Source organism: Bradyrhizobium xenonodulans (assembly GCF_027594865.1).
Taxonomy (GTDB): Bacteria; Pseudomonadota; Alphaproteobacteria; order Rhizobiales; family Xanthobacteraceae; genus Bradyrhizobium; species Bradyrhizobium xenonodulans.
On the sequence record NZ_CP089391.1, the window covers coordinates 6,993,663 to 7,455,035 of the forward strand.

The 461,373-nt window shown below is 59.2% G+C and carries 370 protein-coding genes, 1 tRNA gene and 37 pseudogenes (2 of these 408 running past the window's edge); 132 read left to right on the forward strand and 276 right to left on the reverse strand.

What is annotated here, in order from left to right; genetic code table 11:
* Window positions 1–24 carry the beginning of a metallopeptidase domain-containing protein gene (locus tag I3J27_RS33195; RefSeq protein ID WP_270163095.1) on the reverse strand. It extends 1,146 nt beyond the left edge of the window, so only the first 24 of its 1,170 coding nucleotides appear in the window; its start codon is at window positions 22–24; its stop codon lies beyond the left edge, outside the window.
* 397 nt (window positions 25–421) lie between these two features.
* Between I3J27_RS33195 and I3J27_RS33200 the strand changes: the two genes are divergently transcribed.
* From I3J27_RS33200 to I3J27_RS33220, 5 genes are all read left to right on the forward strand, one after another.
* Window positions 422–628, forward strand: coding sequence for a hypothetical protein (locus tag I3J27_RS33200; RefSeq protein WP_270163096.1), 207 nt, complete (start codon window positions 422–424; stop codon window positions 626–628).
* 382 nt (window positions 629–1,010) lie between these two features.
* Complete coding sequence (locus I3J27_RS33205) at window positions 1,011–1,949, forward strand: class I SAM-dependent methyltransferase (protein WP_270163097.1); 939 nt, start codon at window positions 1,011–1,013, stop codon at window positions 1,947–1,949.
* Between the two features lie 1,334 nt (window positions 1,950–3,283).
* Window positions 3,284–4,759, forward strand: a complete 1,476-nt coding sequence (locus I3J27_RS33210) for an acetyl-CoA carboxylase biotin carboxylase subunit (RefSeq protein WP_270163098.1) — start codon at window positions 3,284–3,286, stop codon at window positions 4,757–4,759.
* Between the two features lies 1 nt (window position 4,760).
* A complete protein-coding gene (locus I3J27_RS33215) occupies window positions 4,761–5,264 on the forward strand; it encodes an acyl-CoA carboxylase biotin carboxyl carrier protein subunit (RefSeq protein WP_270163099.1) in 504 nt (167 codons plus the stop codon).
* Between the two features lies 1 nt (window position 5,265).
* Window positions 5,266–6,873 (forward strand): acyl-CoA carboxylase subunit beta, encoded by a 1,608-nt coding sequence (locus tag I3J27_RS33220; protein ID WP_270163100.1) that lies wholly within the window; start codon window positions 5,266–5,268, stop codon window positions 6,871–6,873.
* A gap of 239 nt (window positions 6,874–7,112) precedes the next feature.
* Here I3J27_RS33220 and I3J27_RS33225 read toward each other — a convergent pair whose 3' ends face one another.
* From I3J27_RS33225 to I3J27_RS33260, 8 genes are all read right to left on the reverse strand, one after another.
* Complete coding sequence (locus I3J27_RS33225) at window positions 7,113–8,309, reverse strand: acyl-CoA dehydrogenase family protein (RefSeq protein WP_270163101.1); 1,197 nt, start codon at window positions 8,307–8,309, stop codon at window positions 7,113–7,115.
* Between the two features lie 20 nt (window positions 8,310–8,329).
* Entirely contained in the window at window positions 8,330–9,124 is a 795-nt protein-coding gene (locus tag I3J27_RS33230; RefSeq protein ID WP_270163102.1) for an ABC transporter ATP-binding protein, read from the reverse strand.
* A gap of 66 nt (window positions 9,125–9,190) precedes the next feature.
* Window positions 9,191–10,522 (reverse strand): ABC transporter substrate-binding protein, encoded by a 1,332-nt coding sequence (locus tag I3J27_RS33235; RefSeq protein ID WP_270163103.1) that lies wholly within the window; start codon window positions 10,520–10,522, stop codon window positions 9,191–9,193.
* A 27-nt stretch (window positions 10,523–10,549) separates the two neighbouring features.
* Window positions 10,550–11,596 carry a branched-chain amino acid ABC transporter permease gene (locus I3J27_RS33240; RefSeq protein WP_270163104.1) on the reverse strand — a complete coding sequence of 349 codons (1,047 nt, stop codon included), beginning with the start codon at window positions 11,594–11,596 and terminating at the stop codon, window positions 10,550–10,552.
* Window positions 11,597–11,599: 3 nt separating this feature from the next.
* Window positions 11,600–12,490: a branched-chain amino acid ABC transporter permease gene (locus tag I3J27_RS33245; protein WP_270163105.1), complete on the reverse strand. Its 891-nt coding sequence runs from the start codon at window positions 12,488–12,490 to the stop codon at window positions 11,600–11,602.
* Window positions 12,490–13,317: an ABC transporter ATP-binding protein gene (locus I3J27_RS33250; RefSeq protein WP_370691994.1), complete on the reverse strand. Its 828-nt coding sequence runs from the start codon at window positions 13,315–13,317 to the stop codon at window positions 12,490–12,492. The genes I3J27_RS33245 and I3J27_RS33250 overlap by 1 nt, the downstream gene beginning before the upstream one ends.
* Before the next feature lie 116 nt (window positions 13,318–13,433).
* Window positions 13,434–14,540: a dimethylsulfone monooxygenase SfnG gene (gene sfnG, locus I3J27_RS33255; protein ID WP_270163106.1), complete on the reverse strand. Its 1,107-nt coding sequence runs from the start codon at window positions 14,538–14,540 to the stop codon at window positions 13,434–13,436.
* A gap of 660 nt (window positions 14,541–15,200) precedes the next feature.
* Complete coding sequence (locus I3J27_RS33260; protein WP_270172936.1) at window positions 15,201–15,401, reverse strand: hypothetical protein; 201 nt, start codon at window positions 15,399–15,401, stop codon at window positions 15,201–15,203.
* Between the two features lie 1,506 nt (window positions 15,402–16,907).
* Between I3J27_RS33260 and I3J27_RS33265 the strand changes: the two genes are divergently transcribed.
* The 8 genes from I3J27_RS33265 (at window position 16,908) to I3J27_RS33300 (ending at window position 25,435) form a co-directional block, all read left to right on the forward strand.
* The gene (locus I3J27_RS33265; protein WP_270172937.1) at window positions 16,908–18,224 is read left to right on the forward strand and encodes a lysine N(6)-hydroxylase/L-ornithine N(5)-oxygenase family protein; all 1,317 of its coding nucleotides are present in this window, start codon (window positions 16,908–16,910) and stop codon (window positions 18,222–18,224) included.
* Window positions 18,225–18,376: 152 nt separating this feature from the next.
* The gene (locus tag I3J27_RS33270; RefSeq protein WP_270163107.1) at window positions 18,377–19,474 is read left to right on the forward strand and encodes an MFS transporter; all 1,098 of its coding nucleotides are present in this window, start codon (window positions 18,377–18,379) and stop codon (window positions 19,472–19,474) included.
* A 21-nt stretch (window positions 19,475–19,495) separates the two neighbouring features.
* On the forward strand, window positions 19,496–20,275 hold the full coding sequence (locus I3J27_RS33275; protein WP_270163108.1) for a phytanoyl-CoA dioxygenase family protein: 780 nt from the start codon (window positions 19,496–19,498) through the stop codon (window positions 20,273–20,275).
* Window positions 20,276–20,300: 25 nt separating this feature from the next.
* Window positions 20,301–20,630 (forward strand): cupin domain-containing protein, encoded by a 330-nt coding sequence (locus I3J27_RS33280; RefSeq protein WP_270163109.1) that lies wholly within the window; start codon window positions 20,301–20,303, stop codon window positions 20,628–20,630.
* Window position 20,631: 1 nt separating this feature from the next.
* Entirely contained in the window at window positions 20,632–22,212 is a 1,581-nt protein-coding gene (locus I3J27_RS33285) for a class I tRNA ligase family protein (protein WP_270163110.1), read from the forward strand.
* A gap of 11 nt (window positions 22,213–22,223) precedes the next feature.
* Window positions 22,224–23,354 (forward strand): aminotransferase-like domain-containing protein, encoded by a 1,131-nt coding sequence (locus tag I3J27_RS33290; RefSeq protein WP_270163111.1) that lies wholly within the window; start codon window positions 22,224–22,226, stop codon window positions 23,352–23,354.
* Window positions 23,355–23,939: 585 nt separating this feature from the next.
* Window positions 23,940–24,713: a phosphoribosylaminoimidazolesuccinocarboxamide synthase gene (locus tag I3J27_RS33295; RefSeq protein ID WP_270163112.1), complete on the forward strand. Its 774-nt coding sequence runs from the start codon at window positions 23,940–23,942 to the stop codon at window positions 24,711–24,713.
* A complete protein-coding gene (locus I3J27_RS33300; protein ID WP_270163113.1) occupies window positions 24,710–25,435 on the forward strand; it encodes an HAD family hydrolase in 726 nt (241 codons plus the stop codon). Before I3J27_RS33295 ends, I3J27_RS33300 begins: the two co-directional genes overlap by 4 nt.
* A 142-nt stretch (window positions 25,436–25,577) precedes the next feature.
* Here the strand turns inward: I3J27_RS33300 and I3J27_RS33305 are convergent.
* Window positions 25,578–25,793: pseudogene (locus I3J27_RS33305) on the reverse strand (IS110 family transposase); the annotation flags it as partial.
* A 458-nt stretch (window positions 25,794–26,251) separates the two neighbouring features.
* Here I3J27_RS33305 and I3J27_RS33310 point away from each other — a divergent pair.
* A complete protein-coding gene (locus I3J27_RS33310; RefSeq protein ID WP_270163114.1) occupies window positions 26,252–27,493 on the forward strand; it encodes a cytochrome P450 in 1,242 nt (413 codons plus the stop codon).
* 240 nt (window positions 27,494–27,733) lie between these two features.
* On the opposite strand, the gene I3J27_RS33315 is transcribed toward I3J27_RS33310, so the two are convergent.
* From I3J27_RS33315 to I3J27_RS33325, 3 genes are all read right to left on the reverse strand, one after another.
* Window positions 27,734–28,240 (reverse strand): avidin/streptavidin family protein, encoded by a 507-nt coding sequence (locus I3J27_RS33315; RefSeq protein WP_270163115.1) that lies wholly within the window; start codon window positions 28,238–28,240, stop codon window positions 27,734–27,736.
* 381 nt (window positions 28,241–28,621) lie between these two features.
* Complete coding sequence (locus I3J27_RS33320; protein ID WP_270163116.1) at window positions 28,622–29,704, reverse strand: cytochrome-c peroxidase; 1,083 nt, start codon at window positions 29,702–29,704, stop codon at window positions 28,622–28,624.
* 152 nt (window positions 29,705–29,856) lie between these two features.
* Window positions 29,857–30,087 carry a hypothetical protein gene (locus I3J27_RS33325; protein ID WP_270163117.1) on the reverse strand — a complete coding sequence of 77 codons (231 nt, stop codon included), beginning with the start codon at window positions 30,085–30,087 and terminating at the stop codon, window positions 29,857–29,859.
* An 838-nt stretch (window positions 30,088–30,925) separates the two neighbouring features.
* Here I3J27_RS33325 and aepX point away from each other — a divergent pair.
* The 9 genes and pseudogenes from aepX to I3J27_RS33365 all read left to right on the forward strand — a co-directional run.
* Window positions 30,926–31,852 (forward strand): phosphoenolpyruvate mutase, encoded by a 927-nt coding sequence (gene aepX / locus I3J27_RS33330; protein ID WP_270163118.1) that lies wholly within the window; start codon window positions 30,926–30,928, stop codon window positions 31,850–31,852.
* A 267-nt stretch (window positions 31,853–32,119) separates the two neighbouring features.
* The gene (locus tag I3J27_RS33335; RefSeq protein WP_270172938.1) at window positions 32,120–32,893 is read left to right on the forward strand and encodes a phosphocholine cytidylyltransferase family protein; all 774 of its coding nucleotides are present in this window, start codon (window positions 32,120–32,122) and stop codon (window positions 32,891–32,893) included.
* A gap of 774 nt (window positions 32,894–33,667) precedes the next feature.
* Complete coding sequence (locus I3J27_RS33340; protein WP_270163119.1) at window positions 33,668–34,876, forward strand: pyridoxal phosphate-dependent aminotransferase; 1,209 nt, start codon at window positions 33,668–33,670, stop codon at window positions 34,874–34,876.
* Window positions 34,877–34,967: 91 nt separating this feature from the next.
* The gene (locus I3J27_RS33345) at window positions 34,968–35,582 is read left to right on the forward strand and encodes a CDP-alcohol phosphatidyltransferase family protein (RefSeq protein WP_270163120.1); all 615 of its coding nucleotides are present in this window, start codon (window positions 34,968–34,970) and stop codon (window positions 35,580–35,582) included.
* Between the two features lie 50 nt (window positions 35,583–35,632).
* Window positions 35,633–36,787, forward strand: a complete 1,155-nt coding sequence (locus I3J27_RS33350; RefSeq protein ID WP_270163121.1) for an aminotransferase-like domain-containing protein — start codon at window positions 35,633–35,635, stop codon at window positions 36,785–36,787.
* A gap of 211 nt (window positions 36,788–36,998) precedes the next feature.
* Complete coding sequence (locus I3J27_RS39260) at window positions 36,999–37,361, forward strand: GNAT family N-acetyltransferase (RefSeq protein WP_370691995.1); 363 nt, start codon at window positions 36,999–37,001, stop codon at window positions 37,359–37,361.
* A 71-nt stretch (window positions 37,362–37,432) separates the two neighbouring features.
* On the forward strand, window positions 37,433–38,239 hold the full coding sequence (locus I3J27_RS33355) for a class I SAM-dependent methyltransferase (protein WP_270163122.1): 807 nt from the start codon (window positions 37,433–37,435) through the stop codon (window positions 38,237–38,239).
* A gap of 53 nt (window positions 38,240–38,292) precedes the next feature.
* On the forward strand, window positions 38,293–39,309 hold the full coding sequence (locus I3J27_RS33360; RefSeq protein ID WP_270163123.1) for a succinylglutamate desuccinylase/aspartoacylase family protein: 1,017 nt from the start codon (window positions 38,293–38,295) through the stop codon (window positions 39,307–39,309).
* Window positions 39,310–39,491: 182 nt separating this feature from the next.
* Window positions 39,492–39,617, forward strand: a pseudogene (locus tag I3J27_RS33365) (transposase domain-containing protein); the annotation flags it as partial.
* A 252-nt stretch (window positions 39,618–39,869) separates the two neighbouring features.
* Here I3J27_RS33365 and I3J27_RS33370 read toward each other — a convergent pair.
* The 13 genes and pseudogenes from I3J27_RS33370 to I3J27_RS33425 all read right to left on the reverse strand — a co-directional run bounded on the left by I3J27_RS33370 (window position 39,870) and on the right by I3J27_RS33425 (window position 53,903).
* Entirely contained in the window at window positions 39,870–41,354 is a 1,485-nt protein-coding gene (locus I3J27_RS33370; protein ID WP_270163124.1) for an alkaline phosphatase family protein, read from the reverse strand.
* Between the two features lie 104 nt (window positions 41,355–41,458).
* Window positions 41,459–42,646, reverse strand: coding sequence for an amidohydrolase family protein (locus I3J27_RS33375; RefSeq protein ID WP_270163125.1), 1,188 nt, complete (start codon window positions 42,644–42,646; stop codon window positions 41,459–41,461).
* A gap of 166 nt (window positions 42,647–42,812) precedes the next feature.
* Window positions 42,813–44,099 (reverse strand): extracellular solute-binding protein, encoded by a 1,287-nt coding sequence (locus tag I3J27_RS33380; protein WP_270163126.1) that lies wholly within the window; start codon window positions 44,097–44,099, stop codon window positions 42,813–42,815.
* A gap of 55 nt (window positions 44,100–44,154) precedes the next feature.
* Window positions 44,155–45,324, reverse strand: coding sequence for an aminotransferase-like domain-containing protein (locus I3J27_RS33385; protein ID WP_270163127.1), 1,170 nt, complete (start codon window positions 45,322–45,324; stop codon window positions 44,155–44,157).
* 69 nt (window positions 45,325–45,393) lie between these two features.
* Window positions 45,394–46,242: a carbohydrate ABC transporter permease gene (locus tag I3J27_RS33390; RefSeq protein ID WP_270163128.1), complete on the reverse strand. Its 849-nt coding sequence runs from the start codon at window positions 46,240–46,242 to the stop codon at window positions 45,394–45,396.
* Window positions 46,239–47,204, reverse strand: a complete 966-nt coding sequence (locus tag I3J27_RS33395) for a carbohydrate ABC transporter permease (protein WP_270163129.1) — start codon at window positions 47,202–47,204, stop codon at window positions 46,239–46,241. Before I3J27_RS33395 ends, I3J27_RS33390 begins: the two co-directional genes overlap by 4 nt.
* Window positions 47,201–47,884, reverse strand: coding sequence for an ABC transporter ATP-binding protein (locus I3J27_RS39350; protein WP_441467297.1), 684 nt, complete (start codon window positions 47,882–47,884; stop codon window positions 47,201–47,203). Before I3J27_RS39350 ends, I3J27_RS33395 begins: the two co-directional genes overlap by 4 nt.
* Before the next feature lie 18 nt (window positions 47,885–47,902).
* A pseudogene (locus tag I3J27_RS39355) lies at window positions 47,903–48,313 on the reverse strand (ATP-binding cassette domain-containing protein); the annotation flags it as partial.
* Window positions 48,314–48,941: 628 nt separating this feature from the next.
* Window positions 48,942–49,610, reverse strand: a complete 669-nt coding sequence (locus I3J27_RS33405; protein ID WP_270172941.1) for a UPF0149 family protein — start codon at window positions 49,608–49,610, stop codon at window positions 48,942–48,944.
* A pseudogene (tnpC, locus tag I3J27_RS39360) lies at window positions 49,598–51,120 on the reverse strand (IS66 family transposase); the annotation flags it as partial. The gene I3J27_RS33405 and the pseudogene tnpC (I3J27_RS39360), both read right to left, overlap by 13 nt.
* Window positions 51,121–51,170: 50 nt before the next feature.
* Complete coding sequence (gene tnpB / locus I3J27_RS33415; RefSeq protein WP_270163130.1) at window positions 51,171–51,524, reverse strand: IS66 family insertion sequence element accessory protein TnpB; 354 nt, start codon at window positions 51,522–51,524, stop codon at window positions 51,171–51,173.
* The gene (tnpA, locus tag I3J27_RS33420) at window positions 51,521–51,976 is read right to left on the reverse strand and encodes an IS66-like element accessory protein TnpA (protein ID WP_370691902.1); all 456 of its coding nucleotides are present in this window, start codon (window positions 51,974–51,976) and stop codon (window positions 51,521–51,523) included. The genes tnpB (I3J27_RS33415) and tnpA (I3J27_RS33420) overlap by 4 nt, the downstream gene beginning before the upstream one ends.
* 388 nt (window positions 51,977–52,364) lie before the next feature.
* The gene (locus I3J27_RS33425) at window positions 52,365–53,903 is read right to left on the reverse strand and encodes a porin (protein ID WP_270163131.1); all 1,539 of its coding nucleotides are present in this window, start codon (window positions 53,901–53,903) and stop codon (window positions 52,365–52,367) included.
* 720 nt (window positions 53,904–54,623) lie between these two features.
* Between I3J27_RS33425 and I3J27_RS33430 the strand changes: the two genes are divergently transcribed.
* The 3 genes from I3J27_RS33430 (at window position 54,624) to I3J27_RS33440 (ending at window position 57,978) form a co-directional block, all read left to right on the forward strand.
* Complete coding sequence (locus I3J27_RS33430; RefSeq protein WP_370691903.1) at window positions 54,624–55,823, forward strand: pyridoxal phosphate-dependent aminotransferase; 1,200 nt, start codon at window positions 54,624–54,626, stop codon at window positions 55,821–55,823.
* A gap of 12 nt (window positions 55,824–55,835) precedes the next feature.
* Window positions 55,836–56,708, forward strand: coding sequence for an isocitrate lyase/phosphoenolpyruvate mutase family protein (locus I3J27_RS33435; protein WP_270163132.1), 873 nt, complete (start codon window positions 55,836–55,838; stop codon window positions 56,706–56,708).
* Window positions 56,709–57,069: 361 nt separating this feature from the next.
* Window positions 57,070–57,978: a LysR family transcriptional regulator gene (locus tag I3J27_RS33440; protein ID WP_270163133.1), complete on the forward strand. Its 909-nt coding sequence runs from the start codon at window positions 57,070–57,072 to the stop codon at window positions 57,976–57,978.
* A gap of 685 nt (window positions 57,979–58,663) precedes the next feature.
* Here the strand turns inward: I3J27_RS33440 and I3J27_RS33445 are convergent.
* The 21 genes and pseudogenes from I3J27_RS33445 to I3J27_RS33525 form a co-directional block, all read right to left on the reverse strand.
* Window positions 58,664–59,431, reverse strand: coding sequence for an amidohydrolase family protein (locus tag I3J27_RS33445; RefSeq protein WP_270163134.1), 768 nt, complete (start codon window positions 59,429–59,431; stop codon window positions 58,664–58,666).
* The gene (locus I3J27_RS33450) at window positions 59,428–59,682 is read right to left on the reverse strand and encodes a hypothetical protein (RefSeq protein WP_270163135.1); all 255 of its coding nucleotides are present in this window, start codon (window positions 59,680–59,682) and stop codon (window positions 59,428–59,430) included. Before I3J27_RS33450 ends, I3J27_RS33445 begins: the two co-directional genes overlap by 4 nt.
* 1,177 nt (window positions 59,683–60,859) lie before the next feature.
* Entirely contained in the window at window positions 60,860–61,015 is a 156-nt protein-coding gene (locus tag I3J27_RS33455; RefSeq protein WP_270163136.1) for a hypothetical protein, read from the reverse strand.
* Between the two features lie 334 nt (window positions 61,016–61,349).
* Window positions 61,350–62,111, reverse strand: coding sequence for a CmcI family methyltransferase (locus I3J27_RS33460; protein WP_270163137.1), 762 nt, complete (start codon window positions 62,109–62,111; stop codon window positions 61,350–61,352).
* A 377-nt stretch (window positions 62,112–62,488) separates the two neighbouring features.
* On the reverse strand, window positions 62,489–62,779 hold the full coding sequence (locus tag I3J27_RS33465) for a hypothetical protein (protein ID WP_270163138.1): 291 nt from the start codon (window positions 62,777–62,779) through the stop codon (window positions 62,489–62,491).
* Window positions 62,780–62,894: 115 nt separating this feature from the next.
* On the reverse strand, window positions 62,895–63,080 hold the full coding sequence (locus I3J27_RS33470; RefSeq protein ID WP_270163139.1) for a hypothetical protein: 186 nt from the start codon (window positions 63,078–63,080) through the stop codon (window positions 62,895–62,897).
* A 408-nt stretch (window positions 63,081–63,488) separates the two neighbouring features.
* Window positions 63,489–63,731, reverse strand: coding sequence for a hypothetical protein (locus I3J27_RS33475; RefSeq protein WP_270163140.1), 243 nt, complete (start codon window positions 63,729–63,731; stop codon window positions 63,489–63,491).
* 2 nt (window positions 63,732–63,733) lie between these two features.
* Window positions 63,734–65,383: an IS66 family transposase gene (gene tnpC, locus I3J27_RS33480; RefSeq protein WP_370691904.1), complete on the reverse strand. Its 1,650-nt coding sequence runs from the start codon at window positions 65,381–65,383 to the stop codon at window positions 63,734–63,736.
* 45 nt (window positions 65,384–65,428) lie between these two features.
* Window positions 65,429–65,776, reverse strand: coding sequence for an IS66 family insertion sequence element accessory protein TnpB (gene tnpB, locus I3J27_RS33485; RefSeq protein WP_128917280.1), 348 nt, complete (start codon window positions 65,774–65,776; stop codon window positions 65,429–65,431).
* Window positions 65,773–66,180 (reverse strand): IS66-like element accessory protein TnpA, encoded by a 408-nt coding sequence (tnpA, locus tag I3J27_RS33490; protein WP_270163141.1) that lies wholly within the window; start codon window positions 66,178–66,180, stop codon window positions 65,773–65,775. Before tnpA (I3J27_RS33490) ends, tnpB (I3J27_RS33485) begins: the two co-directional genes overlap by 4 nt.
* A gap of 251 nt (window positions 66,181–66,431) precedes the next feature.
* Window positions 66,432–66,776 carry a transposase gene (locus I3J27_RS33495; RefSeq protein ID WP_306417036.1) on the reverse strand — a complete coding sequence of 115 codons (345 nt, stop codon included), beginning with the start codon at window positions 66,774–66,776 and terminating at the stop codon, window positions 66,432–66,434.
* Window positions 66,777–67,316: 540 nt separating this feature from the next.
* Window positions 67,317–67,652: a hypothetical protein gene (locus I3J27_RS33500; protein WP_270163142.1), complete on the reverse strand. Its 336-nt coding sequence runs from the start codon at window positions 67,650–67,652 to the stop codon at window positions 67,317–67,319.
* A gap of 163 nt (window positions 67,653–67,815) precedes the next feature.
* Window positions 67,816–69,207 (reverse strand): Gfo/Idh/MocA family oxidoreductase, encoded by a 1,392-nt coding sequence (locus I3J27_RS33505; RefSeq protein WP_270163143.1) that lies wholly within the window; start codon window positions 69,205–69,207, stop codon window positions 67,816–67,818.
* Window positions 69,208–69,367: 160 nt separating this feature from the next.
* The gene (locus I3J27_RS33510; protein WP_270163144.1) at window positions 69,368–70,396 is read right to left on the reverse strand and encodes a radical SAM protein; all 1,029 of its coding nucleotides are present in this window, start codon (window positions 70,394–70,396) and stop codon (window positions 69,368–69,370) included.
* A gap of 307 nt (window positions 70,397–70,703) precedes the next feature.
* Entirely contained in the window at window positions 70,704–70,958 is a 255-nt protein-coding gene (locus I3J27_RS39365; protein WP_441465705.1) for a transposase domain-containing protein, read from the reverse strand.
* Between the two features lie 21 nt (window positions 70,959–70,979).
* Complete coding sequence (locus tag I3J27_RS39370) at window positions 70,980–71,378, reverse strand: IS66 family transposase (RefSeq protein ID WP_441465706.1); 399 nt, start codon at window positions 71,376–71,378, stop codon at window positions 70,980–70,982.
* Window positions 71,368–72,094 (reverse strand): annotated as a pseudogene (gene tnpC / locus I3J27_RS39375) (IS66 family transposase). Before tnpC (I3J27_RS39375) ends, I3J27_RS39370 begins: the two are co-directional and overlap by 11 nt.
* Window positions 72,095–72,156: 62 nt before the next feature.
* Window positions 72,157–72,261, reverse strand: a pseudogene (locus I3J27_RS39380) (IS66 family transposase); the annotation flags it as partial.
* A 374-nt stretch (window positions 72,262–72,635) separates the two neighbouring features.
* Window positions 72,636–72,812 carry an IS66 family insertion sequence element accessory protein TnpB gene (tnpB, locus tag I3J27_RS33520; protein WP_306417037.1) on the reverse strand — a complete coding sequence of 59 codons (177 nt, stop codon included), beginning with the start codon at window positions 72,810–72,812 and terminating at the stop codon, window positions 72,636–72,638.
* Between the two features lie 42 nt (window positions 72,813–72,854).
* The gene (locus tag I3J27_RS39280) at window positions 72,855–73,190 is read right to left on the reverse strand and encodes a transposase (RefSeq protein WP_370691906.1); all 336 of its coding nucleotides are present in this window, start codon (window positions 73,188–73,190) and stop codon (window positions 72,855–72,857) included.
* A 547-nt stretch (window positions 73,191–73,737) separates the two neighbouring features.
* Window positions 73,738–74,277, reverse strand: a complete 540-nt coding sequence (locus I3J27_RS33525; protein WP_306417038.1) for a GNAT family N-acetyltransferase — start codon at window positions 74,275–74,277, stop codon at window positions 73,738–73,740.
* A gap of 518 nt (window positions 74,278–74,795) precedes the next feature.
* Here I3J27_RS33525 and I3J27_RS33530 point away from each other — a divergent pair.
* The 3 genes and pseudogenes from I3J27_RS33530 (at window position 74,796) to I3J27_RS33540 (ending at window position 77,281) form a co-directional block, all read left to right on the forward strand.
* The gene (locus tag I3J27_RS33530) at window positions 74,796–75,290 is read left to right on the forward strand and encodes a GNAT family N-acetyltransferase (protein ID WP_270163145.1); all 495 of its coding nucleotides are present in this window, start codon (window positions 74,796–74,798) and stop codon (window positions 75,288–75,290) included.
* Window positions 75,291–75,423: 133 nt separating this feature from the next.
* Window positions 75,424–75,730, forward strand: a pseudogene (locus tag I3J27_RS33535) (transposase); the annotation flags it as partial.
* 552 nt (window positions 75,731–76,282) lie between these two features.
* Complete coding sequence (locus I3J27_RS33540; RefSeq protein ID WP_270163146.1) at window positions 76,283–77,281, forward strand: ATP-grasp domain-containing protein; 999 nt, start codon at window positions 76,283–76,285, stop codon at window positions 77,279–77,281.
* Window positions 77,282–78,027: 746 nt separating this feature from the next.
* On the opposite strand, the gene ectB is transcribed toward I3J27_RS33540, so the two are convergent.
* On the reverse strand, window positions 78,028–79,329 hold the full coding sequence (ectB, locus tag I3J27_RS33545; RefSeq protein WP_270163147.1) for a diaminobutyrate--2-oxoglutarate transaminase: 1,302 nt from the start codon (window positions 79,327–79,329) through the stop codon (window positions 78,028–78,030).
* Between the two features lie 536 nt (window positions 79,330–79,865).
* Between ectB and I3J27_RS33550 the strand changes: the two genes are divergently transcribed.
* From I3J27_RS33550 to I3J27_RS33565, 4 genes and pseudogenes are all read left to right on the forward strand, one after another.
* Entirely contained in the window at window positions 79,866–81,023 is a 1,158-nt protein-coding gene (locus I3J27_RS33550) for an aminotransferase class I/II-fold pyridoxal phosphate-dependent enzyme (protein ID WP_270163148.1), read from the forward strand.
* 904 nt (window positions 81,024–81,927) lie between these two features.
* A complete protein-coding gene (locus tag I3J27_RS33555) occupies window positions 81,928–83,562 on the forward strand; it encodes a class I adenylate-forming enzyme family protein (protein WP_270163149.1) in 1,635 nt (544 codons plus the stop codon).
* 220 nt (window positions 83,563–83,782) lie between these two features.
* A pseudogene (locus I3J27_RS33560) lies at window positions 83,783–84,593 on the forward strand (IS3 family transposase); the annotation flags it as partial.
* Window positions 84,594–84,606: 13 nt separating this feature from the next.
* Window positions 84,607–84,768, forward strand: a pseudogene (locus I3J27_RS33565) (IS5/IS1182 family transposase); the annotation flags it as partial.
* 284 nt (window positions 84,769–85,052) lie between these two features.
* On the opposite strand, the gene I3J27_RS33570 reads toward I3J27_RS33565, so the two are convergent.
* Window positions 85,053–85,838, reverse strand: coding sequence for an SDR family NAD(P)-dependent oxidoreductase (locus I3J27_RS33570; RefSeq protein WP_270163150.1), 786 nt, complete (start codon window positions 85,836–85,838; stop codon window positions 85,053–85,055).
* A gap of 1,926 nt (window positions 85,839–87,764) precedes the next feature.
* On the opposite strand from I3J27_RS33570, the gene I3J27_RS33575 reads away from it, so the two are divergent.
* Window positions 87,765–88,763 carry an NAD(P)H-dependent flavin oxidoreductase gene (locus I3J27_RS33575; RefSeq protein WP_270163151.1) on the forward strand — a complete coding sequence of 333 codons (999 nt, stop codon included), beginning with the start codon at window positions 87,765–87,767 and terminating at the stop codon, window positions 88,761–88,763.
* 737 nt (window positions 88,764–89,500) lie between these two features.
* On the opposite strand, the gene I3J27_RS33580 is transcribed toward I3J27_RS33575, so the two are convergent.
* The 3 genes from I3J27_RS33580 to I3J27_RS33595 form a co-directional block, all read right to left on the reverse strand.
* Window positions 89,501–90,553, reverse strand: a complete 1,053-nt coding sequence (locus tag I3J27_RS33580) for a KamA family radical SAM protein (RefSeq protein WP_270163152.1) — start codon at window positions 90,551–90,553, stop codon at window positions 89,501–89,503.
* Between the two features lie 802 nt (window positions 90,554–91,355).
* Entirely contained in the window at window positions 91,356–91,538 is a 183-nt protein-coding gene (locus I3J27_RS33585) for a hypothetical protein (protein WP_270163153.1), read from the reverse strand.
* A gap of 518 nt (window positions 91,539–92,056) precedes the next feature.
* The gene (locus I3J27_RS33595) at window positions 92,057–92,953 is read right to left on the reverse strand and encodes a beta-keto acid cleavage family enzyme (protein ID WP_270172948.1); all 897 of its coding nucleotides are present in this window, start codon (window positions 92,951–92,953) and stop codon (window positions 92,057–92,059) included.
* A 621-nt stretch (window positions 92,954–93,574) separates the two neighbouring features.
* On the opposite strand from I3J27_RS33595, the gene I3J27_RS33600 reads away from it, so the two are divergent.
* Window positions 93,575–95,029, forward strand: coding sequence for a CoA-binding protein (locus tag I3J27_RS33600; protein WP_270163154.1), 1,455 nt, complete (start codon window positions 93,575–93,577; stop codon window positions 95,027–95,029).
* Between the two features lie 49 nt (window positions 95,030–95,078).
* On the opposite strand, the pseudogene I3J27_RS33605 reads toward I3J27_RS33600, so the two are convergent.
* A pseudogene (locus I3J27_RS33605) lies at window positions 95,079–95,461 on the reverse strand (hypothetical protein); the annotation flags it as partial.
* 106 nt (window positions 95,462–95,567) lie between these two features.
* Between I3J27_RS33605 and I3J27_RS33610 the strand changes: the two are divergent.
* A pseudogene (locus I3J27_RS33610) lies at window positions 95,568–96,480 on the forward strand (transposase).
* 445 nt (window positions 96,481–96,925) lie between these two features.
* Here I3J27_RS33610 and I3J27_RS33615 read toward each other — a convergent pair.
* Window positions 96,926–97,958, reverse strand: a pseudogene (locus I3J27_RS33615) (IS110 family RNA-guided transposase).
* A gap of 184 nt (window positions 97,959–98,142) precedes the next feature.
* Between I3J27_RS33615 and I3J27_RS33620 the strand changes: the two are divergent.
* Entirely contained in the window at window positions 98,143–99,075 is a 933-nt protein-coding gene (locus tag I3J27_RS33620) for a hypothetical protein (protein WP_270163155.1), read from the forward strand.
* Between the two features lie 1,271 nt (window positions 99,076–100,346).
* Here I3J27_RS33620 and I3J27_RS33625 read toward each other — a convergent pair.
* From I3J27_RS33625 to ehuB, 5 genes are all read right to left on the reverse strand, one after another.
* Complete coding sequence (locus tag I3J27_RS33625; protein ID WP_270163156.1) at window positions 100,347–101,597, reverse strand: M20/M25/M40 family metallo-hydrolase; 1,251 nt, start codon at window positions 101,595–101,597, stop codon at window positions 100,347–100,349.
* 424 nt (window positions 101,598–102,021) lie between these two features.
* A complete protein-coding gene (gene ehuA, locus I3J27_RS33630) occupies window positions 102,022–102,798 on the reverse strand; it encodes an ectoine/hydroxyectoine ABC transporter ATP-binding protein EhuA (RefSeq protein WP_270172949.1) in 777 nt (258 codons plus the stop codon).
* 58 nt (window positions 102,799–102,856) lie between these two features.
* Window positions 102,857–103,510 (reverse strand): ectoine/hydroxyectoine ABC transporter permease subunit EhuD, encoded by a 654-nt coding sequence (gene ehuD / locus I3J27_RS33635; RefSeq protein WP_270163157.1) that lies wholly within the window; start codon window positions 103,508–103,510, stop codon window positions 102,857–102,859.
* Window positions 103,507–104,202, reverse strand: coding sequence for an ectoine/hydroxyectoine ABC transporter permease subunit EhuC (ehuC, locus tag I3J27_RS33640; RefSeq protein ID WP_270163158.1), 696 nt, complete (start codon window positions 104,200–104,202; stop codon window positions 103,507–103,509). Before ehuC ends, ehuD begins: the two co-directional genes overlap by 4 nt.
* The gene (ehuB, locus tag I3J27_RS33645) at window positions 104,193–105,128 is read right to left on the reverse strand and encodes an ectoine/hydroxyectoine ABC transporter substrate-binding protein EhuB (protein WP_270163159.1); all 936 of its coding nucleotides are present in this window, start codon (window positions 105,126–105,128) and stop codon (window positions 104,193–104,195) included. Before ehuB ends, ehuC begins: the two co-directional genes overlap by 10 nt.
* 978 nt (window positions 105,129–106,106) lie before the next feature.
* On the opposite strand from ehuB, the pseudogene I3J27_RS33650 reads away from it, so the two are divergent.
* A pseudogene (locus I3J27_RS33650) lies at window positions 106,107–107,674 on the forward strand (MFS transporter).
* A gap of 612 nt (window positions 107,675–108,286) precedes the next feature.
* Here I3J27_RS33650 and I3J27_RS33655 read toward each other — a convergent pair.
* Window positions 108,287–109,804 (reverse strand): porin, encoded by a 1,518-nt coding sequence (locus I3J27_RS33655; protein WP_270163160.1) that lies wholly within the window; start codon window positions 109,802–109,804, stop codon window positions 108,287–108,289.
* A gap of 472 nt (window positions 109,805–110,276) precedes the next feature.
* On the opposite strand from I3J27_RS33655, the gene I3J27_RS33660 reads away from it, so the two are divergent.
* Both I3J27_RS33660 and I3J27_RS33665 read left to right on the forward strand, forming a co-directional pair.
* Window positions 110,277–110,759 (forward strand): MarR family winged helix-turn-helix transcriptional regulator, encoded by a 483-nt coding sequence (locus I3J27_RS33660; RefSeq protein WP_270163161.1) that lies wholly within the window; start codon window positions 110,277–110,279, stop codon window positions 110,757–110,759.
* Between the two features lie 1,107 nt (window positions 110,760–111,866).
* Window positions 111,867–112,529, forward strand: coding sequence for an SDR family oxidoreductase (locus I3J27_RS33665; protein WP_270163162.1), 663 nt, complete (start codon window positions 111,867–111,869; stop codon window positions 112,527–112,529).
* A gap of 512 nt (window positions 112,530–113,041) precedes the next feature.
* Here I3J27_RS33665 and I3J27_RS33670 read toward each other — a convergent pair.
* The 15 genes and pseudogenes from I3J27_RS33670 to I3J27_RS33735 form a co-directional block, all read right to left on the reverse strand.
* Window positions 113,042–113,923 (reverse strand): MaoC/PaaZ C-terminal domain-containing protein, encoded by an 882-nt coding sequence (locus tag I3J27_RS33670; protein ID WP_270163163.1) that lies wholly within the window; start codon window positions 113,921–113,923, stop codon window positions 113,042–113,044.
* Between the two features lie 203 nt (window positions 113,924–114,126).
* A complete protein-coding gene (locus tag I3J27_RS33675; RefSeq protein WP_270163164.1) occupies window positions 114,127–114,981 on the reverse strand; it encodes an SDR family NAD(P)-dependent oxidoreductase in 855 nt (284 codons plus the stop codon).
* 318 nt (window positions 114,982–115,299) lie between these two features.
* Window positions 115,300–116,787: an AMP-binding protein gene (locus tag I3J27_RS33680; protein WP_270163165.1), complete on the reverse strand. Its 1,488-nt coding sequence runs from the start codon at window positions 116,785–116,787 to the stop codon at window positions 115,300–115,302.
* Window positions 116,788–116,966: 179 nt separating this feature from the next.
* Window positions 116,967–117,227 carry a hypothetical protein gene (locus I3J27_RS33685; protein ID WP_270163166.1) on the reverse strand — a complete coding sequence of 87 codons (261 nt, stop codon included), beginning with the start codon at window positions 117,225–117,227 and terminating at the stop codon, window positions 116,967–116,969.
* 120 nt (window positions 117,228–117,347) lie between these two features.
* Window positions 117,348–117,587, reverse strand: a pseudogene (locus tag I3J27_RS33690) (acyl-CoA dehydrogenase family protein); the annotation flags it as partial.
* A gap of 123 nt (window positions 117,588–117,710) precedes the next feature.
* Window positions 117,711–118,769: pseudogene (locus I3J27_RS33695) on the reverse strand (ABC transporter substrate-binding protein).
* Window positions 118,770–118,877: 108 nt separating this feature from the next.
* Window positions 118,878–119,173, reverse strand: a pseudogene (locus tag I3J27_RS33700) (ATP-binding cassette domain-containing protein); the annotation flags it as partial.
* Window positions 119,174–120,121: 948 nt separating this feature from the next.
* The gene (locus tag I3J27_RS33705) at window positions 120,122–120,946 is read right to left on the reverse strand and encodes an enoyl-CoA hydratase/isomerase family protein (protein WP_270163167.1); all 825 of its coding nucleotides are present in this window, start codon (window positions 120,944–120,946) and stop codon (window positions 120,122–120,124) included.
* 56 nt (window positions 120,947–121,002) lie between these two features.
* Window positions 121,003–122,487, reverse strand: a complete 1,485-nt coding sequence (locus I3J27_RS33710; protein ID WP_270163168.1) for an AMP-binding protein — start codon at window positions 122,485–122,487, stop codon at window positions 121,003–121,005.
* Between the two features lie 400 nt (window positions 122,488–122,887).
* A pseudogene (locus I3J27_RS39285) lies at window positions 122,888–123,316 on the reverse strand (ABC transporter permease); the annotation flags it as partial.
* Between the two features lie 552 nt (window positions 123,317–123,868).
* Window positions 123,869–124,642, reverse strand: a complete 774-nt coding sequence (locus I3J27_RS33715; RefSeq protein WP_270163169.1) for an SDR family NAD(P)-dependent oxidoreductase — start codon at window positions 124,640–124,642, stop codon at window positions 123,869–123,871.
* Window positions 124,643–124,931: 289 nt separating this feature from the next.
* Window positions 124,932–125,981: an ABC transporter substrate-binding protein gene (locus tag I3J27_RS33720; protein ID WP_270163170.1), complete on the reverse strand. Its 1,050-nt coding sequence runs from the start codon at window positions 125,979–125,981 to the stop codon at window positions 124,932–124,934.
* Between the two features lie 93 nt (window positions 125,982–126,074).
* The gene (locus tag I3J27_RS33725) at window positions 126,075–127,169 is read right to left on the reverse strand and encodes an ABC transporter ATP-binding protein (RefSeq protein ID WP_270172950.1); all 1,095 of its coding nucleotides are present in this window, start codon (window positions 127,167–127,169) and stop codon (window positions 126,075–126,077) included.
* Between the two features lie 220 nt (window positions 127,170–127,389).
* Window positions 127,390–127,740 carry a hypothetical protein gene (locus I3J27_RS33730; RefSeq protein WP_270163171.1) on the reverse strand — a complete coding sequence of 117 codons (351 nt, stop codon included), beginning with the start codon at window positions 127,738–127,740 and terminating at the stop codon, window positions 127,390–127,392.
* Between the two features lie 514 nt (window positions 127,741–128,254).
* The gene (locus I3J27_RS33735; RefSeq protein WP_306417039.1) at window positions 128,255–128,473 is read right to left on the reverse strand and encodes an OB-fold domain-containing protein; all 219 of its coding nucleotides are present in this window, start codon (window positions 128,471–128,473) and stop codon (window positions 128,255–128,257) included.
* A 418-nt stretch (window positions 128,474–128,891) separates the two neighbouring features.
* On the opposite strand from I3J27_RS33735, the gene I3J27_RS33740 reads away from it, so the two are divergent.
* The gene (locus I3J27_RS33740; RefSeq protein WP_270163173.1) at window positions 128,892–130,295 is read left to right on the forward strand and encodes an amidase; all 1,404 of its coding nucleotides are present in this window, start codon (window positions 128,892–128,894) and stop codon (window positions 130,293–130,295) included.
* A 665-nt stretch (window positions 130,296–130,960) separates the two neighbouring features.
* Here the strand turns inward: I3J27_RS33740 and I3J27_RS33745 are convergent.
* From I3J27_RS33745 to I3J27_RS33770, 6 genes are all read right to left on the reverse strand, one after another.
* Window positions 130,961–131,977, reverse strand: a complete 1,017-nt coding sequence (locus I3J27_RS33745; RefSeq protein ID WP_270163174.1) for an ABC transporter ATP-binding protein — start codon at window positions 131,975–131,977, stop codon at window positions 130,961–130,963.
* The gene (locus I3J27_RS33750; protein ID WP_306417040.1) at window positions 131,970–132,947 is read right to left on the reverse strand and encodes an ABC transporter ATP-binding protein; all 978 of its coding nucleotides are present in this window, start codon (window positions 132,945–132,947) and stop codon (window positions 131,970–131,972) included. The genes I3J27_RS33745 and I3J27_RS33750 overlap by 8 nt, the downstream gene beginning before the upstream one ends.
* A 120-nt stretch (window positions 132,948–133,067) precedes the next feature.
* Entirely contained in the window at window positions 133,068–134,771 is a 1,704-nt protein-coding gene (locus I3J27_RS33755; protein WP_270163175.1) for an ABC transporter substrate-binding protein, read from the reverse strand.
* 32 nt (window positions 134,772–134,803) lie between these two features.
* Entirely contained in the window at window positions 134,804–135,709 is a 906-nt protein-coding gene (locus I3J27_RS33760; RefSeq protein ID WP_270163176.1) for an ABC transporter permease, read from the reverse strand.
* Window positions 135,709–136,665: an ABC transporter permease gene (locus tag I3J27_RS33765; protein WP_270163177.1), complete on the reverse strand. Its 957-nt coding sequence runs from the start codon at window positions 136,663–136,665 to the stop codon at window positions 135,709–135,711. Before I3J27_RS33765 ends, I3J27_RS33760 begins: the two co-directional genes overlap by 1 nt.
* 1,998 nt (window positions 136,666–138,663) lie before the next feature.
* Window positions 138,664–138,996, reverse strand: a complete 333-nt coding sequence (locus I3J27_RS33770; RefSeq protein ID WP_270163178.1) for an ABC transporter permease family protein — start codon at window positions 138,994–138,996, stop codon at window positions 138,664–138,666.
* 1,424 nt (window positions 138,997–140,420) lie between these two features.
* On the opposite strand from I3J27_RS33770, the gene I3J27_RS33775 reads away from it, so the two are divergent.
* Window positions 140,421–141,524: an Ldh family oxidoreductase gene (locus tag I3J27_RS33775; protein ID WP_270163179.1), complete on the forward strand. Its 1,104-nt coding sequence runs from the start codon at window positions 140,421–140,423 to the stop codon at window positions 141,522–141,524.
* Between the two features lie 248 nt (window positions 141,525–141,772).
* Window positions 141,773–142,963: a pyridoxal phosphate-dependent aminotransferase gene (locus I3J27_RS33780; RefSeq protein ID WP_270163180.1), complete on the forward strand. Its 1,191-nt coding sequence runs from the start codon at window positions 141,773–141,775 to the stop codon at window positions 142,961–142,963.
* A 152-nt stretch (window positions 142,964–143,115) separates the two neighbouring features.
* Here the strand turns inward: I3J27_RS33780 and I3J27_RS33785 are convergent, their stop codons facing one another.
* Window positions 143,116–143,373, reverse strand: a complete 258-nt coding sequence (locus tag I3J27_RS33785) for a hypothetical protein (RefSeq protein ID WP_270163181.1) — start codon at window positions 143,371–143,373, stop codon at window positions 143,116–143,118.
* A gap of 1,159 nt (window positions 143,374–144,532) precedes the next feature.
* Between I3J27_RS33785 and I3J27_RS33790 the strand changes: the two are divergent.
* Window positions 144,533–144,691: pseudogene (locus I3J27_RS33790) on the forward strand (IS630 family transposase); the annotation flags it as partial.
* Between the two features lie 84 nt (window positions 144,692–144,775).
* Here I3J27_RS33790 and I3J27_RS33795 read toward each other — a convergent pair.
* The 29 genes and pseudogenes from I3J27_RS33795 to I3J27_RS33935 form a co-directional block, all read right to left on the reverse strand.
* Window positions 144,776–145,852, reverse strand: coding sequence for a D-alanine--D-alanine ligase (locus I3J27_RS33795; protein ID WP_270163182.1), 1,077 nt, complete (start codon window positions 145,850–145,852; stop codon window positions 144,776–144,778).
* A 406-nt stretch (window positions 145,853–146,258) separates the two neighbouring features.
* Complete coding sequence (locus I3J27_RS33800; protein ID WP_270163183.1) at window positions 146,259–146,843, reverse strand: MBL fold metallo-hydrolase; 585 nt, start codon at window positions 146,841–146,843, stop codon at window positions 146,259–146,261.
* Between the two features lie 47 nt (window positions 146,844–146,890).
* Window positions 146,891–147,969, reverse strand: a pseudogene (locus I3J27_RS33805) (ISAs1 family transposase).
* A gap of 285 nt (window positions 147,970–148,254) precedes the next feature.
* Window positions 148,255–148,446: a hypothetical protein gene (locus I3J27_RS33810; protein ID WP_270163184.1), complete on the reverse strand. Its 192-nt coding sequence runs from the start codon at window positions 148,444–148,446 to the stop codon at window positions 148,255–148,257.
* 254 nt (window positions 148,447–148,700) lie between these two features.
* Window positions 148,701–149,081, reverse strand: a complete 381-nt coding sequence (locus I3J27_RS33815) for a Zn-ribbon domain-containing OB-fold protein (protein WP_270163185.1) — start codon at window positions 149,079–149,081, stop codon at window positions 148,701–148,703.
* A gap of 4 nt (window positions 149,082–149,085) precedes the next feature.
* Window positions 149,086–150,240, reverse strand: coding sequence for a thiolase family protein (locus I3J27_RS33820; protein ID WP_270163186.1), 1,155 nt, complete (start codon window positions 150,238–150,240; stop codon window positions 149,086–149,088).
* Between the two features lie 69 nt (window positions 150,241–150,309).
* Window positions 150,310–152,388: a 3-hydroxyacyl-CoA dehydrogenase NAD-binding domain-containing protein gene (locus I3J27_RS33825; RefSeq protein ID WP_270163187.1), complete on the reverse strand. Its 2,079-nt coding sequence runs from the start codon at window positions 152,386–152,388 to the stop codon at window positions 150,310–150,312.
* Window positions 152,381–153,568, reverse strand: coding sequence for an acyl-CoA dehydrogenase family protein (locus tag I3J27_RS33830; protein ID WP_270163188.1), 1,188 nt, complete (start codon window positions 153,566–153,568; stop codon window positions 152,381–152,383). Before I3J27_RS33830 ends, I3J27_RS33825 begins: the two co-directional genes overlap by 8 nt.
* A 75-nt stretch (window positions 153,569–153,643) precedes the next feature.
* Window positions 153,644–154,846: a pimeloyl-CoA dehydrogenase large subunit gene (gene pimC, locus I3J27_RS33835; RefSeq protein WP_270163189.1), complete on the reverse strand. Its 1,203-nt coding sequence runs from the start codon at window positions 154,844–154,846 to the stop codon at window positions 153,644–153,646.
* A gap of 556 nt (window positions 154,847–155,402) precedes the next feature.
* Window positions 155,403–156,233 carry an ABC transporter permease gene (locus tag I3J27_RS33840; protein ID WP_270163190.1) on the reverse strand — a complete coding sequence of 277 codons (831 nt, stop codon included), beginning with the start codon at window positions 156,231–156,233 and terminating at the stop codon, window positions 155,403–155,405.
* A gap of 5 nt (window positions 156,234–156,238) precedes the next feature.
* Window positions 156,239–157,489: an ABC transporter permease gene (locus tag I3J27_RS33845; protein WP_270163191.1), complete on the reverse strand. Its 1,251-nt coding sequence runs from the start codon at window positions 157,487–157,489 to the stop codon at window positions 156,239–156,241.
* A gap of 78 nt (window positions 157,490–157,567) precedes the next feature.
* A complete protein-coding gene (locus I3J27_RS33850; protein WP_270163192.1) occupies window positions 157,568–158,626 on the reverse strand; it encodes an ABC transporter substrate-binding protein in 1,059 nt (352 codons plus the stop codon).
* Window positions 158,627–158,719: 93 nt separating this feature from the next.
* Window positions 158,720–159,814: an ABC transporter ATP-binding protein gene (locus I3J27_RS33855; RefSeq protein WP_270163193.1), complete on the reverse strand. Its 1,095-nt coding sequence runs from the start codon at window positions 159,812–159,814 to the stop codon at window positions 158,720–158,722.
* A 988-nt stretch (window positions 159,815–160,802) separates the two neighbouring features.
* Window positions 160,803–161,576: an ABC transporter permease gene (locus I3J27_RS33860; RefSeq protein WP_270163194.1), complete on the reverse strand. Its 774-nt coding sequence runs from the start codon at window positions 161,574–161,576 to the stop codon at window positions 160,803–160,805.
* Window positions 161,576–162,400, reverse strand: coding sequence for an ABC transporter permease (locus I3J27_RS33865; protein WP_270163195.1), 825 nt, complete (start codon window positions 162,398–162,400; stop codon window positions 161,576–161,578). The genes I3J27_RS33860 and I3J27_RS33865 overlap by 1 nt, the downstream gene beginning before the upstream one ends.
* Before the next feature lie 83 nt (window positions 162,401–162,483).
* Window positions 162,484–163,611 (reverse strand): ABC transporter ATP-binding protein, encoded by a 1,128-nt coding sequence (locus I3J27_RS33870; protein WP_270163196.1) that lies wholly within the window; start codon window positions 163,609–163,611, stop codon window positions 162,484–162,486.
* 341 nt (window positions 163,612–163,952) lie between these two features.
* Window positions 163,953–165,062: an ABC transporter substrate-binding protein gene (locus I3J27_RS33875; protein ID WP_270163197.1), complete on the reverse strand. Its 1,110-nt coding sequence runs from the start codon at window positions 165,060–165,062 to the stop codon at window positions 163,953–163,955.
* 950 nt (window positions 165,063–166,012) lie between these two features.
* On the reverse strand, window positions 166,013–166,393 hold the full coding sequence (locus I3J27_RS33880; RefSeq protein WP_270163198.1) for a RidA family protein: 381 nt from the start codon (window positions 166,391–166,393) through the stop codon (window positions 166,013–166,015).
* A 765-nt stretch (window positions 166,394–167,158) separates the two neighbouring features.
* Complete coding sequence (locus tag I3J27_RS33885; protein WP_270163199.1) at window positions 167,159–168,229, reverse strand: dipeptidase; 1,071 nt, start codon at window positions 168,227–168,229, stop codon at window positions 167,159–167,161.
* 220 nt (window positions 168,230–168,449) lie between these two features.
* Window positions 168,450–169,628: an ABC transporter substrate-binding protein gene (locus I3J27_RS33890; RefSeq protein WP_270163200.1), complete on the reverse strand. Its 1,179-nt coding sequence runs from the start codon at window positions 169,626–169,628 to the stop codon at window positions 168,450–168,452.
* A gap of 709 nt (window positions 169,629–170,337) precedes the next feature.
* On the reverse strand, window positions 170,338–171,222 hold the full coding sequence (locus I3J27_RS33895) for a beta-keto acid cleavage family enzyme (protein WP_270163201.1): 885 nt from the start codon (window positions 171,220–171,222) through the stop codon (window positions 170,338–170,340).
* A 154-nt stretch (window positions 171,223–171,376) separates the two neighbouring features.
* Entirely contained in the window at window positions 171,377–172,336 is a 960-nt protein-coding gene (locus I3J27_RS33900; protein WP_270163202.1) for a 3-hydroxyacyl-CoA dehydrogenase NAD-binding domain-containing protein, read from the reverse strand.
* Between the two features lie 189 nt (window positions 172,337–172,525).
* The gene (locus I3J27_RS33905) at window positions 172,526–173,308 is read right to left on the reverse strand and encodes a carnitinyl-CoA dehydratase (RefSeq protein WP_270163203.1); all 783 of its coding nucleotides are present in this window, start codon (window positions 173,306–173,308) and stop codon (window positions 172,526–172,528) included.
* On the reverse strand, window positions 173,301–175,379 hold the full coding sequence (locus tag I3J27_RS33910; protein WP_270163204.1) for an acetate--CoA ligase family protein: 2,079 nt from the start codon (window positions 175,377–175,379) through the stop codon (window positions 173,301–173,303). The genes I3J27_RS33905 and I3J27_RS33910 overlap by 8 nt, the downstream gene beginning before the upstream one ends.
* 172 nt (window positions 175,380–175,551) lie before the next feature.
* On the reverse strand, window positions 175,552–176,709 hold the full coding sequence (locus tag I3J27_RS33915; protein ID WP_270163205.1) for an acyl-CoA dehydrogenase family protein: 1,158 nt from the start codon (window positions 176,707–176,709) through the stop codon (window positions 175,552–175,554).
* A 49-nt stretch (window positions 176,710–176,758) separates the two neighbouring features.
* On the reverse strand, window positions 176,759–177,952 hold the full coding sequence (locus I3J27_RS33920; RefSeq protein WP_270163206.1) for an acyl-CoA dehydrogenase family protein: 1,194 nt from the start codon (window positions 177,950–177,952) through the stop codon (window positions 176,759–176,761).
* 32 nt (window positions 177,953–177,984) lie between these two features.
* Window positions 177,985–179,448, reverse strand: coding sequence for a 3-hydroxyacyl-CoA dehydrogenase NAD-binding domain-containing protein (locus tag I3J27_RS33925; protein ID WP_270163207.1), 1,464 nt, complete (start codon window positions 179,446–179,448; stop codon window positions 177,985–177,987).
* Window positions 179,449–179,462: 14 nt separating this feature from the next.
* Window positions 179,463–179,837: a 3-keto-5-aminohexanoate cleavage protein gene (locus I3J27_RS33930; protein ID WP_270163208.1), complete on the reverse strand. Its 375-nt coding sequence runs from the start codon at window positions 179,835–179,837 to the stop codon at window positions 179,463–179,465.
* 680 nt (window positions 179,838–180,517) lie between these two features.
* Complete coding sequence (locus tag I3J27_RS33935) at window positions 180,518–181,489, reverse strand: D-2-hydroxyacid dehydrogenase (RefSeq protein ID WP_270163209.1); 972 nt, start codon at window positions 181,487–181,489, stop codon at window positions 180,518–180,520.
* An 880-nt stretch (window positions 181,490–182,369) separates the two neighbouring features.
* On the opposite strand from I3J27_RS33935, the gene I3J27_RS33940 reads away from it, so the two are divergent.
* Complete coding sequence (locus I3J27_RS33940) at window positions 182,370–183,164, forward strand: HNH endonuclease (protein WP_270163210.1); 795 nt, start codon at window positions 182,370–182,372, stop codon at window positions 183,162–183,164.
* Window positions 183,161–184,381 carry a DGQHR domain-containing protein gene (locus I3J27_RS33945; RefSeq protein ID WP_270163211.1) on the forward strand — a complete coding sequence of 407 codons (1,221 nt, stop codon included), beginning with the start codon at window positions 183,161–183,163 and terminating at the stop codon, window positions 184,379–184,381. The genes I3J27_RS33940 and I3J27_RS33945 overlap by 4 nt, the downstream gene beginning before the upstream one ends.
* 452 nt (window positions 184,382–184,833) lie before the next feature.
* On the opposite strand, the gene I3J27_RS39290 is transcribed toward I3J27_RS33945, so the two are convergent.
* On the reverse strand, window positions 184,834–184,947 hold the full coding sequence (locus I3J27_RS39290; RefSeq protein WP_370691908.1) for an HAD hydrolase-like protein: 114 nt from the start codon (window positions 184,945–184,947) through the stop codon (window positions 184,834–184,836).
* A gap of 669 nt (window positions 184,948–185,616) precedes the next feature.
* Window positions 185,617–186,726: an acyltransferase family protein gene (locus I3J27_RS33950; RefSeq protein WP_270163212.1), complete on the reverse strand. Its 1,110-nt coding sequence runs from the start codon at window positions 186,724–186,726 to the stop codon at window positions 185,617–185,619.
* Between the two features lie 1,709 nt (window positions 186,727–188,435).
* Between I3J27_RS33950 and I3J27_RS33955 the strand changes: the two genes are divergently transcribed.
* Genes I3J27_RS33955 through I3J27_RS33965 form a run of 3 tightly spaced genes read left to right on the forward strand, consistent with a single transcriptional unit; the run spans window position 188,436 to window position 191,298 of the window.
* Window positions 188,436–189,245, forward strand: coding sequence for a hypothetical protein (locus I3J27_RS33955; RefSeq protein ID WP_270163213.1), 810 nt, complete (start codon window positions 188,436–188,438; stop codon window positions 189,243–189,245).
* A 23-nt stretch (window positions 189,246–189,268) separates the two neighbouring features.
* Window positions 189,269–190,864 carry an NAD(P)/FAD-dependent oxidoreductase gene (locus I3J27_RS33960; RefSeq protein ID WP_270163214.1) on the forward strand — a complete coding sequence of 532 codons (1,596 nt, stop codon included), beginning with the start codon at window positions 189,269–189,271 and terminating at the stop codon, window positions 190,862–190,864.
* A complete protein-coding gene (locus tag I3J27_RS33965) occupies window positions 190,861–191,298 on the forward strand; it encodes a c-type cytochrome (protein ID WP_270163215.1) in 438 nt (145 codons plus the stop codon). Before I3J27_RS33960 ends, I3J27_RS33965 begins: the two co-directional genes overlap by 4 nt.
* 1,035 nt (window positions 191,299–192,333) lie before the next feature.
* On the opposite strand, the gene I3J27_RS33970 is transcribed toward I3J27_RS33965, so the two are convergent.
* Window positions 192,334–195,483 (reverse strand): amidohydrolase family protein, encoded by a 3,150-nt coding sequence (locus I3J27_RS33970; RefSeq protein ID WP_270163216.1) that lies wholly within the window; start codon window positions 195,481–195,483, stop codon window positions 192,334–192,336.
* Window positions 195,484–197,486: 2,003 nt separating this feature from the next.
* On the opposite strand from I3J27_RS33970, the gene I3J27_RS33975 reads away from it, so the two are divergent.
* The 8 genes from I3J27_RS33975 to queD are packed head-to-tail and all read left to right on the forward strand — an operon-like array spanning window position 197,487 to window position 203,944.
* Window positions 197,487–198,233, forward strand: a complete 747-nt coding sequence (locus I3J27_RS33975) for a hypothetical protein (RefSeq protein ID WP_270163217.1) — start codon at window positions 197,487–197,489, stop codon at window positions 198,231–198,233.
* Complete coding sequence (gene dbpB / locus I3J27_RS33980) at window positions 198,233–199,372, forward strand: DGQHR domain-containing protein DpdB (protein ID WP_270163218.1); 1,140 nt, start codon at window positions 198,233–198,235, stop codon at window positions 199,370–199,372. The genes I3J27_RS33975 and dbpB (I3J27_RS33980) overlap by 1 nt, the downstream gene beginning before the upstream one ends.
* Window positions 199,372–200,661, forward strand: a complete 1,290-nt coding sequence (gene dpdA / locus I3J27_RS33985; protein ID WP_270163219.1) for a tRNA-guanine transglycosylase DpdA — start codon at window positions 199,372–199,374, stop codon at window positions 200,659–200,661. The genes dbpB (I3J27_RS33980) and dpdA overlap by 1 nt, the downstream gene beginning before the upstream one ends.
* Complete coding sequence (gene dbpB / locus I3J27_RS33990; protein WP_270163220.1) at window positions 200,658–201,743, forward strand: DGQHR domain-containing protein DpdB; 1,086 nt, start codon at window positions 200,658–200,660, stop codon at window positions 201,741–201,743. Before dpdA ends, dbpB (I3J27_RS33990) begins: the two co-directional genes overlap by 4 nt.
* 4 nt (window positions 201,744–201,747) lie before the next feature.
* Window positions 201,748–202,380, forward strand: coding sequence for a 7-carboxy-7-deazaguanine synthase (gene queE, locus I3J27_RS33995; protein ID WP_270163221.1), 633 nt, complete (start codon window positions 201,748–201,750; stop codon window positions 202,378–202,380).
* Window positions 202,377–202,751 carry a 6-carboxytetrahydropterin synthase gene (locus I3J27_RS34000; RefSeq protein ID WP_270163222.1) on the forward strand — a complete coding sequence of 125 codons (375 nt, stop codon included), beginning with the start codon at window positions 202,377–202,379 and terminating at the stop codon, window positions 202,749–202,751. The genes queE and I3J27_RS34000 overlap by 4 nt, the downstream gene beginning before the upstream one ends.
* Window positions 202,751–203,458, forward strand: coding sequence for a 7-cyano-7-deazaguanine synthase QueC (queC, locus tag I3J27_RS34005; RefSeq protein ID WP_270163223.1), 708 nt, complete (start codon window positions 202,751–202,753; stop codon window positions 203,456–203,458). The genes I3J27_RS34000 and queC overlap by 1 nt, the downstream gene beginning before the upstream one ends.
* Window positions 203,459–203,518: 60 nt before the next feature.
* Complete coding sequence (gene queD / locus I3J27_RS34010) at window positions 203,519–203,944, forward strand: 6-carboxytetrahydropterin synthase QueD (RefSeq protein ID WP_270163224.1); 426 nt, start codon at window positions 203,519–203,521, stop codon at window positions 203,942–203,944.
* Here queD and dpdD read toward each other — a convergent pair whose 3' ends face one another.
* The 9 genes from dpdD to I3J27_RS34055 form a co-directional block, all read right to left on the reverse strand.
* Window positions 203,945–206,197 (reverse strand): protein DpdD, encoded by a 2,253-nt coding sequence (gene dpdD, locus I3J27_RS34015; protein WP_270163225.1) that lies wholly within the window; start codon window positions 206,195–206,197, stop codon window positions 203,945–203,947.
* Window positions 206,194–206,733 carry a phospholipase D-like domain-containing protein DpdK gene (gene dpdK, locus I3J27_RS34020; RefSeq protein WP_270163226.1) on the reverse strand — a complete coding sequence of 180 codons (540 nt, stop codon included), beginning with the start codon at window positions 206,731–206,733 and terminating at the stop codon, window positions 206,194–206,196. The genes dpdD and dpdK overlap by 4 nt, the downstream gene beginning before the upstream one ends.
* Window positions 206,730–211,277, reverse strand: coding sequence for a protein DpdJ (dpdJ, locus tag I3J27_RS34025; RefSeq protein WP_270163227.1), 4,548 nt, complete (start codon window positions 211,275–211,277; stop codon window positions 206,730–206,732). Before dpdJ ends, dpdK begins: the two co-directional genes overlap by 4 nt.
* Window positions 211,277–212,005 carry a hypothetical protein gene (locus tag I3J27_RS34030; protein ID WP_270163228.1) on the reverse strand — a complete coding sequence of 243 codons (729 nt, stop codon included), beginning with the start codon at window positions 212,003–212,005 and terminating at the stop codon, window positions 211,277–211,279. Before I3J27_RS34030 ends, dpdJ begins: the two co-directional genes overlap by 1 nt.
* Window positions 212,002–215,106 (reverse strand): protein DpdH, encoded by a 3,105-nt coding sequence (gene dpdH / locus I3J27_RS34035; protein ID WP_270163229.1) that lies wholly within the window; start codon window positions 215,104–215,106, stop codon window positions 212,002–212,004. The genes I3J27_RS34030 and dpdH overlap by 4 nt, the downstream gene beginning before the upstream one ends.
* Window positions 215,103–215,990, reverse strand: a complete 888-nt coding sequence (dpdG, locus tag I3J27_RS34040) for a protein DpdG (protein ID WP_270163230.1) — start codon at window positions 215,988–215,990, stop codon at window positions 215,103–215,105. Before dpdG ends, dpdH begins: the two co-directional genes overlap by 4 nt.
* 11 nt (window positions 215,991–216,001) lie before the next feature.
* Window positions 216,002–218,569: a protein DpdF gene (dpdF, locus tag I3J27_RS34045; RefSeq protein ID WP_270163231.1), complete on the reverse strand. Its 2,568-nt coding sequence runs from the start codon at window positions 218,567–218,569 to the stop codon at window positions 216,002–216,004.
* The gene (gene dpdE, locus I3J27_RS34050; RefSeq protein WP_270163232.1) at window positions 218,556–221,813 is read right to left on the reverse strand and encodes a protein DpdE; all 3,258 of its coding nucleotides are present in this window, start codon (window positions 221,811–221,813) and stop codon (window positions 218,556–218,558) included. The genes dpdF and dpdE overlap by 14 nt, the downstream gene beginning before the upstream one ends.
* 281 nt (window positions 221,814–222,094) lie before the next feature.
* Window positions 222,095–222,379 (reverse strand): PilZ domain-containing protein, encoded by a 285-nt coding sequence (locus I3J27_RS34055; protein WP_270172952.1) that lies wholly within the window; start codon window positions 222,377–222,379, stop codon window positions 222,095–222,097.
* 491 nt (window positions 222,380–222,870) lie between these two features.
* On the opposite strand from I3J27_RS34055, the gene I3J27_RS34060 reads away from it, so the two are divergent.
* Window positions 222,871–222,954, forward strand: a tRNA-OTHER gene (locus I3J27_RS34060).
* A gap of 1,007 nt (window positions 222,955–223,961) precedes the next feature.
* Here the strand turns inward: I3J27_RS34060 and I3J27_RS34065 are convergent.
* The gene (locus I3J27_RS34065; protein WP_270163233.1) at window positions 223,962–224,843 is read right to left on the reverse strand and encodes a TauD/TfdA dioxygenase family protein; all 882 of its coding nucleotides are present in this window, start codon (window positions 224,841–224,843) and stop codon (window positions 223,962–223,964) included.
* Between the two features lie 1,530 nt (window positions 224,844–226,373).
* Here I3J27_RS34065 and I3J27_RS34070 point away from each other — a divergent pair.
* Window positions 226,374–227,561: a M24 family metallopeptidase gene (locus I3J27_RS34070; RefSeq protein WP_270163234.1), complete on the forward strand. Its 1,188-nt coding sequence runs from the start codon at window positions 226,374–226,376 to the stop codon at window positions 227,559–227,561.
* A 630-nt stretch (window positions 227,562–228,191) separates the two neighbouring features.
* Here I3J27_RS34070 and I3J27_RS34075 read toward each other — a convergent pair.
* The 16 genes from I3J27_RS34075 to I3J27_RS34150 form a co-directional block, all read right to left on the reverse strand.
* Window positions 228,192–228,515 (reverse strand): UTRA domain-containing protein, encoded by a 324-nt coding sequence (locus tag I3J27_RS34075; protein ID WP_270163235.1) that lies wholly within the window; start codon window positions 228,513–228,515, stop codon window positions 228,192–228,194.
* A 123-nt stretch (window positions 228,516–228,638) separates the two neighbouring features.
* Window positions 228,639–229,739 carry an ABC transporter ATP-binding protein gene (locus I3J27_RS34080; RefSeq protein WP_270163236.1) on the reverse strand — a complete coding sequence of 367 codons (1,101 nt, stop codon included), beginning with the start codon at window positions 229,737–229,739 and terminating at the stop codon, window positions 228,639–228,641.
* Between the two features lie 11 nt (window positions 229,740–229,750).
* Window positions 229,751–230,551, reverse strand: a complete 801-nt coding sequence (locus I3J27_RS34085; RefSeq protein ID WP_270163237.1) for an ABC transporter permease — start codon at window positions 230,549–230,551, stop codon at window positions 229,751–229,753.
* A complete protein-coding gene (locus tag I3J27_RS34090) occupies window positions 230,541–231,422 on the reverse strand; it encodes an ABC transporter permease (RefSeq protein WP_270163238.1) in 882 nt (293 codons plus the stop codon). Before I3J27_RS34090 ends, I3J27_RS34085 begins: the two co-directional genes overlap by 11 nt.
* An 84-nt stretch (window positions 231,423–231,506) precedes the next feature.
* A complete protein-coding gene (locus I3J27_RS34095; protein WP_270163239.1) occupies window positions 231,507–232,559 on the reverse strand; it encodes an extracellular solute-binding protein in 1,053 nt (350 codons plus the stop codon).
* Window positions 232,560–233,709: 1,150 nt separating this feature from the next.
* Entirely contained in the window at window positions 233,710–234,891 is a 1,182-nt protein-coding gene (locus tag I3J27_RS34100) for a M20 metallopeptidase family protein (RefSeq protein WP_270163240.1), read from the reverse strand.
* Between the two features lie 229 nt (window positions 234,892–235,120).
* On the reverse strand, window positions 235,121–235,735 hold the full coding sequence (locus I3J27_RS34105) for an aspartate/glutamate racemase family protein (RefSeq protein WP_306417041.1): 615 nt from the start codon (window positions 235,733–235,735) through the stop codon (window positions 235,121–235,123).
* A 693-nt stretch (window positions 235,736–236,428) separates the two neighbouring features.
* Window positions 236,429–237,634, reverse strand: coding sequence for a M20 aminoacylase family protein (locus I3J27_RS34110; protein WP_270163242.1), 1,206 nt, complete (start codon window positions 237,632–237,634; stop codon window positions 236,429–236,431).
* A gap of 659 nt (window positions 237,635–238,293) precedes the next feature.
* The gene (locus tag I3J27_RS34115) at window positions 238,294–239,721 is read right to left on the reverse strand and encodes an FAD-binding oxidoreductase (RefSeq protein ID WP_270163243.1); all 1,428 of its coding nucleotides are present in this window, start codon (window positions 239,719–239,721) and stop codon (window positions 238,294–238,296) included.
* Window positions 239,722–240,125: 404 nt separating this feature from the next.
* The gene (locus tag I3J27_RS34120; protein WP_270163244.1) at window positions 240,126–241,088 is read right to left on the reverse strand and encodes a D-2-hydroxyacid dehydrogenase; all 963 of its coding nucleotides are present in this window, start codon (window positions 241,086–241,088) and stop codon (window positions 240,126–240,128) included.
* Between the two features lie 125 nt (window positions 241,089–241,213).
* Window positions 241,214–242,302: an ABC transporter ATP-binding protein gene (locus tag I3J27_RS34125; RefSeq protein WP_270163245.1), complete on the reverse strand. Its 1,089-nt coding sequence runs from the start codon at window positions 242,300–242,302 to the stop codon at window positions 241,214–241,216.
* Window positions 242,303–242,350: 48 nt separating this feature from the next.
* Entirely contained in the window at window positions 242,351–244,123 is a 1,773-nt protein-coding gene (locus I3J27_RS34130; RefSeq protein ID WP_270163246.1) for an ABC transporter permease subunit, read from the reverse strand.
* Complete coding sequence (locus tag I3J27_RS34135; protein ID WP_270163247.1) at window positions 244,108–245,247, reverse strand: ABC transporter substrate-binding protein; 1,140 nt, start codon at window positions 245,245–245,247, stop codon at window positions 244,108–244,110. Before I3J27_RS34135 ends, I3J27_RS34130 begins: the two co-directional genes overlap by 16 nt.
* A gap of 532 nt (window positions 245,248–245,779) precedes the next feature.
* Window positions 245,780–246,880: an alpha/beta hydrolase family protein gene (locus I3J27_RS34140; protein ID WP_270163248.1), complete on the reverse strand. Its 1,101-nt coding sequence runs from the start codon at window positions 246,878–246,880 to the stop codon at window positions 245,780–245,782.
* Between the two features lie 454 nt (window positions 246,881–247,334).
* The gene (locus I3J27_RS34145; protein WP_270163249.1) at window positions 247,335–248,720 is read right to left on the reverse strand and encodes an aminotransferase; all 1,386 of its coding nucleotides are present in this window, start codon (window positions 248,718–248,720) and stop codon (window positions 247,335–247,337) included.
* A gap of 10 nt (window positions 248,721–248,730) precedes the next feature.
* Window positions 248,731–250,209: an NAD-dependent succinate-semialdehyde dehydrogenase gene (locus I3J27_RS34150; protein WP_270163250.1), complete on the reverse strand. Its 1,479-nt coding sequence runs from the start codon at window positions 250,207–250,209 to the stop codon at window positions 248,731–248,733.
* Between the two features lie 185 nt (window positions 250,210–250,394).
* On the opposite strand from I3J27_RS34150, the gene I3J27_RS34155 reads away from it, so the two are divergent.
* Together I3J27_RS34155 and I3J27_RS34160 are read left to right on the forward strand one after the other, a co-directional pair.
* Window positions 250,395–250,871 carry an Lrp/AsnC family transcriptional regulator gene (locus tag I3J27_RS34155; protein ID WP_085348642.1) on the forward strand — a complete coding sequence of 159 codons (477 nt, stop codon included), beginning with the start codon at window positions 250,395–250,397 and terminating at the stop codon, window positions 250,869–250,871.
* Window positions 250,872–252,397: 1,526 nt separating this feature from the next.
* Complete coding sequence (locus tag I3J27_RS34160; protein ID WP_270163251.1) at window positions 252,398–254,062, forward strand: MFS transporter; 1,665 nt, start codon at window positions 252,398–252,400, stop codon at window positions 254,060–254,062.
* A gap of 352 nt (window positions 254,063–254,414) precedes the next feature.
* Here I3J27_RS34160 and I3J27_RS34165 read toward each other — a convergent pair whose 3' ends face one another.
* Window positions 254,415–254,807, reverse strand: a complete 393-nt coding sequence (locus I3J27_RS34165) for a hypothetical protein (protein ID WP_270163252.1) — start codon at window positions 254,805–254,807, stop codon at window positions 254,415–254,417.
* A 1,014-nt stretch (window positions 254,808–255,821) separates the two neighbouring features.
* Here I3J27_RS34165 and I3J27_RS34170 point away from each other — a divergent pair.
* On the forward strand, window positions 255,822–256,079 hold the full coding sequence (locus I3J27_RS34170; protein ID WP_270163253.1) for a hypothetical protein: 258 nt from the start codon (window positions 255,822–255,824) through the stop codon (window positions 256,077–256,079).
* Between the two features lie 74 nt (window positions 256,080–256,153).
* Window positions 256,154–256,378 (forward strand): annotated as a pseudogene (locus I3J27_RS34175) (ATP-binding cassette domain-containing protein); the annotation flags it as partial.
* A 154-nt stretch (window positions 256,379–256,532) separates the two neighbouring features.
* Here the strand turns inward: I3J27_RS34175 and I3J27_RS34180 are convergent.
* Complete coding sequence (locus I3J27_RS34180) at window positions 256,533–256,739, reverse strand: cold-shock protein (RefSeq protein ID WP_270163254.1); 207 nt, start codon at window positions 256,737–256,739, stop codon at window positions 256,533–256,535.
* A gap of 2,338 nt (window positions 256,740–259,077) precedes the next feature.
* On the opposite strand from I3J27_RS34180, the gene I3J27_RS34185 reads away from it, so the two are divergent.
* Window positions 259,078–259,632: a peroxiredoxin gene (locus I3J27_RS34185; RefSeq protein ID WP_270163255.1), complete on the forward strand. Its 555-nt coding sequence runs from the start codon at window positions 259,078–259,080 to the stop codon at window positions 259,630–259,632.
* Window positions 259,633–259,638: 6 nt separating this feature from the next.
* Window positions 259,639–260,184, forward strand: coding sequence for an alkylhydroperoxidase, AhpD family (ahpD, locus tag I3J27_RS34190; RefSeq protein WP_270163256.1), 546 nt, complete (start codon window positions 259,639–259,641; stop codon window positions 260,182–260,184).
* Window positions 260,185–260,401: 217 nt separating this feature from the next.
* On the opposite strand, the gene I3J27_RS34195 is transcribed toward ahpD, so the two are convergent.
* The 19 genes from I3J27_RS34195 to I3J27_RS34285 all read right to left on the reverse strand — a co-directional run bounded on the left by I3J27_RS34195 (window position 260,402) and on the right by I3J27_RS34285 (window position 275,556).
* Window positions 260,402–260,695: a ferredoxin family protein gene (locus I3J27_RS34195; protein ID WP_270163257.1), complete on the reverse strand. Its 294-nt coding sequence runs from the start codon at window positions 260,693–260,695 to the stop codon at window positions 260,402–260,404.
* Window positions 260,696–260,730: 35 nt separating this feature from the next.
* Entirely contained in the window at window positions 260,731–262,038 is a 1,308-nt protein-coding gene (locus I3J27_RS34200) for an FAD-dependent oxidoreductase (RefSeq protein WP_270163258.1), read from the reverse strand.
* A gap of 11 nt (window positions 262,039–262,049) precedes the next feature.
* Window positions 262,050–263,159 carry an electron transfer flavoprotein subunit alpha/FixB family protein gene (locus I3J27_RS34205; RefSeq protein WP_270172953.1) on the reverse strand — a complete coding sequence of 370 codons (1,110 nt, stop codon included), beginning with the start codon at window positions 263,157–263,159 and terminating at the stop codon, window positions 262,050–262,052.
* 225 nt (window positions 263,160–263,384) lie between these two features.
* Window positions 263,385–263,576: an adenine nucleotide alpha hydrolase family protein gene (locus I3J27_RS34210; RefSeq protein ID WP_270163259.1), complete on the reverse strand. Its 192-nt coding sequence runs from the start codon at window positions 263,574–263,576 to the stop codon at window positions 263,385–263,387.
* Window positions 263,577–264,061: 485 nt separating this feature from the next.
* Complete coding sequence (gene nifW, locus I3J27_RS34215; RefSeq protein WP_270163260.1) at window positions 264,062–264,403, reverse strand: nitrogenase stabilizing/protective protein NifW; 342 nt, start codon at window positions 264,401–264,403, stop codon at window positions 264,062–264,064.
* A gap of 200 nt (window positions 264,404–264,603) precedes the next feature.
* Window positions 264,604–265,794: a homocitrate synthase gene (gene nifV / locus I3J27_RS34220; RefSeq protein WP_370691911.1), complete on the reverse strand. Its 1,191-nt coding sequence runs from the start codon at window positions 265,792–265,794 to the stop codon at window positions 264,604–264,606.
* A gap of 685 nt (window positions 265,795–266,479) precedes the next feature.
* Window positions 266,480–267,160: a nitrogen fixation protein NifQ gene (locus I3J27_RS34225; RefSeq protein WP_270172955.1), complete on the reverse strand. Its 681-nt coding sequence runs from the start codon at window positions 267,158–267,160 to the stop codon at window positions 266,480–266,482.
* A 157-nt stretch (window positions 267,161–267,317) separates the two neighbouring features.
* Window positions 267,318–268,202 (reverse strand): nitrogenase iron protein, encoded by an 885-nt coding sequence (nifH, locus tag I3J27_RS34230; RefSeq protein ID WP_027545437.1) that lies wholly within the window; start codon window positions 268,200–268,202, stop codon window positions 267,318–267,320.
* A 977-nt stretch (window positions 268,203–269,179) separates the two neighbouring features.
* A complete protein-coding gene (locus tag I3J27_RS34235; protein ID WP_270163261.1) occupies window positions 269,180–269,449 on the reverse strand; it encodes a DUF6129 family protein in 270 nt (89 codons plus the stop codon).
* Between the two features lie 36 nt (window positions 269,450–269,485).
* Entirely contained in the window at window positions 269,486–269,845 is a 360-nt protein-coding gene (locus tag I3J27_RS34240) for a DUF3024 domain-containing protein (protein WP_270163262.1), read from the reverse strand.
* Entirely contained in the window at window positions 269,842–270,087 is a 246-nt protein-coding gene (locus I3J27_RS34245; RefSeq protein WP_270163263.1) for a hypothetical protein, read from the reverse strand. Before I3J27_RS34245 ends, I3J27_RS34240 begins: the two co-directional genes overlap by 4 nt.
* The gene (locus tag I3J27_RS34250; protein ID WP_270163264.1) at window positions 270,084–270,404 is read right to left on the reverse strand and encodes a nitrogen fixation protein NifZ; all 321 of its coding nucleotides are present in this window, start codon (window positions 270,402–270,404) and stop codon (window positions 270,084–270,086) included. Before I3J27_RS34250 ends, I3J27_RS34245 begins: the two co-directional genes overlap by 4 nt.
* Window positions 270,405–270,539: 135 nt before the next feature.
* Complete coding sequence (locus tag I3J27_RS34255) at window positions 270,540–270,764, reverse strand: 4Fe-4S binding protein (protein WP_027545442.1); 225 nt, start codon at window positions 270,762–270,764, stop codon at window positions 270,540–270,542.
* A gap of 12 nt (window positions 270,765–270,776) precedes the next feature.
* On the reverse strand, window positions 270,777–272,273 hold the full coding sequence (gene nifB / locus I3J27_RS34260) for a nitrogenase cofactor biosynthesis protein NifB (RefSeq protein ID WP_270172956.1): 1,497 nt from the start codon (window positions 272,271–272,273) through the stop codon (window positions 270,777–270,779).
* A gap of 381 nt (window positions 272,274–272,654) precedes the next feature.
* On the reverse strand, window positions 272,655–273,518 hold the full coding sequence (locus I3J27_RS34265; RefSeq protein WP_270163265.1) for an SIR2 family NAD-dependent protein deacylase: 864 nt from the start codon (window positions 273,516–273,518) through the stop codon (window positions 272,655–272,657).
* Entirely contained in the window at window positions 273,515–273,739 is a 225-nt protein-coding gene (gene nifT / locus I3J27_RS34270; protein WP_027545445.1) for a putative nitrogen fixation protein NifT, read from the reverse strand. Before nifT ends, I3J27_RS34265 begins: the two co-directional genes overlap by 4 nt.
* Before the next feature lie 4 nt (window positions 273,740–273,743).
* Window positions 273,744–274,937 carry a cysteine desulfurase NifS gene (nifS, locus tag I3J27_RS34275; protein WP_370691912.1) on the reverse strand — a complete coding sequence of 398 codons (1,194 nt, stop codon included), beginning with the start codon at window positions 274,935–274,937 and terminating at the stop codon, window positions 273,744–273,746.
* Complete coding sequence (locus tag I3J27_RS34280) at window positions 274,934–275,224, reverse strand: NifU family protein (protein WP_270163266.1); 291 nt, start codon at window positions 275,222–275,224, stop codon at window positions 274,934–274,936. Before I3J27_RS34280 ends, nifS begins: the two co-directional genes overlap by 4 nt.
* 17 nt (window positions 275,225–275,241) lie before the next feature.
* On the reverse strand, window positions 275,242–275,556 hold the full coding sequence (locus tag I3J27_RS34285) for a HesB/IscA family protein (protein ID WP_270163267.1): 315 nt from the start codon (window positions 275,554–275,556) through the stop codon (window positions 275,242–275,244).
* A 279-nt stretch (window positions 275,557–275,835) separates the two neighbouring features.
* Here I3J27_RS34285 and I3J27_RS34290 point away from each other — a divergent pair, with 279 nt between their 5' ends.
* The 3 genes from I3J27_RS34290 (at window position 275,836) to hemN (I3J27_RS34300) (ending at window position 279,332) form a co-directional block, all read left to right on the forward strand.
* Window positions 275,836–276,426, forward strand: coding sequence for a hypothetical protein (locus I3J27_RS34290; protein ID WP_270163268.1), 591 nt, complete (start codon window positions 275,836–275,838; stop codon window positions 276,424–276,426).
* Window positions 276,427–277,021: 595 nt separating this feature from the next.
* Window positions 277,022–277,894: a xanthine dehydrogenase gene (locus I3J27_RS34295; RefSeq protein WP_270163269.1), complete on the forward strand. Its 873-nt coding sequence runs from the start codon at window positions 277,022–277,024 to the stop codon at window positions 277,892–277,894.
* A 103-nt stretch (window positions 277,895–277,997) separates the two neighbouring features.
* Window positions 277,998–279,332: an oxygen-independent coproporphyrinogen III oxidase gene (gene hemN, locus I3J27_RS34300; protein WP_270163270.1), complete on the forward strand. Its 1,335-nt coding sequence runs from the start codon at window positions 277,998–278,000 to the stop codon at window positions 279,330–279,332.
* 547 nt (window positions 279,333–279,879) lie between these two features.
* On the opposite strand, the gene I3J27_RS34310 is transcribed toward hemN (I3J27_RS34300), so the two are convergent.
* Window positions 279,880–281,682, reverse strand: coding sequence for an ABC transporter ATP-binding protein (locus I3J27_RS34310; RefSeq protein WP_270163271.1), 1,803 nt, complete (start codon window positions 281,680–281,682; stop codon window positions 279,880–279,882).
* Window positions 281,683–284,007: 2,325 nt separating this feature from the next.
* Between I3J27_RS34310 and I3J27_RS34315 the strand changes: the two genes are divergently transcribed.
* On the forward strand, window positions 284,008–284,925 hold the full coding sequence (locus tag I3J27_RS34315) for a TauD/TfdA dioxygenase family protein (protein ID WP_270163272.1): 918 nt from the start codon (window positions 284,008–284,010) through the stop codon (window positions 284,923–284,925).
* 176 nt (window positions 284,926–285,101) lie between these two features.
* Window positions 285,102–286,790 (forward strand): carbohydrate porin, encoded by a 1,689-nt coding sequence (locus I3J27_RS34320; protein ID WP_270163273.1) that lies wholly within the window; start codon window positions 285,102–285,104, stop codon window positions 286,788–286,790.
* Window positions 286,791–287,284: 494 nt separating this feature from the next.
* On the opposite strand, the gene fdxB is transcribed toward I3J27_RS34320, so the two are convergent.
* From fdxB to nifD, 8 genes are all read right to left on the reverse strand, one after another.
* Entirely contained in the window at window positions 287,285–287,584 is a 300-nt protein-coding gene (fdxB, locus tag I3J27_RS34325; protein WP_270163274.1) for a ferredoxin III, nif-specific, read from the reverse strand.
* Window positions 287,585–287,596: 12 nt separating this feature from the next.
* Window positions 287,597–287,797, reverse strand: coding sequence for a CCE_0567 family metalloprotein (locus tag I3J27_RS34330; RefSeq protein ID WP_270163275.1), 201 nt, complete (start codon window positions 287,795–287,797; stop codon window positions 287,597–287,599).
* A gap of 9 nt (window positions 287,798–287,806) precedes the next feature.
* Window positions 287,807–288,277, reverse strand: coding sequence for a NifX-associated nitrogen fixation protein (locus tag I3J27_RS34335; protein ID WP_270163276.1), 471 nt, complete (start codon window positions 288,275–288,277; stop codon window positions 287,807–287,809).
* 7 nt (window positions 288,278–288,284) lie between these two features.
* Entirely contained in the window at window positions 288,285–288,680 is a 396-nt protein-coding gene (gene nifX, locus I3J27_RS34340; protein ID WP_270163277.1) for a nitrogen fixation protein NifX, read from the reverse strand.
* Window positions 288,677–290,080 carry a nitrogenase iron-molybdenum cofactor biosynthesis protein NifN gene (gene nifN, locus I3J27_RS34345; protein WP_270163278.1) on the reverse strand — a complete coding sequence of 468 codons (1,404 nt, stop codon included), beginning with the start codon at window positions 290,078–290,080 and terminating at the stop codon, window positions 288,677–288,679. The genes nifX and nifN overlap by 4 nt, the downstream gene beginning before the upstream one ends.
* Window positions 290,081–290,089: 9 nt before the next feature.
* A complete protein-coding gene (gene nifE / locus I3J27_RS34350; protein ID WP_270163279.1) occupies window positions 290,090–291,754 on the reverse strand; it encodes a nitrogenase iron-molybdenum cofactor biosynthesis protein NifE in 1,665 nt (554 codons plus the stop codon).
* Window positions 291,755–291,848: 94 nt separating this feature from the next.
* Window positions 291,849–293,402, reverse strand: a complete 1,554-nt coding sequence (gene nifK, locus I3J27_RS34355) for a nitrogenase molybdenum-iron protein subunit beta (protein WP_270163280.1) — start codon at window positions 293,400–293,402, stop codon at window positions 291,849–291,851.
* A 71-nt stretch (window positions 293,403–293,473) separates the two neighbouring features.
* Window positions 293,474–294,973, reverse strand: a complete 1,500-nt coding sequence (nifD, locus tag I3J27_RS34360) for a nitrogenase molybdenum-iron protein alpha chain (protein ID WP_270163281.1) — start codon at window positions 294,971–294,973, stop codon at window positions 293,474–293,476.
* A gap of 479 nt (window positions 294,974–295,452) precedes the next feature.
* Between nifD and I3J27_RS34365 the strand changes: the two genes are divergently transcribed.
* A complete protein-coding gene (locus I3J27_RS34365; protein ID WP_270163282.1) occupies window positions 295,453–296,256 on the forward strand; it encodes a calcium-binding protein in 804 nt (267 codons plus the stop codon).
* Window positions 296,257–297,134: 878 nt separating this feature from the next.
* Here the strand turns inward: I3J27_RS34365 and I3J27_RS34370 are convergent.
* From I3J27_RS34370 to I3J27_RS34390, 5 genes and pseudogenes are all read right to left on the reverse strand, one after another.
* Window positions 297,135–298,384 (reverse strand): annotated as a pseudogene (locus I3J27_RS34370) (cysteine desulfurase).
* Window positions 298,381–299,685: pseudogene (sufD, locus tag I3J27_RS34375) on the reverse strand (Fe-S cluster assembly protein SufD). Before sufD ends, I3J27_RS34370 begins: the two co-directional pseudogenes overlap by 4 nt.
* A pseudogene (sufC, locus tag I3J27_RS34380) lies at window positions 299,682–300,445 on the reverse strand (Fe-S cluster assembly ATPase SufC). Before sufC ends, sufD begins: the two co-directional pseudogenes overlap by 4 nt.
* Before the next feature lie 262 nt (window positions 300,446–300,707).
* Window positions 300,708–300,936 (reverse strand): annotated as a pseudogene (locus tag I3J27_RS34385) (Fe-S cluster assembly protein SufB); the annotation flags it as partial.
* A 204-nt stretch (window positions 300,937–301,140) separates the two neighbouring features.
* Window positions 301,141–301,335 (reverse strand): 4Fe-4S dicluster domain-containing protein, encoded by a 195-nt coding sequence (locus I3J27_RS34390; protein ID WP_270163283.1) that lies wholly within the window; start codon window positions 301,333–301,335, stop codon window positions 301,141–301,143.
* 1,207 nt (window positions 301,336–302,542) lie between these two features.
* Here I3J27_RS34390 and I3J27_RS34395 point away from each other — a divergent pair.
* Window positions 302,543–303,238 (forward strand): response regulator, encoded by a 696-nt coding sequence (locus I3J27_RS34395; protein WP_270163284.1) that lies wholly within the window; start codon window positions 302,543–302,545, stop codon window positions 303,236–303,238.
* Window positions 303,239–304,078: 840 nt separating this feature from the next.
* Here I3J27_RS34395 and I3J27_RS34400 read toward each other — a convergent pair.
* Window positions 304,079–305,299 (reverse strand): methyl-accepting chemotaxis protein, encoded by a 1,221-nt coding sequence (locus I3J27_RS34400; protein ID WP_270163285.1) that lies wholly within the window; start codon window positions 305,297–305,299, stop codon window positions 304,079–304,081.
* A gap of 2,125 nt (window positions 305,300–307,424) precedes the next feature.
* Between I3J27_RS34400 and cysD the strand changes: the two genes are divergently transcribed.
* On the forward strand, window positions 307,425–308,360 hold the full coding sequence (cysD, locus tag I3J27_RS34405; RefSeq protein ID WP_270172958.1) for a sulfate adenylyltransferase subunit CysD: 936 nt from the start codon (window positions 307,425–307,427) through the stop codon (window positions 308,358–308,360).
* Complete coding sequence (gene cysN, locus I3J27_RS34410; protein ID WP_270163286.1) at window positions 308,361–310,265, forward strand: sulfate adenylyltransferase subunit CysN; 1,905 nt, start codon at window positions 308,361–308,363, stop codon at window positions 310,263–310,265.
* A 1,371-nt stretch (window positions 310,266–311,636) separates the two neighbouring features.
* Here the strand turns inward: cysN and I3J27_RS39130 are convergent.
* From I3J27_RS39130 to I3J27_RS34420, 3 genes are read right to left on the reverse strand one after another with little or no spacing between them, the layout of a single operon-like run.
* On the reverse strand, window positions 311,637–312,005 hold the full coding sequence (locus tag I3J27_RS39130; protein ID WP_306417078.1) for a LysE family translocator: 369 nt from the start codon (window positions 312,003–312,005) through the stop codon (window positions 311,637–311,639).
* Window positions 311,900–312,262 carry a LysE family translocator gene (locus I3J27_RS39135; RefSeq protein ID WP_306417042.1) on the reverse strand — a complete coding sequence of 121 codons (363 nt, stop codon included), beginning with the start codon at window positions 312,260–312,262 and terminating at the stop codon, window positions 311,900–311,902. The genes I3J27_RS39130 and I3J27_RS39135 overlap by 106 nt, the downstream gene beginning before the upstream one ends.
* Window positions 312,263–312,288: 26 nt before the next feature.
* Window positions 312,289–312,915, reverse strand: coding sequence for an FMN-binding negative transcriptional regulator (locus I3J27_RS34420; protein WP_270163287.1), 627 nt, complete (start codon window positions 312,913–312,915; stop codon window positions 312,289–312,291).
* A gap of 102 nt (window positions 312,916–313,017) precedes the next feature.
* Here I3J27_RS34420 and pdxR point away from each other — a divergent pair, with 102 nt between their 5' ends.
* Entirely contained in the window at window positions 313,018–314,484 is a 1,467-nt protein-coding gene (pdxR, locus tag I3J27_RS34425) for a MocR-like pyridoxine biosynthesis transcription factor PdxR (protein WP_270163288.1), read from the forward strand.
* A 541-nt stretch (window positions 314,485–315,025) separates the two neighbouring features.
* Here the strand turns inward: pdxR and I3J27_RS34430 are convergent.
* The 12 genes from I3J27_RS34430 to bioB form a co-directional block, all read right to left on the reverse strand.
* Window positions 315,026–315,838, reverse strand: coding sequence for a polysaccharide deacetylase family protein (locus I3J27_RS34430; protein ID WP_270172959.1), 813 nt, complete (start codon window positions 315,836–315,838; stop codon window positions 315,026–315,028).
* 1,725 nt (window positions 315,839–317,563) lie between these two features.
* Window positions 317,564–318,025, reverse strand: coding sequence for a methyl-accepting chemotaxis protein (locus I3J27_RS34435; RefSeq protein WP_270163289.1), 462 nt, complete (start codon window positions 318,023–318,025; stop codon window positions 317,564–317,566).
* A gap of 26 nt (window positions 318,026–318,051) precedes the next feature.
* Entirely contained in the window at window positions 318,052–319,482 is a 1,431-nt protein-coding gene (locus I3J27_RS34440) for a HAMP domain-containing protein (RefSeq protein WP_270163290.1), read from the reverse strand.
* A gap of 393 nt (window positions 319,483–319,875) precedes the next feature.
* Window positions 319,876–320,151 (reverse strand): hypothetical protein, encoded by a 276-nt coding sequence (locus I3J27_RS34445; protein ID WP_270163291.1) that lies wholly within the window; start codon window positions 320,149–320,151, stop codon window positions 319,876–319,878.
* A 233-nt stretch (window positions 320,152–320,384) separates the two neighbouring features.
* Window positions 320,385–321,224, reverse strand: a complete 840-nt coding sequence (gene panC / locus I3J27_RS34450) for a pantoate--beta-alanine ligase (RefSeq protein WP_270163292.1) — start codon at window positions 321,222–321,224, stop codon at window positions 320,385–320,387.
* 19 nt (window positions 321,225–321,243) lie between these two features.
* The gene (gene panB, locus I3J27_RS34455) at window positions 321,244–322,107 is read right to left on the reverse strand and encodes a 3-methyl-2-oxobutanoate hydroxymethyltransferase (RefSeq protein WP_270163293.1); all 864 of its coding nucleotides are present in this window, start codon (window positions 322,105–322,107) and stop codon (window positions 321,244–321,246) included.
* 398 nt (window positions 322,108–322,505) lie between these two features.
* Window positions 322,506–323,771, reverse strand: coding sequence for an adenosylmethionine--8-amino-7-oxononanoate transaminase (locus I3J27_RS34460; RefSeq protein ID WP_270163294.1), 1,266 nt, complete (start codon window positions 323,769–323,771; stop codon window positions 322,506–322,508).
* Window positions 323,768–323,950 carry a hypothetical protein gene (locus I3J27_RS34465; RefSeq protein WP_270163295.1) on the reverse strand — a complete coding sequence of 61 codons (183 nt, stop codon included), beginning with the start codon at window positions 323,948–323,950 and terminating at the stop codon, window positions 323,768–323,770. Before I3J27_RS34465 ends, I3J27_RS34460 begins: the two co-directional genes overlap by 4 nt.
* 409 nt (window positions 323,951–324,359) lie before the next feature.
* Entirely contained in the window at window positions 324,360–324,992 is a 633-nt protein-coding gene (bioD, locus tag I3J27_RS34470) for a dethiobiotin synthase (protein WP_270163296.1), read from the reverse strand.
* Window positions 324,989–326,143, reverse strand: coding sequence for an 8-amino-7-oxononanoate synthase (locus I3J27_RS34475; RefSeq protein ID WP_270163297.1), 1,155 nt, complete (start codon window positions 326,141–326,143; stop codon window positions 324,989–324,991). Before I3J27_RS34475 ends, bioD begins: the two co-directional genes overlap by 4 nt.
* Window positions 326,144–326,224: 81 nt before the next feature.
* The gene (gene panD / locus I3J27_RS34480) at window positions 326,225–326,578 is read right to left on the reverse strand and encodes an aspartate 1-decarboxylase (RefSeq protein WP_270163298.1); all 354 of its coding nucleotides are present in this window, start codon (window positions 326,576–326,578) and stop codon (window positions 326,225–326,227) included.
* Between the two features lie 53 nt (window positions 326,579–326,631).
* The gene (gene bioB / locus I3J27_RS34485) at window positions 326,632–327,627 is read right to left on the reverse strand and encodes a biotin synthase BioB (protein WP_270163299.1); all 996 of its coding nucleotides are present in this window, start codon (window positions 327,625–327,627) and stop codon (window positions 326,632–326,634) included.
* Between the two features lie 123 nt (window positions 327,628–327,750).
* Between bioB and I3J27_RS34490 the strand changes: the two genes are divergently transcribed.
* On the forward strand, window positions 327,751–328,386 hold the full coding sequence (locus I3J27_RS34490) for a GntR family transcriptional regulator (protein WP_270163300.1): 636 nt from the start codon (window positions 327,751–327,753) through the stop codon (window positions 328,384–328,386).
* A gap of 151 nt (window positions 328,387–328,537) precedes the next feature.
* On the opposite strand, the gene I3J27_RS34495 is transcribed toward I3J27_RS34490, so the two are convergent.
* Together I3J27_RS34495 and I3J27_RS34500 are read right to left on the reverse strand one after the other, a co-directional pair.
* Window positions 328,538–328,972, reverse strand: a complete 435-nt coding sequence (locus I3J27_RS34495) for a nuclear transport factor 2 family protein (protein ID WP_270163301.1) — start codon at window positions 328,970–328,972, stop codon at window positions 328,538–328,540.
* A 79-nt stretch (window positions 328,973–329,051) separates the two neighbouring features.
* Window positions 329,052–329,288 carry a hypothetical protein gene (locus I3J27_RS34500; protein WP_270163302.1) on the reverse strand — a complete coding sequence of 79 codons (237 nt, stop codon included), beginning with the start codon at window positions 329,286–329,288 and terminating at the stop codon, window positions 329,052–329,054.
* Window positions 329,289–330,700: 1,412 nt separating this feature from the next.
* Between I3J27_RS34500 and I3J27_RS34505 the strand changes: the two genes are divergently transcribed.
* From I3J27_RS34505 to I3J27_RS34515, 3 genes are all read left to right on the forward strand, one after another.
* Window positions 330,701–331,060: a Dabb family protein gene (locus I3J27_RS34505; protein ID WP_270163303.1), complete on the forward strand. Its 360-nt coding sequence runs from the start codon at window positions 330,701–330,703 to the stop codon at window positions 331,058–331,060.
* Window positions 331,061–331,158: 98 nt separating this feature from the next.
* Window positions 331,159–332,568 (forward strand): aminodeoxychorismate synthase component I, encoded by a 1,410-nt coding sequence (gene pabB / locus I3J27_RS34510; RefSeq protein WP_270163304.1) that lies wholly within the window; start codon window positions 331,159–331,161, stop codon window positions 332,566–332,568.
* A complete protein-coding gene (locus tag I3J27_RS34515; RefSeq protein ID WP_270163305.1) occupies window positions 332,565–333,176 on the forward strand; it encodes an anthranilate synthase component II in 612 nt (203 codons plus the stop codon). The genes pabB and I3J27_RS34515 overlap by 4 nt, the downstream gene beginning before the upstream one ends.
* 860 nt (window positions 333,177–334,036) lie before the next feature.
* Here the strand turns inward: I3J27_RS34515 and I3J27_RS34520 are convergent.
* The 3 genes from I3J27_RS34520 to ald form a co-directional block, all read right to left on the reverse strand.
* Complete coding sequence (locus I3J27_RS34520) at window positions 334,037–335,641, reverse strand: non-canonical purine NTP pyrophosphatase (RefSeq protein ID WP_270163306.1); 1,605 nt, start codon at window positions 335,639–335,641, stop codon at window positions 334,037–334,039.
* A 424-nt stretch (window positions 335,642–336,065) separates the two neighbouring features.
* A complete protein-coding gene (locus I3J27_RS34525) occupies window positions 336,066–336,434 on the reverse strand; it encodes a hypothetical protein (protein ID WP_270163307.1) in 369 nt (122 codons plus the stop codon).
* A 262-nt stretch (window positions 336,435–336,696) separates the two neighbouring features.
* Window positions 336,697–337,809, reverse strand: a complete 1,113-nt coding sequence (ald, locus tag I3J27_RS34530) for an alanine dehydrogenase (RefSeq protein WP_270163308.1) — start codon at window positions 337,807–337,809, stop codon at window positions 336,697–336,699.
* Window positions 337,810–338,277: 468 nt separating this feature from the next.
* Between ald and I3J27_RS34535 the strand changes: the two genes are divergently transcribed.
* The 4 genes and pseudogenes from I3J27_RS34535 to I3J27_RS34550 all read left to right on the forward strand — a co-directional run bounded on the left by I3J27_RS34535 (window position 338,278) and on the right by I3J27_RS34550 (window position 341,430).
* Window positions 338,278–339,000 carry a LuxR family transcriptional regulator gene (locus tag I3J27_RS34535; RefSeq protein ID WP_270163309.1) on the forward strand — a complete coding sequence of 241 codons (723 nt, stop codon included), beginning with the start codon at window positions 338,278–338,280 and terminating at the stop codon, window positions 338,998–339,000.
* Window positions 339,000–339,181: pseudogene (locus I3J27_RS34540) on the forward strand (transposase domain-containing protein); the annotation flags it as partial. The gene I3J27_RS34535 and the pseudogene I3J27_RS34540, both read left to right, overlap by 1 nt.
* 620 nt (window positions 339,182–339,801) lie before the next feature.
* Window positions 339,802–340,431 (forward strand): acyl-homoserine-lactone synthase, encoded by a 630-nt coding sequence (locus I3J27_RS34545; protein WP_270163310.1) that lies wholly within the window; start codon window positions 339,802–339,804, stop codon window positions 340,429–340,431.
* A gap of 9 nt (window positions 340,432–340,440) precedes the next feature.
* Window positions 340,441–341,430: a LysR family transcriptional regulator gene (locus tag I3J27_RS34550; protein WP_306417043.1), complete on the forward strand. Its 990-nt coding sequence runs from the start codon at window positions 340,441–340,443 to the stop codon at window positions 341,428–341,430.
* On the opposite strand, the gene I3J27_RS34555 is transcribed toward I3J27_RS34550, so the two are convergent.
* The 18 genes from I3J27_RS34555 to I3J27_RS34640 all read right to left on the reverse strand — a co-directional run bounded on the left by I3J27_RS34555 (window position 341,397) and on the right by I3J27_RS34640 (window position 359,996).
* Window positions 341,397–341,642, reverse strand: a complete 246-nt coding sequence (locus tag I3J27_RS34555) for a DUF2274 domain-containing protein (RefSeq protein WP_084302325.1) — start codon at window positions 341,640–341,642, stop codon at window positions 341,397–341,399. The two genes, I3J27_RS34550 and I3J27_RS34555, sit on opposite strands and share 34 nt — an antisense overlap.
* A 6-nt stretch (window positions 341,643–341,648) precedes the next feature.
* The gene (locus tag I3J27_RS34560; protein WP_270163311.1) at window positions 341,649–342,863 is read right to left on the reverse strand and encodes a TraB/TrbI/VirB10 family type IV secretion system protein; all 1,215 of its coding nucleotides are present in this window, start codon (window positions 342,861–342,863) and stop codon (window positions 341,649–341,651) included.
* Window positions 342,860–343,765, reverse strand: a complete 906-nt coding sequence (gene trbG, locus I3J27_RS34565) for a P-type conjugative transfer protein TrbG (RefSeq protein ID WP_270172962.1) — start codon at window positions 343,763–343,765, stop codon at window positions 342,860–342,862. Before trbG ends, I3J27_RS34560 begins: the two co-directional genes overlap by 4 nt.
* An 86-nt stretch (window positions 343,766–343,851) precedes the next feature.
* Window positions 343,852–344,535, reverse strand: a complete 684-nt coding sequence (gene trbF, locus I3J27_RS34570) for a conjugal transfer protein TrbF (protein ID WP_027545494.1) — start codon at window positions 344,533–344,535, stop codon at window positions 343,852–343,854.
* 485 nt (window positions 344,536–345,020) lie between these two features.
* Window positions 345,021–346,250, reverse strand: a complete 1,230-nt coding sequence (gene trbL, locus I3J27_RS34575; RefSeq protein WP_270163312.1) for a P-type conjugative transfer protein TrbL — start codon at window positions 346,248–346,250, stop codon at window positions 345,021–345,023.
* Window positions 346,247–346,630, reverse strand: coding sequence for a putative entry exclusion protein TrbK-alt (trbK-alt, locus tag I3J27_RS34580; protein ID WP_270163313.1), 384 nt, complete (start codon window positions 346,628–346,630; stop codon window positions 346,247–346,249). The genes trbL and trbK-alt overlap by 4 nt, the downstream gene beginning before the upstream one ends.
* The gene (gene trbJ / locus I3J27_RS34585; RefSeq protein WP_270163314.1) at window positions 346,630–347,361 is read right to left on the reverse strand and encodes a P-type conjugative transfer protein TrbJ; all 732 of its coding nucleotides are present in this window, start codon (window positions 347,359–347,361) and stop codon (window positions 346,630–346,632) included. Before trbJ ends, trbK-alt begins: the two co-directional genes overlap by 1 nt.
* Window positions 347,358–349,799, reverse strand: coding sequence for a conjugal transfer protein TrbE (gene trbE, locus I3J27_RS34590; protein ID WP_270163315.1), 2,442 nt, complete (start codon window positions 349,797–349,799; stop codon window positions 347,358–347,360). Before trbE ends, trbJ begins: the two co-directional genes overlap by 4 nt.
* Before the next feature lie 10 nt (window positions 349,800–349,809).
* The gene (locus I3J27_RS34595; RefSeq protein ID WP_027534830.1) at window positions 349,810–350,073 is read right to left on the reverse strand and encodes a VirB3 family type IV secretion system protein; all 264 of its coding nucleotides are present in this window, start codon (window positions 350,071–350,073) and stop codon (window positions 349,810–349,812) included.
* Entirely contained in the window at window positions 350,073–350,399 is a 327-nt protein-coding gene (locus I3J27_RS34600; protein WP_270172963.1) for a TrbC/VirB2 family type IV secretion system protein, read from the reverse strand. The genes I3J27_RS34595 and I3J27_RS34600 overlap by 1 nt, the downstream gene beginning before the upstream one ends.
* 11 nt (window positions 350,400–350,410) lie before the next feature.
* A complete protein-coding gene (trbB, locus tag I3J27_RS34605) occupies window positions 350,411–351,331 on the reverse strand; it encodes a P-type conjugative transfer ATPase TrbB (RefSeq protein ID WP_370691996.1) in 921 nt (306 codons plus the stop codon).
* Window positions 351,332–351,532: 201 nt separating this feature from the next.
* On the reverse strand, window positions 351,533–351,961 hold the full coding sequence (locus I3J27_RS34610; RefSeq protein ID WP_270163317.1) for a ribbon-helix-helix domain-containing protein: 429 nt from the start codon (window positions 351,959–351,961) through the stop codon (window positions 351,533–351,535).
* A 6-nt stretch (window positions 351,962–351,967) separates the two neighbouring features.
* Window positions 351,968–353,950: a conjugal transfer protein TraG gene (locus I3J27_RS34615; protein WP_270163318.1), complete on the reverse strand. Its 1,983-nt coding sequence runs from the start codon at window positions 353,948–353,950 to the stop codon at window positions 351,968–351,970.
* Window positions 353,951–353,982: 32 nt separating this feature from the next.
* Window positions 353,983–355,746 (reverse strand): relaxase/mobilization nuclease domain-containing protein, encoded by a 1,764-nt coding sequence (locus I3J27_RS34620; protein WP_270163319.1) that lies wholly within the window; start codon window positions 355,744–355,746, stop codon window positions 353,983–353,985.
* Between the two features lie 552 nt (window positions 355,747–356,298).
* A complete protein-coding gene (locus I3J27_RS34625) occupies window positions 356,299–357,387 on the reverse strand; it encodes an IS110 family RNA-guided transposase (protein WP_270163320.1) in 1,089 nt (362 codons plus the stop codon).
* A gap of 715 nt (window positions 357,388–358,102) precedes the next feature.
* A complete protein-coding gene (locus tag I3J27_RS34630) occupies window positions 358,103–358,879 on the reverse strand; it encodes a lytic transglycosylase domain-containing protein (protein WP_370691913.1) in 777 nt (258 codons plus the stop codon).
* Between the two features lie 143 nt (window positions 358,880–359,022).
* On the reverse strand, window positions 359,023–359,535 hold the full coding sequence (locus I3J27_RS34635; protein ID WP_270163322.1) for a S26 family signal peptidase: 513 nt from the start codon (window positions 359,533–359,535) through the stop codon (window positions 359,023–359,025).
* On the reverse strand, window positions 359,532–359,996 hold the full coding sequence (locus I3J27_RS34640) for a DUF2840 domain-containing protein (RefSeq protein ID WP_270163323.1): 465 nt from the start codon (window positions 359,994–359,996) through the stop codon (window positions 359,532–359,534). The genes I3J27_RS34635 and I3J27_RS34640 overlap by 4 nt, the downstream gene beginning before the upstream one ends.
* 285 nt (window positions 359,997–360,281) lie before the next feature.
* Here I3J27_RS34640 and I3J27_RS34645 point away from each other — a divergent pair, with 285 nt between their 5' ends.
* On the forward strand, window positions 360,282–361,331 hold the full coding sequence (locus I3J27_RS34645) for an IS110 family RNA-guided transposase (RefSeq protein WP_270163324.1): 1,050 nt from the start codon (window positions 360,282–360,284) through the stop codon (window positions 361,329–361,331).
* A gap of 587 nt (window positions 361,332–361,918) precedes the next feature.
* Here I3J27_RS34645 and I3J27_RS34650 read toward each other — a convergent pair.
* The 5 genes from I3J27_RS34650 to I3J27_RS34670 form a co-directional block, all read right to left on the reverse strand.
* Window positions 361,919–362,800, reverse strand: a complete 882-nt coding sequence (locus I3J27_RS34650) for a replication initiator protein A (RefSeq protein ID WP_270163325.1) — start codon at window positions 362,798–362,800, stop codon at window positions 361,919–361,921.
* Between the two features lie 22 nt (window positions 362,801–362,822).
* Window positions 362,823–363,104, reverse strand: coding sequence for a helix-turn-helix transcriptional regulator (locus I3J27_RS34655; protein ID WP_027534820.1), 282 nt, complete (start codon window positions 363,102–363,104; stop codon window positions 362,823–362,825).
* A gap of 132 nt (window positions 363,105–363,236) precedes the next feature.
* Entirely contained in the window at window positions 363,237–363,647 is a 411-nt protein-coding gene (locus I3J27_RS34660; RefSeq protein ID WP_270163326.1) for a DUF2285 domain-containing protein, read from the reverse strand.
* Between the two features lie 166 nt (window positions 363,648–363,813).
* The gene (locus tag I3J27_RS34665; protein WP_200471987.1) at window positions 363,814–364,008 is read right to left on the reverse strand and encodes a transcriptional regulator domain-containing protein; all 195 of its coding nucleotides are present in this window, start codon (window positions 364,006–364,008) and stop codon (window positions 363,814–363,816) included.
* A 165-nt stretch (window positions 364,009–364,173) separates the two neighbouring features.
* Entirely contained in the window at window positions 364,174–364,446 is a 273-nt protein-coding gene (locus I3J27_RS34670) for a DUF2285 domain-containing protein (protein WP_270163327.1), read from the reverse strand.
* A gap of 100 nt (window positions 364,447–364,546) precedes the next feature.
* Here I3J27_RS34670 and I3J27_RS34675 point away from each other — a divergent pair, with 100 nt between their 5' ends.
* Window positions 364,547–364,777 (forward strand): helix-turn-helix domain-containing protein, encoded by a 231-nt coding sequence (locus tag I3J27_RS34675; RefSeq protein ID WP_270163328.1) that lies wholly within the window; start codon window positions 364,547–364,549, stop codon window positions 364,775–364,777.
* 104 nt (window positions 364,778–364,881) lie between these two features.
* On the opposite strand, the gene I3J27_RS34680 is transcribed toward I3J27_RS34675, so the two are convergent.
* Both I3J27_RS34680 and I3J27_RS34685 read right to left on the reverse strand, forming a co-directional pair.
* Window positions 364,882–365,043: a hypothetical protein gene (locus I3J27_RS34680; protein WP_270173039.1), complete on the reverse strand. Its 162-nt coding sequence runs from the start codon at window positions 365,041–365,043 to the stop codon at window positions 364,882–364,884.
* Window positions 365,039–365,514 (reverse strand): annotated as a pseudogene (locus I3J27_RS34685) (ParB/RepB/Spo0J family partition protein); the annotation flags it as partial. The pseudogene I3J27_RS34685 and the gene I3J27_RS34680, both read right to left, overlap by 5 nt.
* Window positions 365,515–365,577: 63 nt before the next feature.
* On the opposite strand from I3J27_RS34685, the gene I3J27_RS34690 reads away from it, so the two are divergent.
* The 6 genes and pseudogenes from I3J27_RS34690 to ftsZ all read left to right on the forward strand — a co-directional run bounded on the left by I3J27_RS34690 (window position 365,578) and on the right by ftsZ (window position 370,118).
* Window positions 365,578–365,913 carry a helix-turn-helix domain-containing protein gene (locus I3J27_RS34690; RefSeq protein ID WP_027545516.1) on the forward strand — a complete coding sequence of 112 codons (336 nt, stop codon included), beginning with the start codon at window positions 365,578–365,580 and terminating at the stop codon, window positions 365,911–365,913.
* Window positions 365,906–367,149: pseudogene (locus I3J27_RS34695) on the forward strand (type II toxin-antitoxin system HipA family toxin). The gene I3J27_RS34690 and the pseudogene I3J27_RS34695 overlap by 8 nt, the downstream one beginning before the upstream one ends.
* On the forward strand, window positions 367,146–367,922 hold the full coding sequence (locus I3J27_RS34700; protein WP_270163329.1) for a hypothetical protein: 777 nt from the start codon (window positions 367,146–367,148) through the stop codon (window positions 367,920–367,922). Before I3J27_RS34695 ends, I3J27_RS34700 begins: the two are co-directional and overlap by 4 nt.
* A gap of 51 nt (window positions 367,923–367,973) precedes the next feature.
* Window positions 367,974–368,267, forward strand: a complete 294-nt coding sequence (locus I3J27_RS34705) for a hypothetical protein (RefSeq protein WP_270163330.1) — start codon at window positions 367,974–367,976, stop codon at window positions 368,265–368,267.
* A gap of 223 nt (window positions 368,268–368,490) precedes the next feature.
* Window positions 368,491–368,943, forward strand: coding sequence for a hypothetical protein (locus I3J27_RS34710; protein ID WP_270163331.1), 453 nt, complete (start codon window positions 368,491–368,493; stop codon window positions 368,941–368,943).
* A gap of 98 nt (window positions 368,944–369,041) precedes the next feature.
* Window positions 369,042–370,118: a cell division protein FtsZ gene (gene ftsZ, locus I3J27_RS34715; protein WP_270163332.1), complete on the forward strand. Its 1,077-nt coding sequence runs from the start codon at window positions 369,042–369,044 to the stop codon at window positions 370,116–370,118.
* Window positions 370,119–370,310: 192 nt separating this feature from the next.
* Here the strand turns inward: ftsZ and I3J27_RS39295 are convergent, their stop codons facing one another.
* From I3J27_RS39295 to I3J27_RS34725, 3 genes are all read right to left on the reverse strand, one after another.
* Window positions 370,311–370,532 (reverse strand): Zn-ribbon domain-containing OB-fold protein, encoded by a 222-nt coding sequence (locus tag I3J27_RS39295; protein ID WP_370691914.1) that lies wholly within the window; start codon window positions 370,530–370,532, stop codon window positions 370,311–370,313.
* Between the two features lie 216 nt (window positions 370,533–370,748).
* Window positions 370,749–371,069: a DUF736 domain-containing protein gene (locus I3J27_RS34720; protein WP_270163333.1), complete on the reverse strand. Its 321-nt coding sequence runs from the start codon at window positions 371,067–371,069 to the stop codon at window positions 370,749–370,751.
* Window positions 371,070–371,631: 562 nt separating this feature from the next.
* Window positions 371,632–372,057 carry a hypothetical protein gene (locus I3J27_RS34725; RefSeq protein WP_270163334.1) on the reverse strand — a complete coding sequence of 142 codons (426 nt, stop codon included), beginning with the start codon at window positions 372,055–372,057 and terminating at the stop codon, window positions 371,632–371,634.
* 64 nt (window positions 372,058–372,121) lie between these two features.
* On the opposite strand from I3J27_RS34725, the gene I3J27_RS34730 reads away from it, so the two are divergent.
* Both I3J27_RS34730 and I3J27_RS34735 read left to right on the forward strand, forming a co-directional pair.
* Window positions 372,122–372,409, forward strand: a complete 288-nt coding sequence (locus I3J27_RS34730; RefSeq protein WP_270163335.1) for a helix-turn-helix domain-containing protein — start codon at window positions 372,122–372,124, stop codon at window positions 372,407–372,409.
* A complete protein-coding gene (locus tag I3J27_RS34735) occupies window positions 372,406–373,689 on the forward strand; it encodes a type II toxin-antitoxin system HipA family toxin (protein WP_270163336.1) in 1,284 nt (427 codons plus the stop codon). The genes I3J27_RS34730 and I3J27_RS34735 overlap by 4 nt, the downstream gene beginning before the upstream one ends.
* A gap of 94 nt (window positions 373,690–373,783) precedes the next feature.
* Here the strand turns inward: I3J27_RS34735 and I3J27_RS34740 are convergent, their stop codons facing one another.
* The 3 genes from I3J27_RS34740 to I3J27_RS34750 form a co-directional block, all read right to left on the reverse strand.
* On the reverse strand, window positions 373,784–374,116 hold the full coding sequence (locus I3J27_RS34740; RefSeq protein WP_270163337.1) for a DUF2285 domain-containing protein: 333 nt from the start codon (window positions 374,114–374,116) through the stop codon (window positions 373,784–373,786).
* Between the two features lie 247 nt (window positions 374,117–374,363).
* Window positions 374,364–374,558 carry a transcriptional regulator domain-containing protein gene (locus tag I3J27_RS34745; RefSeq protein ID WP_270163338.1) on the reverse strand — a complete coding sequence of 65 codons (195 nt, stop codon included), beginning with the start codon at window positions 374,556–374,558 and terminating at the stop codon, window positions 374,364–374,366.
* Window positions 374,559–374,725: 167 nt separating this feature from the next.
* Entirely contained in the window at window positions 374,726–374,998 is a 273-nt protein-coding gene (locus I3J27_RS34750) for a DUF2285 domain-containing protein (RefSeq protein ID WP_270163339.1), read from the reverse strand.
* Window positions 374,999–375,140: 142 nt separating this feature from the next.
* On the opposite strand from I3J27_RS34750, the gene I3J27_RS34755 reads away from it, so the two are divergent.
* Window positions 375,141–375,392, forward strand: coding sequence for a helix-turn-helix domain-containing protein (locus tag I3J27_RS34755; RefSeq protein ID WP_270163340.1), 252 nt, complete (start codon window positions 375,141–375,143; stop codon window positions 375,390–375,392).
* 109 nt (window positions 375,393–375,501) lie between these two features.
* Here I3J27_RS34755 and I3J27_RS34760 read toward each other — a convergent pair whose 3' ends face one another.
* The 4 genes from I3J27_RS34760 to I3J27_RS34775 all read right to left on the reverse strand — a co-directional run bounded on the left by I3J27_RS34760 (window position 375,502) and on the right by I3J27_RS34775 (window position 379,515).
* Window positions 375,502–375,822 carry a DUF736 domain-containing protein gene (locus tag I3J27_RS34760; protein WP_270163341.1) on the reverse strand — a complete coding sequence of 107 codons (321 nt, stop codon included), beginning with the start codon at window positions 375,820–375,822 and terminating at the stop codon, window positions 375,502–375,504.
* 562 nt (window positions 375,823–376,384) lie between these two features.
* Window positions 376,385–376,831: a hypothetical protein gene (locus tag I3J27_RS34765; RefSeq protein ID WP_270163342.1), complete on the reverse strand. Its 447-nt coding sequence runs from the start codon at window positions 376,829–376,831 to the stop codon at window positions 376,385–376,387.
* 230 nt (window positions 376,832–377,061) lie between these two features.
* Window positions 377,062–377,991 (reverse strand): DUF2493 domain-containing protein, encoded by a 930-nt coding sequence (locus tag I3J27_RS34770; RefSeq protein WP_270172964.1) that lies wholly within the window; start codon window positions 377,989–377,991, stop codon window positions 377,062–377,064.
* 594 nt (window positions 377,992–378,585) lie between these two features.
* Window positions 378,586–379,515 (reverse strand): polyprenyl synthetase family protein, encoded by a 930-nt coding sequence (locus I3J27_RS34775; protein ID WP_270163343.1) that lies wholly within the window; start codon window positions 379,513–379,515, stop codon window positions 378,586–378,588.
* Window positions 379,516–379,628: 113 nt separating this feature from the next.
* Between I3J27_RS34775 and I3J27_RS34780 the strand changes: the two are divergent.
* The 10 genes and pseudogenes from I3J27_RS34780 to I3J27_RS34825 all read left to right on the forward strand — a co-directional run.
* Window positions 379,629–380,121, forward strand: a pseudogene (locus I3J27_RS34780) (IS6 family transposase); the annotation flags it as partial.
* Window positions 380,122–381,613: 1,492 nt separating this feature from the next.
* A complete protein-coding gene (locus I3J27_RS34785) occupies window positions 381,614–382,816 on the forward strand; it encodes a cytochrome P450 (RefSeq protein ID WP_270172965.1) in 1,203 nt (400 codons plus the stop codon).
* A 94-nt stretch (window positions 382,817–382,910) separates the two neighbouring features.
* Window positions 382,911–384,200 carry a cytochrome P450 gene (locus tag I3J27_RS34790; RefSeq protein WP_270163344.1) on the forward strand — a complete coding sequence of 430 codons (1,290 nt, stop codon included), beginning with the start codon at window positions 382,911–382,913 and terminating at the stop codon, window positions 384,198–384,200.
* A gap of 1 nt (window position 384,201) precedes the next feature.
* Window positions 384,202–384,510, forward strand: a complete 309-nt coding sequence (locus I3J27_RS34795; protein WP_270163345.1) for a ferredoxin — start codon at window positions 384,202–384,204, stop codon at window positions 384,508–384,510.
* Window positions 384,497–385,342 (forward strand): SDR family oxidoreductase, encoded by an 846-nt coding sequence (locus I3J27_RS34800; RefSeq protein ID WP_270163346.1) that lies wholly within the window; start codon window positions 384,497–384,499, stop codon window positions 385,340–385,342. The genes I3J27_RS34795 and I3J27_RS34800 overlap by 14 nt, the downstream gene beginning before the upstream one ends.
* Window positions 385,342–386,685, forward strand: a complete 1,344-nt coding sequence (locus tag I3J27_RS34805; protein WP_270163347.1) for a cytochrome P450 — start codon at window positions 385,342–385,344, stop codon at window positions 386,683–386,685. Before I3J27_RS34800 ends, I3J27_RS34805 begins: the two co-directional genes overlap by 1 nt.
* A 154-nt stretch (window positions 386,686–386,839) precedes the next feature.
* Window positions 386,840–387,001, forward strand: a pseudogene (locus I3J27_RS34810) (polyprenyl synthetase family protein); the annotation flags it as partial.
* A gap of 81 nt (window positions 387,002–387,082) precedes the next feature.
* Window positions 387,083–388,645 (forward strand): hypothetical protein, encoded by a 1,563-nt coding sequence (locus I3J27_RS34815; protein WP_270172966.1) that lies wholly within the window; start codon window positions 387,083–387,085, stop codon window positions 388,643–388,645.
* Window positions 388,642–389,544 (forward strand): terpene synthase family protein, encoded by a 903-nt coding sequence (locus I3J27_RS34820; RefSeq protein WP_270163348.1) that lies wholly within the window; start codon window positions 388,642–388,644, stop codon window positions 389,542–389,544. The genes I3J27_RS34815 and I3J27_RS34820 overlap by 4 nt, the downstream gene beginning before the upstream one ends.
* A gap of 120 nt (window positions 389,545–389,664) precedes the next feature.
* A pseudogene (locus I3J27_RS34825) lies at window positions 389,665–389,888 on the forward strand (transposase); the annotation flags it as partial.
* A 231-nt stretch (window positions 389,889–390,119) separates the two neighbouring features.
* Here the strand turns inward: I3J27_RS34825 and I3J27_RS34830 are convergent.
* From I3J27_RS34830 to I3J27_RS34855, 5 genes are all read right to left on the reverse strand, one after another.
* Window positions 390,120–390,437, reverse strand: a complete 318-nt coding sequence (locus tag I3J27_RS34830) for a DMT family transporter (protein WP_270163349.1) — start codon at window positions 390,435–390,437, stop codon at window positions 390,120–390,122.
* Between the two features lie 268 nt (window positions 390,438–390,705).
* Window positions 390,706–391,758: a DUF7146 domain-containing protein gene (locus I3J27_RS34835; RefSeq protein WP_270163350.1), complete on the reverse strand. Its 1,053-nt coding sequence runs from the start codon at window positions 391,756–391,758 to the stop codon at window positions 390,706–390,708.
* Between the two features lie 298 nt (window positions 391,759–392,056).
* Entirely contained in the window at window positions 392,057–396,346 is a 4,290-nt protein-coding gene (locus I3J27_RS34845) for a bifunctional class I SAM-dependent methyltransferase/DEAD/DEAH box helicase (protein WP_270163351.1), read from the reverse strand.
* Window positions 396,347–396,607: 261 nt separating this feature from the next.
* Entirely contained in the window at window positions 396,608–398,719 is a 2,112-nt protein-coding gene (locus I3J27_RS34850; RefSeq protein ID WP_270163352.1) for a ParB/RepB/Spo0J family partition protein, read from the reverse strand.
* 343 nt (window positions 398,720–399,062) lie between these two features.
* A complete protein-coding gene (locus tag I3J27_RS34855; RefSeq protein WP_270163353.1) occupies window positions 399,063–399,806 on the reverse strand; it encodes a hypothetical protein in 744 nt (247 codons plus the stop codon).
* Between the two features lie 348 nt (window positions 399,807–400,154).
* Between I3J27_RS34855 and I3J27_RS34860 the strand changes: the two genes are divergently transcribed.
* The 3 genes from I3J27_RS34860 to I3J27_RS34870 all read left to right on the forward strand — a co-directional run bounded on the left by I3J27_RS34860 (window position 400,155) and on the right by I3J27_RS34870 (window position 401,185).
* Window positions 400,155–400,322: a hypothetical protein gene (locus I3J27_RS34860; RefSeq protein WP_270163354.1), complete on the forward strand. Its 168-nt coding sequence runs from the start codon at window positions 400,155–400,157 to the stop codon at window positions 400,320–400,322.
* A 269-nt stretch (window positions 400,323–400,591) separates the two neighbouring features.
* Entirely contained in the window at window positions 400,592–400,750 is a 159-nt protein-coding gene (locus tag I3J27_RS34865) for a hypothetical protein (protein WP_270163355.1), read from the forward strand.
* A gap of 102 nt (window positions 400,751–400,852) precedes the next feature.
* Window positions 400,853–401,185: a hypothetical protein gene (locus I3J27_RS34870; RefSeq protein WP_270172967.1), complete on the forward strand. Its 333-nt coding sequence runs from the start codon at window positions 400,853–400,855 to the stop codon at window positions 401,183–401,185.
* A gap of 138 nt (window positions 401,186–401,323) precedes the next feature.
* Here the strand turns inward: I3J27_RS34870 and I3J27_RS34875 are convergent.
* From I3J27_RS34875 to I3J27_RS34890, 4 genes and pseudogenes are all read right to left on the reverse strand, one after another.
* Window positions 401,324–401,701: pseudogene (locus I3J27_RS34875) on the reverse strand (ParB/Srx family N-terminal domain-containing protein); the annotation flags it as partial.
* Between the two features lie 102 nt (window positions 401,702–401,803).
* Entirely contained in the window at window positions 401,804–402,763 is a 960-nt protein-coding gene (locus I3J27_RS34880) for an ArdC family protein (RefSeq protein ID WP_270163356.1), read from the reverse strand.
* Window positions 402,764–403,055: 292 nt separating this feature from the next.
* The gene (locus I3J27_RS34885; protein ID WP_027545378.1) at window positions 403,056–403,238 is read right to left on the reverse strand and encodes a hypothetical protein; all 183 of its coding nucleotides are present in this window, start codon (window positions 403,236–403,238) and stop codon (window positions 403,056–403,058) included.
* Between the two features lie 270 nt (window positions 403,239–403,508).
* Window positions 403,509–404,093 (reverse strand): helix-turn-helix domain-containing protein, encoded by a 585-nt coding sequence (locus I3J27_RS34890; protein WP_270163357.1) that lies wholly within the window; start codon window positions 404,091–404,093, stop codon window positions 403,509–403,511.
* Window positions 404,094–404,543: 450 nt separating this feature from the next.
* Here I3J27_RS34890 and I3J27_RS34895 point away from each other — a divergent pair, with 450 nt between their 5' ends.
* Both I3J27_RS34895 and I3J27_RS34900 read left to right on the forward strand, forming a co-directional pair.
* Window positions 404,544–405,083, forward strand: coding sequence for a hypothetical protein (locus I3J27_RS34895; protein ID WP_270163358.1), 540 nt, complete (start codon window positions 404,544–404,546; stop codon window positions 405,081–405,083).
* Entirely contained in the window at window positions 405,080–405,682 is a 603-nt protein-coding gene (locus tag I3J27_RS34900; protein ID WP_270163359.1) for a hypothetical protein, read from the forward strand. Before I3J27_RS34895 ends, I3J27_RS34900 begins: the two co-directional genes overlap by 4 nt.
* A 478-nt stretch (window positions 405,683–406,160) precedes the next feature.
* Here the strand turns inward: I3J27_RS34900 and ccoS are convergent.
* From ccoS to I3J27_RS34960, 12 genes and pseudogenes are all read right to left on the reverse strand, one after another.
* Window positions 406,161–406,313: pseudogene (gene ccoS / locus I3J27_RS34905) on the reverse strand (cbb3-type cytochrome oxidase assembly protein CcoS); the annotation flags it as partial.
* On the reverse strand, window positions 406,313–408,502 hold the full coding sequence (locus I3J27_RS34910; protein ID WP_270163360.1) for a heavy metal translocating P-type ATPase: 2,190 nt from the start codon (window positions 408,500–408,502) through the stop codon (window positions 406,313–406,315). The pseudogene ccoS and the gene I3J27_RS34910, both read right to left, overlap by 1 nt.
* A gap of 103 nt (window positions 408,503–408,605) precedes the next feature.
* A pseudogene (locus I3J27_RS34915) lies at window positions 408,606–409,013 on the reverse strand (FixH family protein); the annotation flags it as partial.
* 18 nt (window positions 409,014–409,031) lie between these two features.
* Window positions 409,032–410,492, reverse strand: a complete 1,461-nt coding sequence (ccoG, locus tag I3J27_RS34920; protein ID WP_270172968.1) for a cytochrome c oxidase accessory protein CcoG — start codon at window positions 410,490–410,492, stop codon at window positions 409,032–409,034.
* 93 nt (window positions 410,493–410,585) lie between these two features.
* The gene (ccoP, locus tag I3J27_RS34925) at window positions 410,586–411,458 is read right to left on the reverse strand and encodes a cytochrome-c oxidase, cbb3-type subunit III (protein ID WP_270163361.1); all 873 of its coding nucleotides are present in this window, start codon (window positions 411,456–411,458) and stop codon (window positions 410,586–410,588) included.
* Between the two features lie 3 nt (window positions 411,459–411,461).
* Window positions 411,462–411,626, reverse strand: a complete 165-nt coding sequence (locus I3J27_RS34930; protein WP_270163362.1) for a cbb3-type cytochrome c oxidase subunit 3 — start codon at window positions 411,624–411,626, stop codon at window positions 411,462–411,464.
* 12 nt (window positions 411,627–411,638) lie between these two features.
* Window positions 411,639–412,373, reverse strand: coding sequence for a cytochrome-c oxidase, cbb3-type subunit II (ccoO, locus tag I3J27_RS34935; protein WP_270163363.1), 735 nt, complete (start codon window positions 412,371–412,373; stop codon window positions 411,639–411,641).
* An 8-nt stretch (window positions 412,374–412,381) separates the two neighbouring features.
* Window positions 412,382–414,007 (reverse strand): cytochrome-c oxidase, cbb3-type subunit I, encoded by a 1,626-nt coding sequence (gene ccoN / locus I3J27_RS34940; RefSeq protein ID WP_370691997.1) that lies wholly within the window; start codon window positions 414,005–414,007, stop codon window positions 412,382–412,384.
* A gap of 90 nt (window positions 414,008–414,097) precedes the next feature.
* On the reverse strand, window positions 414,098–414,547 hold the full coding sequence (locus tag I3J27_RS34945) for a hypothetical protein (RefSeq protein ID WP_270163365.1): 450 nt from the start codon (window positions 414,545–414,547) through the stop codon (window positions 414,098–414,100).
* Between the two features lie 69 nt (window positions 414,548–414,616).
* A complete protein-coding gene (hemN, locus tag I3J27_RS34950) occupies window positions 414,617–415,930 on the reverse strand; it encodes an oxygen-independent coproporphyrinogen III oxidase (protein ID WP_270163366.1) in 1,314 nt (437 codons plus the stop codon).
* A gap of 37 nt (window positions 415,931–415,967) precedes the next feature.
* Complete coding sequence (locus tag I3J27_RS34955) at window positions 415,968–416,195, reverse strand: hypothetical protein (protein ID WP_270163367.1); 228 nt, start codon at window positions 416,193–416,195, stop codon at window positions 415,968–415,970.
* Window positions 416,196–416,257: 62 nt separating this feature from the next.
* Window positions 416,258–416,686, reverse strand: a complete 429-nt coding sequence (locus tag I3J27_RS34960; protein ID WP_270163368.1) for a hypothetical protein — start codon at window positions 416,684–416,686, stop codon at window positions 416,258–416,260.
* Window positions 416,687–417,085: 399 nt separating this feature from the next.
* Between I3J27_RS34960 and I3J27_RS34965 the strand changes: the two genes are divergently transcribed.
* Window positions 417,086–417,538, forward strand: coding sequence for an IS66 family transposase (locus I3J27_RS34965; RefSeq protein ID WP_270163369.1), 453 nt, complete (start codon window positions 417,086–417,088; stop codon window positions 417,536–417,538).
* Entirely contained in the window at window positions 417,508–417,786 is a 279-nt protein-coding gene (locus I3J27_RS34970) for an IS66 family transposase (RefSeq protein WP_270163370.1), read from the forward strand. Before I3J27_RS34965 ends, I3J27_RS34970 begins: the two co-directional genes overlap by 31 nt.
* A gap of 594 nt (window positions 417,787–418,380) precedes the next feature.
* Here I3J27_RS34970 and I3J27_RS34975 read toward each other — a convergent pair.
* Window positions 418,381–419,967: an adenine nucleotide alpha hydrolase family protein gene (locus tag I3J27_RS34975; protein WP_270163371.1), complete on the reverse strand. Its 1,587-nt coding sequence runs from the start codon at window positions 419,965–419,967 to the stop codon at window positions 418,381–418,383.
* Between the two features lie 806 nt (window positions 419,968–420,773).
* Here I3J27_RS34975 and I3J27_RS34980 point away from each other — a divergent pair.
* Window positions 420,774–421,122 (forward strand): annotated as a pseudogene (locus I3J27_RS34980) (DDE-type integrase/transposase/recombinase); the annotation flags it as partial.
* Here I3J27_RS34980 and I3J27_RS34985 read toward each other — a convergent pair.
* Window positions 421,123–421,497: pseudogene (locus tag I3J27_RS34985) on the reverse strand (helix-turn-helix domain-containing protein); the annotation flags it as partial.
* Window positions 421,498–421,541: 44 nt separating this feature from the next.
* Here I3J27_RS34985 and I3J27_RS34990 point away from each other — a divergent pair.
* Complete coding sequence (locus I3J27_RS34990) at window positions 421,542–421,799, forward strand: LexA family protein (RefSeq protein ID WP_270163372.1); 258 nt, start codon at window positions 421,542–421,544, stop codon at window positions 421,797–421,799.
* 431 nt (window positions 421,800–422,230) lie between these two features.
* Here I3J27_RS34990 and fixJ read toward each other — a convergent pair whose 3' ends face one another.
* Both fixJ and I3J27_RS35000 read right to left on the reverse strand, forming a co-directional pair.
* A complete protein-coding gene (gene fixJ / locus I3J27_RS34995) occupies window positions 422,231–422,839 on the reverse strand; it encodes a response regulator FixJ (protein WP_270172969.1) in 609 nt (202 codons plus the stop codon).
* The gene (locus I3J27_RS35000; RefSeq protein ID WP_270163373.1) at window positions 422,829–424,202 is read right to left on the reverse strand and encodes a PAS domain S-box protein; all 1,374 of its coding nucleotides are present in this window, start codon (window positions 424,200–424,202) and stop codon (window positions 422,829–422,831) included. Before I3J27_RS35000 ends, fixJ begins: the two co-directional genes overlap by 11 nt.
* Before the next feature lie 553 nt (window positions 424,203–424,755).
* Here I3J27_RS35000 and I3J27_RS35005 point away from each other — a divergent pair.
* On the forward strand, window positions 424,756–425,148 hold the full coding sequence (locus tag I3J27_RS35005; protein ID WP_270163374.1) for a hypothetical protein: 393 nt from the start codon (window positions 424,756–424,758) through the stop codon (window positions 425,146–425,148).
* Window positions 425,149–425,681: 533 nt separating this feature from the next.
* Window positions 425,682–426,137, forward strand: a complete 456-nt coding sequence (locus tag I3J27_RS35010; RefSeq protein WP_270163375.1) for a pseudoazurin — start codon at window positions 425,682–425,684, stop codon at window positions 426,135–426,137.
* 154 nt (window positions 426,138–426,291) lie between these two features.
* Here I3J27_RS35010 and I3J27_RS35015 read toward each other — a convergent pair whose 3' ends face one another.
* The 3 genes from I3J27_RS35015 to I3J27_RS35025 form a co-directional block, all read right to left on the reverse strand.
* Window positions 426,292–428,070 (reverse strand): outer membrane protein, encoded by a 1,779-nt coding sequence (locus I3J27_RS35015; RefSeq protein WP_270163376.1) that lies wholly within the window; start codon window positions 428,068–428,070, stop codon window positions 426,292–426,294.
* 667 nt (window positions 428,071–428,737) lie between these two features.
* Window positions 428,738–428,920 carry a hypothetical protein gene (locus tag I3J27_RS39140; RefSeq protein ID WP_306417044.1) on the reverse strand — a complete coding sequence of 61 codons (183 nt, stop codon included), beginning with the start codon at window positions 428,918–428,920 and terminating at the stop codon, window positions 428,738–428,740.
* A 297-nt stretch (window positions 428,921–429,217) separates the two neighbouring features.
* On the reverse strand, window positions 429,218–429,670 hold the full coding sequence (locus I3J27_RS35025) for an Hsp20 family protein (RefSeq protein ID WP_270163377.1): 453 nt from the start codon (window positions 429,668–429,670) through the stop codon (window positions 429,218–429,220).
* A gap of 302 nt (window positions 429,671–429,972) precedes the next feature.
* Here I3J27_RS35025 and I3J27_RS35030 point away from each other — a divergent pair, with 302 nt between their 5' ends.
* Window positions 429,973–430,197 carry a plastocyanin/azurin family copper-binding protein gene (locus I3J27_RS35030; protein WP_270163378.1) on the forward strand — a complete coding sequence of 75 codons (225 nt, stop codon included), beginning with the start codon at window positions 429,973–429,975 and terminating at the stop codon, window positions 430,195–430,197.
* A gap of 371 nt (window positions 430,198–430,568) precedes the next feature.
* Window positions 430,569–430,787: an NnrS family protein gene (locus tag I3J27_RS35035; protein WP_270172970.1), complete on the forward strand. Its 219-nt coding sequence runs from the start codon at window positions 430,569–430,571 to the stop codon at window positions 430,785–430,787.
* A 202-nt stretch (window positions 430,788–430,989) separates the two neighbouring features.
* On the opposite strand, the gene I3J27_RS35040 is transcribed toward I3J27_RS35035, so the two are convergent.
* Together I3J27_RS35040 and I3J27_RS35045 are read right to left on the reverse strand one after the other, a co-directional pair.
* Window positions 430,990–432,234 (reverse strand): type II toxin-antitoxin system HipA family toxin, encoded by a 1,245-nt coding sequence (locus I3J27_RS35040; protein ID WP_270163379.1) that lies wholly within the window; start codon window positions 432,232–432,234, stop codon window positions 430,990–430,992.
* A complete protein-coding gene (locus I3J27_RS35045) occupies window positions 432,231–432,545 on the reverse strand; it encodes a helix-turn-helix domain-containing protein (protein WP_270163380.1) in 315 nt (104 codons plus the stop codon). The genes I3J27_RS35040 and I3J27_RS35045 overlap by 4 nt, the downstream gene beginning before the upstream one ends.
* A 750-nt stretch (window positions 432,546–433,295) precedes the next feature.
* Here I3J27_RS35045 and I3J27_RS35050 point away from each other — a divergent pair.
* The 3 genes from I3J27_RS35050 (at window position 433,296) to I3J27_RS35060 (ending at window position 435,039) form a co-directional block, all read left to right on the forward strand.
* A complete protein-coding gene (locus I3J27_RS35050) occupies window positions 433,296–433,430 on the forward strand; it encodes a hypothetical protein (protein ID WP_270163381.1) in 135 nt (44 codons plus the stop codon).
* A gap of 284 nt (window positions 433,431–433,714) precedes the next feature.
* Entirely contained in the window at window positions 433,715–434,275 is a 561-nt protein-coding gene (locus I3J27_RS35055) for an RNA polymerase sigma factor (RefSeq protein ID WP_270163382.1), read from the forward strand.
* A gap of 2 nt (window positions 434,276–434,277) precedes the next feature.
* Window positions 434,278–435,039 carry a hypothetical protein gene (locus I3J27_RS35060; RefSeq protein WP_270163383.1) on the forward strand — a complete coding sequence of 254 codons (762 nt, stop codon included), beginning with the start codon at window positions 434,278–434,280 and terminating at the stop codon, window positions 435,037–435,039.
* A 641-nt stretch (window positions 435,040–435,680) separates the two neighbouring features.
* Here I3J27_RS35060 and I3J27_RS35065 read toward each other — a convergent pair.
* Window positions 435,681–436,034 carry a MarR family winged helix-turn-helix transcriptional regulator gene (locus tag I3J27_RS35065; RefSeq protein WP_270163384.1) on the reverse strand — a complete coding sequence of 118 codons (354 nt, stop codon included), beginning with the start codon at window positions 436,032–436,034 and terminating at the stop codon, window positions 435,681–435,683.
* A 943-nt stretch (window positions 436,035–436,977) separates the two neighbouring features.
* Between I3J27_RS35065 and I3J27_RS35070 the strand changes: the two genes are divergently transcribed.
* The 5 genes from I3J27_RS35070 to groEL all read left to right on the forward strand — a co-directional run bounded on the left by I3J27_RS35070 (window position 436,978) and on the right by groEL (window position 443,045).
* Window positions 436,978–438,642 carry a ferritin family protein gene (locus I3J27_RS35070; RefSeq protein ID WP_270163385.1) on the forward strand — a complete coding sequence of 555 codons (1,665 nt, stop codon included), beginning with the start codon at window positions 436,978–436,980 and terminating at the stop codon, window positions 438,640–438,642.
* 75 nt (window positions 438,643–438,717) lie between these two features.
* Window positions 438,718–439,776, forward strand: coding sequence for an NADH:ubiquinone reductase (Na(+)-transporting) subunit F (locus tag I3J27_RS35075; RefSeq protein ID WP_270163386.1), 1,059 nt, complete (start codon window positions 438,718–438,720; stop codon window positions 439,774–439,776).
* Window positions 439,777–439,809: 33 nt separating this feature from the next.
* The gene (locus I3J27_RS35080) at window positions 439,810–440,919 is read left to right on the forward strand and encodes an aromatic/alkene monooxygenase hydroxylase subunit beta (RefSeq protein ID WP_270163387.1); all 1,110 of its coding nucleotides are present in this window, start codon (window positions 439,810–439,812) and stop codon (window positions 440,917–440,919) included.
* 25 nt (window positions 440,920–440,944) lie between these two features.
* Complete coding sequence (locus I3J27_RS35085; RefSeq protein WP_270163388.1) at window positions 440,945–441,301, forward strand: MmoB/DmpM family protein; 357 nt, start codon at window positions 440,945–440,947, stop codon at window positions 441,299–441,301.
* 106 nt (window positions 441,302–441,407) lie between these two features.
* Complete coding sequence (gene groEL, locus I3J27_RS35090; RefSeq protein WP_270163389.1) at window positions 441,408–443,045, forward strand: chaperonin GroEL; 1,638 nt, start codon at window positions 441,408–441,410, stop codon at window positions 443,043–443,045.
* 568 nt (window positions 443,046–443,613) lie between these two features.
* Here groEL and I3J27_RS39300 read toward each other — a convergent pair.
* The 3 genes from I3J27_RS39300 to I3J27_RS35105 form a co-directional block, all read right to left on the reverse strand.
* Window positions 443,614–443,844, reverse strand: coding sequence for a DUF3223 domain-containing protein (locus tag I3J27_RS39300; protein WP_370691916.1), 231 nt, complete (start codon window positions 443,842–443,844; stop codon window positions 443,614–443,616).
* Complete coding sequence (locus I3J27_RS35100; RefSeq protein WP_270163391.1) at window positions 443,756–444,325, reverse strand: hypothetical protein; 570 nt, start codon at window positions 444,323–444,325, stop codon at window positions 443,756–443,758. Before I3J27_RS35100 ends, I3J27_RS39300 begins: the two co-directional genes overlap by 89 nt.
* Window positions 444,326–444,412: 87 nt before the next feature.
* Window positions 444,413–444,580 carry a hypothetical protein gene (locus I3J27_RS35105; protein ID WP_270163392.1) on the reverse strand — a complete coding sequence of 56 codons (168 nt, stop codon included), beginning with the start codon at window positions 444,578–444,580 and terminating at the stop codon, window positions 444,413–444,415.
* Between the two features lie 1,043 nt (window positions 444,581–445,623).
* On the opposite strand from I3J27_RS35105, the gene I3J27_RS35110 reads away from it, so the two are divergent.
* Window positions 445,624–445,929, forward strand: a complete 306-nt coding sequence (locus I3J27_RS35110; protein ID WP_270163393.1) for a hypothetical protein — start codon at window positions 445,624–445,626, stop codon at window positions 445,927–445,929.
* Window positions 445,930–446,676: 747 nt separating this feature from the next.
* Here I3J27_RS35110 and I3J27_RS35115 read toward each other — a convergent pair.
* Window positions 446,677–447,411 carry a hypothetical protein gene (locus I3J27_RS35115; protein ID WP_270163394.1) on the reverse strand — a complete coding sequence of 245 codons (735 nt, stop codon included), beginning with the start codon at window positions 447,409–447,411 and terminating at the stop codon, window positions 446,677–446,679.
* A gap of 1,501 nt (window positions 447,412–448,912) precedes the next feature.
* Window positions 448,913–449,167, reverse strand: a pseudogene (locus I3J27_RS35120) ((2Fe-2S)-binding protein); the annotation flags it as partial.
* Window positions 449,168–450,271: 1,104 nt separating this feature from the next.
* Between I3J27_RS35120 and I3J27_RS35125 the strand changes: the two are divergent.
* The 3 genes from I3J27_RS35125 to I3J27_RS35135 all read left to right on the forward strand — a co-directional run bounded on the left by I3J27_RS35125 (window position 450,272) and on the right by I3J27_RS35135 (window position 451,744).
* Window positions 450,272–450,664 (forward strand): avidin/streptavidin family protein, encoded by a 393-nt coding sequence (locus tag I3J27_RS35125; RefSeq protein ID WP_270163395.1) that lies wholly within the window; start codon window positions 450,272–450,274, stop codon window positions 450,662–450,664.
* A 340-nt stretch (window positions 450,665–451,004) separates the two neighbouring features.
* Window positions 451,005–451,412 carry a hypothetical protein gene (locus I3J27_RS35130; RefSeq protein ID WP_270163396.1) on the forward strand — a complete coding sequence of 136 codons (408 nt, stop codon included), beginning with the start codon at window positions 451,005–451,007 and terminating at the stop codon, window positions 451,410–451,412.
* Between the two features lie 125 nt (window positions 451,413–451,537).
* Window positions 451,538–451,744 carry a cold-shock protein gene (locus I3J27_RS35135; protein WP_270163397.1) on the forward strand — a complete coding sequence of 69 codons (207 nt, stop codon included), beginning with the start codon at window positions 451,538–451,540 and terminating at the stop codon, window positions 451,742–451,744.
* A 288-nt stretch (window positions 451,745–452,032) separates the two neighbouring features.
* On the opposite strand, the gene I3J27_RS35140 is transcribed toward I3J27_RS35135, so the two are convergent.
* The 4 genes from I3J27_RS35140 to I3J27_RS35155 all read right to left on the reverse strand — a co-directional run bounded on the left by I3J27_RS35140 (window position 452,033) and on the right by I3J27_RS35155 (window position 455,200).
* Complete coding sequence (locus I3J27_RS35140) at window positions 452,033–453,280, reverse strand: phospholipase effector Tle1 domain-containing protein (RefSeq protein WP_270163398.1); 1,248 nt, start codon at window positions 453,278–453,280, stop codon at window positions 452,033–452,035.
* A gap of 14 nt (window positions 453,281–453,294) precedes the next feature.
* Window positions 453,295–453,543 (reverse strand): hypothetical protein, encoded by a 249-nt coding sequence (locus I3J27_RS35145; RefSeq protein ID WP_270163399.1) that lies wholly within the window; start codon window positions 453,541–453,543, stop codon window positions 453,295–453,297.
* A 35-nt stretch (window positions 453,544–453,578) separates the two neighbouring features.
* Window positions 453,579–454,532, reverse strand: a complete 954-nt coding sequence (locus I3J27_RS35150; protein ID WP_270163400.1) for a hypothetical protein — start codon at window positions 454,530–454,532, stop codon at window positions 453,579–453,581.
* 410 nt (window positions 454,533–454,942) lie between these two features.
* On the reverse strand, window positions 454,943–455,200 hold the full coding sequence (locus I3J27_RS35155) for a hypothetical protein (protein ID WP_270163401.1): 258 nt from the start codon (window positions 455,198–455,200) through the stop codon (window positions 454,943–454,945).
* Window positions 455,201–455,768: 568 nt separating this feature from the next.
* Between I3J27_RS35155 and I3J27_RS35160 the strand changes: the two genes are divergently transcribed.
* Both I3J27_RS35160 and I3J27_RS35165 read left to right on the forward strand, forming a co-directional pair.
* Entirely contained in the window at window positions 455,769–456,530 is a 762-nt protein-coding gene (locus I3J27_RS35160; protein WP_270163402.1) for an alpha/beta fold hydrolase, read from the forward strand.
* The gene (locus I3J27_RS35165; protein WP_270163403.1) at window positions 456,527–457,234 is read left to right on the forward strand and encodes a helix-turn-helix transcriptional regulator; all 708 of its coding nucleotides are present in this window, start codon (window positions 456,527–456,529) and stop codon (window positions 457,232–457,234) included. The genes I3J27_RS35160 and I3J27_RS35165 overlap by 4 nt, the downstream gene beginning before the upstream one ends.
* On the opposite strand, the gene I3J27_RS35170 is transcribed toward I3J27_RS35165, so the two are convergent.
* From I3J27_RS35170 to I3J27_RS35180, 3 genes are read right to left on the reverse strand one after another with little or no spacing between them, the layout of a single operon-like run.
* Window positions 457,221–458,093 (reverse strand): aminotransferase class III-fold pyridoxal phosphate-dependent enzyme, encoded by an 873-nt coding sequence (locus I3J27_RS35170; RefSeq protein WP_270163404.1) that lies wholly within the window; start codon window positions 458,091–458,093, stop codon window positions 457,221–457,223. The two genes, I3J27_RS35165 and I3J27_RS35170, sit on opposite strands and share 14 nt — an antisense overlap.
* Complete coding sequence (locus tag I3J27_RS35175; RefSeq protein WP_270163405.1) at window positions 458,090–458,311, reverse strand: hypothetical protein; 222 nt, start codon at window positions 458,309–458,311, stop codon at window positions 458,090–458,092. The genes I3J27_RS35170 and I3J27_RS35175 overlap by 4 nt, the downstream gene beginning before the upstream one ends.
* Window positions 458,308–458,922: an acyl-homoserine-lactone synthase gene (locus I3J27_RS35180; protein WP_270163406.1), complete on the reverse strand. Its 615-nt coding sequence runs from the start codon at window positions 458,920–458,922 to the stop codon at window positions 458,308–458,310. The genes I3J27_RS35175 and I3J27_RS35180 overlap by 4 nt, the downstream gene beginning before the upstream one ends.
* Window positions 458,923–459,266: 344 nt before the next feature.
* On the opposite strand from I3J27_RS35180, the gene I3J27_RS39305 reads away from it, so the two are divergent.
* Window positions 459,267–459,362, forward strand: coding sequence for a hypothetical protein (locus I3J27_RS39305; RefSeq protein WP_370691998.1), 96 nt, complete (start codon window positions 459,267–459,269; stop codon window positions 459,360–459,362).
* A 162-nt stretch (window positions 459,363–459,524) separates the two neighbouring features.
* On the opposite strand, the gene I3J27_RS35185 is transcribed toward I3J27_RS39305, so the two are convergent.
* Together I3J27_RS35185 and I3J27_RS35190 are read right to left on the reverse strand one after the other, a co-directional pair.
* Window positions 459,525–460,985, reverse strand: a complete 1,461-nt coding sequence (locus I3J27_RS35185) for a peptidoglycan recognition protein family protein (protein ID WP_270163407.1) — start codon at window positions 460,983–460,985, stop codon at window positions 459,525–459,527.
* 350 nt (window positions 460,986–461,335) lie between these two features.
* Window positions 461,336–461,373 (reverse strand): annotated as a pseudogene (locus I3J27_RS35190) (Wadjet anti-phage system protein JetD domain-containing protein) (its annotated part continues 364 nt past the right edge of the window); the annotation flags it as partial.

Sequence of the window (461,373 nt, forward strand, 5' to 3'; positions counted from 1 at the left end):
ATGACGACGCGTGATCTCTGACATGCTTGTCTCGAAGTCGCCTCCAGTCCGGGCCTGACATTGCCCAGACTTCATTTTGAACTTGTCGAAGGGCAGAGCGTCATCTTGAGCGCGCTGTTCTGTGCAGCGCGGTCGGAGATTTGTCCGATCTCTCGCGATGAAGCTGCAACAAGCTTGAGTGCTTGTGCGAGGAGGGATTATAGAAGTGAACCGAGCTCACGCTCCTCCCAATTATGGTAGGGAGCTGCGATCCGGCTTCCGATATTCTTCCATTCAAACCGATGAATCGCTCGCAACCGAAACCGCCGCACCGCGTGGAGAATGACGGGTCGGTTCGAACAATGGCGAGACGCCCTCAGAAACACCGTGGCACTTCGCCCAGGCGGGAAGGAAGATGAGAGGTAAAGACCGGAGGGCGATCATGAATACAGTATTGGCAGGTCACGTGCGCGCGGGGGCATCTAATGTCTCGCTGAACGGTCTGGATGCAAGCGAGGTCAAGCCACCACAAGATGGCAGCAATGGCCTTACTTCGAGCAGTTGCGAAGGCAAGATCGCGGCCACTATTGTAGACATCGTCTCTACGGTCCGATTGGTCCATGACATCGTCATGCGCTTGAGCTGTTAGCGCATCCGCCTCCTCGACATACAGAGAGACCTAGGCGGAGGGCGATGCCTAGTGGAACGACTATTGCAGTGGGCGTTATGTCGAGAAGATGCTCGCAGCCCGCCCCCAGCATCTTGGAAAGCGTCCTTCTGCGCAGCTTGTCGCCACGGATTGGCCATCGCTCTACGTCTTCACCCCGCCTCAATGTGCAGCGTCAGCATCAATGCGACGAGCTGCAGGCCTCACGGAGGGAGAACGACTGGCTCATCTTTCAAGGAATTGGGGTTAGGCAGAACGCAAAGCACCGTGAGGTTCATAGATCGGCCAACATCTGCAATAAGAGAGTACCGGTCGAGGCAAGAGCCTCGGGCTTACGTGCAAATTGAAATGTGGAGACGTGGGGTTGCGAACAGATTTTTCGCGTATCAATCAGGATAAAGCTGTCTTCGATGACATCTATGCTTCGGATGATCCAAGAGCGTATTTCTCCGTCCTGGGAGGCCTGGATTACATGATCCCGGATGTGGCTGAGCCGGTCGTGCGCCAGATTCTGGCAGCGAAAGCCTCGACAACCAGCGTCAAGCCGATCGTGCTTGATGTCGGCTGTTCATATGGCATCAACGCGGCGGTGCATCGGTTTCCACTGACTTTCGGCGGCTTGCGTCACCGCTATGCCCGGCGCGAGATGAGGGCGATCAGTTCCGAAACACTGGTGCGTCTCGATCGCAATTTTTATTCGGCTTGGCCTGACGTTGGACTTGCGCGGTTTATCGGTCTCGATGTATCAGCACCGGCCGTCAGCTATGCAACGGGCGTTGGTCTCCTTGAGCAAGGTATTGTCGCCGACCTTGAAAAGGAACCGCTTTCGACGGAAAGCGCGCGTATTCTCCGCCCTACCGATGTCATCATGTCAACGGGCTGCATCGGCTACGTCACCGAGAAGACGTTCAGTAAAATTCTCGATGCGACAGAGAAACGTCCATGGATCATCTCTTTCGTGCTGCGGATGTTTCCTTATGATTCCTTGGCTGCGACGTTCGCGAAGCGTGGTCTTGTGACGGAACGTCTGACTGGCGCGACATTTATTCAGCGTCGATTTCGCGATGCTGAAGAATTTGAAAGGACTTTGGCCACGTTGGCGGCTCTTGGCATCGATGCGACCGGACTGGAATCGGAAGGTCTGTTCCATGCGGATCTGATCTTGTCCCGCCCTGAATCGGATGCACGCGCCGCTCCCCTGGAAGACATTGTCACCGTCGCCAGCGGTCGAGGCCGGCCAATCGGGCCGCGTTACGTTCACGTTGGAGGCGACGAGGGTTTGCAGATCGCACTGGAGCCTTGAGACGTTCGTGTTTTCGCAGATAGCCGCACGTGCGCCTCCGGAATGGCGCACCGAAGTGGATCATGCTCCCTCCTTTCGAGGTTGGAGCATGATGAGGCCTGACTGCGCGGCTGCGACAAGCGTTTCCGCCATGCACGGCGGTACCGGGTCCGGGCGGGAGGCGCGCATCGAGCAGCGCGCGAGGAGATTGGCCTGCACCCTGTCCAGGCCTGGCTGTGATTCCGTGCACATTTTGCCATTGAGGCGTATGGCGCGCCCCAAGACGCGTTCATTCGCCTGGCGCCTGCAAGGGCGCCCTCGCCTGCATATCCCATGAGCTCGCGGTAACGGCGAGTGCGGGCCGCCTCGAGCATTGGGCAGGCACTTTGTTCGGCACGGACCCTTCTGGCAGCGCGACGCGACCTATTCTCACGAGCGGCTCTCAAGGGGCTTGAATCGCACGTAACGTGAGTTTGTATCATCACGCAGGTAAGGCGGCGGACCACGTCCGACCGTTGGTCACTTCCTGACGCATGATGAGAATAGTGAACCTCACAGACTTTCGAACCTGCATCGCGACACTCTGTTCTGATGCCCGTGCACTTCCCACACGGCCAAGCGGTCACCACGCGCGGACCGCCGGTCCGACCGCCGCTCGGGCGACTCGGGCATCTGACATCGGAGCGCGGCATTCTCGCATCGAGGCGGGGCTTGAACGCAAGCTTGCCCATCGCACGATGTCCAATGGAGGACGCGAGATTGGAAAGCACGCCAGCCGCTCGTGCAGCTAAGAACGACTCGGCGTCTCTTACGCGCTGGTGTCGTATCCGACAGCATGAACAATATCGTAGATCACACCGACAGAGGATAGAAGTGAACCACAAGCAGCGAACCAACGGGTCGTCGCGCCCCACAGCGCGTCGCTATACAATTGCTCTTTTTGGCGTTGCGATGACGACAGCTTTGTGCTGCGGAAGTGCAGGTGCACGAGATCGGCCGGTCCCAGCGGAGGCGCGACAGGCGTGCACACCGGATGCGTTTCGCCTCTGCGGCGCCCACATTCCTGATGAGGACGCCGTCGCGGCCTGTCTCAAAGCCAATATCCACCGCTTGAGCGTGCCATGTCGCCAAATCATCTCGGTTCGGGATGCTGCCACAGGAAATGGCGGCCCGAGATGAGGTATGCGCGACAGCTGGTTTCGCTTGATCGTATTCGTGCCGCGACACGTGCGCGTGGCGTCGCCTTAGACCGCTCCGATCAACGGTTGTGACACGTGACGCGGGGCTGACAGGACGATCGTCGCGCTCAAGCGCAACGTCTGTGGTCGGGCAACCAAGCAGCGGAAAGTACGGGAATGCGCGAACTGCCTTTTGATACCGTTCTGATCGCCAATAGGGGGGAGATCGCGGTTCGTATCATCAAGACCCTTCGCAAGCTCGGGCTTCGTTCTGCGATCGTCTACCACGACATTGATGCCGGCACGCTTGCGGTCTCTATGGCCGATGCAGCCATCGCGATCGATGGTCGTACGCCGATTGCTGCCTATCTCGACATCCCGCAGATTATCGCCGCCGCCCGAAAAGCGAACGCTGGTGCACTGCACCCAGGCTATGGATTTCTGTCGGAGAACGCGGAGTTCGCCAGGGCCGTTACGAGCGCCGGCATCACATTCATCGGACCTGCCCCCGAAAGCATCGAGCTGATGGGCGACAAAATCCGGGCTCGGAACTTCGTACAGCGGCACGGGTTTCCGGTCGCTCCTTGCGCCATCGAGGAAGATGATCCAACGACCTTCGTGCGCAGAGCCGGGGCCATGGGAGCCCCTTTGGTCGTAAAGCCTTCCGCGGCCGGTGGCGGCAAGGGCATGCAGATTGTGCGCGACACCGGCGCCCTGGAGGACGCAATTGCCCAGGCGCGCAGCGAGGCGCAACGCTACTTCGCAGATGGGCGGCTTTATGTCGAACGATATATCGAAAGCCCGCGTCATATCGAAGTCCAGGTGCTCGGCGACGCCTTCGGAAACGTTACCCATCTGTTCGAGCGGGAGTGCTCGATCCAGCGTCGGTTCCAGAAGGTCATCGAAGAGGCGCCCGCGCCGGGGCTGTCGTCGGAGTTGCGTCAACGGGTCTGCGATGCCGCCGTCGGCATCGCCCGTGCAGCCAACTATCACAGTGCAGGCACTGTCGAATTCATCCTTGGCGGAGAAGAGTTCCATTTTCTGGAAATGAATACGCGTTTGCAAGTTGAGCATCCCGTGACCGAGATGATCACCGGCGTTGATCTTGTTGCCGAACAGATCCACATCGCTGCGGGCCGCCCACTGAGATTGGCACAATCGGACATTGTGCCGAACGGACACGCCATCGAAGCCAGGTTATGTGCAGAAGCGCCGGAGCGCGGATATGCGCCGACAACAGGTAAGGTGCTTGTGCTCGACTACCCCGACGGCGACGGTATACGCATCGACAGTGGCCTTTCGCGAGGTCAGAAGGTCACGACAGCATTCGACCCCTTGCTCGCCAAGATCATCGTGCATTCCCCCTCCCGTATCGAGACTGCGCAAAAGGCGCATCGCGCGATGCGGGACTTGGTGCTTCTCGGTTGCGCAACCAACGCAAGCTTCCTTGCCCGAATCCTCGCGGACGACGGATTTCTGCATGGACACATCCACACGGGTTATCTTGAGGAACATCCGCATATCGCCGCAGGCGACCCCCGGGCCGACTTGTCGGCCTTCCTGGTAGCAGGCGCCCTGCTGACCGGACCGGTCCGCGAATCGGCAGATGCCGTGTCCGACCTTCACGCGGCGCTGGGCAGTTGGAGAAACTAACGTGAATCACTCTTTTGAGGTCGATGGCGTCGAATACCAGCTATGGCTGTCACGCTGCCGAGAGGACTACCGTCTCTGCTTGCATGACAGGGTGATTGCGCCGGTCGCGTTCTCCCATCGCGGTGACGGCTGCGGTGTTGTCATTATTGCGGGTGAAAGCCGGCCCATCAGGTTCGCCATTGATGGCGAAACCATTCACGTGCACATGAGTGGCGAAACGCGCAGTTTGCATTACCGCGACCCATTGCGAACGCTTGCCACGTCGAAGCAGGAGATAAACCAAGCCGTCGCTCGCGCGCCAATGCCGGGCGTCGTCATTGGCGCCCGGGTTTCGCCTGGTCAGGCCGTTTTTGCCGGGACGGCCCTGATGACGATCGAGAGCATGAAGTTGGAGACCGTCATACGTTCTCCGCAAGATGGCATTGTCGAGCGTATTCACTTCAAGGAGGGCGAGAGCTTTGAGCAGGATGCTGTACTGGTTACGCTCCTAGAGGAGCGGACCTGAAATGCAGCAGCTCTCGTCTCTGGTGGATGTCAATTCGGAAGACTATCGGCTCAACGAAGTTCATAACAGGCGACTTGCAAAAGAATTGGAGGAGCGCCAGCATGCCGCCCGCTTCGCGCGTCCGATGCGGGATCTTGAGCGTCTCAAGCGGCAAAACAAGCTGTTTGTGCGTGATCGGATCGAGGCTTTGCTTGACCCGGAAACCCCGTTCCTCGAGCTTTCGACGCTGGCGGCTACCAAAGCCTATGATGGTGAGGTGCCCGGTGCCGCTCAGGTCGTTGGGATCGGCATTGTCGCGGGCCGAGAGGTCGTCATCCACGCAGATGACGCTAGCGTCAAAGGCGGGGCGTGGTATCCGCTATCGGTCAAGAAGATCGTGCGGGCCTTGGACATCGCGATGGAGAATTGCCTGCCGGTCGTTCATTTGTGCGACTGTGCCGGCGGCTTCTTGCCCTTACAGGCGGAGTTCTTTGCTGATCGCTATCACGCGGGTCGAATCTTGCGCAATCAGTCCATTCTTTCAAAGATGGGAGTACCGCAGGTCGGTATAGCCATGGGCCATTGCAGCGCCGGCGGCGCATACGTCCCGGCGCTTAGCGACTACAACATCATTGTTGAGGGCACGGGAGCGATCTTTCTGGGCGGTCCTCCGGTCGTCAAAGCTGCCACCGGTGCAGAGATTTCCGCCGAAGAACTCGGCGGCGCTCACTTGCATACCGGCGTATCGGGGACGAGCGACTATCTTGCAAGTTCGGAGCTGCATGCGATTGCAATTGCCCGAGACATCGTCGCTCGCTTGAGTGATCCTGTAAAAGCCCCGATCAACCGGGCCGCTCCGGAGCCGCCCGCCTATAGTGCATCCGAACTGTACGGTATTCTTCCGAGGGATCCTCGGACGCAATTCGATATGCGGGAGATCATCGCCCGTCTGGTTGATGGCAGCCGGTTCCACGAATATAAGCCACGTTATGGCGAGACTCTTGTGTGCGGCTTCGCGCGTCTGCATGGCTATCAGGTTGGGATCCTCGCAAACAACGGTGTGCTGTTGAGCGAAAGCGCACTGAAAGGCGCTCACTTCATCCAATTGTGCGACAAGTCTCGAACGCCTCTGCTCTTTTTGCAGAATACGACCGGCTTTATGGTGGGCCGCGACTACGAACGGCGTGGCATAACCAAGGACGGCGCCAAGCTGATCATGGCCGTCTCCGGGGCGTCGGTGCCGAAATTCACAATCGTCTGTAACGCCTCCCACGGAGCTGGAACCTACGCTATGGCGGGACGGGCTTTCGATCCGCGTTTTGTGTTCACGTGGCCGCAGTCTCAGATTTCGGCGATGGGCGCCGAGCAGGCAGCAGGCGTGCTCACACATGTCAAGGCAAGACAGCTGGCCCGCCACGATGGGCACCTCTCCACGGAGGATTTGGCAGCCATTCGTCAGCCGATCCTGGAAGAATATCGGGAGCGGTCAAGCGCGTATTATGCGACATCCGAGTTGTGGGATGACGGCATTCTTGATCCGGTCGATACCAGAAACGCGCTTGCAATCGTTCTGAGTGCCTCGCTCAACAGCCCAATCACCTCGCCGCATTACGGCGTACTCCGAATGTGACGTCCTGCCGATTTGGATAGGTTGCGAGCACGAGAGAAGACTCGCAAAGGCGCCGCGCCCCGATGAAATGCCAAAGCGCCTCTGCCGCGAGTAGGTCAAGAGAGCTGGTCGTCGTCTGTGCATCTGTTGGTGGAGTGACGGTGATCACCAATTCGGTTACCGCCTTCTCCCTGAAAATCCCGCTCATTGCACGAGATGTTCGTTCCGCCGATCGGCAGATCAAGCTCGCGGATTTCGATCTATTCGCCCCCTTCGTAGAACAGCTCGAGGGGCAGGCCGACCAGCGATTTGCCGATCCAATCCCGGGCAATGATGTTCGAGGGTCCCATCGCGATGGCTGCACGCGCGTCGCGGAACGCGCGCTCGATCGGCCCACGGTGATAGCCGTAGCCACCCGTCACTGTCAGTGCCGTCGCAGCGACTTTGTTCGCGACTTCGGCGGCATGGACCTTGAACTCGGTCAGCGGGATCAGGATTTCGCTCTGCGGCTTGCCAGCGCGCCACAGCGCGTCAAGCCTTGCGGCCAGTTCGAGACGCCACGGCCGCAGCGTCTCGACGAGCACCTTGGCCGCACCGAGCTCCTGACGAATTGCTTGGTAGTCCGAGAGACTCTTGTTCCGGTCCTTATGCACGAAGCTCGTGGTGTGCGCGACCGCCGCGCTCAAGGCGCCGCGGGCCACCCCTTCCCAGACCGCGCCGAGCCCGATCAGATAGACTGGTGATACGCCGTTATAGATGATTTCCTTGCCCTGCCCTTCAGTGCCAATCCGATCCCGTCGCGGTACCCGCACGTTCGTGTAGCGGATGGGGCCCGAGTGATTGCCACGCACGCCGAGGGCATCCCAAGGCTTCGCTTCTATACCCGCAGACTTGCCGTCAACAATGAAGAAGACGATATCGGCCTGGTCCTTGGCGCCGGGCGTGCGCGTCTGCACCACATAGAAGTCGGCCTGACCGGAACTCGTTGTGAAGGATTTCTCGGCATTGACCCGATAGTCCTCACCGTCACGCGAGGCTTCAGACAAATTATACCACCAGTGTCCGCCGGTGGCGCGTTCACTGGTCGAATAGGTGCCAAGCAGGCCGCCATTGCGGGTCTTGAGCCAGCGCTCCTTCTGATCATCGCTGCCGAACAGATTGATGGTCTGCGCCGCACCGACATGCATGATGTAGACGAGGCCGGTCGACGCGTCGGCTTGTCCGATGCGGTAAGCGGCTTCCGCAAAATCGACATGACCAAGCCCAAGTCCGCCAAACCGCGGCTCGTTCAGCACGCCGGTCCAACCAGCCTCCGCCAACGCCGTTAGATTTTCCCTGGGAAAGCGGCTTTCCAGATCGTTACGATCGGCGTTGACCTTTACGGTCGTATCGATCGCGGCATCCAGCCGGGAATAGACGTCCTGATCGATCTTGCGCGCCAGATTTTCGTTAGCCATGTCCTTCTCCCCTGTGTTGATCAATGTCCAGCAATGGCGCGGGTGAGCGGTTTCTCGCCGACATCCGTTTGCTGTGAACCGCCGAGGTAAAGTGCCTTGATGTCATCGCGGTTGCGCAACGCGACGGATGCGCCGGACAGCACGCTGCGGCCGTTCTCAAGGACGACCGCATGATCGGAAAAGCGCAGCGCGACCGTCGAATTCTGTTCGGCGACGAGGATCGAGAGACCCTGTTCGCGGTTGAGCTGCTTCAGCGCACGGAAAATGCCTTCGACCACGAGTGGCGCGAGCCCCATCGACGGCTCGTCGAGCACCAGCAGTCGCGGCCGCGACATCAGCGCGCGGCCGATCGCGGTCATCTGCTGCTCGCCACCCGAGGTGAGCCCGGAGATTGTCTTGCGATGGTCCTTCAACCGCGGAAAGAGCTCATAGATATCGTCGAGACCGGCGCGGATCTCGCGAGATTTTGCGTCGCGGCCGATCGCGCCAGTGATCAGATTCTCTTCCACCGTTAGCGATGGGAAGCAACGCCGGCCTTCAAGGACCGGAACAATCCCGCCTCGGATCAGTTTCGCGGGCGATGCGGATGCAATGTCGCGGCCCTGAAAAACAATGCGTCCGGCGGCCACCTGGCCCCGCCGCGCCGGCAGCAGCGCCGAGACTGCCTGCAGCGTCGTCGACTTGCCGGCGCCATTTGCGCCGAGCACGGCAACGATCTCGCCGGGCCGAACCGCGAACGATACGTCATTCACGGCACGAATGGCGCGATTGTAGGTTGCGGCCAATCGCTCGACTGAAAGCAGAACGTCACTCATGCCTGACCCATTGATCTGAACCTGCGGGAGCCTCTGCTCCCGTAGGTATTGAGCGTCGCGTTTACGCTACTGGCCCACCGGATCGTCACCGGAGGTACGGATCTTGATGGCGTGCTCCTTCGCATAGGCCGTCGACGATTTCTCGATGATCGGGCGGAGGAACGCCCAGTCGGGCGCGATCCAGTCCGAGACGACCTTCCACTTGCTACCGTCCCACTGCTGGAAGGTGACCCGGCCGTCGCCTTCATGATTGTCCCAGGTGACGTTGATCGAGTGGAACAGGCCCTTGGCGCCCAACGCCTCCACCCGTGCCGGATCGAGTTGCAGGTGCTCAAAGCCCCAACGGACCTCGTCGCCGTTCAAGGTACGCTTACCGAACTTTGCCTGCGCAATCCGGACCGCTTCGACGTTGAGGATTCCGTTTACGATCCCAAGGTTGTGATAGACACTGCCGATCCGCTTCTTATCGTCGAGATTGCCCTTGTTCGCGCCATAGACGGTCTTGATCACCTCCTGCAGCACCGGATATTCGGCGCCAGAGGCCTGGGTCGTGATTGCAATGTAACCCTTGGCCGCATCGCCGGCGGGGATGACGTCCTCCTCGGAATTGGACCATACATTGCCGATGATGTGGTCAGCGGGGAAGCCGACCTTCTGCGCGGTTTTCAGGGCCACCGGGTTCATCACGCCCCAGCCGCGCAGCACCACATAATCCGGCTTCGCCCGACGGATCGAGAGCCATTGCGATTGCTGCTCATTGCCGGGATGCGGCACCTCGATCTGCTCGAGGCCAAACCCGTATTTGTCCGCCAGCAGCTTGTAGATCGGAATCGTCTCCTTGCCGTAGGGCGAACCATGATAGAGCACGGCAATCTTCTTGCCCTTCAGCTGGTCCGGACCGCCCTCCCTTGAGGCAATGTAGTTCACGATGCCGGAGGTCTCGCTGTAGGGATTGAGCAGCAGCGGAAACACGTAAGGGAATATACGGCCATCGGTCGAATCGGTACGACCGTGATTGATGGTGATCAGCGGCACCTTGTCCTTGGTGATGCGGTCGATCATGGCATAGGCAATGCCGACCGACAGCGGATTCCAGGCTGCGATTCCTGGGCGGCTCTTCAGCCGCTCATAGACTTCGATGCCACGCTCGACCTCGTACTGGGTCTCGCCTTCATCCCAGGTCAGCTTCACGCCGTTGACGCCACCATCCCGGGTGTTGACCAGATTGAGATAGTCGATGAAGCCCCCGAAGAACCCGGTGCCGCCCGCGGCATAGGGGCCAACGCGATAGCTCTGGAGCGGGAAAAACTGTTCGTCGGCGTGCGCCGCCAACGTACCGGTTAGACCGACGACGAGCGCCGCGCCCACCGTCACCTTCAAACGTCTCAACATGTTCATTGCAAGCTCCTTTTGATGAAGTCCATCTCAACTCGGGATCGCTGGGCGATTCGCGGGCCGAACGGCGGACCAGGCACGGTCCCACAGGGCGATCAACCCGCGGGGCTCAGCGATCAGAAACACAATGATGAGCGCACCGATGATGATACGCTGGCTCATCTCCAGCACACCGGAATCGAACACGCTGCCGAACAAGGCGGCGCCGATCCGCGACAGCAGTAGCGGGAACACGACGATGAAGGCCGCGCCGGCGAAAGATCCGCGCAGCGATGCCAAGCCGCCGATGATGATGATGAACAGGATCTGGAACGAGCGATCGAGATTGAAGCCGGCCGGCTCGACGGTGCGCAAATACGCAAACGCCCAGAGCACGCCGGCGACGCCGATGAGGAAGGACGAGGTCGCGAAGGCGAGTAGCTTGGTGCGCAGCAGCGGCACGCCGATCACCTTTGCCGCGATCTCGTGGTCGCGCACCGCGACGAAGTTGCGGCCGGACTGGGAGCGTACAAGTCGCAGGGTCAACAGCGTCAAGACGACCACGATCGTCAGCGAGAAGACGTAGCGTTCGGCGGCGCTGGTAAACGTGATGCTGCCAATCTTGAGAACCGGCGCGTCGATCACCCCGGACGGATTGTCGTTGGAGAACCAGCCGAACTTGGTGAGCGCCCACTGCACGAAGAATTGCGCGGCGAGCGTCGATACCGCGAGATAGAAGCCACGCAGCCGCAGGCTCGGCAGCCCGAAAAGGATGCCGATTGCCGCCGCAATGCCGCCGGCCAGCACCAGATCGACGAGCAGCGGCAAGGCCGGGACGCGAAGATGGAGGTCGTAGGCGGCATACGCGCCGACAGCGAGGAAGGCCGCCGAACCAAGCGAAACCTGCCCCGCATAGCCGGTGAGGACGTTGAGCCCGACCGCGGCAAGCGCCAGCGCCAGGAACGGCGTGAGCACGGCATCCAGCACATAGTCCGATCCCGCAAGCGGAACGACGCCGTAGGCGGCCAAGATCGCGATGCCGATCCACAGCGTCTTGGTCGAAGGCCAGCGCAGTCTGGCGGGTGTAAGAGCGGTCATAGCCTACACCCTTTCCACCAGCTTCTGGCCGAACAGGCCAGATGGCCGGATCAGCAAGAGTGCGAGTGCCACGACATAGGCCGCCCACGCCTCGATGCCGCCGCCAAAGAACGGCCCGACATAGACCTCTGCCAGTTTTTCGATGGCGCCGACCAGGAGACCGCCGACGATTGCACCGGCGATCGAATCGAACCCGCCGAGCACCAGCACTGGCAGCGCTTTCAACACGACGAGCGACAGCGAGAACTGCACGCCGAGCCGTGCGCCCCACATGAGGCCGCCGACGAGAGCAACGATTCCGGCCACCGTCCAGACCGCGGCCCACACCCGCGGCAGCCGCAGGCCCACCGCAAGGGCGGCAAATTGATCATCGGCTACGGCACGAAACGACAGCCCGGTGCGGGTATAGCGAAAGAACAGCGCAAACAGCGCAACCAGGCTGCCCGCGACGGCCGCCGCAAACAGGTCGAACTGACTGATCAGCACGCCCGCCACTTCGAACGGCGTGTCGCTGATGCCGATGTCGAGACCATGCACCTGCGTGCCCCACAGAAGCTGCGCAGCGCCCTCGATCACGTAGGAGAGTCCGAGCGTCGCCATGAACAACGTAATCGGTGGCTGGTTGACCAGTGGCCGCAGCACCGCCCGCTCAATGACGATGCCTAACACGATCATGATCGCCAGCGTTGCCGCCAGCGCTGCGGCAAACGATGTACCACGCTCGACCAGGCTAACGAAGGTCAGCGCCGCAAACAGCAGCATCGCGCCTTGCGCGAAGTTGAGCACGCCGGAGGTCTTGTAGATCAGCACGAACCCGATCGCCACCAGCGAGTACATTACCCCCGAAAGCAGGCCGCCAATCAGAACCTCAATCAGAAACTGAAAATCGATCATCAGATCGCAAGCTCCGTATCGTCCTCATGTGCGACGCCGAGATAGGCGTCGATCACTGCTGGGTCGGCACGGACCTGGTCGGGCGTGCCGTCGGCGATCTTTCGTCCGTAATCGAGCACGGCCACGCGGTCGGACAGCTCCATCACGACGCCGATGTCATGCTCGATCAGGACGATGGTGGCGCCGAAGCTGTCGCGGGCGTTGCGCACATGTTGCGACAACTCCTGTTTCTCCGTGACCGTCACGCCGGCGAACGGCTCGTCCAGAAGCAGGAGTTTTGGCCGCACAACCAGTGCCCGCGCCAGTTCGACCCGCTTCTGGAGCCCGTAAGGCAGCGTTCCGACCATGCGATCTTGAACTTCGGAGAGGTGTAGGAAAGAGATCACCTCTTCCGCAGCCGCGCGATTCTCTGCCTCGATCCGCCGCGCCAATGGTGAGCCGACGATCTGCCGCAGAAGGCCCGCGCGCACGCGATGCGCCAGCCCCATCAGCACATTGTCGAAAACGGAAAGCCCCTTGAACAGGGCAAGGTTCTGAAACGTCCGGGCCACGCCATGCGTGGCAAGCTTCGACGTCGGCACTTCGCGAAATGAGCGATCGCCGAACCACACCTCGCCCTGATCGGGTCGATAAAGCCCGCTGACGATGTTGAGCAGCGAGCTTTTGCCGGCGCCGTTCGGCCCGATCACCGCCCGGATTTCGCCCTCGGCGACGTGCAGATCGACATCGAGAAGCGCCGCGACCCCGCCGAAAGTCAGCGAAATATTCGCAAGTCTGAGGACCGGCCGCGCGAGCGTTTGGCCGGCCTGCTCGGTGCGGCTCACTATCGCCTCACCCCGTTCTCCACGCGACGCACGCACGTCTCCATCCGGAGGCAGCTCCTCCAGCCGAAGTACGCCGGCTCCTGTCGCAATCCCCGCCACCTGGCTGCCTTTCCTTGCGCCTATTCAGCAGCCTGAACGTGCGCGGGCGCTCTCGCCTCGAGCTCGCGGACCAGCGGGATCACATGTTTGCCGAAATATTCGACCTCTTCCTGGAAATGCAGGAACCCGAGCAGAATCAGATCAGCGCCCGCGCGTTTGAGCTCGATGATGCGTTCGGCGACCTGCTGCGGCGTGCCGATCAGATTCGAGCGGAAGCCGTCATTGTACTGGACGAGATCCTGGAAGGTGGATTTGGCCCAATTGCCCTCACGCTCAGGGCTGGCATTGCCGGCATTCTGGACCTCATGGTGGAAGCCGCGCACGGCATCCGGGATCGCTTTGTCGAGAATTTCCTGCAGGACGTCCCTGGCTTCCTTTTCGGTTTGCCGGACGATGCCGAACGCGTTGATGCCGATCTTGGTTCGCCAGTTCTTGCCGAACGCCTTTTCCTTGCTTCTGATGTCGTCGACTTGCGTCTTCAGGCCGTCTGGGGTGTTACCGTTGGTGAAATACCAGTCGGAGACGCGGGCGGCCATGTCGCGGGCAGCGCGCGAGGAACCGCCCTGGAAGATCTCCGGCAGTGGGTCGAGCGGCTTCGGCTTCACCGAGTAGTCGCGAAATCGGTAAAAGTCGCCGTTGAAGGTGAAGCTTTCCTCGTTCCAGATCCCACGCAGCGCGTTGATGAACTCTTCCGAGCGGCGGTAGCGCTCGTCATGATCCAGCCAGGGTTCGCCGATCGCATGGAATTCACCGCGGAACCAGCCTGAGACGATGTTGACCGCGACCCGGGCATTGGTCAGGTGGCTGATCGTCGCAATCTGCTTTGCGGCCAGCGCCGGATTCCATGGGCCGGGAAGGATGGCGGCGATGACGTTGAGCTTTTCAGTGGCTGCGAGAAGCGCGTGCGAGAAGCTGACGGATTCGTGCTGCTTGTCGGCACCATAGCCTGCGGTGAAGCGGATCTGGCTCAACGCGTAGTCGAAGCCAGCCTTCTCGGCGATCTGGGCCAGTTTGCGATTGTAATCGATTTCCCAACTGGTGCGCTGTTCGATCGAGGAAATGACGAGGCCGCCGGACACGTTCGGCACCCAATAGGCGAATTTGATGGCATTGCTGTTCGTGGTCATGCTGTCACCTCACGTGATTGGCTTGTGATGGGCGAACGGTGGGTTAAAGCAGGCAGCACAGTGCATTCACGCCGCTCGGGACAAGCGGGTGCATACCCAATTCAATCCGACGCTAAACTAGAAGTCGTAGAACTCTTGGCGATCTGCGGTGCAGGTGCCATTGACGCAGGATGGTCTCATCAACAGAGCGGCGCGCTCACCATAAGACGCGAAGGACTCCGCGCGGCGGAACGGTCGGCCTCCTCGACGAGATCATTGCAAACCATCAGCGCTTCCCTCTCTCAAGCACCATTGATTGACGATCGATAGTCCCAGAGAACCCATGAGCGCGCGAGTCTAAGACCAACTCTTTTTTGAGGTATCCGGGAAACTCATTTTTTTAGATTCGCAACAAGCGGCTTGTTTGTTGCTGCACGACCAAGACTCGCATCGCACAATCACCGATGCCGACATTCCCAGGTCGCGACCGTCTTAGGCAGACGACTCCCGCGTTGGGAGCGCAACCATTCATCTTCAAGCAGTCAGGCGTTGCCTCCAAGCGTTTTGTGGTGCTTTCACCTGGCCCGACGACCGACGCCGCGCCCCTCAGCCGTGGGAGCGCGAGCGCTCAGCGGGTCCCACCGCCCCCACACAAGCCGGAACCTCTGTCTACCTTGGGCTTTATGGCGCTTGATTGCCGGCGCCGCGGCGTTGCTCGACAAGTGCCCTCGCCGCGCGTTCCGCGGCGCGGGCGGAGCCGAAATGACCGCCGTCGAGGCTGTCAAAGACCCGCTCCGATGAGAAGAAGCGATAGCCGCGTCCGTCGCTGACGACGATACCAGCGGTTCGATCGAATACTTCGATGATATAGGCTTGGGACATCTCTGCGCGATCGCCGGACTCCGGCGCTCCTGCCTGATTGTTGATCAATTCGGATTTGTTGGTACGATCAACTACAGACACCGGTCGCCGCCGAGACGCAGCGATGTGGCATGCGGCTTCGCATGTCGAACATCAACCTTCCGTCGTTCGTTGGCATTGCGGCGACCCTGAGCAGCACGATCTGCTGCTGACGATTATCCGGCAGAACGGCACGATGGTCAATGCAATGGCTATCCAAAGTTGCCGAATTGGCGCGGCGCCGCATTCATCTCAGACTAGAAAGGAGCAAAGTTATAGCGACGCCGGCTGCAGAAGGTCGTTGCGGCGCGATGCCTCCTGATCGACCCTGGCTCGACGCGCGGGCCCAGGCCCCGCATTCGCACTCGGGAACATAGATCATTACGCGTCTCCAAATCTGCAAGCATCGACACTATGTTGCTAAAATGAATTGTCCTGCTCGCGTTTTTCGAGAGAATGCTTTTCTGCCAGTCTAAACGCCCTCACACGCACAAGATTGAATCGGTTCCGGTCGAGACCGCCGGGTGACACCGCAACGGTTTGTCCGTTCGATCGAAATCCGCCCACAGTGTTGGCGAGGTCATCACCGTGACCACGATGCCGCCCGCGACGGTATGTGAATTCGATCGACGCTGGTGCCGGATTGCGGCGCGAGCGCGCGCAAAGCAGTGACGTGTCCGTCATGAGTTCGTGTGCTTCATCCCGATCGTGCCGTTGCACGACGCGGCGCGGATCGGGACCACATCGTCTCCCGGCGTCCGGCAAATATCTGCCGGCGGCAACGCGCCACCTCGCAAACAACCCGCCGTAAGATCATTTGGATGCGTACCTCCCTGCCGACGCAGCGCAGATCGGCAAGCTGTCCATGGTGGCGAGCGTTGATTCGGCGCGAAAGCATCCCGCACAACGGGCAGTCGGTCGCCGCCATCTCCGAACGCGCTGTCAGAATTATCTGAGTCGGTCGACTCGCTTAAGCTGTCAAACGCCAACCCACGAGGCACAAGTGACGAAATTCGAAAACCAGTTCGTATGGCGTTGATGCCCATGGAGAATCGAGGTCGCCGGCGACACTCGTCGGAGTCGCACAAGGCCTCCGCACTCCAATGTCGATTTGCGTATGATGTGATCACCTCGGTTGGCTAAATCCCGTCCGCCCAGCCGCGCTCACACAGCTCGCCCATCACGAAATTGCGCAAAGACTGCTTCCGCGTGCGGGTGCCGGTGAATGCTGACAGATCCATACAAAATCACGGGCTTGCCCGAGCTGGGTCGGCGACACCAGACGACCGTGGCTGCTGCCGCCGGCTTCACGGCGCGTCTTGGTTGCAGCCACTCTACTCACGGCAGAATGGCATGCGGTCGAGCGGGATCAGCTGAAGGCGCTTGTATCGCACGTGACGTCAGGTTGTAGGCTGCCAATTCGAGTAGGTGACGTCCTTCGTCCTTCCGGATAGGTTTTACACGAGCGTGACAGAGGCCTCTGTGGATATGCTTGATGTCATTGGCATCGGGATCGGCCCGTTCAACCTCAGCCTAGCGGCACTGATTGAACCTACCCCGCTACGCGCGCTCTTTTTAGAGAAACGCGAGGGATTTTGTTGGCATCCGGGACTGGCGTTGCCGAACAGCCGGCTACAAGTGTCGCCACTTAAGGATTGCGTGACCCTGGTAGACCCTACCAGCCCCTATTCTTTCCTCAACTACCTGGCACTGCACGGGCGGCTCTACAGCTTCGTCAACAGACGCGACGCCTCAACCTCGCGGCGGGAATTTACCGACTATTACCAGTGGGTCGCACGACGGCTCAAGACGCTCCGCTTTGGCGAAGAGGTGGTCGACGTTGCGCCCTTCAGGGACGGCTACCGCGTCAACACGAGCACAACCACATACCTCGCGCGCGCTGTGGTGATAGGAGTTGGCGTAGAGCCGAAGATTCCAGCGTGTGCTAGGCCCCTGATCGGCAACGCCGTCTATCATGCGGCCGACTATCTCGAGCGGGATCCACCTTACGTCGGCGAGCATGTGCTCGTGGTGGGAGGTGGTCAGAGCGGTGCTGAGATTGTTGAGCACATGCTGAGTCGTCCCGTAGCGGCGCGGATTACGTGGGTGACGTCGCGGACAAACCTGTTTGCAATGGACGACAACAGTTTCGTAAACGAGGCTTACATGCCGGGGTACAGCCGGCGTTTTCACGCTCTCCCGCTCCAGCAACGTCGTGCCATCGTGGAGCACGAGAAGCTGACAAGCGACGGCATTTCCGTTGAGTTGTGCAATCGCCTCTATGACATGTTGTACCAACGCGGCGTGGAGGGCACGCTGGATGACAGTTTTCGTTTGTTGTCCGGCGTTGTCCTAACGGACATCACGTCCCACAACAAACGTTGGCAAGTCGATCTGAGCGGGATCGCGGCGCCGCGAAATCACAGCATCCTGGTTGATCGCATCGTGCTCGCCACAGGCTTCCAGCCGCGCACCCCACCGTTCTTGCAAACGCTCCTGCGCGGCGCGCACATGGAGGATAGCCTGCCTGTCGTCGGCCCGGACTACGCGGTCCGGTTCGATCAGCACATGCCAGGGCCGGTATATTTGCAGAACCAAAGCCGCCTGCAGCATGGGCTGCAGAGCGTCAATTTATCGCTGGTCGCATACCGGAGCAGCCTCATCATCAACAGCCTGCTCGGACAACCATTCTATCTGGATACGTCAGATCGGCAGATCCTGGACGGTTATGACACTTCAGACATGCCCGAACCAGGCGGTCTGGATGCGATGCCGACCACGCAACAAATGGCCGCAATCACATGAGCCAAGCGTCGTTGTCCCCCCTCCACAGCCGTCGTGTTGATGCTCCCGCTATAGCTGCGGACGAACTATCTATTAGGCTACACCACTGCGCCTTTGGACCATTTCTGGTCGCATCGATTGTTATTGCAGCAGCTTACGGCACGAGCTTCCTATTGCCGGACTACATGCAGGCGCTTGGTAAGAGTAGTGAAACCGCAGGTTTTCTGATCTCCAGCGCCATGATTGTGACAATCGTGTGCTGCTGCTCGGCAGGCTGGGTCGCGCAGCGCATCGGCATTATGCCGACGGTGGCCGCCGCCTCGATTACCATGGCGCTAGCCATGATGCTCGTTGCCGGCGCAGTCCTCGATGAGCGAGCAGCTTATGCTGGCGCTATGCTGATGGGCGCGGGATGGTCGGTGTCCTTCATCTTGTCGCCGTTGCAGATCATTCGCCATCTACGGCCGGCCGCACGTATCCAATATTTGACCATTTTGTCCGGCTCACAAATGGCCGGGCTCGGTTTAGCCGCTCCGCTCGGTCACTTCTTGGCAAACGTCACCGGCTCTTTGGCCATGGTCTATGTCCTGTTCGCGATAGCATGCGTCATCGTGACCATCTGCGTAGAGGTCGCACGACGTGCCATGTTGGACCTGCCTGCAGTGCCGATGCCGCATATCGAAATCACGGTAACTGCGACCGTAGCGCTCGTTCGAAAATCCACAGCTGCCCCCATCGCTATGATTGCGATTGCCGCCTGCACTTTCTCGGGACTGTCGACCTATCAGAGCGCCTATGCCGCATCACGTCACCTGAATTCCGATTTGTTCTTCTTGATATTTACTGCGTCCAGCGTGGCCTTGCGCTTCTCTCTCGCCCACGTGATGGGCCGCCTGCCCGTACACCGACTTGCGCTCATGCTCTTCGCAGCGACTGGTGCATCACTGGTACTATTCATTGTCAATACCGGCAGCACCCCGCTCTATATCGTGGCCACGGCCATTTTCGCGACAGGCTATGGGCTCACCTACTCCACCCTCAACGGAATGGCCGTCAATCTTGCTGGCGACCACGGGGTGTCCGTGCCGGTCACCTCACAAATCTTCACGCTGGCATATTTCCTCGGATTGTTCGGCTTTCCATTGGTCGGCGGGCAGTTGATCCGCGGATTTGGTCCCGACGCGATGCTGCTGACGCTATTGGGCGCGACGGCCTTGAATGCGCTGCTGGTAACTGCGCTTCGAGTGAAGGCTACAACCGGTGACCTGTAATTCTGGGAAGGGAGCTCGCCTATGCTGACCGAGGCGCAAAAAGCGAAATGGCAACAGGACGGATATCTCCGGCTCGAAGGCTTCTTCGATCCGGCCGCTCGCGACGGGATTTCCAATTTCGTGGATGATGTCGCGCGCTGGGATGTAAGCGTCGACAAATGGATGATGTGGTTCGAGAAGACAGCCGGCAATCGCAAGATTATCTCAAAGGTGGAGAACTTCTTGGATTACCATGACGCTCTGCGCGAGGCGCTGTTGGCCGACGGCCGCATTCGCACGACTGTCGAGACGCTACTCGATGAGGACACGCGGATGCTAAAGGAGCTGCTGATCTTCAAGTATCCTGATAGCGGCGGCTACCGCCCGCACCAGGACATTTATCATATCCCACACAAGATACCGGAACGCATGGTGCATGCAGTGGCAGCCATTGCCATCGACGATTCGGAGCCTGACAACGGCGGTCTTTTCTTCACGCCAGGTCGCCATAAGGAGGGAGTGTTTCCAATGGATGCCGGCGGCGTGATCAATCCAGAGGTCGCCGAGACCTTCACATGGGAACCGGTGTCATGGAAAGCCGGCGATGTGTTTATTTTCGACGACTACGCCCCCCACTATTCACTGCCAAATAAGAGCAGTCGGTCCCGCCGCGCGCTTTATCTGGTGTTCCAGCGCGCATCTACGGGAGGTCCAACGCGTGCCGAGTATATGCGCATGAAGCGCGCCTACAACCCACCGGAAGGCAAGCTATCGGATCCGGAAAACCTGAACGCGCCTAACGGCATATTCTATCGCGATTGAGTGCCAGTTCGAAGGAAGGACCGTCGTGTACACCAAGCAGATCGATCATTCATTGATGCGAGCGGAATATGGCGTGCTGGTCTGCCGTCTGTTGGAGCATCTTCCGGATGGTCTCAGCCCCGGGTTCGGCGCCTCGGTGGTGGAGGTCGCACCCGGCGGCGCGGTCGATCTGCACGGGCACCACGAGCACGAACTGTGGTTGCTGATTTCCGGGCGTGGAGAGTTCGAAGCTGACGGCCAGATGAGGCCGGTGAGTGAGACGACGTTGTGCTACATGCGACCAAACCAGCAGCACACTATCCGCAACGTCAGTCAGGACGATTCTCTCAAATTTCTATCCATTTGGTGGGATTGACATGCGCACCTATTTTGTCTGTCCCGCTCCCCCTTGCCCCAACGGCAAGCTGCATCTCGGTCACGTCGGCGGCGTATACTTACTCGCCGATATGTTCACCCGCTTTCAGCGTATGGCTGGCCATCGCGCGTACTATATTACGGGTGCGGATGAGCACGGCACGTACACGCTGGTGAAGGCACGAAAACTCGGCCGACCGGTTAGCGACGTCGCACAGAAGCACGTTCACGAGATCTTGCAGTGCTTGCGCGCGGTGCAAATCACGCCTGATGCGTTTGTGCGTACATCTAGCGAGACCCACAAAGAGAATGCGCTGGCGATTTTCCGCGAATTGCAGGAGGCCGGCTATGTCGACGTGCGCGACGGTGTCCAGCTCTATTGCGAACACTGCGACGAATTCGTGGCCGACTCGCTGGCAGTGGGCGTCTGTCCGGCATGCGATGCGACGACCGACAGCAATTTGTGCGAAGACTGCGGGCTAGCTGTTCAGCACGACACCCTACGCGACGCGCGGCACACCACGTGCGGCGGCTCGCTTGGGCTAAGGCCGATCAAGCAGGCCGTGTTTGATGTACCCCGGCTGGCTCAGGTGCTGGACAAAGCCATTGAACAAAGCGCGTGGCCCGGGGTTATCCGCGACAAGGCGCGCACTTGGTTAGCCGGCGCCGTACATGGCTTGCCGATGTCACGCCACTTCAGTCATGGCGTCAAGCTAACACAGCCTGAACATGTGACTGACCAAACCCTCCTCACATGGTTTGAGGGCCTGTGGAGTTTCGAAACTGGAATTCGCGAGCTATGCGACCGTGACAATCTGGACGCCCATTCGGCATTGCACGATCCGAACACCCAGCTTTTGTTTTTCATGGGCCAAGATAACCGTTTTTACTACACGGTAGGTGTGACAGGCGCCCTGCTCGCGCGTGGCTACCCAATTCCCAAGAATCATTCCGTCCAGGACTTCTACAAGCTCGAGCGCGAAAAGTTTTCGACCAGTCGTGACCATGCCCTTTGGGCCGATGAAGTGACGCGAGAGGTGGACGCCAGCGTCCTCCGCTACGCGCTGGCGCGCGTGGCCAAGCCATTCGACAGCAATAAGAACGACTTCGATGTTGACAGCCTGATCATGGCAGCGTCACGCCTTCGGATCTGGGAGGATGCGTTACGCCACTCAGACAACAACGCACACACAGTGGACAACAAGCACCCCTGCCCTACTCTCCGCAGCCTGGTTCAGCGTTATGCCGATGCGATCGAGTCGCTGCGTTTCTGGGATGCGCTTGATATCATCGACACGTATCTGGAGGTGGCCGACTTTGCGCGCGAGGGCAATGGTATGTGGAATGCCGCGACGGTCTCCTTGTTCCTGAGTCTGCTTTATCCCGTGGTACCTGAGCTAGCGATACGCTACGGTCAGCATTTCTTCGGCGCGGCCTGGCAGCCGTCCCTCAAGACGCCTGCAGCAGCAGCCCTGCCGGGCGCGAGGGTGGACTTCCCGTATTTCAGTGCGGCGGTATCTGCGAACTTCATTGCAGCGTACAACACGCGTTTTCGCACAGAACAGGTGAGGCAATCTGTTTGAGAGACAAAACCATGACTTCGCGGGCCTCTAACCGTAGCGCTCTCGCTCAGGGCTTTGCCCCGTTCTCTTACTCAGGTGCGAAGCACGCCATCAATTTCGGTTACGGCCTGCCCGATCCGGTGATGTTTACAGAGCTGGCCTGGCCGGATGCATTTAACCGGGATACCGGGGTCGCCTCCGCCGATCTGCCGCAGTATACGGATGCGCTGGGTTTACCCGAGCTCCGTACAAAGCTCGCAGGGCGCTACGGTGTGCGCGATGACCAAGTTATCCTTACGGGTGGCGCTTCACAGGCTTTGCAATTGATTGCCGACGCTTGGATCGACCCAGGCGATATCGTCCTGACCGAGGACCCGTGTTATTTGGGCGCACTGCGAACGTTTTCGATCGTGGGCGCGAACATCCTCCAGCTCGGTATGTGCGCAGAAGGGGTCGATCTGAATGAACTCGAAGCAATGTTGCGTAGTCATACCCGCGTGAAGCTTTTCTATACGACGCCAGCATTTCATAACCCGACCGGGCGCCAGATGTCGCGCACCCATATGGCCCGGGTCGCAGCGCTGCTGGACCACTATGGCGTGGCGTTGGTACAGGATCTTGTGTATGCGGAGCTGCCCTATAACGGCACGGTTGATTGGTTGGCACCAGGTGGCAACGTGATCAACATCCATAGCGTCTCCAAGGTCGCCGGACCGGGGTTACGGGTAGGCTGGGTGCTTGCGGAGTCGAACATCATCAACCGGCTTGCACGGCTAAAATGCGATGGCGGCGTAAGCCCCATCGTCAGTAATATCGTTTTAGCGTTGTTGCAATCGGGCGCCATTGATGCGCACATTGCGCGCCTGCGCCAGCATTATCGTGCCAAGCGGGATATCCTGCATACACTCTTGCTGTTTAGCCGATTTTGCGAGCCAGAGTATGTCGTACCAAGCGGTGGTTTCTCGTTTTGGGTGCGGTTGGCTGCTGGTCTCGAAGTTGAGACTTTCATTGAGGCTGCACGTCGCGAGCACGCCGTTCATCTCATAAATGGTCGCAATTATGGCCCACGAAGTGGCGATCATGTACGCCTGTGTTTTAGCTATCTCCCCACATCGCTCATTGAGCAGGGCCTGGCGCGATTGGGTACCTTGCACGCGACCTAACTAAGCATCACACAAATAACGTCGTCTGCTCCCGCACGGCTTCCAGCGCGATCTTTGCGCTCAGTGCCGCGTCGATCTTGCGTCTGGTCTTCGTCGTCATCATGGGCTCCGCCTATCAAACGGAGCGCGGCCCCTTCCAACCAAGTACGTGGCCCCACAATCGGGGTACATTACCATCCAACTGACATTGTCGGATATCCTTCAGTGTCGATTGTCGGTTTTGAGACAGTTCGAGCAATGTGACGCGACGCACGCTTCAAGGCTCTTGAAGATGCTTGGATCAAGGGTCTGAAGCGCTAATTCAGTTCGGCACGCCATTTGCGTGTTGGAAGGACATCACCAAGCAATCGGTGATGTGGGGCGGATCCAGCGCCTGACAATACCCGACGTTGCGCCATCCCGTTGTAATCGGAACGAGGTGGTGTGCAACGGTACGCCTGGGCGGTTGCGACGCGGTCGCGGTCGCGGTCGCGGTCGCTCACAGCCTCGTGGGGATGCCCTCGGGGTGTACGAATACGAAGCCCCGTGCGTACGACAGGACAGTGCCCCTGTACGCAGAAACATAGTGAATAGTTGGAAATCCTAATGCAGCCTATTGAACGAGCCGCGTTTCCACATCCGGACCGCTGGCGCTCCAGGTTCGAAGATTTGCCTTTGCTGATAGAGGGCGAATCGAAAGTGATCCGCGTTATCGACGATCAACGCGTCATCGTGCGTTTAAAGCCCACGTTGTTTTCGTACTCCGCAAATCGCGCTGCCACAGTTGAGGGCACCGACTGGTTACGTCTACGCATCAGCGAGCGGCTTTGGCGGATGCTAGAGACTGAGGGTGTGCCTTCCACGGTCGTTCACGTCGGTGAAGACTATTACATCAGTCGGCGAGTTGCGGCTCCGCCTATCGAGGTCATCGTGAAGGCGGCCTATGTCGGGACACCAAAACATATATACCTCGGGTTGGAGACTTTCCCGACGCGTCATGGCGGATACCTCCGACCCGATCAGCGACACGAACCCTATGTGCGCTTCGACTGGCGCAACCCACTACCGCATCGGGACGAATGCATGCCGAATTGGCTCGCGGACCGCTTCATCGATACGGATGCTGCCAGGCATTTGGCTTTGCGAGCCTTCAAGGCGCTGGCGAGAGTCTTGGCATCGTGCGAAATTGAACTCCTCGATATTTGCTTTTTTATCACCGCCGAAGGCGATGCGATATTTGGCGAGGTTTCACCAGACTGCATGCGAGCCAAGCACGCCTCACATGATTTAGACAAGGACCTTTGGCGTAAGGGCAAAGATCCAGAAACTATTCTCCGCCAGTGGCGAGCGTTTCTGGATCGGCTGAAAGCGCTTCCATGAAGATGAGCAATCCTAACGCCATCATCTTTGACTGGGGTAACACCCTTTGCGATTATCCATTGCGGACCGAGGCCGCACAGGTTGAGTTCTTGCATGATTTCCTCACCGATCCGTCCAGCTTTACAGATTTGGCCACTGTGACAGCGCCGAGATCCATCGCTGGCGCGACGTTGCAGGCGCTGAACCGAGAGCGCGAGGATTGTCGTGTGGTTTCTTTCGCCGACCGGTTGAGATGCGTGCTGGCACCCGACATGGATGACGCGGATGCAGAGCTACTCGAGCTGCGCCTCTGCAAAAGGATCTTTGCCAGTGGCCGGCTCATGCCAGAAGCGGAGAAAGTTATTGCTACAGTTCGCCGCATGGGCTACCGGACGGCGATCTTGTCTAATACGCCTTGGGGAACGAGCCACAGGTTGTGGCGAGCCGAGGTAGGTCGGCACACAAATGTCAGCCGCAACTGCGATCTTGTCATGTTCTGCGGCGATTGCGGTTATCGCAAGCCCAGCCAAGCCGCTTTTGATGCCTGTTTAGAACTTTTGCGTGAGGCGCCAGACGGGGTCATCATGGTAGGTGATAGCTTTCGCTCGGATGTTCTGGGCGCACGCGGCGCGGGATGCCAAGCAGTCTGGTTCTGCCGTGACGCCTCGTTGCCAAAAGACGACTCGGCCGCTATCATGACGACACTCGATGATATCTTTTCGCTCCTCGGCAAGGGTGCATAAGCAGTACCGGTAATTTCATTTCTAAGAAGCGTTTGTGACCCGGATGCCTCCGCGCCACACTCAGATTGAGCACTACAGTTGGTGCGCCGGGAAACCGGCAAGGAGTAGGTGGTGGAAGTCCACTGCGAAGAGGCAGTAAGTACTGCTCTTCGCTCTTCACCGGCACGAAGCGCATGCTCGGTCGCGTCACCGCGTCGCAGATTGCTTCTGCATCGGCCGCGTCGTTCTTCCCGCGCTTGAGGTAGGCCTTGACGTCGCTCGGCGGCACCAGCCGGACTTGGTGGCCGAGCGCGATCAATTCGTGCGCCAAATGGTGCGCAGTCGCGCACGCCTTGATATCGATCAGGCACCGAGCCAGCCCGGCTAAGAACGCCCGCAGATCGATCTGTCGCGCAGAAACGATGGCGTCGTCTCGATGGCCACGATCACTTGCCACACCTCGTTCTCGGTCTGACATTCAGCGGCGGGATCGAGGTCAGTCAAGCCCAGTTGCCGCCTCCTGATCCGGCCAAGCCGTCACCAGAATTCAGCGATGGCTCGCGATGATGCTGCGACCAGCTGAGCGGTTGTACGACGAGTGATTATAGCAGTGAACGCAATTTCACGCGCCTCCCAATCATGATAGGGGAGCTGCGCTCCGGCTTGCGATATTGTTCGACCATTCAAACCGATCAATCGCTCGCAACCGAAAGCGCCGCGGCGGGCGGAAAATGATCGGTCGGTCCATTCAAGGATCGTGGGAAGCTCTCAGAGCCGCCGTAGGAATTCGCCCAGGCGAGCGGAGGCAAGATGAGAGGTTAAGGCCGGAGGGCGATCATGAATACAATATCGGCAGGTCACGCGCGCGAGGGGGCATATGATGTTCTTCTGAGCGATCTGGATGTCAGCGACGTCAAGCGCTTTCAGGATGACAGCATTTGGCCCTATTTCGAGCGGTTACGAAAGGAAGATCCCATCCACTACTGTAGCGATAGCCCCTACGGTCCCTATTGGTCCATAACAAAATACCACGACATCGTTGCAGTCAACATGACTCACGGAGTGTTTTCGTCAGAGCAAGGCGTCACGATCGTCGATTTACCGGAGGAGTATTGGACCCCGAGTTTCATCAAGATGAGCCCTCCGAAACATGGCGAGCAGCGCAATACGATCAGCCCGATAGTGGCACCGGAGAATCTGGCCAAGCTCGAGGGCTTGATCCGTCGGCGGGTCAAGGCCATTCTGGATGGCTTGCCGCGCAATGAAACCTTCGACTGGGTCGATAAGGTCTCGATCGAGTTGACGACGCAAATGTTAGCGACGCTGTTTGATTTTCCATTTGAGGATCGGCGGCTGCTGACCTATTGGTCGGACGTCGCCGCCACGACTCCGCGAACTGACCACGGGATCGACACTTGGGAGAAGCGACGCGCAGTCCTGTCCGGGTGCCTGGACTATTTCACACGACTTTGGAACGAGCGAAAAAATGCCGAGCCCCGCGCCGACTTGATTTCGATGATGGCGCACTCACCGGCGACTCGGAATATGGAGCCACGCGAGTTCCTGGGAAATCTCATCCTGCTGATCGTGGGCGGGAATGACACCACGCGCAATTCGATGAGTGGAAGCGTATTGTTCATGAACCAGAATCCGTCCGAGCTCCGGAAGCTATGCGACAATCCTGTGCTCGTGTCGAGCGCCGTCTCCGAGGTCATACGCTACCAGACGCCGATCGCACACATGCGCCGCACTGCCATGGTCGATATCGTGATAGGCAACAAGCAAATCAGGCGAGGCGATAAGGTCGTCATGTGGTACATTTCCGGGAACCGAGACGATGAGGTCATCGACCAGGCCGACAGCTTCATCATCGATCGGAAGGACTCACGGCAACACCTCTCGTTCGGGTTCGGTATCCATCGCTGTGTCGGAAGACACCTTGCGGAACTGCAGCTGAAGATCCTTTGGGAAGAAATGCTGAATAGACGCCTGGACATCAAGGTGGTCGGCGAGCCGGAACGAGTCGCGTCTAACTTCGTGCACGGTTATTCCGCCCTCCCAGTGCAGATGGTCGCTTAGGCAATAGGCTCCTACTTGCAATCGCTCTGAGATGAGCCGGAGCTTGCAACCGTGAGCCGGTCCGAGCAGCTCCCCACGCTGGGAGAGGTGTTCTCGCGATCTTCGAAAGCACCGGCGGATGTCCAGACACATGTCGAATATTCGATGAGTGCACTCCCGCCAACGCCGTCGGCACAAAGGCGAGTTCATTAGGCAATGTCGGCGTGACGACGCTCAACGTCGTCACCCGAGAAGATCGTGCTATTTGCGGTTTTTCGTGTTGGAGAGTTTCTCGCCTGGCCCGTCCTTGGCCTCCCCTTTACCAGCGGATATCAATTTCGACTTGTCGCCGCTGCCGAACGTGAAAGTGTCAGCGCCGGCGCTGATCCCATTCCATACCACGGGCTCGGCGAGCGAGAGGAGCCAAAGCCCTTGAAAACCCGATGCGGCATTGAGCTGTCCCGTCCACACGGTCGTTGAGCTGCAGCCCCCGAAGTTGACTGTAAAGCTGATCGCTGTGCCGCTATTGGTTTGGGCCAGCCAGCCTGTCATCGGCTGAGGGGCGCCTTCGTCGCAGCTATTCGTTGCGTTATTTGTATAGGTGCCGGAAATGGCGCCCGTGCTCTGGTCGTAGCTGTTGACCGCCAGAACCGAGCCGTATTGGTTGTTCCAGGTCCAGATGGGCTGCGCCCGTGCGGGTGCCGCCATCAGCAGCCCAAGGCCAGCCAAAGCCATCCATCTTGTGAGTGTCCGTTTATCTTGATGCATCACCGACTCCATGTCGCTTCAGAAAGATCGCGCTTTGCATATAAACCTCTCTTTCAAGATTTACAATCCAACCGTGCATTCTACTATATCGCCCTTACGAGTTGCTTTATTCTATATGCCGTTTAGGTTTGGGCCAATCGTGCTTTTCATTCAGCACGGCGAGGGACAACTTCCTCCACAATGTCGGTCGGCGCCGGCGCATCGGTCTAACCCACCCATATGTGGGAACGGCCTGGGCCGCGAGATCTTTCCTGGTTGAACAAGAGATGACTGTGCGGTCATGAGTTCGGCTTCGAGTAAGGCACTTGGCCGCTGGCGAACGCGCGGCTTCCTGCGCCATGCTTTCATCAAACAACACGGCCACTATAGGAACGGAACATATTATTTTCCTGTAGACGGCAGTGGCGTCGTCTCGGTCCGGGTGGGCAGTATCGGATACTCAATCTTGGGCAGCTGCCCGGTCAGCGAATTCAGAAACGCGACAATATCGTTCTGTTCCTTATCGCTAAGCTTGGCGTCAAGCTGAACTTCAGCCATCACGCCGACAGCTTGCTTAAGGCTCCAAACCTGACCCGAATGGAAGTATGGCGGTCGCAACGCGACGTTGCGCAACGGTGCTGCACGAAAAACGTATTCGTCGCTGGCCACTTTTGTGACGGCGGATCTGCCTTTGTCGGCTGTCGGAAGCAAGCTTGTGCTTGGTCTTTCGACGGCGCCAAATGGAAAGTAATCCTGTCCGCCAACGTTGATTCCATTGTGACAGGAGGAGCATCCTGTTTCCATGAATAGCTTCAATCCAGCTTTCTGCTGAACGTTGAGAGCATTTGGATCGCCTTCAAGGTACTGATCGAAAGGGGCCGCGGGCGTAATGAGAACCGCTTCAAAGGCCTCGATCGACTTCGCGAAGTTGTCAAAGGTGACTGGCGATGCCTCGATTGGAAAGGCCTTTTTGAACATGACCACATAGTCGCTCATCGAGTTCAGCGTGTTGATCACATGCTCTGGAGTCGCGTTCATTTCAACACTCGCCTGCACGGGGCCCTTTGCTTGCGCCTTGAGATCCGGCGCCCGCCCATCCCAGAACTGCGCCACATTGAAGACTGCGTTATATACGGTGGGGGCCCGGCGTGGCCCTAGTTGCCAGCCGTGACCGATCGATGTCGGACCCGCATCCGCTCCGCCGGTACCTAGATTGTGACAAGTATTGCAGCTAATGATCCCGCTAGCCGAGATTCGCGGATCGAAGAACAGCATCTTACCGAGCTCGACCTTCTCGTGGGTAACCGGGTTGTCCTTCACCGCAGGAACGACCGAGGGGATCGGTTTGAACGTCCGCCTAGCAGCGTTCATCAAATCATCGTCTGCGCCTGCCTGTGACGAGACGAGTATCGCAATGGCCGCGACACACAACTTGCGTACAAGGTGGACTTCCAGGACCGCGGGCTTCTTTCTAATATGGATCATCGGTACCAGTTCTCATTGATGCTCTGGGGAATTGGAAGACATGACGCCGTGCTCGTCGCCCGTGGCGTTAACGCAGCTGCAACTCACCTGACGTTCACGCTCGAGTCGCCGCGGCAAATCATCACAATAGAGCGACGCGCTTCAGGCTTTGCTCACGCAAAGTTCTTTCGAAAAGCCGCCGATCTTTCCGAGTTGTTCGCTGGCACCAGATGCTGCCGATCTGCGCAGCGTTTGCCCGGCTCCTGCAGTTTAACCCCTGTGCTGTACTTGGCTAAACTCCATTCGCGAGCGAACGCATTCCGCCTCCCGCGAAAGCGCGTCACGTGATACCAGCGGTCGGTTATATGGCTTCCAATGGCAATATGCGCGACGTTGAGGATCATTGCAGCATTCGGCATGCTCGTCGGCGTTAGTCGGCGCCTTTTAGACGAACTGCACCACGTAGGAATTCCAGTTGGGATAACACTGGTAATGGTCCACTTCCTTCCGGTCTACGGCGCTAGGTCACGAGCGCACGTAGATCTGCAAGGAGCCGACAACCGGCTTGATGGAGACGATACCGCGCACCCGGTCCTCCACCCTTTCAGAGGACCCGGGACGCGAACAGCAAGTCTCGTACCAAATGCGGCACCCGCCGAACTCCGCGCAGAAACAAGCGCTTGAGAAGCTCGACGAGCAATTGCGGCGCATCACCCGATTGAAGCAATCGCGACCTATGTCGGACATGGGACACACGATTCGCTACAGCTGAGACATTGGTGAATATCGAACGGAGCGGCTGGCGATATCTTTGCGCGCTACAGATGTGCGCGAGCGGGGCACATACTACAGTCAACGATCCCAGCGTTCACCAAGGATATAAACACTTGCACCAGATTGCACAAATCATGCCTTGCCAACACCATGAGCCAAGTCAACAGGCTCCAGGCCGAGCAACGCAGGAAGCTGCGCTGGTTCTCTGATCGTCAAACGCATGCGCTCTGCGAGCCACCGCCGATCAACAACAATGTCCCGCGCTTTGCGGTCAGCCGCAGCGGGTGGGTTATTTGGGAGATGAAATACGCTACGCGCCGGTCAACTACCAACGATGGTGATTGATCAAAATGACAGAAGCATGTCACCTGACTGAGCTGCGGGATTGCCCAAACGACTTAGCCAACGAGAATTCGACTAAGGACGCACTGTGCGCCCGACAGGTCAACGCACCTCCAAGGAATCGGCATGCAATATCAACCAAAATCGGCTGTTATCAATCGACCTGAGCGAAGCTCAGGCTCCTCGCTTTCACAAATTCTGCGCGACGAAATCTGCTCCAACAGCGCCCTCTCATTCTTGATGGAGGCCCATGATGCGCTTTCGGGCGCGATTGCCAAGCGCGCGGGCTTCAAGAGCCTGTGGGCGTCGGGCCTCTCCATTGCCAGCTCTCTCGGCTACCGCGATGCCAACGAGGCTTCTTGGAGCCAACTCGTCGACGTGGTTGAGCGCATAGTGGACTCGACCGAATTGCCTGTGCTCGTTGACGGCGATGGCGGGTTCGGGAATTTCAACAATGCGCGCCTGCTGGCACGCAAACTCCATCAGCGTCGCGCCGCCGGGATTGCGCTGGAGGACAGCTGTTTTCCGAAAATAAACTCGTTTGTTGGCGATCGGCATCCCCTGGCCGACGTCAATGAATTTTCCGGCCGCCTGCGGGCCGTGAAAGATACAGTCGCGGACGACTTGGTCCTGGTCGCCCGGACCGAAGCGCTGATAGCCGGCCAGGGAATGGACGAGGCTATTCTGCGCGCCAGCGCTTACGCCGCGGCTGGTGCCGACGCGATCCTCATTCACTCAAGCAAGACCACCGCAGAGGAGGTCCTCTCCTTTGCCGCTGCCTGGCAACACCGTCTGCCTGTCGTGATCGTTCCGACGAAATACTATCGGACACCAGTCTCTGCATACCGTGACGCCGGTATCTCCACGGTGATCTGGGCCAACCACTCCATGCGTTCCGCAATAGCAGCAATGATGAACGTGTGCGGCCGTATTATCGCTGAGGAAAGCATTGCCGGCATTGAACCAGATATCGCGAGACTCGACGAGGTTTTTGATTTGTTGAGGTACGACGAACTCGCCGATGCGGAAATGAGATATCTCCACCTTCCCTGACTCGTTCTAGCTGCTCACTCACCGTGCTCGTCCTTGACGACCTCCTGCCCGCAACAATCGGCCACATCGACCAATGCTTCACCGCAAAGTCGATCGGAGCATTAGCTGCCCTCAACCGCCGGAGATATCGCACGATGGCCCGACTGCGCTTACTGACCGCCCGGTACGTTGCAGCCGTTTTGGGTTTCTTCCGTTCGACGATCAAGGCTAGCGTCGGCCCAAAACACTCCACTTCTCCCAAAATGACCGCGACATATCCCCTTGGCGATGAAATGGAATGAAATGGCTAACACTCCTCCTAAGAAAGCCGTCATTCTCGCAGCCGGCGTGGGCTCGAGGCTGCGTCCAATGACCGATTTACGCCCTAAGCCTCTGGTCGAGGTGAACGGCACTCCAATCCTTCACAACGCTCTTATTAACCTGCAAGCCGTCGGTGTCGACGAGGTCACGATCGTCGTGGGCTACCGGAAAGATGCCATACAATATGCCTGTGGTAATCGCTTTGGCAATATCGAAGTCAAATATGTGGAGTCCTCGGTCTTCAACCACACCGGGAGCGCCTATTCTCTTTGGCTTGCTCGCGACGCATTGCTCTCCGGCGACTGCTTTCTTCTTGAGGGCGATGTCTTCTTCGAGAAAGACGCGTTGGGCTATCTGCTGCTCGGAGAGGCGACCGATACGGCTGCGGTCGCCCCCTTCAACGAGCTGATGGAAGGATCAGCAGTTCTGCTGTCGGATAGCGGCTTTATCTCAGCTTTTCGCATGAAGCAAACTGCCGCAAATGTTCTCGCGGATGGTCCAACACTATTCAAGACAATGAACTTGCTTCGCTTCTCGGCGTCCACTCTCAGGGACCGAATCGTGCCAGCGCTGGACGATATCATCACTTCGGGAGCTAGGCGGGCGTATACGGAGGAGCTCCTTGCTTATCTTGTGGAAAGGCGCGGCTTACAACTCGCAGCGGCTCGTTGCGACGATCTCAGGTGGTATGAAATCGACAGCACCGAAGATCTGCGCATCGCGGAGCGCATTTTCAGCTAAGCGCACGATTTCATGTCCTGCCGGATGAGCTTTGGGCTCCATGCCAGCGTATCCCTGCAATCCGACGAACGCGGATAAGATCTGATAGCAAAATTCGTTCAGTGGCCGGCGTCACCTGGATCCGAAGACATACACTCTCTTCCCGCTCAGCTGATCGTCGTATCGATCTCATCCAACCGTACCTCTGTCAAATCTTCTACACGGAGCGCCTCACGGCGACTCCGAGCGCACGCAACGGTATTAACGCCTGGTATGAGCCGAGAGAGTAACGCCGTTCATGTCAGCTCTCATAACGAAGCTACGAAGCTCTCGATTAAGCGAATAACCTTAGGGCTTAGAGCCCGTTGCGATGCGTCTACAACACGCAGACGACTGCCAATGAAGCTCGAGGCAATGTAACGAATTCAAAAGACGCATTGCAATGCTGAACGCTAATTTTCGCGTCAATCCGGCCATCGATCCTAGGTCAGCCTAGGCCAGTCAACCAACTTGGGCTGCGGTCAACTACCAACGCTAGTAATTGATCTAGACGACGGAAACAGGCACTGAAGCAGACGTCGAGTTAGCCCAAACTCACCTGGAGGTATTTGCGCATGCAAGATTGCTTCAGGTCACGCCAACGGCCCGATCGACGCGCTGATATGTCGCCTACGGAAGTGTTACGGCACCATTTCCCGGGTTCTCTGGGCCGAATTGCCGTCAGTGAGACCGTACTGGCGCCGAAGCGAATAGAGCTACTTCACGATCTCGGCAATTAGCTCGCGAGGAGCACACATGCTGGCGCAACGGATGTCTTTGCTTTCAGGTTCTGGCACCGCCGCCGCCCGTGAGGCTGCCAAAGATGCAGCCTCAGCCGGCCGTCAGGTTATCGATCTTGCGGCCGGCGAAGTCATCATCGAGCCCCCATCATCGGTACGCGAGGGAGCGATTGCCGCCATCAATGCCGGGACGAACCGCTATACGGATTCCGTCGGCCTGCCGCCGCTTCGCAAGGCTGTCGCGGAAAAGCTATGCGCGGAAACGGGGATCGGCTGGAGTTCGGACGACATCGTGATCACTGCGGGCGCAAAGCAAGGGCTGCTCGACGCTGCGTTGGCCTTGTTCAATCCGGGCGATGAGGTCATCATCATTCGACCCTGCTGGCCGACATTCCATTCCCAAGTTCTTCTCGCCGGCGCGGCACCCGTGTTCGTTGATGCTCGTCCCCCGACGTATATTCCCGACATCGGCACAATCCGCGCCGCTGTCACACCGCGCACGAAAGCCATCATCATCAACTCGCCGAACAATCCTACCGGCGCGGTTTATGATCGAACGACCCTTCAAGCCATCGGCGATCTTGCGATCAACTATCAGCTTTGGATCGTCTCGGACGAATGCTACTCCAGCTTGATATTCACTGGTTCGCGCCATGAATCGATTGTCATGGCACATCCAGGCGTACGTTCACGGACCATCCTGGTCAACGCATTCTCCAAGGAGTTAGCGATAACCGGTTGGCGCTTGGGTTACTTCGCGGCTCCCCCCGAGATCGTATCCGCAGCCAAAAAGCTGCAGAGTCATACGACCTCAAATGCCAACGTGATCGCGCAGCACGCTATCCTGCACCACCTCCACACCGGTGACGGCCGCTTTGAAAGGGTGATGTATCAGCGCCTTTTTGACGCTCGTCATACTTGTCTTCGCATATTGGCTGGCCTGCAGGACGTGCCTCCGCCGGGTGCCGAGGGCACATTTTTCTTTTATCTCGATCTGAGCAGGCTCATCTCCTCTCTGCCACCTGGATCTGCCGTTCGAACCAGCGACGATGTTGCACGATTGCTTCTGGAGGAGTCCGGCGTGGGATCCGTTCCCGGCAGCGTCTTTGGTGACGTGAACGGGCTGCGTTTTTCCTTCGGTGCTCCGCCAGAGCTGCTGGAGCCGGCGCTAAAAAAGATCGTTCACACCCTGAATAGTCTTAACACCCGGCAAGCGGCCTTCTGACCGGCTAGAAGGAGCATTCTGGCGTGGGCCATTGTACATCAAGTTTTAGCGCAGCGGTGAGCTCCATTTGGCCTGCAACAGGAGCAAGGCAATGATCGGGCATCTGCGAGACTATGCAAACGCTATCACGGCTCTCGCCTACCTGTTTGCCGTCATCGGATTATTCCTGGCGTTGAACGGCAAGGTCGAGCTCGGCGTTGCCGCGATGCTTTGGACCTGGTTTCTGGACCATTGGGACGGACATGTTGCGCGCAAGACGCGCCAGCTCCGCCGCCCGGGTGTTGCGGAGTTCGGAAAGAGCTTTGATGGCTTTGCTGACTTTATTCATGGCGTCGTTTTCCCCGCTGCTATCATTATCCTCGTTGGACAAGGTACGCCCCTGTCGCTGGTCGCGAGCTTAGCGCTGGTATTGGCGGGAGCGATCAGGCTCAGTCATTTCGAAAATGCAGGACTCACGGCCGATGCGCGATTTAGCGGCATTCCGGTTTCATACGATACGCCCCTTTTAGCGATCCTGCTACTCATTCGCCCGATGCTATCGAACGATGCTTTTCCGACGATTGTTGCGGCTGCCTTCATTGTCCTCGCCGTGTTGCACGTAACCACAGCGATCCGCGTTCCGGCCATTCGTGGAACTGCGGTGCCGATCGCCACCGGCTTTGCGCTCGCTGGTTGCGTGGCACTTGTTTGGAACGCACGACCTTAAGGCACTTGTTCCGCCACAACAACTTTGCTGCTGCTATGATCAGGATGAAGATGAACACGATGCACAAGCCGACAATTCCAGTACGCGATAGATGTTTGGGCAAAGACGGACTGATCGGCCTCAATCTCAATCATCCTCCGCCTGTTCCCGGGACATTCGACCGCATTTTCGCAGACGCGCTCAAAGATGTCTTCCAGAGGACATCGCCATCAAGTCTTGTAACGACACACCGCTGGACCGGAACGGAGGACGATCGTTCCATGGGTGCCGAATTCACTGGTCGGCGGCTGGGTGCCCCGCCGAATGTCGACCGAATTGTTCTCACCCACAGCACGCAATCTGCGATTCACATGATGCTTCCCGCGCTCGTTCCAAATGGGCGGTCCTTGGTCGTCGAGCAAATGACCTACCCGCCAATCCGGACTTTTGCGCAACGCTACGGGATACCTACTATTGACGTCCTGATGGATGATAACGGCGTCGAGCCAAATTCCTTCGAAGATGTGTGCAGGAGGTCGCGGCCGGCGGCTCTCTATTTGGTTACAACCTTTCAGAACCCAACGACGATCACTATGTCGCTGAATCGCCGAATACAGATTGCCGAAATCGCCAAACGTTACGATGTGCAAGTCATCGAAGATGACGTCTATAGTCTTTTGAGCTCGACTCCGATCAAGCCGATCTCCGCGATCGCTCCGGAGAACTCTTGGTATCTCTTGGGAACAGCAAAGAGCTTCGCCGCGGGACTGAAACTGGCTTTTGTTGTCGCACCTAGTTCCTCCGATGCTTTTCGGGTGTTTTGGCCCGGAGTTCGCGCGACCTATTGGATGGCAGCACCGACAAGTGCGGCGTTGATGTCGAACTTTATAAGAAGAGGCGGCGACTTAGACATCCTGGCGGCAGTGAAAAAGGAACTTCAGTCGCGACACCAACTACTCAACGAGATTGCAGGCGATCGCCGCTACGTCGCGAACCCAGGCTGCCTTCACGTTTGGTTTCCGCTGCCTAAGTCGCATCCAAGTCAGCAGGTCGCGGACGCAATTAAGGCGGACGGCGTTCAGGTTGCAGCCAGCAGTGCGTATGCATCGGCGTCTTTCCACCCCGCGGAGGCGATCAGGGTCGGTATCGGCAACCCTGAAGCACCCGAACTGCTCGAGCTTGCGATAAAAATAGTTCGGAAACACCTTCCGTCAAGAATGAGCTAATGAACCGGCGGTGACGTGCCCATGGTGATCCATTTTGAATGGAGTTTGAAGGATGCCAATCGCAATTGCTGAAAGGCCGCTGGACGTCGTGTTGACACTTCGCCACAAGCTATTGAGGCCCGACAGAAGACCAGAGAAATTAGTGTCGCCAGCCGACGTTTCGACACTGGCCATTCACTTGACCGCGAGTGTGAATGGTCAGACCGTTGGGATGCTCTCTGCCGGTCCCGAGCGCTGCCCGTTCGATTCCTGGGATAGCAGTTGGAGATTGAGAGGCCTCGCTGTGGTTGAGTTCGCGCGACGACGGGGAGTAGCAACAGCGCTTTTGAAATCTGTAATTGTCCGGTCGCATGCTAAGGGAGCTCGTGCGCTTTGGGGCATGACAAGAATCGCCGCGGTGCCCGTACATACTCGGCTCGGTTTTGAAACAATTGGCACGCAATACGAAGTTCCGCCTGCCGGCCCGCATTGTTCAACTTTTGTAAGATTGACGGATGAACTGGTGTCGTCGCTTTCAGATCGGCAAGAAGCTGCAAATGGCGCGCGACGAAGTGACGGCAGGCGCCGTGCCTAAGATCGCTGCCGGCATGACAGGCGCGCCCCCGCGTTATCCAAAGGGTCATACTACGCGCAGAGGAAATTAGCATGAAATCCAGCATTCCAATGACAGCCATATATTCGGGTGTAGCCGACCTGTATCAGCTCTCACGACCAGAATATCCGATTCAGGCGGCAACTCTGGTTGCTGATCGGGTCGATAGCCAACTCGGCGACAAGTACTGGGTTGATGTAGGGTCAGGCACCGGAAAGTTTACGCGTCCACTCGCTCATTTTATTGGCGATAAATGCAGGATATTTGGTGTTGAACCAAACGAAGATATGATAGCAGAGGCAAATAAGGCAGATAACAAAGAGATCACATATCTAAAATCTCCTGCTGAGACGCTGCCTTTTGCTCGTAACTCAGCCGCGGTAGTGAGCGCCGCCGCCTCTGCGCAACTCTTCGATCGACCTCGCTATTATAAGGAGGTCGAGCGAATTCTAGCATCGAGCGGCGTTATCGCCTTCATTTATAATCACGGGCGCTTTTCGGAGAGCGAGTTTCTATCCGCGTATCAGAATTTATATGAAGCTAATGTGCCGGGCTATCGACGCGGAACGTTTGCGAATCGGCACGGCACATTCTCGGAGGTGCATTTTGCCGAAGAACTCGCCGCTCTATCTACCTTTGAGCAAATCGAAGAAGAGTGCATCGAATGGACGCACTTCTATGACCGTCAAAGCATTGAGGCGAGGTTCACATCGACAATCCATTTCCAGCATGCTTTCAAGAATCGAGCACGAGACGAGCTTATTCGCGAGCTGCACACTTTAATCGACAAGTACATAGGTTCGGATGGAAGGTTGGAATTTCCGTTTACGACATTTGTCGTAAGTGCGACCAAAGTATAGATCAGTCTTTGGCCGATTATTGGGGTGCAGTGACAATAGCACAGGATGATGCGATGGAGAAACGCCGAGAAAGCCAACTGTCGTCAGAGGTTGATCTCCATTCCGAGGGAAAGGCTCATGGTTATCTACGCGTTCCGTTTTCCAGCAACAGTGCCGGATTTGGTTGGATACCCGTTCCCATCGCAGTAGTAAAAAATGGGGAAGGCCCCAGCGTTTTGCTGATGGCAGGCAGTCATGGGGATGAATATGAGGGACAAGTCTTACTCATGAATCTGCTACGCAGCATCACGACGGATAACATCCAAGGCCGGCTGATAATCCTTCCAGGCGTGAACGCTCCGGCTGTCGCCGCTGGGACTCGGGTATCTCCGATTGACGACGGCAACCTTAACCGTCTTTTTCCCGGGGACGCAAACGGTACGCCGACCGAGATGGTTGCTCACTACATCGATAGCGTCTTACTACCGCAAGTTCGTTACTGCTTTGATTTTCATTCGGGCGGCTATTCCTGCGAGTATATTCCAGCCGCTCATCTGGTTGCGCCTGATGTGCCGGATCTGCGCGACGAGGCGATTGGCTTCTTGAAAGCATTCGCGATGCCAAACAGCATCCTGATAGAGGGTCTAAAGGGCGGGGAGCAGCGCCTACTTGGTTCATGCCGTCGGCTAGGAGTGGGCCACATGTCGACTGAGCTGGGAGGCGCAGGAGTATTCTCTCTCGATATCTTTCGCGCCGCGGAACGCGGCTTGCCGCGACTACTTCGTCATGTAGGCGTTTTGAAGAGCAATGGTGAAGAGGAGTCCGCTCCCACTTCGACTTTTTATCTTCGCCAGGCAGGAACCGGTATGGTGTATGCTACTGCAACCGGTGTTTTGGAGGCTCGTTGTAAACTCGGAGAAGACGTGACCGCTGGTGAGGTTGCTGGTGTCGTGCATTTTACAGAAACGCCATGGCGTGAGCCCGAGGTTATCAGATTCAAGCAAGACGGCACCATAATTAACAAGAGATCACCTGCCCGAACAAAAATTGGCGATAATCTTTTTGCTCTTGGGACGAGAATTGAGATCTAGAGCGTATGATGACCCGTTGCGTTCTTCGTTCATCGACTTTGTTTGGCGCCTATCAGCCGCGATCAACGGCGAGATGACTCTGGCCCAGGCGGCTGAATACTTCGACAGTCATCCGGACCGAATCACAAAGTGGAAGTCCCAGCTTCAGCTTCAAGAAGCGGCCGCGGGTGTTCGGTGCGGATGAGATGAACGATGTCGATCCGCTCACCCACCTGAGTGATGTCCTCACCAGGATGGTCAATGGCCACCCGCACAGCGAGATCGACGACCTGCTTCCGTGGGCCTACGGCCGTCACAGAAAGCTGTGACCCAAGATCGACACTTTCGGTGGCTGCGCTGGAAGTCCCGACATGGTAGCGCTCGCCGGCTGCAGACCCCCTTTCGTCATCTGCCTCGAGTTTAACAGCTTGAAGCTGCGCCCCGGAGCGATCGAGCTCCGCCGTGGGTTGCTGGAACCGGGAAATCGCTCGCGGCATTGAGGATCCTAGAAAGGGGGCAGTAGTGATTGCCAGCCTAAGAGAGCCCCTGCCTGTGTCTTCAGATGCTCTCCGTCACGCGTGTCAGCTTTGTGCCATTCCGCTTTCAATGTAGCTGATGTCGCCTAGCGCCACCCTTCGAAGAACCTGTTTGTAGCCGCCAAGCCGCGCCTCGAAGACCTCTCTACGAATGGCGACCTCTGGCGTCGATGCTGGCCGTAGAAGGTCGCCAAGCACCCGCCCACTCATCGTCTTTGGTGCGTCGATTTCAAGCAAATAGAGGATCGTCGGTGCCACGTCGCAGATCCCCGACGGCAACAAAGATAGCGATCCGATGTCCGGAAAAGCTGATCCTGCGACAATGCCCACCGCTGCGAGTTCTTTGGGATGCAATCCGCCATGAAGGCCGAGGCCTGGTAGACGATTATTATCATAGAAGGTGCCGCCTACGAGGCCGAAGGGATCGATGATATCGTGAGCCCGAAAGGAAAAGGATACGTCCGGCGCCCGCACATGATCGGCGAAGACGAGGCGGTTTGAGAGGCTCCCGGGCGCGATGCCGTTGACCTCGTCCTTCGCACGTGTGAACACAGGCCCGCACCATGGCTCGGACGTAATGGTCGCAACGAGCCGGGCAACCTTCGCCTCATCGGAATCGGCAAGATAGAGAGCGCCGGCCTGCCCAGGCACGACTACCACGTCAACGTTGGCAGCGGGCGCGACGCCAGGGTTGAAGCCGGCCCCACGCAGGCTATCCGCAACCGAGATACGCGTATGGCCGCTGATGTGGCCATGATCAGAGATCGCGAAAATCTGCACGTCTTCCTGCCTTCCCTCGGCTTCCCACCAATCGAGCACACGGCCGAACTGGCGATCGCAGTAGGTAATGATGGATCGAGTTGCTTCGGCTCCCGTACCGTGAAAGTGCGAGGTTGTGTCCGGCTCGCCGTAGGAAAGAATCGTGACATCGGGCTGGTATTTCGGCCATATAACATCCAAGAAGGCCGAGGTAATCCAATCCTGCCCGGCCCGGTCCGGCTCGGTCTTAGGAGGGGCAGGAGGAAGTGGCCCGATGCGTGCTTCGATTTCCCCCAGAATATCGTCTGGCGTACAGACCTCACGGAAATGCCCGGACAGACGAATATGACCGAAATCCTCGGCGTTGTGGTGAAAAAGCCGCGTTGTTCCAGGTGTATTCGTGGCAAGCACCGCGACGCTGCGACCGCCGGCGGCCAATATCTCGCCTAGTGAGGGTACTGAATAAAGTTTACCGCCGGTCTCGATGTCAAGTTGGCGCAGGAGTCTAGCATCCGAGGTGTCGATCGCGCGAGGCGGCTTGGACGCTCGGTCCACATATTCATTGCTGACCATACCATGGCAGCCGGTTGTGGCGCCAGTAACGAGGCTGGGAAACGCCGATCGTGTCTCGGAAGGGTAAACGGTGCCATGATTTGCTAGTGTTACACCTAGCTTTCGCAAGCTCCAAAGGTTCGGTGTCAGTTTCGACGTCACCAGATCGGGACGCAAACCGTCGAAGCTAACGATCAAGAAGCGTTTTGTTTTATTCATAGCGCTCGTCTTCGAAAGAACGCAGATGCGACTCTGTTTTTCAGATCTGCAATAATTTCAGGATGTGTAGTTGCATAGATCCACTGTAGCGGCTGTCTTGGAAGCTAGATTGGTAAGTCAGTCGGGTTTATCCTTCGCCCATCGCGAAAGACGAAACGAATGTCACTGAACGCCTCCGGAGCGCTTAATGGGTTACTCCCAAGCACGACCAAATCGGCTAGCTTCCCCTCTTCGATAGTCCCAACTCTATCTGCAATGTTCAGTAACTCAGCGCCGTTCCGCGTTGCGAGCACCAAGCACTCGGACAAAGAAAGTCCGAGTTCATACAAGCCTCGCATTTCGTCAACGAGATTGCCGAAATTGTCTGAGCCATACGCCATCTTTACGCCAAGTGAGTGAGCCGCTCGGACTGACTTGTCATGATACGGGCGCATCAACGCGCCGTGGCGCATGGGACCAGGACCTCGACCCCAATCATTGCACTTCTCGCGAAAACTGCTCAGCGTCGGCACGAGCCAAACTCCCGCACGCGCCATCCTCTCTGCGGTAGGTTCGTCGAGCATGACACCGTGTTCTATAGTGTCGACGCCTGCGTTTAGGGCATTTTCGATCGACTCATTGCAGACTGCATGGACCATGCATCGTTTGCCGTGATGGTGGGCAATGGCGAAAGCCTCGCGCATAATTTCCATACTCATATTGACGGCGCTGATCGGCTCGCCTTCAGCTCTGCTCCATTCGATACTGGCCATACATTTGACCCAATCGACGTTGCGCTTAATCATCGCGCCTACCGCTTTGCGGACCTCAACAATAGAGTCGACCTCCAGAAACAGCTGGTGGACATATCCCCCGGTTACTGTCAGGCCCTGGCTGACCGCCTGTATTCTTGGGCCGACAAAAATATCTCCCTTGAAGGCATCTCGGATGTCTACGCCTAAATAACCCATAGAACCAGCATCGCGGATTGTCGTTATGCCTTCAGAGAGACTTGAGATTGCGTTGCGAATGCCAAGGAATTTTTGAATATCGGGGTTTGCTCGAGCGTAATCGGCGGCCGTACCCTTCTGACGTTTGTTGAAAACATGCTCGTGAACATTGATGAACCCCGGTGTGAGATACAGACCAGAGAGGTCCAGAATATCCGCATCGGGCGCAGTTCGGCCGAGTAAGTCCCGGCGCCCTACTCCGCTGATCTTGTGACCGTCCAAGAGAACGGCCTCATCCAGACGCGGCGGACCTCCCCTTCCATCAATGATTGTGGCGCCAATAAGCAGCCTCTGGCCTTTCATCAGACTGATTCCCCCTGAACCAAGATTAGATAGCATCCTGTCTATGTAATGCCGGACTAACTTTGCCGATTGGTGTACGACCGAGGCCTCGATCAGCCACGTGCGGCGCCGACCGGATGAACCGTTTGGCTCCAACTCTGCACAACAACAAGGCCCGCTCGTAAAACTAGGGAAGAAGCTTCTTCACGCTGTTCGACATGGCGGAGAGCGCTTCGTCGACGCCAGCTTTGTTGATGGCAACATCGCGTGTGTGGTCACGGATTGCATCGACAATTCTTGGTGCATTGTCGCCAGGGAACGCATACCATCCTGTTACAAAGGGCAGCGCGCCAACCGCAATTTGCTCGTTGGGATGGTCATTGTAATATTTTCCCAGATACTCCGGCTGCTTGATCGCGATCGTGTTCGCTGGCGTCGAGCTCAGCATCTGCACCAACAGAGTTTGAATCTTGGGCGTTGTCATGAATTTCATGTACTGCCACACAATCTTCTGCTTTTTGGGATCGGTGGTGTACATCATGATGCCGCGACCACCGATAGGAACCCTACCCTCGGGTGCGACTAAGGGCCATTTCATGGTCTGAATTTCAAACCGACCTTTAGAGTCTTCCTCGAACTTGGCTAAGAAGGTGTTGGATTGCGTGATCATGCCCATCTGACCGGCGGAGAAGGCTTGAAATGCCTGATCTTGGCTCATGTCGATCATGCCGGTCTGGCCGATCCGACGAATGATATCGAGCGCTCGGCGCCCTTTCGAATCGTTGAACTCAATCTTGGTGTCATCTTCATTCATCAAATGACCGCCCAGGCCGGTAACCATCGCTTGGTACGTCCAGTTGCCACTTGCGTTATAATCAAAGAATCCACCGATTATGTTGTTGCCGAGGCCGTGGATTTTAACCGCGAGCTCAATGATGCCGTCCCAGTCCGGCGGAAGATGGTCGGGGTCGCCACCGGCGCGACGAACGAGATCCTTATTGAAGAATAGCGTTGGCGTAGAGCTCTCAAGCGGTAAAGCATAAGTAGCTCCCCGAACCTTGGTAGCCTCCATTGAGGCGGGCGTCAGCCCGCTCTCAGCCCAGTCTTTTTCGTCAGCGATGAAGCGATCCAACGGTACTGCCAGACCCCGCCGCGCCATGATAGCCACATGGGAATAACCGTTGAAGGAGACGTCTGGAAGTTCGCCGGTGACCGCCAGCCTGAACGTGCGCGTGAGGTGTTCGCCTTCCGTCGCGACCGGCGGTAAGGTAGTGATGTGGGCCTCTGGGTTCTCCGCCTCGAAAAGGCGGGCAGTCGTTTCAAAGAAGTCCTTGTAGCGGGCGTTGTTGTAGGAAAGCGTCAAAACTCTCGAATCACTCGCCGACGCGGGCGCTGGCGCCACTGCAGAAGCAAACGTGATACTTAAACCCAGCAGGCTAGCTATAGACATTCGAGGCAGCGTCATCGGCTTCATGATGAGTCCCGTGCGTTTCATGGTCCTGAATAGGATTGTGGCCAACCGGAAGGGCTTAGAGCGGGATCTTTGCTTCCGTTTGTATACTCGCGGCGACGGTGCGAACTGCTTCGGCGAGAACGTCATGAGAGCGGACGTAGCCGAGGCATATGCGAATCGCTTCCGGCTGAATCTCATCCGGGGGTGCGTAAGGAGCGCCGCCAGATATCGCTATTCCAAGACTTCGAACGCGGCCGATCATCCGCTCGGCTGACAAGCCTGTCGGCAAGCGGACCCACAAATGAAGCGCGCCATCGGCAACTGATGTATCGAGGTGCGAGACCAAAGGCCGTACCACAGTATATCGCCGCCGCATTTCGTCTCGCACAGCATCAATGATGCGCCAAGTTCCGCCATTTTCTATGAGTTGCGTACTGACGGCGGCATTGATTGGGGCGGCCATCCAGAAGGTCGACCTCACGCCCGGCCAAAAATACGTGTCAGAGAACGTCTCGCTCGGCGTGACGACGTAGGCGACCTTAAGCCCCGAGGCGACACTCTTGGCTGTGCCCAGCATGTACCAGCCACGTTCAGGCGCCAATGCAGATAACGGAGGTAGCTGAGCCTCGGGAAGCAGACTGTAAATGTCATCTTCAATAATCTGCAGATCGTATTTCCGAGCGACGGCGACGATCGCTGCGCGGCGATCTAACGACATCGTTACGGTCGTTGGATTCTGCAGCGTTGACATCGCATACATCGCCTTGGGCCGCTTTCGACGGCATAGACTCTCCAGAGCATCTGGCAGCATCCCCTCGCCGTCCATGGCAACGCCATGCGGAACAAAGCCAAATCGCTTGGATAGTACCAACACCGATGGATAGGTTAGGTCTTCCACGGCCAAGACTTCGCCGCGACCAACGAGCCCTCCCATCAACATGTTGAAAGCGCTTTGCGTGCCGTTGGTCAACACTACACGGCCCACTTCAGGAATTGCACCTAAACGTCTGCCCGCGAAAAAGGCTCCGGCGGCACGATCGGCGTCTGTTCCCTTCCACCGATGGGCCCCTACCATTTCGCTCGGTGTAAAGCGAGCCATCACGGCGTCAAGCGCGGCGCGATACTCAGGATCGAAGACTGCCGGCACCACAGGCGGGTGAGTACGGCTCATCTCTATAACCAAAGGGTCATGTTCGGACTGAAGATTGTTGCTCGTTTGGCAGTGCCGTCGTTGCATGTTTGGCATGAATTGGATCCTTCGAGTCGAGAGGAAAGGAGAACAAGCTGGCCGCTAGTTTTTAGGGATATTCATTCGCTACTTGACGGCACCTCGTGTCATCCCCTCGACGAACCAATTTTGTGCGGCGAGAAAGGCCAGGATCATGGGAAGCACAACGAGAGTTGCCGCGGCCATGAGGGGGCCGTAGTCATTGCCGAACTCAACGGTCCTGAAAACCATGACGCCGAGCGGCGGCGGCATAAGGCTTTCGGAACGCACCGCGATCAGTGGCCAGAACAGGTCGTTCCAGTGGCTGACCACCGAGAAGATAGAAAAGGCGACGATCGCTGGGAGCGCCATTGGCACCATGATCTTCCAGACGATGGTTAGCTCCGAGAGACCGTCGAGGCGCGCCGCGTGGACCACGTCGTCGGGAATGGTCTTGAAGAATTGCCGGAACAGGAAGATGCCGAAGGGTGAGACCACATACGGGAAGACCAGGGCCACATAAGTGTTGAGGACGCCGAGCTGGTAACCGAGGATGAAGAGGGGCAGTGACAGCACCTGTTGCGGCAGGAGCAGGCCGACCAGCACTAGGCGGAAGAGTAGGTCGCGGCCGGGAAAGCGGAGCTTGGCGAACGCATAGGCACAAGGGGCGCAGACAAGAATTTGTAGCGCCAGGATCATCGCGCAGACTATGAGCCCGTTACCCATGTAGCGCGGCAGCGGCGCTTGCGTTAGCGCCGTCGTGTAGTTCTCGACTCCGTAGAACTGGGTGGGCCAAAAGGAGAAGCTTGTGCGGAAGATCTCTCCAGGCGGCTTGATCGACAGGGAGATCATCCACACGAAGGGGACGAGCATTAGGGCGCCGCTGACGAGCAGGACGGCGTGGCGAAGAATAGCAGCCTGAGACAACGGGCCCTTCGGATCTCTGTTGGAGCTCATTGGTAGTGCACCTTCCTGTCAATGAGCTGGACCTGAATGAGAGTGAGTGTTAGGACGATGCCGAGAAAGACGACGGCAACGGCGGCGCCATAACCGGCACGTAAATACTCGAAGCTCTCGCGGTAGAGGGTGAAGAGCAGTGCTTCGGAAGCGTGATCGGGCCCGCCCTGGGTGAGGATTTGGATAGTATCGAAGGTCTCGAACGCTCTCAGCGCCACGATAATAACCACGAACATCAAGACCGGCCCGAGCATGGGCAGGGTGACGGTGCGCAGCCGGTCGAGCCAGAGATCCGCGCCGTCAACGTCGGCCGCATCGTAGAGGTCTTGCGGAATGCTTTTGAGGCCGGCAAGAAAGAGAACCATGGCAAAGCCGAGATTCTGCCAAATACCGATGACGGCGAGCACCGGAAGCGCGGTATTCGCATCGCGTAGCCAGTTGGCAGTCGGCAGTCCGACAGCGGACAGCGTCTGGTTGACAAGGCCAATCGTGGGATGCAAGAGCGCCTCCCAAGCGATTGCCATGGCCGATAGCGTCGCCATAAAAGGTAGGAAGTGAACGGCACGGTAAAAGGAGCGACAGGATTTTCCGCTTTCGATTAGAATCGCGATTAGAAGACCGAGGACGACGGTGCCCGGCACGACGATCAGAACGTAGGCGACGGTGTTGACGAGCGAGACCCGGAACCCCTCGTCGGCGAAGATCTCGCGGAAGTTAGAAAGCCCCACGAAGGACAGCGTCCGCGCACCGAACTGCCAGTCGGTGAGCGCGATGACGAAGACGCTGATCGCCGGCAAGAAGAACAGGACAAGCAGAAAGATAATCGCCGGTCCGGCCAGCGTCCAAGCGGCCACCGCCTCCGTAAAAGCTCGCCTGCTCGCGGGTGAGATGACGGGAGATGGCAACGTTCGAACGCCACCGCCTGCGGTGGGATCGCTGGACAAGGTAAAACGCTGGGTCATCGAATACTCTCACGGATCGGCGTGATCGACGCCCTACCAGATTGCGCTTCCCGGCGCAGACGACGTCCGTCGCGGGTAAAGAGCAGCACGCGTTCTGGTCTGACGCCGATATTGAGGGTCTGGCCGAGGACGATCTGCGGCGCCCGTTCGGCGAGGAGCCTTGCGATCAACGGATGCTCGGCGCCTGGCAGATCGAGATGCACGAAGAGATCAGAGCCCATGTGCTCGATCATGCGCACGGAACCAGTCAGCGCGCTCTGCCCTCCGTGCTCGGCGAGATGAAAAGCCTCAGGGCGAATGCCGAGCGTCAAATGTGTACCGGCAAGCGCATCGGCCTCGATCGCGAGCGTCGATCCGGCCACATCGATGAACCCGCGTTCGCGCACCACGCCATCAAGCATGTTGATTTTAGGCGAACCGATGAATTCGGCCACGCGCCGCTCGTCAGGATCGGCATAGATGGTTTGCGGCGGAGCCACCTGCAACAACTCGCCGTCGAGCATCACCGCGACCCGGTCCGACAGCGTCATGGCCTCGGCCTGGTCATGGGTGACATAGACGAACGTGACTCCGAGCCGCTTGTGCAGCTCCTTGATCTCGGCGCGCATCTGCACGCGCAGCTTGGCATCAAGGTTGGACAGCGGCTCGTCCATCAGGAACACAGCCGGATGACGCACCATAGCCCGGCCGACCGCCACGCGTTGGCGCTGGCCACCGGAGAGCTGCCCGGGCTTGCGGGCCAACAGGTGGCCGATGCCGAGAGATTTGGCCGTGCGCGTGACCTCCAGCTCGATATCGGCAGCGATTTGCGATGTTCCTGGCAGTAGGCGCCCGAAAAAAGGAAACCTCTGGAAGGCTGAGAGCCGGCGCATCCGGAGAGGCAGCGCCATGTTGGAGGCAACCGTCATGTGGGGATATAGCGCATAGGACTGGAAGACCATGGCCACGTCGCGGCGCTTTGGCCTGGCGTCGTCCACCACCCGCTCACCAATCCGGACCGAGCCTGCATCCTGCACCTCGAGCCCTGCGAGGACACGCAATAACGTCGACTTCCCACAACCCGATGGCCCCAACAGCGTCAGGAACTCACCATCCGCTATCGAGAGCGAAACACCACGCAATACCGGTGTCGAGCCGTAACTTCTTCGAATGCTATCGATTGATACGGATACCATAGCGATCATTTCCACTCACTGTGAAGCCTTTGCAGAGCATGGCAGTGAAATCGCGAGCTCGTTTGAGCATGTTCGCTGACATGCGCGGCTTTAAAGCCTCGAATTACTACTGCTGGATGACACCCATCGAATAAGTCGATGCAAACCCTGTGCGAATGTGATGATGCGTGGTGACTCGAGACGCTGGAAGAGCACGAAGAGCTTCCATTGGAGTACCGCGTGCATGTGGCAACCGCAGCTGCAACACGTCCGCACACCTGTCTATTGAGATGCATGAGACCTCGGTCAACGGTCCGATTGCAACGCCCGAAGAGATGACGAACGATTCAAGCTCTGCTGTTGCATCTATGGGCGAACTTCTCCAACTCGCCGCGGTCGAAGAAGGGCAATATGTTCGATGAGCTCAGGAGAAAAAGGAATAAGCAGGTCATATCGCGTTTCAGCTCTAACACGCTGAACGAGCGTCTCGAGCACATGAGCGGAGGGCACGTTCGTTCAATCTTGACGTCGTCGCCCCTAGACGAACATCGGTAACCGGCATGAGCATCCACGTAGGCAGTAATCAGCCAGGGCGGGCGTAGCGGATCGGCATCCAGTACTGGCGCATGGCCTCGACGACCGCCGGGATATCGGTGTGGGCGTTGCGCAGAAATTCCTTGGTCTCGGGGCCCTTCCTTGCAGGTCCAAGCAGCGGGCGGCTCTGATCGTCCACACAGTGCAGCAGGATGGGCAGCAGCAGGCCGTGGTTGATGTTGCGGGTATCGAGCAGCGGCGCCCAAGCCGATAGTCGCGGCTGCATGGCGGCGTGGAATCCCTGGCACCAGGGACGCGCATCGACGTCGCCGTTCGGCTTGCGCGGATGGATCGGCTCGAACTTCTTCGCGTTGGTCGAGAGGGTGTTGCTGATGGCGTTGTGGTGCTGCACGACGGCGGAGATCGCCGCGAACTCCACCGTGCCACCGTGGTTGAAGGCGTCGACGTCGATGGCCAGCAGCGGACAGATCCAATCGAGCGGGCTGATCGACACCGGGCCGGCCACGATTGCGGCAGTGAAGCCGTCCAACATCGGCAGGCTGGTGGCGACGGGGCGCCGCTCGGCGCGATCCTGCAGCCATCGCTCGAGCTGCACGAGCGACATGGCGGCAGCCGCCATCGACGACGATGCTTTATCGCGACGCCGGCCCATGCGGCCACCTGCGTGGGGCGCGCGTGGGCCACCTTCCAGTTCCAAGCCAGCAGATCGCGCAACTGATGGCTCTTGGTTCGCCCGGAGACGATGCGCTCGAGCACGTCGGCCAGATAGGCCTGCGGGTCGAGTTCGTGGAGTTTTGCCGTGTTGACCAGCGATGCCAGGATCGCCCAGCTCTCGGCGCCGCCTTCACTGCCGCTGAACAATGAGTTTCGCCTTCCCATTGCAATCGGGCGCATTGAACGCTCGACTGAATTGCTATCACCCTCAACGCGGCCGTCGCGGAGAAACAGCGTCAGCCCGTCCCAGTGATTGAGCGCATAGTTGATGGCCTCCGCCAGCTTCGACTGCGAGAATAGCTGGCCAACCATTGCTGTCAGCCGCGCCTTGAGCGCCGCCATCAACGGTGCAGTCCTGGTGCGGCGGGCGGCAAGCCGCTGTTCGGCACTGCTGCCGCGGATCTCAGCCTCGATGGCGTAGACAGCCTGCAGGCGCTCGATCACTTCGTGAGCGAATGGCGACTGCATCGTCTTGTACACCTCGACGAATTTGCGTCGGGCATGCGCCAGACAAAAAGCCAGCTGGATGGCGCCGCCATGACCGCGCGCCAGCGCCTTGTAGGCGGCGTAGCCGTCCACTTGCAGAATGCCGGAAAAGCCCGTCAATTGTCCGGCGATCTCCTCGGTGCCGCGGCCGTCAGCGAACACGTAGGCGACCGCCGGCGGCGCGGGGCCGCCCCATGGCCGGTCATCCATGGCATGCGCCCAGAACTGGCAGATGCGGGTGCGATGTCGTCCGGGATCGAGCACCGGCATCGGCGTCTCGTCGCAGAACAGCCGCGGCGAGGCCTGGATCGTCTGCAGTTGCAGCTCATAGAGGCTCTTGAGCCGCCATGCGGCACGCTTGACCCAGCCGGCCAGTGTCGCGCGGTCGAGATGAACACCCTGACCGGCCAGAATCCGCACCTGCCGATACAGCGGCAGATACCATGCAAACTTCGACACCACCACGTGGGTCACGAGTGCCGTCGAGGCCATGCCGCTCTCGATCAGTCACGGCTGCACCTTCGCCTGTACCACACCGTCGGTGCAGCCGCGGCAGCCATATTTGGGACGGATCGTGCGCAGCACCCGCAGGATCGCCGGGATCACGTCCAGCACCTCGCTGACGTCCTCGCCGATCTTGTGCAGGTGGCCGTCGCAACACGGACACGCCGTCGTGTCGGGCTCGAGCACTTGCTCGTAGCGCGGCAGGTGTTTGGGCAGCGCGCCGATGTTGCGCCTCGCCTTCTTGCGCGGCTTGCCGGACGGCTTCGTCGCAGCCGCATCGTCGTTGGCCGCGCAGGTGGTGTGACGCCGGTCTCCAGATCGTCCAGCTCGAGTGCGAGCTGCTCGGCGACGAGCGCCGCAAGCCGCTCCGAACGCTTGCCGAAGATCATCTCCTTCAGCGTCTGCATTGCCACGCGCAACTTCTCGTTCTCCGCGTCAAGCGCGAGCACCATCTCGGTCAGAGCAGCTGCGTCGGTCGGAAGAGCGTCCGGGCGAATCGCCATGATCAAAAGATACATCCGCGCGCCACAGGCTCCAGCGAACTCCTCACCTCTCAGCCGACAACGGCTGGCTGCTTCACAGCCTTGGGTGAAACACGGGTCCAATCGAGTCCGTCGAGCAGCATCGCGAGTTGTGTCGCACTTAGATGCACCACGCCGCCGCGGATCGGCGGCCAGGTGAAGTGTCCCTGGTGCAGCCACTTCGTCACCAGAACCATGCCGCTGCCGTCCCACGCCAGAAACTTCACTCTGTCTGAACGTTTGGAACGGAACACAAAAATGTCGCCGCAGTAGGGGTTGGCGCGTAGCGCTTCGCTCACCAGCGCCGACAGCGTGTGCAACGACTTGCGAAAGTCGACCGGCTGGGCCGCCACCACGACCTTGAGCTCGGGCCGCAGCGCTATCATCGACCGCCTCTGAGCACCGACAGCACCATGCAAAGCGTCGCTGCGTCCACTCCCGGCTCAACCCGGATCAGCGCCCCGATCACCTCGATCTCGATCCCACCAAGCTTGGCCCGTCGCGATACCATTTGCGGCTGCGTCGGCGCCGGTGCGACACTGCCCGGCTCGCCTGCAAGTTCGGCGCCGCGCTCCGCCTCGATCCGAACCGGCACAAAGCTTGGCGCCTGATCGCCCGCTGCCGCCACGAACTTGTGCCGCCACACCGTGAGCAGCCCGCGGACAACGCCATTGCGGCGCGCGACCTCGGAAATGTTGGCGCCTTCCTCGAAGCTCTCGGCTACGATCCGTGCCTTCTCTTCCGCCGTCCGCCGCCGCCGCCGGCGCTCCCCGGTGATCAACTCGATACGACGATACGAACCGCCTTCCTGCCTGGCATCAAGCATGGCATCTGCCATCGATTCACTCCCAACGATCAGCTCATGCCAAGCTGTATCGCAGCCCACGCGCACGACCGCGAGGTGGGGGCCTCATGCCGGTTACGAACATCGGCATGATTACAGCTAGGCGGGATCTGTCACAAATCGAGCGGCGACCAGGTGGAAGGTTATGAGCTTCGTCGAAGTGCTATCAGGGATTCTGCTGGGGCAGAACGCCTCACTCACAACTGACAGGAACCGTCTGCAAGGGATAACCAGACGAAAGCAGATAAAGGCCTCCGATGGGCATATCGGAGGCCTTCCTTGGAGATATTAGCGTAGAGCTGGCCCTAATAAGAGGCAGCTCAAGTCTTTGTCCGGCTCTACCGTGGAATGACTCACTTACTTTCCTTCGCGAGGAGGGACCTCACCAATTTCGTTGAGCGCGCAGAAGCATGCTCACTGCGCTCTGGTCCTTGAGTTCATATAGCGCAGCTGGCTTGGCAATTGTCGCGACCGTCGGCGCAGCAATCGTGCCAGAGTATTTCTGATCAAGGAACGTGGCGGCAATGTCGACTGAGAACGTCAAGTTTTTCACCGGGGTCCATCGGGTGACGGTACCGACGGCGGCAACGTTCAAGTCGGGGTTGCAGACACCTGTTAGCCTGAGAGCAGCCATGCCAGCGCCACCGCAGATCTGAGCCTTAGCTCCATTATTGTAGCGGACGGCAGCCCATGCACCGTAGAATCCGGTGCTCCAGTAGGGATTCCAATTGTGGGTGTAACCGCCGCGGAAGCCATAAGTCGTGGTCAGCTCAAGATTCGTTCCGCTCGCTGCCGACGTGCCGGAGTAGATGGCATCAGAAATGCCCGCGAAGCCGATGCTCTGGTACGCGTTAGCTCGACCGGTGCCGCCGTACATCGCCCAAGCAGTCGGGAGGTTTTCCTGGAAGTTGTAGGTGCTTGCCCCGTTGGTGTATACGCCCTGCAAATTGATCGAGTCACCGGCGCCAGTGGGGATATTCTTGATCGACAAAGCCAACTGAGCAGCCCAACCCCACTTGTCACCAGCATGCCCTGAAGTTTCGGTGGCACCGTAGTAAGCAGCATGGTTCTCGTGCGCTGCGACTGATGCCTGGAAGAGACCCCACGTCTGGTCAACGCGCACCATGCCGATGATGTCTGGAGCCCGACTGCCACCGAAACTCTGCGAACCATAAACACCCGTCACGATACCGGCGGCCGTGGCATTTGACGCGTTCCAGATATTTGTCTGGAAATATGCAGTTGGATCCTGCGCCGAGATCGTCGCCGTGATGCCCTGCCCGAAGTCGGCGGTATAGCTCAACTGGTTGACGCCTGTCGGGTCGCCGCCGCCGCCGGGGAGACCAGAGAAATTGTTAGCCGGATAAATGGTCCAGGGAGTGCTGAACTGGGAGATAGCCTTACCCATCGTGAAGCCTGCAAACTGGATGAAGGCAAAGAAGACACCGAGCGTACCACCCCCGATTCCGTCGCCCGAATAAGATGTGCCGCCCGTTCCGGTGGCAGCGGTGGAGCCGGCGTTCCAAGTGAAAGCCCCCTCGAAGAACGTGCGGAGCATGCCGTACTCCGTTGCTGTGCGCGTATCGATGTCCAGGCCAAAGCGCGAACGAGTGGTGTAGTAGTTGCTCAGACGATTATGCGCAGCACCGACCCCGGATAGCGAGTTTTGAAAAATACCGTTGCTGGCTAGCACTGAGTCAGCGAGCATGAAACCACTCAGCTTTACGCACGTGTCTGTGCCCGGGATGTAATAGAAACCGGCACCATAGAGGGAGCAAACCTTCACGTATTCGACCGCTTTGGCCTTGACGGGAATATCAGCTGCTCGTGCTCCGCCCAAGGCGATTAAGATTGCCGCCGAAGTCAGCGCGGCCGCTTTTGTGATTCGACGCAGGTTAAAGCGTGTATTCGAGAATTTCATGATCACCCCATCCTCTAGACAAGAATTTGTGCGGGCGACGCAGTATCGTTGCGAAGCAACTGTTCAGTGACAGACATCGAATCGCGCGATGGGATGTTCTGATTTGATGATGCCGTGAAATTGGACAACATCAAATTCGACTTCTCGGCTGAAAGAGCAGCGGCTCCGGATCCAGCAATGACAGCCACGCTCTTGCCGACGCCAGGATGGTCGGTTGCGGTCTCAAGCCATTCGAAAGCTTCTCGGAGACGGTAGCACTCGCGGCCTTTAGCCTTCGCTGCAGAATTGGGGCCTGTCCGGCACAGCGCCTGAGACCCGCACTTACGATGGCACAATCGGTGAGCTGACCGGAAGGTATCGGTGGCAGGCGACTGTATGTCTCGTCGGAACGCCTCACCTGACAGTGCCATCGTCAGGCAAGGTTCACCACCTGTGCCCGAAGTACGCGAGCACTGAACCTAGTCATCGCCCTCTTTGTCGCCAAAACTCTGGCTTTGGGGACCCGCGCTCTGAGCGCCTACCACAAGCTCTGCCTTCACGTCCCATTGCTTTCGCTGGCTGACGCAACGTCGAGACGAAGGTTGTATCTGATGAAATGCACCAGATATCGCATTCTTCGATTCTGTTCATTCGCAAATGCGATGACCGGATTGGTTAGGTCATTTGAGAGCGAGTAGAAGCCATTCTAAACTTCTTCTCCTAAGTTCACAGGTTTCTAGCTTGTCCCTCGTTGCACAACGGCTCAAGGTCGTCCGCCCCTCCGAAACCAAGGCGATGACGGCGCGCGCCGCCGAATTGCGTGATCAGGGCGTTGATGTGATCACGCTCAGTGCAGGCGAACCGGATTTCGACACGCCGTCCGCGATCAGCGAAGCCGGCATCCGGGCGATCCTGTACGGCCGGACGAAATACACGCCCGTCCCCGGGATCAGGCCGCTGCGCGAGGCGATCTGCAATGTCTTCAGCCGCGATCACGGTCTCGATTACGGTATCGACCAGATCACGGTGGGTTGTGGTGCCAAGCAAGTTGTCTTCAACGCGCTCTTCGCAAGCCTCGATCCGGGCGAGGAGGTGGTGATCCCGACGCCTTGCTGGGTCTCCTATCCCGATATGGTGGCACTCGCTGGTGGGAAGCCGGTTCTCGTCCCTTGCGATGAATTCCATGGATTCAAGCTGCGTCCCGAGGCGTTGGAGGCGACAATTACACCGCATACCAAATGGCTGATGCTGAACTCACCATGTAATCCGACTGGTGCGGTCTACACCCAAGGCGAGTTGGTTGCACTCGCCGCGGTGCTGCGCGGGCATCCCCATGTCCATGTATTGTCCGACGACATCTACGAGAAGCTCACCTACAATGCGGCCTTCGCGACCATGGCCGCGGTCGCGCCGGACCTCTATGAGCGCACACTGACGGTCAACGGCGTGTCCAAGGCCGACGCCATGACCGGCTGGCGTGTCGGTTACGGCGCGGGACCTTTGTCGCTCATCAAGGCCATGAACCTCGTCCAAGGCCAGACCTCCTCGCACACCAGCTCGATTTCGCAATATGCCGCCATCGAGGCGCTGTCCGGCGGCAGGAATCACATCAAGGAATTCGCGAGCGCATTTCTTGAGCGTCGCGATCTCGTCGTCGCCAAGCTGAACCAGGCCGAGGGGCTTTCTTGCCGGGTTCCAGACGGCGCCTTCTACGTTTTCCCCTCCTGCGCGGGCGTCATCAGCAAGCGCACGCCGGACGGCAAGGTGATCGAAACCGACACCGATTTCGCCATGTATCTGCTCGACGCCTTTGCGGTGGCCGTCGTGCCCGGGAGCGGTTTCATGGCCTCGCCCTATATCCGCATGTCCTATGCTTCGTCGCTTGAGGACCTCACGCGCGCCTGCGACCGCATCATTGCCGCCTGCGCGGCCCTGTCCTGAAAGTTCTCTCCGATGTCTCCTGCCAAACGCCTTCGCGCCAGCATGGCCGAGTCCGGTCTACTCCACATCATGGCCGCCCATAGCCCATTTTCGGCGATCCTCGCAGAACAAGCCGGATTCGATGGCCTGTGGGCTTCCGGGTTCGAGCTGTCGGCACTTTATGGGCTGCCGGATATGAGCCTGATCTCGATGACACAGCATCTCGATATGCTGCGGGCGATCGCCGGGCGCGCAACGCTACCGATCGTGGCCGATATCGATACGGGCTACGGCAATGCGATCAATGTCATCCATGCCATCGGCGAATACGAGCGGGCCGGCGCCAGCGCCGTTGTCATCGAGGACAAGACTTTTCCGAAAGTCACCAGCCTTGTTGCCGGCGGCCGCCAGGAACTGCTGCGCATTGAGGAGTTTCAAGGCAAGATCGAGGCTGCGGTTGCGACAAGGCGGGACCCGAATTTTCTGATCATCGCCCGCACCGAAGCCCTGATCGCAGGCCTTGGCGAAGCGGAAGCCCTCGATCGCGCGAAAGCTTATGTAAAGGCTGGGGCCGACATGATCCTGATCCATTCGAAAAAGAAGGATCCGTCCGAGATCGAAAGTTTCTCGCGGGCGTGGACTGGAGCGGTGCCGCTTGTGATTGTGCCGAACGCCTACCCGGATCTCGACGCCGATCGCGTCAAGGCGCTCCGCAACATACGCATGATGATCTACGGCAATTATGGCATCCGCGCTGCTGCAACTGCCATGCAGGAGACCTTCCGCCGGATCATCGCCGACGGTGGCGTCCAGAACGTCCACAAGGACATTCTGCCTGTGGAGGAGATCTTCAGACTTCAAAAGATGGACGAGGTTAAGGCCGCTGAAGCTCGGTTCCTCCGCTGAACGCAGCATTCCCGCCGCAACCATCGAGATTTTCGATGCGGTAAGTGACGTCCGATCGCCTGTCAGGCGATCATGAGGCCGATACTGGGTGGGGCAACTTCCAGGAGAGGCATCTCCGGCCAATCGTCCCGGCGGCTTTAAGATGCGGCTCCGAGAGGGACCGTCGATTGACGTGTTGAGCCCACCGGTACGGGTCGCACTGGCTCTTAAGCCGCGCATGTTTTGTGCGCGAAAGGCCATTGACGAGCAGCAATCCGGCAACAAACATCAAATAGGCTAGAAGCATCGAATTGGAATATCTTCGGTTGGTAATGCCCACCGTGAAATCAGCGGACATCCCCAGAACCCACCGGAATAGAAGATGGCCAACGACAACGATGAAGTGCCTATCAACGCGATTCGTGTGTTCGTGGCGATCGCGCGAGAAGGAAGCGTCACGCGCGCGGCCAGCGCGTTGGGAGTGACACAGAGCTCGGTCAGCCGCTATCTCGCCGTGCTGCAGGAATATCTGGGGACAGACCTCATCGCAAGACGCGGGAAACGAAGCGAATTGACGGAGTTCGGAAGGCTTTTTGCGAACACGGTCGCCGAACCATTGGACACAGTGTGCTTCACCGCAAAACGGATGCGCCGGCGGACGCGCCCAAGCGCCAATCGGATTGTGGTGCGCACGTCGCTTTCGACGTTCGCCTACTCGCTTCTGATACCGAATCTGCAGGCATTTTCCGCTGAGATGGGCGGCGTCATCGTGGATGTCACGAGTTCGCTATCTCAGCCGACATCGTCGGACGACTACGATGTTTTGATTACTCGCGATCTTTCCATGATCGAACCGGCCGATGATTGGGAGGTCTACAACGAGCAACTCGTCTGCGTAGGCTCGCCAAGTCACGTGAATGGCAAGAACCTCTCGATCGTTCGCTCGATGCCAATTCTGAACATCACGTCGCGGCCCGACATACTGCCCACCTGGCTGCGGGCAATGAGCCTGACCTTTGCAGACGTCAAGACGGGCGCGCGATACGATCACAATTACCTTGCTCTGCCGGCGGTCATGACGGGAAAATGCCTTCTGGTGGCGCCCGAAATTGTTGTCAGCGATTTGGTGCGCGGAGGCGTTCTGCACGTGGTACCGGGGTCACGGACTGGCAGCGGCATGCAATATCGCGCCTACGCCGTCGACCGCAGCGACAATTCTGAAATCTCTCGGGCTTTTTGCCGGTGGCTCGTCCGTCTTTGCAAAAAGGCCGCCCTCCTCGAAGCCGCCTGACATCGCGTGAGCAATCGCGGCTCCTCTCAAGTAACAGACCCGCGCTATTGAGACCGCTCTTCCTCGAAACCACAGCGGCAGCCCTATCGAGCGGTTGAGGGGAACCATCATCACCGCCGTTATCTGGCCGGCCCCACTAAGTCCAGGACCCGACGGAAACGGCTTACCAGCGCGATTTCCGAGCGTCACCGACTCTAAAGCTTGGGCGGAAGAGAGCGCCGCGCGCGAGCCTGTTGATTAGTCTGGATCATTCGCTCCGAGAGCTGCGAATGGTAGGGCGCGCTCAGCAGGATCAAGAAGAGCGCCCGGTCGGCTTCATAGCGAGCAGCGGATCGGCTGCTTCTTGAACCAGTCATGACCAGCGTGCCTCCCGTCGTGCGGACCGACCACACCCACCTTCGTCTGCGCTGTTCCAAGATAACTTCGAAGATTGAAAATCGATCAGACATGTCATCAGCCCCTCAACAGATAACGTCCCCCCGTAGTCTGCACGTCTGCATCATAGCCAAACCTGTGCGGTGCCGGCCCTCTTCCGCTCTACTGGCTTTACGCGCACTCGGTGTGGGTTCTCGGAAAGCTTTGATGGACCGCTTCGATGGGCCAATTCCTTGACCCAAACCTCTTTCGACGGCGAACCCCGCGCTCTGGTGGACGATGCTCATGTCGTCATTTCGGCATGCAGGTCTTAAGATACGGAAAGTCGGTAAAGGGCGGCAGGCGTCTCGCCGAGGATCCGCCCTCGGGCGTCCTCGTCTGGGACGAGTTCCTCAAGCCACTCAAATGCCTGGGCATAGGATGGCACGTAGGCGTGGGCGGCTGCGACGTGCGGCCACTCCGAGCCCCAGAGCAGCTGTTTCGGCCCGAGCTCCTCTAGCATCCTGCCCGCAGCTGCTTGGGCCCAGGCGTCTGGGACGCGTCCGATCCCCGACAGCTTCACCCACACCTCGGCGCCCTTCGCAAGCGCCAGCAGCCGCTCCAGGCGCGGATCCCAGGCAGGATCGCGAGCGTTGTCGGCAAGTCCGAAGCCTCGGAATACCAGGCGATGTCCGTCTGCCAGAAGCAGCTCAGCCAGAGGCTCACGCCCTTCGATGCCGCCGGACACCTCCAGGTGCAAGCCCAGCTGAAGAGCAGTCTCGAAGGACTCTGCCAGTGGATCCGGATCGTCGAAGGTCACTGCCAAACCAGCAGCACCCGATCGACCCCACGCCTCCAGGACTTCTGGCTCGAGAGGTTGCACAAGGGGCGGAATGAGCCTCACCGGCATTCTGACCCGGCTGGCCTGAGCGAAGAGCTCCGTGGGGTCATCGTTCAAAAAGGCGGGTTGGACCAGGACCAGCCCGGTGACCGCGCAGTCGCGCGCAGCGTCTTCCAGCTGTTGCAAGGAGCCGTCGATGACAGGCACGGCCCGCCGGCTCTCTCGGCGGAAGACGTGGACCTCGCAGTCGATCCTCATGACGTGCCCTCGCCGCAAAGCACGGCCGGCAGAGCGGCCGCAAGCCCGCATTCTGCCCAGAAAAGCAGGTGCTCGATAGCTGCGCAGCGGGCGCATCGATTCTCCAGCTTCTGCTCAAGCACAGGGGCGGGTGATGTCCCGATGAAGATCTCGGCGTGGTGCTCGACTGCGAAGAGGTTTCCGACAGAGCCGAGCCCTGAGACGGAAAGCTCGCGCGGCAAGACAAATACCCGGTCGGAGTGGACGCTCATTTGGCTATTTCCTCAGCGAGGCAAATTACCCTGTCGAACTTTCAAATAGGAATAGCAGTTTATTGTCATACGAAGCCGTAAGGCAGGAGGACAAATGACGCACAAATTAAGCGCTTCTGCCGCTGTTACGCAGGATTCCTGACAGATGCCCCCTTTATTAATATCAGTTCGTCAATCTCCGCCGGGCTAAGCCGAGAGCCGATGGTCTGCCGCTGCATTCGCGGCGCGCTTCGTACTAACACTTGATCTGCTTCTTCCGGCGTCGTTATCTCTATGGCGAACTTACACACGTTGGTTTTCCAGAGCGAGAATGCAATCCGAGTGCCAAATTCTCGCGAGGACGGATGCCCCGCCATCTGCAGTTCTCATACCAGACACGATCGCATGGATGCCGTTCCATACTTTGGCATTGCCGATGAGAAGACCGATCGACGGTTTCCACTTGAGACCGCCGAGTTCTCATCGGTTGCTGGGCGGATGCCGTTACCGCGGTCGTAAGATCATCGGGCCGGCCCGGCTTCGGATCATCAAGCTTATTCGTAGCAGCACGACTATGTGTGCGAGGCTTCCCACGTCGCTTTGCAATATCGACGATCGGGGCGATCACATTGGCGATTGGCAAACGCACCCTGACGCGATTTGCGGCAGCCTCAGTGGTACAGATCGACGAGTCATTCGCCGTCTGATCAAATCTCGCAAAGCCTGCATTTCCCGGGGTTGGAACTGTGAGAGGAGCAAGTCTCATACCAATTGAGGCGATCGTGAGAATCCGGCGTTGGTAAGGTTGCGGGGCTTGCTGAGGCTGGGTGCGCGATTCGTAGTAAGACTTCTGACACATGTCAGAGATGCGACGGCGCGGCTCCGATGCATGTCACGCGTGAACTCAAACAAGACCGAGCAAAGCCACTACCGCGGCTACTGCGTGCTGGGGTTGTCTCCCGTCTAAGAGGATTGAGGGCGTTGGAAGCCCGAGCCGCGGTTGCCGATTGGGTCGGCTCCTTGGCAGTGCCGTCTCGCGTGACGTGGGCCTCTTCCCGATTCTGGTCGTGAGAGGCCTGGATACGCCAGAAAGCAGGGCAGCTGATGGCGTTCGATCCTCCAACGGCAGATCGAGAAGTGCTGAGAGCGCCGCAAACGCGTCGATGCCGACAACGGCTGAGCTGTCAAAAGCTCCGCGTCAGCGGTCGAACATCCATGCCGGAAATTTCAGCCAACGATCCGATAGCGACCCATCCAGCGTCCCGCGAAAAAACGACATCAGCAGCCTTGTCGACAGCCCCATGAACGCAAACTCGGCAACCACACCAAGGATGATGCCGATAAAGAACCTCACGAAAAACGATCCTGTGGGCGTTCTCAAACGTCGTTGTACAAGGGCCGCGGTGTCCGTACTCCAGCCTTGACGGCACTACGCCCGATTAGACCAACTTCATCACCCTGCCTCAGGGCGCACGAAAAATCTGTTCAGACAAACGGAGTCAGCACTGTCGATCAAGCGAGACGGCCGCGCATTCCATCCCAAGGCGAAACTTCCGGGAGGATCGCTTCTCGCCAGTTCGTCAACTCCTTGACGCGCGACACGGGCGGCTCAAGACTGGATCCAGCCAGCCACACCGTACCACGCAGCAATGAAGACCCCGATCTTCCAAGCCGGCATCTCTGCCACCTTAGGACTTTCGAAGCCATGCATTTGGAGCACAAGTAAGATTGCTCCCGAACGCGTCGGTGTAGTAAGTATCGATTAAGAATCCAGATTGCTCGACCAACTGCAAGCCATCAATAATCTCTTTATCTGCGTTCATAGGATTGTCTTCAATTACATAGTAATCTCCTGACGCCAAAAAGTGGTTTAGGTAAGAAAATATCGAAAAGATTTGTACGTGCGCGTCATCGATCACAAGCCACGGATGAGGCAGCCTCTTCAGCAGGTTTTCGTCGAAGTTGGCAACGTCCGAAAGGTCAACCTGATGAAAGGTAAGAAGTGGATGTTTTGCATTTTCATGGATACATTTGCTGTTCAAATCAAATGAGTGAACTTCACCTGGTTTTTCGCAAAGTACCGACAGATGATCAGCGAACCACAGTCCGCTGCCACCTTGAAGCGAACCGAGTTCTAAGATTGTCCTCGGCTGAAGTTCCCAGATAAGTCTCGTATACAGAGCCAGATCAAAAGGGGTCTTGACATTCATTAACCCTTTATACGTCAACGCTAAGACTCCAACCTTTGTGGAGCGATTGGGAAAAATCTTCGGGTGAAGGGACGATGTCCATCCTCGTGCCGATGGCCTTGCAAAACGGTCGGAGCGGTCAGCATTGACAACGCTACTTAGTGCGATTGCCCAACCAAGATTTCCCTCCGGCGTTAGTTGATCGGGGTAGTTCTTGTGGGCGGTCTCCGAAAAAGCCTTGTATCCCGAAGCGAGTCTCATGGGTCTTATCTCCGTGCTGCGCCCGTCATGGGCTCTCATGGGCAGTTCGATCGGCCGCTAGAAACTAATTAAACCACTGCTAACTTGCTTGGGCAGCTACCAAATCAAACAGGGCTTAAGCGACTGAGAGGCATCCTTGTCGCACCACCGCTGCCAGCAACTGCAAACTAGATGGCTCTACACTCGTGGTGAGCGTGGCATTCTTTTGTGGCTGTACAGCAGCTTCCCCGCTTCAGCAGGCTCCTCGTGCGGCTCTCAGAGCAGATTAATCTCGATCAGCGTCACCGAACGGGCGGAAAGCATGCTCGCCTGGCGAACGATCGACGTTACCTGCTGTTGGCGCCGCGAAGCTCATAGTCTCGGCGATGATCTCCAGTTCAATGGTAGCCTTCGGCACCTCCTTCGACGAGAGTGGTGCGCGCACGCTTCTTCGCCAGCACCAACCAGCGTACCTTGCCGAAGTTCATGTTTTCTGTAGCCGTCCAGGAGGGATGCGGGGTAATCGCCTGGCATGCGCTCGAACCAGACGCGCTGCGGCTCCGATAGACTTTTGTGTTGCGTCCGCCCAGAACATGTCCTCTTTCGAGATGACGGCTTGCGCATTTCCGGCTGACAACTAACTCTAGCCACGCGCGCATGTTTTTCGATCTTTTTTCAAAATCGGCCATCGGAGTTTCCAGTGTCAATATTTTATAGTGGCAAGGGCTACCTAGCTCAGGAGACTCGCTTGAGGTCCGCCGGAAAGAAGACCGAGGTCGCTTGGGCTGCCACGTCTTGCGCCGTTTAATGCCCTTTAAGGCGGAAGCCCTCGGTTGTCAGCATCTTCACCTCTGCGATCTCTTGGCCGGAGAGGATCTTACCCGAATGATCTGCAGCCAAGTCGGACGCCATGAAGAGTACGCCAGGAGCGACATTCTCGGGCAGCATGACAGGATCAGGTTCGCGATCCCGCAGGCCTGGAATGTCCACCCACATCCTCGTGGCCGCGTTTGGCGCCAAGCCCATGACGCCGGGTACTTGCGGCCCTCGATGGAAAGCACCCGCACCAAGCCATAAATGCCGGCCCTAGCGGCCGTAGTTCGATTGACCGAATTCCCGAACAACGCCGACGTTGACGACGTCATGATTATTACGCCTAGCCGGCCGTTGTCGTTCAGCCATTTCCACACTGGCAGCGTGCAGCAGTAAGCTCCTTTCAGGCGGGCCTTGACGACGGGATCCCAATCCTTCTCGGAGGTGCTGACATGCAGGCATTACGGATCATGATGTCGCCTTTTCCGAAGGCGTCAAGCGCTGTCCTGAAGATGTTCTCGCTGCCAGCAAACGAACTCTCTCCAGATTCCTCGTATCCATCCGAGCTAGGCCGCGGACAGGAGCTCACCGATTCCACCGCTTGAGGAGTTCGGGGTCCTCCTTGTGCATCCTGATGAGCTCCGTCAGGTTTTCGATGCCGAAGTCGGTGAACGCCATGACCTGGTCGTCACCTATGCCGTAAACCCAGATGACGCCATCCTCTGTGTCCATTCCGTTGGCCACGTCCCGGAGCCAGTCTTGGTCTTCGCCGAGGTCTTTTGCGACGCGAGCGATGGTGAAGACGGCGTGAACCTTGTTGACGTGCATGGCTACGCCGCCTGGGCGGAGGACCTTGACGCAGGAGGCGTCCAGTTCCAGGGCAACAACTCGTGCAGGCGGTTCTGCGGCATGTCGGCGATGCGCGCGAAGACGTCGGCAAGCCAGGCTTTCGGGTCGATGTCGTTGAGACGCGCCGTCATGATAAGCGTGGCCATCACGGCAGCCCGCTCGGCGCCGCGATCAGAACCGGCGAACAACCATGCCTTTCTTCCCAGAGCAAAACCGCGCAACGCTCGCTCTGCTGCATTGTTCGTCATGCAGATCCTTCCGTCGTGGACAAGGCGGGCAAAGCCCTCCCAACGGTTGAGCAGATAGTTGATCGGCTTAATCACGTTGGACGAACGCGAGAGCCGGGCAGATTCCGCCCGGAGCCAAGCCTCAAGGTCGGTCAGCAGTGGCGCGCTTCTCTCCCGACGGATCCGCAGCCGCTCCTCAGCATTCAACCCGTAGATCTCGCGCTCGATCTCGAACAGCTGGTCAATTCGACGAACCGCTTCCAGCGCGATCGGCGAGATCGCCGTCGCCGACCGTCCGCGGCGCGCGTTCTGGGCGATATCGGCCAGTTCGAAGAACGCCCTCCGGCCGTGCGCCCAGCAGAAGGCGGGCGTGGCAGGCGACGCCTTGCGCCCGGGATCGAAGAGAGCGTTGAACCCGCTATAGGCATCGACCTGCAGGATCCCAGCGAAGTTCTGAAGATGCCGCGCGGGATGCTCGCCGCGCCGATCACGTGAGGAGTAGAACAGCGCCGCCGGTGGATCTCGCCCGCCGAATGGCCGATCGTCGCGAACATAGGTCCAAATCCGGCCGGTATCTGCTTTCCCTTTCGCCAGGATCGCGATCTTGGTGTCGTCACCGTGGAGCCTGTCGGCGGAGAGCACATAGGCTTCGATCAGTTCAAAGATCGGCCTGGTCGCAAAGGCTCCCGCGCCCACCTGGTCCGCCAGCGTGGAGACCGACAGGTCGATCCCTTCGCATTTGAAGCGCTGGCTCTGTCGATTTAGCGGCTGATGCTGACCAAATTTGTCGAACAGGATCGTTGCCAGAAGCTGGGGTCCGATATAGCCCCGCGGCGTGGCATGGAACGGCGCCGGCGGCTGCGTGATCGCCTCGCAATCCCGGCAACTGAACTTCTCCCGCACTGTGTCGATCACCTTGAACCGGCGTGGGATCTCCTCCAGCGTCGAGGTCACGCTTTCGCCGAGCTTCGACAGTCGCGCCGACCCGCAGCAGCGACACTGCGTCGGGGCCGGCAGCACCACGCGCTCCCGCTCGATATCATCGGGAAAGGGCTGGCGCACCGGCCGCCTGCGCTCAAACGAACGCACCGTCTGCGTCTTCCCGGCCGCCTTCTCGGCAGCGAGTTCATCTTCAGTCGCGGCCGCCTCGAGTTCCTCAAGCTCAAGCTCCAACTGATCGAGCAGCCGCGCCGACCGCTCGGAGCGCGCGCCATATATCGTGCGTCGTAGCTTCTCGATCTCGAGCTTGAGATGGGCAATCAGCGCTTCGGTGCTCGATTGCTTCGCCTGGGCATTGGCCGCTTCAGCAAGTCTGGCTTCCGCCGCAAGCCTGGCCGTGCGCTCGGCTAGGATCATTGCATGCGCGGCGGCAAGATCGGGCGGCAGGTCGGCGCTGGAGTCCATAGCCAGATGGAATCACATTCGCTGCCAAACTCAAATGACAAAGTCTCAGCCCACGCTGGTCGGACGCCAGGCCTCTTGGGGATTGCGCCAGTCGATGCCGGACAAGAGATAACTCATCTGCGCCTGCGAGATCGACACAACGCCATCCGCCAGCGACGGCCATATAAAACGGCCTCTCTCCAATTTTTTTGTAAACAGGCATGCTCCCTGGCCGTCATGCCAGATCACTTTCAATAAATCACCCCTGCGTCCGCGGAAGCAGAACAAATGACCACTCAGCGGATCGCGGCGCAGCACCTCTTGCACCTGCAACGACAATGAGGCGAAGCCTTTGCGCATGTCGGTGTGGCCCGTCGCCAGCCACACCCGAACTCCCGTAGGAACCGGAATCATCGCGAATCCAAAACCTCGATGATCCGGCGAAGCGCCTCAACGTCGACGCCCGCATCGACAATGACCCGCCGCCTGCCGGTTAGCTCGATCTCGATCCGACGCTCCGTCGAATGTGCGGTCGCGCTCTCCGATGGCGCCGCCACCGACGCAGCGGGCACCCCATCGGCCACAACTGCCTTGACAAAGCCAGTCCCGGATTTGGTCCGGGTCGCCGCGAAGGCTCTTCGCCAAGTCACCAACAGAGAACGCGACAAGCCGTATCGCCGCGCTGTCGCCGCAACCAGGCGCGGCTCCGATAGGCTCTCCAAAACAATCCGCGCCTTCTCTTCCTCAGACCAACGCCGCCGCCGGCCTGTATCAACCACTTCCAGTCGATACACCGTACTGATCGTATGGCTGTCCATACGTACAGTTCTCAACCATCAGGCCAACCCGCCGCAAGGCGTCTCCCCTCGGAGGCTTACGATTCCTCGTAAACAGGCACGCCCCCAAGGCCATCCTGCCAGATCACCTTCCGCGCGGAAGCAGAACAAATGACCACTCAGCGGATCGCGGCGCAGCACCTCTTGCACCTACAACGACAATGAGGCGAAGCCTTTGCGCATGTCGGTGTGGCCTGTCGCCGGCGACACCCGAACTCCCGTAGGAACCGGAATCATCGCGGATCTCGAGCCTCGATGATCCGGCGAAGCGCCTCAACGTCGACGCCCGCAGCCAACTCGATCTTAATCCGAGGCTTCGTCGAATAGGTTGTCGCGCTCTCCGATGAGGCCGCCTCCGATGCCACGGGCGCGCTCTCGGCCACGACTGTCCTGACAAAGCCAGCCTCGGATTTGGTCCGGTTCGCCGCGAAGGCTCTTCGCCAAGTCACCAGCAGAGAACGCGAGAAGCCGTATGGCCGCGCTGTCGCCGAAACCAACCGCGGCTCGAACAGGCTCTCCAAAACAATCCGCGCCTTCTCCTGCTCAGACCAACGCCGCTGCCGGCCTGTCTCCACCACTTCTAATCGATTCAGCGCTGATCGTATGGCTGTCCATATGTACAGTTCTCAACCATCAGGCGAGTTTGTCGCAAGGTGTCTTTCCTCGGAGGCTTACGATGCGTCCCAACTTGACGGCCCTCCAGGCGCCGGTCGTGATTTGATTTCGAGCAGACGCCGAGCGAGGAGCCCGATCCGTGGGAAAACCGTTAGATCCGCATCCACGGAGCGGTCCTGGGCGCTCGGAGTGCGATCCAATCAGGATCCGACCACGACCGCTCTATTTCAAAGCTGAACAAAGGGATCAGATAGTCCCGTATGATGATCGTGACGTGAGCTTCGCTGGCCTCATCCTCGGTCAACTGCCCGGCCTCGTTGGCATTCGCATATTGAGCCGTGGTCTGGATCAAATGTTTCCTTCCGAAGCAAAACCTCACATCATCGAAAAGGAACAGAGCGCCAGGCCTCAACAGCCGTTACTGCTGCGATGGCAACTAACTGCCAGATCGACATAGATTGAATGGCTACGTCGAGATAGATGATGTCGACAATCTCTCGATGTCACGCCAACCTGATCAGGTTGAACAGGTATGTTCCTGACGGATTTCCCAGAAATGTGATGTTTCGATCGCCGATGCCGGCCGCGGCCAGGTCGGCCTGGCGTTGGGCGCAGACATGTTCGAAGTCCAAGCCTACATAGCGGATGTCGAACTCATCGATGGTCCTGAACCGCTCCTCCCTGAACGTCGGTCCTACGCCGATCTCCAGAAAGCTGCACCCAGGATTCTGTCGAAGGATCTGGACCAGCCGAGCATGAACCGACTGCCTGTACGCCCGGTAGTCGCTGGGCAGAGGATGGCTACCGTCAAATAGGACGTCGTAACGAGCACTATTCATCAATTGTCTCGCAATTGGTCAGAACATACATCTGGCATGCCGTACGCTGGGCCAAGTGCCTCCCCTTCCCGGTCACGAGCAACGATGGCCAATGTCGGACCGTTTCCAGGCGAACACTGCAAGCCCAGAATGCCAAAGTGCGTTGAAGTCGAAGCAACGCCATTCATGCCTGTACTTTACTGACTGCGCGTAATGGGGCCGCTTGATCTCTGTTCGCTCCATCCGTCGTGACCGCCGCCAAGTAGTGAGCAAAGAGCGATATCGGCCGGGTGTGCGACTCAAGGGAACTCTTGCCGCTCCGCCCTGCCAACCAGTCGTCAAACAGCCTTTTGCGACCTGTGCGAAGGTCGGCGTTTCGGACAAGCGTGTCCCGCGCGGGATAAAGCCGTTCGCGTAAGGCTGCGCCGCCGAGGAAACCGGCATTCCGCCAAAGCGTGATGTGCGCCTCCCTTCTCAGTTGCGGATGAGCTTCCGTGCTCAAATGTGCGCGCTTGAAGATCCTGGCCTCGATCGCTGCGAAGGGACCGATATTCAAGCGGATGGTCTCGGACCCGTACCGTCCGTTCTTGTCGTAAACATCGGCTGGCAGTTGCCGCCAATTGCGAAGCGACACGCTGGTCTGCAGAAGGTCGAGCCGAAACAGGCAGACGGTCTCACGGCTTCCGGCACGCCTTGCGGCTCCGGACGAGACAATATCCGTCTCACCCCAGAACGGTGGCGCGGGAAACAGTCGAGCGACTGGCGCGTCGCCGAGAAGCCTGCTCACCGGATCCGGGCCAATCTGCCCGACCTGGTCGGCGGCGGTCGCCCGATGGACATCCAACTCGACCGTCAGCCTCCCGAAGTGGTCCTCATTGTGAGCCAGAAGACCGGCGAGAATGTCAATGTAGTGATAACCGGAATGACAAAGCATTCCGTAGCCGTAGCGGTAAGGATGGTCCTCCCGGGAGAGGATCTCCTCCTCCGTATTCCACACTCCCGCGTGATGTTCGATACCAATATAGGTGACCGGCGTGCCAAGGTTTCGGGAGGCGCGGCGCGCATAGCGTCCAATCAATTCGTACACTGCGTTGTAGCGGCGCGGCGTCATGACCACGCAACGGCCGCCAGTCCGAACGCAGATCTCCTTGAGCTCGGCTAACGCACCGACCAGCCGGTCCGCGGCAGGGCGTCCATCCGCCCCCATGGGAAGAACGATGGGCTTGTCGACCAGGCAATCAAGTCCAAGTCTAAGCGCCGCGCGCAGGTAGCCCAAATGAGCCTTGGGTTCGGTCGAGACGATCACTTTCGCGCCTGGACGTGCCAGAGCCGTCAGGACGTCCTCCCCATGGCCGGAATACCAGATCGCCCGTCGCCGGAGATCGGGTACCCATGAGACGCTCGCCGGCCTGCAGGTGCGGGGCCGGAAAAAGGCATCCACATCGCCTCGCACGCTGTCGAGCTCGACGACATGGAAGGCCGATGCTCGGCCGCTGGAGACGGCATCCTCGATCAGAGGAATATATTTCGCCCGGGCATAAGCACCGAGACCGACGAGAATGATATCTCCCCGCATGCGCCTTCTGATCACTCTCTCACTTTTGCCTCATCAGCACTTCGGACTTGATGAGGGCAGACACTGGGCCGGTCCGACGGACGCTGACAAGGTGGGATACTGCCTTCCTCGCGCACCGAGTACCGCCGATATGGAGGCTTTTCGTTCATCGATCGCTTGGTCATGCGCAGGCGAGCGCACGGTTCTCGACATTCTTCAAGAGGGCGAGCTGACTCGGGCATTGGCCGCAGCCGCTGTTCGCCCGAAATTTCTCCAAAGCCGGCGAGCTACGCCAAACCTTCTCCAGGTCGAACTCCGGCGATCGGATATTGCCGAGGAGGAACTCGCGGCTATCGGGATCACCGACGACGAAGGAACAGGGATACAAATCGCCGTTTGCAGAGAGGTAGACCGCGGTGGCACCACAGTCGCATTCGGTATATCTGACGTTTGGCCGTGGCTGCGACGTATCGATGAAAATCGGCGGCGGCAGTTCGAGGCGTGCTGAGCTGGGCTCTGCAGCAATCCCCATCAGGGCTTCCTGCAGCTCTCGAATTTCGTCAGCCGAGCCCAAGAGCGCATCCTCATTGCCGAGGGCAACGCCCGAGGCGAACATCGGCTTGACCCTGAAGGAGTAGACGCCGATTGACGACAGGAGCCGGTAGGCGTCGAGCGCCTCACCGATGTTGTGCCGGTTGGCAGTCATCCTGGCCTGCACCAAGGCCCCGCAATTGGCCGCCTCAGCCATCTGCCGGAGCGCAGAATCGTAAACACCCGCTTTGCCCCGGAAGCGGTCCACCGTGTTTCGCTTCGCGCCGTCAAAGCTGAACTGGAACGTCAGGTTCTCGCGATCGTCAAAGAACGAGGCGACGTCATAAATTGGCACCTGTCCGAGCCCCCCTGTGTTCAGTTGCACGTGAAGGCCTCGCTTGTTCGCATGGGCCATCACGGCTGCCGTGCGCGGAAACACGCGCTTGAGAAGCGGCTCGCCACCCGTCAAAGAGACTTTTCTCAGCGAATATTTGTCGACGAGAAGGTCGACGAACTCCGTCATCTCCTCGATAGATAGTTGTGATGGCTCCAAAAGCTGCTTGTATTGATCCCGATACTCTTCAGGAACATAGCAATGCTCGCAATGAAGATTGCAGTAGAAAGATACGCAAATTCTCGTATGGTTGAAGACAATGGGCAGCGGATGGTCGCTTGGCATGGCATCCTCCTAGCTCTCTCCCAGAAAGGTTGCAGCAGGATTTATGCCAGTGCGACGCGCCGAATCTCCGACGACTTTGAGGGGGCAATGTCGCGCTCCAAACAGCTTGGCGGATTCTAGACATCAGGTCTGTTTGGTTTCGGACATACGCACGCCCACTGCCCGCAGACGCCAAGCCGATTCAACTTACTTCCAGATAGGCCACCCAGCCACAGGGGCATCAATCACCGTCGCATCCGTTGCAATGAGCATTTTATTTCCCATCCGTAGAAGTCGCGCATCATTCACTCCCACCAACCGCAACGCATCACCCTGCTGAGTCGAGCGCGGCCTGCAACCGGCGCTTGGGGCGCAGTTCTTGTTGATGTACGGTACGCACCCGGCCAGCACCCCAGGTAGGCGCGATCTTCGGGTGAAGATCACTCAGGCGGCAAGGGCGCCCTTGTGCTGCTGGTTCGCCTTCCAACTCCAGGGCAGAAGGTCGGCGACTTTGTTGGCGGGATAAATCGGGGAGCCGGGCCAGCACGTCCGCAAGCCAGGCTTGGGGATCGACGTCGTTCATCTTGCAGGTCTCGACAAGCGTTTAGACGGCGGCGGCACGATGGCCGCCGGCATCTGAACCGGCAAAGGTCTGCTTTTTTCCTCCGACCGCCACACCGCGCAAGGCCCGTTCGGCCTCGTTGTTGGTGAGACAGACGCGGCGGTCATCGAGGAAGCGGGTGAACGCTGCCCAGCGGTTGAGGAGATAGTTGATCGCCTTCGCAGTGTCGTTGCTTGATGAGAGCAAGGCGCGCTGCTGGCGCATCCAGATTTCGAGATCGACGATCTGCTTCGATTTTTCACGGCGCAGGGCAAGCCGTTGTTCCTGTGTTTGTCCGTTGACGGCGCGCTCGATCTCAAACAGTTCATCGATGCGCCGCACCGCTTCGGTCGCAATCGGGGCCTTTCCCGATTTCGCCACGGAAGAACTTTCAGCGGCCATGGCACCAGCACGCTGCCTCAAGGATCGGCGCTGGTTTCCGATTGGCTCTGTAGAGATCGTTGTAGCCGTTGAAGGCATCGGCCTGCATCAGACCAACGTAGCCAGCAAGATGGCCGGATGCTCTCCAGCCCGGTTGCGCGAGTAATAGAACAATGCCGCCGGCGGATCGGTGCCGGCAAATGGCCGGTCATCGCGAATATACATCCAGATCCGCGCGACCATGGCCTTCACTTTCGCCAGCATCGCGACCGTGGTGTCGTCGGCATGAATGCGTTCCGCGCGCATGACGTGCGTCCGGATGGCCTCAATAAGAGGCTCAAGCGCCACCGCGCAGGCGCCGACCCGATCTTCCAGCGTCGAGACATCGATCGCGATGCCCTCGCATAGGTCTTGCTCTGACGGTTCAGCGGCTGGTGCAGAAGGAACTTGTTCACCAGAACCATCGCCATGAGGCTTGGCCCGGCAAAACCGCGCGGGATCGGATGCGAGGGCACCGGCGCCTCGGTGATGGCCTCGCAATCGCGGCAGGAGCATTTCTCGCGGACGCGCTCGATGATCTTCCAGCGTCGCGGCTCGCATTCCAGGGTTTTCGAGACGACCTCGCCGAGCTTGTGCAGCCGCGCACTGCCGCACTTGCCGCACGCGCAAGGTCTAGGTTCAAATGATCCTTTCGATCGGCGGGTTGTCCGGCAGCGGACGTCGCGGCGGCTGCGGATTGCGTGCGCTTCTCTGGAGCGGCCTGTGGTGCAGCGATCTCGGCCTTGGTTTGCTGTTCGGCCTGCGTCTCTTCGAGATCCTCGATGGCGAGCTCGAGCTGCTCGACCAGCAGCTTGCCGCGCTCGGAGGATTGCCCGAACTGCTCGCGCCGCGCCTTGGCCAGCATCAGCTTCAGTCGTTCGGTCTCCAGCTGGCCGACGGTGACTTCGCTCTTCTCCTAGTGTCGGCTGCTCGCGCTGTGCAAGGATCATCGCATGCGCGGCGGCAAGGTCGGCGGGAAGCGGATCGGAGGGCGTCGTTACGACGACGAACCAACCATATTCGCCGCAAAAAAACGCGCCCGGTTTCCGCTGTGAGCCAAAAAGCACAGCTTAACCGGAAGCCTTTCGTCGCCAGGTTGCCTGCGGCGTCTGGCAATCAATTCCGGACAAAAGATAGGACAATTGCGCAACGCTGATGGTGACAACACCGTCGGCCAGCGAGGGTCACAGAGAGCGACCACGCTCCAGCCTTTTCGTGAACAGGCAGGCATCCCGGCCATCATGCCAAATTACTTTTGATGAGACCGCGGCGGCCCCTAAAAACATAAAGGCCGCCAGCATGCGGATCACGCTTCAAGCTCTCCTGAACCAGCCGCGCCAAGCTTGGGAATCGAAGTCGCATATCGGTATGGCGCGTCGCGAGCCACACCCGCACATTGCCCGGAATGGCAATCATCGGCGCTCCAGCACGTCGAGAACCCGAGCCAGCGGCTCCGCATCAACTTACACATCCCCCCGGATACTTCGCCGGTTGCCAAGATCGATCTCGATCAGTCCGGTCCCGGCTGCCGGCACCACCGCATCCGCCCGTCATTCTCCGACGGCAGCTTCGCGTTTTCCCCGCCCGTTTTCGCCGCCGCGGTAATCTGCACCAGCGCAAAACATGGCTTGATCTTTTCAACCCCGTTCGGGCTTGTCGACGCGAGGTGAACGCCACGCTCGCAGCGGCACCGTTGCCGCGAGCGACTTCCGTCACCTTGGCGCCCAGCGCTTCCTCGACAATCCGCGCCTTTCGTTCCCGCGACCAACGTCGCCGCCCGCTCCAGCCGGGCATACTCGACACGCATCGCCTGATGACCTTAAAGCTAGCCTTAAGGTCACCCGCTTCGCGAAATAATCCGCGTCACACAAGGACGGTGCTCGTCGGAACCGTACGATGTACGCGCGTTATTGCGCTGCAACTCTGATCGTCCTCGTACTCCTGCAAACTAGAGTAGGCGATATGTTTGAAACGAACCGCACATTCCATCGCTCTCAGATTTCGTGAACTCATTGACGTTGTCAGCGCGTTCACAGGGACGTTGTCAAACGCACGAATTTGCTTCGTCAAGCAAGGCGCCAGATTGCGTGAGTGCACGCCGATCGCTGAAACCTGAAACAAAGAGCATAGACAGCACGGTAGATTCCAGATCGCGATGGACGGACGGCCTCAAAAGGCGATCGCTATGCCAGTGATCGCATGCCGCCACTCCGCCTCCTCGCGCCGGCGGTCCGGCAACCGGAACAGCATGTCATCGCGTCTTCAACGGGTGAAGATTCTAGGCGTATAAATCCGCATTATTCACCGATGACTGGTCTCACAAGCTCTGCGAAAGTTGAGTTCATGGTTCTATAAGCCTTTGGAGAACCAGAATGTCGTAGTTTGCCCCGTTACCGGGAAACGCTCCGGGTAGACATCCCGCGACCGAGAGTCCACATTTGCGTTCTGCAAAAGAAATTACGTTCGGGATATCTGCAAATATCATTCCTAAGATGCAGTGTAGATTGGCCGTACTTGCTCGGCTTAGAACAGCGTGCGCAAGAGCGGATCCAACTCCTTTACGACGAAACGCCCCTTGAACATAGAGCGACATCTCCGCTGTCTGCCTCAACCCTTCATTGTCATGGTGCCTAGTGAGTGCGGTCCATCCAATCACGCTGCCATTGCTCAGACAGGAGTAGGCCACAAATGAGGGACGACGCGCAAATAAAAATTCATTCATTTCCGGGACGCTCCACGGGCGTCTTCCTTGCGTCGATTCTCTATTCCGACATGCGGCGTTATAGATGTCTGTTACTTCGGGTAGATCAGTTGTTTGCAACCGGCGCACTTCATACTGCATATCTGGCCTTTCAATCTTCTGTGGCATCGGATCAGGCATGAGGCAGCGATATACCTGACGTACCGTCCAAAAGAGGAAACGCTGCTACCGACCACCGCATCCTCTTTAGTCAGCTATTGATCAATAACGTTCTTTTCACAAGGCGAGCCAAGCAACACCACCCAGGTTCCCTTCGAGAAGCGATCGCAGTTTTCGCCTACAGGCTCGTTGATTAGCGAGTTCCATCGTGGCGACTTGCGTGCGTTATGCCGGTCTCCCATGTGGTGAACTGTGCTGCAGTTGGTGATCAGAGAGCGACACCGGTGCAGGGGCCGACCCACTTTCTCAAGAAAAGATACGAAAGGCTATCGCACAAGGGACAAGAACTACCAGAGCTTGTAGCTTGCATAGACAGTCAAAATACTCGCATTGATAAGCACACTTTCGCTGACGCTGCTCCCTTCCACTGCGGCAGCTGACGTCTGGCTGCCCATGTTTGATCGAAATGTTCGACAGACGCGCGTAGCTGCATCAGTGTACTCCACGATTGCAACGGACTTTCGAACAACTGGTGCCTGATGGTGATTCGACGCGCTAAATACCCAGATGCTGAAGACATCGCAAAAATCTACAATCAAGCGATGGCACCCGGCGTCTTTGCTATGAGTCGAGTGTCGCCCGAAACTCGCACCGAACGGCTGGATTGGCTTAGGGAGCATAAAGACCCCTACCCCGCTTTCGTTTATCAGCACGAGAGCGGGAAAGTGATCGCATGGTGTTCCCTGAATACACTTTCGATGCGTCCTGAGTATATGGAGCTCTCCGAAGTGTCGTTTTACGTTGATGAACAACACCAGAGAAGAGGCATCGGAAGGCTGATGCTTGCGCATTTGATTAACACGGCCAACACTTTTGGACTACGTGCCCTGTTGGGCCGTACCCTTGAAAGAAATGTCGGAGCGACCAAGAATTTCCATTCGTTCGGGTTTGTACGTGTCGTGACGCTACGCGAACTTTCGCTCATTCGAGGTGAATGGCACAATGACGTATGGCTGTGGAAACAGTTGCGATGACTGTCCGACTACGACCGCTTGTGCGTGCAACATCGATACCGAAGACTGCGCGCAGAGCTGAATCCGGAAATCTGGACGGGTAATAAGTGGCGGTTCTACAGCGGACAATTGTCCGGCCAAATGAAGATAGACGATGAGCAGACGAGCCTGCCGGCATCACGCATCGGTATTCAAGGCGAAGATGGCGTTAGCGCGATCAAGGGCGAGATGGCGCTGGCCCAGTTGGCTGAACATTTTGACGTGCACCCGAACCAGATCACGAAAAGGAAGATCCAGCTTCGGAGCGTTTTGGTGCTGATGGTGGCAACAGAACAAGGGAGCCCGCGGTGGATGTGAAAACGCTGCATGCCATGACCGGGAAGCTGGCACTGGGAACGATTTGTTAGAAAGGGCGTGCTCAGGGATGCTGGCCTGCTGAGCGCCGATTCGTGAGCACCCGGTTGAGCGCCCATCCGCCACATTGCGTACCACCAGGTCCAAAGCCGGGCACAAGGCTATCCGTATCTGCTGCGTGGGATGGAGATCGCGCGCCCGAACTAAGTCTGCGCGACGGACCTACCTACACACCCATTGCGTGCTGTCCCGCGAGCCAACTCTGGCAGAGGCTTCACCTCTGGACACAGAGTTACCGCTAGATGCGCGGGCCACCTCGATCTTCAGGCCACAAGCGATTTTGTCAGGTCAACTATATGGTCGTTGTCTCGCTTCGGACAACGGTGCGAGTCTTGTTCGATCTAAGCCATGGCGGACTTCAGTGGGAGGTGGCCTTTTGGAACGAGCTCAATAACCTTCTGAGCCAGGAAAACCTTGGCACGCGCGTTGCAGCCTGCGCTGTGCGGCACTAGCCGATATCTCAGTCCAAACTGGATGGCTGACAACGGCTGTCGTGGTGCTGGCTTAAGTTACTTCGATAGTGGAGCTATCTTCGCGCTCTGGAACACAGATGAGGCTTCTCGATACTTGAGCTCGGAATTGGCCTCCAGGAGAATCTGATGAGATTGCTGATACTCACCAACACACTCGACTGTTTAGGCGAGAACGACGCGCCGATCAGTAACGCGTTTCGCCGGCTGGGTTGCGAAGTCGTTTTCGGAGAATTGAATTCTATTTCGGCGGACGATTATCGCTTTTCCACAAGAGGAGCCTTGGTGCCTCAAAATGCCGAGCCATATCATCCCGGCGCCTCGGCAGAAGGAAAACGAAATGCCTATTTTCTCGACGAATGCCAATTGGTCTGGGTCATGAACCATCCTCAAGATCGTGTATCCCTTGACATTTGGCAGATGCTTTGGTTGGCCTCTCAGCACACCTCCTTCGTTAACAGCGTCGAAGGCTTGATGTTTCTTACTCCAAAACATGCATTGGGGTACGTCGTGCCCAAGGCAAACAGAGCTCTATCATATATATCGAACGATTTTTCGTTGCTATGGGATCGTTACCAACGAACTTCAGATCAATGGTGGGTGGCCAAACCGCCAAATTCCACTTGCGGGCAAAACGTCTTTCTACTGACCCCAAAAGGACCAAATGTCCGAGCAATCCTGCAATGCCTTACCGGAAATACGGCTGCGCACAAAGACAGCTACGGCGAACTAGGCGGCTTCAAAGCTGACTATACCGTTCTTCAGGAGTATATTCCGGAAGTGGTCCGCGGCGAGAAGCGTGTCCTCGTCGCTTGCGGAGAGGCGGTTGCTTGGCACGGTCGGCTCGGGCATCCAGACGATCACAGGTCCAACATCGTGCTTGGAGGAAAACCCGTTCCGGCGGACCTGCATCAAGACGAGATTGGACTGGCCGAGTCGATCGGTCGAAAGCTGATGGCACATGGAATCAACTTCGCGGGGATAGACATGGCCTATCCTTATATTATCGAAATAAACCTTGTAAATCCGGGAGGGCTGTACGACTTGCAGCTTGCTTCTGGAGTAGACCGTTCGGACAAAGTTGCTGAGCTAATCATCGCTCACTTCACGAAGGATTCGTCTTCATGAAAGCCGGCGTGGTTCCAGCGTGCTCGTCTCGTCATCGCATCTCGTAATTCGCGGGTCAATCTTGCCGGCCGTCAGGCAGAAGCTCCATTTAGCGCGCTGTGCAAAATTCCGGAGCCGGCACTTTCAGCGGCGCCGCCGGCCAGAGGACGAGAAGCTCGAGTTCGTTCTGAAGTCACTTCCGGCGGCGCTCCAGTTTGCCCGGAGAATCGCTGCTTCAGTATTCATGCGACGCACTCAACACGCGCAGGACTCTCCAAATGCACAAGAAGGCCGCGGCTAGGGCGCTCGGCCCACGCTACGCGCTTACCAGCCTAGTTACGGACTTCAGTCGAGTCCATTATATCTTTGCCACTCAGATTGGTATCGCTCCAGCCGACGCCGACGTTCAAAATGAACCTTCCAACTGTCAGAGGCGTTTTAGCGCAGACCGACAGCCCGATATCCTGCCACAGGATCCGACCAGATCCGGCCGTGCTCCGATGGCGCGATCAAGATTGAGTTTACGGCTGGGACGGCGCGCATCACTGCTGCAATCATGTAACGAAGCTGAAGGTTGCCGTTACAGACTTTCCGGGATGAACGGCCAATGATCCAGTTCCGTAAAGCGTGCGGTGTGGATTGCGACCGGTCACACCAGCACGCAGGAGGGTTTGCATGCTGCGAGGCAAACCATTGTTCTTTCTTTGGGTCCTATAAATACTTCGCGATCCAACCTCATGCTGTCGTGCTTGTCTACGCGGTCGCAATCAACAGTTGTTGCTTCGTACTCCAGTCAATGTTTCGATCAATGATTTCTCGAATATTTCCAGGCCTTGATTTAACGTCTCCAGGTCGATCGTGAGCGCGGGGAAAAACTTCACGACTTGATCGTCGGGCCCGCATCGTTCGACAATCAATCCCCGCTCAAATGCCCTTCTTGCAGTTGCTGCTGCGAGTTCGGTCTTTCGGCAATCGAACCCCACTGCCATACCACGGCCTCGTACGGAAAAACCGTTTCCGTGCTCGGACGCAATGGCCTCAAGTCGGTCTAGCAATAGCGCTCCCATGCGGCGAACCTCCTCCGAGAAACTTGGGCAGCGCCAGTATGCATTTATGGCGGCGGTTGCAGACACTAGTGCGAGGTTGTTCCCCCGAAACGTGCCGGTGTGTTCTCCTGGTTCCCATACGTCCAGTTCCTCTCTGATCAACAACATTGATAACGGTAGACCGTACCCGCTTAGCGACTTCGACAGCACGATGACATCAGGCGACAACGCCGCAAACTCGAAGCTGAAGAATTCTCCTGTGCGTCCAGAACCCATTTGAATGTCGTCGACTATGAAGACGGCGCCTACATCCTTTGCTATCGCCTGGATCGACTGCAACCACTCCTTGCTCGCTACATTGATACCACCTTCGCCCTGCACTGTTTCGACCAAAATAGCCGCCGGAGCGTCGATTCCACTGCCGCCGTCCATCAACAACTTTCGTACGTACTCAGCCGTATCGACGCCTGGGCCCAAATAACCGTCGTAAGGCATGAAAGTTGTGCCAGACAGTGAAACTCCGCTGACTTTTCGATAAAAGCGGTTGCCTGTTGCGGCTATCGCTCCCAAGCTCAAGCCATGATACCCTCGAGTAAACGAGATGATATTTTGACGCCCTGTGACTTTCCGCGCGAGCTTTAAAGCTCCCTCAATTGCATTAGCCCCCGTTGGCCCCGTGAACTGGTAACGATACCGCATCCCCCGGCTCTCGAGTACGAAAGAATTGAAAGTCTCCATAAATTCGATTTTAGCAGGAGTTGCCATGTCAAGCCCATGAATCATGGCATCTGACGACAGATACTCGGTAACAGCAACTTTGATAGCGTGATTGTTGTGGCCGTAATTGAGCGCACCAGCACCGGAGAAGAAGTCAACCATCTGTCGACCATTCTCGGTCAACATGATGGAGCCGCGCGCACGACTGAAAACAGCAGGAAACGAACGTGAGTACGATCGGACCTTGGATTCGAGTTCTTCAACAGCGTGCAACTTACGTGCTTCGATACCAATCGCCTCGCCCATTGGTAGCCTCCTTAGCCATGGTGATTAACTCCGCACCGTTCTCCGGTTGGCCGGGTGCGAGACGGTTGCACAAGAACCGAGAGCGGTGAAGCTACCAAAACGCCTAGTCTCTGAGGGAGCGCCCACTGCGTACCCGCGACGCCGCCCGAGTGACATCGACCACCGTACTTCCTAAGTCAGCATGGAAGAACGCAATTTCTCCGCGCGCGTGGTCGTTTCGCGGGTGGTACACTGGGATGGCGTCCCTGCTAAAATGCTGTCCTGTGCTGACGCCCTATTTGATGTAGTAGCTGTCCAGGGCAAGCGGCCACTGGTTTAATTAGCTTACGGCCCGTTTGTCTTCCGAAATTCATTCGGCCTGACGCACCTAAGCTTCTGTGGGCACAAACGGCTGCATAGAAAGTGAATCAACACATCGGCTCGTTGCCTTGAAAGGTGCCGCATGAGTAGACTCTTTCGGAACACCGCACGCATGCCCGGGAACGGCCAGCCGTATTATCCGGCACTATTGTAATGTAGCCCATACGGCAGATCCTATGGCCATCGATGGACGTTATGCGCCCACACGCCCGATTACTTGCGATAAGGGGCCGCAGGCTTCTCAGCAGGCAATTGATTTCGTGCAATGCTCTTACCTGGGCCTCGACAGCCATCCGTTGGTCGTCGCTGGAGCGATCGAAGCAATTGAGGTGCAACGGTCATCACATTGGTCCTGCGCCCGAAAGCATCTCATCTCCAATCTTCTTGAACAACTGGAAGAGACCCTCTCCGAGATGTTTTGCGTACGTGCTATACTTTCCTCCAGTCTGCTGCTCGCCAACTTAGGAGCGATCCGCATCCTTGCTTCCGGCCGGCTGACAGGCGGAAGAAAGCCGATTGTTGTGTTTGATTGCTTGTTGCACGGCTCTCTGGTCTGTTACAAGTCGATCGTCGCTGACGAAACCCGCGTGGAAACAATTGGCCACAATGACATCGGCGCTCTCGAACGATTGTGCCGCGAGAATCCCGCGGTGGTCTATGTATGTGACGATATTTACTCGCAAAGAGGACATTCGCTACTAACTGAATTGCGTCAGCTTCAGGAACGCTATGGGCTGTTTCTCCATATCAGCGACGCTCACGGCGTATCGATCTTTGGACGACAAGGCGAAGGGCTTGCTCGCTCTCAGTTTCCGGAAATGCTCGGCGATCGAACATGCATAGCGGCCTCGCTGGCCGAGGGATTCGGTGCATCTGGCGGCCTGTTGATGCTCGGAACAAGCGCACACGAGGCCTTATTTCGACAGTTCTCCACTATCGAAGGGTTTTCAGAGGCTCCCAATCTGGCCGCAGTTGGCGCGGCACTTGGGTCGTGCACAATTCACCGCTCGGAAGAACTGGGCGAGCGGCAACGGCGACTGGCCCAACGTATCCGCCTCTTTGATGATCGCCTTGCAACCGCCGAGCAAGGCAATTCACTTCCGATTAGAACGATCACCGTTGGGGAGGAGGCCGACGCGATTGGCGCCGCCAGACGGCTTCTCGACAGCGGTTTCTGTACTTCAGTGAAGATCGTCCCAACGCTGGAGGGCGGAACGGCCGGAATTAGAGTGGCTATTTCGTCCGAGCACCAGGCTACCGACATTGAGCGGCTGTGCAATGGCATTTTGGACGCAGTCGTCGAAACAACGGGAAAGCCCTACCCTCTGAGATGATCCATGTTTAGGCATCGATGTAATTAGCTGCAGGCGACAGTAGAATGCATTCGCGGAAGAGGCCAAGATTGTGGGTTGACCAGCATTCGAGTCATTGCAAGTGAAACGGAACTACCCACGACCGAAATACGGTTCAATCCTAGTCGAGTGGTGCCGTCCTCAAGATCTCGACGGCCGTCTCTACGCCTGGCGCAAGCCCGGTAAGGGTTCGTGCGACCTCCTATGCCGTAAAAGCGGTTTCTCAAGCATGAGGAAATCTATCTCAAAGCTAGGCCGACTAAGAGGCCAAGGCAGGAACCACAACCTGGATCGCTTTCTACAATGGTCTCGGCTTCACCGGGCACAGCTCCCTTGGGAAGGCACGCCGAGATAACCCCGCCTGCGGTCGCGGATAGGCTATGATTGGCACTGCGGACAATGCTCGTCGGCCACTTCTACATACACATGGCGACGACTCGGCCTTCGTTTGCGAACGCGCCTAATTACTTCAGGCTGCTAGCTCTCCTGCGAATCAGTATCGGCTACGCCAGGCGCCTCTTTAAAATAGGAAACACAATTATCTCACCAGAGTAGGTAGTTCGCCGACTTGTCTAAATGGGGTACGAACAAAAAGTACTCTCGTTTGAAGGACGACTGATCGCCAGGACAGGCGAACCAATGAGCAGCATTGGTCAATTCTTGGGAGCGTCAAACGTGTGAGCCACCTCTCAAAAACTGCAATAACGACGGCAATCTAATCACGAGCCGCGCATCCTAAACTAGGTGCGCGCTGCCCATATCGAGCAGTCCGCAACGGCCGCGCCCAATCGACATGGTGGCCTCAGGAAGTGTTGCCGTCGTTCCAAAGCGGGTCTTTTTCTCTCTAAGCCTCGAGGTTTTTCCCATGATAATGCGCCCAGCAAAAATGAATACAGACTCGAAGGAGCGTGCCGCAAGTGCATTGCGTAAAGTCGAGGCGCTGGAAGCCGCTTATAAGACCATCACCATCGGTCAGTTGGTTTCAATGCGGGCAAAGACGCACGGATCGACCATAGCAATCGATGTCTTCGAGCGCGGTGAACGCGCGACGTATATGGAGATGGACCGATCATCTAACAAATATGCGAATGCGTTGCGTGCACTCGGCGTTCGCAAAGGGGATCGCATCGGTGTGATGCTTCCCAATCGCATCGAGTATCCGATCCTGTGGTTCGCGATCGCGAAGCTTGGTGCAGTCATGGTTCCGATCAACATGCGGTACACGCGAAGGGAGATTGAGTATGTTCTCAGCGATACACAGGCCAGGTTCGCCGTTGTGGACCAAGGGGTATGGTCAGTGTTCTCGTCTATGGAGCCTTGGCCCCAAAACCTTGCCAAGGAAAGGGTAGTTCTCGCGGGACAGCCTTCCTGCAGGATATCCAATACTATCGCTGGATTACTCGAGGGCACCGACGACTCGTTGGTCGAGGAGGATGTCGGCCCTGACGATTTGTTGAACATTCAATATACGTCCGGGACAACCGGTTTTCCCAAAGGATGCATGTTGACCCATGACTACTGGGGCGTGTTTTCGTATCAAGGGATGTGCTGGGACGACGGGCCGTACCAAAGATATCTGTCTGCGCAGCCATTCTTCTATGTCGATCCGCCGGTGCATCTTCTGAGATCGTATCGACAGGGCGGCACGCTCTACCTAGCTCCTCAACTTAGCGCGACACGCTTCTTTTGTTGGGTCAAGCAGCATCGCATAGAGTGGTGTCAGATTCCCGAGTTGATAGCGCGCGAGGCGGAGGCCGCCAACGAAGACGGGGCGACCTGCTTGAAGCAAATCCTGAATTGGGGCTGGAGCCCTGATACAGTGCGCCAATTCCGGAAACGATTTCGAGTGCGGACCGAGGAAGCGTACGGGATGACGGAGATCGGTTTCGCCACACGAATGACTAACCAGCTTGACGAGTTGGCATGTTCAGGTTCGGTGGGGATACGCGCGCCATTTCGGTCGCTGCGGCTAATGAACGAGGATGGCAACTCCACTCGAATCGGCGAAGTCGGTGAACTGTGGGTAACCGGGCGCGGGATCCTCAAGGGCTATTGGAATGCCCCGGAAGCAAATGCCGCTTCGTTTGAAGGCGAATGGTTTAAGACTGGTGATCTGATGCGTCGCGATGAGCTTGGGTGTTATTGGCTCGTGGGGCGCACGAAGGACATGATCCGCCGCTCAAGTGAGAACATCGCTGCAAGAGAGGTCGAGGCGGTCATTCGCGAAATTCCCGAGATCGCGGACGTGGCCGCCGTGCCGGTTCGCGATTCGAAGCGAGGAGAGGAAGTCAAGATTTTCGTCGAACTGAGAGGAGACGTCGCGTCAGAGAGTCTAACCATAGAGCGCATTATCGATCATGCGCGCGCGCACCTTGCGGCGTTTAAGGTGCCTCGGTACATTGCCTTTACGCAGACGCTTCCTAGAGCCATCTCCAGCAATAAAGTGCTCAAACGTGAACTGATGGCCGCCGGTGATCCACTTTCTGGGGCTTATGACACCAAAGAGAAGCGCTGGTTGTGAAACCGATTAACACGCTTGTTCTCGCACGTATGCACTCTCCACTTGCTATCGGAAGCGAGCAGGTTTGACGAGGCGTCAACTTTCCAAGACGCCCGACAACTGCCATCAAAGTAGGTAGCTGTCGATCCATAACAGAGCCGGCTCCGCAAATCTGAACAGGGCGATAAGTGGAGTTTCTGCCTGACGGCGGGCAAGATTGGCCCGCGAATCAGGAGAGACGATGAGCAGACGAGCACGCCGGAACCACACCCCGGCTTTCAAGGCGAAGGTGGCGCCTGCGCCGTCAAGGGCGATCGAACTCTGGCTCAATTGGCGGAGCAGTTCGACGTGCATCCCAATCAGATCACGTCGTGGAAAGCCCAGCTTGAGGGCGGGGCCGCCGATGTGTTCGGGCCAGGGGGCGGCAGCGCCGCGGCGGCGTTACCCGCCATCGATGTGAAGTCGCAGCACGCCAAGATCGGCGAGCTGACGCTGGAGAACGATTTTTTAGAGGGCGCGCTCACCAAGGCCGGATTGCTGAGCGCAAGACGATGATCGACCGTGAGCACGATCTGTCGATCACCAGGCAGGCGGAAGTTTTGAAGATCAGCCGCAGCAGCGTCTATTATCTGCCGCGTCCGGTGTCGCCCGACGACATCGCGACAATGCGACGGCTCGACCGGTTGCATCTGGAGTTCCCGTTCGCCGGTTCGCGGATGTTGAGAGGCCTGCTGGCTGCCGAGGGGTGCAAGATCGGCCGCCGGCATGTCAAAACGCTGATGCGGCGGATGGGGGTAGAGGCGCTGTACCGCCGTCCGCGCACTACCAAGCCTGAGCCTGGGCGCAAGATCTATCCGTATCTGCTACGCGGCATGGAGATCACACGCCCGAACCAGGTCTGGGCGATGGATATCACCTAACTCCCGATGGCGCGCGGCTTCGTGTACCTCGCTGTCGTGCTGGACTGGGCGACCCTCCGGGTTCCGTCGTGGCGGCTGTCGATCACGATGGAGGCGGCGTTCACCGACGTGCTTGTCAACAACGGCATTGCGATCAGCATACCGTCCTGGAGTCGCGGCCTGGCTTGCTCGCGTGGCAAGCGAAGCCCGCAAGACACAGAACAAAGCCCCCACGATCTGCGAATGCATTCATGCCCGATGGCGGAACTGGGACCTCAGGCAATTGACCGTGCGCGGCATCGAGAAGGTCCGTGCCGTCGTGCTCTGATACGCCATCACCAACAACTGCACCGCCTCGCAAAAGCATAGATCACAGAAGCATATCCGATGACCTGACCCGCTGGCTTCGACATCAAAGGGGCATTAACGCCCCTCGGTCTCGAATGCCGAACTAAAAACGATTTGGCTCACAGGCGCCACGATCACACAGAACTCCGAAGATGAGATTGGTTGGGCCATCACTCATTTCCGGCCCTTCAAGGCACAGCTTAATCGTATCGTCTTGCGGTCAAGCTCGGAACGAGCGTATCGGCACCCCGATTCGATAGTCATTTATCGAACCAAGTGCAAGCCGGCGTCCATGCGTACACACTCACCAGTCATATGGCTCGAAGCGGAACTCGCCAAAAAATGGACGAGGTGCGCGATGTCCATGGCACTAGAGACGATCTTCAGCGCGGCCTTCTCAGTTATCGCATCTCGGACTTCCTTGGCCCGCGCTTCGCCACATCCCTTGGCATACCAAGACGTGTCAATATAGCCTGGACAAACTGTGTTGACGCGGATAGCGGGCGCGAGGGCTTTGGCCAGCGACAAGGTCATGACGTTCAGCGCACCCTTGCTCGCGACATACGCTAACGACGACCCATCGCCGTTTATTCCTGCGACTGAGGAGATGTTGACCACCGCGGCTGTAACGCCGCAGGCTTGGACGTTGGCTTCCAACAACGATCGTGCCGCACGAATCATTTGATATGGCCCGATGGTGTTTACCGCGTAAATCTGCTGAAAGTCATCAGCCGATAATCCCTCCAGAGTATGATGCGGCACGTGTTTGGTGATGCCGGCGTTATTGATAAGTACATCGAGCTTTCCCCAACTAGCCGCAGCGGCAACTATCCTGTTGCAATCCTGATCACGCGACACGTCGCCCTGCACAACCAAGACCTCAGCGGCGCCAGCATTGCGGCACGCTTCGGCGGTCGCTTCGGCATCTTTTCGGTTACTGGAATAGTTGATCACAAGGCGGGCACCGTCCGCGGCAAGTAGACGCGCACTTGCGGCCCCAAGTCCCGACGCCGAACCCGTCACAATCGCACACAAGTCATACTCTGCCATCGTTGATGCCCTCATCGCGCAAGCTTTCGGTTAATTCGGCGCCCGAATAGCGGGCTCGCCATCATCATGCGCCGAAGTAACTCTCTTTGTGTATCTGTCGGCTTTTCGCTCGCTCGAAGCAAAGCTAAAGCATTGCCACGCAGCTTTGCAGCTACCGAATTAAATAGGATGTAGCACCTCAGGGTATAGGATGTACCAATGGTGCTGTGTCGCGCCCAAACCGTTCCGATGGACCAAAACCGCCGATGAGTTGAGAGCCCGGATCGGGCTGACCTGGGACGTCGCCATTTTCCAACCCGCCACTCTGGATTACCGTCCTTGTAACGCATGCCATGACTGGGTAATGTGCTGGTACTCCGCCCGATTGCGCAGCATCGCCTGGATCTTCTCGAGGTCTCTCATCGATTAGCCTAGGTACTTTTCCTTCACCACAGTCCTCCAGGTTCGTTCCACGACACGGGGATTCTAGTGGCCACTGTCCCGTTGTTTGGGATACCTTCTGCCAAGTCCTGCCATAGACAAGGCGCCTACATAAGCCGGGTTCTTAAGGACATCATCGCTGCCGATAGTTGCCATGGCGGTCGCTGCGAGGCGAGTGCCAGGCCGTGGTAAGCAAAGGTCCGCATCACGTGCGCGCCCATCCACACCTTCAAGAGGTCTCGAACAGCAGCAACAGTGTGCCGGTACTTCGAGACTGGCGTCCTTGATGAGCACTTCAGAAGGATCGCGAACGAGAGGGCAAGTCGCTCCGTTCCGATTTCGCCAGGAACCGCTCGTCATCTGGTTCTTGATAATGTGCAATTCCAACTCTGAGATCGTGCCCTTCAGGCCGAGCGGCAGGTCGGCCATTGTCGGCTCTACGACGTCCGCTTCTTCGAAGGTGGCCAGGTCATCGTCACTCTTTATGGGTATATTCCGATGCCATGACTCGAGCGCCCTGGCTGGCGGGCTCCGCAACTGAGTTGACGACAGCGAAGCGCGGTTGATCCAACAGATTTGGGGTTGCCGCATCTTAGGACAATCCATATGCGGTTCCCTTACCCGAGAGCGGGTGCTGATCAATGGGCCTACGGCTTGTGATCGCCGCGGCAGCAGTCGCCTGCGCAAGCTCGGCAACACTGTGGCCGCACACTAGAAGTGACGCCGAGCCGGCGGAAGGTGACCGAGAGTATTCAGGAGAGGTTCTCGTACCGCCATTGCGAGAGGCTCAGTCAAGCCCCCGGCGCCCTAGCCAGCATCGACCGCTGAGTCGCAGGCCGAGCACTACGCATTGTCGATCATCACGGATGCCGTGAGATCAGTCTGTGCGGGGGGCGCTCGATCCTGCGCCTGGCAAGGCCCATGTGATGGCCGCCGATCGCTTTCGACGCGATGTTTCGACACCGCCGGTGCTGCCGAGGAAGGACAGACACAGACCGATGCCGGGATTTACGCCCGGCAGCGATACTCTACTACTCACGTGACTGAGCATCGCCGTGTGCATCTGGACCGCTATGCCGGCATCCTGCACGCCAACGCGGATGACGGCCCGAGCTCCTTGCAGCTGGAATCAGCGACTGACTTATCATCTGCGCTCTAGTCAACTCTCAAGGTTAACAATTGAACGGATTGCATGAGCATGCCACCAATTGGTAGGCGTCAGGTTTGCCAAAAAGCTCCTCGCGGAGTTCGCGATGTCAATCGACCAGTTATTGTCGCCAGCGGTCATTAACAATGCTTTTAGCTTGTCTGCCTGGACCAACAGCGATCGGCGCCGATCGCATTTTGCGTCGAACTCGTCAATTGCATACTCGGCCGTCAAGCTAATGCTACTCATGCTTCACCGATGTCGCAAATGCCAACCGTCAAGGCGCTCTCGACCCAGAAGAGCGGCTGCTTCCCCGAACATATCTTCCGAAACGCGCTTCAGCCCAAAGGACGACAGCCATGACTACACTTTACGAGAATGGCAGATTGCCCAGTACCCTATCTTCCCGGCTGACGCTCCCCCTGATCGCCGCGCCCATGGCCGATGTCTCGGGGGTGGACCTTGTGACTACCGTCTGCCGTTCGGGAATCATCGGCGCGTTTCCCACCACCAACGCCCGATCGGTTGAGGAGCTCGATCAATGGCTAGCCCGGATTGAACATGATCTCGCAAAGTTGGACCAGCCTGTCGCGCCGCACTGCCCAACACTCATGATCCGTCACCGACGGTTCAAGGATGATCTTGCCTGTATTGTACGTCACAGGGTGGAAATTGCCATCACCAGCGTGGGATCGCCGGCTGCTGCAGTCGATGCCTTGCACGAAATCGGCTGTCTCGTGCTCGCCGATATTGCCTCGCTGCACCATGCTGAGAAAGCCATCGAAGCCGGAGCGGACGGCTTGATTTTGCTGGCCGCCGGCGCGGGAGGCCATACCGGGTGGGCCAATCCGTTTGCGTTTGTTCGCTCAGTCCGCGCCATATTCGATGGTCCAATTGTACTTGCCGGCGGCATCACAGATGGCATTTCACTAGCGGCAGCGCAGATGCTTGGCTGCGATCTCGCTTGCATGGGTACTCGCTTCATCGCCACCAGGGAAAGCATGGCTAGCGCCACCTATCGGCAGATGTTGCTCGAAAGCACGCTTGATGACATCATCTTAACCAGCGCATTTTGGGGACTCAATGCGAACGTGCTGCGGAGTTCAATTGTCGCGGTAGGTCTCGATCCTTCAAAACTTGACGAGTCAGTGTCCGAAAGGCATGCAATGCAAAGATGTGGCAGTATCAGGTCTGGCGAAGGTCCGCCGCGTTGGGACAATATCTGGTGTGCTGGTCATTCAGTGTCGGGGGTGCGCTCAATCATGGGTGCTGCCGACCTCGTCAAGGAAATCGCAGGAGAGTACGAGGCGGCACTGGCGAACGCCGTTTGCACGCGTATGTGGCCAGCACAACGCTAAAGTGTAAGTCCCCTCTAGGGCCTTGGGCAAACATTTCGAACGTGCATTTGGGCGCGAGATAGCCCGACTGGTGGTCGAGGTCGCATCTAGGTGGTTTAGCAGCCACGAGGTACCCTCGGGAAAACGGCGCGCCAAGTAGACGGACCCTAAAGTGATTTTCTGCGTTGCCGACGTCCGAACCGGCTCATCGCTTCTCGTTTCCTGCATCTCAGAGCGATCGACGGAGTCCGCCAATGAGGCACGTTGTTCGATGAGGGTATAGGAAGCGGATGCCTGTTCTTTTGAAGAGATCTCGGCTCTGTTCGCGTTGCACGATATAGTCGGGCTGCACCCGTCTGTGCTTACACGAATAGGCTCCAAGCCGCTAAACCTTTTTGTGCGTCTGGCGCGGGACCTGCGGAAAAATATCGATGGCGACAATGGGCACCGAACTCCGTGAGGAACGGCAATTTACAAATGGAAGAGGTTCTCAGCATGGCTAGTCCGGCGATCGCTAAACCGAGCGGCAGACAAAGAGCAGCGCGAGGAGTGCGGCCTCCGCTGAGGCAATCTCGTTGCGCATACCTCACTCAGGGGAGCGTTTCCGTCGGGCCATGACATGGATACGGCTGCCCCCGTGGACAGCGTTCGATCGCGCAGGGAAGGCGAACATAATCCTTGCTCGGCCGCAGCGGCCCGCTGACCTCAAGTTCTTTCCAGAGGCCCTCGATCGGTAATCAGCATCGCGTTGCCTCGGCTCATCCTTCGGGCAAATCGTCCAACCAGCAGGCATTCTCGACGTACGGCCGGGAAAATATCTTTCCAATCTTTTCGGGAGCCTTATTTTGATGATATCGCATGTACACCCGGCCATCATCTCCCAGGTCCAGGATCTCGATTTTTCCTGTGCAATGCGACATAATGTATTTGAATGTTTTTTGGATACCGCTGAGACGTTGGTTGATGCTGCGCGTAATCTCTATTCCACGACGCAATGCAACCTGAAAGTGTGACGCGCCCTTCACTGGCCTGCCCTGAAAAAGATAGTAAGGGCGCACTCCAATTTGGTGACATCTTGCGAATGTCGCCGCCAAGATCTCGGGATCATCGTTGACTTTCGCAAGGAGCACGGACTGATTGAGGAACTGCACTTCCTGTGCACGCAAAGAACGAATTCTGCGTTCTGCGTCGACCGAGATCTCACCGATGTGATCGAAATGTGTGACGATTGTCGCTGTCTTGCCTGTTTGATGGATTCTTTGGAACAAAGACGAAAGAGCGGAATCCTCGAACCGCTTGGGCTCATAGGCAACCATTTTTGTGCCGAATCGAATGGAATCCAGATGTGCGATTGGCAGCAAGTGATCAACAATCTCATTGAGCTTGGCGGTGCTGAGCACGAACGGGTCCCCTCCCGATAGCAGCACGTTCGTCATCTCGGGATGCCGGCCGATATATTGCGCAACCTGAGCGAAATCAGGCGCAATTTCATCAGAGTCCTTACCGACCATGCGCTTGCGAAAGCAGTACCGGCAATATGAAGCGCAACGGTTCGTTACTAGCAACAACCCGGTCTGAGCGTACTTATGCTGGAGACCAGGCACGACCGTGTTGGCGTGCTCCCCGCTCGTATCTAAGCTGCCGGGACTCTCGAACTCCTCAAGTGACGGCTCCACAACCCGTCTAAGCTGCTCGTAGTAACCACTTTTGGTAATTTGTTTGCTATAGAAACTTGTGACGTGATGACGCGTGATGTTGTTGGCCTGCAGCTCACCCTCGGTAACGGCGCGCGTCCCTTCGATAAATTTCATGACCTGTCCTCTAGGATGCCGAATTGGCTATAGTTGTCGCTGCGGCTACCTGGCTGCTATCGTGACGAACTGACTCCATAGCCGGCTGGCGAGATAGTCGGCTGGCGAGCTATTCGCCAATGGTACAGCATCACTAATGTGCGGAAACCTACCTACTTTGGTGAGAAATATAGGACTCGATATTGAGGAGGTAGTGTTTGGAAGCGAGCATAGAACGGAGGAAAAGAGTTCCGGAACGGTAGCACGGCCGGTTCGCACGCTTGCGAAACTGTCGGCGGCTAGGTCCGACGGACCGGCCGCACGCTAATCACCAACAAGGCGGCGCGCAATGTAAGGTCATCAATGTGCGCTATCAAGAAGGGACACGCCTGAGATCAGGATGCAGAGATGCCGCTCTATTTCACCCGCGATTCCGGAATGATGTCACCCGTCATTGAGAGATTGTCGCGCCCAACATTCCTGAATAGTGTCGCTTCGGGGTAACTAATAGGCCTCTTCTGGCTCCGCTACGATCCCGCCTTTCGGCCTTGCAAGGGGAACCACGAGGAGGGCTGCGATGCGCCCTGTGCGAACAGCCGAGTTTCCAGCGACGGATCGCTAACGTCATCGGGCAACGGCCAGGTTAGCCCCGATGCGCGAGTAACAACGTGTCGCAGAGCGGTACTGAGCTTCGGTGGATCGCGCGCAAAAGCCCAAGCATGTCGGCGGCGGCAAGCTATCGTCGACCATGCCAGCGATGGCGCGTCGATAGTGATTTGACCGGCGCACCGGCGGAAGGTGCGGTGGTGCACCGCCCGAGCAGTCAACGATCGATCAACAGGACCACTTGGCCGACCCTTCGCCTTGCCCTGCGGCCGTCGTGGCCTGGCGGGCAGAACGCGCTGCTGTAATGCTTCGCCACGCCTGTAGCTGCGATTGATCCCAAGATCGCAAAGCCGACCTTGATCACTTCGACTTTGGTATTGTCACGCACCAGCAGCGCCACGCTGCTGACAGCCTCAAGGCGATCCGATCAGCCAGCCTCGGTGTCCAGGCGACCGCTGTCCATCCTACAGTAGAGTAGATCGCGAGCGAGCTTGGCGGGACCGCTATTCGCGGTCCTGAGAGTTGTCGCCTAATCGGTCGCTCTATTTGAGCCGGATCATCCACTCGGCGATCCCTGGAATACATGCTCAAACGCTGGAGAGCGCTCACCTGCTTCCTTCGACGGCCGTATCTGTCTTTCGAACGACGCCGCCGAACGCGGCGTGAGCGGAATCGCCCTGGGGCGGAAATCCTGGTTGTTTCGCGGTCCGATCGCGGACGGCAATCGTCCAGCATTGATGTAAAGCCTCATCGTCTCGATCAAGATGAACCACGTCGAAAACGGCCAGGCTGACGTCCGGCTCGCATCGCGGCACGTCCAGTCCAAAGCGCTCGACGAACTCCTTCCGCGGATTTGGCCGACCATGGCGCGTCCACCACCACCGCTCGCGCCCCGCGCTTTCATAAACCCGCGCCCGCTCAGTTGTGGACTCTCAACGCGAGTTTCTGGCGCACCTCGTCTGCGCTCATTACCCGCACGCCCATCCTTACGAGAATTTCCACAGCCCGCCGGACGAGCGCGGCGTTAGTCGCGAGCTGCCCGCGCGAGAGATAGAGATTGTCTTCTAGCCCTACCCGTACGTTTGCGCCGACCAACGGAGCCAACGCCGCATATGGAAGCTGCATCCGCCCGATCGAAAAGGCCGAGTAGATTGCTTGAGGCGGAATCCGGTGCACCAGCGTCATGAGCGTGGTCAGATCGTCAGGTGCGCCGTACCGAATTCCCATGCACAGCTGGATCAAGGCGGGATCCTCGATTACCCCCTCCTCGACTAAATCGCGCACTAGCACCAACTGACCGGTATCGAATACCTCGAGTTCCGGACGCACGCCTAGCTCCTTCACACGTGCGGCCATCACGCGTAGCGTCCCCGCGGTGTTGACCATGATGTATTGGCTGCGCGCGCCCCAATTCATCGTCCCGCAATCCAGAGTGCAGATTTCTGGACGCAACTCCTCTACATGCACCAGTCGCTCAAGCGCACCCGCCATATCCGTCCCCGCGGGGTTCGGCGGCAGAGGAGACTGCGGTTCACCTAGCACGAGGTCTCCGCCCATCCCGGCGGTCAGGTTAATCACCGGATTCACGTCCGACTTTCGAATCCGCTGCACCACCGCCCTATATAGGGCCGGATCTCGGGCGCCGCGCCGGGTTTCAAGATCACGCACGTGAATGTGAACCACTGCCGCGCCTTCCCGTGCCGCTTCAATAGCCGAATCGGCGATCTGCTCCGGGGTCACCGGCACATGCGGGCTGTGCTCCACCGAACTTCCAGACCCTGTGACCGCACAGGTGATAAACACCTCAGAAATCATCATGAACTTCTCCTTTGCCCAGCACCACACCAGACCGCACGAACAATCGCTCCGCCTTCTAATTCACCCTCTTCGCCTCCAGACATAAGCAGCACGACATAAACAGAAACAGCCGCGGCTATCGATGGGCGCAACTGCAACCTAGTCGCGGCCGCATTCATCATTCAAGCAATCGACGTGCCGTTTACGGAATCCCTGCCCGGTTTGCCAATGAGAGAAACAGACGTTTAGCAAACAGCCTGGACGCGAAGCTTCGGCTCCGATCGGTGCGGCCAGCGACTGGCCTCGATACGAGAGCCTCTTCACCCCACCTTTGAGCTAGCCCGTCGCCGTATTCGCCCGCAGTGCAGCAGCATCTCCTCGCGCTCCGGTGCTACGCCAGATTCAATGTTGGACGCACGACTCGCTCGCCAGTTGGCGCGCCATCGCCACATCTTTGTCATCACGCATACAAATGACTACTGATTCAATTGTCCAGTTTCTGACACCGTACGATAATCGTCGAGCGAGGTCGCCCACTTCCGGCGCGCCAATGTTCGGGCTCAGACGCTTAGTGTGCGTAGATGCTGCTGGCACGTTCATTGCCAATCAAATGCTATAACTGCCGGAGAGGAGCGCTGAGTGCATTCAGAAACGCAGCATTTGGATAACTTCAAAATGTCCGGCGGAAAACGGACTCTGAGATCTCTCTTCGAACCGCAGGGAGTTGCCGTGATTGGTGCTTCGCCGAAGCCGAGCCTTGCCAAAAGCATCCTTAACAACGTTGTCTCCTTCGGATTCGACGGAAACATTGCTGCTGTGAACCCAAACTATACGAGCATTGATGACATCGATTGTTACAAGTCCATCGCAGACGTTCCGTTTCAGGTCGATCTGGCCGTGTTATGCGTTCGAGCCGAGAAAGTTCTCTCTGTGTTAGAGGAATGCAAGCGAAAGTCGGTGGGAGCCGCGCAGATCATCTCTAGCGGTTTCGCGGAACTCGACTCGGAGGAGGGTCGCGCAAGGCAACAACAAGTTCAGCGCTGGGCCGAAGAGTCGTCCACAACAATTGTTATCGGGCCCAACACATACGGGGTCATTAATCTGCACCGGCCAATAGTTGCCGTTGGCGACAGCAAGATCGCCAAGGTAGTCGCGGGATGCGTTAGTGGCGTCTTTCAGAGCGGTCAGATGGTTACCATGATGCACCCGTTGATGAGCAGAGGCATTGGGATTAGCAAGATCGTGACGACTGGCAACGAAGTCAGCGCAACAACAGCCGAACTAATCAACTTCTTCGCTGACGATCCCCAAACAGCTGTCATCGTCAGTTATTGCGAAGGCATTAACGATCCAGAATGCTTTGCCATTGCCTGTAAACGCGCGCGGAAACAAGGCAAGCCGATTATCATGTTGCGCGTCGGGGCACATCCCGAGGTGCAAGAGGGCATCAGTCGACATACGGCGACACGAGGCGCGGACAGCTACAGACAAGACATCCGTTTCCTGGAAGATCTGGGTGTGATTGCCGTTCATTCAGTCGAGGACTTAATCGAAACCGTCGTAGCTTTCAACGCCTGTCCTAAACCGCAGGGCAATCGCATCGCTTTTGTAAGTTTTTCTGGGGGAATGGGCAATATAGTGGCCGATTCGATCCTATCGACGCCGGGGCTGAAGCTCGCTTCCTTTTCCCATCGGTTGCGCGAAGAGCTGGCGGACGTGCTTCCGAGATTCGCGAACGCCTTTAATCCCCTAGATCTGAGTGCTCAGAGCGCATTTGATGCCAAGATTCTGACGAGTTGCATAGAAGTACTCGGACAGAGCGATGAGTTTGACATCCTTCTCTGGGGCAAGGACTTGCCGATGAGCATCGAGGACAATTCCGCGGTTGGTCTCGCACTGAGGAAGCTAATGGCACAACATCCTAGAATCGTTGTCATTCCCATGTCGCAGATGAATGGAATCTGTCAAGGCGGGGAGATCGATGGAAGCCCGCCCATGTTCGCTGGCCGAGCCCTCTTGCAAGGCACTGCCGGCTCGATTCGAGCTTTAGGCAAAGTAATCGGGTGGCATGGGGCAAGTTCGATAACTGCGTAAATGAAGATTACCTTGGAGGCGCCGCACCAAGCTTGAGTGACCTAACGCCCTATTCAGTCGCTCGAAAAGACCTGACTAGTCGTCGGTGAAGAACTCGGACTCCTGAGGTGAATTGCGATCGAGCGGCAAGCTGGATGAGGATTTGGAGCAGCAAGAGCACCAGCCACTGGATGAGGCGGCGGAAGTTCAGCCTGCGGCGCCGAGAACGGCGTTGTGGCATAGCCGCCAGAGATAGTTTCGGCCCATCCGATGTTCGGATTTGAGATGCCGATGACGGGTTCGACGGCCGGGCGACGGCGAAGATCACGCCCAATCTGTTGGGTTACGCGCCTGAATGAACACACTGAACTTGTATTCGGCTGGTGCATTGTGGCCGCGATAGCCTTTGTCGAGAACGAGACGCTCGATGATGTTGCCGGTGAGCGCCTCTATGGTAAGGCCGTATGTCCGCCTCTTCCGGTGAGGTGGCTCGCCCTACACTGCGCGTCCGAGGGTTGTCGGGCGTACCGAGCCGATCCTCATCACAGGAGGACGAGCCGTGGCAGATTATAGGGAAGCATTTGTCGGAATCGGCGTCGCGAAGCTAAAAAACGCCATCGCGATCGCGGAAACAGGCCGGGAAGGAGAGGTTCGCTTCTTCGAGGTCGACGCGTCGGCGACCGGCATGCGCCGGGTCGTTGAACGGATCGCCAGCCGGTTTGATGGTACGCGCCGGCGAGCTGACGGCGGTAATGAAGGCCACGAAGCGATGCGCGATCTCGTCCACGCCCGAGCGGCGGCGGTTGAGGCGCTGCGGGTCCACCGCCAACAGGTGAGCGCCTTCATGCTCAAGCACGGGCTCATCTATCCCCGCAAGAAGGGATGGACGATGCGCTATCTGCGCTGGCTTCAGGAACAGCAGTTCGATCATCCCGCGCATCAGATCGCGGTCCAGGAAATGGTCGAAGCGGTTCGCATCGCCAGGGAGCGGATCGAACGTCTGGAGCGCACGATCGAAGAGTTCGTCTCGGCCTGCTCTTTGGAGCCGCTCGTGCGGGCGCTTCAAACACTGCAAGGTATCGATCTAATTGTCGCAGTGACATTTGCCACCGAGGTTGGTGACGTGAGCCGTTTTGAGACCTCACGTCAGCTCATGGGCTATCTCGGCCTGGTGCCGGGCGAGCGATCGACCGGGGAGACGGTCAGGCGTGGCGGCATCACTAAGGCCCGTTGCGTTCGCCACATGCGGTCGAGAGCGCCTGGACGTATCGGCATCCGCCGAAGATCGGAAAGACAAAGCTATATCGGCTCGAGCAGGCATCGCCAGCGGCGCGAGAGATCGCATGGAAGGCGCAGACCCGCCTGACTGCTCGCTACCGAAAGCTCGCTTCACGACGGTAGTCTGCACTGCTATCGCCCGTGAACTGGTCGGCTTCATGCGGGCGGTCGCCAGGCAAGTACAATCAGCCTGATCAGGCCCTCTCATCATCGCGCATTTGCGGAGGCGGGACAACGGTAGAGGGAATGCCCGTCAGACGTGTCAATTGGCCCTCTAATTGCGGTTTGTTGTCAAGCTACCATTCTTCCTCTCTCCAGTGACATGCCGGTAGCGATTGCTCCGTCGGAGCTGGTCAGGTTGCGGAGACGGAGCGATCGCGGATGGCGAGACGATTGCCTAGTGGGATTGGCAATCGACGTCGTTGGCGGCTTCAACGGGGTGGGTTGATGTCGTAGCTGGGGTCATGGTCCTTTCCGAGGTCGCGAGCGCCTCATGATGATGTCCGGATCGGGCGCCTCAACGTTTGCAGCGGAGTGCGGTCGAACCGCCACCAGCCGAGTGACCGAGGTCACCACGACCACCGTCCCAGCGGGACATCGCCAGTCCGGCGGACCGGACCAGGAACTTGCGAGCAAATATCAGATTGGCTTCGGCTGGCCCCAGTCGAACGATGTGCCATCGACCCAGATGCAGTGGAGAATCACGGCGATCTTTCGGGCGATGGCGACCTTTGCCTTCTTCATGCCGATCCGCTTGGCGAGCTTGCTTCATGCCCCAGGGCTTTAGGGAAGACCACTTTTTGGTTCGATAAAGAAGGACAGTGGCAGCCTCGAACAAGTAAGTTCGGAGAAGCCGGTCGCCCCATCGAGATATCTTTCCGTTGGTGTCGGTTTCGCCGGATTGGCTGCGCCTCGGCGTAAGGCCTAGGTAGGCGCCGACCGCCGAAGCCGATCGGAAGCGCGAGGGGTCATCGATCGTGTGGCGGAACGTTAGGGCCGTCACGACACCGACCCCCGGGACCGTCATCAGGCGACGCGTCGTCTCGTCCAGCTTTGCCAACCGGCGGACCTCGTTGTCGAACTTACCTTGTTGTTGACAAACGTTCTCATGGATCGAGAGCAGCGGCGATATCACGCTGAGAAGCAAATGATTGACGCCCAAGAGTTCGCTGACCTGGTTGCGGAACTGTTGGCCGATCGCGCGAGGGAATAGCAATCCACATTCCTTGATCAAGCTGCGAACCAGGTTCTCGATGTCTCGGCGCATGGACACTAGCCGAGATCTGGCGACAAGGATCGCTCGGATCTTCTTGCTTTCCTCACTTTTGACTTTGACCTCTCGATACCATCCAACCCGCACCAGTTCGGCAAGGCCTCGCGCATCATTCTGATCGCTCTTATTCATTCGGACCGACAAAGCTGCGTGCGCATGCCGAGCGTCGACGCAGACCACCGGCAGCTCAACCCTGCGGAGTTCATGCCATAGCCAACTCGCCATCGCACCGGTCTCGAAGCCGATACGCTCGGCATGACGCGCATGTTTACTAAGCAGGTCAGTCAAGGCACCAGGATTAGACTTGGCTTTTCCTTCGAAGATTACTTGACCAGTCTCTTTGACAACGCACACAGCGGTTTCTCTCTGTGAGACATCCAGCCCGACGTACTGCTTCATGGTAGCTCCTTCGAATCATTTGATTGCGAGGGCTCAACGATATCGGAGCTTGTCTGCCACGAGCGCCGACCGCAATTACGTCATCGTTTGCAAATTTGACCCCGCATTGCCTCACTAAAAATGTTACCGGACAACTTCCCTGTCGAGTCTGGGGCGGAGCTGCCGAATCAGTTCGGTGGCGGCCATGGCAGGGAAGATCAGCATGCGCGCAAAGCGCGAGATCACATCCGCGCTGGCCGAGCGTTATCGGTCGAGCGGGCGGCTCGAGAAGGGACGGATCCTAGACGAGCTGTGCGCCGTTACGGGCTGGCATCGCAAGCATGCGGTACGTGCACTTCGGCCACGCGAGACAGTTGGGCCGGACAAGGTCGAGGCACCGCAAGAGCGCAGGCGTAGATATGGCGCGACGGTCAAGGACGCGATGACAGCGCTGTGGGAGGCGTCGGATCGGGTGTGCGGTAAGCGGCTCAAGGTGATGATCCCGACCTTGCTGCCTGCTGCTCTCGAGCAACATGGCCGATTGCAGCTTGGCCAGTCGGACCGTGATCGTGTTCTGGCCATCAGCGCCGCCACCATCGATCGCCTGCTCGTCGATGTGAAGATCGCAGCGAGCGGCGGCAGGCGGCGCCGTGCCGGATTCTATTCGGCAATCCGGCGCGAGGTCCCGATCCGCACGTTCAATGACTGGAACAGCCCGGTGCCCGGCTTCTGCGAGGTCGATATGGTCGCCCGTGGCGGCACGTCGGTGGCTGGCTCGTTCATCCAAACCCTGACGATGGTCAATGTCGCCACCGGCTGGACGGAGTGTCTACCGCTGCTGACGCGGGAAGGTTCGCTGGTCGTCGAGGCGATCAGCCGCGCACAGAGCCTGTTCCCGTGGCTGTTGCGCGACGTGGACTTCGACAACGACAGCGCCTTCATGAACGATGTCGTCGTGCCATGGTGTCGCGAACAGAAGCTCGAAGTGACGCGCTCGCGCGCGTACGAGAAGAACGATCAGGCGTTCGTCGAGCAGAAGAATGGTGCCGTCGTCCGCCGCCTCATGGGCTATGGCCGCTTCGATGGTGTCGAGACGGCGCGTATGATGGGGCGGCTCTATGCGGCGGCACGCCTCTAGTCGCCGGAAGACTCTCCTCCGGTCCTCAACCCGTCACGGCCAACGCCGCTCCACTCTTACTCTCTTGCATCGTCGAGCGCCGGCGCCACGAAATTTCGCTCCCACCGCAGCTTCCGTCAGGGATGAAAGCCCGAAGGGTGAAAACCCGGCAGACCGCCGGGGTTTCAGCGAAGCCGACAGCCCGGTCCCGAAGGGAGACGCCCCTACAGGAGATGTCGGGTCCTGCCGCGCCTATAGCAAGCTCTCCTCATCAGCGCGTGAGCAACATCAGGATCATCAGTTCTGGCTCCGTTCGGCGATTAGATGAAGGACCTGTTCGCGATCACGACTGCTGGCGCGAGCGCATCGAAACCCGCGCAAAGGCCGGTCCCTACTTTGACCTGAGAACGAAAGTGAGGCGGCTCAAGACCGCCGAAGAATATGATCGGATGGCCGAACGATCGAAGCATTTGGGAAACGACGGACGCTGAAAGAGTAAGGCCGGAAATGACAGCGACGAAGTAAACGACTGCGAGACGAATAGCAGCGGTTTGCTGATCGATCATGACGTTTAGTGGTCGGACTACTCGTCAGCCCCGGTTGACCTGACGTCCGGAACTCGAGCAAAATCCCCGTTACGGCCCTCATCGACTTGGCAACTTCGTCGGGATGCGCTTCTGCCAAGTGCGTGGCGGACGCGGTCACATCGATCGTTGCTGCAGGACCGGCTCCATGGCACCTCAGTGACAAGATCATACTTCGCGAGGCGAGCGCTATCGGGTCTATGGGCATATCGGGCTGACCTTCCGCCGCCATCCGGCCGCCGTCTCGCGTGCGGAGGTCATCAAGCGCAGGGCGGTTCGGTGTTGTGGCAGTTGGGGCGGCAGAGGGGATTGGTCCATGATTTCGTCCGACTTCTGTTGACGGGCGTTATTCTCTCGGCCTCCAACCCGTCGCGAAAAACTGCCGCCACCCTCTCACTCTCATTTTCGAGGCGACCGGCGAGGGCTTCACGCTGCCTCCTGCTCCGTTCTCTCGGTCGTCATGTCGACGACCACTTCCGGCAAGTGTTCGAGAGCCATACCAACAAGAGCCTGTCGCATGGAATCGAGATGCTTTTTTAACATCGCTGCGCGGCCAATCCGGCGGCATCGACCTCAAGGTTCATCCGAAGCTCGAAGATCTGAGCCGGCCTTTGCTTCGGTCAAAGCCGCGGTGTCGACACAAAGGATGCACCGCTACCTAGAAACAAAAACTCCAAGGCCAGGCGGCCCATTAGAGCGCAGGAAGCGTTAGCCGCGGCTCAGGTAGTCGAAGGCTGAGAGCGCATGCGTGCGCACGACGTGCAGAAATTCTTCGATCTCACAGTACTCGTCGTGTGACCCCATCCCGTGTGGCCGCGGCCCATAGACATAGGCTGGGATTCCCCGATGGCGCCAAAGCCTGGCATCGGTGCCTCCCAAGCCGACAGTTGGGGTGGGACGGGGATGACCGAGCGCTTCGACGTTCGCCTGGATAATGCCCACCATTTCATGCCCCGGATCGCACCAAGATGGTTCCGAGCCGCCGATCTCGCGCCATGTCGCCTCGGGAAACCGTTCCGCAATTTCCGCGATGCGCGGCAGCAAATCGGTCTTGCTCATGCCTATCGGCAGACGGAAATCCGCTTCGAAGGCACAGCTCGACGGAATCATATTCACCTTCACGCCACCCCGGATGGTGCCGATATTCAGAGTCACATTGGCGACCAGATCGCCAGCGCCCAAGCCTAACATGCGGTCCATAGTGGGGCGCCCGAGGTCGACAGCGCGCCGAATGTTATCTGAGAGCTGTCCGCGAAGCTCCGTCAGCGCCTCGAGCTCCGCAGCGATTTGCATGGCAATTTTGGTGGCGCTCTTCGTCATGTGAACATAGGCGGCGTGGGCCCCGAGAGTCCGCACAGTGAACTCGATCCAGAGTGGCCCACGCTCGCCGAAGCGGATGGACTCTGGACCGCTTGGCTCCCCGTTGAGCAGACAGTCTCCACGCACTTCGGGATGATGCTCCAGGAGATGGCGCGCGCCCCATGGCCCGAACGTCTCCTCGTCCGAGACGATGGTGAGGGTCAGACGTCCGGCAATCTTGCCACGCAACTGCGAGAGTAAAGCATACGTCGCGATCAAAGCCGTACTGCCGGCCTTCATGTCGGCAGCACTGCGTCCGTATACGCGGCCATCAATTCGTTGGCCTCCCCAAGGATCTCGACTCCACCCCGCGCCATCATCAGCGACCGGAAACACATCCATATGGCCATTAAGCACCAGATGGCGTCCGGCGCGGGCCCCTTCGAAGCTCGCGACGAGATTCGGCATCTCCGGATGTGGCGAGATCTCCCGATAACTCAACCCCAGTTCATCCAGATAGCGCTTAACATAAGCGCAGGTCGAACGGGTGTCGCCGGGCGGGTTAGGACCTCGTTCTAGAATGAAGCCTTGAAGGAAGGTGACGTAATGGTCGCGGTTTTCGTCGATCCAAGCGAGGATCTGCCTGTGTATGTCGGTCACGTTGGCCTGAGCCTTCGAATGAGTTGCTGGAAACAACGAGGTAGGCGCATGAAAATGGAGGGTAAAGTGTCCGGTGCATTTCTCTTAGTGCGCTAGTTCAACAAACCGGCGTGGACCGTCGTGTTATGTACCCCGCCTTCGCGCGGTCCGTTAGCGATAGGATCGGCGGGAGTGCCCTATCCGCAGGCTTGCCGAGCAATGATAGCGCATATTTGGTCGGCGCTGGGCTTGCCTCGGCGAATGGGCCAATATGAGCGGCTTCAGCCTGTCATTATAGCTCAGTGCGGCAGCATAATCGCCACGTAGACATGCGGTCTGAAATGCCGCGCAAAGTCGAGGTGCCACATTTGATGACACCGAGATGCAGCCACGTTGGGCGGATCGGTGCGGAAGACTTTGGCGATCAAAGCTGAGGAGAGATGCCTCAATGGGACAGGACCGCGCGAAGGAATTGCCGAGTTCTTTCGTTCTGCGGATCCGTGAAGATCTGCTCTGGAGATCCTGTCTCCACAATCCGCCCGTCGGCCATGAACATCACACGGTCCGCGACATCGCGAGCGAAGTTCATTTCATGCGTGACGATCAGCATCGTCATTCCAGTGTCCCGGGCGAGTTGCCGGACGACGTTCAGTACCTCCCCGATGAGCTCCGGGTCCAGCGCAGAAGTGATTTCATCAAAGAGCATGATCCGCGGTCGCAGCGCAAGAGCACGCGCGATCGCGACCCGCTGCTGTTGACCTCCAGATAGCTGGCGCGGGAAGGAACTCGCCTTTTCCGCGAGGCCGACGGCTTGGAGAAGCTGCATCGCCTGCGCCTCTGCTTCCGTTCGCTCCATCCCAAGCACTTGCACAGGCGCCTCGATGATGTTCGCCATGACCGTCATATGAGGAAAGAGATTGAACTGCTGGAACACCATTCCAATCTGCCGCCGCACCTCTCTGATGTGCGCTGGACGATCAGGCACGAGCTTTCCCCCAACCCGCCGCAGCCCAAGCAGTTCGCCGTTGACCTCGATCGTCCCACTGGTCGGCGTCTCGAGCGTCATGAGAAGGCGAAGGATCGTCGTCTTCCCCGAGCCGCTTGGTCCGATGAGCGCCAGCTTCTCCCCCGCGGCGACGTCGAAGCTCACATCCTGCAGCACTTTGATCTCGCCGAAACTCTTCGAGATCGAGGTGAAACGGACCGACGGAGGATCAGCTATCTTGGCGTTCGCGGTCACGAGGAGGGTGTCCTGGAGCTGAGATTCGTTTTCCGACACGTCAGACAGCGGCATAGCGCCTCTCCACAAAGCGGACGAGCTCAGCCGCTATCAGGCTCATCACCAGGTACAGGGCACCTACCAGCGCAATAGGCTCGTAATAGCGGAACGAGAGGCTTGCCTCATTGAGCGCCGTGCCCAGCATGTCCTGGACCGAGATCACGGCGAGATAGGGGACCGACTTGATGGTGCCGATGAGATAGTTCCCGAGCGGAGGGACGACCTTGCGCGCAGCCTGGGGCAGGATGATCCTCATCCACGTCCTGCGCGGATCCAGACCGATAGCGATCGCCGCCTCCCACTGTGTTCGTGGTACCGCTTCGATGCCGGCTCGATAGACTTCAGAGGTGAATGTCGCGAGATGCAGGCCGAGAACGGCTACGCCGGTGACCTCGGCGCTGAGAACGATCCCATACTGCGGCAGGATGAAGAACGGCACATAGAGCTGGATCAACGGAGGCGTCGTTCGAATGAAACTCGTAAATTGGTCGACCGCGTGTGCCAGCGCCGGTGTCAGTGCCAGCCGCACGACCGCCAAGATGAGACCGCCGACAAGAGCGACGGCATAGATGGCGAGCCCCAGCTTGATGGTCACGACAGCGCCACGCAGGATGGCGGGCAGGATCTCCCATGCATAGCCCCAGTCGAAGGTCATATGGGCCGCTCCGTTGCGAGGTCGCTCAGACCTCCCGCGATCAGACGCGTCCTCCGTTCGAGATGCCGCGTCAAACTCCGGAGCGGCAGAGCAAGGATGAAGTACGTGAACAGGAGCGCCGTGTAGACGTCCAGCGCGTGTCCGCGCTGTTCGACGAACAGATTCCCCGCGAAGGTCAGGTCTGTCAGGGCGATCAGTGACACGAGGGAGGTGGCCTTCAACATCTCGATAAGCTCGTTGCCGAAGGGCGGGAGCATCAGCGGAATCGCCTGCGGGAGCACGATCCGTCTCAGCGTCTGCCAACCCGTCAGGCCGAGCGCGACCGCGGCGTCGCGCTGCCCGCGATCGATGGCGACGATGCCCGCTCGAACAACCTGCGATCCGTACGCCCCCAGGTTCAGCCCGAGCCCGACCACGCCGACCATGAGAGGACTCAGGCGGAGGCCGAGCAGCGGCAGCACGTAGAACATCACGAAGAGCTGGACGAGGGCGGAGGTCCCGCGGAACGTCTCGATGTAGACCCGCGCGAGCCATCTCACCGGCCGCCACGGAGCAAGCTGTGCCGTGCCTGCCACGAACGCGACGCACAGCGCCACGAGCGAGGCCAGCACCGTGACCTCGATCGTGATGAAGAGGCTTTTCGACAGCGCGGATGCGATGTCACGCCACAGGCCGAGATCCTCTAGTTGCACAGGGCGGCAGCCGTGGTCTTCGGCACCTCGTTTTCACCCAAGCCGTATCTTCCCAAGAGGACTAGGAGCTGGCCGGACGATTTCAGCTTCGCCAATTCTTTGTTGTACGCATCCCGAAAGTCGGTGTCTTGCGGCCTGAACGCCACCGCGGAGTGGTACTTGATCGTGTTGCCCGACGCGTCGACGGGATCGGCGTCGACAATCTCGAGGTTGGGGTTCGGGTTGTTCTTGAGGTACTCGACCTGCACCAGCTTGCCCGCCGACGTGAAGTCGGCACGACCGGCAGCCACGGCGGCGTTGCTGCCGAACTGCTGGAACTGGAGGATCCGCGAGTCGGGTATGCCGAGGGCCTTTGCCATATTGATGTCGGAAGACCCCGTTCCGGTGGCGAAGATGGCCTCGGTCCGGACCACGTCGGCCCAGCTATGGAGCTTCTTCGGATTGCCCTTTCTCACGATGAAGGCGCCGCCGGTCCACGCGGCGGGGTCGCCGAAGGCAACTTGTGAGCAGCGCTGTTTGGTAATGACTAACCCCGCCGCCACCGCGTCGAACTGACCTGCGTTAAGACCCGGGATCAGAGACCCGAAAGCCGTCTGCACGGGTTCGAGATTCGTAATGCCCAGCGATTGCATACAGGCTCGTAACACATCGACGTCAATACCGGTCGGCTTTCCGTCCGCGCCAAGGTACCCAAATCCAGCCAGACCGGCGATGCCGACCTTGATGCTTTTCGAGGCGATGGCCTTGCCCAGCGTGGTGTTGGGATTAGCCGGGACCGCTCCTTCGGCTGAAGCAATCTTTGATCGCGCGACTGCCGTAATAGCCATAGCTGCAGCGGCACCCCGCAAAATGCCCCGGCGATTAAACTGGCCAACCAAATCTATGCACTGCGGCCTCTCTTGAGGCGCTGGACGCTCGTTGTCCATGACGATCTCCTTCCCCGCTAGCCCGTCGAACGCGAGCGTAAAACTGAGGCATCATAAAAAAAGTCAGAGATGAATAACTGCATTGACCTGCGCTAAATGCTTGAAATCTGCCTCTCGCAGCTCCTTATTGAAGGATTTGAACGAGATTGTGCTCGCCGGACCAATCGGACGCGCAAAGCTGTAGCTTGCGCGCGTTGATCCTCATGAGGACGGTTCTCGTTGCGAAAGGCACTAGGTGATCGTTGCAGTCGTGCTCTAATCTAGTCTAGGCGCTGTTGCCTCTGGCGCGCGCCGCAGTCAGCCCTTTTGGCTCTCCCCAAAGCCGATTGGAGGGTCATGAATTGCCAGCACCTGCTCCTTTGACCGCTTCTAAATTCGCCGCGAGCGTTCAGGATCGATCCGTTTTCTAGGTCTTTTTGGCTTCGTTGCTATCCTCAGACTCATACCAATTCGCGGTTTGCGGCACGGCCATTCGCTGCATGACGGGATCGCGATCCATTCGTTGTGTAAAACGGCCGGCACATTGCTTACCGCAGAGTATCCAGGGTTTCCGAATTGCGCTGCGCCGGACTAATCGATCTCCACGAGACCGACAGCCGTGCCCCGCTTGAATATGCCCATGAACAATTACGGAGGCAAAGAAGGACGCTGCTTTCTGTTGCGCTCGGATCTGGCGGCATTTGTGCGGTTCAGGAACCGCCACGCAAAGTGCGAGACGACGTCGCTCAAAAAACGGTGCGCCGAATGAGTTTGTTCAGCTCGCAGTATCGCTCCGAAGCGCGCAGCAATCCGGCGCCAGGAAGCCCCTCGTCAGTGAAATTCTGCTGCGGGTAACCGGTAGCATCAATGATGACGTTAGAACCGGTCGGGCCTCGAACGGGGGCCTCCAAGGCAGATGGCTTCGTGTGTTCAGATCCTTCGCTTCGGTCATTGAATCGTCCCGCCCCGGCGCCGGTTGATCCGATAGAACGGCGAAAGATGGAGTGCGCAGAGCCGAGCGCGCTAGACCTTGCGAAGCCCCTCGACCCAGGCAGGGCAGATCACATTACCGCGCCCTTGCGCCACCGCACCTTCCGGCGCATCTGGATTACGAGTCTGGTCTCAAATCTAGGCAGTCTGGTGCAAGGGGTCGGCGTGGCGTGGGCGATGACCGAAATGTCATCATCGGCGGACAAGGTAGCCCTCGTCCAAACTGCCCTCGGATTGCCAGTGATGCTGATCGCAATTCCGGCGGGTGCGATAGCGGATCTGCATGATCGACGCATCGTGGCATTCATTTCACTCGGTATTGCCTTGTCTGCAACGACCACGTTGACGGTGCTCGCTTCGCTGGGGCTGCTCACACCGGACCTCTTGCTCGCGCTCTGCTTTGCAGCGGGCTGTGGCACCGCGATGTTGGGGCCCGCGTGGCAAGCGGCGGTCAGCGAACAGGTGCCCGAGCAAGCTCTGCCGGCCGCCGTCGCGCTTAATGGAATCAGCTACAACATCGCGCGAAGCGTAGGCCCGGCAATCGGGGGCATCATTGTGGCGACTGCAGGGACCGTTGCAGCGTTCGCACTCAATGCGGTGTCCTTTCTGCCGCTGATCGCCGCTCTCTATTTATGGAAGCGCGTGGCCGAACGGTCGCGCTTGCCGCCGGAACGGCTCGGCCATGCCATTGTTTTAGGCGTCCGGTACATCGCCAATTCGCCCTCCATCACGATCGTGTTGATCCGCACGGTCATCGTGGGCTTGATCAACATACGGTCTGATGCTAGGAGCCTTTGGGTTGGGTGCTGTTATCGGAGCGTCAAATATCGCGCTGGTGCGCAAGCACTTGAGCAGTGAGGCAGCCATCCGATCCTGCGCGGTCTCGATGGCGACGGGTATTGCGGTTATGGCACTCAGCCACAATCCGGTGATTGCTGCACTGGGATTGGTTGTGGCTGGCGCTGGCTGGACGCTATCCTGGACGCTGTTGAATATTGGCGTACAACTTTCGGCGCCACGATGGGTCGCAGCGCGATCTCTCGCTGCCTATCAGGCGGCCGCATCCGGGCCTCGCGCTCGGCAGCTGGGGTTGGGGCCATTTAACGGACATCACCGGTGTTCAAACAGCCCTCCTGATCGCAGCCGCGCTGATTCTGGCATCGCCACTGGTTGGCCTCCGGCTGCGAATGCCTCCCGTGAGCGCCCGTGCGGAAGAGGGAGGCCTCCTTGAGGATCCTGAGGTACGGGTGCAGATCACAGGGCGCGAGTGGCCTATTGTGATCGAGATCGAATATCGCGTGCTTCAGAGCAACTCGCGTGGGTTTCGGGACATCATGCAGGGACTGCAGCTGGTCCGGCAGCGTAACGGCGCCTACGGTTGGTCGATCGCGCGAGATATGGCGGATCCAGACATGTGGATCGAGCGCTATCACTTCCACACATGGCACGACTACCTGCGTCAGCGCAACCGTCCTACTCAGGTTGAGCGAGCACTGGAAGGCCGCGTCATAAAAGAGTTCCACGAAGGACCAGGCAAGGTGCGCGTGCGCCGTACGGTCGAGAGCTCGTTCCGGTAAACTCAGTGGCTCACTAGACAAAGCCGCGCGACGCGAGCATGGGCTCAGTCAAAGAAGGCAGGCCGGTTTTGTCGCTTGCGAGGATGAACGCAGCCACATCTTTCTCAATCGCGCCGCCGCGCGATAGCTGCCGGCAAATGGCCTCTCGAGAAAAATCCTACCTAGCGTTTCAACCTCGCTGCGGGCAAGCCGGCCGCGAGGGAAGAGCATCTTGAAGAAATCGCGAACGTCAGGAAATGTGATGCGCTCGCCTGATGCCGCAGCCCGTAGAGACGGCTAGCAGATACTACTTTCAAGCCTGCCTCTTCTGCAGCTTCTTTCAACATTTCTGAGCCGCGGAGAGTCCGAGTCTGCACAAGCCGCCTGGATAAGCGCTTGCGGGCGAGCAGGTGGTTTCGCCATCGACGACCGCGTACGTCAACGCGTGGTGTTGCCGAGCCAAGCGGCGCCTGCCGACTGGAAATAGTCGGCAATGATGGACAACATCGAGCAAGTGAAACGAGAAGAAAATAATCAGAAAGGCCCCCGGCGGGCATGCCGGAGGCCTTCTTGGAGATTAAACCTAGATCGAAAGAGCCTTTATCTTTCTCCTTCCGTTACATTTACAGAGCGTCAGAAGTTGCGTTGAGCGCGGAGCAGCAACTGAAGGCTGCCTTGGTCCTTGAGCTCATAGGCAGCAGCGGGTTTGGCGATACTCGCCTGCAACGGAAGGGTCACAGTGCTTCCGCCTGCATACTTCTGATCGAGCATCATGTACGCAAGCTCGCCCGTGAACGTGAAACCCTTGACCGGGGTCCAGGACGTCTTCGTACCAACAACTGCGTAGTTGAAGTCGGGATTGCATCCGGCAACGCCGGTCGAGAGCGCGAGGGTCGTGACGAAGGCCCCGCAGATATAGCCCTTGGCCGTATTGTTATATCGTACAGCTGCCCACGCGCCGAAAACGGAGGAATTCCAGTATGGGTTCCAGTTGTGCGTGTAGCCGCCATTGAAACCATAGGTGGTGGTCAGCTGCTGCCCGGCACCTGTGACGAACACAGAGTCAGAAACACCGGCGAGACCGAGGCTTTGATAGGCACCCGCGGCGCTCGCACCTCCGTAGATCGCGAAGGCGTTGCCCATATAGTCGTGAAAGTTGTAGCGACTTGCGCCGTTGGTATACACGCCGGTTAGGTTGATTGTGTCACCTGCTCCAGTCGGCAGGTTCTTGATCGACAGGGCCAACTGTCCGGCCCAGCCCCACTTGTCTCCGGGATGGCCGGTTGTCTCGTCGGCGCCGTAGTAAGCGGCATGGTTGTCATGGGCAGCAATCGACGCCTGGAAAAGACCCCAAGCCTGATCGACGCGAACCCGCGCGACGAGATCGGGAGCGCGCGAACCGCCGATGTCGTTAGCTCCGTAAGTGCCAGTCGCAAGACCTGCAGCTGTTGCGCCGCTGACATTCCAGACATTGCTTTGATAGTTCGGAACCTGGTCCTGGGCCGAGAACGAAGCCGTGATGCCCTGACCAAAGTCTGCAGTATACGAGATCTGATTTACAGGGTCCCAGCCCGCGCTACCCGGCAACTCGAAGTTGTTCGCCGGATATTCGGCCCATGGCGTTCGGAACTGTGATTCCGCTTTACCGAATGTAAATCCGCCGAACTGAATGAAGGCGTAGTAGATACCGAGTGAGCCCCCAGCGACCTGGGACGTGAGCGACGTAGTGTAGGCAGTCGCGCCGTTTACGCCCGTCGTGCCAGTCCCGCTATAAGTACCGGTTCTCCACGTGAAGGCCAACTCAGCGAACGTGCGAACCATGCCATATTCGGTCGCGGTGCGCGTATCGATTTGCAGATCTTGACGAGTCTGGGTTTGCAAGTGGTTGCTGAGGCGGTTACGCGCGCCACCCACACCGCTGCTTGCTGCATCAAAATCGGCGTTCGTTGCCAGCATGGTGTCTGCACGCAGATAACCACCTAGCCTGATGCAAGTGTCGGTTCCGGGGATATAGTAGAATCCCGCACCATACAGCGAGCAAATCTTCACATACTCGATCGCCTTCGCCTTGATGGGTAGATCTGCTGCCTGCGCCCCGGCGCCTGCGAACATTGCCGCAGAACCGAGGATGAGACCCTTTGTCAGTTTCATTGATGAAGCTCCAAGTTGAAATATCGTTTCCGTCGTCCAGATCCGCCGCTACTAGCCTCACCCCAGTGGGCCGGCCTGGACGGAACGACTTCGAGGCGCCCCCTCTCCGTCCATTATCGTATAGTTTGCAAAAACAATTGCTACAATTAATTAATAGAGAGCGCTGTTGTTTCGCGAAGGCGCGTTGCAATCGAGCAACACAATTGACGCGGGAAGGAGACCAAATGGACCGAGAAGGCAAAAAGAACCCCCAGGGGGCATCCCAGAGGTTCTCCTTGGAGATTTCACATGACCGTCAGCCAAAGGGCCTCATGGTCTGACCCCGCAATAGCGCATATAGATTGTTTTTGTCAATTAATTTTCTGCATGACCGCTATGTCGCGTCATTTCGTATCGAGACGGCAGGACGGATTCTCGCTATTGATCAAGAGCGTTCCTTTCGAGGGCACCACTATGTGGCGGAAAGACAAAAATGGGCGAAAAAGATCAACTGGATAAAGCCGTAACGGACTTCATCTGGAACATCGTCGAGATCCACTCGCAGCTCGAAGAAATACACAAGGGGTGGGCCGAAATGATGGGAATAAGCGAGCCACAATGGTTGATTATGATGGCTATCGACGAAATCGATGAAGGCCGCGGGGTTTCCGGGATTGCGGTGGCAAATAAGCTTCGGATCCACCCCGCCTTCGTCACGAACCAAACGAAGAAGCTCGAAGAAAATGGACTCTTATCCCGCGTAACGTCCCCAGAGGACGCAAGATACCTGCAGATCTCACTAACTGAAAAGGCGCGGGCGGAAATTGCTGGCCTATCAAACAAGAGGCAGGCTCTCAATTTGACGATGTTCGCCGGGCTGGATGAGGCGTCTCTTGACTATCTTAATAAACGACTGGCTTCGATCGCCAAGAACAGCCGATTGGCCTCTCAAAAACTGAGCATCGGCGTATTATAGGGTCTATGCGACGCCGAGCTTGGCCGCCAGTCCAAGCCGGTTGTGGGATTGCGATTGCTGCAGAGACGGAATTGGCCAGCCGAAACATAAGCCACGAAGATGATTTCGTGCCCCGAGCTTCCTAATGGTTTGATTCTGAAGGGGTCGCTTCTATCGAATTGGAGGCGATGACGAAGACCGAACGTCAACGAGATGGCTGAAATGTTCACGTTCGGCGATGTCATATGCTGCGATGGCATCCATCTGCGCGTCGCGCCGATTGCGCCACCAGATCAGAACTGACATTGCTGCTGGCAAGCGGGCGTGAGTTGTCGAAGGCCGCCAATGTGTCGTGTTGTCAACGAGCGGGCCTACGCAAAAGTTCGGGTCCAAAGATCGGGTGCAGCCGAGGGCACACTCTGGTGCGCGAGCGGGGCACAAAGACACCTCGGCTTACCGAGGGCTCGATGTCCCCTGCTTTCCGTGTTCACCAACAGGATCACTAGGTGGACGCAGCCGAAGATTGAAATCCCACCGCAGATTGGATCGCCTAGTTGATGCCTCCAACTCGAGGCTGAAAACGTTAAGCAATGAGCCGGGCCTCCGGTTCAGCTTCACTCTGCTTCGTGCGCATAGACTAGAAGCCGATAACCGGATCATGGTGGCCGGGGCATCGGCGAGCTTCCTTTAAGTGACGCCGACCGCAGAGAAGCTCCGCCTTTGTCGAATTCGACGAGGGACTTCTGCAAACTGAGCCCTTTTTATGAGGAAATTCAACATCAATGGCGGCATATTCTGCGCGAGATGCAAATCCATGCTGCCGCACGCTGCAAATGTCTCCGCAGTTGCCCTCTTGATGTGTGTCGCCGTCATCTCGCAATCACTGTTGCGGGAGTTTCAGTTGGGTATCGGAGACCAGAAAACCGCAACAGAGTGAATGCTCTGGGCTCACCATGAGATTTGTCGAATGATGATCGCATCCGTTTGACGAGCCAATAAGCAGGAGAGAAACGAATGGCAAAGTTCGGTAGTGAGAGCCACCAACAGCAGTTCCGTCCGCATGGATGGTCGCTCGAGGGCCGAGTCGCGCTCGTAACTGGAGCGACTGGAGGACTTGGGAAGGCCATCGTGGCTGAACTGTCCGAACGCGGAGCGAACGTTCATGGGGTTGACGTCGTTGGCGACGGTGTCTTCCACGCGGACCTAACCACTGCGAGCGGAAACAGGGACATGATCGCCCACGTACTCGAGACTGCTGGGCATCTCGACATCCTGGTGTTGAATGCTGGACTGCAATTCATGGCCCCCTTCGATCAATTTCCCGACGCCGAATGGGATCGTCTTAATGGGCTAATGCTGGACGGGCCATTCCACGCGCTGAAGGCCGCATGGCCGGCTCTGACGAGAGCGCCAGGCGGTCGGGTTGTCGTCACGGCATCAGTCGCTAGCTACGGCGGTGCACGGCAGAAGGTTGCGTACTGCGCCGCTAAACACGGTGTTCTTGGCGTGGTCCGTACCGCCGCGCTGGAAGGCGGTGCGCACGGTCTCACTGTTAACGCCGTCGCGCCAGGCTGGATGGATACCCCGCTTATGCGCGGTCAGCTGGAAGCTCAGGCGAAAAATCGCGGCATGAGCACAGACGAGGTAGTGGCGGCCTTCCGCGCGTCGCAACCCGGCAACCGGTTTGTTGACGTGCGTGAGGTTGCGGCGACGATTGGCTTTCTCGCGAGCCCTTCTGCTTCAGGGATCAGCGGTGAGTGCATCACGATTGACCTCGGTGCAAGTGCCTAGCCACGACCTGCCAACTCGATTTTGCTCGCGCTTGGGAAGGTGTCGCGCACCGGCGACTCCTTCCCTGCGTCAATAACGAACAGAGGCCAGAATAATTGCGTGAGACGAGGAGCACGAAACGGTCAGCGGCGGACCTATAGGAGGGCTTCACAAGCAAGTCCCTGCGATACACTTTCGCTTAGAATCTCGTGCCCCGACCTGAGACGACGCAGTCGCCACTGGCATGATCTTGCCAGGCTACCCAGTTGAAAGCCACTATTGGGCTTGGCACGTAAGTCGAACCGAATGCTGGTTGAAGCGGAACTAGTGGCACCCCGGGCTTTGCACGAATCTTTAATGGAAGCTGCTGGGAAGAGCATCGGAAAGTGCGGCAGCATGCGTCTGAGAAAAGATGCATGGGTTGGATACAGACGAACTGCGTTGAGTCGTGAGGACGAATGATCGCGCTCGTGCCAGGCTCAAAGACCATCGCTTGGCATTGACGGTCCGTGACCGGCCCAGGCGGCACGCGCCTAAACGCGCAGCACTGTCTTGCCATTCTTGATTACGGTAGCGCCGCGCTCAGTCACACGGGCCTCGAACGAGATCACATTTCCTTCCTGCCAGAGGTCGACGGTGATGGTTTCCCCGGGGAACACCGGCGCCGAAAAGCGCGCTTGGTGGCTCAGGATCTTGGTGGGATCGTAACCGCAGAACGCCTGTAGCACAGCCCAGCAGGTGATACCGAATGTGCACTGGCCATGCAGGATCGGGCGTGGAAAGCCGGCCAGATTGGCGGCTCCGGGATCGGAGTGCAGAGGATTAAGGTCGCCGTTCAAGCGATAGAGCAGCGCCTGGTCCGGCCGGGTATCCAACGGCATCACCAGGTCTGGCTTGCGGGATGGGACAAGGTGCGGCTTGGGGCCCTGCGACGGCCCACCGAAGCCGCCATCGCCGCGTGCGAAGTTTGAGCCGGTGAGCGTGGCGACCTTCTCGCCTTTCTCGTCGATCCACACCGTCTCGTCGACGACGACGGCGCCCTTGTCCTTGCCCTTGTCGTAGACGCCGATCGTGCGGCTGGCGGCCGTGAACGTGCCGAAGGAAGGCAGCGGCTTGTGCAGTTCGACCTTCTGCTCACCATGCACCAGCATCAGCCAATTCAAGTGGCTGATCCGGAGACCTGCCTTCTGGTGCGGCGCCGGCTCGGGGCTCCCTCCTTTGCCCGACGACAGCACTGTGACAGCGGTCGGCAAGACCTTGATATCCTTCTCATAGACGAACGGTAGCTCGCGCTCGTCCATTGGATCGCGCCCCATGCCGATTCCAAGCGCGTACAACACCACGTCCTTGTGGCCATAGGTAAAGGTGCGAGGCTCGCTCTCTTGCTCTAGGATGTCAGGGTAATAAATTGGCATGAAATATCCTCAGGAAGTTGGGCGCAATATAGATTTAGGTTCTCTTGCACTGCGTGAAGAGTTCATGCCCCTTCTAGCGGCATACGCAGCAATTGATTTCACGGGAGCGAAGAGGACTTCATGGCCGCAGGACCGTTGGACGTGCCACGGGAGGTGACGTCTCTCGGGCCTCCGGCAGCCCCCCCTCAAGCCTTCGCTGGGAGCTACTGCAAGTCTGCTGGAAAGAACACCGAAGTCGCGTGTGCCGCCACATCTTGCGCGGTGTAGTGCCCTTTGGGATGAAACCCCTCGGTCGTCAGCATCTTAACTTCTGTGATCTTTTCCCCCGACACAGCGAGAACCTTGCCCGAATGATCCGCTGCCAACTCCGAGGCCATGAAGAGCACACCTGGAGCGACGTTTCCGGGACTAAGGATGGGATCGGGGTCGCCGTCTCGGAGACCTGGAATGTCTGCCCACATCCGCGTAATTGCGTTTGGCGCCACGCCCATGACGCGAATGCCGTACTTGCGGCCCTCAATGGAGAGAACTCGTATCAAGCCATAGATTCCGGCTTTGGCCGCCCCGTAGTTAGCTTGGCCGAAATTCCCGAACAGTCCTGACGTTGAGGACGTCATGATTATGACGCCCGGCCGACCGTTGTCTCTAAGCCACCTCCAAACTGGTAGCGTGCAGCAGTAGGTTCCCTTCAGATGAACCTTTACGACGAGATCCCAGTCGTCTTCCGTGATCTTGGAAAATGTCCTATCGCGCAAGATGCCTGCATTACAGATCAAGATGTCAACTTGGCCGAAAGCATCGATCGCGGTCCGGAGAATATTCTCCCCGCCGGCCGGCGTAGATACGTCGTCACCATTGGCCACGGCGCGCCCGCCTGCCGCTATGATGTCGGCCACTACTTTTTCAGCAGCGGCGCTCGTGCCGGAGCCATCCAGCGTGCTGCCAAGATCGTTGACGACAACGGCCGCACCCTCTTTGGCGAATAGCTTTGCATAAGCCTCACCGAGCCCACCGCCGGCTCCGGTAACAATCGCCACCTTGCCTTCCAAAAGTCCCATCCCATCCTCCTCAAATCTCTGCATCGTGAGCACTGCGGGGTTGCCAAAGCACGGTTGGTTCGGACCAAACAACGGCGACTGCGAGCTAGTGAGCCTTTGCTGGGCAACGAAACTGTCGCGGTCGATCGATCTGCAAATGCCGATCGGTGCACTTCTCCCTCCTCAGTGCTGAAACACCCGAACCGGTCAGTCAGCAAGGCGGATTTCGATTTCCTCCGGGAGCCTAAGCGGCAACGACATCTTACGTGTCGCGCGGACACAAACCGCGTCAAGGTTTAGCCGGGTTCTGCAGCTATCTTTCGAAAGAAACGGCTCCGATTACGTTTGCTTCTCGAGCGGCTTCATGCGGGCGATACGCTCGTCGCGCAACTGGGTCCGGCGCACCTTACCTGCCTCGTCGCGCAAAGGCTGCTCAACGAACTCGATGCTGCGGGGCCGCTTATACGTCACCAGCCTCTCAGCGAGATGTGCGAGCAGCGCATCGGCGGTTAATGCGGGTCGCGCCTGAACAATGGCGTGAATGGACGAGCCCAGGTCCTCATGTGGCAGGCCAATCACAGCGCTCGACATCACCAGCGGGTGCTCATCGATCGCCGCCTCGACCTCAGCTGGATAGACGTTGGCGCCGCCGACCAGGATCATATCGGTACGCCGGTCAGCGAGGTACAGGTATCCATCCGCGTCGAAATAGCCGATGTCGCCGAGGCTCTCCCAACCGCCAGGTAGGGTGCGGGCCGTCGCGCCACGGTAGTGGTAGGAAGGCTGGGAGCCTTGCCCGCGGCGCATGTAGACCTCGCCAACTTCTCCCGATGGCAGCACATTTCCGTCGGCGTCAAAAACCTTCATTTCACCCACGGCTACGCGGCCAACCGAGCCGCGATGGTCAAGCCACTCGCGTCCGGTAATGATAGTCCAAGCTTGGCTCTCGGTGCCGGCATAGAGCTCCATGATCACATCGGGCCCCAACCAGCCAATAAAAGCCTCTTTGAGCCAAGGCGGACAAGGCGCAGCCAAGTGCCAGAGAGTCTTCAGCGAGGAGACGTCATAGCGGCCTCGCACCTCCGCGGGCAGTCGCCAAATCCGGCTCATCATAGTGGGAACCAGATAGATCCAACTCACCCTGCGTCGCTCGATCTCAGCGAGCACACCTTCTGGGTCGAACCGCGGCATAAGCACCAAATGGCCATCCTGAGTGATCGCATCCAAGGCGCACCCGAAGGGGCCGTTGTGGTAGAGCGGCGCCGGAATCAGAGCGGCTTCGCCTGGACGAAAGCGCCAGCCGCCGGGATCATTAGTCGGCTCGGGCGACGTGAGGCCGGCCAAACCGGAGAGAATGAGCTTCGGCCTGCCTGTCGAGCCGCCAGAAGTCGCCGCCTGTTTCACTGGAGCCACACGCGGCTCCAGCGGTCGATCGTCATCTGACAGCGCGAGCAGATCGCCGACCGTGACGCGTCGCCGGGCAGTCTCCATACCGGGCAAGGTGATCACCACCGGCGGATCGGCCAGGTCAACAATGGCTTGCAGTTCGGGACTCGGCAATCGGAAGGACACAGGCTGAGGCGAAGCGCCCAGCTTCCAGACCGCCCAGCAGGCTTCGATGAAGTCGACGCCGTTGGGCAGACCTATGGTGACCAGGTCGCCGAGCTTGACGCCCAGCTTCTGCAGCGCGCGCGCGATTCGGTTCGCTCTCGCTTCCAACTGCCTGCACGTCAGGCTGACCTCGCCACAACTAACCGCCGGCGCGTCTGGCGTCGCTTGGGCTCGGCGAGTCAATTTCTCACCCAAGGAGATCATATCTTCAGCCATTTCCGCCCGACCTCGCCTTCACTCAACCGAACTCCTGCCATAGCATTCGCCCTGCTGCCAAACCCCCGACGCTCAGATAGCGTTAGCTCGGGCCCACAGAAGAAAAACGCCAACTTCCGGCCGTGTAGCGCTCAGATCAGGCGGGTTTTGCTGTTTGACGCAGAAGCTCACCATCAGCATCAAGTTAGGTCGCGTTTGGCCGCAACCCACGATCGGCAGTTGTATAGCTTCAGAACGATCATATCGGGCTTTAAACGACGTGAGTCGGCTCCAAGCGGACGAGTCCCCTCCTGCATTTCGGTCAATATGAAACGTTCTCCTGGCGCGGGCGCGTCCTGAACATCGTCGACGCGTACGCAGGTGCCGGTCACGAAGTCGGATGACGGCGAGACCAGGAACAGCAAAGTGCTGTCGAGTTGCGCCGGGTTGCCGATGCGCACCCGTGGAAATCCCTTTTGATGTCACCCACGCGTTGCAGCATGCCATCCATCATTTCAGACGAAAAAGCGCCCGGCGCGATCGCGTTGACATTGATGTTGAATTTCGCCATTCGACCGCGAGCAGAAAATCCAATCGGCATATTGCGCGCGCGTCGTCCAACTCTTCTGGCCGTTGGCGATGTAGTGACGGCCATCCTGCACAGCCCATGTCTTGAGTGAGGCGAGGTCGGAGCCCGCACCGGGCTTTGAGAAGCTCTGACACCACCAATTATCGGCATTTAAAATGCGCGGCAGCTAAGACTTCTTTTGCACCTCGTTGCCGAACGTATAAATCACCGCACCTACGAGGGACATACCGAATTTCGCTGTCGATTCCTCTGGCTATTGGTATTCTCGGTTCGCCATCATCCACAGCAAGCCTACTTGCCCCTCAAATGCGGCGAGGAGAACACAAGTCCTCCCGCCGATCTCTATTCGTCGGTGTTACTTAGCTAGCCAGGCCGTAAAGCGTTGGCGCATCTCATCACTTTTCTCACTCCAAAAACCTGCGTCCACCAGCAGAACACCATCATTGTGGTCCGGCGCATTGGGAATGTTGGGTAGGATCGCCGGATCAAGGAGCGCGATCGCGTCCTTGCTGCCTAACCCATAGGTGGTGCGGTTTGCGATCTCGGCTTGCACCTGGGGCGAAGCAGCGAAGGCGATGAACTTGTAGGCCTCTTCTAATCTGGACGTGCCCTTCGGAATCACCCACGCTACACCGTTCAGTAAGGCGGCGTCCCACATGATCTCAAAATGCTTGGCTGAATTTCTATTGGCGCCATAGATTCGGCCGTTCCAGGCGTCGCTCATGACGACCTCACCATCGGCGAGAAGCTACAGAGGCTGGGCACCCGCCGTCCACCAAACGACATCCTTCTTGATCGTGTCGAGTTTCTTGAAGGCACGATCAACGCCGTCTGACGTGCGAAGAATCCTGTAGACGTCCTTGATGGGCACTCCGTCGGCAATCAGAGCCCATTCCAGAGGGGGACTCTTATAGAGGCCCCTCTTACCGGGGAATTTCTTTAGATCGAAGAAATCGGCGATGGTCTTCGGGCCGTTCGGTAGCCTGTCTCTGTCATAAGCAACGACGGTGGCTGAGGCGCTGACTGGCACCCCACAATCTGTGTTGGTGCCCTCGAACTTGGTTCGGTCAAAACCCAGCTTTTTCCAATCGATTCTCTCGATTGTACCTTCTGCGCACAATTGCTCGACCTGCGACTCGCTGGCCCAGACCACGTCCCAGTTCACGGTCTTGGTGTCAACCATGGCGCGGATTTTCGCATTAGTATAATCGTACTCAGCTTCAGTGATCTTTATTCCGGTCGTCTTCGAGAAGGGCTCGAAAACGACTTTGCGTAGGACCTGTTGGAAGCCCCCGCCCCCAGCGGTGACCGTGAGTTGATCACCTGCAAAGGCTGGATTCGCTAGCGGCGCGAGCACGACCGCTGTCAAGCCTATTACGATCAAGGCGCTTGCAGTCGTCGATGACGTCCTCATGGTCTACTCTCTCCCTTCTAGCCACCACCACAATGGAGGCGGCGCAGCCAAAGACCACACCCAAGCTGCTCGACCGGAGTTTCAGCAGGCGGGTCGAGCGCCCCCTTCCATGGTCATGTGCGGAAAGAGAGCGTAGTTCTGGAACAGCATGCCGATGTCGCGCTTGTGCGGCGGCACGTTCCCAATCGAGCGCCCGGCTAGCAGGATCAAGCCATGGGTGGGTGCCTCAAAGCCGGCCATCATCATGAGGGGCGTCATCTTGCCGGAGCGGAAGGCCTCAGCATCGTCAGAAACTCGCCCCGCGAGATCTCAAAGTTGAGATTCTTAACGACGAACGTCTTGCCGTCATAAGTCTTCTGATGAACATTGGAAAACTTGATGAAGGCATCGTTCGTGCCTGGCATGGCCCGTCCCCCCGTCCTGGCGCTCCCACTGCTACCAGCGCGTCGACACGCGTACCACCAGCCATCTGACAGCATTTGTGGAGGACGAGGACGCACTCTGAGACGGCTACGGTTCGCCAAGCGATTCATCGGTCCTCTCGCCCGCGCTGTGACCGATAGACGGCTCTTATCTTTTGCAAAATGCTAGTGCATTAATCGAGCTGATTTCCGTCGAAGTGGCGACTTCAGAAGTCGAACTTCTGCGGCAATCTGACAAACTCGAAGGTTTATCCCAGTTTCATCCGTTGGACGAAGTGCTGGGCGAGGAGATACGAAGGACGAGGCCTTTCTGGAGCAGGGACTTGCACTTGCCGTCGACCCTTTTCGTGCGCGCGAATTTTTCGGTTTGGCGCTTGTTTGTGCAACGCGCGGTATCGACCGTCAACGGTAGAAAGATTCTATGAGAACATGCGCAGTCGCTCCGCGACTCAAGCACTCATTCTGCAGACTGGCTCGATACCAACGCGCCGCGGACCACGCTGGACAACCTCAAGAAGCTGACTCCTGTCTTCAAGTGCGACGGCTAGCTGAAGGACGGAAATACATCGCTGCCGCTCACGCGCACATGAGGATCACCACCACGGGCGCTGGAAACCGGACCCCGCTCAGTTGATCCATTAAGAACAGAGAGGGTCCTGGGGCCGCGCCAAAGCCGTGAGGACACACTATCCGGCTTGCGATGGCAGGAGAGGAAGGTGACTGCATGCCGTGCGGGGGGCAACGCTTTCTCGGCTATCAGATCGCAGTCGCTTGGATGTGTATCCGGTTCTCATAGAAAAAAAGGCGGCACCGCTGGCATCCTCTCGTTCTGCGCTCATCTTAAGGGCCCGGCAGGGCAACCGTCGATACGGGCGCGACTTTCGCGCGCGACGAGTTTGTCGCTCTCCACCAATCTGAAGGAGCCTCCTGTTAGCGCCCTTTGAAACGGGGCTTTCTTTTTTCTCGAAACGCTGCAATCCCCTCCTTGTAGTCCTCAGTCATGCTGGTCAGCACCAACTGATCTACATCCATATGGCTCGTGAGATCATCAAGCGCGCCGGAAAGACGATTGACGGTTTGCTTGGTCATAGCGACCGGAATTGGTGGCTGCGCGGCAATCTTCTCGGCGAGTTGCGTGGCCGCGTGAAAACTCGCACCGGGCTCCGTTACCTGCTCCACGATCCCCCAGTCGTACGCCTCATCCGCGGAGATGCGCCGGTCGGCGAGAATGATCGCCTGCTTTGTGCGGGACGGACCGATTAATTGCAGCATCCGCGGGATGGTCTGCCAACTCATGTTCATGCCTAGCCCGATCTCAGGCACGCGCATGTGGGCGTCTCGCGCCATGATACGGAAGTCGAGAGCGACAGCAAGCGCGAGGGCTCCTCCGATACAAAATCCTTCGATCGCGGCGATCGTCACCTGCTCCATTTCGTACCAAGCGCGGGTGAGTCGAGGTCCGGTCCGGAGCTGACGCCGCAGCGCAGCTACGTCCGGAACTCCACGCGAACCACCGCTTTTCATATCTGCGCCAGCACTGAAGGACTTCCCGCCGGTCAAAATTACGACTGAGGTTTCCGGGTCGTCATCAAACGTTCGAGCAGCTTTCGTCAGCTCTCGAATTGCGTCCTCGGAAAGCGCGTTGATGCGATCACCACGGTCGAACCGTACGACTGCTATACGTCCCTGCGGACCGAGCCCTTTCTCGATCTTTACGAAATCCGCCGAGTCTTCATCCTTGGAGCTTTCCGGCATCTGCTTCTCCCTTAAGGGCCGACTGCGGTCATGTTTCCAAAGAGGACCGGCCTCGATCAGGCTTGGCCTTCGGTCAGCTTCATACGGGCAATTCGCTCGTCGCGGAGTTGTGTCCGGCGAACTTTGCCAGCCTCGTTGCGCAGGGGCTCTGCGACAAACTCTATGGTGCGCGGGCGCTTATAGGTCACCAGTCGCTTGGCCAGATGCGCCAACAAGGCATCGGCCGTTAGGCCTGGGCGAGCCTGGACGATCGCGTGGATGGCCGAGCCCATGTCCTCGTGCGGAAGGCCGACAACGGCGCTGGACATCACCAGGGGGTGCTCGTCGATTGCGGCCTCGACCTCTGCCGGATAGACGTTAGCGCCGCCGACCAGAATCATGTCAGTGCGCCTGTCAGCCAAGTAGAGATAGCCTTCTTCGTCGAAGTGCCCGATGTCGCCGAGGCTTTCCCAGCCGCCGGGAAGCGTGCGGGCTGTAGCGCCGCGGTACTGGTATGTGGGCGGCGCCCCCTCGGGCGGGCGCATGTAGATCTCGCCCACCTCTCTTGGCGGCAACATGTTTCCATCATCGTCGAATGCCTTCATTTCACCTTCGCTTACACGCCCTACAGAGCCGCGGTGAGCGAGCCATTCGCGTCCGGTGATGGCGGTCCAAGCCTGGGCCTCCGAGCCGCCATAGAGCTCCATGATCACGTCAGGCCCAAGCCAACCGATGAAGGCTTCCTTGAGCCACGGCGGGCAGGGCGCAGCGAAGTGCCAGAGCGTTTTGAGTGATGATAGATCGTAGCGGGTCCGCCTCTCTTCCGGCAGTCGCCAGATTCGACTCATCATCGTGGGCACTAGATAGACCCAGGTTGCTCTGCGCCGCTCGATCTCGGCCAACACACCTTCCGCGTCGAAGCGCGGCATCAACACCAATTCGGAGCCGTAAACTAACGCCGTCAGGGCGCACCCAAGCGGCCCACCATGATAAAGGGGCGCAGGTATCAGCACCGTCTCGCTCCGCCCGAAACGCCAGAAGTCAGGAATCTCCGGCTCAACCCGGGCCAGACCAGGCGAGCCGGACAGGACCAGCTTCGGCCGGCCGGTCGAGCCGCCCGAGGTCAACGCAATCTTGACCGGCGCCACCCGTGGCACCAGTGGCCGGTCATCATCAGAAAGCGCGAGAAGGTCCTCCACCGTCACGCGCCGCCGGTCGGTCTCCAGGTCCGCCAATGCGATCACCACCGGCGAGTCAGCCAAGTCGACTATCGCCTTCAATTCAGCGGCGGGCAATCGGAAGGAAACCGGTTGCGGCGTCGCGCCCAGCTTCCAGATACCCCAGCAGGCCTCGATGAAGTTGATCCCGTTCGGAAGGCCAATTGTGACCAGATCACCGTGCTTGACGCCTAGTTGCTCCAAGGCGCGGGCGATGCGGTTCGCCCTCGCTTCCAACTGGCCCCACGTGAGAGTTGCTTCGCCACAACTGACTGCCGAGACGTACGGCGTCGCCTGGGCGCGGCGGGACAGCTTCTCGCCCAACGGGATCATGTCTTCAGTCATTGTCAAAGCGTCTTCCGTATAAACGTCTGTTCAATTCAGCCACCTTCGTGTGAGCAATTCGCCTGCCCCCCGTGGCTTCAAAACAAATTAGCTCGTCTAGCAGACGAAAATCGCCAATTGCGCCAGACCGGTGCAGGTATCAGGCGCCATTTCCTGATTCGGCGCAGGAGGTCATCGTAGAGAGAAATCAGAGGTGCGCGAGCATTGACGGTACAAAGGACATTGGAAGTTCGCATACATCAACTGAGCGCAAACACGCGCTGGTACACTCATCCCGACATGCGCTTTGACGCCATGATGGATCTGTCGATATCAGACCACGGTCGATCGACCAGACTGGCTCTCTTGGCGCGCGCGCGCCGCGCGTTGCGCGGCCCAGTGCAAAGCACGCGAGCACCCGGATGCCGCGCAGGCGCTCCGAGCGTCGTCGCAGCAGTTCGATTGTGCTAAGCAGTGATTGTGGGGCTGATCTCCTCCCGGATGCCGGAAAACATTTTGGCAAAGTGCGCTGCTCGGCGCTAGCCACCGAAAAGAGCCACGACCACCGAGGACGTGGGGAAAGCAAAGAGCAACAGGAGATCATACCGGGAAGTATGAGCGGCAGGGTGAACTTGAAGAAAGCCTTGATTGGCGTGGCCCCAAGGCCGGCGGCCGCAAGCGTCAGCGAGTGGTCGAACCCAGTCAATCTTGCGGTCACGGTAATCACGAGGGTAGCCAGTGTGGTGTGCGCCCGGATCAGCCCTGTATAGGTGTTTACCCCGACCTCAGGGTAGAAGAAATACACTACCGCGGTAATCACGACCGGCACGACCATAGGCGAGATCAACAGTCATCAAGAGATTGGTCGATCTGGTGGCAGGGTCGCAAGAAGATGAGCCACCGGGAAGTCCAGCAGAAGCGTCGCGATAGTCATATCGATGCTAATGCCGAGCGTTCGCCAAAACCATCACGGAATATCGCGTTCTCGTGCGGCGAGGCAACAACCTGACCGTTGGGGCCATACTGGAAGTCCACCGAGCGCAGGAGGTAGTAGGCGCTCTGTTCCGAGGTCCCACGCTTGAGGAGGCTCCATATGTCGTGCTGCATGGTCACCGTTGAAACCATATGTGGTGGTCAGTTCCTGGCCCGGCGCCCGTGACGAATACGGAGTCGACACACCAGCAACGCTTAGGCTTTGGTAGGCTCCGGCCAAGCTTGCCCCTCCGGACATCGCGATTTCAGAATCAAGTTAGGTGGCGTTTGGGTGCAACCCCACGATCGGCAGCTGTATAGCTTCAGAACCATCGTATCGGGCTTTGAACGACGTGGGTCGGCTCCAAGCGGACGAGTCCCCTTCTGCATTTCGGGCAATATGAAACGTTTTCCTTTCGCGGGCGTCTACCTACCTGCCGTCCTGAACATCGTCGACGCGGACGCAGGTGCCGGTCACGAAGTCGGATGACGGCGAGACCAGGAACAGCAAAGTGCTGTCGAGTTGCGCCGGGTTGCCGATGCGCGGCCGTGGAAATCCCTTCGTGATGTCACCCACGCGTTGCAGCATGCCATCCATCATTTCAGATGAAAACGCACCCGGCGCGATCGCGTTGACATTGATGTTGAATTTCGCCCATTCGACCGCGAGCGCCTCGCTCATTCGCACGACGGCGGCCTTGCTGATCGAATAAAGCGCAGCCCCGTTGCCGCCATAAGCATAGGCCGACGACGACGCGATGTTGACAATGCGGCCCGGAAGTTTTGCGGCGATCAATCGCCGTGCGACCTCGCAGGACAATACGTAGGGCGCTCGAACATTCGTGTCTAGCACGCGATCAATCAAGTCTATCGACATCTTGGTCGCGCGCTGCGCGTCTGGAATACCCGCATTGTTAACAAGGATTGTCACTGGACCGAGTTGGCGCTCTGCTTCCGCGACAACCTTGGTCAGCTGATCGGCATCCGTCACATCGAGTTGCAGCGGTATGGCCTTGCCACCAGCCACGCTAATCTCGGCCGCGATGCTCTCGAGTCTCTCGAGCCGCCGTGCCGTCAATGCCACTTGTGCCCCGCATCGTGCGAGCGCCTTGGCAAACCTCACACCAAGCCCCGACGATGCTCCGGTCACCAGCGCGGTCTGCCCCTTCAAATCGATGGAAAAATTCGGCAGCGGGAAATCCATGGTGCTCACTTTCTTTTATGACGTCGGGTAATTGGGATCGTATGCACTCAGACTTGAATCGATGGCCTCACCAAGCGTAACGCAAATGTACAGCACCATCGAGTAGACAACCGTCGGGCGACATTAATCCGCGAACATCTTGATCGGTGACTATTGTGGAGTTTGGGCGGAGAAGCTCTGTGCAAACTCCTGACATCGCCTTCATGCCGCTGGAGACTTCTCACTCATTCTCCGAGGGAGACGGCGAGGATAACGAAAGTCCCCGCCACCACCATCTCTTCGTTGAGCCTTACTTCGAGAGCCAGGCCGTAAAGCGCTGACGGAGTTCATCGCCCTTCTCACTCCAAAAACTTGAGCCGATCCGCAGAGCATTACCCATATGGTTATTCGGAAGGTGAGGCTGAACCGCCGGATCAACGAGCGCGATCGTATCCTTGTTGGTCGGGCCATAAGCGGTATTGTTTACCACGTCGGCTTGCGCCTGAGGCGAACTTGCAAAGGCGATGAACCTGTACGCGTTATCCAATCTCGGCGTGCCTTTGGGAATTATCCAACCGTTCCCATTCAATACCGCGGCGTCCCACATGATCTCAAAGTGCTTGCCGGAGTTCTTGACCGCATCATAGACTCGGCCGTGCCAGGCGTCAGTCATGACGACCTGACCATCGGCGAGAAGCTGCATCGGCTGTGCGCCAGCCGTCCACCAGACGATGTCCTTCTTGATCGTGTCGAGCTTTTTGAAAGCGCGATCAATTCCCTCTGGCGTGTTGAGCACCTTATAGACATCTTTGGGGGGCACGCCGTCGGCGATCAATGCCCATTCGACGGGGGCACTCTTGTATAAACCCCTCTTGCCGGGGAATTTCTTCAGATCGAAAAAATCGGCAATCGTTTTTGGGCCATTCGGAAGCTTATCCCTATCATAGACAACGATCGTGGTAGAGTCGACGATTGGGACCCCACACTCTGTGTAGTCGCCCTCGAACTTGGTCCGATCAAGGCCGAGCCTCTTCCAGTCGATCGTCTCAATGGTCCCCTCAGCACACAATTGCTGGACTTGCGCTTCGCTGGCGTAGACCACGTCCCAGCTCACGGTCTTGGTTTCGACCATGGCGCGAATCTTGGCGTTGCTGTAGTCGTACTCGGCTTCCGTGATCTTGATCCCGCTCGTCTTCGAGAATGGATCGAAGATGACTTTGCGCAGGACCTGCTGGAAGGACCCGCCCCCAGCGGTGACCGTGAGCTGTTCGTCTGCAAGGGCGGGCGTTGTTGCTGCGAACACGCCCGCCGTCAGGCCGATGACGGCCACGCCGCTCGCGATCATCAGTGACGTTCTCATCGTCTACTCTCTCCCTCTATGCCACCCCCTGGATGAAGGCAGCGCTGCCGAAGTCCCAGCCGAGCCCTATTCAGGCAAAGCCCTGGTCGTCCCTCATGACGCATCGAGCGCCCGACAATCCTCAGTTTTCCAGCCGATGGTGATCAGCGCGCCGGGCTCGACCTGCACCGTTCCTTCCGAATTCGGCAGCTTCACCACAAAGTCGTCATGGCCGCAGACCGAAACCCGGCTGCGCACGTGGTCGCCCAGATAGATCACTTCCGCCACCTGTGCGCTGAAGACATTGGGCAGCGAGCCTGGCGCCGGGTTCAACTTCACCCGCTCCGGCCGCAACGACAGCACCGTCGACCGGCCAACCGCGTCGACATTGACAGCCAGCGCATGCACATTGCCGGCGCCCGGAATCTCTACCTGGCAACTCGCGCCATTCATTGCCACGACCTTGCCGTGCAGCCGGTTGTTCTCACCGATGAACTGGGCGACGAAAGCGTTCTGCGGCCGCTCGTAGAGTTCAGCTGGCGCGGCGAGCTGCTGGATGACCCCATCGTTGAACACCGCGATCCGGTCCGACATGGTCAACGCCTCGCCCTGATCATGCGTGACATAGACCACGGTGACGCCAAGATCCTCGTGGATATGCTTGATCTCGAGTTGCATGTGCTCGCGCAATTGCTTGTCCAGCGCGCCGAGCGGCTCGTCCATCAGGACGAGCTTGGGATCGAATACGAGCGCGCGGGCCAGCGCGACGCGCTGCTGCTGGCCGCCGGAAAGCTGGCCAGGCCGGCGCCCGCCATAGGCTCCGAGACGAACCATGTCGAGCGCCCGCTTGATCTTCGCCTCTCTCTCCAGCTTCCCAAGCTTGCGAACCTTAAGTGGGAAGGCGAGGTTCTCCTCGACGGTCATATGCGGAAACAGCGCGTAGTTCTGAAACACCATGCCGATGTCGCGCTTGTGCGGCGGCATATTTTCGATCGAGCGCCCCCCCAGCAGGATCGAGCCATGGGTGGGCGCCTCGAAGCCGGCAAGCATCATGAGGGTTGTGGTTTTGCCGGAGCCCGACGGCCCCAGCATCGTCAGAAACTCACCCCTGGCGATGTCCAGGTTGAGATTCTTAACGACCAGCGTGTCGCCGTCGTAGGTCTTCTGAACGCCAGAAAACTCCACAAAGGCATTGTTCGTGCCCGGCATCGACTCTCGTCCCTCCCCCGCGGGCGTTAGCGCCCCCGCTCGTGCGGCGTCCGTCGAAGACCAGACCGCGATCTTCTTGACCGACTGCATCAGTTGCGTGCCCGGCCAGGATCGCAGCGATACAGGCGCCTGCGGTTGGCTCACTGTTTCCCCACCTTCCTATTTTGACTCCGCCGCCGTATGCCAGCAGAGGCTTTCTCACAAAAACATGTATCCACTCTCAGCGCTGGTTTTCATCGATATGGGCGGCCGGACGGTCGAAATTCTTCAAAATTCCATCGACCCAGAGGTTTATGTCGCTACACTTTAGAACTAAGCGCGCGCAACTGCTCGCGCAGATCATCACGTTGTTGACAAAGCAGTGGTACTTCCAGCTGACACAGTGGGCGATCGGTGTTGGCGGACGAGCTTCAAACCTGAGCACCTCAGGCGCGCAAGTCTCGTTGGCCGCCATAACGGCTCCTTGAGCCTTCTGTCTCATGTCCGTTGTGGCGGAGTAAGGACGCAACGCGGTCATCGTCTGCATGTTTGATCGATATGGTATTGTTTCGATAGACCAGATTTCATCCACGCGCCTTCTCTTGGCCGTGACGTCGTTCCAGTTTGAAGTGACATCGGCGACAATCGAGCCGTGCTAACCAGCTGCATGGTTCGTTGTGCGCGTTTTGAAGGGTGACACGCTGCAGGCACCCCGCCGGACCTGTGACAGAGCATCTTCTATCTGCTCCACGCAACAAAGATGGTGCGTTTTGCAGTCGGTGGCCGGCGAGGACAGGATCGGAACTTCAATCGCGAACCCTTGAAAACTAGGACCAAGAATTCACAGAGGGGCCAGGCGATTCGCTATCGATTGTGGAGCGCTGGATCAAAGTTCATTGCGTTCCGCTCTGAAGCAAGCTCGTGTGGCCCTGCTGCCAGCTGCAAACCAGCGAAGCTTACGGAGGTCTGGCGACTCCTCGGTTACGACGCCGGTTGACTATGAGTAGGATCATTGCTCGAGCTTGCGGGTCCGGCTTGGCGCCAAGGGATACTTCCGCATGGGTCAGCTGTAGTCGACCCATTGTCTCAGGGCTTTTGGACTTAGCTCAGCGACCTGCAGCCGGCCGAGGAAGATGAGGGGATATCCGGCCGAACTGGATCGACCCGTACCAACGTAGGACAAAGAGGGGAATGGGGGCTTGCGGAGCGATGTCCTTGAGTACCACCTTGACCCTCGTGCCTATCGACACTATGGCCGGATCTGCATCGACCACATTGGTCAACATGATCGGCCCTACGGTGAGGGCTACATAGGGCGAGCACATAGGGTGCGTTCCCCATGCGGTTTACAGAAAAGGAATAAATAAGAGATTGACACTGCTGTCTTCAACGCGTCCGGAGCCGTCCGTTTCGCAACTGCGGTTTGGTGCAATGACGTAATAGTTACAAGTTTGCCGAGTGCCGACTCTGGGAGGTACTTCATCGTCCACGACTCGGCTTCACGTCTGCCGCACGTAAAGACATTTGAGACCCCTCTGTGGTCACTCAGCTGTCTTCCGGAGAACTTCAAGGCGCGACCTTCTATGCGATCGATTTCCCTGAGAGACTTCTGCGGAACGCCATAGAACATCGCAGGTTTCCGGCGTGATATGCCGAAATACGGTCGTTTCCTCTGCCCCCGGGGCGGTAAATCTTCGCGGACACCTCATTGACGGACGCGGAATGAACCGCGGGGAGCGCCGCATGACCAATGATTTGACGCAGCAAACAGCGGCGGGACTTTCCGAACTCTATCGCAACGGAAAGGCCTCCCCGGTCGAGGCGTTAGAGGCCGTGCTCACACGGACCACGCGGCTCAATCCTACTATCAACTGTTTTAGCCATGTAGACGAGGACGGCGCACTGAAGGCTGCGCGAGCATCAGAGCTAAGATGGAAAAAGGGCGCTCCGCTTTCGGAGTTGGACGGTGTTCCGGTCTCGGTCAAGGAACTCGTGCGCGTGAAGGGCTGGGCCGCAAGAATGGGCAGCAAGCTCACCGATACGGCGCCGGTCGAGGAAGATGCTCCGGCAGTCGCTCGGTTGCGGGAAGCTGGGGCGGTCGTGTTCGCTCATAACACCAGCCCGGAATACGGACACAAGGGAGTCACAGACTCGCTCCTGAATGGCATCACGCGCAATCCGTGGAGGCTCGATCGAACGCCGGGCGGCTCGTCTGGCGGCGCCGGTGCTGCGGTCGCCGCTGGGCTTGGTCCGATCGCCATCGGTACTGACGGCGGCGGCTCAGTGCGTTGCCCATCGAGCTTCAGTGGGCTTGTCGGGCTCAAGCCGACGTTCGGCCGGGTGCCCGCTTGGCCCCCCTCGATGACCGGCGATCTCGCCAACACTGGACCGATGACCCGCACCGCGCAAGATTGTGCGTTGACGATGAACGTGATCGTCCAGCCCGATCAGCGCGACGCATATGCGCTGCCCGATGACGGAATGGACTACGTTCGTGCGCTCACGGGTGATTTGAAGGCGCTCAAGATCGGTTTTGTGCTACGCTTCGGCGATCATCCGCTCGATCCCGAGGTCGCTGCCTCCGTCGCCCGCGCGGCTAAGGAATTCGCAAGACTCGGCTGTGAGGTCGAGGAAGTGCAGGCTCCCTTTCCGTATGCCGAGGCCGGGCGCGCCTTCACGGTGCACTGGTGCTCTGCCCTGCAGCGCCTCTTACAACTGTTTCCACAAGCGCGACACGGAGAGTTCGATCCCAACCTGCTCACCTGGGCCGAGGAGGGCAAGCGCTTCACTGTTCAGGACGTTGTCGACGCGCAAGTCACGCGGCGCGAGCTTGCGATCGCATGGAACTTGTTTTTTGCAAAGTATGATCTGCTACTGTCGCCGACGGTGGCAGTGGCGCCGTTTGCGGCAGGCCAGAACGATCCGCCTGGCGAGGATGGCAAGCCCAATACGAGGTGGGCACCCTATACGGCGCAGTTCAACATGAGCCGTCACCCCGCCGTGTCGGTGCCATGCGGACTGAACAGCGAGGGCCTTCCCATCGGCCTGCAGATTGCGTCTGGCCACTATCGCGACGCGCTCGTCCTGCGCGCCACAGCGAGCTACGCCGAAATTAATCCGATTGTCTTCCCGTCGCTGTCAGCCTGAACCGCTAAACTATCACGAGCGGTTGCGCGACGCAGTCGGCCGCTTTTCCTGCAGCCGTGGCAACGCACCGCTTGCTTTAGCGAATGCGGCGCGAGGTCGTGGATCACGCTAGCCGGGTGCGCATCATGCACTCAGCGTCGGTACATGCAACTAAATTTACCCCTGCGCGCCGCCTTATCGCGTTCGGTCGCCATTCTGAGATGTGGCCCTAGGTATTGGGGGCCGAGGGTCGGCGACGATGGAGTTACGACGAGCAGGTTCGTCTGGTCAAGGAGACCTTGCAAGCTGGTGAGACAGTCGGTGTCCTTGCACGCTGGTGGACCGCCCCCGCCCGAGCCGTTGAGGGGCAGCGGGCACGCGACGGCGACTAGACTAGTGGATCCGCGAAAAATTGTGAAAGCGTCTGTTCTCGTAAGTGATCCGCTTGTCGTCTGACGGCGGTGCCCCTCCATCCTAATTTTCGCGGGTTTGACGTGGAGCCGTCGAAATACAGTTCGAGTGTGCTTATCCATCGTCCCCATGGCCATTCTGGTTCGTATCGGCAGCGGACCGAGAGTTCGCCGCGCGGCGAAGTCGGACGTCTGCGTGATGTACTTGCGCATCGTTGGCTCTCGCGGCAGCCCTGTGCTGACTTTAAGTGGTTGCGAGAACCACTTTAGCTGCCATCACTTGAAAAGATGGCATGCGACCATACCGCGCCCCTCGGAACGCAGTTCCGGGACCATTTCGCTGCAGATCGGCATTGCGTGCGGACAGCGCGGATGGAAGCGACAGCCCGGCGGTGGACGCTGGGCGCTCGGCACCTCGCCCTGGATCGTCTGGTGGCTACGCCTCGCCTCAATGACAGGGTTTGGCACCGGAATAGCCGCCATCAGCGCCTTGGTATAGGGATGCTTCGGGTTCGCATAGAGCTCGTCACGTGTTGATATCTCGACGATTGTCCCGAGATACATCACGGCAATGCGCTGACTAACATGCCGCACTACCGCGAGATCGTGCGCGATGAAGATCGTGGAGATGCCGAGCTTCTCCTGCAATTCCTGAAACAGGTTGACTACCTGGGCCTGGATCGACACGTCGAGCGCCGACACCGGCTCGTCGCAAATTAACAGACGCGGCTCAACTGCGAGCGCGCGGGCGATGCTGATGCGCTGCCGCTGACCACCGGAGAACTGATGCGGATAGCGGTCGATCATGTCACGCCGTAGCCCTACCATCTCGAGCAGTTCGGTCACGCGCGCGCGGCGCTCGACCCGGTTGCCATGTAGCTTATGGATCTCTAACGGCTCACCAATGATGTCGCCGATTGTCATGCGTGGATTGAGCGATCCGAACGGGTCCTGGTAGACCATTTGGATACGCCGGCGAATCGGTAGCATTTGGCGGCGGTTGTAGTTGGTGATATCGATGCTTTCGAATACGATCTTCCCAGAGGTGATTTGTAGCATCCGTAGGATAGCAAGGCCCGTGGTCGACTTCCCGCACCCGCTCTCGCCGACGAGCCCGAGCGTCTCGCTTCCATGCAACTGGAACGACACACCATCGACCGCCTTGACTGAACCGATCTCGCGCTGGAGCAGCCCGCCATAGACTGGGAAGTGAACCTTGAGATCGCGCACGTCGAGAATGAGGTCGGATTTAACCGCACTACTCGGTTGCTCACATGTCGACACATCAGACATGGGGCGCCACCCAACATGCATGCATATGCTTATCGTCAGCCGTCATCAACTTCGGCACGTCGCGCCGGCAACGATCGACCACCTCTCCGCAGCGCGGATTGAATGCGCAACCGGGCGGCAGTTCAGCGAGGTTTGGCGGCTGCCCTTTTATTGGGACTAGGCGCCGTCCGGCCTCCTGGTCCAGACGTGGGATCGACGCCATCAGGCCGCGCGTATAGGGATGCATCGGCCTGTCGTAGAGATCGAGCGCGCTCGCGGTCTCAATAATCTTGCCACCATACATCACGCAGACGCGGTCGGCGTAGCGCGCGACTGCGCCGAGGTCATGGGTTATCAACATCAGTGCCGATCCCGTTTCACGAGTTAGTTCCTTCAATAGCTCAAGGATCTGTGCCTGCACGGTCACGTCGAGTGCAGTAGTCGGCTCGTCCGCAATGATCAGCTTCGGCTGACACGAAAGCGCCATCGCGATCATGATACGCTGACGCATGCCACCGGAGAACTGATGCGGATGGTTATGGAGCCGACTGTGCGAATCGGGCATCCGCACCCGATCGAGCAGTTCCTTCGCCTTATGGTAGGCCTTTTGCCACGGAACGTGCCTGTGAAGATTAATCGGCTCGGCGAGCTGCAGACCGATAGTTAGCGAGGGGTTGAGCGACGTCATCGGTTCCTGAAAAATCATTGCGATCCGATTACCGCGGATTTCCCGCATCTCGTTCTCGCTCAGCTTTGTCAGGTCGATGCCGTCGAATAGAATTTCGCCGCCGGTGATCCGGCCGGGCGGCTCGGGCACAAGCCTCAGGATCGATAGTGCGGTCAAGCTTTTGCCCGAGCCGCTCTCACCGACCATGGCGAGCGTCTCGCCGGGGTTGATGTCAAAGGAGACATCGTTGACGGCGGTGATCGCGCCGGGTCCGTCGCCAAACTTAGTGGTCAGGCGGCGAACTTGCAGAAGTGGCTTACTCACCGAAAGGCCTACTCCGAAAGTCTGTTGTGAGAGCTTCGCCGCGGAACGGCGGAATGTCACCAAGTCACAGCGGCGCCATCGCGCCGCCGCTACTTTGCTTAAATGTGACCGGGCCTTAGCTCAGTATCCCATCTTCTTCTTCAGATCCTGATCGATCCAGATGCGCGCATAGATAGGGCCCGGTCGCACGGCCCCGGCGCGTAGCTCGCCTGCATACCCCTTCACCCACGGCCACCAAGCCGTGTAGACGTAAGGCGTCGGCAACCAGATGTACGGCGCCTTGTCTAGTATCTCGGTGGTGATCGCCCGTAGCGCAGCCTGACGCTTGGATTCGTCCCGTTCCTGGTAGGCAGCTTCCATGCGTTCATCGAGCTTTGGGTCGCTCCATTGCGACGGATTCCAAGTCTGCCCGGTCATGAAGCTCTTTCGGATCGTCGTGGTCGGGCTGACGTGGCCGCTACTCATGAAATAGCCAGCTGTAACCGTCCTTGTCGTCATCGCCGACAAGAAGGCCGCATATTCCATTGGTTGGATCTCCAACTTCACCCCGACCTGCTCAAGGTAGGCAGCAACGAGTGACAGAAGATCCAATTGATCCTGAGAGGCTGAGGTGACCTGGGTCTTGAAAGCGAAGCCGTTCGGATATCCGGCTTCGGCTAGCAGCTTCTTGGCCGTAACTGGATCGTATTCGAACAGTTCCCGTACACTGGCCGGCTGCTCCTCCAGGGACTGGAAGTAGCCGGTGTAGTCGGGATGCTGCGGATAGGCGAACAGCTCCGCATTGCCGTTGTAGAACGACTTGATGATCTCTTGCTTGTTGACCGCCATATTCAGGGCGCGTCGCACGCGGACATCGTCGAACGGCTTACGGTCGACGCGCATCGAAAGAAATATGCCCTCTGAGAGCCAGCGGTTCCATTTCAGGGACGGCGTGCTCTTCTTGAGCTGCTCGGCGTCCTGCCAGTTCATCCACTCCACAATGTCCAACTTGCCGGTGCGGAGTGCGGTCGCGCGAGTCGCCGCGTCCTTGATGATGCGATATTCAACCTTGTCGACGTACGGAAGCTTGAACTCATTTCCGCTGATCGTTTCTTTATCCCAATAATCGGCGTTCTTCTCGTACGTTTGGGAGTTGCCCTGCACGTAATCCGTCAGCTTGAATGGGCCGGTGCCGTTGAGGTTCTTCCAGTCCCCAGCGCCCGCAGCCACGACCTCCTTCGGTGTGATGCCGGAGTAAAACCCGTAGCCGAAGCGGTAATCCCACTCGGCGTTGAACTTCGACATCTCGAACACAACCGTGTATTTGCCTTCCGCGCGCACATCCTTGATATGGTCGAAGTAACCGCTCTGCGCCTTCGGGCTACTCGCGAGACGCTTAAAGCTGAACACCACGTCGTCGGCGACCAGCTCACGCTTCGCCATCACGCCTGTTTTTTCGGGAAACATCACGCGCTGGCGCAGCGTGATCTTCACGCGCAGCGGATTCTCCAGCCACTCCCATTTCTCCGCGAGCTCGCCGCGAATGAGATTCGAGGGGATGTAGGTATCGGATGTGAAGCCGTTCGGACCACCGCGCGACTTGGCCTTGGACAGATCCGCGGTGAACAACTGCTCGTAGACTTGCCCGGTGTCGTGATTGTGCTTCCAATTCCAGTCGTAGCTGTCGAAGGACAGAGCGGAGAGGCTGCCATAGACGGTAGAGATCTCTAGAGTTCCGCCGTATTTCGGCGTCTCCATGTTGGTCTGAGCCGACGCGGAGCCTGCCGCGAGCAGGAGACCGAGCGCGCCGGTACAGGCGAGACTGCGTAGTGACTTAGTGTGCATAAGTGTCCTCCTCTAGAAACTTAATTCCTTGCTCAACGATGGCCGCGCATTCGCGGATCAAGCAGATCGCGCAGCGCATCGCCGAAGACGTTGATGCTGAACACCACTAAAGTCAGGCAGATGCCCGGAGCGAGCGCCATCCAGGGAGCGAGATACATGTAGTCGCGCGCGGAGCCGGTGAGCATGCCGCCCCAAGACGGGGCGGGCGGTGGGATACCAAGCCCCAGGAAGGACAACGATGCTTCGGCCAGAATGGCCGCGCCAACGCGTGTGGTGAACAGTACGATCAGGGGTGGCATGACATTCGGCAGGATGTGCCGCCACAGTATGCGGTTGGTGCCCGCGCCAATCGACTGAGCGGCGTGGATGTAAGTTTGCTCGGATACCGACAGCACCGCGCTACGGACGATACGGGATCCGGCAATTCCGAAGAAGCACCCGAGCGTAACAATGACCGAGGGCATGCCGGGGCCGGCTACCGCAACGACCACGATCAGGACCACGAGATCGGGAAAGCTCATCCAAGCATCGACGAAACGCTGCACCAGCATGTCGAATCGCCCGCCGAGGTAGCCCGTGGTAATGCCGAGAGCGACCGAAATGATCGTTGCAAGAGTGGCTGCCGAAAAACCGATGATGATAGAGAGGCGCGCACCATAAAGGATGCGAGAAAAAATATCCCGGCCGAGATTGTCGGTACCGAACCAGAATTGCCAACTCGGCGGCTTCAAGCGGTGGATCGGCACGATCTGGTTGTAGCCGTAGGGCGCCACCAAATCCGCAAAGACGCCAGCAAACAGGAAAATCAGACAGATCACCGCACCGGCGGCGCCAAGCGGCTTTTCGCGGAGCAGTCGGTAGAAGAACTTGGCGACAATGTTCAGACCCTTGACCGACGGCCGACGGATCGCGAGCGAGGTCTCTGTGATCTCGACCATCAGCGATTCCTCACTTTCGGGTCAAGGAAGCCGTAGCTCAAGTCGACCAGCAGATTGACCAACACAATCGCAATACCGAAGACAAGGAAGACCCCGGCGATGGTTGGGTAGTCTCGCGAAGTCACCGCCTCCAACAGCAGCAGCCCCATACCGGGGATGACGAATATCTGTTCGAGGATGACCGCCCCACCGAACAGAGCACCAGCTTGCAGACCGACCAAGGTGATGACCGGGATTAACGCATTGCGCAGTGCGTGGCGCATGACGATTGCGGTGGTGGAAAGCCCTTTTGCCCTTGCTGTGCGGATGTAGTCCTGTCGCAGCACCTCCAGCATTAGTGTTCGGGTCAATCGCATGGTAGTGGCCGAGAATGCAGTACCGAGGATCAGCGCCGGAATGAGCAACTGCTGGAAATTGGCCCAAGGGTTGTCCGAGAATGGAACAAACCTTACTGATGGCGACCAACCCCACCAGATCGACGGAAATACCATCACCAAAGTGCCCACCCAGAAGCCCGGAATTGCGAGCGCGAGAAGCGAGAACGTGCGAAGAATGTAGTCGCCGATGGTATCCTGTTTCAGGGCAGCATAGACGCCAATCGGTATACCGAAGACGAGCGATACAGAGAGGGCAAGCACACCCAACTCGACGGTAATCGGCAGGCGGTACAGGATTTCGCCCATCACCGGCGCGTTGGTCCATAGAGAATTGCCGAGACTTCCCTTGAACAGCAGCGCGCCGATCCACTTGAAATACTGGACGTAGATCGGCGCATCGAGCCCTAGCGCGACTTCAAGTTGCTCTCGGGTTTGCTTGGCCGCACCCACGTCGTTCTGCGAGAGCATCAGGTCAATGATGTTGCCGGGTATCAGGCGAATCGCGATGAAGACAATAAGAGAGGTAAAGATCAGCGTCGGGATCAACGCAAGCAAACGACGTGTGGCGTACCCTATCATGACCCTCCCCCGCGCGTATCGGCAACGCGCTCTGCGATCGACGGACACTTTGTCTCTTACGAAGATCTTATCCCTTGGTAGAATCGAATTTCTGCAAAGCGACCCATCAATGAGCCGCATTTCTGCGCCAAAGATGGAAAATTCGAAGGTTATTCTCGGCGGCGTTTTCGGCCACAAGACTCCTGATAACTGGCCCGGAACGTCTGGACACTTCTTCCAAGCGAGAACCGAGCAAAAGAGAGCCGACCTAGAAGCTGCATCCCCTTTAGTGAACTCTGACGGATTTAGGTGCGAGGTTGAGGCGACGAGATAGTCGAGCCATGCACCACTACAAGTCTCTAGTATTCAGTACATAAACTGCGCTGCGGAATGCAGTCAAAGAGCGCCTCTTCGAAGTAGCGAGCGCGGCCATCATGTCAACGACTGCAAGTGCGTCTCGGCGTATCGCGCTGGCGCGCAATGAAACGTACGGGCCACCATCGGGGTTCGCAAGCTTGTCGCGTCCTCTGCTGCTGGTGACTTAGCGAAGAGCTTTCGCGGCGAACCGGAGCAAGCAGGAACGCTCCTGCGCATCGGCGCGTCGGGACCTTACGAGCAAGGAGGTGGGGCGAAGAAGCGAAAGGCGAGCTTCAAAGAGATGGACTCGCCGCCCGGCCAGACGATCCCCGGCTGATGACGAACGGAGCGTCAACCGTCTGGCCGGCGTCCTTGACGATATCGTAAGCCAAATGGATCTCGATCGGTTTGACCCGACGACTAAACGGATCGCGCCCCCCGCGAGAAGCGCAAGCCGTTTTAACGAACGCTGGCAGCGAATACCGAAACACAAAGAGCTCTACAAAGGGCCGGCTCATATAGCTGGTTGCAGAACGTTGCGCTACAGCGGTCCTACCACACTGGCTCAGCAGCATACCACGATCAGCGCGCTCGAGCGGTCTCGGCGACGAAGGCCCAAATCGGCCAGCAGCGAGAGCAATCGGCGACCATCGACCCGGTTCGTCAGCATGACGATGGAATACACCGTTGGCCATTATTCCAAGCGCGTCACAATGATCGACACCTTGCTGAGGCCCATCCGGCGTTCAGGTCAAGATTGCGCGCTGGGACTTGCGCATGGAATAATCTGGTTGACGGGCATTCGCCGCAGCAGCGCCACCCTCATCATGCTGGGATGCGGCTGCTCCCGGTTCGTACTACTGCTATGCCGGCAATGACATAGAACAAATTGGTATCCAAGAGGTATCTGCCCGTATTGCCTGTCGATGGCTCTCGATTGGAGGAGTCTCCAGGCGAAGGCGAAATTCAATCATCTTCTGTATATCGCATGGGGGACCCAACCTACGTCCTAACCTATGTAGCGCGCACCAGGACCGATCATGCTGACCAATGTGATAGATGCTGATCCGGCCACACTGCCGATCGGCATGAATCTTCTTTTACGTTGATGCGGTTGGAGTGGAGCCGCTTGGCCGCAAGCCTCATCACGTCGCCTCCGCAGAGCTGCGGAGCCAAAGACAGGGGGGCCGATCGGTGCAGCGACGGCAGCCGCCTGAGGCTTGCGTCCCGCTACAGCTTCGCAGCGCACAGCAATTGCCGCGACCCAAGGAGAGGATCCTGGTCTGTCGTCAACGAGGCAGGAGCGCAGCGTCAGGTCTCGGACAGCCGATCTGATCAAATCGGCTAAAAGCATTTGCGAAGCATTGATCGCCCGCGACATCATGCAGCTTACACTTGCTCCAAGTTCTATATTGTTTTGTGTGTAAGTGGCCACGCGCGATGCTGATCGACTATGGCTCGCCCTCCGGGGGCATCTTGACCGGACGGTCGACCGCGATGGCATGCAGCCGCTGCGGTTCTTGACCCTTCTGGGCCCGAATGCTCCCATTTCGTTCAGAAGTCCTTGGCAACAGCGAGGTCACCTACACGGTCAATATTCGCAACAACTTCGGGCGTGCCTTTGTCTGCGGTGCTCGCCTCCTGCCGGCATTTGGTTAGGCATCAGATGGGAACGGATTGGCAAGAGCTCGGAATTGCGAGCTCGAGAAGCGAGAACTTGCGAAGAATGTACTCGCCGATGGTATCGTGTTTCACGGCAGCATAAACGCCAACCGGTATACCGACGACGAGCGATACAGAGAGGGCAAGCAGGCCCAACTCGACCGTAATCGTCAAGCGGTACGGGATTTCGCCTATCACCGGCGTGTTGGTCCATAGCGAATTGCTGAAACTTCCCTTGGAATCGGAGCACGCAGATCCATTTGAAATACTGGACGTCGGCGCATCGAATCCAAGTGCCGCTTCCAGTTGCTCTCGGGTCTGCTTGGCCCGCACTCTCGTCGTTCTGCGAGAGCATCAGGTCAATGATGTCGCCGGGTATCAGACGAATCGCGATGAAAACAATAAGAGAGGTAAAGATCAGCATCGGGATAAAACGCGAGGGATCGGCGTATGACTCCCCGCCTATCACGACTCCGCCGTCTTCCCATTCCACGCGGATCGGCGCAACACGATTCTGCGATCCATGGATACACTTGTCTCTCCCGAAGATCTTTACTCGAAATTTCATCAAAGTGATGCCTCGATGAGCAGCATTTCTGCGCCAAACTGGAGAAACTCGGAGGCTTATGTCGACAGCGTTCTCAGCCAAGAACATAGTGATACCTGGCACGCGATTTGTCTCAAGCGAGAACCATGCGAGAGAGCGGTGCCTAGAAGCAGAGACACGAGATCGTCGGAGGTACCCGTCAGACATTTCCGTCTGCGCAGGTGAGCATCAACGCCGCTCGCGCCACTGAGTTATTGCTTGGCGATGGAGGCCACGAGCGTGCGCCAAGCAGCCAGACTCCGGGCGGAGCGAAAGGTGAGTCCATATTGCGGTCCTTTGGTAGCGCCGGGTGGGCTCGCGATGCAGATATTTGGAGACGTCTCAGGAGCGGCGAGCCCCGCGTGACACGATGCAGGCGCATCTTGTCGAGGGGGCTAGGATACCTCCATTGGCAATTCTCAAGCACGACACGAGAGGCGACCGACAGTGTCCCATGACGCCATCCATGTTCGATTGAATACCTTGATGTTGAAAAGCCGACAAAAGCGGCGATGCCGTTAGGTGGAACGTGTGCGCTAATTTTTGTCGCTAAGCAAGACGGCCACTCGGTACCGCTAGTGCGGCACAGGATTGCTGGCGTGAGTGACTCATCGCGAAACTGCGCGGATCGTTCGAATACTTTCCGATGACCCTCGCCCGGCTGATTCTCGCAGCAATACATTGAAGTGGATCTTCAAAAGACACACCTAAGGCGTCGCGGCGACACGCCCTACCACGTGGACGCCGTCTCGTTTCCCTAAAGATGAGGAAAAGAGGATAAACCGACCTCCAAGAGTCATGCCCTTGAACGGGCCCAGCATAATCGTACTGGTCGCCGCGGAGAGGTAACGCTAGATCAGGCCACAAACGTCGGTAAGCGAGGCATTGAAGCAGATTACCCGGTGCAGGAGCGAAAGTTGCCGGCGCTACGCGGCCCTCAACATCTACAGATTTCGCAGAGAGTGGTCTGGTTTTCGTAGTCGGATCGCGCGTCTTGACGCTGCAGCGCAGGTCGGCATCAAGCCGGCCTTGTCAGAATTTCGCGCTCGCGTGTTTGGTGAGCAGTTAACTCCAGTTGAGGAGCGTGATGCACGTCCGCGGCAAGCAACTTGCATTGAGTATCGCACCAGCCACGTTTCTCGGAGGTTGGCCTAAACTGAGGAGGTCGTCTATGAATGCAATCGAGAACCCAGCGCGCGACAGGCTGGATAAGGAACGTCGCTTTTCAGTCGTAATGGCCGATCGTCTCACCCGCATCTGTGCGGCGCTACTGCAAGCTGCGGGCGCCTCGCAGGAGGAGGCGCAATCGGTCGCCGCCGGCTGCGTCAGCGCCAACCTAACCGGCCACGACTCCCATGGAGTCATCGCCATTCCGACCTATATCGACTGGATCAAGAGGGGGAATATCGTGCCGGGCGCGGAGTGGACCATCGTAAAGGAATCCTCCACCACTGCCGTCATCGACGGGCATTGGGGCTTCGGCTTTCACGTTAACGCCAAAGCGATGGCGCTTACGATAGAAAAGGCAAAGACCGCGAATGTCGCGGCATGCGCCGTGTTCCAGCAAAGCCATGTCGGGCGGCTAGCCGCATATCCCTTGATGGCAGCAAGCGCGGGTATGATCGGCCTCGCGGCCGCTAATTCTGGCCCTTCGCCCAAGTTTGTCGCGCCCTTCGGCGGACGCGAAGCGCGGCTCGGTACCAACCCAATTTCGATCGCGGTGCCCTCCGATCTCGAGGCCCCATTCCTACTCGACATGGCGACCTCCGCAGCCGCCCTCGGCAAGATCGAACTGGCGATCGCGCGCGGGGAGGAAATTCCCAAGGGATGGATCATCGATGCCGAGGGACGGCCCACCACAGATCCCCGCGATTACCGCAAAGGTGGAACGCTTCTGCCGCTCGGCGGCAGCGAGGGGTACAAAGGGAGTGGGCTCGCCGCGATGGTGGAAGTGATGTGCAGGCTGCTGACCGGCCCTGGCTTCGGAGCCGAGCCCGACAGCCCGCACAACAACAGTTGCTTCATGGCCGCATTCAATGTGGCTGCGTTCCGCCCACTTGAGAAATTCAAAAAAGATGTCGCCGAGTTTGCGTTTTACCTGAAATCGACACCGTCGTCCGAAGGTTCATCCGGCGTATTCTACCCTGGTGAAATCGGGCATTTGCGCGAGCAGGAACGTACGGCAAACGGTATCGAAATTGAGGAAGCTACCTGGGAGAAACTGCGCGCGCTTGCGCGTGATTATGGGCTTGCCGGCGCACTTGATCTCGCTTGAACAGCATGACACTGCAAACGTCGATGGTCGCACTCTGCAGACGCAGAATTCCAGTTACTTAGCCGGATCGTGGCGACGTCCGCACGCGGCATATTCGACTGCTGAAGGATCAGCGGTTTCGTAGCCGCGAAGCGCCAAAGTTGACATTCCTTCTGCGGTACTAGGTGCCAATGCCCGACCTGTGCGGAAGTGATGACCGTCGATCGTCGAATACGAATCAGCGAGCGTGAAGCCGCAGGAATTTCGCCATGCGTTACGCCTCCCGAATCCGCCAGATGACCAGTAAGGCGTCGAAAGCCTGGGACATACATTTCATCGCTCTCGAAAAACGCGCCCGTGGCGAGCGAGCGATTCTGCTGACGGTTGGCAATACGGATTTTGCCAGTCCCGAGCCGGCTGTCGCTGCTGTGCATAAAAGCCTCGCAGCGGGACGGACCCATTACAGCACCAGTGCGGACAGCCGCCCCCTCCGTGAAGTGATCGCGCGGTGTCATGCCCACAAGACTGGCCAGATGCTAGATGCTGACCAGGTAGTTATTACGGTCGGCGCACAAAACGCGCTGCTCAGTGCGGCCCTCTGCCTTGTGGAGCCGGGGGACGAGGTGTTGGTGCCAGAACCCATGTATGTCACCTACCCCGACACCATCGCCGTGGCTGGCGGTGAGATCATCGCTATCCACTCGCCAGCAGGAAACCGCTTCCACCCACTGGTCGACGATTTGGAAGCGGCTGTCGGCCCGCGCACCCGCGCGATCTTTTTGGCGACACCCAATAACCCGACTGGCGCGGTGTATACGCGAGAGGAACTGTCCGCCATAGCGGCCTTGTGCCACAATCGCGATCTCTGGCTCGTTTCGGACGAGGTTTACGGCGAGTTTGTCTACGAGGGCCGACATTTCTCGCCCTCTATCCTGCCTGGCATGGCGGAGCGTACAATCACCATCGGCAGTCTTTCCAAATCTCATGCGATGCCCGGCTGGCGGCTCGGTTGGATGATCGGTCCGCAGGAATTTGCAAATCATGCCAATCAAATAGCCTTCTGCTCGACCTACGGCGTTCCGACCTTTCTGCAGGACGCAGCAATCGCAGCGCTGGAACGGTTTCCGCACGGCGTCCCCGAATTACAAGCGGCCTATCGTCGCCGCCGCGATCGGCTATGCGATCGGATGAAATCCGCTCCCCTTCTGTGCTGCCACCGGCCGGAAGGCGGCATGTTTGTGATGCTGGATGTGCGCGCCACCGGTCTATCAGCCTATGACTTCGCCAGCGGCCTAGTACTCGAAGAGGGAGTGGCGATCTTACCCGCGGATGACTTTGGCCACAGCGCGACTGGCTGCTTGCGCATCAATCTCGGCGTCGCCGACGCAGAGATCGACGAGGCGGCCCTGCGCCTATCGCGCTACGCCGAGCGAATATGCCAGCATAAGGCGGTCACCTGAAGGAAAGCACTCCTCAGCCTCCTCGTAAGCGTGTGTGATTGCCGTTCCGCGCGGCTCCCAATACAGGTTTGCACCAGGAAATGCTTTTCGCACCAGAAATGCGTTGCAACCTTCTTGCCAGGCCAAACGGCTCATTGATGTTGCTCTTGCGATCAACGATATGAATGCATCATCTTGGGGCAACGAGATGCCGTAAATTCTCCGGTCAGCGGATACTCTCCTTCTGCTCTATGAGAAGCCCATGTCAGGTTGATCTTTCGCTTCAGCGCCGTCATCCCCTTGAACCTTTTTGCGCTCCAGAACTTGATTGCCGCCAATCCGAGCGGAAACGCCTCGGTCGTCACGGCGAGGCTCGAATACATCAGGATGCCGCACTGCGTGCGTACTGCCGTCTTGCCCGCAAAAGCCAATCAAATGCGGCTTTTCGCGCTTCCGTCGTGTCATTGAGGACAACGATCGGGTCCCTCCGTCGCTGTTACACGCCCGCGCGTCGTCTCGACCCGGCGCGTCGTTCAAATCCGACGTCAAATGTGGGTAATTTGAAAGATAGATGCCCCTGCGTAGCGGATGATGTTCGATTGTCAGAGAAACTCCTGATGATTTCTTTGGCAGGAACTCATGTGAGCGAACATGCTTCAGACACCAAGATTTCGAAGTTAAGACGGTCACATCCGAGCAACTTGCGGTCAGTCTAGGGCGAAGCTATCGGTCTTGGTAGCGGCAAGCGAATGAACGGATCGTCCGCGGACCTTTTTGCCGGGGGCGAACCTCTCGGTGATCGCGCTGTCTCACGGGCTTGATCCATCGCAGTCGTTTGCGTGGCGACGCAAGGTGCTGGCGTCAGGGCTAGTCGCATCGGTTTCTGGACGCGAACCCAAGCGGTCAAGTTCGCACGGTCTGATGCGGTGACGAGCGACATGATGGAAATCGTGTTCGGCGACGTTCTGGCGCGTGTCGGCGGCGACGTGGAGCCTGAACGGCTTGCTGCCGTAATCCGGCGTTCGATACATGATCCCGGCAGGCATTCATGTTTACGCGGCCAACACTCCGGTCGACTTCCGCAAGGGAGCGACCGGCTTGATAGCGCTGGCGCGAGATGGTGCGGCCGACCCATTCCACGGCACGCCTTGTACGTATTCTATTCGAAAAGAGCGGATCGGATTAAGGCGGGACGGCAGTTGAATATGCCTGTTTGTAGAGACGACTGAGGAAAGAAGGTTCCGCTGACCGAAAATTGCGCCGATCCGGGTACGGCTGATCCATCTGCGCGATCGAGCTTCGATCTCTAGGACAAGGATCTGTCGCGCCTATTTGGAAAATCCAAACTCGCCGAGGTGATCCGCTATGCCAGACGCATCGGCCTCAATCGCTTTCTCAGCGACGACCTATCGAGATCAACTCCATCATCATCGATTGGGCAATCCAGCCGCAAACCATTAGAAGAAATGCTCGTTTGCGGGCACCATGGCGGCAGCCAGCCCCGGCGACCATCGCCTCGCTTCTGCCGCGAAGATCACGATGTCGATCCGCACGCCCGACTCACGCAAACTCTCAAACGACCCGGGCTATCCCATCGAAAACGCCTTCGCAAAACTAAAAGCGCTCCTGCGCAAAGCAGCCGCGCGGCTCTATCGACAGCCATGAACAGCGATCGGACGCCTCACCGATCTCTTTACCCCGAGCGAACGAGTCAACTACTTTAAGGTCGCAGGTTACGAGCCAAACTGATCGGTACATGCTCTAGTTCGCGCATTGCCTATTTGCCAGCGCGGTTGCAGCAGAGATCGCCGAATAGCCTGAGCCCATGGCCATCTACCTCAGGTCACAGGATTGTCCTCGCTCGCTTAAACGCTCAGAGCGCTTAAGCGCGTCTTCCACTAGCCTATGTACCAAGTCATTGTATGGCATACCGGATGCCTCCATCATCCTCGAGAACAAGCTGGAAGGACCAAGATCAGGAGCATTACCCACCTCATTAATCAGTAGTTCTCCATTGGGCCGCATAAAAAAATCCACCCGTGCTAACGCCTCACAGCCGATCGCTCTAAAGGCTTCGCAAGATAACGCTCGCACTCGATCAGCCTCAGCTTCCTCAAGCTCTGCCTTTGTTTTGAGCACTACTCCCCTCTCATCAAGTTTAGCCTGAGCCGTAAAGAAGAGGTGCTCAACAGCAATGATCTCGCTTGGCCATGAACAAAATAATTTGCTTGGTCGCTGGACGTCCGCTAGCACCGCACACTCGAGTTCGCGCGCCTGCACGTACTCCTCAATTAAGACTTTTCCGTCATAACTAAACGCGAGATCGACAGCAGCCTGAAAATCTGATTCGCAAGCTACCTTGCTGACGCCGATGGAATTGTAAAGGCTTGCCGGCTTTACAAACAGTGAGCGGCTGCAGAGCGCCTCTTGGGCAATCTGAAACTTCACCTCTTCCCGACCTGTCACAGTTAAAGACCGTGCGACGGGAAGGCCTGCGTCGCGCAATATTCGTTTGGTGATCTGCTTATCATTGCATATCGCGGGCGCAGGTCCCCGCGATCCTACAAAGGGGACCTGTAGTGTTTCCAGCAGGCTCGAGCAGGCATAGGGTGGGATTGGAAACGCTACATCAACGTGACATATTCTATCATTCGAGTTCGACAGGTGGACAATCGCTTTACCGCCTCCTCCCGGGAGAAATGCAAATTGAGCACCTGAAGATTCTACGTGTAAGGGACATTCCTTCGTATTTTCCTGTAGCCACCACTTGCCATCCCGTGCGACACCGACCAGTATTGGGTTGTAACGTTTCTTGTCTAAAGTTTCGTAGACAGATCGAGCGACACGCACTGAAAAATCGTGCCCCAGAGATCCGCCCCCAAACAATAGTGCCACGTTTATCATGTTCATGGCCAGGTTCCTATGTGGTCGAACGGGCCTATCAACGCGCCGAGGGTGAATAGGCCATAGCGCTAATAGACCCTCGGCAACGATGATCGGCAACTACTAAGAAACAGGGGTTACACCGCGCGATTTTAGCGACAATAAGCAGGATCAATGCGCTGGTGTCTCGGGCGGACATTTGGCTTGGTTACGCAGACTTCTCCATTCAGCACCAACGAATACGTTTAGAACGGTTCAACTGACTGTATGCACCAAAGCACGGCGTACTAGTCCATGCTGCGGGGTTCGCAATCACCTCAGCGACACAATCAAGAGCCCAGCACCGCGTACCGAATCGTTTTTGGAGAAACGGTATTCCGCAGACGTGGTCGTCGTGGATGTGCGTTGGAACCGCGAGTTCGATTTGCCGCACTCAATGGTCGTCGCGCAACTGGTCGAGATGATGCTCAATGAACCGCAGCGGCTGCAGGCCATCGCGGTCGACCGTCCAGTGAAGACGTCCCGCGGAGGCCAAGCCGTAACCGATCAGCATCGCCTGGCTACTTCCGCTCAGAACAATATAGAAATTGGAGCACGTGTAGGGTCCCGCCCATAGCAGATGTTCTGAAATCTGCTCCAGACGACTCTCGCGAATGGTCTGGATGTCCTTGAAAGGCATACCTCGGCTAGACGTGAAGAGCCCGCCTATACTGGCGAGTTTCTCAAGCCTCGATTCAAGTTTTTCAATATCCGCCTTCACTTCAGTGATTGGCACCCCATGCGACGGATAGGCCGCCTCGACGGACTCCTTCTTTAAGGAAAGGATCGACTGCATTGTGAATTCAACGCCGAGAAGATCACCGTAAGCATATTCCATGGCATGAAGCTGATAGAGCTTCCCGCCGCGGGTCATCACATCGCCTGTAAAGGCCACTTTCTTGCCATCCACTTCTGTGATCAAGCTGACCATGCCATGGGTGTGACCTTTGGCGGGAAGGACGCGAAACTTGTACTGCATCCAGACAAACGTGCCGTAGTCTTCGAGGACTGCATCGACGGGTAGGGCTATCGCATATGGGCGAGGGTGGAGAGAAGGAAGTCATTATTCCATCTGGCTTGGAGCATTTTATGGCTGATGCGCGCAGGACCGGGCGTTGCCTGCAGCGTATTGATGGCGAGCTTGCGGATGAGGGCGAGATTTTCCGCAGCGTGATCCTTGCGGCTGCGGCAGGCATCCTCATCGAACAGAACGTCGAGGACCCAGTGCAGGTTGTTCTCGATGCTCCAGTGGGCACGCACGACCTCGAGCAGCTTTTTGGGCGACAGCAGGCGCGAGTCCAGGAAGTATCGGACCGTATGCTTGGCGGCCTTGCCAGAGTTGGCGCGCCAACTGTCGATGCGACCGACGGCGGCGATCGCGGGGAAGTCGTATTGCTTCGCCAGCTGTGGCGCCGGCGCGACGATGGCCTGCCGGCGCTCGGCGCGACCGTGGGCGGCGGCCTTTCGTTGACTCGCTCGTGCGGGCTTTCGGGCTGTGTCGACCAGCGTCCTGGCGGCCTTGAGCCGGCCACGGTTGCTCTTGATGGCCAACACGTAGTGCCCCTTCCGATCGCGGATGGCCTGCGCGGTGACGGGCCGGCAATGCAAGGCGTCGGCGGTGACAAGAGCCCCGTCCAGATCGAGCAGCGCGAGGACTTCGAGAGCCCCGGCAACCTCCTTGCGGTTGGGGGCCTCCGCTGAGCCAACGCCATGCGAGTGCCGGCCGCCCAAACATTGACCATATGCCGCGGCGTGGCCTGCCGGCCGCGCGTGAAGGCTCCGCGCAGAGCCTTGCCGTCGATGCTGATCACCCCCTTGATGCCGAAGCTCTTGCTGAACTTGCGCAAAACCGCTTCCAGACCCTTCGGGTCCAGCGCACGGAAGACGTTGCTGAACGTATCGTGGCTCGGAATGCCGTGCCTGAGCTCCAGAAATCGCCGCAACAGCTCTTCGCGACCTTGGCCAAAGAACTCGAACTCGGTGCAGGTTTTAGCGCCAGCCAACGTGGCCGCCAATGCAATGACAAGGACGTCCACCAGATTGTGTCGGGTGTTGCTGGCGCGCGGATCCTTGAGCGGTCGAAACAGGCGCTTGAGCTTGCGCATTCAGGGCTCCCTCGAGAAGCGAGAGACACCCTAAGAATCCAGTTCCAACCCCTTTGCAACACCCTCCAGCGCCATATGCGATTCCCCTACATCGACGGGGAGGTCGTCACCTAACGAGAAGAACGTGCTGGTGCCATTGTAGTTGTCATAGATGCGGCGCGCTTGCCAGCATGCTTCTGCGTTGTCGAATAGATAGCGCTCGTATTCCGGCTCAGCAATTTTCGCGCCCGCCTTCTGAATGATAGGCGGATCGCGATGGTGATGAATATGTTGAATCCAGTCTACTCATTCGATCCCGAGAGCAGCGAGATGCTGCATTATCGCGCCGGATCCTGAATCGATCAGCAAGCATTCGGTGCCGCTTTTCAAAACATAAACATTACAAGCGTCCTGAAATTCCCAGAGGTTTGCGGAGCGCTGGATTGAGGTAATCTTGATTTCTTTCTGAATGCCAAGCTCGTGTGGCGTCGTTGGCACTCAATACTTCGCAAAACATATCCGCCGATTTGTTGAGAGGCTGTCGCCAGCTTAGGGCGGTACATCCGCGGCGCCGTTGATGTCAGGATTCACCGCGGCAATTGCGTGAACTGCAAAGCCATAGGGTACGCAACGCCTGAGCCGGCTGCCGTCGCCCCAGGTGTCGGTGACCGCTGTCCTTGCCTCCGCGAGCCTGCGATCGGCGGGGGCAAGGTAATGAGTCGTATGGCCAAACGACTGCGAACTCATCTGAGTTAGCGCAAAACGAAGAGCGGCACCGGGGCTTGCTCAGGGGAGGGCTTGAATACTACCTTGACTTTCGCGCCGATCGACAATGTGTCCGGATCAGCATCTACTATATTAGTCAGCATGATCGGCCCCTTGGTGAGCGCTACATAGGCTAGCACATAGGGCTGGTCCCCCATGCGGTTTACAGAGAACGAGTGAATTTCGCCTTCGCCTGGAGACTCCTGCCAATCGAGTGCCTTCGACAGACAGTGCGGGCAGATTCCTCGTGGATACCAATGGGTTCTGTCGCATTGCCGGCATCGCGGCAGTACGAAACGTCCACGAGCAGCTGCATCCCAGAACGGTTTTGTCTCTGGACTGTGTGCGATGAAGTCTGTGCCGTTCATTGGACTACTCCCGTTCCATGATGAGGGTGGCACTGCTGTGGCGAGTGCCCATCAACCAGCCCGTTCCATGCGCAAGCGCCAGCGCACAATCCTTGACCTGAACGGCCGGATGGGCCTCCCCTCGCAACTGGCGGACGGCCTCGATCACCTTCGTGATTCCGCCCCGCATCGCGGGATGGTTGCTGCACAGACCGCCACCATCTGTGTTGAAGGGCAACCGACCGACGCCCGATATCAGGTTTCCATCAGCAACAAACCGCCCGCCCTGTCCCTTTTCGCAGAAGCCCAGATCCTCCAAGGCGATCAGGACGGTGATGGTGAAGCTGTCGTAAATCGAAGCGTAGCGGATGTCGTCCGGGTTCACACCGGCCTCAGCAAATGCAATGGCACCTGACTGCCTGGCCGCCGAAGCAGTAAGTTCGACCCCACCGGCCGACTGTCCCTGAATGCCCTCGCCCGCCCCGATCACCTTGACCCGCGGTCGATTGAGGCTCTTGGCGATCTCTGGGCGTGTCACCACAACGGCTCCGCCGCCATCCGAAATGACACAACAGTCAAGTCGGTGCAGAGGGTCAGACACCATTGGAGACGCTAGCACATCTTGAGTGGTGACCACTTTGCGGAGCATAGCATGCGGATTGTGCTGCGCATGGTGAGAAGCGGCGACTTTGATCCACGCCAACTGCTCGCTGGTGGTTCCGTACTCATGCATGTGACGGCGCGCACAGAGGGCGTAGATATCCAGCAGGCTTTGCCGAAGTGGGCGTTCCCACAACAAATCCGGCTGAGTGACGTCCGGGTGGAAATTGATCGGTGCGCTTCGAGGCCGTCCGGCCAACGTGACCAGGGCCACTTTGCATTTGCCAGCCGCAATAGCTTGGGCCGCGTGAGAAATGTGCTGCAAAGGTGCGGAACCACCAATATCGGTGAAGTCACAATGGCGCACCTTGAGATTTAAATAGTCGACCATTGAGACGGGGCGGAATCCGGGTTCATCGCCGGCCGAAAAGTAGCCGTCGACGTCGTCTTTGGTCAACCCAGCGTCGGCCAGTGCGCCAGCGGCACATTCGGCGTGAAGCTGCACGACTGACTTGTCGGGCGCTTTACGCGTAGGATGTTCATACGCACCGACGATATAGGCTTGTTCATCGCGAATCATCGCGTTGCTATTCCTTGGTTTAGTGACTGGCCACGTTGTCGATATCGCATCCTCGTCGCTCGCGCGTCGCTACGCGAGCGAGGCGAAGAGTTTGCCTTCCACGACCAACCGCTTGAGGAGCGATGCCGGTTCAAGTGAGGGATCGTTGGTCTGCTTTGCATGGAACACGAGGCGGTCGGCGATATGCTTCAGACCGACTTGGTCGGCCCAATACATTGGGCCGCCCCGATAAACCGGCCAGCCAAAGCCGTAGAGCCACACCACGTCGATGTCGCTCGGCCTGGCTGCAATCCCTTCTTCAAGGATGCGCGCGCCCTCATTGACGATCGAGTACAGCATGCGCTCGAGGATTTCTTCGTCGCTGATGGCTCGGCGCTTGCGACTGAGGCGGGCGAGCGTCTCGTCGATCAGTCTCTCGACGTCCGGGTCCGGAATTGGCGCGCGAGAGCCGGCCTCATACTTGTACCAGCCCTTGCCGGCCTTCAGCCCAAAGCGGCCTGCCTCGCAGAGGGCATCGGAGATCTCGGATTTGACGCCCCGATCTTTGCGCGAAAGCCAGCCAATATCCAAGCCGGCCATATCGCCCATCACGAACGGCCCCATCGGCATGCCGAATTTGGTCAGAACCGCATCGATCTGATCCGGCAACGCACCCTCGAACAATAGTCCATCTGCCTGCTTGAAAGCGGGATCGTACATGCGATTGGCGACGAACCCATGGCAAAGGCCGACGACGACCGGCGCCTTGCCGATCTGGCGGGCAATCGAAACCGCGGTCATCATCGCGTCCGGTGCGGTTCGTGGTCCGCGCACGATCTCGCACAACTTCATCACATTGGCAGGCGAGAAGAAGTGCATGCCAAGTACGTCCTGCGGCCGGTTGGTGACCGATGCGATCTCGTCGATGTCCAGGTAGCTGGTGTTAGAGGCGAGGACCGCGCCCTTTTTGGCGCATTTGTCGAGTTGGGCGAACACCTCTTTCTTGACGGCCATCGTCTCGAAGACCGCTTCGATGACAAGGTCTGCATCCTTCACATTGCTGAGGCCTACCGCCGCGTTGATCAGGGCCATGCGTTTGGCGGGAGCGTCCGCGGGGATGCTGCCACGCGCGGCCGACGTTTCCCACGTCCTCCGAATCGTGCTCAAGCCACGCTTGAGTTGTTCTTCCGTGCTCTCAATCAGGGTCACAGGAACGCCGGCATTTGCGAAGGACATCGCGATGCCGCCTCCCATGGTGCCAGCCCCGACGACCGCCACACGTTCAATCTGTCGTGGCCCCGTCCCTTCGGGAAGCCCTTCAAGTTTGTTGGCAGCGCGCTCGGCGAAGAACGCGTAGCGTTGCGCCCTGGACTGATCGCTTCCGAGCAGCTTGTTGAAGCCTTCGAGTTCTTTTTTGAGCCCGTCTTCGAACGGTAGGTCGATCGCGGCGCCAACGGCCTCGGCCGCCGCGAACGGCGCTTCCAGCCCGCGCGCCCGCCTCGTCATTGAGGCAACTGCATTGGTGAAAATCGAGCGGTCGGCCTTTACCGCGGCGAGCTTTGAATCGTCGTCGCGGAGTTTGCCTACTGGCAGCCGCTCGGTCAGAACCTTGCGGGCGAAGACTTGCCCGCCAGCCGGCGCACTTTCCACGATGTCCGCGATCAAGCCACTTTTCAGTGCATCTCGCGCAGTGATCGGATCACCCCCCACGATCATCTTTACCGCAAGCTCTGGCCCAACGGCGCGAGGGAGACGTTGCGTTCCGCCACCGCCAGGCAGAAGGCCCAGCTTGACCTCGGGTAAACCGAGTTTGGCGTTCTTGGTCGCGACGCGGAAGTGGCAAGCCAACGCGACTTCCAACCCTCCCCCGAGGGCATTGCCGTGGATGGCAGCGACAACGGGCTTCGGTGAGTCCTCAATGACCGCCATGAACTCGTCCCATGTCGGTGGCTGTGGCGGCTTGCCAAATTCGGTGATATCCGCTCCCGCGATGAATGTGCGGCCGGCGCAGGTCAGAACGATCGCCTTCACCTCCGGATCGGCGATCGCTACGTTCATGCATCTCAAGATACCGCCGCGGACCGCAGCACTCAGCGCATTCACGGGAGGATAGTCGACCGTGATGGTGGCGACGACATCATGACGTTCGAGTTTCACAACCTCAGCCATGCGACACCACCTCGCTTTGTGTTCCATTATCTTGGCCACTAATCACTCCTCCGAGCGATGCGAGCCGTCGGAGGTGATGGTCGACATTTCCAAACAACGTGCCGATCATCGTGACACGCTTGAAATAGTGGCCAACGCTGTATTCCATTGTCATGCCGACGCCGCCATGCAACTGAATCGACTGCTGGCCGATCGCTTTCGCTGACTGGCCGATTTGGACTTTCGCCGCCGAGACCGATCGAGCGCGCTCCGTCGCATCATCTTCGGCTACCATCATCGTGGCGTACATCGCCATGGAGCGCGACTGTTCCAGTTCGACGAACATATCGACGGCCCGGTGCTGAAGCACTTGGAACGAGCCAATGGTCTTGCCAAATTGCTGGCGCGTCTTCAGATAGTCGAGCGTGATCGATTGCATCTTTGCAAAGCAGCCGACGGCTTCGGCGCAAAGAGCCGCGACCGCCTCGTCCGCAACCCGCAGAATGACGGGAAATGCGCCCGCGGGATCTCCAATCACATCGGCGGCCTCAACGCGCACATTCTCAAGAGTGACTTCGGCCGCGTGCAGACCGTCCTGGGTTCGATAACCGCGGCGTATGAGGCCCGGCGCCTCGCCGTCGACGAGGAAAAGGCCGATTCCGTCCTTTTCCCGCGGCTCTCCAGCGGTTCTCGCCGACACAATGATCTTGTCGGCCTTATCACCATGGAGGACGAGGCCTTTGGCTCCGCTCAGCAACCACCCGTCGCCGTCTTCCTTCGCATGCGTCTCTACGTGAAATAGATCGTAGCGCGAATGTGGCTCAGCGTATGCAAAGGCAAGCTTCGTCCGCCCGTCCGCAACTGCCGGAATGAGTTTAGCTTTCTGCGCTGCGCTTGCGCCGTGGCGCAGGATGCCTCCAGCAAGCACTATCGTTGCAAAGTAGGGCTCGAGGATCAGCGCCTGGCCCAAGCCCTCCATTACGATCATCATCTCGACCGCGCCGCCGCCGAAGCCGCCATCCGCCTCAGAAAATGGCAGCGCGAGAAGTCCAAGTTCGGCATAGCGCGTCCACATGGTCTCGCTAAAGCCTGCCTTCTCGGTCTGGTACTTACGCCGATGTTCGAAAGTGTAACCTTCGAGCATCAGGCGCTCAACGCTGTTCTTGAGAAGCCGCTGCTCCTCGGAAAGATCAAAGTCCACTGGTAAAGTCTCCTGAATCGGGGCGGTGACAGTCCCCTTAAGCCCCTGCGAACAGGGTTGCGCGCCCTCGTCACATCAGAGGTTGAGAATCGCCTTGGCGATGATGTTCTTTTGGATTTCGTCAGAGCCGCCGTAAATTGAGACCTTTCGGACATTGAAATAGGCGGGCGCGATAAGTGCGGCCCAATCCGGACCAATCGACGGGCCGTTATGGGTTTGGATATCCTCATCCGACAAGTAGGGCTGTGCATAGGGGCCGACGACGTCCATCAGAAGCTCCGCTGTCGTCTGCTGGACCTCCGAGGCCTTAATTTTCAGGATAGCGCTCGCAGGGTCTTGGGTGACACTCTGACGTTTGGATGCGTTAGCGACCGCCCGAAGCTGCGTCATCTCCAATGCCTTTAGGCGAACCTCAAGGGCCGCGACCTTTTCCCGGAAGGCGATCTGGTCAATCAACCGCTCGTCTCCGACACGGCACAGCGCGGCAAGCGTCTTGATGCGCCGGACACGCTCTTTGGAAGAACCGATGGTGGCGATGTTGAAACGTTCATTGCCGAGAAGGAACTTGGCGTAGTCCCAGCCCTTGTTTTCCTCGCCAACGAGGTTCTCGGCGGGGACGCGCACGTTGTCGAAAAAGACTTCGTTCACTTCGTAGCTGCCATCGATCAACTGGATTGGGCGCACGGTAATTCCGGGCGACTTCATGTCGATCAGCAGGAAGGAGATACCCAACTGTTTCTTGACATCCGGATTGGTCCTGACCAGGCAGAAAATCCAGTCGGCATGCTGGGCGAGAGACGTCCATATCTTCTGGCCGTTAACGATGTAGTGATCGCCATCCCGCACAGCCCGCGTCTTGAGCGAGGCTAGGTCAGACCCCGCACCAGGCTCTGAGAAGCCCTGGCACCACCAATCGTCTCCTCTTGCAATACGCGGTAGGTAATACTTCTTTTGCGACTCTGTGCCGAAGCTATGGATCACGGGACCCACCAAGGACGTACCGAACTCGGGCAACCCCTTCACTGGATACATTTGCAACTCTTCACCGAAGATATACAGCTGGGCCGGCGTCCAGCCGGTTCCGCCATATTCTCTAGGCCAGTCAGGCACGGCCCAACCCTTCTTGTGCAGAATACGGGTCCAAGTGACCATCTCGTCTCTGGACAGACCACGGCCCTCGATAACTTTGCGGCGCGTCTCGGGGGGGACGCTGTCGCGCAGAAATTGACGCACTTCGTCGCGGAACGCCCGCTCTTCCTTCGTGAACGCGATATCCATTCGATGTGTCCTGAGTGAGTATTCTGCTTAAGCCGTAGTTCCGGGGTATTTACTTGAGCGCTAAAGGATGAGCGGCCATAGACATAGCGATCGATGAGAGCGGCGTGCAGCTCCCTACTCGTTTCGGGGTCCGGTATCCACCCAACGAAGTTTCTGCTGCCAACTCGACAGTTCGTGATGCGAAAGGAGAGGTAAACCGGACCGATGCACAAAGGCTGCAAAAGGCCGCCTGCCATCGGAGAAATTCTGCAAAAGGAGCGTTTGAGTGACCTCGAGCCGACACCCAACCGCAGACTGAGCCCGAACCAACCAAGGGGTCGTCTTCGGCTCATCATCACCACGCAAACAACAACAGCGGTGAACCTGCTGCCAACGGGAGAAAACGCGAGGCGTGCTGAGAAGGACAACCGGTCATCCAGCCCATGGCCTTCTTCAATCCAAAAGCGGTTGGTCTCACGCGCCATATGATCGGGCGAATTCGGAATGTTGCGGAAGCATTGCCGGATCTATGCGCCATCGCATCCGGCTTTAGTGATACTGATCTGATCCTTTGTGCTCAGAGGTCGCGAATCCCGCGCAGACGCTCAGAGCGCCGCCGCAACAACTCGACAGTAATCAGCACGGCGATAGAGAACAGGATCAGTACCGTGGCGGCAGCAATGATGGTCGGACTGATCTCCTCGCGGATGCCGGAAAACATGACCCTCGGCAAGGTGCGCTGTTCAGGACTGGCGACGAAAAGAGCGACCACCACCTCGTCGAAGGAGGTGAGAAAGGCGAAGAGCGCTCCAGAGATCATGCCTGGAAGTATGAGAGGCAGTGTAACTTTGAAGAACGCGGTCACCGGCGGCGCACCGAGCCCTGCGGCTGCGCGGGTCAGAGAGTGGTCGAAGCCCGCTAGCGTTGCTGTCACGGTGATGATGACGAAGGGCGTAGCCAGCGTGGTGTGGGCAAGGATCAGCGCGGCAAAAGTGTTGAGCAATCCGACATCGGCATAGAAAAAATACACGCCGACCGCGGTAATCACAACCGGGACTATAATGGGCGAGATCAGCACACTCATCACCGCCGTGCGCCAGGGGAAGCTCGGCCGGCTGAGCCCGAGCGCGGCTAGCGTACCCAGCACCGTCGATAGAACGGTGACGCAGACGGCGACAAAAATCGAGTTGTGAAGTGCGCCCTGCCACCGGTCGGTCAGGAAGAACTCCTCATACCATCGCAGGGACAACCCTGCCATTGGATAGGTGAAGAAGGGAACGGAATTGAATGAGAGTGGGACGACCACGAGGATCGGCGCGATTAGAAACAGCAGCACTGCCCCGCAGAGCAGTCGGTGCAGGTAGTACCAGCCCTTTTCTAATGGTGAGGTATAGACGGAGGCGGCCATTGTTCTCATCCCATCTTGACCCGGTCTACGCCGACCAGCTTGCTGAAAGAATAGTAGAGTAGCAAGGTCACAGTGAGCAGGATGGCGCCAAGCGCCGAGGCCATGCCCCAATTAAGTTCCTCATTCGTGTAGTGGGCTACAAAGGAGCTGATCATTTGGTCAGCCGGGCCCCCGACTAGCGCCGGGGTTATGTAGTAACCGAGGCACAGAATGAAGGTCATGAGGCAGCCGGCGGCGATGCCCGGCAGGGTTAGCGGCCAGTAGACCTTCCAAAAAGCGTAGAACGGTCCAGCGCCGAGCGAGCGAGCGGCGCGTACATAGCTTGGTGAGATCGTTCGCATAACGCTGTAGATCGGCAAGAGAGTTATGGGCAGCTGAATATGAGTCATTGCCACGATAGTCCCTATCCTATTGTAGATGAGTTCGGCCGGTTGCGAGATGACATGCAGCGCCATCAACGTGTCATTGACGACGCCGTGCTGTTGCAGCAGCACGACCCAGGCGGTGGTCCGTATCAGCACTGATGTCCAGAACGGCAGCACGACCAAGATCATCAGAAGATTGCTGGACTTTCGTGGCAATGTCGCCAGAAGATAAGCCACAGGAAAACCGAGCAGCAGCGTTATGGCGGTTACGCCGATGCTGATGCCAAGCGTGCGCAAGAAAACGTCCCGAAAGATTCTGTTTTCCGGCGGTGAGGCGACAATCTGGCTGTCCGGGCCATACTCGTAATCGACAGAACGCAGGAGGTAATAGCCCGTATAGGCCGACGTTCCACGCTTTAGGAGGCTCCAAACGTCGTGCCGGCCCCAGAGCGGACTGATTTTGATCAGTGCCTCTTTGTAGGGCCCGGCGGGAAGCACGCTCGCTTTGCGCGCGCTCGATATCACCTCGCTAAGAGATCCGGGCAATTCATAGTTTATGCGCTTGCCGATAGAGGCCGCCGTCTTCTGGGCCCAAGATTTTTTGAGGTCCCCCGCCAGGGCGGCATACACGGCCTCGCCCGGCAGGTCCTTGCCATCCCAACCTCTTAGCGCCGTCATTGTGTGGGGCGCCAGAGTCAAGAGTGTATCGTCGTGGATGGCGTTGAAGAGCATCCGCCCAATCGGAAGAACGAAGGCGACCAGTATGAACAGCAGCAGCGGAAGGACGAGAATGAGAGCCTTGAACTTCTGCCGTCGCTCGATCCGTTTGAGCTTGAGACGCAGAGGCATGCCTTCGAAGGTACTGCCAATTTGGATGGCCGTTGTCGACATTGGCTATTCCTTGACTTGTGCGCGTGATGCCGCGAGGAGAGGGAAACGCTTCTCGCGGCAGTGTTTATTTTCTTGAATTTACTTCGCGAGCCAGGCGTTAAACCGCTGGCGCAACTCATCACCCTTCTCACTCCAAAAGCTTAAGTCGCTCGGCAGAGCACTACCCGAATGATTATTCGGAATGTTGGGACGAACGGCCGGATCGATGAGTGCGAGGGCTTCCCTGTTGCCCGGTCCTTGGCTGGTATAGGTAGCTAGGTCAGCTTGCGTCTGCGACGAACCAGCTAAAGCCACAAATTTATAAGCGTTGTCCAATCGCGGCGTGCCTTTGGGAATCACCCAAGCGTTCCCATTCGTTACCGCGCCGTCCCACACCATTTCAAAATGCTTGCCGGAGTTCTTGACCGCATCATAGATTCGGGTGTTCCAAGCATCGGTCATGACCACCTGGCCATCGGCGAGAAGCTGTATAGGCTGAGCGCCGGACGTCCACCAGACGATGTCCTTCTTGATCGTGTCGAGCTTTTTGAAAGCGCGATCAATTCCCTCTGGCGTATTGAGCACCTTGTAGACGTCCCTGATAGGCACGCCGTCGGCGATCAATGCCCATTCGACAGTAACCTGAGGTGTCTTAGGTAGTCCCCTCTTGCCGGGGAATTTCTTCAGATCGAAAAAATCGGCGATCGTTTTTGGGCCATTCGGAAGCTTCTCTTTGTCATAGGTAACGACGGAGGCGGCGATGCCGGCCGGCACCCCGCAGTCGCTGTATTCGGCCCCCTCGAACTTGGTCCGGTCAAGGCCGAGCTTCTTCCAGTCGATGGTCTCGATTAGACCCTCCGCGCACATTTGCCGGGTGCCTGAGTCGCCAGCGTAGACCACGTCCCAGCTCACGGTCTTGGTTTCGACCATGGCGCGAATCTTGGCGTTGCTGTAGTCGTACTCGGCTTCCGTGATCTTGATCCCGCTCGTTTTCGAGAATGGGTCGAAGATAAGTTTGCGCAGGACCTGCTGGAAGGACCCGCCCCCAGCGGTGACCGTGAGCTGGTCGTCTGCAAGGGCCGGCGTTGTTGCTGCGAACACGCCCGCCGTCAGGCCGATGACGGCCACGCTGCTCGCGATCATCAGTGACGTTCTCATCGTCTACTCTCTCCCTCTATGCCACCCCCTGGATGAAGGCAGCGCTGCCGAAGTCCCAGCCGAGCCCTATTCAGGCAAAGCCCTGGTCGTCCCTCATGACGCATCGAGCGCCCGACAATCCTCAGTTTTCCAGCCGATGGTGATCAGCGCGCCGGGCTCGACCTGCACCGTTCCTTCCGAATTCGGCAGCTTCACCACAAAGTCGTCATGGCCGCAGACCGAAACCCGGCTGCGCACGTGGTCGCCCAGATAGATCACTTCCGCCACCTGTGCGCTGAAGACATTGGGCAGCGAGCCTGGCGCCGGGTTCAACTTCACCCGCTCCGGCCGCAACGACAGCACCGTCGACCGGCCAACCGCGTCGACATTGACAGCCAGCGCATGCACATTGCCGGCGCCCGGAATCTCTACCTGGCAACTCGCGCCATTCATTGCCACGACCTTGCCGTGCAGCCGGTTATTCTCACCGATGAACTGGGCGACGAAAGCGTTCTGCGGCCGCTCGTAGAGTTCGGCCGGCGCGGCGAGTTGCTGGATGACCCCATCGTTGAACACCGCGATCCGGTCCGACATGGTCAACGCCTCGCCCTGATCATGCGTGACATAGACCACGGTGACGCCAAGATCCTCGTGGATATGCTTGATCTCGAGTTGCATGTGCTCGCGCAATTGCTTGTCCAGCGCGCCGAGCGGCTCGTCCATCAGGACGAGCTTGGGATCGAAGACGAGCGCGCGGGCCAGCGCGACGCGCTGCTGCTGGCCGCCGGAAAGCTGGCCAGGCCGGCGCCCGCCATAGGCTCCGAGACGAACCATGTCGAGCGCCCGCTTGATCTTCGCCTCTCTCTCCAGCTTCCCAAGCTTGCGAACCTTAAGTGGGAAGGCGAGGTTCTCCTCGACGGCCATATGCGGAAACAGCGCGTAGTTCTGAAACACCATGCCGATGTCGCGCTTGTGCGGCGGCATATTTTCGATCGAGCGCCCCCCCAGCAGGATCGAGCCATGGGTGGGCGCCTCGAAGCCGGCAAGCATCATGAGGGTTGTGGTTTTGCCGGAGCCCGACGGCCCCAGCATCGTCAGAAACTCACCCCTGGCGATGTCCAGGTTGAGATTCTTAACGACCAGCGTGTCCCCGTCGTAGGTCTTCTGAACGCCAGAAAACTCCACAAAGGCATTGTTCGTGCCCGGCATCGACTCTCGTCCCTCCCCCGCGGGCGCTAGCGCCCCCGCTCGTGCGGCGTCCGTCGAAGACCAGACCGCGATCTTCTTGACCGACTGCATCAGTTGCGTGCCCGGCCAGGATCGCAGCGATACAGGCGCCTGCGGTTGGCCCACTGTTTCCCCACCTTCCTATTTTGACTCCGCCGCCGTATGCCAGCAGAGGCTTTCTCACAAAAATATGTATCCACTGACAGCGCTGGTTTTCATCGATATCTCCCGTCGGACAACCGATATTGTGCGCCGAATCGAAGGAATCTGACTCTTTAGAGCGCGACTCTTGAAGGGCAAGTTTTGAACCGCCGGAATCGCCGTGATACCAAGCGCGAACGCTCATCATCGCAGGCCGTCCAACTCATAAGCGACGTCTTGCGCCGAAAAGGTAATCTTAGCTCGCATAGAGTTTCTTCGTCCGATCTACCGAGCGCTTTCATGTCAGTCTGCGCGTGAGGAGCGCTCCGCTTCGGATTTCGCTCTAAAGCAATCACCCGCTGGCCCAAGTTGAGCGGCCAAAACCCTGGTCGCCTAAGTCGAGACCAGGCGCTAGCATTCGTTCGCCAAACAACGTGCTGCCATAGCGGGCGATCATACCCTTCGACGACCAATCGAAAGACGGGTTATTGACAAAAGTTTCTCTAGAGGTGCTATCGCGCACCGTCCATAGGGACCTGTCGGACACCTCAAGCCCCCGATCTCTTGCAAGTGACCGCGATTTTGCGCGCACTCGGATGGGTGTTTAATCGTGCAGCACCCGCTGGCACCGTAGTTAATTGGGCCGCGATCCAGATGCTAACCTTCAGCCGCAACTTCTTTTCGCGCAAATTTTAGCCTCGTTGGCGCGATGCAGTGGTGCAGCTGATCACAGACTGAATCAGACATTCGAAGTTGCTGCATCATTCCGATGTAGTTGGGCGTTGCACGACTAAAGCGCGCTCCGATCAAAGCTAGCTTTGTTCGTCCGTCATTTGCGCTTACGCATAAGGTGGGCTGTGGCGAGCAGCAACGTTGTCAGAATTATCATGAGCGTCGATACGGCCGCGATCGTGGGATTGAGCTGGAAACGCAAATCATCCCACATGCGTCGCGGCAGCGTGACGGCACCAGATCCAGACAGGAAAAGTGCTACGATTACCTCGTCGAATGAGGTGATGAACGCGAACAGAGCGCCGACCAGGACGCCCGGCCGGATCAGCGGTAACGTTACTTGCCATAGGGTGGCCCCAGGTGTCGCGCCTAAGCTCAAGGCCGCATGCTCAAGCCTGGGATCAATTCCAGCGAGGCTGGCGCTGACGCTAGTAACGACGAACGGCACGGCCAAACAGGTATGCGCAAGCACGATTCCGACGGGCGCGCCGACCAGCCCGTAGCGTGAGAAGGCGTAGTATACGCCGATCGCCACGACTATTCCCGGCACGACCAGCGGCGAAAGAACGAGCGCGGTCGTGACAATGCGTATAGCTCGAGGAAGGCGAACAATGCCGATCGCTGCAAGCGTTCCGAGCGCGGTCGAAAGCGCCACGACAGCTGCCGCCACCCATAGACTAAGCCAGGTTGCGTCCAGCCAATTAGAATCGCCAAAATAGGCCTTATACCATCTGAAGCCAAAGGCCGGTGGTGGGAACGTAAGATACGCCGCCGAAGAGAAGGAGAGCACGAACACCACAACAATCGGAAGAGCAAGGAATAGCAGGATGAGCCCAACGATCAACGACGGCACGAGGCGAACAACACTCATCACTTGCTTGTCCTAAAGGCGTTGCCCACGCCAGGCAGGATCTGCGCAATGGCCACCAGGCCCAACGCGATCGCCAGCAACAATGTGGAAAGAGTGGCGGCATAACCCCAGTGGAGTTGATCGACTTCCTGAGCAATTAACATCGAGAGCGTAATATCGCGCGAGCCGCCCACCATGGCTGGTGTAATGTAGAACCCAAGCGCCAACACGAAAACCAGCAGCATGCCGGCCGTCACACTTGGCATCGACAAGGGAAACGTCACTTGCCGGAAGGTGCCCCAGGGCGTGGCGCCTAGACCGGAGGAAGCCAGCGCCAGGGAGGGATCAATCTGCCGCAGCGCATTGGCGATCGGCAGGATCATATAGGGTAACAGGATGTGGATCATTGCGATCTCCGTCGCAAGCGTCGTGTTGAGCAGCTGGAGCGGCTGTTCAATCACACCGAGCGCCATCAGTCCCTCGTTGATCATGCCGTGACGACCGAGCAACACCATCCAGGCGTAGGTGCGCACCAGCACCGACGTCCAAAAGGGCAGCAGGACCACAATCAGGATAAAGGGCGCGGTTGATCGGGCGCGAGAGAGAGCTAGCGCCACCGGATACCCCAGTATCAGGGTGCTGAGCGTCACTACGAATGACGTGCTGAGCGTGATCCAGAGAACCTTGAGAAAAACGACGTCGCCTGGCAAAGCAGCGTAGTGGTCCAGTGACCAACTCGGATCGTTGAGGCTGCGCAGCAGCATCGACCCGACCGGAATGGCGTAGAACACGACCATGTAGAGAATTAGTGGCGCAGCGAGCAGCAGCGGAGTGAACGATGGCATCTCGTGCTTCCATCGGCACCACTCCGATCGACCCCGGAGGAAGCGCAGGTATGAGGTCATGGTCGTCTCAGACATTGCGCTCCCTACACGATAATCGTGTCCGCGACCGACCAGGCGATCTCCGTGCGATCACCAACGTCGCGGCGGCGGACAGTGGCACTCGAAGGTTCCTTGAGCACCATAGGGGTTCCGTTATCGGCCTTCAGCAGATAGCGGCAACGCTCACCGGCAAAGACCGTCTCAGTCACCGTAACGGCGATGCGGTTGACCGCAAGTTCGGACTCGGCAAGCCCTTCGGCGAAGCGCAACCGTTCCGGGCGAATTGCCAACGTGACCTCCGCGCCGATTGCGGGACGTAGTGAGGTCGCGGCTCGCAGCAGCACGCCCCCGCAGTCTGCAACGACCATTTCATTTTCCAGGCCCCGCACGACCGAAGGCAAAAAATTGGACTCACCGATGAAGCTAGCCACGAAACGATTGCAGGGCCGGTCGTAGAGGTCCACCGGCCGGCCGACCTGCGCGACCTTTCCGTCGTTCATGACGACGATGCGGTCTGACATGGTGAGCGCCTCTTCCTGATCGTGAGTCACATAGATGAAAGTGATGCCGAGTTCTGCGTGCAGCCGACGCATCTCAAGCTGAAGATTTTCCCGCAACTGCTTGTCGAGCGCGCCCAGTGGCTCGTCCATCAACAGTAGACGCGGCTTGAAGACCAGCGCACGCGCCACTGCCACGCGTTGCTGCTGTCCGCCGGAAAGCTGGCGCGGGTAGCGCCAGCCGTATCCCGGAAGATGCATCAGTTCGAGCGCCTCGCCCACCAGCCTCGCCCGCTCGACCTTCGGGACGCGACGCTGTCTCAGCGGGAAGGCGATGTTTTCGGCCACCGTCAGGTGTGGAAAGAGGGCGTAGCTCTGGAACACCATGCCGATATTGCGTCGATAAGGCGGGGTGGCAACCACCGACACACCATCAATGGCAATGTCGCCCTTGCTGGGAGCCTGGAAACCCGCGATCATCATCAGCGTCGTCGTCTTGCCTGAGCCGCTCGGCCCCAACAAGGTGAGGAATTCACCCGATTGAATATCAAGCGATACTCCGGCCACAGCCGCGAAGCCGCCGTAACTCCTCTCCAAATTGCTGAGCGACACCGACGCCCCGCGAATGCAACCATTGCCCTCAGGCAGGGCCGAGTGGCCCGACGCTTGGTCCATAAGCTCTCTCTGCGGTGGCCCTAGAGCACTGGTTGACGAGGACAACGACCTTGCCCAAGAGCTACTCATTGAACGTCACGGGCGGCTGCCTTACGATTGTCCCGGCACTATTCATAATCATTGGGCACCATCTGCTTTTCGATCTCAGGCGCGGTCGGCAATATCGCTACGCGTTCCGGCGGGAGGTCACTCGCAGGGCCTTAGCGGCAAATGCTGCGGTATGGCTGTCGGCATTGCAGCGTTTATGATAGCAATGGGTCGTGTGGGCTACTGACCTGGTCAGTCCAACAACTCGCGTTGAAGGTCGATGCGGCGCATGCATCGCAAGGACAATAGACGGATTAGCCCAATAGCCATTTGTTGAACTTGGCGACAGCCATATCTTGATTGGCAATCCACCAGTCGTAATCGTAGGGCACGAGTTTTTTCTTGATCTCGGGCGCGCTTGGCAGCATCGCCGTTCGCTCTGGCGGGATATACTTGAAGGCGCCTTCATTAACCGGGCCATATGGTATAGAGAGCGCGAAACGCGCTTGCGGAATTGCCATAGTCGAATAGGCGATGAACTTCATGGCATTGACCTTGTTCTTGGCTCCCTTAGGGACGCCCCAGCCGTCGCGCCTAGCCACCCCCTGATTCCAGCAAATCGCCGCCGGCACACCTTGCTCCTGCAATGCCGCCATCCGGCCGTTCCAGACCGTGGTCATGACGACCTCGCGATCGGTCAACATCTGTGGCGGCTGAGCACCGGTGGTCCACCACTTCGTCACGCTCTTCCTGATCTTTTCGTAGCTCGCCAGTGCCTTGTCGACGTCGAGCGGATATAGCTTGTCGGCGGGTACGCCGGCCGCCATTAGGGCGAACTCCAATTCCGGATGCTCAGAGCCGATGCCATACAAGGCGCGGCCACCGGGAAACTTGCTGATGTCCCAGAAATCGGCCCAGCTTGCAGGCGCGGCGCCGTTGAATGCATCGGTGCGGTAGGCCATCACGCTGGCCCAAACCAACATTTCCAGCCCATACTCGGACCGGTATTCCTTGCCGACCCCATCGTCGACGAGTGAGTAGTCGATCCTCTCAAAATAATCACCGGACTTCATCAGGTTCATGATGGAGCCGTTGCTGAGTTGTACGATGTCCCACTCGACGTTACCGGTTTCGACCATAGCCTTGACCTTCGCCTGGTCGGCGCCCGGGAGGGCGCGCACCTTTATGCCGGTCAGCTTCTCGAACGGCTCGAAATATGCCTTCTGCTCGGCGTCCTGCAATGCACCACCCCAAGTGGCGATGCGGACCTCGCCCGAACCTTTCAGGAGGTCGGGGACGGCGGTCTGCTCTGGCCAAGCCGATTGTGCGCTTGCCCAACGGCTGACGAAAGGGGCAGCGAGCCCGACCGTGATTAGACCGACAGCACGGCGGCGACTAATAATCCGCGTCGGACATTGACCCATATCGGGCCTCCTTCTCTTACAGCGCACCTTCCGTAGAAACGCCTAGAGAGCCATTGGCACAGATCTCCCTCCGCAGGGAGTGGGCTCAAGCACTGTGATCAGTGCGGTCGCGGAGGACGCTTCTTCACGTTAGGCAGAACCAGATAATTCCGGATCGTAGAGGCGCCCGATGCATAAATGCTGTAAAAATCGGCCACGAAAGCGGAAAATCCTGCGAATGAGACGCCTTCCTGCGTTTTCGACGCCGAGAGGCCCATCGTTCTCTTCGATTATCGGAGAACGACGCATCGCCACTCGGGCACGTCGTCGCTCTCCCGCGGAAGTCAGGATTTTCGATCGACGGACGTCCCGGCGAACAGAACGAATAATTGGCTGCATTGGTTTGGGAATCAGTCTGGCGGCGGATCGGCTTCAACTCCCAGCGCCTCTCGGGGTCTAAGCCACTCTTCGTGGTCGGAGTTCGCCGCCATCTCCGTCGGGAGCAAGGGGTGGGATGACCAGGACCGTCACCCTTGGCCACTCTTGAGGCAATCACTAGGGCAGAATCCAGCCATAGGCGGATGGCCTGACTGACCCGGTCGAAGAGATCCGGTCTGCCGCCCATCCTTCTCGAAATCAAATTGATAAGCCACGCCTGTCAGTCATTGGTGTGTGCTGCCGGTCTCAGGACGTGGGTCGAAAATGTGAGGAGCCTCGCGTCGAGAGTGCGGCACCAAACATCAAGCTGCAGCGGCACGCGAAAGCGATCGCTCCAGGAACTGCAATATCGGCAACTCAGCCGATGACTGACGGCTGGGCCTGCCGCGTGCAACAATCCATCCTTAATGCTGGACCTTGCTGGATGGATGTGTTCGCCACGGTAGTCCAGCGTGATCGGCCGCGACGAGAACGCGCGGCCGATCCGTCCAGCTATCCCACCCCGATAACTCCAATCGAAGCGGGAGTTCTCATCACGCCTTCTTCCGGTAAGCCCAGCAATCGATCTCGACGAGAGCACCATTCCACAACTCATGCACGGCCATTGTCATCCGAGCCGGCGGATTATCGTCGGATGAGGAGGGGAACACTCTTGTGTATTCCGCGTGCATTGCCTCGTAGTCGCTCCACTTCACCAGATAGACGGTCGCCTTGACAATGTCTGCGGCGGTGAGCCCGTTGGCCTCAACGATTTCCAGGAGATTCTTGAGCACCTGCCGGGTCTGTGCGGCAACTTGCGCCGCCCGGTCACCGTCGACTTTGACGAGCCCTCCCGGTGCGGTACCTAATTGGCCCGCCACATTCAACAAATCGCCAGCCCAACGGGCTGGGCTGCAAGGAATCTGCTTACTCATTTTGTGTTCGTACCTTTCCTGAGTGGTCAACATTGCGAAAAACTGTGAGAGCTGATCAACTTCCAGGAATGCTATTCTGAACATCGCGCAGATTTTCACCGAGGTTTAATCGCTATCGTGTCATTTCGAACTCACATACGTTTTCTGAGCAGCTTTACGACGCAGTGTTGCGGAAAATCGCTCTGACACGACGTCACCCTGCTTCGCGGCGGCAACGGTCAGCGGTGCGGCCCCAACTCTACAGATGCACTGTTTTCTTGGCCGAATTGCTCGTCAACCGCGACGCGCAACGAAGGGCAGAACTCGCGATCATGCAGGAGGCAGGAGATTTCAAACGCAATGACTACTGAGACGATCGAGGCGGCCGCGCCCGGCTTGGGCCGATTGCGCTTGTCGGCAGTGATTTACCATCGGAGAAAAGCAGGACCGCCGGAATGCGCGGCGTGTACGCATGGATTCCGCTTCATCTGCTCACAGGTCCAAACAAGCGAACCGCATGGGCCGAGGTCGGATCGTCTAACTATCAGGACATCTGCCAAATTTTCGAAAAGTCCCGCTGGCACCGCTACCATGCCTCCATAAGGCGCACGATAGTTTTTAAGTTCGCCCCAGGAATGATGTCCGGCTGCCTAAGCCGGTCATCGAGGGCATCAAGGCAGCGCGGCGTTGAGTTCGAGCGTGCCGTATCACGCGCAATAAAGATAGCGCCTGTCATGCACCGCGGCCCGAGTCTGGCCGCGGCCCGAACTATAGGAGATTGCCAGGTTAGTGTGCCCCCGCCACCTGCTCCCAGACGCGGAAGAAGTTGCCGCCCATCACCTTTCCGACTTCCTCAACCGAGTAGCCCTCAGCCAACAAACCATCAGCGATGGCGCGGAAGTTCGCGTCTACACCGAATTCGGCCATGTATTCGTAATATGACGCACTCCCCACGCCGCGGACAAGGTCGCTGCCGATGCCGAGGTGATCGATGCCGACGAGGCGCCTGATGTGGTTGCAGTGGCGCATGAGGTCGCTCAAGTGAGGCATCCATTCGCGGACGAGGATCATGCCGATGACGCCGCCCTTCGCCGCGATGGCCCGGATCTCTTCGTCCGTGAGGAAGCGATCGAAGCCAGTCTGTTCTTGCCCATTGTAGAGGCTTTGAACGCCAGTGTGGCTGCAGATCACGGGGTGCGAAGAGAGCGCGAGGGTGTCCATGATGGTCTCGGTGTTGGCATGCGCCAGGTCGATGACGATCCCAAGCTCATTGCACTCGCGCACGACCTCACGCCCAAAAGGAGTCAGGCCCCCAGGGGAGTAAGGAAATGTCTGGACGTGCCCAACTTCGTTCGCACGCATGTGGACCAACTGGAGGAGCCGCAAGCCGCGCCGGTGGAGTTCGTGAAGGTTGTCGATGAGCCCTTCCAGACTGTCCGCCCCCTCGAGAGCCGGCATCAGCGCGAGCTTTCCTTCGCGCTTGGCCGCTCGCACAGCCGCCGGGCTGTCCGCCAGCGCAGCGTCGCCGTCCTCGATGGTCTTCAGGATCGCCGACAAGCGATCGAGGTCGAACGCGAAAGCCTCCCCCGGCTTGGGGCGGTACCGGCCGCGAAAGTTCGCCCCGGATCCTGGGGTATATCGGCCGGATTCGTCGCGCTTGACGCAGCTATACGTCGCGTCGCCGATGAGGCTACAGACGACAAGGTCCATGAGGCTGCGGCGATATCGATCGAGCTCGTCAGACCCGATGCGCGGCACGCCGGGCCAGCAAAAGCCGCTCGGGTGGGCGTGCACGTCGACGAATACTGTCTGCTGATGGATCTGCTCGAGTCGATCCGGGCGACTTGCGTCATCCATGTTTGTCTCCGTCATGCGCGCCAGCGCGCTGTTGTAGAATTGTATCGAAGCTCGCGCACGCCCACTTTGTCATCCCAGGCGGAAACACCAGGAGGCATGCGAACGAAAAGAGAAAGTGTACCGCTAGGAAGATGCTGCCCGGCAGCAGAGCCTAAGCCGAGGGCCCCGCCGAGCGCCAGGCGGCCGAGACTCCCGTCGTCAGCTTTGCCTTTCGGCGACATCACTGTACCCGCCATGCGAGCCAGCGATCTCCGATGTGCTCGAGATTCGACTTGCCATCAGGGCGCTTGGCGGCAAGCCACGCCGAATCTTCGTGCACCACCTTCGAGGCATTCTCCGGATTGATGCTGAGCAGCGGAACGAGATCAGAAGGCAAATGCTTTAGCTGATTTGTGTTTGGTCCAGGGTACCCGGTTCCCTGCGTAAAACCCGCCGCAATCGCCGCTCTGTTCAGGAAAGCAATCAGCTTCTGCGCGTTTTCTGTGTTCGGGCCACCCTTCAACACAACCCCGTACGTGTAACTCACGTATGCGCCATCCCAAGCCATCTGAACGGGCGCCCCTTGACGAATTGAGCTGATCGTTCGACCGTCGAAGCAACTTGTCATCACGACTTCCCGGTTGATCAGCAACTGATTTGGCTCGCTGCCCGCTGTCCACCACTTCGCGACGTGCGGTTTGATTTCGTCGAGCTTCTTTAGCGCCCTATCGATCTTGTCATCGGTCAGCGGCCAGACGTCTGATCTCGCCACCCCATCGGCCAGCAAGGCAATCACCATGTCGACTCTTGCGGTTGCTGCCAGGCCCGTGAGACCACGCGGACCAGGGAAGGCTTTGACATTCCAGAAGTCGGCCCAGTTTTTCGGCCCGTGATCCCCAAACGCCCGCTTGTCGGAAACGAGCAATTGCGCCGAGGCGAACACCGGAACCGCAGTCTTGAGACGGACCGATTTGGGTGTCCCCTCCATGGATTCAGAGTCCCATAAGCTGTAGTCAATGGGTACGAACATGTCAGCGTCGTCCATGGGCGGAAACACGGCCGCTTGCAAGAAAGCCGCATCCCAATCGACCCGCCCCGCCTGGTTCATCGCCTTGACCTGCGGGTCGGAGACATCGCCAATCACGTCGATCACTTTGATTCCGGTAGCTTCCGTAAACGGGTCGTAGACGTATTTACGAATTCCCTGAGTAAACAGACCGCCATATGAGAATGCGACGACTTGGCCGGAACCGGCGAGCTTATCTTTGGCAAAGGCGGTCGTGGACCGTGCGATCACTGGAACGGCCATAGACGCGGCTGCGGCCCGCAAAATGTCCCGGCGATTCAATTTAGATTTCTCATTGAGAGCCGAATTTATGCTCTTCGACTGCCCTTGCGACAGTGAGCGTTTGTTGCCCATGACGATGTACTCCCCTAACAGCCGAAACCCTGAGCATAAAACTGAGGCACATTAAGCGAAATACTAGATGAATAACTGCATCCATTCGGCTTTTCCGCTGGAATTCTGCGCGCTCGCGGTTTCCCTTGCCGGAATTAAGAGGAGGCCGCTCCGGGCCGATTGAATGCGACATTCAGTTGCGGGGACACGACTTTAGGGGCTTACCAAGTACGCCCGTCGGTGGAGATTGCCGCGAAAGTCAAGTCGATCGTGTGAATCCGCCGATCCGACGCGCGTGCGGTAGCGCATGGCAGTATCGACGCCAATCTTCGAGCCGAAGGTCCCTGGTGGTAGCCGGGCAGCCTGACCGGTATCCGAGCGGATGGATTGTGTTCTTGCTCGATCTGACGCGATCCAATCGTCACGTGATGCGCTTGGCACCAGTGTACAACAGAGATCACCCGGAGATTTCCGGAGTCCGCGCGCGACTGCTCATTAGCCAACGCGCATTGCCCTGGTTTGACACCCTCCACAATCTCTCGGTTATTTATAGCGATCGCCATGTGCCACCAATCCAGACGCCGAGCACCTAGGCTAATGCGATGGCTACGGCTGAATCGCTGGGACTGGAGCATGTGGCCGGTCCCGCGAAGATTCCGACGGATGACACGCGGTGTGTCCAGCGGCCGAGGATCCGGCATGACGTTAGCCATGCCGGATCCTCGTGCGTTTACCCGCGCTTCTTGAGACCAAGAATTGCCCGCGCCTCGGCGGGTGTGGCGACGCTGGCGCCCATGCGCTCGATGATCCCAACCGCATTTTCGACGAGTTCGGCGTTGGAGGCGAGCACGCCACGTCGAAGATAAATGTTATCCTCTAGTCCTACTCTAACGTGGCCACCCATGTTGACCAGCTGTCCGACCATTCGCATTTCGTCTGGACCGCAGCCGAATCCACCCCAGACGGCGCCCGGGGGTAGAATCTCTCGCATCGCCTGGAGAGCGATTGGAACGCCGGGAGCGCCATAGCCGGTGCTGAGACAGAATTGGAAAAGAGGCGGCGCCTCGATCAGCTGTTCAGATATGAGCCTCTTGGCAGTTTCAATATGGCCTAGATCGAAGCATTCAAGCTCGGGCTTGACGCCCGCTTCTCGCATGAGCTTAGCGAGTTCTCGTAGATCCGACATGCGTGCGACGAATATGCGTTCCCCGAACGCCATCGTGCCGCAATCCAAGCTGCTGATCTCTGGCTGAAGTTTGACGGCGTGAAGACAGCGCCCCAAAGGCTTTTTAAGTGTACTTGTTTCGCCAATCTTCGCCGGTTCGATGGAATCGAGCACGAGTTCGCCGTCCATTCCACTCGTCAAATTGATGATGACGTCAGTGGATGCGTCCCGAAGCTTCTTGACGACCTGTTCATAGAGGTCGAACCGGTTCGATGGTGCTCCGGTCTCTGGGTCGCGGACATGAATGTGGACGACCGCGGCTCCCGCCTTCGCGGCGTCCAGAGCCGCATCCGCGATTTGCGAAGGCGTGATGGGAATCTTTGGATGTTTCGCAACAACGGCAGAATTCCCACCGGTCAGTGCACATGTGATGATGACTTTCTCTGACATTAAGAGCTCCTATGTTGATACTTTTTCATGCGATCAGCAGCGACGAAGGCACACTATGTGGAGTGCTTTCGCCGCCCTACCGGTAGTGCCACCGTGGCAGCGCCTGCCACACTTTTGCTTCGGCAAGAAGCGTCCATCGTTGCCTGTGATCGGTTCAGACCCCGTGGTTCGATAGTCCCGCCCGGCGCTGCGCCAGGAGTACCTCGATCACCATCCTGTCGCGGGCCGCCGCAAGTTCGCCCCTGCTGCGCTCGGCAGACATCGCGCGGCACCCCTCTTCCATGGCCCGAATGAATTCAGGCGTGAACTCTGGCGGTTTCACGTGAGAGAGAGACGGTTCGCTACCCTGATAAAAGCGCTCGAAATAAGCGCCAATACCAGAGGGGTTGCCCATGTTGCGCACCATACAGGGGCCAATTGCGCTCCAGCGTGGAGCGAGACCATTCACTACTGCGGCATCGATCTGCTGGGGCGTTGCGTGGCCCTCAGCAACCAGATGCATTGCCTCCCGCTCCAGCGCCGCCTGGAGATGGTTGGCGATGAAGCCAGGGATCTCATGATCCATGCGAATGACGACTTTCCCAATCGACTGATAAAACGCCTCTGCAGCGGTGAGTGCTTCCTTGCTGGTGTGGGCTGCACCGGCGACCTCGACCAGGGGAATCAGATAAGGCGGGTTGAACGGGTGTCCGATGACGACGCGCGGCGATCGCGAGCCCTCTGCCTGTAGATCGGCGATAGTGAACCCGGAGGTGGATGTGGCGATGACCGCATCGGCAGGCACCAGCGGTTCGATCTCGGCATAGAGTTTTCGCTTTAGCTCCAACCGTTCGGGAGCACTCTCTTGCACGAAATCTGCGGCAGTCACTGCCTCCGCCGCTGTCTTCACCCAGGTCAGGCTGCCGCGATCCTCGGCACGGGCGCCAAGGCGCTCCTGCGTCGGCCACGCCGTCTTGAGGAGTTCATCGAGGCGATCTTTAGCGTCCGCCGCCGGATCCCACACGACCGCATCGAGCCCACGCGCCAGGAAGTGCGCGACGAACCCGCCGCCAATGATTCCCGTGCCGATGCACGCTACACGGCGGATCCGATCTGGCCCACGAAAAGCGCTCATAGCTTGGCCTCGTCTAGGTTGCGTTTGCCAAGTTGATAAATTGCCATTTGATTGACCCTTCTCTCGCATCGGGAGTTTACGTAGACCCTGTCGGCTTATGCTTCGGCTGGGCCGCGCCGACGGATGAAATCCATTCGACTTTCACGTCACTAAATCTGCTTTCAAACCATCGCGGTGGTCGACCCCGCGCTATCTACCCTTCCAAACAGGGGAGCGCTTTTCCGCAAAGGCCCTAGCTCCTTCAAGGCTGTCCTCCGATCCGTAGAGTACGTCGACGGTCGCGAGCTGACGGCGTGTCAACCGGTTCATGGCGTCCTGAAATGACAGCGCTTCAGATACGCGCGCCGTTTCCTTGATAGCCGCAAAAACCAAGGGCGGGCCGTTAGCGAGCAGGCGTGCGACCTCCCAGACCCGCGCCTCGAGTTTTTCCTTTAGCAGCACTTCGTTCACCAGGCCCCAGCGATGCGCCTCAGCAACATCCATCCAGCGCCCCGTGAAGAGAAGCTCCATTGCAATGTGATAGGGCATGCGTTTCGGCAGCCTGACCGATGCCGCATCCGCCAGCGTTCCTGCGCGAATCTCTGGCAGCGCAAAGGAGGAATGATCGGAGGCATAGATCAGGTCGCAGGCAAGCGCCAACTCGAAGCCACCGCCCACCGCCATGCCGTTGACGCAGGCGATCACAGGTTTGTTGAGGCCGCGCAATTCCTGCACTCCGCCGAAGCCGCCGATGCCCCAGCCACCATCCGCCGTCTCGCCCTCCGCCCTCGCTTTGAGGTCCATCCCGGCACAAAAGAATTTGTCACCGGCTGTCTTGAGAACAGCGACGCGCAAATCCGGATCGTCACGAAACGCCTTGAAGGTTTCGCCCATCAACCACGACGTCTTGGGATTGATGGCGTTAGCCTTGGGCCGGTCCAGGGTGACTTCGAGAATTGCCCCTTCGCGATGGGTCCTGATTGCATCAGACATTTTTGTTTTCTCCGTATACGAGCAATGCATCCGCAATCCAGGCACCTTTGCCTTCGGCACAAACGATCAGCGGGTTGATGTCGAGTTCCTCGATCTTGGCATTCTGCTGCACGAAGGCAGCGATGCCCGCTATGGCCTCGATTGCTGCCGTCACGTCGGCCTTCGGCCGGCCACGGTACCCTTCGAGCAAAGGGTAAAGCTTAAGGCCGCGCAACGCTGCCTCGATGTCACTGTGTGTTGCGGGCAACATCAGCGTGGCAGTATCGCGCAAAAGCTCGACTAACACACCGCCTGAGCCTAACGTCATGACCGCGCCAAAGATGGGATCACGAGTGAATCCGACGATAAGCTCGGCGATACCATCGCGCACCATGCGCTCAACATATAGCTCACTGGCGAGAGGCAGCAGATCGCGTGCCGCGCTGTTGATGCTTTCAACGTCCCTGAGGTTGAGCCGCACCGCCCCGACCTCAGATTTGTGGCTGACGCCGAGCGCCTTCAGTGCGACTGGGAGTCCAAGCGCCTGGGATGAGTTCACCGCCTGGGCCGCACTACCAACGCGCAAGCCTCTGGGAACTGGCAGCCCGGCCTCGATCAGCCGCGCCTTCGCTTCTGCTTCATCAAGCGTAGTACGGCCGACTGCGCGTGTGCCCGAACTCGCCGTGTTAACCGGTTGGGCCTCTGGCTCACGCCAAGCAGAACCAATGAAAGCGGCCGCTTGGGCGGCATCCAACGCTTCCGGAACGCCGAACAATGGTGTGATGCCCCGCGTCATCAGTTCGGCAGCATAGTCCTCAGGCATGTTCTCGTGCAGCGACGTGACGATTGCTCCATTCGCCTTGTTGGTCTTCAGCGCGGCTTCGAATGCGCGCACGATCGTCCAATAGGGACCAGCGTTCGAACAGCGGTCGGGACGCTGGAAGTCGAGAACCGCCATGTTGAGATCAAAACCGCCCGACACCATTGCGGTGAAGGTCGTGGTCAACGCCGGCTCGTTGTTCCAGGTGAATGTGTTGTAGTCGAGAGGGTTGGCCACCGCCACCAGGGGCCCGAGCGTTGATCGAACACGTGCGCGGTGCTCGTCAGTGAGGCCAGGGAAACGCACCAGGCGATCTTCCGCGGTGTCGGCCATTATTGAAGCTTCGCCACCGGAGTAGCTCATCGACGACAGGCGGTATCCCGACAACGGTCCGGTGACGTGCAACAGTTTCAGCGTCTCAATAAAAGTTGGAAGGGAATCGACCCGGGCGACTCCGAGCCGCTTCAGAAACGCACCGGATGCGGCGTCCGAGCCAGCAAGCGAAGCCGTATGCGAGATTGTCGCCAATCGCGCCTGCTCCGAACGGCCCGCCTTCATGGCGATAATTGGCTTTCTCAACTCTCGCGCCCGTGCCGCCAGTCTTTCGAAACCGGCCACTGAGTCGAAGCCTTCGATGTGCAGGCCGAGCGCGGTTACGCGCGTGTCTTCGATGAGGCCGAGCACAATTTCAGAAAGGCCGGTCTGCGCCTGATTTCCAGCAGTCATTAGAAACGCAATAGGTAAACCGCGCTTTTGCATCGTCATGCTGATGGCGATGCTGGAGGACTGCGTAATGATGCCGACGCCACGTCCCCCCTCGGCAAGTCTGATACCGCCGTGCTGATCGGGCCATAAAAGCGCGCCGTCGGCGTAATTGATCAAGCCGTAGCAGTTTGGACCGATGATCGGCATTTTGCCGGCCGCGGCGACGAGTTCGGCCTGCAGTCTCTCGCCGTCCGCATCATCGGCTTTGGCCTCAAGGAAGCCGGCGGCAAAGCACACAACACCTCCGGCATTACGCTCAGCCAGCGCCCTGACCACCTCGATGGTGAGGTGTCGGTTGACGCCGACCCAAGCAGCGTCTGGCGAGCCGGGCAACTCGGCAACGGAACGATAGGCTTTGCGGCCGGCAACCTCGTCTTTGGTGGGGTGGACGGGCCAGATCTCGCCAGCAAAACCTATCTTGATTGATTGCGCGACGACAGTGGCCGCCTGCTTGCCGCCGAATACGGCGACCGATTTGGGCCGCAGAAGACGCTCAAGCTTGTTCATTGATCAGCCCCCTTTGCGCGGCATCGCGAGCCTGCGAAACGAGATAGAGGCAGTTTCGATGCTGCTCCCGATTGTTCTCGATGCGGCGCATGCGCCCGGCCGGAAGGTGTGATAGCGCAGACGGAAGGGCTAAACACGACATTCGCATTCAACAGGTTACCGGAGTTGTTCTTCAATTGACTTGCTCGGCGCTGAGGCCTCCCAGGCTGGCAAGTCGCGTCAGATGATGATCGGCATCGCCAAAAAGCATGTCGAGCATGGTCACATGCTTGAAATAGTGGCCGATGCTGTACTCCATGGTCATTCCAATGCCGCCATGGAGCTGGATCGATTGATGGCCGATGGCCTTCGCAGATCGGCCGACCTGCACCTTTGCGGCCGAAGTTGCACGCTCGCGTTCCGTCGCCTCGTCCTCGCCCACCATCATCGCGGCATACATGGCCATCGAGCGCGACTGCTCCAATTCGACAAACATGTCGACCGCACGATGCTGCAGCACCTGGAAAGTACCAATCTTCTTGCCGAACTGCTCGCGCGCTTTCAGATAGTCGAGCGTGATCTGCTGCATTCTTTCAAAACAGCCGACAGCTTCCGCGCAGAGCGCTGCAACCGCCTCGTCGACTACCCGGGAGATGATTGGAAAAGCCTTTTCCGGATCGCCTATGACGTCAACATTCTTAACGCGTACATTCTCAAGTGTGATCTCGGCCGCACGCAGAGCATCCTGGGTCGGATAGCCACGGCGGCTAAGGCCAGGCGCATCGGCGTCGACAAGGAAGAGACCGATCCCATTCTTCTGTCGTGTATCTCCGGACGACCGCGCAGAGACGACAATCTTATCGGCAGTATCGCCGTGAAGGACGAGGCACTTGGTGCCGTTCAGTATCCATTCGTCGCCGTCTTTCTTCGCCTGCGTTTCGACGTCGAAAAGATCGTAGCGCGACTGCGGCTCGGCATAGCCGAAGGCGAGCTTCAATCGACCTTCCGCGATACCGGGGATCAGGTCCGCCTTCTGCGCTTCGCTCGCTCCAAGCCGAAGTAGCCCCCCGGCAAGGACAACCGTCGCCAAGTAGGGCTCGAGGATCAGCGACTTCCCGAACGCCTCCATCGCAATCATGGTCTCGACGGCGCCGCCGCCGAAGCCGCCATGCTTTTCCGAAAATGGCAATGCAAGCAGCCCGATTTCGGCGTACCGCGCCCACATTGCGTCGCTATAGCCTTTCGGATCCGTCTGATAGATGCGGCGCTTCTCAAAGCCGTAGCTGTCCGCCAACAGGCGCTCGATGCTGTTTTTGAGGAGTTGTTGTTCCTCCGATAGATCAAAATTCACGGTCGAAATTCTCCTGAATGAGAGGCGCCTGGCCGGTCTCCGTCGAGCATCAGAGGCCGAGGATTGCTTTGGCGATGATATTCTTCTGAATTTCTCTCGACCCCGAATAGATTGACGCCGCGCGGCTGTAGAAATAACCGGGCGCGATCGTCGCGGCCCAATCGGGGCCGATCGGCGGCTCGTTACCTTCGATTTGGTCTTCCGAACGATACGGAAGGGCGTAAGGACCGACCACATCCATCAGAAGCTCCGCAATCGTCTGCTCGATTTCGGCGCCCTTGAGCTTTAGGATGGAGCTTGCGGGATCCTGTGCACCCTTCTGCTCCTTCGAGGCGTTCGCTAATACGCGAAGCTGCGTCATTTCGAGGGCCTTCAGCTGGACTTCAACAGCGGCGATCTTCTCCCGAAACGAGGCTTGGTCTATTAATGGCGCCCCGCCGGCGCAAGATCGCGCGGCAAGGTCCTTGATGCGACGGATGCTTTCCTTGGAAGAAGTTACCCCGGCATCGGAAAACCGCTCGTTGGCGAGAAGAAACTTTGCGTAGCCCCAGCCCTTGTTCTCCTCGCCGACCAAATTATCGACCGGAACACGAACGTTGTCGAAGAAGATCTCGTTGACTTCGTGACCACCGCTGATCAACTCGATCGGGCGCACTGTAACGCCAGGTGTCTTCACGTCGACCAGGAGGAAAGAAATTCCCTGCTGCTTCTTCGCTTCGGCATTTGTCCTCACCAAGCAGAAGATCCAATCAGCGTATTGCGCCCAGGTCGTCCAGGTCTTCTGACCATTGACGATATAGTGGTCGCCCTCACGCACGGCTCGCGTTCTGAGCGAGGCGAGGTCGGAGCCGGCACCCGGCTCTGAGAAGCCTTGGCACCACCAATCCTCAGCATTGGCGATACGTGGTAGATAGTACTTTTTCTGCGCCTCGTTGCCGAAGGTGTAGATTACGGGGCCGACCAGAGACTCGCCGTAGCCAAACTGCGTCCAGGCGGGAAACGCTCGCACCTCCTCTGTAAAAATGTAGTATTGCACAGGGGTCCAGCCTGCTCCTCCGTATTCTTTTGGCCAGGTGGGGACGCCCTTCCTGTAGAGGATGCGCACTCCGGCGGCCTTTTCGTGTTTCGAAAGCTTACGCCCTTCAGCCAGCTTGCGCCGTAGCTCCGGCGGCATGTTAACCCGCAAAAGCTGGCGCACTTCTTCGCGGAACGCCCGCTCTTCTGCTGTGAACGCGATATCCATTGATCTTTCCGGTGAGCAGATTAGCTTTGATTTCAGCGCTGCCGGATGCTGGCGCCCACGCGCTCCGGACGAGGCAACTTGGCGTGCCGCTCGGCAAGCTCCAACAATCGCTCGCGCACAACAGCCCGCACCGGCGCGCTACGTCGCCTGGTGGCATCGACATGAATGAGCATTTGCTCGGCCATGGCGACCGGCTTGTCGTCATGCTCGCGAATGACAACATGAAAGACATGAAGGCGCTTGTCTTGGGCGCCGAGCACCTGCGTGAGCACCTGAGCGCAGTCACCAGCACGCAGTTCCCCGAGATGGAAGAGGTGCGTCTCGACTGTATAAAAGGCTCCGCACTTGGACCGATACTCGCTATCCACCCCGACGTAACGTTCTAGGATACCGGTGGCCTCGCTGCAGAGCTGGAGGTAGCGACTTTCATTGACATGTCCGTTGCTGTCGAGCCAATCAGAGGGCATCTGAACGGGCGGCATCCGCAGTGGTCCTGAGCCGCTGTCGATCTGGACATTGTGATCGCGTAGTCCATGCTCCCAAAGCGCAAGTGTCTTTCCAGCACCCTGTCCCTGTGTACGCAAGCCCTGCAGTATGGCCACATAGCAATCGTCGCGTTTCTGTTCGAACTCGAGACTAGCAAGCTTCTCGCCTCTCGCGTCCGCTTGCTCAGCGAGCTTATCAAGGAGGGCGTTTGTGAGCTCTGGTACGTCAGTGAGCTTCGACCACGGGCACTTCAGCGTACCCCCCCATTGCTCCATAAAGCGGCGCATGCCGCCCCCCCCGCCGGCAATGCTGAAGGGACCCGTAATCGCTCGGCGTAGCCCGAAGGAGTAGCGGACGGCGTCATCGACCTCCTGCAGAGTGGCCAGATCATCGTTCACCAGCCACATCGCCTCGCGCCACATTGCTTCCTGGAGCCTGTTTGCGATAAACCCGTCCACCTCCTTGCGCACGACGAGCGGGTGCATTCCGAGCCCGCGGTAAATCTCCGCGGCCCGCGTCAGCGCGTCAGGTGGCGTGCGCTGTCCGGCGCACAACTCGACCAGCGGCAGCAAGTACACTGGGTTGAAAGGGTGCGCGACGAGGAAGCGCTCCGGCCGATCCATCTCGACCTGCAGCAAGGACGGACGCAGACCTGACGTCGACGAGCAGATCAGGGTCTCCGGTGCAGCGGCTCGGCTGGCAGCCGCGAGTAGCTGCCGCTTCAGCTCCAGCCGTTCCGGCGCAGACTCCTGTACGAGTTCGACGTCACGCACCGCGTCCGCAACCGAATCCACAACCGACAGAACACCTTCCGGCGGCAGCGGGAGGCGCGTCAATCGCCGATATGCACGCCGCGCATTGGATATCTGCTGCTGCACTTTTTCAACAGCGCCAGGCGCAGGGTCATGCAGGCGCACGCTCACTCCATTAAGGATAAAGCGTGCGGCCCACCCGCCCCCGATCACTCCGCCGCCCAACAACCCCACAGTTCGCGGCCGCTTTTCAAACATGGTTCCTGGCCTCATCAAAGATGGACTTTGAGCACGAGCTTCGCGCGCACAAGCGCGCCCGCCATGTCCGTCCGCCTGGCGTCCGCGAACTGGGGGAATTCAGGCCCACCCAGCACGACGTCTCCGCCTAATCGTCTCGTTAGGTTGATCTCGGGATCTAAATCCGACCCTCCGATGCGCCGCACCACCTCGCGATGGAGCGCCGGATTGCGGGTGCCTGGGCGGGTTTTGTGATCACCGACATGAATGTGCACTACAGCTGCCTGTTCGAGCGGCGCCTCGATCGCCGAGTCCGCTATCTGCTTAGGGACCGCCGTCACATGCGGGCGATGCTCCACCGCCTCCCCAGCCCCCACAACAGCGCAGGTGATGAACACCTCGGAAGTCATTCCCGCCCTCTCCCGTCGCTGCAGACCTGGGCTGCCCAAAGCCCGGCGGCGATAGGGTTTTATCGAAAGAAAACGTACTCCGGCCCTCGATCTGGATTTGACTAATAAAGCCGCGCGCCAAGCAGAAATTCTGCGCTCTATCGACAAAGGATGAAGTTTTGTCGCGCAGGTCCCGAGGCCGATGCAAGGAAGCAACCGCCTATCGATCGGACTTGGCCGATGTAAGATCAAAGGACAGTGGAGATCTCTGCGATGGGTCTCTCGAGCCGAAGCGGGTGCTCGCCCATCTTAAGCACCAAACAGCACTGGCAGGGAGCACGCAATGATCTGTCGACGCGAGAGGCAGTTTGCGTATGTCCAGATTTGAGGCCTCCCGTGCCTCATCGAAGCAGTAGCGCGTCAACGCCAGCGCCAAACACCGAGCCAGCGTGAATAAGTCCAGCGTCATCTTCGCATGACGATGCACTGCATCCATTTGTGCGAACTGCCCTGTCCGATGAAACTCATCGGCTAGCGACTTGGCGACGGAAGAATCGACCGGGTCGAAGAAAAGGGGCCACTCCCGAAGGAGTGGCCCGCAAGTTTGGGAGGAACGCCCCCACGCGAGAACCGCTGAAATCAGGCCGCAGCCTGGTCAAACGGCGAGATGCAGAGCGAGCACTCGCCTTGAATCTCTATAGTCAGTACCCTCGCGTCAGATCGATCACATTCTGCAATGGCTTCTTCTCGATGAACCGTTGCAGATTAGCGGCGAATATCTCGAACAGGCGCGCGGAGTAGTCGCTCGGATACCCTGAAACGTGGGGAGCGACGAGAACATTAGGCATTGTCCAGAGCGGACTGTCGGCCGGGAGCGGTTCTTGCTCAAATACATCGAGAAGGGCCCCTGCTATGGTCCCTGCTTGCAGTTCCTTCACAAGCTCGCTCTCCGCAACGACAGACCCGCGAGCAATGTTAACCAGAAATGAACTGCGCCGCATAAGACGAAGCTGTTCACGGCCGATTAGCTTGGTCGTTTCGGGAACGAGGGGAACGGCAAGCACAACGAAGTCGGAGAGTTGCAAAAGCTCTGCAAGGCCATCGGGCGGGAGGAGCCGGTCGACGCCCTCCACTGGCGTGCTGACGTCGCGCTTCGTGCCGAGCACTGTCATCCCCGCGCCTTTGCCGCGGCGGGCGATGGCGGCCCCGATCGAGCCCAGCCCGACCACGCCGAGCGTCTTCTGCGAAATCGGCGGCACCGGTCGCGTGTGCCATTCCTTGCGAGACTGCTCCTGCATGAACCGCGGGAAGTCCCAGTGCATCATGCCAATGCCCGTCATTACAAAATCGGCGATGGAATCACCATGGACGCCCCGAGCATTGGTGACCATGAGATCGCGGATACGGTTGCAAGTCGGCAAGATCGCGTCGATGCCTGCAGAGGTCGACTGGAACCAGCGCAGCCGACGGGCCTTGTCCAAGACCTGGGGAGGAAAATCGATGCCGGAGCCCACAATGACATCCGCATCCGCCACTTGGGATTCTAACGACGCAGTATCCTTGGCGCTCAAGACGCGCAACGCGGGAAAGCGTTCACGGGCGAGGCGAGCAACCTCGGAACCATGGACCAAGACAGTGACGGCATCGCTGGCCGAAGATGTGGAGGATGTCATCACCAATTCGTCCTTGTTACTCGAGTAAACCGAAACGATTCTTGAGCACTATCGTGCCCTGCTCTTCCCTCAGCTGCACAGGTGATGAACACCTCGGAAATCAATGCACCTTCTCCTGTCGTTGGAAGCCCGACCTGTTCCCGATCCGGGCTCGGCGATAAAATTTGTCCGGAAAGTTTTAGTCTGCTGAGGGATCGGAAATTGACCAATGTGGTCGGTTACAAGCCGAAATTCTGCGCATTATCTGCAGAAAATGAAGCTTTTATCGCCTCGGGCGATAAGCTAGCGCAAACAAGCGTTATGAAGGCTTAGCCGCATCCATTTCCAGATAGCCACCGCATCCATCACCAAGCGCGCCAGGGCCATGCCGGCCGGCCAGATGAGCAGCGCACGTCATCCGGCGCACCAGGTGCGCGCCTTGAGGATAAAGCAGGTACCGCATTTGCGCAGCCGGGAAGACGTCGCTTGTCCAGACATCGACATCAGTTGAACCCGAGCCGTGGAAGGGGGCGAGGTCGGGAGATCATCTCAGCCGCTTTGCTCTTCTCGATGCACGCCAACCACTCTCGTTTCTGCTGCTCTCCATCGCGCCAGAAGGCATGAGCGAGCAAGGCCCCGCAGCGCGGCCTAGATCCGCGTGGCCAGCAAAAGCAGCAGCCGCGGTCCATGCCGGCACCAACCAATAGCGTCAGACAGGACGAAGGCTGGTGAGGGCATTAAGGATCATCGCATTTCACCGCTGATCGCTCTCTTTACTACTCCTGCTTGTATAACGTACAAGTCTGCCGGTTCGGGGAGAACGGAGACCTCGAGCCATTGGGTTTGGGGGCCTGAGATCAATGCAAAGCTCAACCGGCCGCTTCGAAGAGGTGCAAAGTCAATGCTCTGGCGGCCTACGACTTACGGCGAGCGCGCATTTCTACATATCTACGAGGCGCTAGGTCGCCATGTGAGCGTCGATGCATCATTCGGCGCAACGCTGGACTTTCTGGTGAACGAGCGATCGTTCCAGGAATTCGCGAAGCTTCATGCGACGATTGAAACATTCATCAGATGCATGCGGGCGGCGGTCTATCTCCAGCCGGAAATCGGCCACCTTGCGCCAACCGACTACGGCAAACAACTGGGCAAGCGCGACTACGTACCTCGCAGGCTTTCGTCCGACCGCCGATTTTGTGAATTGCTCAAGCAGACCGCAATAGTCAGCTTCGAGGCAAAAGACGCTCCGCCTGCCGTCGCCAGGGATATCAAACATGAGACCTCACGATGCTATCTATGCGGAATCAAGCTGGCGAAGACCGGGCCACAGCATTCCAAACCAACCGTGGAGCACTTGTGGCCTTTGAGCCTGGGCGGCGAGTCGATTGAGGAAAACCTCATAGCCGCCTGCCACGATTGCAACACCAAGCGCGCGAATTCCATAACCTGGGCTTGGGGGCCGGTACAGTCCACCGACTATCGACATGATCCGAAAATCAATCCGGACGTTCAACTACGCATCTCATTGGCCATGGCCAAACTGATGCTGGAAGCCTCCGGAGAGCGTCGGGGGGGTCGTTGTTCGCTGAAGGAAGCGGCGCTGCGGCTCGCTCCGCTATTTCCCAATCTCGACATCAAAGATGGCCGGCATCGGGTCTATTTCGAATTATTAGATGAAGTGAGGAAAGCCGGATGAAAAGTCCGTCAAAGACCAAGACATTTGATTATTTCGCTCTCAGCTACTCGCAACGAGGAACAAAGAACTCTCCAAAGTTCATCATGTTTCACGCGCCAGCGGCTGAGATTATCGAATGGGCTGATGTTGATCGGCTAAAGCCAGACAACCTCACCGGAGCGCAGCGCCCTCTTCGAGATCTGAAAGTTAAGAAGGTCGCAAAATTTCTCGACGCAGACCCACGTAACACCATTCCGACCGCTGTTGTGGTCGCTCTCGATGCTGATGCGGTCAGCTTTACTGGAAATGCAGACAAGAAGGATCGCGGGCAATGCGGTAAACTCGTCATTTCACTCAAGGGTACGGAGAAGCCGGGCCTCATCATTGATGGTCAGCACCGCGCCTTTGGCGTGGCAAAGCACAGCGCGATGCTTCAACTGAACGTGATTGCATTCATCGGCGGAGATGATGCCGAACGCGCATTCCAGTTTGTCGTGATCAACAATAGCGCAACGCGCGTTTCCAGAGATCACATCAGGGCACTCAATCTCGCGTTCGATAAGGACACGCTGAACGATCGACTGGTGCAGAGTGCTGGCGTAACGTTGGGAATGAAGGATGCTAAATTCGAAGATTACACGTTCGTAGATAGCATCCCGCCGTTCAAGGGGCTTTTGGACTGGCCGACCAACAAGCATGGCTATATCGCGCCGAACGCGATCGAGAGTGCCTTGGCCGAGACACGGGACCGAGCGACGTTGCTAGGTATCGAAGACCTGGAGCGCGACTTCTTTCTCGCGATCTGGATGCGAATAAAAGAGCGGTTCGGCCCCGCCTGGCGGGCGAACACGCCGGACAAGCCCAGTCACCTTTTGCAAAAAGTCTCCATTATTGTCCTGACCATATATGTCTTAGACAGCCTTGAGGCAGCACAGCGGATGTCCGATCAACCGCTGGACTTCGCCAACGAGGAGATTTTTGCGAGTTCGGTCGATCGCGTTCTGAAGCGCATTCCACTCGAGTTCTGGACAGTCGAATGGCAGCAGAAAGAACTCGACACCGGCGCCGGGCGCGATGTCTTGCTGGAAGCATTGAAGACCATCGATTCAAACGCTCGTTATGGCCGTCCGTGGTACGACCGTGTCGCACTCGTTGATCCCGGAGACCTAACAGACCAATATGATCGGCCACACGCCCCGAAGAAGAAGGTCAAGAAGGCGACCAAGAAGCGGGCGTAGGACGAGATGTAAAGAGAGGCCGGGCCCACCGGCTTCTCATTTTTTGGTACAAGGCAGGCGCCTACGTCTGGACCATCGCACAGCAGGCCCGACGGCGCCGACCTGGTGTCCTCGCCCTCCGGATCAAGCGGAGGCCGAAGCTTCCAATGCTGTAGTATTTGCCTGCATTTCTCGACATGGAATGCATTGTCCTTCGTACTTTATCGAGGGGACGCGAATTCAGCCAACGTTGGACGACCGGCGATCTGCTGCGAAGACTGCGGATTAAATTCAGTTGCTCAGCCGGCAAGTGCGAGTTCACCTGTGATCCGCTGCTGGCGAGCGAGCCGCAGTTGGTATTAGCCCCCTTGAGGTCCGGTCCACCGACCTCCTCCAGGCTCAGTTCGCGACGACCTCTGCAACGATTTCGTCGAAGCGAGCAATCTGCCGTGTGCTGCTTGCATCAATTCCCGTCACCCAATAAGGCTCAAAGTCCCGGGAAAATAGAATGCCAAAAAACCGGCCGCCATTGCCGACTGCACGTCGCGGTCAAACTGGTCCCCGACCATGAAGCATCGCTCACGCATCCAGCTTTTCGCTTCAAGTCGAGGTAGACCTCCACGCTCTTGCGTACCGAAATCACCTCAGTGATCAGGCTATCGAGCCCATGCTCTGCGAGGAGCGATGACATCGCTCGGGTCGCTCCTGCGTCACGATGGTTATAGGAACAAGAACTGCCGAAATGGCCTGTAGCCCCGCGCGCCTCCCCTCGCGAAGAGACGGTATTCGCTTCACCGAGTCTAGAAATTGTGCTTGCACCCGCGCGAATTCCCCAGCGATCTTGGCATCTGGACGGGTGACAAGTTCCACCACCTCCGCGATATCCTTCCCCGCAAGCACCAGGGCCAAGCCTTGCGCCAACAGACCCGGAGGATATCGCAAATGGTCCGGATGAACCGCAGCGATTCGTTGATCGACGATACGCAGGAATGCAAGCCCTCGATCTTCGTCGTCTGGCGCGTCGTAGCCCGTGACTCCGTTCCATTTCTCGCAACATCTCCAATTGAGCAGTCGCAAACACGGCGTCGGTATCCCAAAGCGTGTTATCGGCATCGGTAAAGAGATGAGCGCGGTTTGCCACAGGGCTCACTTTTTTAGAGTTGGTGGGGCTGCCGGCTCGGCCGGAGACTCCGGCGGCAAACCAAAGTGACGTAGGCTTGGCTTAGCCCGCCTACCAGATAAGCTTTCAAGGACATTCACAGACGCCTAAAAAGTAAACGAAGCCATTCTATGAACTTTGCGACGCCCGATAGTGCGGCCGAGCGCTGTTCCACAACTCGTTTCTCGACAAAAGTCCAGGAGAGATACGCGGCTGCACCTGAAGAGACGACGCCATAGGCGATGTTCGAAAGCCAGAAAGTCCCGCCTGGAAGCAATTGAAAGGCTGCCTGTTGGAACGGGAAGGCATAGATGTAGATACCGTATGAGTAATCGGCGCCGCGCACCAGAAGTATTCGCCTTGGATTCAGTAAACCCAGGTACGTTGTTGAGTAGGCGACGAAGGGCGCCTCGAGGTAAGATATCGCTCTGGAGTAGAAGAGCACTAAGGAAAGTGTGAAGCTCAGAACGAATAGCGGAAACGAGAACGGCAGCATGTTCCGGAGTAGATAGATTGCAACTCCGAACATGAACGGGAGAACCATCTCTCCGTGGCTAACGCCGTAACTGGGGGAAGTGATTCCCTTCGCTGAAAAAGAGAGCATCGCCAGGATGGCTACGCTCGTGAAAAGGATCGGCCTCTTGGGGAGCCCAGCTATTCCCAAAACTGCAATTGCTACATAGCATTCTAGTTCAAAGGGAATAGTCCAAATTGATCCGTTCACATAGTTCGGAGGAGATCGGTTCTCGAACACGCCGGGAAGGTAGATGTGCACCCAGCCTACTATACTGCCCATGTAGCGCCAGAATTCTGCATGGGAAAAATAGTCGGTTAGAGAGAGCGACGTTAAGAACGCGCCCAACAAGAGTGCGGAAATTAGCGTCGAAACGGAAAGGGGTGGAACAATTCGCAAAAACCTGAGGGTCAGAAATGCAGGGATTGTGTTGCGTTCCAGACTTCCCGCGACCAGGAATCCGCTCATGGCAAAGAAGCTTGGAACGACAAATTTCAACACCGGGTGCAACGGACCATCCCACATCCGCAAATGAATCTGCATCCCGTAGCATATTGATATGCTGTGGACCGCGATGACGATGATCGACAGAAAAAGCCGAAGATAATCGAAACCGGATGGCCGATTCTCTGCTCGGGTCAATTGATCCGAGATCGTCTTGTCGCGCAAGGAAAACGGTGACCATCTATTCATAACTTTCCGATCCCCGTCGTACTTCTAACCTTGTTCGTCTTTGTGAAGTGGCGCATATGCCATGGCGAATGGACATCGGAAAGCCGGCGCGACGCGCGAATTCCGCGTCGCGACGAAACGGATTTCGCCCCGGTAGACAATAGATCAGTGCCTGGTGGGTCAGATCGACATATCGACTAACCTGTCCGGCGCGCGTGGTGGGTACTTCGTTCGGCTCGGGCAATCCCTCTGATGGTCCGCCAAGCACACCCTCGGCTCACGCAAAGGTCGAGGAACCGGTGCTGACATTCTTATCAACTCGCCATTCTCTTTCTCTTTGCCCTTGTCGTACACACCGCGCTCGCGCATCCTGGTCACGCTGATCGCGACAGGCACCAGCTTATGAAATGTGATGTCGCGTTTGCCATCAAGAAGGATAACGCCGTTGAGTTCGATGACTGCGGGTCTACATTTAACAACACTCGACCTCAGTCAGTGTTGATACTCTCAGAAGCAACGGTCATGCCAACGCCGTTTAAGCGAATTTGATACGTATTTCGAGGGCCGCAAACGGCGGCGGGTGTCTTGAAGCCGACAGCCGTCGCAGCGCTGTCAGGAACCCGACAATGATCATGGGCCTCCTCCGAATTGATGAACACCTCCTCGCTCAACTGTCCATCAATTCATTGGAGTTGGTTCAGTGGTCACACCACACCAAGCGACGGCGTAATGCGGCATGAGGGAATATCCCACCCAAAAGTTGCGCACGGAGTTCAAACTGGTCGGCTTCGTCTCGGTGATACCATCGTCGCAGATTGCGAAAGCTGTTTCAGGAAAGCCGGAAACGGGAAGGCTGTACGTTCAGTTTGTGTGGCGGGCGGAGGAAGCCTCTTCAAACGGCGCCTCCTCTGGGCCTGACAGTGATCAAACCGGGTATTTCAGCAGGAAGAAACGGTCCCTAGCTTCAAGTACGCTTTTGAACATGGCGAGGGAATGGATCGATTGATCATGAGCCCAAAACACTCGATAACATCAAGAGCCTTCAGAGGAAGCTTCATAAGACGAAGGCGGAGCCGCCTTCCGCCTTTATGTGCTGCACGACAAACTCTGCCGTGAGGATATCTTGGGCCTGCCCAAGAACTAGCTCGCGCCAACGCAGGTACCCGAGCGTGGATGGAGCAACTTTCGAGCAGATCGAAGCGTCAGGACTCGAACCATAGTTGAACGCGCCTCCCCTCGACTCTACCCAAGCGGACAAGACGGATGCCGTAGGTGCAGAAGCAATTTGTGAGGCTGTTAGCCCACGACAGCGCAGTTCAGCTGCCATTATTGTGCGAACGCGAGAGGTGCTGGAGAGGCGGCGCAGCCAGCGTTCATATGGCCGAATAGGAACCTGTGGCTAGCGCCGGCATGGCAATCATCGCCAAGCTCCCAGCAGTTCATCGGGACGAGAGAGACAATATAATTTCCATGTGCCGCCCGCTTTGCTTCGTCCAATTCGCCAAACAGATTGAGCTGCGCACAAGCGGCTTAGAACCAGCCGATGTGCAAAAGGGGCGGATCGCATTCGCACGCACCGCAAGTCGTTGATGGGTAGATGCCGCTGACGTCTGGAACACGCCAAACTGTTTGAACCGCGCGACGTGACTCATAAAGAGCCTTCCGGCTGCCGCGCGCGACGCTGGCCCAAATCCTGCTTTGTCTTCGGTGAGACAAACCAGGAGGACGCTATGCCACGCGACAACCTTCTTCTCATTGTCTTCGACAACGTGAGAATGCGCGTGTCCTTTTACCGCGACCTCCACTGCGCACGCTGCCATATTCCCGAAGTATATCGAGATCAATTCAAGAGGCTCATGGGGCTATCGCAATTTTCTCTAGAGGAGATGACGGCTCTTACCTGCAGGTCTTGCCTGAGAAACGTCCCAGTGACCGGTGATGACCAGCCCTTCAACATCGTATTTCTACGTGTAGTCGCAATAGCACATGCCAACAAGCAAGGCCTTCAGGTCCAAAACCCAGGCGGGCTCGGTCCGCTGCCGATTGCGGATGTCACCTCGATCTTCGACGATCGCGAGAGGCTCACATTCCTACTCAGCTTTGATCGTGCAGAGGGGGAGACTCTGGACCGCTTCCGCGGCGGGCCGAGCGTTTGGGCCTTGGTACTCCGCCGGAAGGCGGGGGCAGTCAACGGCCTGGCGTCGGTGCAGGCCAGGATGACGGTCAATCGGCGCAACCTCAGTGAGGCTCCGGATGCCTATCTGGGGCTCTCATCAATTGGCATCGACCCCTTCGGCATCAAGCCGATGTTTGCCACCAGGCGTCACACTCAACAAGCCGGATACGCTTTTGTCGCACTACCTTCATTGCAGTCAGCTCTGCCGCGCCCCCGATCTTCCTGCAGCAGCCGCCTGCCAGACCGACGTGCGTTTGCTGGGCAAGGTACAAGCTGCGAATCAGCGGGTCTTTGGCAAGTCCTTCCCAACAGCATCACATGTAATGCACAGCAGCCTCACGTTTCTTTGGCAGATGCAGCCTGAGCGGTTTCGGGGATCAAATGCCAATGCAGTACGAACCCCTCACAGTGCGGCGCCGCGATCTGCTCTCACTGATCGGTACCGTGGCCGGCAGCGCCGCGATGTACCACACGATGACGGCGCTCGGCTTTGCCTCTGAATCTCGTTACACGGGGCCGATCCGGCTGGATGGTGATGCCAAAGGCGCTTTCGTGCTCATTCTTGGTGCGGGCCTCGCCGGCATGACGGCGGCGCTGGAGTTACGCAAGGCCGGCTACAAGGTGCTGGTGCTGGAGTTCAATGACCGCCCCGGAGGGCGAAACTGGACACTGCGCGGTGGCGATATTTTTGTTGAACTCGGCGGCTTCAAGCAGACCTGCGCCTTCGAGGACGGACTTCATCTCGATCCGGGGCCGTGGCGGATTCCCTATCATCATCGCGCGCTGTTGGATTATTGCAAACGGCTTGGCGTTGCGCTCGAGCCCTTCATTCAGGTCAATCACAACGCGTATCTACACGCTTCGCGCGCTTTCGGAGGCACGCCGCAGCGGATCCGTGCGGTAAAGGCCGACTTCCAAGGCCAGATTTCGGAACTGCTTGCGAAAGTCGCAAACCAGGGCGAATTGGATCAGGGCCTCTCCAGGGAGGACAAGGAAATACTGCTGCTTGCACTGAAATCCTGGGGCGCGCTTGATCACAACTACAAATACAAAGAGGGCCTGATTGCCTCCGGATATCGCGGCTATGCCAAGCCGCCCGGCGGTGGGCTATCCGCGGCTCCTCTGCCGAGCGAGCCGCTAGCGCTCTCGGATATCCTGAAGTCGCAATTGTGGCGCTACTTTTGGAATTTCGCCAGGTACGAATTGCAGACCACGATGTTCCAGCCGGTCGGCGGCATGGATATGATCGGCAAGGCCTTCGGGCGCGAACTCGGCGGGCTCATCCGCTATAACTCAAAGGTCACCGAAATTTGGCAGAATGATAGCGGCGTTACCGTGACCTATGTGGACGCCAAAGATCCCGGGCAGTCGCAAAAGGTCACTGCCGATTGGTGCCTGTGCACCATCCCTTTATCGATCCTGAGCCAGTTGCCGATCAATGTCGGCGCCGCAATGAAGGCGGCGATAGATGGCGTGCCTTATACGGCGTCGGTGAAAGTCGGGCTGCAGTTCAAACGCCGCTTCTGGGAGGAGGACGACGCAATCTATGGCGGCATCAGCTTCACGGATCTGCCGATCAGCGAGATCGGCTATCCCAATACCGACTACAACAAGAGCGGACGCGGCATCCTGCTGGGCGCTTATCTGTTCGAGGGCCCCAATTCCTTCGAGTTCACCGCAATGCCGCCGGATGAGCGCGTGGCGCGCGCGGTAGAGTTTGGCGCAGCCATCCATCCTCAGTACAGGACGGAGTTTGAGAACGGCATCGCGGTCGCTTGGCACCGGGTACCGTTCGCGCTTGGCTGTAGCGGCCACTGGGCTGACGAGGCTCGTAAGCTGCACTATCGCAATCTATGTGGGATCGACGGGCGCATTTTGCTCGCCGGCGAGCATGCGTCGGCACTGCCGGCCTGGCAGGAGGGCGCAATCCTCTCTTCACTGGATGCCATCGCGCGGCTGCATGAGCGGGTGATCAAGACATGAGGCGAAGATGGATCGGCGGTATCAAGTACGTCACCTTCGCAGCTATAGCGACGCTGTTGTTGCGGTCGTCGTATCCCGTGCTCGGGCAGAACAATCCGAAGGCGCTAAAGAGCCGCCATTTTTCCTCCAACTTTCGCTTTGTCGAGACGAGTGGCGACCTCCTGTATATCAATGTATGCCGCGGTTGCCACATGGACGATGCGATGGGGACACGCGCCGTACCCAGCTATCCATCGTTAGTCGCCAATCGCAATCTCGAAGCGAGTTCTTATGTGATCGATGTCGTCCTCAACGGCCGCCGCGGCATGCCCTCCTTCGGCGACATGATGAGCGACGACCAGATCGCTGCAGTCGTGAACTACCTGCGCACGCATTTCGGAAACAGCTACCCAGATGCAGTCATGGCGAGTGACGTGCAAGCGGCGCGAAGGTGAAGGTGCAAGATAACGATAACCAAAACGAGGTTCTCCCTGCCCCACTTTGGGCGGGTTGTCGGAAGGCTGCCAACTGGCGTTCTTCGGGAAGTGGTTGACCAGTTATCCGAGCGGATTGTGGATGGCATCGTTTGTTGCATACTGTTCATGCCGCTCATAGAGGCCTCCTTCGGAAACTTCGACAAGATCCAACGTGCCACTTTCGCGTACAACCGTACAACCCAACTCGGGGAAAGCCGTTCAGGATCGTCCGGCGACCTCGGCAGTTACGATTTGAGCTTGGACTTCGAGCATCTTTACCGCGGGGTGGCGGCCCAACTTTGCGGCGGCTAGTGACCTGGCCTGCTTCCGGAATCTTAAGCCAGTCTGAGTGAAAAGCTTTCCGACTATGATCGCCGTGGAAAGTGATGTTAGACGATGAAAAAGCCGAAACTCACAAATCTGCAGGTCGCCTTCGCCTTGCCGACGGAGATGTTATGCCGGCTCGAGCAGAAGAACAGCAAGCTGAGAAAGCTGGGAGGAATTCGCTCGACAAGGAGTGCCGCAGGACGTGATCGGCCAAAATGTACGGGCCTCCATTCCCACCAGTGCTCGAAACGCTCTTTCCAAGACGGCAGCAGCGTCTTTGTCAAAAAATTTCCGCACGCTGAACGATTTCCGGCAGAGCCATATGCGGAAAAGGTACTTTCTCATATCTAATTCCGAAGACTGCGCTCGCGGTTTGTTCCGGCATGAACAGGCCCTCTCCCAGCCTCAGGAGAGATAGGGCGGACTATCCCAGTAGTTATCAGCCCTGGCCGAAGCGCAAGCTGGTCGACGACGACCGCCGCGAGCTGCACGGTCGAGAGAGACCAACCTCTTCGGATGCGTTCGCTACCGGAACGGTGATCACGACACATGCTGCGAAGACCCCATCAATCGTTGCAGTCGTGGGAAACTCGTTGCAAGGAACGCAACGCCGTCAGCCTACCGCAGCACGGTGATTTCAGGTGGCTCCAAACCGACTTACCGCATCGAATGATCAATTCCGCAACCCTAGCCCGTGCAGCGCAGCCGCGGTGTCACCGTACAGCAGCAGCAGGCCCTGCTGCTTTCAACGAATTCCTTTCCGTGCCACCAGAATCGAGCGTGGTTCACGGTGCTCCGAACTGGTGGCAACATCTTGTTCCTTCCGTGCTGATGAACTTGCGTTGCGACGAAGGGAGCCAGCAGATCCTTGACGCTCCAAACCTGGCCGTTCTTGACCACAAGGTCGACATTTGCGGCATCCTCGATACGCAGCAGCGGGTTTCCCTCGACGAGAACGACGTCGGCAAGCGCCCCCTCGGTAATCGTCCCTAACGGGGCGCCGAGAAATTCGCCGGGATACCGCGTTGCCGTCAACAGCGCTTCATATGGAGTCACACCATAGCGAACCATCGCCCGCAGATTGAGATGTAAGCTGATGGCTGGGAAATCTATCGGTGCGTCTGTGCCAGTGATGATGCGGCCCCCAACGCGCAACAACTCTTTGACTTGCGCGACATTACGTTCGAGTTCGGCCAGCGTGACCAACCGATTCGGCCCAGCCATCAGTCTGGCGCGTTCTTCGAGTCGTGCATACTCCCACGCGGGATAGAATGTTTTTATCCGGATGTCGTCCATCCACGAACGATCCTCGCCCAGCAATGCATTAGCGGTGAAGATGGTGGGCGTACACGTGATGCCGCTTTGGACGAACACCTCGAGGACATCCTGATAGGCGGCGCCGAGTCGACTCATGGTTCGCGAGTAACCGAGCCGATTGGTGCCGCCGAGATGCTCCATCGCGTCCACCCCGAACGCCACGGCCGGATATTGATAATGTGACGTGACGTGGAGACCGCGGGCATGCGCCCAAGCAATGACATCGCGTTGCGTCTCGGGCGCCAGTCGGACATAGGTCTTGACGAGGTCGTACGACAGGGCTTCCGCGCGTTGCAACTCGAGCGCCAACTGTCCTTGCTCGGTGACGGGACGCATGAAATTATAGAATATCCTAGCCCCGTCGATGGCTTCCCCTGTCGCGAAATGACGGGGGCCCACCCGTGCCCCGGACTCGATGGATTCCCTGTCCTCCACCATGTGATATGCGGGTGAGCCGACCGAGCGGGTCGTCGTGATCCCCAGCGAGAGCCACAATCGGCCTTGCCGGTCGCCATATGAATATCCCTGCATTTGGCGATGGGTGTGCATGTCCATCAATCCCGGCATGGCTGTCGACTGAGGAGCATCGACGATTTTGGCGTCGCCATAAGCATTGCCGTCTTGGGACACGATACCGGCGATCTTATTGGAGTCGATGAGAATATCGACATTCTCGCGAAGGTCCGGACTGCGGCCATCCCATAAGCGCCCAACGCGGAGCACAGTTCGGCCCGTGGGTTTGGCCATTGCCCAATGCAACGAAAGCGGCACGTTTTGCGACTCTCCCCCGTCGGCCGCAAGCAACCGCAAACTTCCATTACAAAGATAAAGCAACGTTTTGGAGTCACCGCTCCAACTCGGCGCGTCCGTAACCTCCGCATTGATCACACGTGCCGGGCCGGTCAGCCTGCATCGGTCATCGACCGGAGCGACCCATAGCAGACTGGCCAGCACGAAAGCGATCTTCGTCCCGTCAGGTGACCACACAGGGCCGTCGTCGCCGCGTGTGCTGAGCGATCGATCGGGAAGAGGAGATTGATATTCGACGTTGCCGGTCGTCCGATCGACGGTAAGGATTTCACTCAGCCCCTCGCGATAGCTAGCCGAGTAAGGTTTGAATGCTGCCAGGGCTATCGTCCGTCCATCAGGCCCCCAACTCGGCCTGCCTGGTTCCCATAAAGGACCATAGACTTTCTGAACAGTACCACTCTCGATCTCAATCGTGTAAAGACTGCCGGACTGATCCAAAAAAGCGATCATTCTGCCGTCCTGCGACCATGAACCGGAGAGCGCAGCATCGGACAAGTGCGTGAGTTGGCGATCCTCGCCCGTGCGCAGGTCGCGCAACCAGATATCTAGCTTACCGCCGCGGTCACTTGAGTAAGATAGCCAGTGCCCGTCAGGCGACCATGCCGGGTCCGATTTATAAAACCCGTCGCGGCAGACCCGGCGCGGCAGCTCTCCGATGGTCATCGTCCAGATATCGTTGAGAGCGCGGAAAGCGATATTGCAGCCATCGGGCGACAAGGCCGGGCTGCCGATACCGAGGACCGGACGTGGCACGACCGAATTGAAATCTCGGCGCACTTTCTTGTACTTCGGCTTGATGATTGGAAGTCGCGCAGAGAATTCAACAATGGAGGACTGCGTCGTTTCCAGGCCGCGCCGCTGGATCTTACCGCCCGATGTGTATACGAACTCGCCGGTCGGCAACCAAGATGCCCGAAACGGAAAGATGTCTTCGCCTTGCACGATAATGCCGCGGGGCCCATGCAACTGTGCCGCCCCGTTGTTCAGGATGACGTAAGTGAGATCCCCGTCGGGAGACCAAGACGGCCCGTGAATCTCCTTCTCATTAGCGATGTTTCTTGAGTTGTGAACAGAAGCGACGGTGGTCCGGTTACCCAACTCGTCCACCACATCGAGCGACGACCTGTTGGTCACGAACGCAATCTTTCGTCCGTCTGGCGACCAGGCCGGCTGGGTCTCGTCGGCCGTGGTATCTACCAACGATTCCACGGCGCCCGTGTTCCGGTCAAAAGCGTAGATGCCGTAACCCATGCCGCGGTCCGACGAGAATGCGATGCGTCGACCATCTGGAGAGTAGCTTGGTTCGCGATGATCGTGAGGACCGCGCGTCAGTTGCATCAACCCGGTGCCATCAGCAGAGATTGTCCAAAGATGAAAATTTCCGTCCCGATAGCATTGGAAAACGATCTCCTTCCCGTCTGGACACCAGTGCGGTTGCGCGACGTCGCCGAATTCGTCAGTCAGCCGTCGCGCAACTCCGCCGCCGATGCCCACAAGCCACAGGCTCCCGGCCAGGTCGAATGCCACCGTTCGCCCGTCCGGCGAAACGGCAACAGAGATGCTGGTTCCCTCGGCAACGGTCGCGTAGCCTTGTTCGTCCATGGAAGGGGACGCGGGGGACAGGGAAGCGCCGTAGGGTGCCAATATGGCGCCGCCGCCCATCGAAAGCAGTTTGCGGCGACTGATACCGCGTCGTGAAGTTGCCGTCATTTTACAACAGCTTTTTCGATTGTTTTACCGTGGCCCTGATGGACTGTCGGCCCCAAGAACTACGCAGTCCAACCTAGACATCCGGAATCGATTTCGAGCGAAGCCACATCTCTCGGGGCTTTCGACGCCGATAACATTGGGTGGCTTCTCGAAAGATAATTGCGACGGCTCCAAGTATGCTCCTGTAGCTCTTGCTCGGTTGAACGTGGTGGGACGCCGGCACCCGAGTGGCGTAGACCTACTGCTTGGTTTGTTGCGCCGAAGCCCAAACAGATATCCGGCCAATCCGTTTCCCAATGACGCTACCTTACTTTCGAGAGGCTCACTCCTGCGGAGAGACACTTCGGCTAGGTCTCGATATGTGATGAATTTCCGGACGCACGTAGCTGTCCCCGCACTAATGATCGATTCATGAGGCCCGACACCTCCCCGAGAAACATGACGATAGTCATTTCGGGTAGAAGAGCGTGCGCAAGCGCTGACCCAACTTCTTCGACGAGACGATCCTTGAACATGGAGCGACATTTCCGCTGTCTGCCGCACCCCCTCATTGACATGGTGCCGAGTAAGTGCGGTCCACCCGATCACGTCACCTTTTCTGATACACGTGTGCGACACAAATGAGGGACGAAGTGCGAAGAGAAACTCATTTATTTCCGCGCTCCTCCAAGCACGTATTCCTTGCGTCGCTTCCCTATGCCGACATGCGGCGTTATAGATGTCTGTTACTTCGGGTAGGTCACCTGTTTGCAGCCGGCGCAGTTCGTACCGCATTTGATGTCCTTCAATCTCGCGCAATATCGGGATCCGGCATGACGCGGCGATACACCAGATTTGCCATCTAAAGAGAACGCGATTCGCACTATGACCGCCGAATTCTCCTTGACCGACGAGCTACCTGATCAATAGCGTTTTCACGCGGTTAGGTGACCCGACCAACGCCACCTGAGTTCTCTTCGGGTCGCAATCGTCGTTTTTCGCCCACAAATCGTGAGAGACGAGTCCCCCGGGGTCGGCGCTTTATGCGCGTTCGTAGCAGATCTGTTGTGCGGTGAACTGAGGCAACGTACTGCTGTTGAAGTTCAGAATGCGACGGCAATGTTGAAACGCCCCGAGTCCCTCAAGAATAGATGCGAACGCTAACGCACGAGCGACCTTCCGAAAACTACCCGAACTTATAGCTTGTACAGACAGTGTTGAACTTACGTGTGCATTACTGTTATGAGGTCTGTCCGCCCGGGCAACCTCGGACGCGCAATGTAGGGCGAGCCACCCCACCGGAAGAGGCGGACATACGGCCTTACTCTGCACCTGCTTCGTCTGCTCGACATTGTGCAGGGCGTGACGAGTTCAAAACCGCGTTCGCTGCGTTTGCCACATCGAGGCTGCGGCCGCGGCGCGCGCATCGCCATCATTTCGAGAAGCAGCCCCACTTGGACCTTTCGGCCGCTTCCGGGCGACGTCTTGCAAAAGGTCTGCCACCCTACAGTTCCGGTTGGGGTCACCGATGGCACAAGTCGGTCTGCCGCAGAAAAGCAACTGATCGGACGGATCGTCGCGCACATTCCTGCAAATAACTGCGCCCCTTCTTTTTGCAGTTGATCACTTCCTCTTTCCACAAATCGCAGTTTGCAATTTCTAGGGTGGCGGGCTAGCTAAGTTGCGACGAAGCTAATATGTTGCGAATCATGCGGCCGTTCGACGCTTTTATCCTGTGCCGCAAGAGTCCGCCGGTTTCGTCAGCCACTCGAAACCGGGCCATTCACGGGGTTAGTGGGGCGCAGTTAATCATGCCAATGAGAGCAAAACGCCGCTCGGAAGGCGACGGTTCCATAATACCTACCGATGTCGTGGTTACGACTTGCTCCCATCGGAAGTCAGCGAAGCCCACCCGCGCTGCGACGCCATCTTCACTGTCACGCGGAAATCAGTCGACCGTCGCTGCACATTGGATCGCCAAGGTCGACGGCCTCCCAAGGTGCAAGTCAGCAGACACTTTTTACGTGGGCCGCGCCTTCGGGGTGGCTAAAGAAGCCGCTAATTTCTCTGCCGCGCGCTTCTACATTCTTTCGGCTGGCCTTGGCATCGTGCCGGCCTCCCGGTCGATTCCGGCGTACGGATTGACGGTTTCGCCGCGGCACGAACAGTCGGTCCTTCCAAAAATCCTCGGAGACTTCGATGCCGCGGAGTGGTTTTCGAGTCTTTTGACCACGGCTCATTCCGACGAATGGAGCGATGTCGCTGGCGGGAAGTCGGGGCGCATTCTCATGGCGCTTTCACGGCCCTACGCGGAGATGGTCGGGGCCAGTCTCGCCGATGCGCCACGGAGAATGCTCGAAAGGCTTAGGATTTTTGGCACTTCGCTTGAGACCGCATTGCCGGCAAATTTGCACGCGGCCATCGCTCCCTATGATGACCGCCTCAACGCAATCTTTCCCGGCACGCGTACGGACTTCGCGCAACGAGCGATGCTCCATTTCGCCAGGTCGGTAGCGACAAGGCCGAGCAAGGGGCGCGAAGACGACTTCGCAGCCGTGAGATCCTCGCTTAAGAGTCTGAAGTTGCCGCGCAAGGTCCAGCGTCCGCGATTGACGGACGAGGAGATTGTCGCAGTGATCAAGAGACGGTTGCGGACGCAATCGGGCGCTGCGCGGATGCTGGTGGCTCTCCGGCACGAAGAGGGGGTTGCCTGCGAGCAGTCCCGGTTCGGGCGACTGTACCGCATCGCCGCCGCAAAGAAGGGGATGTGATGACGCGCCCGAAGAAGAGTGACGATCCAGTGCTTGCGGTACGCGCGGTTAGGACCCGGCAAGCCGACAAGCCGGTGTATGCCTTCTTCATGGCGGGTGCGGACCTCTTGAAGATCGCGGAGATCAGCCGCGTGCATCGCGACAGCGAGGGTTCGTTACACGGCTTTCAACGCAGGGGAATCAGGAGCCACGTGCAGGCCATCACAGATTTTCTGGATCAGGGCCCGGTCCTCTTTCCGAACGCGATCATCCTGGCCATAGCGCCGTCCGCACGTTTCATCCAGTCCCGTGGAGAGCGTCCAGACGGCGACACCCGGATTTGCGAGTCAGGTACGCTGAGAATTCCGATGCCGCGCGATGGCACCAAGTGCGCTTGGATTGTCGATGGTCAGCAGCGCTCGATTGCCCTGTCCCAGGCCCAGAACAAAGCCTTCCCGGTGCCGGTCGTCGCGTTCGTCTCGGAAGAACTGTCTGTGCATCGCGAACAGTTCATTCTGGTGAACAAGGCGAGACCGCTCGATCCTCGGCTGATTAACGAACTGCTGCCAGAACTGGACGTCGTGTTTCCGCGCGACCTGTCGGCGCGAAAGATCCCGAGCGAACTGGTACATCTGCTGCAGACCTCGCAGAACTCGCCGTTCAAAGGTCTCATCAAGCGGATATCCGAAGACTCGTCCGAAGCCGTGGTAACAGACACCGCTCTGGTGAAAGCGATCCGCAATAGCATCAACGGGGCGCTTGGCACCTTGGCGCCCTATAAGGCCTCCGGCGGCACTCCGGCGGATGTCGATGCTATGTTCCGTCTCCTCGTCGGATTTTGGTGCGCCGTGCGAGATGTATTCCCTAACGCCTGGGGACGGCCGGCAACCGAGAGCCGGTTGATGCATTCTGCAGGCATCGCCGCCATGAGCGTACTGATGGATCGTGTGATGTCCCGCGCGGCCCCCGGCGCGGATCTGCGTCGGCATGCTGCCGAGGCGCTTGCGCGGCTTGCTCCGCAGTGCCGCTGGACCTCGGGTCGCTGGAATGAGCTTCAACGCGACTGGAATGAGATCCAGAACATCAGCAAGGATATCCGCATGCTGGCGGGGTATTTGGTCCGTCTCGATCACGCTCACGCATTCTCTAAGGTGGCGTGATGCGCTTCGTATTTGCCGATAGTATCGATACCATCGATCCCCTGTACGACTTCGTTGCCGATCGCAATGGCCTCGGCCGCCTGGTACATCGCGACGACCAATACCCGCACGAATTCCTGGAGAAGGCTCCGTACGACGGAATTCTGATCTCGCGCGCGATTGTGGGCGACGCGGCGTTTCCCGGAAAATATTCGGAAGCCCAGATGATGCGCTTCCGGCGGGAGGGGGCGAGAAAATTCCTGCGGTATCCGCTCGCCAAGTTTCCCGACAGCATGCTGGTGGGCGATTGCGGAGCGTTCAATTACAGAAATCTCCCGGAACCGCCCTACCACGCGGACGATACCGTCGAGTTCTACGCCGACGCCGGCTTTACTCACGGCTGCTCTCCGGACCACGTCATCTTCGATTTCGACGAGGTCGGCCTCGTTCGCCGGTTCCGCGACGTGCCGGTCGACGTACGGCGACGGTTCGAGATCACGCAGCAGAACGCCGTCGAATTTCTGAAGGTAGCCAAGAAGATCGGCAAGGGCTTTACACCGATGGGGGTTATCCAGGGCTGGTCGGCGGAGAGCATGGCCGACGCAGCGCTGAACCTCGTCAAGATGGGGTATCGCTATCTGGCGATCGGGGGCACCGTGCCCCTCAAGATCGACCAGATCCAACGGGTTCTTTCCACCTTGAGGAGTGCGATCCCCTCACGCATACATCTCCATCTGCTTGGTTTCGGCAAGATCGAGGATCTCGCGGTCCTCGAACAGAACAGAGTGAGCAGCTTCGACACAACGTCACCGCTGTTGCGCGCGTTCAAGGATGCGAAGAAGAATTACTGGGTCCGCAACTCTTCCGGTGAGCTTTCCTACTACACCGCAATACGCATCCCGCAGGCGACCGAGAATAACAAGCTCAAGCGGAAGGCCTGCGAAGGCAGCCTCAATCAGGAACTGGCCAGGCGTCTGGAAAGCGCGGCGCTCGAAGGCGTCCGTGACTACGCCGCACGCAAGGCAGGTCTCGAGGAATGTCTCGACGCGGTGATGGAGTATTGGGTAACCCTCAACTGGGATGCGGATCCGTCAATGACGAGACGGTCTCAGGCCGCCCTGCGGCAGCGCGAGGTCTATTCGCGCACTCTTTCCGAGCGACCATGGGAGAGTTGCGGCTGCCGCGTCTGCCGCGAAGCAGGTGTCGAGGCCGTGATCTTCCGAACTTCGAACCGCAACAAGCGCCGCGGTATCCACAACCTCCACGTATTCCACACCCATCTGAACCAATTCCGCGAGGAACTCGCATGAGCAAGCAGAGATATCTCCACTTCGACGCCCTCGCGCCGATCCAGAGCCCGAACTTCAAAGTCTTCACCTTCGTAGCGCGAGCCGATGAAATATCCAGAATCGCGCGTATCGAGCGTGCCGGTCGAGACGAAGGCGGAGCTCTTCAAGGCTTCCAGCGACCACAGATCGCCGGGCATATTCGTGAGATCCGCGACTATCTGGAGAAGCCGAGCGCCATTCTTCCTAACCCCATCGTTGTCGCCTTCATGGGAAACGCCAAGCTCAAAGGCGGATCAGCCGGCGACCGTCGTCGCGAACTCGTCGTCGATACCGCCAACGGACCGCCGGGCTGGATCGTCGACGGTCAGCAGCGCTTCACTGCGCTCTCAGAACTCCGCGGCCGTGATTTCGAAGTCTTGGTGTCCGGCTTTCTTTGCGAAACGGAAGAGGAGCTTCAGAAGCAATTCATTCTGGTCAACAACACCCGTCCTCTGCCGAAGGCGTTGGTCTACGAGCTTCTTCCGAAGGTGGGCGATCTGCCGCCCCGCATGTCCGGTCGTTCGCAAGCTGCGCTCGTCACAGAGGCGCTGAACTATCGCTCTGGCTCGTCGCTCAAAGGCCTGATCAAGCAGCAGACCAATCCCAAGGGCTCTATCCGCGACACCATTCTTCAGCGCGTGATCATGAATTCCCTGAGCGACGGCGCGCTGCGGCTTTACGCCAGCGACGATCAAATGCTGCTCAAGCACGGCGTCACCATGATGAGCGAATTCTACCATGCCGTGCAGCACGTTTTCGCAGACGACTGGATCGGCAAGACGCCCAAGACTTCGCGCCTGGTTCACGGTACGGGCATCATCGCGCTGGGCTACGTGATGGACTACCTGAGCGGCGCGACGGGGGCCGAATCGCGCGACGAATTCGCCCGCGGTCTGAAGTTGCTCAGGGGAAAGACCGCTTGGAGTTCGGGCGAATGGGATTTCGGCAGCGAGCGCCGCAGATGGAACGGGCTGCAAAACGTACCGGCAGACGTGCGTCAACTTACCCTGTATCTCACGCAGGTGTTGAAGCGGCGCCTTGCGGGGTCGGTCAGGGCGGCGTGACGACATGAGTTACGCCGTCAAGGAGATATTCTATTCACTCCAAGGCGAGGGACGCCATGCGGGGCGGCCCGCGGTGTTCTGCCGGTTTGCAGGCTGCAACCTGTGGAACGGACGCGAACATGACCGCGGGAGTGCCGCATGCAACTTCTGCGACACGGACTTCGTCGGAACGGACGGTTTGGGCGGCGGCCGCTTCGATGGGGCCGCCGCTCTGGCTGACGCAATCGAGCGCATGTGGGCGGGGGTCGGCGGCAAGCGCTTCGTCGTTTTGACGGGTGGAGAACCACTCCTCCAGGTCGACGACGCTCTCGTGTCCGCTTTGCACGAGGCCGATTTCGAGATCGCGATCGAGACCAACGGGACGCTTCCAGTGCAGTCGCCCATCGATTGGATCACTGTAAGCCCGAAGGGCACGACGAAACTCGCTCAGAAGTCCGGGAACGAGCTCAAACTTGTGTTTCCGCAACAGAACGTCGATCCCGCCTCTTTCGAAAGCCTCGCATTTGAGCACTTCCTGTTGCAACCGATGGACGGTCCTCACCGTGACTCCAACATGGCGAGAGCCATCGCCTACTGCCTCGAACGTCCGAAGTGGAAACTGTCGCTCCAAACGCATAAATATATGAGCATCAGATGATCTACGAACTCAGCAAGGAATTCCGGTTCGACTCAGCGCACACGTTGCATCGCACCGTCGATGTGGAGCCTAGCCTTAGGATCCACGGACACTCCTATCGGGCCGAGGTCGTTTTGCGCGGACTACCCGACGCGAGCACAGGAATGCTGATGGATCTTTCTCTGTTCGAGCGAAGTCTTGAGGAAGCACGCAATGGCTTGGATCACCGGTTCCTGGACGAGATCAACGATCTTGGGCCTGCCACCATGGAGAATCTGGCCGCCTGGATCTGGCGTAAGGTGAAGCCCATTTGTCCCAACCTTTGGCGTGTCACCGTCCGACGGGACAGCGATGCCGGCGCCTGTAGCGTGTTCGAGCGGGAGGCCGCCTGATGCCCGACAAAACTGCCTTGGTCCTCTTTTCGGGGGGACAGGACTCTGCGACTTGCCTGGCTTGGGCTCTCGACCGTTTCGATCATGTAGAGACGATCGGCTTCGACTACCGCCAGCGCCATCGCGCCGAACTAGACGCGAGAGACGATTTCCGCCACGAGTTGGAAGCGAAGTTTCCCTCCTGGGCTACGAAACTTGGCACCGACCGCGTTTTGGATCTTTCCGTGCTCGGGGAGATTAGCGAGACCGCACTGACGCGAGACGTCGAGATCGTCGCGGAAGCATCCGGACTTCCGAACACTTTTGTTCCCGGCCGAAACATCTTATTCCTCACATTGGCTGCGGCCGTCGCCTACCGAAGAGGGCTAAAGCACATTGTGACCGGTGTGTGCGAAACCGACTTCTCCGGCTATCCAGACTGTCGCGACGACACGGTCAAAGCCCTGCAAGTTGCGCTCAACCTTGGAATGGAGACCCGTTTTGTTCTCGAGACGCCGCTAATGTGGATAAACAAGGCGCAGACTTGGATGCTTGCCCATGAATTGGGAGGCTCCCCCCTTGTCGATCTCATTCGCAAGAGCACCGTGACCTGCTATCACGGAGACATCGCGACGGTGCATGAATGGGGACGCGGATGTGGCGAATGCCCGGCCTGCAAGCTACGAGAACGTGGATATAAAGAGTTTGCCGATTCGCCGGTTCATTAGCACTCCGGTGCGCGAGCCAAAACCGAACTTTCGGTCCATCCTAATCTAGGAGCACTGCGGATGACAACACATGTCAAGCCTGCTCATCTCGAGTCGAGCACGCCGGCCAGCACTGAACCAACATCGCAGGCTTCCAAATCGGTCACCCGCATTGGCCGTACCTATCGTTTCGAGTCAGCCCATCACCTCCCGCTCCTGCCGGAGGGGCACAAATGCAAGAACGTTCACGGCCACAACTATCGCGTTGAAGTGATCGTATCTGGCGCTTTGGACGCACGCGGTTTCGTGATGGATTTCGCTGAAATCGACGCCGAGATTTTGCCACTCATAAGAAAGGTCGATCACCGGTTGTTGAACGACGTCGAAGGCCTTGAAAATCCGACCGCTGAGATCATTGCAACTTGGTTTTTGCAGCGCATCACAGGCTGCCAAAGCGTCAGAGTTTATGAGAACGACGACTGTTGGGCTGAGGTCAAGATCGCCTAACTACTCTAGATTATCCAACACTGCTCTTAAGATGCTGGCAGTTCCTTTGCCCACAGCCCAGATCGGCTCACCCTCAGGTAAGGCGTCCTTCACGCAATAGAACGCTTGGTGACTGCTGCTTTTCCAAGCGAACACGAACATGTCCGAGGCTTTCGCTAGATTCGCAAGCCTTGGGGTGCAAACCAAGTCTGAGTTGACTTCAACTCTGCAGCCAGGGAACATTCGTTCGAGCGCATCCTTTGCGCGGCTGCCTGCACTCTCAGAAAGGGTGTAGATGCCAAGCGTCTTGCCCGCGAGATCGGGCGGTCGAGAGGCGACTTCTTGAGTTTCGCTGGAGCGCCGAAGGGCATCAAGCGTTGCTGTCTCGATACCATAATCTTTGGCGAGGAACTCCATCGGCAGTAAATCCTGCGGACGAAGTCTATGGGAGAAACCGCGCGCCTGTGCAAGAATCTGGACAAAGAAGCGGAGCCTCGCCTCGCGTGCGGATGCCGATGGGCTCGGCGCTATCGCCAATGCCTCGCAAATATCAAGGCTCCAAGGGAGATGTGCATACGAGCCGACACGTCGTTGCACATCCTCCAAGTCGCTGATGAGTGACTGATAGTCGGCGTCAGATAGGCCCATTTCGAGAAGCCGGCCGAACAATTGAGCGAGCAAGTCCAGATCTGTGCGACTGAGGACCTCCTCCATGGCGATAAAAAGAAACAAAATGTTGGCGATCGAACGCAAAGCAGGCGTTGGCGTACTTTCCTCAGAAAAGAATGCAGCCATGAGATCCGGCACAGACCGGCGGACCAGCGCGGCCGCATCCCCACTAGCACCGCCTATCAATTCCGCAAACGAGTTCGAGAGCTTTTCGTTTTCGCGAAATGGCGCTATGTCCCAACCGCTCACGGCATCACGGGCCTGGAGTTCAGCCGCCTCCAGATCACGGCCGGCGGCGACGTGTTTCGCCCAGCGCATCCAAGCAATCGGATGTTCATCGGCCGCTGCGGTCTGCGATTTTCTCGAGCGAAGGGCCTCTAGCTTGGCCTGAACGGCAGGAGCGAGATTGCTGACAATGGCTGGAGCAGCGTCGATGACGCCCAGTAATCGGCTCTTTGCCTCTTCAGTATCTATGAAAGAGACACAGAAGAGAAGCCGGCTCACCGATTTTCGACTGAGAGGCAGGGCGAGAAAGAACTCGAAAGCTCGGTCATACTGCGCGTCATCGAATGCCTCCTCAGCATCGGCCTCGCTGATCCCAGTATCCGCAGGTGCCTCTGATGCTGACGACAACGCCTGCGCCCAGACACCTTCTCGCTCGATGTCAGGGAGAAGAGATGAGAGATTGTGGAGGATGTTGATGTCGGATCGGGTTTGCAGGCGCTCGTACAGTAGAAAGGCCTTGATAACCCGCGGCGTCCGGATGCCGCGGCGGGACGCGAACAGTCGCGGATAGCGACAAGCGATGTGCAGTTCGAACGCCTGGAGTACCTGCACCAGCGAGCCACCCGCCTCCACTTCCTCAATATAGGTGCGGTAAAGCGCCTCAATAATATCAGCGAGAACCTGAGGCGGCAAAGCGAGGTCCGACATCGTCGAAACCAGCCAGTGATCACGCGCGATCTGTGGCCAATACCCAAGACCTGCCTTGAGCCGGACATCGAGATAGCGCATATTTTCTTCGTTGAGCCGCCCGGTTCCCCGAAGTTCGGCGATCATCAACTCCGCCCGCGATTCATCCTGTGCAAGCAGAGCACGGTCGAACTCTGCGCGGATGCTGCCGATTGGGCGAACGGTCTGGCTTACCGTCTGCGGGCGCAACTTTAGCGTTTCGTTATAATCGGCGATCCGTGCTGCAATTCTCTCGTTGCTCTCAGGATCGGCCCCGGCAAACCTATAGACCATGCCGCCGGATCGACTTCGCATCGCTTTCGCCATTGCGTCGTTCGATTTGACCGGTACGACATCGAAGGTGCTTAAAAACGTCGGCCCGAGCCAAGCTTTTAGTTCCGCCCCCAATTCGAGGCCACCTTCTGCTGTTTGGGTTGTCGCGTACCAACCAGCAATTCTACCATCACGAATGAAGGGCAGGAGAATCGGCGCGCGCTGATCATGACTTGCGAGTTTTTGAAGCCATGGTCGAATGTGATTGGCAATGGCTACCGCAACAACGCCGGTCCGAAGAGCCTCCCAATCAAGCCCATTCGGTGAGGTGAAAAACGTGCGGAGCCATCCGAGATCGCTTGTAGACAACCCATCGATCATGCGCCGCCCTCGGCATACGATTCAAAGTTCAGCCGCGCTTCAGCTAGTGTCTTCAAACTGGTGTCGTAGATGACCATCTCGTCATTTAGTTCAAGTCCGTTGTAGGTCAAATTCATCGAGCCCGACAACAGACCGCGCTTGAGAAGCACACCCTTCGTATGCAGATGCTGACGGCGCACAATCGTGAGCTTGTCCCTCAGGCCTGCTTCAGCCGCGGCATCGGAGATCGCGGCGATTAGTGCGTCATTATGCTGGTCGAAACTCGTTGCAATGCCTAAACGTGACCCGCGCGCCATCAAGTCCACAGCAATTTCGACAAGTCGGATTTCACGGCTACCCCAATCGGGATTGACTGCGTCAAAGCCCCCGGCGCGATTATCAAACAGCACAACGTTGCTGATCCAGGGACTGACCAGCCATGCCCTATCGCGATGCGGTGCGAGCAATTCGCCGAGAAACATCAGTTGTAACAGCTCGCGGATAAGGTTCTGACTGGTCACCGCACTCTTGAAGATGCGGCGGGTCTCGAAACTCATTGAAGCGCCTCCGCGACATCGAGGTCGACCTGAAGGCTATCCGCCACGCGTCGAACCGCCTGGACGCGCGCGAAGACTGATAGATAGTTGGCCTGAACCGGATTGGTTGCAATGAAGCTCAAGGCGTCAGCGAGAAGGACTGAAGACGCCATGGGGCAAGATAAGGTCACGGCACCGACATCGGCGAGTCGTTCGAGGCATTTTTCTTTCCAATCGACCTCGCTAACATCGATCGAATACAGACCTTCTTCAAAGTAGGATCTTAGCAACAACGGTTCGGGTAATGGGAGGTCTACGTAGGGGGAGTAGAGCCTAAGGCCTGATTGCCGAATCTGCGCTCCGCGAGGCCAAAGCAATCCGTATATGACGCCGAAGCGCCATTGGTCAGGGTTTATGGTCGGTGCATCTATACCTGCAAAGGCGAGCGCGGCATCGATATCACCCCGTCGAGCAAGTCGGTACGCGATGACACGCGCGTCCAGTTCGACGCCCAGGCGTTGCTCCTGCGCATTCCACTGCCGTATGGCTTCAAGAAAGAACGCGTCACTCTCAGAACTCGACCCCGGCCGGAGCACTCTGTTGGCAAGCGCCACGATGAACGCATGAAAAGTCGCAAAGCCTTCCTCAGCGAGAGACTGACGTAGCACGGAGAAGGCGCTGTAGCTTTCGTACGCGCCGTAGGCACTGCGAAAGGCCTGCGCGGCCAACGACACCCCGCCGTCAGTATCATTTTCGACAACAGTCTCCAGGTACCGCTGAAGTTGAAAGTCGCTTAGCGAGAAGTCGTTATCGCGCAGAGCCGCGGTCATCAAGTTGAAGAACCGGCGCGGATCCTCAGCATATTGACGAAGAGCCTCCTCGATGTGCCCGTTGCCTCCCGGCGCCAACTCGGTGATCCACACTTCCGCGCTTGGCTCGCCCGCGAAGACGTCATCCTCCTCCCGAGGCCCCGCGTCGATGTCGACGACCAGAGCATCACCGTCAATCTCTGGGCACAAGCTTAGGACCGCGCTAAAGGCGGCCGCTCCCGCCGTGGCAGTGAAACGCTCGCGGAGCCACGGCTCCCAATCGGCGGTGATCGGAGTCCATAGAATCGCGGCTAGATCAAATAGGCCTGCATGGACCCTTGGGTCGGCAAGAAGGGCTGCAAGATCCTGCCGCAATCGGTCCTGAACATTGGCTTGCGCATTGATGTCGTCGACCACGGCCGACTGAAAGAGTACATCGAGCGTTTGCTGTAAGCTCAGGTCAGCAGTGCCTCCCGCCAGATTAGCCGCAGCCCCTTGCAGGCTGATCGACCTGGCGATTGCCTCGTTGCTCAGTGAGGCCAGCAGCAGGTGCGCCAGCCATTCTCGGGCGAACGGACTGTCCACCATTACGAGGTATTCGCCGCGCAAGGCTTGGTCGTGAAAACGAGCCGTGCGCATTGCTCGGTAGCGAATATCCGATTCGTCACCGAGATCAGACCACATGGCTTGTGGAAAGCGCAGTCTGATGGTCATGGCATCAACCGCCAAGCTAAAGCCCAGTGCAGCCGGAGACTCCCCCATTTCGAAGCTGAATTCTTTTACAAGGGCGGTCCCGTCTTGAAAGTTGATTGTGGCGTCGCTAACGAGCGCCATGCGCCTTAGTTCGACCGGACTGAGGCCCTGGTGCGTATGGAATCGCACGTCCGCAACATGGCGAGCCCAATGGCTGCTCTGCGGCGGCTCAAGCACAAGTCCTGATTGACGTGCGACGATCTGGGTACGCCACCGCAGTCTGGCGTTGGAAGTATCGACAATATTGGGAGGAGGCAACTGCACCGTGATGACCCGCGGCCGGTACACCGGAACACGTCGTGGGCCCGCAAATGATTGAATTAACCAATCGCCGAGTGGATCCGCCTGCACGCAAGAATCGAGCGCAAATTTTTGGGCACGATTCTGATCTGGTTGCGGGCACAGCCAGTGACGTTCGCGTCCATGGCTAAGCCCGAACCGGCGAGACACGCGGCCTGCCGCAAACTCACGCATCGCCTGTGCGATGGGCATTGTAACAGGATCCGGGGGCACACCTCCTGCTCGGGGCAAGACGATCTCGACCTCGGGAAGATTCAATTCGCTAAAGAGATTGGCCGGCACAAACTCGGGAAGCGGTGAATTTCGGATCTGGTAGTCGCCGCCGGCCTGGCCGTTGGCGCGCCACCCGGTCTCGAGCCGACGAAGCGCCGTTGGTAGCACTTGCGTTAGCAGCGGCCGTGGATGTTCCCATAGCAATGATTGCACCTCGTCCGTGCCGAGACGCAACGCGTTAGATATGAAGGTCGCATATCGGTCCTGCTCGGAAGCGTCGATCAGCAAACGCCGCATTATGCTCGCCAGGCGCGCCTGCCGCTCGCGTTGGTTCGGTGCTGACGCCGGCCCGACCAGATTTGTCCAAACACTCCCCCTTGTGCCTGGACCGATCATCTGACTGAGATAGTCAAGCGTTACGTAGACACCTTGGATTCGCTCGACATAGCGATTACCAATCGGAAGCGACCGAACAGGCACTTGGGGATCAAATAGAAGGTCATAGCCTTGGTATGCAATACGGTCGCGACCGTAATCGGAAAGAACCGCGACAGTCCACGGCCGCATGCGCCGCGATCGGCCAGCGCGACCTTTTCGTTGCAGAAACTGAGCGACGTCGACAGGCGCCTTGTGCTGGATGACGCCGCCGACGCGAGGATCGTTGAAGCCGACTTCCAGGGACGCGGTGGCGACGATAATGTCGAGATTGTTGCCCACCCCTGGATCCATCGCCATGACCCGTCCAACGGACTTGCGATCGTTCGACTGAAGGCTATGGCCGATTTCGACTGGCACTTCCCAGTCCTGCCCATGAAGCTTGCGCTGTTGGCTCGACATTGGTCTTCTCAGAACAGCAAGTCCGCCATTGGGGTGGCGCCTCATGTCAACCGCACCAGTGCTCCGCCGGCCTTCTGCGTCGAGCATCGCGAAATACATTCGATTGATGACGTCGATGTTGTCGGCAAACAGGAACAGGCGTTCGCCGAAAATACCCTCGCTCTTAAGCACGTCGGGTGCATCGAGTATACGCGAAAGCAGCATCGCGGCTTGGATCGTGGTCGACAGGAGCGCTGTGCGCGAAACCGGATCGCCGCGCAGCGCGATCAGGTATTCGGCACCTTCGGCGATCATATCGCCAACGCTCGGCGCGACCTCAATGGAGGCATGTTCGTTTAAACCTGTCAGCCGTCCAAAGAAGCGCGCGCCATCGGTAAGCGTCGCTGAAAGGCCAACAAAGCTCACCGGTTTGCCGAGCAGGTGACGCCAACGGCGAAGTAAGAAGGCAACCTGCGCGCCAGAGCCTCCGGAATATGTATGAACTTCGTCGAGGAGCATCATCTCGACCGGTCGTCGGCAAAGGTCGCCCAGCCCAAATAGATGACGAACCCGGTCGTCTCCCATGCGCTGGTTAAGCATCTCCGTCGTCGTGAACAGAATGTCGGGGCTTTCCCGCTCAAGCCTGCTACGCGTCAGGATGATTTCGTCGCTCTCAATTCGCTTTCCGCATTCGAGACAAGATAGCCGCTCGGTTCCCATGCGACGGTCGGCTTCGCCCCAAACCATTTCGCCGTCGCAACCGTCGCGGGGACAACGCAGATACTCACAGACAATACCATCTGCGTGCGACCGCCATCCCTTTGCCTCATGGGCGGTGGCGGCGCTGTAGGGCGTTGGTCCGAAGAATGTACCGATCAGAATTTTGCGAAGTCCGCGCCCGGAGAGAGAGACATCAAGCCGCCTGGCCTGCGCATAAACCTCCGCAAACTGATCCTTCAGCAATTCGTTGCGCGGATAGAGCGCAAGGATTTTGACCCAACGACTAGTCGCCGCGTCTCGCAGGATATGCGAAGCGATGCGAGCGAGCCCAGGCAGATAGAACGCGAGTGTCTTTCCGCTGCCCGTTCCCGCACTCACCAGCGTCGCGATCGAGCGAGAACTTTCGAAACCTCCAAGGATGCGTGCAGCAGCCGCGACCTGAAACCGAGCAAGCGTAAATTTGACCCCGTAGCTCTCAATAAGTGAAGCGATCGCCTGGCGGGCGTAGCCATCGGACGTGACCGCACTGATCGCAGCTAAAGCCTCGAGGGCATTGATCGAGCGTTTTGGATACCGACGGCGGCGCCAGATAAAGCGAAAATCTGCTACCAGCGTGGGTGCGTTTTGCCATCCGATCAACCCACTGTGCTTTGGGAAGAGCTGTCGCAAGCGAAAAAACAGTCGTACAGCCTCTGCCATACGCGAGCGGTATCGCGTGCCGGGCGCCTCACCAATATCGAATAGCAATGCTCGGGCTTTGAGCACGTCGATCACTTGAGAGGCGCGAACCAAGCTCGACCCGTCAGCGTATCGAGGATCGTCGAGCAGGGAATCTATGAGGTCGGCGATTTCCTCAGACGTTAAGAATCCGTCGACCAGCCCCCAGGTGAGGAGGCGCGCCTCTCGCTGTTCTATCTGATCGAGCGCCGCGAGGATGATGGTCTCATCGCTCATCAGCCGCGCCCCTTCGCACTTACGCGATAATTGTCGAAACTATCGTTTTCCTTGAGCCAGTTCACAACTTCAGGGGTGAGCAGCGCAAGCGGTGCTCCGCTGACCGAAAGTACAGCCTCGAGAAACTGCTTTACCGCGGCGGGCACCGCAAAATCAAAGTTTTGCGCAACTGCTTCAAGATCCGCGGCCAATTCTTTGACGCGGTCGATAGCTGCTCGATCAGCAGGCAGTGTTTCGAAAGCTGCCTTAAGCCGATCAAAAAGTCTCTGATACTCGTTGAAAGCGGCGTCGTTCGCCTTTGTCCGGGCAAGACGCGACCTGATGACTGCCGGGGCGTCGCCGGCGAAAACATGCTGACGGTATGCCCGCCAAGCGGCCATGACTGCCGAAGCGAGATCGCGCGATGCGGTATCAATTTCGTCCAGCATCGACCTCCACGCCTGCGCTCTCTTCAGCGTTGAAGCCTTGGGCTGCGCGCGAAATCTCTCAAGGATGCCTCCGGCGCGTTTACGGGCGGCGAGCAACGAAGCCGGCGGCGGCACTGCAATAGCCGCATCGACTAGCCTGACCTGGTTCGTTAAGTGAGTACCCAGCTTCTCAGCTCGTCCAGCGAGATCGCCGCGCAGACCCTCAAGATCACCGGCTTCGGCTACGCTTGAACCCAACTTATCAAGGCGAGCAAGTCGCTCGCGGAGCGCTGTTGCCCGCGCCGGTAGCGTAGTTGTCATTGGGCGGCCTCCGCAGTCTGAACAGAACCGCCGACAATTTCGAGCAGGGTTGTAATTTCACCGCAAAGCGTCTCGGGGTCAGCCTGACTACGATCGGCCTCCTCGCGAGCGACGCTTTTTTCGGCGGCGGCAATGAGCGTGTTGGTGGAAGCGAGAAATTCCATGGTGCGGCCGATAAGCCCGAGATCGAGCGAGCCAAGCGCGTTCAGCAATTTAGGAATTTGCTCGCGATCGGCCTCGTCAACAATTGTGGCGGCCTTGGTAACGAGATCAACGATCGGGCTCGCCTGAAACTCGACGAGGCGCCGTTCGAAATCACGCAAGTTAGTCCGCCAGTCGGACGGGAAGCTTCCTGTCGCGCTGAGCAATCGGATAATTTCCTGAAGGTCCGAAACGAAACCTGTTTTGTCAAACTTTTCGTCGAGGAACTCGTTAATGTGAGTTCGAAAGTCGCGCAACTTTGCAACGATTTGGGTCAATTGTCCCCAAAGCCGAGCCTCACCAAGTGGTCGGATGAAGGCCTTGACTTCATCAGGTAGACGATCGACAGCCTCCGGAACTGCGTCTTCGGCAATGACGTCGAGAAGACGCGCGATATCAACCGCAAAGGCCTTGCCGCCGGAACCCTGGAAGGTTGCGACGCGCTCCAGCAACTCGGATTGAAGGACATCGCGGGCAGACTTTGTACCGATATAGCCGAGTGCCGTGTCACGCATCTTGTCCCAATTGTCTTCGAAGGCTTGCCTTTCCTTTGGCTCCGGCTTTGCAAACAGAGCCGCGAGCGTGGCATCGGCGCCTGAAGGACGAATAGGTGGTGCGAGCCCAGCGATGCGCGATTGAGTAACAAGTGATCGCGCAAGGGCAGCGGCTTCCGCTTTGGCGTCCTCAACGATTAGCGGCGTCATTTGTGCGAGGAGATGATCCACGAGAGCCGCACTTGCGACATAGTCGTCATCAGCTCCTTGATAAGTCCAACGCTTCTCCTTGGCGAACCGGACAGCTCCAAGAATTCCCGCACGAACCGTGCCATTCTCGTCGAGATGATCGTCGCACAGCTTGAGTTGGCGACCGGATTGCGGGTTACCCCGGGCATTGGGAATTGTGATCCAGCTTACCCGCAGATGCGGCTCGCGCATGCGCAGACTGGGCCAGTTCAGCGCGTCCTTCATCATCGCGAAGAGAGCGCTACGAACATCATTAGCCTCCTTCTGCGGGAGTTGTGTACCCACGGCCCAAGCCTCGAGCCTAGTCCGCCATTTCTCCATTTCGGGATCGACGGTTGGGACAACCGGACTTGTCCAATCGTCACGTTCCGTTTCCAAGGGTTTAATCGGATTGGACCCCGGCACCTTGACTCGAGGTGGCTCGGGTACAAACGGAATATTGGCAATTTCGGCCGGTGTTGGCAGTCTGAAAGTCGTAAAGACTGCCGGCGGAATATGACCGATCGCCGCGACGTCTACAGGATTTCCACCCCAGACCGCCAGCAAGGTAGCAAGGCGCCGGCTGGTCTGCTCGGCTTGGTGGCTCTGGCGAATCCAGTTAGCAATGGTGGCATTAGGACGGCAATCTTGGAAGTCCGAGGGCGGAAACTGACCTGCCTCATAGGACTGACGCATCAACAGCGTGTGCCGTAGAATCTCGTTGATGACACGCCGCGGATTGAAGATCAGCCTGGCGCCTTCAGACAAATGTCGCTCTGCGAGTTGTTCTATGGCATTCCTATTGAAAGGAAACAGGGAAACGCCTTTGGCGTCGAAGCCGAATGCGGGGACAGCCTCGCTGCCCTCCTCGCCTAGGTCTTCATCACGCCATACGGGAATCCAATCGGCCATCGATTGTTCGGAGTCGCGTTGCTTGAATAGCCGCCGCAACTCCTGTTCGCCCCAGCGCGCGGCATTCAAGTAAGCGCCGATCATTTCGATCACGCCAGCTTTGATTTGCTCATCGCTCTGCGCGTGACTGCCGATGACCCATTCTCTCTGAGCGCGGGTTAAAATCGTGTCCCGGAAAGCAAGGTAGCCATCCGTGAGAGCGATTGCAGTTCGCATCGTCGCACGCACCTTCTTTCCTTCATATTCACCTTCCTGAATGCAGACTTTAAGAAGAACATCCTGAATGCCTGCGAGCGCTTGAAAATCCTCAATCAGCAACACGAGATCTTTGCCGTCCTCGAACAGGATCTTTCGAACCGCCAGGATGATGTCCTGAAGCGTCATCCCCCCGGTGCTCTGCTCGAGTTGGAACACATTGGCAATCGCTGGGTCCACCGCATCGTTCAGGAGGTCAACGATTGGCTTCAGGCGCTCGGCCGGCGCAATCGCGATTTGCACCTGATAGTATTCTCGAACCTGCCTCGCTGCTTGGTTGAGATCGATCTCCCGTGGCAGCATCAGATCTTCGGCGGCGAATTGAGACAACGTCTCATCGTCGCTCTCGGAGCGACCGCCAATCGCCCGAGCTACAACGCGAGTTAGAACGTTGGTTATGAAATGTTGATCGAGGGCCGCATCGGAGAAGAGACGGGGCAGTTTTTCCGCATGACCGATCAGCGCCTTGAGATGCGTACGGTTCGGGTGTTCCCGAAGTTCGGCGATCATTCGTTCGCGCCGCGCGCTGAGCGCGTTCTCGAGATGCGCGCGGAAAGTGATGACCGCGTCCTTAACGTTGACCTCAGCTACCGCGCGGTTCAGGTCCGCACTCGGTTTGGCATAACGAGGATCGTTGGCAAGCGGTGCTAGGATCAGCTCAACTACGGTACGCAGACTAGCGCTCTTCGGAATCCGGATGATATGCAACTGCCTGCTTTTGGGGGAGCGATGCAACTGGGCGTCAAGCCAGCGGATGATATGCGACTTACCGACACCGGAGGGTCCGGTTATCGGCACTATCAGGGCGCCCCCAGGCACATCATTCGTCAGAAAGGCGTCGAGCAGGTCTTTCTCGGTTGCCGGAGTCGTGAGATTGGTGCCAGCATTGCGTTGGACTAGCGGTGAGGGTTGATGGACCGCTAGCAATACCGAGATGTCTGCGGTCTCAGCCTCATTCTTGATGCAAGCATTGACTGCGGCAGCTTGAGGCCAATAGTTCTTGAGCATCATTTGCCCTTTTTTGCTTGAATCCGGCGGATATGCGTCATGCCGCGCCAGGGCCGCTGATCTACACCTGTCAGCATGATGCCCTCCTCGCTGTCGCTCTTCTTCTCAGCTGCAATGAGACCTTCCCGGTCCAAGCGCTGGATGGCGCGTGAGAATGCAGTCGACAGATGACCCTCGCTCGGGCGCGTCCAGTTCGAGTCCTTTAGTACCTCTTCGATCTTTAACCGGTATGCACCGCCGTCCAATACAGGCAGCGCAGTTGCGGCGCGCTCAACAAAAATAGGCGCTGGCAACGATTCGTCTCGTCCGAATATGCTAGGAAGCATGTCACGGACAGCATCCGTCGGATCGATCGTAACCTGTGCTCCGCCGCGGGCGAAACCCAGATAAAGCATCCAGGTGCGAAGCCCGTTCCAGCGCGTGTCGTTCTGCAGCATGCGCTTGGCGTCATCAGCAACTTGCGTGCTCTCGAGCGTAGCAACCCTTTGGTGAGAACTCGTGTCCAGCGCGTAGACGTCTTGTGCCAAAATCCAGGAAAGGCCACGACTGAAATCCGCGCTCCTATTTTCTTCGGCCTCCCAGAAGCGAGCGTTGTTGTCGGGCGCAAGAGCTATTTCGCGCGCGACTTTTGGAAGCCGCGCCTCTGCGATATCGGCGTTCCTGCCGAGCAACGATCGATACGGTTCACGTAGCGCAATGACGCCGTCGTCGACAGCAAACAGCCCAAGTTCGGTCCACCTCGTTAGCGACTGGCTTAGGTGCTTGGGATCCACCCCATCCAGTTCGGCCCCGCACGCATTGAGGAGCTCGCTTCGAGATTTGGGGCCGAGTCGCACCAGCGCGCGCGTCAGAACAATCAAGACGTTGAACAGTCCGTCGCTCGGCATATTAAGTATGCTCACGTTCGCGCCCCTAGCTTGAATTGGTCCAAAGAAATGACATTGGTGCCGGTCTCAGCAAGTTTGCGACTGGCGTGTAAGGGATCTGGCGTAGACGCGGGCGCCAATATGACATGCAATGGCCGATCAAGGAGAAGGATGTGCGGCGGAACTGAGCCGCCGCACAAGAGGGTTGCGCGTGGAACCCCATACGAGGATGGGCGAGAGGCTTCCTCCTCGATCGACTGCATGAACAGCATTCCATCGCTGGCTCTTGTGTGGAGCGATCCAAGTTCAGGGGTGCCTGTTCTGAAAGCGTCGGGTGCGGCGATCTCGCGGACTCCGAAAGTCGCAACGAGATCGCCGAGGATTTTGACCATCGACGATGAATCCATAGGTTCTGGGACCGTCAGAATAACAGGCGCAGCAATATTGAGGTGTGGGAATTGCTCGCGGAAAAAACCGATGTCGCAAGGCCCGACTCTTTCGATGCCATAAGCCAACGGCTCCGTGTAATTTAGATCCTTTCTTCCCACTTCGCGGTGCACTGGGCATCCACCACAAGCCGTAGAAACGATCAGAGTTCGCCCCGGCGTATGGTTGCGATAAAGCTGGTCGAGCAGATGCGATATTTCGATCTTGCCGCCAAGCAGATCGTCGAGAAGTTTGCGGTTCAGAGCGGCTGCATCGAATGAGCGAGAGCGTTCATCACGAATTTGCTGATCAAAGACCGACTTGTTGCGGTGACCCGACTTTAGCACGCTCACGACTGTTTGCCTGAAGTATCGCGCCCAATGTTCCTCATTGCGGAGGTCAAAGGCGGCCTCGGTCTCATCTTCAGCGCGGGATATCATCTCGGGCGGGCGCGATTCCAACTCGATCATCTTAGCCCTCGCCATCATGATCAAGGTTCGCATATTCCAGGAGGCATTGTAGTCCGATTGCTGGCGCAGTTTTGGAGGCACGACATCGAGATCAAGCTCCAGGAGACTGCCCATGGCGTCGAGGCGTTTGGCGTGAGCGAACATCGTCGACCATCGTTCGAATGCCAACTCCTCACTGATCAGAGCGGGAGCGCTCAAATGGTCTGCTATCTCCCGGTCAGCTTCTGAACAAAGCAGGATGGATGCCGATGGCCGGCCGTCGCGCCCACCGCGGCCCACTTCTTGGTAAAAACGGTCGACGGTTTCGGGCACGGCGGCATGGATGATCGTGCGCACGTCGCGCTTGTCGATGCCCACGCCAAATGCAGAAGTAGCGACGATCCCGTCGATTGCGTTGCGTGACCACTGATCGATGATTTGCCGGCGGTCGGTGTCGCCGGTCTCGCCATGAAAGCATTCGGTCCGCGAAAAACCTTCACGTCGCAGAATCGTCAGCCACCGACGCGCATCGTCGCGCTTGGTCACGTAGAGAATGAAAGGACGTGGTGCGTGACGGATTGCCTCAAGGACCTTGCGGTCCTTGATCGCATCGACATTCTCGCGGTGGACCCAATATTGCGGCTCGGGACGCAAATGAATGGAGGCCACCATCTGGATCGTGTGAGACGGGCCGAACAGCGCGTCAATGGTCTCAACGGTGTCGGGGGTCAGCGTAGCCGACATGAGGATAGTTCGGAAGCCGGGACCCTCGCAGGCACTCAGCAAGCCGCGCCGGACGCCTGCAAGCATCTGGAAGGCGGGCCGGAAGCCGTCGCCCCACTGGCTCACGAGATGAGCTTCGTCCAAGACGAGGTAGGAAAGCAGTCCGTCTCTCGCGGCATCGTAGAGCGCAGGAAGCAGCGCGCCTGTCATAGCCTCTGGTGAGCAATAAAGAATGCCCTGCCGACCCTCGCGGATTGCCGATTTGATGCTCAAACGCGCGTCGGGAGTGAGATTGGCATGCCAAGCAAGCGCGGGAATCTCACCTCGGGGATGGCGCGCCCTAAGCAGTTCGGCCATCTGACGCGCTTGATCGAGAACAAGCGCTGTGGTCGGCACGACGCAAATGGTCAGGCCGCCTTCAAGGCCGCGAACGAGCACTGGGGCCTGTGCAACTAAGCTTTTTCCCGATCCTGTCGGCAGTGAGACGATGAGCGTCTCGCCAGAAGGCAGCAGGAAGGCGCTACGCACCGCTTCGCGCTGACCTGGTGAGACGTATGTTCCAAATCCACTCGCTTCGGCGAGAAACGGGTCGATCGGCCTTCGCCAATCGAGCCGCACGTCGCCCTCGCCGAAAGCGTCCTCGAACAATGGGGTGTCAGTCTCAGCCATCCAAGCGGGTGACCAAGGCAGCGCTTCGATTAAGAACTGGCCGGTTGCGACGGCTTGCGCACGAATTCCGAATTCTGCCCAGCGATCGCGGCTCGGCCATTCGCCAGTCGAAGGGACGCGTAGCCTAGCCATGGTCATCGTCTGGATCGAGTGGCGGCGCAGCACATGCCGGAGCAGCGGCATGAGGTCCCCCATCTGAATTCGCTCGCCGTCAGAGATCGCACGCACGAGTATCTGGCGAATGCGATCGAACACCCCGTCCGAACCTACGGCGGGCATGGCTCGGGATGGCCAAGCGGCGAGGATATCGTAGAGCGTATCAAAGGTGAGCATTGGACTCACGTGCGGCATCAAGGACGGCGCTGGCTGCCCTGTCACCTGAAAGGAAACAGGCAAGAATTGCATCGACGCGAATACTTGGTTCGCGGATGCCGCCGATCAGGCTTTGCGAAAGCGATCGTTCGAGCGTCCATTCGAAGCTGTCCGCGGTGCTGTCGCCTCGTTCGGCACGGACGCGCAGTTGACCGAGGCGGCCCCGGTCGACCTCCATGGCATTGCCAACGGCGATGTCGAGACTCTCGGTAAGAGACGGAAGGCCCCGCAAATAGGCCTCCGCGCATACGCGAGCCTTGGCGCATAGGTCGGCCCAGTGCTCCAGTTGCGGTACGTCGAGCTTGCCCATCTGTCGCCAACGCGTGGAATTAAGGTTGAAGTCGCGTTCGCCCTTTTTATCGACCTCGGGGCGATAGGCTAAACCAAGTCGCTCAAGCGTCGCCACATCCTGAACGGGGTTAAGCTCTTGATCAAGCCAGACGGTTTGAAAGAAGGGTGGGAGAAGCATGTCTCCGCGACGAACGATGGAAGCAGTGGAGGCATCCGTCAGCCGATCTGCATCAGCGAGAACATTGCATGATCCTTCAACATCGGCCTCCACAATGAAGTCGAACCGAAAGAAGAGGTCGGCGATTCCGGAGCTCCGGTAGTCCGACATCTGCCGCCAAAGGCCAGTCGAGCGGCCACGATCGTCCGCTTGCGCCACCTCCCACATCCCAGTGAAGAAAGGGTCCCCATAGCGCAGCAGGCGCGTGGCGACCGCACGACCCTGCCGACTAAGCGCCGTTCTCCTGCGATAGGTAAATGGTACCGTCCGCACCATGCGGGCGAGATGCGCAGCTGGCGAGACATCTATGGAAGACTGACAGCTTTCATAGAACGTCTCGAGCGGAACGAGTGTGTGGCGATTCGACGTAAGGTACCGATAGCGGAAGAGCTCGACACCTTTGCCCTCTGTAGGTTCTGGTATTCGAGCAAACTGCAGCGTCCCCTCAATCCAAGACGAGGCATCACCCTCGATCGCCTGCCAATTATCGTCGACGTCGGTCAGCGTTTCCAACATGCCACTTGGTGGAGTACCAAGCGCATCCAGAGCGTCTTGTTCATCGATATTGCGAATCTCGCGCTCGATGACACCGTCTTTGCCAGCACTTTGCGCCGTGAGATCCACGAGTGTTTCTGTACCTTCGGCGAAAAGCGATCCCGCGAGGCAACGAGTCGTGTCTTCGATAAGATATTGCAGGCTCGCGACAGAGCGGTCGAAGACGTGCAGGCCGGCATTGAGATAGTCAATCCAGGCCCCCTCGATTGGATTGTCACAGCAGTTCAGAACGATCGACATGACCGCATCACCTGAACCGTAGCGATCGGCGCGGCCAAGCCGTTGCTCGATCCGGTTAGGATTCAGAGGCAAATCGTAATGAACGACGATCTTGCGACCACCTTGGAGGTTGAGCCCCTCTTCAGCGCGATGATCGGCGACTAGAATTGGACGGCTCGGATCAAGATTGAAGGCCAGCCAGTTATCGTCTCCCGGATCGTGGCGATCGACCACGACTTTCAACCGATTTGCCAATGCCAGAGCGAGTGCATCAGCGGTGCTTGCGTCCGAACAGAAAATGACAAATTGCTGTCTCGGCGCGAGAAGCGCTTGCAACTTCTCCACCAGTGCCGAGGTGCGCGCCTCAAAATAGTCGTCGCTTCCTAAGCGCAACAGGACTCGTCCAAAGAGATCGGGTCGGGAGGTGATGTGCGCGTCTCCCCTAAGCGATTCGACTGCGCCCCTGCTGTTCTGGGCATACTCAAGTATTTGATTGAGGATTCCACTGAAGACGCGCACCCGATTCCCGCTGACCAAATCGTTCTCGGCGCCGTCTGCGCTCCTCACTTCTCCGATGCGCCAGTCTTCGAATGCTTCGAACAACCGATTCACTTCGGAAGACGCATAGTTCACGATCGTCAAACCCGAGCGATCAGGCGTTAACCCGGCAACGCTGCGGCGCCTATGCCGCAGAATTCGTCGATGAAGGCGATACGCCTCGCTGAGATGAGCCCTGACCCGGCCTATGGCCTCGATCAAGGCGGGATCATCCTCGGCAGGCATCTTATCGCTGATCGCGCGGAGAACTCGCGATTGCTCCTGCAGCAACGTGTCCTCGGGAAACATCTCCGCCAAACAATCGAGCGGGTGATCAAGATAAAGCACGTTCTCGGGTGTGAGACCCGCGACGATGCCGGCGAGCGCCTGCCGATTTTCGACCCGAAGCCGAAATCCCCCCTGATCGGTTAGCTTGTAAGTGTCGGGATCCAGGAGATGAAGCATCTCAAGAAAGCCGCGCTCATTATGGAGCGCTGGTGTGGCCGAGAGCAGGAGAACACGTTCGATCTTCGGGGCCGCGGCAGCAATGTCGTCATACAGGCCACCCAGATCAATCGTTGGACGATGGCCGGTCAGGTGATGAGCCTCATCGATGACTAGCATGGCGGCCTTGCCAAGAAGAGGCTGTATTCTGTCCCTCTCGTTGAACCCCAAGACATGTATTGTTCTGCCGAGAAAGCCCCCTAGGAAGAACTTCGACTGGAGTTCTGATCGCCATTGCGGAACGAGCGCTTCGGGCACGATCACCAGAACCAGCGTGAGGTCGCCTGAATCTAGGATGCACTGACGGATCAAAATCCCCGCTTCGACCGTCTTGCCGAGGCCGACCTCGTCAGCAAGTAGGTATCGCTGTACCGGATCTTGCAAAATGCGCCGGACCACTTCGATCTGATGTGCTTCAAGCTCCACGGAGGACGAGGCCAGCGCCGACATCCCCATAGCAGTTGCGCGCTGAGCGATCGCGGTCCGGACAAACCTTCTCCGGCCTTCGACAAACCTCGGCGTTTCGCTGATCTTGGCGCCGAGAAATGCCGTCGGGTCCTCGATCGCACGGCGACACCGCACGAAGACGTCCGAGACCTTGAGATATCTGGAAACGCCATTGGGGAATCGGATAAATTGCTTGTCGCCATGATCGTCGAGAAGGCGGCCGATCTCCCAAGCACCCAACACGTCATTGAAATGGTAAATGCGAGTCTGCTCGGGTAGGGTCACGGCTTCAATAGCGCCGACCTCCAAGTCGAGGACGATCGGCTTAGAGACTGGAGCATCAAAATACTCGACGGAGCAACGTTGCCCGTTGGTACTAAGCTTTTTTCCGATGCCGAGAGATGCCCCCTCGCCCTCCCTAACACGTACGAACACAATTCCTCCGTGCGCTGCGTATCCTTTTGTTTCTTATACGCGAGTCGAAGGCCTAAGCCAGTCCAGCAAAAGTCGTAAGTCTGCCAATATAGGTCCGGATTTGGCAGCCAGTTGCAAGCAACTGGGCAAAGTCCCGGCGTCCCGGTGGCGACGCACCGATCTGGGAGCACGCGGATCCGCCGACATGTCTCAACGGGGCACGTGGACGAGTTGAGTGACCTTCACCCGATAGACGCCCCGATGCTTTGCGGCTGGACAGACCTGTTCCGGCCGAGTGCTGCTTATGCGCGAACGGTCCTGCTCGTCTTAAAGCGCACGCCCACTTCCGTGCCTGCTAACCGGACCAACTCACACCGGCGGAAGACCGGTCCCGTCATTGAAAACAACAAGAAAAACTCTCGCGTCTTGAGGACGTCTGGCGATTCCTCCATGCTGAGGCGTGCCCCTGTTTCAGAAATGTCGAGGATAATGCAGTCCCGCCGCCACGCGCCATCAGAGCCCACCAGTGTCGCCCTGTATTCACGTTCAAAGCGAACGCGCTTAGCTTTTCTCTTGTCCCAACTCATCGGCCGAACGCCGATCAGCGGCGCCTTCAAAATGCAATCTAAGAAATTGGGCAATTTATCAGAGCAAAATGGCTCTCAAGTACAAGCACACGAACCAACGGTGTCGAAACCTCGCCGGAAATAAACGGCACGGTCAAAACGTTACTGCGATCATACCGGCCGTAGCTAACGCTTTTCCGTCGAATTATCGCACTTCGCCGAAGATTTTCTGCATCCCGTCGCATGGAAACGCGATGATCTTGACATGCCGTCATTCATCTCTGAGGACAACAGCGTCACTGCCATGTCCATTGATGATCACAAATGAGATGGCTTCCAAGCCAGAGTCCCGACGCCGAAACTGCGTCGTCCGATCCCAGGTCAGACTGAAGATCGGACTGTTCGGCGAGCGGGACTTCAAAAATTTTGCCTTCTGGGTTGCCGAGATACCGGCCGGCCTGTAAACGCTCCACGCACACCGTCAGCCGCCTTCTAGCGGTGGCCCGCGGCGGGGGCCTGTAGCTCAATGGTTAGAGCAGGCCGCTCATAAGCTCATAACGGTCTGGTTGCAGGTTCGAGTCCTGCCGGGCCCACCAATGAAATGGGTTATTATTTATTACTTTCACAATATCTGCGTTGTCGCGTCGGACTACCGCCACCGCTACCGCCTCAGGTACGCGTCGTATTTGTTCGCATCTCGTTCGTGCAACCTGGAGCCGTAAGGTCGTAACCGGAATGCCCTGTATGACTGCGCGAGAACAAAGGGGCCGTCAACTTCTTTGCGGATATCCCTGCGCGAGTCCGGCTCCCGCCGCGACCAGGGCGCCATTCCAACCGGCGCGATCCTGCTTAAACGAGATAGACGGCGGATACTGGCCGCGCGGCAATCAGGATGGAAGCGGCTTCCCACCCAGATTGTCGCGCTATAGGATACGCCGATTAGGATCAAACTAACGACCGACGCGGCATTCGATCGCCGTAGCAGGGGTTGTCGTCGACCCGTCCTCAAGCTCCGTCGCGGCGCATCTTCGGTACCGGGTGATCAAACCCATTCTCATGGTGCTGAAGAGCCGACTTGGCGTCGGGATAGACCTTGTTCATGAATGACTCACCTGATGGCCGACCGGAATTGATTATCAATGATAGCTGCAGACCCGATCGAGGTAGTACAGCGCTCAGGCGACCACACTGCCATCGAAGTCCTGGCTGTCCCTGGTGCAAAACACATCAAGCGTGTTGTGGCGCTCCAAGGTCGATCCGCATCCGTAGATACGCCATGGGTCAGCGCGTCGGCGTCAAATGAAGGCCAAGGCGAGCAGGCTCGAGCAGAGCACCGCGAGACCGGCCGCCATCAACGCCAGAAGGCTACCGCTCACAAGATCACAATGGGGCATGAGGCATCCTCCATTGGACCGGCATCCTGAAGAAAGCAACTACTCACCGCCTCGGGCCGCCGATCAACGGATGAATGATTTAGTCAAATTGGACGCATTATTCCTGCTGTTTCCGCCCAACACCGCACATTTCAAGCAGATTTAGCGTCGGAGCCGACGTATTGCTGCGACATGGCCTGCTGGTAGGCGTTTTGGCGAGCGACTCTGGCTTAAGCTGCTCGAGCCTTGTCTGCCTGCGGCTTTTGCGTCTTGGCGTCGGGGCGGGCGAGGCCGAGCAAATCGCGGTCGCCCACCATGCGATGATCATTGGCCGACTGCGTGAGGCGTTTATCCCAGATCGCAACGTCGCCTTCCCTCCACCTCCAGCGCACCGTATTGTGTGGCGCCGTGATGTAAGATTGGAACAAATCGAGCAACTTTTGACCGGTATGTTTCTGTAGGCCAATAAAGCGCTGCACGTTGCCAAGCATGAGCGTGCGCTCGCCCGTTTCGGGATGAGTCCGAACCACCGGAAGCTTGGTTTCGTAGATCGTTCCGGTGATCCCCTCCTCAAACTGCATCTCGTTCGCCTCGGTCGATTGCTCGTTCACGGTGTAAGGATTGGAATTGGTATGAACCGCCCAGAGCTCGTCAGCGAGCATGCGCAGCGATAACGGAAGATCAAGATACGCAGCCGCCGTATTCGACCAAACGGTGTCACCGCCATAAGGCGTAATCATCACGGCGCGCAGCACGGAGATATTTCGGAAGTCGTCAAATATGACATCCGCACGCCCCTGGTCGGTGCCACCGCTGCGGCCCGAAGATGGCTCCAGGATGGAGAACGTCCGATCGGTCACACCGACTTGAGGAGACGGGATCAACCCACCTAGCCGAACAGCAAAGCGCTGCTGTTCGGCATCATCCAAATGTTGTTGGTCACGGAAGAAGATTACCTTGTGCTCGAGTAGCAGTCGGCTGATCGCTCGCAGGGCATCGTCGGACAAGTCTCCCGACAGCCTAATGTTGCGGACCTCGGCACCAAGTCGGACCGCGCGCTTAATGACGTCTGCGCTTGATATGACATTGTCCATGTTCGTCGTACTGCTCATGATTTCTTTCGGAAGCGCGATCCCTTGAACGAAATTCCGTCGTGCGCTGGTCGCGAGAGCGACGGCGGAAACTATGCAAGATCATTCCGGTCAGCAGCGGATGCTCGACCGCAACTTGATGATGAATGGCCTCGCGTTGACGTCCCAAAATGTAAGCGCGAACGATGCACAGTCAATGAAACGAAATTCGCTTTTATTTTCGGCTGTGAGCAATGATTGCATCGCGTCCGAGGGATGTTCTGGAATATGTGCACGAACGTTCAGCCGATCGTTTCACACGCCCGCAACGCGTAGCGGACAAGCAATCAACACACGACACCGTTTGACGCTTGTGTTTGCCAATCGATGCGAGTGCATATCCTTCATCGACGATTAGCCTATAAGATTTTTGCTGACTTCCCGCGCGACGCCGCTTGCTTCTCTCCTCACTACCGTATGGCGCCTGACGCAAGCTAGCTGATCGCATAGTGGTGGCTGCCTCAGAGAACGGCTTTCTCAAACTTCACTATCGATGAAGTTCTACGACTTCATGACGAGCGCGCAAAAGCTTGGGTGGATCACTAGAAGTTTATGGCGGAAGGAAAGAACCAGCCGGCAGAATTTCGGCACTTGCTTGGACGTTCAACAGAGGTCGCGCACGTCGTCTAATCCGCGTCGGCAAGATTGCGAGCCGCAACAGATATTCAGTTGCTAGCCCTAAAGCTCTGGTTCACGTGGACGGACGACTTGAGCAGTCGATCGGTCCAGCAAGCAGCCGGCAACAAGAGACAGCGAGCAAATGAGTGTTGTCTTTTCGCGCTGGAGTGCCGTTGCGCCGAATTGCGCTGGTCAGTTGATGCCTTGGCCAGAGGGCAAATCGGCCGCTCCTGAAATAACCCCAACTGCATATTGGCGATGTATCGAAGTTGATTGATGCAATCTGTTGCGCTTCAGAGCTTTTTTCCGCGTTCGATTGCTTCTATTTGATGGATTTCATTGCGTCGATCTAGGCTGACGGAAGGCGGCAGAATTGCTGCTACGGCGGGCCCGCCAAGCCGATTTAAGCGTTGCCTTCTTCAGTTGCGAAATCGAACGATCGCACAAGTTCCCCGCAGGCAGCCCACCTGTCCACTTTCTAGCTAGCGGTCAAGGCGTTGGCCTTCGCCCTTATAACCAGCCCAGCCGTTGAAATCCGTCGACGACGGCCTCCGAGTGCGGGATTTAAGCGTGAGCGGGGAAGTGATTGCACTATATGGTATCGAGACATCGTTACTGTCCAAAATGACAACGAGAATTTCGTTTTGACGCGCTTCATCAAAGGGCGCAAATGGCAGCAGGATAGGCGACAAGCGGCCAGAGCCACATGCACCACGATTGGTCCGCGTACAGTCCTTTGAAGCGATCCGGGCCTCCCCTCGATCCGTTCCAGATGGGCCTCGCGCTGAAGCTCTCGAGGATGCAAAACTGCCGCTTTCCGCCCAAGGGCGTTTTAATCAATGGCCGTTCAGACATGATCGGCGGCAATGTCTTAGTAGAAAAAGGAACTATGTTATGAGCCCGACTGGAGACGGAATACCATTCGAAAAACCGGAATTTTCTCGCCGCTTGGCCTTGGTCAAGAAGGAAATGGAACGGCGGGAGATGGATACGCTGCTCATCAGCGAGCCATCAAACATCTACTATCTCACAGGATACGAGGCCTACTCCTATTACGTCTTTCAAATGCTGGTTGTCCACCGCGACCTTGATGAACCCGTCTGGATAGGCCGGTTCATGGATGCAGCGTCGGTGCGGCGAATGACACATCTTTCAGAGAAGGCCATCCGCCCCTATACGGACGAATATGTGCAATCCTCAGAACGGGATCCAGTTGATTTCCTCGTTGCACAACTCAGAGAGATTTGTCCAAGCCTTAAAGCTATCGGCACTGAGACGGGCTCGTTCTATTACACGGCAAGGGCCCATACCAAGCTCCTTGGCTCTCTCCCGAACGTGCGCTTCGTTGACGCCGAACTCCTCATCAATTGGATCCGCATTCGCAAGAGTCCAGCCGAACTCGCAATCATGCGGGAGGCGGGCAAGATTTCAAACGCGATGATTAGCGACGCTATCGAGGCAGCAAAGCCTGGCATGCGCGAGTGCGACCTTGCGTCAGTGATTTACCAGCGCATGATCGCCGGCACGCCGGAATACGGCGGTGTTCTACCCTCGAGCCCGACCTACTTGCTCACGGGCTCGCGATCAGGCGAACCGCATGCGCCTTGGTCGGACCGCCTAATCGGCAAAAACGTTCCGGTGAACGTGGAAACGTCTGGATGTCGTCGACGCTATCACGCCCCCATCAGTCGCACGATATTCCTCGGTTCGCCACCGGACTCGTATCTTCGTCTTTCCAACGCGGTAGTCGAAGGAATCGAGGCGGCATTGACGGAGGTGAAACCAGGCGTCACTTGCGCCGATATCGAACGCACCTGGCAAGGTACGATTGCTCGGCACGGCTTTCACAAGGAAGCTAGGCTCGGTTACTCGATAGGAATCGGCTTCTCGCCGACTTGGGGGGAACGCACCGCGAGTCTCCGAAGCAGTGACCTCACTGTGCTAGAGCCCGGAATGGCATTTCACATGATGCCGGGGCTATGGCTCGGCGAGAACGGCGTCACGATTACTCAGTCTTTCATTGTGACTGAAACAGGCCGGGAAGATCTGACAACATTCCCGCGACAATTGGTCATAAAATAGAAGGACACAGTTTCGAGAGTGCTGATCAAGGGCTCGCGCAAGGTCGGTCGCTACGCTCACTTGGCACGACTGTCCAAGCGCGGTCCCCGGCAATTTGCAGAACTGGTAAATCCGCGGATGCTGGTCGTCTCCAGTTCAGCTTTCTCGTCGCGCCGCGGATGCGCCGCATGCGAGGCCGAAAGCCCGCGTCCAGCGCGAACTGGCGCCTCGCAGCACAGCGGACGGCATTCTAATCGCTCTGGTCGTGTCACGAGGCGAGGTCCAGAACGTCAGGGGCGAGTTCGCCATTTTTGGATATCGCGCGTCAGGCCCAAGAAATTCCCTACCCTATTGCGAACGATGTAGCGAGCTCGCCCGGGGGAGGGGCGCTCTATGTGCAAACGCCGCAAATCATGCATTCGCCTGCCTGCGGCATCGGCGGCGGGCTGAGACGGCCGAGCAGAGTTCTGGGGCAGCGTGGCGGGCTTAACGGCCCCCTGCATGTCCCGTTTGCTTGGTTAATCTCCCGATAGTTGCGGCGCGGTCAACAACTGCGTCAATCCGAACTCACGCTCGCAGAGTTTGCGGATGGCTCGTTCTTCTTCTAGCTCGCTCTCGCGTGCGAAACGGAGGGGAGTTCTGCAATTGTGTCTATTCGGCACGGCTCGTAAAATTACAGGTCAAACGGTCCGCACGGGTTACATTTTGCCCGGCCAAAATCGGTCGGCCGTCCGCCGCGGTCGGAAAGTAGCGCATGACCAAGAGTGGATACCCTGACACCACATCCAGCATCTGCGCCTGAACTTCCGTCGCGGTCGTCGCCTCTATTTGGTATTTGCTATGGTCGACAATGATGCCGTATTGCGGCAGCAACGGAATAATGAATTCGCCGTGCAAATGGTCCTTCAGCTTATCCGCCAGCGCCCTCGGAAGCCAAAGCGTGTCGAGTCCCACCACCTTGCCGTCTGCGAGCAATAAACGCTCCAGCCGATAAAGGGACGCATGAGTCGAACCGTCGCCGCGGGTCCTACTGCCGCCGACCACCGAATTCCACGGCCTTGTATATGGACGCTCCTCTTAGAATGCGACAGGCCCCTTCTAAGCATGCTGTTCCTGCATCGGAATCAAGCGGAGGTTGTCCGTGCTGATAGTAATGCCAAGGACGTCGCCGGGCTTTGGATGACGTCCAAATGAAAAACGCTCCTGCATTGTGAGTTGCTCTCCATTGACATCAAGCACAACCCGTGTTGCACCCCCACAATAGCGCGAATGGAGGACGCGCGCCTGCTGGCTTTGGCCAGCAGCGCCATCGGTCGACAACTTAACTTGTTCCGGCCGGATTACCACTGTAGCAGGTCCAGCACTCCAGTTTCCCTTGATCCGAAGGCCAGCAGTGGACGTGAAAGCGCCAGTATTGTCCACGGCCCCCTTTAACAACGAACACCAGCCGATAAACTTTGCGACGAAAGGTGTTGCGGGAGCTTCGTAGATTTCGCCAGGAGTTCCAATCTGCTCAACCTTGCCGGCGTTCATGACCATGATCCGATCTGACATTGTCAACGCCTCCTCTTGGTCGTGTGTTACGAACAACGTGGTAACGTTGACGGATCTGACCACCTCCTGGAGTTCTTCCCGCATACGGACTCGCAACTGTGCGTCTAAATTCGAAAATGGCTCATCGAGAAGCAGTACTGCAGGTTTGATTGCGAGCGCGCGAGCGAGCGCAATGCGTTGCTGTTGACCGCCGGAGAGCTGGCTCGGCAGGCGCTGAGCTAAATGAGGCAACTCGACAAGCTTGAGCATTTCCTCAACGCGCTTCTCACGCTTCTGGCGCGGCCACCTCAAATTTTCCAGACCGAACGCGATGTTTTCAGCAACGGTCATATGCGGAAAGAGCGCGTAACTCTGGAACACCATGCCGGTATCGCGCCGATAAGGCGGCTGATGCGTCATATCAATGTTATTTATGCATATGCTGCCAGAAGAGGGCTCCACAAATCCCGCTACCATGCGCAGGGTCGTTGTCTTGCCGCATCCCGATGGACCAAGCAGGCAAAGAAGTTCCCCACGCCGCGCCTTGAGCGAAATGTCGGCGACTGCGGCCGTATCGCCATAGAGCTTGGAAATAGAGCGCAACTCCACGACAAGGTCGTTGCTTTCCCGAACGACGTTTTCATCCTTCTCAGACAAGACGAGCATCTCTCCTCCTATTACGCGAACCGTTCCGCGCCGATCAAACGCTCGACCATTAGGATGACGACCAACGTTACCAGGATCATTAAGCTCGATACGGCGGCAACCAGCGGGTCATAGCTAGTGTCGACATAAGTGAATATCTGTACTGGTAACGTGACCTTGCCCCCGTAAGTCAAAAACGCGGAAACCGTAACGTTTCCGAAAGATGTAACAAAGGCGAAGATCGCAGCGGACAAAAGACCAGGCAGCATGAGAGGCAGGGTGATGCGCCGAATGACTTTCAAAGGCGGGGCACGCAGATTCATCGCCGCTTCCTCGATCACTCGATTGTGCAAGCTAAGGCTCGCTAGAATGGTGCGCATCACGTATGGGATGGCAAGTACCAGATGACCCAAGAGCAAGGGATAGATCGTTTGGGTAAGGTTCAGCGCGGCGAAGAGTTGCAACAGCCCGATCCCGAGAACAACCGCTGGAATTATCAGTGGCGAGAAGGCGAGTGCTTGCAGGAACCCCTTGCCCGGGAATGAGAAACGATCTACTGCAAATGCGGCAGTGAAGCCTATCGCTAGCGCCATCGCGGCAACGAGCACGGCAACGTAAGTACTCGTCCAGAGCGCAGTCATGAACAGTTCGTTCTGCCACGCCTCTCGATACCAGCGCACGGAAAAGCCTGCGGGCGGAAAATTCAACGTGTCCCCGCTGGTGAACGACGAAACAATCACCAGAAGCGCTGGTAGCGCAAGCATCACGTACACGATTGCGCGGATGACCGCGCCCGACGCGGCCATTGCACGGTCAATAAGATCAACGTGCATAGCGCCGCCCTTTCGAAATGAGACGCGACGCAGCGAGGGCATTCAGCGCCGCTGTAACACCGAGACCGCTCACGAACAGGATGAATGCCATTGCCGCGCCGGAGGGCCAATTCAGTTCGGCCATGATGCGCTCATAGATCAGGCTACCGAGCATGGCGACGCGACTTCCGCCGATGAGACGGGGAGTGATAAACGCCGAGATCGAGAGCACGAATACGAGGTTGAAGCCGGCAAGTATCCCCGGAATCGCGAGCGGAATGACAACTTTGCGAAAGGTGGCGAACCGATTTGCACGAAGATTTGCAGCCGCGTGTTCAAGTACTGGATCAATTTGAGCGACCACACCCATGACCGATAGAATCATGAATGGAAGGAACTGCTGCACCAGGACAGTTAACACCGCTGGCCGACTAAAGAGAAGTTGTTTCGGCGACGAAGAAACGCCTAAACTTACAAGGAGTGAATTGACTACTCCATTGCGTCCAAGAATGATCAACCAGCCAAATACAATGACCACAAGACTGAGTGTCAGCGGCATAATCACGATGATGGTGCGCCACCGTCTTGCGAGAGGCGGGAGCCGCGCTAGCGAGTAACCGGTTGGGAATCCAATTCCCAAGCAAATCAAGCTGACAATGATCCCGTCGACAAAGGTCTCGAACAGCACTGAAGAATAATAGGAATCCGAAAAGAACCGGATGTATTGGTTCAGGCTAAAGCCGCCTCCATCAAGAAGGTGACTGCCAGGTAGAAAGCTCGCCCTCAGCAATCCAAGGGTGGGCATGATCAAGAATATCACGAGAAGCAAGATCATTGGCGCCAACAGAAGCGCAATGGTTACGACCCTGCGGTTGGCAAGAGGCTCTTCCATACCAGATCCTTCGCGATTGGTAGCGACTCAGTCATGACGCTGCGCGTTGCCGGATCCGCCGCTCATCACAGCGATAGCAACCAGCTACGTTCGAATTATCTTGTTCAACTCTTCGATCCACGCACTGCGGTTCGCTATAAGTTTTTCCCAATCGACCTTCTTTTTCAGGGCAATACGCTCCGGCGAGTTGAACAAGAGGTCATTGCGAAGCTCCTCTGGCAAAATGACGTCAGTTGTTACTCCGTACCGGAGCGCCTGAGGTACACCGAGGACGCCCTGATCGGAGAGCAACTGCTCAGCATACGCGTATGCGGCTTCTGGATATTTAATGCCCTTGACGACGTTGATGTAGCTAATGACCGAGTAGACGCCCTTAGGCGGGACAACGGTCACAATAGGAAGGCCCTTGGTCCTTAGTTCGTGAGCGCGACCATCCCAGAATATGCCAGCAAACACCTCTTCGTTTTGAAACATCTGTATCTCGGCGACATTTGTCTGCGCGAGTGCAACAATATTCGGCTTCGCGGCGCTCATCACTTTGAACGCGGGCTCCACGTTTGAGATCGAGCCTCCGTTTTCGTCGGCCAAGCCGAGAAGGGTGAGAAGGCTGCCGTATGTGGCGGAAGCCATAATAACCGCCCGCCCTGCCAGATCAGTTCGCGCAATATCCGAATACGAGGTAATCGGCTGCTTGATGTACTTTGAATTGTAGACTGGGATAACGGAGGCGACGCTGAATGGCACTCCATAATCGCCAAATTCGCGAAATCCTGGGAGGATCCGTTTGACGTTCGGAACCTGCGACGCCTTGATCTCCTCGATCATGCCTGCCTTGGTGAGCTCGACCATGTTTGGGCTATCACCCATGAACAGGTCGTAAGGTGGATTGTCTTTATTGGCGATCAGTTTGACAAAGTCCGCTGATGTCGTACCGGGGATGAACTGAATCTTGAGCCCGTACTTCTCCTCAAGCGGCGCGGCCACGCCCTTTTTGAGGGCCTCGTCGTAAAGGCCGCCATAGCCGTTTACGCGCAATGTGATGCCGGAAAATTTCTTTGACTGCGCATGGACGTAGGGCGCAGCTAGCGCGCCGGCTGCAGCCGTTGCTGCGGCTTTCAGGAATGTTCGTCTTTTCATTTTATCTACCTCTCCCGCTTCATGTGAAGACGACGACTATTCTGGTTGCCAGCCCATAAAGTGAAGCTTAAGGTAGATCTACAGCATGCATTGCAAGCCTGCAATCTAGACAGCCATCCAGTTGTCGAGCGGCGGCTCAGCGAGGCGTCGCTCTCATAGGCGCCACCCGGAGGCGTCGCCAATCAGTTACGACGACATACGGACACCGGGCTCGTGAAAACGCACTTGAGAACGCAACCAAGCGCAATGCTCTCTCGCCGTCCTCAGCCAGGCGCTTGGATCGGCAATCCGATTCCTCGCCGCACGGCGAGGCGACGACATAAGTGCATAGGTTGGGGAGGCAATTCTCATGTGGCGACAGCTGGACCGATCCTGCTGATGGATCTTCCCCCATCAGCACTTTTCCTCGCCACAGATGGCTGGCAAGTATCAGACTTGAGGAACGGCTCTAGGTGAAAGCAGTCAAGAACTCGCGTCGCTGAACGGCGGGCGAGATCGCTGCACTGCAAATTTCGGCGCCCTTGCAACGTATCATCCCCTAGCATTCGACACGCGCTTCCGATTCCTTGCCTGAAGATTATGAAGTTCTCGATCGGTATTTCACCAATGATGGGCTTCTCGCAGCAGAAAATCTGCGCGTGAAGGCAGAACGTGGCGCTTTCGCGCGATCGTTGGAGCAACCCAGCAGTGATAGAAAATCGACACTTCCGACGGAAGCCCTGCACGGCAGCTCAAAAGAGGAAAGGTGATACAGACTGGGCAAATCGCGCAATGATCACGCGATCGATGCAGCGACGCCACGCTATGGTCGATTAGGCATGCCGCGACCACGTTCAGGTCAACTCACCGACCGCAACCAGAATGCCGGAATAGCATCAAGGTCCGACTCTGTAACGCAGTATGGCGGCATCACGTAGATTGTGTTGCCGAGCGGTCGAACCAACAGGTCTCGATTGTTGAAGAATGTCTGAAGTTTGACACCGATATTCGACAGTTGCTCGACAGAATCCCCCATGCACGTCGGCTCGAGGTTGCTCGCAATCTCAAAACCGACCAACTGGATCCACCCGAGACTATATAGGTGCTGAACGGATCACAGCTCACATATGAGTAGCGAGGCGTTTTGCCTCGGCGTTCGGTGCGACCGATCTCAGGTGTTCAGCAAATCGAGGATGTATTTGACGGCAAGTTCCGTCGCCGGAATGATGAGCTCATCCGAAGCTCCGAAAGTCGGCGTATGCACGGGCGATTCGTTGGCGGCCGCGCGACTACCGAACCAGAAATAGATCGAGGGCACACATGCCGCGTAGAAGCCGAAATCGTCGCTACCCGTTACCTCCTTGCTGGCATTGAAGCCGTCGGGGCCGACCGTGTCCTCAACGAGTTGGCGGAAGCGCCTCACCAACTCGGCATCGTTGACGACAGGGGGCTCACCCGAGCGGATGATGCAATCGGCTTGCCCACGGTGCATCACGGCGGCGCCTTCGGCCACCTCCCGCACACGCTGGCACAGCTGCCCCCTACGTTCTGGGCTGCGAGTTCTGATCGTCCCCTCCATAACCACGGAAGGGCAAATGATGTTGGTCGCCTCCCCTCCGTGAATGGTACCGATTGTGACGACTGCCCCGTCATCGGCTGGCATTTCGCGCGAGACCACCTTCTGCACCTCGTTGACGAAGGCGGCGGCGATCGCGATCGCGTCGACGCCCTTATGGGGCGCCGCGCCATGGGCCATCTTACCCGTGATGGTAAGTCTGAACTGGTCGGCGGACTTAGTTACTGCGCCCTCGCGCGCACCAAACTTGCCAGTGGGAATCTCCGGAGCGACGTGGAATCCGACGGCATGGTCGAAGCCGTCCAGGAGTTTCTCGTCCTGCACACTGCGCCCCCCGAGCGGCTCGGCCTCCTCGGCTGGCTGGAAGAAGACGCGCACCTTACCCGCGAAGTTGTTGCGCATTCGATGGAAGGCGAGTGCAGCGCCGAGCGCGATCGAGCCGTGCATGTCATGGCCGCAGGCATGCATAACACCCTTGACCTGTGACTGATAGGAGAGGTCGTCGCGTGTCTCCTGGATCGGCAGTGCGTCGATATCGCCGCGTACTGCGATGGAGCGTTTTGGGCCGGAGGCCGTACCTTCAATATCGATATACAGGCCGGTCTTGTGGAAGGTATTGGTCTGGTTGAGACCAAATTGCTGGAGCACGTTGCGAATCCGCTCCTGCGTTTTCCATTCGGCATTCGAGAGTTCGGGCTCACGATGCATCGCATGCCGTAGTTCGATCACTGCATCGCGCTCGGAATCCGATAAAAAGCTGTTGGTGCGCGCTATCATTTCGCTCTGCTCTCTTATTCGCGCCTTCGGGCCCGTAAATTCACGGAGGAAAAACCTAGCCTGTCGTGACGAAGGAAATCGACCAGTTTTGGCTCAATCACGCATGTTTCGACCAATTTCGTGGGCTTAGCGTATAATTTCACACTGCAAAGCCGGCGAACCAGCCGTTAGGCATGATGCACCTCGTTCCGGGATGTCGACCATAGAAACTCTTTTAGCCAGCTACGCCTCAAGGAACAGACGCCATCATCTGCCGGCAGAGCCCCACGATGTCGTAGACCGGCAGCCTCGCGATACGACGAATTGCTGGAGCAACGATCGGGAATGCAGCACATTCGAATAGAATGACTGCGATCTGCGGGTGTGCATCTCGAAGTCGCGCAAGGCAACTGGCTACATCTGCCTCGACGGCAGCCACATCGGTTGGGGGCGCCGGACGCTTTAGCTCGTCATGCCAAAACTTGCCGCCTTCAATGCCACCAATCACAACTCTCGCCCGCTCGTTCGGGTCGTCGAGTCCGAGCAGGTCTTCGCCGCAGAAGTTGGAGTCGTAGGTTAGAACAGCAAGCTTGGCCAGCGGCGGCAACTGCCGGAGCAAAGCCGGCAGCAACAGCAGGCTAGACATTCCCACAGGCACATTCACGGAGGCCGCCACTGCTGCCTGATGACGGATAGAGAAGCCGCAAGTCGAGCTTATCGCGACCGCTCCCCGCTCAACCAAACGCCGTGCGGCAGCTATGAAAGCCGACTCGAGCGCTGGATCACCGCGCACGACGTTCTCGACCCAAGCACCCTCGACTGTTTCATAAACCACGGGAAAGTCGAAGCTAGCTGGATTCAGCATCGAGCCACGCGGCGGAGTCGGCGGCGTCGCGCCGAGTGGGACCCCTCGCTCGAGTTTAAGAATTCCCAAGGCGTGTGGAGTTTCTAAAGTCATGGATTAAACCTACCTCGGTTCTGAACCCAAATTCAAATCTGAGCCCCTCCCGCAGCCGAAATTCTGCGAAAATGCGGCAAACGCGATCCTTCCCTGCGATTTGGGGCAACGCGTCTCACTCGAACCTTGAGCGAATTTAATTTCGTTCGTGCCGAGGTGGCCAGTTCGATTTGGACGATTAGGCCGCATTCAGACCATGTCACATTTTTAGGTGGGCGCTCGCTCCTCACCACGGTTCTCTCATCACCCAGTCCATTTCGAATAGCTCGGAGATGCACACGCCCGGTGGATGGATTGGTAGTAGCCACCAGCAGAAAGCATCGCCACCAAGCCTTGCTTCTCGGCCGAGTTCAGTTTGGCCGCGAACTGCACTTGCAAGGCGGCGAAATCGATCCAAATTGACATAAAACAATGGCCTCCCGTTCCGAGTACCCTTGTCCTATAAACAGGACCGCGGCAGGCTATCTTGCATCTGTGGTCAGCTTTCATGTGATCGATCGCGAACACAATTCGAGCCCGCCTCAGCTATTTTATCTTTCTTGCGAATTCGCCGGCTCGCGCTCCGCGTTCACCTTGTTCGCAGCGCGACAAGGTCCGCATCTACAACCGGGCTGGTCGTCCTCTCAACCAGCGCCGCGACAATTCCACCCAGTATGTGGATCCCAGCGCGAGTATTTCGTCATTGAAATCGTAACTGGTATTGTGAAGAGCGCAGGGGCCCGGCCCGTGGCCCTGCTCGCGGTGCTCCCCATCTCCAGCTCCCAAAAATGCGAAGGCGCCGGGGCGCGCCTGTAGCATATACGCGAAATCCTCGGAACCCATTGTCGGTACAACGTCTGCGTCTACCTTCGCTTCGTCGTCAACGATCGATTTCATCACTTCCGCCGCAAAGCGTGTTTCGGCCGACGTGTTCACCGTGGGTGGATAGCGCTTGATCACTAGCTCGGCCCTGCATTCCTGCGCCGCGGCAATATTTTGGACGATCGTATGCATCCTGGACTCAATTAGGTCCAAGGTCTTCTCGTTGAATGCTCTTATGGTGCCGGCAAGCGTAGCTGTATCTGGAACTATGTTTCTGGCCTCGCCCCCATTGAACTGAGTGACAGACAGTACCGCCGTATCCATCGGATTCTTGTTGCGGGTGATGATGCCCTGGAGCGCCGCGACGATCTGTGAACCCGTCAAGATGGGGTCCTTTCCGTCATGCGGAAAGGCGGCGTGTGCGCCGACACCAATGATCCGAATGTCAAAGTTGGTGCATCCCGCTAAAATCGGACCTGGCCTAAGGCCGAAGCTGTTCACGGGTAGGCCTGGCCAATTATGCAAACCGAATACTGCGTCGACCGGAAATTGCCTGAAGACGCCCTCATCCACCATCACCTTCGCGCCCGACCCATTTTCCTCTGCCGGAGAGAAGATGAACACGATTGTGCCATCGATATCTCGCGTACGTGCCAAATGGCGGGCGGCGCCCAGCAACATCGCCATGTGCCCGTCATGACCGCAAGCATGCATTTTTCCCGGATACTGCGATCGGTGCGCGAATGTGTTGAGTTCTTGCATAGGCAGGGCATCCATATCCGCACGCAGTCCGATCGAGCGTTTTCCGTCACCGGCCCGTAACACTCCAACCACACCCGTGCGACCGAGTCCGCGGTGCACCTCGATGCCATATCCTCTCAATGTCTTGGCAATGAGATCCGAGGTTTCTGTCTCCTCGAAAGCGAGCTCCGGATGAGCATGGAACCAGCGTCGCAATGCCCTCGTTTCCCCTTCCGCAGCCTTTATCTCTGGTATGGTTTGCATTGTAGGCTCCGGTGGAAGAGGTCTTCGCTTATCGTCCGGGCAGGCGTTGTTTCCGCTATGATGGTCAATTTCGAGCAGCGGACGCGACACGCGCCGAATTCGGCTGAGAAACAGCTGTGTTTACGTGTACGGTAGAGAAGTCGTGGCTAAATGTAGTGGCGCTAGAAGACTGATTCATGCGATAAAACGCATGCTGACGCTCTAATCCAGCCTCAAGGCGCACTTCTTCAGCGGATTCACGCCCATCTGTGTCTGATCAGCCGATCGGATGATCGCTCCACACCAAGTATCGGCAAATATGAAGCCGCATTACCAAGCAAGACTGGGTCCGCTCATGCGAATGGATGCAATCGCCAACGCGGCGAAGGAAATCCGCCATACGGTGCGTACCACCTAATTCAGCAGCTCAATTCCTCATGCCTCTTAGGGTTTTGTTGTAGTGAGGCGATCACTATACCCGAGGTAAATTGAGCTCAGAACAGCAAACGCGCCGCTGTTACGTCATCGTCCGCGGTGACTCGGGATTTCTATCACCTGCTGATTCTTCTCGCCTTGGATCGGGAGTTGTCGTTGTCGCTTTACGATCCGCGACCATGGCGTCACCACACCAGTTCGACGTCGCTGTCCGCAGTCGAACGATAGAGACGAGACGGGATCGTTCACAGCACTTTTCCGGGGTTCATGATGCCGAGCGGGTCAAGCATCGCCTTGACCTGCCGCATCAGTTCGATCGCAGTCTTGTCTTTCACGTCAGGCAATTCAGCGCGTTTGAGCGCGCCGATGCCGTGCTCGGCCGAGATCGAGCCGCCCATCCGCAGCACGATCTCGAACACGACCGCATTGATGTCGTGCCAGCGGGCGAGGAAGTCGGCGGCGTCAGCGCCGACTGGCTGGCTGACATTATAATGCAGGTTGCCGTCGCCGAGATGGCCGAATGGCACCGGCCGTGCGCCCGGGATTAGCTTGATCACTTCAGCGTCAGCCTCCGCGATGAAGGCCGGCACCGCGGCAACTGGCACGGAGATGTCGTGCTTGATCGAGCCGCCCTCCGGCTTCTGCGCCGACGATATCTCGTCGCGCAGCTTCCAGAAGCCCGCGCGCTGGGTGAGGTTCGCGGCGATCACGGCGTCGTCGATGATCTCCTCCTCCATCGCGCGGGTGAGGATCGCTTCCAGCGTGGCGCGCGCATCGTCGCGCGGCGAGGACAGTTCCAGCAGCACGTACCAGGGATGCTTCTCTTGAAGGGGATCGCGAACGTCGATGCCGTGGCTTATCGAGAAATCGACCGCGATCTCGCTCAGTATCTCGAAGCTCGTCAGCGTGCCCCCGGCCTCGCCTTGCGCGATCGTCAGCAGCTTTAGCGCTTCCGCCGGCGACTTCAGCCCGACGAACGCGGTCTCCATCGCCCGCGGCTTTGGAAACAGTTTCAAGGTCGCTGCCGTGATGATACCAAGGGTGCCCTCGGCGCCGATGAAGAGATTATGCAAATTGTAGCCGGTGTTGTCCTTCTTCAGCTTCGACAGCACGTTGAACACGCGCCCGTCGGCCAGAACCACCTCGAGCCCCAGCGCCATCTCTCGCGCGACGCCATAGGCGAGTGCGGCGGTGCCGCCGGCATTGGTCGAGAGATTGCCACCGATGGTGCAACTTCCTTCAGCCCCCAAAGAGAGCGGAAACAACCGGTCAACCTCGGCTGCCTTCTGCTGCGCGACTTGCAGCACAACGCCGGCCTCGCAGGTCATGGTGTTCGAGGCGGTGTCGACCTCGCGGATCTTGTCCAGCCGGCGCAGCGACACGACCACCTCGCCAATGTGCGGCGTCTGGCCGCCGACGAGGCCGGTGTTGCCGCCCTGCGGCACCAGCGCGATGCGATGCTCAGAGGCGAGCTCGCAGATCGCGGCGACCTCCGCGGTCGAGCCCGGCCGCAGCACCAGGGGCGAGCGGCCGTGGAACAGATTGCGCTCCTCGGTAAGGTAAGGCTCGATGTCGGCCGGATCGGTCAGCGCGTACTTGGCGCCGACGATGGCGCGGAATTTCTTGATCAACTCTGGCAAAAGCGGCGCTGCGGGAGACCTGCTGATAGTCACGACTGTTTCCTTCGAAGCGGCACCGACACGTACAGGTGTCGGCAACAGCGCAAATTGCCGAAATGCGGCGTTTGACGAATGAGTGGGAATGGATTCGGCCGGCAAGTTGTCCGCCTGTGCCACTGCACCGATGAAGTAGAGCACAAGGAAATTCTAACCTGGGAGGGGCGACGGAGGTTAGAAGCCTTTGGTTCTAGCCTCTTTCCGCTTAAGCGCTTTTCCGCCCACGCCGGCCGCGCGGCACTCCCCGTCGCCTCAATGTTGGGGACGAGCCGGCTTAGCGCCATCAGCGGACGCTTGTCGAAAAACCCGCACACAGCCGGTGAAATCGCGCACAAATTCAGCGACCGCCCGAACGGCACAGTAATAGTCGCATTAGGCCGCTTCTCGGCATCCAGCGTCCCTCAATAGCCGCGCCCCATGTCCACGGCGTTCCTCATCGGCTCGTTCTTCAGGAAGTGGCCGATGTTGTCGCCAAAGATGGAGAACACCCGCTCCGTATAGTTCGTTGGACTTCCCGCCACGTGAGGTGTCGCAATCACGTTAGGCATGTCCCATAGCGGGCTGTCCTGGGACAGCGGTTCCTGCTCGAAGACGTCGAGCATCGCTCCGGCGATTGCTCGCGTCTGCAGGGCTTGGATCAGTTCTGCCTCCACCACGACGTTACCCCGCGCGATATTAATCAAAAAGGCATCACGCCGCATGCGCGCGAGCTCCGCTGCGCCGATGAGACCAATCGTGTCTGCGGTCGCCGGCACAGCCAGAACCACAAAGTCGCATAGCGGAAGTAACTCTGCGAGCGCGTCGGAAGCGAACAGATGGTCGACACCCTCAACTGGTACGGAAATATCTCGTTTCGAGCCTACGACCGTCATCCCAGCACTCTTGGCGCGGCGTGCAATGGTCGCTCCAATGGAGCCCAGTCCGACCACTCCGAGCGTCTTATCGGCCAGCGGCGCCACATACCGCGGGTTCCACTTTCGCTCGGCCTGCTCTTGCAAGAACCTCCGGAAATCCCAATGCAGCATCGTTACGCCGGCCATGACGAAGTCCGTGATGATCTCACCGTGAATTCCGCGCGCATTGGTGACCGTGATATGACCTGCCCTATCGCGGATCGGCAACATAGAATCGACACCGGCATTAGTGCATTGAAACCAGCGCAATTTCTTCGCCTTGTCGAACAACTCGACAGGGAAGCGAGACGCAAGCAGTGCATCTGCTTCACCGATATGCCGCTCCAGCCGTTCGGGATCGGGAGCGTTGATTGCGCGAACCTGCGGGAAACGCTCTCCTATCAGTCGTGCGTAGGTTTCCGCGGCAGGATGGTTGAGCAGGATGGTAAGTGCTGGACCTGTGTCGGCCATATTGATCTCCGAAACTCGACGATTGGGGGCTGATGCGCAGTTATTGCCAAGCGACACGCAGTAGTCGGCGTGTTTAGGCCGGCGCCACGCACTTTTCGTCAACGTCGCAAAGCGATATCGACAAGCTACTCCTTCAGAACGCTTGCGTCGCTCGCGGTCCAGGAGGCGGCACACGCATCGCCGATGCGGGGCAGTGCTTCAGCCGAAACGTTGAGAACTTTCGACGTCAGTTGCAACCCATAGTCAGTGCGGAACTCGACGATGGTCGCATCACCAACGAACGTCATGTCGACGATGCGCCCCTGCACTCCGCTTGCACTCCCAACGGCTTTGTCGAGGCGCAAATGTTCAGGTCGTACACAAAGCGTCGCATCCGTATCCGCATCAGGCCGCTGCGCGGCAGCCAAGTTCTCACCGCCAGGACCGCGAAGGACGCCGGACTTGAGCTTGACGGGGATGAGATTCACCTCACCCACAAAACTGGCCACAAATAAATCAGCTGGTCTGCGATAGATATCCTGCGGTGCGGAAACTTGCCTTATCCGCCCCTCATGCATTACCGCGATCCGATCGGACATGGCGAGCGCCTCATCCTGATCATGAGTGACGTAAATCATCGTCTTGCCGACTTCCTTATGCAAGGTCTTGATCTCATTCCTGAGATGCTGGCGCAGCTTTCTATCCAGCGCACCGAGGGGTTCGTCGAGAAGCAGGACGGGTGGCTCGAAAACCATTGCTCTGGCAATCGCCACTCTCTGCTGTTGACCGCCGGACATTTGGTGTGGGTATCGCGAGGCCAAGGCACTTAGGTGCACCTGGTCAAGCACGCGGTGCACGCGGGTCTCGATCTCCGCCTTGGGCATACGTCGCATACGAAGCGGATATGCGATATTCTCGGCGACCGTCATATGGGGGAAGAGAGCGTAGTTCTGGAAGATCACGCCGAGTTCGCGACGGTGGGGCGGCAGTCGCGTGATATCCTTGTCATCCAACAAAATCTGACCGCTGTCCGGCGTCTCGAAACCGGCGATCATCATCAGAGTTGTCGTCTTTCCCGATCCGCTCGGGCCCAGCAACGAGATGAACTCTCCAGGCGATATCGAAAGGCTGACACTATCAACAGCTGTTGCGCGACCGTACCGTTTGTGCAGGCTACGCAGCACAATGCCTCCGGTCTTCACATCAGTGCTGGTCGACCCGGCTCTCATCAGCATTTGGGCTCCAATTTGTGCTCTGTTCGCTGTTGACGTGCTCTCTTAGCCTCAGACGCTCTTTTTGCGTCGTAGCAGGGCGCTGACGATGATGACAGTCGCGGCCAATAATACCTGCAGCGTGGCCACCGCCGAAATGGTGGGATCGACGCCCTGCGAGATGCTTTGCCACATAAGCATAGGCAAAGTGGTAATCACTCCGATGCCCAGGAACAGCACGTACACGACATCGTCGAAAGAGTGTAGAAAAGCAAAGAATGCAGCCACGATGAAGGCTGGCGTTGTCAGTGGAATGATGATCGTGCGGAATGTGGCCGCGGGTCCTGCGCCAAGGCTACGAGCCGCCCGCTCGTAGGCAGGGTTGAGGTCACGAAGATTAGCGACAATAAGGACCACCACGTAGGGAATCGAGTAGACTGCTTCGCCAAGAGCCAGTCCGAACTCGGTGCCCTGAAGTCCTACCCGAGCGAGCAGGAAATAGGTGGCAATCGCCACCACGATGGTCGGCAAAATGATAGGGGAAAGCACGAGAGTGACCATTACTCCGCGACCCGGTATGCGGCCGCGCGCAAGACCGAAAGCAAGTGTCGCCCCGAGGACAATTGCCATGGAGGTCGCCATCAGCGCGACGCGTATGCTTGTAAATGTTGCATTTATCCATCCAGCATCGGAGATAAACGCTTGATAATTGTGGAGCGAATAACCTGGCGCGGGGAACTCAAAAAAGGCGGACGAGCTGAACGAGAGATATACCACGACCAGTATCGGTAACAGAAGAAGCGCTCCTAGTAGGGTCGAAACGATGGATACACCACAGCCTCCCAGAGAGGGCAGCCAGCGGTCGAGAACATTAGCCGCGGAGCCAATATGCATCAGCCACTGCTTTCGCATGCGGGGATTGGCAACGGTAACCTGACCGTCTTTGTCGTCGGACAATCCTAAAAGCTGATTGACTGGAAAGAAGCGGGATCCGACCCACAGTGTCGCCAGCACCGAGACGAGAAGTACGATTGATAGCGCGGATCCGGAGCCCCAATTAAGATGATCAACCACCTCGCTATAGATTTGCATCGTGATCGTGAAATCAGACAAGCTACCGAGCAGTGCCGGCGTGATGTAAAAGCCAAGGCAGTTGACAAACACGAGCAGTACTGCGGCCATCACGCCCGGTAAGCTGAGCGGCAGGAAAACCGTGAGGAAAGCAGCGATCGGGCTCGCACCGTTCGATCTGGCGGCGCGCAGCAGCTTTTGGTCAATGCTCGACATGACAGTGTACATAGGAAGGATCATCAGCGGCATGACTATTTGGGTCATACCAATGATCACGCTTGCGCGGTTGTAGAGCATTGAAATTGGTTGGGAGATTAGACCGAACTTGAGCAGGAGATCGTTGACAATCCCGCCGCGCCCCAAGAGAACGATCCACGCGAAAGTCCGAACCAAAACGCTGGTGAAGTACGGCAACACAACCGCGATGAGAAGGAATGTGCGTAGGCTCGATGATCTGCTCGTGGTCAACGAGTATGCGATCGGGTAGCCAAGCACCAAGGCCAGCGCGGTGACGGATAGGCTTATCTGTAACGTGGTGCGCAATACGGCCAGGTAAACCGGATCCCCACCGATTCGTACAAAGCGCGCGAGGGTCCAGTTGGGCATTCCGAGCGAAAGCATCAGGAGCCCGGCGAGCGGCACGAGAAAGAGCAGCGCAAGGAAGATGCCGCCCGGCAGCAGGAGCCAAGCCCATGGCGTGGGCCCGGCCGAGTGCGCAGTCGCCGAGGACTCTGGCGTGACCTTGCCTGTCGGGAGGATCACTGTACGCGCCATGCCAGCCACCGATCTCCGATGTGCTCAAGATTGGTTTTGCCGTCGGGACGCTTGGCCGCAAGCCAAGCAGAATCCTCATGCAACACTTTGGAGGAATTTTCAGGATTGATGCTGAGCAACGGAACCTGATCAGAGGGCAAATGGTCGAGCTGATTTATGTTCGGGCCAGGATACCCTGTTCCTATCGTGAAGTCGGCAGCGACTGCAGCTCGATTTACGAATGCAATCAGCTTCTGCGCGTTCTCACTGTTCGGGCCACCTTTCAGAACTGTCCAAAACGTGTAGTTCACGTACGCCCCATCCCAAATCATCTGAATGGGGGCGCCTTGACGAATTGCGCTGATCGCACGGCCGTCGAAGCAACTGGACATTGCGATCTCGCGGTTGAGAAGCAATTGAGGCGCTTCGCTGCCCGCACTCCACCATTTGCTGATGTGCGGCCTGATTTCGTCGAACTTCTTAAGGGCTCTATCGATCTTGTCGTCGGTCAGCGGCCAAATATCAGATCGCGGCATCCCATCGGCGAGCAACGCGAACACGATGTTGTTTTTTGCATTTGCTGGCAACTGAGTGAGGCCGCGGGGGCCAGGAAAGGCCTTGACGTTCCAGAAGTCGCTCCAGTTTTTTGGGCCATTGTTTCCAAACGCCCGCTTATCGTAGGCCAGCGTCATGGCAGATGCGATCACCGGGACTGAGCTTTTGAGACGAACTGATTGCTGTGTCCCCTTTATGGCTTCAGCGTCCCAAAGGCTATAATTGATCGGGAGAAACATGCCAGCTTCGTCCATCGATGGAAGGGTCGATGCCTGTATGAAGGCCGTATCCCAATCGACACGTCCGGCCTGGTTCATCGCCTTGACCTGAGGCTCGGCAACATCGGCAACGACGTCGACCACTTTGATCCCGGTTGCTTCGGTAAAGGGCTCATAGACATATCTTCGAATGCCTTTGGTAAACAGACCGCCCCACGAGAACGCGATGACTTGGCCACTACCGGCGAGCTTGTCCTGCGCAAAGGCAACCGTCGATCGCGCGAGTGCGGGAATAGCCATTGCGGCGGCGGCAGCACGAAGCATGCTCCGTCGGCTAAAGCCGGACGGTTGATGTTTGAATAAGTGGCTCATAGCTTCCCCTTCCTAGTTACGTTCTGGGAATGCGCTACGAGGGAACAGATCCGCCTTCGGGAGCGAACCTCTGCCTTCGGTCAAAGTAGGCTACGAGAGCGCTTGCTTGCCCACCCCCCGAAGCGAATGGGATGCCGGCGCGCACTTCGCAAATGAGCGCGGTATCGGGTTCTGGAAGGCGCGCAAAGCGCTGCATTTGCCGCGTCCTTGATGCCCACCTCATATCCGCCGCTCCATGCAAGCATATGCCAAAGTTCTATTGAGCATACGGAAGTTTTGGTATGAAAATCTGCGAATCGACGCGCGGACGCGCACAGATTCTGCAATAATCCCGCTCCACGCGATGTTTTCATGCGCAATTATGCCCCCTGTGACGCAATCCGCTGCGTGTGCGGACTGAATTAAGTATTTCCTGGGCGGCCAAGCTCGGTCGAAAAGAATGCCCAGCGGGGCACATAGCGAACTAAATGATTTCGGACGCACAATGCATACCGAGGGGCCCCAACACAACGGATCGCTCGGACGCTGCCGATCAGGGACCAAGAACCTGCGCATTTATATCCGGCAGATCTGTTTGTTGTGATGACGGAGCTGCATTGAACGCGAGCTTCTGCTTCAACCAACCGAGGATGCAATCGTCGGAAGTCACGAAATTTTCGATGGATCCGCCAGAGCTTTTGATCATCCGTGGCATGGCCAGATCCAGATCTATGCGCTCCTCAATACACTCGGTCTGCAGCTTCATCGCCTCCGACACACTAACAACGCCCCGCCCGCCCGTGACCACGAGAACTGGGCATCTCAAGCGTCGCATCAATTGTGAGCGATGTGCCGAGACCATTCCATCCTCCGGTTCGTCTGCAATTCTAGACATCCAGACGACAGACGCTCGCATGCGGGTCCAATGCCAAAGGCCACCATCGCAAACCGCCGCAGCAAGACGGCGGTCAGAGGCGGCGAAGTCGGTAGCCAGAGCAGCGGACATTCCTTCTCCATAGACGCCGATCCGAGCGGCGTCGACGTCGGGCCGAGCAGAGAGGTAGTCTAAGCAGGACGACAACAAAGCCTGCGAAAGACCTCGCGCGGGATTTGAGACATCCCGGTGAGATACGACGAGGAGCGACATGTCACGATTAGTTGCCGCGGGCAGAAGCCTTGCAAGCAGAGTGGCTTCTGATTCGTCTTCCATGCTGATGCAAATGACTGCGGGGGTCGGCAGATCATGATTACCCGCAGGAACATAATAGGCTAGAAGTTCGGTGCAATCGCAGCTTGCAATCTTTACTCGCTCTATGTTTGCCGGGGCCACTTCAAGGCATTGGATTCCAGCTTCAATCCTGGCTGCCACTTCCTCGCATTGAGGATCGTTCTCATCAAGCAGTCGCCTAGCCACTTCAAAAGCAGTTAGCGCACATAGTCGCGCCTCGGCCGCCTCGTTGCTGTCGCCTTTCCTTGCCTTAAAATCACCGACGAGACATTGTTCATCGCCGATGTTTGTCCACTTGGTGATCGAGTTCTGGCGAGCTATAGTTCCCGGGTTTTCTTCTCCCGTTAAATTGTCTAGAAACGCTGCGGCGCGTCGCCTTACTGACGAGAGGCCGCCCCCTTTATGACTGCAAGCAGCGTACTCCATGCAATTGGTCCCCCTCGGCGCTGCCCCCCACATTCGCGCGAGGTTCGTCAGCTAATTCATTCCCAGATGGAGAGACTGGAGCCACAACGACTGTATCGGCACAGAGGCGGCTTTGCTCATCCCAATTTTTCGAAAATATTACGGGACGACTAAAGTCGAAGTTCCTCAATGTCGCCCGTTGCAAATTTGAAATACTGCGCCCGATGGCGAGAACTTGCATTTTTTCGTAGGGCTCTTTTGCGCGAGACACCGTTTGAGCTAAGAGCTAACAGAAGTGCGGTGGCGAGCGGGACACACTTCGTGTCGCAAACGAGAACCGCGTGAGTTCCCACGCCAAGGCAATATGACCGTCTATCGCGCATCGCTATGTGGGCGCGGGACCGACCGGCCTGTCTAAGAGCAAACAGACCTTCGGGGCGCCACATAGGAGCACGTTTTCTAGTTGCGCGCCGGCTTACTTTGCGAGCTCATCCATCACTTGCTTGGTAGCCTTGTAAGCCAGATCAACAATCTCATCGATTTCAGCTTCGGATACGACAAGTGGAGGAGCAAATCCAAGGATGTCTCCGTGCGGCATAGCTCGTGCAATGAGCCCCCGATCGCGAGCGGCCTTAGAAATCCGCGCTCCCACCTTGAGTTCTGGATCAAATCGGCGCTTCGTCTGACGATCGGCGACAAACTCGATCGCGCCGAGCAAGCCCACACCTCGGACTTCGCCGACAATCTCCAGCTGTGCAAATTTTTCCTTGAGCCGCTTTTGGAAATGCGCGCCGACAGTCTTGGCGCGGTCGCTGAGACGCTCCCGCTCGACAATATCGAGGACCGCATTGGCAGCAGCTGCCGCGATCGGATGGCCGGAATAAGTGTAGCCATGAGAAAATGCTCCCACCCGATCCGCCGCCTCCTCCATCACGGCATATACCTTCTCGCCAACAATGGCAGCCGAGAGCGGAACGTAGCCGGATGTTAGGCCTTTCGCGACCGTGACCAGATCCGGCTCCATCTCGTAAAGCGTGCTGCCGAAATCAGCGCCGGTTCGACCGAATCCGCAAATGACCTCATCTGCGATCAGAAGAACGTCATAGCGCCTCAGCACGGCCTGAATTTCGCGCCAGTAGCCGACAGGCGGGGGCGTGATCCCGCCTGTACCAAGCACTGGCTCGGCAATAAACGCCCCGATCGTTTCTGGCCCCTCCTTAACGATTAGCTCTTCAAGCTCCGCCGCCCGCCGACGAGAAAACGACTCTTCCGTCTCGCCCGGCTCGGCTCCCCAGTAGTGGTGGGGCGCGCCTGTGTGCAGAATACCAGGAAAGGGAAGATCCATATGATCGTGGTAAAACGACATGCCAGTCATTGAGCCGGAAATGACCGAGCAACCGTGATAGCCCCGCTCGCGTGAGATGATCTTTTTCTTCTTTGGTTGGCCACGAAGATTGTTGTAGTACCAGACAAGCTTCGCCTGCGTTTCGTTCGCATCCGATCCGGACAGTCCGTAGAATACCTTGCTTGGCTTACCGGGGGCCATCCGCACAAGACGGTGCGACAAAGTGGCGAGCTCCTCGGTCGTATGCGCCGCATATGTGTGGTAGTAGGCCAATTGGTAAGCCTGCCGTGCAATGGCTTCAGCCACTTCGGTCCGGCCGTATCCGATGTTTACGCAGTAGAGTCCCGCAAAGCCATCGATATAGCTGTGCCCCTGCGCATCTTCGATGCGGATGCCTTTTCCTCCAGTGACGATTGTAGGATCGCCAATCTTACCGGTTGCGAAGTCCTTGAGTTGGGTGAAAGGATGGAGAACGGTCAAGCGATCTTGTTCAGCGATAGTCTTTATATCAGTCATTCATTTTCTCCTAAGCCGCCAAGTCGCCGAAGCACACGTACTTCAGTTCCATGTATTCCGATAAACCGTGCCGAGAGCCTTCGCGTCCCAGTCCTGATTGCTTCCATCCACCGAACGGAATAGGCGGCCCCGTAAAGGAGGCGGTATTGATACCGAGCATGCCACACTCGATTCTCTCAGAAAGCCGGAGCGCTCGACGTAGGTTGTCCGTGTACACGTACCCGGCCAACCCCATTTCGCTCGAGTTGGCTCGAGTGACGACCTCTTCTTCAGAGTCGAATGGAAGTACCGCAGCTACAGGCCCAAATGTTTCTTCATGCGCGATGAGCATGTCGTCGGTGACTTGACTGAGCAGAGTCGGAATAACGAAGTTCGCGCCCAGGCTTTCATCTTTCTTCGCGGTGATGACTCGCGCACCCCTTTCGACCGCGTCGACGATTTGCGCTCTGCACTTGTCGGCCACGGATAGTTTCGTCATTGGCCCGATATCCGTAGCAGGATTCAAGCCGTGGCCGACCTTGAGCTTAGCCATTGCTGCGCTAAACGCTTCAACGAAAGTATCGTGGATACCCCTTTGTACGTAAATGCGATTCGCTGCGAGACAATCCTGACCCGAGGTAGCAAACTTTGCGGCCATCACGCCTTTGACAGCCTTATCAAGGTCGACGTCATCAAAGATCAGGAAGGGAGCATGTCCTCCCAGTTCGAGCGAGACCTTCTTTACGGTCTGGGCCGAGCCCCCCAGAAGCAGGCGGCCAACCTGGGTCGATCCCGTGAACGAGAGAGCTCGTATTCTGGTGTCGCGCAACAGGGGCGCTGATAGGTCGATGGGGTCACCCACGAGTGTCTGAAACACGCCGGCGGGAACGCCGGCCTCCTCAGCCAACCTGGCCAGAGCAAGAGCAGAGAGCGGCGTCTCCGGCGCCGGCTTCACAATGATCGGGCAGCCTGCCGCAAGAGCCGCTCCTGCCTTTCGTGTGATCATTGCGATGGGGAAATTCCATGGAGTTACGGCTGCCGCGACGCCGATTGGCTGCATCCGCACCTGAAGTAAACTATCAACCTTATGGCTGGGAATCGTCTCTCCGTATGCTCGCTCCCCTTCCGCGGCGAACCACTCGACAAAAGCGGCACCGTATTCAATCTCGTACCGCGCTTCTGCCAGCGGCTTGCCCTGTTCGCTCGTCACCAAGATGGCAAGGTCTTCGGAATGGTCGCGCATCAATGATGCCCACCCCCTGAGAATAGCTCCGCGCCTTGTCGGCAATAAGCCTCGCCAAGCGGGAAAGGCTCGCTCAGCCGCCTCTATTGCGAGCGTCACGTCCGCGGCACTGCAGCGAGCCACGTCCGCAATTTCTTCCCCCGTAGCCGGATCCACCACTACGTCTCTTTGGCTACTCGCAATCCAGCGACCATCGATGAACGCGGCCCCGGCAATAAAATCACGACGGCGCAGCGCCCGAAGGTGTGTTGCAGCGATCCCGACCATATCCGGACTTTTGGTTCGGGCAGTTTGAAAGGGCATTTGAAAGTCCCGCGCGGTCGCTTGTTGAAATCCACCAAGCATTCAGGATACTAATGTTGCCAACCGATTTGCGTCGCATTTTGCCGCGGCTCGTTGTGTTTCCTGCACCACCGCGGCATTCTATGACGAAATTCATCCGGAGCCGCGATATGCAATACGACCGAACGGACGCCCGCATCCTTGAGATCGTCCAAAAGAACAATCGCCTGACTTCCGAGGTGATCGGCGAAATGGCCGGCCTTTCTGCAACAGCGTGTCAACGACGACTGAAGAGACTTCGTTCGGAAGGCATCATCGAGGCCGATGTATCGATCGTTTCGGCGAAAGCGGTGGGAAGGCCCATACAGATGCTGGTCATGGTGACTCTGGAACGCGAGCGTTCGGACATCATCGACAAGTTCAAAAAGGCCATCAAAGGTTCAGCTGAAGTCGTCAATGGTTTCTACATTACAGGCGACGCGGACTTTGTCCTATACGTCACTGCGCGCACGATGGAAGACTACGAGCAGTTCACCCGCCGCTTCTTCTATGAGAACTCGGATATCAAGGGGTTCAAGACAATGGTGGTGATAGACCGCGTCAAGTCGGGTTTTGCGATTCCAGTCGAAATTCCCGACGAGGAGTGACAGGACAGGCTCTGCCACCTCTCGACGCGATCATCCGCATTTGCGCTCATTTTCTTAGTTCACTCGCATCGACAGATCCGCATTCTCACTCCAGTTCTCTTTCATGACGTTGTTTGGAGCTCCAAGAAACAGTTAAATCACCGAGCCGCTTTGCGGACTGCTCGACGATACGACAGAGTCACGCCGTACTCCCGGCTGGGCAGCAGTATCGCACCGAGTCTCTGGCTGAGTGGGACATATCGCACCTGACGGCAATGAAGTCCGCTTAGATGGTCGATCTATTGCACGTCATCCGAGCGTAAAGTGTGCCTGCGTTAGTCCTTCGGCTTTAGACCGCAGACAAGGCCGCTAACCTTGTGCGGCTAACATGTTCCGCTGGCGAAGCGCAACTCGCCTCCTCGAGGGTTAGGGCCTCGCATCTAAAATGCACTAGACGGAACGGGCTGGCTGCACCTTCCAAATCGCCAGAGATCAAGCTTCGATAACCGTCGGGCTGAACGACGATTCGATCGTCGCAGGCAATGCGGGATCGATATGACCAAGCCGTCCAGGTCGGAGAACTCAGCATCGACAATCGCCGCTGCGCTATTCCACGTTCTAGCGCATGTGGCTGGTAGGCATATTGTCCAACCCTGGAATATTGGTCCCAAGTGTTGGTACGGCCTGGGCTATGACACTCGATCCCTTATTCGTGGGCCGCTCCGCTCGGTTCCACCACGGCACGGCCGAACACAGGGACACGTTTCCGGATACGATATCGGGCGCTCCACTCCAATCCAGATGCCGACCTCCTGAGGTCAAGAGGATGACCGATGGAACGGTTGGAGATCGCCTTTGTGGTCCCAAGGAGAGGCGCCGGCCGAACAGTGATCCCGTGCTCACTCTCCAAATCTGCGTTCGCGCGGTTTTTCATCGCTCACTCGCAGATAACGCGCAAAATCGGCGCTTCATCTCGTTACTCTGCGGTGCTGTCCATACTTGAGGCGTTAAACGACGTCTATCCGAGCATTCGTCGAAAGAGCGTTGCGACAACGAACATTCTATTGCTCGATCGTGCGAATGTTCCTTTCTGACGAGACGAGCCGATGTGCGGTAACGCCGGTCTCAAGAGGTTCACCTGAGGGTTGGCTGATGAATTCCACCTCGTCTGATTATCATTCAATGTTGACGCAGTACGTGACCGGTTTTAGTCGCTGAATTATCGCCACTGAGCGAGTTATGTCAGATTTCACAGCGGCGAATTCTATTCATTTAATTCGAGCCCTCGCGTCCGATCGACTGGGCAACGCATTTACCTTTATCAAGTTAGTGAGGCGCGGCGCATCGCCGCTCGTTGGTCGCTGGTCCGAGAAGCGGCGGTTCGCGCACGAGCTAGGAATAGCCAATTTCCGGGCACATTACGAAATACCAGCATCGACGATCTGGACTGTGCGCGGGGCAGACGCGTTCGAACTCCACAGGCTGCCAACGCCAGAAGATGGCGATTCATCTTGGCCTGGACACTTGGGAGGTAAGGCAAAAACGATATGACGGACATGCCCAAGCCGCAGACGTTCAACGCTGACGGTATCACCGCGCCATTCCGACATGCCACCTTCCGTCGTATCTGGCTGGCAAGCTTGCTGTCCAATCTTGGCGCCTTGATCCGCGGAGTCGGTGCAGCTTGGGCGATGACGCAGATGACATCGTCGGCGGACATGGTGGCACTTGTGCAGACCGCGCTGATGCTGCCGGTTATGCTGATCTCGATGCCGGCCGGAGCGATTGCCGACATGTACGACCGGCGCAGGATTATCCTGTTTTCGCTTGGTATCTCGTTGACAGGCGCGACCGCGTTGACAACGCTCGCCTGGCTCGATCTGGTTACACCAAATCTCTTGCTGGTACTGTGCTTTCTGGTGGGTAGCGGTGTGGCGCTATTGGACCCCGCCTGGCAGTCCTCCGTGAGCGAGCAAGTGCCCTCTGAAGCTCTGCCCGCGGCGGTAGCGTTAAACGGCATCAGCTACAACCTCGCGCGAAGCGTAGGGCCGGCGCTCGGTGGGATCGTCGTCGCAGCCGCTGGCGTAGTGGCTGCGTTCGCAATTAACGCTCTGTTGTATCTGCCATTGATGCTCGCTCTGTTTTCGTGGAAGCGCGCCGCTGAGCCATCGCGTTTGCCGCCCGAAAGCCTCCATCGCGCTATTGTTTCGGGCGTTCGCTACATCATGAATGCGCCATCGATTAGGATTGTGTTGGCTCGCGCCATGGCCATGGGCGTGTTCGGGGGCGCAATCATTGCGCTGATGCCGCTAGTCGCCCGCGATCTCCTGCACGGAGGCGCCGAAACCTACGGCATCATTCTCAGCGCCTTTGGTCTGGGCGCGGTGATAGGCGCGCTCAACATCACAGAGGTACGCAAGCGCATGACGGGGGAGGCTGCGATTCGGGCCTGCGCCCTTTCGATGGGCGGTGCTCTTGTGGCGGTAGCGATGAGTCGCGAGCCACTTCTGACCGCCGTCGCGCTGGTCCTGGCTGGGGCGGTATGGATGATGGCGTGGGTACTTTTCAGCATTGGTGTGCAACTGTCGGCGCCACGCTGGGTGACGGGGCGAGCGCTTGCGGCCTACCAGGCGGCCAGTTCCGGCGGGATCGCTGTCGGAAGCTGGGCCTGGGGCCATGTGACTGACGTCGCCGGAGTAAATGTTGCGCTCCTATTGGCCGCCGTCTTGCTGATTGCCTCCCCGCTGCTCGGGTTTTGGCTGCCCATGCCACGCATCAGCGGGCGGGGCGAAGAACCTGAGATGCTTGAGGATCCCGAAGTGCAACTGGCACTCACCGGACGCAGCGGTCCGCTTGTCGTAGAGATCGAATATCGAGTCGCCCAGGAGAACGCACGCGCATTCCATAATTTGATGCAGGACGTGCAACTCTTCCGCCAGCGGAACGGAGCCTATGGTTGGTCGATTGCCCGGGACATTGCGGACCCGAAACTGTGGACAGAGCGTTATCACTGTCCAACGTGGCTCGACTATTTGCGCCAGCGCAACCGCGCGACGCAATTGGAGCGCGCGCTGGATCGGCAAGCATCGGCCTTCCACATTGGACCGGAGCCTGTGCGTGTCCGGCGCATGCTCGAGCGCCCGTTTGGATCCGTACGCTGGAAGGAAGACGCGCCCGATCGTGCTGCGGACCACGAGTTGCGCAGCAAGTAAGCACGGGCAGCGCGAAGGCGCCGCCGCCGAGAGGGAGATTTCCGAGAGAAAGGATCGGCGGCGCTCTAGCCAGTCAGTTGGTGCACTCCAGCTTTTTTCAGCCATAGTACTGCCGGTGGAGGGAGGCGATAAGGCTATTGAAAAACATGCGAAGTCGTTCCGATACTACGAATGCGTCGCGGATGGCGACCGATTTCCTCAGAGAGAATGCCTCGATTCCCTTTGCCATGATCTCACAATGCCCCGATCTAACGGAGGACCAAAAATGCACCACTCCCGAAGAAGTGGCCCACCAAATCAGGTCGCATTCAGCATTTGAAATTTGGCCGCCACTGCAAACATATCCACGAAATCAGCGGTGACAGGTCGGGGCGTGCTGATCTCGGCTGCGGAGCCCGATCAGCACTCTCTGCCGTTCTCTAATCTCCTCAGATGAACCCAAGAACACGTCCCCATTGCCGAGGAGTACACCTGAGGCGAACATCGGCTTGACTCCGAAGGAGTCGACGCCAATCAGCGACAGTAGCCGATAGGCATCAAACGCCTCATCGATGTTGCGCCGGTTGGCGGTCATCTTGGCCTGCACCAGGACCCCGCAACCGACCGCCTCCGTTTCTAGTGGGGATTCATAAACACCCGCTTTGCCCGGATGCGGTCCACGGTGTCCTTGCACCGTCAAAAAGCTGAATTGGAGCGCCAGTTTCTCGAGACTGTCAAAGATTGAGACCACATCGGGAATTGGCAACTGACCGAGTCCCCTGTGTTCAATTGGACGTGAAAGCCCGCTTGTTCGCGCGGGTCATCACGACTGGGGAGCGCAGAGGCGGCTCGCCTCCTGTCAATTACACCTTTCTCAGGGAGAATACATGTCGACGAAAGGTCGACGATATTTGTCATCTCCGCGACAGATCGTTGTGATGGCTTCAAGAGCCGCGTTGGATTGATCTCGATATTCCTCGGGAACGTAGCAGTGCTCGCAACAAAGTTTGCAGGAAAACGATACGTTGATTCGCTTGGCTGAAGACAATGGGAAGCGGACTTTTGACTGGCATGGGGTCCTTCTGGCTTTCTCCAGCGAGGTTGGAGCAGGATCTCTCTTAGCACGTCGGGGCGAGACCTCCGCGTTTTTCGAGAGCGCAATGTCGTGCTCCAAACAGCCTCGTAGATTCTGGACAAAAGTCCGTTTGGCTTCAGACAGACGAGCGCACGCCCTTCGGTGCCAAGCCGGTCTGCGCGCTCCCGACCGGCCATCCAGCTCACATCGGGCGTTATCAGCCACGGCATGGCCAGCGATGAGCATTCATTTCCCTTACGAGAGTGTGCGTTGTCGAGCAGCAACCCTGGGTGTCCTCGTACTCCAGTAGTCCTATATGCTTGACGCGAGACGCACATTCCATTGCTCTCGGACTTCGTGCAATCGTTGACCTTGTCGGTGCGTTTACCGAGACGGTGTCAAACGCGCGAATTTTCTTCGTCAGGCGAGACGCGACAGATTCCGCGAGTGGCACGCCGATTGCTGAAGGGTGAAAGGAGGAGCCGCTGCCAATACGGCGCCTTCATTTCGGAGCCGCTAATGGAATTCGCTCTAACTATCCTGGTCGTGATCGCTTGCAAACGGTAAAGGCCAAGCGGACTGCGAGAGGCAGATGTTCGAGCGCCTGTGTGACCCAACGATCCTGCGCCAACGACCTTTGAGCGGTATGGATTGGCAGAGGTCGACTGAGGCGCCCCCATTCGAGCTTAGCGAAGGATCGTGGTCATGAAGCTCGTCGAACCTTCTTCGTGCAGCCCCACAGCACCAACTGTATTGATTGGCAGGAATCGTCGCGGTCACTGGGTTGCCTGCGAACAGAACGGCATTTTTGGCGGCCTGTTCGTGAACCGCGCCCAAGCATTCAAGTACGCGCTGTGCGAGAATGGCCATCATCCAGAATTCATCGTCGAGATGTCGCATGAAATCGAGCTCAATATTTGTGCCAATCCGGGGGGCGCAGGTACGAAGCGCATGGCCGGATAGATCAGCGCAGAATTGACCGGCGCGATTGTTGCGCGTCGGCGAGGAGAATTGGCCGATATCACGATTGCGCTCCGCCAGCGCACCTCTCCGCCGGCGAGCGGCAGCGCGTCGCCATCGGCCGCGCCCCATTGTCTCAGCCAAGAGTTCTTCTGATGGACGAACCACTTGCAACCTTGGATCGCGCCAAGCGTGAGATTTTGCCATGTCTTAAACGCTTGAATGATAAGCTCGCCGTGCCGATGATCTACATCAGTCATGACATTGCTGAGATTGAACATCTCGCCGATCACCTCGTAATGGACGGGCTGAGGCTCCGGGAATTTCATGAAGGAGGATGGGTCATCGAGCAGCGTCAGATGGTCGTAGGGGGCAGACGTACACGTCAGTTGAACTGAACGGGTGGCACACAGGCCTCCTCCCGATCCGCCGGCCTAACCACGACAGAGGTCGGCTTCAGCCAACACTAAGGTTTTCAGCCGACATCTTGCCGGAGCGGCCGGGGACGAGTTCGTAGTTCACGCGCGAGCCCTCAGCCAAAGTTTTATACCCCGCTTTTTCGACCGCCGATATATGAACGAAGACGTCAGCGCTGCCGTCCTCAGGCCTGATAAATCCGTACCCCTTTTCAGGATTGAACCACTTCACAAAGCCGATCGCCACTTTCACAATCTCCAACAGTACTCAGACTCGAACTTGCATGAACGGCAGACGGCCGACGCCGTGACCGGCGGGACTGAGCGCCAAGCGCCCCTACCATGTCTCCTGCTTCGTCTCACCTATTGCAAGCTTTGAGCCAGACTAGTGATTTCCACTGGCGCGCCCCGACAACCAGATCGGAGGAAAGGCGGGCCAAGCCGTCTTCTGTGTGGACGAGGCCATTCTTCAATAAAAGCCGCCCCCGATTGAGGACAGCATGTAGTTGCTCCGAGCTACTGAACACCGCCACGGCGATTATCGACGCACTGGGGTGCCGTCGCCCGCCTAATGCGCATTGCGGGTACGGCACTGGCCGATCTGATCGACTCGCTGCTGCGCCTGCAGATCATGAGCCGCGAAGATATCAGACTGGTCACGCACGCACCTCAATCCGTGGACTTCATCGTCGAACCGGGAATGCGAGGGGCTCACAACTCATATATATATTTACGTTTCGCCTAGATTGCTTCAGGTCACCCTGGGGTTCTGGAAGACACAATGACGAGTTCGGCAATTCACGGATCCGCAAGATCTGGACCGTTCTCAAGAAAAACGGTCAGCTGGCGGACCCCTCGGGATTCTGGCGGCTAATCAGCAAGTCATTCCGCTTAAAGGTACGGCGGTGAGCACGGCGACGAGAAGAGTAACCCCATAGTCGTTGGCGCCACAGGGCTTCCGGTAACCTCCCTTTCCCTACAGTGCTTCACAACAGCCGGCGCCAGCGCCAGTGTCCATCGAGCGTTGTCAGCCGCCCGCAGCGGCAGGTTATACTCCCTTGCGGCCAAGTCTTTGTTACGACTCCGAACATGGTGAGTTGCGGGTCGGCCACATCGTTGATAGCCGAACGATAGCCAATGTGATCTCGGCTTCGATCGGCCTAGTACCGCACGTGCGCTGCCGTTCGTTCGCGGTGGAACTCGCGGACTATCGCGCGGCTATAAAGAGTGATTTACCCACATCAAACGGGCTTTCTTCGATCGCTTTCTCCTGAAGAACTTGTCGCGCCTCAAAAGGAACCGCCGTCAACAGGTGGGTCAATACGTCTTTCTCTGCTGTTCTCTGGCAGTGTGCACTGTACGGGCAAACAACCTGGCGGCAGATCGAGCGCCTGTCGCCCATAGCGTCAACCAGCCGCGCTGGGCGCCGGAGCGCGCCATTCTAGCCAAGGCTGCTCACCAGTGTTTCATGAGAAGCGTATCGGCGTGAGCCTGACAGCGCGGCAATGATTGGGCGGCTTGGTGCTGCCTTAGGTTCCGACATGGCCGTCATCACCGACAGCGACCCTCATGTGATCGATGGCACTCTGGATGTCGCCGCTAGCTTCGCGCCGGGAATGCGCTGCATTGTTCTTACCAACCCCGGTCTCGGTCAAGGAGGACGACCTGCCTTCGAGCTTACTCTGTTCTTTGTCGAGAGACTGACTTCGCACTTGGACCGATTCAAGTGACCGAATTAGTTCGCGGACTCTTTCCATCCTGGCCTTGATCATCTGGTCTCCTGATTCCTATGCTGCTCACTGCGCGGCATTGGGTTTGGGCTGGGATATGGGCAGGCTCATCGGATCCAGGCTAAGTGCATTGCCCAGCGAGAATGATGAATGAGATACAATGCGCCCTCATCCCAGTGGACTCGACGCGTATCGCTCATCGTCAATAGCAAACGGTATGCCTATTGGCCTGAGCTTAGTCGGTAGCACTTCCATGTTCCCACAGGAACGGAATCATCCTCCGGTATGCTCAGGTTTCCGCCCAGACAGTCCGGAGGAAAGGCTCATTGAAAAATCGCTTGGTGGTGATTTGCAGGCCAAGCAGACGAAGATGGCACCGCTTCATTCAACCGCGCAACTTGAGGATGTCGTTGCAGCCAAAAACCGCAGGTGCCCAGCGTCGAGAGACCTCGACCGCGCCGCGGATTATTTGCGGTCACAACTCCCTGCCCTGGGCTGCAACTCGAGCCGTAGTGCTTGCTGCCGACAAGCTCAGGGCCTTGCCTCTAGCCTCATTCTGTTTCTCGCCGTGGACATCTTCGCGGGCCTGCTCACGGATCGGGGCCGGGCGCCTGTCCTGTTGGTCGCGTTCTGTCGACGGAGCTCGCGATAGATCTTCGTTCTTCGGATCTCCCGGTCCAGGACAGTTTGAATTCGGGAGGCACAGTCTTTGATGTCACAGCATGGCTTGAACCCGTCATAAGCACGAAGGGAATGTTGTAGTCGCGACAGTTAAGCCGAACGATCTCATGGCACATCGCTTGCTTCGCTGATGCAGTTCACTGGGTTCGCCCTAAGCACACGAGTGGGGACAAAATGCTTGGAATTGGAAGTAAGTTGCCGTCGTTCCAAATCATCGGGGTAAAGCCCGGCTTTCACTTGCACGAAGAGAAGGGACAGAGCGCCTTCGAGGCGCTGACCGAAAAGAGCTTTCCTGGGAAATGGAAAATCATCTTCTTCTACCCTAAGGATTTCACCTTTGTCTGCCCGACCGAGATCGCCGAATTCGCCCGCCTGGCCAAGGATTTCGCAGACCGCGATGCGGTCGTGCTAGGCGGCTCGACTGACAACGAGTTCTGCAAGCTTGCCTGGCGGCGCGAGCACAAGGACCTGCACCATCTGCCGATTTGGCAGTTTGCCGACACGGACGGCGCGCTCGTCGACGGTCTTGGTGGCCGCTCGGCCGATGGCGTTGCCCATCGCACGACCTTCATTGTCGATCCTGAGAATACAATCCAGCATGTCTATGCCACGAATCCCAATGTCGGCCGCAGCCCGAAGGACACGCTGCGCGTCTTGGACGCCCTGCAAACTGACGAGCTCTGCCCCTGCAACCGCGAGGTCGGCGGGGAGACACTGAAAGTCGCTTGAGGGGATATGTCGATCGATCAGTTGAAAGACCGGATTCCGGATTTCGCCAAGGACGTCAGGCTCAACCTTGCGTCGATGATGGCGGACGAAACACTGTCATCACAAAGCAAATACGGGCTGTTGCTGGCGAGCGCGATCGCGTCCCGCAATCCGATCGTGACGGCCGCAATGGAAACCGCCGCAAGCGTGGTGATGACGCCAGCGGCGGTCGAGGCGGCGAAATCCGCAGCATCCGTCATGGCGATGAACAACGTCTACTACCGCTTCGTTCATCTCGCCTCAAACCCGGAATACAAGACAATGCCCGCTCGGCTGCGGATGAATTGGCTTGGAAATCCGCGCGTGGACAGAGCCGATTTTGAGTTGTGGGCACTCGCAGTCAGCGCGATCAACGGGTGCGGTGCCTGCATGGACGCCCATGAGAAGGCGCTGCGGCAGGCCGGCGTCAGCTCGGATGCAATTCAAACGGCCGTGCGCTTTGCCGCGATCGTGCAGTCAGTTGCGGTTGCGATCGAGGCGGCAGGGCGTTGCACGCCACAAGCGGCGGAGTAATCCGCCCTCCCCGCACCCTTCGCCTCGCCCCTCCCGGGGCAGGCTCGGGGTGGACGCCTATTATTCACGAGTTGAGTTCGCCGAGTGTGCCCTTGCATCCGAATATTTGAGCCTCGGTCGATTTTCGGCCTGTTGCACGCACCTAAGGTACGGCGAAATGACTCCGCCGTGAGATCTTCTCCGCCTCACCGATAGCGCGGAGGCAATCGTAGTCCGCTCACCCGAATTTGAATAACACCCCATATCCGCCCCGCGGATAGCTCCATTCGATGTCGCCCGTGGGCTCGCCGATGACGCGGCAGGTGCCGCACTCCATGCAGCCGTCGACGGTGACCTCGACCTGGCCCTTGTCATTGAGGTCATAGCAACGCGCTGGACAGGCTTTCAAAAGCGCAAGGAGCTGCGGCGAGGGCTTGGTGTGTGCGCGCACCTTGATGTGGGGCCGTCCGGCGTCCACAAGGTAGCGGTTGCAAAACAACTTGTCTTCGACACGCACTGATCTCTCGACCATAGTCAGCCTCATTGGTTTCGGGTGCGCGTTTCGAATTAGCGCCAAGCGCGGGCGAAGCGGAATGCATCGCCGAACAGCCCTATCCAGGACCGCGCATTAACGAAGGATTTCAGCGTCGACTTCTGCTTCTCAGACTTCGGCGTACCGTCAACCCGAAGGTAGGTCTGCATCGCCTTGGAGATGAGCTGGGGGTAGGTGAGGAAGAAGTTTTGCGAGTTGGTATGCATCAGCCTCGGCATGTCCTTGTACTTCTTCATGTCCTTCAAGACGAAGGAGCGATCCAGCATCCTCTTGTAGAGCGCGAGATTTTCCGCGGTCATGCCAAGCCGGCGCGATTTCATCTGGAAGATTGCTTCGGCCGCGATCCGTCCGGACGTCATCGCAAGATTGGACCCCTCGCGATGAATGGCGTTGTTGAGCTGCGCCGCGTCACCGACCACGACCCAACCGTCTCCGTAGAGCTGCGGGATGGCTTTGTAGCCGCCCTCGGGGATGAGGTGCGCGGAATATTCCTTGACCTCAGACCCCTCTATCAGAGGCGCGACCGACGGGTGGCGCTTGAAGTGGTCGAGCAGCTCGTAGGGCGTCCGACCAGTGCGCTGGAAGTCTGCGACAAGACACCCGATGCCGAGCGAAATGCACTCCTTATTGGCGTAGATGAAGCCCATTCCCGTCATGCCGCCGGAAATCGTGCCCGCAGCTTCGATGACAACGCCTTCGTCGCCGCTCAGATTGAAACGCGCTTCGATGGTCTCGCGCGGCAAAAAGTGCATTTCCTTCACCGCGAGGGCCACCTTGTTCGGCTTGGGGCGCTCGCGCAGGCGCGCCCGCGTGCCAAGCAGTCCGTTCACGCCCTCGGCCAGCACCACGACATCTGCATGGATTTCGCCGTCCTGCCGATCTGTACGAACACCGATGACTCTGCCATAGGCATCCTGCGCAAGATCGGTGACGGTGGTCTCGCACAGCACGGTCGCGCCTGCCTCGCGCACTTTTGAGGAGAACCATCGATCGAACTGGGCCCGGATAATCGTGTACCGGTTAGCCCGCTCCTCATTGAAGTCCTCTGAGCGGTAATGCAGCCCGACATGGGAGCGATCATCCATGATCCAGAACCGTTGTTCGACCAAATGTCGCTCAAGCGGTGCGTCCTCCCGGAACTCTGGGATCAGCTTTTCCAGCATGTCGGCATAGAGTATTGCGCCCTGAACGTTTTTTGATCCGGCATACTCGCCGCGCTCGAGCTGTAGCACCTTCATGCCTTTCCTGGCCATGGTCAACGCCGCCGCGTTGCCCGCCATACCGGCGCCGACAACGATTGCATCGAATCTTTCCTCGATCATGATAACCTCCTTTAGCTCGCTATCCGGTCGCGCGAGTGCGGCGAGAGCCGCGCCCGAAATGCGTCCGTCAGCGCCGGTAAAAGATGCATGGCGTCGCTGACAATCGCGATGTGGGCAAAGTCGAAGATCGGCGCGTTCTTGTCGGTATTGATGGCGACGATCAGATCGGCGCCCTCGACGCCAACCCGATGCTGGATCGCGCCGGAAACGCCCGCGGCGATATAGAGCTTTGGCCGGATCGTCTTACCCGTCTGGCCGATCTGTCGGTCGTAGGTGACCCATCCCTTTTGCACGAGCGGACGGGAACAGCCATATTCGGCGCCGAGCACGCCAGCGAGCTGGCGCACAAGCTGAAAGTTTTCTTGAGAACCGAGCCCAAGCCCGCCGGCGACCACGACGTCGGCATAGGCGAGATTGGATTTGGCAGAATCACGGTCGGGGATGAACGACAGCACCTTGGTCACGATATCGTCTTCCACCAGGCCGAGCGGATGGACGATGATGCGGCCGGGATCGCGCGCGACACGCTCCGGCATCGCCATCACGCGCGGGCGGACGGTTGCCATCTGTGGCCGGTAATTCAGCGTGTAGATCGTGCAGAGCAGCGAGCCGCCAAAGGTCGGACGGGTGGCTGCAAGCGATCCATCCGCGTCAACGTCGAGGTCGGTGCAGTCGGCGGTGAGCCCTGTGAGGACAGTCGTGGCGACGGAGCCGGCAAGATCGCGGCCGAGCGTTGTTGCCCCTAACAGCAGGATCTCGGGCTTGTAGATCTCAACGAGATCGGACAACGCCTTGGTGTAGGACTCGTTACGATAATCCGAGAGCACATTGTCGGCCACGAGATAAGTCAAATCGGCGCCGTAACAGAAAGCTTCGAGCGCGGCGTTGCGTGTGGCCTCGCCCTCAGGGCCGACGACAACAGCCGCAAGCTTAACCTTCAGCCTGTCGGCAAGCTTGCGGCCCGCCCCCATAAGCTCCCATGAGACGGGATGGACCTGCCCGCGCTCCTGCTCGACGAACACCCAGACATGTTTGTAGGCTTTGAATCGGTCCGGCAACTGCTTCTTGGTTGCTGCGCGGCCCGCTGCGGCTGATGTGGGAGCCTTGATGACGTTGCTCATGGTTTTGCATTCTCCTTCCGATCCACGCGCCTGCGCGACACGGGCTCTGGCTTCGACTGTCGGTTGAACATGGTCCTGATGAGCGCGTTCGCCGGTTGCTCGCGGTTCACAGCAAGGGCCTTCTTCGCGGAGGACGGTACCCTCGGTGCTCCGCATCAGAAGCGTCGGACGCGGAGATCGAGACCGACGGTTCTGGCGAGGTGGTTGAGCTTGCAATAAACAGGACTACGTTGCGATCCAGGGGTCGACCTGGGCCGGATCGCTGTCAATGGCCGACTTGCCAATGAATACGACAGCGGTCCCACCAGATAGCTCCCTGGTCTTCGAGATCGCGGTCGTGCGCGCGTACGTCGTGGGTAGCGTCGCGTCATCAACAAAGGAGCATTCGGTAAACAGCACCGCAGCTTCGGCACCCAAGGTGCGCACCTTCCGCAGTCAGGGCTCAGGTGAATACGGTTCCATAGCGTGCACGTCGGTCTCGCCGGCCGTCTGGTCACGGAACTAACGGCTATCTCCGCGGTTGCGGGTGCGTGACAGTTGGTCGGCACACCCCGCTGCACGATCGTGTTTGACAGGAACCGCGCACGGATTTTCGCTGGCGCGGCGGGGACCTGTTTGATGCGGACGACGCTATGCATGCGCTTCTCCAGGACAAGCTCGATTCGTTGTTGCGCGGACCTAGGTGCAGAGCAGCAAGTGTCATACCAACTGAGAACACCGCGAGGTCATGCACCAAAGAAATGTATTGGGCGCAGTTGCTAACTTGGTTCTTGGCAACGGGGACAACAGGGCCGCGACATACGTCGGAAACGCGACAGGGCGTCTCCCGCGTCGCTCCACAGACTCGACCGAACGAAGAGGCGCGCCGCAGCTATCTGCGGCAGACGGCATTCAAGAGAACGCTATTTCAACGTATTGAGCGGCACGAAGGCGGCTGGCTTTTTGGGTTCCGCGACCGCATCCTTCAAGACTTTGAAGACCCGCTGGTCGATTGGCGAAGACGCCACGAAATCGGCATAGGCCTGCTCCAGCATCGCCTTGCAGCGCGCAACGACCTCCCCTTCCGCGACACCGGCGAATTGCTCCTTGGCGAGATGTTGTCCCATGCGCTTTAGGATATGCAGGCGCGCGACATTGACGATCTTGGGATCGTAGTCGACGCCAAGCAGCGCAAAAATCTCCTCAGCCGAGGAGGCCTTGTTGAGCCGGTCGAGGACGCCGGTCTGCTGAAATTTATTGCTCATCGAAATTTTCCCTGGATTGGCTCACCCGTCTCGGTCGAGATCCGGCAGCTCCTGGTTAGTTCGCAGAAGCGGCCGTTTCACGTGTGTACTGTTGGAGATGGCCACACAGCCCATGTCCTCGGACTTCGACGCGATCTGCGAGCGCTTCGGTCGAGTTCCGATCGATTTCGTGGCCGGCCAAGTAGAACTCGAAAGCTCACTCACGTGCGGTCGGACGAGCATTCGCAAACATCGCGCCAGATCGCCGCCACCGTCTCGCGCGCGACCAGCCGCTTGTGCTCGATGGCGTATTTTCGCACCCGGAACAGGATATGTCTGCTCTGCTCGGTGGTGGCGGCGAGTTGCAATTCCCCGAGCAGCTTGGTGATGGCCGAAAGCCCGGAATGCTTACCGATCACGATCCGATTGGAGCGACCCAGCAAGTGCGGGTCGAGCGCTTGATAGGTGCGTTCGTCCTTCAACAGTCCATCGACGTGAATGCCGGATTCGTGCGTGAACACATGCTCCCCGACGATCGCCTTGTTGAGAGGAATCGCACGTGTGGCCGCGGCCGCGACGAGTGCGGCGACCTCTATGAGCTCCGGCAGCACGATGCCGGTGTCACGCCCGTAGAGCTGTTTGAGTGCGACCGCAACTTCCTCGAGCGGCGCATTGCCGGCCCGTTCGCCGAGCCCGATGACAGTGACGGAAGCGTGGCTCGCGCCGCCCCTGATGGCAGCGAGCGTGTTGGCGGTCGCGAGCCCAAGATCGTCATGGCCGTGAAATTCGAGCTCGAGATCGCTACTGGCGCGCAGGCGCGCGATCAGCGCATAGGCGGAGTCGGGATCGAGGACGCTGAGCGTGTCGGCGACACGAAACCGGCGCGCGCCCGCGGCTTCCGCAGCCGCGATGAGACTGATGAGAAAGTCGACATCGGCGCGGGAGGAGTCCTCGCCTCCGACGGCGACATCGAGCCCTCGCTCGCGGGCGTAGCCCACTACCCGCTTCACCTGCTGCAAGGCCTGGTCGCGATTCCCGCCCAGCTTGGCCGCGATCTGTACGTCTGAAGCCGGGATCGAAACATTGACCATCGACACCTTGGCCTCGATCGCCGCGTCGACATCGGGCTCACGCATGCGGCACCACGCAATAGGGGTGAGCGGCAGCCCCTCCTCGACAATGGCACGGATGGCCGCGATCTCATCATCGCCCATGGCGGGGGTCCCCGCCTCGATCTCCGTGATGCCGGCCCGCGCCAGCGCATGCGCGATGGCCACCTTTTCAGCTGTGGTGAACGCAACACCAGGCGCCTGCTCGCCATCGCGCAGCGTGGTGTCATTGAGCACGGTCCGCTGGTTCCACAGCGAATCGGACCATGCCGGCTTGGCAGCGATGGCTTTGGCGTCAATCAACGAAGCCTCCTGATTGTGCTTGGCAAGGACTGCTTTGGCAAACCGCATGCCACGCCCGCAGGATCCCACACTATTGAAGATCCATCATTTTTCGCCCGCAGTCGGATGTCACCAGAACGACGGTGTCGCAAAACAGACGCGCCAGTTGAGCTCTCACCATTCTGCCTGATCAGTTCGGGTTACGGCGCGGATCGACTGTCAGACCGACGCGTCAGGGTTCATCGGTTCGCTAACCCGAGCACATCGCATCAGGAGATTTGCTTCGGTTATAGTGACCAGGACGACGCCGCCGTAAACAACGTGACGGATGCGGGCTGGTATCGGTGTCGAAAACGGTCGTGAGAGATCAGGCATCAACCAAACGCAACAGGACCGCTTGCGCGACTGATCCACGGTCTTATGGACGCCGGCCGACCGGCCCCGCAACGAGGGAGTTTAGCAGCCTCTCCTGAACACATCGCCGCAGCCGCATTCTGTGTCAGCGCCGGCAAAGCACAGTTCCCTTCGGACCACAGGGCTTGCGGCGTAGGCGCAAGCTGGCCTGAGCAGAAGAGCGTCCCGCTGGTTGGCGCCGTAATCCGCTGCACCAGATTTGGCCGCGTCACCTGCACCTCGTCGGCCAGCTGCGCGACCGTCGGGCGGCAGTTGCGCCAAAGAACTACCTATCGGGAGGCGGGAATACGGGTCAGTTGCCGCCCGCGACCGGAGCGGCCGGCGCCAACAGAACGTCACGCCGGCGCTCGGCCATGCGGCTCTCACCGCTTTCATCGCCAAAGCAGTAGTTGAAGTCCTTGCACTCTGTGCACACCGGCGTCGTACACAAGATGAGCCCCTCGTCCTCGCATAGCCTGCGATAAAAGAAGCGCTTCCAGCGCATGTTGTTGACGTTGCGCCTGGCGAGCGGCCCGAAATGGCGGTTGAGGAGACGCAACAGTTCACCACGATTGCGCAATCCGAGATCTGCCCACAGATGATTCGGCTCCATGACGCGGCGCGCGATCATCGCGGCCAGCCAACGGCTGGTGTCCCCTTCCGTCGATCGTTGCGCCAGCAAGAGATCACGTACCATTGTGACCTCGTCGTTGTCGACGTGCTCGAAATCCCGCGGCAACTCCTCCTCTTTGATCCGAACCGATGGAAAGCGTTGCTTGAGCAACGCCGCCAACTGATCGCTGGACAGGCCGACCTTCTCGGACAAAAGACCACCATCCATCGCACCGGCAGCCAGAATGGACGCCAGCACGTGGCGGTCGAAACTGATGTCATTGCTTGTGTCGGCATCTGCGGGGAGCATCCCGGTCAGAAGGCGATAGCTGGCAATTGCGCCACGTCCCTGGACGCTCCCATCATTCGTCTCGACAACCATAACGGGATAGAACTGCTCTTCGAACATGGGCGTCCGCTACCCTTTCCACATTGGTCAAGTTGGCATCACCGCGTCGGCCCTTGGGAGCCACCCTTTCGCCCGACTGCCGGCCCTCCGTTTTGGATTGGGAGGGCCGGTGCTGTCGCGCTGCGTCCTTTTACGATGCTGCAAGTTCGGCAGCGCTTTTCCCGACGATGGACTCATCAACGGCCTTCATGATGCCGTGCTCCATCAGCATGTCCTCGAGCTCGTCCATGGTGATCGGAGTCGGGATGATGCCCTTGCCGCCATTGTTGTGGATCCTGCCCGCGAGGTTGCGATAGTGATCCGCCTGCTTGGAGTCCGGCGCGTATTCCAACACGGTCATGCGCCGCAGCTCCGCATGCTGCACGATGTTGTCGCGCGGCACGAAATAAATCAGCTCAGTGCCGAGCTTTTTGGCGAGCGCTTCCGCGAGCTCCAGCTCCTTGTCGGTCTGCCGCTCGTTGCAGATGAGGCCACCGAGCCGCACGCCGCCGGAGCTCGCATATTTCAGAATGCCCTTGGAGATGTTGTTGGCGGCATACATGGCCATCATCTCGCCGGACATCACGATGTAGATTTCCTGCGCCTTGTTCTCGCGGATCGGCATCGCAAAGCCGCCGCAGACGACGTCGCCGAGCACGTCATAGGAAACGTAGTCGCGCTCCTCATAGGCGCCGTTCTCCTCCAGGAAGTTGATCGAGGTGATGACGCCGCGGCCTGCGCAGCCGACCCCGGGCTCCGGGCCACCCGACTCGACGCAGCGGATGTCCTTATAGCCGATCTTCATCACGTCCTCGAGTTCGAGGTCCTCGACGCTGCCGGCATTGGCGGCCAGGCTCAGGATCGTGTCCTGCGCCTTGGCGTGCAGAATAAGGCGAGTGGAGTCCGCTTTGGGATCGCAGCCCACGATCAGGATCTTGTGACCCATCTCCGCCAGCGCCGCCAGGGTGTTCTGGGACGTGGTCGACTTTCCGATACCACCCTTGCCGTAGAACGCGATTTGTCTCAGTGAAGCCATGTTGCTCTCTCCATCAACCGATTTGCCAAAGATTGCGTGCTGTTTTGCACGCGAGCTTGTTTCTCTTTCGAGAAACGGGGCACACGGGTCCAAGGGTAGGAGAGCATCGCTCGTCTTGCGCGTCGGCGTGCACTCAGCCCTTACTCAGTGTTGCTGCATCGCAGTAGCAACTGCCGTGCCAACGCCGGCGGCCTGTTTAAGCTTCTGATGATGCACTACAACTTCGCGAGATTTCTCATCGCGCTGGATGTTTCGAACCTGACAGCAGCTGTGCGGCTGTGTGTAATCTGACAGCGCTCACAATTTTTGACGAAACATAAGATTGATTGCGGCGCATTCGTGCGCCAGACGGAACTGCGGATGGTTTGAAATGCAACTGCGGTCGAGCCTCTCGGTACGCTTTTCAGAAATGATGCTCCGACCAGCGTCGAAACTTGAGCGCTGCAGACCAAAGACAGGTGCTCGCGCTTGATGAAGATGTGATGACCGGTTGGTCTTCCCGTTCGCGCAGCATCACGACATCGAAACCGAGACGCTTCCGAGTGCCAGCGCGCAGGGATGATGTCGATTGGCTCGAATTCTACTGTGCTGGCGGGGGTCCTCACGAGCGCGACGACGCATGAGCGGGCGCTGATCGATCATCGAGAGCCTGACTCAGGCCGCTCGCATGCGGCTTCTTCACGACAATCGACGGGGAGATCGCGATCGAGACATCAACGGCTGACCCAAATGGCCGCCCCCGGATCGGCTGCCTTCGATCAAGTTCCAGAGGTTCCTCGCAGAGAACTGCGCGCGCCCATGTTGATGGACGCGCCAGTCATCGTTTCCGCGAATTCGATCCTCATCGGTGCGAAAGCGGCAGCGCACCCCAACATCGGCGATCTTTTCCACGTCCCGGAACTCGTCACGGCGGCAACGGTGATGCGCTATGACCGCACCCGCGAAAGGGCCGTGAACGTCTGCGAATGCAACCCCAGTCACCCCGAAGGGTCCCTTGCCGCCAAAACAATGCCAATCGCCAGCAGCGGATCGGCTGTGATCTGGACGCAGTGTTCGGACCGGTCGATCAAGTGCAGGTCATAATGAGGAAAGCTGCGAAAGGGCGGCTCGGTGACATCAGACGCATCGCATCGCACCAGGGCGAGATGGGGAAAACGCCGCCGCAGCTCGGTCAAGGGGCTCGCGCGCCCTTCTGCCGCCGTGATCAGTTGTTCAAGTTCGATCAGTTCGTTTTCGTCCAGTGCCATGACCAACTTTATCGTTTGTGTGTGTAAACAGTAGCGTTACCGCCAGAACACTCGGTCGAGATCGGCATTTAGCTCATCTGTCGCTGCGCTCAGCCGCTGATGGACGCTGTGGAATTGCCAAATTCCTCGCGCATGGTCTTTCCAAAACATCTTCCACAGTCCGCACACGGCGTCATGATGGATCAACGCGACCTCGATCACGCCGCCATCCTTGTCGATGTCGCGTGAGCAGCAAGGGCTCTCGATGAGATATCCCCCCTTAACCGGCTTCACACTGGGTGAGACATAACGATAGCGTCTGCGGGAGCCCAATGCGCATTCGATCCGCTTGCGATCGACCTCGTTCGGGTGAGCGTTCAGGCCGATGACTGCCCTTTTCATGACCGCTGCATTCATTGCGAAAGCCCCTTAAAGCCGCGTTCTTTGCGCTTCAGGACAGCCGACCGGCCGCCCGGCAAAACTAAGGTCCCTATGTTCGCTTGCGTGCTCGCTCTCAAGCGCACGATCTCACCGATGCGGCCAGTGCCTACAAGAGCCGTCAAGGGCGCGCAGGCGTGAAACAAGCCGCCGTTGATGAGATCGCCGACGGATTTGAGCCGCGGGCGCCATTCGGATGTCGAATGAAGGGGCGCGATCATGATGGGGGCCCTTCCCGCAATGGCCGACTGTCGAGCTCAGAGTCCGCGTCCACCGAATCAAGTTCCTTGCATTTCATTCCGACGCGGTTGCCGGTTTCAAGAAACTCGACACCGTAGACGTAGAATTGCTGCAGGAACGTCCCGATGGAAACGACGTAACCGACCTCGCCTTTCTTGGCCAGCATGTCCCCGATCTCTTTGCCGGCGTAGGTCCCGTCATTGCGAACGGTGCGATTGGCCTTCACCTTTTCACCAAGGTTGAAGACCGGCGGTCCATCCAGCTCTATGACGTCACTGTCGCGGACGATGTTGCTCATGCATCACTGCGTCGTGAACTTGATCGGGCCGCATTCTGCGAGCTCGCTGGCCGCCGTGGCCGCGATTGCCGGGATGAAGCGGGCGATGTTCTCTGCAGCGACCGTCAACGTGAACTCCATGACGCTTACGCTCGTTCAGGCCGGCGGCTGGTATCGCGGCAATGAGGTGTCGATGACGCAGGTCTTGTCGACCGGGCAGACCGCAACACATTGCGGCTCCTCGAAGTGACCGATGCATTCGGTACATTTTTTCGGGTCAATCACGAACGTTCCGCCCTTCTCGAAGATCGCCACGTTGGGACATTCGGTCTCACAAGCGGAGCAGCCTGTGCATTGCGAAGAAATGATCTTGAACGGCATCCGATGTCCTCTTCACGCCACCGACATCATCGGGTCCTGCCGGATCGCTCCGTCACCCCGGTCGACATGCTGGATCTCGCCGCTCTTCACCTTCTCAAGATAAGAGCTGAACCATGCGATCGCGGACGTCTCGATGAACTCGTGCGCGTATTTATCGACCGGCTCGATGCCATCCTTGTGGAGTTCGCTTGTCGGCCGACCACCGATCCTGGCGACGAACACGGCATGGCAGTCATTGATGGAGCGGATGATGGCCGCAAGGTCATCCGGCGCGCCATGACCGCCCTGGCAGTAGTGATCGACGCGGCGGTGACCGACGAATTTGGCGCCGGATTGCGATACTTCATACACCTGGAACTCGTTGGCATGCCCAAAATGCTCATTGATCAGGCCAGCACCCTTGGTTGCGACCGCGATCAGCACTTTGATATCGCTTGTCCCGCCTGCATGCTCCTGCACTTCCTCCTGCCTTGGCATTATCCTGGCGCGGCGTTCCGCCTCGATTCCAGCCTGGGTGGCCTTGCGCGCCTCAGGGTCATAGTTGACGGTCATGGTCACAATCTTCTCCTTCGTAAACTCCGCGCTTCGATCCTCGCCGAGCAGTCCGACCGCGTCGGCGCGGCATTGGCAGCAATGGCGCATCATGTTCATCTCGCCTTCGCATGCGTCCTGCAGTGCCTTCAATTCGCTTGTCCTCGGCGCGCGCTGGCCCTTGAGACCGAACATGGTGCCGTGCTCGGGGGCTGCGATCAGCGGCATGATGTTGTGCAGGAAAGCGCCACGCGACTTCACGGCTTTGTTGACCTCAACCAGGTGCCGCTCGTTGATGCCCGGGATCATGACTGAATTGACCTTGCAGAGAATGCCTCGCGCGGAGAGCATTTCGAGACCACTGAGCTGACGCCTGGTCAGGATTTTCGCTGCCTCGAGCCCGCTGTAGCGTTTGTGATTATAGAAGATCCACGGATAGATCCGGGCGCCGATCTCGGGATCGATCATATTGATTGTGATGGTGACATGCTCGATGTTCAATCGGGCGATGGTATCGACGTGATCGGGCAAGGCGAGCCCGTTGGTCGATAGACACAGTTTGATGTCGGGCGCAGCTTTGGCTACGAGCTCGAAAGTTCTGAAGGTCTTGTCTGGATTGGCCAGGGGATCGCCGGGACCGGCAATGCCAAGCACAGTCATCTGCGGAATGCGGGAGGCGACCGCGAGCACCTTTTTGGCCGCCTGCTCGGGCGTGAGCTTCTCGCTGGTCACGCCCGGGCGCGATTCATTGGCGCAGTCATATTTACGATTGCAGTAGTTGCATTGCATGTTGCAAGCTGGCGCAACCGCAACATGCATGCGCGCGTAGTGGTGATGCGCCTCGACACTGTAGCAGGGGTGCTTCTTCACCTTGTCCCAGATCGCCGGCGGCAGATCGCCTTGGCCGCTGTGTGCCCCGCAGCGCGCTTTGCTGCCGCCGACCGAGATGCCGCAGCTCTTGGGCTCGGCGGCCAGCATGGTCCCGCCGCCTTCTCGTGCATTTCTAGCGCTGCTGCCGCGCTCCACTGCGTCCATGTCCAGTTCTTTCTCCAAGCCAAACAGGCTTCCCGGAGCCACTCCTGAGCGAGCCTTTGAACGTGGGTTAGCAACTCACATGCCATCGCGGCAGGCGACGGATTTTCTCATCTCCGCCAATTAGTTAGACAGAGCGATCCGCGCTGTTGTGCAGCCGACAGCGAGCCTGCGGCGTGTTGGAAATGCGACAGACGGTGGGATCCGGGGAGCGATCACGGCACCTGTCCGTCGACGCTCCCGCTCAGCGGCACCGGCACATTTCACTGTGATCGGATGGCTGCCGCGGCTGGACCGAGGTGGGCGGACTTCGCTTTGCCAGCGCCTCTAATTGGCCAGCAAGATCTCCACGGCGCGCGGGATCGCAATCGCCAGCGGGGTCAAGCCCTGGTCGAGCAGGAACCGCAGCTCATTGCGCGAGAGCGCATCCGGCTCGACAATGGCATAATGAACGTCTGCCGAGCGCTTCGTGATCTGCCGCGCATAAATGCGTAGCAGTTGATCGTCGAACCGACAGCCGATGAAAAGAAAGCTCCGCCCAAGCCGCCGCTGCTTGACGATCTCCGGAATCGGCGTCTGGATATCGATCTCGGTCAGGACCTCGACATAGTCGGCGTCGGAGATCAGGAAGTTTCTTGCCGGCAGCACGCCGCCATGCGGCTTGTAGAGGACCGTGGTCCAGGCGCCGGCAGCCGGGGACTCGACCTCTACGCCATCGGCATCATAGAAACGGTACCAGCGAACCTCGCCGATGCCAGCGCGGGTAATCCCTTGCACTTCGCCCCATCCCTCACGCTTGCCAAGTGCTGCGCGCATCGCGCCATCATACCAGCTATCGACGATCATCGGTAAGCGTAACGCAGCAAGATGACGATGCAAGGCTGTCGGCTCGACCGGTGCGGCGAACGCCTGAGCCATCAACCCTGTCACGGTAGACCGATGCTTGTTGCTCTCGATATGCTGTGCTGCAGCCCAGGCATTGCCGCGGGCCCGGCGCGGCAGCGCGACCTTGGTGCCGAAGAAGATCGCCAGCGCATCAGGTGTCACTGGCACGTCAGGCTTGGACAACTCGGCGAACCCGGGCCCGAGATAGGGAACAATGCTGCCGGCATGCAGTCTGGTCGCAACGTTGGCGAGCAGCGCCTCTGCATCCGTCCCTTTGAGACAGTTGATTTGCGGCATTGCGCTCATCGTTCATCGCCGTCCCCGCCAATCCTTTTGGCATTGACCGTGATCGGCAGCGGCGTATCGCTCGCCATCTCGGGCAGGTCGAGCACCCATCCATTCGTTAATCTGATCCAACCGCCCCACAGTGTCTCGTGCTCGGATTCGACGATCCGCTCTTCAAGATCCTTCTTGGGCACATAAATCGACAGGCCCGCCTCGGGAGAGCGGCGGATCATGACTTTCATGCGATCAACTCCAGGAATTACGGATTGCTAGCGGGGCGAGCTCTCGGGACATGCCACGCAGACGAACCAGGATGTCGGACAGTGCACGCACGACCTGATCGATTTCTTCAGCGGTGGTTTCATGGGACAGCGAAAAGCGAACCGCGCCGGGCAGGCTGCTCGCCGGCACATGCATGGCGCGTAGTACATGCGATGGCTCCATCGCGCCTGAGCTACAGGCCGACCCGAGCGACGCGGCAATGCCGGCGCGATTGAGGTGATGGACGATCGCTTCGCCTTCGAGATCCTCGAAGGCGATATTGGTTGTATTCGGCAGCCGGTTACAGTGGTCGCCAAGAACCGTGCAGCGGCCGTTCTGTAAGATCGACTGCTCCAGACGATCGCGCAGCACAGCAACACGAACGCGCGCTCGGTCGAGCCGCTCTGCAGCAAGCTCTGCCGCTTTTCCGAGACCGACGATGCCGGGGATGTTCTCGGTTCCCCCGCGGCGCCGGCGTTCTTGTCCTCCGCCCCGGATCAGCGGCCTGAATGTCGAGCCTTTGCGTAAGTAAAGCGCGCCGATCCCCTTGGGTCCATGCAGCTTGTGCCCGGACAGCGACAGCATGTCGATAACGCTGGCCTTCAGGTCAATGGGTACCCTGCCGACCGCCTGCACGGCATCGGTATGAAACAGCGCGCCGGAGGCGCGCGCCCATCCAGCCAGACGTTCCACCGGGAAGATGGTGCCGGTCTCGTTGTTGGCCCACATCACCGATGCAATCGCCGTACGTGGTCCAAGCGCCGATCGAAACGCCTCAAGGTCGAGCCGGCCGCGCGAATCCACCGCGATCAGATGAACCTTGGCCCCGCTTTGGGCCACCTGTTCGACCAGCGCCAGGATCGCCTGATGCTCGACCGAGGTGGTGACGATCTCGTCCCGGCCCTCCTGCGTCGCCAGCGCTGAGAGAATGGCGGCATTGTTGGATTCCGTCCCGCCGGAAGTAAAGACGATCTCGTCATCATGGGCAGCCCCTACGAGCGCCTGCACGCTGCGGCGTGCCTGCCGCATGGCGCCCGCGACCTGCCTGCCAAAGGCATGGGCTGAGGAGGCATTGCCGAACCGCTCGGCGAAAAACGGCAACATGGCCTGCACGACCGACGGATCCGTTCGGGTCGTCGCATTGTTGTCGAGATAAATAGCCACTGAAACCCTGCTCAATATGGCGCCGTCGGCGCGCCGGCAACCGGGATCAGGCGAACGAATTCGCCGAGCTTTTCGATCAGCCGCGCCTGAATGCCCTCCAGCGTCGCAGCTGACAGCTTGCAGAGCACGCAGGCCCCCGTCAGCTTGACCATGATCTTGGTCCCGTCGATCGCAACCAGCTGACAGTCACCACCGTCGCGCTTCAGATTGGGGCGGACCTCCTCGAGCACGGCGCAAATCACTTGCTCCCGGTCCATCTCGGCGGCCGTCGTTTGCTTCAGTTGCTTGGATTCGGCCAGCATGCTTGCGACCTCGTTCATCAGCTGAAGGATTTACCGCACGAGCAGCCCGCGTTGGCGTTCGGGTTGTCGAAAGTGAATCCGGAGCCCTCCTGCGCCAACACGAAATCGATGGTGGTGCCGGCGAGATATTTGTGGCTGTCGTTGTCGACGAACAACTTGACCCCGTCGCGCTCGATCACCTTATCGTCCGACGTCGTCTCATTGGCCAAGCCCATGATGTATTTGAACCCGGCACAGCCGCCGGACTCAACCGTAATGCGCAAGCCGCTTGCTCCCGATGTTGAAATCACCCCCCTGACCGCATTCAGTGCGTTATCTGTCAATTTGATCATGCTCACTCTTTCACCTCGCGTGGCTCGGCTGACTGCAAGTTGGCAATTCGCATGCCAGCGCACGCGCGCCTGATAAGGCTTCCGTTTTTCAACTCTCGCCTGTTGGCTTTGCGACTCGTGTCGGCTTCCCGACGCGGCGATTTCGGGATTTAAGCGCGCTTGCGAGTTTCTTCAGGCGTTTACACAGATGAAATGCGGTGCATGGGTCGGCAAGCAATTTGCATTTCCGTGCTGCGCCGGTCGTGGGCCGGCGATGAGCTTAGATCGAGGACGATTTTCATGACTGCAATCGAGAACACCGCGCTCGGCGGGCTGGACAAGGAGGGGCGACTTCTCAATGCCGTTCTCAAGGGCGAGACGACCAGGCCGGGCCGATTCGGTTTTCGTGGCGATATCGCGTTGAAGTTCCAGGCCCAGCTCGCGGACGAGAAGCGGCCGCCGGATTATTCAATCGAGCAGGTCCTGACGGTCGCGCAGGAGGGCGAAAGCACAATCCCGGTGCTGGCCGGTTATCTGCATTCATTGGCCTATCTGACCGACGTCAGCAGCGTTCTGGACGGCGCGCTGAGGCCCGACGGGCGCTACTTCATGTTCTGCAACAATATAGATCTGTTGGCGAAATACCGGACCAAGGTCGGCGACATCACCTTTCACATCCTCCCGTGCGATGAATCGACGGTCTGGAAAGAGATGATGGACCTGGCCGGGCTCGATAAGAACGACTTCAAGAAATTCGATGCAGGCGGCAAGCTGGACTACCTGCTCGACGCAGCCACAGCTCTCGATGCCTCCTATGAGGAAATCCCTTACGAAGACGGGCTGAAGCGGATGGGGCCCGTGAAAAACCGCAACCAGAATCGCCCGGTCTGAGCGCTGACTTTGGATCTCGTCGAAGCGGCCTCCAGGTCGCGCCGTCAGCAGATGTCGCGGTCCATTTCCATCGGAGTGATGAGCGCGAGCCGCTCGCGTTGCGACGCGATCAACGCGGCGGCCGCTCGACGCGCGGAGCCGATCCGCGGCGACTCGATCGGACAGATGCCGGTGCGGCCAGGAACTTCTTGCGCTGGAATTCAAATTGACGGCGATCCCACCCTTGCGGTGCAACGAACAGAGTCCCCGGCACCCTACAAGGCAACCAATGGCCCGCGGCTGTCGTCCTCGTCAACGATCGCGAGATGAAACCCACGGGGCTAGCGCACTGAACGCTTTCGGACCCAGAACCGACGTGGATGCTCTGGCTTTCTGCGCGATGTGGGTTTCCAAACAGGTTCGCGATTCTTCAACAAGCCGTTCGTTGCTTTGGGACAGAACTCATGCTGAACGGTCCTGCAATCGTTCGCGGCAAGAGAACCAAGGCATCTGTCAATTGGCGCGGCTCTTGCTCAGGTGTTCGACGCAATCATCCAGCGCAGCTGCTTTGTCGGCAGCGTTTGCAGAAGCGAGGACACTTCGATTTGAGGTCTGAATGTCTTTAGAAACTGATCGTCAGGATCGACTGTTCGTGATTATCCTCGGCACCAATGAGATTGCGTCTGCGATCGCCGTCCATCTTGCGCGCGGCGGAACTTGCGTGGTGCTGTCGCACGATCCCGATCCGCCTGTGATGCGGCGCAGGATGGCGTTCCATGACGCGCTGTTCGCCGGGACGGCACAGGTCGAAGATATTGTGGGTGAACGCCTCGACGACGCCATGCAGGTGCTCAGGGCGATCCGCGGGGACGCCAGCCGACGAAGACGGGTCATCGTCTCCAGTCTCGGTCTTGTCGACCTCCTTCCGATCCGCCGCATTGATGTGCTGATCGACGCGCGTCTGCAGAAGCGCCAGATCAGGCCCGACCTGCGGCGGCTCGCGGGACTGACCATAGGTCTGGGCCCAGGCTTCTCCAAGAGCTCGAATTGCGATGTCGCGATCGAAACCCGGCCCGGCAGAATCGGCCTGGTCCAGCGAGACGGCTGGACGGATGCGGCTGACGGAGTTGCGAGCCGACTCGGTGATCTCGGCGCCGAACGTTTCGTTTATTCCGGCCTTGATGGCACCTGGCGAGCGTCAGTCGCAATTGGAACGCATGTCGAGAAGGATCTCGTGCTCGGCCATCTTTCCGGCGCGCCCGTCATGGCGCCGCGCGATGGCGTCTTGCGCGGCATCATCCGTGACGGGACCGAGGTTCCTTCCGGCGTCAAACTGCTCGAGATCGACCCGCGCGGCGTACTGGCGCAATGGACCGGTATCGACGACCGCGGCCGGGCAATCGCCAACGCGGCGCTAAGTGCGGTCCTTCGAGGTGCGGCGCAGCGGTTCGGCCTGGTCGTTCAACCTGAGATGTCGGGACACGCGTGACGCGCCGCCGCACCAGGCGCCTGGAGCGCGTCACTTTGCCTTTTGGACAGATCGACAAACCCGCCCCGCAGCGGGCGGGCCGAGCCAGCATGGGACAGTAACGTTGCAGACCTCAATCCTCAAAAGGCATTACGATGCCCGCCTGCCTTGGTACACCATCTATCCAACAGTGCCGGAGTTCTCGGCAGCGGTCGGCCCCAAGGATTGTGAGGAATGGCTGAGGCGCCTGCCGACCGACGACGCCGTGTCGCTCTATATCCACGTTCCATTTTGCCGGTCGATCTGCTGGTATTGCGGCTTTCCGAGGACCAGCACTGGCCGGGATGCGCCGATCCTCGACTATCTGGCGGTCCTGCATGAGGAAACCCGTCTGGTCGCGGCGCAAGCGCCGCCTGCGCTGCCCGTGAGCGATGTGCATTTCGGCGGCGGAACCCCGACCCTCATCCCGCCATCCGAGTTCCCGGCCCTGATGGACGTCCTGCGCCGCCGCTTCACCTTCAGGGAAGGGGCTGCGGTCGCCGTCGAGATCGACCCGCGCACCTTCACGGTCGAAATGGCCGAAACTCTCGGAGCGGCCGGCGTCAACCGCGCAAGCCTGGGTGTGCAGAGCTTCGATCCCGTCGTTCAAAAGGCCGTCAACCGGATCCAGAGTGAAGCGGAGACGGCGGGTGCCGTCGAAAATCTTCGCAGGAATGGAATAACCCGCATCAACTTCGACCTCATCTATGGTCTGCCAAATCAGACAGTGCAGTCCTGCGTCCGGACCGCGGAGACGGTGGTGGCGATGCGCCCCGACCGCCTTGCTGTGTCCGGTTACGCGCATGTTCCCTCCTACAAGAAAAATCAGCGTCTGATCGATGAGGCCCTGCTGCCGGACACGGTTGCCCGTGCCGAACAGGCTGCGGCGGTGGGCGACACGCTGGTTGCTGCCGGGTACTGCCAAATCGGGCTGGACCATTTCGCCTTGCCGGACGACGAACTCGCGCTGGCGCAGAAGACCGGTCGCTTGCGACGTAACTCGTTGGGGTACTCGGCTGATACGTGTCAAACCGTTATCGGCCTCGGTGCCTCGGCCATCGGCCGTGTCGGCCACGGCTATGTCCTGAACGAGGTTGCAACGGGTTCCTACACGCAACACATCCGCGCTGGCCGTCTGGCGACGTCAAAGGGCTATCCTCTCTGCGACGTAGACCGCGTCCGGGCCGCGATCATCGAGCGGCTGATGTGCGACCTGGAGGCTGATGTTCCGGCAATCTGTGCGGCCTTTGATTTTGATCCGGTTCCCCTGCTCGATTCAGCTGAACGCTTGGCGATGCTCGCCGAGGACGGGGTCGTGGATATCGAAAGCGGCTTCATCCGCGTGAGGCGGGAGTACCGCTTCTTGCTCCGCACTGTCGCTGGCGCATTCGACGCCTATCTCGACCGCTCGCCCTACTAGTCCGATGCGGATGACGTTTGTGGAAGGCAACCGCCGGGAAGGGTCGGCGTGATGGGTTGCCTGATGCAAGTGGGCTGCCTTGAAATTCGGCTGTGTCATCAATCCGGCGAGACCAGCGATCACCGCCCCGAGCTCTGGCGGCTGGACTTCGCCTTGCTCCCGCTCGCGCGTTTGCCAGTGACTTACACGCGCCGCGCTGACGCCAAAACGCTCCGTCACCTCCCGACCTGAAACACCACTCCAGATATAGACAAGCACCCGTTCGCGAAGATCCATCGACAGCAGTTTCGCCATGCCCGCATGCTTCCCATTCCGGCGACGAGCTTTCATCATCAAACCGCGATCTGGACATCCCCAGCAACTCAGCCAGATGGACTAACGCTCACAACCAGCGCAAAAGCTGTCTCTCTGGCGAAATGCGCGAGCTGCGCAAAGCTCAATTTGAACAGACAATCCCAACAGCATCGCGGCGTTTGAGGTTCCGCTGAGCGAACCAGCGATCTCGTCTCAAACGACCGAGAGATCTCAAATGCAATGATGCCGACGGCTAGCCTGCCGCCGAAATATGGCCGAAGTCGGTGACCTGCCTCTCGAACAGCCCGCGATAGATGCCGCCGGGCCGCTTGGTCAGGGCAACATGTGTGCCCTGCTCGACGATACCGCCGTGATCAAACACCAGGATGCGATCGAGGCTGCGCACCGTCGACAGGCGGTGTGCGATCACGATCGAGGTGCGCCCCTTCATCAGCCGCTCCATCGCCTGCTGGATCAGCGCCTCCGATTCCGAATCCAGGCTCGAGGTCGCCTCGTCCAGGATCAGCACCGGTGCGTCCGCCAGGAAGGCACGCGCCAGCGCCACGCGCTGCCGTTCGCCGCCCGAGAGCTTGACGCCGCGCTCGCCAACCAGCGTGTCGTAGCCCCTCGGCAGCCGCAGGATGAAGTCGTGCGCGTTTGCGAACCGCGCCGCCTGCTCGATCGCCTCCCGGCTGGCCCCTGGCCGGCCATAGGCGATGTTCTCGGTAAGCGAGCGGTGGAACAGGATCGGATCCTGCTGCACGATCGCGATCTGGCTGCGCAGCGATTGCTGCGTGGCCAGCGCGATGTCCTGGCCGTCGATCAGAACGCGACCATCGGAGACGTCGTAGAGCCGCTGCACCAGCTTGACGAAGGTCGTCTTGCCAGCGCCGGAGCGGCCGACGAGACCGACCCGCTCGCCGGCGCGGATCGTCACCGACAGCCCGTCGTAGAGCGGCGCGATATGGCCGCCATAGTGGAACGTGACATCGTCGAACACGATCTCGCCGCCCTCGATCGCGATGGGTCGCGCGCCAGCAGCATCGGCGATGCCGATCGGCTCGTCGTGGATGGCGACCAACTCGTCCATGTCGTTGACCGAGCGCTGGAGGTTGTTGATGTGGAAGCCAACGTCACGCAAATAGGCGTGGATGACGTAGTAGCTGGTCAGCACATAGGTGACGTCGCCGGGCGTGGCGTTCCCCGCCATCCACAGCAGCACCGAGCCGCCGATCACCGAGCCGCGCAGGCACAACAGCAGCAACAGCTGCGACAGGGCGGCGCAATTGTGGCGCAGCCAGGTCCGTTGTACCCGCACACGCCAGCGCTTGATGACGCGCGCGAGCCGCGCTTCCTCACGTATTTCGGCGCCGAACGATTTTACCAACGCGTTGCAGGTTACCGCATCCGCCAGCGCGCCTCCGACCTTGGTATCCCAAGCATTGGAGATGCGCGCGGCCGGCGCGATGTAGCGCGTCGAGAACAGCACCGTCATCGTGACATAGGCAGCCGCACCGAGCGCGACCACGAGGCTGAGCGAGGCCCAATACACACCGAGCAGGATTGTCGATCCGATCAGCACCAGCACTGAAGGCGCCAGCGCCGTCAGGATGGTATGGTTCAACAGGTCGAGCGCCCACATGCCGCGGGTGATCTTGCGCACCGTCGAGCCCGCAAAGGAGTTGGCGTGCCAATCGGTCGAGAAGCGCTGCACGCGCATGAAGGCGTCCTGCGCGACATCGGACATCGTCCTGAGCGTGAACGGCACGATCGCCTGCAGGCCTGCGAGCCGCAGCACCATCGACGCTGCGCCCAGCGCAACGATGGCGCCGAATGCGACCAATGTCGCATGGCGCGCGTCGGGATCTGACGGGCCGCGCGTCAGCCCATCGATCAGGTGCCCCGAGAACACCGGCATGAAAAGATCGGCGATGGTCGCACCGAGCAGTCCGCCGGCCACGACAAGGGTATGCCCCGGCTGCTTCAGCCAGTGCCGGAACACGAAGGGCAACACGACCCGCATCGCGGTAGAAGGTTTATCAGCTGGAGGGATCATGGCGCAATCAGCCACGCTCATCGGGCAAGCCGGCTCTAACTGACTCAAACCGCAGCGTCGCAAAGGCGCGAGAGATCTCCGGTCCTCGATCGGCCCCCTCCGCCGAGCGAGACGCTCGACGCCAACGGCCCAAGTTGGTCGGACCTGGAAGCCTGGCATTCTGAGACGACCGGGAACGCCCCGCCTCTTCCACCATACGTCTTCGGCCTTTTCTCTTCCATAGCATCCCGCTCGCGAGAAGACTTCTCCTTTGAGGGATTGCAGTCATCGGAAAGCAGGGCGTCGCGCACCTGCCCGGCGGCCGCGACCAAACGTCCATCATGGCTTTCCGTGAGAAAGAAGAGATAGCGCTTGGAGTACCCCTTGTCGTTGCAGACGACCAGTCGACATGTCCATCAGGCTCGTTCGCGCGCACAGACATCAATTGCATTCCGATTTCCTCGACGCATGACATGCGCAGCGCCATGCCCCCACGATTGCCATGTGTGCGCCGAAACCATCAATTGCCAAGGTTAGTAGTTGACTGGTGCGCAAGGCGTTCCTGCGGGTGCACGTAACGCGGTTGTTACAAGCTCTGGGTGAGCACGTCTTAGCGTCCGAACCCTGGGCATCCTGATTGGCACGGAGTCGGCGGTGGCGAATTGCGGACGGTCGTCTCCTCGATCAAGCGTCGGAGGACGCTGAGAGCCATCGGAACGCCTCTTGTCTGAGGGTTAAGTCTAAAAGTCATAACCCCTCTCAGACAAGAGGCGGCCGTGCAAACTCTCCTCGCATGTCGCAATGCGTACGCTTCTCAGTCTCGCCTCGGTTACCCCAGGGTACGCTGCAGAGTTGCTGACGGAGGGCTTGTGGGGCGTTGCGACACCCTGCCACCCTTTTTGGATTCGCCGCTCAAGCACCGCATAGCCTTCGGCAAGCGATTTGCATTGCGTATCGCGCCACCGAAGTGACAGGCGCGTGTCTAGCTTGAGGGAGTATTCACATGACGACGGTCAAGAACATCGCGGCGACACCGTTAGAGCACGGAGCGCTCGGCCAAACGCCCCATCCGAACGCGGAACCACAAGGCCAAGCGCTTCGAGGCACACGGCAGGTGACGATCGACTGTAGGTCGCGAACGAGACGCCGCCGCCGAAGTGCTCGGTCAAGCAAACACCGACCATCGAGACGGAGGCCCCGTTTGCGATGCTGGGGCGCTCTCTTCTCACTTATCCGTTCGATCTGCGCCTGTCATGGGAGCCCATTCATCTCCTTCATCCCATACGACTCATAACCTAGACATGCATTGTCAGGCGGCCGGCTAAATCGCCGCCCGTCCTCAGCTACTCTCTCGGTTTCAAGCACAGAAAACCGTTGAACTCCCAAGCCGCTTGCAAACTTCCAGCTTTGCGAGCCTTACATGGTAGCGAGCTTGGATCGGTCTAGACTGGCGGAGGTAACCAGATTGACCGATTCCAGGAAGGCCCGCACGGGGGCTCCGCCGTGCGGGCCTTTTATCCTCAGGTGTGGCCGGCGTCATTCGCGAGCGGCGGTATGGGCCACGTCGCCCAATAGAAATCACATCGCAATTCGATTTCGCTCACACAAGCGGCCGGTTACGGCGGTCCACGACCGGTTTGTCGCAAGTCGCGCCCGTGACGTTCCAAACCGCCCTAACTTTGGCTGGTGTTGAACATCATCCAACGCAGGGGCCAGAAGGACATAACGCAGGCAGAAGAACATTCGGACCGCCAAGAGCTGGATCTGCCGTTCTTTGTAGCGTCTCCATGATCCGGCTCACCGCCGCATAGATTTGACCTTCTCGCCCACGAATAGCACGCGATCGGGAAACAGCCCGGCGTCGGCAATGCTTGCGCGGGGCACCCGCGCCACACGCGCGCAATGAAGCCATAGTCGCTAACGAATGGCGCGCTGTATCGCCGCTTGCGCCAATGGCACATCGTCAAACACCTGCGGCCACGCAATACAACGAGATCATCAGCTCTTCTACTGCCCCGCCTGCTGAGTCGTGGCCATAGAGATACAAAGAACCTGACGGCAGCACTCCCTCGTCGATCCCGCATGAACGTGGATAGGCTTGGGTCTCGGTCAACTACCAATCTTCGCAATTGTTCGAGGTGACCCGGCATGTCAAACGACCGGAAAATGAGTGTCGTGCAGGTCAACCGTGATCTCGTTGATATCGCGAAAAACGCGCAGCAATCGGTCCATCGCAGCGGAATTTGATGCCGCCTGCATGGGCCGTCCGATTCTGCGACTTACTCATTCGCGTCCAGCCCAAAAGGTTCGTTTTGCGAACAGACGCGTTTTCAGGAGAATGACAGCATGACCAAGAGATCCTCGATCGACAGTATCATTCCGCAAGCCGATATCGCAAAGCGCGCGGCGCGGATCGGCGCTGAAATCAGGAATATCAAGCTGTCGGGGGATTTGCCGGCGGAGACGATTACCGCGATCAACAGCCTGCTGCTCGAGCACAAGGTTCTCTTCTTTCGCGATCAGGGCCATCTCGACAACGCAGAGCAGGAGCGCGTTGCCCTTCGCTTCGGAACGCTTATGGCGTATCCGATACTCGCTGTCATCGAGGGAACGGTATCGATGATCGAGCTTGATTCCGCGCGCCCCCCTCGCCGAGCCGACCTCTGGCACAGCGACGGGACCTTCTTCGAGGCTTATCCTAAAATCGCGGTCCTGCGAGGCGTTGTGATCCCACAATTTGGCGGCGATACGATCTGGTCAAACACCGCGACCGCCTATCTGGACCTCTCCGCGCCGCTGCAACGGCTTGCCGACGAACTCTGGGCGGTTCACAGCAATGCGTTCGACTACTCCGTCATGGCCAACAGCGAGGCTGACAAAAAGCATCTCGACGAGGTGTTCGCCAGGACGGTCTATGAGACCGAGCATCCCGTCGTGCGTGTCCATCCCGAAACCGGAGAACGCGCGCTGGTGCTCGGCGACGTGGTGCAAGGCTTGGTTGGCATCCCGAAATACGACGGCCAGAGGCTATTCACCCTTTTCCAGTCCCATATCACCGCGCCCGAAAACACCGTGCGGTGGAGTTGGAAGGTGGGTGATGTGGCGATCTGGGACAACCGCGCCACGCAACATTATGCGGTCAGGGATTACGGCGACCAGCGTCGTGTCGTTCGCCGTGCCACCGTCGCTGGCGAGGTGCCCGTCAGCACCGATGGTCGATTGAGCTCGATGCGCATAAAGGCCGCCAAGGAGCCGCCCGCGTAGGTCGCTTAAGGCTCCCCAGAGACGTCAAAGATCCCGCCGACGCAGTCTCTTCCGCTCGTTTCCTCTTACAGCATCCACGAGCGTGGTCCGCTGTCGGCATCGAACAATGTCCAGTCCCGGCGCCTTGAGCGATGATATCTCCTCCGACCGCGATCTCCCCTTGCTCATGGACGTCCATGACGCGCTTACTGACGCAGCAGCTTCCGGACGTTGCGAGTAAGCTCCGGGCCGATCTGGTCGGCGCACAATCTATCAAGGCTAGCAACAAGGAGGGGAAACTCACGCCGCATGCGAGCGTTGCTATGTCGGTTCGCACTCGCTCGACTGCGGCTCCGGTCTTCAGCGCTCGATCTACTCTGACGCAAACCGGGTTTGCCATCGCCGTATCCTTTGCGGCGAGCCTCGTCTGCAGTCCAGCGTTGGCGGGAGCTGAGAAAGCATCAGACACCACGAACGAGACGCCGGATGAGGCTCCTGGACCAACAATTCAAAAGCAGAGCGGCGCGGCCGTCAGTGTCCGACGCCGTCAGCTCAAGCGAACAGCGCCTCTCGCCGCCCGCTCGGCGCCGGCACAAGCGACCAATGCCCCCGACTCGAGGCACGATCGTCCAGACAAAGTTGCTGAGACCAAGCCCCCAGAGAAAATCGACCCGTTCGCGAAGTTCGATAACCTGCGTGAAAAAGGCACTTGGCTCAATATACCTGGGCCTGCGGATACGATCGATCAGGACAAGGGCGGAGTTAGATCTGCGCTGGCGGATTTAGGGATCGGCTATGTGGGGTGGACGCAAAACACCTTGATCGACAACCGGCTGCCGCATGCATCCAAAAGCACCATCTTCAATCAGCGGTATGTTGGCGAGAGTCCGACATTCGGTACCGTCAATTTCATGATCGTGACCTACGATCTCAGCCGATTTGGAATTCCGGATGGTCAGATAAGCGTGGGAGCCGAGCAACAATATTGGACCTGGAAGCCCGCCGGGCCCGATCGGGTGGGAATCAATACATTTGCCTATTACCAGACGTTCTTCGACAGGACGCTCGAACTCAAAATGGGTTACCTCAGAAATCATGACGAGTTCTTGGGAATGAATCCATTTGGGCCGACGCCGGTCATCTTGTCCCAAGCTGGAATGAGCAACAATTCCGCGCCGACGCCGGCTCTCAACGTGAAGTACAATTTTGATGATCGCCTCTACACCAAGTTTTCGATCCAGCGCTCAGTCAGTCCGGATGGACAATTGGTGCACATAACCGAAAATCCCAGCGGCTTGGACTGGCGCACGGCCGACGCCAGCATTCTATTGCTTGATGAAACTGGATTTAAGAACAAGGCGGCTCCAGGATTGCCCGAGACCTGGCTGCGGGCCGGAATCGGTTTCAATGACAGCCGCTATCCGCACTTGGCGTATCCGCTCCAACCGAGAGCCAACGCGAACAGCGCCTACTACGTGGCCGCGGACCGGCAGTTTTGGCAAGCCGACCCACAAGGTTCGCCAGCTCGGGGTATCTATGGTGGGTTCTCCGCAATGTACGCTCCGTCTGACGTCAACAAGGTCAGCCGCTATCTCGAGCTTCGTCTTTATGCGAAAGGACTATTTAGCAGCCGGCCGGGTGATCGGATTGCCATTGCTGCCACCAATATCGCTTGGAGCCACTTTGCAGTCGACGCGGCCTTGGCCAAAGGCGATCTCGTCCATCGCGATAGTACGGCGATCTGGGGAAGATACACTGCGCGGCTCGCGCCAGGGGTTTATGCAACCCTGGGCCTGCTATACATCAATCACCCGTCAACCATTACATACACACGCCAAACCGGACATGCCCTGAACGTCTTGGTCTCGACGTCAGTATTCTTCTAAGTCCGTGGGTGGATTCTGCCGCGAGTACCACGCGAGAGGCAGCTGCCGTGTCCTGAGCGCGAGCTGCGCAAGAACTCTGCCGTTGCACGGCCACCGCGAGGTTCAGCCCGAACATCGGGGGAATCCGCTACTCTACGAGGCGAGATGGCGACCACGGCGGCAATGCCGTTCACGCCGCGCGCGGAGACAATCTCCATTGTCCCATTCGCTTAGTAAGCCCTTCGTTGAGGTCAGTCCTCGCCGGTCTTTTTCGCCCGCCCATTGATCGCTCCAACCTGAAGTGAGCGTACCTTTGCGGACCGGGCATCAGGTCTCCGTTAGAGGAGACGGGCATGTTCGCGAATTCGGATGCTCGTCGTCGCGGCCCAGCTATCGTCCGCGGCTGGCGCTAAGTTGCGCCACCGAACAGGCAGCGTGAAGTTGCGACCGCTGGAATTCTCTCAACCGCGCCCTCGCACCAAGTCTCCTTCCTGCACAGACGACGGAGGCGGGCCTCAAGCCCCTTCTGCCACGGCGGGCGCGTGGGTCTGGCAGTTGGCCGGACAGACCCGGGCGCAGGCGCCGCAACCGATACAGGCGCCCTCATCATTTATCACCATGATCTTTTTCTCGATCTCATCGTCCTCGTCGCTGCCAAGGTCGACAAGATCGCCCTCCTCGTTGATGCCTTTTAATGTCATAACCTTTCGACCACAGACCTTGAAGCAGCGCCCGCAGCCGATGCATTTGCCGGGATCGATCGATGCGAGATAATCGGGCACCCAGTCGCGGCCGTCGCGCGTTGCAAATGACATGCTTGTATACCTTTACGCCCTTTCCTGCGCCTTGAGATCCTCGCGCTTTTTCTCGAGTTCGGCAAACGCCTCATGCGCTCTTTGCGCCACCGCCATGATCGAACGCCAGTTGAGCGGCAGCTCCTCTGACAGGTCGTGCAGGTCCATCTTGGCCTGCGTCGCCTTGGCCGACAGCTTTTTGATGTCTGCCTTCAGCGTTTCAAGTTCGCTCATGTCCCGCCCTCAATAGTTCGCCGCGTCTGGGAATTTCCGGATCATGCCGATCCCGTCCGCGACATACTTTTCGCCCTCGGTGGCGAGCTTCGCAAGACCGTCGAACCCGAAGCGATGCACATCGCGCAGCTGCTTATTGACGACGATCAGGCGGCCTGCGATCAGCACCATGCGGCCAAAGCCTTCATGATGCATCTTCAGCATCGGCTGAACCATCACGCCGGTCGCCTTCTCGATCGAGAGCGCGACCGCATTGAAGAACAACTCCAGGCGCCACACCGTGTCCGGATCAGGATCACCCACGATCGGCAGCGCGTGCCGCTTCTCCTTGTCCAAGATATAGGGTTCGAGCAAGTCGAGATCGCTCTTGCCCTCCCACGTCCCATGGCTGTCCTCAGCACGCCAGATCGTGACCAGCTGCTTGAGGAACGGCGCATCAAGCGCAGTATCGGTTTGCCCCACTTCTGCGGCCTCAGACATGTGATCCTCATTCCTCCAAATCAAGCGTCCGCTCCTTGGCTTTGGCCAGGGCTTTGCGGATCCAGGGGGGCGGCGTTCCCCTCAGCATCCTTTGGAGCTTTTGCAGCAGCTCCAGGATGTTCTCGGGTTTGTCCACTTTGATGGGGTGGATTTTATTCGCCACCACCCGCGCCGCACCGGAGCCGCCGATCGCAACGACATAGAGGATGGCGCAATCCCTGATCGCCTCGATCTTGGGCGCGAGCTTATCCTCGTTGCCGTCTTCCCTGAGATCGCCGTCAAACTGCACCGCCTTCAGAAAGACGTGCCCGTCCGGCCCGACGTCATAGATGACAATGTTCTTGGCCCAGCCGAAATGAGCATCGACGCGGCTTAAATCCTGGGTAGCGAATGCGACCTTCATGGAATCGAACTCTCTGTTGCGTCGATGAAGCTGCGGCCGGAGTTTAGAGGCGGCATCGAGGTCCACCAGCTATCGGGCTGAGGCTGATGATTTTCCTCGCGGTCGGCGATGAGGAGGTTGGCGATATGGAAGATCAGATCCCGCGTGCCGCGATAGCCAACGGACACCTGGTGTCCTGCGCCAACCCGGTCGAACATCGGAAATCCCGCGCGATGAAACGGGATCTTTAACCGTTCCGCCGCTTGGCGGCCGTGCGAATGCGTGATCAATAGATCGCAATTCTGTCTCCGAGCTCGCTCTTCGAGATCCTCGAGATCACCGATCAGCACCTCGTCGGTGCTTATCCGCTCCAGCACCGGCGAGGGCGTGGTCGTCACGGCCGCCGCGACCTGCGCGCCCATGTCATGCAGCATGCTAGACAGGTCGAACAGGAGGTCAGGCTCTGCACCGATCGCGAGCTTACGGCCGCCGATCTGGAAATGGGCATCCAGCATCGCATCGGCGAGCTGCCCGCGCTGGCGCCGGTATTTGGTTGGCACGGGGCGGCCGGAGATCTCGCTCAAGAACGCGATGAATTCATCGTTGGGGATGAGGCCACACAATCGCTCAAACAGGCGAAATGGCACCCCGGTCCTGGTCTGCATGGCTTCTGCCGCCCGCCGCATCTGCGCACCGATAGCAATGGTCCAGGCGGACTGGCCCATGCTGGCAATTTCCTCAATGCCGATGCCGCCGATGGTCGTCGACGTAAACTCCTCAGGGATATGCCCGTCCAGCGATCCCGCAAGGTCAGGCAGGAAGCTTGGCTTTAGCCCGAAATCCTCCAGAATCGTCCTGATCTCATCGAGGTCAGCTGGCGTCATGTGACATCCGGAAAGGACGTTCACCCGCGTGGGATCGCGCTCTGCCTCGATCGTCGGCCCCTTTACGAGCACCTCGACCATGCGCACCACTGCCTTTTCCCAGCCGTCCTGAAACGCATCCTTGAAATCGGGCGTCGAGACATGGACCAGAGGAAAATTGGCGAGTTGCGGATGCTTCTTGCGGATCAGCTTGATGTAGCCGTCGATGTCGTCGCCATTGGTTTCGGTCACCCCGGTCGAGCAGATCCCGATGATCTCCGGCTTGGTTCGACTGTGAATGTTGAGGATGGCTTGCTCGATATTTTCATAGCCGCCGAGCACGGTTGTCACCTCGCTCATCGCGGTAGTCTGCAGCGGGACCGCCTCCTTGAAATGCCGCACGAACAGCGTGAGCCCAAAGGATGTGCAGCCTTGCGAGCCGTGGAGAACCGGCATCGCTCCGCGCAGGCCCATGAACGCGAATGCCGCGCCGATGGGCTGGCTCATCTTCAGCGGGTTGACCGTGCAGGCCTTGCTCGGTGTGCTGACGATAGCCATGGCGCCGTCCTATTCTGCGGCCTGCCGCATGGCAGGCGGCAGGCAGACCGACATCGCTGTCAGGATGTCCTGGATGCGGCGCCTGCAGCATCCCCCGTATGCGTCGGTGTGCTCTCTGACAGCCTCGACGCTGGTCAGACCGTGCAAGCGGATCGCATCCTCGATCGTCCCGCGATCCACTCTCTTACAGACGCAAACCTCTGTCGCGCGGCGGCTCGCCTCCAAAAGCGCAGGGGTCTTGGCGGCCTGCCCGTCCGTCCGCGCAAGGGCCATGGGGTGGCCATCCCTGGCGGTATCGTCCCATGGGGCCGGCCGGCGCAGCTGCTCCCACATCGGGTTGTACAGCGCCTTGTCGATCTCCTCGACCAGCTTCACGATCCCCAAATAGCCCATATAGGCATGAGAGCGCTCCTGGTTGATGTCGAGCCAGGGCATCGCCGCCTTCAGCGCGACGAATTGCGACTTGCCGCCGGAGAGCATGACGTCCGCTTTTGCGCCCTTCAGCATCTTGTACATGTCGCGTGGCGCCATGTCGTCGATCATGTGGACGTCCTGCCCCATCCGCTGCTTGATGCGCTCCTTGTCTTCGTCCGTGGATTTTTTGACGCTGGTGCCGACCAGCTCAAGGCCGGCCTCCTGCAACGCGGCCGGCACGGACCAGGATTTCACGCCACCTGTGATGAGAAGGACCCTCTTTCCGGCCAGGCGGGACCTGTAGGATCCGATTTTCGCCCACGCACGCGCCTCCTCCCGCGCTATCACCGCCTCGGTCCGGCCGATCAGGTCTTCCGGGGCCCCGCGCCCGACCAAAACGCGCGCAACGTTGCGCAGCGCGTCGCTGGAATCCTGGATGCCGTAGAACGAGCCTTCGAAGAACGGGATGCCGTAGCGCTCTTTCATTTTGCGCGCGACATGGATCATCGACTTCGAGCACACCAGCATGGCGGCGCGCGCGCGATGCGATGAGGCCACTTCACGATATTTCCCATCCCCGGAAATGCAGGACAGGATGCGGATGCCGAGTTCGTCAAACAGCGGCTTGACCTGCCACAATTCGCCCGACAGGTTGTATTCGCCGATCAGGTTGATGTCGCACGGCGTGGTGTGGTCCGGCTCTTCGGTGCCGATGACATGATCAAGCAACGCTTGCCCGGCCAGCTTGTTGCCGAGGTTTTTCGAACCCACGAAGCCGGGCGAATTGACCGGAATCACCGGCTTACCGAATTTCTGAGAAGCCGCCTTGCAGACGGCATTGATGTCGTCGCCGATCATGGCCGGAATGCAGGTCTGATAGACAAAGATCGCCGCCGGATTGTATTTCTCCAAGATCTCCCTGATCGCCTTGTAAAGACGCTTCTCGCCGCCGAACACGATGTCGGTTTCGTTCATGTCAGTCGTGAAACCGGTGCGCCAGATGCTGGCACCGGACGAAGCTGAACCGCGGTTGTCCCAGGAATTGCCCTCACAAGCGATCGGGCCGTGCACCAGGTGGGCCACATCGGTGAAGGGCTGCAGCGCGATCTTGGCGCCGTCGAAGGCGCACCCGCCCGCCGCACTGCCCGGCTTAGGTTGCTTGGTGCAGCCCTTTTTGCGGTCAGCCTCCGATTTGTTGGCGTTTTTGGCGCAGCCCGGCTCGTTGAAGACATCCAGGATTCTGGCCGAAAGCGAACTCATCGGTTTCTCCTCTCAATCGCGATTAATGAGATCAGCCATCGCGCGTTTAGCCATCGCCGATGTTTTCCTGCGATGACTTAAGCGTCTTTCGTCATCAACGAATGATGTCAAAGCTATAGTCGGTACCTGCGACGCTGGTCTTCCTGTCGATCTCGTCAAAGATCTTGTCGAGGATCTTCACCAAAACGTTCATGCCGCCTTGATAGCCCCACACCGGAGAGCGGTGATGGTGATGCCGATCAAAAATGGGGAAACCGATGCGGATCAGCGGGGTGCCGGTATCGCGCTCCAGATATTTGCCATGCGTATTGCCGATCAGGAAGTCGACCGGCTCCGTGAAGAGCAGCGAGCGCATGTGCCAGAGGTCTCGCCCTGGATAGGCATGGCAGTTCTGGCCGAACGGCGAGCTCGCAAACAAGGCCTGCATTTTATCGTGCCAGGCCTTGTTGCCATTCGTGGACAGCACATGGACCGGTTCGGCGCCCAATTCGAGCAGGAAGTCAGTCAGACCATAACATAGGTCTGGGTCGCCGTAGATCGCAAATTTCTTGCCATGGATATGCGCGCTGGAGTCAGCCATCGCGTCGACCAGGCGGCCGCGCTCTCGCGCCAGCGCCTCGGGGATGTCCTTGCCGCTGATGCGCGATAACGCCATGAGCAGCTCGTCGGTCGCGGAGACGCCGACCGGATGGTTGAAAGCCAGGACCTCCTGGCCATGGCCGGCGATGAACGCAAGCGTTTTTTCCGTGCACCATTGCTGCGCAGATATCGTCGCCTTCGCGTGAACCGCGTTCGCGGCGTCTTCCAGCGTGGTGCCGCCGTCATACATCCTGAACTCGCCGTCGGTCGGCGTATCGAACACATCGGAATTGTCGGCGAGGATGGTGTACTGAACGTCCATCAAGTCGAAGATGCGCTTGATTTCGCGGGTATTGCCAACAGTGTAGCCGTCAAAGCCGCCGATAAAGTTGATCTTCTCGTTGGGGATGCGCTCGAGCTTCGGTGCTGTCCCGGCTTTTCCGTCCCAGAAATGCTCGAGGATACCCTTCAGCGCATTGTCATAGCCGGTGATGTGGCTGCCGACGAAGGCTGGCGTGTGCGCGAACGGCACGTCGAAATGCTCTGGGACAGACCCTCTCTCCTTGGAGGTCTTGATAAAGGCGTTGAGGTCATCCCCGATCACCTCCGCCATACAGGTCGTGGAGACCGCGATCATCTTGGGCTTATACATGTTATAGCTATTGGCGAGCCCATCGGCCATGTTGTTCAGGCCGCCGAAGACTGCAGCATCTTCCGTCATCGACGAGGAGACACAGGAACTCGGCTCCTTGAAGTGCCGCGACAGATGGCTGCGGTAATAAGCGACGCATCCCTGGGAACCGTGCACGAAGGGTAGCGTGCCCTCGAATCCAACGGAGGCGAAGACCGCACCGAGCGGCTGGCAAGCCTTGGCAGGGTTTATCGTCAGCGCTTCCCGGGCAAAGTTCTTTTCGCGATATTCGGACGTCTTCGACCATTCCCTGATGCGTTCGACCTCCGCGGGATCTCGAGCATTCTCGAACATCTTCTTGTTGGCCAGCATCTGCTGGTATTCCGGACCGCGGAACAGCTCGACATGATCGAGCACGTGTTCTGCATTCTGCGCCATTTCGTGGGAATCCTCTTGAAAATCGTGGTCAATGTCGGCTCGACGCCTCGGACGAGAGGCGAAAAGGCCGCTTATTCCGCAGCCAGAAGCCTCGGTTCTGCAACAGCCTTCCAGGGCGCTTTGGTCTTTCCCCAGATTGGCGAGTTGATAGCCATGTCCATGTCGCGCGCGAAGATCGGAAAGCCGTCATAGCCGTGGTACGGACCCGAATAATCCCAGGAGTGCATCTGCCGGAATGGCACACCCATCTTCTGAAACACATATTTTTCCTTGATGCCCGAGCCGACCAAGTCTGGCTGCATCTTCTCAACGAAGCGCTCGAACTCATAGCCATTGACATCATCGTAGATAAGCGTGCCGTCTTTGACGTAATGCTGGGCGGTTCGCTGATAGTCATCGTTGTGGCCGAACTCATAGCCAGTGCCGATGACTTCCATGCCGAGGTCCTCGTAGGCTCCAATCACATGGCGTGGACGCAATCCGCCGACGAACAGCATCACGGTCTTGCCTTCCAGGCGGGGGCGGTATTTTGCGACCACCGCATCAACAAGCGGCTGATATTTCGCGATCACCCGTTCGGCTCCCTCCTTGATCCCGTCGTCGAAATAGCCCGCGATCTTGCGCAGTGACTCCGCGATTTTTGAGGGACCGAAGAAATTGTATTCGCACCACGGAATCCCGAACTTCTCCTCCATGTGACGGGAGATGTAGTTCATCGAGCGGTAGCAATGCAGGATGTTGAGCTTCGCCTTCGGCGTGGCCTCCAGCTCGGCCAGCGACCCGTCTCCGGACCACTGGGCGATCACGCGCAGCCCCATTTCTTCCAGCAGGATTCGAGACGACCAGGCATCACCGCCGATATTGTAGTCTCCGATGATCGCAACGTCGTAGGGCGTTGACTCGAAGCGGGACTTCTCGGGCGTGAGCCTGTCGAAGACCCAGTCGCGCACGGCATCGTTAGCAATATGGTGCCCGAGCGACTGCGAGACGCCGCGGAAGCCCTCGCAGCGAACCGGCACGATCGTCTTGCCGTCATATTCCTTCGACTTGGCTTTCGATACCGCCTCGATGTCGTCGCCGATCAGGCCGATCGGGCATTCCGACTGGATGGTGATGCCGTTGTTGAGTGGAAACAGCTCCTGCAGCTCATCAATGAGTTTGACGAGTTTCTTGTCGCCGCCAAACACGATATCCTTTTCCTGGAAGTCGGACGTGAACTGCAAGGTCACGAACGTATCGATACCGGTCGTACCGGCGTAGTAGTTGCGCCGCGACCCCCAGGAGTACTGGCCACACCCGACCGGACCATGGCTGATATGGATCATGTCCTTGATCGGTCCCCAGACCACGCCCTTGGAGCCCGCATAGGCGCAGCCGCGGATCGTCATCACGCCGGGAATGGATTTGAGATTGGACTTAACTCCGCAATCCGCCTTCCCGGCCTCATGAACGTTCAGGTGCTTGGCGCGCCGTTTCGCGGTCTTGTCGGGATAGACCGTCAACACTTCCTGGATGAGTTCCTTATTGCGGGCCTTGATCTCCTCAATGCTTTCGGTCGTAGCGAAGCTCATGCTGATATCCTTTGAGAGTTAGCGAGACGGCGCTCAGCGAAGAGTTTAGCAACGACCGTGCCAGCCACGTGCAAATGCAAAAACGAGCGGAGTTGGAAGAACATAGCGTTGTCGGCGAGCCCGGCCGGACTGTGTTGCAAAGCCGACATCGGGACTTCTCCATGGACAGACTCGCTTGCGCCTGTTCGATAGAAAACAACGAGCAGCGGGCGTGGCATTGCACCGCTGATATTCGGCTGCAAAACGGTAGCCTTGGGGTGGGCTTGGCGCGCCCGCTGGCGACTGCGTCATAGCCCGGCGGCCAACCGCTCAAACCGGGTCGCACCAGCCGATGCGCTGAGGTGCGCCAGAGAAGCGCACGTGGATGTATCCGCCATGCCGATGCGTTCTATCAAAACAATGAATTATTCCAATTGGCCGATGAGCAATATGAACGGGCCAGGTGGCGTGGCGGGGCTGTCTAACAAGGAGTATTCGCGATGGACAAACCAATTCTTGGCGGTCCGGGCAGCAATAGTCTCTTTGGCGGCGACGGTGACGATATAATCACCGACCCCAAGGGCGATGACTGGATCGACGGTCGTGCCGGAAACGACGTCATCTCGGCCGGCGAGGGCAATGACCGAGTCTTCGGTGGCGCGGGCAATGACAACGTCTTCGGCGAGGAGGGTAACGACTTCCTCTATGGCGACAACGGCCCCGACAAACCGCGAATCGTCAATGAGGGCAATGATAAACTCTACGGCGGTCCCGGCGACGACGTCCTCTTCGCCGGTGACGGCAGGGATTCCCTGACGGGAGGCACCGGCAACGACACCTTTGCGTTCCAGTTCCACAACCCGATCCCCGGATCCGACCCACGGTACGGGTCGGACCCCGACCACACCACTATCGTGGATTTCGACCCGGCACAGGACACCTTCGCATTCGACGCGGTCGGCTTTGGCAGCGACGGTCTTAACGCGAACTTCATCAATCACGTCAGCATGCGGTCTGGCAATCAGGTGGACACCTTCTACAGTGGCCCAGCCTCAGGTGCTCATGGGGAACATGTCGTGGTGATCACCGATCGGGGTTTCTCCAACGGCTCTGACGCAGCCAGTGCCATTTCCGCGGCCCCCGGCGACATGATCGTCTACTTTGGATACAAGAGCATGACTGCGAATCTGGCCTACGTCACCTCCGCGAACCACGTTGACGAGCTCGCCCACCTGAGCAATGTGCACAGCGTGGACGGCTTGGCCAGCTTGGGCCTGACCGCAGGAAACTTCACATTTCACTGACTCCAAAACCCGTGCTGAACCCTGCGCCCGCCCCCACCGGCGGGCGCTTTCCCTTTCCGCTGCTTGCCAGGGCAGTGGCAGGCACAGCGTGTTCAGCTTGATGAAGCTGTGCCTCGCGCGCTGGCCGCAGACCCGATCCTCCTGAAGCGCGTCGGGAAAACACCCCAATTCCAATCAACGAGTTTGCTGTCGTCAGTTGACCTTTTCGCCTCTGTCCGAGATCAGGATGATTTCACCGAAGCCGAAGTACACTTCACGTCGAAGGGCACGAAAGCGCAGTCCGGGATTCCGGTTCGGTCGGTTGTGGTGGCAAAATAGCGGCCACCTCTTCACCCCGACAGCAGCAAGGGCGAAAGCCGGTCTTGATCCCGCGCATCGTATAGTCCTTCAAGGTGTGGCAATCCGGATCGGTGAAGAGGAATAGTTCTCTGCCTCGTGGTTCACGACCGCCCTCTGCAGCGCCGCGATGACCTTCTTGCCCTTCCCGGATCTCAATCATCCATTCCACCCTCTTGAAAACAGTTTTATGCGGTGAAATCAAATCGTTATGGCATCAACTAAGGGGGCCCAAAATCTCCCTTGCCGGGCCAAGACCCACCATGTCGATAGCCAGCGCGCATGACCGCGAGCACGGCCTGCGGATTGAAACGTGACTTGGCAGGGATGATTGTGAAGCTGAACCTCTACCGCCGGATTTCGATTTCGCTCGCATCGGCCAATGCCGCGCCATTGTCCACCAGCACGCTTGCCCTCGTTTCTTGTCGCGCCAAAGAACCGCCTCACCCGCGCCGGCAGAGGCCACACGCTATGAGGATTTCACGTATCGGAGCGGCGATGCGACGGAGCCATCCCTTATCGCTTGGGGCGGCGTCGCCTGTTCATGCGAGCAATTCATCGGCCGCAATAACGGCCTGCGCGAGTGCATCAACGTCTGCATGCGTGTTGTAGAGCGCCAATGACGCACGGCACGTTGCTGGCACACCGAACCGCTTGATCAACGGCATCGCGCAATGCGTGCCGGCGCGCACTGCAATCCCCTGCCGATCGATGATCGTCGCGACATCGTGGGGATGGACGCCCTTCAGCTCGAAGGAGATCAGCGGCCCTTTGTCCTTCGCCATGCCGATCAGCCGCAGCGACTTGATTTCACCCAAGCGCTCGTGCGCGTACTCGGCAAGATCCTGCTCATGGGCGGCGATGCGCGCCTTACCGATCGAGTTGACATAGTCGATGGCGGCCCCCAGTCCGATCGCCTGGACCATCGGCGGCGTGCCGGCCTCGAACTTGTGCGGAGGATCACCATACGTGACCCGGTCCTGCGCCACATCACGTATCATCTCGCCCCCGCCATTGAAGGGCCGCATCGCAGCAAGCAGCTCATGCCTGCCGTAGAGCACACCGATCCCGGTCGGCCCGTAGAGCTTGTGACCGGTAAGGACGTAGAAATCGCAACCGATGTCCTGCACGTCCGCCGGCAGGTGCACGGCGCCCTGCGCACCGTCGACCAGCACTTTGATGCCGCGGGCGTGCGCCAGCTTGACCACATCCTTGACCGGCACGATGGTCCCAAGCGCGTTCGACATGTGCGTGATCGCGACCAGCTTGGTGCGGGGGGTGAGGAGCTTTTCGAAGTCCTCGATCAGAAAATCGCCATCGTCGTCAACCGGGGTCCATTTGATCACGGCGCCGTGACGTTCCCGCAGAAAATGCCAAGGCACGATGTTGGAGTGGTGCTCCATGATCGAGAGCACGATATCTCGTCGCCAGTGCCGATATTCAGCTGCCCATAGGAAGAGGCCACGAGGTTGATCGCCTCGGTGGCATTGCGGGTGAAGATAATCTCTTCCGAACGGCGGGCGTTGACGAACTGCGCCACCTTGGTCCGCGCCCCCTCATAGGCTTCGGTCGCGACATTGGCGAGGTAATGCAGGCCGCGATGCACATTGGCATATTCACTTGTATAGGCCCACATGAGGCGGTCGAGCACCGCCCTGGGTTTCTGGGCCGAGGCAGCATTGTCGAGATAGACGAGCGGCTTGCCGTACACCCGAATGGCAAGCGCCGGAAACTCCTCACGAACGCGCATCACGTCATAAGTGGAACCGCGAACGGCCGGATGCGTGCTCATCGCCGCGTCTCCAGCCAGCGCGCGACCCGCGCGCTCACGAACTCCCGCAGAGCACAGTCTGCGATCTCCTCGATCGCCTCGCCGAGAAACGCCTGGATCAAAAGCGCCTGCGCCTCCTTCTCGGGCAGGCCGCGCGCACGCAGATAGAACAAGAGGCTGTCGTCGAGCGCGCCTGATGTCGCGGCATGGCCGCAGGTGACATCATCCGCGAAGATTTGCAGGTCCGGCTTGTTATCGGCCTTGGCTTCGTCAGACAGGAGCAGCGCCCGCGTCATCATCGTGCCCTGCGATTTCTGCGCGTTGAGGATGATGCGTCCCTGGAACACGGAATGGCCGCGATCGTCCACCACGCAGCGGAAATTCTCTTCGCTCGTGCAACGAGGTGCGGCATGATCAATCACCAGCGTGGTGTCCCCGTGCTGGGTATCCTTGAGCAGGTTGACGCAGTTGAGGGAGAGATCGGACCGCGCACCCGCCAATGTAATGAAGCCTTGGTAGCGAGTGACAGTTCCGCCATAGGTCATGTTGAAGGAATTGACCGTCGCTTTCTCATGGACTGTGATCATGCTTGACGAGATGTTCGTGGCGCCAGCTGCATCAGCCACCACGCGCAAATGCGAAAGATTCGCTCCTTCCCCACTCTGGGCGATCACCGCGTCGTGAACCTGATAGGCGCTCGCGCCATCGGCAGCAACAAAGCTTTCGACCAGGGGCGCCTGTGCGCTCTTGCCAAGTTTCAGATGCGAGCGTGTGAACGCAGACGATAAAGCCTGAGTCGCGACGTGAATGATCTGGATCGGACGGCTCAGCGCGACACCATCGCCAAGCGTGACCACGACACCGTCAGTCACCATCGCGGCATTCAGTGAGATCATCGGATCCGTCGTGAAGGTTATCAGCAGATCGGCCCCGGCGGATACTCCAGAAACTCAGGCACCGTCTTGACATCGACGCCCTCGCCGAACGCCGCCAGGTCCGACAGGTCAGGCGCGAACACTCCGTCGACCAGCACCAGCTTAGCCGCGCCTTCGAGTGCCGTCTGTGCAACTGCCGCTTTTGCGCGCACCAGCGCGGCAACGTCCGGTAACGGCGCTAGCGGCAGGACCGCGCGCATCAGCACGCGAAGGTCAGTGTATGTCCACTCCTCAAGGCGCTGGTGCGGCAGGCCAGCGCGCTCGAATGCGTCGAAAGCGCGGGCGCGAGCATCGGCAACAGCTCCCGCCAGGTAACCGTCCGCGCGCGGCGTTAAAAACGTCTCTCGCCGGGCATTCGGGATTGGTATTCGCCAGAGCCAGGGTCATCGGAATATCCGCAACACGGCCAAGCCGCGTCTTCGGAAATTCGCATAGCCGGACGCTTCCAGCTCCAGCGCCAGTTCCTTGCCGCCGCTCTTCACGACACGGCCCTTCGACATCACGTGCACGACGTCAGGCACGATGTAATTGAGGAGCCGCTGATAATGGGTGATGACGACCATGGCGCGCCCCGGCGAACGCAGCGCGTTGACGCAGTCGGCCGCAATGCGCAGCGCGTCGATATCGAGGCCGGAATCCATCTCGTCGAGGATGCACAGGCTCGGCTCGAACAGCGCCATCTGCAGCACCTCGTTGCGCTTCTTCTCGCCGCCGGAGAAGCCGACATTGACGCCGCGCTTGAGCATGTCCTGCGGGATGTTCAGCGACTTGGAGACCTCGCGAACCTTCTTGAGAAAGTCCGGAGTCGTAAATTCGCTCTCGCCGCGCGCTTTACGCTGCGCGTTCAGCGCGGTGCGCAGGAAGGTCATGATGGCAACGCCGGGGATTTCGACCGGATACTGGAAAGCCAGGAACACCCCCTTCGCGACGCGCTCTTCCGGAGGTCCTCGCCCTTGAACACGATCTGGCCGTCGGTGACCTCATAACCGGGCTTGCCGGCGATCACATGGGAGAGCGTCGATTTGCCGGAGCCGTTCGGCCCCATGATCGCGTGAATCTCGCCCTCGTTCACGGTCAGGGTCAGCCCGTGGAGGATCTCACGCTCCTTGACACGAACCTTCAGGCCTTTCACTTCAAGCAATGCCATTGTGTTGTTCCGTCTCCTCCTGAGGGGTACCGAAGGCGCGTCTCGAAGGATGAGGCCAACAATCAATCCGGTATCCATCCTTCGAGACGGCGGCTTGCGCGGCCTCCTCAGGATGGGGCCAGAGCTAGCCGACCGCCCCTTCCAGCAGGATCGAGATCAGCTTCTGCGCCGCCACTGCGAATTCCATCGGCAGCTGCTGGAGCCGTCCTTGACCAAGCCGTTGACGACGGGGCCGACTGCCTCCTCCTGGGTGAGGCCGCGCTGGAGCGCGCCCAGGTCGGCGCGATCATGGTCAGCCGGCGGCGACAGGCTTCGAGCCGCCACAGGAGCATCCAGGCCGGTTCGTTCTGTCTTCTGCGAGATGAATTTGACGGTATCTTCCGACAACCTCTTTGGAGCCTTTCGGAGTCGATCAAGGTCTCAAACCCATAACGATACTGGTCGACGTCGATGCGCTTCACGCACGCGATCGTCTCTTGTACGGCTACCATTGGCGCCTCCGCACGCGCAGAGACCATTCCGGCCACGTCCGGCAACGGTTATGGCGTCCCCCCTCGACCGTATAGGCCAGCGACTCAATCTGGCCTAACGCGGAACGGACCGTCACTCTAACCAGGTCACCAACAAGGAAGGCCGCAGGGCTCAACTGTGTCTCGACCGTGCTGCTGGTGCCGACCATGCGCATCGCCGCTCCGCTAAGCCGGGACACACGTGTTGGGAACCGGGCAGACAGCAGCGCATTGCGGCGTGCCGAAATGCCCCTCGCATTCGGTGCACGTCTTCGGATCGATCACATATACGTCGCGCTTGAGGTTGACTGCCCCGTTGGGGCAATCAAACTCACATGCGCCACAGGCGGTGCACTGGGACGCGACTATCTTGTACGCCATAATGGTGATTTCCTGAAAATGCGATGCCGGACGCCTTCTCCCCTTCAAGGCTCGTGCCAATGCCAACGCGCCATGGTTGGCGTATCTTTGGGTCTAGCGGGGTGTATGCGGCCGAGCAGTGTGTCCCAACCCCGACACTCGAGGCACGGGCTTGATCTCGAATGGCAGCACGCTCCGACGCTTTCGGAAGGCCCGCCCCTAACGAGGCATCTTGACTGTCTTTTTGATTTGCTCCTGCTGAAGCGCAACCTCGAAGCCCGTTATCCTGATAACCGACGGAGAGGCGATATCTGGGCGCTCCAAGCCAATTCTGCCGACGCTCGACGCCTTGCGCCGGTCAATATCCTGCTCTCGCTGCTTAAGCGGGCCTTCGAATGTCAGGAAATTTCTGACCCGGGCCCGCGGATGGACTTGAATCGTACGTAGCGTCAGATTGTAGGTTTTCCGACACGGGCTGCGAGACTCTCTCGGCCGCGCCAAACCATCCTGACAGCGAGCAAGAATTGCGAATGTCTGAAGCTCTTAAGGTTGCGCTGCAAACTCATCACGCGTCTTGCGGCGGCACGTTGTTGAAATGGCCGATGCGCCAGGCGGGAGAACCATCGCCGCCCGCCTTCGCCGGGAGCAAGTCGGTCACTCGGAGAGCAGGGATGGCCGTCTTCGCCTCGCCCCTGCCGGATGGGAGAACCATCAGAATTCAGGTTCCACATCCGAGGCTACGCCGGTATTCGTTAGGCGAGGTGAATGCAGACCACGCTGGCTCGCACCACATGCGTGACTGGTGCCAATGCCGGGATGCACCGGCCAATGTTCACGGTCTCTCGATAGGCTGCAGCGTCGGGAGCGCACGTGACTCGGTTTTGGGGATCGCCAGGGTTCGGCATGTGTTTTCGAAAGACGTATATTGTCGCGTTGGGAGCGTTGGCGGGCAAATGCGCGAGGGTATCGTCACGGCCCTCGATCCCTTCAATGATTCGGACCCTACCTGCTGACGCCAAGATCACCACGAGCGTCCGCAGCGGACGGCCGAAGGTACCAATAGGCCGATGGACGGATCGGATAGATTGGTCGTTGACGACTGTTGTTCTGCGTCAGTTCCGGCTTCCGGCGTTTACTCCAAAGGGAGAGCTTTACAAGAACCGCGTGGCCTCACGGTCGACGATGAGCCGCTCAATCATCCCGTCGTAGATTGGCGAAAGACGATGAAATGCGAACGCTACTTGTTGATCATCAAACCGCCTTTGCGCGCGCTGTCCAAGGAGCACTCGTGGAGTGTGGGTTCGCCGTCGATGTGACACGCACTCTGGACGAAGCGGCGGCAGCTCTTGATTGCGCATGCTATGACATTCTTCTTCTCGAACTGGCTCTACCGGATGGAGACGGCTTGGACTGGCTGAAGCAATTGAGGCGGAACGGAAAATCGATGCCCGCGATGGTGATAAGCGGGCTCAACGATCTCGATCTCCGAATTGCAAGCTTCAACGGTGGGGCGGACGATTTCCTGCCAAAGCCGCTGTCTACTGTTGAGCTCATCGCCCGGATGCGAGCCATTCTGCGGCGATCGAAGCAAATGACGGCCCCGCTCATCATATTTGGGAATGTCGAATTCGACCCGATTGCCCGGCAAGCCTGGGTGGACGGACGGCCGCTCCGCATCGCGCATCGTGAACTGTGCGTTCTTGAGTATCTGCTCAGCCATGCTGGGCGCACGGTGCCGCGCGCCTCACTGGAGGATAGCATCTATTCATTCGACCGTGAGGTCTCGACCAATGCGCTTGAGGCGGCAATCTATCGCTTGCGCGGACATTTGAGGCGATCCGCCGCGACGCTACGGATCAGGTCCGCGCGCAGCATCGGCTACTCTCTTGAATTAAATAGCGCGCATCCACCGCGCCATGGGTAGAACTTGAAAGCAAGACTTCCATCGTTTGTGACCATGATTCCCACGAAGATCGATGGTCAATCACCTTTGGCGCTCCTGGTGTTCCCCCTGCTCAATCCTTCTTCCCCTTTACGGCCCTTCTGCAAGGTTCACTTACTGCCGCAGCCCGGATCAAGCGGGACGCTCGACTGGCGTAGCCGACCGGCAGCGTGTTCCATCAAGACCTAGATGGACTGCTCTTCCGGAACTCTCCCCTCGTCGTCTGTCTCCTCTGGCGAACTGGGCCCAAACTTAAACCTGACTCCGTTTCAGCAGTAGCAGGTCACCTTATTTGTCCGAACGGCGGCGGCCATGCGGGAGGCGATTCATGTCGAGGCGATGCTTTTTCTACATCCGCCTTCGCGGAACCGTCTCGGTGGATGACGAACGCACTGAACTCGCGAGGGCGTTGGAAGCGGATGACTAGGGACCTCGGATCGCGAGTGAGATCAGCATGAATGATTGGCACTACCGCGAAGCCGACGTACTGGCGTGGATGCGGACGGCCGCATGATGGCGCGCCATCCGTTCATCGCAACCTGCAAAGCAAGGTCGCCAACCGGTCGCCCCTCAGAGCTAGACAATCAAACTCTGTACCACTCGCTGAGTGCCAGCTTACGGTCGAAACAGAGGTTTACAACAGCACCGCTCGATCGCAACTCTATCGAATCAGCATCCGAACTGGCCTACGAACCGTGCCCGGATGAACCGACAACGGTTATCGATCCGATTATAGAGTTCCGCCTGGCCGACCAACGTTCCACTCAGCAGACGTCGCGGCGACTTGGTTGCTTGACCTGCACCTGAACTGAGCGCTCCACGTTACGCCGAGATCTTGATCAAGAAGTCGCTGACCTGCCCCTGCAATGAAACGATATTGCTGCTCAAATTCTCCATCTTCCCAACGGCCTGCCCCGCCGATGAGCCAGAGGCACGCGAGGCATCGTTGAGTTGGTCAATATCTCGGGACGCTTCGCGCATATCTGCACTGATGTTGGTAATGCTTCGCGAGATGTCGTTCGTTACGATCGACTGCTCCTCGATCGCCGCCGATATGCTGTTGGATATCTCCTGCAACTTGTCGATGATGCCGGCGATGTCACTCATCGACGCAGTCGCCAGTTCCGTCCTTTGTTGAATGGCAAGAATTTGAGCATCAACCTCGCTCGTCGCTTTTGCAGCCTGCGCGGCAAGGTTCTTCACTTCCCCAGCCACCACTGCAAAGCCTCGCCCCGCTTCGCCGGCTCGCGCTGCCTCGATGGTTGCGTTGAGCGCCAGCAAATTGGTTTGCGAGGCTATGCCCTCGATCATTTGGACGACGCTGCTGATCTTCGCCACCGAAGCAACGAGCTCACCTAACGTTGCTTCAGCGTGTCCGGTCTTGTCGCGCGCGGTTTGCGAAATGTTCGCGGCCGTCGAAACTTGTCGGCTGATTTCCGCAATCGAAGCCGAGAACTCCTGAGCGGCCGAAGCAACGGCGGTCGAGTTTCCTTCGGTCTTTTTCACCATCTCTGTCATGGCTTCAGTGCGAAGACAGACATCGCCCGTTGAAGCTGTAATTTCCGATGCGACCGCGTGCATGTCCTGCATTGAGCTCGCCACAACGTTGACGACCCGCGACACATCGCTATCAAATCTCTTCGCAAGACTCAGCCTCTCTTCCCGCATCCGAACCAGGTCGGTTATATCCTGCCATACACACACGACTACCGGACGGCCGGTGAATTCCGAAACAACAAGACTTATCCTGACCGGAATGGAGGATTGATCTTTGCGCTGAAGCCACCATTCGATCGCCACGTGTCCCGACCGCGTCACAACCTCATTGGTCTGCTCGAACATCTGCGCAACAGTCTTGCCGTTCGGTTGAGGATCCAGCGAAAGCGAGGCGATACTCAACCCTTTCAACTCTTCTCCACTGGAACACCCGAGCATGTTGGCTGCAGCGTCGTTGGCGAGCACACACTTGTCCGCATCATAGACCGTGATACCATCCTTGATCGTTTCGAAAGCCTTGATCGCCATCGCTTCGTCCAAGGTCACTGCGGGCGCCTCTCCTCTCCTCGACGTCACGACGGAAAGGACCAACATAAATCCGCCAAGAACGAGCGCGCCCCAGAAGTGCGGTGATAGCAAGTCTGCATTAGCCGCAACCGTCGCTGCCGGGACAGACAATGCCAGAGCGAGACTTGATATCCGACTGTGCCACATATTTCTAATTCCCCAATTGAATCCGGCGCAAGTGGTCGTATCGAACCTCAATTAAGACTTCTCTTACGTGACTGTCCTGTCGGCAACGCTGCGTGCATTTTTACATATATCACCTTCTAAACAACGAGACCGACCTCGATCCAACCCACATGGGACGCAGCAAGATTTGATCAAACGACAGAAGCAACGGCGACTACAAACCTGATGAGTAAGCCCAGCTCGAACTCAGCTATGGCTGCACGTCCCAGAATGAGCGCGGCGATCTGCCTTCGGTTAGCAGCGGTTCGCATTTCTTCCGGTAGTGCGGCAACTGCATCATCAAAGATTCGTGCCAAAACCGATAGCTGTTCTGGTTCGCATACGCTGCGGTAGTCCTGTATGACTCGCCCAGCTCCACTACTTATGACCGCGCCGCCGGCTCGCTCGTCGCGGTTTACCCATAGACCGAGCGCTGCGGTTATGAGCTCGATTGTGAGCTCATTCAGCAGTTGGGTCGCCTCTTGCCCGTTTTTGCCGTCATTTATTAGCCCTGCCAGCTCTTCGATTTGGAGCTCGATGCTCCGCTTAAGGTCCTGGACACGCGAGTTGCAACGAGGACTATGCACGATGCGTTCTACAGCGCGCGGCTCTACTGGACTTGTCCTCACCGGGACGACGAAAAACCTTTGACGCGTCTGCGCAGGTGAAACGAGAGAAGTCGAAGGGGTAGCGCACAAAGCACCGTCGCTCGATACGCTCGTTTCAGGCGCCCGACTGGCCGCTTCGGTAGACCCGTCCCCACTCATACTCATGACTGCCTCATGCACCCTTCTGGCACGCGAATTAAAAGATAGAGACTAGCCGACCAGCCGATTGCGTAGGGCTGCCCGACTGCCTCATCAATCGACAATCGACCTAGACGACCTGCGGCGTCTCAGCTCGAAATTCACCGGCGCGATGAGTATCCAGCGTTTAAGTCGATCGGTAAAATCGATTGTTATGATCGAATGTATCCACGGCATCGATATAAAGGCGGATCGCTATACGAAGCCATAGATAGTCTGGTCTTGGCTTGAATGGCCAGATGCGTCCCAAGGGCACGCCGAAAGGCGTTGAGCTCGCTTGCGAGCCCTGCCCCACTGAGGGCTAGATGGATCCGGCCGCACTAAAAAGGGCCCGACCCTTTTGGGGCCGGGCGAAGTTTAGTCTGGGAGGAGCGATGTACAAGACATCGCACCAGCTTCCGTCGGCAGAGGGAGGACACCGGCGGTTCATTTACGGCGAGGGCATTCGCCGTTAACCTTGGCCACGAGCAGGCTGATATCCATGACGAACACAACGTGCTGTCGCGGCTGACTGCTCTATGGAAAATGCGCTTCAAGCAATTCGGCCCAACACTTGCGCGTAGGCAAGTCGACAGCGGCGTCTATATTTCTTCACGAAGCCTTCTGCAAAACGTCAAATGAATGCCGTTCGCCGGATGACGTTCGTCGAAAAGCGGCGCGATGACAGGCGCGTCAAGAACCGACGACCGCTATCTGAGACGGCGCTCACATGGATACGAGGCAAACCGGCCTGATGGTCTATTTCTCCGACTGAGCGTTTGTTATCCGCCATTTCGTACGACTGGTAAAATCGATTGTGTCGATGGAGGACATCCAGAATTTGAATAGAGACAACCGCTTCAGGTGTTGATCTTGATCTCCTCATCTCATAACCAATGGCTTCGAGCACTCAGGTCAGATGCTTCGTTCCTGGTGCCACCTATTCTACTTTTCCGTTCTCGATCGTTCGGCGTGGCACGGAAACGAAAGCTACACGTAAGCAAGACACTTGATCCGGATGAGTTTCGAAAGCTCGCGGATAATCGGCGTGATTGCTGTTCAACGTTACGGACCCTGAGAGCGGCCCCATGAGCTATGGCAAGTTAGATTATCGAAACGGCGACTTGCCGCGCGGGGAACCGCAGATGCTCAGAATGAACGCACAAAATATCACTGAACCACAGACGCGCACGCTGCCGCGGCATCTGCGGCGGCTGGAGGCCGAGTCCATCGAGATCATGCGCGAAGTCGTTGCCGAATTTAGTAAGCCCGTAATGCTCTATTCGATCGGCAAGGATTCGAGCGTCATGCTGCACCTGGCGCAGAAGGCGTTCTATCCGGCGAAGGTCCCGTTTCCGCTGTTGCATGTCGACACGACCTGGAAGTTTCGCGAGATGATCAGCTTTCGCGACGGGACGGCCCAGCGTCTCGGCATCAACCTGATCGTTCATGTGAACCAGGACGGGATCGAGCGCGGCATTAACCCAATAGAGTCCGGATCGACGCTGCACACGCAGGTGATGAAGACAGATGCGCTCAAGCAGGCGCTCGACCTTTACGGCTTTGACGCGGCGTTCGGGGGCGCCCGGCGCGATGAGGAAAAAAGCCGGGCGAAGGAGCGCATCTTCTCCTTCCGTTCGCAGGGACATGTCTGGGACCCGCGCAACCAGAGGCCGGAGCTGTGGAATCTCTTCAACACTCGCAGCCGGAACGGCGAGACAATGCGCGTGTTTGCCATTTCGAATTGGACGGAACTCGACGTATGGGAATACATCATGCTGGAGAACATTCCGGTTGTTCCGCTTTATTTCGCAAAACAGCGGTGGGTGGTCCATCGCAATGGCACGCTGATCATGGTGGATGATGAGCGCCTGCCCTTGGCTCCTGACGAGACGCCCGAGCTCAAGATGATGCGTTTCCGCACGCTTGGTTGCTATCCGCTGAGCGGCGCCATCGAGTCTGACGCCGCCACCATCAAGGACATCGTCGCGGAAATGCAGGTTGCGACGCTCTCCGAGCGTCAGGGACGGCTGATCGATACCGATGAGGTGGCATCGATGGAGAAAAAGAAGCGGGAAGGCTACTTCTGAATGGATACTGATGCGCTGCGAGAGCTCACCTTCACCGACAGCAAGGATCAGCTTCGCTTCATCACCTGCGGCTCGGTGGACGATGGAAAGTCGACGCTAATCGGCCGGTTTCTGCACGACAGCAAGGCGATCTATGAGGATCAGCTGCAGGCGCTTGCGCGCGACAGCGTCAAGCACGGCACAACCGGAGATGATATCGACTTTGCCCTGCTGGTCGATGGACTCGAGGCCGAACGCGAACAGGGCATCACCATCGATGTCGCCTATCGCTTCTTCACCACGCCGCGCCGATCGTTCATGGTGGCCGATACGCCCGGTCACGAACAGTATACGCGTAACATGGCGACCGGCGCCTCCAATGCCCAGCTCGCGGTCATCCTGATCGATGCGCGCAAAAGCGTCCTAGTGCAGACCAAGCGCCACTCCTACATTTGCTCGCTCCTGGGCATCCGGCACGTGGTCGTGGCCCTGAACAAGATGGATCTGGTCGATTACCGCAAGGAAGTGTTTGATCGCATCGTGGACGACTATGTCGATTTCGCTTCGAACCTCGGCTTCACGTCGATCGCGGCTATCCCGATCTCCGCACGATACGGCGACAACATCATCCGCCTGTCCCGCAATACCGACTGGTTTCACGGCCCTTGCCTATTGGACTATCTCGAGAATATCGACATCCAGTCCGAGACGGCCGGCTTGCCCTTCCGTTTCCCGGTACAATGGGTGAACCGGCCGAATTTGGATTTCCGCGGCTACGCTGGAACGGTGGTCTCCGGCAGCATTGCGGTCGGCGACGAAATCGTTATTCCGGCATCGGGACGCAATTCGCGCGTCAAGCAGATCGTGACGTACGATGGCGACCTTGTGCGCGCCGAAGCCGGTGATGCGGTGACCATTACGCTGACCGACGAGATCGACATCGGCCGCGGAGATATCATCGCTAAGCCGACGGAACGACCGGAGGTCGCTGATCAGTTTGCCGCCCACCTGATCTGGATGGACCAGGAGCCCATGGTCCCGGGCCGGTCCTATGCCCTCCGGATCGGCACGCAATCGATTGCGTCCGGCAGCATCACGGCGATGAAATACCGGATCGACGTCAACACCGGCGCGCACGTGGCAGCCCGCACTTTGAGCCTCAATGAAATCGGCTTCTGCAATATTGCAACCGTACAGCCGGCAGCCTTCGATGCCTATGAAGCGAATCGGCGCACCGGTTCCTTCATCGTGATCGACCGCGACACCAACCGGACCGTCGGCGCTGGCATGATTGCCTTCCCCTTGCGGCGTGCCGCCAACATAGCCTGGCAGCCGCTCTCACTCGGCAAGAAGGAGCGCGCCGCTCTCAAGCACCAAAGACCCTGCATCATCTGGTTTACCGGGTTTTCCGGCGCGGGCAAATCGACCATCGCCAACCTCGTCGACCAGAAGCTATTTGCGATGTCGTATCACACCATGCTCTTGGACGGCGACAATCTCAGGCACGGTCTCAATCGAGATCTCGGCTTCACCGAATCCGATCGGGTTGAAAACATCCGCCGCGTCGGCGAGGTGGCCAAACTGATGGCCGATAGCGGCTTGCTCGTGATCTGCTCGTTCATCTCACCCTACAAGGCCGAGCGAGACATGGTTCGCGATCTCGTGGACGACGGCGAATTCATCGAGGTCTTTGTGGACACGCCGATCGGCGAATGCGTGCGGCGCGATCCGAAGGGGCTCTACGCCAAGGCGAAATCAGGCACGATCAGGAATTTTACCGGCATCGATGCGCCGTACGAGGCGCCGAGCGCGCCGGAGATCCATTTGACAACACTGAACCAGCAGCCGGAGCGCTTGGCCGATACGGTGCTAAACTGCCTGGCCACACGAGGGATCATCGTGCCGGCCAACCGGACGGAGAACTAGCCGGCTGGGCTGTCGGAGCTGTTTGCCGAGGGACTGGCATTTCTCACCTCCAACCTGATCTGGCGGATCGGACCAAATGCCACGCCGTCACATGATGCCGAACTCCTGCACCATCCGGCGACGTCCAGTTTTGCGGGCCCTAAGTCGCAGCGAGCTCGGATCGGTCTAGACTGGCCCGACGTTCTCAATCGTGAAAGGCTCGGTCGAACGCGGCGCGCGCTTGGTTTGGCTTCTGTGGGTAATGTCATCCGTTCCTGCGTCAGTCGGGGCATCGACGAGCAGCTGACTACGGTCACTCTTGTGAAGGACCCCTTTGTGGTGTGGTCGAGTTCGTCTCCGGCATTACCTTTACCCACACAGGCTCGTATCTGGTTCAGACGGCGTTGTCGAAAAACGGGCGGCCTGCCGGCCCGGCGCGCCGCATCGCGCCACGTGGGATAGGTACGCCCTGGCCTTTGCTGCTCCAGTCGACAAGGTTCTGAGCAGTTCTTGGGAAACGACTCTGCTGCCGAATAAGCGCCCGCATGATGTCGCCCTTACCCAAACGAGCTGCTTGCATTCGACGTTACTCGGCCGGTTCGGATAATTTACGCAGAAAAATGTCGCCGCAGGGAGATTCATTGATCACCTCTACCACGTGCTCTTGAACGGAGCTGCAGGCCGCACGATCTGCTGGGATTCGGTCGGTCGTTACACAACTCCCTCGCGACTTCGTTCTGGACAAAGCAAACCCAACAAAGAATTTGCATTCCAAGCTTCAGTGTCACCTCCGCTAAACATGTTTCTTGTATGTGTCGGGTGTGACGGCAACCAAGCCGACGGCACCAATCACTAGACGACACGGGACTATCGAACGGTGGGCTTCGACGAATCTTCGGAACACTGGCTGAGAGCCGAAGCCAACCCGCACAGATTTTATCCGTTGGATTAGCCCAATGACAGCTGCAAATTCAGATGCTCACCTGCGTGCCGTGTTGAGACGCGTCCTGGACGATGCTGTCCAAATGGTGCCGGAACCGGCGCGGACGTCTTCCTTAAAAGCATGCCTCGCCGAAAAGATTCTGAATCTAGCCGCGGGCGGCGAAACAAATCCAAAAACTCTAAAACGGCTTGCCGTTCGGCTGATTCATGACTCATGTCCGAGCTGTTCGGGATGTGAAGGTTGGCGGCCGGCCGTTACAGCGACGGAGCGAACCGATCACCCACATGCAGCACATCCAGTCTCGTCAGACTAGCGCGACCCGAGGCGAACGACGGTATGCACGCTGTGGTCTTCATAGATGGCGCCATCTTTCCTGAGCAGTAAGCTGAAAGATTGCGCAGCAACGTCAGACACAGGCGGTAGCTGGCAGAATGGATGCCCAGCGGTGATCAACCAGCCCGCCGCGCAACAAGGAGTGAAGCTCCCAGCGTGCACATAGCTGCACCAGATAGCTGTCGCATTTTGGCGAGGGCCGATGGTCGCTTGGCGAGTCCCGCTTTTGCTTTGGCGGCCCAATGGGTCACGACCACATCGGCAGCAGTGTTGAGCGCAACTGAAATTGTCCCAAGGACGACGAACTGCCGGGCGACATCGGCGGTTGGGTCGATAAATTGCGGGATGAAGGCGAGAAAAAATGCAGCCGTCTTCGGATTCAGCGCCTCAACAATGATGCCTTGCCGAAATGCCCGTCCGACACCGACTGTCTCCAGCCCGACCGGGTCGACGATCTCGGCTTCCGTGTCTTGAAGCCAAGCCAGATCAGATAGAAGGCTCCGGCGAGCTTGAGCATAGTGAAGGCTTCCGCACTCGCCATCACGAGCGCAGAAATGCCGACCGCCCCGGCATTAAAATGCACAAGACCGCCAACACCGGTACCAAAGCTCGATGCCAGACCACGCGGACGGCCACCTGCGAACGTTCGTGCCGCAACGTAGAATATCCCGGGTCCTGATGTGATCGCCACCAGGAGCGCAGCTCCCAAGAACAGCAAGAACGGTTGAAAATCGACTATCATTCACCTCGTCCCGGCAGGGCCCAGCGTCATCCTCTAGGTATCAGCGCGGCCACAATATGGTCTTCAGGGCGATCGCTCCTCGACAATCCATCGATGACGCCGGCGCGATCCGCTGCGTTGCGGTTCTGACTCATCTTCCGCTTGGCGTCGCACCTTGTGATCGGCATGCGCAGGCCGATGATCGCCTTGAGCTGCGCTTGGATGAAATCAGCCGGAGCATCCGCGACTGCCCAGGGGTCCTTTTGCGATTGCTCGTGCAGGTCCGTCAGTCGTCTCACGAGGTCGAGTAACCGATCCGCATCATCGAAAAACTCGATCGTACCGTAGGCATGTACCGCAACGTAGTTCCACGTTGGCACGACCTTGTGCGTCTCCTGCTTCGTCACGTACCAGGACGGAGTGACATAGGCTTCAGGCCCCCCAAAGATGGCCATCGCCTCACAGGAAGGCTGCGGCTTCCACTGTGGATTAGACCTTGCCACGTGCGCGTAAAGCGTGCCATTCGGACCCTCCGTCTCGTCGAGAAGCATCGGAGCTAGCGTTCCGATCAGCCCCTCTTCGGTTGCAGTGACAAGGGTTGCCGAGCGGGCCTCACGCATGGTCCGATGAATCTCGGCGATGTCCTCGACGCGAAAGGCTGGCGGCATATACATTGCTAGAACTCCTCCGCATCCGAACACCTCGATCGGATCTTGAGGCCCGATGATCTAGGCCGCACACAGGCCGCTTTGAAGGGCCAGTTTGGAGCGATATTGGTGGGCCAGTCCGAGACAGGAAAGCGGTGCCATAAGCCAAATGGGGCGCGGCAAATTTATGAAGCATTGAAGGCGCAGATCGAGGATGGCGTCTACAGACCGCGCGACCAGCTTCCTTCGACCCGCGCCCTCGCGGCCGAATTTGGAGTCTCTCGAACCACGATTACGGCCGCCTACGAGCAGCTTCTCGCGGAAGGCTTCATCGAGACGCGGCAGGGTCGCCGGGCCTGCGTTGCGCCTGCGCTTCGATCGGGGAGCCTGTCGCAGGCAGGCGGCAAGCGGGCGCCAAGAACCGCTCGTCTATCGGCGTTCGGGCGACGGCTCTTCGAATTGTCCGGCCCGCCGATCGCGACCGAGCCCCTGCGGATCGACTTTCGCTATGGCGATGTTGCGACTGCCGATTTCCCGAGTCTGGCCTGGCGCCGCGCTCTGACGAAAGTCCTGACGACGCCTGGTCCGCGCAGTCTGCGCTATCAGGACCCGCAGGGATCAATGGAGCTGCGAACAGCGCTGCAAGCTTATCCGTGGCGTGCGCGCAGCCTGCGCTGCGGCGTCGACCAGATCATTGTCGTCAACGGATCACAGCAGGGTCTCGATCTGTGCTCGCGGATATTGCTCGATCCCGGCGATCGCTTCGTGATTGAGACGCCGTGCTATTGGGCCGCCCGGCATGTTTTTGAGAGTGCGGGGGCTACGCCTCAATTCGTCCCGGTCGATGAAGAAGGCTTGCAGACACAAGCCCTTAAGGATGTCAAAAAGGCTCGGCTTTGCTACGTGACGCCTTCACATCAATTTCCGTTAGGTCACGTTCTCTCAGCACAGCGTCGTGCTCAATTGCTGCAGTGGGCCGACAAGGTGGGAGCCTATGTCATCGAGGACGACTATGACGGCGAGTACCGATACGATATTGGTCCCATTCAGCCCTTGCATGTCCTCGATGAGGCGGCTCACGTCATCTATCTCGGAACGCTCTCAAAGACGCTCTCGCCCTTGCTGCGTCTAGGGTATGTCGTGGTTCCGCCAGAGCTCATCCACGCTTTCCGCACGGCCAAGCGCCTTACCGATCGGCACTCGCCGGCGCTTGAGCAAGCGGCGCTGGCCAACTTCCTACACTCGGGCGCCTACGAGCGGCACGTGAGAAAGCTGCGGCGAAAGAACGCGCAGCGCCGCTCAGCCTTGCTTGAGGCATTCGTTGAACATTTTGGAGACGCTATCGAAGTGCAGGGTTCCGAGGCCGGGCTCCATGTGGTGGCCTGGTTCAAGAAACTCGATGCGGCGCAGGAGGACGCAACCGCACGAAACGCCCGGCACAGAGGCGTCGGCATTTATCCTGTTTCCGGACTATACGAAAATGGGCCGGGAAGCGCGAAACGGCGAGCTGGGTTTGTTTTCGGCTACGCCGCACTTGAAGCACGAGAGATCCGACACGGTGTTGACCGCCTCGCCAGTGCACTGAGGGCACGATAGCACTTCCGCATCTGGCCCCATGCCGCTCCAAACGTTCCCTGACACGCGAGGAAACCTCGGCGCAGAGCGCCGACTATGGTCGCGGATTATTATGTTACGTTCTCATCTGCCGCCGCGTGTGTCCCGTCTCGGAACATGTATTTTGGCACAGGTTATGCTAGTTTAGTGGCGACCGGGATTTTGCATCATCCTCCCGGGGCTGGAGCGACGCCGCTCGCACTCATTTCAAGCGAGCGGCGTTGTTGTTTCCTGAGGGGCTCAACTGTCCGAAATAGTCCGGAGGAAAGCTCGGCCCCCTCCTTCTGGCCGTTGCATCAGAGCGTCGAAACATGCTCAGCTAGGCAAATGGCTGTGTTCCAATTTGAATTGCGCGTGTCCTAATTGAGGACGGCGCCTGGCAGGTGCGACTGGCGATTATCGGGGTGCGATGGGTGATTTCGAGGGCGGCTAGTGCGAAGAGATCGCCTCTTTGCAGGCGGACGCAGCCGCACTCTACGTAGTCCGCGGTTCCGGAGCGGAACTCAGAGCCGCTCGCGTACCATCAATGAGCTCCGTCGGCGCGCGTCTGGGCCGAGGCAGCAGCCGGCACTAAGTGTACGATCCGATAGCCATTGTCGTGCAGGTAGCGCAGAAACGCGGGCATCATAGCTGCCGTCCACGCCTGCGGATCGTGCAACAGAATGATCCCCTTTTTGGTGATCTCGAGTTGCTCGATCAGCTTCTTCAATTCCTGCTCCGGGGTCATGTTTTCCCAGTCGGCCGCCCAAAGATCGGCGCTAAAGACGAGGATGCCACGTGACTGCAGAAGATCGAGCGTCGCAGGCGTCGAGTCGAAATAGGGAAAGCGAAAAAACGGCGTCGAGGGCACTTGGGTCGACACGCCGTTGAGCGCCATCTCATCGGCCGCGATTCCTCGCTCGATGTCTTCCTTCGCCTGCTCGAAGCTGATCTGAGACATCATCGGATGCGACCAACTATGGTGCGCGACGGTGTGACCCTCAGCGGCGATCCGCCGGACAAGTTCGGGAAGTTCGGCGGAGGACTTGCCGACGAGAAAGAAGGTGGCTCGTACGCACTCTTGCGCGAGCGCGGCCAGCACCTTCTGCGTGTTTGGGGGCCTCGGCCCGTCATCGAACGTGAGCACGACCTCATGATCGGCTAACGGCAAGGTCTGCGGAAAGCTCTTCAAGCCGACGCGGGGATAGGTTTTTGCATCGACAGCGAGCACACGCGAAGTGCCAAGCGCATCCTTGCGTGAGCAATCGGCCGCGTTTGCCACGGCAATCCCAGTGAGCAGCGCCGTCGTAGCGCCGACGAGCCGTGAAGCCGCCTTGTGCAGGCGCAACTTTGCCATTGCGCTCGGCCCAAGTGCTTCAAGGCTGAATGCGCTCACTGGAGCATACCGGCGAAGTCCATCATTTCTTGCGATTGTAGGGGTTTTGGTTTGTGGGACTGAGGGAGATGCCCTCGGATGACGCCTTCCCGTAGATTGCGGTCTCGGTCGGGCCGAGCTTGAGCCCGATAACGCGCGTGGGTGCGTTGCCTTTTGCCAGCTCTTTGAGCTGCCGGATGGTCCTGGCGCCGCCAAGGCTTGCCGGTGTTACGCGATGACTTGGCCATCGCGGCGACTTTCGTCAGTAGCGCGCCGAGCGATGGCCAAATGTGCCAGTGTTCGGATTATAGTTGCCCCTGGTGCCGTAGTTGTCGCGCTGAGTGCTTTCGGATTTGTCGCCGTGTATGGCTGCACATAAGTCCCATTGCTGCGAGTGTAACCTGAGACGCCGTGGCTGTTTGGGTTAGAACCCGTACCGAGGTATTGCGCTTGCGCCGCACCAACGGACCACGTCAACAAACACGCAGCGAATACTGATCTGATCATTTTTCCTCCGCCGTATACATTCAACGAACTTGTTGTCTCGTTATAACCTTAGTCATTCGCAGCTGACCGGCCGAGTTCACCAACAGATTCGCATCGAAAGACGTCCGATCACGACGCCGCATGCGCAAAGGCACGAAACCAAAGCCGGCGCACTGGCTTTAGATCAAGACCAAGGCAAGCAGGCTCGAGCAGAGCAGCGCAACGCCGGCCGCGGTCAGTGCTAGGAGGCTACCCGAGACGAAGTCGTGATTGGGCATACATCGCTTTCAGTTGCGGCGAAGACCATGAGCCCCATTGCTGCCTTCGCGGTTTGACCGGCGAACGCATAAATGATTATGCGAATCGCGTGCACTATTCCTGCTGTTGTCAGGAAGACATGCTTTTTTCCAGCGCGCTGAGGTGATCGCGCGCCGTTTTGCAACAAGAAGGCGTTGAGAATCCGGAAGGTCGAGCCTAAGCCGGTCTGTCACTGCGGCCCGACATGCTCGTCTGATTTAGAGGTCACGGGGTTTGCACGCCGATCCTCAAGCATCCCGGAGTGCGAGGTGTTTCATAAATCCGATACTGCTACCAGAGTAAGCTTTTTGCCATGCGTGGGCTCATCATTCTCCTTGTGACCTTTGCAATTGCGCTCGCGGTCCATGGCCGACACCAGGATGGTTTCGTGCCGGGGCCGACCACGCCCATGCCAGCCGTCAACGTCCCCTAGCCTGCGAAATGGCACGGGCGCAGATTGGACTGCCGGCATACTTGAGATCTGAGGCTCGTCCGAGTCCGGGCATAAGTGCCGTTGGGCCAACCCAGCAGCGTGCGGCATGATTGAGTGTAGATCGGTCAAGTGACGATGACAGAGCGGGAATTATCGCGATTGGAGAAGCAAGCTGCGGATGCTCTTCGTCGGGCACGACGACTGCCCGTTGGTGCGAGCCGAAACGATCTCCGTCAGCTCGCAAGAGCGCTTCTTTGGCTGCATCGAAACGGTATGGAAGCTCTGCAGCAGGAGCGATCAAACATGGAACATGGACCACGATGAGAGGAGCTACGGGTCATCTCCTGCGCAGGCGGTTATCGAAGGACACGACGTGCGACGGCTTTGGCCGCGCACGTGACGACGCTTTCGCTCGCGCCATTGCCTTAAGCAACTGAAGCAATCTTCGAAACCGCATCGATGTTCCGGCTCCGGCGGCTCGTGATGCCAGCTTAAGCCGCCTGGACCCTCCCGAGGAAACTGCCGAGCTCGCGCCTCAGCCGCGCGCTTTCCCCAGACAACAGTTCGGCAGACATCAGCACCTGCATCGAAGCCCCTCCTGTCTCCTTTGCGCCGTTGGTCACTTCAATGGCGCTCGCCGCCACCTGGCTGGTTCTGGCTGCCGCTTCCTGCAAATTGGACGCGATATTCCTGCTCGTCGCCCCTTGCTCTGCGATGGAGTTGACCACGGTCACGGCGATGTTCGAAATGCGACCGATAATGACGCCGATGTCGGCAATTGCGCCGACCGAGTCAGTTGTTGCCGCCTGAATGCCGTGAATGTGCTCGCTGATCTCGACAGTCGCGTGCGCCGTTTGCGTTGCGAGAGACTTCACTTCATCAGCGACAACCGCGAAACCTCTGCCGAGATCGCCGGCGCGCGCCGCTTCAATTGTCGCGTTCAGCGCGAGCAATTTGGTCTGCCGCGCAATCGTGGCGATCAGTGGACCACGCTGCCGATCCGCTCCGCCGCAGCCGCCAGACCGACCATGCGCTGGTCGCTGAGTTCGGCCCTGCGAACCGCTTCGCGCGCGATATCGGCGGCCTCTTCGACCTGCCGGCCGATGTTGGCGATCGTTGCCGCCATTTCGTCCGTCGCTGTCGCGACAAGCTGAACATTGCCAGATGCTTGTTCCGATGAGCTGGCGACTTCGACCGAGAGCTGCCGGCTGTGATCAGCCGTGCAGGTAAGGCTACGGGCGGAGGCTTCAAGGTCTGAGGAGGCAGAGGAGACCGTATCGATAACCTTGCCCACTGCGGTTTCGAATTCGCCGGCGATCCGAGCGACATCGGCCTTCCGCTGCTCGGCGGCGGCACGATCCTGTTCGGTCTTTGCATCGATTTCGGCTTGCGCCTTCTCGCGCGCCTTCAGCTTGAACAGTTCGACCGCTTCGGCCATCTCGCCAAGTTCATCCTTACGGCCAAGGCCTGGGAGAACGACGTCGAACCGGCCGTCGCCGAGCTGGCGCATGGCCGCCGTCATCGAAGTGACTGTCTTTGCGACCCGCCGGCCGAACAGCAACGCGAGCAGGCCAACGAGCAACGTTGCAAACCCGATCAGCCAAATCAGCCTCCGCTGAATTTGTTCAGCTTGCATTTCCGCAGCCCGCGAGCGCATGTCAGCGGCGGCCATAATCTTCGCGAGCGCCGGGCTGATGCGGTCGTAAATTTGTCCGAGATCGTCGGCCTGATCGCTCAGCGCCTGCTGCGTCACCATGAAGGACACAAAGCTCGACTTATATGCGCGGATCAGTTCGAGGATCTGGGATTTTATCTCCGCGGGTAGGCTCGCCTGCGCAAGCGCGGTCTCGAATCCCGCCTCCCGTTCGGCCAGTTGATCGCCATATTTGTCTTCGCCACGGAGAATGAAGTCTTTCTCGTGCCGGCGCATCGTCAGCATCAAGATCGTGAGGCGTGGCTGGTTCAGGTCGGCTAGAAGTTCCTCGACGGCGTGCACGGCCTTGCGCAGCTTGCCCTGGAATCCATCATCTTCGTTGAAGCCGAGGTTGCGTTGCGCCGCGACCACGTTTCGAAAGCGCGTCGCATAGAGATTGATCACAGATCGCAACGCGGTCGCTTCCTTCCGTGGGTCGTCGTCGGGCAGAGCCGACACAAAAGCTTCGACCCAGCTCAGGTCTGCTAGCTGCTCCTCATGACTCTTCGCATACTTCGCGATCGCCATTTCGCCGGGCTTGCGCAGAAAGTCGCTCGTAAATTGTCGTGACTCCAGGAAGCTTTGTGACAACGATGCGACATGAGCTTTGAACGTATTGCTGTCATTCGCATCGCTCTGGACCAGGCTCGCGTACTTCAGGGCGGCAGCGCAGAGTGCACCCGTGACAAGAACTCCCGAAATCCCGAGCAGTGCCATTTGGCCGCGCAACCCAATGCGGAAGCCCCGGCAACTCCTCAACTGCCCGATAAGTCTGCTCGCTGCTCCGGTCATTGTACCCCGTGATGAGTTTTATGCGCCCGGTAGGGTGCTTGGTTGCCGCTGATCCGATGAGCGATTATTCAGTATCGAGCAGAATTAGAGCTGGCGTGCTCTGCTCGTCGATGAGTGGCTTGCTAATTTAGATTGATTTCGGAATTCTGAATTCGCGTTTATAGACACACACTTTTCTTCCAGCAGCACGGGCACGACGCAGCCGGTCGCGTTACAACTCTCTGCATGATCGGTTTGTGTCGGAGAACATGAAGACGTTGGAGTTTGGCCCAGTGGACCGCTCATCAGGATGTTCAGAGAACGACAACTTGCTATCGTTCACGCCTGCCGCCATATGGTCGGCGCTTCGGGAAGCGCTTCGCGGCCGATTTGTTTGAGGTCGTCGAGGGTCGTCTCACCTCTACGGGCGATTTTGGCCGCGCCCTGTTCATGCCGAACTGGCTGCTCCGCCGCGATGGACCAGTGCTCGGATCGCACGACTTCACTCCCGAGCCGCATCAAGCTGTACATCATTTGTTGCTTCTCGCGCTTGCTGCGCTGAAACAATGTCTCGGCATACGCGCCCATGCGGAACCGGTAGAAATGGCTTGCCATGTCCTGCTCCTATGCCGCGTCACCGGAATTGAGAGGGATTTGACCACGTCATTGTTGCCGGCCCGCCAAACGTCGGCTCGTAAAACGGGGTTGCGCCTAACCCTGCATGGTAAGGACATCTGGATGCTGATTAATGCAACTTATCTCGACTCGGCGCTTAAATTCCGCGTTCGCGCGAATTTACCGACGGATTTCAGCGCACCTAATCCGCTCTGCTGGTGCTAGGAGGTCGGTCACGCCAGTATCACATTGTCGATCAGCCGCGTCGAGCCTACATAGGCTGCGGCGCATAGTGCCGCCGGGCGGAGTAGCGGACTTTCGGCGGCCTTGAGCGTGTCATAGTCGACAAGCTCAAGGTATTGTAGCCGATCGATCTCATTCAAATGCCCTTTTGCGATTGCAAGCAGCTTTTCGACGTCGCGTTCTCCTGAGCGACACTTGTCCGCTGCGGCGAACAGTCCACGGCTGATGGCACGAGCCCGCCGACGTTCTTCCTCGCTGAGATAGCGGTTGCGACTGCTCATCGCGAGCCCGTCCGCTTCCCGGACCGTCGGCACGGTAACGATCGCGATCGGAAGATCGAGATCGCGTGCCATGTGACGCACGACCGCGCATTGCTGAAAATCCTTCTGCCCGAAAAACGCGACATCCGGCTGCACCATGTTGAACAGTTTGCAGACGACCGTCGCGACACCGCGAAAGTGCCCAGGCCTGAACGCTCCGCAGAGTGGCTTTGCCAGGTCGCCCGGCTCGACGAAGGTCTCAAATTGGGGCGGATAGACTTCGCCGGCATCCGGCGCAAAGACGATGGCAACATCGGCATCGCGGCACAGCCTCTCATCGCGCGTGAAGTCCCGCGGATAGGTGCTGAGATCCTCGTTCGGTCCGAATTGAGTGGGATTCACGAAGATGCTGAGAACGGTGACGTCAGATTGCGCCCGGCTTGCCTCGACCAGCGCTAGATGGCCGTCGTGCAGATAGCCCATGGTCGGCACGAATCCGATGCGTTTACTGGCCCTGCGGGCGTTTGAAAGAGCGCGACGAAGTTCGGCGACTGTCGTGATTGTCTGCATTGCTTTGCTGCACATCAGGTTAGGTGGGAGCCCAGTTTGCGATGGTTTCGCCAAGACCTTGGGGAAGCCCGTAGGATTCCTGCGGTCCCGGGAACGCACCGCTGCGGACATCTGCGGCCCAGCGCGACAGCGCCTCCTGCAACAGCTGAAAGCCCTCTGTATAGGCGCGAACGAATTTAGGCCGATGACTTTCAGTCAATCCGAGCACATCATGGAACACGAGCACCTGGCCCGAGCAACTGGGACCCGCGCCAATTCCAATGGTCGGTATCGTCAGGAATTCCGTCGCGCGCGCGGCGAGCTCCGCCGGGACGCCCTCCAGAACCAGAGCGAAGCATCCGGCCTCTTGCAGTCGGTGGGCGTCGTCGAGCAGGCGTAGAGCGTCGTCGGCCTTCCGGCCCTGCACCTTGAAACCACCCATGACATTGACGCTCTGCGGAGTGAGGCCCAGATGACCCATCACGGGAATTTCGCAATCGACCAGGGCACGGACCATTTCGATGCGCTTCGCTCCGCCTTCGAGCTTAACCGCTGCCGCGCCTCGCTGCAGAAAGCCCCCGGCGTTGCGTATCGTCTCCTCAATGCTGAGGTGAAAACTGAGAAAGGGCATATCGGCAACGAGCAAGGCACGAGCTCTCGTGCGCGCAACAGCATCCAGGTGATGGTTCATCATGGCCATACTGACCGGCAGCGTGTTGTCAAATCCGAGGCAGACGTTGCCAACACTGTCCCCGATGAGGATGACATCGACGATGGGATCGGCGATGCGCGCCGTAACCGCGTCGTAAGCGGTGGTCATGACGATACGGCGCCCCTCCTCCTTGCATCGCTGCAGAACTGGAATCGTGACACGTTCAACAGGCTGCTCTGAAATGTGGCTCATCTTTAGATCCCGATCGCTCCACCGCCCGCATCCCCGGACTCGGGGCTACCTACGGAAGCTGAGAGAACACTGTCAATGGTGGAGGCGAAACGGAAAAGCACATTTCCAAAGCTAGCGGCGGACAGATAGAAACGTCTAATGATTGCGCAATCATCAGAAGCGGAGGCTTTTCAACCACCACATTTATGCGGAGCGACTTTGCATCGCGCCGGCCCCCACCGCGACAGCGCGCTACCGACTCTTCTCACATCTGGCGAGTTGCTGCCGGGCCCAGCATTGGCATATCTGCGACAGCGGCTCGGATGCTTTGCCAAAGCTACCGGCAGGTTCAGGTTCGGCCAGCATATTCATCTTACGGCAGCAGCTGGGTTCCATTAGCTCGCGCTCGAGCCGCACTTTCAAGCCAGCGCATCGGCAGCATCCCTGACACCAGCGTAGATCTGATCAAGATCTACCGCCGTGACGCAATAAGGTGGCATCACGTAGATCGTGTTGCCGAGTGGTCGCAGCAGGAGATTTCGGCGCTCGAAGAAGGCCTGAAGCTTCGGACCGATGTTTGCCAGATACCCCGGATCGCTCGTTTTCAGATCAAGCGCTGTGATGGTGCCGGTCCGACGGACGTTCGCAAAGCGCGGGTCGGCGCGGAATGGCTCGATTGCATGCGCTTGCATCGTGGCGACAGCGGCGACGCGCCGGCGAGATTCCTGATCTTGCCACAGATCCAGATTCGCTTTCGCGGCGGCGCAGGCTACCGGATTCGCTGTATATGAACTCGAATGAAAGAACGTACGCGTACGATCTTTTGAGTAATGCGCATCGAATATATCCGCGCGGCAGAGCGTCACTGCCAGTGGGAGCGCCCCTCCGGTGAGGCCCTTCGAATAGCAGGCGATATCTGGAGTGATATTGGCTTGCTCGCAGGCGAATAGTGTTCCGGTACGGCCCCAGCCCGTCATGACCTCGTCGGCAATGAACAGGACCCGAGAGGCCTCGCAGATCCGCTTCATTTGTCTTAGCACCCAAGCGGGGTACATCAGCATCCCACCCGCCCCCAAGATCAAAGGCTCCACAATAAAGGCTGCGGGACTTTCGTTTCGGCATGCGGAGGCGAGCGCATCGAGGGTTGCCTGCTCACGGCTTTCCGCAGGGAACGGAATTGCGGTAACGTCGAACAGCAAGGGCCCGTATGCCTCATTAAACACGCCCCGGGCTCCCACCGACATCGCGCCAATTGTATCGCCGTGATAGGAATGTTGCATCACGACAACGCGTGTCCGCGGCTCGCCGATATTATTCCAATAGCCGATCGCCATTTTCAAGGCGACTTCCACGCTGGTAGAGCCGCTGTCGGAGAAGAAGACATGGTCGAGCCCAGGGGGTCCGAGCTTCAAGAGTAGCGCCGCAACCTCCTCAGCCGGATCGTGGGTATAGCCGGCGAAGATGATCTGGTTGAGCTTGCCCGCCTGTTCCTGAATCGCACTGACAATGTGCGGTTGGCAATGACCGTGGGTGACGACCCACCAGGACGAGATTGCATCGATGATACGGCGGCCATCCGCGGTGTAGAGATAAGCACCATCGCCACGCAGAATCTTTGTCATCTCGCCCTGAAGCGCATGTTGCGTGAACGGATGCCAGATCGCCGACCTCTTCTTTAGCGTCATGGCTTGAAATCATCAGCACGGAATGAGGCCTTGGACGCGGGCCTTGGTGTGTTTGCAATGAGAGGGGACAGCCCGGGCACTCGCCCTCGCCAACGCACACCCGATCGCTCTCGCAAATCGTGCTCATTCATCGCTTCCACCATGAAGGCATTGATCTGGTCGTCGTAGATGCGGCGCATTGTTGCTCCTCTACTTGCTTCCTACATATGCCTTGCGAAGCTAGCGCTGATAATCGACGTTCATCTTGCTGCCCCGAACCCATGCTCTCTTGCATCGTCGGAAAACCGGCCTAGCCGCTGAAGTGAAGATCAAAAAGAACTCATCCAGCGTTGGTGGAATATTCTCAAGGAGAGCGCCATCCTCGCCCGTGTTCAGAACGAGGCAGTTGCCTGCGAAGCAGTCGTCAACCGACATGTACCTTGCTTCGAGCGGCGGATTGAAGGGGACGCGACGAGCTTCACCATTTGCAGGGTCTATGACCATGAGCCGAGACTCAGACCAGCTTCTTTGAAACCAAGCTGTCATCCAGTACTGCGTGAACCGATGCCAGATCGACGACTTCTTGGGTTGAGGTCATGTTGATTGGCATCATGGCCTGAAATCGTCGGCCCGGAATGAGCTCTTGAACGCGTCCTGCAGCGTGTCTGGTGTGAGCGGCGAAAGCCAGGGCAGTCGCCCCAACCAACGCATCCGACCCATCTCGCGAATTGCACTCTGAGTTTCTGCATTTCTTTCGCCAATGAATGCTATCCCAAGAATATGGATCTGGCGTTTTCGCAGAGCCTCGATCGAGAGCAGCGAGTGATTGATCGTCCCTAGTCGCGTGCTGGCGCAAAGCAGGACAGGGAGCCGCCAATGCTCGAAGATGTCAATATAAAGTGTACTGCCGTTCAGTGGCACCATTAGCCCGCCGGCACCCTCGATCACAAGCGGTCGCTCGCCAGTCTGCGGCACATGGAGCGAATCTGTGTCGATGCGAACTCCGTCGATTTCGGCGGAATAGTGCGGAGAAGCCGGCGTCCGAAGGCGGTAAACCTCCGGCACGATGCGATCGGCTGAGATACTGCCCAGCCGGGTTACGACCTCCGTATCGGTCTCTCCCTCGAGGCCGGCCTGGATCGGCTTCCAGTAATTCGCGCCGAGGAGATTGGCGAGGCCCGCGGAAAAGACCGTCTTTCCGATGCCGGTATCTGTGCCTGTCACGACGATCTGCTGGCTCATCGGACTTCACCTCTCGTCTCCTCGAACAGCGCATCGAGCATTGCACGCACGTCATCCTCCCCGACGTTGAGTGTCAGTGAAATTCGCAAACGGGCCGTGCCCGCGGGAACGGTTGGCGGCCGGATTCCGCGGATATCGAAACCGCGCGCCTGCAGTCTCGATGCGAGCCGCATCGCCCGCGCGTTGTCGCCAACGATATAGGGCACGATCTGCGAGGCCGAAGGAATTTGCCCGCCGCGCACGCCGATCTCCCGATGCGTGAACGCGACAAGCTTGGCCAGACGCTGCTGCCGCTCGGGTTCCTGCTGCAGGATGAACAGGGCCTCCCGCACGGCAACGGCCATCAATGGTGAGGGCGCTGTGGCGAAGATAAACGGGCGGCAGCGATTGACCATGAAGTCGCGCATGGCCATTGAGGCAGTGACGAGCGCGCCTGCAGCGCCCAGCGCCTTGCCGCAGGTATGAACGACCAACAGATTTCCTCGCCCCTCATAGGAGGCGGCGAGTCCTCGTCCCAGCTCCCCGTAGACGCCTGTGGCATGGGCCTCATCGACCATCAGGAACCCGTCGTGCCGGTCCGCGATCGCGACGAGGTCTTCGAGCGGCGCAAAGTCGCCATCCATGCTGTAGAGACTTTCAACCACGATCCAGACACGGCCCATTCCGCCCTGGGTACGCCAGTCGCGGATTGTGCTTTCGACCGACTGAGGGTCGTTATGGGCACTTATGCGAAAGTCGGCCCGGCCAGCTCGCGCACCTTCATGGATGCTTGCGTGTACGAGAGCATCGAGAACGAGCAGATCGCCGCGCTGCGGCAACGTTGTCAAAACCGCAAAATTTGCGACATAACCGCCGCCAAAGAAGAGCGCCGTCTCCGCCCGAAAGAACCGAGCCGCTTCTGCTTCCAGACGTTCATGCTCCTCGCAATTGCCGCGCAGAAGCCGCGACCCACCCGCTCCGATCGGAGTGCCGGCCTCGATCGCCGCAAGAACTGCCTTTTTCATGCGCGGTGCGCTCGCAAGCGCAAGATAGTCGTTCGATACAAAATCGATGCCTTCGCGGGGCCTAAGGCGGCGCAGCCGGTCATCCTCTTTCAGGGCATGCAACGCCGCGACATAGTGGGCGACTTTGGCCGTATGGATTGAGCTCATTCACCCCTCCCAGGGTCGCCATAAATCATGCAAATTTCATCGGCCGCCAGGACAATGGCTCCGGCATCGGCCCGTCTCCTTTCAACCCGGTAAGATGCGGTTCTCCCGGTCAACCAGCACAACGCGTGGCCTGAACGTCTTTGCTTCCACCTCATCAAGGGAGGTATAGGCAACGATGATGACCTTATCTCCAGGCAACGCAAGTCGCGCGGCCGCACCATTGAGGCCTATCATGCCGGACCCCTTGGGTGCCTCGATCACATAGGTGGCAAAGCGTGCGCCGGTGTCGATGTTAAAGATCTCGACGCGCTCGTTGATCAGGAGTCCCGCAGCGTCCAACAGCGCGCGATCGATCGAAATCGATCCTTCATAGTGCAGATCGGCTTCAGTGACCGAGGCGCGATGGATTTTTCCTTTCATCAACGTAATCTGCATGCGTCTCACCTACATTTTAATTTTGCTCAGCCGCGCTCGCCGAACCGTTTCACTCAAGACAGCCCGGATGCAATGCCGAGCCGGCGCAGCAAATTGGCGTCGCGGTCGACTTTCGGATTCTTCGTGGTCAACAGCACGTCGCCGAGGAAGATTGAATTCGCGCCAGCCAAAAAGCACAGCGCCTGCAGTTCGTCCGTCATATACTGCCGTCCGGCCGACAGACGTATCACGCTCTTCGGCATCATGATGCGGGCCGTTGCGACCAGACGCACCAGCGCGATCGGATCGGGACGCTCTGCCATTTCATCGACCGGCACGCCCTTGACCTGGTTCCACAGGTTGATTGGCACGCTTTCCGGATGACGGGAGAGATTGGCGAGCAGGACGAGCATGGAAAGGCGGTCCTCGACGCCCTCGCCCATGCCGATAATGCCGCCGCAGCAGACCTTGATGCCAGCCTCGCGCACATGTGCAAGCGTGTCGATGCGGTCCTGCAAGGTGCGCGTGGTGATGATCTTGCCGTAGAAGTCCGGCGAGGTATCGACGTTGTGGTTGTAGAAGTCGAGCCCGGCCTCTGAGAGGCGCGTAGCCTGCTTCGGCGTCAGCATACCGAGCGTGACGCAGGTCTCCATGCCGAGCCCCTTGACCGCACTCACCATGTCGCAGACCTGATCAAGATCGCGGTCTTTTGGACTGCGCCAGGCCGCGGCCATGCAGAAGCGGGTCGCTCCGGCGTCCTTGGCACGCTGCGCGGTCGCGATCACATCCGCGCGGCTCATCAGGCGGGTGGCTTTCAGACCGGTGTCGTAGTGCGCGCTCTGCGAGCAGTAGCCGCAGTCCTCCGGACAGCCGCCGGTCTTGATGCTGAGCAGGCTTGCGGTTTCGACGTGGTTTGGATCGAAATTGGCGCGATGAACGCTCTGCGCCTCAAACATCAACTCGGCAAACGGCAGGCCATAGAGTGCTTCAGCCTCGGCCGGCTTCCAGTCTCGACGGACCTGTGCGCTATTGCCTCCGTCGCTTCGCTTCACGTCCACAGCAGCAACCATAAGAGCCGCGCCCCCATTTGCGATCAGTCATAGATAATGTGAGCGATTATCTATGATAACGAGCCTCGACGAATGCTAGAGGATGTTCTAAGTGAACGCATTCGTTTTTCTGGTAGATAATCTATGGTGATGGACGAGAACACGACGGTTGCCGGCCGCATCGCTGACTCGATCGGCGAACGCATTATCTCCGGCGTGCTGCAGCCAGACGCTCCACTCCGGCAGGATCATGTCGCGCGGCAGTTCAATTCCAGTCACGTTCCGGTCCGCGAGGCCTTTCGGCAACTGGAAGCCCAACACCTTGTCGTAGCTCGGCCCCGTCGCGGCGTACGGGTTGCTCCTCTCGACACCAAGGCGGTGAAGGAGATCGCCGAGATGCGCGCCGCGCTCGAAGTGGTCGCATTGCGCAATGCGGCTCCAAAGCTGACATCGGCTCATTTGGCACGGATCGAGCTCGCCCTTATTGAAGGAGACAATGCCGAGACAATTGAGGAGTTTGAAATGGCCAACCGCGCCTTTCACCACGCGCTGGTTTCGCCCTGCGCAATGCCGCGCCTGCTCGCTAGTCTCGATGGACTGCAGCTTGCAAATTCGCGGTTGGTGTTCGCAATGGCGCGAAGTGCCGGCTGGCGACCGCGGTCCAACCAGGATCACCGGCTGATTCTGCAGGCCCTGCGGGCCCGCAACGTCGATCAAGCCTGCAACCTGCTCGTGCGTCACATTCAAACCATTGAGCGCCTTGCCCTTCCCGCCTCTTGACTGGAAGAGGCTTCCGGTCCGTCGACGAAGTTGTCTACGTTGACGCCGATCGCCATCATCACCGTGAAGACGCGATCGCGTCCGGCGTAAGCATCGCGCACGCGCCATCGTCGACCCCAAGGGAGGGAGAGACCCACAGGCGCCCCTCACCTCAGTTTGCCATTTTCGGAAGATGAATTTTCCGGCCAAGTGCCTGCTCGACGAGATCAAAGGTGTCGACGAGCACACGCATGCTGATGAGGCCGCCGGCCTTGAACTGAGCGAACTGCGCCGCGCGCAGCGAGATGGACTTGTCGGATTTGCGCGCCGCCAGGGAACAGCGCAGCATGGAGGCTGCGGAATCGACGCCGAGCATAGTCCTCTCGCGGTCGAAACGGCGAATCTGGACATTGTCAGAGATCTCCCGGATGACGTCGAGCACGGCGTGCTTGCCATGCCGAGCGCCGAGAAATGGAAACATGTCGATCGGACCATAGAGCGCCCAGTCGACCTCCTCGTCGAGGAGGGCCTCGATGTCCTCAAAATGCCGGTCATTGATCGCGCGATGCAACGTTCGCGAGAAGCGCCAGAAGCTATGCTCCGCCATTTTTGGTATTCCTGAAACCAGCTTGCAATAACGGAGCTGCTTCTTGGTATCTGTGTCGACGCATCAAGCTCGGCGGACCTCATTGCGGTGGGCTGGGGCCACCTCCGTAGCCGCGCCACGGGGATGAACCAAACGTCCATGTTCCCTCGCGCACAGTGTTGGACACCTCTGCGGCCATCAGCTCCCCCACCCGCAAGGCTGCAAGTGACATCGAATACCAGTAGGATGCTGCGACAAACGACGTCATGAGTTCGAGCGGCGAAGCGTGGCGCTTCGAGGCATCCGCTTCGGCACATGACGTTTTCAGCCAGGGCATCAGCAGGCTCCTGGCTTCGTAGCGAAGGTAGCAATCGTAACCACAGTACGGCCTCTGCGTCGACACGTCCCGCAGGTATCCGGTGCGGAGAACGTCCGCGCATGCGGTGCAGACCGCCCTCTTGAGCGGGGCCCTGTGATTGACCAATACAAACTTCATGATGGAGATCCACGCCTTCCCTGCGGTCGGTGCGCAGTTTGCGAGATTGTCGCGCGCTGTTCGACGTCAACGATTTCGGCGCAGCAGTAAACTTGCGGCACTCCGGACCGCAGTAGGAGGCGTACTCCGAGTCGGGCGCCGTCTCAGCCGCCGATGACCGCTCAGGCGGCTGGTAATCGCCGTAACCAATTGCTGTCCGCTTCGCAACGCGACTTGAAGTGTTCAACGCACCTCTTTGAGCAGAGGGCGGTTCGCGAAGAGTAGTAACGAATAAGGCCAAACTTTCCGGCGCAAATGGCGCACCGTTTGACGGTGTTGCGCTGAAGTTTTTGATGGTCTTTGGACATGTCCGTCTCCAATTCCTGCATCTCCCATTGCGCGTTGGAGGGCTCAGGCTTGCGACGAGCGGCGGGGCGCGACGTAGCTCAATCCGCGTCGCGCTGCGGTATCCATTTCCGCCTGCACTCGTTGCTTTGACCTTGACCTGCCCACCGTTCGATCGGGCACCGTCGATAAGCGCGAAGTTTATCTCTTTGTTCTAGAAGAAATTCGCCAATCTCCTTCCTGCCAGCGCATACGTCATGCGACGTTTCTCTATTTAGCGCAGAAATTCATCGCAGAAATCGACTATTGGTCCGGCATAGCGGCCTTACCGCAGAGGGACGATCGGCTGACATCCGACCAGCTCAGCCCGATCGTAAATCGGTCGCCCAAAGGTGCTTCTGCACCCCCTAGAGAGGCTGCGCGTGACGGGCCTATTGAGGACGACGTCTTGAGCGTGTCGCCTAGGTCGTGGCCGGCCCGATCGCGACGCCGTCTCGACAAAGCTGGAGCGCTCACATGCCGCGACCATCAACCGCCTCAAAACGCCGATGTGAGTTGCACCACATGCCTCCCGGGAGAGCCGATTGTGCTGTTGACTACCGCTACGGGCATGGACGAACGACGAATTCACGGGGCACCTTCGTCTACGGAGATCCCGACAAAAAAACCTGCAACACCGATGACGTGTGGCTGGGTTTGAGGGCGGTTTCACCCTGACACCGAGGCAACGATGACCGCCCGAGTGCCGGCGCCTCACGTCGCGGGATCTGGCTTGCGCTGGGCCTGCCGCAAATGGCGCCCCGCTTGACCGCGGGCAGAAGCTCTAGCAGCAAGGCCGTTGCGGCGATTGCGCCCCGCTGCGGTAATGTTGCAGCGCGCTCAAGGCCAAGATAGTTATGCGCCTACTTCCCTATCACCCCAGGTCCATCATGATTCGTCACATCGTTTTATTTACCGCCAAGGATAAGGCCCAGATCGACGAAATGATCGAAGGCCTGTCAGTTCTCACCACAATCCCACATGCACGCCTGCTCGAGGTTGGTCGCAATCGCAAGACCGACCAGTTCGGCAACGATATCGACGTAGTGGTCTACGGTGAGTTCGACAATGAGAGGGAACTCGCAGCCTACAGGGCTCACGACCTATACCAGGAATCGATTAGCCGGGTGCGACCGCTCCGCGAGCTGCGGTTTGCGGCCGATTACACCGTATCGACGGATGCGCGCTTGGCCTCAACGGCTGCAACAGGTCAAGTTGCTCGGCGCCTCGAGCCGACTGGCGGGGGCTAACCTGACAGTCGGCCTCAAGGGTCCCCGGGTCCCAGACCAGCGCTCTCGGTCGACTCGGGATCACAATCTGAACACATCTCACAGCAGGCAAGTCATCGGTGACTGACAGCCCAGTGCACGTCCGCGAGCTGCCGTGGATCGAGCCCGTCATGGCGATGCGATGTCTGGCGCATCGCCCGCAGCTTACGTTTCTCGATAGCGCGGCCAAGCATGAATTGCTCGGCCGCTATTCATATCTGAGCTGCGATCCGTTCAGTACCTTTATGGTCGCGGACGGACAGGCAAGTTGGAACGGAGAGCCTCTTGAAGGCGACCCGTGGGAAGCTCTTCGCGCCCTTCTCGCCAACTATTCGCAAGAGCATCGCTCCGATCTCCCCCCGTTCCAGGGAGGCGCAGCCGGCTTCCTTGCTTACGATCTAAACAGGACGTTAGAGCACTTGCCGACGCCCGCAATTCCCGGTCAGGGATTGCCCCAATCGCTCCTGCATTTCTATGACGTAGTCGTGAGCTATGATCACCGGCACAACAAATGCTGGATTATTTCCACAGGATGGCCGGAGCAGGATCCTGTACGTCGCGTAGAGCGTGCACGCCGTCGAGCCGACGAATTTGCAGCACTGCTTGCCAACCCAGAGACGCCGCGGGATACATCCTCCGGCAACGTGGGCGCCTGGCATTCGAACTTCAGCCGCGAGGACTATGTTGCGGCGGTCAAGCGCGTCGTCGGCTTAATTCTGGCCGGAGACGTCTTCCAAGCCAACATTGCGCAGCGCTTCAGCGCCAGGGTGCCGACTTCCTTCGACCCCCTCACCTTCTACAGCCAGCTACGATCATCGAACCCCGCACCCTTTGGGGCGCTCCTGCGCTATGGCAAGCTGACCGTCGCATCGAGCTCGCCGGAGCGTTTCCTGAAGCTTGGTGGAGGTCGGATCGAAACACGCCCCATCAAGGGCACGATCGCGCGCTCCGCTGATTGGAAGGAAGACCAACGCCGGGCTGAAATCCTCGTTGCGTCTGAAAAGGACCGCGCAGAGAACGTAATGATCGTCGACCTCCTACGCAACGATCTGTCACGTGTCTGCACTGCGCGTTCGATCGAAGTTCCAGCACTGTGCAACCTCGAATCCTATGCCTCGGTGCACCACCTCGTGTCGGTCGTTACGGGTGAACTTGCAGGAGACCAGGACGCCGTTACCTTACTTCGCGCTTGCTTTCCCGGCGGGTCCATTACCGGAGCGCCAAAGGTGCGCTCGATGGAAATCATAGCGGAAATCGAGCGCGTGGCACGCGAGGTCTATTGCGGAGCGATCGGCTTCATCGGCTTTAACGGGCACATGGACACAAACATTGCGATTCGCACCGTAACGATCGCCAGCGATGTGGCTGTCTTTCATGCAGGCAGCGGGATAACGGCGATGTCGGACCCGGAGGCCGAATGCGAGGAGACGCTGGCCAAGGCGAAGCGCATCTTCGATGCGTTTCGTGCTGAACGATCCGGTGCTGTTTGATTGTCATCATCGACAACTACGATTCCTTCGTCTTCAACATTGCCCGCTATTTCCGCAACCTTGGTGAGGCAACGGAGGTAGTCCGGAACGACGAGATCAGCGTCAGGGACCTTGTTGGCTTGAAGCCGCGCGCAGTGGTCATCTCACCGGGTCCCTGCACTCCACTTGAGGCCGGAATATCCACGGCCGTCGTTCGCGAGCTTTCCGGTCGCGTACCACTTCTCGGCATTTGCCTCGGACATCAATGTATCGGAAGCGCTTTCGGCGGAGGCGTGGCGCGTGCACGTCGCCCTATGCATGGTCGGTCCTCGTATGTCACGCATGATGGTCGAGGGCTGTTCAAGGAGCTCCCATCCCCACTTCGCGTTGGGCGCTACCATTCTCTTGTTGTTGAGCTCGATGAGGCTCGCGCCCCGCATCTTGCGGTGACAGCGCGTTCGGACGAAGGCGAGGTCATGGCGCTTGCACATCGCTTCCAACCAACATTTGGCTTGCAGTTTCATCCGGAATCGATACTCACGGAACAAGGGCACGTGCTGCTCATGAACTTCTTGCGCCTGACGGAGGCTTCCTGGGCCAAGATCGAGCCACCTGCCGGACCGGTGTGACTGGCTCGGCAGCGGTTCGATCTCGTCGCAAGCAATGACGCTCGGGCGCGAACGGGTCCACCGCTTCTGGCCTGACGCCAACGCCCGGCGGCCCCATCAGCGATGATGGGTGTGTGAAATAGCAGCCTGGGGCAACCGCTCTATCCAGACGCCCGGCTTCGCTCGCTCGATCGGTCGCGACCATCAACTGCTTACGCAGCTTACGACCTTTTCTGAGCTACGCAATTCCTTCTATTGCTTAGTCTAGCTGTGACCAGGGTGTGACCCCCTGAGCCATGCTCGCCGCAACGCTACGGAGAGCGAATCCAAGGTTGGACCGAGCGTGCGATGGAAGGTAGGAAGGTAGGAAGGTAGCCGCTCCGTGCCCCTGAAATATTACTATCCATGAGCCGTTGCCGCTCACTGAGATGCCGTTCGCGCCTTGCGCGGTAAAATTCAATTCGAGACTCAGAATGTTGGTTCTTTGAATGCCTTCTTCTTGAGGGCGGAAAGATAGTTTCCTCTCGCTTTCGGCCGAGATTCACCCGCCAACCTCACTTCGAGTTTCACGACAAGATCCTCGAAGTTCGTGCGCATCATTCCAGCCAACGGTCGTTGCTGGTAGTAGCTATACATCCGTTGAGTGATAACGGCTGTTACCCATCTTGGCGTACCTGCCGACCATAGAACTCGGTAATCCTCGATATAGCCAGCGGCGCTTCAACTTCGAGCAGAATGAAGCAACATAGCAGTTTCCGTACTGCGGATGTCTTTTCGCTGCGTATCTGCTCATCGATAAAATCGACAAGCTTTTCGCCTCTAAGGCTCTGGTAGCCCAGTGGGAGCGTCTTATTCGTCTACAAGATGTTCCTGGCGAGGCTTCAAGTGCGGTCCTCGTCACTTTGGAAATGATCAACCTTCTCCAATAGCTGAAGAAGCGCTTCCCCTCGTGCGGTCAACTTGTAGCTCAGCAGTTGCTCTGATCGCTTTACTCTTTCCGCAAACTCCGGGACGGCCTTGAGCGCGCGGTTAGTATTGTACTTGCGAACCGGAGTTCCCAGTTCTGCTGCCTTCTCCGAGATTGCAGCGCACGTCGCGGCCGAGCCGATCGCTCTAAGCGCATTTAATGTGCGATGAAGTTCGCTCTTATGACCGCGCGACTGAGGGGGCGCCTCATCCTTATCAGTCATAGTCGCGATAAGCGAATCGATCCTCTCTTTATAGAGCTCAAGCGTGCCGTCGTTGCGAACGACATCGGTTGCTATTTCTGTAGGGACCCTCAGCACGCCAAAGCGCGCCTGTTGTTCGTCCTGCTTCTCAAAATCAACGAACGCTTTCACGTCCTTATCTCTCGCACGGCGGACGTGGCGCTCAAATCGAGTCCGAACGTCGGCATCAACAAATACAATGCGCGCGCGGGGAAAGCGCTCAACTAGCAGCGAGACTTCTTCGACTGTTCGCAGGCCGGTTACCACATTTAGAATTGCTGGACTGCGCTCAATGTATTTTGCGATCGTATGCGCGACACAATCCAAGCCGTGCGCACACAAGAACCTGTATGCGTCGTCAGCTGTTTCGACCTGTTCGTCCGCCTCACTCGCAAGGCTCCGCAACACAGAGCTCGCCTCAAAGACCATGACATCGTCTCTTGCGATAAGGTAATCACTCAGCGTGGTCTTTCCAGCGCACTTATTACCGATGACGACCAATACCTGGGAGGGCTTATCTTCTAACATCAGTAGCTCTTTGAACAACAATTGCTGCTCGGCAACGGGCGGCGATGCGGGCCGCCGAACGACGTAAAAGTTGGGCGCAATGTTCAGCGCCGAGTTAAGCTCCTCAAGACGAGAGACGAGAGCAGACAAGGATTTTGCTCTGAAATCGAAGGACAAAGATTCTTCAAATTCCATCTCTCCTAACCGCTTTGTGGCGCCTTGAGGAATGAACCATCCATTAAACGTATCGGGCGTCAACCAGGGATACTGAGCCGAGGGTGAAAATTCGGGCGGAGAGGTGGCGATTGCCCCTTCCGTTTCTCCATGAAAGAAAATCTTGCGAGAAAGAGCTGGCAAGTAGAGAGCGATATCGGATTTGACTACGACCCTTCTGTTATTGCCCTTTCCCCTAAGTTCACGATCCAGCGCTTCAAATGAAGCTGAGGAAAACCACTCTTTCACTGCCAACCCCGGATAATCAGCCGCGCCCTCGCTTAGAGCTTCAATCCTTAGAGAGGTGTCTTCAACGAAGAATATGGAGCGTACGCCGAACTCCGCATTTACTTGCTCTATGGCGCGGTCTAGCAGCTGTCTTGTTTCAAGCGAGTAGTCCTCATCATATGGCTCTCTACGACCGGTATAATGCCGGAGTGCATATCCATGCCGCATGAACATCAGCTTCGCCTGAAGCAGCTTGTCGGCGTTCGACGTGTAGAAATAGACGGTAAGCACGCGATCAAATCGCAAGGCGTTTCCGTATTGCGGCCTCATGACCATGTCCCTGCCCGTACCTCGTAACCAGTATTCCAGCCGGAAGCCACGCCTAGTATCGGAATGCCACAATCTGATCCAACTGATCGAACCTGATCCAGGCGCTCGCGGTCCGACGAGGGCAGGATGATGTACAGCAAAGGTCCAACGCTGCTCATCCCAGCCGCAAGGCCGCGATCAAAAAGTGCCATCAAGCAAGACCGAGTTCGCGCGCTACACCTCTGCAATTCCCGCATCTTGAAACCCACGTGATGGAGACTTCGCAATGCCGAGCCGAGCGCGTCGTAATCGATAAGCGTGAACGATGGGAGCACGCCGTGATAAAGTATAGCGCTGGGCAATTAAGAGCAATTAGGCGGTGTGGCTTAGCCCCATTCCCGGCGCGCCATCTCGAAGATGGAGCGTAACAGCCCCAACTCCCTGATCACGGTACCAGGCTGCAGTGTTTCAAACGCGTGTCGCGGTACCTGCTGAAGAGCGCTGCATCGATTTTTGCGAGCGGTAAGGCGCTCCATCGTTGACGAAGGAACACTTCGATCCGTTTGCGCTCAGGAATAAGCCCACGCTTCTTATGGGTGACGTTGTCGCGATTGCGCGTGAGAAGCTGTGCAACGGTGATTGTATTGAGAGATCGTACGTCGTTGGGGATCAACGTCCGGTCTAGCTCGGCTTCGATCTGCCGCGCCCAACATTGTGCATCGGATTTGGATTGGAAGGACTTGGCTTGTGGTGAGTGTCCGTGGCGTCTGACTTGGACCTGCCACTTGCCGTTTCTGAACCGTAGGCTCGCCATTCAAAAAGCTCCTCGTGTGTGACCAGCTTGTGACCGGCCGGTCTGAAGAGCGTTTGAGGAGCTACCACCAACGCTCTAAGACGTTGGTACATCGAGAGAAACGCTGGCGCACCCGACACGATTCGAACGTGTGACCTTTGCCTTCGGAGGACATGTCACACTGCTTTGCGTAGACTTGTGCCATTCCTCCCTCAAAAAAGGGCCACTCCGAAGGAGTGGCCCAAGTGAGGGAGGAAAACGCCCCCTAAGGAGCCTCTGGGGATCAGGCCGCGGCCTGTTCGATCGGTGAGAAGGGTAGGCCAAGACTCTCGGCCACGGCCTTATAAGTTAGCCGGCCCCGATAGACATTGAGGCCTGCGCGCAGATGCGGATTCTCGAGCACGGCTGCAAATCCCTTGTTGGCGAGAGCCAAACCAAAGGGCAGCGTGGCATTGTTTAATGCCTGGCTTGAGGTGAGCGGGACAGCTCCGGGCATATTGGCGACGCAGTAATGAATGACGCCGTCCACCTCGAAGGTTGGATCCGCATGCGTCGTCGGGCGCGAGGTCTCGAAGCATCCGCCCTGATCGATAGCGACGTCCACGATGACGGAGCCCTTGCGCATCGAGCTCAACATGCCGCGACTGACCAGCTTCGGCGCGCTGGCGCCGGGAACCAGCACCGCCCCAATGACAACGTCCGCTGCAAAGACTTCCTCCTCGACGGCTTCTATGGTCGAGAACCTGGTGCGAACGCGCCCCTCGAATAGTTCGTCCAGTTCGCGAAGCCGGGGAATCGAACGATCGAGGATCGTGACCTCGGCACCCAGTCCCGCCGCCATCCGTGCGGCATGTGCACCAACAACCCCGCCTCCGATCACAACGATACGGGCCGGCTGCACACCGGGCACGCCGCCGATCAACAGCCCCCGCCCGCCTGCGTACCGCCTCAGCGCCGCACCCGCGGCCTCGATCGCAAGCCTGCCCGCAACTTCGCTCATCGGCGCAAGCAGCGGAAGCCCGCCAGCCGGACCAGTCACGGTCTCGTAGGCAATGGCGGTACATCCGGACTTTATGAGGCCCTTAGCCTGCTCCGGGTCCGGCGCCAGATGCAGATATGTGAAGAGGATCTGGTTCTCTCGCAGCTGGGTCCATTCCGAAGGCTGGGGCTCCTTGACCTTGATGATCATCTCGCTCGATGCGAATACATCGTGAGCGGACCCGAGAATCGTCGCGCCAGCCTTGCGGTACTGGTCGTCTGTTGCGCCGATGCCAGCGCCAGCCGTGGTCTCGATCAGCACGCTGTGGCCTGCGGCCACATATTCGCGGACAGCCCCAGGAGTCAGGCCCACGCGGTATTCGTGCGTCTTGATCTCCTTGGGAACACCGACCTTCATTTGGAATCTCCTCTTGGACGGCCTCCCTTCTAGTGGGAATCGCGGTCCAAACTTGCGAAAGTGGAGCCAAGTCACGCTGAAATTCCGCGATTCTTTGTGCAATCACGCAGGATTTCAAAGAAGCGAACGAGACCGACATGGCAATCGTCGATGAGCCGGCGTAAGTGGCGAATGACCAGACCGAATTCTCGTGTCGAGCGGAAACTGTTTGCCACTGCGATCGCGCGGCTATGGGACGCCGCATCAAAACAATCACAAGATATCAAGCACGACTTGACCTTGTACGACTTGATCTCATCATTGGAGGCAAGCGCTCAGATTTCACCGCAATCGCGCATTATCCGGGTTGCATCCAGGCGTTGTCCGTGCGGCATGAAGCGATAAGGCGTAAGAGCCCTATGTCTGAGTTTACCGATTGAGGCGAAAGTCAAACGTGTGATTTTTCGAGTGCCTGCAGCGAGAAGGACAATGCGTTACGTTTTCCAAGCTTTCATCGATCAACTCATCGAAAGTACTGACGTCGACGACCTTAGGCTGGGGATGGCCGAAACTGCTGCCGCGCTCGATCTGTGTTGTTTCGCCTACCTCGCTTTACCTTCCAGACCAGACGCGCAGCCGCTTCTGATTTCGACCTATCCATCAAGTTGGACTTCGCATTACGTCCAGCAGCAGTATCATCGGTTCGACCCCGTGATTATCCAATCCCTTCGCCGGGACAAGGCCTTTGAGTGGGGCCTTGGTCTTGGACCAGAAGTACATTCGGAGCATGCCCGCCAGGTTTTCGAGGAGGCCGCCCGATTTGGCATTCGCTGCGGCTTCACCGTTCCGATTCACGAGAGCGGCGTCGCTGTTGCCACGGTCACATTTGCCGCCAGCGAACGAGCTGCGTCCTTCGGACGTTCCCTACGGCGGCATGCTCGTATACTTCCTTTTATGGCAACGGTTTTCCATGCACATGCACAACGTAAGCTGCGTGCTTGCGATCAGATTGATGGTGTCTCGCTTTCTCGGCGGGAGATCCAATGCCTGAATTGGGCCGCTCAGGGCAAGTCTTCCTGGGAAATTGGCCGCATCATGGGCATCTCTCACTATACGGTCGCATTTCACCTGGACAACGCCAGGACCAAGCTGGGCGTTCGATCGACGATCCAGGCCGTCGCGCGTTTTGTTGCCGCTGGCCGAAAGACCTAGATGCGGGCGGCCGGCGCGCCGCGGCCATCTACACCGTCATCGCTTCCGCCAAGCTCAACGACATCGATCCCCAGGCCTGGCTCGCACGCATGCTGGCCCGTCTGCCGGGTCATCCCCCCAAGCGCATCCAGCACTTCGACCTTGGAATTCGCGCCCTCAGAGCGTCGCCCATGCGGCTTGAGTCCATCAGCTCTTGAGCTCATCAGCTTGCCGACCAAGATGAGCTAACGAGGGTAAACGATGTTCCGGCATCACCCCCGAGCTGCAAACCGCGACTAATTCCCGGCGATTTGATCTTGGGCGGCAGCCAGACGTTCGGCTTCTTTTAATGCTGCAGCTTTTGTCCTGAATGGTCCGATGTCGTTCTCTTCAGTGTCAGGCAACCAGGCAGGAAGGAACCACCAGCCTCATGGTCGTCCGTAGCTGGCCGTGCTTCGGACTGATCCGATGCCCTCAGCGATGAACCAGCCAGGATCGACCCCATCCTGTCGCCATGAGATTTCTGACATGGTGTGTGTCATCCTCGATAGAGTGTCCCCTCAAAACTCTAGGTCTCGTTCCCGGTTCTAGCCACTCCATATAGGCCGGCAGGAAAAACTCGTCGATAGTGCTCTGAGGATGTTCGGCGGCGACACCACGGGCGAAGACCGAATAAATATGCTCGCGCGGCACCATCCTGCTATTCCGGGGTCGCCGGATGCGTGCGTCGGATTTCGGTATCGCACCCTCCTTAACTGAGGAGGCTGCACATCCCCAGCAATTCCCCTTCAATACCCGCCCTGCGGCTTGGAGGCACAATCAATGATGCAGATCATCACACAGGAGTTCTATGGAGCCTTTGCTGAAGACCTTTGTGAGATGCACCGACTTAGATACAGGGTTTTCAAGGAACGACTCGCATGGGACGTTCAGACCAGCGGGGACATGGAAATCGATGAATTTGATGCACTCGGTCCCGTCTACCTGATTCAGCGATCGAGCAACTATAGTGTTCAGGGCTGCGTACGACTGCTTCCATCTACCGGACCGACGATGTTGCGCGATACCTTCCCTGTGCTGCTCGATGGACAACCCTTTAAAGCGGCTCCTTCGGTCTGGGAAAGCAGCCGTTTTGCGCTGGATGTTGACGCTGGAGCGCGCGGAACGATGCGCGGGCTGACCAGCGCGACCTACGAGCTCTTCGCTGGCATGATCGAATTCGGCCTTTCGAGGCGGCTAACAGAAATTATTACGGTGACCGACGCCCGGATGGAGCGCATCTTGCGACGCGCTGGGTGGCCCTTGCGACGGGCGGGCCAGGCAAGGATATTGGGAAACACCCAAGCAGTCGCTGGTTATCTCGAGATTTCCGCGGCGGCACTGTCCCGGGTCCGCGACACCGGAACACTTCGCTCACCTGTGCTCTGGGAACCGGCGCTGAAAGCTGCGTAGAGATCTCGCATGTTCAACCCCTCAACCTCCCCAAAATTGGCGGCCTCGATCTCAAGAGACATGTCTCGCCCTGTTCAATCAACCAATATCAGTCTTCATCATTTGCGATCGGCGGTCGCTGCGGCGGACTGCGGAAGCTTTCGACAGGCGGCCGAATCGCTGGCTGTGCAGCATTCGGTGCTCAGTCGCTCGATCAGTCAGTTTGAGCACCTGGTCGGAGTGGCTCTCTTTGACCGTTCGACCGGCGGAGTCGCGCCAACGCCCGCCGGACGAACGATCCTGCAAATGTCGCGAATGATCCTTGAGCAGGTCGACACACTGGTCGCAACGGGCCGCTCCAGCGGCCGCGGCGAGGCAGGCCACCTTTCCGTGGGTTTCTGCACCTCAATATCTGCAGGCAATCTACGTGCCACCCTCGCGGAGTTCAGGAAGCGAACTCCCATGGTCGCACTCACCACAGCCGAACAGTCGCGCACACGTCTGATGGATTCTGTTCGCAGTGGCACGACCGATGTCGCCGTCGTGCCTGGAGGACGTACGCTATCTGGTCAGAAGAGTCTGCCGGTTTGGAGCGAACGCATTCTCATTGTGCTTCCAAAGGATCATCCTCTGCTCAGCCGCAACGCTATCCACTGGACCGACCTTCACAACGAGACAGTTCTGCTAAGCCAACGTGATCCTGGAAGCGATTTAAAGGAGCTGCTGGTTTCAAAGCTGGTTGCCAATGAGAGGCGGCCAAAGATCGAGCGGCATGATGTCAGCCGAGGCATCATCAAGAGCCTCGTCAGTTTGGGGCTTGGAATAAGTCTGGTCCTTGAAGCTGACGTGGGAGCCAACTTCACCGGCGTGGTCTATCGGGAAATCCAGGACGGTTCTGGACCAAGCCGTATGGGCTTTAACGCGTACTGGCGTAAGGACAATGAGAACCCGGCGCTGACGCGCTTCCTTGATCTCTTGGCCGAACGCTATCCTTCACCGCCTTCAACAGCAGAGGGATGACTTGAACGCCTAAGCTTTCTGAAACCGCGATCGGTGGCCATAAACCGTGCCAGCATCGGCGCAATCAGCTTGGCGGGATCTACAGATTGGCTCGATTCACGCGAAAGGGTCTCGGCATAGGCGACAAGATCGCGATGCACGGACGCCGGCAGATCAAGACTGATCTTGACGGGTTTTTCATCTGGTATCGCTCCGATTTTGAGTTTTGACATGTGTAATCACCCTTTATATGGCTCCAGAACGAGGTCACGATTGATGTTGACGCGGATCGGAAACCCTGGCCGGACAGTGAGTGTGGGCTGGATGTTGAGACTGCGCCGAACCACTTGCTGTCCAGTTTGGTTGAGCGAATCCGATGCGCCATGTCGCAACGCCTGAATGATCGCACTATCGTTGCTGTTTGTGTCGGAGCCAGCTCCCAGTTCTGTGCCGACGGCCAGCAAGGTTGAGAGTGCGGCTGCCTTGAAGAGTTCGCCCCAGTGGTTGTCGACATCGTCTTCAAGCCCTGCATACCCCGATGGATCCGCACCGGGTTGCCGCTCGAGGACAATGGAGCGCCCGTTGGGCATGATCAGCCGCGTCCAGACAAGCAACACGCGTGACTGGCCGAAGCTGATCTGGCTGTCATAGACCCCTATGAGACGCGCACCCTGCGGAATTAGCAGGAAGCGCCCCGTCGGCGAGTCATACACGTGCTCGGTGACTTGAGCCGTGATCTGTCCCGGCAGGTCGGAGCGGATGCCCGTGATCAGAGCTCCGGGAATGACCGTTCCTGCCTGCACCACATAAGGTGAAGCAGCTTTCGTGATCCGATCCGGACTCGTGGTGCGCCTGTCCACGGCAGCATTCACGAACGCAAGCTTCCGGTCCTGCGCATTCTGCGCAGTTCCCTCATCGTTGTTGACCCCCGGCGCAGCCATGTTCGCGCGATCAACTGCTTGCCCGGCGCCTATCCGATTTGAGGCCTCTCGCGTATTCGTGGAGGCAAACAGACGGCTGATACGCGCCGCCTCAGCCTCCTGGCTCTCGCGTTGCCGCTCCTGATCGGCCGAACCTGTCGCGGGACCGGCCGGCTGCCCCTGAGCAGCGAGGATCGGGCGACCAAGATCGCCTGGAAGCGGCGGCCCCAACTGCGGCACCTGGCGTGGCACCATCGTGTAATCCTGCGGAAGCGCAGTGATACTCTCCGCAACATTGTGGTGATCCGTGCTGTAGAGCTCTTCTGGCCGTGGACCGCGTGCCTGATTTTTCTGCAGCGCCCAGAAGGTCGCACCAGCAACAAGGAATACTGCCAGCGAGCTTCCGGTCAACAGGACCTTGCGCGAAAGGCGAGTCACGCGCGGGTATTCTGGGCGGAGCCGAAACGGCTCTGTCTGCTCCTGAGGCGGTCGCTGCGTGCCGGCCGGTTGTTCTTCATCCTGACGATCGGTCATGTCGAGCTCCCGTCGGTCCGGACAATTCTGACCTTCTGCTGGTGCTCTCCGCCCAGGCGGAGTTCGGCGGCTGCGAACAGCCGATCGACAATCAGCAGATTGCCATAGGCCCGATAGTTGACGATCTCGGTCTTGCCGTCAGCACCGAGGGCAAACAGGGGCGGCATTTCCCCCTGTACGATGCCTTGCGGGAATTCGATGTAGACCTTGCGACCATCATCATAGACCGCAATGGGACGCCAGGGAGCGTTGTCACCTTCGATTCGGTAACGGAACCTGCGCTGCGTGATGTCCGGCAAAGCAGGTGTCAAAGGTGCCGATTGTCTTTTCCCCTGCCGATCTTGCGGGTAGTACCACGCAACCAACGGCATGTAGGGCTTTTCGCGCGCGCGAAGCTCAATCAGATAGGTGCGCCGATCCGTGTTGATGACGAGGTTCGTCTCGATCGACGCGCGCGTCGGCTTCACCAGGACATGGACGCGGCGGGTGTCGCCGCTTCCGTTCTCGGTATCCCCTACGACCCAACGCACCGTGTCGCCAGCCGCGATCGGGCCGGACCCGACCAGCTGTTCGCCCTCCTCCAGCGCGATGTCCGTGATTTGACCCGGCGCTGCATAGACCTGGTACAGGGCACCGGGACTGAAGCTGTAGATCTGCGCGGCGTTGAAATACCCGCGTTTGCGTGGCTGGACGCGAGCTGCGCTATTGGCCGCTTCGACCCTGTCGACCGGCTCGGCCTCCTCCTTTGCCCCCGATTTGCCGCCGAGCGCCGCCTTCCAGGCGGGCGGGACGTGGAGTGGACGGCTCCGATCATCGACATCGGCGGGTAGCGGCGGCAGTGGGGGCACGTCGGAGTCGTAGATGATTTGGGGCGGAATATAGGTCGAGCAGGCGCCAAGCATGCACGCGAGGACCGCGAGCACTGAAACGGCCGCCCTGCCCGATAACCCTGGAGAGATGCCGGTCACGCGTTGAGAGGATTGCGGCTTCATTGCCCGAGCTCCTTCGACCAGCTGATTGCATTGACGTAGACGCCGAGAGGATTCTTGCGCAACCGATCGGCATCGCGAGGGGCCTGGATGACGATCGTCAGAATGGCGGTCCAGCGCTCCGTTGAACCAAGCGATCCGTTCTCGTAGCCGCGCTCAACCCAGGCGACGCGGAAGCTTTCGGTTGAGGCGCGGATCACGCTCGAGACCTCGACTGAGACTTGCGTCTTTCCGAGCCTTGCGAAGGGATCATTGCTCCTGGCGTATTCGTTCAGAGCGGCGGCCCCGCGGTCAGTGGTGAAATCGTACGCCCTGAGCCAGTTCTGGCGCAGGACAATGCCATCTGCCGGCAGACCGCGGACGTCCTCGATAAAGCGAGCCAAGTGATAGGCAATCTGAGCATCGCTGGGTTCGAAATCGGAGGTCGCGGGAGCTATTCTTTGGGCCTGGCCGAGACGATCGACTTCGACGACCCACGGCGTGATTGTTCCTTGCGTTGATTGCCAGACCAGCCCTCCTGCGAGGCCGCACGAGAGCGTCAGGCAGCTGAATGCCATCAGCCGCCAATTTCTGGCCTGCACACGTGCTGAGCCGATGCGCTCGTCCCACGCTTGCGCCGCCTTCTGATAGGGCGTCACGGGCGCGGGCGTTCGCCCGTAGTGAACCGAAGACCTCTTGAACATCAGTCATTTCCCCAAGAAACCAAAATTGAGACTTGCATTTTGCTCGATGGCCAGGCGGCGAGTGCGGAGGGTTGCAATCACGTTGCTTGCTCGACGCGGACGAGGTGTCTGAACACGCAAAGGCAGCGCGAGACACGGCAGGCCCTGCATTGCCGTCTGCGAACGCTTGAGCTCAAACCCCGGAGGTCAGGCAGCAAATGCACGAGAGGCAGCGTAACGAAGGCGTCCGGCCGATCTTGCATGGCCGACATCTCGAACACTTGTTGGCTCTCGTGCAGTGGCGCTCTCAGCGACGCGGACGGGTCATGCGTGGCCTGCCAGAGAAGCGCGGGCGTAAGGCTCAACGAGAGGGCTTGAGAAACCAGCACCAGAGCTTGCCAAGCCGGACCATGCCAGGTGCGCCGACCAGGGCGCGCGCTTGAACTTGGCTGGTCAGTCCTGTGGGCGTATTCGCGCGGCTTCTCAGCGAACGGGCACTTTGACATCTAGCGCCCTCCGTCAGACAGATCGATCGAACTGCCACTTCCACCATGATCTCCCGACCGGACGGCATGAGTTGCCGCCGAAACTCCATGGCTGATTGTCTGCGCGCGCTTCATGCGCTGCGCCCAATCCGGCGGACCTTCGCCCGAGCTGGCAGAGGTCGTGCTGGTGGACCGGCTGCCGCTGTGGATCGCCGCGGAGGCTCTGCGGAGCGGACTGACAGAAGCTGAAGCAGCTGCCTCGGCAACACCACCTATGCCGCCGCTCCGGTACGCGGCCGCCGCGCCGCTTGCGATCGCGCTGCCGCCCCGCGCCGCACCTGCGATCGCTCCGCCGGCGAGGCCGACACCGCCGGCAGCCAGACCGGCTCCTGCTGCCGCCATCCCGCCGGCCGCAAGTCCCGTACCGACCGCGCTGCCCGCTCCGAGTTGCGGACCACCGGATACCAGACCGTTCGCGATTCCGGGTCCAAAGATTCCAAGACCCAGAAGCGACAATGCGGCCAAGACCAGAGTCATGGCATCTTCGATCGTCGGCTGACCGCCATTGAAGCCGGCGGTGAACTGGGAAAACAAGGTCGAGCCGATACCGACGATCACGGCCAGCACCAGCACCTTGATGCCGGACGACACGACATTGCCAAGGACGCGTTCGGCCGCAAACGCCGTCTTGCCGAACAGCCCGAACGGAAGCAGCACGAACCCTGCCAGCGTCGTCAGCTTGAACTCTATCAGTGTGACGAAGAGCTGGATCGCCAGAATGAAAAAGGCGAGCAGGACGACGGCCCAGGCGAACAGCAGGACCACGATCTGGACAAAGTTCTCAAAAAAGCTGATGTAGCCCATCAGGTTTGAGATCGAATCCAGGATCGGCCGGCCGGCATCGAGCCCGACTTGTGCAATTTTTCCAGGGTGAACGAAATCGCCTGCCGAAAGGCTCGTACCTGAGGCCTTCAATCCGAGACCGGCGAAGCTTTCGAAGACGATACGGGCGAGATTATTCCAATTGCCGATCAGGTAGGCGAAGACACCGACGAACAGGGTTTTCTTGACGAGCCGCGCGACGATGTCCTCATCCGTGCCCCAGCTCCAGAACAGGGCGGCCAGGGTGATATCGATCGCAGCCAGCGTTGTCGCAAGATAGCCCACCTCGCTGCCAAGAAGCCCAAAGCCATTGTCGATGTAGCGGGTGAAGGTCTCGAGGAACTGATCGATAATTCCCGTGCCGCTCATTGGTCACCTCCCTCGGGTGACGCGACGGAGGGATAGCCTTGAGGTATTCGGCTCTGATCTTTCGGCGCTGACATGAATGGTGAACTGCCTGGATCATTGACAGCGGGACTGGTCGAGCTCACCCCTTGGCCGAAGAACCGGCGCCGGTTCTCGGCCCAGATCCTTTGGCAATCCTGATACGCCGGAGAATGCTCTGACGTCACAGTACGGCAGCGGGTGAGATCGGATTCCATTGGGCTGCTGGCTGTTGCGCTCGATGGCTTCGGACCCGTGACTCTGTCCGGACCGCGTAGCTGGATCGTGCATGCGACGATGAGCGCCGTTCCGCCAATCGCCGTGATGGCGAGCGACAATGCTTGGAAAGCCTTTTGATTGCTCATCAATGAAACATCTGCACGTTGGAGGATTGATAGCCCTGACCACCCGTCAGAAAGCGGCGAAGCTGCTCGCGACCTTGGTCCTGAGCAGCGGCGCGTCGCGCAGATTCGAGCGATTGAGCCCTGCCTTGCGCCGCCACGGAAGCGGTCAAGTCGGCGAGCTGCTGCGCCTGGAGTGCGAGGATCTGGTTCCCGGCTTGCGTGGCCTGCAGGGCCCCGCTTGCACCCTGGCTTGAGCTCACCAGTGCTGAGGTCTGAATGCGGTTTGTGTCGAGATTTCCGACAACGCCGGCTTGCACACGAAGCGCGTCCTGAAATCCCGCGACTGAGTCCTGCCAGCGCGATTGCGCACCTGCGATCAACGCTGAATCGGATTGGCTGGCGGTTGCCGGTCCGTAGCTGGTGGCGAAGGCCCGATCGATCTGCTGCACGTCATAGCCGATGCGCTGGGCCTGGCTGAGAAGCTGCTGGGTGCGTTGAATCGAGCTCTGAAGCTGCTGCAGCGAGGAATATGGCAAGCTTGCCAGGTTCTTCGCCTGGTTGATCAACATTTGCGCCTCGTTCTGCAACGAGGTGATCTGATTGTTGATCTGCTGCAGCTCTCGTGCCGCCGTCAGGACATTCTGGACGTAGTTGTTGGGATCAAAGACGATCCATTGCGCCCGGCTGGGCGCGGTTGCCAGAAGCGAGACAGCAACGATGCTGATCGCCAGACCGAGACGACGACGGCTCATTGCGACTTCTCCAGATTGCCAAGATTGGGAATGAGGTCCACGGCCCAACCGGCTCCGCGGTGCTGGAGCCAAGCAGGCACAAAGGCCTCGCGGCCGTGCTCTGTGACCAATCGGTCGATTGCGGCCTGGTCTGTCTTGGATGATGCAGCCGCAAAGGCGAGCGCGACTTCACCGAGCCCGAGCTCGAACATGCGGTTGCCGCGGCGGGATTGGCAGTAGTAGTCCCTTTTCGGCGTCGCGCGGCTCAAGAGCTCGATCTGGCGATCGTTGAGCCCAAAACGGCGATAGATCGCGGTGATCTGAGGCTCGATCGCCCGCTCGTTCGGAAGAAGCAATCGCGTCGGGCAACTCTCGATGATGGCAGGAGCGATGTCAGATCCATCGATGTCCGACAAAGACTGTGTGGCGAAAACCACAGACGCATTCTTCTTGCGCAGCGTCTTCAACCATTCGCGGAGCTGGCCGGCAAAATCCGCGTCATCAAGCGCAAGCCAGCCTTCGTCGACGATCATGAGCGTCGGCCTGCCATCGAGGCGGTCGCCAATGCGGTGGAACAGATAGGCCAGCACCGCGGGCGCCGCATCCGTTCCAATCAGTCCTTCGGTCTCGAACGCCTGGACCGCCCCCTCGCCAATTCGTTCGAATTCTGCATCGAGCAGCCGCCCATAGGGCCCACCGAGGCAATAGGGTTGCAACGCGCGTTTCAGGGTCGTCGACTGGAGCAGAACGGACAGCCCTGTCAGGGTCCGCTCCGGGAGGCGCGCTGAGGCAAGGGAGGTCAGCGCGGACCATAAATGATCCTTCACCTCCGGCGTGATCTCGATCTTCTCGCGGGCAAGGATCGAGGCAACCCAGTCGGTAGCCCAGGCCCGTTCCGCCGTGTCGTCGATCCAGGCCAATGGCTGCAACGCGACCGGTTCGGACGCGTCTTGCGAAAGCGCGCCGCCAAGATCGTGCCAATCGCCGCCCATCGCGAGGGCTGCCGCCCGGATTGAGCCTCCAAAATCAAAGGCGAAAACCTGAGACCGGGGATAGCGGCGGAACTGGAGCGCCATCAGCGCCAGCAACACCGACTTGCCCGCACCGGTCGGGCCAACCACAAGCGTGTGTCCGACGTCGCCGACGTGAAGCGCGAAACGGAAGGGGGTTGACCCTTCCGTCTTGCCAAAGAACAGGGGCGGAGCGTTGAAATGATGATCACGCGCCTCTCCGGACCATACCGCCGACAGCGGAATCATGTGAGCAAGGTTGAGGGTCGAGAGGGGCGGCTGCCGGATGTTGGCGTACACATGTCCAGGCAGGCTGCCGAGCCAAGCTTCGACGGCATTCACCGTCTCGATCATGCAGGTGAAGTCGCGCCCCTGAATGACCTTCTCGACGTGTCGCAATCTCTCGTCGGCCGAGCGCGCATCCCGGCCCCAAACGGTTACGCTCGCCGTCACGAAGGCCTCTCCGATCTGGTCCGAACCAAGCTCCTGAAGCGCCGCGTCCGCATCCATCGCCTTGTTGTGAGCGTCGGTATCGAGAAGCGTGGAGGCCTCGTTGGTCATCACTTCCTTCAGGATCGCGGCGATTGACTTCCGCTTGGCGAACCACTGCCGCCGGATTCTCGTCAGGAGCTTTGTCGCATCCGTTTTGTCGAGCATGATCGCCCGGGTCGACCAGCGGTACGGGAAAGCGAGACGATTGAGGTCATCGAGAATTCCGGGCGTGGTCGCTGTCGGAAATCCGACGACGGTCAGAACGCGCAGGTACGCTGTGCCCAACATCGGCTCGAGACCGCCGGTCAACGGCTGGTCAGCGAGCAGCGCGTCGAGATACATGGGGATCTCGGGCACACGAACCCGATGCCGTTTGGTCGAGATCGTCGAATGCAGGTAAGTCAGCGTCTCCTCGTCGTCGAGCCAGGCGCATTCAGGCATAAAGCCCTCGACAAGCTGCAGCACGCGGTCGGTTCGGTCGACAAAGCCGCTGAGCACCTCGCGCGCGTCGGCACTTGGCGTGCGACTGCTGCCTTCATAAAGAAGCCGCTCCGCCCTGGCCGCATCCTCGGCCGGCGGCAGGTAAGCGAAAGTCAGATAATAGCTCGAGTCGTAATGGGCGCCCTCTTCCTCGAACTGCGCCCGGCGCTCGGCATCAACCAGCGCGGATGCGACGTCCGGAAAAGCGTTGGGCGGATACGCTCCTGCGGAATGGCGCTGCGCCTCCACGAAGACGGCCCAGCCGGATCCCAGGCGGCGCAGAGCGTTGTTGAGACGACCGGCCACGGCCACGAGCTCGGCCGGAACGGCACTGTCGAGGTCTGGTCCGCGGAATCTGGCCGTTCGCTGGAATGAGCCGTCCTTGTTCAGGACGATGCCCGCGTCGACCAGGGCCACCCAAGGCAGGAAATCGGCAAGCCGCGTGCTCGATCGGCGGTATTCCGCGAGATTCATCATGGAAAGAGCTCTAGATGTTGAGATGGGCTGGGACGCGCAGGTGACGGCGCACCACTTCGACGAATGCGGGGTCTCGCTTGGCAGCCCATACAGCCGCCGCGTGCCCAATGGCCCAGAGCAGGAGACCGGCGATCCACAAGCGCAATCCCAGCCCAAGGGCTGCGGCGAGCGTCCCGTTAACGATGGCGACCGACCGGGGTGCTCCGCCCATCAGGATCGGCTCAGTCAGAGCCCGATGCACCGGCGCGATAAATCCTGCGACGGGCTCGTCCATCACACCACCACGCCGCCGCCGAACGAAAAGAACGACAGGAAGAAGCTCGAAGCTGCGAACGCGATCGAAAGCCCGAACACGATCTGGATCAGCCTGCGAAAGCCGCCCGAGGAATCGCCAAAGGCAAGCGTCAGGCCCGTGACGACGATGATGATGACGGCGATGATTTTGGCGACCGGTCCTTCAACCGACTGCAGGATCTGATTGAGCGGCTGCTCCCATGGCATGTTGGAGCCGGCGGCCCAGGCGGGCGGACTTATGAGCAGGACCGCACCCAGCGCGGCGAGGGAAACGCTCCAATGCGGAACTCGGTTTCGATTGCTCATGTTTCGATTGCTCATGTGAGGTCTCCTGCTGGTGAAAGGCTGTAATCCCCGGCCGCTCCGAGGCCGTTGACGCGCGCGAGTTCGGCAAGCCGGCGCTCGGCACCGCGCCCGGACAGGACCGCAACGACGTTGATGGTGTCGGCAATCAGGGCGCGCGGCACGGTCATCACGGCTTCCTGGATGAGCTGCTCCAGCCGGCGTAAAGCGCCGAGCGCAGTGCCCGCATGGATGGTGCCGATACCGCCGGGGTGACCGGTTCCCCAGGCCTTGAGCAGATCAAGCGCCTCAGTGCCCCGCACCTCGCCAATGGGAATGCGGTCTGGACGCAGTCGAAGTGAGGAGCGCACGAGATCCGAGAGCGAGACCACGCCATCCTTGGTGCGCAGCGCGACCAGATTCGGTGCTTTGCATTGCAACTCGCGGGTGTCCTCGATCAGCACGACCCGGTCACTGGTCTTCGCGACCTCGGCAAGCAATGCGTTTGTGAGCGTGGTCTTGCCCGTTGATGTGCCGCCAGCGACCAGGATGTTTTTGCGCGAGGCGACGGCCTGGCGCAGTGCCATGGCGTGATCGGCCGTCATGATGCCCGCCTTGGCATAGTCGTCGAGCGTGAAGACGGCGACGGCGGGCTTGCGAATGGCGAACGCTGGTGCCGCGACGACAGGAGGCAATAGGCCTTCGAAGCGCTCTCCGGTCTCGGGTAATTCAGCAGAAATACGGGGCGCGGCGGCGTGGACCTCGGCCCCCACATGATGTGCCACCAGGCGAATGATGCGCTCGCCATCGGCGGCGGAGAGTTGTTCACCTGTATCAGTCAGTCCGCTGGAGAGCCGGTCGATCCACAACCGGCCGTCAGGGTTCAGCATGACCTCGACGATCGCATCGTCTTCGAGGTAGCGCGCGATGGCGAGCCCCAGCGCGCTGCGGAGCATCCGCGCGCCACGCGAGATCGCCTCCGACTGAAGAGAATGGATTGCCACTGCCTGCCCCCCACCGATCGAGGGCTAAAGCAGCGCCCTCGGATGGGGATGATTAGAAAAACCACCAACGACCTTCCTGCAACCAGGCGATCATCTCCGTCGTAGTCTGGCGTAGAAAGAGAAAGGCCGGAGCAACCAGCAAGGCCGGCGCAATCATTTGGTGGAATCCTCGGGCGCTCCATGAACGACATCGTCCGGAATCTCCCGCAAGAAGCTTTGGCCCTTTTGCAGGCGGCGGCCCAATGTCTCGACGAAGCCTTCAAAGCGCTCACGTCCCTTGATCTGAGCGGCGGCCTGGGCTTCGTTCGGCAAGGGAGGCGTGATCGTCAGCCAAAACCGAACAAACAGGGCCAGGGTCTCGGCTGTCAGCCCGACATCCCGCTCAAGTCTCTGCACTTGCCGGGACAACCGGTCCAGCCGGCGGGCGAACGCCGCCTCTCTGCGATCGACTCCATCCGGTGACAGAAACGAGATGACGGCCGCCTCGACGATGGCCGATCGCGAGAGCTTTTTGCGATCGGCAAGGTCGGAAATCTGCTTCAGAAGCTCCGGGGGGAAATACACGTTCATGCGGTTGCGCATGGGACCTCAGAGATCAATGCCATCGTTCGGGTCAAGCGCCGCCTGGCGGGCCACGCCCCGCATCTGCTGGCGAAGAAGCCGGGCTTGACGCACGGCCTCATCGTCGTCGTCCAGGACGGCAAACTCTTCTGTCGGCGTCACATCGGTTGTCTCTTTGACGATGGCGACGTGGTCAGGAAGTTCGGGTTCCCGGCGCAGACCGCTGTTGGCGGCATCGGTTTCGGAGTCTTCGGTCTGGACGGTTGCGCCATTCCGCGCGGGGAGCTTGAGGCTGGACCAACTATCTTCCCGGGAAGACCGCCCCAGCCTGGCCGGCTCTGGCGGTGAGAGAATGCGCTCGGTAAGCCGTCTGTCTTCGTAGTAGCGCACCTTCCTGGCTCGGATCGGCGCCGTCCCGGCCACCATCACGATTTCGTCGGTGGGAGGAAGCTGCATCACCTCGCCGGGCGTGAGCAAGGCGCGTGCGGTCTCCTGCCGCGAGACCATCAGATGGCCAAGCCACGGGTTCAGCCGATGGCCGGCATAGTTCTTCATGGCTCGCATCTCGGTCGCAGTCCCAAGCGCGTCCGAAACGCGTCTTGCGGTCCGCTCGTCGTTTGTTGCGAAGCTCACGCGGACATGGCAATTGTCCAAAATCGCATTGTTGGGGCCGTAGGCCTTCTCGATCTGGTTCAACGACTGTGCAATCAGGAAGGCCTTGATCCCGTATCCGGCCATGAACGCGAGCGCCGACTCGAAAAAATCGAGACGTCCCAGTGCCGGGAACTCGTCCAGCATCATCAGGACGCGGTGGCGGCGGTTGTTGGCTTGCAGATCTTCGGTGATGCGACGGCCAATTTGATTGAGCACGAGACGTATGAGCGGCTTCGTCCGGGAGATGTCGGACGGAGGCACGACAAGATAGAGCGTCGTCGGACGAGCTTCGGCAATCAGGTCCGCGATCCGCCAGTCACATCGGCTTGTCACCTGCGCCACCACCGGATCCCGATAGAGTCCAAGGAACGACATCGCGGTCGAGAGCACGCCAGAGCGTTCGTTCTCAGACTTATTCAGCAGTTCTCGCGCGGTTGAGGCGACAACGGGATGTGGACCCTGCTCACCAAGGTGCGAGCTTGTCATCATTGCCTTCAGCGTGACTTCGATTGGGCGCTTCGGGTCCGACAAAAAGGCCGCGACCCCGGCGAGCGTCTTGTCAAGTTCTGCATAGAGGACGTGCAGGATGGCACCGACAAGCAGCGAATGGCTGGTCTTCTCCCAGTGGTTCCGCTTGTCGAGCGACCCTTCCGGATCGACCAGCACGTCCGCAACATTCTGGACGTCCCGAACCTCCCATTCGCCGCGGCGTACTTCGAGAAGTGGGTTGTAGGCAGACGATTTTGGATTGGTCGGATCGAACAGCAACACCCGGCCATGTCGGGACCGAAACCCGGCCGTGAGCTGCCAGTTCTCGCCCTTGATGTCGTGCACGATTGCCGAGTCTGGCCACGTGAGGAGGGAAGGAACAACAAGGCCAACGCCCTTGCCGGACCGGGTCGGCGCAAAGCAGAGCACATGCTCCGGTCCGTTGTGGCGGAGGTAATCCTCCGCCAGCCTGCCAAGCACGACCCCGTCCCCACCCAAAAGTCCGGCCGCCTGCACCTCCCGCGGATCGGCCCACCGCGCCGAGCCGTAGGTCTGGACATTCTTGGCCTCGCGCGCCCGCCAGACCGACATGCCGATCGCGACCGCGATCGAAACAAAGGTCCCCGAGGCCACGATGAATGCACCTTCGACAAAGACCTGAGGGGCATAGGCGTCGTAGACGAACCACCACCAGAAGAAGACGGGCGGGTAGTAGATCTTGAAGCCCGACAACTCGAACCACGGCTGCCCAAGCTCCGGCTGATAGGCGAGGCGCCAGGCTGTCCACTCGGTCGCACCCCATATGGCGAGCAAGACGATCAGGCCGACGACAATCACCTGTCCCCATAGGATTTTGGTTCCGGTCATCCCGAACACCTTTCGAGCAATTGACAAGATAGCTACAGGCTGAGGTCGCGCTTCCGGCCGAAGCTCCATTCGATCCCGCCGCCCTCCTTCGTGGTGCCGGCAACGTGCTGGCCCAACCTTTTCTCAAGCTCGCGCGACCAGGGCACCAGCTGAAATCCGAGCCCGTCGTCGATCATGGCGAAACGCCCCGAGGCGAGCGTCAACCGCTGACGATACGTGCCCGCTACGTGCTCGCCCGAGGCGCCCTTCACGTGAGGCAGGCCGGTCTGCGCCGAGATTCTTGCCGCCACCTCGTCCAGCTCGCGTCGGCGCAACGTGTTCAGGAGATCACGCTGGAATGTGATGCGCTGGCCCTGCCGTCGCGCCAGACCTTCCCGAACCAGATGCTCTGTGCGAGCTTCGAGAGCGTCGCGCGTCTGGCGACCGAAGCCGCCCATGGCGAGCGGCATGGGGTTGGATTCAACCAGCCGGTGGTCGAGCCAGGTGGCGCCTTTCGCGGCGACCTGCTCGCCAAGATCGAGATCAGAACGGGCCGCAAGGACCAATGTCGGGCGCGGATCATCGGCCGGACCGAAGCGCCGGACCTCGACCATACCGCCGACGGATGGCGCATGTTCGAAAGCTTCGATTCCTCGGAACCGGACGTGGTGCGCGCGCCCGTCTGTTCCGTCGATCAGGGCGTAGGCCTCGCCGGTGAGCTCGTCATGCAATCCATGATCGACCAGTCGTCCGATAATCTGGGAGCTTGGCTGTCCACCTTCGATGACGTAGTCGGACACGCCACGCGCTTCCCCACGCTCGCTGAAGGCGCGATGCATGGTCTTGATGATGTCGCCGCGCATGCCGAGGTCGCGGAGATTACGTTCAGCCTCGAGCCCGACCATCCACTCCCCTGGCGCAGCTGACGCAGCAAGGCCCATCTTCTCCAGGTGCTGAAGGCGGCCGACCATCAGGCGCCGGATTTCGGGATCGGAGCTGCCGGGATTGTCGGGGCGAAGATCGATATAGCCGGTTTCGTCGGCGACCTGCCAGATCTCCCGGTCGAGCCGCGTCCATCGCTCTGCCGTGACTTCTCTCTCCAGCGCATTGCGGATTTCATGCTCAGGTCTTGGACCCAGTTCGATGCCGACCAACTCCTCGGCGCGTGAGCGCAGGCCGCGGCTGACGTAGTCGCGGGAGATCACGAGGTCTGCGCCTGTCTCATCGACTCCCCGAACGAGAAGATGGATGTGAGGGTTGTCCGTATTCCAGTGATCGACGGCCACCCATTCGAGCTGCGTTCCGAGATCGATCTCCATCTGCTTGGCCAGATCACGGGTGAAGGCCTTGAGGTCAGTCATGTCGGCGGCATCCTCGGGCGAGACAATGAATCGAAAATGATGGCGGTCGCCCTCGCAGCGTTCTGCGAAGGCCGCACCGTCAGCTCGATCGCTGCCAGCATCAAACATCTCGGCCCGCTCGCCGTTCCGGGTTACTCCGTCGCGCTTGAGGTATGAAAGATGAGCCGTCAGCGGCGCCGAGCGGAACGAACGTCCCTTGTGACGCACGATGCGCGCCTTCACCACAACGCGCCGCGTCGGACTGAACAACCGGCTGCGACCAAAGGACAGCCGGCCGCGGCCAAACGTCGAGCGCCCATAGGCCGCAGAACGCCTGCCAAACCTGCCCTGACCCGACGTGTGTCCGGCTTTCTTCGCGGCACGTAGCACCTGGTTGATGAAGCTCTTCGGCTTGGGCGCGCGGGTGCTGCGGATGCGCCCGGGCCGAATGCGCAGATCGCTGTCACGCAGGGTCATTGCCGGACCTCGAAAGGCGCCAAGGCAGCTACAGTGCCGAAAATCTGCTTGATTGCGCTGTTCAAAATGTACGGCGCGGCACGCGCCCCGACCGACCGGCACGCCAGAACCCAAGCCATGTCAATGGCTTGCGGTTCGACCGGCGAGCCCCTTTTATCTCGCCGTCTTAATCGGTCGTGTCGTCTCTCTCGTCTCAGCCATTCTCGCTTCCTTTCTCGTTTGCGACAAGCCGCTCTGATCCACGCCATGACACGATGCGCCGCAATGGTCATGAGTCCTGATGCGCCGTGCAGTCTTCCGCGCTCATCGACGGCACAAGGTCGCTGCAGCAAGGCAGCGCGGACGCCGTCGCGGCGCATCTTTCCATCGGGATGACGGAGCCACATCACAGGCAATCCGGCGCGATCGGCCATCCGAAGATGCACCGTCGCAGGCAAGATAACGTGCGTTCCGTCGTCGTTGTGCTGCACCAGTCCTCATCCGCTCGCGCGGAGCTCCGTGTTCAATACGTGGCGATCATCGTGCCGCCGACGTGCAAATCCCTTGCGCTGGTCATGCCCAGGCTCCCAGCAGCCGGTGATCCTTGGCCGCGGCCCGCGCGCTGACGTCGGCCGCCGCGACGTCCGGATCGCCGCAGTAGAACGTGCCGCTGGTCCACATCGCGTGCATGATCACGGCGAGCTTGCGCGCCACCGCGACCGTCGCCTTGCGGTGCGAGGAGCGCCTGGCCAGCGCCAGCCCCCAGCTCTTGACCTTGTCTTTCTTCTTGTAGCGGGTCAGCAGCGCGCTCGCCGCCTCGTACAGCGCCCGCCGCACGTCGCCGTCGCCCGCCTTGCTGATCCGCCCCTTGACGTCGACCGAGGAGCCGGACTGCCAGCGCCGCGAGGTCAGGCCAAAATACGCCGCGACGTCGCGCGAGCGCTTGAAGCGCGACGGATCATCGACCGCGGTCATGAAGCTCAAGGCTGCGATCGGACCGACGCCTGGAATCTGCATGAAGCGCCGGCACAGCTCGTGCCCGGCAACCAGGCGCACCACCAGATCGTGCAGCCGGCCATACTCCTTCCACAGCGCCGCGCGCGCGTTCAGCATGGCGTCGATCAGCTCGCTGACCAGCGCATCGCTGGCCACCGCCTCGCGCACGGCTTGCGCAAAACCGCCGCGGCCGACCCGGTTCAGCCGGATGCCGAACACCTTCAGCGAATGCCGGATCGCGTTCTCGAGATCCAGGAACTTGCGCTTCAGATTGCGCCGGTGCGTCAACAACAGCCGCAGCCGGTAGCACGCCGCGCTCTTGATGTGGGCCTTTCGGAACCAGCCGGTGCGCATGATGTGGGCAATGCCGAGCGCGTCCGCCTTGTCGGTCTTGTTGCGCTGCGCCTTCAGCGCCGCGCGCACGTGCAGGGTCTCCAGGCAGACCGCCGGCAGACCGCGTTGCAACAGTTCCGGGTGCAGCCAGGGCGACAGCGAGCCCGCCTCGTGGCCGAGCCGCCGCAAGCGGCCAAGATACGGCGCAAGCGCCGCCTTGATCGCCTCCGGATCGGTCACCACCACCGTCTCCAGCATCACCTTGCCGGCGGCGTCCACCACACAGATCGCTGTCTCGTCCATGCCGACATCCAGACCACAGAAGAATTCCATCACACGCCTCCCGCGTTGCTGAGGCGGCGCAGTGTGCGGGTTATTCGGCCGGCCGGCCACGTCAGCAGCCGGAATTCCCGGCGCAGACCGATTACGGGCGGCCGTCCTGCCGTCATGCTCATGTTCTCCCGGTCCCTGATTCCCAGGGCCCAACTTCCAAGCCAACAGGCTGTCGGTGCTCGCGGCGGTTTGCGACAAAATGCAGTTCGGGTCGTTGCGGTGGATCCTCTAATAGCGCCTGCCCGAACACCTCGGCTGGTGGCCGATTCATTGCGAAAGAGCCGCCGCGACTTCGCAGTTGACTTGCGAAGCCCCCACTGTTTGCGAGCGTTTGCGATAGCGATCGTTACCCGAAGGGCCGAGACACCCGTAGGGTGGCTCGGTGAGGAGCGAAGCGACGAGTAGAGCGCGGGCCGAAGGCATCGCCCGTATGCCATCAGCACGTTATTATCGCACTCCTCAGCGAACTCTTGCCGCGTGAGCGAGGGTCCTTCAGTAGCAAACCCGAACGTCTTAGCGTCATGATCGTGTTGCGGCGTTTCGAATGTAAACCGAATGTCCGTCACGGGGCGCCCGCGACGTGGAAACTGACGACTGATATCACGAGCTGCCCGATGTGCAGCCGCCGAACGCTTACTCGTGTCTTCCGACCGTCCCCTCCTTTCCGCCCATTTCTCTCTACGGAACGCTAATGCATGCGCGCTTATGCATTCGCTCATCGCCGACCTCCCGCAACAAAGCTCGCGGAAAAAAGCCCGGTTGCTTGGGGTACGATGGCTGAAATGTCGTGTGCAACGCCCGCGATCGGAGTGTGATCCAGCATGAGGCCGCGCTGCGCCGACGTGGTGCTCTTGAGGCTTTCGGACCGCACAGCGAATAGCGTCGTTCCCGACGGCTGCAACCTGGCGACCGCCCCAGGAACGGAAATATCGCTGCCGATCGTTGGTGCAAGCTTCTGCAAATAAGCTCGGGTTTCAGCTGGCAATGCTCGACCAGCGAGATGTTCTTCGTAGCGACCAGGTCCCGCATTGTAGGCTGCGAGGAAGCCCGGCGAACCGTATCGGTCCTGCAGTTCCCGGAGATAGGCCGCACCAGCAAGGATGTTGTCGTGGGGATCGTAGGGATCGTTGCCAAGCTGGTATCGCAGGCGAAGCTCGGCCCAAGTCTGCGGCATGATCTGCATCAGCCCCATGGCACCTTTCGGGGATTTGGCGCACACGTCTCCAGCGCTCTCGACTTCCAAGACGGCGCGTATCCAGTACACTGGTAAGCCGAAGCGGCGCGAGGCCTCGTCAATGATCGGTGCAAACGCTTCGCTGGTTTGAGAGTTCGCTGTATGCTCTGCCGATCGTGTCTCGGCGAAAGCCGCAGCATCACTGATCGTCAGCGCAAGGAACAACGGCACGACGGAGCGAAGGCTTGTTTCGACTGAACGCCAGCATGCCCTTGTGTTCGTGCTCCTCCGGGCTAAGGTCGCCTGGCGCCGGCCCATCGGCCGCCCACGGACGAAGTCCGGGGCGGGCGCTGGACCGGCCCTGCGCGCGAGGGCTCCGCGATCGTTGGCCGGGACGGAGGAATGGGGCGACATTCGGTCGAACAGCGAAATAGCAGATCGGAATCCCAACACCCGCACGCTCAGTCCTCCCAGGTCCACACGGGGAGCGCACGCCCAAGGACGGCGGATGCCGGCAGAAAGCCGAAGTATCTTCCGTCCAGCGAGTCGGCGGATTGCCAGTTCATGACAAAGAGTTCGCCCTCGCCGACGACGCGGCAACCCTGCCATTTCGGGAGGGGACGGCCGCGGCCATCGCGATCCCTTGCCTCGCCCATTTCGATCGCGTCGACGGTAACTGCGAGCCCGGTTCTACAGACGGTCTGCCCCGGAAGCGCCAGCACGCGCTTGAGCATTGGTATCCCGGCCGGCAGATAGCCGCTCGCGTCAAGGAAGGTTGCAAGCGGCTCCGGCGGCTGAACGGCGAGCAACTCGGTCACGAACAGCTTTTCCGCAGGTTGCAAGCGATACAGGCCGATTGGCACGCTGTCAGATGCATTCCAGACGTAGAGTGGTGTCAGGTCGAGAACTATCGGTACGAGAAGAGCAGCAGCGCCGCCGAACATCGTGACCAAGGTCTTCCACCGACCTGTCATCGCATGGTCCTCTGCCGTTGAAGCCACGCCTGGTGTCTCGCTTTCGTGTAGGGGCGGGGGTTTTCATTGACCGACATGCGGTTATGAACATGATGCCAGTAATCGGGCGCAGCGTCCGCGGGATCGATGTCGAGTGCCTCGACAGCGTCGATCAACTGAAGCACCCGTTCGACCTTGGGCCAGCCGGATAGGCGCAGGAGAATGTCCCCGCCGGGCTTCACATAGGGCACCGTGGAGCATCGTTGTCCCGGTACCACCGCGCGCAGAATATCGATCCGTGAGATTGCCGTTCCGAAGTCGTTTGATGTCCAGCGTACGAACGCGAAGATGCTGCCGGGCGCAAAGGACAGCACGCGTCGGCGGCGATCGAGGATTCTCTCCTCGACGGAGTGGCCGAACCGGATGCGGTTCTCAATGCGCTTCTCGAGCCAAAGGAGTTCGACTTCAGTGAAATTGTTCATGGTGCGCTCCGAGTACAGAAAGGTTCTGGTTGCCTGGCGGGAGCGGAATTGCGACAGCGCGTCCTCGCTCTCGCCTTCACTGTGGCGAGGCAGAACAGGCGGACCGTGGTGGTTATCCTCATCAGGCCCGAAGGCGTGGTCCGTTAGAAGAAATCCGAAGGATTTCTGGTTAGCCGGGGTACTGACCGGTGCCCCCTCGCCTGCCGTGCTGCTGCGAAAATGCTTCACAGCGATTCGCGAACGGAGCGCGCGGTGCGCTCCGGCGATCGGCGGTGGAGGCGAACGATGGACTTCTATGCAGGGCTCGACGTGTCGCTGGAGGCGACGAACATTTGCGTGGTGGACAGCGAGGGCAAGGTGGTCCGGGAAGCGAAACTCGAGACCGATCCGGACGCGATCGAGCTGTTCCTGGCGGATTGGGGAATCCACCTCAAGCGCGTCGGGCTGGAAGCCTTCTCGTACAGCGCCTGGCTGTTCACGGCGCTCAGTGAAAAGGGCCTCCCCGTGACCTGCATCGAGACCCGGCACGCCAAGGCGGCGCTGAACGCGATGCTGAACAAGACCGATCGCAACGACGCCAAGGGCATCGCCCACATGATGCGGACCGGCTGGTTCCGTGCGGTCCATGTCAAATCGGAAGGCGCGCAAGCGCTGCGGGCGCTGCTGGTCGGACGCAAGGCCCTGCTCGGCAAGGTGCTCGACATGGAGAACATGATCCGCGGCCTGTTGCGCCCGTTTGGCCTTAAGGTCGGCGAAATCTCGGTCGGCCGCTTTGACGTGCGGGTGCGCGAGATCATGGCCGGAAAGAAGGAGCTGGAGGCGATCGTCACGCCGTTGCTGGACGCGAGAAGCGCGATGCGGTTGCAGCTGGCAAAACTGCAGCGCCTCGTTCTGGCGGCGGCGCGCAGCGACGACGCTGTGCGGCGGATGATGACAGTGCCCGGTGTTGGCGCACTCGTGGCGCTGACCTTCCGCGCCACCGTCGACGATCCGGCGCGATTCAGGAAGTCGAGCAATGTCGGCGCGCATTTCGGCCTGACGCCGCGGCGCTATCAATCCGGACAGACCGACCGCATCGGCAGCATCTCCAAATGCGGCGACGAGTTGACACGGGCGATGCTGTACGAGGCGGCGATCGCGATTCTCACCCGCATTCCGAAGAACTTCAAGCTGCGGCTGTGGGGCCTGCGGCTGGCCAGGAAGAAGGGCCTGAAGCGCGCGGCAACCGCAGTGGCGCGCGCGCTCGCCGTGCTGCTGCACAAGATCTGGGTCGATGGAACCACCTTCCGGTTTGGCGCCGGCGGCAAGCGCGGCCGGGTCGCTGCGGTGATGTAAGGGCCTCCGCGACCCGGCCGCTTCCACGCGCGCCTTTTCCTTCCGCCACGGCGGAGCAGCGTCTCCCGAGGAGACGGGGATTTGGGTGAGATCGCAACTTTTCTTGCCGGCGGCTTCATGACGGCGTTTGAAGCCATCAAGCACGGCGCTGGTTAGCCTGACCGCCCTTTCCTCAGATTCCGGCTTGTGGTGGCCGTCGTGCCAACCACGGATGTTAGCGAGTTCTCCTCGCCGAGCGAGTGGCTGCAAAAGGATGTGACGCGCATCAGGCGATGATGTTGACGTCAGTGATCGCGCAGATTTGCGCGCGATCGCGCCCGCGCGCGTGCAGTGGCGACAACAATCGTATTGCAGCGAAGCTTTGCGCGTGAGAGAGTGGATGCATGAGGCATCCTCGTTGCACGCGCGGCCGACTTGTTCACAACGTACTGATTCACAACAAGAAGTTAGTGTCAGTATGTTAGAAGAGTTACGGCGGCTGAAAAGCGCTAAAGAACAAGGACTTCGATCCGATTCCGGTCCCCGATAGCACGAGGGTCGGGTCCCTGATGGCACGAGGGTTGCGGTCCCCGATAGCACGAGCTGATTCACAGGTTGCCTCCCGATTTCGGAAGGAGACCGCGCTTGCGAAGTCTCTCGGTGAATGGATTGATGAGCGCGGGCGCGAACTTCAACCGCTCGGCGCCATCGCGATCGCGCGTGAGCACGAGTTGGTAGCCAGGCAATGCCTGGCGCTGGACAATCTGACGCACGTCGTATGCAAAATGCTTGAGAGGCGAGAGACTGCCGGACTTGGCATGGAGATGCACAAGATCGAAACTCCAGCCGCCCTGCTGCCGGCCGCCATGCTTGCGCACGAGCCGGTAAAGCCAGCGCTCAAGTCCGCCCGTCAGATCGAAATACGCGCGATCAATCGTGAGCACGAGCGCGTCATCGATCACGCCGGAATAGAACCAATCGGGCAGGATCAGTTCGAGCCCGAACGGGCGCCCGTTTGCGTCAGCCGTCTCCTTCCATTCGTTGATCCAGGAGAAGCGATGCCGCCGTCGTTCTGCAATCTGGCGAATTGACGTCAACACGGTCGTCGATTGCAACCTGTCGAGCCCCGCCTTCAGGCGGTCATAGTCGCGCGAGCTGGTGCCGCGGCCGACGAACGTCAGAATCTCGTAAGGCGTTGCAGCCATCAAGCGGGACGTCTTCAAGCCAGCGTCACGGGCCTCGACGATCTGGGAAGCGGCCCAGATCAAGACGTCCGCATCCCAAATGGTCGCCATGCCGTGTTCCGGCACCGCTTCGACGCGAATTGTGATCGCACCGGTACGAAAATCGATCGGCACAATGCGCTTTGTTTTCGCGAGCGAGAAGAATGGATAAGCCATCAGATCCTGCGCGTCGCGGGGCGCCAGATCACCGGGCAGTGCGCGGAAGAGCTCAAGCTGGTTGCGCTCGGAATGGTGTTTGCGTCGCATGACCATCGCTCTCAAACAGGGATCAGCGACGTTCCTGGCCCGCATAGGGGCGCAGCGTCGGGTGCTTCTTTGCGGGCAGCACAGTCCCTTTGCCGGGATCGGAGGTCGAGGTTTTGGCGCCGAGATCAGCCCATGCTTTCAGGTCATCTACGGCGTAGACGACACGCCCGCCAATCTTCCGATACGTCGGCCCGGTGCCGTACGTGCGGTGCTTCTCCAGCGTGCGACCGGAAAGGCCAAGATAACGCGCGGCCTCCGATGTACGCAGGAAGCGCGGGGGCAGACCGGCCATCGGATCGGGCATTTGAGAACTCCAAGAGGACAGCGAACTGCGGATGGCGGCACCGGCGTGTGTGCGGTCATCATGGAGAAGCAAGTTCTCGGAGGAGGATGCCGAATATCGGGGGGCGGATTTTCGGCACCCCCGGTGGCAGCGCTACTTGTCCCTGCGCCCGGGCCGCAGAAGTTTGCGATAGCCTCCGCGCACGAGCGCAAGGCCGCTTTGTACGAGGCGGATTGTTCGGCTGCGCAAATCGTGCGTTTTCCAGACGCGATCCGGCATGCGCTTTTCGCCGAACAGAGCCTCTGCGATGCTGCGATAGGTCGCGCCGGCGAAATACGCGGCGACTGCGCGAAGGGCTGCGCATATTCGTTCGCGCCGCTGTTTTGACAAGCGACGGAAGGCAGGTCCTGGCGCGCGTCCATTCATCGTGCGCCATAGCCGCGTGGCAGCGTGCGCGCGCGCTTCGAAATCGCGGTCAAGCGGCAACTCGGCCGCATAGTAAGTGCCTGCGGTCAGCGGCTGTTTTGACCAGATGCGATGCTCCACCGAGCCGATGTGCAGCACCGCGTGCCAACCGTCGGGGGCGCGGCACACCTGTCCGGCAGTGAAGTCGAGCAGTGCCGAAGACGCTGACCTGTGAGAAACCGCCGGCGCACTTGTCACGGGGACAACGGACGCCAGAACCTCAGGTGTCCAAAAGATTGCCTGCTGTTTGGAGGACTTTTGCGGGTCATGGGCGAAAGCAGATACCCCACCTCCTCCTGAATTCCTCGGTCACTTCGCCATCTGGGCTATTCGCAATCATCGCTTCGTAGTCGCGTTGATAGTCCACGTTCATACGAAGGCCTTCCCAGGCGATGTGAGTGATCTCAGCGTTCTCCAGGCTCTTAAACGAATCTGGCGATCGCCAGTCGAATTCAGGCATTGCTTCCATCCCATTGCACGCAGCCAACAATGATTGCGGCGCAATAGTTATGAATGAAGCGGTTGTAGGAAGCCTCTAGTTTGGCACAACGTGGTGCATGAGAATGACCACCGGTTCGCGGGAGAAAATCGTTTTAGCTGCAGGTCTCTAGTCGGCGATTTTCGTCTATTTTGAGCTGGCGCCGCGTAAGAGGCGCCCCTGCTCGGTCACCCATTTTGCGCGCGCAAGATGACTCTGGTATGCAGTCCGCGCACGGTCCGGCTCTCGATCCGGATCGATGTGCAAGACGATTCGAGCGACCTCCTGCCAGTCCGCTCCCTGACCCTCCGCCTGCAAAAGGCGAATGTACGTGACAACGTGCTCCTCGTCGTAGGACGTCAACACTGGCCCGCTGGGAGCAAGGTCAACCACGTTAGGATCGAGCGGCGGCATTTGCATGATCTCACGGTCGCGGAGTTTACTGTCTAACGGTTCATGGGCCGCACTTTGTTAAGTATATCGAGGTGCAATATACTGAACAAGCGGCATCTTTGCCCGCATGGATTTGCGGGAGACATTCGCCACTAACTTGCGTCGTCTACGCAATGCGAGGGGATGGTCTCAAGATGAACTTGCCTTGGAGGCTGAGATAAGCCGGAGCTATCTGAGCCAGCTCGAGAAGGGCGTGTACTACGTCAGCATAAAGGTCATTGGCCGCCTTGCCGACAAGCTCGAAGTCGAGCCTGATGAGTTCCTAAAACGGACGGCAAAGAAAGGTCGCGCCAAATAGCGCGGCACAATCCGCGAGCCGGGCCAATGGCCCGGCGAGCGCCGGACGCGGACCGCGCGTCGCTGCCGGCAAGCCGGATCGGCGGCGGCGCATGCGGCCCGGATTCAAGGCCGCGCAACCGGCGCCCCAGCTACGCGGCCCAAGTTCAGACAGTCCATCAAGCGCTTTGCTTTGCCTTCCAGGTCAAGGCGCGTGCCTTGCACGAAATCAAAACTGCTTTCCGGCTTGCGATGTGCTTCGCCCAAAACGGTTTCGACGATGTTCAAGGGTCAGATCGCCATCGCGATAGACCTGCATCAGTTTCGGGGAGACCGCGCCGAGCCGCATGACAACATGCGACGTCATGCCGAAGCGGGCGGCAATTCTTCCGCACCAAAACCGCGCTTTTCCGCTAGCTTCTTGAAGGCCTCGAACTGATCGGCGGGATCCACATTTTCCCGCGTGACATTCTCGTCTAGGCTGATTTCGTGCGGATCGTTCGCAGTATCGATGATGCTGCGGTTCGGCTCGGTCTTGTTGATCTCCTTCATTCTCAGAAGCCGGGCAGGCCGTCTGAAAACCCCGTGGCCGCCCTTCTCTGTCCAACTCCGGTTCGACCACCAGATTCTGTAAGATAACTTGGCGTCGACGCTCGCATAAGCTTCGATCGCCGCCTCACTGTGCGGGGTCTTGCGCGCATTCTTCGGGGACTCGGGTGAAGGCTTAGCCGTCCCCCATACTGAGGTACCGACCCTAATGTGCTAGAAAATTTGTAATCTTCGTGCTACATATTCGTCAAATATGTAGTATGAAGGCCACAAATGCCTACCCCCCACAATCCCCCTGCCGCTGTTCGGCGGGCCCTGCGCAAGCTCGGCGCGGACATCCACGATGCCCGTCGGCGTCGGCGGCTGCCGATGGCAGTCGTCGCCGAGCGCGCCTTCACGTCCCGCTCGACGCTGCAGAGAGTCGAAGCCGGCGACACCAACGTCAGCATCGGCATCTATGCCGGCGTCCTCCAGGCGCTCGGCCTGCTCGACGGCCTGATCAAGCTCGCCGACATCAGCAACGACAGCGTCGGCCAAGCGCTCGCCAGCGCCGAGCTGCCCAAACATATCCACCTCAAACGCAAGACCGGGGCCTCACGTGATGGCTGACTTCGAGGTGCATATCGATCTCGGCGGCCGCACGCGCCGCATCGGACTGGCGAGGAGCAACCGTGCTCGAGGCTCGGAGACCATCCTCTTCGAGTACGATGGCGCATGGCTTAATGACTCGGACCGGTTCTGGAACCCGCCCTCGCCCTGACGCGCGGCGCCTTTGCTCCTCCTGCCGGACTGGCGACTTTCGGTTCCATTGGCGACTCCGCGCCTGACACCTGGGGCCGCCGCCTCATGCAGCGCGCCGAACGCCGCCTCGCCGACCGCGAAGGCCGCGCTGTTCGCACGCTTGCAGAAAGCGACTATTTGCTGGGTGTTGCCGACGAAACGCGACTTGGCGCACTTCGCTTCCGCTGGGTCGGCGACGAAACTTTCCAGACGCCGACCCGCGCTGATGTACCGGCCCTCATCGAACTCGGGCGGCTGCTCCAGATCACCGAGCGCATTCTCCGCGACGAGGAAACGGACGAAGATCTTCAGCTCATCTTCGCGCCCGGCTCCTCCCTCGGTGGCGGGCGGCCGAAGGCCTCGGTCATCGATCAACACGGCAATCTCTCGATCGCCAAGTTTCCAAAGGAGACCGACGACTACAGCATGGAGACCTGGGAGGAGATTGCGCTGCGGCTCGCCAGCAAGGCCGGCATCGCCACCCCGCAACACGAACTGATCGAGGTGGCCGGCAAGGCCGTCATGCTGTCGCGCCGCTTCGATCGCAATGACGCCGTCCGCATCCCGTTCCTGTCCGCCATGGCGATGATGGGCGCCAAAGACGGCGAGCGCGGCAGCTACCCGGAGATTGTCGACGCTCTCTCGCAACATGGTGCGCAAGGAAAGACGGACGCCCATGCCCTCTACAGGCGCGTCGTCTTCAATGTGCTGATCTCCAATGTCGATGATCATCTGCGCAACCACGGTTTCCTGTGGTTGGGAAAGGCGGGATGGTCGCTCTCTCCGGCTTACGATCTCAATCCCGTGCCTACCGATGTGAAGGCGCGGGTGCTGACGACGAACATCGACCTCGACGAAGGCACCTGCTCGCTCGACCTGCTTGAGGCCGCGTCGGAATATTTTGGGCTTACGCTGCCGCAGGCCCGCGCGATCATTAAGGAAGTCGCGACAGCGACCGCGACCTGGCGCGACACGGCCAAAGCAGTCGGCACCCACGCGGCCGAGATCAATCGCATGGCCAGCGCTTTCGAGCACGATGATCTCAAACGAGCGCTGGCGCTTTGACACGGACATTCCTTCATAGCTTCGATCCTGCGGCGGAGAGCCCCATCGCCGGCCCGACCGTCGACCTTGAAGTCTCCGATATCGAGGATGCCGGCATTCGGGAGGTGCTGCAGACACCCGGCGCCGCCCATGGCGCGTGGTCTATTCTCGACGCGCTGCTGGCGCCGACCGGCGCGGGAACGCCTTTCATCTTCAGGGAGCCGCTTGGGCAGGCGCGCGAAGTCAAAGTCGCGCTCTCAGGCCTGTTTGGACGCTTCGTCGCCCGCGCCTATCTCGAGCGACACTTCAATCTTTCGATCTTTGCGCATCTCGGTAGCCGAACCATCGACCTGGACCGCCGCAGGCAGCTCAAGGTCAAGCGCCTTTTTCGCGGCGACCTGCCCGATTGGATCGCCTGCGCCTCTGACCTATCCTCCCTGACGGTCGCCGAGGCGAAAGGCTGCCATGATGTGGGAGGACCCGCGAAGGCCCTGGATCGCGCATGGACGCAAGCTGCACGGATCGATGTCACGGCCCAAGGCCGCAAAGTCACGTTGAAGCGCATCGCGATCGCAACGCGCTGGGGAATGGCTGTAGCTGGTCCAGCCGATGTCCATCTCTCGGTCCGCGATCCCGTCGATGAAGGCGAGCCCATCGCTTCCGAAGAGAAAAACGCGCTCTTCATCGGCCTTCTTCGGCTGCATGTCGCCAACTTGATCAAGCCGCTCGGACATGCCGAATTGGCGGGCGTTCTCCATCGTCTCACGCATCAACCTTTTGCCCGAAGGCTCTAGGACGATCTCGCACGCCCGCGAGCGCTGCTCGACGCCGCCGCGGTAAGGGAAGTGGAAAAGACAGGCGCCATCGGAGGGCTTGTCGGCGGCATCGTTACCCGCGCGGGACCAGTCACCGACGCCGATGTCACCCCCATCGACCAGGAAGCGCTCGCTCGCCTCAACCTCCGGCCGGTCTTTGTCGGGATCGAGCGCGATCTCATTCGCGCAGCCATCGACGAAGACCCAAACGCCGTGCGCAATCGCCTGGCTGCGGTACATCCTGATGAATTTGCCCGGTACGACCGCGCAGGCGGCTGGATCGTGCCGCTCGGCTTGGAACGACGCATCACTGGCGAAACATGAAACCCAGCCGCGGAAAGAAGGTACGCGAAAATGGTCCGCAATAGCCTTTTGATCAGATCACGACTCGTTGCGGAACACCTGCTTTGAAAAGTCAGTCCGCATGGATACGCGACCTGTTTCTTCGCCGGAGCTGTTAACGACTTGTTAACCAACGCAGCCTACCTTGCGGTTACTTTTCGGTTAACAGCCGATTGCCTCCCGGTTCGTTCTAGGAGAACAGTCGATGCCCATTGAGGCCCAGACATATGTCGCACTTGGTGCCCGGCCGAAAATCTCACCTGAGGCCGCCCGATCGGTTGCCAAGCGACTCAGATTGCCGCGCTCGCTTTCGGATAATAGCAAAGCGCTAGTGAGCGTTGATCTCGCTGAAGTCAGGCATACTCCCTGCCCACGAGGTGGTCGTCGCGCGGGCGACATTGTCCCATTAGTGGAAAACATTGAGGCGTCGCAGACGGAAATTGTGCAGCTCGACGCAAGGGCGGCCGGTTACGGCGCGGATTTCGAGCGCAAACGCGAGCGCGCCGAACGCCTGATGGTTGAAGTGCTGCAGGCGACCGCAAAGACCATGCCGCTAGAGAGGCGACAGCGCGGCTTGAGGACGAGGCAGCGGCTCTACGGACCGGTGACCGAGTTGGCGCCTCGATCGACAGCCACGGACAGGCCGCACGTCGACTAGGCTATCTAGCTGCGCTCCTGGTAGAGACAGACCACAAGGTTCGTCGGTAGCAATCCGGGTCCGCTATCCCAACGTGCCGAAGAAATCGTGAGGTAAAAGTGACCGACATCAGCGACATTCGCGAGATGAAAGCGCGTATTATTGTGTTTGGAGTCGGTGGCGCCGGAGGCAATGCCGTCAACAACATGATCGCGGCCGGGCTGGAAGGCGTCGACTTCGTCGTCGCCAATACCGACGCACAAGCACTCAGCATGTCCAAGGCCAAGCGCCTCATCCAGTTAGGCACAAAGGTGACCGAAGGCCTTGGCGCCGGCTCGAACTCCAAAGTAGGGTGCGCCGCGGCCGAAGAGGCAGTTCATGCGATCCAGGATCATTTGACCGGCGCAAACATGGTGTTCGTTACCGCTGGCATGGGCGGCGGTACGGGAACTGGGGCGGCGCCTGTTATAGCCAGGATCGCGCGTGAACTTGGCATTCTCACCATCGGCGTCGTCAGCAAGCCCTTCGACTTCGAGGGCCAGCGCCGTATGCGCGTTGCTGAAGCGGGCATTGCGGAACTGCTGAACGCGGTTGACACCCTGCTGATCATCCCAAACCAGAATCTGCTCCGAGTGGCCAATGAGAAGACCACATTTAGCGATGCCTTCGCCATCGCCGATCAAGTTCTCTATTCGGGTGTGGCCTGCATCAGCGACCTTATAGTCAAAGAAGGTTTGATCAATCTCGATTTTGCCGACGTTCTCTCCGTCATGCGCGAGAAGGGCAAAGCCATGATGGGCGGGGGTGAGGCTTCTGGCGAGAAGCGCGTGCTCACCGCCGCTATGGCCGCGATCTCCAATCCATTGATCGAGGCCCCCTCGATCAAGCGCGCCAGTGGCCTCATAATCTCGATCACCGGCGGCAAGGACCTGACGCTATTCGAGGTCGACGAAGCTGCTAGCCGCATTCGCGAAGGAGCCGACCCGGACGCTAACGTCATCGTCGGCGCCACTTTCGATGAACGGCTGCAGGGTCTCGTCCGTGTCTCGGTAGTGGCGACTGGCATCGATAATCTGGACTCGGCGAATAAGCCCATTGCTGGGACAAGCATCTCCCAACTACCAAATGATTCGAAGTCGCACTTCGATGCAGCAATGTTGAATCCAACGAGGATGCGGCAAGCGGTTCAGGCTTGAATGATTCTGACCGCGTTGTACTGCGTGAGTTTCTGCTCACCTCTACAACCGACTGCAGGAGAATTTCGGAATCAAGTTTCGATCCCATGCGGAATGGAATCGCAGGGATCCCCAGATGGACGTTGTATCGACAGCCGGCGTTGACGCTAAGCCAGAACGAAAATCGGAAACGTCCAGCTTTCCTCATGCACCTCAAATCGACAGACAACGAGTGCCGATCGCAGGGTCTTGTCCATCGCAACGTAGGCGCGCGTTCATGCGGGGTCCTTCTTCAAGATCGACCGTGACCAGAACATAGGGGGAGGTCTGGATTGAAAACTGGCAGGAAGGCAGGATGCGTTCGCGTCCAGCTATGGACGTTTCCCCGGATGCTTCGATCCAGTCGAATTGCGTTGAAAGGCAGACATCGCACACTGGGCGTGGCTACCCCTCCGGGCGCTGAATAGATTCCCGCTGGAGCCAACCGCGACGATAGCTAAAATCCCGACGACGTATGCCGGACGACGTTCACGGAAATGACCGCGAAAGGCGACCAGTGAGAGGCGCCGAAGCGCAGTGGCCTCAACAATGCTTTGATGCGCACCTGAGAGAAGCCCCGCCCGGCAGACCGGACGGGGCTTTTTGGCGACCTCAGTCGCCGTTCTTACGGGGCCGGGACCAGATCAGGCTGAAGCCGTCGCCGTCCTCGTCGTTGAACAGGTTCGCGTAGATCGGTGCGTTGAACGAGGGGTCGTCGAGCTTGAGCGAGAGATAGTCGCGGCCCTCCTCGGAGCGCTTCGACCAGGCGGCCCCGATCTCGGCCCGGCCGACGAAGACGCGGTGGCTCGGGGCGTTCTCGTTGGTGCGGTTGGCCTCGGGCACGATGCGGACGCCCTTGGTCTGGAGGCTGAGGGTGACGATCTCGCCCTGGAAGTCGCTGCCGATCTTCTTGAAAGAACCGATGGTAGCCATGTTACTTCTCCTTGCTGTTTCGAGCCGCGACCACCGCGGCCTCGATGGCGATCTACAGGCCGAAGACGATCGACGACGCACCCGCCCGCGGGCCGTAGCGCAGCGGAGGACGCCAGCGGGGCGACTTTCTTGCCGCGCGAGGAATGGGCGTAGCCCAGGGGAAGAAAGTCGAGCCGCTGGCGTTGCGTTCAGGCGATCGAGGCGCAGCCGCTCTTCGGCCAGATCGAGCCATCAAGAGGCCAGGTGGTCCGTGCGCTGAACAGCAACCCCAGAGAAGTTGTGGCGCCGCTCGGTTGGGCTGCACAAGAGGTCGCTGCGCTCAGGCGTAGAGTTGGAAGCAAAAGCGAAGAAAAGGGCCAACGCGACTGCCGTGAACCAGCCGCGATGAGACGCCCCCTGGCTGGCCTGCCTTCCGCCGGGAGGTCAGGTGCCGGGTGCCAAGCCTTCGAGAACGCCGCGACTATCTCTCGCTCAAGCTCATCGACCCAACCAACGCTTGGACCTGAGCGGCCTCAGCGTCGAGACCCAAGGATCATTCCTTTCGCGTCTCGGCCGAGAGGGGCTACTGATGTTCCTCCAGCAAAGCCTCGCCCAATGCCGGAGACTCGGCAAAGCTGGTTATCCGTCTCCACGCCATGCCGGCGATGGCAAAGGCGCCGGTCCAGCTGAAGATATCCTGCCAAAGTGAGGATGGCATCGCGATTTGCGACAGGCCATGGGCGAGGTGATAGCCCGCGACAGCCGCCGGGACGGTGAACGCTGCGGCAATCACCGCGCGCACGAAGCTGGATCGAGCCCAGATCAAGGCGGTTTGACCGATGAGAACGACCACGGCGCCGGCAAGAATTGCGACCAGAGCTGCCGAGGCAATGCTTGCCCCAGCGTGAACAGCCACCAATCCTGCGGAAAACGCAACGAAATATGGCCGCTTCAACCCATTCAATGTCGTCGAACGGCAACATCTTTCCGTGTCGTCGTTCGCCGACATTTCATATTGTCGCCGAACGCTGACATATGGTAATGTAGGCGAACGTCGACATTCTAGGCGCACTATGCTTGTACGCACATCCACCGATCTCGGGGCCATCATTCGAGACAGGCGCAAACGACTCAAGCTCGACCAGTCGAGCTTCGCCAAGCGTATTGGTGTCAGCCGTCAGTGGGTCATCGAAGTCGAACATGGCCACGCACGCGCCGAACTCGGCCTGGTGCTCCGCGCTCTTGACGCTCTCGGTATCAGCCTGGACGCAAACAGTGAACAATCCAACAGCCGCAGTTCAGAAAAGTCCGGCGTCGATATCAACGCAATCGTGGCCAAAGCCAAGAAGAGGAGGGCATGACAAACGAACTCGTGGCCCTCTTGGACGGGAAGGAAGTCGGCCGCGTGCATAACGACACGCGCAGCCGCCTTACCTTTGTCTATGACACCAATTGGCGCGAAGCGAGGGGCGCGTATCCGATTTCGCTCTCCATGCCACTCGCGGCCGAGGAGCACGGTCCCGCCGCTGTGCAAGCCTTTCTATGGGGACTTCTGCCGGACAACGAGCGCGTCCTCGATCGTTGGGCCAAGAAATTTCAGGTCTCGGCCCGCAACGTGTTTGCTCTGATTTCCCATGTCGGCGAGGATTGCGCCGGCGCCATTCAGTTCGTCACCCCCGATCGTTTGAAGGTATTACAAAGCGGTGCGGACGACAAAGTTGAATGGCTTGACGAAGCCGCGATTGCCAAACGTTTGCAAGCGTTGAGAGAGGATCACGCCGCATGGCGGTTGCCGCGCGATACGGGGCAATTCAGCCTCGCCGGGACTCAACCGAAAACTGCGCTGCTCCTGCAAAAAGACCGATGGGGAATTCCCTCTGGACGAATCCCGACAACTCATATCTTGAAACCCCCGACCGGCCATTTCGACGGCCATGCCGAGAACGAACATATCTGCCTCAATCTTGCACGCAATCTCGGCTTACCCGTCGCCGAAACTAAGGTCATGCGATTTGAGAAAGAAATCGCCATTGTCGTCGAACGCTATGACCGGCAATTCAGCGGCAATGACGTCGTTCGTGTCCATCAAGAGGACATCTGCCAAGCACGCGGCATCATGCCAACTAAGAAGTACCAAAGCGAGGGCGGACCAGCCCCCGCCGACATTATCGAACTCCTACGCACCTACTCCACCAATAGCGTGGATGACCTAGATACTTTCATCGATGCCCTCGGCTTCAACTGGCTCATCGGCGGTACCGATGCACACGCCAAGAATTACTCGCTGCTCCTCGCCAGCGGCCCTACAGTGCGACTTGCGCCGCTCTACGATATCGCCAGCATCCTTCCCTATAACGATGTCGAGTTTCAGAAAATGAAGCTCGCGATGAAGATCGGCGGCGAATACAAGCTTAGCCAGATTGGTGCGCGCGAATGGCAGAAGTTCGCCCGCGAAACCCGCCTCGACGCCGACAAAATGATTGCCGGATTGAATTCTCTGGCTGAGTTGCTTCCCGACAATGTAACCGATGTCTGCGCTACCGCGGAAGCGGAGGGGCTCGACAATACCATAATCAAGCGCTTGGCCACGAAGTTGATCGATCGAGCCAAGGAATGCCAACGCGTTCTGAGTGGCTCCTAGTAGAAGGCGTTCCTCATCCCTAATGCCAGCCACAAACCGTTCGGCGTTCTGCGCCCACGCGTCGCCGCCGGAAGCCGCCTCTAGCTGAAGGCGGCTATTTGTTCTTGTGCTTGGGGCGCAGCAATTCGCGATAGCCGCCTCGCATCAATGCGAGGCCGCTCTGCACGAGGCGAATTGTACGATTGCGCAGATCGTGCGTTTTCCAGGCACGATCGGGGATGCGCTTCTTGCCGAATAGAGCTTCGGCAATGATCCGATACGTGCCACCGGCGTCATGGGCATCGAGCGCCTGAATGGCGGCGCGCAGCCGTTCGCATCTCTGTTTTGACAATCCGTGAGAGGCGGGACCGACAGCGCGTTCATTCATCGCGCGCCACAGCCGCTGCGCTGCAAGGGCGCGCGCGTCGAAATCGCGGTCGAATTCCAATTGAACTGCGTAATTGGCGCTGGCGGCTGGCAGATCCTTCAGCCAGACTCGATGCTCTACGACGCCTATCCGTAGCACAGCGTGCCAGCCATCGGAGGCACGCCGCGCCCGGCCAGCAGCAAGATCGAGCAGTAGCTGAAGAGAGCTGTCCCCACTGACCGTCGACGCGATCGCCGCGATTGGAACGACCGTCGGCAGAACCTCAGGCGCCCAAATGACGACCTGTTCCTCGAAGGATATCTGCGGGTCATGGGCGAAAGCAGATGCCCCACCTCCTCCTGAACTCCGGAGATACTTCGCCGTCCGGGCTGTTCCTCACAGTCTCTTCGTAGTCGCGTTCGTAGTCTTTGTTTCGGCGAAGAAATTCCCAGGCGATGTCGGTTCTTTCAGCGTCCTGTAGGCTCTTGTACGAATCCGGCGACCGCCAGTCGAATGTCGGCATTGCTTACGCCCCTTTGTCCAGTCGGATAACAAGGATTGCGCCGCAATAATTCTGATCGATTGGGTTGTAGGAAGTCCTTACTTTGGCACCACGCGATGCTCTAAAGTGACCACCAACGAGGAGAAGAAGATCGTGTTCTTGAGAAACACTTCACCGGTGAGATTTTCCTAATTTGACCCGGCACCGCGCAAGAAACGTCCCTGTTCGGTAGCCCACTTAGCGCGCTTAAGATGAGACAGGTATGCATTTCGCGCGCGATCAGGTTCGCGCTCCGGATCGATATGCAACACTATTCGCGCGACCTCCCGCCAGTCGGCCCCTTCGCTTTCGGCTTGCAAAAGGCGCGTGTACGTCACGACGTGCTCCTCGTCATAAACCGTCAGAGCTTGATCGGTGGGGGCAGCGTCGGCGACGTCGGGATCGAGCGGCGGCTTCCTCATGAAACTCCACGCCTCAGATTTGACAAATTCTAACACGCCGGAAGGAGCAGAAGCGTAAAAATTTGGTCGTAGGCTTCCGCGCGAACGTTTTGTCGAGAATACTCCGTGGTGAAATACTCTTCAAGGACGTGCCGTCTCGCGTATGGATATACGCGGGATACTTGCAATCAATTTGCGCAAGCTACGACAAGCTCGCGGCTTGTCGCAGGAGGAATTGGCACATCGAGCAGAAATTGACCGCACCTATATCAGCGCACTCGAACGGAGCGTCTATGCGGCCGGCATCGACGTTGTCGACCGGCTGGCGCGCAGTTTGGGAGTCGAAGCAGCAGACCTGTTGACACGGCCGCCAGGCGCAGGCGCCAAGAAAAAGACGCGCGGACAGACTGAATAGCCCAATACCGGCCGAGCGGCTGGAATCAGTATTGACAGGTCCGCACGGCCGGAGGGGCGCTTAATTGAAAAGCCCCGCCCGGCGAACCGGGCGAGGCTTTTTGGCGACCTCAGTCGCCGTTCTTACGGGACCGGGACCAGATCAGGCTGAAGCCGTCGCCGTCCTCGTCGTTGAACAGGTTCGCGTAGATCGGTGCGTTGAACGAGGGGTCGTCGAGCTTGAGCGAGAGATAGTCGCGGCCCTCCTCGGAGCGCTTCGACCAGGCGGCCCCGATCTCGGCCCGGCCGACGAAGACGCGGTGGCTCGGGGCGTTCTCGTTGGTGCGGTTGGCCTCGGGCACGATGCGGACGCCCTTGGTCTGGAGGCTGAGGGTGACGATCTCGCCCTGGAAGTCGCTGCCGATCTTCTTGAAAGAACCGATGGTAGCCATGTTACTTCTCCTTGCTGTTTCGAGCCGCGACCACCGCGGCCTCGATGGCGATCTACAGGCCGAAGACGATCGACGACGCACCCGCCCGCGGGCCGTAGCGCAGCGGAGGACGCCAGCGGGGCGACTTTCTTGCCGCGCGAGGAATGGGCGTAGCCCAGGGGAAGAAAGTCGAGCCGCTGGCGTTGCGTTCAGGCGATCGAGGCGCAGCCGCTCTTCGGCCAGATCGAGCCATCAAGAGGCCAGGTGGTCCGTGCGCTGAACAGCAACCCCAGAGAAGTTGTGGCGCCGCTCGGTTGGGCTGCACAAGAGGTCGCTGCGCTCAGGCGTAGAGTTGGAAGCAAAAGCGAAGGAAAGGGCCAACGCGACTGCCGTGAACCAGCCGCGATGAGACGCCCCCTGGCTGGCCTGCCTTCCGCCGGGAGGTCAGGTGCCGGGTGCCAAGCCTTCGAGAACGCCGCGACTATCTCTCGCTCAAGCTCATCGACCCAACCAACGCTTGGACCTGAGCGGCCTCAGCGTCGAGACCCAAGGATCATTCCTTTCGCGTCTCGGCCGAGAGGGGCTACTGATGTTCCTCCAGCAAAGCCTCGCCCAATGCCGGAGGCTCGGCAAAGCTGGTTATCCGTCTCCACGCCATGCCGGCGATGGCAAAGGCGCCGGTCCAGCTGAAGATATCCTGCCAAAGTGAGGATGGCATCGCGATTTGCGACAGGCCATGGGCGAGGTGATAGCCCGCGACAGCCGCCGGGACGGTGAACGCTGCGGCAATCACCGCGCGCACGAAGCTGGATCGAGCCCAGATCAAGGCGGTTTGACCGATGAGAACGACCACGGCGCCGGCAAGAATTGCGACCAGAGCTGCCGAGGCAATGCTTGCCCCAGCGTGAACAGCCGCAAATCCTGCGGAAAACGCAACGAAATATGGCAGCGCGTAGACAGCAAGGATGAGACCCAGCCAGCAGAACAGGCCGATGCCAAGCATATTGAGGGCGAGTGCGATGATAAGCATGGTGGTGGCTCCGCGACAAAAGACATGACGCATCGCGCCTTCCACCACCACGGCGCGACAAGAATAATAGCGCAGAATGCAGCGCTGTGCGAGTGCGTGACCTCGTTCGTCGAATCGGACAAGAACCGAAGCTTTCTGCTCGAGCGCTATACGGTCGCATCAGAGAATTTGCACTGATCTGCGCTGGCGAACTTGGTCCTCGACGAAGATGCGCCGATGGGCGACGGCGCTTACGCGCCGCCGAACTTCCAGACGGGAATGCCGAGCTTCCTGGCCTTGTCGGCAAGGTTGTCCTGTATCCCGGTGCCCGGAAAGTGCATGAGACCGATCGGCAGCACTGCAAGCATGGCGTCGTTGCGCTTGAACGGAGCTGCCTTACCGTGCTTGGTCCAGTCCGGCTTGAAGGCGACCTGGGGAACCTTGCGGTTGGTGGCCCATTTTGCGGCGATCCGCTCGGCGCCCTTCGGCGAGCCACCGTGGAGCAGCACCATGTCCCGGTGCTTGGCATGGGCCTTGTCGAGGCGGTCCCAGATCAGGGCGACGTCGTTAAAATCGAGTCCACCGGTGAGCCCGATCTTGGGTCCCGACGGCAGCAACGCCTCGGTGTCCGCGCGACGTTTGGCAGCCAGGAAATCGCGGCTATCAATCATCGCAGAGGTGAGCGTGCGATGATTGACGAGTGACCCGGAACGGGGGCGCCAGGGCGAGCCGGTATGAAGCTCGAATTGCTCAGTCGCCAGATCGCGGAACAGCTCCATGGCGTTGCGGCGTTCGATCAATGTGACGCCTTCGGCCGTGAGCCTTTCCAGTTCGACCGATCGCACCTCCGATCCATTCTGCTCGCGCTGGCTCTTTTGCTGGGCTTTTTCGTTGTCATCGAGTTCGCGCTCGATGCGGCCCGTGGCGCGATGGAAGAGATTGACGGTCGACCAGAGGAGATCTTCGAGGTCGGGTTCAAGCCGTGTATCGCTCAGGGTCGCCACGAGCGCATCAAAGATGTCGGCGATCGCGCCTGTGATGGCCTTGGCTTCCGGGAGCGGCCTTGGGTCAGGCTCGTCGTGAAAGGGACGATGGCCATAGAGCTGAAGCTCGTTGAGGATATGATCGGTCGGTGATGAGCCGTGCGGCGGTTCGAACTGGCTATCGTCGTGTTCGGTCATCATGGCTTAGGGTCCTTTGCCGTTCGGCCGCGCCCATCGCGGCCTTCGTGGCGATCACCAGACGGCGGGCGGAACGGACCAGAACCCGGAGGCGTCAGCCGACGGGCCGGAGCGAAGCGGAGGATGGCAGAGGTGCGGCTATTTTGTTTCGCGATGCAAAGGCGCGTGAGCGCCGGCGGAAAATAGCCGCACCTCTGCCATTGCCGGGCCGGGCCGCTTGCCGTCCGATCGCCCGCTAGAAGGCCCTGGGCGCGGCGGTACCCCGCAAAGGCAGCCCACGCAATGACCGGTCAGACGATAGCAAATTCAAATTGCTTGGGCGCAAATCCCGTAGCGACCCTCGGAGGCGGCAGACAGCGGGCGATATCCTCGGGCACGAGTTGTGCGCGCAAGGCTGAGTTGGATTTCAACCACCAGGAGATTGACTTTGACGCAGCCGAGTGTCGCAAGCCGCTCAGGAGCAATGAGCGCCTGTCCTCCAGCTTTTCCGGTGAGACGTCAGCACGGCGATCCGAAAGATCCAGCCGCGATCTCCATCGTATCCAGCCATGACGGAACCAACGACCAGATTTCGTTGCTGTAATTCACGTCTCATCAAGGTTGGACGCATTCCAGCGCCGCTTGTTGGATCAGTCCGGCTTTTCCCGGGCCCGCTACGCCCTTGCAAAGCGCCTGGTTCAGCCAGTCAACGAAGGACCCTTTGTGAGGGCTGGCAGGAATGGTGTCACTTATCTGTTCGAGATAGGCGTAAAATTTGGCGGCTGCGCTATCCAACCCTTGGCTGCGAACGATATTGGGTCGATCCAGTTGCGTGTCCACGGCACGCAATTTGCCAAGCACCTCGGCGCGGCCGACCGTGTCTGCGATGTCGTCGGCGATCTGGTACGCATGCCCGAGCAGTTCCCCCACCTTCGCCCATGGGGCCGGGTCAGCACCACCTGTCAGGGCGCCGCACGTGGCCGCCGCCACAAAGAGGGAGCCGGTCTTGTAATGATGATAGCGGTCGATTGGGACGTGCGTCACAGCCTCCATCGACTGTCCGGCGATCAGCCCATGACTGGGGCCGACCGCCTCCGCGACCACCTCGATCATGCGCGCGACCAACTCAGGTGCCCGCGCAGCCTGCCGGCTTATGTATTTGAAAGCCGTCACGATCAAGGCATCGCCGGCCAGAACGGCGGTCGGCTCTCCGAACAGCCGGTGCACCGTCGGTTTGCCGCGGCGCAGCGCGGCGTTATCGAAGCAAGGCAGGTCGTCATGGACCAACGAGGCACAGTGCAGCAATTCGATTGCTGCCGCAGCTCGTGCAGCCAGCTCCGGATGGCTTGCGCCGGATGCATTGAAGACTTTCAAGCAGAGCTTGGGGCGCATCCGCGCGCCACCTGGAAACACTGCCGCTTCTAGCGCTTCCCGCAGGTGAGTCGGCGACTCCGGACTCAGAGCACTATCCATCGCGGCTCGCAGCGCCTGCTCGATGAGTTCGTCGCTACCGCCAACCACATCGACTGGGTGCCTCGAAATCATATCGTATCTCCACTCTTGAGACAAAAACCGGAATTGGGCGTGGTTCAACCGGTGCCGAATTAAAAGCCAATTTTGCGTCTCTTCAGGTTCTGGGCCACCGTCAAGTTAACGAATTGGAACGGCCAAGGGGTAGACGACCGGCATGCCGACCGCACGGGGCCTTATCGGCGCATCGCTTCGCATCGGAAGTGATCAGCTATGCCGTTTGGATGTATTTCCGGCTTTGCTTAAGCTTTCGCATGGTCGAGGAAACGCTGGCGGCGCATGGCATTGGCGTGACCTATGAAACCGTGCGCCAGTGGGGACGTAAATCCGGCAAGGCGTTCTCCCATCGGGATTCCCCGGCGCACTCCCACTCGCGGCGACATGGCATCTGGACGACTTCGTTATCTCGATCGCGCGAACAACATTGGCTCCGGCGCGTTGTCGACCAGAATGGCGTCGTTCTTCGACGTCTTTATCCAAAGCCGAAGAGACTCGCGCGCTGCGCAGCGGCTCATGACGAAGCTCTTTAAATCCGCCGGCACGCCGCCGCGCGTGATGATCGCTGACAAGCTCGGTTCGTACGGCGCGACGCGGCGACGCCAGCGGATCATGACGCTTTTCAATCGAGAAACCGTTGAGCCTGATGGGACGGCCGAATCTCGAACCTTTGATAATCGACTCCTTCTCAGCGGTCGATGAAGTTGACGATGCCTGTGCGCCTTACCCTTTGCGCGAAAGAGCTTGCGCAGATGGGCTGACATCTCAAGCTGTTGGTCATGGTTGATAGTCGCGACTGGAGCTTGGACCGCAACGACTGACCGGGCCGGGATCTGGGACCTAATTAGCAATTGGTGTGCCACCAGAGCATTCGCAGTGAATGCTTCAATGGCGACGAAGGGTGCGCCTCGCCGAGGCGAGCCCCGAGGTTCAAAGGTTGAGTTGCGGACAATGTGTCACCGGCCAGATACGGATGAACACCGTCAACTCTCTGAGCGAGCAGTCTGAAGGACAACCCAGCAATATGCGAGCTAATCAGGTCGAGCACCTTTCAAATGCAGCACGCGGCGCTCGCGTGATGCCGTTTCCATGACCTGCAAGCAGCCCGCGGTGTGCTGCCTCCGAGCCATCCCAACTGATCGAACTCGCCTGAGAATGTGCGCAATCGCACACGATTGTCAGCTTTGCGTCCATTGCCGTCGATTCGATGCTCATCCCTGATGCTCATCCTTGGAGTATCAGCATTTTCGCCCCGGCATGACAGTTGCTCTGTTCTCGGCAATCTCGACAGGCCATCGATCTGACGCGTGACCGCCGCCTTGAAAGTATTCGACGACATGCTCGCGCATGTTCCGCAAGAGCAGGCCTTTGCCGGGCACTTGCTGCGGCGGTTGTCGGCATTGAGACTCAATGCCGAAAACCTGACACTACGCGCCGCTACGAAGTGCCTGCTGGGCCTGCGAATTCACTTCGGCACGCGATTTGCTGTGTTCACGGCATCGTCACCAATCGCAGTGCGATGGTCTTCGGGACGGACACGGCGCGCGTCGCTGTTCGCGTCTGGTCCGTTCCGAGCGTTTGCTGTGGCTATGACTTGGCGCTCGCTTGTGGACCGAGAAGATGCAGGGAAGTGTTGGATGTGATCTGGAGTTCTTCTTTTGGGAGCCACAACAATTGTGCCCGTCGCGCGCGATGCAACCAAAGCGGCAGACCTTGAGCCAAGATTGAAATTGCCACCGGCGGCGTGGGACTGGTCAGGAGGCTATATTGGCGGACACGTCGGTGGCGGGTGCGGTCGAACCTCCTTCACCAATCCCTGCGGTCAGTCGATCTATTGCGATGCCGACAGGTTCGATGTCACCCGGCGGCACAACCCGCACCTGTCGTTCGGCTAGGGGGCGCATTTCTGCCTGGGCGCCGCGGCTAGCGCGCCTGGAATTGCGATGCGCCTTCCGCGCGCTGTTCGTGCGGCGGGAGCATCTGACGCTGACCACCGCCGCGGAGGACATCGTCGACATGCCGTCTTGCGTCATTCGCTGCCCGCAGCGCCTGCCGGTCACCTTCCGCCCTTCCATCGCTGAGAGAGTGAAGTGCCACCATGTCCGAACAACCCTTGATGTCCGAACAACCCTTGCCGACGCTGCCGATGTGGCGCGTCGATCACATCGAGCCCTCGCCCGAGATGTTGGCGCTACTCGCCAACGGTCCGATCCACCGCGTGCGCTTCCCGTCCGGGCACGAAGGCTGGTGGGTGACAGGCTACGACGAGGCCAAGGCGGTGCTGTCCGACGCGGCGTTCCGGCCCGCGGGAATGCCGCCGGCGGCATTCACCCCGGATTCGGTGATTCTCGGTTCGCCGGGATGGCTGGTCTCGCACGAGGGGGGCGAGCATGCCCGGTTACGCACGATCGTGGCGCCGGCCTTCGGCAACCGCAGGATGAAGCTGCTAACGCAGCAGGCCGAAGCGATCGCCGCGCACTTGTTCGAGACGCTGGCGGCCCAGCCCCAGCCCGCCGACCTGCGGCGCCACCTCTCCTTTCCGCTTCCGGCCATGGTCATCAGCGCGCTGATGGGCGTGCCCTACGAGGATCACGTCTTTTTCGCCGGGCTGTCCGACGAGGTGATGACGCACCAGCATGAAAGCGGCCCGCGCAGCGCGTCGCGCCTGGCCTGGGACGAACTGCGCGCCTACATTCGCGGCAAGATGCGGGACAAGCGCCAGGATCCGGGCGACAACCTGCTGACGGATCTGCTCGCGGCGGTCGACCAGGGCAAGGCGACCGAGGAAGAGGCGATCGGCCTGGCGGCGGGCATGCTGGTGGCGGGGCACGAGAGCACCGTCGCGCAGATCGAATTCGGCCTGCTGGCCATGCTCCGCCATCCGCAACAGCGTGAACGCCTGGTCGGCGATCCATCCCTGCTGGATAAGGCGGTGGAGGAAATCCTGCGCATGTACCCGCCGGGCGCGGGCTGGGACGGCATCATGCGCTATCCGAGGACCGACGTGACCATCGCGGGCGTGCATATTCCCGCGGAGAGCAAGGTGCTGGTCGGCCTGCCGGCGACGTCGTTCGATCCGCGCCATTTCGACGACCCGGAAATCTTCGACATCGGACGCGGCGGGAAGCCGCACCTGGCGTTCTCCCACGGGCCGCACCAGTGCATCGGCGTGGCGCTGGCGAGGCTCGAACTCAAATTGGTGTTCGGTTCGATCTTCCAGCGCTTTCCCGCGCTGCGCCTGGCTGTGGCGCCCGAAGAACTGAAGTTGCGCAAGGAGATCATCACTGGCGGGTTCGAGGAGTTCCCGGTGCTCTGGTGATGCGCGGACGCCGCCGCGGATCGCGATCTTCTCCGCAATTTTCCAGCGCGCCTGGCGCGCGCCGGTCAGATCAGCCAGCCAACAGGTAACCGAGATGGACGTGCCAGACACCACGGCAGCATGCCGGGACGCCTTCGCCGAACTGGCGTCGCCGGCGTGCATCCACGACCCGTATCCGTTCATGCGGTGGTTGCGCGAGCACGATCCGGTGCATCGCGCGGCGTCGGGCCTCTTTCTGTTGAGCCGCCACGCCGACATCTACTGGGCGCTCGAGGCCACGGGCGATGCGTTTCGGGGACCGGCGCCGGGCGAACTGGCGCGCTATTTCCCGCGTGCGGCGACCAGCCTGTCGCTCAATCTGCTGGCGTCCACGCTAGGGATGGAGAACCAACCGACGCATACGCGTCTGCGCCGGTTGATCTCGCGCGATTTCACCATACGCCAGATCGACAACCTGCGGCCGAGCATCGCGCGCATCGCCGCAGCGCGACTGGACGGCATGGCGCCCGCGCTGGAGCGCGGGGATGCGGTGGACCTGCATCGGGAATTCGCGCTGGCCTTGCCCATGCTGGTCTTCGCCGAACTGTTCGGCATGCCCCAGGAGGACATGTTCGGGCTCGCCGCCGGCATCGGCGCCATTCTGGAAGGCCTGAGCCCGCACGCCAGCGATCCCCAGCTCGCCGCGGCGGACGCGGCGAGCGCCAGGGTAAAGGCCTACTTCGGCGACCTCATACAGCGCAAGCGCACCGATCCCCGCCACGACATCGTGTCGATGCTGGTCGGCGCACACGACGACGATGCCGACACGCTGTCGGATGCGGAGTTGATCAGCATGCTGTGGGGCATGCTGCTGGGCGGCTTCGCCACCACGGCTGCGACCATCGACCATGCGGTCCTGGCGATGCTGGCGTATCCCGAACAGCGGCACTGGCTGCAGGGAGACGCCGTGGGGGTGAAGGCATTCGTCGAAGAAGTCCTGCGCTGCGACGCGCCCGCCATGTTCAGCTCCATTCCGCGTATCGCCCAGCGCGACATCGAACTGGGCGGCGTGGTGATCCCGAAGAACGCGGACGTGCGCGTGCTGATCGCGGCCGGCAATCGCGACCCGGACGCCTTCGCCGATCCCGACCGCTTCGATCCCGCGCGGTTCTACGGCACCAGTCCTGGCATGTCGACCGACGGGAAGATCATGCTGAGCTTCGGCCACGGCATCCACTTCTGCCTCGGTGCGCAACTGGCCCGGGTGCAGTTGGCCGAGAGCCTGCCGCGGATCGAGGCGCGCTTCCCCACACTGGCATTGGCCGAGCAGCCGACCCGGGAGCCCTCCGCGTTCCTTAGGACGTTCCGCGCGCTGCCGGTGCGGCTGCATGCGCGGGGAGGCTGAGATGCACGTCGTGGTCGACCAGGATCTGTGCGGAACCACCGGGCAGTGCGTGCTGACGCTGCCGGGCACCTTTCGCCAGCGCGAGCCGGACGGCGTGGCCGAAGTGTGCGTGGCGACGGTCCCGCGGGCGCTGCTCGCCGCCGTGCGACTCGCGGCCAGCCAGTGCCCGGTCGCCGCCATTCGGGTCATCGAAAACGACGCTGGCGATGACGAGCGCGCCATCGCCGACCCTGCGCCTTCTCCGGCGGAGGCCGAGCGGCATGCCGCGAAAGACCAACGCAATCCAGGAGGACACGATGGGACGGTTTGAAGGCAAGGTGGCCGTGGTGACCGGCGCCGGCGCCGGCATCGGCAAGGCATGTGCCCTCGCCATCGCGCGCGAGGACGGCAGAGTGGTGGTGGCCGACATTGATGGCTCGGCGGCCATCGCCTGCACCGCGCAGATCGCGGCCGAAGCGGGCCACGCGCTGGCCCTGGCCATGGACATCGCCGATGCGCAGGCGGTGGCAACGCTGTTCGAGACGGCGGAGCGCCACTTCGGCGGGGTCGACCTGCTGGTGAACAACGCGAGCGCCATGCATCTGACCCCGCGCGACCGCGCGATCCTCGACCTGGACCTGACGGTCTGGGATCAGACCATGGCGACCAATCTGCGCGGCACGCTGCTCTGCTGCCGGCAGGCCATCCCACGGATGATCGCCCGCGGCGGTGGCGCGATCGTCAATATGTCGTCGTGCCAGGGGCTCAGCGGTGACACCGCGCTGACGTCCTACGCCGCGTCGAAGGCGGCGATGAACATGCTGTCGGCCTCGCTCGCCACCCAGTACGGTCATGCGCAGATCCGCTGCAACGCGGTTGCGCCGGGTCTCATCATGACCGAGCGTCTCCTCGCCAAGCTGGACGAGCGCATGCAACGGCATCTGCGCCGGCACCAGCTCCTGCCGCGCGTCGGCCGCCCCGAGGACGTGGCCGCGCTGGTGACGTTCCTGCTCTCCGACGATGCTGCGTTCATCACCGGCCAGGTGGTGTGCATCGACGGCGGCATGCTGGCGCATGTGCCGACGTACGCCGACGGTGGCAACAGCCCCGCCGCGTGGCCTGCCGGCGACACCGCCGAAGCGGCCGCGGCGGCGCGCTGCTGATGGACATGCTGCTCAACCCGCTGGACCGTCGGCACCGGCTGCGGTGCGACATCCCGGTCGTGCCCGGCGCTTTCCCCCTGGTCGGGCATCTTCCCGCCATCGTCTGCGACCTGCCGCGCCTGCTGCGGCGCGCGGAGCGGACGCTGGGCAGCCACTTCTGGCTGAATTTCGGCCCTGCCGGACACCTGATGACCTGCGTGGATCCGGATGCGTTCGCACTGCTCCGGCACAAGGACGTGTCCTCGGCGCTGATCGAAGACATCGCGCCCGAATTGTTTAGCGGAACGTTGGTCACCCAGGACGGCGGCGCGCACCGGCAGGCCCGCGATGCGATCAAGGCGGCGTTCCTGCCCAAGGGGCTGACCCAGGCCGGCATCGGCGATCTGTTCGCGCCCGTCATCCGGGCGCGGGTGCAGGCGTGGCGCGACCGCGGCTACGTCACCATCCTGCGCGAAACCGGCGACCTGATGCTCAAGCTCATCTTCAGCCTCATGGGAATCCCCGCGCAGGACCTGCCGGGATGGCATCGCAAGTACCGGCAACTGCTGCAGTTGATCGTCGCGCCCCCGGTCGACCTGCCCGGACTGCCCTTGCGGCGCGGCCGCGCCGCCCGCGACTGGATCGACAGGCAGTTGCGCCAGTACGTCCGCGACGCGCGCGCGCATGCCGCGCGCACCGGGTTGATCAACGACATGGTGAGCGCCTTCGATCGCAGCGACGATGCGCTCTCCGATGACGTCCTGATCGCCAATATCCGCTTGCTGCTGCTTGGCGGTCACGACACCACCGCCTCGACGATGGCCTGGATGGTGATCGAGCTGGCGCGGCAGCCTATGCTGTGGGACGCCCTGGTCGAGGAGGCGCAACGTGTGGGCGCGGTGCCGACCCGGCACGCGGACCTGGCGCAGTGTCCGGTCGCCGAGGCGCTGTTCCGCGAGACGCTGCGCGTGCATCCGGCGACCACGGTCCTGCCGCGTCGCGCGCTGCAGGACTTGCAACTCGGCCAACGGCGCATTCCCGCGGGCACCGATCTGTGCATCCCGCTGCTGCATTTCTCGACCTCGGCGCAGCTGCACGAGGCGCCTGATCAGTTCCGCCTGGCGCGGTGGCTGCAACGCACGGAGCCGATCCGGCCGGTGGACATGCTGCAGTTCGGTACCGGCCCACACGTCTGCATCGGCTACCACCTGGTGTGGCTGGAACTGGTGCAGTTCTCTATCGCCTTGGCGCTGACCATGCACAAGGCAGGGGTGCGGCCGCGGTTGCTGAGCGGCGTCGAAAACGGCCAGCGCTATTACCCGACCGCACATCCGTCCATGACAATCCGCATCGGATTCTCATGAGCCGACATCGCACGCCCCGTGTGACGAGGCAGCGGTACCGGCGACGCGCGGCATTGCTGCACTCGGCGCGCGCGCTCGGTGCGACGCCGGCAACACCGCGGCGGCTCGCCGCTCGCCGTGGCCGTCTCCTGTCAGGTACGAGGACATGAACAACATGCAGACCGGTTCGACGCAACACGACGACCGAACTGGCGTTTCCGCGCTCGGCGGATTGCGCGCAGGCGCGCGGCGCATCCAGCAGGCTGCTGCCGGAGATCTGGATGAGGACGGCGCAAAGCGGGTTCGAGCAGCGCTGGCGCGTCTTCTCCGCGCCGAACATGCGCGGGGGCTTCGGCGACGTGCGCGGCGTCTGCCCGATCCTGGTTCTCGTCAACTGTCTGCAGAAGGAACATCTCGCGTGAACGCGCTGTCCGAACAGATCCTTTCCGAATTGCGCCACCTGCTGAGTGAGATGAGCGATGGCGGCAGCGTGGGTCCGTCCGTCTACGACACGGCGCGAGCTCTGCAGTTTCACGGCAACGTCACCGATCGGCAGGACGCATACGCGTGGCTCATCGCGCAGCAACGGGCTGATGGCGGATGGGGAAGCGCGGACTTCCCGCTGTTCCGCCATGCGCCCACGTGGGCGGCGTTGCTGGCATTGCAGCGTGCCGATCCTCTTCCCGGCGCTGCCGACGCAGTCCAGGCTGCAACCCGGTTTCTCCAGCGCCAGCCCGATCCCTACGCGCATGCGGTGCCGGAAGATGCGCCGATCGGCGCGGAGCTGATCCTGCCGCAGTTTTGCGGCGAGGCCGCATCCCTGCCGGGCGGCATGGCGTTTCCGCGCCACCCGGCGCTGTTGCCGTTGCGGCACGCGCGCCTGGTCAAGCTGGGGGCCGAGCTGGGGGCCATGGCGACGTTGCCGAGCGGCCATCCGTTGCTGCACTCCTGGGAAGCCTGGGGGACGTCGCCGGCCGCCGCGTGCCCGGATGACGACGGCAGCATCGGCATCAGTCCGGCGGCCACCGCCGCGTGGCGTGCGCACGCCGTGACACAAGGGAGCACGCCGCAGGTCGGGCGCGCCGACGCATATCTGCAGGCGGCATCGCGGGCGACGCGCAGCGGCATCGAAGGTGTCGTTCCCAATGTCTGGCCGATCAATGTGTTCGAGCCATGCTGGTCGCTGTACACCCTGCATCTGGCCGGGCTGTTCGCGCATCCCGCGCTCGCCGAGGCGGTGCGCGTGATCGTCGCGCAGCTCGACGCCCGCCTGGGCGTGCGCGGTCTGGGCCCGGCCTTGCACTTCGCGGCCGATGCGGACGACACCGCAATTGCGTTGTGCGTCCTGTGCCTTGCAGGCCGCGACCCGGCGGTCGATGCGTTGCGCCATTTCGAAATCGGCGAGCTGTTCGTCACCTTCCCCGGCGAGCGCAATGCCTCGGTGTCGACCAACATCCATGCCCTGCATGCGTTGCGACTGTTGGGAAAGCCCGCCGCCGGCACCAGCGCCTACGTCGAGGCCAATCGCAACCCGCACGGTCTATGGGACAACGAAAAATGGCACGCTTCGTGGCTGTATCCCACCGCGCATGCGGTCGCTGCGCTGGCGCAAGGCAAGCCCCAGTGGCGCGACGAGCGCGCGCTGGCGGCGCTGCTGCAGGCGCAGCGCGACGACGGCGGCTGGGGCGCCGGTCGCGCATCCACATTCGAGGAAACCGCTTATGCGCTGTTCGCGTTGCACGTGATGGACGGGAGCGAAGAGCCGACAGGGCGCCGGCGCATCGCGCAGGCGGTGGCGCGTGCGCTGGAGTGGATGCTCGCCCGCCATGCGGCGCATGCATTGCCGCAGACGCCGCTGTGGATCGGTAAAGAACTGTTTTGCCCCATCCGGGTCGTGCGTGTGGCCGAACTCGCCGGGTTGTGGCTGGCGCTTCGTTGGGGGCGGCGCGTCCTGGCCGCGGGAGCAGGAGCGGCGCCATGATCCAGACCGAACGCGCGCTGCAGCAGGTGCTGGACTGGGGGCGTTCCCTGACCGGGTTCGCCGACGAACATGCCGTGGAAGCGGTCAGGGGCGGCCAGTACATCCTGCAGCGCATCCACCCGAGCCTGCGCGACACCAGCGCCCGCACCGGCCGCGATCCGCAGGACGAAACGCTGATCGTGGCGTTCTATCGCGAACTGGCGCTGCTGTTCTGGCTCGACGATTGCAACGACCTTGGCCTGATCGCGCCGGAGCAGCTCGCCGCGGTGGAGCAGGCGCTGACGCAGGGCGTGCCGTGCGCGCTCCCCGGATTCGAGGGCTGCGCTGTGCTACGCGCCTCACTGGCCGCGCTCGCCTACGATCGTCGCGACTATGCTCAGCTTCTCGACGAGACCCTGCGCTACTGCGCGGCGCTGCGCGCCGGACACGCGCAGGCGGCAAGGGCGGAACGCTGGTCCTACGCCGAGTACCTGCACAACGGCATCGATTCGATCGCCTACGCGAACGTGTTCTGTTGCCTGTCGTTGCTGTGGGGGCTAGACATGGCGACCTTGCGCGCGCGTCCGGCGTTTCGCCAGGTCCTGCGGCTCATCTCCGCGATAGGGCGCCTGCAAAACGATCTGCATGGACGCGACAAGGACAGGTCGGCCGGCGAGGCCGACAACGCGGCGATCCTGCTGCTGCAGCGCTATCCGGCTATGCCTGTGGTGGAGTTCCTCAACGACGAGCTGGCCGGCCATACGCGCATGCTGCACCGGGTGATGGCGGAAGAACGCTTTCCCGCGCCGTGGGGACCGTTGATCGAGGCCATGGCGGCCATGCGCGCCCAGTACTACCAGACCTCGACCGGCCGCTACCGCAGCGACGCTGCGGGGGGAGGCCAGCGTGCGCCGGCCTGAACGCGCGGGAGGCGGCGGCGTGTGCGCGCTGCTGTCGGTCCGATCCGACGCAACGCCGTCGCCCGCTGCGACGGACGGAGCGAGCATGAGCGACACCGCCCTGAGCCGGCGCAAGGACGGCGGCTCATTGCCACAGCGCTGCAGGCCGATCTCTACTTTGCCGATCCAGACTCTGCTTGGCAACGCGGCAGCAACGAAAACGCAAATGGACTGAACGCCAGGACTTGCCACGGCACACCGACTTCAGCACCATCACCGAAGAGCGCCTGCGATGGATCGAGCAACGCCTCTACGACCGACCACGCAAGAGACTCGGATTCAGAACGTCCCTCGAAGATTTCTGAGAGGAACTCAGCAACAGCGTTGCAAATCAGAGTTGAATCCACCCTTCGAAGGCCAGCAGATCCGGCTGGAAGCCGGCCTTTTCCGGGATGTCTGCGGGCTGCGACATTTCAACTCTCGTCATCCGGAATGCGTTTCTCCATAGCGCATCAACTCCCGCAATGTGCGCGCTTCGATAACACATGACAGCCGCATTCGGTTCGCCATGGCTGATGATCCGATGCAAATACAGACTATTCCGAAAACAACTTGACGCCGACCAGACCGACAACAACCAACATGACCGAACAGAGGCGAGCAGGATTTGCGCTCTCGCCGAAAAACGCAACGCCCACAATTGCTGTCCCCACGGTCGCAATTCCGGCGAAGCCCGCGTAAACCGTCGAAGCGGGCAAGCACTTTACAGATTCACCCAACAGAAGAAAAATCGGAAGAGCGAAGACCACCGCCGAAAAAACTGTTGTCCATTTTGGAAGCCCGATCGAGCGCTTCAACATGAAAGGCCATGCGATCTCGAATATGTCCGCCAGAAGTATGTACACCCACGCCATCAGATACCCCTTTCCTCAGGCGTCGCGTAGCACAAACCGCATGTCGATTACGACCATCAACTGTTCTGCTTTGGCCAAAGGTGACCTACCAAATTCGGTAGCGCCACTGTCGCTGTAGCTCAGATCGCTGCCGAGCGATTGCGCCGCGCATCTCGGCAGAGGTTTGCAAGGCCGGTGTAGCGTTATTCCAAGCTCGACTGCGGTCCGCAACATGACCGACAACACGACATGATCTGCCCAATTGCCGGCGGGGCCGCAAGTTGATCAGTCACACCGTTCCGGCATCAGCGAACAGCATAAACCGAACGACATCCTGCGGCGCGAGTTGGATGCGCAGCGCCGCCCGCAGGGCGCCGACGCCGAATGCATGCAGGTCTTCGTTGAAGTCGCCCGTCCGCGGAGACAGGACAAGCGCCTCAATGCCCGCGGCTTCGGCGCATTGGGTCAATGCCGCGACCGCCGTGTCACCCGCGGCATCGGCGTCGCGGGCGACGTAGAGCCGACGCAACGTCGGCGGCAGCAGAAGGGCGGCAAGATGGTTGGCTGAGAGCGCGGCGGCCATCGGCATGGCGGGCAGCGCACAGCGCAGCGACAGCATCGTCTCGATACCTTCACCGGCAGCGAGGACGTCGTCGGTCGCGCCAAAGCGGACGGCATGGCCGAGGAGACCGCCCATGGCCCGTCGCGGCGTGTCGACCGGCGCCTTGTGAGAGCCGTCCGGCGCGAGCCAGGTGCGATGTGCGCCGGTGATGCGATCCGCAAGATCGGTCACGGCGGCGATCATCGCCGGCCAAGTCTCAGTCGGCGAACCGTCGTCCGGGCGATAGTAGCTGCGCGGATGAAACCGCAGCGCGCCCGCAGCGTGCACAGGCTTGATGCCGCGATGGCCGAGGTAAGTCTCGACGAGCGTGCGACGGATCGGCTGCGACATGGCGAAGAGCCGCCGTGCCGCCTCCGCCGATCCGGCGGGGACGGGTGTGCGAACCGGCTTTGGGCTGCGGCGCGGTTCAGCGGGCGGCAGACTCAGAAAGCGTCGTGCCTCCCCGGCGACATCGCGAAAATCGACGAAACCGCAGCTCTCGCGGATCACGTCGAGGAGATCGCCATGTTCGCCCGAGGCAGCATCTCGCCAATGCCCGGCGGCGCCGGGACCGGAGTCCGGTCCGCTGAGCCGGACGAACATCGAGCGGCCGGGCGTATTGCGGACGTCGCCGACGATCCAATAGCGGCCCTGGCGCCGTCCATTGGACAGGTAATGGCGGCAGACCGCCTCGGCATCACGGGCGAGCCGGCGCGCCAGCTCAGAAGCGTCGCGGGACATCACGCAACCTCCCGCACTGCGCTGGCAGTTGGTTGCGCAAGAGCTGTCAATCGTCTGTGAGACAGCACCCAGGCGCAAACGCGCAAGCAAATCCGCCGCGCACCCTGTTCGGTCCACTTGCCGGACGGTCCTTTGTGCGAGCAGTGGCGCCGTACAAACAAGGAGCGGCCAGGCCGGTTGTGAACATAGCCCCGCAGCCAGCAGCCTCCCTCGCCCTTGCGGGTGGAGAGAAAGTGGCGGCACACAGCCTCGGCCTCACGCGCGAGGCGGCATGCCCGGTCGGAAGCATCGCGCCGCATCATGCGGCCTCGCGTTCGCAGATGCGCTCGACCGGGTAGCTTTCGAGCACCTTGCCAAGCACGACGGCCCCGCTTGCATCGGTGGGCACGAACATGCGCAGCTTCCAGGAGATGATCTCACTGAACAGTCCATAGGTCCGCAAGCGGTCGCGCATGGTGTCGTTGAAGTCCGCGAGCTCAATGCGATGCGCACCCATGACGCGGACGCGCCGCAGTGTCAGGCCCTCGGCGAGCTCGACGAACGCGCGGCCGTCGCGCAAGGCGGCGAAGACGTCCTCGGGCTCGAGTATCGGTCGCTCACCCGAAAGCGCGTTGGCGACCCAGGCGGACGAGACCTTCCGCCCAATGATCCGCTCGCCGGCGTCGGTCTGGAGGCGGTAGACGCGGGTCGATTCCTTCGGCAGCCGTTTCCAGATCGGCAGGAGCAGCCCGGCGACGACGTGGATCGTGCTCTCGGTGAACTCTGGCACGTCTTTGAGCTCAGCTGTCCAGGCTGCACTGAAGTGCTCACGGTCTGTCTCGATCCAATGACTTTCGGCCATGGCCTTGGATGGGACATTGTGGCTTTCCATGGGCCGGACCAATTTGACGCGCTGCTCGATTTCGCCGTCGTCCAGCATCAGGCTTGGAGCCGGGACTTGCACCGCCGCGCGGCCGGAACGTTCGTTCACCAGCAGGACTGCGCGGCGATCCGGCAGAAGGCCGAGGGCATCATCCAGAGTGAGCGGCCGGTTGCGTTCGCGCTGGATGATCGTCAGAAGCCGTGTCTCGGCGCTGGTCGCAGGATGGGTGTAGATGGTGCGCCGATGCGTGACGACGAAGCTTTCGGCGCGAAGGGTCTCGAGGCCCGCATCATAGATTCCGGAGGCGATTGCGCCTTCGATCCGCGCCGTCAGCAACTGCTCGAAGGCGGTGAACAGCACGTTTTGCAGCTCGATGGTCAGCGCCAGCAGACGGTTGAGAAAGGTCGTGATCGGCGGCAGGTCATCCGTGATGCCATTGGAGTCGACGAGCTTCAGCCCGGTCGCATTCTCGAACATCTCAAGAGAGCAACCATCCACCTTGCCGCGAACCAGGAGCAGGTAGAGTTGGCGCAGAGCATCACGGCCGTAGATGCTTTCGAGATTATCCTTGGGCCGAAACAGCCCCTGCCCCCCGGTCTGACGCTGACCGCGGGTGATGGCGCCGAGCGTGTCGAGGCGGCGCGCAATCGTGCTGAGAAAGCGCTTCTCGGCCTTCACGTCGGTCGCAATCGGACGAAACAGCGGCGGCTGCGCCTGATTGGTCCGGTTGGTCCGGCCGAGCCCCTGGATTGCTGCATCGGCCTTCCAACCGGGTTCGAGCAGGTAGTGCACCCGCAGACGGCGATTCCGCGCCGACAGTTCGGCGTGGTAACTGCGACCCGTGCCGCCGGCATCCGAGAAAACGAGGATGCGCTTGAGGTCGTCCATGAAGGCTGCGGTTTCGGCGAGGTTCGCCGAACCGGCGCGGTTCTCGACCATCAGGCGGTCATGTTTCCGGATGATCCGGCGTGAGCGCCCGGTGACTTCGGCGACCCTATCGGTGCCGAAGCGCTGGACGATCTGGTCGAGGGCGCCGGGCACGGGCGCGAGCGAGGCAAGCTTCTCGATCAGCCGGTCGCGACGCGCAACCGCATCCCGGCTCTCGACGGGCTGACCATCACGGTACACAGGCCGGGAGGAGAGGTCGGAGTCGGTGAAAGGCTCGTAAAGCTGGACCGGGAAAGAATGAGCGAGATAGTCGAGCACATATTCGCGCGGTGTGATGTCGACCTGCACATCACCCCATTCCTCGGTCGGGATTTCCGCGAGCCGGCGCTCCATCAGCGCTTCGCCGGTCGAGACGATCTGGATGACCGCGGCATGCCCCTGCCCGAGATCGCGCTCGATGGCGCAGATCAAGGAAGGCGTCTTCATCGACGTCAGCAAATGGCCGAAGAAGCGCTGCTTTGCGGATTCGAAGGCCGACCGGGCCGCCGACTTCGCCTGGGCGTTCAAGGTCCCGGTCTCGCCGGTGATGTTGGCCGCTCGCATCGCGGCATCGAGATTGTTGTGAATGATGCTGAACGCGGCCGCATAGGCGTCATAGATGCGGATCTGTTCGGGGGTGAGCTCATGCTCGATCAGTTCATATTCGACGCCTTCATAGGAAAGGGAACGGGCCGCATACAGACCGAGCGCCTTGAGATCGCGTGCCAGCACCTCCATCGCCGCAACACCGCCCGCCTCGATCGCCTCGACGAACTCGGCGCGCGTGGCGAACGGAAAGTCCTCGCCGCCCCACAAGCCGAGCCGCTGGGCATAAGCGAGGTTGTGAACGGTCGTGGCGCCGGTCGCGGAAACGTAGACCACTCGTGCATTGGGCAGGGCGTGCTGCAGCCGCAGACCTGCGCGTCCCTGCTGCGAGGCGGCCTGCTCGCCGCGCTCCCCCTTGCCGCCCACGGCGTTCTGCATGGCGTGGCTCTCGTCGAAAACAACCACTCCGTCGAAATGGGAGCCCAACCATTCGACGATCTGCCGGACACGCGAAAGCTTTTCGCCGCGCTCATCGCTGCGCAGCGTAGCGTAGGTGGTAAATAGGATGCCTTCCGACAGCCGGATCGGGGTGCCCTGGCGGAAGCGTGAGAGCGGCGTGACCAGGAGCCGCTCCATGCCGAGCGCCGACCAGTCACGCTGTGCGTCCTCGATCAGCTTGTCGCTCTTGGAGATCCAAACCGCCCGGCGCCGGCCCTTCAGCCAGTTATCGAGCAGGATGCCGGCGACCTGCCGGCCCTTGCCCGCGCCGGTGCCGTCGCCCAGAAACCAGCCGCGGCGGAAGCGGACGGCATGTGGAGCGTCGTCGCGCGCAGCAGCCACACCGTCAAAGGTCGCATCGACCGTCCAGGCGCCGGCAAGGAAGGCCGAATGTGCTTCGCCGGCGTAGACCACGCTTTCAAGCTGGGCGTCCGACAACAGGCCGTCGATAGCGAGGTTGACCGGAAGATGGGGCCGGTATGACGGCTTCGGCGGGGCAACCGAGGCCATCGCGGCCGACTGCACCAGTTTGGTCGGATGCGGCTGCGATCGGTGAATGCGGATCGATTGCAAGGTGTAGTCCTCATAGAGCGCATCGGTCAGATGAGCTCCGTCCGGAGGGGTCCAGTCGACCGTCTGGTAGGTCAGCTCTACGCTGTCCGGTTCGCCGAGCCGCTGACCGGGCGAGGAACGCATCGTGAAGGCGGGAGCGGATCGCCGAACCGGCACGGTCGAGCTGACCGGAGCCAGAACAGATGAAGTGATCGGAAGCCGCGGCGGCACATGTTCGAGGACCCATGCCAGCAGCGTGGCTACGTCCGGCGCCACGCCTGGAGATGCTGGAAAGACGCTTCTGTCCGGCGCAGGCTGCTTGTCGATGACGGTGAGCCGCGTATCGATCGCCGTCCCGTGCCTGGCAAAAACCGCCCCTGCAATCGCAGCCGAGAATACCACGCGGCCGCGCTCCTGGAGACGGATGAAGGCGTCGGTCCAGCTTGGATTGTCGGGGGCGAGACTTGCGCCGGTCACCGCCACGAGGCGACCGCCGTCGCGAAGCCTGGCCAATGCCGAGGAGAGATGGCGCAGTGCTGCGTCCGCCATCCGCCGATCCACATTGGGCAGAGCCGAAAATGGCGGATTCATCAGCACGACGCTCGGGGCAACAGCCGCCTCGAGATGATCGTCGATCTGCGCCGCGTCGTAGCGCGTGACGGTCACGTTGGGAAACAACAGATCGAGCAGCCCGGCGCGCGTTTCGGCGAGCTCGTTCAGCGCAAGTGTGCCGCCGGAGATCTGAGCGAGGATGGCGAGAAGTCCGGTGCCCGCCGAGGGCTCCAGCACGAGATCTGTGGTGGTGATGCCGGCGGCGGTGCAGGCGACAAAGCCAAGCGGAATCGGCGTCGAGAATTGCTGAAACGCCTCGCTTTCTTCCGACCTGCGCGTATGGGTTGGAAGCAGGCCTGCGACCTTGGCCAGCATCGAGAGTTGCGCTGCCGGCGATCCCGCCTTGGTCCGCATGGCGGCGCCATGCTTGCGCAGGAAAAGAACGGTTGCCGCCTCACAGGCTTCATAGGCGGCCTTCCAATGCCAGGCGCCGGCGGCATCCGAGCCACCGAAGGCGCTTTCCATGGCGGAACGCAGAACACTTGCTGCATCGATTCGCCGGCCATGTTCGAGGTCACAGAGGATAAGCCGCGCGGCTTGGGCGATAGAGGACGCAGCCGCGGCGGTCGCGGAGCAGGACAGATTGATCATGGGGGTTGAGCTTTCGAGGAGAGCGGGAACGGTTCAAGCCGACGGGCGCTCTCTCGACCCGACCGGCTCAAACCTGTCCCGGCCGATCTCTCACTCTGCTCACCCCTTGCCGCCACCGCACGGGGGAGGACGCGGCTACGCCGCGCGCAAGGCTTGGGGCGCAGCAGCCGCATTCCAAACCGAGCAGCCCGGCACGATGCCGGGCTTCGGAAGCAACTTCGAAGGAAGCGCACGGCGGGATTGCCGTGCCACTCCGGCCACTCATTCGGCGGCAATGCCGTGTGGCTGAACGTCGTCTGCGGTCTCGCGACCCTCCTCATCGCCGACGAGGAACTCGGGAAGCGGGCCCGCGTCTGCGTCTTGGTCTGCCGATTGGATAGCGTCAGTGAGGCGCAGTGACTCCGGCAGCCATCCCGTGCCGTCAAGAAGGCGTTCGGCTTCGCTGGCCATATCGGCCTTCTTGAGATGGTCGATCAGCTCTGCGGATGCTTCGCCCTTGGCTTGCCTCACCGCCTCCAGAATACGTGGCTTGGGGACGCGGCCGAGATAATTATCGACGGTCGGCCTCCAGCCGGCCTGCACCATGTCGAGCCCGACCGCCCGCGCCAGAACGTCGGCCTGGCCGAGCCTGCGCGCGAGCCCATCAACCGATACCCGCCCCTGGGCGTAGCGATTCACGGGTTCATAGAGGGCATTGACCGAGAACGACGCACAATGGGCGAACAGGGCTGCTTGCGCATGGCCGTCCAATGCCGTGAGCGTATCCCAAAGCTCCTTCGCATCGTTCGGGAGCCGCGCTTTCCAGGCTTCGTGCCTGGTATCGATCGCCTTGGCCGGCGCGCTGTCCTTCAATCCCGGAGCCTGCGCCGGAAATGTCGGCGTGTGCACCGCGATCTCGAGGCAACTGGCGGACGCTGCGAACCTGTAGAAGGTTGCCAGCACGAAACTGTGCAGCACCGCTAGGAACGTGATCGAGGGATGCTCGGCAAGCGCGTCGCGCAACGCCAGCGTTCGATAGGCCGTCAGCTCGGTGATCAGACGGTCCGGCAGCGGTCTTGCAGCATCGTCCTCATCCTCTTCGGCCGGCTCGGTTGGTGCGCCACCGACGGTGATGGCGGTACGCTGCACCGGACCGACGGCATTCTCGCCCTCAATCGTTGTGCTGCCCTGTCGGGGCTCAGTATCGACGACCGCCTGTTCATCCTCCGGCCGGACGTAGCCGCGATCCACCGAGAGCTGTCCCTCGGAATCGATGCTGATGAAGACTCCGCCGCGGGCGATGTCGGCCGGATCGTAGATCATTGGCCGCTCCTCGAACGCGAGCAATGCCGCCTCGATCTCCCCAAGGCGGAGGTCAATCTCCTCGGGGAGTTCGTCAGCATCCTGGTACTCGGCTTCGAGCCTGTCACGCTCGGCATTGAGTGCATCGATCGTGCCCTGCTCCTCGATGCTGAGCGAGGCCGGCGTTCCCTCCAATTCCCGCAAGCCGCTGCTGTGGCCAAATGGAAAATCGACTGCCACCGAGATCCACTTCCACCCTTCGGCCGCGATCACCTCGGCGTCCTGCTTGAGCTTCTCCATGACAAGACGGTCGAGCAGTGCCACGTCCTGGAGCCAGCCACCGTCGTCATGCTCGAACAGATCATGCAGAACCGGACCTCCGGCGCGCTCGTAGGCGTCGATGCCGACATACTGCGCACGGCGATCGGACCCACGTACGGTGTTCTCGGTCAACATGCGGCGGATCTGGTACGGCTCGTCATAGCCGGACCGGCTGACATTGTCCCAGACCTGCTCCTGGCGCGCATGATCGCCGCTCACCGAGAACGCCACGAGCTGCTCCAGCGTCATGCCGTCGTCGGCATAGACCTCATGCAGCTTCGGCGAGACCGACGCCAGGCGCAGGCGCTGCTTGACGATTGCCACCGCCACGAAATGCCGCGCGGCAATGTCCTCTTCGCTCATGCCGAGGTCGCGGAGCGTCCGGAATGCGCGAAACTGATCGAGCGGATGCAGGCCGACGCGCTCATCGTTCTCTGCGATCGAATCGTCTTCCGCAATGCCTCCCTCGCGAACAACGCAGGGCACGGCTTGCGTCTTGGACATACGCTTCTGCTTGACCAGGAGCTCGAGAGCACGGTAGCGCCTGCCGCCGGCCGGCACCTCGAACATGCCTGTCTCGTTGCCCTCGGAATCGACGATGGCGCGGACATTGAGACTTTGTAGAAGCGTCCGCTGGGCGATGCTCTCCGCAAGCTGCTCAATCGAGACACCCGCCTTGACGCGCCGAACGTTGGACTGGCTCAGCACCAGCTTGTTGAAGGGAATGTCACGCGAAGGCGACAGCGTGATCTTTTGGACTGGCTTTGTCATTTCGGTTCTCCACAACGAGCAGCCGAAAGCCTCTCTCTCGACTTCCAACCCGTCGTGGCACTCCATGCTGCCCTCTTCCTCTCTCTCTTGCGGTTTGAATCCCGCTGCTGCGGCACCGGGCGTGCATTGGCCGAAACGGCCGCAGCGCCTGGCAGGAACCAAGGTGTGAGCTGCTGTCAGTTTCTGTCCCACTCGGCGGCCTTCAGCGTGGCGACCTCACGGCGGTCGACCTGATCCGCACTGCTATGCTAGGCGGAGCGTCTAGAGCCTTTTCCATTCCGATGGAATCGGAGCGGGTTCTAAATTGCCGGAATTACTCCGCAACAGGGTCACGGCGTCGACCTCAATTTGGGCGATGGCTCCATCTGTCTCGCTCTATGGCCGGGAGAGGCTTTTCGACATTTCTCAGGATCGCGACGCGGCATTTGTCGAGCAATTCCTTCGTGTATACGACGCCGAAATAGTCCAGCAGGAAGGTGCCAGCATAGCTCAGATCGTCAATGCCGCTGACTATCCTATTGAGCATTGCACCAATTTCTCCAACGCGGTCGCGATAGCGTGCGCGGATCACGTTAACGGCGTTCATCGAGTGAACCGCCTCGTCGGCAATCACCTCTCGCAGCCAATGATGGAAGATGTCGTTGCGAAGTTCGGTATAGAACGGCTTCTCGGCGGCATAGGCGTGGCAAGTGCACATCTCATCAAATGCGATCATAACCATCACAGAAAATTCGTCGGCGAGGTGGTCATTGATCGCACCGAAATCATGCGGTCGAGCCTCCAACCTCTCTCGGAGGTTCCTCTCGGATCCATTGGCGACAAGTTCAATGATGCGGATAAAGCCATCGGTGTGACGCTCTTCGTCTGCGGCCCAGACAGTAAAAAAAGCCCGAGCTTCATCGGTAGTGATCAGATTGCGGACGGATAGCTCGGTTTTCAAATGCCTGGCGTCATATTCCGTGTACAGGTCAGGCCACAATTTATTCCAACGTGCGCGCACAACCGACGGTTCGGCGCTGAACATCGCCGGCGTAAGAGCATTGAACATTTCTTTTGGACTCCAGTTCCGTCGAACCGGCGTAATCATCCGACTGCTCCTGAGCGTGAGCGCTGCGAGCGGCTCTGGTGGACGGATTGTCCCTTTCAAACATTGGCAAAGAAGTTTGCCACACACAAAACATGCCGTCGCCTCTCTGTTTTGGTGGGGTACAATTCCGGACGCTGCACCTTTCGGCTTGGCCTGACCTGTTGTCTTGAACGGTCCAGTGCGGAATCTTCGGGGGCGCCGCCGAGCCAACAATGCTCGCGATTCCGGGAAGTTTTGGGGATGACTTCATAAGCTCAGGCTGTCAGGCCTCAGGTCGTGGACCATTTCTATGAGGCGGGTTGATCACACTCGGAATCGCACGCACTGCTGACGGGACATGGCGAGGTCATGATCGCGCCGCGTACCATGGGTGCTCCACCAATGGCGTGGATCTGCGCTCCAACCGGGCTCTACGTCACCCAGTCCGACAGCGGCCAGGTGTGGGGCTTCGCGATCAAAGGCGTCGAGCCCAGCGATGCCAAGCCGGTCAGGACCTTCGAGCGGCCTACTCACTAAGGTCACCAGCAGGCTATTCGTCGCGCATCTCAAGACGTCCGATCGCCATCATGACGATTCCAGCCGCAGCTGCCTTTTTTGGTTCTGGTGTGGTTCATATAGAGATCATGAATCGCGCGCTGAACCCATGCGGCCGGCTCCCTTAGCAAACCCCACCTACGAGGTTGTGACGTCGGAATAGCCTTCACAACCACTTGCGCTCGCTTGCGATAGGCTGTTGTTGTCGCCAGCGCGACCGCGAACCCGCGGCAAGCGTCGGGAGCCGCGGCATGGCCATGAAGTCTCTTGAGTACGGATGCCCGGATCATGCGCTGCCTATGCCCAAAATTGCGCTCTTAAGCGTCGACCATTGGATGGAGATTGCAACTTCGAGCACCTTGCAATTCTGGTTGGAGTACATCGCGAGCAATGCGATGGCTTCGCAATGATAATGACTCTAGTTGTAAAAGGCAGCGCCAGATAAATTCCAATATTAGAAGGTACCTTTCACCTTGCTTTTGCATCAGGCGATGAGCTCAATATTGAAAATTGTGGCGGTGGGGGCGATTTTCTTTGGAGAAGCCCTTTCGATAGTCGCCGAGTTGATTGCCTCAAAGCAGTTTGGGAAAGCTGGCGGGCATTTCACAACGCTCCTGCCGATGTTCCTGTTGATATCGGCGGGCGGTATCCTGCTCGTCTGCGGATACGCACTCGGCTACATGTATCTCAAGAATATCTGGATCATCGTCGCAGTATCGGTGGGAGCAATTCTAGTTGTGGAACCGATTCTGGCGCTTCTGCTCTTTCGAGACGTGCCGACAGCCGGTTCGCTGATCGGGCTGGTGTTCGGCGCGCTTGGCACGCTAGCTGCGATAATTTTCTGAGACGCGTTCAGCTCTTTGCTCAGACCCCAGGTATGCATACGACGAAGACTGCCTGATTGACGCGGGCGCGCGGGCGCGGCGGGCTATGGTGCGGGTTGTCACGCCTCACCGATATCGCGCTGGGTGGATAATTGAAAGATTCTCGGTCAGCGTGCGGCGGATCTGGTACGGCTCATCAGAGCCGGACCGGCCGATATTGTCGCAGACCTGCTCCAGGCGCGCGTGATCGCCGCTCACCGAGAACGACATGCGGTTCTGCCGGACCAGGAGCTCGAGAGCACGGTAACGCCTGCCGCCGGCCGGCACCTCGAACATGCCTGTCTCGTTGCCCGCGGCATCCACGATGGCGCGGACATTGAGACTTTGCAAAAGCGTTCGGTGGGCGATGCTCTCGGCAAGCTGCTCGATTGAGACGCCCGCCTTGACGCGCCGAACGTTGGACTGGCTCAGCACCAGCTTGTTAAAGGGAATGTCACGCGAGGGCGACAGCGTGATCTTTTGGACTGCCTTGGTCATTTTTTGTCTCCACGACGGGCGGCCGAAAGCCTCTCTCTCGACTTCCAACCCGTCGTGGCGCTCGGCGGCACCCTCTTCCTCTGTTTGGCAGCTCAACTCCGCTCACGCCGCCTCCTGATCTGCCGCGGCACAATCGGCCGAAGCGGTTGGACTATCTGCTGGCAGGAAGCCAAGCAGATAATCCGCGGCTTTGCTCGCCTGTGAGGCCGCCCGCACGATCGCACGGTTGTCTTCACGCAGGACTTCCAGCCAGGAACCGATATAGTCGGCGTGCCGCACGGTCGGCACGATGCCGAGTGAAGCGCAGGAAAATGCTGCGCACAATTCGGCGATCAATTCCTCGAACGCGTATTTTTTTGTGCCGTAGGAACCGCCGAGATCGCGGTTGAGGCGCGAAGGATGACCGCTGGCGTGGCCGAGCTCATGCAGCGCGGTCCGGTGCCAATTGATCGGTTCGAAATAAGCCGCCGGCGGCGGCACCTGCACGTAATCTTCTGCCGGCATATAGAAGGCGCGATTGCCGCCGATGCGGAAGTCGATGCCGGTTGCCTTAATCAGGGACTCGACCTGCGGCTCGATCATGCCCGGCGGCGGCATTGGCGCGGTGGCCGCGATGTCGGCGGACAGTCCGTCGCATTGATCGGTGTTGAAGACGGTGAACCGCTTCAGGAATGGAACGGCCTGCGCCTCTTCGCCTGTCTCACGCGCACGGCGCCGTTCGTCGGCCGGCACGAAGCGGTCGGCATAGACCACGGCAATGCCGCGCTCGCCCTTGCGGACATGACCGCCGAGCGCAAGCGCCTGGCGGAAGGTCAGCCAGCTTTGGCCGGCAAAACCGCGCTCGATCACCGCCCCCCAGAGGATGAGAACGTTGATGCCGCTGTAGGGCCGGGTCGTCGCTGCGTTCCTTGGCATCGACAGCGGCGCCTTTGCAGCCTCCGTCCCCCAGGGTTGAACCCACGGCACGCGGCCGGCCTCGAGCTCGGCGATGATCTTGTCGGTGATTTCGTCATAAAGGGTGGCCCGGTCCTGGCCGGTGCGCGTGCGAGGATGTCTGGACATCGCGGATCTTTCGCGACGGGCGCTGCAAGCCTCTCTCGCAGCTCCAACCCGTCGCGGCCGAACCCGGCCAGCCCTCTCACTCTCAATGCTTGTTGCAGACGCGTTATGTCTGTTGCAGGAGCAACGTGCCGGTGCCAGATCCTCAGCTGAGCGCCGGCCTTCGCGTCAGGGATGGACGCCCGAATGGGTGAAAACCCGGCCAAAGCCGGGGTTTCAGCGCAGCCGACAGCCCGGTCCCCGCAGGGAGACGCACGGCAAATCCAATGCGGATGGAACGACCAGGCGCCTGGACCTAGACCTCTTCTCGAATCTTTGTCTGCGCGTCATAGATTCTGATTCGAAGCATGGGAAAGCGCTTCTTCAGCTCTTCGGCACCCGTTTTGGCTCCGTCCCTGGTCGCAAATTCGGCCTTGAGTCGGCCATCTACTTCGAGCGCATATCCTGAAGCTGGCAATTCACGGGCAGCTGCAACCATCTTATACCTTTTGCGCAGTGAGGAGATTGACGACAACGGCATACCGCGAGTCGCGCAAATCGCGCCAGCTCACTTAGATCTTGATTTGCTCCTAAACTGCAGAACTTCGATTCGCTGTCAGTTTGAAAATATCCTTTGAAATCAATCCAACTTTTATAAACCTGCAAAATTACAAACCAACCCACCTGGTTCGGGGGATGAGATCGGATTGGATACAGGCCCTTCAAAGGCGAAAGGGCTGGTCACAAAGCGCGAAAGGAGATTCGATTGTCAGGCATTGATCCGGCTCAGCGCCACGCGGTTGCGGAGGACGATGCGGCGCGAGGTTTCCAGGGCGATGGTTCCGGACTGCGCCAGCTGACTGAGCGTCCGCGACACCGTTTCGATCGTCAAGCCGAGATAGTCGGCGATGTCCTGACGCGTCATCGGCAGTTCGATCGACTGAGCGGCGGCATTGCGGCCCGCCATTTCCAGCAGAAACCCGGCCACCCGTTCTTCCGCGCTCTTCATCAGCACCATTGAATGCTCGTGCATACGCTGCAGCTCGCGAACCGCAAGCGTCCAGAGCTGTCTGGCAAAATTCTTTTCGTACTCGGCCCGGGCCATCACGGCGCTGCGTTTGGCGACCACGACATGCGCCTCCCTGATCGCTTCCGCCGAGGCAAGATGCACCTCGGTGGCTTCGACGTCAAAGATGTCGCCGGGCAGATAGAAGCTTCCGATCTGGCGACGGCCGTCATCCAGCGTGCGACAGGTTCGCACCGCGCCGGAGATGACCTGGTAGAGGTATTCAGCCGGATCGTCTTCGCCGTAAATTTCAGCATTGCGCGCAAACCGCGTCGAAGCGCCGATCAAGCCCAGCGGGCCTTCGGGCAGGGAGTTTGACCGAACCGCAGCGGCCGAACGCGCGTGGATTGAAGACCCCGGCAGTTGCGGCGGTGAGCATGGCAGAAACTCCGGTTTCGATCGTTGATGGGGGCAGTCTGCCCGCTTCTCCAGGTTTCGAAACTCGTGTCATTCCCCTAAGTATAAATCCGGAGGCAATCGCAATCTTTGGGTTGCGTGGCGGATCGAACGACCCTTGGGCAAAATCGACGGTTGCATCCCCCATCTTTAGCGAATGCCGGTGCAGTGGTCGCGGTGCAACTAAGAATCCGCCGCGCGCGGCACGAGAAATGCCCGACCAAAGTCTAGCCTTCGGTCTTTTTTGCTTGTGCACCCCCCTAAGTTGCGAAATGATCCGCCGCCTTGGGGGCGAGAGTGCAAAAATTCTTAGTAGCCATTTTGACAATCCTAAGCGTCGCCTTGAGCGTGACCCTTGGGGCCGTACTTCAAGAGCCCCAGGTCTCAACAATTGAAATCGATCGAGACAGGGCCGCTCTCACCTCACAGATATCGACCACGCAAGAGGAGAGCGAAAAGTATGGACCGGGACTTCTCAAATCTCTAATCGAGGTTCGGCTCGCAATCGCGCGAAATACGCTGGCCATGCTCGACCAAAAACGAGCTTCTTTTGTCAGACGTATCACGCTGGACTATCGGCTTGACGGTCGGCCGGTTCACGACGCATCCGACCAAGAACTAAATGTGATCCTTGAAGAGCTCTCGCAGGCAGAGAAGAAGGCTGCCGCCTCTAAGCTTGAGGCCGCGAGGTACTCCGGCGGGCTGGCTCAGGCGATGTCTCTTCTAAAGGCAGAAACTGACGAGTTGAGTGTATCTCAACTCCGATTGAAATTTTACTCCGCAAAGCATGGAATTCCACTGCCGTTTCCGACTCTCACCGAGAATTCGAGCAAGCCTACTCAACCACCTGGCAAAGTCGTAAAGGATCGTGACGCGTTATGAAGTATGCTCTTGGCCTGATTGCATTCGCAGCATCGTGCCTCGCCTTGCCTACGCACGCACAGTCGCCTGCAACAGATGGTCCGATCGGCCTTGTTTGGGGAAGTTCCTCCGCTGAGGTTCAAGCCAAAGGGGTCGAACTCAAAGAAATTGAAGGAACGGACTTCGGAAAGAGCTATCTCGCATCGAAGATGGAAAAGGCGCTGGCCGACCAAAGCGCGGCCTTACTGTCATTTGGGTTCAACGACAAGCTTTGGCGTGTCCTTATAACCAGCCGTCCGTTCAGCGAAGACCCTGCAGGTAGTGCGGCGGTGGCTCGCTACGACGAGCTAGCTAGTCTACTGTCAGACAAATACGGAAAAGGCACTCAAGTTCACAGGCTTGGTGAGTCGATATACGCTCAATCAGGCTACTTCGTTGCAGGTATACGCGGCGGTCAATCGAGGTGGTTTACGAATTTCGATACCTCCAACCTTTTCATTCAACTCGGTCTCACGGCCAGTGATAGCTCCACCGCGACGTGGCGCTTGATCTACGAGAACAAAATCTTTCGGCGAGACTTTGAGGCATCGAAGCGTTCACGCGAGAAGGGGACGTTATAGCCTCGTGAGACCCTATTTGACTGGGGTTTAAAATCGTTATCCAAGCTCGTCGAATGCTCGCGTCTTACGACGAGCACAACTAATCGAGAAACTTCGGAAACGATTGTGGAGAGGCTAGGCCATGCTCTTGAGGCCATGAGAATATCTTTCTCTGCAAAGAGGGGGGTGAGGTTGTAGTTTAAGTCGGGTTTGCGGGTCGTTTTGATTACGGTGTTACGCATCATCGATCTGACAAATTCACGATCTACCGCATGTTCACAGCTGAAGCCGACATCTTCTTGCGCCTTCCATAAGCTGACCAATTTCCCCAGCTGCTGTTGATAGGTGGGCGGCAATCGCTGAGCGGTGGCGACCGTCCGGTTTGCCGAACCCCGCTCGGTTCGCCGCGAAGGCGTCCTGATGGGCCCTGCTGATGATCTTCGCCAGGATTGCGATCGCGTTGCTGATGTTGGGCCATCGCTGGGCCCACCAAGGTGGAGGAATTTTCAGACGGCTCATCGTCGGCGATCGCCCGCCAGGCGGCGCCAGCGAGATCCTCATATTGACCGTTCTTGAGGGACCAGAGAAAGGCCGCAAGGCCGAGGGCACCGAGCATGATCGCAAGCGGAACCAGATAGACCAGGACTTCCATCAGATGGCTTCCCTCTGCCGGCGCGCGCGCAAGGCGTTGAGCATCACGAGCAGCGATGAGCCGGACATCGCTGCCGCCGCGATCAGCGGCGTCACCAGACCGGCCATGGCTACCGGCACGGCGAGCGCGTTGTAGATCACCGCGAGCCAGAGGTTCTGCCGCATCAGCCGCAGCGCCTGGCGTGAAATGGCGATTGCGGCTTGCGCGGGTGCAAGCCGCTCGCCGAGAAACACCGCATGCGCCACCGACTGACTGAGTTGCGTTGCGGTGACCGGCGACATCGAGGCGTGAGCGCCGGCCAGCGCCGGCGCATCGTTCAGACCGTCTCCGACCATCAGCACCTTGTGGCCATGGCGCGCGAGCTCGTCGATGCGGGCGATCTTGTCGACCGGGGTCACCTCGGCACGCCAATGATAAATGCCGAGCGTCTCGGCAGCGGCCCTGACGGCCGGCTCCCGGTCGCCGGACAGCATCTCGACAGTCAAGCCGACCCGCTGCAGCGCAGAGACGGTGTTCGCCGCATCAGGACGGATCCGCTGCCGGACTGCAAAGACATGGCGCATCAAACCATGTCGAAACGCGACGACAGATGCCTCGGGATCGTTCTGGAGAATCTGGTTAGCCGCCTCATCGGCGCCGCACCAGGACGGCCGCCCCAGCCTGATGTCGACACCATCGACCACGCCGGAAACGCCCTGCCCCGGTACCTCCGCGATGCCCGGCAGCGGCGCTTTTGCGCCTGCCGCGCGCGCAACCGCGGCGGCGACCGGGTGCCGGCTCGAGAGCGCCAGGCGGCCGGCCAAATCGAACACATCGGCAGGGATTGACCCGGCATTTGCGACGTCGAGTTCAGGCAGAGTCAGCGTGCCGGTCTTATCGAAGATCACCCGATCGACCTCAGCGATCCGCTCGATCGCGTCACCTGCATTGAGCAACACGCCCGAGCCGAACAGGGCGCCGGAGGCCACCGTCTGAACGGCCGGAATGGCGAGGCCGAGCGCGCAGGGACAGGTGATGATGAGGACAGCGATTGCAATCACGATTGAATCGTGGAGCGTGGCACCTGCGATAAGCCAGCCGATCATCGTCAGCAGTGCCGTGGCGTGAACGAGCGGGGCATAGAGCCGCGAGGCACGTTCGGCCAGACGCAGGTAGCGCGAGCGCGACTGCACGGCATTCTCGAGCAGGCGCGATATTTCAGACAGAAGCGTTGCTTCGGAGGCCGCCGATACGCGGACACGCAACGCGCCCGACCGCACCAGCGCCCCGGCGTAGACCGCGCTTCCCGCTACCGCCGTCGTTGGCAGTGTCTCGCCGGTGATCAGGCTCTGGTCGATCTCGGAGCGGCCGCTGATGACGTTGCCGTCGACGGCCGAACGCTCGCCAGGACGGAGCAGCACGATGTCGCCGGGGCGAATCGCGGCGACGGGGACCGTCCGGATCTCCTCTTCGCTGACGAACTTGGTCGCGGTCTCCGCCTTCAGCGCGGCAAGGTTGCCGGCAAAGGCGCGGGTGCGCCGTCGCATGTTCTGGTCGAGATAGCGGCCTGCCAGCAGGAACGCGATCAGCATGATCGCCGCGTCGAAATAGGCGTGCTCGGCATGCATGGCCGTTTCGAACAGCGACATCGCCAGCGCCAGGACGATGCCGACCGAGATCGGCACGTCCATGTTGACATTGCGGGCGCGGAGCGCCGCCCGGGCCGAGGAAAAGAACGGCTGGGCCGCATAGGCGGCGGCCGGCAGCACGATCAGCGCCGAGAGCCAATGAAAGAAGTCGCGCTGCTCGCGCAGCATGTCACTGAGATTGCCGGACCAGACCGGCACCGACAGCATCATCACGTTCATCGCCGCGAAGGCGGCGACGCCCAGGCGCCGCAGCAGCGCACTTGCGCGCTCGGCCTCCCTCGTCTCGGCGTCGGCGCGCTCGAACGGATAGGCCCTGTAGCCGAGCTCGGCGAGACGATCGACGAACAGCGCGGGATCGACCGCGCCCGCCTTCCACTCCAGCGCGAGCCGGCGGTCCGTTAGATTGACCCTGGCCGAGGTCACGTCCGGAATCTTCGACAGATTGCGCTCGATCTTGGCCATGCAACCCGCGCAATTGATGCCCTCGACTGCGAGATCGAGATGCAGGAGGCCCGGGCCCGTCTTCTTCAGATAATGTGAGAAATCGATCGTCGACTGCATTGCAGTGCTCCGTCAGTTCAGGACCACGATTGCGCGACAGGAACAGGCGCTTTCCGTCGCGGTCGGCCTCGATCACCAGCTCCCACTGTCCCGCTGCAACGCCGTGCGCGATGCCGCGGTAGCTGCCGCCGCCGCCCTCGATCATCTCGAGCACCTGGTCGGCTCTGCGATCAGTGGGACGCTCGAGCCGACCGAAGACAGACAATCCGGCAAGCGGCGCGCCGTCCTGCGCCTTTGCATCCAGGTTCAGCCGGGCCGTCCCGTCGGCCTGGCGCTCGATATGCGCAGCGACCTTCCAATCGCGCCTGTTCTGCTGATGCGCGGCCTGGATTTCCTTTTGATAGGCAAGGCTCGCACTATAGGCGCTGTCGACTTCGGTCCCCGGCAGCGTGGCGATGGCAAGCCGCATCATCACCGCGTTGACGCCGATCACGACGGCAAAGAAAGAAACCACGGCGATCAGGACGAAGCGCCCGGTGATCGGCCGTATGGCGGATGAAGACGTTGTCATGTCCGGTATCCTCAGCAATCAGGGCGTGACGAAATGATCGGTGGCGGAGGCAACCTCGCCAAGCCCGATGTCGGTGATGCGGAATTTCACCGGCTGGGTCTTCTCCACTTTTTCGTCGAAGGGTGCGGTCACCAGCACGCGCAGCTCGGTGGTGGCATCGCGTGCGAGGACGATCATCGGTCTGTCGGGCGTGACGGAATCGACGCCAACGATGTGGATTTGCCCATTTGCGGGGCCGTCGACATCGACGGCAATCACGCGATCAAAACCGCGCTTGTTGAGAAAGCGCAGCGTATAACCGTTGCGGATCGCGCCGTTGCTGAGCTTGACCGCCACGGGGTTGCGGTCGTGCAGCACGTTGACATCCAGCAGCGACCGCGTCAGCAGCGCATCCAGCATCACCGCGCAGACCACGGTGATCAGCGACGCATAGACCACCGTCCGGGCACGGATCGGCTTGTAGATCTCCGTCTTGCCGGCGGTCCGGCGCTGCATATTGATGTCGTTGTCGTAGCCGATCAGCCGCGCCGGCCGGCCGATCTTCCTCATCACGTTATCGCAGGCGTCGATGCAGAGACCGCACTGGATGCAGCCGAGCTGCGCGCCGTCGCGGATGTCAATGCTGGTCGGACAGACCGCCACGCACTGGTTGCAGTCGATGCAGTCACCGGCCCTCTCGCCCAGCGAGCGCAGGTGCAATCCCTTCTTCACCGAACAACGCGGCTCGCCGCGGTCGTACTTGTAGGTGACGTTGAGCGCCCACTCGTCGGTCAGTGCGGCCTGGATGCGCGGCCACGGGCACATGTAGAGACAGACCTGCTCCCGCGCGTGGCCGGCCAGGAGATAGGTCGAGGCCGTGAGGATGCCGATCCAGATGTAGGCGATTGCCGGCGCCTGGAAGGTGGCGAGGTCCTTCACCAGGCTCGGCGCGTCGGAAAAATAGAGCACCCAGGCGCCGCCGGTCCACCACGCGATCGTGATCCAGATCGCGTGCTTCAGCACGCGCCGCGCCAGGCGGTTGACCGTGATCGGACCGGCATCGGCCTTGATTCGCGCGCGGCGGTCGCCCTCGGTCCAGCGCTCCACCGCGTAGAGCAGGTCGGTCCACACCGTTTGGGGACAGAGGTAGCCACACCAGATGCGGCCGCCGAGCGCATTCATCAGGAACAACGTGAAGGCAGCGAGGATCAACAGCCCGGTGAGGTAGTAGATCTCCTGCGGCCACAGCTCGATGAAGAAGAAATAGAAGCGCTGGTTGGGAAAATCGATCAGCACGGCCTGATCGGGCGCGCCAAGGCCGCGATTCCAGCGCAGCAACGGCAGCAGGTAATAGAGGCCGAGGCAGAACGCCATCAACCCCCATTTGGCTCGCCGGAAGGTGCCGGAAACCCGCTGGGGATAGATTTTCTTCTGGGGCGCATAGAGCGGCAGATCATCATCGCCGCTCATCAGCTGCTTCGGTGTGACGTTCTTGGTCATCGGAAGGCCCATCAAAATCCCCCGATCAGGCTACATTCCCGCAAGGCGGTACGGCTCGAGGTGGGGCAACCGGCCAAACCTTGTCTGGGATTGCTATTTGCCGCCGCCCAGCGAATGGACGTAGACCGCCATCGCCTTGATGGTGGCGGGATCGAGCCGTCCTTCCCAGGCCGGCATCACGCCGGAGCGGCCCTGGCTGATGGTCTCGATCAGCGTCGCTTCGTCCGAGCCGTAGAGCCAGATCTTGTCGGTCAGGTTCGGTGCGCCCATCACCTGGTTGCCCTTGCCGCCGTCGCCGTGGCAGGCGACGCAATTCTCCGCAAAGATCTTCTCGCCCTTGGCGGCATCAAAACCGTTGCGGGTCGACAGGCCGGACAGCGACCGCACGTAATTGGCGACCGTGACGATCTCGTCCGGCTTCAGCACGCCGTCCTTGCCGAAGGCGAGCATCTGGCCCTCATGCGTCTTGGCGTGACCGGAACGCGCGCCGAACTGGATGGTCTGCATGATCTGGTCGAGCGAGCCGCCCCAGAGCCAGTCGTCGTCGTTCAGATTTGGATAGCCCTTCGCGCCGGCGGCGCCGCTACCGTGACAGGGCGCACAATTGTCGCCGAACACCGCCTTGCCCCGCGCCCGCGCCAAGGTCAGGAGGGCTGGGTCCTTCTCGATGTCGGCAAGAGACGCGGTGCCAAGCGCCTTCATCTTTTCGCCGCGCAAAGCTTCGAGTTGGGCGAGATTCGCGGTAACGGCGGCGCGATTGGTGGTGTGCAGGACGCCGGTCGTATAACCGCTCACCAGCGGCCACGCCGGATAGACCACCCAATAGCCGAAGGCCCAGATAATGGTGGCATAGAAAGTCAGCACCCACCAGCGGGGAAGCGGCGTGTTCAGCTCCTTGATGCCGTCCCATTCGTGGCCCGTGGTCAACCGGCCGGACACGCGGTCGATGTCGTTGTGCGCGCTCATCTGTCAATCCTCCCGCAGCGGCATTTTCGCCGCGGCATCGAACGGCGCCTTGTTGCGGGGACGCAGCGCGTGAAAGACGATGGCAAGGAAGATGCCGACGAAGATCGGCGTCCAGAAATTGAGCACAAACTGCGACACCAGGTTTTCAACGGAGACAATCGCCTTCATCACAAAACACCTTCAACGCAGATTGGCTTTTTCGTCATAGAGCTTGAAGTCGACCAGCGTCCCCAGCATCTGCAGGTAAGCGACCAGCGCATCGAGTTCGGTGGGTTCGCCCGCCTTGCCGTCGAAGTTGCGGACAACCGCATTTGGATAGCGCTTCTGGAACGCTTCGGCGTCCGCACCATCGGGATCGAGCTGAGCCTTGAGGTCGGCTTTGGCATTGGCGATCTGGTCGTCGGTATAGGGTACGCCGATCGCGCGGCTGGTCCGCAGATGCGCGGCGACGTCCTCGAGCTCGAGTTCGGTCGCAGCCAGCGATGGATACCCCGGCATCACCGACTGCGGCACGATCGCCCGCGGATTGATCAGGTGCCGGACATGCCAATCATCGGAATATTTGGCGCCGACGCGGGCGAGATCGGGACCCGTCCGCTTCGATCCCCACTGGAAGGGGTGATCGTACATGCTCTCGGCGGCCAGCGAGTAGTGGCCGTAGCGCTCCACTTCGTCGCGCAATGGGCGGATCATCTGCGAATGGCAGAGATAGCAACCCTCGCGGACATAGATGTTGCGCCCGGCAAGCTCGAGCGGCGTATAGGGACGGACACCGTCGACCACCTCGATCGTGCTCTTGAGATAGAACAGCGGCGTGATTTCGACGAGACCACCGATCGCGATGACCACGAGGATTCCACCGATCAGGATGGTCGCGTTCTTCTCGAAGATCTTGTGTCGATTCCAGAAGGACATGGGATGACCTACTCGGCAGGCTGGAGCCGTCCGGCGGCTCGTGCCACCTCGGCTTCGCCGGCCCTGACGGTCATCCAGAGATTGAAGGCCATGATCAGCGCGCCGATCAGGAACAACGCGCCGCCGGCTGCACGGATGATGTAGAAGGGATGCATGGCCTCGACGGTCTCGATAAAGGAATATTCAAGGAAGCCGAGCGAGGTGTAAGCGCGCCACATCAGGCCCTGCAGGATTCCCGACACCCACATGGCGGAAATGTAGAGCACGATGCCGAGGGTAGCGATCCAGAAGTGCCAGTTGACCAGCTTGAGGCTGTAGAGCCTGTTGCGATTCCACGCCCACGGCACCAGACAGTACAGCGCGCCGAAGGAGACGAAGCCAACCCAGCCGAGCGCGCCGGAATGCACGTGGCCGATGGTCCAGTCGGTGTAGTGGCTGAGCGAGTTGACGACCTTGATCGCCATCATCGGGCCTTCGAACGTCGACATGCCGTAAAAGGCGACGGAGACGACGAGCATGCGCAGCACCGGATCGGTGCGCAGCTTGTCCCAGGCGCCGGACAAGGTCATGAGCCCGTTAATCATGCCGCCCCAGGAGGGCATCCACAGCATGATCGAAAAGGTCATGCCCAGCGTCTGCGCCCAGTCAGGCAGCGCGGTATAGTGCAGATGGTGCGGGCCAGCCCAGATGTAGAGGAAGATCAGCGCCCAGAAATGGATGATGGAAAGCCGATAGGAATAGATCGGCCGCTCGGCGCGCTTCGGGATGAAGTAATACATGATGGCAAGGAAGCCGGCGGTCAGGAAGAAGCCGACCGCATTGTGGCCGTACCACCATTGGAACATGGCATCCTGAACACCACCCCAGGCAATGTAGGACTTCGAGCCGAACACAGAGACCGGCAGCGCGGGGTTGTTGCCGAGGTGCAGCACGGCGATCGTGACGATAAACGCGAGATAGAACCAGTTGGCGACGAAGATGTGCGGTTCCTTGCGCTTGACCAGCGTCATCAGGAACACCAGCAGATAAGTCACCCAAACGATTGTCAGCCACAGATCGGCGTACCACTCGGGCTCCGCATATTCCTTGGACTGGGTGACGCCGAGCAGATAGCCGGTGCCGGCGATCAGAATAAAGAAGTTGTAACCGAGCACGACGAACCAGGGCGCGAGATCGCCGGCAAGGCGCGTGCGGCAGGTCTTTTGCACGACGTAGAACGAGGTCGCGATCAGGACGTTGCCGCCGAACGCGAAGATCACGGCCGACGTGTGCAGCGGTCGCAGACGGCCGAAGGTGGTCCAGGGGAGATCGAGATTAAGCGCGGGCCATGCCAGTTGCGAGGCGATGATCAGCCCGACGGCAAAGCCGGCAATGCCCCAGAACATCGCCGCCACAGATGCGAACTTGATCGGTCCTAGGTTGTAGTTGGGACGCCCGTTGATCTCCTGCGGCGGCAGTTTGGCCGGACGATCATAGTAGCGGTTGAGGATCGAAAACGCAGCCGCGATGCTGGCGGCGCATCCAAGCGACGCGTGAAAGGCGAACGGGGCGTCATGCGCGAATCCCGCACCGATCAGGCACAGGAATGCGAGCACCGCAAACAGCGGCCACAACACCGTTTCTCCGATCGTCATCGATTTTGCGCCAGCGGAGACGTTCGTCATGGTGCGACATCCTCGAGGAGTGGATCAGGGAGGCACGCGCCGCGCCCGGGTTGATCGAGATCAATTGCGGGTGGCGGGGACCGGCAGAACCGGTGGGGCGCACCGCCGCACATCGTCCGCTAACGCGCGCAGCGTCTGCTCATTTGGGCAGTATTTTGCTGGGCTCGCTTGCCGCTCGTGATTCAAGTCCCGGGCGCAGCGCGCCTTGGACGAGCATTGGCAGCACACGCGTCGCAGATCGCGGAGCACGTCACCGCGAGATGCTTCCAGGTCGTCCTCGGCAAGGCCCGCATGGGAGAGGCGCCTGCTCAGGGACTGAAGCGAACCCGAAGGCTTCAAGATCAGCGCAGCGAGCTCCGTCCTGGAAAGATTCAGCTCGCGCGCGATAACCTCGATCTCCCGCGGGTCCAGGCGCTGCAACTCGTTCCTGCGATCCATGACGCCCTTCAAGCAGTCACGGAGATTGCCGAACAGTGTGCTGCCCGTCTTGCCGGCCGCTTCAATCAACATTTGACGATGTGTGCCCTTTTTTTCCGGTGACGTCTTAAATCCACCAAGGGGCTTTGTCGTTGATGCAGATCAAATTGCCTTGCTGAACTGTGCGGCGCGCGAGCAGCTGTAGGTATCGAAAGTTGCGGCGATGACGCGAACGACGGCCCGGCCAGCTTGCGTTATTGTCAATTTCGCGCCCTCGATCTCGACCAGCCCCTCCGATTGCATCGGTGTCATCCTCGCCATTTCATTGCGAAAATCGGCATTTGGCGCGACTTCATCGAGATCGACGGTGAAATCGCACATCAGCCGCTCGATGATTCGCGCGCGCTGCCGGTCGTTTTCATCGCGCCGGCATCCCCTGGCAGAGGCGAGTGAGCCCGCCTCGATGGCGCCGATGTATCTTGGAACATCCGCGACGTTCTGCACGAAGCCGTCCGCGAAAGTCGATATTGAGGAGGCGCCGAGCCCAAGAAGGACGCCGCTGGCATCCTCGGTATAACCCTGGAAATTGCGATGCAGCTTCCCGCCTGCCGCAGCCCTTGCGAGCGCATCGCCAGGCCTGGCAAAATGATCCATGCCGATTCTCACATAGCCGGCGGAAATCAGCTCCTCGGACATGACCTCGGCCTGCTCGATGCGCTGATCCTGCGACGGCAGCCCGGCTTCGTCGATCCGCCGCTGGTTGGCCTTGAACCGCGGCAGATGCGCATAGCCGAAACAGGCGATGCGGTCCGGCCCCATCGCCGCAACCGAGGCGCAGGTCTTTCGAACCGAGTCGGCGGTCTGCAGCGGCAGCCCATACATCAGATCGACGTTCAAATTTCCGATTCCGGTTGACCGCAATCGCTCGACGGCCGCCTCGATGACAACGCGTGGCTGAAGGCGGCCGATCGCGGCCTGGACTAAAGGATTGACGTCCTGCACGCCCAGACTTGCACGGCTGACGCCGAGTTCCGCCAGAGCGTCCACGGAGGCGACAGCCACGTGACGTGGATCCAGTTCGATCGCGTGCTCGAGGCCGTTGGCGAACGGGAATTGACGGCGGAGTGCGGCGACGACCGATCGCAAGCCGCTAGGTCCGAGAATGCCGGGCGTGCCGCCGCCCCAGTGCAGCCTGGCAATTTCAGGCCTCGCCCCGACCAGGCTCGCAACAAGATCGATCTCGGCTTCAAGCGCGCGGCGATAGCCATCGATCACATCGTCACGTACCGCCATCTTGGTGTTGCAGCCGCAGTAGAGGCATATCTTTCGGCAATAAGGCACGTGAAGATAGACCGAGACGGCCTGACGCGCGTTGAGGCCGGCGAGCCAAGTCTCGTGGTCTTTCGCGCCAACCTCAGGCGAGAAATCGGCGGCGGTCGGATAAGACGTATAGCGCGGCACATTGTGTGCCCGCATAGCGGCGCACGACGGGGTTCAAGACGCATCGACCTTGCTAGGGGGCCCGGGCCCGCTCCAGCGCGGTCGGCGCCCGGAATTCGACGGCATCCGCGAAGATCGTCCAGTCGTGGACGTGCCTCTGCCTGCAGAAGTCCGCTTCCGATCGTCGCACCGCTTCCGTCAGGGACGGAGCTTCGATGGTGAACGCCGCCTGGCAAGCACGATGCTCGTGCCCAGTGTCGTCGCAGACGGTCTTGATGAAGCGCACCTCAAATAAGGGCATTATGTTCTCCTATTTGCCGACATGTCGCTCAGAACCGGAGCGAAGTCCTTGAGCAAGATCAATCAGACATCGCGCCCGATCGCCCATCCCACTGCAACAACGGCAAAGCCGATGATCAGGATGACAGCAACGAAACTCACAACGGGACCAAGACCCCAGCCGTCATTTGCAACTGATAACCCAACATCAAGCGTCGGGAACTGCCCGGAAAGCTCGCGGGTTAAACCATGGCTCCACCTCGCCTGTCGACTGCAGCCGGCTCCGGGTCCAACTCGTTCACTGTGTTGCATGACGGACGCGATCGGCCGAGACGCTGAAGGCGCGACGCGGCTTGTCTTCACTTCTCGGATGGCTCCGACCGAACCATCCAGCCGTCCATAAGTGGACAGCCCGAAGACGCCATAAGGCGAGCAAAAGAGAAAGGGCGCGGTCGCCAGCCGATTGGCGGCGATAAAGGCCGTAAGACATAGGCCTTCGAACGCAAGGTCCATTCTTAGGCGATCGCGGCAAAGCCGACGACGGCGTGGACCACTTCCAATATTTGGGGCATGTCCCGCCTCCCGGTTTCGCTAAGAGATCCTTAGCCCGGGGGAACGGTGCGCGCGTTGATCTCAATCAACTGTCGCTATCACTTGATCCAGTTCAAGGAGCGGTCGCGCCATCGCTGGATGATCGCGCAATCAAACCCGCGACCGCGAAGAGGTCTTGTACGAATGTCTCAAGGAGACGGTTCAGCATGGACGCGTGTTTCACCCAAGCCCTGTGCCGCGGCCGGCCGTTGTCGGCTGAGAGGCGAGGATTTCGCTGCAGCCGATGGCGAACGCATGTATCGTTTTGTCATGGCGATTCGTCCCGAAGCTCTCCCGACTGACGCAGCGGCTCTGACCGAGATGGTGCTCGCGCTCGACGCCGAGAATGAGATGCGGCGCGTGGCGATGCAGACGCTCAAGGAGATGATCTTCGGCAAGCGTTCGGAGCGGCTTGCGGCGATCGTCGCCGAGCAACTCGCGCTCGAGCTGGACGATCTCGCGACCGGCGCCACGCCGCCTCTGTCTGCGAACGACGATGCCCCTGCGACGAAGCCGCTCGGCAAGCCGCGCAAGAAGGCGAGGCGCAACATCGGCGCGCTGCCCAAGCACTTGCCGCGCTACGAGCAGGTGCTCGAGCCGGACGCGACGGCGTGCCCGTGCTGCGACGGCGGTCTGCACAAGATCGGCGAAGACGTGAGCGACGTGCTGGACGTGATCCCGGCGCTCTGCGGGTGCTGCGCACGATCCGTCCCAAATATGCCTGCCGCGGCTGCACCGACGGCGTGGTACAGGCGAAGGTGCTGCCGCGGCTGATCGAGGGCGGCATGGCCTCGACGGCGCTGGTGACCCACGTGGTGGTGTCGAAGTTCGCCTGGTATCTGCCGCTGTATCGGCAGGTGCAGATGCTGGCCGGCCAGGGCATTCATCTCGACCGCGCGACGCTCGCCGGCTGGGTGAAGCGTGCCGCATGGTGGCTCGAGAGCCTCTATCAGTTGCAACTCAAGACGATCCAGGCCTCGCCGCGGCTGTTCTGCGACGAGACGCCGATGCCCGGTGCTTGATCCTGGGCGACATCGCACCCGCATCTGCCAGTTCTGGGCGCATGCGATCGATGATCGCCCACGGGGCGGCCCCCGGCGGTCGCCTATGTGTTCGCCGACGGCCGCGGCACCGACAAGATTGCCGTGCAATTGACGGCTTTTCCGGCATTCTGCAGGTCGACGGCTATGCCGCCTACAAGGCGCTGGCGCGCAATCATGGCGGCGCGATCCAGCTGGCTTTTGTCTGGCGCACCGACGCAAGTTCGTCGAGGTGTACAAGACGATGCAGTCGCCATTCGCTCATGAAGTGATCGAACGCCTGCAGGCGGTCTAGCCGAACAGCGGCTTGCGGCCCGCCGCACGCAACTTGTCAAATGGTGCGCGGACCGAACGTTCCGACGTGACGAGCGGGACGAAGAAGTACTGTTTGCTGGGTCCATTTCACCAACTTACGAATCGCCCTCGGTCATCGATCCCGTGCACAATTTAGCATTGGCCAAACCATGCTTGGCACCTACGAGGAGTATGACTCCACGCTCCATGTCATTGATATTCTTTGATATTCTTTTGGACGATTAAGCCTCAGAATTCAGCCGCTGCGTCGGACGGACACCATCAACCAAGTTGCCGGGCGAAACGCTCCGCCCACAGAAAACGCACCAAGGCACTCGTCGCAGAAAATTCGCGCGTTGCTATTACCTTGTTCAGAAGCGTCATAACCGAATCTGGCGAAACCAAGCCTAAGTCCGCCAATGCGCAAGACTTTAGCTGGCATGCAAGTGAGTCCGCCCGCGCGGAAATCGCCCTTGGCAATACAAGCTCGAAACTCTCCTTCTTATAGTCTCGCGGAAACATCTCAAGGCCGTTACGGACACGCATGCAAAGACGGAGCATCTGCTTGTTTGCTCGAAGTTCGAGCGGTAGGGTCGCTGAAAAGTTGATCAATCGCGGATCGCCTAGCGGGGTCACTGGCCAAAGTCCTCGCATCGCGAGAGGTCGAGCATGACACAGTTTCCCTATAAGAGTCGTTGACGCGATGACGCCAGGAGGCGCGCTAAATAGGAAAGACGAACGCGCGGCATCAAGGCCGCGTCTCGTTAGCAAGGCTTCCGCATGTCCAACGGCGATATCGAAGCAACGTGACGACGGAGACCTTGCTTCACCATCCTCGCCAGAGTAGCGAAAGAAGAGCTCATCTCCTCCTATACCGGACCAGATTATCTCGCAACCCGCGTCACGAAACCTACCCCAAAGTGCGTCGAACGCCTCAAGGTAATATTCCGAAACAAGTGGCAGGTGGTGGATTAAGTCGAGATTCAGATCAATCGCCGGCATGTGGGCGTTCATTTCGATCGCGTAGTCGCGGCAATTCAGTGCGGCCACAATACTATTTCGTCTATCAGTCTGGTTGGGGCTACTCTCATCACCCAGTAGTATGCCCCCACATGTTAACGATCCGACGCCCTCGCCGACAGCGATCGCGACGGAAGCGGAATCCATTCCTCCGCTCAATTCCACCGCACTTGCACCACAGTTGGTTGGTCGAGAAACGACAACCTCATGCAGCAATTGATGAAACTCACGAATCGCATCGGTGGTCGTTAACCCAGCGTGCGCATCAGGTAGTGATCGTCTTGGGCCGCAATCAAACAGTGTGTCCGACGTGTCGACGTATAAGCTCGCGCCAACTGTTAGTAGGTTAACGCCGAGGCAGGCTTGCCGTGCAGAGTAGAACGTTCTCATCGCCAGATGATGCGCGATCACTTCGGTGTCAAGCGCGCGCGATTCACGCAAGAAATCAGCAAAGTCCCAGGAAAGCGTCACCGAGCGAATGCGTTCCTCAACGGTGAAATAGATCGGCAGGCTCCCCAATTGGCCAGCTCGCACACGGAGCCGGCCGCCGCTGCGGGCCGCCTCGACGATAATGAAGTCGAGAGGCCAATTCAGGCTCTCCTGATAGCACTGGCGAAAGTGATCGGCAGAGACGTTAGCGGCGACAGCAATCGGGGCGCTCAAGTGAGCTTCCGATCGCAGGCGCTCTCGCGTGACGACGAACCATTGTTCAGACGTCTTGAGGAGAAAGCTCTCGAGACTCTGATGATGGAAAGGGTGAATATAGCTGTCGCCAATTGATATTGAAGAGCCATTGGCCACAGGATCAAAGAGTTCAAGGTCGCGTATCCTCAGGCAGGCCTTGAGCATTGTTTTATAACTCGACCGCCCTCGTCTGAGGGGCGGCGCCAAGTAGGCATAATCCGATAGACTCAGGTGAGATAGCCGGCATAAGCGCTGTCATTCGGGAGAGAGCCCTTGGGCCACTTAATAGTCGGAGGTGCCACTGCTGGAAGTGGAAGGTCCGCTGGCATGGGCCGGGACCGCTCCTGAACGAGCGCTTTGGCGTTAGTCATGTGATACTCCCTTTAACAAGGATTTGAGACGCTAGTGCGCATGTCGTCTGGACACGTTCTGCGGAAGCAATGGCTTGATGTTGTGGCCGACCCTCGTCGGTGTGAACTCTCACATGTGACGCTCCGCGACACAACCTACCAAAATCGCCAGGTCCCCATTCGGACGTGCCGGCCGCCGTCCATCCGAGCTGATGCGCCTCCACGTGCGGCGCGACGATCAAAGTGACAGTGCGTATTGCCGCACATATCGATGCTCCCGGTGATGGGTTGCCTCATCTATTTTGCTCCCGCCTTGGGTTGAGGAGGAGGCTGGGTGCGGAGATGGCCGGGGTTTCGGAGCTGCCGGCCTCCTCCGCTGGCACCTGGCACATCGTCGGGTTGTCGTGAGCTCATGCCCCGGCGGCGTTTTCTCCGTAGGAATCGGACGACTTCTCCTCAGTTAATGCGCCTTTATAGAGGAGGCTAAGCAGGTACCGCGCCAAAGGAGAAATCGTTCTCTGTCAATATGCTAGCTCTAATACTGCTATTTCACTCGTCCGATATTGTCGGGCATCTAACGTACTTGCGTTATCCACTCCGATTGGATTCGCTAGCTCCGTTCGCAGCCACAAAAGACATCTCGACGAAGTCCTTATCTCGATTCCGGCGAACAACATTGGTTCTGGCGCGCTGTCGACCAGAATGGCCTCGTTCTCGACGTCGTGATCAAGCGCCGACGAGATTCGCGCGCGGCGCAGCGGCTCATGAAGAAGCTCTGCAGGGGCGAAAATCACCTTTTACGTCCGCAGCACAACTCTCTCAACAATCGGGGTCCGAGAATTCTCATCAGCCGGCCTGGCGACGCGATCGGATCATGACGCGTTCAAATCGCAGCGTCAGTCTCAACGGTTCCGTCAGTTCACGATCGGGTCGTGAACTTTCCCACATCCCCTGTCCTGGATCCGTCACTGTCGGTGAGTTTGACCTTCGCGCCTGCCAGCAGCTTGAGCGTCCAGCGCGCACGGCCCTTTGGGGGACTGGCACAGGCGGTCGCCACCAGCAAGGCTTCTTCCTTGCCGGTGAGTTTGCGCTTCGCTCCGGGGCACGGCTCTTCGCTCAGCGCCCGCTCCAGATTGCCTTCCACGAAGCGTCGCTTGGTCCGATATCCGGTCGAGCCGCTTACGCCAACGCTCCTTGCGACCTCCTCGTCGCTGGTCCCGGCATCGGCGGCCAGCAAAATCTGCGCTCGCTTGAGGTTGCGGGACGCCTGCTTGCCGCCGCTGAGCAGCACCCTCAGTTCGGTGCGCTCGATTTGGCTGAGTTCGACCCGATAGCGTACATTCATGGCGTGCCGATCTCGTTCGAGGCACGCACGAACAACTGAATCGGATGGCCGGCTTGAGTCCTTCGTCAAAACCCTTCACGCCCACGCAGGGGCAGTATCTGGCTTTTATCCACCTCTATACCCGGCTGCATCGCAGGCCCCCGGCCGAGACCGACATGCAGGAATATTTCCGCGTCAGCCCGCCTTCGGTTCACCAGATGGTGCTGACGCTGGAACGCGTCGGCCTCATCAGACGGCAGCCAAGGACGCCTCGCAGCATCGAGGTCCTCATTGATCCGAAACTCCTGCCGGAGCTAATCTGACCGCCGGACCCAACCTGTCAAAATCACTGTGCAGAGCCACTAGGCGGGATCGTCTCGAAAGCCGATGCATTGAAGGCTTTGTTCCCAGTCAAGCGGCATCCTGCCGCACGACGTGACATGATGGGTACGGCCATCGACGAGATCATGTTGCACCACATCATGAGGGTCCGAGGAGATTGCAGCGCGTGCTGCAGCTGATGGAAAAGCGGAATGATGTCGCTGTGTCACTGGCGGAGGCCGCCAACTGAGACGGCCCTACTTTTCCGTTCCGTTGTTCCGTTCGAGCATCGCCATCTCAACGTGTTCCGCAAGACCCGTCAGATGGCTCGCTAGCCGATCAAACAGATCGCTTGGCCTTGTCGGTCGCAAGGTCCCGGATCAGGGCGCACTCAGCGGCATCTCTGTGAAGCTATTGCGTGGTTGCCCAGCCCTCACAGACCCGCAGCGAGCGCGAGACGCATCAGTTCGGACATGCTGCGCGCCCCCGTCTTCGCCATGAGGTTGGCACGATAGACCTCAACGGTGCGCGGACTGATGCTGAGGTCATGCGCAATGACCTTATTGATTTTGCCTGCCACAAGCCCCTGCAGGACATCCCGCTCGCGCGGTGACAGATCGGCAAGCCGCGCTTCAGCCTCCTTCTTCGCCGAGCTCTCGCTTCCTGCCGCGGGCCGCGCCTCCAGCGCAGAGCGGATTGCCCCCAGCAGCGCGGCATCGTCGAACGGCTTTTCGATGAAATCCGCGGCACCCGCCTTCATCGCCTCCACGGCGAGCGCGACGTCGCCGTGACCCGTGATCAGGATGACCGCGCTGGATGTTCCTTGGCGTTTCAGCTTCCTCACCAGCTCGATGCCGCTTATGCCCGGCATGCGAATATCGGAGACGACGCAGCTCAACGTCCCGGCGCAGGCGCCAGCCAGAAAAGCGTCGGCCGTCTCGTAGACCTGCGACTTGTATCCATTGACGTCGAGCAGGAACGCCAGCGAATCCCGCATCGCAGCGTCATCGTCGATGACGTGAATGACCGTCTTATCGTTCATCGCCCGCCTCCGTTTCGGCGAAGGGCAGCGTAAACTCAAACATTGTGCCGCCGCCGTCATTGGGGCGCGCCGCGACGCGGCCGCCATGTGCTTCGATGATGGTTCGGCAGATTGAAAGACCGACACCCATGCCGTTTGCCTTGCTGGTGACGAAGGGTTGAAACAGCTTCTCGTCGATCTCCGGCGCGATGCCCATGCCGGTATCAGTGACGGAGAAGAATGCGAACCTGTTCTGGCGGATGACACCGATGGTCAGCTCGCGCCGGCTACTCGTCTCCATCGCCTCGATGCCGTTCCTGATGAGGTTGAGCGCGACTTGCTGAATCTGCACCTTGTCGACGACGATATCGGGAAGATTGTGGTCACAGCGCAGCGAAACGCGCACCCCCTGTTCCCTGGCGCCGACCAGGGCCAGCGCCGCCGCCTCCTCGAGCAGCGTCGCCGGGTTCTCGATGGTGTGCTCGGTCTCGCCTTTGGCGACGAACTCCCGCAGGCGCTTGATGATGTCGCCGGCGCGCAACGCCTGGTCGGCGCTGCGGTCCATGGCCTCGCGCACGCGCTCCTTGTCGACCTCACCTGCCTTCAGCAAGGTCGCGGCACCGCGCAGATAACTTGTGATCGCGGACAATGGCTGATTGAGTTCGTGCGCGAGCGAGGACGCCATCTCGCCCATGGCGGTCAGCCGCGACACGTGCACCAGCTCGGACTGCAATTCCTGCATCCGGCGCTCCTGGGTTCTCCGTTCGGTCAGGTCGCGGACAAAGCCGGTAAAGTATCGCTCGGCGCCGGCCTTGGCCTCGCCCACTGCGAGCTCCATCGGAAACGTCGAGCCATCCTTGCGCTCGCCGACCACGATCCGCCCGATCCCGATGATGCGACGCTCGCCCGTAGAGCGGTAGCGATCGAGATAGCTATCGTGCTCCTGCCGGTACGGCGCGGGCATGAGGATCGAGACATTCTTTCCGATCGCCTCCGCGGCCGACCAGCCGAAGAGGTGCTCGGCTGTGACGCTGAAGGATCGCATGATGCCCCGCTCATCGATCAGAACCATGGCTTCCGGGACGGTATCCAGGATCGACTGGAGCTGCGCCTGCCGATATCGGGCGTCTTCCGTCTCCCGCAACAGCCGGTCGCCCATCACGCCGAGGATGAGCCCCATGACTGCGAAGAACGAGACATCGATCAGGTTCGCCGGGTTGCTGTAAAGGCTCGGTCCCAGGAAGTAGCTGGCGCTCGCAAGACACAACAGAGTGGCGAAGATTGCAGGCCCGCGGCCGCCAGCAAATGCCGCAAAGACCACGACCGGAACATAGATCACGGTGAAGGTCCGATCCTCGAAATAATGATGCAAGGCAAGGCGCATGCAAAATATGGCAGCGACGGCAGCGGCCGCCGCCCCGTAGCGAAGCCAAAATCGGCCTTGTGCTGTCATTCAGTAGCCCGATGCAGAAACGAACGCGCCTTTGCGAGACTGGGACGGTGATCGCCTCATAGCACGACTGGCCGTCTCTTCGGCAAGAGGGGAGCTGGAGCAAACTAGTCTTTCGAAGGCCATGGACGCCAGTGCGTCGGATGGACGACAACCCGCTCACGGGTCGTATCATTGACCCAGCCGCTCGGAGTGCGACGGCAGGCGAAGATCAGCGGATGCACGCGATTGCCTTCGATCACAGCGAGCTCGAGCGCTCGCTCGTACGGGGCCGTCGAAATCCCTTCCCACATTGCTCGCTCGTCCATTGCTTCCATCTCGCAGGGTACCCTCGCCCGCCTGAGGAGCATGCAACGGTCGCGCATCCAGCGCCTTGGCGAGACTTCTACAAAGAGTGCACACTAGCAACGCTTGCCGCCGGGGCATTGACGCAGGTCAAGAACGACGCCCAGCCGTTGTCCGTCAATCCGGCGAAGCGGTCATCGCCGTGCTGCTTGCATTAACACAACAGGCGGCAACGCCAGACGCGCAGACCGGCACCATGATAGAGATCGCGTTCCCGACCATCGAGCTGATTGTCGACACAATCATACAGCGTTCGCCTTCGAGCATCCGAATCTCCCTCGATTTCAACATGCATTTCGCCGGCGGCCTGATCGCGACCTTCCACGCGGTCGACGAGGCCTACCGCGAACACGGGATCGATCTCGAGAAATTTCTGGAACGGCTGCGCGAGCCCGCGCAAATTACGTTGAGGTTGGCCGAAACCGCCTCGGCTGGCCTCGGCAAGCCCGAACGACTCATGAGGTTGCGCAGAACGATCCACTGGCGACCGCCTTCAACCAACTCCCGTTGCGCCATACACCGAGGATTTGGCTGACCGGATGCAGGATATCGATCCCCGGGTCGGTCTTGCCGCCGACCTGCTCGGAAAGGCGTAACAGCATGCGAAACCCGCTGCTCGACCGGCTCGCGCGACATTTCCAGCACCCGCGTCTGAGTGTCCTGCAGCCGGCGGCCGACGGTCTGTAGCGCATTCACCGCAAGCACCGCAAATTTCGCCGCCAGCCGTTGCCGCGCTACCGACGGACAGCACGGCGCCGTGTTGTCAACGCGCAAATGGCCGTGCAACAGCACGAGAAACAACTTCGCATCGGGCCCCGCTCGACGACAGCGGTGTCCTTCTCATAGCGGACGGAGCGCGCCGGACGCGAAGTTTCGAGTTCTCCAGGTGAAAGTCAGGAAAACAACGGGATCTCGACCGAACGGTCGATTGCCGGCATTTTCTCTCCGCGGCAGCTCCAGAGTGATCACAAAAGGGAGATTCTTCGGAAAGATTGCGTCAGCTCAAATCTCGACCGGCCTTCCAGCTCTAGTTAGTGGCCCGTCAACTCGCCACGACAGGAAATTGCAATGCACAAGGCGCTACTTCTGGCCGCCGCAGTGATGCTGACGATGACGAGCTTCGCTGCCGCGGCCGAAATCGAGATCAAGATGCTGAACAAGGGTTCTGACGGCAGCGTAATGGTGTTCGAGCCGGCGCTGGTGAAAATCGCGCCCGGCGACACCGTAAAATTCGTTGCCTCCGACAAGGGACACAATGCCGCGAGCATCAAGGGCATGCTGCCGGACGGCGCGGCTCCCTTCGTCGGCAAGAATGGCGAAGACATGAGCGTGAAATTCGATCAGGCCGGCGTCTATGGCGTGAAGTGCGTGCCGCATTACGCCTTGGGCATGGTGGCGATGATCGTGGTCGGCACGCCGACCAACATCGAGCAGGCCAAGGCGGTGCCGCAGGTCGGCAAAGCCAAGCAGATGTTTGCGACGCTGTTCGAGAAACTGGAAGCCGCCAAGACTCCCTCCAAGTAGGAGAGCTCCCGTATGTCGGTCGCGCGCCTTCGCGCAACTATCAGGGTCCCGTAGAACGACATCGCGTTCTGGAAGGGCGATCACTTGTCGCGCACGACATCTGACCGCCGCCGCACGCAACCGGTCAAAACACCGTGCAGAGCCACCTGGCTTGTCAGTCAAATTTGTAGGAGGCCTGGATGAACGTACCCCATCGTTCCATGCGGTATTTCGCAAGAGCAGGCCCTTGGACGCGGGTATTCTCTAAATTGGCGTTGTAGGTCACATCGCTGTCCTTCCTGGTCCACATTGACCAATACCGGCCACCAACTCCGATGCTGACATTCTTGGTGAGAAAGTAGGAAAGCACCCCTTCCACCTGAAGGCCTCCACCACCGTCTCCGCGCTGATCGTAGAAAGTTGTCGCTGGGCGGAGGAGATGGTTGTCGCGACCAGTGAAATCGGTCCATGGCAGGTAAGCTACGTCGGCGCTCACGCGCCAGCGTTCAAGCACCAAAGCCTCGGCGCTGAGGCCGATGCGCGGCGCATTCCAATTGGTGTCTTGACTGCCGATGATCTGCCGCTGCCCCGCGCATGCCCGGGCCGGCGAGGACGAGGCGATCCGCACGCAACCTATCGAATCAGACTTCTGGCCGTAGGAGGTCCATCCGATAAATGCGCCCAGCTTGTAGGTGCTGCCGCGCAGAAAATCGTAGCCGGCGTCCGCCGTGTAGTACACGAACCGTCCGTTCGCCTGACCTGATAACGTGTTGGAATAGGCACGGTTCAAGATGCTCGAATCCTCGTCGTTCATCTTTCCTTTGTTGAAGCGTCCGAGGCCGATATTGCCCTTCAGGAATATCCCAAAGGGGCTGTCAAGGCGTCCGAACAACTCGCCGGACACTCCGTCGAGCCCCTGATAGGTGAGCCTGGAACTGGGAACGCTCTCATCTCCTGGAAACCGGGGCGGAATTGTGTAGTCCCACTGGAAAGCTCCCCGGCTGAGCCAGACCCGTGAGCCGCCTTCGAGCGACCAGTCGCCTGTCGATAGAACAGGCTTGGCTTCGGCGGTCGCTGTTGCGGGGTGCAGCGGCGCATCGGCCCATTCCGCCCTCGGATCGACGCCAAAGTGATAATTCAAGCCGACTTTACCGACGTGATAATCGCTGGATAGACTGCTGGTGCTGGCAGGAATGATCGCAAGGGGCGGACGCTGCACGGTTGGAGGGGTCGCCACGCGAGGGCCGGCAAACCCCATATAGTCGTACTCAAATTTGACGGACCAGGCGGGTGTGAGCTGCTGCTCGATGCCGACGCCGACAGTCCCGCCGAAGCGACCGTCATCGAACTGCGTCGTATGCCGCGGGAAGCCGGCAAAGTTCCTGTCCCGGAATTCATTGTGATTGGCGATCGCACCGCGATTGTTTTGCCAAGCGGCGCCGCCTTTGACGTAGGCCAGCGTGTGGCCGTGCGGGCCGAAAGCGTAACCCACACGACCGGTTGCCGTGGCAACGACGCTTGGACCCGCGTTGCAGGTTGCGATCACAGCAACGCTGGAGAAGGCAAGACAGGTGTTTGTGCCGTCCGAGACAGCACGGCTCGCCTCCAGTTCGACGCCGAACACCCAGCGGTCCCTCTGCCAGTTGTAGCCGATCTGGCCGCCGGCCAGGAATGCAGGCGTATCAACGACGTCCCCGTAGATTGACCGGCCATAGGGATCACTGAACGACGTCCGGCCGTAGCCCCCGGCGACGTGTCCGCCGATATATCCTCCGCTCCAGCTCCACGGTCTCGGCGGGACTTTTGCTGACGGCCTAAGATCTGTTGAATTGACCACTCCGCTTGCAACGAGCGCAGCTGTTGCGGCACCCCAGGTAAGAACTTCAAATCGCATCATCACCCCATAATGTGCGTCATCATCGAACGAAGGCTGATCACGCACAGAAATTTGCACCCGTCCTTCGGTGGACCGGGTACGACATCTGTTTCACGCATGTCGCCGCAGCGCATGCATCAGCGACACACCGAGATGGAAATGCGTCGAAGCTCACCCTGCGACGGGCAGAGGGTCTGACCGCAGTCCAAAATCGTTGCGTTGCTGATGCTGTGACGCCGCTTTACACACGCAGCCTTCGCGATTGCAGGATTGAGGCCAGCGCCAAACCGGCCTTCATGGCCTCTGGCTTGTCGCGCCCAATGTCGCGTTCGCGGTAGCTTGGCGAGCTTCGGACAAGCCGTCCGTTTGCTTTCGGACATAAGCGGCTTGGAGGCGCCGCTACCCGCCTCCGACCGCACGCGTGCCTCTGCATAGCGATCATGACTCTTTGGAAGGGTCTGGGATCGGCTTCGACCGATTTTGGCGCGGGCCTTGTCAGTAGCGAACATCCATTTGATGCGGGAGCATCCCGGCATCCCTCGGCCGTTCTCAAGCGGTGATCGCGCGGCGCAATCGGTTAGATCATCGATCCAGCGATAGACGCATTTTCCCCGCAAGATGTTCGATCTCGATCTCAATCATGTTGAGCCAGCTCGCACCCTTGGAGGTGTCGTGGAAGTCCGAGCCGCCTGGCTTCGGCGGCGGGAATGTCTGATCAGGGGGCGCCGGCGATGTGGGTCGATCATTATCCTGCGCGATGCCAATAGATGTCGCCGGCGGCGTCTTGCTGGCGAGGATCGGACGGCAGCTTCGAGCGGTCATGGAAGAAGGCGCCCAAACGCGGGACAGTGATAGCGACGCCGGCATGCAATTGCCGCGGGCCGCCATCCAGCACGCAGAGCGCTTCCAGGATCTCGTCGATGGTCACCGGCGCCTTGAGCCCTTCGGGAGCCCTGAGCGGCGGGCACGACGCGATCGCGGTCGCATCCGGTGCTTCATAAGGCAGGATGGCGCGCTTCTCGGAAAAGCTGAGGCCTGGGCGTGAGACTACACCCCGCGGGTGCTCGAACGGGCGCCGGGATGAAGGAAAGAGTTGAAATCGACAATGTTGTCGTCAGGCGCGGTCGTCGGCCGCATGGTCGCCTCCTGATCCAGGACGAGTTGCAGCATCCGCCGCGCAGGTCCTCGCGGCGGCAATTTCGGATTTTTCAGATTTCGAGACCGATCAGGCGAACCGGGATCCGATCTGTGTGACGTTGCTCGCAGCGATGCCGTCGATCGCGATGCGGCGTGGCTTCATCGCCTCGGGGATCTCCCGCTGCAGGTCGACGATGAGCAGACCGTTCTCGAAGCGCGCGCCCTTGACCTCGACATGCTCGGCGAGCGTGAACTGGCGCTTGACATTGCGCGCCGAGATGCCGCGATGCAGGTAGGTCTTCTCTTCCTTCTCGCTCTTGCGGCCCTCGAGGGTCAGGACGTTCTGCTCGGCCGTCAACGCGACTTCGTCCGGAGTGAATCCGGCCAGCGCCACCGAGATCTGGAAACGGTTCTCGTCGAGACGTACGATGTTGTAAGGGGGATAGCTCTCTTCGGCGGTCCGCTGGACCTCGTCGAGAACGTCGAAAAGGCGGTCGAAGCCGATGGCGGACCTCCCGAGGGGAGTCCAATCATACCTCATCGCCAAATCCTCCCTGGAGCAAGATGGGTACGAGCAGGCTCCGGACATCGTCCGGCGCCCGACTCATTCGCGGGACCCCGAGAGCATCCCGATCGCCCCGGTGGCGACGCCGAAAAGACTAAGAAGGCCGGAAAAGGTTTCAAGGGGGCGCAGCGAATTAATGCCGGCAAGGACTGGCCTTGGTTAGCCCCCTCCATCCATGCTCCTCGGTCACTTTGACATCCTGGATATCGTCGAACTCCGTCAACGCGAGACGACAGGAGATCACAATGCACAATGCGCTGCTTCTGGATGCCGCAGCGATGCTGACCGTGACGAGCTTCGCTGCTGCGGCCGAAATCGAGGTCAAGATGCTGAACAAAGATTCAGATGGCGGCCTCATGGTGTTCGAGCCGGCGCCGGTGAAAATCGAACCCGGCGACACCGTCAAATTCGTTGCCGCCGACAGGGGACACAATGCCGCAAGCATCAGGGCATGCTGCCGGACGGCGCGGCTTCCTTCGTCGGCAAGAATGGCGAAGACATGAGTGTGAAATCCGATCAGGCCGGCGCCTATGGCGTGAAGTGGCTGCCGCATTACGCCATAGTCACGTGGCGATGATCGTGGTCGGCACGCCGACAAACATCAAGCAGGCCAATGCGGTGCCGCAGGCCGGCAAGGCCAAAGCAGATGTTTGCGACGCTGTTTGAGAAAATGGAAGCCGTCAAGCCCCCACTCCAAGTAGGGGAAGCCCCGTATGTCGGTCCCGCGCCTTTACAACGACCGGGGTCCCGCGACGTCCTACAGCTTCCGCGTTCTTCCTGCTGGGGTTAATCTATGCCGGCGCGGTGATCCCACTGTGGCTGGCGTATTTGCTGGAGACCCTTCGAAGAAATGCGGTTCGGCTGCCTCGCGGCGATGCTCGGCGGGTTTCTGCATACGGCCGTTCCGCACTGGACCGGCCGACTTCCGCTGCCGGGCACGCCGCGAGTGCCGGTCTCCACCCGGCTCGCTGGTCGGATCGCGGTGTTCTTATCGCCGTCAATCGGATGCGCGGCTCCCTGTCGATCGACGCGGCATTTTCTCGCTTCGTTGCGACGAGGATTGTCGCAGCCGCATCGGGGCCGACCTCGGTGACGAGATCGGGAAAGAGCTGATGCGCGGGCGAATGTCGGCGCCTTCAGCCGCAGAAAGAAGATCGCCTTCGAGAACGAGCCGTCGCCTCTTGATTGGCATGATGCCCGGAAGCCTGGCTGGAAAATCTGTGAGCGAGCGCATTCGGCAACATCCCTTATGCGATGGCAGGATCGGGGGATGTGCGCTTCAAGACCTGCCGACCTTAAAGGTCGAGGATGGCTGCCATTTCATCGACATGCGCATCGATCCGCTCGAGGACCTGCGCAGGCACAACATCGCGTTCCGGAAGAGCCGACCACTTGTCGCGCGCAACCGCCGCAGTCTCAGCGACTGCTGTCACCACGGCCCCTTCCGGAAGACGGCTGCGGTTTGCAAAATTGCGCCAGCGCTCCTGGGTCAGCGCCTTGAACGACTTTTCGCCGGCAAGGCTGAGCGCCATGCCGTCCTTTGGGATGTAAGGAATCGTTGAAAGCACGTCATAGACAGGCGACAGTGTTGGTGTCCGGCCATCTCCGGGATACAGCAGCGACCAGTTCTTCAGATGCATGTCACCGTTGCCGGTGAGCGCTGTGAGGGCGAGGCGTCGCACAAATTCGATAGCTGCATCGAAGGAGACGCCGCTGTTCAGCGCTGCCGCAATGTTGTGATAGGCTGCGCCGGTGTATTTCTCGGACGGATATCGGCCAAACACTTGCGCGAAATCCTCCATCTGCACGCGCGCGCCGCTAGCCTCGCGGTCGAAACGGCGGACAAGCAGAACCTTGCCCGTGGACATGGTGTTGAATTCTTCCGGGATGCCGGCAAACTCTGATCTGTCGACGAGTTCACGGGCGGGCACGTCCATCCCCAGCGCTTCCGCAAGGGCGAGGATTGCGAATTCGTTCTCCGATAGGCCGATGTGCGTGAGGGAGGGAAATTTCGCGATGTATTGCCCTTGTTCATCGTCCACCGCGAGCGTGATCCCGCCTTCCTTTCCCGTGTTTTTCATGACCGACAGTTTCATCTGCACGCCGGCGAGCGAAAAGCGCGCCTTCTTGTTGCCCTCCGCTTCCGGACCAATGGGAACGGGGATGCCGTCACTTGGCAGCGCGCGCACCGCGCCGGGCAGATTGGTTCCCAGAGCTGTGAGCAGATCGAAATCGTTGCCCGGCCTGACTGACGCCGCGTGGTGCTTTTCCATCGCCTCGCGCAGCTTCTCTTCGGGCAAAAGGTTTGCAAAGAACGGTGGAAGTGCGCCGCGGATCGGTTTCGGGTCCCTGCGAAGGCCGCCATCGATCGATCGAAGCGACAGGCTGAAGATCGGCGGGTTGTTCAAGCTCCGATAAGAAGGCAAGAGGTTGAACGCGTTGTAGTCGCCCGGCGTCCGGACGAGGGTGCCGACCGGAAGATTGTTCAACGAGATATCGAGCGACTGGATACGCTCCGCGGCGTGGGGTGTCGCGCTCATGATCCTTCCTCGTCTTCGACATCCGACGTGAACGCAGGACGATCATCATCACTATCCGCAGGCTGGAGCATCGACTGAACAGCGGGCACCATCGCCTGGGGGACCAGCATCATCTCCATGCCAAGTGCGCGTGCGACGTTGACAAGCGTGGTTGCACGGGCGGCGGCAGCCCCCGTTTCGATGTCCCGATAGCGAGGCCTGCTGATATTGGCCCGCTGGGCGATTTGTTGCTGCGACAAGCGAGCGGCCAAGCGCGCCTTGCGAAAGCGCAAGCCAAGGTCCTTGAGGAGCGGATCCGATGTAGAAGACATGATACGTTTTCAGATCATTAATGAGCTAAATGATACGTGCACAGATCATGACAGACTTGTCAATCTGATATGTTTCCGTATCTTTCGGATCGCCAATGAATCGTAAACGAGTCTTTTGCTGGCCGGGAGAGCCAATGCCCTCTGTTCCCTGGTGGCCCCCCGGGAAGGCTGATGGAAACGAGCTGGGCCTTGGTCCCCTTTCACGGCGCTACCTGCGGGGCTGGTGGGAAGACCCGAAGCGCCATTCACCCTTTGGCAATCGGCCAGGTTACCAGGCCCTGGCGCTCGGCCGATCTTCCGGCTGCGCCCGTAGCGGCCTGCATTTTCCAAGACCGTAACTCATGGAACTGAAGCGCCCTTCGTTGCCTCCGATCCCATGCATCAAGTTTGGTCTTCCGCAGTGAACCTGGTCTGCTGGATGATCTGATCCAGACAGTTCCTGCCCCCGCTCAGTAGGAGAGCGGGGACGGCTTTCCGTCTCGCTCGCTTTCGACAGCACGCTCGCCATCCAACAGGATGACGTGGCCGGCGAATTTTGCGAAACGAAGCCGATCAGGTGATGCAGGATATGCACGATGCTCTTGCCACCGGAGGAAACCGTGTGATCGCCTTCATCACCGCCAATTCTCGCTTGCCGGTGCTGTCGGCGCGAAAAGCGGCGCCCGGCGTCAGTCCCGAGTGCAATTGTTGGCGGAAAGCACCCGTTTCATCCCGGAAAGCTCGAGACTATCGCCGTCCAGGAGTGCCTTCATGACTCCCGCTTCCTTCTCGTCACGTGCGGCTGCGATTTTCACGACCGCGGCCCTGGTCGCCGTCGGCACGACCATCACGCCGTCATCATCCGCGCTGACGATGTCGCCCGGCTGGACGGCAACACGCCGATGACGATCGGCTGATTGATCGTCCCGAGCGTCTCCTTGACGGTGCGCTTCGTGAAGAGCCCATAGCTGAACACCTTGAAGCCGAGCTTGCAGATCGCCGGCCCGTTGCGCCGGAAGTCTCATGCCAAAAGAACAGGCCGCTGTTTTTGCAAAGATTTTATGTTGTTGAATTTATTTGATCGAGTGGGATGAAAACCTGCCGCAGGCTCGCCTACCCCAATGAGATTCAGCTGTTCGCCAACCCGATCGGCGGCGAGCATTAGAATGCCTCGATCAAGGCGGTGAAGGATGCAAAAACGACCGGACTGGGTGGACGACATCGATTGGGACGACCTCTATCCAAGAGTCCTCGCTGTCGCCTATCGGATGAGTGTCGGCCGAGCGAACAGGCGGCACGAAGCCGAACAACTTGCGCAAGAAGCCATTACGCGGAGCTTCACAACCAGGACGGTTGATTTAAAAAAATACGAACTCTTCGTCTATCTCGTCGGCATCATGCGAAGCATTCGCAGCGATCAGATGAGATCACCAGGCGCAAGGTTGTTCGATTTCGATGATGAAGCGGTGATCCGCTTCCCCGCGCGTCCCACTCAAGACGACGCGCTGTCGATCACGAGTCTTTCGCAACTCATCGAACGACAGGACCCAGGGGCCAACCAAGTGGCGATGCATATGCTCACAGGACTGAGAACCTCGCGTGAAATAGCCGAGGCCATGAGTGTTTCTCCTCAAAAAGTGGACGCGCTCAAGAAGAGTTTGCGCCGCATCATTCTGGAGCTTGGAGGGAACGACTTGCGCCTCAAGCGCAAGTCGCCGTCTGGCACCAAGATCGCTAATCTGGAGGAGTAAACATGGATAAATCGCTTATCGAAACGATCTTGGCTCGCCTCGACGCGAACCCGCCGGAAGATCATACCGATGTTCTCGATTATCCGGACGCCGTCATTCGAGAGGAACTGCGAGCCGCGGGACTGCGCCCCGAAATGCCGCAGGCCTTGCGCGAGCTGACGGGAAAGTCTCAGGGCGATCCGAAGCCTCGGGGAGAACTCCACTCGCATGGGCGGTTCGGCGCTGCTGCAGACTCGATTGCGCGCTTATTCACGACGCGATGGTGCTTGCGCCTAGGGTTTGGAATAGCTGGCTTCGCTCTCATTGTGAGTACGATTACGATGACCGTATTCTCGCTCCAGTTGCGAGCTGAAGTTGCCGAGATGCACTGGATCAACCAGTCCCTTAAGCCTGCGCGCTCAGAATCGCTAGCAGATGTCGTCGGCTCGGTTGTGAGGCAGCAAAGGGACGTCACAGCAGAGCTAAAGAACAGGCAAAATGAGATTTCCGAGATCGCCTTACAGATCAAGACTGCGCGGGCTTCCTTTGCCGATCGGGAAGGACAGATCATGTTCTCCCCTCTGGCAATCCAAGAGACTCAAGCCTCTGGAATGAAGGATCGGACATTGTCTTTGGCTCATGCCATGCCATCCACATCGAAGGCAATCGAGATGCCAAGATTGAATCGCGACGTTAGCTTGTCCATCGACCTCGAGAAACTCGGCTATATGGGCAGCGTTCGGTGCTCGCCATTGCCAACCAATACTGACAAAATCCGGCCCTGAGAGCCAGCAATCAAGCCGGCGAGTGCACTCTCACTCGCCCGCTTCTTCTAAATGCCCAGCGCATGAGCAATCGCCATCGCGAAGTAGATCAGTGAGATGGCGGCGTAACTCGCGCAGATGATCAGGGTCTCCTTGTTCATTTTCTGGCTCCCTGCTCATTCGATTCGTTCGCTGTTGATTGGCCGGTCGGGACGTGAGCTTTGTTTGAAGACCGCCAATGAACCCAGGCGACGACCAAATAGATGACCGAAATTGCGATATATCCTTGCGCCTCAAGCATCCAAAACGCCTCCATCCAGCCTGTCGTTACTCAGTAAGGCGGCCCAGGTTCTGGATTTCGGATCGCGCGACGCGCGATTGCTCAAGGAAAGCAAATCGCAGTTCAAATGAGATGTTCGCGCCGCGAGGGCAAGGCGCAGACGCTCCTTGACAATTGCGGGCGCGACGAAATCCGTGCGGTGATGTCCTCTTCGCTCGTGCCGACGTCACCGAGTGACTGGAATGCGCGAAAGTGGTCGAGTGGATACAGGCCGACGCGCTCCGCGATCGAACCCTCCTCCGCAATGCTTCCCTCTCCAACGACGCTGGAGACGGGAATCGCTTCAGGAAGCGAGATCGCCATCCTGATGACTCAGTTCATCTCAAGATTTTAGTTCAGCGTGCAGGCGAGCTTTTTCTAACCTATGCCTAACTCCCCTAAGGCAGCCAGCCAATCTCGCGAATTCCTGAATACCAAGATAGTCAAAAACAAACTGATCGAGCTCTTCCTGCTGGGCCGCGATGCTCGCAAGACGTTTGCGAGCGTTCTCTGTTAGAGACAAATGTACGAAACGGGCATCCTTCGCGCCTGGAGTGCGCCGCAGGAATCGTTTGTTCTCAAGCTCCTTCGAATGTTTCGTGATGAAGGACGAGCCGATCTTCATCAATTTTGCAACGACATTGACCGGAACGCCTTCATCGCGTTCCAAGTCGGTCAGAGCCATCAAAATCATCATTTGCGGTCCAGTGATACCGAGCGCATTCGCCTGGAAGCAGCGAAGGTCGTCCAGACACACATTGATAGATCTGATCTCCCACGCGAATTGCCTGAGTACACCCTGACCTCCGTCCCTTTTTGCGAGCCGCTTTGTTCGCTCGGGCAACTTCGGCGCCATCGGATCCAGGAGCTCCCATCCTTAAATTGTTCCGCGTTGGCGGAATTCAAGGAACTATTTCGGTTAGTCGGTTCCGCCGGCCAATCGCAGGATGTCAACTCGATAAGCTGCAATCCCCAACTCGCTCAGATGCTGACTTTCCATGTAGGAGGTCCGCCGTTGAAACTGCTAAGCGTACGGCGCAACTTGACACAATCGTTGTGGTGAAATCCGCTGAAAGGTTCCGTCTAACGCCGAATTTGAGCGTCGTGCTGGGGTCTCAGGCACATTTATCGCAGCGAGACTCAACGCCACGAACCGCTTTGATATACCTTTGTATCGATCGGGGTCATGCGCCCCCGCGAGACCAGGTGAACGACGCGATATGGCAATGGGTATTGCCGTCGAGCCCGGAGGTTTCAGATCCGTCGATCAGCAACAAATGGCGAGATGGCTGCGCGTTACCGCAGCGGCTATTCCGGTCCCGGCGGCGTGGAGCGCTCTCTGGCGCAGAAGCATTGGCGAGCGGTGAACGCCTTCATCTGGAACCATCCACCCCCCACTACTCATTTCTGCGCCTGACCGTAGACCGCGCTCAGCTTCCGGACCGACGGGACAATAGTGTTGCGCGCCGTGTCGCATTGATGACGCGCCCCGCTCCGCCTATTCCAAGAAATCCAGCACTTCTCCCCTTGGCACGTATGTTGCTGAGCGGACTCAAGCGGTGGCCGTGCCTGATGATCGGGCCATGTCGTCACAGCCAAACCGCAAAAAGCCCCGCCGCGCCAGGGAAAGGAGATGAGCGATGACTGAGGCACTCACACTCAACAAGATCACAAGCCAGAAGGGCATCAGTATCGGGGAGGCGACGCGCCTCATCGCCGACCTGGGCTGGACGCCGTCCTATGTGCAGGACGCGATGGCGTTCCCGACCGACTACAAGATCAGCAAGTCGCCGCGCGACCCGATGAAGCAGGTGCTGCGTTCCTATTTCCCCATGCAGGAAGAGAAGGACAATCGCGTCTATGGCGCGCTCGACGCAGCCTTGCGCGGCGACATGTTCCGCAACGTCGAGCCGCGCTGGATTGAATGGATGAAGCTGTTCCTGGCGATCATCCCCTTCCCCGAGATCTCGGCCGCCCGAGCAATGGCGCCGCTCGGGCAGCTCGCCCCCGGCGATCATCTGCGCACCGGCTTCACGATGCAGATGGTGGACGAGTTCCGGCACTCGACCATCCAGATGAACCTCAAGAAGTGGTACATGGAGAATTATATCGATCCGGCCGGGTTCGACATCACTGAGAAGGCGTTCGGCAAATGCGCTGCGACGACGATCGGGCGGCAGTTTGGCGAGGCCTTCCTGACCGGTGATGCGATCACCGCATCGAATATCTATCTCCAAGTCGCCGCCGAGACGGCGTTCACCAACACGCTGTTTGTGGCGATGCCGTCGGAGGCCGCACGCAACGGCGACTACGCGTTGCCGACCGTGTTCCTCTCGGTCCAAAGCGACGAAAGCCGCCATATCGGCAACGGCCATTCGATGCTGATGTCGGTCCTGAAGGAGCCAGATAATCATCTGCTGTTGGAACGCGATATTCGTTATTCCTTCTGGCAGAACCACATGTTCGTTGACGCGATGATCGGTACGATCATCGAATATGGCACCAAGAATCGCGACAAGAATAAGGAGAGCTACGCGGAGCTGTGGCACCGCTGGATCTTCGAGGACTATTATCGCACTTATATGCTGCCGCTCGAACAATACGGCATCAAGATCCACCACGACGACGTCCATGAGGCGTTCGATTCGATCGTCAAGAAGGGCTATGTCCACAAGGTCGCGCAGGCCATCTCGGCCGGCTGGTGGGCGAATTTCTGGCGAATCGAGGCGCAGACCGAGCGCGACTTCGAATGGTTCGAGGCCAAGTATCCGGGCTGGTACGACGAGTTCGGCGCCTGGTGGGAGAATTACGAGAAACTCTCCAAACCCGGCAGCGAGATCATCACCTTCGCCGACACCGGCTACGTTTATCCGCATCGCTGCTGGTCGAGCCTGGTGCCATGCGTCGTCCGCGAGGACTTCTGCGTCGACGAGGTGGACGGCGAGCTGTTCACCTATGCCAGCGAGGTCGACCGTTGGACCCACAAGGAAGCGTTCGCCGCCGAATATCAGGGCCGTCCGACCCCGGCGATGGGCCGCTTCTCGGGCCGCCGCCAGTGGGAAGAGGTCTATGACGGCTGGGATGTCGCCGACGCCATCGTTGACATGGGCTTCGTGCGTCCTGACGGCAAGACGCTAATCGCTCAGCCGCACATGTCGTTCGAGGAGAAGGACATGTGGACGCTTGACCATGTCCGAGGCCACACCATCCGCAGCCCGCTGCTCGCGCTGCGCGAACTGAAGCCCGAGGCGCGGGCCAAACATGTCGAGGACTATCGCAAGGGTTTCAAGATCCGCCGGATCTGACCCCCACCGGCGGCCGGGGAGGTGGTGTCGCCGCCTCCCCCGGCATCCGCTGCGACTGCCTCACGGAGAATGATCATGGGACAGGAAATGCCTCAGCGCAGGCCGGCGGTGCACAAGGTGCGCCTCGAGCCGGTAGGGGTCGAGATGGAAGTGGAGGAAGGTGAGACCGTCCTCGACGCAGCCTTCCGCCAGGGCGTCGCTCTGCCGCACGGCTGCAAGGAAGGGCAGTGCTCCGCCTGCAAATGCATCCTCAACGAAGGGGATGTGGAGATGCTCAAATATTCGACCTTCGCGCTCTCCGACCCGGAGAAGGAAACCGGTCAGGTCCTGCTGTGCCGGACGCTCGTCTATAGCGACGTCGAGGTCGAGCTGCTCAACTATGACGAGGACCTGCTGTCGCGCTCGATCGCAGTCAAGGCGTTCAACGGAAAGCTGGCGAGCGTCGAGCCGCTGACGCACGACATCGTTCGCATCGCGATCGACCTAGACGAACCGATGAAGTTCTGGGCCGGACAGTTTGCGGACCTGACGCTCCATGGCGCGGAGATCACGCGCTCCTATTCGATGGGCAATCCACCGAGTGAGCCCGATCGCCTGGCGTTCATCATCAAGCGGTATCCCGGCGGTGCCTTCTCGACCGCGATCGGCGAGACGAAGATCGGTGATCCGATCACGGTGAAGGGGCCTTATGGCTCTTGCTTCCGTCGCGAGCAGCGCGACGGGCCGATGATCCTGGTCGGCAGCGGATCTGGCATGGCACCGTTGCTGTCGATCCTGCTCGACCAGGCGGCAAGCGGCGAGACGCGCCCGGTTCGCTTCTTCTACGGCGCCCGGACAACGCAGGATCTGTTCGCGCTCGACGTCTTCGCCGACCTTGAAGCGCGGATGCCCGACTTCAAGTTCATTCCCGCCTTGTCACATGTCGAAGCGGATTCGGAGTGGAACGGCGAAACCGGATTCATCCACGACGTGCTGCGCCGCCACCTGCTCGACATGGAGAATATCGAGGAGGCGGACGCCTATAGCTGCGGTCCACCGCCGATGATCGATGCCGCACTGCCGATCCTGCAAATGGCCGATATCGACCCGGCCAGGATGTATTTCGACAAGTTCACGCAAGCCACCCAAGCATGAGGCCGAATGCCCAAGAGAGAGAGGGAGAAGACGATGTCTGGACGAGCGATGGAGCAGGAGCAGAGGTCCGCAGCGGCGGGCGCCAAGACCTTTCCGGGATCGGATAGCCGAGCCTATAATTATTTCGAGCCGAAGGGGCGTCGGGCGACGCATTACGAGGACGTCACCGTTGACGTCCAGCCGGACCCCGAACGCTACCTCCTCCAGAATTGGATCATTTCCTTCGGGGACGGCACGCCGACATACTCGAAGGAGTGGACCGCGCTGAAGAGCAGCGACTGGCACCTCTATCGCGCGCCCGACCAGGAATGGGAACGGACGCACTATCAACGCCAGTCGACCATCTGCGGCATGATCAAGAACGTAATCGACAACGCGCGGCGCGCCGGCGCACCGAGGCGCTTCGACAAGGCGTGGGTGAAAATACTGCAAGATCATCTGGGTGCCTTCAAGCATGCCGAATATGGCCTGGGCACCGCGCTGATGCGCGCGCAGCGCTACGGCTATACCCAAATGGTCAACAACGCGATCCTGACCAACTCGTCCTACAAGCTGCGGCTGGCGCAGGATCTAACGCTCTATCTCGCCGAGATCGCGCTCGACATCGAAGGCTTCGACGTCGACGCCGGCAAGCGAAATTGGCTGGAGAACTCGATCTGGCAGAAGGCTCGCGAACTCGTGGAATCTGCACGCGGCGCCGAGGATTTCCTGGAGCAGTATTTCATCGTCAACGTGCTATTCGAGCCACTGGTAGGCGAGTTGTTCCGCTCCGGTTTCGTCATGCAGGTCGCGGCGGCACAGAGCGACTATTCGTCGCCCGTCGTCATCTCAGCGGCGGAAGCGGATTACGAGCGCAACCTTGCCAATACGGTTGAGCTGTTTGCGACCCTCGTGCGCGATCCCGCGCATGGTGAGGACAATCGGCGCCTGATGCAGGACTGGTTCGACAAATATTCGCCGATCGCGACCCAGGCGGCGCTCGATCTGCAACCCATCTGGTCACAGCCGCGGGTGAAATCCGCGCAGTTCGCCGAATCTTATGCGTCGGCGATCAACCGCCTACAGGCGATCGTGTCGGAGATCGGCGTCTTCTCGACGCAAATTCCGATGCCGGAGCTGCAGGTCGCCGAGCCCGTCGAATAATCGCGCCACGAAAGGAACCGACACCATGGCCGTTACCACCGAGCAGCAGCTCTTCACGCCGCTCAAGGACATCACCCAGGAACGCACCATTTCGCATCAATGCGGGGTGACGATGAACGACAGCGTCGAGGCACGCTGCATCGCAGAGATCATGGAACAGCGTCCAGGAGTCAAGGTCACCTACCTGCCGGCGATGATCCGTGTGGACGGCGAGGGTAAGATCGTCTTCGACATGGCCGAGATCAGCGAGGCGCTCGGCCGCGAGATGACACCGCACATCTTCGAGATTTCCACCGCCACCCATTACGGCCGGATGGTGATGATCGACGAGAACACCGTGATCCTCTTCGGGGACATGGACGAGGCGCTCCAATACGAATGACACGATCACGCGCCGGCGGCCGCTCCGCCGGCGCGTGGCGATCCCCCAAGCCAGACCGGAATGACAAGGCTCCGCCCAACGGATGGCGGCGCACAGGAGACGATAGATGGCCAAGATCATGCTTTACGATGCTGAAGCTAGGGCGGCGCTTGCACGCGGCGTGGACCAGCTTGCCCGCGCTGTCGTCGGTACGCTCGGCCCCAAGGGAACCAACGTCATCATGGATCGCCCGATCGGGACGCCGTTGGTGTCGCGCGATGGTGTCAGCATCGCGGCCGAGATCGAGTTACCCTGCCGGTTCGAGAATCTGGGCGCGCAGGTTGTTCGCGAGGTGTCCGCCCAGACCAATGAGATCGCCGGTGACGGCACCACGACCGCGACAGCGCTCGCCAATGCGCTGGTGCAGGATGGCGTGAAACTGGTCGAGCACGAGCACAAGGCGGTCGACGTTATCGCCGGCATGGACCACGCCCGCGATCTGGTCACCAAAGCACTGCGAGAGGGCTCTCGGCCGCTGCGTCAGGGCGAATTGCGCATGGTTGCAAGCGTCGCGGCCACCGAGACGTCACTGGGAGAGCTTATAGCGGAAGCGCTCGAGCGGGTCGGCATCGAAGGCGTCGTCCATGTCGAATATGCGTTGCCGGGCTCACCGACGCGGCTGGAGGTAGACGAAGGGCTCGTGCTCGATCGCGGATTCGTATCGCACCATATGGCGACCGACAGTTCAAGCCTGGCCGCCGAACTCGACAATCCGGCGATCCTGCTGACCGACCACAAAGTGCCATCGGCCGAGCCGATCTTGCATATCCTCGACCAGCTCAAGGAAAGCGGGCGTCAGCTGCTGCTGGTAGCGGACGAGATCGCGCCTGAGGTCATCGCGGCGGTGATGCAGGCTCGGCTTCAGGGACGTGGCACCGTCGTCGCGATCAATCCGCCGGAATTCGGCCATTGGCGCAAGGCGATGATGGAGGATCTCGCGATCATGACGGGTGGCCGGGTGATCGCGCGCGACCTGGGTGCCCGGATCGAGGAGGTGACGATCGCCGATCTGGGCAATGCGACGCGCGCGAGGGTATCCGCATCCGCGACCGTGATCCTGGGCGGCAATGGCGACAAGGCGGCCATCGACGGGCGGCGGCAACTGGTCCAGAAGCTGTGGGACGAGGCACCGCAGAATATCCAGCGCGACAAGCTGGCCGATCGCCTTGCAAAGCTCACCCGCGGGACGGCACTCCTGCTCGCAGGCGGCGCCACGCCGGTCGAGCAAAAACGCACGGCGCAACTCCTCGAAGATGGCCTTAACGCAGCCCGGGCTGCCCGTGACGAAGGTGTGGTGGCCGGTGGCGGTACTGCCCTCGCGCAGGTCGCAGCGCGGCTCGATCCATTAGTGGATCAGGAGGTTGATGGCGCACAAGCTGGTGCGATGCTGGTCCGCGACGCGATCAAGCGCCCATTGGCGATCATCGCCGGCAATGCCGGACAGGATGGCGCTCTGATCGTGACACGGGTCGTCGCCGAGCAACCCGGCACGGGCTTCGATGCCAGGAGCGGCAGATTTACCGACATGTTCGAAGCCGGCGTCATTGATCCAGTCAAGGTGACCTGCGCCGCTCTCGAGAATGCGGTGTCGGTGGCCAAGCTGATCCTGACGACCCATTCGCTCGTCGTCGATCTTCCTGAAGGCGTCGATCCTACCGCCGGCCCTGCGCGCGGCGGCGGTGCCGAAGTTTACGGCCGGAGCTGATCGGCGCGGACCGACGATCGCCATCGCGTTCGTTCCGCTCCGAGCGGTGCTTTCCGAGAGCGGCACGGAAAGCACCCCATTGTGTTGGCTGCTATGGGGCCGGACAGGATATGACGTCTGCCCGGACCCTTTGCCAGAATCTCTTGAAGCATGTGGAGGCCCTGTCGGAGCAAATAGCAGAACTGGAGAAAGGACTACGCATGCGCGCCAGACGGGACGAGGTCGCTTCACGTTTAATGACCATTCCGGGGGTCGGAGCAATCTGCGCCACAGCGATAGAGGCCTTGGTGCCCTCAGCGGAGACCTTTTAAGGGTCGCGATCTGGAGGACGGTGATCCATCTGCGCTTCGTTCCGTGCGATACGTTCGCCCGTAACGGCACAGGAAACCAAGCCGTCAGAACCGCTGTGGGTAGCGAAGAAATTATCGCGGGCCTTGTAAAGATCGAAGCGCACCGTACGTCGAAGCGCTTGGGCGACCGCCTGCTTACGGCTGGGCGGTCTCTGGGAGATGCAGTGTGGATAGGAGAAATCCGTGGCGCTGCCATCCGTGCGGATGATCCGGAAGCATTACGTCCCATGCTCGGTCATCATGACTTGGAAATGGCTTACGCCACAGCCCACCTTGGCGACATATTCAGTGTCGCGCTCGAGAAGGGCCGCAACGTCGAGGCCATCCGCGTCACTCACCCGCTCACCGCGCCGGTAGCGGTTAAGCATGGCCTTGAAGAAAGCCGTGGCGTCGCTTTGCTTTTCGAAGCTGCGCGTCGCCAGCTCGACGGGTTTTGAACGCCCTGCCATTCAGCCCCCCTACCGCAAACTCGAACTGCGCCTCGCAACTATCATCCGCGCATACCGGCTTTTTGAGAGTAAAGGGCCGCTGGAACTTCGTCCGGCTGCACTTCTTGCAGGCGAACTGGCTGCGGAAAGTCTTGAACTCTTCCCAGCGCGCCTTCTCGTCGCCTATCGAGCCGTCGCCATAAGGTCCGTCCTGGAAGCGGCTGCCAAAATTCTCGATCACGCCCTTCACCAAGCTGTCGAGGAAGCGATTGTTGACGCCGGGCACCAGCGCAGGCGCGAGCTTGGCATCCTTGAGCAGGCCGGCAAGCGTCGAGGCCAACTCGCTGCGTTCGAAAGAATAGGGCCTCTCCAGCGACCGGATCCGCACGCTGACCACGAAATCCCGACAGATGCCGGGAAGCCATTCCTCCTCGGCTTGGCGCATCTCGTTGGCCGCCGACTGGCCCGCAGCCCAACGCGCCTCGATCATCTCGTCGCTCACTTTGTCGTCAGCGAAAACGCGGCCCGTAGGCTGGATCGAGGCCAATGATCCGAGTGAAGTGCCACGCCTTCGCCTCGAGCTGGTCCTTCAAATAGTTGAAAAACCGCTCGTCGTGGTAATCAGGATTTGGCTGCCACCGAACATTGTCCCGATGAGCCCGGCGATAGTGCGCCGATGATCGGCATCGTAGGAGGTGACGATGTCATCCAGCGCGATGATGGGCGCGCCGACATTAAACTGCTGGATCGTCGCCATTCTCAACGCCAGCGCCACCGAATGGATCTGTGAGTCGCTCAAATAGTCGCCCAGCAAAAGAGCAGACGTGCGGCTTCCGATTTGACGCGCGTTCGTCGTCGTACTGAAATCGAGCTTTCAGTGATGTTGCGGGGTGGCGTCGTGGAAGAGTTTTACAGGGCTTCGCGCAGCGTGCGCGCGATCTGCCGGAGCGGGCGGACCCTTCACGAGGAAACGGCTGCTCGAGCCCGCCGGGCGGTACGATGCCAGGAGCAAACCGCCGGTATCCGGAGGCGCGCGCCCTAGCGCCCACCCGAACGGCGTTAGCAGCCTCGATCTTCTCCGCAATCCGCCGAGGCATGGTCAAGGGCAGCCGCGCCGAAATCAAATGCGACGCCTGCGACGGCTCGGGATCGTTGCCCGTCCGAGAGCCGGAGCCCGGCCGCAAGATCTATCCGGGTCGCTGCACGAAATGCGCCGGCAAGGGCCGGATCCCCAAGCCCGAGTGAGTACGAGTGGGGCGAGCGTCCGTTCGCATTCGAGTCGGAAACGCCGGTCAAGATCGCAGCGGGTAGCCAACTGAAACTCGTGCTGGGCGGAAAAAAGGCGCCTAGGCACAGGTCAGCGGCCAACCCCGCAAGCGCCCGACGCCTATGCCGCGCCACCCCCTGCGCTATACTCATCGCTAACTCCGCCCATGCCGCGCGAAGGGGCGCTGCCACAGCGGGAAGCGGACGCGGGATTTTCGGAGGCCGAGGTCGTCTATCGAAAGGACACGTACCGAGCCATACCAGCACCGGATTGCACCAGCGATCTCGCTTCAGAGCTCACTCACTCCTAGAGGCACGCTATCAGCGGGGATGACGGAGTTTCTCAAGCGCCGTCCCAGAAAGGGAAGTGCCCCGCTAACTCCGACTTTCCATCTACGCGAATGGGCGAGCTACCACCTTGCGGCAACTTTGCTGACTCACTTTCATATTTTTCCCGAGCCGGCCTTGTGTTATTTTAGGTTACTTTCTTAGATTGCTAGAATGTAGCGACACTTCAATGATTTGGGGGAAGTAATGGCCAGGATCGCTGTTTCCCGCGAAGCATTCCGCGGTCTGTTCGCCTTTTATGCTGCCAAAGCGCACCACGATCAGAGGCACGACGGCGAGCATTGCCTCACGAAGCTGTTCAGATCCAGCGACGACATACCTGACGGTCTACTTGAGCTGTGGTCTGAGCGCGTCAACACACTCGATCCCGAGACTGTTGGCAATGTCCTATGTCCGCGCGCTCGCGCGGTTGCCGATGGCCGCGTCGAATACGATCATGCCAGCGACTTCCTACATGCCTTACTGAGAGAATTGAACGGGACGCAGCACTGAGCGCGACGAACAAGCCGGGCCTCTGCGCCGGGCTGATCGCCAATATGGTTCGGTTCTCAGCAACCACCAATTAGAGAAGAGTGCTCGCGCTCGGTCGGTTCGGATTCCGACATTGGGACGCTTGCTTCCGAGCTGCGCATGAATGCGTTGCCTTCCGCACGCTCCTGGACACGGGCGCCATGGTGGGAAGATGCGCTTAAACGCGCAACAAGACCCTAGTAAGCAGCATTGGAAACTGCCCGCAGAGGCAGAGTACCGGGAGCATCTGGCGGCTGCGGCTTTAGCTCATTGAGCTTCGACGCGACTTGTCGGCATTAGACCGGCATGGCTAATGTTCGAACTACCCGGCGGTGAGACCGGCCGTTTATGTAGGACGGAGCGGTCGCCTCGATTGTTCGTTCGACGTTTCACCTCGAAATACAGCAATGAGGCGATCACCTTCCCAAAGCTCAAGGTCGTGCTCGCCAGACATTTGTTCGGCTCGACGTCTCGCCGCCTGCTCGTCAATGCAGTCGAGTTGCGGCGCAAATCACGTGCCGGCTGCTGTCCCCCACGAACACTTTGTAGTGCATGATGCAGTCCCATCCCAAAGGGGGACCATCATCGTGATCAAACGTCCGTCTAAAGGCGGCGTCAAACTCAATGAATGCCCGCGGAACCTTTGTACGTGTGGCAATTCGGCTATACCAGCGCGCTAGACCTCATCGACCGCGCGACGACGGATCAGGTAAACCTGGGGAGTACGCTTCAGTGGCGCAATCTCATCGGGTGCCGAAGCGAGCGGCTCGAGCTTAAGATGAAGATCATCCCTAGCATCATCAGTAATACGCCAAGCCAAGCTGCCGTCCGGCTCCGCGCCTCGTTACGAGCCTCTGCAGTGAGCACAAGCACGCCGATCGGGATAGTCGGAGGTTCGGACGAAGTCACCACATCGTTGGCCGGCGCGGCCGCGAGAGGTTGCTCAACATCGACTTGGCTCGGCACGGAGTGCGTGGGCCAGCGGTCGTGCCCAGCGATGGGGGCCGCCGACATCGGAGTGGTGCCCGTATCGAGATCGGAGGTAGCATCAGCTACCTTGACTTCGGGGTAAGGCGGCTGAGACGGCTCGGCCGGTGCAGAGCGCAGCAACTCCGCGCGCGCATCAACGACCCCGCTCTGCCTGGGCCGCGTGGTTCCGTTCTCGTCCAGACTGGCGGTGTTATCTTTCGCCGCGCGCGGACGAACGGTCTTCTTCACCTTCGCCATACCCTCGGTCAGGAACCAGCATTTGTGGTGCCCGTCCATTCGGTAGACCCAATGCTGACTATCGGGGGTCGAGTTGCCGGGGCGTCCCAAGCATTCCGCTTGTGGCGGAGAGGTCACCGTAGGCTGGGGTGCTGCAGTATTGAAGATATTCGCAAGAGGATTGGAAGACGCAGGGCCCGTCGAAAGAGTTTCAACAAGAACCAAACTGACGAAGCACATTCGCAAATAACCGGACATCGAAAACTCCCGGTGTTGCGCCCCGCCCGGCATGACCCTTCGTACCGACATAGGCGGCCATGCGGCTCAAATCTGGCGGGGCCATGGATTCATTGTGCTCCTGGCGTGAGCCACGGGTCCGAATGCAAATCCGGTCCAGCCGCTCACGGTTGCAAAACACAGCCCGACCGTCATGTGGTCGAGTCGCGGCGGCCGCCGGACATCACTCCTTGGGCTTTCTGCGCGATCAACTGCTGTCCTATTCGTGCTGAGGTGCATCGGTCGTTAAGGGTTGGTTTAGTTCCCGGCATGATCATTGGGGACCACAAGGGACCCGAGCATGCAATTGCACCATGCCAATACCTTGGAAGTAATCGAGACGGTCGCGGATCAGGGTAGTGGCGAGGTCGCGACGTGGCCCGTCACGCTCGGTCGATCGGATTTCTCGCCCTCCAATCGAGATGAGGTCCTGGCGCTATTGGCGCCAAGCGGTCATTCAAAATCCACTATTTGGCTCGTCGCGGTCGCATTGGCTGGAGGTTTTGGATTGGGATGGGCTGGTGCCTGGTATGCTCCTGCAACCATCCCGGCTCTCAATCCAAATGCTCGGATAGAACCGGCTTCGCGCCGCATGCCGGACACAAAGTCAGGCGGTAAGGCCGAAAGCGCCCGAAAGATAGCATCAGCAGCAAGCTCGCGAACACCGCCCGGTTTAGGTCAGCCCTCCACAGTCAGCGCGAGCCTTGCTCCGAAGCCTCTGGCCAAAGCGTCGGGTGGGGCGCAATCGGCGGAAGCTTCGAATCCAGCTTCTTCGGTTTTGGAGGCGGACATGTCTGTGACCGGCTCGCTCGAGCCTGCGGGGCCGCTCCTGTCGGTCCCGGAGACAAGACCAACAACTATTGGGGGGTGGGCAGTCCTTGACGTTCGCGGCGGAACGGCGGTGCTCGAAGGGCCCGATGGGATTCGAATGGCAGCACGGGGGGACGTGATCCCCGGCATCGGGCGAATCGATTCTATCGTGCGTTGGGGCAACCGCTGGATAGTTGCAACAGCTCGTGGATTGATCTCGACGCCGTAGGCGTAAACGCTTGCGACGATGAGGTGCCATCCATTCGTGTTTCTCATGCGCCGCAGTTCGCGGACCCACGTTTCTGCAACTCAATTTCTCCGTGCAATCTAGCCAAGCTTCGCGAGGCGAGCGGCTTCGGCGCGAAGCCCGCGCACCTTACCTCCACTTACTTCACCACCGAGCCAACGGGGCGAGTGCATGGATATATTTGTTAATCGCTGCAGCGGCGCTATCATTCTACGAGCAATGATGAAATTCGTCCGAAAAAGCCATCGAAACGCGGAATATAAGCGTCAGTCCGGCGCGAGTCGCGTTCACTAATATTGCAGTGCGTCTACTATGGGAAGACGAACGCATTTCACGAGCCGGACTGTTTCAGAGAGCGGAAGGCAAGGGAGCCGCTGGATGCGTCTAAGGTTGAGCGAGCAGAAAATGATCTGACTTCAGGACGACCTGAACGGGATGATTGCCGTCCGCATCCAAGCCTTCGATTGTGGTGACTGGTTTGGCAACGTCACCTACGGCCGTAATGCACGACCGAACCGCGTCACTGCCGATATGCACCGTGCAGGCACCGCACTGGGCAATTCCGCACCCGTATTTCGTACCCGTCAGACCAATCACATCGCGAAGGACCCACAGCAGTGGCGTCTCGGGCGGCACGTCGACAGTGCAGGATCTCTTATTTATCGTAAGCTCAATACGCATTTCCGACGTCCTCCAGCTCTTCAGCCTTGCCGTTTGCGAGCCAAGCGATAGACGATTGGGGCAGCAGCACGCCCGGGCAGACGCGCACAGCACTCCCGAGCTCCAAGACGGGCAGTCTCGCAGCTGTCGGCAGCAATCAATCGGGTTCAATAAGGAGCGGGACTGGACGCTTGGATATTTATCGGCCCCGCACGTAATTCCGTGCCTGTCGTTCGCCCTCCCCTTCTCGTCTTCAGTTCTTCCGAAGATCGAAATCGCAAGCTTCAGTGATAGCGAAGCCGCTGGTTGCAATCCCGTTCCGCGTTGATCGAAATCCATCAAACAGCTGGCGATCCAAGCGCGATAGAAGTTCGTCGCAGCGTCCGCATTGGGCCGCGAGGCGAACCGCGTGCGATCTCCGCGTACCCGATCACGCGGAGCGCAAACGCCACCTTGAGTGCCAGCAGATCCCCTCCAAAGAGAAATGCGCGATGGCACGGGCACGGCGATCGTCACCCGAAGGGCCGAGACGCCGGAGGCGGCTCGGGGCGCGAAGCGCCTAGAGCCCGTTTCCGCCGGAGCGCAGCGCAGGCGGATGCCCCCGGATGCCTGTCATGAGCCGCAGGAATCGCTTGCTGCTGATAGAGTGAGATGCATCACGGGAAGTAAACGCCGAACTGACTGTCCCGCGCGAGTTCATGGGCTTCGTGAACCGGGTAGGTAGGCGTGTATAGCGATTGCCTGTCCGGGTTTCACGGAAACAAGCGCTGTAGCCGCTCGATAATAGGCAGGACGCGCTTCGGCGATGGCTTCGCCCGCCGGGCGGCAACGGTGTCTTGAAGTTGGGCCATAGGCGCGAACTCCCCTGGATCCGCGCAGTCGGCCTCACATCAAAATAGCCGAGCATCGGCTCGGCGCTCGGCCGCCCGGGCGAGCCGATGCGGGGATTGCAGGCGGCGCGGGCTTGACGCTCTCAGACTTCGCCGCGATTCAGCGCGATTTCGCCCATAAGTGCTGCATTTCATTGCCGAACGCGAAATAAGAGCAGCGAACGGAGCCTGGAGATGTACCAAACTGCCTGATCTAGGTTGCGAACTTTGACCGGACTGTTTTGGGGGCATCAATATGAAGAGATTACTGGGGCTTTTGCTGTTCGCTCAGTTCTTCTTTCTTTCCGCCGAGGCCATGGCCCAGGGGCTTCCTGCTCCCTCATACTGGAAGAATGAACGGGGTTCAGAACTGTTTATTTGGTCCGCCAATAGCGGGACAATACAAGGGACTTTCACAAACCATGCTCAAGGATTTGCGTGCCAGGGCATCCCTTATCCTGCATCGGGAGCTGTTAGTCCAACCGGCTTGTATTTTGTTGTTACTTTTGCCCAGTGCAATTCCTTCACCCGATGGGTTGGAAAAACTAACGGGTCTCAAATGCCATCGTCATGGACGCTGTTCTACGTTGATAAGAACGGCAAGCCTGCCAAGTTGAAGGGCGCGGATATCTTCACGCGCGTATGGTAATTTTGGGTCTTCTTGCAACGTCACGACCTTGGAAGCTCGCTCTCGCGAATTTTGGCCTGCGTCTCTTTGAGACGTGCAGCCTCCGTTCTGCAAAACACTGGCCGTCCAGGAACAGTCACCTTGGATGTTTGAGAGCCCGCATGTCCTGCCGCAACGGCCCGGGAATAGCGTTGAAAGGCATCTCCCCAGATTCGAAAGGACAGTCTTAACTTGCGTCCAAACTGCCGGACGATCCGTGGATTAGAATGACTTTTCGGGTTTTGTTTTGAAGCCAGGCGCAGGTCGGCAGGTGCCATGACTATATATGCGGCGTTCGTGTTGCGGCGTTTGGTTGACGAATGTGAGTTTTCAGCTCTCGGTCCTTAAGATTCTCGCCGGCCAACCGGAGGGCCGAGCCAGTCTTGCTGTCCTGAAGGATTACCTAGCGGTGTTCTACACCAGTGGTCCGGAATGGACGGCTCGTATGAAGCGATTGGCAGAGCGGGTGCCAGACCTCGATATTTTCAGACAGAAGCTGGTTGCGCGGGAATCCGGCCATTGGATCATTATGGAAGAGGGCCGGGCCTTTCTTGATTCGCTGGAACAGGCGGCCATACTGGCCACTCAGGAGCGAGCGCGCGAAGAAGAGAGTGAGAAGCTTGTTGCAAGTAAGCTTCCAGTGCTTTCCCCGGCGCCGCAACGTCGCAATGGTCGTCGCAGGCATTGCCGCCGCAGGCAGCCGATGGAGCGCGAAGGTCGGTCGGCCTAACCCTTCTGCCAAGCGATTGGCACTTTATTTGTGCGGCGGCAGATGGCGCGCGGGCAATCGAGTATGGTCTTGATCCTTCTGGAAAGAATAGGTAGATCGCGGTCGTTTGATTTGGAGATATTGTAGTGGCGACTGGTATTGTAAAGTGGTTCAACGCGACGAAGGGCTACGGTTTTATCAAGCCCGATGATGGCGGATCGGACGTATTCGTGCACGTCAGGGCGGTCGAGAAGGCCGGCTACACCGGGCTCGCTGAAGGGGCCCGGATCAGCTTCGAACTCAAGACAGGCAGCTCGGGCAAGATGTCCGCAGAAAACCTGCGTATTGGGTGAACTCGGCGCTTCATGCACACCTGCTACATCCGCTGACTTCTTAAGTTGCTCAATCAGCCGATTGACCGGGACGAGTCCGGCCGGGGGCGGTCGCGTTGCTGCAAGCCCCCGGAACGCAGTCGGTCGGGATGCGCGCGTCCTGGCGAGCCTTGCCTGCCGCTCCGTGACAGCGACCTCCTTCAGAAACTCCGCAATGCCTTTGTGGCTCTTCGGAGTGAAGAAGGCCTCCAAGCCGACCATCGTACGTAACCGATTGCCATCGGAATGGGGGGCAGCGGTGCGGTCCAATCAAGTCGAAATAGCACCACTCTCCGGAGAACCTGGCGCATCCCCGGGCCTGGATGCGGCCGTGTCGTCGCCTCTGCTGCCTGTGGCTTCGTAATACGTTTTCGCTTTGAGATGGTTCTGCAACGCGACAGGTCTGTAGGGTGCGAAGCTCGTGAAGTTGCGCACCGACTTCATCGCCAGCCGCTCGTAGACGGTGGAATGAAGTTGCGCCGTGTCGGGCACCTCTCGAACCGCCTTTGCCCACTTGAACGCCGTGCCGCCCATACCCACCATGCACTCGTCATGCATCATACCGTCGGCTGACGGATATAGTCTTAGCAGGTCCATGTCGACCATGACGCGGCCTGCATCCGGAATCTTCTCTGTGATGAATTCCACCATCCAGGCCAGCGTGATATCCGAGAGACGGGATTCGTTCTCGGGATAGCTTCCGCCGACGTCCGAATGATTGCCGGCGAACCAGATCTGGTCGAATTGCTCCGGTTCGCCCTTCCTATCCGGCCATTTGACCGTCCCGCTCCCTCCCCAGGGTACCCGCTTGAAATCCTTTCGGCCTTCATCGATTGATTGCAGATGACGCGCATATTGGATGTCTGACGGGAAATGGCGATCGTAAGCCCAGTCAGGGAAGAAACGTTGCCAGCCGATTGCAGCGACGGCATCCCAAATCCCGATGAAGTAGGCGGAAGCCCCTGCGGCTCGCCCGACCTGCGAATGGTACCCATCGCAAAACTGCTCCGCTCTTTTTTCCGCCTGTGCGGCGTCCCTGGGCATGCCAAGCCAATAGATGCAAGAGACGGCCTCTTTGGCGACCTTTCTCAACGACGTCGGATCGAGGCTGATCGGCTCGCCATTGCGCTCCTTTGTCGGAATGCCGCACAGCTCGAGCACGTGCGCAAGACACCTGGCCGTGTAGGCACCACGGCTGAAACCGAACAGGTAGATGCGGTCTTCCGGTTCCCAGACGCCGATGATCGCAACGTAGCAATCGATTATTTTCTTCGTGATGCCGAACCCAAACATCTGTTGGACCGCCTCTTTTATCCGGTCCCAACCATTGTCGTGTCTGGGCATTGGCGTGCCAATGCCGGGGACGTAGAGAGCCAGCTGCTTCTTCGGGTCAATAATTGATTCTGGCCCAGTCCGCGTTGCCCGATAGAGCTTGTAGACATTCGTCCGGCTCTCGTCCGGCAGGAGACCGCCCTCGTTACCTGTGCCGTCTGCGAACACCAGGATATTTTTAGCCATGTCCGTCTCCCTTATTACATCACGACAGGCTCGAGCGATGCGTCGGCAACGACAATGCCGGTCGCGTCCGTGAAGATTGCCGCGACGTCCCTGGCCTTCTGACGGTACGCGTCGTAGGTACTTTGTCCGATGAGAGGGATCGCTTCCGCCAGGCTCGCCACCTGGCCCTGCTTGGCCGCCGCGGCGGCCGCCTTCAGTTTTTGTTCATCGGAACGCAGCCCCGCGATTGCGGCATTAAGATCGGAGATGTTGGTTGGTGTCACCAGCTTGCCGCCGATGTAGACGACTTGGCTAAGTCCTACGATTCCCAGGATCGTGTCTGGACAACGAATGTGGAAAGCTGATTCACGCCTGCCGCGATCAAGCCTCCGATCACGACCAGCCCGAAAATGAAGCTCTGGTAGCGATATACGTCGAAGACGCCGTCCGTGGAGAAAAAGTCACGCCAGCTCGCGTTTGACGGTTCGACGATCGTCTTGGCCATCGGAAGCCAGTTACGTCGAAGCAGCCATGCCCGGTTGTCCGCCGACAGCGTGTTGCGTTGGCTATCCGTTCCCTTGGCGATCGTGGCGCCGATGCCGCTGATACCCAGGAGCGTCAGGATCGATCCGGAGAGATCGACCAACGTTCCCGTCTGAAGCAGCAGCAGCGAGATCAGAGCGGCAACAGCCAGGGAGAAGGCCAGTGTTTGGAACGTCGACAAGCTTCCCTTTCCGTCCGACCCCGCCGAGACCTGGGCGGGGTTCAACGCGCGCAGGAAGGATCCAAAGGTGTGATCCTTCTTGCGGAGCGCGAACGCTATCCAGAGGTAGAGAACCAGTACGCCGACAAGGGCGGCACCAATGCTGAACCAATAGGGACTAAGGCGGACACTTACGGACGAGACGCGCCAAGGAGACTGACCGACCGGGCTGTTGCAGGTGTAAAGATAGAGATCGACCCTGCTCCAGAACCAAGCCAGATCGTCACCCATGTTCAACGTGACGATGGTCTGGTCGGGATCCAGCAAATGCTTCTTCACCAGTGAATCCGAGTCCGTCGCACGGTGCGTGACCACATCCTGCCGTTTGAAAAGATAGGTTTCGTCCCCGTAGTCGATGCCAGCGAAATAACGGACGCCATCGACGAACGGTGCACGCACGCCGACGTCGACGCGCTGGTTCGTTGGCAACAAATTCGTGGCCAACACGATAGGCGCGCCCACCGGATTTCGACCCGATCGCAGCTCTATGATGAACTCACCCGGTTTCACACATTGCTTCTGAGGATCGCTCGGCCTGGTCTGAACGCTCGCAGGAGAGCTAGCGTCCGTCGAAGGCGCCGTGAACTTTTGAGTCGAAGGGTCCGGTCGCGGCTCAGGGGATGTCGATTGCGGTACGGCCGGGTTCTGGCCGTCAACTTGCGCCGGCCGAATTTGCTGCTGCGCTCTCGGCCCCGAAGATGGAAGCAATGTTATGAGGGCTATGGCACCAAGAGCAATGATGCAGGATCGAGCCATATGTTTTCACCGCCGTGTAAGCAAGCCGGCGGTCATTTACCAACGGTTGTTTCAACCTCGCAAGCCAACCTGTACCGTTTGCCTGCTTTCTCCCCCAGTAAAGCGAAGGATCGAACGGGCAACCCAACGCCCTTAGGTTCGAACTCGGTGCAATCGTAGATTAATCAAATCGCACATCCGCCGGCGCGCGTCGCAGCAGCCGATGTGGCGCAAACCCAGCTCATGCCAGCCGAAACGGTTAGGGGCGGCATGGAATTCAAGGCTGCAACGACCTCGTCATTGCTGCCAATAAGCGTGCCGACCGCACGAGAGAGTGCCGGCTCGGCATCTGGCATTACCCCATGGTCCGGATCAATGTTTTGCATCGCAATTTTGATACGAATGCCAGCGGAGACCGGCACGAAGACGCCGAAAAACTGCATCCTGCGCGTGCTATTGATTCAAACGAGAGCAGGCGGAGCGCGGAGCATCGACGTCATTGACAGTGGCTTGCGTCGCACGACCGCCAAGGCGGCAGCGATGTTGAATCATTGTTCTACCATCTGCTTGCATTCGAGTTGATCGTCTCTCGCTGGACAGGCCCAAACCGCTGAGATCGTCGGCATGACGTCAGGTTCAGGCGACTTTCGATGATGAAAGGATACCGAAGACTGCTACGCGGGCTTGATAGTCCTTGCTGCGATTCAACGTCCGCGAAGGCGACCAGATAGAGCCACGCTCCAGACCTTCGTGGCAGCACGCGACCCGGTTTGCGCGGTCACCCACCTATTCTATACGCATTCAGTGCGAAAGCCGAGCGGCGCCACCCCGATCAACTGGGGACTTCCCCAGCGGACGAACGTCGATTGCTGCCGAAAATGCTTCCTCAGGTTCAATCGATTCGAGCATGCGATGGCAAGTTGCGATGCGCCAACCTCTTGGCCCGAGCGTACGCTGCGAACGGCCTCCGGCGACCTAGCCTTCATCCGAACCGGTGGGCATCGGGATGCCGTGCTTCTCATTCACGGCAACTCGTCCTGCAAGGAGATTTTCGGACATCAGATCGGATTCCTTGCCGCGCTGGGCTACGACGTCGTCGCAGTCGACCTCCCGGGACACGGCAACTCCGCCGACGCATCCGCTCCGGAACGGACGTACAGCTTCCCCGGGTATGCCGATGCATTGAACGATCTCATGCAGGTTCTCGGCATCGGCGCCTTCCATGTCGTGGGCTGGTCGCTCGGCGGGCATATCGGCATCGAGATGTGGGCGACAAGGCGGGCGGTCCGGTCTCTCCTCATCACCGGCACGCCCCCGGTGCATCTCAGCCCGGCCGGAGCCGCGGAAGGTTTTCTGCTCACGCCGACGATGGAGCTCGCCGGAAAGGCGGACTTCACCGAGGACGACGTCCTCGCATACGGCACCGCGATGCTGGGATCGGAGATGGACCCGTCGTCCCGGTTGGCGCGCTGCATCCGACGCACACACGGCGATGCCCGGCGGCTGATGCTGGCGAACGGGCTCGCCGGCATCGGGCAGGACGAAGTCGCCGCAGTGTGGAATTGCCCGAAGCCGCTTGCGATCGTACAGGGGAAAAACGATCCGTTCGTCAACATTCCCTATCTGCATCGCTTGACCTACCGGAACTTATGGTTGCAAAATCCTCTAATTGTGGACGGGGGGCATGCTCCGCATTGGGTGCATGCCTCCGAGTTCAATAGATATTTGGGGGAATTCGTCGGATTGAACTCTGGCAGCGGGGGGGCTGCATGATTGCGCGTATCGAGGATTTCATTGCATCGTCGGGCTCGGCGGTTTCGGCCCATTCCCTTCGCGATCTCTTTCTCAAGGCTGTCGAAGACGAAGGTTACCAGAACGCCGTGTTCGCCAAGACGCGGGACCGTCGCGTCGTCGAGGTTCCGTGGCTGAAGTTTCCGACCGGATACGCCGACAGCTACATCGAGAACGGGTGGGACCAGATCGACCCCGTCGTGCACTTCGTCAATTCGGCGCGCCGTCCGTTCGCTTGGGCCGAAGCCTGCGAGAAGACCAAGCTTTCTCCGAGGCAAAGCCGATTCCTGGCGGAATGCCACGATCTGGGCGTGCATTCCGGAATAACAATCCCGCTCCACGGTCCCGGGACGGACGTGGATCTGATCAGCCTCAGCCTGCGGGAGGAAAAGCACGCGCGCCCCGACCGGCTTGCCATCATGTACGGCCTGACGTTCCAGTACAGGCTACGGCTGAGCGAGATCAACGACGAGCGACGCCTTCCCGGTCAGGACCTCACCGCCAAGGAAACCGAATGCCTTCGGTGGTGCAAGGAGGGAAAGACCAATTGGGAGATCGGCGAGATCCTCTCCATCTCGGAGAAGACCGTCGAATTCCACCTGTCGAACACGATCCGGAAGCTCGGCGTCAGCAACAGGATCACGGCAGTGGTCAAGGGGATCCAGAGCGGCATCATTTCGCTGTAGCCGACAGGGCCGTCAGGCAGCTTCGTCGGCGGCGACTGGCGCACACGCCAACCCGATCGCGCGCCCCAATCGTTCGAGCCCTTCGGCGAACAGATCCATGTCGATGTTCAACGGCGCGAGAATCTTGATGACCCGGTCGTCCGGGCCGCAGGTTTCGAGAAGCAGACGGCTTTCCCGTGCGCAAAGTGCGACCGTCTGGGCGGAATCCGGATCCCGAAATTCCAATCCCGCCATCATGCCGATGCCGCGCGGTCCGACGATCGCGTGCGGATATCTCAAGGCCGCGTCGCGCAGCCATTTCAAGCTGGACCGCCCGTGCCGATATGCCGGCGACGAAGTCGGGCTCGCAATACTCGTCCACTGCTTGGGCGGCAGCGACGAACGCCAGACTGTTGCCGCGGAACGTTCCGTTGTGCTCACCGGGACGCCAAGTGTCGAATTGGGGCGCCACCAGCAGGAGCGACATCGGCAGGCCCGCGCCGCTAATGGATTTAGACAAGCAGATGAGATCGGGGACGATGCCGCTCCGCTCGAAACCGAAGAACCTCCCGGTGCCACAGCATCCGGCCTGGATCTCGTCGACGATCAGAAGCGCCCCCAGCCCGCTCGCAACCTGGCTGAGCTTTTGCAGCCGCGGTTCGGAAGCGACGTTGAGGCCGCCTTCTCCCTGGACCGTCTCGACGATGATCGCGGCGACGGGATCGATCCCGCCGGATGGGTCGGATGCCATGTCGGCGAAGCGTTCCAGTTCTCCGATGCCCGCGCCACGATAGCCTTCGAACGGCAGCCTGACGACACCTCCCAGATCGGCCTCCAGTCCGCGCCGGGCCTTGTCCGCGAAAGTGGCACGAGTGTTCATCTGGATGCCTTCTTCTGTCCGGCCACGGCCGCGTACGCGACATCGGACGATCGGCGATCCGGACGGTCCTTCAGCTTCCCGCGGATCGACATCAGATCGTTAGAGATCGTCTCCAGCCCCGAGTCTCTCGCGACGTCGCTAAGGTAGAGAATGGCGTCCGCCATCCGTTCCGCGACGACCTCGATCGTTTCTCCGGTTGCCGGATCGTCGACCATCACGCGGCCCTCTCCAATACGGATCCGGTCCGCATCGTCGCGTCACCGATTCCATACTTCGCACAATGGTGTTCGGGACGAAGACACGTGTGCGGAACGAAGAAGGCGCGCTCGGTCTCGCCCTCGACGGTAGCCGGCTCGCCGAGCCATTCGACGCCGTTCCGGACGTAGTGCGTGAGGAGATGGGCTCGCGTGACGCCGACGACGCCTTCGCCGCCCGAGTTCTCGACATGATCGGCAACCGCGCAAAGCAGTTCCGGCAGGATAAAGCGACGCGCCATTGCGGGCACTGCTCTGTCAACACATACCCGCGTCATCTCGCAGATGCCGGCCGACGCCGGCAACGCGCCTCGGACTAACTCGGGCCAATAGGCCTTGAGCATGTACGGCCGATCCGTCCGCAGGAGCCGTATCAACCCTCGCACTACGCGGTCGTGATCGCGCCAGACGAAGTAGAGCGCGGCAGGCGTATCGAACTCGTCGAATTCGAGATCGTCGTGATGCAGGTGCGGCAGTCCGCAACGCTCAACGAAAACCCGGTATCGCAGCCTCGCCTGCGAGGCCATCGCATCTTGGAACAAATGGGCGGTCGAAAGAGAGAAAGCTTCAATCATGCGGGCCTCCGCGCTTCCCGTCTCACCAAAGCAGTTCGTCTTGATTCGACGTACTGGGAACGTCCCTAGGAGTTTGTCCGGATTCCGCATGTCTGACCGGCAGGTTCGATTGGCTGCCGGTAGCCCGCCTCAAACTGAAAGCGGCGATCCCCCTTCGCGCCCGGTCCAAGGTTGGATATGATCGCGCTATGGCACGATCGGAGTTCGAGAAGCGCTTTCCGAAAAGCGACCAGGTAGCGGCGACGCTGCTGGGAACGAAGGTTCGCCGACTTCGGAATGCGAAAGGCTGGAGTCGGAAGGAACTGGCGGCCTAAGCCGGCATCGAGCAGCAGTCCGTCTCACTCATCGAGACCACGCGAGCCAATCCCACTCTTTCGGTCGTCGACAGCCTGGCTGACGCCTTCGACGTTTCGGTAGCGGAGCTTTTCAAGATCGACTGATTGCGAATCGCCGGCGCCCGTTCACGGATCATTCTCGAGCAGCCTCCGGAACAATAAGCGTACTCGGCAACGGACACGCGACACGTGTGGCCGTGTCGCGCATACGCGATCGCCATCGACGTAAACGCCGTGGGGCATCGGCACGATCGGACCCCGCGTACACTAGGCTTGGGCCGCGGGGCCGCCATGGTGATGGTCGCCTTTGGGAAGCGCGATCATTGGCGCATCGACGGGACCGAGATTCCTGAAGTGGTTCTGAACGCTCGCGAGAAAGTCTGTCCAGCCGTTCTTCTTCGCACGCAGCACCCTCGGACAGTTCTTACCGGACCAGTCGTGATGCTGATACACGTTGCTCGGAACGTGCATCCCGAGCCGATAGGCAAGCCAGGCCGTCAGGAGCGCCGCCCTGTCGTAGCATGCATCCACGTCCGCCATGTCGGAGTGCATGCAGATCTCAATGCCGATGCTGGTCTCGTTCCCCTGCCTGGTGGCGGTGTGCCACGCCATCTCGTTCGTGGGGATGCTCTGATATACGTATTTGTCGTCGACGGTGAAGTGCCAGGAGACCTGCCGCTTCTGGGCGTCCGGCCCCTTCATGTACCGCGCGTGGGCCGCGGCATTGGCTCCGCGGCTCGAGTTGTCGGTGTTGTGGATCGTGATCGACGTTGCTGACATCCGGGTACCCGGCCGGTTACTGTTGCCCTCGGGAACGTAGTCCTGCACGATGTTCAGCTGAAGTTGCGCGGCATCCAGGTTCATGGGTTTTCCTTCTGCGAAAGCGGGTATGGATCTGGTCGAAGCGGGCTTGGCCGCGAGGGCGGCCTGCGGAGCGGCCAGAGGCGTGTGCGCGAAAAGCTTCCATATCTCGTCAGGCGCGTTGTCCGCGCACCAGAAGCTGCATGAACCGAAGCCGCCGTCGCTCACGAGATCGAGGAATTTCGACGTCGCGGCCAGGCAGGTCGCAACATCCGGCATCGCGACGTCCTCGGTCATCGTGATGTTGCCCGTCGGCTTGTAGCGCGACGCGAAGTCGGCCGCCGGGATCAGCGCCTTGTAGCCGTCGATCGACTTGCGCAACCGGATCTGAGGTTTCGCCGAGGTGTAGTAGACCTGAGGACAGACGTCTTCGATGTAGTCGAGGAACGGCCCGAAAGGCATGTTCGAATGCAAGGGCGGCTGATCATGGCTCGAGAAGGCGACACCGCGACCGCTGGCGTCCAACCCCTTCGTGAGAGCCTTCAGATAGGTGACCGCTTCTCTATTGGTCCCCCTGAAGCGCGGGCTTTCCGGCGTACGCTCCGCGTCGACCGCCATGCCGGCCAAGTCCGCGTCGTCCGCCCATTTCAACACCTTCGACGCCTCGTCGGACGCGGCGGGCTGGTCAGCACAAAATGGAACGTGCCATCCCCATAGCTCCACGCCGACCTTTCGTAGCTCGGTTCGCAGCGACACGAGTTTCGGGTTGGTCAGATTGGCGTCCCGGTCCGGGCCGCGACCGGCGCGTATCCAGACGCCCTTCATTCCTGCCTTGCCGAGTCGATCGGCGAAGGCAGCGCCATCCATCTTCTTCAGTACCTTCGCGAGATCGGTGACGAAGACGTTCCGGCCGGCCGTTCGTTTCATTGCTCGATCCCTCCGCTTGGCGGACACCAGATTGCGATATCCGCGAGCGAAGGCGCACTAGGGACTTGCCTAGGGGCGCACGATATTCCGGCCTTCGCATCGCGCGGTGGCGGAGAGCCGTCGGACCGGGCCTGGTCAAGACCACCATTCCCGGCGACATGCTCGACGAAATGCGTGAAACCTACGCCGACGACCAGCTTCACAGGAGAACGACCGGCGGATAGGGAGGTCGATGACGCGCTTGGAGAGAAACTGACTGCCACGATCTGGGATGGCCCGCCCGAAACCCTTCGGCTCACGAGCGCCTCCTGCTCCAGGTGCTTTGCGTCGGATCGCCCAAGGTAATCCGCCAGCTGCTCGATCGCACTACCACGAAATTGGTTACCTC

What these genes read in the sequence shown, in the direction of transcription:
- I3J27_RS35035 (WP_270172970.1), top strand. Translation starts at nt 430,569, where the DNA reads ATGCTCGGCGGGTTTCTGCATACGGCCGTTCCGCACTGGACCGGCCGA.
- I3J27_RS33965 (WP_270163215.1), top strand. Translation starts at nt 190,861, where the DNA reads ATGAGGCGAAGATGGATCGGCGGTATCAAGTACGTCACCTTCGCAGCT.
- I3J27_RS34595 (WP_027534830.1), bottom strand. Translation starts at nt 350,073, where the DNA reads ATGGACGAGCCCGTCGCAGGATTTATCGCGCCGGTGCATCGGGCTCTG.
- I3J27_RS34320 (WP_270163273.1), top strand. Translation starts at nt 285,102, where the DNA reads ATGACGCGCTTACTGACGCAGCAGCTTCCGGACGTTGCGAGTAAGCTC.
- I3J27_RS33530 (WP_270163145.1), top strand. Translation starts at nt 74,796, where the DNA reads ATGGTGATTCGACGCGCTAAATACCCAGATGCTGAAGACATCGCAAAA.
- I3J27_RS34725 (WP_270163334.1), bottom strand. Translation starts at nt 372,057, where the DNA reads ATGTCGGCGAACGACGACACGGAAAGATGTTGCCGTTCGACGACATTG.
- I3J27_RS34525 (WP_270163307.1), bottom strand. Translation starts at nt 336,434, where the DNA reads ATGGCGAGCCTACGGTTCAGAAACGGCAAGTGGCAGGTCCAAGTCAGA.
- nifK (WP_270163280.1), bottom strand. Translation starts at nt 293,402, where the DNA reads ATGGCGCAGAATGCAGAACACGTGCTCGATCATGTCGAGCTGTTCCGC.
- I3J27_RS33500 (WP_270163142.1), bottom strand. Translation starts at nt 67,652, where the DNA reads ATGAATAGTGCTCGTTACGACGTCCTATTTGACGGTAGCCATCCTCTG.
- I3J27_RS34125 (WP_270163245.1), bottom strand. Translation starts at nt 242,302, where the DNA reads ATGCTGATGAGAGCCGGGTCGACCAGCACTGATGTGAAGACCGGAGGC.
- I3J27_RS34465 (WP_270163295.1), bottom strand. Translation starts at nt 323,950, where the DNA reads ATGCGCCGCATCTACGACGACCAGATCAATGCCTTCATGGTGGAAGCG.
- I3J27_RS33580 (WP_270163152.1), bottom strand. Translation starts at nt 90,553, where the DNA reads ATGAAATTTATCGAAGGGACGCGCGCCGTTACCGAGGGTGAGCTGCAG.
- ehuD (WP_270163157.1), bottom strand. Translation starts at nt 103,510, where the DNA reads ATGACCTTCGACTGGGGCTATGCATGGGAGATCCTGCCCGCCATCCTG.
- I3J27_RS33775 (WP_270163179.1), top strand. Translation starts at nt 140,421, where the DNA reads ATGAATGCAATCGAGAACCCAGCGCGCGACAGGCTGGATAAGGAACGT.
- I3J27_RS33595 (WP_270172948.1), bottom strand. Translation starts at nt 92,953, where the DNA reads ATGATTTCTGAGGTGTTTATCACCTGTGCGGTCACAGGGTCTGGAAGT.
- I3J27_RS34855 (WP_270163353.1), bottom strand. Translation starts at nt 399,806, where the DNA reads ATGATTACGCCGGTTCGACGGAACTGGAGTCCAAAAGAAATGTTCAAT.
- I3J27_RS33385 (WP_270163127.1), bottom strand. Translation starts at nt 45,324, where the DNA reads ATGCCAAACATGCAACGACGGCACTGCCAAACGAGCAACAATCTTCAG.
- I3J27_RS33910 (WP_270163204.1), bottom strand. Translation starts at nt 175,379, where the DNA reads ATGAACAAGCTTGAGCGTCTTCTGCGGCCCAAATCGGTCGCCGTATTC.
- I3J27_RS33260 (WP_270172936.1), bottom strand. Translation starts at nt 15,401, where the DNA reads ATGTCCCAAGCCTATATCATCGAAGTATTCGATCGAACCGCTGGTATC.
- I3J27_RS34100 (WP_270163240.1), bottom strand. Translation starts at nt 234,891, where the DNA reads ATGATAGCGCGCACCAACAGCTTTTTATCGGATTCCGAGCGCGATGCA.
- I3J27_RS34315 (WP_270163272.1), top strand. Translation starts at nt 284,008, where the DNA reads ATGACCAAGAGATCCTCGATCGACAGTATCATTCCGCAAGCCGATATC.
- I3J27_RS34975 (WP_270163371.1), bottom strand. Translation starts at nt 419,967, where the DNA reads ATGCTCAAGGCCTGCCTGAGGATACGCGACCTTGAACTCTTTGATCCT.
- I3J27_RS33950 (WP_270163212.1), bottom strand. Translation starts at nt 186,726, where the DNA reads ATGAATAGATGGTCACCGTTTTCCTTGCGCGACAAGACGATCTCGGAT.
- I3J27_RS34770 (WP_270172964.1), bottom strand. Translation starts at nt 377,991, where the DNA reads ATGACCGAACACGACGATAGCCAGTTCGAACCGCCGCACGGCTCATCA.
- I3J27_RS33390 (WP_270163128.1), bottom strand. Translation starts at nt 46,242, where the DNA reads ATGAGCTCCAACAGAGATCCGAAGGGCCCGTTGTCTCAGGCTGCTATT.
- I3J27_RS33880 (WP_270163198.1), bottom strand. Translation starts at nt 166,393, where the DNA reads ATGAGTAAGCAGATTCCTTGCAGCCCAGCCCGTTGGGCTGGCGATTTG.
- I3J27_RS33755 (WP_270163175.1), bottom strand. Translation starts at nt 134,771, where the DNA reads ATGCACACTAAGTCACTACGCAGTCTCGCCTGTACCGGCGCGCTCGGT.
- I3J27_RS33350 (WP_270163121.1), top strand. Translation starts at nt 35,633, where the DNA reads ATGAACACGATGCACAAGCCGACAATTCCAGTACGCGATAGATGTTTG.
- hemN (WP_270163366.1), bottom strand. Translation starts at nt 415,930, where the DNA reads ATGCGGGCACACAATGTGCCGCGCTATACGTCTTATCCGACCGCCGCC.
- bioD (WP_270163296.1), bottom strand. Translation starts at nt 324,992, where the DNA reads ATGAGCCAGCAGATCGTCGTGACAGGCACAGATACCGGCATCGGAAAG.
- I3J27_RS33620 (WP_270163155.1), top strand. Translation starts at nt 98,143, where the DNA reads ATGGCAGGGAAGATCAGCATGCGCGCAAAGCGCGAGATCACATCCGCG.
- fixJ (WP_270172969.1), bottom strand. Translation starts at nt 422,839, where the DNA reads ATGAACGATAAGACGGTCATTCACGTCATCGACGATGACGCTGCGATG.
- I3J27_RS33970 (WP_270163216.1), bottom strand. Translation starts at nt 195,483, where the DNA reads ATGACGGCAACTTCACGACGCGGTATCAGTCGCCGCAAACTGCTTTCG.
- I3J27_RS33735 (WP_306417039.1), bottom strand. Translation starts at nt 128,473, where the DNA reads ATGTGCTCGCCCTATGTAGCCCTCACCGTAGGGCCGATCATGTTGACC.
- I3J27_RS33890 (WP_270163200.1), bottom strand. Translation starts at nt 169,628, where the DNA reads ATGGGCAACAAACGCTCACTGTCGCAAGGGCAGTCGAAGAGCATAAAT.
- I3J27_RS34030 (WP_270163228.1), bottom strand. Translation starts at nt 212,005, where the DNA reads ATGACAACTACGCTACCGGCGCGGGCAACAGCGCTCCGCGAGCGACTT.
- nifX (WP_270163277.1), bottom strand. Translation starts at nt 288,680, where the DNA reads ATGAAGGTCGCATTCGCTACCCAGGATTTAAGCCGCGTCGATGCTCAT.
- I3J27_RS33460 (WP_270163137.1), bottom strand. Translation starts at nt 62,111, where the DNA reads ATGAGACTCGCTTCGGGATACAAGGCTTTTTCGGAGACCGCCCACAAG.
- I3J27_RS34830 (WP_270163349.1), bottom strand. Translation starts at nt 390,437, where the DNA reads ATGGCGTGGGTGTACATACTTCTGGCGGACATATTCGAGATCGCATGG.
- I3J27_RS35105 (WP_270163392.1), bottom strand. Translation starts at nt 444,580, where the DNA reads ATGGCGACGATCCAGCAGTTTAATGTCGGCGCGCCCATCATCGCGCTG.
- I3J27_RS34365 (WP_270163282.1), top strand. Translation starts at nt 295,453, where the DNA reads ATGGACAAACCAATTCTTGGCGGTCCGGGCAGCAATAGTCTCTTTGGC.
- I3J27_RS34775 (WP_270163343.1), bottom strand. Translation starts at nt 379,515, where the DNA reads ATGATTTCGAGGCACCCAGTCGATGTGGTTGGCGGTAGCGACGAACTC.
- I3J27_RS33825 (WP_270163187.1), bottom strand. Translation starts at nt 152,388, where the DNA reads ATGGCTGAGGTTGTGAAACTCGAACGTCATGATGTCGTCGCCACCATC.
- dpdH (WP_270163229.1), bottom strand. Translation starts at nt 215,106, where the DNA reads ATGATGCTCAAGAACTATTGGCCTCAAGCTGCCGCAGTCAATGCTTGC.
- I3J27_RS33680 (WP_270163165.1), bottom strand. Translation starts at nt 116,787, where the DNA reads ATGGCTGAAGATATGATCTCCTTGGGTGAGAAATTGACTCGCCGAGCC.
- I3J27_RS33780 (WP_270163180.1), top strand. Translation starts at nt 141,773, where the DNA reads ATGCGTTACGCCTCCCGAATCCGCCAGATGACCAGTAAGGCGTCGAAA.
- I3J27_RS33450 (WP_270163135.1), bottom strand. Translation starts at nt 59,682, where the DNA reads ATGAGCGTCCACTCCGACCGGGTATTTGTCTTGCCGCGCGAGCTTTCC.
- I3J27_RS33220 (WP_270163100.1), top strand. Translation starts at nt 5,266, where the DNA reads ATGCAGCAGCTCTCGTCTCTGGTGGATGTCAATTCGGAAGACTATCGG.
- I3J27_RS34625 (WP_270163320.1), bottom strand. Translation starts at nt 357,387, where the DNA reads ATGGAATTCTTCTGTGGTCTGGATGTCGGCATGGACGAGACAGCGATC.
- I3J27_RS35025 (WP_270163377.1), bottom strand. Translation starts at nt 429,670, where the DNA reads ATGAGGTATGATTGGACTCCCCTCGGGAGGTCCGCCATCGGCTTCGAC.
- I3J27_RS34755 (WP_270163340.1), top strand. Translation starts at nt 375,141, where the DNA reads ATGGATATACGCGGGATACTTGCAATCAATTTGCGCAAGCTACGACAA.
- I3J27_RS34160 (WP_270163251.1), top strand. Translation starts at nt 252,398, where the DNA reads ATGACGGACATGCCCAAGCCGCAGACGTTCAACGCTGACGGTATCACC.
- I3J27_RS34475 (WP_270163297.1), bottom strand. Translation starts at nt 326,143, where the DNA reads ATGAGCTCAATCCATACGGCCAAAGTCGCCCACTATGTCGCGGCGTTG.
- I3J27_RS33345 (WP_270163120.1), top strand. Translation starts at nt 34,968, where the DNA reads ATGATCGGGCATCTGCGAGACTATGCAAACGCTATCACGGCTCTCGCC.
- dpdA (WP_270163219.1), top strand. Translation starts at nt 199,372, where the DNA reads ATGCGCTTCGTATTTGCCGATAGTATCGATACCATCGATCCCCTGTAC.
- bioB (WP_270163299.1), bottom strand. Translation starts at nt 327,627, where the DNA reads ATGGTTGCTGCTGTGGACGTGAAGCGAAGCGACGGAGGCAATAGCGCA.
- pimC (WP_270163189.1), bottom strand. Translation starts at nt 154,846, where the DNA reads ATGGATATCGCGTTCACGAAGGAAGAGCGGGCGTTCCGCGACGAAGTG.
- I3J27_RS33960 (WP_270163214.1), top strand. Translation starts at nt 189,269, where the DNA reads ATGCAGTACGAACCCCTCACAGTGCGGCGCCGCGATCTGCTCTCACTG.
- ald (WP_270163308.1), bottom strand. Translation starts at nt 337,809, where the DNA reads ATGAAGGTCGGTGTTCCCAAGGAGATCAAGACGCACGAATACCGCGTG.
- tnpA (WP_270163141.1), bottom strand. Translation starts at nt 66,180, where the DNA reads ATGGACAGCCATACGATCAGTACGGTGTATCGACTGGAAGTGGTTGAT.
- trbG (WP_270172962.1), bottom strand. Translation starts at nt 343,765, where the DNA reads ATGCTTGGCGCCTGCTCGACCTATATTCCGCCCCAAATCATCTACGAC.
- I3J27_RS33715 (WP_270163169.1), bottom strand. Translation starts at nt 124,642, where the DNA reads ATGGATTTCCCGCTGCCGAATTTTTCCATCGATTTGAAGGGGCAGACC.
- I3J27_RS34965 (WP_270163369.1), top strand. Translation starts at nt 417,086, where the DNA reads ATGGTGCTCGCGCTCGACGCCGAGAATGAGATGCGGCGCGTGGCGATG.
- queE (WP_270163221.1), top strand. Translation starts at nt 201,748, where the DNA reads ATGAGTTACGCCGTCAAGGAGATATTCTATTCACTCCAAGGCGAGGGA.
- I3J27_RS35140 (WP_270163398.1), bottom strand. Translation starts at nt 453,280, where the DNA reads ATGGCTAAAAATATCCTGGTGTTCGCAGACGGCACAGGTAACGAGGGC.
- ahpD (WP_270163256.1), top strand. Translation starts at nt 259,639, where the DNA reads ATGTCGATCGATCAGTTGAAAGACCGGATTCCGGATTTCGCCAAGGAC.
- I3J27_RS34990 (WP_270163372.1), top strand. Translation starts at nt 421,542, where the DNA reads ATGGCCGGCTTGAGTCCTTCGTCAAAACCCTTCACGCCCACGCAGGGG.
- I3J27_RS34250 (WP_270163264.1), bottom strand. Translation starts at nt 270,404, where the DNA reads ATGAGCAACATCGTCCGCGACAGTGACGTCATAGAGCTGGATGGACCG.
- I3J27_RS34505 (WP_270163303.1), top strand. Translation starts at nt 330,701, where the DNA reads ATGATTCGTCACATCGTTTTATTTACCGCCAAGGATAAGGCCCAGATC.
- groEL (WP_270163389.1), top strand. Translation starts at nt 441,408, where the DNA reads ATGGCCAAGATCATGCTTTACGATGCTGAAGCTAGGGCGGCGCTTGCA.
- I3J27_RS34645 (WP_270163324.1), top strand. Translation starts at nt 360,282, where the DNA reads ATGGACTTCTATGCAGGGCTCGACGTGTCGCTGGAGGCGACGAACATT.
- I3J27_RS34120 (WP_270163244.1), bottom strand. Translation starts at nt 241,088, where the DNA reads ATGGCCGACACAGGTCCAGCACTTACCATCCTGCTCAACCATCCTGCC.
- I3J27_RS33300 (WP_270163113.1), top strand. Translation starts at nt 24,710, where the DNA reads ATGAAGATGAGCAATCCTAACGCCATCATCTTTGACTGGGGTAACACC.
- I3J27_RS34105 (WP_306417041.1), bottom strand. Translation starts at nt 235,735, where the DNA reads ATGCTGAATCCAGCTAGCTTCGACTTTCCCGTGGTTTATGAAACAGTC.
- I3J27_RS34835 (WP_270163350.1), bottom strand. Translation starts at nt 391,758, where the DNA reads ATGTCCCGCGACGCTTCTGAGCTGGCGCGCCGGCTCGCCCGTGATGCC.
- I3J27_RS33210 (WP_270163098.1), top strand. Translation starts at nt 3,284, where the DNA reads ATGCGCGAACTGCCTTTTGATACCGTTCTGATCGCCAATAGGGGGGAG.
- I3J27_RS34760 (WP_270163341.1), bottom strand. Translation starts at nt 375,822, where the DNA reads ATGGCTACCATCGGTTCTTTCAAGAAGATCGGCAGCGACTTCCAGGGC.
- nifW (WP_270163260.1), bottom strand. Translation starts at nt 264,403, where the DNA reads ATGAGCAATAAATTTCAGCAGACCGGCGTCCTCGACCGGCTCAACAAG.
- trbK-alt (WP_270163313.1), bottom strand. Translation starts at nt 346,630, where the DNA reads ATGAGCAATCAAAAGGCTTTCCAAGCATTGTCGCTCGCCATCACGGCG.
- I3J27_RS35075 (WP_270163386.1), top strand. Translation starts at nt 438,718, where the DNA reads ATGGGACAGGAAATGCCTCAGCGCAGGCCGGCGGTGCACAAGGTGCGC.
- I3J27_RS33315 (WP_270163115.1), bottom strand. Translation starts at nt 28,240, where the DNA reads ATGCATCAAGATAAACGGACACTCACAAGATGGATGGCTTTGGCTGGC.
- panC (WP_270163292.1), bottom strand. Translation starts at nt 321,224, where the DNA reads ATGCAGACAATCACGACAGTCGCCGAACTTCGTCGCGCTCTTTCAAAC.
- nifD (WP_270163281.1), bottom strand. Translation starts at nt 294,973, where the DNA reads ATGAGCTTCGCTACGACCGAAAGCATTGAGGAGATCAAGGCCCGCAAT.
- nifN (WP_270163278.1), bottom strand. Translation starts at nt 290,080, where the DNA reads ATGGCTATCGTCAGCACACCGAGCAAGGCCTGCACGGTCAACCCGCTG.
- I3J27_RS34195 (WP_270163257.1), bottom strand. Translation starts at nt 260,695, where the DNA reads ATGGTCGAGAGATCAGTGCGTGTCGAAGACAAGTTGTTTTGCAACCGC.
- I3J27_RS33360 (WP_270163123.1), top strand. Translation starts at nt 38,293, where the DNA reads ATGGAGAAACGCCGAGAAAGCCAACTGTCGTCAGAGGTTGATCTCCAT.
- I3J27_RS33575 (WP_270163151.1), top strand. Translation starts at nt 87,765, where the DNA reads ATGACTACACTTTACGAGAATGGCAGATTGCCCAGTACCCTATCTTCC.
- I3J27_RS33875 (WP_270163197.1), bottom strand. Translation starts at nt 165,062, where the DNA reads ATGGGTCAATGTCCGACGCGGATTATTAGTCGCCGCCGTGCTGTCGGT.
- I3J27_RS33525 (WP_306417038.1), bottom strand. Translation starts at nt 74,277, where the DNA reads ATGCCTGATCCGATGCCACAGAAGATTGAAAGGCCAGATATGCAGTAT.
- I3J27_RS34520 (WP_270163306.1), bottom strand. Translation starts at nt 335,641, where the DNA reads ATGAGGCCGCAATACGGAAACGCCTTGCGATTTGATCGCGTGCTTACC.
- I3J27_RS33670 (WP_270163163.1), bottom strand. Translation starts at nt 113,923, where the DNA reads ATGCCAATTTATTACCCTGACATCCTAGAGCAAGAGAGCGAGCCTCGC.
- I3J27_RS35060 (WP_270163383.1), top strand. Translation starts at nt 434,278, where the DNA reads ATGGATAAATCGCTTATCGAAACGATCTTGGCTCGCCTCGACGCGAAC.
- nifT (WP_027545445.1), bottom strand. Translation starts at nt 273,739, where the DNA reads ATGAAAGTCATGATCCGCCGCTCTCCCGAGGCGGGCCTGTCGATTTAT.
- I3J27_RS33245 (WP_270163105.1), bottom strand. Translation starts at nt 12,490, where the DNA reads ATGATCGATTTTCAGTTTCTGATTGAGGTTCTGATTGGCGGCCTGCTT.
- I3J27_RS35115 (WP_270163394.1), bottom strand. Translation starts at nt 447,411, where the DNA reads ATGTCCGGTTATTTGCGAATGTGCTTCGTCAGTTTGGTTCTTGTTGAA.
- I3J27_RS35055 (WP_270163382.1), top strand. Translation starts at nt 433,715, where the DNA reads ATGCAAAAACGACCGGACTGGGTGGACGACATCGATTGGGACGACCTC.
- I3J27_RS34860 (WP_270163354.1), top strand. Translation starts at nt 400,155, where the DNA reads ATGATCGCGCCGCGTACCATGGGTGCTCCACCAATGGCGTGGATCTGC.
- I3J27_RS35165 (WP_270163403.1), top strand. Translation starts at nt 456,527, where the DNA reads ATGATTGCGCGTATCGAGGATTTCATTGCATCGTCGGGCTCGGCGGTT.
- I3J27_RS34560 (WP_270163311.1), bottom strand. Translation starts at nt 342,863, where the DNA reads ATGACCGATCGTCAGGATGAAGAACAACCGGCCGGCACGCAGCGACCG.
- I3J27_RS34650 (WP_270163325.1), bottom strand. Translation starts at nt 362,800, where the DNA reads ATGCGACGCAAACACCATTCCGAGCGCAACCAGCTTGAGCTCTTCCGC.
- I3J27_RS33325 (WP_270163117.1), bottom strand. Translation starts at nt 30,087, where the DNA reads ATGATCCTCAACGTCGCGCATATTGCCATTGGAAGCCATATAACCGAC.
- I3J27_RS33555 (WP_270163149.1), top strand. Translation starts at nt 81,928, where the DNA reads ATGAATACAGACTCGAAGGAGCGTGCCGCAAGTGCATTGCGTAAAGTC.
- I3J27_RS33745 (WP_270163174.1), bottom strand. Translation starts at nt 131,977, where the DNA reads ATGTCTGATGTGTCGACATGTGAGCAACCGAGTAGTGCGGTTAAATCC.
- I3J27_RS34795 (WP_270163345.1), top strand. Translation starts at nt 384,202, where the DNA reads ATGCACGTCGTGGTCGACCAGGATCTGTGCGGAACCACCGGGCAGTGC.
- I3J27_RS34110 (WP_270163242.1), bottom strand. Translation starts at nt 237,634, where the DNA reads ATGCAAACCATACCAGAGATAAAGGCTGCGGAAGGGGAAACGAGGGCA.
- trbL (WP_270163312.1), bottom strand. Translation starts at nt 346,250, where the DNA reads ATGAGCGGCACGGGAATTATCGATCAGTTCCTCGAGACCTTCACCCGC.
- I3J27_RS33795 (WP_270163182.1), bottom strand. Translation starts at nt 145,852, where the DNA reads ATGAACATGATAAACGTGGCACTATTGTTTGGGGGCGGATCTCTGGGG.
- I3J27_RS33510 (WP_270163144.1), bottom strand. Translation starts at nt 70,396, where the DNA reads ATGCCAAGCGACCATCCGCTGCCCATTGTCTTCAACCATACGAGAATT.
- I3J27_RS34675 (WP_270163328.1), top strand. Translation starts at nt 364,547, where the DNA reads ATGGATTTGCGGGAGACATTCGCCACTAACTTGCGTCGTCTACGCAAT.
- I3J27_RS34085 (WP_270163237.1), bottom strand. Translation starts at nt 230,551, where the DNA reads ATGCACGTTGATCTTATTGACCGTGCAATGGCCGCGTCGGGCGCGGTC.
- I3J27_RS34665 (WP_200471987.1), bottom strand. Translation starts at nt 364,008, where the DNA reads ATGCCTGAATTCGACTGGCGATCGCCAGATTCGTTTAAGAGCCTGGAG.
- dbpB (WP_270163218.1), top strand. Translation starts at nt 198,233, where the DNA reads ATGACGCGCCCGAAGAAGAGTGACGATCCAGTGCTTGCGGTACGCGCG.
- I3J27_RS34790 (WP_270163344.1), top strand. Translation starts at nt 382,911, where the DNA reads ATGGACGTGCCAGACACCACGGCAGCATGCCGGGACGCCTTCGCCGAA.
- I3J27_RS33945 (WP_270163211.1), top strand. Translation starts at nt 183,161, where the DNA reads ATGAAAAGTCCGTCAAAGACCAAGACATTTGATTATTTCGCTCTCAGC.
- I3J27_RS34265 (WP_270163265.1), bottom strand. Translation starts at nt 273,518, where the DNA reads ATGAGCGCAATGCCGCAAATCAACTGTCTCAAAGGGACGGATGCAGAG.
- I3J27_RS33370 (WP_270163124.1), bottom strand. Translation starts at nt 41,354, where the DNA reads ATGAATAAAACAAAACGCTTCTTGATCGTTAGCTTCGACGGTTTGCGT.
- I3J27_RS34690 (WP_027545516.1), top strand. Translation starts at nt 365,578, where the DNA reads ATGCCTACCCCCCACAATCCCCCTGCCGCTGTTCGGCGGGCCCTGCGC.
- I3J27_RS33800 (WP_270163183.1), bottom strand. Translation starts at nt 146,843, where the DNA reads ATGCAGTACAAGTTTCGCGTCCTTCCCGCCAAAGGTCACACCCATGGC.
- dpdG (WP_270163230.1), bottom strand. Translation starts at nt 215,990, where the DNA reads ATGCCGAGCGACGGACTGTTCAACGTCTTGATTGTTCTGACGCGCGCG.
- I3J27_RS34130 (WP_270163246.1), bottom strand. Translation starts at nt 244,123, where the DNA reads ATGGCGCGTACAGTGATCCTCCCGACAGGCAAGGTCACGCCAGAGTCC.
- I3J27_RS34150 (WP_270163250.1), bottom strand. Translation starts at nt 250,209, where the DNA reads ATGGTCGGGATCGCTGCAACACACCTTCGGGCGCTGCGCCGTCGTGAT.
- I3J27_RS33235 (WP_270163103.1), bottom strand. Translation starts at nt 10,522, where the DNA reads ATGAACATGTTGAGACGTTTGAAGGTGACGGTGGGCGCGGCGCTCGTC.
- I3J27_RS33740 (WP_270163173.1), top strand. Translation starts at nt 128,892, where the DNA reads ATGACCAATGATTTGACGCAGCAAACAGCGGCGGGACTTTCCGAACTC.
- I3J27_RS33335 (WP_270172938.1), top strand. Translation starts at nt 32,120, where the DNA reads ATGAAATGGAATGAAATGGCTAACACTCCTCCTAAGAAAGCCGTCATT.
- I3J27_RS33295 (WP_270163112.1), top strand. Translation starts at nt 23,940, where the DNA reads ATGCAGCCTATTGAACGAGCCGCGTTTCCACATCCGGACCGCTGGCGC.
- ccoG (WP_270172968.1), bottom strand. Translation starts at nt 410,492, where the DNA reads ATGACCAAGAACGTCACACCGAAGCAGCTGATGAGCGGCGATGATGAT.
- I3J27_RS33895 (WP_270163201.1), bottom strand. Translation starts at nt 171,222, where the DNA reads ATGTCAGAGAAAGTCATCATCACATGTGCACTGACCGGTGGGAATTCT.
- I3J27_RS33445 (WP_270163134.1), bottom strand. Translation starts at nt 59,431, where the DNA reads ATGAGGATCGACTGCGAGGTCCACGTCTTCCGCCGAGAGAGCCGGCGG.
- I3J27_RS34335 (WP_270163276.1), bottom strand. Translation starts at nt 288,277, where the DNA reads ATGTCTGAGGCCGCAGAAGTGGGGCAAACCGATACTGCGCTTGATGCG.
- I3J27_RS34710 (WP_270163331.1), top strand. Translation starts at nt 368,491, where the DNA reads ATGCCCATTGAGGCCCAGACATATGTCGCACTTGGTGCCCGGCCGAAA.
- I3J27_RS34170 (WP_270163253.1), top strand. Translation starts at nt 255,822, where the DNA reads ATGAAGCTCGTCGAACCTTCTTCGTGCAGCCCCACAGCACCAACTGTA.
- I3J27_RS34620 (WP_270163319.1), bottom strand. Translation starts at nt 355,746, where the DNA reads ATGACCCTGCGTGACAGCGATCTGCGCATTCGGCCCGGGCGCATCCGC.
- I3J27_RS34090 (WP_270163238.1), bottom strand. Translation starts at nt 231,422, where the DNA reads ATGGAAGAGCCTCTTGCCAACCGCAGGGTCGTAACCATTGCGCTTCTG.
- I3J27_RS34735 (WP_270163336.1), top strand. Translation starts at nt 372,406, where the DNA reads ATGACAAACGAACTCGTGGCCCTCTTGGACGGGAAGGAAGTCGGCCGC.
- I3J27_RS34955 (WP_270163367.1), bottom strand. Translation starts at nt 416,195, where the DNA reads ATGCCCTTATTTGAGGTGCGCTTCATCAAGACCGTCTGCGACGACACT.
- I3J27_RS33710 (WP_270163168.1), bottom strand. Translation starts at nt 122,487, where the DNA reads ATGACTGAAGACATGATCCCGTTGGGCGAGAAGCTGTCCCGCCGCGCC.
- I3J27_RS33290 (WP_270163111.1), top strand. Translation starts at nt 22,224, where the DNA reads ATGACTTCGCGGGCCTCTAACCGTAGCGCTCTCGCTCAGGGCTTTGCC.
- I3J27_RS35010 (WP_270163375.1), top strand. Translation starts at nt 425,682, where the DNA reads ATGCACAAGGCGCTACTTCTGGCCGCCGCAGTGATGCTGACGATGACG.
- nifB (WP_270172956.1), bottom strand. Translation starts at nt 272,273, where the DNA reads ATGCTGGCCGCCGAGCCCAAGAGCTGCGGCATCTCGGTCGGCGGCAGC.
- I3J27_RS33815 (WP_270163185.1), bottom strand. Translation starts at nt 149,081, where the DNA reads ATGAACGGCACAGACTTCATCGCACACAGTCCAGAGACAAAACCGTTC.
- I3J27_RS33865 (WP_270163195.1), bottom strand. Translation starts at nt 162,400, where the DNA reads ATGCCATCGTTCACTCCGCTGCTGCTCGCTGCGCCACTAATTCTCTAC.
- I3J27_RS33885 (WP_270163199.1), bottom strand. Translation starts at nt 168,229, where the DNA reads ATGGATGACGCAAGTCGCCCGGATCGACTCGAGCAGATCCATCAGCAG.
- I3J27_RS34255 (WP_027545442.1), bottom strand. Translation starts at nt 270,764, where the DNA reads ATGCCGTTCAAGATCATTTCTTCGCAATGCACAGGCTGCTCCGCTTGT.
- I3J27_RS33905 (WP_270163203.1), bottom strand. Translation starts at nt 173,308, where the DNA reads ATGTCTGATGCAATCAGGACCCATCGCGAAGGGGCAATTCTCGAAGTC.
- ccoN (WP_370691997.1), bottom strand. Translation starts at nt 414,007, where the DNA reads ATGACGATCGGAGAAACGGTGTTGTGGCCGCTGTTTGCGGTGCTCGCA.
- I3J27_RS35070 (WP_270163385.1), top strand. Translation starts at nt 436,978, where the DNA reads ATGACTGAGGCACTCACACTCAACAAGATCACAAGCCAGAAGGGCATC.
- I3J27_RS34750 (WP_270163339.1), bottom strand. Translation starts at nt 374,998, where the DNA reads ATGAGGAAGCCGCCGCTCGATCCCGACGTCGCCGACGCTGCCCCCACC.
- I3J27_RS35180 (WP_270163406.1), bottom strand. Translation starts at nt 458,922, where the DNA reads ATGATTGAAGCTTTCTCTCTTTCGACCGCCCATTTGTTCCAAGATGCG.
- I3J27_RS34070 (WP_270163234.1), top strand. Translation starts at nt 226,374, where the DNA reads ATGAGCCCGACTGGAGACGGAATACCATTCGAAAAACCGGAATTTTCT.
- I3J27_RS33355 (WP_270163122.1), top strand. Translation starts at nt 37,433, where the DNA reads ATGAAATCCAGCATTCCAATGACAGCCATATATTCGGGTGTAGCCGAC.
- I3J27_RS35110 (WP_270163393.1), top strand. Translation starts at nt 445,624, where the DNA reads ATGGCCAGGATCGCTGTTTCCCGCGAAGCATTCCGCGGTCTGTTCGCC.
- I3J27_RS34430 (WP_270172959.1), bottom strand. Translation starts at nt 315,838, where the DNA reads ATGGCAAAGTTGCGCCTGCACAAGGCGGCTTCACGGCTCGTCGGCGCT.
- I3J27_RS34495 (WP_270163301.1), bottom strand. Translation starts at nt 328,972, where the DNA reads ATGGCGGAGCATAGCTTCTGGCGCTTCTCGCGAACGTTGCATCGCGCG.
- I3J27_RS33765 (WP_270163177.1), bottom strand. Translation starts at nt 136,665, where the DNA reads ATGATAGGGTACGCCACACGTCGTTTGCTTGCGTTGATCCCGACGCTG.
- I3J27_RS34135 (WP_270163247.1), bottom strand. Translation starts at nt 245,247, where the DNA reads ATGAGCCACTTATTCAAACATCAACCGTCCGGCTTTAGCCGACGGAGC.
- dbpB (WP_270163220.1), top strand. Translation starts at nt 200,658, where the DNA reads ATGAGCAAGCAGAGATATCTCCACTTCGACGCCCTCGCGCCGATCCAG.
- I3J27_RS34615 (WP_270163318.1), bottom strand. Translation starts at nt 353,950, where the DNA reads ATGACCGGAACCAAAATCCTATGGGGACAGGTGATTGTCGTCGGCCTG.
- tnpC (WP_370691904.1), bottom strand. Translation starts at nt 65,383, where the DNA reads ATGGACTCCAGCGCCGACCTGCCGCCCGATCTTGCCGCCGCGCATGCA.
- cysN (WP_270163286.1), top strand. Translation starts at nt 308,361, where the DNA reads ATGGATACTGATGCGCTGCGAGAGCTCACCTTCACCGACAGCAAGGAT.
- I3J27_RS34535 (WP_270163309.1), top strand. Translation starts at nt 338,278, where the DNA reads ATGCGTTACGTTTTCCAAGCTTTCATCGATCAACTCATCGAAAGTACT.
- I3J27_RS34280 (WP_270163266.1), bottom strand. Translation starts at nt 275,224, where the DNA reads ATGCTGGCCGAATCCAAGCAACTGAAGCAAACGACGGCCGCCGAGATG.
- I3J27_RS39290 (WP_370691908.1), bottom strand. Translation starts at nt 184,947, where the DNA reads ATGCGTGAGCGATGCTTCATGGTCGGGGACCAGTTTGACCGCGACGTG.
- I3J27_RS33955 (WP_270163213.1), top strand. Translation starts at nt 188,436, where the DNA reads ATGCCACGCGACAACCTTCTTCTCATTGTCTTCGACAACGTGAGAATG.
- trbB (WP_370691996.1), bottom strand. Translation starts at nt 351,331, where the DNA reads ATGCTCCGCAGCGCGCTGGGGCTCGCCATCGCGCGCTACCTCGAAGAC.
- I3J27_RS33225 (WP_270163101.1), bottom strand. Translation starts at nt 8,309, where the DNA reads ATGGCTAACGAAAATCTGGCGCGCAAGATCGATCAGGACGTCTATTCC.
- I3J27_RS33760 (WP_270163176.1), bottom strand. Translation starts at nt 135,709, where the DNA reads ATGGTCGAGATCACAGAGACCTCGCTCGCGATCCGTCGGCCGTCGGTC.
- I3J27_RS34140 (WP_270163248.1), bottom strand. Translation starts at nt 246,880, where the DNA reads ATGGAGTACGCTGCTTGCAGTCATAAAGGGGGCGGCCTCTCGTCAGTA.
- I3J27_RS34600 (WP_270172963.1), bottom strand. Translation starts at nt 350,399, where the DNA reads ATGAGCAATCGAAACCGAGTTCCGCATTGGAGCGTTTCCCTCGCCGCG.
- ccoP (WP_270163361.1), bottom strand. Translation starts at nt 411,458, where the DNA reads ATGAGCGCGCACAACGACATCGACCGCGTGTCCGGCCGGTTGACCACG.
- I3J27_RS33820 (WP_270163186.1), bottom strand. Translation starts at nt 150,240, where the DNA reads ATGATTCGCGATGAACAAGCCTATATCGTCGGTGCGTATGAACATCCT.
- I3J27_RS34205 (WP_270172953.1), bottom strand. Translation starts at nt 263,159, where the DNA reads ATGAGCAACGTCATCAAGGCTCCCACATCAGCCGCAGCGGGCCGCGCA.
- I3J27_RS35080 (WP_270163387.1), top strand. Translation starts at nt 439,810, where the DNA reads ATGTCTGGACGAGCGATGGAGCAGGAGCAGAGGTCCGCAGCGGCGGGC.
- I3J27_RS34460 (WP_270163294.1), bottom strand. Translation starts at nt 323,771, where the DNA reads ATGACGCTAAAGAAGAGGTCGGCGATCTGGCATCCGTTCACGCAACAT.
- I3J27_RS33475 (WP_270163140.1), bottom strand. Translation starts at nt 63,731, where the DNA reads ATGCACGTCAACAAGGTTCACGCCGTCTTCACCATCGCTCGCGTCGCA.
- I3J27_RS33375 (WP_270163125.1), bottom strand. Translation starts at nt 42,646, where the DNA reads ATGAAAGGCCAGAGGCTGCTTATTGGCGCCACAATCATTGATGGAAGG.
- I3J27_RS39350 (WP_441467297.1), bottom strand. Translation starts at nt 47,884, where the DNA reads ATGGTGCGTCATCCGGCTGTGTTCCTGATGGACGAGCCGCTGTCCAAC.
- I3J27_RS34805 (WP_270163347.1), top strand. Translation starts at nt 385,342, where the DNA reads ATGGACATGCTGCTCAACCCGCTGGACCGTCGGCACCGGCTGCGGTGC.
- I3J27_RS33550 (WP_270163148.1), top strand. Translation starts at nt 79,866, where the DNA reads ATGGCCATCGATGGACGTTATGCGCCCACACGCCCGATTACTTGCGAT.
- I3J27_RS33380 (WP_270163126.1), bottom strand. Translation starts at nt 44,099, where the DNA reads ATGAAGCCGATGACGCTGCCTCGAATGTCTATAGCTAGCCTGCTGGGT.
- I3J27_RS39135 (WP_306417042.1), bottom strand. Translation starts at nt 312,262, where the DNA reads ATGATAGTCGATTTTCAACCGTTCTTGCTGTTCTTGGGAGCTGCGCTC.
- I3J27_RS34885 (WP_027545378.1), bottom strand. Translation starts at nt 403,238, where the DNA reads ATGGTTGCAGCTGCCCGTGAATTGCCAGCTTCAGGATATGCGCTCGAA.
- fdxB (WP_270163274.1), bottom strand. Translation starts at nt 287,584, where the DNA reads ATGTCATTTGCAACGCGCGACGGCCGCGACTGGGTGCCCGATTATCTC.
- I3J27_RS35170 (WP_270163404.1), bottom strand. Translation starts at nt 458,093, where the DNA reads ATGAACACTCGTGCCACTTTCGCGGACAAGGCCCGGCGCGGACTGGAG.
- I3J27_RS34820 (WP_270163348.1), top strand. Translation starts at nt 388,642, where the DNA reads ATGATCCAGACCGAACGCGCGCTGCAGCAGGTGCTGGACTGGGGGCGT.
- ccoO (WP_270163363.1), bottom strand. Translation starts at nt 412,373, where the DNA reads ATGTCCTTCTGGAATCGACACAAGATCTTCGAGAAGAACGCGACCATC.
- I3J27_RS34765 (WP_270163342.1), bottom strand. Translation starts at nt 376,831, where the DNA reads ATGCTTATCATCGCACTCGCCCTCAATATGCTTGGCATCGGCCTGTTC.
- I3J27_RS34490 (WP_270163300.1), top strand. Translation starts at nt 327,751, where the DNA reads ATGGTGATGGACGAGAACACGACGGTTGCCGGCCGCATCGCTGACTCG.
- I3J27_RS34065 (WP_270163233.1), bottom strand. Translation starts at nt 224,843, where the DNA reads ATGAGCAGTACGACGAACATGGACAATGTCATATCAAGCGCAGACGTC.
- I3J27_RS33320 (WP_270163116.1), bottom strand. Translation starts at nt 29,704, where the DNA reads ATGATCCATATTAGAAAGAAGCCCGCGGTCCTGGAAGTCCACCTTGTA.
- I3J27_RS33920 (WP_270163206.1), bottom strand. Translation starts at nt 177,952, where the DNA reads ATGGATATCGCGTTCACAGCAGAAGAGCGGGCGTTCCGCGAAGAAGTG.
- I3J27_RS34290 (WP_270163268.1), top strand. Translation starts at nt 275,836, where the DNA reads ATGACTGCAATCGAGAACACCGCGCTCGGCGGGCTGGACAAGGAGGGG.
- I3J27_RS34155 (WP_085348642.1), top strand. Translation starts at nt 250,395, where the DNA reads ATGCAATACGACCGAACGGACGCCCGCATCCTTGAGATCGTCCAAAAG.
- nifE (WP_270163279.1), bottom strand. Translation starts at nt 291,754, where the DNA reads ATGAGTTCGCTTTCGGCCAGAATCCTGGATGTCTTCAACGAGCCGGGC.
- ectB (WP_270163147.1), bottom strand. Translation starts at nt 79,329, where the DNA reads ATGGGCGAGGCGATTGGTATCGAAGCACGTAAGTTGCACGCTGTTGAA.
- trbE (WP_270163315.1), bottom strand. Translation starts at nt 349,799, where the DNA reads ATGATGAATCTCGCGGAATACCGCCGATCGAGCACGCGGCTTGCCGAT.
- I3J27_RS34845 (WP_270163351.1), bottom strand. Translation starts at nt 396,346, where the DNA reads ATGATCAATCTGTCCTGCTCCGCGACCGCCGCGGCTGCGTCCTCTATC.
- I3J27_RS33935 (WP_270163209.1), bottom strand. Translation starts at nt 181,489, where the DNA reads ATGACATCCTCCACATCTTCGGCCAGCGATGCCGTCACTGTCTTGGTC.
- I3J27_RS34900 (WP_270163359.1), top strand. Translation starts at nt 405,080, where the DNA reads ATGAAGTATGCTCTTGGCCTGATTGCATTCGCAGCATCGTGCCTCGCC.
- I3J27_RS34880 (WP_270163356.1), bottom strand. Translation starts at nt 402,763, where the DNA reads ATGTCCAGACATCCTCGCACGCGCACCGGCCAGGACCGGGCCACCCTT.
- I3J27_RS33435 (WP_270163132.1), top strand. Translation starts at nt 55,836, where the DNA reads ATGTCTCCTGCCAAACGCCTTCGCGCCAGCATGGCCGAGTCCGGTCTA.
- tnpB (WP_128917280.1), bottom strand. Translation starts at nt 65,776, where the DNA reads ATGATTCCGGTTCCTACGGGAGTTCGGGTGTGGCTGGCGACGGGCCAC.
- I3J27_RS35050 (WP_270163381.1), top strand. Translation starts at nt 433,296, where the DNA reads ATGACTCCCGCTTCCTTCTCGTCACGTGCGGCTGCGATTTTCACGACC.
- I3J27_RS34440 (WP_270163290.1), bottom strand. Translation starts at nt 319,482, where the DNA reads ATGGCACTGCTCGGGATTTCGGGAGTTCTTGTCACGGGTGCACTCTGC.
- I3J27_RS39370 (WP_441465706.1), bottom strand. Translation starts at nt 71,378, where the DNA reads ATGGCCGCTGAAAGTTCTTCCGTGGCGAAATCGGGAAAGGCCCCGATT.
- I3J27_RS34630 (WP_370691913.1), bottom strand. Translation starts at nt 358,879, where the DNA reads ATGGGCCGGCGCCAGGCGACCTTAGCCCGGAGGAGCACGAACACAAGG.
- I3J27_RS39365 (WP_441465705.1), bottom strand. Translation starts at nt 70,958, where the DNA reads ATGAACGACGTCGATCCCCAAGCCTGGCTTGCGGACGTGCTGGCCCGG.
- I3J27_RS33675 (WP_270163164.1), bottom strand. Translation starts at nt 114,981, where the DNA reads ATGGGACTTTTGGAAGGCAAGGTGGCGATTGTTACCGGAGCCGGCGGT.
- I3J27_RS34945 (WP_270163365.1), bottom strand. Translation starts at nt 414,547, where the DNA reads ATGTTGATTGAAGCGGCCGGCAAGACGGGCAGCACACTGTTCGGCAAT.
- I3J27_RS33940 (WP_270163210.1), top strand. Translation starts at nt 182,370, where the DNA reads ATGCTCTGGCGGCCTACGACTTACGGCGAGCGCGCATTTCTACATATC.
- I3J27_RS33900 (WP_270163202.1), bottom strand. Translation starts at nt 172,336, where the DNA reads ATGAGCGCTTTTCGTGGGCCAGATCGGATCCGCCGTGTAGCGTGCATC.
- I3J27_RS34555 (WP_084302325.1), bottom strand. Translation starts at nt 341,642, where the DNA reads ATGTCAAAACTCAAAATCGGAGCGATACCAGATGAAAAACCCGTCAAG.
- I3J27_RS33505 (WP_270163143.1), bottom strand. Translation starts at nt 69,207, where the DNA reads ATGCGGGGAGATATCATTCTCGTCGGTCTCGGTGCTTATGCCCGGGCG.
- I3J27_RS33265 (WP_270172937.1), top strand. Translation starts at nt 16,908, where the DNA reads ATGCTTGATGTCATTGGCATCGGGATCGGCCCGTTCAACCTCAGCCTA.
- I3J27_RS34395 (WP_270163284.1), top strand. Translation starts at nt 302,543, where the DNA reads ATGCGAACGCTACTTGTTGATCATCAAACCGCCTTTGCGCGCGCTGTC.
- I3J27_RS34930 (WP_270163362.1), bottom strand. Translation starts at nt 411,626, where the DNA reads ATGAAGGCGATTGTCTCCGTTGAAAACCTGGTGTCGCAGTTTGTGCTC.
- I3J27_RS34785 (WP_270172965.1), top strand. Translation starts at nt 381,614, where the DNA reads ATGTCCGAACAACCCTTGCCGACGCTGCCGATGTGGCGCGTCGATCAC.
- I3J27_RS34550 (WP_306417043.1), top strand. Translation starts at nt 340,441, where the DNA reads ATGTTCAACCCCTCAACCTCCCCAAAATTGGCGGCCTCGATCTCAAGA.
- I3J27_RS33840 (WP_270163190.1), bottom strand. Translation starts at nt 156,233, where the DNA reads ATGGCCGCCTCCGTCTATACCTCACCATTAGAAAAGGGCTGGTACTAC.
- I3J27_RS33845 (WP_270163191.1), bottom strand. Translation starts at nt 157,489, where the DNA reads ATGTCGACAACGGCCATCCAAATTGGCAGTACCTTCGAAGGCATGCCT.
- I3J27_RS33440 (WP_270163133.1), top strand. Translation starts at nt 57,070, where the DNA reads ATGGCCAACGACAACGATGAAGTGCCTATCAACGCGATTCGTGTGTTC.
- I3J27_RS34145 (WP_270163249.1), bottom strand. Translation starts at nt 248,720, where the DNA reads ATGACTGATATAAAGACTATCGCTGAACAAGATCGCTTGACCGTTCTC.
- I3J27_RS34285 (WP_270163267.1), bottom strand. Translation starts at nt 275,556, where the DNA reads ATGATCAAATTGACAGATAACGCACTGAATGCGGTCAGGGGGGTGATT.
- I3J27_RS34865 (WP_270163355.1), top strand. Translation starts at nt 400,592, where the DNA reads ATGGCCATGAAGTCTCTTGAGTACGGATGCCCGGATCATGCGCTGCCT.
- I3J27_RS34200 (WP_270163258.1), bottom strand. Translation starts at nt 262,038, where the DNA reads ATGATCGAGGAAAGATTCGATGCAATCGTTGTCGGCGCCGGTATGGCG.
- I3J27_RS34635 (WP_270163322.1), bottom strand. Translation starts at nt 359,535, where the DNA reads ATGACAGGTCGGTGGAAGACCTTGGTCACGATGTTCGGCGGCGCTGCT.
- queD (WP_270163224.1), top strand. Translation starts at nt 203,519, where the DNA reads ATGACAACACATGTCAAGCCTGCTCATCTCGAGTCGAGCACGCCGGCC.
- tnpB (WP_270163130.1), bottom strand. Translation starts at nt 51,524, where the DNA reads ATGATAGCGCTGCGGCCCGAGCTCAAGGTCGTGGTGGCGGCCCAGCCG.
- I3J27_RS35030 (WP_270163378.1), top strand. Translation starts at nt 429,973, where the DNA reads ATGCTGACCGTGACGAGCTTCGCTGCTGCGGCCGAAATCGAGGTCAAG.
- I3J27_RS33870 (WP_270163196.1), bottom strand. Translation starts at nt 163,611, where the DNA reads ATGGACCAAGCGTCGGGCCACTCGGCCCTGCCTGAGGGCAATGGTTGC.
- I3J27_RS34225 (WP_270172955.1), bottom strand. Translation starts at nt 267,160, where the DNA reads ATGGTTGTCGAGACGAATGATGGGAGCGTCCAGGGACGTGGCGCAATT.
- I3J27_RS34720 (WP_270163333.1), bottom strand. Translation starts at nt 371,069, where the DNA reads ATGGCTACCATCGGTTCTTTCAAGAAGATCGGCAGCGACTTCCAGGGC.
- I3J27_RS33850 (WP_270163192.1), bottom strand. Translation starts at nt 158,626, where the DNA reads ATGAGAACGTCACTGATGATCGCGAGCAGCGTGGCCGTCATCGGCCTG.
- I3J27_RS34655 (WP_027534820.1), bottom strand. Translation starts at nt 363,104, where the DNA reads ATGCCCGATCCGATGGCCGGTCTGCCCCCGCGCTTCCTGCGTACATCG.
- I3J27_RS33720 (WP_270163170.1), bottom strand. Translation starts at nt 125,981, where the DNA reads ATGAGAACGTCACTGATGATCGCGAGCGGCGTGGCCGTCATCGGCCTG.
- I3J27_RS33655 (WP_270163160.1), bottom strand. Translation starts at nt 109,804, where the DNA reads ATGAAACTGACAAAGGGTCTCATCCTCGGTTCTGCGGCAATGTTCGCA.
- I3J27_RS34445 (WP_270163291.1), bottom strand. Translation starts at nt 320,151, where the DNA reads ATGGCAAGCCATTTCTACCGGTTCCGCATGGGCGCGTATGCCGAGACA.
- I3J27_RS34610 (WP_270163317.1), bottom strand. Translation starts at nt 351,961, where the DNA reads ATGCGCAACCGCATGAACGTGTATTTCCCCCCGGAGCTTCTGAAGCAG.
- I3J27_RS33725 (WP_270172950.1), bottom strand. Translation starts at nt 127,169, where the DNA reads ATGCCGGGCACGAACAATGCCTTTGTGGAGTTTTCTGGCGTTCAGAAG.
- I3J27_RS34910 (WP_270163360.1), bottom strand. Translation starts at nt 408,502, where the DNA reads ATGCAGTCGACGATCGATTTCTCACATTATCTGAAGAAGACGGGCCCG.
- I3J27_RS33705 (WP_270163167.1), bottom strand. Translation starts at nt 120,946, where the DNA reads ATGCCGGAAAGCTCCAAGGATGAAGACTCGGCGGATTTCGTAAAGATC.
- I3J27_RS35000 (WP_270163373.1), bottom strand. Translation starts at nt 424,202, where the DNA reads ATGCGCCTTGCCTTGCATCATTATTTCGAGGATCGGACCTTCACCGTG.
- I3J27_RS33465 (WP_270163138.1), bottom strand. Translation starts at nt 62,779, where the DNA reads ATGGCCGATTTTGAAAAAAGATCGAAAAACATGCGCGCGTGGCTAGAG.
- I3J27_RS33275 (WP_270163108.1), top strand. Translation starts at nt 19,496, where the DNA reads ATGCTGACCGAGGCGCAAAAAGCGAAATGGCAACAGGACGGATATCTC.
- I3J27_RS34420 (WP_270163287.1), bottom strand. Translation starts at nt 312,915, where the DNA reads ATGTATATGCCGCCAGCCTTTCGCGTCGAGGACATCGCCGAGATTCAT.
- I3J27_RS34670 (WP_270163327.1), bottom strand. Translation starts at nt 364,446, where the DNA reads ATGCAAATGCCGCCGCTCGATCCTAACGTGGTTGACCTTGCTCCCAGC.
- I3J27_RS33660 (WP_270163161.1), top strand. Translation starts at nt 110,277, where the DNA reads ATGGGCGAAAAAGATCAACTGGATAAAGCCGTAACGGACTTCATCTGG.
- I3J27_RS33925 (WP_270163207.1), bottom strand. Translation starts at nt 179,448, where the DNA reads ATGTTTGAAAAGCGGCCGCGAACTGTGGGGTTGTTGGGCGGCGGAGTG.
- dpdJ (WP_270163227.1), bottom strand. Translation starts at nt 211,277, where the DNA reads ATGAGCGATGAGACCATCATCCTCGCGGCGCTCGATCAGATAGAACAG.
- dpdD (WP_270163225.1), bottom strand. Translation starts at nt 206,197, where the DNA reads ATGATCGATGGGTTGTCTACAAGCGATCTCGGATGGCTCCGCACGTTT.
- I3J27_RS33395 (WP_270163129.1), bottom strand. Translation starts at nt 47,204, where the DNA reads ATGACCCAGCGTTTTACCTTGTCCAGCGATCCCACCGCAGGCGGTGGC.
- I3J27_RS35065 (WP_270163384.1), bottom strand. Translation starts at nt 436,034, where the DNA reads ATGATGATTTTGATGGCTCTGACCGACTTGGAACGCGATGAAGGCGTT.
- I3J27_RS35040 (WP_270163379.1), bottom strand. Translation starts at nt 432,234, where the DNA reads ATGAGCGCGACACCCCACGCCGCGGAGCGTATCCAGTCGCTCGATATC.
- I3J27_RS34545 (WP_270163310.1), top strand. Translation starts at nt 339,802, where the DNA reads ATGATGCAGATCATCACACAGGAGTTCTATGGAGCCTTTGCTGAAGAC.
- I3J27_RS33855 (WP_270163193.1), bottom strand. Translation starts at nt 159,814, where the DNA reads ATGCCGGGCACGAACAATGCCTTTGTGGAGTTTTCTGGCGTTCAGAAG.
- cysD (WP_270172958.1), top strand. Translation starts at nt 307,425, where the DNA reads ATGAACGCACAAAATATCACTGAACCACAGACGCGCACGCTGCCGCGG.
- trbF (WP_027545494.1), bottom strand. Translation starts at nt 344,535, where the DNA reads ATGTTCAAGAGGTCTTCGGTTCACTACGGGCGAACGCCCGCGCCCGTG.
- dpdF (WP_270163231.1), bottom strand. Translation starts at nt 218,569, where the DNA reads ATGCTCACCTTTGATACGCTCTACGATATCCTCGCCGCTTGGCCATCC.
- ehuB (WP_270163159.1), bottom strand. Translation starts at nt 105,128, where the DNA reads ATGGACAACGAGCGTCCAGCGCCTCAAGAGAGGCCGCAGTGCATAGAT.
- I3J27_RS33285 (WP_270163110.1), top strand. Translation starts at nt 20,632, where the DNA reads ATGCGCACCTATTTTGTCTGTCCCGCTCCCCCTTGCCCCAACGGCAAG.
- tnpB (WP_306417037.1), bottom strand. Translation starts at nt 72,812, where the DNA reads ATGATTGCCATTCCGGGCAATGTGCGGGTGTGGCTCGCGACGCGCCAT.
- I3J27_RS34240 (WP_270163262.1), bottom strand. Translation starts at nt 269,845, where the DNA reads ATGAATGCAGCGGTCATGAAAAGGGCAGTCATCGGCCTGAACGCTCAC.
- panB (WP_270163293.1), bottom strand. Translation starts at nt 322,107, where the DNA reads ATGAGCCACATTTCAGAGCAGCCTGTTGAACGTGTCACGATTCCAGTT.
- dpdK (WP_270163226.1), bottom strand. Translation starts at nt 206,733, where the DNA reads ATGAGTTTCGAGACCCGCCGCATCTTCAAGAGTGCGGTGACCAGTCAG.
- I3J27_RS33570 (WP_270163150.1), bottom strand. Translation starts at nt 85,838, where the DNA reads ATGGCAGAGTATGACTTGTGTGCGATTGTGACGGGTTCGGCGTCGGGA.
- I3J27_RS33425 (WP_270163131.1), bottom strand. Translation starts at nt 53,903, where the DNA reads ATGAAATTCTCGAATACACGCTTTAACCTGCGTCGAATCACAAAAGCG.
- queC (WP_270163223.1), top strand. Translation starts at nt 202,751, where the DNA reads ATGCCCGACAAAACTGCCTTGGTCCTCTTTTCGGGGGGACAGGACTCT.
- I3J27_RS34310 (WP_270163271.1), bottom strand. Translation starts at nt 281,682, where the DNA reads ATGATCCCTCCAGCTGATAAACCTTCTACCGCGATGCGGGTCGTGTTG.
- I3J27_RS34850 (WP_270163352.1), bottom strand. Translation starts at nt 398,719, where the DNA reads ATGACAAAGCCAGTCCAAAAGATCACGCTGTCGCCTTCGCGTGACATT.
- I3J27_RS33540 (WP_270163146.1), top strand. Translation starts at nt 76,283, where the DNA reads ATGAGATTGCTGATACTCACCAACACACTCGACTGTTTAGGCGAGAAC.
- I3J27_RS34080 (WP_270163236.1), bottom strand. Translation starts at nt 229,739, where the DNA reads ATGCTCGTCTTGTCTGAGAAGGATGAAAACGTCGTTCGGGAAAGCAAC.
- I3J27_RS34235 (WP_270163261.1), bottom strand. Translation starts at nt 269,449, where the DNA reads ATGGCACTGGACGAAAACGAACTGATCGAACTTGAACAACTGATCACG.
- I3J27_RS35085 (WP_270163388.1), top strand. Translation starts at nt 440,945, where the DNA reads ATGGCCGTTACCACCGAGCAGCAGCTCTTCACGCCGCTCAAGGACATC.
- I3J27_RS34730 (WP_270163335.1), top strand. Translation starts at nt 372,122, where the DNA reads ATGCTTGTACGCACATCCACCGATCTCGGGGCCATCATTCGAGACAGG.
- I3J27_RS33240 (WP_270163104.1), bottom strand. Translation starts at nt 11,596, where the DNA reads ATGACCGCTCTTACACCCGCCAGACTGCGCTGGCCTTCGACCAAGACG.
- I3J27_RS34185 (WP_270163255.1), top strand. Translation starts at nt 259,078, where the DNA reads ATGCTTGGAATTGGAAGTAAGTTGCCGTCGTTCCAAATCATCGGGGTA.
- I3J27_RS34055 (WP_270172952.1), bottom strand. Translation starts at nt 222,379, where the DNA reads ATGAGTTGGGACAAGAGAAAAGCTAAGCGCGTTCGCTTTGAACGTGAA.
- I3J27_RS34745 (WP_270163338.1), bottom strand. Translation starts at nt 374,558, where the DNA reads ATGCCGACATTCGACTGGCGGTCGCCGGATTCGTACAAGAGCCTACAG.
- I3J27_RS39300 (WP_370691916.1), bottom strand. Translation starts at nt 443,844, where the DNA reads ATGGCAGGGCGTTCAAAACCCGTCGAGCTGGCGACGCGCAGCTTCGAA.
- I3J27_RS34390 (WP_270163283.1), bottom strand. Translation starts at nt 301,335, where the DNA reads ATGGCGTACAAGATAGTCGCGTCCCAGTGCACCGCCTGTGGCGCATGT.
- I3J27_RS33930 (WP_270163208.1), bottom strand. Translation starts at nt 179,837, where the DNA reads ATGACTTCCGAGGTGTTCATCACCTGCGCTGTTGTGGGGGCTGGGGAG.
- nifH (WP_027545437.1), bottom strand. Translation starts at nt 268,202, where the DNA reads ATGGCTTCACTGAGACAAATCGCGTTCTACGGCAAGGGTGGTATCGGA.
- I3J27_RS39260 (WP_370691995.1), top strand. Translation starts at nt 36,999, where the DNA reads ATGCTCTCTGCCGGTCCCGAGCGCTGCCCGTTCGATTCCTGGGATAGC.
- I3J27_RS34245 (WP_270163263.1), bottom strand. Translation starts at nt 270,087, where the DNA reads ATGATCGCGCCCCTTCATTCGACATCCGAATGGCGCCCGCGGCTCAAA.
- I3J27_RS35045 (WP_270163380.1), bottom strand. Translation starts at nt 432,545, where the DNA reads ATGTCTTCTACATCGGATCCGCTCCTCAAGGACCTTGGCTTGCGCTTT.
- I3J27_RS34500 (WP_270163302.1), bottom strand. Translation starts at nt 329,288, where the DNA reads ATGCCCTGGCTGAAAACGTCATGTGCCGAAGCGGATGCCTCGAAGCGC.
- I3J27_RS33230 (WP_270163102.1), bottom strand. Translation starts at nt 9,124, where the DNA reads ATGAGTGACGTTCTGCTTTCAGTCGAGCGATTGGCCGCAACCTACAAT.
- I3J27_RS34295 (WP_270163269.1), top strand. Translation starts at nt 277,022, where the DNA reads ATGTCTTTAGAAACTGATCGTCAGGATCGACTGTTCGTGATTATCCTC.
- I3J27_RS35125 (WP_270163395.1), top strand. Translation starts at nt 450,272, where the DNA reads ATGAAGAGATTACTGGGGCTTTTGCTGTTCGCTCAGTTCTTCTTTCTT.
- I3J27_RS34000 (WP_270163222.1), top strand. Translation starts at nt 202,377, where the DNA reads ATGATCTACGAACTCAGCAAGGAATTCCGGTTCGACTCAGCGCACACG.
- sfnG (WP_270163106.1), bottom strand. Translation starts at nt 14,540, where the DNA reads ATGACCACGAACAGCAATGCCATCAAATTCGCCTATTGGGTGCCGAAC.
- I3J27_RS34095 (WP_270163239.1), bottom strand. Translation starts at nt 232,559, where the DNA reads ATGAAAAGACGAACATTCCTGAAAGCCGCAGCAACGGCTGCAGCCGGC.
- I3J27_RS33200 (WP_270163096.1), top strand. Translation starts at nt 422, where the DNA reads ATGAATACAGTATTGGCAGGTCACGTGCGCGCGGGGGCATCTAATGTC.
- trbJ (WP_270163314.1), bottom strand. Translation starts at nt 347,361, where the DNA reads ATGAGCCGTCGTCGTCTCGGTCTGGCGATCAGCATCGTTGCTGTCTCG.
- tnpA (WP_370691902.1), bottom strand. Translation starts at nt 51,976, where the DNA reads ATGGCAGATGCCATGCTTGATGCCAGGCAGGAAGGCGGTTCGTATCGT.
- I3J27_RS34960 (WP_270163368.1), bottom strand. Translation starts at nt 416,686, where the DNA reads ATGGACCTTGCGTTCGAAGGCCTATGTCTTACGGCCTTTATCGCCGCC.
- I3J27_RS35185 (WP_270163407.1), bottom strand. Translation starts at nt 460,985, where the DNA reads ATGAAACGAACGGCCGGCCGGAACGTCTTCGTCACCGATCTCGCGAAG.
- aepX (WP_270163118.1), top strand. Translation starts at nt 30,926, where the DNA reads ATGCAATATCAACCAAAATCGGCTGTTATCAATCGACCTGAGCGAAGC.
- I3J27_RS34640 (WP_270163323.1), bottom strand. Translation starts at nt 359,996, where the DNA reads ATGAACAATTTCACTGAAGTCGAACTCCTTTGGCTCGAGAAGCGCATT.
- I3J27_RS33310 (WP_270163114.1), top strand. Translation starts at nt 26,252, where the DNA reads ATGAATACAATATCGGCAGGTCACGCGCGCGAGGGGGCATATGATGTT.
- I3J27_RS39280 (WP_370691906.1), bottom strand. Translation starts at nt 73,190, where the DNA reads ATGCCCGGCTGGAGCGGGCGGCGACGTTGGTCGCGGGAACGAAAGGCG.
- I3J27_RS34330 (WP_270163275.1), bottom strand. Translation starts at nt 287,797, where the DNA reads ATGAGCGAACTTGAAACGCTGAAGGCAGACATCAAAAAGCTGTCGGCC.
- I3J27_RS34800 (WP_270163346.1), top strand. Translation starts at nt 384,497, where the DNA reads ATGGGACGGTTTGAAGGCAAGGTGGCCGTGGTGACCGGCGCCGGCGCC.
- I3J27_RS33860 (WP_270163194.1), bottom strand. Translation starts at nt 161,576, where the DNA reads ATGAGTGTTGTTCGCCTCGTGCCGTCGTTGATCGTTGGGCTCATCCTG.
- I3J27_RS35155 (WP_270163401.1), bottom strand. Translation starts at nt 455,200, where the DNA reads ATGCAGTTTTTCGGCGTCTTCGTGCCGGTCTCCGCTGGCATTCGTATC.
- I3J27_RS33340 (WP_270163119.1), top strand. Translation starts at nt 33,668, where the DNA reads ATGCTGGCGCAACGGATGTCTTTGCTTTCAGGTTCTGGCACCGCCGCC.
- panD (WP_270163298.1), bottom strand. Translation starts at nt 326,578, where the DNA reads ATGCAGATTACGTTGATGAAAGGAAAAATCCATCGCGCCTCGGTCACT.